This is a genomic window from Providencia sp. TYF-12 (assembly GCF_041344805.1).
Classification (GTDB): Bacteria; Pseudomonadota; Gammaproteobacteria; order Enterobacterales; family Enterobacteriaceae; genus Providencia; species Providencia huashanensis.
This window is the reverse complement of record NZ_CP166833.1, coordinates 3,054,892-3,516,264: the sequence shown is the minus strand read 5'-3', so window position 1 is coordinate 3,516,264 and position 461,373 is coordinate 3,054,892. Positions and strand designations below refer to the sequence as shown.

The 461,373-nt window shown below is 40.5% G+C and carries 446 protein-coding genes, 6 tRNA genes, 4 pseudogenes, 1 riboswitch and 1 other annotated feature (2 of these 458 cut by a window edge); of the genes and pseudogenes, 265 read left to right on the top strand and 191 right to left on the bottom strand.

All coding sequences use genetic code 11. From position 1 onward, the window contains the following. The 5 genes in view from kdpD to kdpF are tightly spaced (at most 13 nt apart) and all read right to left on the bottom strand, a layout consistent with a single transcriptional unit that may run on beyond the window. Window positions 1–1,056, bottom strand: the 5' end (the start) of a protein-coding gene (kdpD, locus tag ABE954_RS16240; protein WP_166696858.1) for a two-component system sensor histidine kinase KdpD. The gene continues 1,632 nt to the left of window position 1, outside the view; the window shows 1,056 of its 2,688 coding nt (coding positions 1–1,056); the start codon lies at window positions 1,054–1,056; its stop codon lies off the left edge, out of view. An 8-nt stretch (window positions 1,057–1,064) separates the two neighbouring features. After that, on the bottom strand, window positions 1,065–1,658 hold the full coding sequence (gene kdpC, locus ABE954_RS16235) for a potassium-transporting ATPase subunit KdpC (protein ID WP_371025585.1): 594 nt from the start codon (window positions 1,656–1,658) through the stop codon (window positions 1,065–1,067). 10 nt (window positions 1,659–1,668) lie between these two features. Beyond that, window positions 1,669–3,732, bottom strand: coding sequence for a potassium-transporting ATPase subunit KdpB (gene kdpB, locus ABE954_RS16230; RefSeq protein ID WP_071547833.1), 2,064 nt, complete (start codon window positions 3,730–3,732; stop codon window positions 1,669–1,671). A gap of 13 nt (window positions 3,733–3,745) precedes the next feature. Beyond that, window positions 3,746–5,449, bottom strand: coding sequence for a potassium-transporting ATPase subunit KdpA (kdpA, locus tag ABE954_RS16225; protein ID WP_042848305.1), 1,704 nt, complete (start codon window positions 5,447–5,449; stop codon window positions 3,746–3,748). A 1-nt stretch (window position 5,450) separates the two neighbouring features. Beyond that, window positions 5,451–5,504 (bottom strand): K(+)-transporting ATPase subunit F, encoded by a 54-nt coding sequence (kdpF, locus tag ABE954_RS16220; protein WP_367575695.1) that lies wholly within the window; start codon window positions 5,502–5,504, stop codon window positions 5,451–5,453. Between the two features lie 458 nt (window positions 5,505–5,962). Between kdpF and ABE954_RS16215 the strand changes: the two genes are divergently transcribed. Together ABE954_RS16215 and ABE954_RS16210 are read left to right on the top strand one after the other, a co-directional pair. Next, window positions 5,963–6,169, top strand: coding sequence for a YbfA family protein (locus ABE954_RS16215; RefSeq protein WP_042848302.1), 207 nt, complete (start codon window positions 5,963–5,965; stop codon window positions 6,167–6,169). Between the two features lie 244 nt (window positions 6,170–6,413). Continuing rightward, window positions 6,414–7,157, top strand: coding sequence for a type 2 GTP cyclohydrolase I (locus tag ABE954_RS16210; RefSeq protein WP_042848301.1), 744 nt, complete (start codon window positions 6,414–6,416; stop codon window positions 7,155–7,157). 747 nt (window positions 7,158–7,904) lie between these two features. Here ABE954_RS16210 and ABE954_RS16205 read toward each other — a convergent pair. Next, window positions 7,905–9,038, bottom strand: a complete 1,134-nt coding sequence (locus tag ABE954_RS16205) for a multidrug effflux MFS transporter (protein ID WP_166687363.1) — start codon at window positions 9,036–9,038, stop codon at window positions 7,905–7,907. A gap of 134 nt (window positions 9,039–9,172) precedes the next feature. On the opposite strand from ABE954_RS16205, the gene ABE954_RS16200 reads away from it, so the two are divergent. Further along, window positions 9,173–9,931 carry a helix-turn-helix transcriptional regulator gene (locus tag ABE954_RS16200; RefSeq protein WP_129466784.1) on the top strand — a complete coding sequence of 253 codons (759 nt, stop codon included), beginning with the start codon at window positions 9,173–9,175 and terminating at the stop codon, window positions 9,929–9,931. Window positions 9,932–9,994: 63 nt separating this feature from the next. Here ABE954_RS16200 and ABE954_RS16195 read toward each other — a convergent pair whose 3' ends face one another. Then, the gene (locus ABE954_RS16195) at window positions 9,995–11,281 is read right to left on the bottom strand and encodes a citrate synthase (RefSeq protein WP_129466783.1); all 1,287 of its coding nucleotides are present in this window, start codon (window positions 11,279–11,281) and stop codon (window positions 9,995–9,997) included. Between the two features lie 672 nt (window positions 11,282–11,953). Here ABE954_RS16195 and sdhC point away from each other — a divergent pair. From sdhC to ABE954_RS16090, 21 genes are all read left to right on the top strand, one after another. Then, window positions 11,954–12,343: a succinate dehydrogenase cytochrome b556 subunit gene (gene sdhC, locus ABE954_RS16190; protein ID WP_004909059.1), complete on the top strand. Its 390-nt coding sequence runs from the start codon at window positions 11,954–11,956 to the stop codon at window positions 12,341–12,343. Continuing rightward, window positions 12,337–12,681 carry a succinate dehydrogenase membrane anchor subunit gene (sdhD, locus tag ABE954_RS16185; RefSeq protein WP_042848297.1) on the top strand — a complete coding sequence of 115 codons (345 nt, stop codon included), beginning with the start codon at window positions 12,337–12,339 and terminating at the stop codon, window positions 12,679–12,681. The genes sdhC and sdhD overlap by 7 nt, the downstream gene beginning before the upstream one ends. Beyond that, window positions 12,682–14,448 (top strand): succinate dehydrogenase flavoprotein subunit, encoded by a 1,767-nt coding sequence (sdhA, locus tag ABE954_RS16180; protein WP_042848296.1) that lies wholly within the window; start codon window positions 12,682–12,684, stop codon window positions 14,446–14,448. It begins immediately after the preceding gene. Window positions 14,449–14,483: 35 nt separating this feature from the next. Next, complete coding sequence (locus tag ABE954_RS16175; protein WP_042848294.1) at window positions 14,484–15,200, top strand: succinate dehydrogenase iron-sulfur subunit; 717 nt, start codon at window positions 14,484–14,486, stop codon at window positions 15,198–15,200. Window positions 15,201–15,700: 500 nt separating this feature from the next. Beyond that, entirely contained in the window at window positions 15,701–18,514 is a 2,814-nt protein-coding gene (gene sucA, locus ABE954_RS16170) for a 2-oxoglutarate dehydrogenase E1 component (protein WP_042848293.1), read from the top strand. A gap of 14 nt (window positions 18,515–18,528) precedes the next feature. Next, window positions 18,529–19,740: a 2-oxoglutarate dehydrogenase complex dihydrolipoyllysine-residue succinyltransferase gene (gene odhB / locus ABE954_RS16165; RefSeq protein ID WP_042848291.1), complete on the top strand. Its 1,212-nt coding sequence runs from the start codon at window positions 18,529–18,531 to the stop codon at window positions 19,738–19,740. A gap of 131 nt (window positions 19,741–19,871) precedes the next feature. Next, a complete protein-coding gene (gene sucC, locus ABE954_RS16160) occupies window positions 19,872–21,038 on the top strand; it encodes an ADP-forming succinate--CoA ligase subunit beta (protein ID WP_042848289.1) in 1,167 nt (388 codons plus the stop codon). After that, window positions 21,038–21,910 carry a succinate--CoA ligase subunit alpha gene (sucD, locus tag ABE954_RS16155; protein ID WP_042848287.1) on the top strand — a complete coding sequence of 291 codons (873 nt, stop codon included), beginning with the start codon at window positions 21,038–21,040 and terminating at the stop codon, window positions 21,908–21,910. The genes sucC and sucD overlap by 1 nt, the downstream gene beginning before the upstream one ends. An 840-nt stretch (window positions 21,911–22,750) precedes the next feature. Further along, the gene (gene cydA, locus ABE954_RS16150; RefSeq protein ID WP_042848286.1) at window positions 22,751–24,319 is read left to right on the top strand and encodes a cytochrome ubiquinol oxidase subunit I; all 1,569 of its coding nucleotides are present in this window, start codon (window positions 22,751–22,753) and stop codon (window positions 24,317–24,319) included. 13 nt (window positions 24,320–24,332) lie between these two features. Next, window positions 24,333–25,472 carry a cytochrome d ubiquinol oxidase subunit II gene (gene cydB / locus ABE954_RS16145; protein WP_042848285.1) on the top strand — a complete coding sequence of 380 codons (1,140 nt, stop codon included), beginning with the start codon at window positions 24,333–24,335 and terminating at the stop codon, window positions 25,470–25,472. A gap of 11 nt (window positions 25,473–25,483) precedes the next feature. Next, window positions 25,484–25,597, top strand: a complete 114-nt coding sequence (cydX, locus tag ABE954_RS16140; protein WP_004909083.1) for a cytochrome bd-I oxidase subunit CydX — start codon at window positions 25,484–25,486, stop codon at window positions 25,595–25,597. 5 nt (window positions 25,598–25,602) lie between these two features. Next, window positions 25,603–25,890, top strand: coding sequence for a cyd operon protein YbgE (ybgE, locus tag ABE954_RS16135; protein WP_042848283.1), 288 nt, complete (start codon window positions 25,603–25,605; stop codon window positions 25,888–25,890). A 134-nt stretch (window positions 25,891–26,024) separates the two neighbouring features. Continuing rightward, on the top strand, window positions 26,025–26,420 hold the full coding sequence (gene ybgC / locus ABE954_RS16130; RefSeq protein ID WP_042848281.1) for a tol-pal system-associated acyl-CoA thioesterase: 396 nt from the start codon (window positions 26,025–26,027) through the stop codon (window positions 26,418–26,420). Then, the gene (gene tolQ / locus ABE954_RS16125) at window positions 26,417–27,100 is read left to right on the top strand and encodes a Tol-Pal system protein TolQ (RefSeq protein ID WP_042848280.1); all 684 of its coding nucleotides are present in this window, start codon (window positions 26,417–26,419) and stop codon (window positions 27,098–27,100) included. Before ybgC ends, tolQ begins: the two co-directional genes overlap by 4 nt. Window positions 27,101–27,117: 17 nt before the next feature. Further along, on the top strand, window positions 27,118–27,540 hold the full coding sequence (tolR, locus tag ABE954_RS16120) for a colicin uptake protein TolR (protein WP_004256786.1): 423 nt from the start codon (window positions 27,118–27,120) through the stop codon (window positions 27,538–27,540). A gap of 51 nt (window positions 27,541–27,591) precedes the next feature. After that, window positions 27,592–28,710 carry a cell envelope integrity protein TolA gene (gene tolA, locus ABE954_RS16115; protein WP_042848278.1) on the top strand — a complete coding sequence of 373 codons (1,119 nt, stop codon included), beginning with the start codon at window positions 27,592–27,594 and terminating at the stop codon, window positions 28,708–28,710. A 145-nt stretch (window positions 28,711–28,855) separates the two neighbouring features. Next, complete coding sequence (tolB, locus tag ABE954_RS16110) at window positions 28,856–30,148, top strand: Tol-Pal system beta propeller repeat protein TolB (RefSeq protein WP_042848275.1); 1,293 nt, start codon at window positions 28,856–28,858, stop codon at window positions 30,146–30,148. A gap of 45 nt (window positions 30,149–30,193) precedes the next feature. Then, window positions 30,194–30,691, top strand: a complete 498-nt coding sequence (pal, locus tag ABE954_RS16105) for a peptidoglycan-associated lipoprotein Pal (RefSeq protein WP_004909091.1) — start codon at window positions 30,194–30,196, stop codon at window positions 30,689–30,691. 22 nt (window positions 30,692–30,713) lie between these two features. Then, complete coding sequence (gene cpoB, locus ABE954_RS16100) at window positions 30,714–31,496, top strand: cell division protein CpoB (RefSeq protein ID WP_042848272.1); 783 nt, start codon at window positions 30,714–30,716, stop codon at window positions 31,494–31,496. Between the two features lie 287 nt (window positions 31,497–31,783). Next, window positions 31,784–31,859 (top strand) — tRNA-Lys (locus tag ABE954_RS16095). A 34-nt stretch (window positions 31,860–31,893) separates the two neighbouring features. Then, a tRNA-Lys gene (locus tag ABE954_RS16090) sits at window positions 31,894–31,969 on the top strand. Window positions 31,970–33,077: 1,108 nt separating this feature from the next. Here ABE954_RS16090 and ABE954_RS16085 read toward each other — a convergent pair. Next, window positions 33,078–33,947, bottom strand: a complete 870-nt coding sequence (locus ABE954_RS16085; protein ID WP_129466779.1) for an aminoglycoside 6-adenylyltransferase — start codon at window positions 33,945–33,947, stop codon at window positions 33,078–33,080. Window positions 33,948–34,350: 403 nt separating this feature from the next. Here ABE954_RS16085 and ABE954_RS16080 point away from each other — a divergent pair, with 403 nt between their 5' ends. The 5 genes from ABE954_RS16080 to ABE954_RS16060 all read left to right on the top strand — a co-directional run bounded on the left by ABE954_RS16080 (window position 34,351) and on the right by ABE954_RS16060 (window position 40,520). Then, on the top strand, window positions 34,351–35,190 hold the full coding sequence (locus tag ABE954_RS16080) for a hypothetical protein (RefSeq protein ID WP_217008132.1): 840 nt from the start codon (window positions 34,351–34,353) through the stop codon (window positions 35,188–35,190). Between the two features lie 675 nt (window positions 35,191–35,865). Then, entirely contained in the window at window positions 35,866–36,906 is a 1,041-nt protein-coding gene (gene nadA, locus ABE954_RS16075; protein ID WP_042846632.1) for a quinolinate synthase NadA, read from the top strand. A gap of 85 nt (window positions 36,907–36,991) precedes the next feature. Further along, on the top strand, window positions 36,992–37,714 hold the full coding sequence (gene pnuC, locus ABE954_RS16070) for a nicotinamide riboside transporter PnuC (protein WP_042846630.1): 723 nt from the start codon (window positions 36,992–36,994) through the stop codon (window positions 37,712–37,714). A 366-nt stretch (window positions 37,715–38,080) separates the two neighbouring features. Next, window positions 38,081–39,136, top strand: coding sequence for a 3-deoxy-7-phosphoheptulonate synthase AroG (gene aroG / locus ABE954_RS16065; protein WP_042846629.1), 1,056 nt, complete (start codon window positions 38,081–38,083; stop codon window positions 39,134–39,136). 361 nt (window positions 39,137–39,497) lie between these two features. Continuing rightward, on the top strand, window positions 39,498–40,520 hold the full coding sequence (locus ABE954_RS16060) for a hypothetical protein (RefSeq protein WP_166686709.1): 1,023 nt from the start codon (window positions 39,498–39,500) through the stop codon (window positions 40,518–40,520). A gap of 63 nt (window positions 40,521–40,583) precedes the next feature. Here the strand turns inward: ABE954_RS16060 and ABE954_RS16055 are convergent, their stop codons facing one another. From ABE954_RS16055 to modE, 5 genes are all read right to left on the bottom strand, one after another. Continuing rightward, window positions 40,584–41,324: a hypothetical protein gene (locus ABE954_RS16055; RefSeq protein ID WP_042846627.1), complete on the bottom strand. Its 741-nt coding sequence runs from the start codon at window positions 41,322–41,324 to the stop codon at window positions 40,584–40,586. Window positions 41,325–41,502: 178 nt separating this feature from the next. Continuing rightward, window positions 41,503–42,255 carry a 2,3-diphosphoglycerate-dependent phosphoglycerate mutase gene (gene gpmA / locus ABE954_RS16050; protein WP_042846626.1) on the bottom strand — a complete coding sequence of 251 codons (753 nt, stop codon included), beginning with the start codon at window positions 42,253–42,255 and terminating at the stop codon, window positions 41,503–41,505. Window positions 42,256–42,436: 181 nt separating this feature from the next. Further along, window positions 42,437–43,264, bottom strand: coding sequence for a CPBP family intramembrane glutamic endopeptidase (locus ABE954_RS16045; RefSeq protein ID WP_129466776.1), 828 nt, complete (start codon window positions 43,262–43,264; stop codon window positions 42,437–42,439). Between the two features lie 207 nt (window positions 43,265–43,471). Further along, the gene (gene modF / locus ABE954_RS16040) at window positions 43,472–44,941 is read right to left on the bottom strand and encodes a molybdate ABC transporter ATP-binding protein ModF (protein WP_048606391.1); all 1,470 of its coding nucleotides are present in this window, start codon (window positions 44,939–44,941) and stop codon (window positions 43,472–43,474) included. A gap of 139 nt (window positions 44,942–45,080) precedes the next feature. Next, a complete protein-coding gene (modE, locus tag ABE954_RS16035) occupies window positions 45,081–45,869 on the bottom strand; it encodes a molybdenum-dependent transcriptional regulator (RefSeq protein ID WP_129466774.1) in 789 nt (262 codons plus the stop codon). A 215-nt stretch (window positions 45,870–46,084) separates the two neighbouring features. Between modE and ABE954_RS16030 the strand changes: the two genes are divergently transcribed. Next, window positions 46,085–46,237 (top strand): AcrZ family multidrug efflux pump-associated protein, encoded by a 153-nt coding sequence (locus ABE954_RS16030; RefSeq protein WP_004256731.1) that lies wholly within the window; start codon window positions 46,085–46,087, stop codon window positions 46,235–46,237. Between the two features lie 90 nt (window positions 46,238–46,327). Here the strand turns inward: ABE954_RS16030 and ABE954_RS16025 are convergent, their stop codons facing one another. After that, complete coding sequence (locus ABE954_RS16025) at window positions 46,328–47,359, bottom strand: ElaD/SseL family deubiquitinase (protein ID WP_042846622.1); 1,032 nt, start codon at window positions 47,357–47,359, stop codon at window positions 46,328–46,330. A gap of 278 nt (window positions 47,360–47,637) precedes the next feature. Here ABE954_RS16025 and modA point away from each other — a divergent pair, with 278 nt between their 5' ends. From modA to ABE954_RS16005, 4 genes are read left to right on the top strand one after another with little or no spacing between them, the layout of a single operon-like run. Continuing rightward, a complete protein-coding gene (gene modA / locus ABE954_RS16020) occupies window positions 47,638–48,414 on the top strand; it encodes a molybdate ABC transporter substrate-binding protein (protein ID WP_131680490.1) in 777 nt (258 codons plus the stop codon). A gap of 25 nt (window positions 48,415–48,439) precedes the next feature. Beyond that, window positions 48,440–49,129 carry a molybdate ABC transporter permease subunit gene (gene modB, locus ABE954_RS16015; protein WP_042846620.1) on the top strand — a complete coding sequence of 230 codons (690 nt, stop codon included), beginning with the start codon at window positions 48,440–48,442 and terminating at the stop codon, window positions 49,127–49,129. 1 nt (window position 49,130) lies between these two features. Beyond that, a complete protein-coding gene (gene modC / locus ABE954_RS16010; protein ID WP_042846619.1) occupies window positions 49,131–50,198 on the top strand; it encodes a molybdenum ABC transporter ATP-binding protein ModC in 1,068 nt (355 codons plus the stop codon). Further along, the gene (locus ABE954_RS16005) at window positions 50,173–50,481 is read left to right on the top strand and encodes a hypothetical protein (RefSeq protein WP_129466772.1); all 309 of its coding nucleotides are present in this window, start codon (window positions 50,173–50,175) and stop codon (window positions 50,479–50,481) included. Before modC ends, ABE954_RS16005 begins: the two co-directional genes overlap by 26 nt. A 65-nt stretch (window positions 50,482–50,546) precedes the next feature. On the opposite strand, the gene ABE954_RS16000 is transcribed toward ABE954_RS16005, so the two are convergent. Further along, window positions 50,547–51,365: a pyridoxal phosphatase gene (locus tag ABE954_RS16000; RefSeq protein ID WP_042846614.1), complete on the bottom strand. Its 819-nt coding sequence runs from the start codon at window positions 51,363–51,365 to the stop codon at window positions 50,547–50,549. 287 nt (window positions 51,366–51,652) lie between these two features. On the opposite strand from ABE954_RS16000, the gene pgl reads away from it, so the two are divergent. Continuing rightward, the gene (pgl, locus tag ABE954_RS15995; protein ID WP_042846613.1) at window positions 51,653–52,639 is read left to right on the top strand and encodes a 6-phosphogluconolactonase; all 987 of its coding nucleotides are present in this window, start codon (window positions 51,653–51,655) and stop codon (window positions 52,637–52,639) included. Window positions 52,640–52,819: 180 nt separating this feature from the next. Here the strand turns inward: pgl and bioA are convergent, their stop codons facing one another. Further along, entirely contained in the window at window positions 52,820–54,088 is a 1,269-nt protein-coding gene (bioA, locus tag ABE954_RS15990; protein WP_206227067.1) for an adenosylmethionine--8-amino-7-oxononanoate transaminase, read from the bottom strand. A 92-nt stretch (window positions 54,089–54,180) separates the two neighbouring features. On the opposite strand from bioA, the gene bioB reads away from it, so the two are divergent. The 5 genes from bioB to uvrB all read left to right on the top strand — a co-directional run bounded on the left by bioB (window position 54,181) and on the right by uvrB (window position 60,458). Then, window positions 54,181–55,218 carry a biotin synthase BioB gene (gene bioB, locus ABE954_RS15985; RefSeq protein WP_042846611.1) on the top strand — a complete coding sequence of 346 codons (1,038 nt, stop codon included), beginning with the start codon at window positions 54,181–54,183 and terminating at the stop codon, window positions 55,216–55,218. After that, window positions 55,218–56,375, top strand: a complete 1,158-nt coding sequence (bioF, locus tag ABE954_RS15980) for an 8-amino-7-oxononanoate synthase (RefSeq protein ID WP_166686717.1) — start codon at window positions 55,218–55,220, stop codon at window positions 56,373–56,375. The genes bioB and bioF overlap by 1 nt, the downstream gene beginning before the upstream one ends. Next, entirely contained in the window at window positions 56,353–57,138 is a 786-nt protein-coding gene (bioC, locus tag ABE954_RS15975; RefSeq protein ID WP_166686718.1) for a malonyl-ACP O-methyltransferase BioC, read from the top strand. The genes bioF and bioC overlap by 23 nt, the downstream gene beginning before the upstream one ends. Further along, window positions 57,131–57,811 carry a dethiobiotin synthase gene (gene bioD, locus ABE954_RS15970; RefSeq protein ID WP_071547846.1) on the top strand — a complete coding sequence of 227 codons (681 nt, stop codon included), beginning with the start codon at window positions 57,131–57,133 and terminating at the stop codon, window positions 57,809–57,811. The genes bioC and bioD overlap by 8 nt, the downstream gene beginning before the upstream one ends. A 628-nt stretch (window positions 57,812–58,439) precedes the next feature. Further along, a complete protein-coding gene (gene uvrB / locus ABE954_RS15965) occupies window positions 58,440–60,458 on the top strand; it encodes an excinuclease ABC subunit UvrB (RefSeq protein ID WP_371025584.1) in 2,019 nt (672 codons plus the stop codon). 82 nt (window positions 60,459–60,540) lie between these two features. On the opposite strand, the gene glsA is transcribed toward uvrB, so the two are convergent. The 3 genes from glsA to yvcK all read right to left on the bottom strand — a co-directional run bounded on the left by glsA (window position 60,541) and on the right by yvcK (window position 63,548). Next, window positions 60,541–61,476: a glutaminase A gene (gene glsA, locus ABE954_RS15960; protein WP_048606494.1), complete on the bottom strand. Its 936-nt coding sequence runs from the start codon at window positions 61,474–61,476 to the stop codon at window positions 60,541–60,543. A 43-nt stretch (window positions 61,477–61,519) separates the two neighbouring features. Continuing rightward, window positions 61,520–62,452, bottom strand: coding sequence for an AEC family transporter (locus ABE954_RS15955; RefSeq protein WP_371025583.1), 933 nt, complete (start codon window positions 62,450–62,452; stop codon window positions 61,520–61,522). A gap of 187 nt (window positions 62,453–62,639) precedes the next feature. Continuing rightward, complete coding sequence (yvcK, locus tag ABE954_RS15950) at window positions 62,640–63,548, bottom strand: uridine diphosphate-N-acetylglucosamine-binding protein YvcK (protein ID WP_042846604.1); 909 nt, start codon at window positions 63,546–63,548, stop codon at window positions 62,640–62,642. A gap of 651 nt (window positions 63,549–64,199) precedes the next feature. Beyond that, a riboswitch (molybdenum cofactor riboswitch) is annotated at window positions 64,200–64,339 on the top strand. Here yvcK and moaA point away from each other — a divergent pair. The 5 genes from moaA to ABE954_RS15925 all read left to right on the top strand — a co-directional run bounded on the left by moaA (window position 64,329) and on the right by ABE954_RS15925 (window position 67,351). After that, window positions 64,329–65,309 carry a GTP 3',8-cyclase MoaA gene (moaA, locus tag ABE954_RS15945; RefSeq protein WP_042846603.1) on the top strand — a complete coding sequence of 327 codons (981 nt, stop codon included), beginning with the start codon at window positions 64,329–64,331 and terminating at the stop codon, window positions 65,307–65,309. (Overlaps the previous riboswitch by 11 nt.) A gap of 24 nt (window positions 65,310–65,333) precedes the next feature. Further along, window positions 65,334–65,810: a cyclic pyranopterin monophosphate synthase MoaC gene (moaC, locus tag ABE954_RS15940; protein WP_042846602.1), complete on the top strand. Its 477-nt coding sequence runs from the start codon at window positions 65,334–65,336 to the stop codon at window positions 65,808–65,810. Next, complete coding sequence (gene moaD / locus ABE954_RS15935; protein ID WP_042846601.1) at window positions 65,810–66,055, top strand: molybdopterin synthase sulfur carrier subunit; 246 nt, start codon at window positions 65,810–65,812, stop codon at window positions 66,053–66,055. The genes moaC and moaD overlap by 1 nt, the downstream gene beginning before the upstream one ends. 1 nt (window position 66,056) lies before the next feature. Next, window positions 66,057–66,509, top strand: a complete 453-nt coding sequence (gene moaE / locus ABE954_RS15930) for a molybdopterin synthase catalytic subunit MoaE (RefSeq protein WP_042846600.1) — start codon at window positions 66,057–66,059, stop codon at window positions 66,507–66,509. A gap of 134 nt (window positions 66,510–66,643) precedes the next feature. After that, entirely contained in the window at window positions 66,644–67,351 is a 708-nt protein-coding gene (locus ABE954_RS15925) for a Bax inhibitor-1/YccA family protein (protein WP_048606499.1), read from the top strand. Between the two features lie 207 nt (window positions 67,352–67,558). Here ABE954_RS15925 and ABE954_RS15920 read toward each other — a convergent pair whose 3' ends face one another. The 5 genes from ABE954_RS15920 to cecR all read right to left on the bottom strand — a co-directional run bounded on the left by ABE954_RS15920 (window position 67,559) and on the right by cecR (window position 73,405). Then, window positions 67,559–68,665 carry an ABC transporter permease gene (locus tag ABE954_RS15920; RefSeq protein WP_042846598.1) on the bottom strand — a complete coding sequence of 369 codons (1,107 nt, stop codon included), beginning with the start codon at window positions 68,663–68,665 and terminating at the stop codon, window positions 67,559–67,561. A gap of 9 nt (window positions 68,666–68,674) precedes the next feature. Further along, window positions 68,675–69,814 (bottom strand): ABC transporter permease, encoded by a 1,140-nt coding sequence (locus ABE954_RS15915; RefSeq protein WP_042846597.1) that lies wholly within the window; start codon window positions 69,812–69,814, stop codon window positions 68,675–68,677. Next, window positions 69,811–71,550 (bottom strand): ATP-binding cassette domain-containing protein, encoded by a 1,740-nt coding sequence (locus tag ABE954_RS15910; protein ID WP_166686720.1) that lies wholly within the window; start codon window positions 71,548–71,550, stop codon window positions 69,811–69,813. The genes ABE954_RS15915 and ABE954_RS15910 overlap by 4 nt, the downstream gene beginning before the upstream one ends. A 9-nt stretch (window positions 71,551–71,559) precedes the next feature. Continuing rightward, window positions 71,560–72,555 (bottom strand): secretion protein HlyD, encoded by a 996-nt coding sequence (gene hlyD, locus ABE954_RS15905; protein WP_166686721.1) that lies wholly within the window; start codon window positions 72,553–72,555, stop codon window positions 71,560–71,562. Between the two features lie 151 nt (window positions 72,556–72,706). Beyond that, window positions 72,707–73,405 (bottom strand): transcriptional regulator CecR, encoded by a 699-nt coding sequence (gene cecR / locus ABE954_RS15900; RefSeq protein WP_208292476.1) that lies wholly within the window; start codon window positions 73,403–73,405, stop codon window positions 72,707–72,709. 283 nt (window positions 73,406–73,688) lie between these two features. On the opposite strand from cecR, the gene rhlE reads away from it, so the two are divergent. The 3 genes from rhlE to ABE954_RS15885 all read left to right on the top strand — a co-directional run bounded on the left by rhlE (window position 73,689) and on the right by ABE954_RS15885 (window position 76,664). After that, entirely contained in the window at window positions 73,689–75,014 is a 1,326-nt protein-coding gene (gene rhlE, locus ABE954_RS15895) for an ATP-dependent RNA helicase RhlE (protein WP_042846593.1), read from the top strand. A gap of 301 nt (window positions 75,015–75,315) precedes the next feature. After that, entirely contained in the window at window positions 75,316–76,257 is a 942-nt protein-coding gene (dusC, locus tag ABE954_RS15890; RefSeq protein WP_206227331.1) for a tRNA dihydrouridine(16) synthase DusC, read from the top strand. A 158-nt stretch (window positions 76,258–76,415) separates the two neighbouring features. Beyond that, window positions 76,416–76,664, top strand: coding sequence for a GlsB/YeaQ/YmgE family stress response membrane protein (locus ABE954_RS15885; protein ID WP_042846591.1), 249 nt, complete (start codon window positions 76,416–76,418; stop codon window positions 76,662–76,664). A gap of 91 nt (window positions 76,665–76,755) precedes the next feature. On the opposite strand, the gene sseA is transcribed toward ABE954_RS15885, so the two are convergent. Both sseA and ABE954_RS15875 read right to left on the bottom strand, forming a co-directional pair. Continuing rightward, the gene (gene sseA / locus ABE954_RS15880) at window positions 76,756–77,595 is read right to left on the bottom strand and encodes a 3-mercaptopyruvate sulfurtransferase (RefSeq protein WP_371025582.1); all 840 of its coding nucleotides are present in this window, start codon (window positions 77,593–77,595) and stop codon (window positions 76,756–76,758) included. 37 nt (window positions 77,596–77,632) lie between these two features. Beyond that, window positions 77,633–77,794, bottom strand: coding sequence for a hypothetical protein (locus tag ABE954_RS15875; RefSeq protein WP_164975526.1), 162 nt, complete (start codon window positions 77,792–77,794; stop codon window positions 77,633–77,635). Between the two features lie 249 nt (window positions 77,795–78,043). Here ABE954_RS15875 and dinG point away from each other — a divergent pair, with 249 nt between their 5' ends. Further along, window positions 78,044–80,152, top strand: a complete 2,109-nt coding sequence (dinG, locus tag ABE954_RS15870) for an ATP-dependent DNA helicase DinG (protein ID WP_131680499.1) — start codon at window positions 78,044–78,046, stop codon at window positions 80,150–80,152. Window positions 80,153–80,300: 148 nt separating this feature from the next. Here dinG and dps read toward each other — a convergent pair whose 3' ends face one another. Next, complete coding sequence (gene dps, locus ABE954_RS15865; RefSeq protein WP_042846588.1) at window positions 80,301–80,804, bottom strand: DNA starvation/stationary phase protection protein Dps; 504 nt, start codon at window positions 80,802–80,804, stop codon at window positions 80,301–80,303. A gap of 326 nt (window positions 80,805–81,130) precedes the next feature. Continuing rightward, window positions 81,131–82,018 carry a threonine/homoserine exporter RhtA gene (gene rhtA / locus ABE954_RS15860; protein ID WP_042846587.1) on the bottom strand — a complete coding sequence of 296 codons (888 nt, stop codon included), beginning with the start codon at window positions 82,016–82,018 and terminating at the stop codon, window positions 81,131–81,133. Between the two features lie 310 nt (window positions 82,019–82,328). Here rhtA and ABE954_RS15855 point away from each other — a divergent pair, with 310 nt between their 5' ends. The 3 genes from ABE954_RS15855 to ABE954_RS15845 all read left to right on the top strand — a co-directional run bounded on the left by ABE954_RS15855 (window position 82,329) and on the right by ABE954_RS15845 (window position 85,245). Next, window positions 82,329–82,904: a TIGR00730 family Rossman fold protein gene (locus tag ABE954_RS15855; protein WP_129466763.1), complete on the top strand. Its 576-nt coding sequence runs from the start codon at window positions 82,329–82,331 to the stop codon at window positions 82,902–82,904. Window positions 82,905–82,937: 33 nt separating this feature from the next. Beyond that, the gene (locus tag ABE954_RS15850; protein ID WP_042846585.1) at window positions 82,938–83,396 is read left to right on the top strand and encodes a GNAT family N-acetyltransferase; all 459 of its coding nucleotides are present in this window, start codon (window positions 82,938–82,940) and stop codon (window positions 83,394–83,396) included. 274 nt (window positions 83,397–83,670) lie between these two features. Further along, window positions 83,671–85,245 carry an ABC-F family ATPase gene (locus tag ABE954_RS15845; RefSeq protein ID WP_208292030.1) on the top strand — a complete coding sequence of 525 codons (1,575 nt, stop codon included), beginning with the start codon at window positions 83,671–83,673 and terminating at the stop codon, window positions 85,243–85,245. 111 nt (window positions 85,246–85,356) lie between these two features. Here the strand turns inward: ABE954_RS15845 and ABE954_RS15840 are convergent, their stop codons facing one another. The 3 genes from ABE954_RS15840 to moeA all read right to left on the bottom strand — a co-directional run bounded on the left by ABE954_RS15840 (window position 85,357) and on the right by moeA (window position 87,878). Further along, window positions 85,357–85,692, bottom strand: coding sequence for a zinc ribbon domain-containing protein YjdM (locus ABE954_RS15840; protein ID WP_042846644.1), 336 nt, complete (start codon window positions 85,690–85,692; stop codon window positions 85,357–85,359). A 186-nt stretch (window positions 85,693–85,878) separates the two neighbouring features. Further along, window positions 85,879–86,607 carry a molybdopterin-synthase adenylyltransferase MoeB gene (gene moeB / locus ABE954_RS15835; RefSeq protein WP_208292477.1) on the bottom strand — a complete coding sequence of 243 codons (729 nt, stop codon included), beginning with the start codon at window positions 86,605–86,607 and terminating at the stop codon, window positions 85,879–85,881. A 29-nt stretch (window positions 86,608–86,636) separates the two neighbouring features. Continuing rightward, on the bottom strand, window positions 86,637–87,878 hold the full coding sequence (moeA, locus tag ABE954_RS15830) for a molybdopterin molybdotransferase MoeA (RefSeq protein ID WP_042846582.1): 1,242 nt from the start codon (window positions 87,876–87,878) through the stop codon (window positions 86,637–86,639). Between the two features lie 351 nt (window positions 87,879–88,229). Here moeA and ABE954_RS15825 point away from each other — a divergent pair, with 351 nt between their 5' ends. The 3 genes from ABE954_RS15825 (at window position 88,230) to yeiB (ending at window position 91,328) form a co-directional block, all read left to right on the top strand. Beyond that, window positions 88,230–89,321 carry a YbfB/YjiJ family MFS transporter gene (locus ABE954_RS15825; protein ID WP_094301199.1) on the top strand — a complete coding sequence of 364 codons (1,092 nt, stop codon included), beginning with the start codon at window positions 88,230–88,232 and terminating at the stop codon, window positions 89,319–89,321. A 201-nt stretch (window positions 89,322–89,522) separates the two neighbouring features. Next, the gene (gene folE / locus ABE954_RS15820; RefSeq protein ID WP_042846580.1) at window positions 89,523–90,182 is read left to right on the top strand and encodes a GTP cyclohydrolase I FolE; all 660 of its coding nucleotides are present in this window, start codon (window positions 89,523–89,525) and stop codon (window positions 90,180–90,182) included. A 3-nt stretch (window positions 90,183–90,185) separates the two neighbouring features. Then, entirely contained in the window at window positions 90,186–91,328 is a 1,143-nt protein-coding gene (yeiB, locus tag ABE954_RS15815; RefSeq protein WP_166686724.1) for a DUF418 domain-containing protein YeiB, read from the top strand. A gap of 41 nt (window positions 91,329–91,369) precedes the next feature. Here yeiB and sanA read toward each other — a convergent pair whose 3' ends face one another. Beyond that, entirely contained in the window at window positions 91,370–92,074 is a 705-nt protein-coding gene (sanA, locus tag ABE954_RS15810; protein ID WP_042846578.1) for an outer membrane permeability protein SanA, read from the bottom strand. A gap of 368 nt (window positions 92,075–92,442) precedes the next feature. Between sanA and ABE954_RS15805 the strand changes: the two genes are divergently transcribed. The 5 genes from ABE954_RS15805 (at window position 92,443) to ABE954_RS15785 (ending at window position 97,298) form a co-directional block, all read left to right on the top strand. Continuing rightward, a complete protein-coding gene (locus ABE954_RS15805) occupies window positions 92,443–93,138 on the top strand; it encodes a carbohydrate-binding family 9-like protein (protein ID WP_371025581.1) in 696 nt (231 codons plus the stop codon). A gap of 176 nt (window positions 93,139–93,314) precedes the next feature. Next, entirely contained in the window at window positions 93,315–94,232 is a 918-nt protein-coding gene (murQ, locus tag ABE954_RS15800) for an N-acetylmuramic acid 6-phosphate etherase (protein WP_042846576.1), read from the top strand. Between the two features lie 61 nt (window positions 94,233–94,293). After that, a complete protein-coding gene (locus ABE954_RS15795; RefSeq protein WP_042846575.1) occupies window positions 94,294–95,655 on the top strand; it encodes a PTS transporter subunit EIIC in 1,362 nt (453 codons plus the stop codon). 15 nt (window positions 95,656–95,670) lie between these two features. Beyond that, complete coding sequence (locus ABE954_RS15790; protein WP_339870822.1) at window positions 95,671–96,516, top strand: MurR/RpiR family transcriptional regulator; 846 nt, start codon at window positions 95,671–95,673, stop codon at window positions 96,514–96,516. Next, on the top strand, window positions 96,516–97,298 hold the full coding sequence (locus tag ABE954_RS15785) for a sulfite exporter TauE/SafE family protein (RefSeq protein ID WP_042846573.1): 783 nt from the start codon (window positions 96,516–96,518) through the stop codon (window positions 97,296–97,298). Before ABE954_RS15790 ends, ABE954_RS15785 begins: the two co-directional genes overlap by 1 nt. Window positions 97,299–97,315: 17 nt before the next feature. On the opposite strand, the gene ABE954_RS15780 is transcribed toward ABE954_RS15785, so the two are convergent. Then, a complete protein-coding gene (locus ABE954_RS15780) occupies window positions 97,316–98,203 on the bottom strand; it encodes a rhomboid family intramembrane serine protease (RefSeq protein ID WP_131680503.1) in 888 nt (295 codons plus the stop codon). A gap of 154 nt (window positions 98,204–98,357) precedes the next feature. Further along, window positions 98,358–100,055: an NAD-dependent malic enzyme gene (locus ABE954_RS15775; RefSeq protein WP_071547866.1), complete on the bottom strand. Its 1,698-nt coding sequence runs from the start codon at window positions 100,053–100,055 to the stop codon at window positions 98,358–98,360. 430 nt (window positions 100,056–100,485) lie between these two features. Here ABE954_RS15775 and ABE954_RS15770 point away from each other — a divergent pair, with 430 nt between their 5' ends. The 5 genes from ABE954_RS15770 (at window position 100,486) to ABE954_RS15750 (ending at window position 105,457) form a co-directional block, all read left to right on the top strand. Continuing rightward, entirely contained in the window at window positions 100,486–101,091 is a 606-nt protein-coding gene (locus ABE954_RS15770) for a hypothetical protein (RefSeq protein WP_339870825.1), read from the top strand. A 71-nt stretch (window positions 101,092–101,162) separates the two neighbouring features. Beyond that, window positions 101,163–101,879: a hypothetical protein gene (locus ABE954_RS15765; protein WP_129466756.1), complete on the top strand. Its 717-nt coding sequence runs from the start codon at window positions 101,163–101,165 to the stop codon at window positions 101,877–101,879. Between the two features lie 63 nt (window positions 101,880–101,942). Then, on the top strand, window positions 101,943–104,000 hold the full coding sequence (locus ABE954_RS15760) for a hypothetical protein (protein WP_339870829.1): 2,058 nt from the start codon (window positions 101,943–101,945) through the stop codon (window positions 103,998–104,000). 298 nt (window positions 104,001–104,298) lie between these two features. Further along, window positions 104,299–104,823 (top strand): hypothetical protein, encoded by a 525-nt coding sequence (locus ABE954_RS15755; RefSeq protein WP_206227275.1) that lies wholly within the window; start codon window positions 104,299–104,301, stop codon window positions 104,821–104,823. Continuing rightward, on the top strand, window positions 104,810–105,457 hold the full coding sequence (locus ABE954_RS15750) for a hypothetical protein (RefSeq protein ID WP_129466753.1): 648 nt from the start codon (window positions 104,810–104,812) through the stop codon (window positions 105,455–105,457). The genes ABE954_RS15755 and ABE954_RS15750 overlap by 14 nt, the downstream gene beginning before the upstream one ends. A gap of 157 nt (window positions 105,458–105,614) precedes the next feature. Here the strand turns inward: ABE954_RS15750 and cdd are convergent, their stop codons facing one another. From cdd to metG, 4 genes are all read right to left on the bottom strand, one after another. Beyond that, on the bottom strand, window positions 105,615–106,502 hold the full coding sequence (gene cdd, locus ABE954_RS15745; protein ID WP_129466752.1) for a cytidine deaminase: 888 nt from the start codon (window positions 106,500–106,502) through the stop codon (window positions 105,615–105,617). A 204-nt stretch (window positions 106,503–106,706) separates the two neighbouring features. After that, window positions 106,707–107,402: a CidB/LrgB family autolysis modulator gene (locus ABE954_RS15740; RefSeq protein ID WP_042846566.1), complete on the bottom strand. Its 696-nt coding sequence runs from the start codon at window positions 107,400–107,402 to the stop codon at window positions 106,707–106,709. Beyond that, complete coding sequence (locus ABE954_RS15735; protein WP_042846565.1) at window positions 107,402–107,869, bottom strand: CidA/LrgA family protein; 468 nt, start codon at window positions 107,867–107,869, stop codon at window positions 107,402–107,404. The genes ABE954_RS15740 and ABE954_RS15735 overlap by 1 nt, the downstream gene beginning before the upstream one ends. Before the next feature lie 144 nt (window positions 107,870–108,013). Next, the gene (gene metG, locus ABE954_RS15730) at window positions 108,014–110,041 is read right to left on the bottom strand and encodes a methionine--tRNA ligase (protein ID WP_042846564.1); all 2,028 of its coding nucleotides are present in this window, start codon (window positions 110,039–110,041) and stop codon (window positions 108,014–108,016) included. A 338-nt stretch (window positions 110,042–110,379) separates the two neighbouring features. On the opposite strand from metG, the gene apbC reads away from it, so the two are divergent. From apbC to asmA, 6 genes are all read left to right on the top strand, one after another. Continuing rightward, the gene (gene apbC, locus ABE954_RS15725) at window positions 110,380–111,492 is read left to right on the top strand and encodes an iron-sulfur cluster carrier protein ApbC (RefSeq protein WP_042846563.1); all 1,113 of its coding nucleotides are present in this window, start codon (window positions 110,380–110,382) and stop codon (window positions 111,490–111,492) included. Between the two features lie 283 nt (window positions 111,493–111,775). Beyond that, complete coding sequence (locus tag ABE954_RS15720) at window positions 111,776–112,336, top strand: LemA family protein (RefSeq protein ID WP_042846562.1); 561 nt, start codon at window positions 111,776–111,778, stop codon at window positions 112,334–112,336. Between the two features lie 101 nt (window positions 112,337–112,437). Then, window positions 112,438–113,394 (top strand): zinc metalloprotease HtpX, encoded by a 957-nt coding sequence (htpX, locus tag ABE954_RS15715; protein WP_042846560.1) that lies wholly within the window; start codon window positions 112,438–112,440, stop codon window positions 113,392–113,394. Between the two features lie 179 nt (window positions 113,395–113,573). Next, complete coding sequence (udk, locus tag ABE954_RS15710) at window positions 113,574–114,218, top strand: uridine kinase (protein ID WP_042846559.1); 645 nt, start codon at window positions 113,574–113,576, stop codon at window positions 114,216–114,218. A gap of 42 nt (window positions 114,219–114,260) precedes the next feature. Continuing rightward, on the top strand, window positions 114,261–114,842 hold the full coding sequence (gene dcd, locus ABE954_RS15705; RefSeq protein ID WP_042846558.1) for a dCTP deaminase: 582 nt from the start codon (window positions 114,261–114,263) through the stop codon (window positions 114,840–114,842). A 127-nt stretch (window positions 114,843–114,969) separates the two neighbouring features. After that, window positions 114,970–116,808 carry an outer membrane assembly protein AsmA gene (asmA, locus tag ABE954_RS15700; protein ID WP_129466751.1) on the top strand — a complete coding sequence of 613 codons (1,839 nt, stop codon included), beginning with the start codon at window positions 114,970–114,972 and terminating at the stop codon, window positions 116,806–116,808. A 168-nt stretch (window positions 116,809–116,976) separates the two neighbouring features. On the opposite strand, the gene ABE954_RS15695 is transcribed toward asmA, so the two are convergent. Then, window positions 116,977–117,537 (bottom strand): hypothetical protein, encoded by a 561-nt coding sequence (locus ABE954_RS15695; RefSeq protein ID WP_166685349.1) that lies wholly within the window; start codon window positions 117,535–117,537, stop codon window positions 116,977–116,979. 182 nt (window positions 117,538–117,719) lie between these two features. Beyond that, window positions 117,720–119,303, bottom strand: coding sequence for a TerC family protein (locus ABE954_RS15690; protein ID WP_129466749.1), 1,584 nt, complete (start codon window positions 119,301–119,303; stop codon window positions 117,720–117,722). Window positions 119,304–119,545: 242 nt separating this feature from the next. Here ABE954_RS15690 and gndA point away from each other — a divergent pair, with 242 nt between their 5' ends. After that, window positions 119,546–120,952 (top strand): NADP-dependent phosphogluconate dehydrogenase, encoded by a 1,407-nt coding sequence (gndA, locus tag ABE954_RS15685; RefSeq protein ID WP_042846554.1) that lies wholly within the window; start codon window positions 119,546–119,548, stop codon window positions 120,950–120,952. Between the two features lie 189 nt (window positions 120,953–121,141). Continuing rightward, on the top strand, window positions 121,142–122,329 hold the full coding sequence (locus ABE954_RS15680; RefSeq protein WP_129466748.1) for a multidrug effflux MFS transporter: 1,188 nt from the start codon (window positions 121,142–121,144) through the stop codon (window positions 122,327–122,329). An 83-nt stretch (window positions 122,330–122,412) separates the two neighbouring features. Here ABE954_RS15680 and ABE954_RS15675 read toward each other — a convergent pair whose 3' ends face one another. After that, complete coding sequence (locus ABE954_RS15675; RefSeq protein WP_166685347.1) at window positions 122,413–125,574, bottom strand: M66 family metalloprotease; 3,162 nt, start codon at window positions 125,572–125,574, stop codon at window positions 122,413–122,415. 286 nt (window positions 125,575–125,860) lie between these two features. Here ABE954_RS15675 and ABE954_RS15670 point away from each other — a divergent pair, with 286 nt between their 5' ends. Next, window positions 125,861–126,502 (top strand): CatB-related O-acetyltransferase, encoded by a 642-nt coding sequence (locus ABE954_RS15670; protein ID WP_129466746.1) that lies wholly within the window; start codon window positions 125,861–125,863, stop codon window positions 126,500–126,502. A gap of 49 nt (window positions 126,503–126,551) precedes the next feature. Here ABE954_RS15670 and ABE954_RS15665 read toward each other — a convergent pair whose 3' ends face one another. Beyond that, window positions 126,552–127,028 carry a YbaK/prolyl-tRNA synthetase associated domain-containing protein gene (locus ABE954_RS15665; protein ID WP_042846643.1) on the bottom strand — a complete coding sequence of 159 codons (477 nt, stop codon included), beginning with the start codon at window positions 127,026–127,028 and terminating at the stop codon, window positions 126,552–126,554. A 350-nt stretch (window positions 127,029–127,378) separates the two neighbouring features. Between ABE954_RS15665 and ABE954_RS15660 the strand changes: the two genes are divergently transcribed. After that, on the top strand, window positions 127,379–129,556 hold the full coding sequence (locus ABE954_RS15660; RefSeq protein WP_210814111.1) for a TonB-dependent siderophore receptor: 2,178 nt from the start codon (window positions 127,379–127,381) through the stop codon (window positions 129,554–129,556). A gap of 60 nt (window positions 129,557–129,616) precedes the next feature. Continuing rightward, window positions 129,617–130,603 carry an ABC transporter substrate-binding protein gene (locus ABE954_RS15655; protein ID WP_081363939.1) on the top strand — a complete coding sequence of 329 codons (987 nt, stop codon included), beginning with the start codon at window positions 129,617–129,619 and terminating at the stop codon, window positions 130,601–130,603. 34 nt (window positions 130,604–130,637) lie between these two features. Here the strand turns inward: ABE954_RS15655 and hisIE are convergent, their stop codons facing one another. The 8 genes from hisIE to hisG are packed head-to-tail and all read right to left on the bottom strand — an operon-like array spanning window position 130,638 to window position 137,714. After that, window positions 130,638–131,249, bottom strand: coding sequence for a bifunctional phosphoribosyl-AMP cyclohydrolase/phosphoribosyl-ATP diphosphatase HisIE (gene hisIE / locus ABE954_RS15650; protein ID WP_181469156.1), 612 nt, complete (start codon window positions 131,247–131,249; stop codon window positions 130,638–130,640). Further along, window positions 131,243–132,019 carry an imidazole glycerol phosphate synthase subunit HisF gene (gene hisF / locus ABE954_RS15645; protein ID WP_042846546.1) on the bottom strand — a complete coding sequence of 259 codons (777 nt, stop codon included), beginning with the start codon at window positions 132,017–132,019 and terminating at the stop codon, window positions 131,243–131,245. Before hisF ends, hisIE begins: the two co-directional genes overlap by 7 nt. Beyond that, the gene (gene hisA / locus ABE954_RS15640) at window positions 132,001–132,738 is read right to left on the bottom strand and encodes a 1-(5-phosphoribosyl)-5-[(5-phosphoribosylamino)methylideneamino]imidazole-4-carboxamide isomerase (protein ID WP_042846545.1); all 738 of its coding nucleotides are present in this window, start codon (window positions 132,736–132,738) and stop codon (window positions 132,001–132,003) included. Before hisA ends, hisF begins: the two co-directional genes overlap by 19 nt. Window positions 132,739–132,743: 5 nt before the next feature. After that, on the bottom strand, window positions 132,744–133,337 hold the full coding sequence (gene hisH / locus ABE954_RS15635) for an imidazole glycerol phosphate synthase subunit HisH (protein ID WP_042846544.1): 594 nt from the start codon (window positions 133,335–133,337) through the stop codon (window positions 132,744–132,746). Then, a complete protein-coding gene (hisB, locus tag ABE954_RS15630; RefSeq protein ID WP_042846543.1) occupies window positions 133,337–134,404 on the bottom strand; it encodes a bifunctional histidinol-phosphatase/imidazoleglycerol-phosphate dehydratase HisB in 1,068 nt (355 codons plus the stop codon). The genes hisH and hisB overlap by 1 nt, the downstream gene beginning before the upstream one ends. Window positions 134,405–134,417: 13 nt before the next feature. Then, window positions 134,418–135,488, bottom strand: a complete 1,071-nt coding sequence (gene hisC, locus ABE954_RS15625) for a histidinol-phosphate transaminase (RefSeq protein ID WP_042846542.1) — start codon at window positions 135,486–135,488, stop codon at window positions 134,418–134,420. A gap of 3 nt (window positions 135,489–135,491) precedes the next feature. Further along, entirely contained in the window at window positions 135,492–136,808 is a 1,317-nt protein-coding gene (hisD, locus tag ABE954_RS15620; RefSeq protein WP_048606526.1) for a histidinol dehydrogenase, read from the bottom strand. A gap of 6 nt (window positions 136,809–136,814) precedes the next feature. Beyond that, window positions 136,815–137,714, bottom strand: a complete 900-nt coding sequence (gene hisG, locus ABE954_RS15615) for an ATP phosphoribosyltransferase (RefSeq protein WP_042846642.1) — start codon at window positions 137,712–137,714, stop codon at window positions 136,815–136,817. Window positions 137,715–137,754: 40 nt separating this feature from the next. Further along, window positions 137,755–137,882, bottom strand: a sequence feature (His leader region). A gap of 268 nt (window positions 137,883–138,150) precedes the next feature. On the opposite strand from hisG, the gene ABE954_RS15610 reads away from it, so the two are divergent. Continuing rightward, window positions 138,151–138,978: an SDR family oxidoreductase gene (locus ABE954_RS15610; RefSeq protein ID WP_042846540.1), complete on the top strand. Its 828-nt coding sequence runs from the start codon at window positions 138,151–138,153 to the stop codon at window positions 138,976–138,978. On the opposite strand, the gene ABE954_RS15605 is transcribed toward ABE954_RS15610, so the two are convergent. Then, entirely contained in the window at window positions 138,979–139,602 is a 624-nt protein-coding gene (locus ABE954_RS15605) for a glutathione S-transferase family protein (RefSeq protein ID WP_042846539.1), read from the bottom strand. A gap of 232 nt (window positions 139,603–139,834) precedes the next feature. Here ABE954_RS15605 and ABE954_RS15600 point away from each other — a divergent pair, with 232 nt between their 5' ends. Next, window positions 139,835–141,040, top strand: a complete 1,206-nt coding sequence (locus tag ABE954_RS15600; protein ID WP_042846538.1) for a serine hydrolase — start codon at window positions 139,835–139,837, stop codon at window positions 141,038–141,040. A 75-nt stretch (window positions 141,041–141,115) separates the two neighbouring features. Here ABE954_RS15600 and ABE954_RS15595 read toward each other — a convergent pair whose 3' ends face one another. The 3 genes from ABE954_RS15595 to ybjG all read right to left on the bottom strand — a co-directional run bounded on the left by ABE954_RS15595 (window position 141,116) and on the right by ybjG (window position 145,333). Further along, window positions 141,116–142,483 (bottom strand): L-serine ammonia-lyase, encoded by a 1,368-nt coding sequence (locus ABE954_RS15595; RefSeq protein ID WP_048606527.1) that lies wholly within the window; start codon window positions 142,481–142,483, stop codon window positions 141,116–141,118. Between the two features lie 74 nt (window positions 142,484–142,557). Next, window positions 142,558–143,874 carry a serine/threonine transporter gene (locus tag ABE954_RS15590; RefSeq protein ID WP_042846536.1) on the bottom strand — a complete coding sequence of 439 codons (1,317 nt, stop codon included), beginning with the start codon at window positions 143,872–143,874 and terminating at the stop codon, window positions 142,558–142,560. Window positions 143,875–144,724: 850 nt separating this feature from the next. Continuing rightward, window positions 144,725–145,333, bottom strand: coding sequence for an undecaprenyl-diphosphate phosphatase (gene ybjG / locus ABE954_RS15585; RefSeq protein ID WP_042846534.1), 609 nt, complete (start codon window positions 145,331–145,333; stop codon window positions 144,725–144,727). A 202-nt stretch (window positions 145,334–145,535) separates the two neighbouring features. Here ybjG and ABE954_RS15580 point away from each other — a divergent pair, with 202 nt between their 5' ends. Then, window positions 145,536–145,964, top strand: a complete 429-nt coding sequence (locus ABE954_RS15580; protein WP_042846533.1) for a secondary thiamine-phosphate synthase enzyme YjbQ — start codon at window positions 145,536–145,538, stop codon at window positions 145,962–145,964. Between the two features lie 246 nt (window positions 145,965–146,210). Here the strand turns inward: ABE954_RS15580 and ABE954_RS15575 are convergent, their stop codons facing one another. Beyond that, on the bottom strand, window positions 146,211–146,474 hold the full coding sequence (locus ABE954_RS15575; RefSeq protein ID WP_042846532.1) for a GrxA family glutaredoxin: 264 nt from the start codon (window positions 146,472–146,474) through the stop codon (window positions 146,211–146,213). A 159-nt stretch (window positions 146,475–146,633) separates the two neighbouring features. Here ABE954_RS15575 and ABE954_RS15570 point away from each other — a divergent pair, with 159 nt between their 5' ends. From ABE954_RS15570 to rlmC, 3 genes are all read left to right on the top strand, one after another. Then, window positions 146,634–146,960 carry a YbjC family protein gene (locus ABE954_RS15570; RefSeq protein WP_042846531.1) on the top strand — a complete coding sequence of 109 codons (327 nt, stop codon included), beginning with the start codon at window positions 146,634–146,636 and terminating at the stop codon, window positions 146,958–146,960. A 136-nt stretch (window positions 146,961–147,096) separates the two neighbouring features. Further along, window positions 147,097–147,615 (top strand): YbjN domain-containing protein, encoded by a 519-nt coding sequence (locus ABE954_RS15565; RefSeq protein ID WP_042846530.1) that lies wholly within the window; start codon window positions 147,097–147,099, stop codon window positions 147,613–147,615. A 9-nt stretch (window positions 147,616–147,624) separates the two neighbouring features. Then, entirely contained in the window at window positions 147,625–148,752 is a 1,128-nt protein-coding gene (rlmC, locus tag ABE954_RS15560) for a 23S rRNA (uracil(747)-C(5))-methyltransferase RlmC (RefSeq protein WP_166686734.1), read from the top strand. A 129-nt stretch (window positions 148,753–148,881) separates the two neighbouring features. Here rlmC and artM read toward each other — a convergent pair whose 3' ends face one another. The 6 genes from artM to ABE954_RS15530 form a co-directional block, all read right to left on the bottom strand. Next, window positions 148,882–149,550 (bottom strand): arginine ABC transporter permease ArtM, encoded by a 669-nt coding sequence (gene artM, locus ABE954_RS15555; protein WP_371025580.1) that lies wholly within the window; start codon window positions 149,548–149,550, stop codon window positions 148,882–148,884. Next, complete coding sequence (gene artQ, locus ABE954_RS15550; RefSeq protein ID WP_042846526.1) at window positions 149,547–150,287, bottom strand: arginine ABC transporter permease ArtQ; 741 nt, start codon at window positions 150,285–150,287, stop codon at window positions 149,547–149,549. Before artQ ends, artM begins: the two co-directional genes overlap by 4 nt. 12 nt (window positions 150,288–150,299) lie before the next feature. Continuing rightward, on the bottom strand, window positions 150,300–151,043 hold the full coding sequence (artJ, locus tag ABE954_RS15545) for an arginine ABC transporter substrate-binding protein (RefSeq protein ID WP_042846525.1): 744 nt from the start codon (window positions 151,041–151,043) through the stop codon (window positions 150,300–150,302). Window positions 151,044–151,061: 18 nt separating this feature from the next. Further along, window positions 151,062–151,790, bottom strand: a complete 729-nt coding sequence (gene artP / locus ABE954_RS15540; protein ID WP_281110660.1) for an arginine ABC transporter ATP-binding protein ArtP — start codon at window positions 151,788–151,790, stop codon at window positions 151,062–151,064. A 98-nt stretch (window positions 151,791–151,888) separates the two neighbouring features. Beyond that, the gene (locus tag ABE954_RS15535; RefSeq protein ID WP_042846523.1) at window positions 151,889–153,370 is read right to left on the bottom strand and encodes a DUF2867 domain-containing protein; all 1,482 of its coding nucleotides are present in this window, start codon (window positions 153,368–153,370) and stop codon (window positions 151,889–151,891) included. Between the two features lie 51 nt (window positions 153,371–153,421). Then, window positions 153,422–154,321, bottom strand: a complete 900-nt coding sequence (locus ABE954_RS15530; RefSeq protein ID WP_048606535.1) for a lysine exporter LysO family protein — start codon at window positions 154,319–154,321, stop codon at window positions 153,422–153,424. A 391-nt stretch (window positions 154,322–154,712) separates the two neighbouring features. Here ABE954_RS15530 and ABE954_RS15525 point away from each other — a divergent pair, with 391 nt between their 5' ends. The 7 genes from ABE954_RS15525 (at window position 154,713) to ABE954_RS15495 (ending at window position 164,258) form a co-directional block, all read left to right on the top strand. Beyond that, the gene (locus tag ABE954_RS15525) at window positions 154,713–156,377 is read left to right on the top strand and encodes an ATP-dependent endonuclease (protein WP_042846521.1); all 1,665 of its coding nucleotides are present in this window, start codon (window positions 154,713–154,715) and stop codon (window positions 156,375–156,377) included. A gap of 211 nt (window positions 156,378–156,588) precedes the next feature. Beyond that, on the top strand, window positions 156,589–157,695 hold the full coding sequence (gene macA / locus ABE954_RS15520) for a macrolide transporter subunit MacA (protein ID WP_042846520.1): 1,107 nt from the start codon (window positions 156,589–156,591) through the stop codon (window positions 157,693–157,695). Window position 157,696: 1 nt separating this feature from the next. Further along, a complete protein-coding gene (gene macB / locus ABE954_RS15515) occupies window positions 157,697–159,640 on the top strand; it encodes a macrolide ABC transporter ATP-binding protein/permease MacB (protein ID WP_166686735.1) in 1,944 nt (647 codons plus the stop codon). Window positions 159,641–160,109: 469 nt separating this feature from the next. After that, window positions 160,110–161,462, top strand: coding sequence for a cytosine permease (locus ABE954_RS15510; protein ID WP_042846518.1), 1,353 nt, complete (start codon window positions 160,110–160,112; stop codon window positions 161,460–161,462). Window positions 161,463–161,465: 3 nt separating this feature from the next. Next, complete coding sequence (locus tag ABE954_RS15505) at window positions 161,466–162,299, top strand: nitrilase-related carbon-nitrogen hydrolase (protein ID WP_048606539.1); 834 nt, start codon at window positions 161,466–161,468, stop codon at window positions 162,297–162,299. After that, the gene (locus ABE954_RS15500) at window positions 162,296–163,045 is read left to right on the top strand and encodes an IclR family transcriptional regulator (protein ID WP_042846516.1); all 750 of its coding nucleotides are present in this window, start codon (window positions 162,296–162,298) and stop codon (window positions 163,043–163,045) included. Before ABE954_RS15505 ends, ABE954_RS15500 begins: the two co-directional genes overlap by 4 nt. Before the next feature lie 250 nt (window positions 163,046–163,295). Further along, on the top strand, window positions 163,296–164,258 hold the full coding sequence (locus tag ABE954_RS15495) for a DUF1177 domain-containing protein (RefSeq protein ID WP_187550555.1): 963 nt from the start codon (window positions 163,296–163,298) through the stop codon (window positions 164,256–164,258). Window positions 164,259–164,352: 94 nt separating this feature from the next. Here the strand turns inward: ABE954_RS15495 and cspD are convergent, their stop codons facing one another. After that, complete coding sequence (gene cspD, locus ABE954_RS15490; protein ID WP_042846514.1) at window positions 164,353–164,595, bottom strand: cold shock domain-containing protein CspD; 243 nt, start codon at window positions 164,593–164,595, stop codon at window positions 164,353–164,355. Between the two features lie 400 nt (window positions 164,596–164,995). On the opposite strand from cspD, the gene clpS reads away from it, so the two are divergent. Then, window positions 164,996–165,316, top strand: coding sequence for an ATP-dependent Clp protease adapter ClpS (gene clpS, locus ABE954_RS15485; protein ID WP_042846513.1), 321 nt, complete (start codon window positions 164,996–164,998; stop codon window positions 165,314–165,316). Window positions 165,317–165,346: 30 nt separating this feature from the next. Beyond that, entirely contained in the window at window positions 165,347–167,629 is a 2,283-nt protein-coding gene (clpA, locus tag ABE954_RS15480; protein WP_206227280.1) for an ATP-dependent Clp protease ATP-binding subunit ClpA, read from the top strand. A gap of 62 nt (window positions 167,630–167,691) precedes the next feature. Here clpA and infA read toward each other — a convergent pair whose 3' ends face one another. From infA to trxB, 6 genes are all read right to left on the bottom strand, one after another. Then, window positions 167,692–167,910 (bottom strand): translation initiation factor IF-1, encoded by a 219-nt coding sequence (infA, locus tag ABE954_RS15475; protein ID WP_004244560.1) that lies wholly within the window; start codon window positions 167,908–167,910, stop codon window positions 167,692–167,694. A gap of 141 nt (window positions 167,911–168,051) precedes the next feature. Further along, complete coding sequence (gene aat / locus ABE954_RS15470; RefSeq protein WP_042846511.1) at window positions 168,052–168,753, bottom strand: leucyl/phenylalanyl-tRNA--protein transferase; 702 nt, start codon at window positions 168,751–168,753, stop codon at window positions 168,052–168,054. A gap of 7 nt (window positions 168,754–168,760) precedes the next feature. Further along, on the bottom strand, window positions 168,761–170,503 hold the full coding sequence (gene cydC, locus ABE954_RS15465) for a cysteine/glutathione ABC transporter ATP-binding protein/permease CydC (protein WP_042846510.1): 1,743 nt from the start codon (window positions 170,501–170,503) through the stop codon (window positions 168,761–168,763). A gap of 2 nt (window positions 170,504–170,505) precedes the next feature. Then, on the bottom strand, window positions 170,506–172,272 hold the full coding sequence (gene cydD, locus ABE954_RS15460) for a cysteine/glutathione ABC transporter permease/ATP-binding protein CydD (protein ID WP_264402951.1): 1,767 nt from the start codon (window positions 172,270–172,272) through the stop codon (window positions 170,506–170,508). Between the two features lie 417 nt (window positions 172,273–172,689). Next, window positions 172,690–174,369: a DUF4153 domain-containing protein gene (locus ABE954_RS15455; RefSeq protein WP_264402950.1), complete on the bottom strand. Its 1,680-nt coding sequence runs from the start codon at window positions 174,367–174,369 to the stop codon at window positions 172,690–172,692. Between the two features lie 183 nt (window positions 174,370–174,552). Beyond that, window positions 174,553–175,512, bottom strand: a complete 960-nt coding sequence (gene trxB / locus ABE954_RS15450; protein ID WP_042846507.1) for a thioredoxin-disulfide reductase — start codon at window positions 175,510–175,512, stop codon at window positions 174,553–174,555. Window positions 175,513–176,050: 538 nt separating this feature from the next. On the opposite strand from trxB, the gene lrp reads away from it, so the two are divergent. The 5 genes from lrp (at window position 176,051) to serS (ending at window position 184,143) form a co-directional block, all read left to right on the top strand. Beyond that, window positions 176,051–176,545, top strand: a complete 495-nt coding sequence (gene lrp / locus ABE954_RS15445) for a leucine-responsive transcriptional regulator Lrp (RefSeq protein ID WP_004918089.1) — start codon at window positions 176,051–176,053, stop codon at window positions 176,543–176,545. A gap of 413 nt (window positions 176,546–176,958) precedes the next feature. After that, the gene (locus ABE954_RS15440; RefSeq protein ID WP_206227277.1) at window positions 176,959–180,585 is read left to right on the top strand and encodes a DNA translocase FtsK 4TM domain-containing protein; all 3,627 of its coding nucleotides are present in this window, start codon (window positions 176,959–176,961) and stop codon (window positions 180,583–180,585) included. Window positions 180,586–180,691: 106 nt separating this feature from the next. Beyond that, entirely contained in the window at window positions 180,692–181,312 is a 621-nt protein-coding gene (gene lolA, locus ABE954_RS15435; protein ID WP_042846505.1) for an outer membrane lipoprotein chaperone LolA, read from the top strand. A gap of 85 nt (window positions 181,313–181,397) precedes the next feature. Further along, window positions 181,398–182,741 carry a replication-associated recombination protein A gene (locus tag ABE954_RS15430; RefSeq protein ID WP_042846504.1) on the top strand — a complete coding sequence of 448 codons (1,344 nt, stop codon included), beginning with the start codon at window positions 181,398–181,400 and terminating at the stop codon, window positions 182,739–182,741. Window positions 182,742–182,850: 109 nt separating this feature from the next. Next, window positions 182,851–184,143: a serine--tRNA ligase gene (gene serS / locus ABE954_RS15425; RefSeq protein WP_042846503.1), complete on the top strand. Its 1,293-nt coding sequence runs from the start codon at window positions 182,851–182,853 to the stop codon at window positions 184,141–184,143. Between the two features lie 414 nt (window positions 184,144–184,557). On the opposite strand, the gene ABE954_RS15420 is transcribed toward serS, so the two are convergent. Together ABE954_RS15420 and ABE954_RS15415 are read right to left on the bottom strand one after the other, a co-directional pair. After that, window positions 184,558–185,364 carry a BPSS1780 family membrane protein gene (locus ABE954_RS15420; RefSeq protein ID WP_042846502.1) on the bottom strand — a complete coding sequence of 269 codons (807 nt, stop codon included), beginning with the start codon at window positions 185,362–185,364 and terminating at the stop codon, window positions 184,558–184,560. Between the two features lie 670 nt (window positions 185,365–186,034). Further along, window positions 186,035–186,370 (bottom strand): annotated as a pseudogene (locus ABE954_RS15415) (ISNCY family transposase); the annotation flags it as partial. A gap of 574 nt (window positions 186,371–186,944) precedes the next feature. Here ABE954_RS15415 and ABE954_RS15410 point away from each other — a divergent pair. Genes ABE954_RS15410 through ABE954_RS15395 form a run of 4 tightly spaced genes read left to right on the top strand, consistent with a single transcriptional unit; the run spans window position 186,945 to window position 192,007 of the window. Further along, window positions 186,945–187,712 (top strand): DUF1120 domain-containing protein, encoded by a 768-nt coding sequence (locus ABE954_RS15410; protein ID WP_048606569.1) that lies wholly within the window; start codon window positions 186,945–186,947, stop codon window positions 187,710–187,712. Between the two features lie 56 nt (window positions 187,713–187,768). After that, window positions 187,769–188,464, top strand: coding sequence for a fimbria/pilus chaperone family protein (locus ABE954_RS15405; RefSeq protein ID WP_042846500.1), 696 nt, complete (start codon window positions 187,769–187,771; stop codon window positions 188,462–188,464). A gap of 5 nt (window positions 188,465–188,469) precedes the next feature. Beyond that, window positions 188,470–190,836, top strand: coding sequence for a fimbria/pilus outer membrane usher protein (locus ABE954_RS15400; RefSeq protein WP_071547883.1), 2,367 nt, complete (start codon window positions 188,470–188,472; stop codon window positions 190,834–190,836). A gap of 10 nt (window positions 190,837–190,846) precedes the next feature. Further along, on the top strand, window positions 190,847–192,007 hold the full coding sequence (locus ABE954_RS15395) for a DUF1120 domain-containing protein (protein WP_166686736.1): 1,161 nt from the start codon (window positions 190,847–190,849) through the stop codon (window positions 192,005–192,007). A 283-nt stretch (window positions 192,008–192,290) separates the two neighbouring features. Here the strand turns inward: ABE954_RS15395 and pflA are convergent, their stop codons facing one another. From pflA to ABE954_RS15375, 4 genes are all read right to left on the bottom strand, one after another. Then, window positions 192,291–193,088, bottom strand: a complete 798-nt coding sequence (pflA, locus tag ABE954_RS15390) for a pyruvate formate lyase 1-activating protein (RefSeq protein ID WP_048606575.1) — start codon at window positions 193,086–193,088, stop codon at window positions 192,291–192,293. A 123-nt stretch (window positions 193,089–193,211) separates the two neighbouring features. After that, a complete protein-coding gene (gene pflB / locus ABE954_RS15385) occupies window positions 193,212–195,494 on the bottom strand; it encodes a formate C-acetyltransferase (RefSeq protein ID WP_042846497.1) in 2,283 nt (760 codons plus the stop codon). 70 nt (window positions 195,495–195,564) lie between these two features. Continuing rightward, window positions 195,565–196,422: a formate transporter FocA gene (gene focA / locus ABE954_RS15380; protein ID WP_048606577.1), complete on the bottom strand. Its 858-nt coding sequence runs from the start codon at window positions 196,420–196,422 to the stop codon at window positions 195,565–195,567. 448 nt (window positions 196,423–196,870) lie between these two features. Further along, the gene (locus tag ABE954_RS15375; protein ID WP_048606579.1) at window positions 196,871–197,650 is read right to left on the bottom strand and encodes an IclR family transcriptional regulator; all 780 of its coding nucleotides are present in this window, start codon (window positions 197,648–197,650) and stop codon (window positions 196,871–196,873) included. Between the two features lie 356 nt (window positions 197,651–198,006). On the opposite strand from ABE954_RS15375, the gene ABE954_RS15370 reads away from it, so the two are divergent. Genes ABE954_RS15370 through ABE954_RS15360 form a run of 3 tightly spaced genes read left to right on the top strand, consistent with a single transcriptional unit; the run spans window position 198,007 to window position 201,883 of the window. After that, entirely contained in the window at window positions 198,007–198,900 is an 894-nt protein-coding gene (locus tag ABE954_RS15370; protein WP_131680520.1) for a dihydrodipicolinate synthase family protein, read from the top strand. Window positions 198,901–198,951: 51 nt separating this feature from the next. Next, window positions 198,952–200,265 carry an MFS transporter gene (locus ABE954_RS15365; RefSeq protein ID WP_042846493.1) on the top strand — a complete coding sequence of 438 codons (1,314 nt, stop codon included), beginning with the start codon at window positions 198,952–198,954 and terminating at the stop codon, window positions 200,263–200,265. A gap of 25 nt (window positions 200,266–200,290) precedes the next feature. Beyond that, complete coding sequence (locus ABE954_RS15360) at window positions 200,291–201,883, top strand: UxaA family hydrolase (RefSeq protein WP_210789208.1); 1,593 nt, start codon at window positions 200,291–200,293, stop codon at window positions 201,881–201,883. Between the two features lie 63 nt (window positions 201,884–201,946). Here ABE954_RS15360 and ycaO read toward each other — a convergent pair whose 3' ends face one another. Continuing rightward, complete coding sequence (gene ycaO, locus ABE954_RS15355; protein ID WP_071547884.1) at window positions 201,947–203,701, bottom strand: 30S ribosomal protein S12 methylthiotransferase accessory factor YcaO; 1,755 nt, start codon at window positions 203,699–203,701, stop codon at window positions 201,947–201,949. Window positions 203,702–203,895: 194 nt separating this feature from the next. Between ycaO and ansB the strand changes: the two genes are divergently transcribed. Beyond that, complete coding sequence (gene ansB / locus ABE954_RS15350; protein WP_048606585.1) at window positions 203,896–204,939, top strand: L-asparaginase 2; 1,044 nt, start codon at window positions 203,896–203,898, stop codon at window positions 204,937–204,939. 36 nt (window positions 204,940–204,975) lie between these two features. On the opposite strand, the gene ABE954_RS15345 is transcribed toward ansB, so the two are convergent. Then, window positions 204,976–206,391, bottom strand: coding sequence for an MFS transporter (locus tag ABE954_RS15345; protein WP_042846490.1), 1,416 nt, complete (start codon window positions 206,389–206,391; stop codon window positions 204,976–204,978). Between the two features lie 454 nt (window positions 206,392–206,845). On the opposite strand from ABE954_RS15345, the gene ABE954_RS15340 reads away from it, so the two are divergent. After that, window positions 206,846–208,243: an OprD family outer membrane porin gene (locus tag ABE954_RS15340; protein ID WP_042846489.1), complete on the top strand. Its 1,398-nt coding sequence runs from the start codon at window positions 206,846–206,848 to the stop codon at window positions 208,241–208,243. Between the two features lie 209 nt (window positions 208,244–208,452). Here the strand turns inward: ABE954_RS15340 and ABE954_RS15335 are convergent, their stop codons facing one another. The 24 genes and pseudogenes from ABE954_RS15335 to ABE954_RS15220 form a co-directional block, all read right to left on the bottom strand. After that, complete coding sequence (locus tag ABE954_RS15335; protein ID WP_225832874.1) at window positions 208,453–208,992, bottom strand: polymer-forming cytoskeletal protein; 540 nt, start codon at window positions 208,990–208,992, stop codon at window positions 208,453–208,455. Between the two features lie 674 nt (window positions 208,993–209,666). After that, window positions 209,667–210,116 (bottom strand): ferric iron uptake transcriptional regulator, encoded by a 450-nt coding sequence (fur, locus tag ABE954_RS15330; protein WP_042846487.1) that lies wholly within the window; start codon window positions 210,114–210,116, stop codon window positions 209,667–209,669. A 267-nt stretch (window positions 210,117–210,383) separates the two neighbouring features. Then, on the bottom strand, window positions 210,384–210,911 hold the full coding sequence (gene fldA, locus ABE954_RS15325; protein ID WP_042846486.1) for a flavodoxin FldA: 528 nt from the start codon (window positions 210,909–210,911) through the stop codon (window positions 210,384–210,386). Window positions 210,912–211,065: 154 nt separating this feature from the next. Continuing rightward, window positions 211,066–211,359, bottom strand: a complete 294-nt coding sequence (ybfE, locus tag ABE954_RS15320) for a LexA regulated protein (protein ID WP_042846485.1) — start codon at window positions 211,357–211,359, stop codon at window positions 211,066–211,068. A 170-nt stretch (window positions 211,360–211,529) separates the two neighbouring features. After that, window positions 211,530–211,754, bottom strand: a pseudogene (locus tag ABE954_RS15315) (type I secretion system permease/ATPase); the annotation flags it as partial. A 39-nt stretch (window positions 211,755–211,793) separates the two neighbouring features. Then, window positions 211,794–212,840, bottom strand: a complete 1,047-nt coding sequence (locus ABE954_RS15310; RefSeq protein WP_371025579.1) for a tyrosine-type recombinase/integrase — start codon at window positions 212,838–212,840, stop codon at window positions 211,794–211,796. Window positions 212,841–213,273: 433 nt separating this feature from the next. Continuing rightward, window positions 213,274–213,819, bottom strand: coding sequence for a phage N-6-adenine-methyltransferase (locus ABE954_RS15305; protein ID WP_279861888.1), 546 nt, complete (start codon window positions 213,817–213,819; stop codon window positions 213,274–213,276). Continuing rightward, a complete protein-coding gene (locus ABE954_RS15300) occupies window positions 213,809–214,159 on the bottom strand; it encodes a phage protein NinX family protein (RefSeq protein WP_279861886.1) in 351 nt (116 codons plus the stop codon). Before ABE954_RS15300 ends, ABE954_RS15305 begins: the two co-directional genes overlap by 11 nt. Continuing rightward, window positions 214,152–214,334 carry a hypothetical protein gene (locus ABE954_RS15295; protein WP_279861884.1) on the bottom strand — a complete coding sequence of 61 codons (183 nt, stop codon included), beginning with the start codon at window positions 214,332–214,334 and terminating at the stop codon, window positions 214,152–214,154. The genes ABE954_RS15300 and ABE954_RS15295 overlap by 8 nt, the downstream gene beginning before the upstream one ends. After that, window positions 214,324–214,503: a hypothetical protein gene (locus tag ABE954_RS15290; RefSeq protein ID WP_279861881.1), complete on the bottom strand. Its 180-nt coding sequence runs from the start codon at window positions 214,501–214,503 to the stop codon at window positions 214,324–214,326. The genes ABE954_RS15295 and ABE954_RS15290 overlap by 11 nt, the downstream gene beginning before the upstream one ends. A 188-nt stretch (window positions 214,504–214,691) precedes the next feature. Then, complete coding sequence (locus ABE954_RS15285; RefSeq protein ID WP_279861879.1) at window positions 214,692–215,411, bottom strand: hypothetical protein; 720 nt, start codon at window positions 215,409–215,411, stop codon at window positions 214,692–214,694. 69 nt (window positions 215,412–215,480) lie between these two features. Continuing rightward, a complete protein-coding gene (locus tag ABE954_RS15280; protein WP_136134463.1) occupies window positions 215,481–216,014 on the bottom strand; it encodes a hypothetical protein in 534 nt (177 codons plus the stop codon). Between the two features lie 296 nt (window positions 216,015–216,310). After that, window positions 216,311–216,472: a hypothetical protein gene (locus ABE954_RS15275; RefSeq protein WP_172974374.1), complete on the bottom strand. Its 162-nt coding sequence runs from the start codon at window positions 216,470–216,472 to the stop codon at window positions 216,311–216,313. A gap of 62 nt (window positions 216,473–216,534) precedes the next feature. Then, a complete protein-coding gene (gene ssb / locus ABE954_RS15270) occupies window positions 216,535–216,993 on the bottom strand; it encodes a single-stranded DNA-binding protein (protein ID WP_371025578.1) in 459 nt (152 codons plus the stop codon). Next, complete coding sequence (locus tag ABE954_RS15265; protein ID WP_371025577.1) at window positions 216,994–217,608, bottom strand: ERF family protein; 615 nt, start codon at window positions 217,606–217,608, stop codon at window positions 216,994–216,996. A 15-nt stretch (window positions 217,609–217,623) separates the two neighbouring features. Continuing rightward, window positions 217,624–217,977, bottom strand: coding sequence for a hypothetical protein (locus tag ABE954_RS15260; RefSeq protein WP_371025576.1), 354 nt, complete (start codon window positions 217,975–217,977; stop codon window positions 217,624–217,626). A gap of 141 nt (window positions 217,978–218,118) precedes the next feature. Next, the gene (locus tag ABE954_RS15255) at window positions 218,119–218,385 is read right to left on the bottom strand and encodes a hypothetical protein (RefSeq protein WP_371025575.1); all 267 of its coding nucleotides are present in this window, start codon (window positions 218,383–218,385) and stop codon (window positions 218,119–218,121) included. 219 nt (window positions 218,386–218,604) lie between these two features. Beyond that, window positions 218,605–218,913 (bottom strand): hypothetical protein, encoded by a 309-nt coding sequence (locus ABE954_RS15250; protein WP_131680879.1) that lies wholly within the window; start codon window positions 218,911–218,913, stop codon window positions 218,605–218,607. Window position 218,914: 1 nt separating this feature from the next. Next, the gene (locus ABE954_RS15245; protein WP_131680878.1) at window positions 218,915–219,127 is read right to left on the bottom strand and encodes a hypothetical protein; all 213 of its coding nucleotides are present in this window, start codon (window positions 219,125–219,127) and stop codon (window positions 218,915–218,917) included. Then, complete coding sequence (locus tag ABE954_RS15240; protein ID WP_131680877.1) at window positions 219,124–219,348, bottom strand: hypothetical protein; 225 nt, start codon at window positions 219,346–219,348, stop codon at window positions 219,124–219,126. The genes ABE954_RS15245 and ABE954_RS15240 overlap by 4 nt, the downstream gene beginning before the upstream one ends. 29 nt (window positions 219,349–219,377) lie before the next feature. Then, window positions 219,378–219,617, bottom strand: coding sequence for a hypothetical protein (locus ABE954_RS15235; protein WP_206226841.1), 240 nt, complete (start codon window positions 219,615–219,617; stop codon window positions 219,378–219,380). Between the two features lie 51 nt (window positions 219,618–219,668). Beyond that, entirely contained in the window at window positions 219,669–219,857 is a 189-nt protein-coding gene (locus ABE954_RS15230; protein WP_371025574.1) for a hypothetical protein, read from the bottom strand. A 213-nt stretch (window positions 219,858–220,070) separates the two neighbouring features. Next, entirely contained in the window at window positions 220,071–220,637 is a 567-nt protein-coding gene (locus ABE954_RS15225) for a hypothetical protein (protein WP_371025573.1), read from the bottom strand. Window positions 220,638–221,180: 543 nt separating this feature from the next. After that, window positions 221,181–221,873, bottom strand: a complete 693-nt coding sequence (locus ABE954_RS15220; RefSeq protein WP_371025572.1) for an XRE family transcriptional regulator — start codon at window positions 221,871–221,873, stop codon at window positions 221,181–221,183. A 108-nt stretch (window positions 221,874–221,981) separates the two neighbouring features. Here ABE954_RS15220 and ABE954_RS15215 point away from each other — a divergent pair, with 108 nt between their 5' ends. The 42 genes from ABE954_RS15215 to ABE954_RS15010 all read left to right on the top strand — a co-directional run bounded on the left by ABE954_RS15215 (window position 221,982) and on the right by ABE954_RS15010 (window position 245,646). Next, window positions 221,982–222,209, top strand: coding sequence for a YdaS family helix-turn-helix protein (locus ABE954_RS15215; RefSeq protein ID WP_071548404.1), 228 nt, complete (start codon window positions 221,982–221,984; stop codon window positions 222,207–222,209). A gap of 179 nt (window positions 222,210–222,388) precedes the next feature. Continuing rightward, complete coding sequence (locus tag ABE954_RS15210; RefSeq protein WP_371025571.1) at window positions 222,389–222,709, top strand: CII family transcriptional regulator; 321 nt, start codon at window positions 222,389–222,391, stop codon at window positions 222,707–222,709. Between the two features lie 60 nt (window positions 222,710–222,769). Next, window positions 222,770–222,955 carry a hypothetical protein gene (locus ABE954_RS15205; RefSeq protein ID WP_371025570.1) on the top strand — a complete coding sequence of 62 codons (186 nt, stop codon included), beginning with the start codon at window positions 222,770–222,772 and terminating at the stop codon, window positions 222,953–222,955. Between the two features lie 69 nt (window positions 222,956–223,024). Beyond that, window positions 223,025–223,192 carry a hypothetical protein gene (locus ABE954_RS15200; RefSeq protein WP_210854895.1) on the top strand — a complete coding sequence of 56 codons (168 nt, stop codon included), beginning with the start codon at window positions 223,025–223,027 and terminating at the stop codon, window positions 223,190–223,192. Then, window positions 223,185–224,018, top strand: coding sequence for a replication protein (locus ABE954_RS15195; RefSeq protein WP_371025569.1), 834 nt, complete (start codon window positions 223,185–223,187; stop codon window positions 224,016–224,018). The genes ABE954_RS15200 and ABE954_RS15195 overlap by 8 nt, the downstream gene beginning before the upstream one ends. Next, complete coding sequence (locus ABE954_RS15190; RefSeq protein WP_371025568.1) at window positions 224,018–225,388, top strand: replicative DNA helicase; 1,371 nt, start codon at window positions 224,018–224,020, stop codon at window positions 225,386–225,388. The genes ABE954_RS15195 and ABE954_RS15190 overlap by 1 nt, the downstream gene beginning before the upstream one ends. A gap of 25 nt (window positions 225,389–225,413) precedes the next feature. Continuing rightward, window positions 225,414–225,626 carry a Lar family restriction alleviation protein gene (locus tag ABE954_RS15185; RefSeq protein WP_154601188.1) on the top strand — a complete coding sequence of 71 codons (213 nt, stop codon included), beginning with the start codon at window positions 225,414–225,416 and terminating at the stop codon, window positions 225,624–225,626. After that, window positions 225,623–225,895, top strand: a complete 273-nt coding sequence (locus ABE954_RS15180) for a hypothetical protein (protein ID WP_371025567.1) — start codon at window positions 225,623–225,625, stop codon at window positions 225,893–225,895. The genes ABE954_RS15185 and ABE954_RS15180 overlap by 4 nt, the downstream gene beginning before the upstream one ends. Before the next feature lie 34 nt (window positions 225,896–225,929). Further along, window positions 225,930–226,223, top strand: coding sequence for a hypothetical protein (locus ABE954_RS15175; RefSeq protein WP_371025566.1), 294 nt, complete (start codon window positions 225,930–225,932; stop codon window positions 226,221–226,223). A 93-nt stretch (window positions 226,224–226,316) separates the two neighbouring features. Then, window positions 226,317–226,511 carry a Lar family restriction alleviation protein gene (locus ABE954_RS15170; protein WP_210850018.1) on the top strand — a complete coding sequence of 65 codons (195 nt, stop codon included), beginning with the start codon at window positions 226,317–226,319 and terminating at the stop codon, window positions 226,509–226,511. Window positions 226,512–226,723: 212 nt separating this feature from the next. Then, window positions 226,724–227,170, top strand: coding sequence for a DUF1367 family protein (locus ABE954_RS15165; protein WP_371025565.1), 447 nt, complete (start codon window positions 226,724–226,726; stop codon window positions 227,168–227,170). 15 nt (window positions 227,171–227,185) lie between these two features. Beyond that, entirely contained in the window at window positions 227,186–227,368 is a 183-nt protein-coding gene (locus ABE954_RS15160) for a hypothetical protein (RefSeq protein ID WP_371025564.1), read from the top strand. A gap of 297 nt (window positions 227,369–227,665) precedes the next feature. Further along, window positions 227,666–228,124 carry a hypothetical protein gene (locus tag ABE954_RS15155; RefSeq protein ID WP_371025563.1) on the top strand — a complete coding sequence of 153 codons (459 nt, stop codon included), beginning with the start codon at window positions 227,666–227,668 and terminating at the stop codon, window positions 228,122–228,124. Continuing rightward, window positions 228,124–228,336: a hypothetical protein gene (locus ABE954_RS15150; protein ID WP_210846714.1), complete on the top strand. Its 213-nt coding sequence runs from the start codon at window positions 228,124–228,126 to the stop codon at window positions 228,334–228,336. The genes ABE954_RS15155 and ABE954_RS15150 overlap by 1 nt, the downstream gene beginning before the upstream one ends. Beyond that, on the top strand, window positions 228,333–228,920 hold the full coding sequence (locus ABE954_RS15145; RefSeq protein ID WP_241105155.1) for a hypothetical protein: 588 nt from the start codon (window positions 228,333–228,335) through the stop codon (window positions 228,918–228,920). The genes ABE954_RS15150 and ABE954_RS15145 overlap by 4 nt, the downstream gene beginning before the upstream one ends. 554 nt (window positions 228,921–229,474) lie before the next feature. Further along, window positions 229,475–229,633: a hypothetical protein gene (locus ABE954_RS15140; RefSeq protein ID WP_168697653.1), complete on the top strand. Its 159-nt coding sequence runs from the start codon at window positions 229,475–229,477 to the stop codon at window positions 229,631–229,633. Window positions 229,634–229,941: 308 nt separating this feature from the next. After that, window positions 229,942–230,355, top strand: a complete 414-nt coding sequence (locus ABE954_RS15135) for a putative holin (RefSeq protein ID WP_371025562.1) — start codon at window positions 229,942–229,944, stop codon at window positions 230,353–230,355. Continuing rightward, window positions 230,352–230,654, top strand: a complete 303-nt coding sequence (locus ABE954_RS15130) for a hypothetical protein (protein ID WP_272667844.1) — start codon at window positions 230,352–230,354, stop codon at window positions 230,652–230,654. Before ABE954_RS15135 ends, ABE954_RS15130 begins: the two co-directional genes overlap by 4 nt. After that, window positions 230,617–231,009, top strand: coding sequence for a M15 family metallopeptidase (locus tag ABE954_RS15125; protein WP_371025561.1), 393 nt, complete (start codon window positions 230,617–230,619; stop codon window positions 231,007–231,009). The genes ABE954_RS15130 and ABE954_RS15125 overlap by 38 nt, the downstream gene beginning before the upstream one ends. Next, window positions 231,006–231,455, top strand: coding sequence for a lysis protein (locus tag ABE954_RS15120; protein WP_371025560.1), 450 nt, complete (start codon window positions 231,006–231,008; stop codon window positions 231,453–231,455). Before ABE954_RS15125 ends, ABE954_RS15120 begins: the two co-directional genes overlap by 4 nt. Then, window positions 231,452–231,871 carry a hypothetical protein gene (locus tag ABE954_RS15115; protein ID WP_371025559.1) on the top strand — a complete coding sequence of 140 codons (420 nt, stop codon included), beginning with the start codon at window positions 231,452–231,454 and terminating at the stop codon, window positions 231,869–231,871. The genes ABE954_RS15120 and ABE954_RS15115 overlap by 4 nt, the downstream gene beginning before the upstream one ends. Before the next feature lie 429 nt (window positions 231,872–232,300). Further along, window positions 232,301–232,990: a Rha family transcriptional regulator gene (locus ABE954_RS15110; protein ID WP_129467048.1), complete on the top strand. Its 690-nt coding sequence runs from the start codon at window positions 232,301–232,303 to the stop codon at window positions 232,988–232,990. A 179-nt stretch (window positions 232,991–233,169) separates the two neighbouring features. After that, window positions 233,170–233,409 carry a hypothetical protein gene (locus ABE954_RS15105; protein WP_129467049.1) on the top strand — a complete coding sequence of 80 codons (240 nt, stop codon included), beginning with the start codon at window positions 233,170–233,172 and terminating at the stop codon, window positions 233,407–233,409. A gap of 10 nt (window positions 233,410–233,419) precedes the next feature. Next, window positions 233,420–233,632, top strand: coding sequence for a hypothetical protein (locus ABE954_RS15100; RefSeq protein WP_129467051.1), 213 nt, complete (start codon window positions 233,420–233,422; stop codon window positions 233,630–233,632). A 68-nt stretch (window positions 233,633–233,700) separates the two neighbouring features. Further along, window positions 233,701–233,907: a hypothetical protein gene (locus tag ABE954_RS15095; RefSeq protein ID WP_129467052.1), complete on the top strand. Its 207-nt coding sequence runs from the start codon at window positions 233,701–233,703 to the stop codon at window positions 233,905–233,907. Continuing rightward, window positions 233,908–234,141: a hypothetical protein gene (locus ABE954_RS15090; protein ID WP_129467054.1), complete on the top strand. Its 234-nt coding sequence runs from the start codon at window positions 233,908–233,910 to the stop codon at window positions 234,139–234,141. Window positions 234,142–234,195: 54 nt separating this feature from the next. Further along, window positions 234,196–234,618: a DNA-packaging protein gene (locus ABE954_RS15085; protein ID WP_371025558.1), complete on the top strand. Its 423-nt coding sequence runs from the start codon at window positions 234,196–234,198 to the stop codon at window positions 234,616–234,618. Then, on the top strand, window positions 234,599–235,843 hold the full coding sequence (locus ABE954_RS15080) for a PBSX family phage terminase large subunit (RefSeq protein WP_371025557.1): 1,245 nt from the start codon (window positions 234,599–234,601) through the stop codon (window positions 235,841–235,843). The genes ABE954_RS15085 and ABE954_RS15080 overlap by 20 nt, the downstream gene beginning before the upstream one ends. After that, a complete protein-coding gene (locus ABE954_RS15075; protein WP_371025556.1) occupies window positions 235,843–237,213 on the top strand; it encodes an anti-CBASS protein Acb1 family protein in 1,371 nt (456 codons plus the stop codon). The genes ABE954_RS15080 and ABE954_RS15075 overlap by 1 nt, the downstream gene beginning before the upstream one ends. Continuing rightward, entirely contained in the window at window positions 237,149–238,078 is a 930-nt protein-coding gene (locus tag ABE954_RS15070; RefSeq protein WP_371025555.1) for a phage minor head protein, read from the top strand. Before ABE954_RS15075 ends, ABE954_RS15070 begins: the two co-directional genes overlap by 65 nt. A 2-nt stretch (window positions 238,079–238,080) precedes the next feature. Then, window positions 238,081–239,355, top strand: coding sequence for a hypothetical protein (locus ABE954_RS15065; RefSeq protein ID WP_371025554.1), 1,275 nt, complete (start codon window positions 238,081–238,083; stop codon window positions 239,353–239,355). Continuing rightward, the gene (locus ABE954_RS15060; protein WP_371025553.1) at window positions 239,355–239,792 is read left to right on the top strand and encodes a hypothetical protein; all 438 of its coding nucleotides are present in this window, start codon (window positions 239,355–239,357) and stop codon (window positions 239,790–239,792) included. The genes ABE954_RS15065 and ABE954_RS15060 overlap by 1 nt, the downstream gene beginning before the upstream one ends. Before the next feature lie 15 nt (window positions 239,793–239,807). Then, a complete protein-coding gene (locus ABE954_RS15055) occupies window positions 239,808–240,902 on the top strand; it encodes a major capsid protein (RefSeq protein WP_371025552.1) in 1,095 nt (364 codons plus the stop codon). Window positions 240,903–240,911: 9 nt separating this feature from the next. Then, window positions 240,912–241,169 (top strand): hypothetical protein, encoded by a 258-nt coding sequence (locus ABE954_RS15050; RefSeq protein WP_371025551.1) that lies wholly within the window; start codon window positions 240,912–240,914, stop codon window positions 241,167–241,169. A 56-nt stretch (window positions 241,170–241,225) separates the two neighbouring features. Beyond that, window positions 241,226–241,627 (top strand): hypothetical protein, encoded by a 402-nt coding sequence (locus ABE954_RS15045; RefSeq protein WP_371025550.1) that lies wholly within the window; start codon window positions 241,226–241,228, stop codon window positions 241,625–241,627. Then, window positions 241,624–241,989 (top strand): hypothetical protein, encoded by a 366-nt coding sequence (locus tag ABE954_RS15040; RefSeq protein WP_272674595.1) that lies wholly within the window; start codon window positions 241,624–241,626, stop codon window positions 241,987–241,989. Before ABE954_RS15045 ends, ABE954_RS15040 begins: the two co-directional genes overlap by 4 nt. A gap of 1 nt (window position 241,990) precedes the next feature. Further along, a complete protein-coding gene (locus ABE954_RS15035; RefSeq protein ID WP_371025549.1) occupies window positions 241,991–242,431 on the top strand; it encodes a hypothetical protein in 441 nt (146 codons plus the stop codon). Then, a complete protein-coding gene (locus tag ABE954_RS15030) occupies window positions 242,428–242,805 on the top strand; it encodes a hypothetical protein (RefSeq protein WP_210853369.1) in 378 nt (125 codons plus the stop codon). The genes ABE954_RS15035 and ABE954_RS15030 overlap by 4 nt, the downstream gene beginning before the upstream one ends. 14 nt (window positions 242,806–242,819) lie before the next feature. After that, window positions 242,820–243,545, top strand: a complete 726-nt coding sequence (locus ABE954_RS15025; protein WP_272674596.1) for a phage tail tube protein — start codon at window positions 242,820–242,822, stop codon at window positions 243,543–243,545. Window positions 243,546–243,578: 33 nt separating this feature from the next. After that, window positions 243,579–244,220 carry a DUF6246 family protein gene (locus ABE954_RS15020; protein ID WP_371025548.1) on the top strand — a complete coding sequence of 214 codons (642 nt, stop codon included), beginning with the start codon at window positions 243,579–243,581 and terminating at the stop codon, window positions 244,218–244,220. A 104-nt stretch (window positions 244,221–244,324) separates the two neighbouring features. Continuing rightward, the gene (locus tag ABE954_RS15015) at window positions 244,325–244,486 is read left to right on the top strand and encodes a hypothetical protein (RefSeq protein WP_371025547.1); all 162 of its coding nucleotides are present in this window, start codon (window positions 244,325–244,327) and stop codon (window positions 244,484–244,486) included. Window positions 244,487–244,602: 116 nt separating this feature from the next. After that, window positions 244,603–245,646 carry a DNA cytosine methyltransferase gene (locus tag ABE954_RS15010; RefSeq protein WP_371025546.1) on the top strand — a complete coding sequence of 348 codons (1,044 nt, stop codon included), beginning with the start codon at window positions 244,603–244,605 and terminating at the stop codon, window positions 245,644–245,646. Between the two features lie 4 nt (window positions 245,647–245,650). Here the strand turns inward: ABE954_RS15010 and ABE954_RS15005 are convergent, their stop codons facing one another. Genes ABE954_RS15005 through ABE954_RS14995 form a run of 3 tightly spaced genes read right to left on the bottom strand, consistent with a single transcriptional unit; the run spans window position 245,651 to window position 247,794 of the window. After that, a complete protein-coding gene (locus ABE954_RS15005) occupies window positions 245,651–246,379 on the bottom strand; it encodes an MAE_28990/MAE_18760 family HEPN-like nuclease (RefSeq protein WP_371025545.1) in 729 nt (242 codons plus the stop codon). Between the two features lie 3 nt (window positions 246,380–246,382). Continuing rightward, a complete protein-coding gene (locus ABE954_RS15000; protein ID WP_371025544.1) occupies window positions 246,383–247,525 on the bottom strand; it encodes a DUF262 domain-containing protein in 1,143 nt (380 codons plus the stop codon). Between the two features lie 17 nt (window positions 247,526–247,542). Continuing rightward, window positions 247,543–247,794: an Arc family DNA-binding protein gene (locus ABE954_RS14995; RefSeq protein WP_371025543.1), complete on the bottom strand. Its 252-nt coding sequence runs from the start codon at window positions 247,792–247,794 to the stop codon at window positions 247,543–247,545. Window positions 247,795–247,894: 100 nt separating this feature from the next. On the opposite strand from ABE954_RS14995, the gene ABE954_RS14990 reads away from it, so the two are divergent. The 13 genes and pseudogenes from ABE954_RS14990 to ABE954_RS14930 all read left to right on the top strand — a co-directional run bounded on the left by ABE954_RS14990 (window position 247,895) and on the right by ABE954_RS14930 (window position 261,175). Further along, a complete protein-coding gene (locus ABE954_RS14990) occupies window positions 247,895–248,053 on the top strand; it encodes an Arc family DNA-binding protein (RefSeq protein WP_165880893.1) in 159 nt (52 codons plus the stop codon). Window positions 248,054–248,125: 72 nt separating this feature from the next. Then, window positions 248,126–248,986 carry a phage antirepressor N-terminal domain-containing protein gene (locus ABE954_RS14985; RefSeq protein WP_371025542.1) on the top strand — a complete coding sequence of 287 codons (861 nt, stop codon included), beginning with the start codon at window positions 248,126–248,128 and terminating at the stop codon, window positions 248,984–248,986. 44 nt (window positions 248,987–249,030) lie between these two features. Further along, window positions 249,031–249,177 (top strand): annotated as a pseudogene (locus ABE954_RS14980) (Arc family DNA-binding protein); the annotation flags it as partial. Window positions 249,178–249,506: 329 nt separating this feature from the next. Further along, on the top strand, window positions 249,507–249,656 hold the full coding sequence (locus tag ABE954_RS14975; RefSeq protein ID WP_171831162.1) for a hypothetical protein: 150 nt from the start codon (window positions 249,507–249,509) through the stop codon (window positions 249,654–249,656). Between the two features lie 3 nt (window positions 249,657–249,659). Next, on the top strand, window positions 249,660–250,187 hold the full coding sequence (locus ABE954_RS14970; protein ID WP_096864246.1) for a DUF2335 domain-containing protein: 528 nt from the start codon (window positions 249,660–249,662) through the stop codon (window positions 250,185–250,187). Window positions 250,188–250,301: 114 nt separating this feature from the next. Next, window positions 250,302–250,697, top strand: a complete 396-nt coding sequence (locus tag ABE954_RS14965; RefSeq protein ID WP_272680720.1) for a hypothetical protein — start codon at window positions 250,302–250,304, stop codon at window positions 250,695–250,697. Between the two features lie 84 nt (window positions 250,698–250,781). Next, window positions 250,782–251,168, top strand: coding sequence for a hypothetical protein (locus tag ABE954_RS14960; RefSeq protein ID WP_272515455.1), 387 nt, complete (start codon window positions 250,782–250,784; stop codon window positions 251,166–251,168). Window positions 251,169–251,272: 104 nt separating this feature from the next. Next, window positions 251,273–254,722, top strand: coding sequence for a tape measure protein (locus ABE954_RS14955; protein WP_371025541.1), 3,450 nt, complete (start codon window positions 251,273–251,275; stop codon window positions 254,720–254,722). After that, window positions 254,723–255,220 carry a hypothetical protein gene (locus tag ABE954_RS14950; protein WP_136135590.1) on the top strand — a complete coding sequence of 166 codons (498 nt, stop codon included), beginning with the start codon at window positions 254,723–254,725 and terminating at the stop codon, window positions 255,218–255,220. It begins immediately after the preceding gene. Beyond that, window positions 255,217–255,684 carry a DUF1833 family protein gene (locus ABE954_RS14945; RefSeq protein WP_371025540.1) on the top strand — a complete coding sequence of 156 codons (468 nt, stop codon included), beginning with the start codon at window positions 255,217–255,219 and terminating at the stop codon, window positions 255,682–255,684. The genes ABE954_RS14950 and ABE954_RS14945 overlap by 4 nt, the downstream gene beginning before the upstream one ends. Further along, entirely contained in the window at window positions 255,684–256,076 is a 393-nt protein-coding gene (locus ABE954_RS14940; RefSeq protein ID WP_371025539.1) for an NlpC/P60 family protein, read from the top strand. The genes ABE954_RS14945 and ABE954_RS14940 overlap by 1 nt, the downstream gene beginning before the upstream one ends. Next, window positions 256,063–258,537, top strand: coding sequence for a host specificity factor TipJ family phage tail protein (locus tag ABE954_RS14935; RefSeq protein ID WP_371025538.1), 2,475 nt, complete (start codon window positions 256,063–256,065; stop codon window positions 258,535–258,537). Before ABE954_RS14940 ends, ABE954_RS14935 begins: the two co-directional genes overlap by 14 nt. 61 nt (window positions 258,538–258,598) lie before the next feature. Further along, window positions 258,599–261,175 (top strand): hypothetical protein, encoded by a 2,577-nt coding sequence (locus tag ABE954_RS14930; RefSeq protein WP_371025537.1) that lies wholly within the window; start codon window positions 258,599–258,601, stop codon window positions 261,173–261,175. A 106-nt stretch (window positions 261,176–261,281) separates the two neighbouring features. On the opposite strand, the gene ABE954_RS14925 is transcribed toward ABE954_RS14930, so the two are convergent. From ABE954_RS14925 to ybfF, 4 genes are all read right to left on the bottom strand, one after another. Beyond that, entirely contained in the window at window positions 261,282–263,213 is a 1,932-nt protein-coding gene (locus tag ABE954_RS14925; protein WP_131681060.1) for a type I secretion system permease/ATPase, read from the bottom strand. 3 nt (window positions 263,214–263,216) lie between these two features. Beyond that, a complete protein-coding gene (locus ABE954_RS14920) occupies window positions 263,217–264,545 on the bottom strand; it encodes an HlyD family type I secretion periplasmic adaptor subunit (RefSeq protein ID WP_166696830.1) in 1,329 nt (442 codons plus the stop codon). Next, a complete protein-coding gene (locus ABE954_RS14915) occupies window positions 264,542–266,647 on the bottom strand; it encodes a peptidase domain-containing ABC transporter (RefSeq protein ID WP_371025536.1) in 2,106 nt (701 codons plus the stop codon). Before ABE954_RS14915 ends, ABE954_RS14920 begins: the two co-directional genes overlap by 4 nt. Window positions 266,648–266,890: 243 nt before the next feature. Further along, window positions 266,891–267,667 (bottom strand): esterase, encoded by a 777-nt coding sequence (ybfF, locus tag ABE954_RS14910; RefSeq protein ID WP_042846481.1) that lies wholly within the window; start codon window positions 267,665–267,667, stop codon window positions 266,891–266,893. Window positions 267,668–267,993: 326 nt separating this feature from the next. Here ybfF and seqA point away from each other — a divergent pair, with 326 nt between their 5' ends. The 15 genes from seqA to kdsB all read left to right on the top strand — a co-directional run bounded on the left by seqA (window position 267,994) and on the right by kdsB (window position 284,800). After that, window positions 267,994–268,539 carry a replication initiation negative regulator SeqA gene (gene seqA, locus ABE954_RS14905; protein WP_042846480.1) on the top strand — a complete coding sequence of 182 codons (546 nt, stop codon included), beginning with the start codon at window positions 267,994–267,996 and terminating at the stop codon, window positions 268,537–268,539. 55 nt (window positions 268,540–268,594) lie between these two features. Beyond that, the gene (pgm, locus tag ABE954_RS14900; protein WP_042846479.1) at window positions 268,595–270,229 is read left to right on the top strand and encodes a phosphoglucomutase (alpha-D-glucose-1,6-bisphosphate-dependent); all 1,635 of its coding nucleotides are present in this window, start codon (window positions 268,595–268,597) and stop codon (window positions 270,227–270,229) included. Between the two features lie 290 nt (window positions 270,230–270,519). Continuing rightward, a complete protein-coding gene (gene serC, locus ABE954_RS14895; protein WP_042846478.1) occupies window positions 270,520–271,608 on the top strand; it encodes a 3-phosphoserine/phosphohydroxythreonine transaminase in 1,089 nt (362 codons plus the stop codon). A gap of 247 nt (window positions 271,609–271,855) precedes the next feature. Further along, a complete protein-coding gene (gene aroA, locus ABE954_RS14890; RefSeq protein WP_042846477.1) occupies window positions 271,856–273,130 on the top strand; it encodes a 3-phosphoshikimate 1-carboxyvinyltransferase in 1,275 nt (424 codons plus the stop codon). A 185-nt stretch (window positions 273,131–273,315) separates the two neighbouring features. Next, window positions 273,316–273,999, top strand: coding sequence for a (d)CMP kinase (cmk, locus tag ABE954_RS14885; RefSeq protein ID WP_042846475.1), 684 nt, complete (start codon window positions 273,316–273,318; stop codon window positions 273,997–273,999). 174 nt (window positions 274,000–274,173) lie between these two features. Then, window positions 274,174–275,847 (top strand): 30S ribosomal protein S1, encoded by a 1,674-nt coding sequence (gene rpsA / locus ABE954_RS14880; protein WP_004909559.1) that lies wholly within the window; start codon window positions 274,174–274,176, stop codon window positions 275,845–275,847. A gap of 56 nt (window positions 275,848–275,903) precedes the next feature. After that, window positions 275,904–276,191 carry an integration host factor subunit beta gene (gene ihfB, locus ABE954_RS14875; RefSeq protein ID WP_042846474.1) on the top strand — a complete coding sequence of 96 codons (288 nt, stop codon included), beginning with the start codon at window positions 275,904–275,906 and terminating at the stop codon, window positions 276,189–276,191. A 542-nt stretch (window positions 276,192–276,733) separates the two neighbouring features. Beyond that, window positions 276,734–277,483 (top strand): DUF4131 domain-containing protein, encoded by a 750-nt coding sequence (locus ABE954_RS14870; RefSeq protein ID WP_371025535.1) that lies wholly within the window; start codon window positions 276,734–276,736, stop codon window positions 277,481–277,483. A 45-nt stretch (window positions 277,484–277,528) separates the two neighbouring features. After that, window positions 277,529–278,604, top strand: a protein-coding gene (locus ABE954_RS14865; protein ID WP_104768132.1) for an IS3 family transposase whose coding sequence is annotated in 2 segments (ribosomal slippage) — window positions 277,529–277,778 and window positions 277,778–278,604 — 1,077 coding nt in all. Because the reading frame shifts where the segments join, the coding sequence is not laid out codon by codon here. Window positions 278,605–278,625: 21 nt separating this feature from the next. Continuing rightward, the gene (locus ABE954_RS14860) at window positions 278,626–280,320 is read left to right on the top strand and encodes a DNA internalization-related competence protein ComEC/Rec2 (protein ID WP_371025906.1); all 1,695 of its coding nucleotides are present in this window, start codon (window positions 278,626–278,628) and stop codon (window positions 280,318–280,320) included. Window positions 280,321–280,356: 36 nt separating this feature from the next. After that, on the top strand, window positions 280,357–282,102 hold the full coding sequence (msbA, locus tag ABE954_RS14855; protein ID WP_131680713.1) for a lipid A ABC transporter ATP-binding protein/permease MsbA: 1,746 nt from the start codon (window positions 280,357–280,359) through the stop codon (window positions 282,100–282,102). Further along, the gene (gene lpxK / locus ABE954_RS14850) at window positions 282,099–283,097 is read left to right on the top strand and encodes a tetraacyldisaccharide 4'-kinase (protein ID WP_042846472.1); all 999 of its coding nucleotides are present in this window, start codon (window positions 282,099–282,101) and stop codon (window positions 283,095–283,097) included. The genes msbA and lpxK overlap by 4 nt, the downstream gene beginning before the upstream one ends. A gap of 403 nt (window positions 283,098–283,500) precedes the next feature. After that, window positions 283,501–283,716, top strand: a complete 216-nt coding sequence (locus ABE954_RS14845; RefSeq protein ID WP_004256206.1) for a cold-shock protein — start codon at window positions 283,501–283,503, stop codon at window positions 283,714–283,716. Between the two features lie 152 nt (window positions 283,717–283,868). Beyond that, entirely contained in the window at window positions 283,869–284,048 is a 180-nt protein-coding gene (locus ABE954_RS14840; protein ID WP_042846471.1) for a Trm112 family protein, read from the top strand. Window positions 284,049–284,053: 5 nt separating this feature from the next. Further along, window positions 284,054–284,800: a 3-deoxy-manno-octulosonate cytidylyltransferase gene (gene kdsB / locus ABE954_RS14835; RefSeq protein WP_042846470.1), complete on the top strand. Its 747-nt coding sequence runs from the start codon at window positions 284,054–284,056 to the stop codon at window positions 284,798–284,800. A 97-nt stretch (window positions 284,801–284,897) separates the two neighbouring features. On the opposite strand, the gene elyC is transcribed toward kdsB, so the two are convergent. Then, window positions 284,898–285,725, bottom strand: a complete 828-nt coding sequence (gene elyC, locus ABE954_RS14830) for an envelope biogenesis factor ElyC (protein ID WP_042846469.1) — start codon at window positions 285,723–285,725, stop codon at window positions 284,898–284,900. 356 nt (window positions 285,726–286,081) lie between these two features. On the opposite strand from elyC, the gene cmoM reads away from it, so the two are divergent. From cmoM to ABE954_RS14785, 9 genes are all read left to right on the top strand, one after another. Further along, window positions 286,082–286,870, top strand: coding sequence for a tRNA uridine 5-oxyacetic acid(34) methyltransferase CmoM (cmoM, locus tag ABE954_RS14825; protein ID WP_048606597.1), 789 nt, complete (start codon window positions 286,082–286,084; stop codon window positions 286,868–286,870). Beyond that, window positions 286,867–288,192: a chromosome partition protein MukF gene (mukF, locus tag ABE954_RS14820; RefSeq protein WP_042846467.1), complete on the top strand. Its 1,326-nt coding sequence runs from the start codon at window positions 286,867–286,869 to the stop codon at window positions 288,190–288,192. The genes cmoM and mukF overlap by 4 nt, the downstream gene beginning before the upstream one ends. Next, complete coding sequence (mukE, locus tag ABE954_RS14815; protein ID WP_042846466.1) at window positions 288,173–288,898, top strand: chromosome partition protein MukE; 726 nt, start codon at window positions 288,173–288,175, stop codon at window positions 288,896–288,898. Before mukF ends, mukE begins: the two co-directional genes overlap by 20 nt. After that, entirely contained in the window at window positions 288,898–293,337 is a 4,440-nt protein-coding gene (gene mukB, locus ABE954_RS14810; protein WP_371025534.1) for a chromosome partition protein MukB, read from the top strand. The genes mukE and mukB overlap by 1 nt, the downstream gene beginning before the upstream one ends. A 720-nt stretch (window positions 293,338–294,057) precedes the next feature. After that, window positions 294,058–295,011 (top strand): YadA C-terminal domain-containing protein, encoded by a 954-nt coding sequence (locus ABE954_RS14805; protein ID WP_145927298.1) that lies wholly within the window; start codon window positions 294,058–294,060, stop codon window positions 295,009–295,011. Window positions 295,012–295,403: 392 nt separating this feature from the next. Further along, on the top strand, window positions 295,404–297,161 hold the full coding sequence (ldtD, locus tag ABE954_RS14800) for a L,D-transpeptidase (RefSeq protein WP_166686781.1): 1,758 nt from the start codon (window positions 295,404–295,406) through the stop codon (window positions 297,159–297,161). 366 nt (window positions 297,162–297,527) lie between these two features. Next, window positions 297,528–298,076: a YcbK family protein gene (locus ABE954_RS14795; protein WP_042846461.1), complete on the top strand. Its 549-nt coding sequence runs from the start codon at window positions 297,528–297,530 to the stop codon at window positions 298,074–298,076. Between the two features lie 39 nt (window positions 298,077–298,115). Further along, window positions 298,116–298,763: an MBL fold metallo-hydrolase gene (locus tag ABE954_RS14790; RefSeq protein WP_071547892.1), complete on the top strand. Its 648-nt coding sequence runs from the start codon at window positions 298,116–298,118 to the stop codon at window positions 298,761–298,763. Between the two features lie 222 nt (window positions 298,764–298,985). Then, window positions 298,986–309,476 (top strand): anthrax toxin-like adenylyl cyclase domain-containing protein, encoded by a 10,491-nt coding sequence (locus ABE954_RS14785; RefSeq protein ID WP_371025533.1) that lies wholly within the window; start codon window positions 298,986–298,988, stop codon window positions 309,474–309,476. Window positions 309,477–309,608: 132 nt separating this feature from the next. On the opposite strand, the gene ABE954_RS14780 is transcribed toward ABE954_RS14785, so the two are convergent. From ABE954_RS14780 to pncB, 4 genes are all read right to left on the bottom strand, one after another. Further along, window positions 309,609–310,799, bottom strand: coding sequence for an amino acid aminotransferase (locus tag ABE954_RS14780; protein ID WP_042846458.1), 1,191 nt, complete (start codon window positions 310,797–310,799; stop codon window positions 309,609–309,611). Between the two features lie 408 nt (window positions 310,800–311,207). Beyond that, window positions 311,208–312,290 (bottom strand): porin, encoded by a 1,083-nt coding sequence (locus ABE954_RS14775; RefSeq protein ID WP_269820028.1) that lies wholly within the window; start codon window positions 312,288–312,290, stop codon window positions 311,208–311,210. A 567-nt stretch (window positions 312,291–312,857) separates the two neighbouring features. Further along, on the bottom strand, window positions 312,858–314,258 hold the full coding sequence (gene asnS / locus ABE954_RS14770) for an asparagine--tRNA ligase (RefSeq protein WP_071547897.1): 1,401 nt from the start codon (window positions 314,256–314,258) through the stop codon (window positions 312,858–312,860). A gap of 489 nt (window positions 314,259–314,747) precedes the next feature. Then, entirely contained in the window at window positions 314,748–315,953 is a 1,206-nt protein-coding gene (gene pncB, locus ABE954_RS14765) for a nicotinate phosphoribosyltransferase (RefSeq protein ID WP_042846454.1), read from the bottom strand. A 552-nt stretch (window positions 315,954–316,505) separates the two neighbouring features. Here pncB and pepN point away from each other — a divergent pair. The 3 genes from pepN to ABE954_RS14750 all read left to right on the top strand — a co-directional run bounded on the left by pepN (window position 316,506) and on the right by ABE954_RS14750 (window position 321,620). Then, complete coding sequence (pepN, locus tag ABE954_RS14760; RefSeq protein ID WP_371025532.1) at window positions 316,506–319,124, top strand: aminopeptidase N; 2,619 nt, start codon at window positions 316,506–316,508, stop codon at window positions 319,122–319,124. A gap of 658 nt (window positions 319,125–319,782) precedes the next feature. Beyond that, entirely contained in the window at window positions 319,783–320,793 is a 1,011-nt protein-coding gene (gene pyrD, locus ABE954_RS14755) for a quinone-dependent dihydroorotate dehydrogenase (RefSeq protein WP_042846451.1), read from the top strand. 281 nt (window positions 320,794–321,074) lie between these two features. Next, a complete protein-coding gene (locus ABE954_RS14750; RefSeq protein ID WP_042846450.1) occupies window positions 321,075–321,620 on the top strand; it encodes a cell division protein ZapC in 546 nt (181 codons plus the stop codon). Between the two features lie 136 nt (window positions 321,621–321,756). On the opposite strand, the gene ABE954_RS14745 is transcribed toward ABE954_RS14750, so the two are convergent. Beyond that, entirely contained in the window at window positions 321,757–322,878 is a 1,122-nt protein-coding gene (locus ABE954_RS14745; RefSeq protein ID WP_371025531.1) for a YcbX family protein, read from the bottom strand. A 99-nt stretch (window positions 322,879–322,977) separates the two neighbouring features. On the opposite strand from ABE954_RS14745, the gene rlmKL reads away from it, so the two are divergent. The 6 genes from rlmKL to rmf all read left to right on the top strand — a co-directional run bounded on the left by rlmKL (window position 322,978) and on the right by rmf (window position 331,040). Next, window positions 322,978–325,086: a bifunctional 23S rRNA (guanine(2069)-N(7))-methyltransferase RlmK/23S rRNA (guanine(2445)-N(2))-methyltransferase RlmL gene (rlmKL, locus tag ABE954_RS14740; RefSeq protein ID WP_371025530.1), complete on the top strand. Its 2,109-nt coding sequence runs from the start codon at window positions 322,978–322,980 to the stop codon at window positions 325,084–325,086. A 12-nt stretch (window positions 325,087–325,098) separates the two neighbouring features. Beyond that, window positions 325,099–327,006 (top strand): ABC transporter ATP-binding protein, encoded by a 1,908-nt coding sequence (locus ABE954_RS14735; RefSeq protein WP_042846447.1) that lies wholly within the window; start codon window positions 325,099–325,101, stop codon window positions 327,004–327,006. A 30-nt stretch (window positions 327,007–327,036) separates the two neighbouring features. Next, a complete protein-coding gene (gene pqiA, locus ABE954_RS14730; RefSeq protein ID WP_071547901.1) occupies window positions 327,037–328,317 on the top strand; it encodes a membrane integrity-associated transporter subunit PqiA in 1,281 nt (426 codons plus the stop codon). Beyond that, window positions 328,314–329,963, top strand: coding sequence for an intermembrane transport protein PqiB (gene pqiB / locus ABE954_RS14725; protein ID WP_371025529.1), 1,650 nt, complete (start codon window positions 328,314–328,316; stop codon window positions 329,961–329,963). Before pqiA ends, pqiB begins: the two co-directional genes overlap by 4 nt. Then, complete coding sequence (gene pqiC, locus ABE954_RS14720; RefSeq protein ID WP_042846443.1) at window positions 329,963–330,517, top strand: membrane integrity-associated transporter subunit PqiC; 555 nt, start codon at window positions 329,963–329,965, stop codon at window positions 330,515–330,517. Before pqiB ends, pqiC begins: the two co-directional genes overlap by 1 nt. Window positions 330,518–330,869: 352 nt before the next feature. Beyond that, window positions 330,870–331,040, top strand: coding sequence for a ribosome modulation factor (gene rmf, locus ABE954_RS14715; protein ID WP_004909639.1), 171 nt, complete (start codon window positions 330,870–330,872; stop codon window positions 331,038–331,040). A gap of 145 nt (window positions 331,041–331,185) precedes the next feature. Here rmf and fabA read toward each other — a convergent pair whose 3' ends face one another. The 3 genes from fabA to ABE954_RS14700 all read right to left on the bottom strand — a co-directional run bounded on the left by fabA (window position 331,186) and on the right by ABE954_RS14700 (window position 333,921). Beyond that, window positions 331,186–331,704 carry a bifunctional 3-hydroxydecanoyl-ACP dehydratase/trans-2-decenoyl-ACP isomerase gene (fabA, locus tag ABE954_RS14710; RefSeq protein ID WP_042846441.1) on the bottom strand — a complete coding sequence of 173 codons (519 nt, stop codon included), beginning with the start codon at window positions 331,702–331,704 and terminating at the stop codon, window positions 331,186–331,188. Window positions 331,705–331,800: 96 nt separating this feature from the next. After that, window positions 331,801–333,537 (bottom strand): Lon protease family protein, encoded by a 1,737-nt coding sequence (locus ABE954_RS14705; protein ID WP_129466710.1) that lies wholly within the window; start codon window positions 333,535–333,537, stop codon window positions 331,801–331,803. 207 nt (window positions 333,538–333,744) lie between these two features. Beyond that, a complete protein-coding gene (locus ABE954_RS14700; protein ID WP_071547903.1) occupies window positions 333,745–333,921 on the bottom strand; it encodes a GhoT/OrtT family toxin in 177 nt (58 codons plus the stop codon). Window positions 333,922–334,094: 173 nt separating this feature from the next. Here ABE954_RS14700 and matP point away from each other — a divergent pair, with 173 nt between their 5' ends. Continuing rightward, window positions 334,095–334,562: a macrodomain Ter protein MatP gene (gene matP, locus ABE954_RS14695; RefSeq protein WP_042846439.1), complete on the top strand. Its 468-nt coding sequence runs from the start codon at window positions 334,095–334,097 to the stop codon at window positions 334,560–334,562. Between the two features lie 184 nt (window positions 334,563–334,746). Here matP and ompA read toward each other — a convergent pair whose 3' ends face one another. Next, the gene (gene ompA, locus ABE954_RS14690; protein ID WP_042846438.1) at window positions 334,747–335,835 is read right to left on the bottom strand and encodes a porin OmpA; all 1,089 of its coding nucleotides are present in this window, start codon (window positions 335,833–335,835) and stop codon (window positions 334,747–334,749) included. A gap of 353 nt (window positions 335,836–336,188) precedes the next feature. Further along, entirely contained in the window at window positions 336,189–336,710 is a 522-nt protein-coding gene (gene sulA, locus ABE954_RS14685) for an SOS-induced cell division inhibitor SulA (protein ID WP_042846437.1), read from the bottom strand. 236 nt (window positions 336,711–336,946) lie between these two features. Here sulA and ABE954_RS14680 point away from each other — a divergent pair, with 236 nt between their 5' ends. Further along, window positions 336,947–337,561: a TfoX/Sxy family DNA transformation protein gene (locus tag ABE954_RS14680; protein ID WP_129466709.1), complete on the top strand. Its 615-nt coding sequence runs from the start codon at window positions 336,947–336,949 to the stop codon at window positions 337,559–337,561. A 126-nt stretch (window positions 337,562–337,687) separates the two neighbouring features. On the opposite strand, the gene yccS is transcribed toward ABE954_RS14680, so the two are convergent. Next, entirely contained in the window at window positions 337,688–339,835 is a 2,148-nt protein-coding gene (yccS, locus tag ABE954_RS14675; RefSeq protein ID WP_187265068.1) for a YccS family putative transporter, read from the bottom strand. 123 nt (window positions 339,836–339,958) lie between these two features. Here yccS and helD point away from each other — a divergent pair, with 123 nt between their 5' ends. Further along, window positions 339,959–342,010: a DNA helicase IV gene (gene helD, locus ABE954_RS14670; protein WP_129466707.1), complete on the top strand. Its 2,052-nt coding sequence runs from the start codon at window positions 339,959–339,961 to the stop codon at window positions 342,008–342,010. 30 nt (window positions 342,011–342,040) lie between these two features. On the opposite strand, the gene ABE954_RS14665 is transcribed toward helD, so the two are convergent. Further along, entirely contained in the window at window positions 342,041–342,499 is a 459-nt protein-coding gene (locus tag ABE954_RS14665) for a methylglyoxal synthase (protein WP_042846434.1), read from the bottom strand. A gap of 113 nt (window positions 342,500–342,612) precedes the next feature. Here ABE954_RS14665 and ABE954_RS14660 point away from each other — a divergent pair, with 113 nt between their 5' ends. Next, window positions 342,613–343,026, top strand: coding sequence for a CoA-binding protein (locus ABE954_RS14660; RefSeq protein ID WP_129466706.1), 414 nt, complete (start codon window positions 342,613–342,615; stop codon window positions 343,024–343,026). A 70-nt stretch (window positions 343,027–343,096) separates the two neighbouring features. On the opposite strand, the gene hspQ is transcribed toward ABE954_RS14660, so the two are convergent. Then, the gene (hspQ, locus tag ABE954_RS14655) at window positions 343,097–343,417 is read right to left on the bottom strand and encodes a heat shock protein HspQ (protein WP_173424817.1); all 321 of its coding nucleotides are present in this window, start codon (window positions 343,415–343,417) and stop codon (window positions 343,097–343,099) included. A gap of 218 nt (window positions 343,418–343,635) precedes the next feature. On the opposite strand from hspQ, the gene ABE954_RS14650 reads away from it, so the two are divergent. Then, a complete protein-coding gene (locus tag ABE954_RS14650) occupies window positions 343,636–343,914 on the top strand; it encodes an acylphosphatase (RefSeq protein WP_173424816.1) in 279 nt (92 codons plus the stop codon). Between the two features lie 7 nt (window positions 343,915–343,921). Here the strand turns inward: ABE954_RS14650 and tusE are convergent, their stop codons facing one another. Next, the gene (gene tusE / locus ABE954_RS14645) at window positions 343,922–344,251 is read right to left on the bottom strand and encodes a sulfurtransferase TusE (protein WP_042846636.1); all 330 of its coding nucleotides are present in this window, start codon (window positions 344,249–344,251) and stop codon (window positions 343,922–343,924) included. A gap of 183 nt (window positions 344,252–344,434) precedes the next feature. Here tusE and ABE954_RS14640 point away from each other — a divergent pair. Together ABE954_RS14640 and ABE954_RS14635 are read left to right on the top strand one after the other, a co-directional pair. Continuing rightward, a tRNA-Ser gene (locus ABE954_RS14640) sits at window positions 344,435–344,522 on the top strand. 163 nt (window positions 344,523–344,685) lie between these two features. Then, window positions 344,686–344,988 (top strand): annotated as a pseudogene (locus ABE954_RS14635) (Arm DNA-binding domain-containing protein); the annotation flags it as partial. 121 nt (window positions 344,989–345,109) lie between these two features. Here the strand turns inward: ABE954_RS14635 and ABE954_RS14630 are convergent. The 24 genes from ABE954_RS14630 to ABE954_RS14515 all read right to left on the bottom strand — a co-directional run bounded on the left by ABE954_RS14630 (window position 345,110) and on the right by ABE954_RS14515 (window position 375,404). Beyond that, entirely contained in the window at window positions 345,110–346,453 is a 1,344-nt protein-coding gene (locus ABE954_RS14630; RefSeq protein WP_371025528.1) for a VasL domain-containing protein, read from the bottom strand. Between the two features lie 23 nt (window positions 346,454–346,476). Continuing rightward, window positions 346,477–346,905 (bottom strand): type VI secretion system baseplate subunit TssE, encoded by a 429-nt coding sequence (gene tssE / locus ABE954_RS14625; protein ID WP_042846429.1) that lies wholly within the window; start codon window positions 346,903–346,905, stop codon window positions 346,477–346,479. Between the two features lies 1 nt (window position 346,906). Next, window positions 346,907–347,446, bottom strand: coding sequence for a type VI secretion system lipoprotein TssJ (tssJ, locus tag ABE954_RS14620; protein ID WP_042846428.1), 540 nt, complete (start codon window positions 347,444–347,446; stop codon window positions 346,907–346,909). Between the two features lie 15 nt (window positions 347,447–347,461). After that, window positions 347,462–348,553: a type VI secretion system baseplate subunit TssG gene (gene tssG / locus ABE954_RS14615; RefSeq protein WP_048606625.1), complete on the bottom strand. Its 1,092-nt coding sequence runs from the start codon at window positions 348,551–348,553 to the stop codon at window positions 347,462–347,464. Further along, the gene (gene tssF / locus ABE954_RS14610) at window positions 348,529–350,280 is read right to left on the bottom strand and encodes a type VI secretion system baseplate subunit TssF (RefSeq protein WP_048606626.1); all 1,752 of its coding nucleotides are present in this window, start codon (window positions 350,278–350,280) and stop codon (window positions 348,529–348,531) included. The genes tssG and tssF overlap by 25 nt, the downstream gene beginning before the upstream one ends. A gap of 23 nt (window positions 350,281–350,303) precedes the next feature. Next, a complete protein-coding gene (gene tssA, locus ABE954_RS14605; protein WP_166696817.1) occupies window positions 350,304–351,914 on the bottom strand; it encodes a type VI secretion system protein TssA in 1,611 nt (536 codons plus the stop codon). A gap of 19 nt (window positions 351,915–351,933) precedes the next feature. After that, a complete protein-coding gene (locus tag ABE954_RS14600) occupies window positions 351,934–355,281 on the bottom strand; it encodes an ImcF-related family protein (protein WP_371025527.1) in 3,348 nt (1,115 codons plus the stop codon). Then, window positions 355,278–356,420 (bottom strand): hypothetical protein, encoded by a 1,143-nt coding sequence (locus ABE954_RS14595; protein WP_166696815.1) that lies wholly within the window; start codon window positions 356,418–356,420, stop codon window positions 355,278–355,280. The genes ABE954_RS14600 and ABE954_RS14595 overlap by 4 nt, the downstream gene beginning before the upstream one ends. A gap of 2 nt (window positions 356,421–356,422) precedes the next feature. Continuing rightward, complete coding sequence (locus ABE954_RS14590; RefSeq protein WP_166696814.1) at window positions 356,423–356,689, bottom strand: PAAR domain-containing protein; 267 nt, start codon at window positions 356,687–356,689, stop codon at window positions 356,423–356,425. Between the two features lie 44 nt (window positions 356,690–356,733). Then, the gene (locus ABE954_RS14585) at window positions 356,734–356,883 is read right to left on the bottom strand and encodes a hypothetical protein (protein ID WP_166696813.1); all 150 of its coding nucleotides are present in this window, start codon (window positions 356,881–356,883) and stop codon (window positions 356,734–356,736) included. A gap of 2 nt (window positions 356,884–356,885) precedes the next feature. Beyond that, window positions 356,886–357,113, bottom strand: coding sequence for a formylglycine-generating enzyme family protein (locus ABE954_RS14580; protein WP_166696812.1), 228 nt, complete (start codon window positions 357,111–357,113; stop codon window positions 356,886–356,888). Further along, window positions 357,110–357,784 (bottom strand): SUMF1/EgtB/PvdO family nonheme iron enzyme, encoded by a 675-nt coding sequence (locus tag ABE954_RS14575; protein ID WP_166696811.1) that lies wholly within the window; start codon window positions 357,782–357,784, stop codon window positions 357,110–357,112. The genes ABE954_RS14580 and ABE954_RS14575 overlap by 4 nt, the downstream gene beginning before the upstream one ends. 2 nt (window positions 357,785–357,786) lie before the next feature. Next, window positions 357,787–358,680 carry a formylglycine-generating enzyme family protein gene (locus tag ABE954_RS14570; protein WP_371025526.1) on the bottom strand — a complete coding sequence of 298 codons (894 nt, stop codon included), beginning with the start codon at window positions 358,678–358,680 and terminating at the stop codon, window positions 357,787–357,789. Between the two features lie 27 nt (window positions 358,681–358,707). Continuing rightward, window positions 358,708–359,538, bottom strand: a complete 831-nt coding sequence (locus tag ABE954_RS14565) for an SUMF1/EgtB/PvdO family nonheme iron enzyme (RefSeq protein ID WP_166696810.1) — start codon at window positions 359,536–359,538, stop codon at window positions 358,708–358,710. Then, on the bottom strand, window positions 359,538–361,844 hold the full coding sequence (locus ABE954_RS14560; protein ID WP_166696809.1) for a hypothetical protein: 2,307 nt from the start codon (window positions 361,842–361,844) through the stop codon (window positions 359,538–359,540). The genes ABE954_RS14565 and ABE954_RS14560 overlap by 1 nt, the downstream gene beginning before the upstream one ends. 30 nt (window positions 361,845–361,874) lie before the next feature. Next, a complete protein-coding gene (locus ABE954_RS14555; protein WP_371025525.1) occupies window positions 361,875–364,421 on the bottom strand; it encodes a type VI secretion system Vgr family protein in 2,547 nt (848 codons plus the stop codon). Next, window positions 364,418–367,081: a type VI secretion system ATPase TssH gene (tssH, locus tag ABE954_RS14550; protein ID WP_371025524.1), complete on the bottom strand. Its 2,664-nt coding sequence runs from the start codon at window positions 367,079–367,081 to the stop codon at window positions 364,418–364,420. The genes ABE954_RS14555 and tssH overlap by 4 nt, the downstream gene beginning before the upstream one ends. Before the next feature lie 184 nt (window positions 367,082–367,265). Further along, entirely contained in the window at window positions 367,266–367,757 is a 492-nt protein-coding gene (locus ABE954_RS14545; RefSeq protein WP_004912469.1) for an Hcp family type VI secretion system effector, read from the bottom strand. 2 nt (window positions 367,758–367,759) lie between these two features. Further along, window positions 367,760–369,496, bottom strand: coding sequence for an OmpA family protein (locus tag ABE954_RS14540; protein ID WP_131680697.1), 1,737 nt, complete (start codon window positions 369,494–369,496; stop codon window positions 367,760–367,762). Window positions 369,497–369,498: 2 nt separating this feature from the next. Beyond that, complete coding sequence (gene tssL, locus ABE954_RS14535) at window positions 369,499–370,158, bottom strand: type VI secretion system protein TssL, short form (protein ID WP_048606636.1); 660 nt, start codon at window positions 370,156–370,158, stop codon at window positions 369,499–369,501. Continuing rightward, window positions 370,155–371,492, bottom strand: a complete 1,338-nt coding sequence (tssK, locus tag ABE954_RS14530; RefSeq protein WP_048606638.1) for a type VI secretion system baseplate subunit TssK — start codon at window positions 371,490–371,492, stop codon at window positions 370,155–370,157. The genes tssL and tssK overlap by 4 nt, the downstream gene beginning before the upstream one ends. 22 nt (window positions 371,493–371,514) lie before the next feature. Further along, window positions 371,515–373,059, bottom strand: coding sequence for a type VI secretion system contractile sheath large subunit (tssC, locus tag ABE954_RS14525; RefSeq protein WP_042848029.1), 1,545 nt, complete (start codon window positions 373,057–373,059; stop codon window positions 371,515–371,517). 19 nt (window positions 373,060–373,078) lie between these two features. Further along, window positions 373,079–373,576 (bottom strand): type VI secretion system contractile sheath small subunit, encoded by a 498-nt coding sequence (gene tssB / locus ABE954_RS14520; protein WP_042848028.1) that lies wholly within the window; start codon window positions 373,574–373,576, stop codon window positions 373,079–373,081. Window positions 373,577–374,510: 934 nt separating this feature from the next. Further along, complete coding sequence (locus ABE954_RS14515) at window positions 374,511–375,404, bottom strand: hypothetical protein (RefSeq protein WP_166686756.1); 894 nt, start codon at window positions 375,402–375,404, stop codon at window positions 374,511–374,513. 673 nt (window positions 375,405–376,077) lie between these two features. Here ABE954_RS14515 and ABE954_RS14510 point away from each other — a divergent pair. Further along, window positions 376,078–376,353: a GNAT family N-acetyltransferase gene (locus tag ABE954_RS14510; protein WP_042848080.1), complete on the top strand. Its 276-nt coding sequence runs from the start codon at window positions 376,078–376,080 to the stop codon at window positions 376,351–376,353. 27 nt (window positions 376,354–376,380) lie between these two features. Beyond that, a complete protein-coding gene (locus ABE954_RS14505) occupies window positions 376,381–377,274 on the top strand; it encodes a pirin family protein (protein ID WP_042848022.1) in 894 nt (297 codons plus the stop codon). Window positions 377,275–377,371: 97 nt separating this feature from the next. On the opposite strand, the gene ABE954_RS14500 is transcribed toward ABE954_RS14505, so the two are convergent. Further along, complete coding sequence (locus ABE954_RS14500; protein WP_042848020.1) at window positions 377,372–377,728, bottom strand: MerR family transcriptional regulator; 357 nt, start codon at window positions 377,726–377,728, stop codon at window positions 377,372–377,374. Between the two features lie 86 nt (window positions 377,729–377,814). Here ABE954_RS14500 and ABE954_RS14495 point away from each other — a divergent pair, with 86 nt between their 5' ends. The 3 genes from ABE954_RS14495 (at window position 377,815) to ABE954_RS14485 (ending at window position 380,387) form a co-directional block, all read left to right on the top strand. Continuing rightward, complete coding sequence (locus ABE954_RS14495; protein WP_129466692.1) at window positions 377,815–378,597, top strand: SDR family oxidoreductase; 783 nt, start codon at window positions 377,815–377,817, stop codon at window positions 378,595–378,597. Window positions 378,598–379,348: 751 nt separating this feature from the next. Further along, window positions 379,349–379,867: a hypothetical protein gene (locus tag ABE954_RS14490; protein ID WP_048606642.1), complete on the top strand. Its 519-nt coding sequence runs from the start codon at window positions 379,349–379,351 to the stop codon at window positions 379,865–379,867. 91 nt (window positions 379,868–379,958) lie between these two features. Next, window positions 379,959–380,387, top strand: a complete 429-nt coding sequence (locus ABE954_RS14485; protein WP_131680695.1) for a molybdopterin-binding protein — start codon at window positions 379,959–379,961, stop codon at window positions 380,385–380,387. Between the two features lie 68 nt (window positions 380,388–380,455). Here ABE954_RS14485 and ABE954_RS14480 read toward each other — a convergent pair whose 3' ends face one another. After that, window positions 380,456–380,896: a hypothetical protein gene (locus ABE954_RS14480; protein ID WP_208325144.1), complete on the bottom strand. Its 441-nt coding sequence runs from the start codon at window positions 380,894–380,896 to the stop codon at window positions 380,456–380,458. Window positions 380,897–381,068: 172 nt separating this feature from the next. Between ABE954_RS14480 and ABE954_RS14475 the strand changes: the two genes are divergently transcribed. Both ABE954_RS14475 and ABE954_RS14470 read left to right on the top strand, forming a co-directional pair. Next, window positions 381,069–381,635, top strand: coding sequence for an NAD(P)H-dependent oxidoreductase (locus ABE954_RS14475; protein WP_371025523.1), 567 nt, complete (start codon window positions 381,069–381,071; stop codon window positions 381,633–381,635). 201 nt (window positions 381,636–381,836) lie between these two features. Continuing rightward, window positions 381,837–382,127 (top strand): putative quinol monooxygenase, encoded by a 291-nt coding sequence (locus ABE954_RS14470; protein ID WP_272656357.1) that lies wholly within the window; start codon window positions 381,837–381,839, stop codon window positions 382,125–382,127. An 8-nt stretch (window positions 382,128–382,135) separates the two neighbouring features. Here the strand turns inward: ABE954_RS14470 and ABE954_RS14465 are convergent, their stop codons facing one another. Together ABE954_RS14465 and ABE954_RS14460 are read right to left on the bottom strand one after the other, a co-directional pair. After that, window positions 382,136–382,717, bottom strand: a complete 582-nt coding sequence (locus tag ABE954_RS14465) for a TetR/AcrR family transcriptional regulator (protein ID WP_052219432.1) — start codon at window positions 382,715–382,717, stop codon at window positions 382,136–382,138. Then, a complete protein-coding gene (locus ABE954_RS14460; RefSeq protein WP_042848007.1) occupies window positions 382,714–383,250 on the bottom strand; it encodes a dihydrofolate reductase family protein in 537 nt (178 codons plus the stop codon). Before ABE954_RS14460 ends, ABE954_RS14465 begins: the two co-directional genes overlap by 4 nt. Before the next feature lie 231 nt (window positions 383,251–383,481). Here ABE954_RS14460 and ABE954_RS14455 point away from each other — a divergent pair, with 231 nt between their 5' ends. The 6 genes from ABE954_RS14455 to ABE954_RS14430 all read left to right on the top strand — a co-directional run bounded on the left by ABE954_RS14455 (window position 383,482) and on the right by ABE954_RS14430 (window position 390,133). Continuing rightward, window positions 383,482–383,748, top strand: a complete 267-nt coding sequence (locus ABE954_RS14455; protein WP_042848005.1) for a DUF2798 domain-containing protein — start codon at window positions 383,482–383,484, stop codon at window positions 383,746–383,748. Between the two features lie 76 nt (window positions 383,749–383,824). Beyond that, the gene (locus ABE954_RS14450) at window positions 383,825–384,148 is read left to right on the top strand and encodes a YnfA family protein (RefSeq protein WP_048606649.1); all 324 of its coding nucleotides are present in this window, start codon (window positions 383,825–383,827) and stop codon (window positions 384,146–384,148) included. 733 nt (window positions 384,149–384,881) lie between these two features. After that, a complete protein-coding gene (gene fdnG / locus ABE954_RS14445) occupies window positions 384,882–387,929 on the top strand; it encodes a formate dehydrogenase-N subunit alpha (RefSeq protein ID WP_371025522.1) in 3,048 nt (1,015 codons plus the stop codon). An 11-nt stretch (window positions 387,930–387,940) separates the two neighbouring features. Further along, entirely contained in the window at window positions 387,941–388,828 is an 888-nt protein-coding gene (gene fdxH, locus ABE954_RS14440; protein ID WP_164975524.1) for a formate dehydrogenase subunit beta, read from the top strand. Further along, a complete protein-coding gene (fdnI, locus tag ABE954_RS14435; protein WP_042848077.1) occupies window positions 388,821–389,477 on the top strand; it encodes a formate dehydrogenase-N subunit gamma in 657 nt (218 codons plus the stop codon). Before fdxH ends, fdnI begins: the two co-directional genes overlap by 8 nt. A 197-nt stretch (window positions 389,478–389,674) precedes the next feature. Further along, on the top strand, window positions 389,675–390,133 hold the full coding sequence (locus ABE954_RS14430; protein ID WP_042847995.1) for a YbaK/EbsC family protein: 459 nt from the start codon (window positions 389,675–389,677) through the stop codon (window positions 390,131–390,133). On the opposite strand, the gene ABE954_RS14425 is transcribed toward ABE954_RS14430, so the two are convergent. Beyond that, window positions 390,134–390,679 (bottom strand): GNAT family N-acetyltransferase, encoded by a 546-nt coding sequence (locus tag ABE954_RS14425; protein WP_080750926.1) that lies wholly within the window; start codon window positions 390,677–390,679, stop codon window positions 390,134–390,136. Between the two features lie 2 nt (window positions 390,680–390,681). Further along, window positions 390,682–391,128 carry a GNAT family N-acetyltransferase gene (locus ABE954_RS14420; protein ID WP_042847992.1) on the bottom strand — a complete coding sequence of 149 codons (447 nt, stop codon included), beginning with the start codon at window positions 391,126–391,128 and terminating at the stop codon, window positions 390,682–390,684. A 224-nt stretch (window positions 391,129–391,352) separates the two neighbouring features. Here ABE954_RS14420 and agp point away from each other — a divergent pair, with 224 nt between their 5' ends. Both agp and ABE954_RS14410 read left to right on the top strand, forming a co-directional pair. Then, window positions 391,353–392,606, top strand: coding sequence for a bifunctional glucose-1-phosphatase/inositol phosphatase (agp, locus tag ABE954_RS14415; protein ID WP_042847990.1), 1,254 nt, complete (start codon window positions 391,353–391,355; stop codon window positions 392,604–392,606). A 130-nt stretch (window positions 392,607–392,736) separates the two neighbouring features. Beyond that, window positions 392,737–393,204: a GNAT family N-acetyltransferase gene (locus ABE954_RS14410; RefSeq protein WP_240133559.1), complete on the top strand. Its 468-nt coding sequence runs from the start codon at window positions 392,737–392,739 to the stop codon at window positions 393,202–393,204. Between the two features lie 205 nt (window positions 393,205–393,409). Here the strand turns inward: ABE954_RS14410 and ABE954_RS14405 are convergent, their stop codons facing one another. Together ABE954_RS14405 and ABE954_RS14400 are read right to left on the bottom strand one after the other, a co-directional pair. Continuing rightward, window positions 393,410–393,847, bottom strand: a complete 438-nt coding sequence (locus ABE954_RS14405) for a universal stress protein (RefSeq protein WP_042847987.1) — start codon at window positions 393,845–393,847, stop codon at window positions 393,410–393,412. Between the two features lie 218 nt (window positions 393,848–394,065). Beyond that, complete coding sequence (locus ABE954_RS14400; RefSeq protein WP_042847984.1) at window positions 394,066–394,635, bottom strand: tetratricopeptide repeat protein; 570 nt, start codon at window positions 394,633–394,635, stop codon at window positions 394,066–394,068. 818 nt (window positions 394,636–395,453) lie between these two features. On the opposite strand from ABE954_RS14400, the gene ABE954_RS14395 reads away from it, so the two are divergent. After that, window positions 395,454–396,656 (top strand): tyrosine-type recombinase/integrase, encoded by a 1,203-nt coding sequence (locus ABE954_RS14395; RefSeq protein ID WP_371025521.1) that lies wholly within the window; start codon window positions 395,454–395,456, stop codon window positions 396,654–396,656. Between the two features lie 11 nt (window positions 396,657–396,667). Here ABE954_RS14395 and xis read toward each other — a convergent pair whose 3' ends face one another. The 19 genes from xis to ABE954_RS14300 form a co-directional block, all read right to left on the bottom strand. Further along, window positions 396,668–396,859: an excisionase Xis gene (gene xis, locus ABE954_RS14390; RefSeq protein WP_105881218.1), complete on the bottom strand. Its 192-nt coding sequence runs from the start codon at window positions 396,857–396,859 to the stop codon at window positions 396,668–396,670. 17 nt (window positions 396,860–396,876) lie between these two features. Further along, complete coding sequence (locus tag ABE954_RS14385) at window positions 396,877–397,194, bottom strand: hypothetical protein (RefSeq protein ID WP_105880973.1); 318 nt, start codon at window positions 397,192–397,194, stop codon at window positions 396,877–396,879. Beyond that, window positions 397,181–397,570 carry a hypothetical protein gene (locus ABE954_RS14380; RefSeq protein ID WP_222959833.1) on the bottom strand — a complete coding sequence of 130 codons (390 nt, stop codon included), beginning with the start codon at window positions 397,568–397,570 and terminating at the stop codon, window positions 397,181–397,183. The genes ABE954_RS14385 and ABE954_RS14380 overlap by 14 nt, the downstream gene beginning before the upstream one ends. Further along, window positions 397,557–397,805 carry a hypothetical protein gene (locus ABE954_RS14375; RefSeq protein WP_371025520.1) on the bottom strand — a complete coding sequence of 83 codons (249 nt, stop codon included), beginning with the start codon at window positions 397,803–397,805 and terminating at the stop codon, window positions 397,557–397,559. The genes ABE954_RS14380 and ABE954_RS14375 overlap by 14 nt, the downstream gene beginning before the upstream one ends. After that, window positions 397,802–398,029 carry a hypothetical protein gene (locus tag ABE954_RS14370; RefSeq protein ID WP_371025519.1) on the bottom strand — a complete coding sequence of 76 codons (228 nt, stop codon included), beginning with the start codon at window positions 398,027–398,029 and terminating at the stop codon, window positions 397,802–397,804. Before ABE954_RS14370 ends, ABE954_RS14375 begins: the two co-directional genes overlap by 4 nt. Before the next feature lie 13 nt (window positions 398,030–398,042). Beyond that, window positions 398,043–398,615 carry a hypothetical protein gene (locus ABE954_RS14365; protein WP_094960995.1) on the bottom strand — a complete coding sequence of 191 codons (573 nt, stop codon included), beginning with the start codon at window positions 398,613–398,615 and terminating at the stop codon, window positions 398,043–398,045. Continuing rightward, window positions 398,615–399,445 carry an ORF6N domain-containing protein gene (locus ABE954_RS14360; protein ID WP_371025518.1) on the bottom strand — a complete coding sequence of 277 codons (831 nt, stop codon included), beginning with the start codon at window positions 399,443–399,445 and terminating at the stop codon, window positions 398,615–398,617. The genes ABE954_RS14365 and ABE954_RS14360 overlap by 1 nt, the downstream gene beginning before the upstream one ends. Before the next feature lie 2 nt (window positions 399,446–399,447). Next, entirely contained in the window at window positions 399,448–399,663 is a 216-nt protein-coding gene (locus ABE954_RS14355) for a hypothetical protein (protein WP_105880979.1), read from the bottom strand. Continuing rightward, window positions 399,660–399,869, bottom strand: a complete 210-nt coding sequence (locus ABE954_RS14350; protein ID WP_225832880.1) for a hypothetical protein — start codon at window positions 399,867–399,869, stop codon at window positions 399,660–399,662. The genes ABE954_RS14355 and ABE954_RS14350 overlap by 4 nt, the downstream gene beginning before the upstream one ends. Continuing rightward, window positions 399,862–400,167, bottom strand: a complete 306-nt coding sequence (locus ABE954_RS14345; protein WP_210831705.1) for an ANR family transcriptional regulator — start codon at window positions 400,165–400,167, stop codon at window positions 399,862–399,864. Before ABE954_RS14345 ends, ABE954_RS14350 begins: the two co-directional genes overlap by 8 nt. Further along, the gene (locus ABE954_RS14340; protein ID WP_371025517.1) at window positions 400,164–400,505 is read right to left on the bottom strand and encodes a hypothetical protein; all 342 of its coding nucleotides are present in this window, start codon (window positions 400,503–400,505) and stop codon (window positions 400,164–400,166) included. The genes ABE954_RS14345 and ABE954_RS14340 overlap by 4 nt, the downstream gene beginning before the upstream one ends. A 74-nt stretch (window positions 400,506–400,579) precedes the next feature. Then, window positions 400,580–401,002 (bottom strand): hypothetical protein, encoded by a 423-nt coding sequence (locus ABE954_RS14335; protein WP_371025516.1) that lies wholly within the window; start codon window positions 401,000–401,002, stop codon window positions 400,580–400,582. Window position 401,003: 1 nt separating this feature from the next. Beyond that, the gene (locus ABE954_RS14330) at window positions 401,004–401,495 is read right to left on the bottom strand and encodes a hypothetical protein (protein WP_371025515.1); all 492 of its coding nucleotides are present in this window, start codon (window positions 401,493–401,495) and stop codon (window positions 401,004–401,006) included. Between the two features lie 2 nt (window positions 401,496–401,497). Continuing rightward, on the bottom strand, window positions 401,498–401,683 hold the full coding sequence (locus ABE954_RS14325; RefSeq protein ID WP_154633109.1) for a hypothetical protein: 186 nt from the start codon (window positions 401,681–401,683) through the stop codon (window positions 401,498–401,500). Beyond that, window positions 401,683–401,820 carry a hypothetical protein gene (locus ABE954_RS14320; RefSeq protein WP_371025514.1) on the bottom strand — a complete coding sequence of 46 codons (138 nt, stop codon included), beginning with the start codon at window positions 401,818–401,820 and terminating at the stop codon, window positions 401,683–401,685. Before ABE954_RS14320 ends, ABE954_RS14325 begins: the two co-directional genes overlap by 1 nt. 35 nt (window positions 401,821–401,855) lie before the next feature. Further along, window positions 401,856–402,050, bottom strand: a complete 195-nt coding sequence (locus ABE954_RS14315) for a hypothetical protein (RefSeq protein ID WP_154633108.1) — start codon at window positions 402,048–402,050, stop codon at window positions 401,856–401,858. A gap of 1 nt (window position 402,051) precedes the next feature. Further along, entirely contained in the window at window positions 402,052–402,267 is a 216-nt protein-coding gene (locus ABE954_RS14310; RefSeq protein WP_371025513.1) for a host cell division inhibitor Icd-like protein, read from the bottom strand. Window positions 402,268–402,280: 13 nt separating this feature from the next. Beyond that, entirely contained in the window at window positions 402,281–402,742 is a 462-nt protein-coding gene (locus tag ABE954_RS14305; protein ID WP_166685811.1) for a helix-turn-helix domain-containing protein, read from the bottom strand. A gap of 157 nt (window positions 402,743–402,899) precedes the next feature. Next, the gene (locus ABE954_RS14300) at window positions 402,900–403,598 is read right to left on the bottom strand and encodes a helix-turn-helix transcriptional regulator (protein ID WP_166685810.1); all 699 of its coding nucleotides are present in this window, start codon (window positions 403,596–403,598) and stop codon (window positions 402,900–402,902) included. 124 nt (window positions 403,599–403,722) lie between these two features. On the opposite strand from ABE954_RS14300, the gene ABE954_RS14295 reads away from it, so the two are divergent. From ABE954_RS14295 to ABE954_RS14095, 41 genes are all read left to right on the top strand, one after another. After that, window positions 403,723–403,983, top strand: coding sequence for a helix-turn-helix domain-containing protein (locus ABE954_RS14295; protein WP_166685809.1), 261 nt, complete (start codon window positions 403,723–403,725; stop codon window positions 403,981–403,983). Beyond that, on the top strand, window positions 403,952–404,230 hold the full coding sequence (locus ABE954_RS14290) for a hypothetical protein (RefSeq protein WP_371025512.1): 279 nt from the start codon (window positions 403,952–403,954) through the stop codon (window positions 404,228–404,230). The genes ABE954_RS14295 and ABE954_RS14290 overlap by 32 nt, the downstream gene beginning before the upstream one ends. Before the next feature lie 259 nt (window positions 404,231–404,489). After that, entirely contained in the window at window positions 404,490–406,058 is a 1,569-nt protein-coding gene (locus ABE954_RS14285) for a DEAD/DEAH box helicase family protein (protein ID WP_371025511.1), read from the top strand. Further along, entirely contained in the window at window positions 406,055–407,035 is a 981-nt protein-coding gene (locus ABE954_RS14280; protein ID WP_371025510.1) for a toprim domain-containing protein, read from the top strand. Before ABE954_RS14285 ends, ABE954_RS14280 begins: the two co-directional genes overlap by 4 nt. Next, the gene (locus tag ABE954_RS14275; protein ID WP_272569844.1) at window positions 407,035–407,814 is read left to right on the top strand and encodes an antitermination protein; all 780 of its coding nucleotides are present in this window, start codon (window positions 407,035–407,037) and stop codon (window positions 407,812–407,814) included. Before ABE954_RS14280 ends, ABE954_RS14275 begins: the two co-directional genes overlap by 1 nt. 206 nt (window positions 407,815–408,020) lie before the next feature. Next, window positions 408,021–408,215 carry a TrmB family transcriptional regulator gene (locus ABE954_RS14270; protein ID WP_371025509.1) on the top strand — a complete coding sequence of 65 codons (195 nt, stop codon included), beginning with the start codon at window positions 408,021–408,023 and terminating at the stop codon, window positions 408,213–408,215. Between the two features lie 142 nt (window positions 408,216–408,357). After that, window positions 408,358–409,416, top strand: a complete 1,059-nt coding sequence (locus tag ABE954_RS14265; protein ID WP_371025508.1) for a site-specific DNA-methyltransferase — start codon at window positions 408,358–408,360, stop codon at window positions 409,414–409,416. 126 nt (window positions 409,417–409,542) lie between these two features. Beyond that, window positions 409,543–410,292 carry a serine/threonine-protein kinase gene (locus tag ABE954_RS14260; RefSeq protein WP_129466286.1) on the top strand — a complete coding sequence of 250 codons (750 nt, stop codon included), beginning with the start codon at window positions 409,543–409,545 and terminating at the stop codon, window positions 410,290–410,292. 2 nt (window positions 410,293–410,294) lie between these two features. Then, entirely contained in the window at window positions 410,295–411,041 is a 747-nt protein-coding gene (locus ABE954_RS14255; RefSeq protein ID WP_129466285.1) for a PP2C family serine/threonine-protein phosphatase, read from the top strand. Window positions 411,042–411,197: 156 nt separating this feature from the next. Beyond that, window positions 411,198–411,467, top strand: coding sequence for an HP1 family phage holin (locus ABE954_RS14250; RefSeq protein ID WP_004912034.1), 270 nt, complete (start codon window positions 411,198–411,200; stop codon window positions 411,465–411,467). Then, the gene (locus ABE954_RS14245) at window positions 411,467–411,937 is read left to right on the top strand and encodes a lysozyme (RefSeq protein WP_371025507.1); all 471 of its coding nucleotides are present in this window, start codon (window positions 411,467–411,469) and stop codon (window positions 411,935–411,937) included. The genes ABE954_RS14250 and ABE954_RS14245 overlap by 1 nt, the downstream gene beginning before the upstream one ends. Further along, entirely contained in the window at window positions 411,919–412,101 is a 183-nt protein-coding gene (locus tag ABE954_RS14240) for a hypothetical protein (RefSeq protein WP_371025506.1), read from the top strand. Before ABE954_RS14245 ends, ABE954_RS14240 begins: the two co-directional genes overlap by 19 nt. Next, window positions 412,088–412,609 carry a hypothetical protein gene (locus tag ABE954_RS14235; protein ID WP_371025505.1) on the top strand — a complete coding sequence of 174 codons (522 nt, stop codon included), beginning with the start codon at window positions 412,088–412,090 and terminating at the stop codon, window positions 412,607–412,609. The genes ABE954_RS14240 and ABE954_RS14235 overlap by 14 nt, the downstream gene beginning before the upstream one ends. Before the next feature lie 265 nt (window positions 412,610–412,874). Then, window positions 412,875–413,276, top strand: coding sequence for a hypothetical protein (locus ABE954_RS14230; protein WP_371025504.1), 402 nt, complete (start codon window positions 412,875–412,877; stop codon window positions 413,274–413,276). Between the two features lie 75 nt (window positions 413,277–413,351). Next, entirely contained in the window at window positions 413,352–414,089 is a 738-nt protein-coding gene (locus tag ABE954_RS14225) for a terminase small subunit (RefSeq protein WP_371025503.1), read from the top strand. After that, window positions 414,089–415,399 (top strand): PBSX family phage terminase large subunit, encoded by a 1,311-nt coding sequence (locus tag ABE954_RS14220; protein ID WP_371025905.1) that lies wholly within the window; start codon window positions 414,089–414,091, stop codon window positions 415,397–415,399. Before ABE954_RS14225 ends, ABE954_RS14220 begins: the two co-directional genes overlap by 1 nt. 216 nt (window positions 415,400–415,615) lie before the next feature. Beyond that, on the top strand, window positions 415,616–417,073 hold the full coding sequence (locus ABE954_RS14215; RefSeq protein WP_371025502.1) for a DUF1073 domain-containing protein: 1,458 nt from the start codon (window positions 415,616–415,618) through the stop codon (window positions 417,071–417,073). 67 nt (window positions 417,074–417,140) lie between these two features. After that, window positions 417,141–417,689: a phage minor head protein gene (locus ABE954_RS14210; RefSeq protein WP_371025904.1), complete on the top strand. Its 549-nt coding sequence runs from the start codon at window positions 417,141–417,143 to the stop codon at window positions 417,687–417,689. A 50-nt stretch (window positions 417,690–417,739) separates the two neighbouring features. Further along, window positions 417,740–419,014, top strand: a complete 1,275-nt coding sequence (locus ABE954_RS14205; RefSeq protein ID WP_371025501.1) for a DUF2213 domain-containing protein — start codon at window positions 417,740–417,742, stop codon at window positions 419,012–419,014. A gap of 10 nt (window positions 419,015–419,024) precedes the next feature. Then, window positions 419,025–419,528: a hypothetical protein gene (locus ABE954_RS14200; protein WP_070926278.1), complete on the top strand. Its 504-nt coding sequence runs from the start codon at window positions 419,025–419,027 to the stop codon at window positions 419,526–419,528. A 10-nt stretch (window positions 419,529–419,538) separates the two neighbouring features. Then, window positions 419,539–420,486 (top strand): DUF2184 domain-containing protein, encoded by a 948-nt coding sequence (locus ABE954_RS14195; RefSeq protein ID WP_248468102.1) that lies wholly within the window; start codon window positions 419,539–419,541, stop codon window positions 420,484–420,486. A 39-nt stretch (window positions 420,487–420,525) separates the two neighbouring features. Then, window positions 420,526–420,900, top strand: coding sequence for a hypothetical protein (locus tag ABE954_RS14190; protein ID WP_371025500.1), 375 nt, complete (start codon window positions 420,526–420,528; stop codon window positions 420,898–420,900). After that, window positions 420,869–421,279: a DUF4054 domain-containing protein gene (locus ABE954_RS14185; RefSeq protein ID WP_105881000.1), complete on the top strand. Its 411-nt coding sequence runs from the start codon at window positions 420,869–420,871 to the stop codon at window positions 421,277–421,279. Before ABE954_RS14190 ends, ABE954_RS14185 begins: the two co-directional genes overlap by 32 nt. After that, window positions 421,276–421,785 (top strand): hypothetical protein, encoded by a 510-nt coding sequence (locus tag ABE954_RS14180; protein WP_048606721.1) that lies wholly within the window; start codon window positions 421,276–421,278, stop codon window positions 421,783–421,785. Before ABE954_RS14185 ends, ABE954_RS14180 begins: the two co-directional genes overlap by 4 nt. After that, complete coding sequence (locus ABE954_RS14175; protein WP_048606723.1) at window positions 421,785–422,171, top strand: hypothetical protein; 387 nt, start codon at window positions 421,785–421,787, stop codon at window positions 422,169–422,171. Before ABE954_RS14180 ends, ABE954_RS14175 begins: the two co-directional genes overlap by 1 nt. Further along, window positions 422,164–422,709 carry a hypothetical protein gene (locus ABE954_RS14170; protein ID WP_105881002.1) on the top strand — a complete coding sequence of 182 codons (546 nt, stop codon included), beginning with the start codon at window positions 422,164–422,166 and terminating at the stop codon, window positions 422,707–422,709. The genes ABE954_RS14175 and ABE954_RS14170 overlap by 8 nt, the downstream gene beginning before the upstream one ends. 3 nt (window positions 422,710–422,712) lie before the next feature. Then, on the top strand, window positions 422,713–424,176 hold the full coding sequence (locus tag ABE954_RS14165; protein WP_371025499.1) for a DUF3383 domain-containing protein: 1,464 nt from the start codon (window positions 422,713–422,715) through the stop codon (window positions 424,174–424,176). 7 nt (window positions 424,177–424,183) lie between these two features. Beyond that, entirely contained in the window at window positions 424,184–424,627 is a 444-nt protein-coding gene (locus ABE954_RS14160; RefSeq protein ID WP_226693594.1) for a DUF3277 family protein, read from the top strand. Then, on the top strand, window positions 424,627–425,028 hold the full coding sequence (locus ABE954_RS14155) for a phage tail assembly chaperone (RefSeq protein ID WP_281110488.1): 402 nt from the start codon (window positions 424,627–424,629) through the stop codon (window positions 425,026–425,028). The genes ABE954_RS14160 and ABE954_RS14155 overlap by 1 nt, the downstream gene beginning before the upstream one ends. Window positions 425,029–425,096: 68 nt before the next feature. Next, window positions 425,097–425,222: a hypothetical protein gene (locus tag ABE954_RS14150; protein WP_264188032.1), complete on the top strand. Its 126-nt coding sequence runs from the start codon at window positions 425,097–425,099 to the stop codon at window positions 425,220–425,222. Beyond that, complete coding sequence (locus ABE954_RS14145) at window positions 425,212–427,527, top strand: lytic transglycosylase catalytic (RefSeq protein ID WP_371025498.1); 2,316 nt, start codon at window positions 425,212–425,214, stop codon at window positions 427,525–427,527. Before ABE954_RS14150 ends, ABE954_RS14145 begins: the two co-directional genes overlap by 11 nt. Next, on the top strand, window positions 427,527–428,123 hold the full coding sequence (locus ABE954_RS14140; RefSeq protein ID WP_371025497.1) for a phage baseplate protein: 597 nt from the start codon (window positions 427,527–427,529) through the stop codon (window positions 428,121–428,123). The genes ABE954_RS14145 and ABE954_RS14140 overlap by 1 nt, the downstream gene beginning before the upstream one ends. Before the next feature lie 9 nt (window positions 428,124–428,132). After that, a complete protein-coding gene (locus ABE954_RS14135; RefSeq protein WP_371025496.1) occupies window positions 428,133–428,438 on the top strand; it encodes a hypothetical protein in 306 nt (101 codons plus the stop codon). Window positions 428,439–428,517: 79 nt separating this feature from the next. Beyond that, window positions 428,518–428,910, top strand: a complete 393-nt coding sequence (locus tag ABE954_RS14130; RefSeq protein ID WP_371025495.1) for a hypothetical protein — start codon at window positions 428,518–428,520, stop codon at window positions 428,908–428,910. Between the two features lie 62 nt (window positions 428,911–428,972). Then, entirely contained in the window at window positions 428,973–429,923 is a 951-nt protein-coding gene (locus tag ABE954_RS14125) for a hypothetical protein (protein ID WP_371025494.1), read from the top strand. Beyond that, a complete protein-coding gene (locus tag ABE954_RS14120) occupies window positions 429,920–430,672 on the top strand; it encodes a Gp138 family membrane-puncturing spike protein (RefSeq protein WP_371025493.1) in 753 nt (250 codons plus the stop codon). The genes ABE954_RS14125 and ABE954_RS14120 overlap by 4 nt, the downstream gene beginning before the upstream one ends. After that, complete coding sequence (locus ABE954_RS14115; RefSeq protein ID WP_105881011.1) at window positions 430,672–431,016, top strand: hypothetical protein; 345 nt, start codon at window positions 430,672–430,674, stop codon at window positions 431,014–431,016. Before ABE954_RS14120 ends, ABE954_RS14115 begins: the two co-directional genes overlap by 1 nt. Then, the gene (locus ABE954_RS14110) at window positions 431,016–432,203 is read left to right on the top strand and encodes a baseplate J/gp47 family protein (protein ID WP_371025492.1); all 1,188 of its coding nucleotides are present in this window, start codon (window positions 431,016–431,018) and stop codon (window positions 432,201–432,203) included. Before ABE954_RS14115 ends, ABE954_RS14110 begins: the two co-directional genes overlap by 1 nt. Beyond that, entirely contained in the window at window positions 432,200–432,856 is a 657-nt protein-coding gene (locus ABE954_RS14105) for a DUF2612 domain-containing protein (RefSeq protein ID WP_371025491.1), read from the top strand. Before ABE954_RS14110 ends, ABE954_RS14105 begins: the two co-directional genes overlap by 4 nt. An 8-nt stretch (window positions 432,857–432,864) precedes the next feature. Beyond that, the gene (locus ABE954_RS14100) at window positions 432,865–434,091 is read left to right on the top strand and encodes a hypothetical protein (RefSeq protein WP_371025490.1); all 1,227 of its coding nucleotides are present in this window, start codon (window positions 432,865–432,867) and stop codon (window positions 434,089–434,091) included. Beyond that, entirely contained in the window at window positions 434,091–434,705 is a 615-nt protein-coding gene (locus tag ABE954_RS14095; RefSeq protein WP_371025489.1) for a tail fiber assembly protein, read from the top strand. Before ABE954_RS14100 ends, ABE954_RS14095 begins: the two co-directional genes overlap by 1 nt. Window positions 434,706–434,863: 158 nt before the next feature. Here the strand turns inward: ABE954_RS14095 and ABE954_RS14090 are convergent, their stop codons facing one another. From ABE954_RS14090 to ttrS, 9 genes are all read right to left on the bottom strand, one after another. Then, a complete protein-coding gene (locus ABE954_RS14090) occupies window positions 434,864–435,268 on the bottom strand; it encodes an acyl-CoA thioesterase (protein ID WP_166685244.1) in 405 nt (134 codons plus the stop codon). Between the two features lie 202 nt (window positions 435,269–435,470). After that, window positions 435,471–435,824: a hypothetical protein gene (locus ABE954_RS14085; RefSeq protein WP_042847982.1), complete on the bottom strand. Its 354-nt coding sequence runs from the start codon at window positions 435,822–435,824 to the stop codon at window positions 435,471–435,473. A gap of 106 nt (window positions 435,825–435,930) precedes the next feature. Further along, a complete protein-coding gene (locus tag ABE954_RS14080) occupies window positions 435,931–437,349 on the bottom strand; it encodes an FAD-binding oxidoreductase (RefSeq protein ID WP_042847981.1) in 1,419 nt (472 codons plus the stop codon). Between the two features lie 273 nt (window positions 437,350–437,622). Then, window positions 437,623–438,411: a PhzF family phenazine biosynthesis protein gene (locus tag ABE954_RS14075; RefSeq protein ID WP_129466689.1), complete on the bottom strand. Its 789-nt coding sequence runs from the start codon at window positions 438,409–438,411 to the stop codon at window positions 437,623–437,625. A 156-nt stretch (window positions 438,412–438,567) separates the two neighbouring features. After that, window positions 438,568–440,097, bottom strand: a complete 1,530-nt coding sequence (locus ABE954_RS14070) for a peptide MFS transporter (protein WP_042847979.1) — start codon at window positions 440,095–440,097, stop codon at window positions 438,568–438,570. Window positions 440,098–440,479: 382 nt separating this feature from the next. After that, window positions 440,480–441,706: a multidrug efflux MFS transporter MdtG gene (mdtG, locus tag ABE954_RS14065; protein WP_042847978.1), complete on the bottom strand. Its 1,227-nt coding sequence runs from the start codon at window positions 441,704–441,706 to the stop codon at window positions 440,480–440,482. 141 nt (window positions 441,707–441,847) lie between these two features. Beyond that, window positions 441,848–442,792, bottom strand: coding sequence for a Kdo(2)-lipid IV(A) acyltransferase (locus ABE954_RS14060; protein WP_042847977.1), 945 nt, complete (start codon window positions 442,790–442,792; stop codon window positions 441,848–441,850). Window positions 442,793–442,857: 65 nt separating this feature from the next. Further along, window positions 442,858–443,454 (bottom strand): tetrathionate respiration response regulator TtrR, encoded by a 597-nt coding sequence (ttrR, locus tag ABE954_RS14055; protein ID WP_048606760.1) that lies wholly within the window; start codon window positions 443,452–443,454, stop codon window positions 442,858–442,860. Window positions 443,455–443,580: 126 nt separating this feature from the next. Continuing rightward, on the bottom strand, window positions 443,581–445,338 hold the full coding sequence (gene ttrS, locus ABE954_RS14050; protein WP_071547921.1) for a tetrathionate respiration histidine kinase TtrS: 1,758 nt from the start codon (window positions 445,336–445,338) through the stop codon (window positions 443,581–443,583). Between the two features lie 254 nt (window positions 445,339–445,592). Between ttrS and ttrB the strand changes: the two genes are divergently transcribed. Genes ttrB through ttrA form a run of 3 tightly spaced genes read left to right on the top strand, consistent with a single transcriptional unit; the run spans window position 445,593 to window position 450,425 of the window. Beyond that, complete coding sequence (gene ttrB, locus ABE954_RS14045; protein ID WP_042847974.1) at window positions 445,593–446,330, top strand: tetrathionate reductase subunit TtrB; 738 nt, start codon at window positions 445,593–445,595, stop codon at window positions 446,328–446,330. Then, window positions 446,312–447,358 carry a tetrathionate reductase subunit TtrC gene (gene ttrC / locus ABE954_RS14040; RefSeq protein WP_129466687.1) on the top strand — a complete coding sequence of 349 codons (1,047 nt, stop codon included), beginning with the start codon at window positions 446,312–446,314 and terminating at the stop codon, window positions 447,356–447,358. The genes ttrB and ttrC overlap by 19 nt, the downstream gene beginning before the upstream one ends. Further along, window positions 447,351–450,425, top strand: coding sequence for a tetrathionate reductase subunit TtrA (ttrA, locus tag ABE954_RS14035; RefSeq protein WP_371025488.1), 3,075 nt, complete (start codon window positions 447,351–447,353; stop codon window positions 450,423–450,425). Before ttrC ends, ttrA begins: the two co-directional genes overlap by 8 nt. 155 nt (window positions 450,426–450,580) lie before the next feature. Here ttrA and ABE954_RS14030 read toward each other — a convergent pair whose 3' ends face one another. Together ABE954_RS14030 and ABE954_RS14025 are read right to left on the bottom strand one after the other, a co-directional pair. Beyond that, a complete protein-coding gene (locus ABE954_RS14030; protein WP_131680687.1) occupies window positions 450,581–451,600 on the bottom strand; it encodes a nickel/cobalt transporter in 1,020 nt (339 codons plus the stop codon). Then, entirely contained in the window at window positions 451,591–452,226 is a 636-nt protein-coding gene (locus tag ABE954_RS14025) for a DUF1007 family protein (protein WP_042847966.1), read from the bottom strand. Before ABE954_RS14025 ends, ABE954_RS14030 begins: the two co-directional genes overlap by 10 nt. Before the next feature lie 228 nt (window positions 452,227–452,454). Here ABE954_RS14025 and ABE954_RS14020 point away from each other — a divergent pair, with 228 nt between their 5' ends. Continuing rightward, the gene (locus tag ABE954_RS14020) at window positions 452,455–453,498 is read left to right on the top strand and encodes a rhodanese-related sulfurtransferase (protein WP_166686754.1); all 1,044 of its coding nucleotides are present in this window, start codon (window positions 452,455–452,457) and stop codon (window positions 453,496–453,498) included. Window positions 453,499–453,533: 35 nt separating this feature from the next. Here the strand turns inward: ABE954_RS14020 and ABE954_RS14015 are convergent, their stop codons facing one another. The 7 genes from ABE954_RS14015 to ABE954_RS13985 form a co-directional block, all read right to left on the bottom strand. Next, entirely contained in the window at window positions 453,534–454,127 is a 594-nt protein-coding gene (locus ABE954_RS14015; protein ID WP_042847961.1) for a LuxR C-terminal-related transcriptional regulator, read from the bottom strand. Between the two features lie 215 nt (window positions 454,128–454,342). Next, window positions 454,343–454,597, bottom strand: coding sequence for a biofilm formation regulator BssS (gene bssS, locus ABE954_RS14010; RefSeq protein WP_042847959.1), 255 nt, complete (start codon window positions 454,595–454,597; stop codon window positions 454,343–454,345). 217 nt (window positions 454,598–454,814) lie between these two features. After that, window positions 454,815–455,864: a dihydroorotase gene (gene pyrC, locus ABE954_RS14005; protein ID WP_042847957.1), complete on the bottom strand. Its 1,050-nt coding sequence runs from the start codon at window positions 455,862–455,864 to the stop codon at window positions 454,815–454,817. A 191-nt stretch (window positions 455,865–456,055) separates the two neighbouring features. Further along, window positions 456,056–456,131, bottom strand: a tRNA-Asn gene (locus ABE954_RS14000). A gap of 600 nt (window positions 456,132–456,731) precedes the next feature. Continuing rightward, window positions 456,732–456,807 (bottom strand) — tRNA-Asn (locus tag ABE954_RS13995). A gap of 336 nt (window positions 456,808–457,143) precedes the next feature. Then, window positions 457,144–457,219 (bottom strand) — tRNA-Asn (locus tag ABE954_RS13990). A 135-nt stretch (window positions 457,220–457,354) separates the two neighbouring features. Continuing rightward, window positions 457,355–457,858, bottom strand: coding sequence for a YlaC family protein (locus tag ABE954_RS13985; RefSeq protein WP_042847955.1), 504 nt, complete (start codon window positions 457,856–457,858; stop codon window positions 457,355–457,357). Window positions 457,859–458,338: 480 nt separating this feature from the next. Here ABE954_RS13985 and cspE point away from each other — a divergent pair, with 480 nt between their 5' ends. From cspE to mgtA, 4 genes are all read left to right on the top strand, one after another. Further along, the gene (gene cspE, locus ABE954_RS13980; RefSeq protein WP_008911725.1) at window positions 458,339–458,551 is read left to right on the top strand and encodes a transcription antiterminator/RNA stability regulator CspE; all 213 of its coding nucleotides are present in this window, start codon (window positions 458,339–458,341) and stop codon (window positions 458,549–458,551) included. 104 nt (window positions 458,552–458,655) lie between these two features. Then, window positions 458,656–458,847 (top strand): protein DsrB, encoded by a 192-nt coding sequence (gene dsrB, locus ABE954_RS13975; protein ID WP_129466685.1) that lies wholly within the window; start codon window positions 458,656–458,658, stop codon window positions 458,845–458,847. 425 nt (window positions 458,848–459,272) lie between these two features. Next, the gene (locus tag ABE954_RS13970; RefSeq protein ID WP_042847948.1) at window positions 459,273–459,971 is read left to right on the top strand and encodes an MgtC family protein; all 699 of its coding nucleotides are present in this window, start codon (window positions 459,273–459,275) and stop codon (window positions 459,969–459,971) included. A gap of 149 nt (window positions 459,972–460,120) precedes the next feature. Then, window positions 460,121–461,373: the 5' end (the start) of a magnesium-translocating P-type ATPase gene (mgtA, locus tag ABE954_RS13965; protein ID WP_230232986.1), read on the top strand. It continues 1,453 nt past the right edge of the window; 1,253 of the gene's 2,706 nt are visible here — the first part of the coding sequence; the start codon lies at window positions 460,121–460,123; the stop codon falls past the right edge of the window.

The following is a 461,373-nucleotide window of genomic DNA, read 5'->3' as shown; positions in this document are numbered from 1 at the left end:
CCATTTACGTTGCTTATCGCGACGACCAATCAGTATTTTGCCCAAATTATGTTCTCGAGCATAACGTAATATGGCTTTTTCTTCAGAAGGGTCAGATAACGTGGCGGTTTCAGCGCCTAAATCTTGAGCAAGACGTAATGCCTTTAAAATGGCTCTGCGCCGAGCCTCGGGTAATTGATGGAGCGCAGGAGTTTCCACATATACAGCATGCCATACACTGCCAAACTTTGCGGCAAGGCGAGCCGCGGTGCGAACCAACTTTTCATTACCCATATTATGACCAATACATAATAGAAGGCCATCCCGGGTATGCCAGACAGGGGCTTGTCCCTTACCATCACGAAATTCCCGCATCTGGTCATCAACGCGATCGGCAGTTCGACGTAGAGCCAGCTCACGTAGCGCGATGAGATTCCCTTTACGGAAAAAATGTTCGATTGCTCGCTCTGCTTGCCCAGAGATATAAACTTTGCCTTCTTTTAGGCGTTGCCGTAAGTCATCAGGAGGCAAGTCAACTAATACGACTTCATCTGCGGCATCAAAAATATGATCAGGAACCGTTTCACGCACTCGAATACCAGTAATGCTTCCGACGATATCATTTAAACTTTCAATATGTTGAACGTTAATGGTCGTAAGGACATCAATACCAGCATTTAATAGCTCTTCGACATCCTGCCAGCGTTTAGGGTGTAGGCTGCCATTAGGATTACTAAATGCTAATTCATCCATTAAAATAATGGCTGGGTGCCTAGCAATTGCGGCGTCAATATCAAAAGCAGTTAAACGGCGTCCCCTATGTTGGATACGCTTTGGTGGTAACTGTGAGAGACCTTCAAGTAACGCAGCTGTTTCTTCGCGTTCATGGGTTTCTACTACACCAATAAGCACATCTAATCCTTGTGACCTTAGTCTTTGGGCTTCTTGAAGCATGGCATAGGTTTTCCCGACGCCAGCACAGGCGCCGAAAAAAATTTTTAATTTGCCACGGCCTGTTTCATTGGCCTTTACCAATAAATCGTCGGGATTAGGGCGACTAGGTTCCTGATTTTTCATAATAGGCCTTAGTGAGTTTGGCTATTGGCTTGTTGCTGATATTCATCAAGAGCAAGGTTTAACTTTAAGACATTAATAACAGGCTTGCCTAAAAAAGCGAATACACTATTTTCAGTATGAGTATTAATTAATGATTTTACCTCTTCTAGTGGGATCTGTCTGTGTTTAGCAATTCGCGGGGCTTGATATAACGCCGCATCAACAGAAATATTGGGGTCTAATCCACTGGCAGAGGCTGTTAATAAATCAACAGGGATGCTCTTGTCAGCCGCTGGGTTTTCTGAGCGAAGTTGGGCACTTCGTTGTTCCATTGTTTGTAATAGTAATGGGTTGCTAACGGCTAAATTACTACCGCCAGATGCTAATGTATTATAAGGGGCTTCAGCGGTTGCAGAGGGACGCCCATGAAAGTAATTTTCACTTTGTATATTTTGTCCAATCAGTTCAGAACCGATAACCTGATCATCTTGAGTGAGTAAGGAGCCATGAGCTTGCCAAGGGAAAAAGACATTAGCAAGCCCTGTCACCATCAATGGGTAGGCGATCCCTGTGAATAAAGTGAGAATTATTAACATAATAATAGAAGAGCGGATCATGTTCATTATCAATTCCTTATATCCCAAATAAGCGAATAAACATATCAATTAATTTAATCCCAACAAATGGCACTATTAACCCACCTAAACCATAGAGGCTTAAGTTACGTTGCAACAATGATTGGGAGCTCATAGGGCGATAATTGACCCCTTTAATCGCCAATGGGATCAAGAAAATTATAATTAAAGCGTTAAAGATCACCGCTGAGAGAATCGCAGATGCAGGTGAATGTAACTGCATAATATTTAATGCGTTAAGTTGAGGCCAAGTGACAGCAAAAGCGGCTGGAATGATGGCAAAGTATTTTGCAATATCATTGGCTATACTAAAGGTTGTTAATGAGCCTCGTGTCATCAACATTTGTTTACCAATATGGACGACCTCAATTAATTTGGTTGGGTTAGAGTCTAAATCAACCATGTTACCTGCTTCTTTGGCCGCTTGTGTCCCTGAGTTCATCGCTACAGCCACATCCGCTTGCGCTAATGCTGGGGCATCGTTGGTACCATCACCCGTCATGGCAACTAGTCGGCCTTCTGATTGATATTGGCGGATTAATGCGAGCTTGGCTTCGGGGGTTGCCTCAGCGAGGAAGTCATCGACACCGGCTTCTGCAGCAATAGCGGCGGCTGTTAAGTGGTTATCTCCGGTGATCATAACTGTTTTGATCCCCATGCTACGCATTTGAGCAAATCGCTCTTTCATTCCCCCTTTAACAATATCTTTTAATGCTACAACACCGAGTACTGTTTGGTCGTCCACAACAACAAGAGGGGTTCCCCCTAAATGAGCGACTTTTTCAACTAATTGGTCGGCTTCTATCGGGAATTTACTGTGGTTTGCTTCAACGTAGCGGCGTATCGCATCCGCAGAACCTTTGCGGATCATTCTTTCTCCAATGTTGACACCGCTCATACGAGTCATTGCAGAGAACGGAACAAAGGTAGCATTCAGGCCATGAATATCTCTTTCACGTAAATTAAACTTTTGTTTCGCCAACACGACAATACTACGCCCTTCAGGGGTTTCATCGGCTAAAGAAGAAAGTTGAGCAGCATCTGCTAGTTGCTGTTCAGTCACACCCGTTAAAGGCAAAAACTCAGATGCTTGTCGGTTACCAAGGGTGATAGTACCGGTTTTATCGAGTAATAAGACGTCGACATCACCCGCAGCCTCCACTGCACGACCGCTGGTGGCAATCACATTTGCACCTAACATACGGCTCATCCCTGCCACACCAATAGAAGAGAGTAACCCGCCAATAGTGGTTGGAATTAAGCAAATTAATAAAGCTATAAGGACTAGAATAGAGACCGCACTACCTGCGCCTGCATAATCGGCAGCAAAAACCGTGAATGGGTACAAGGTGGCGCATACCAACACGAAAATAATCGTCAGGGCGGTTAACAGGATCGTTAAAGCGATTTCATTGGGGGTTTTACGACGTTGTGCGCCTTCAACCATTGAAATCATTCGGTCTAAGAATGTTTCACCGGGGTTTACGGTACATTCAACAATTAACCAATCAGAAAGAACGCGAGTCCCTCCGGTGACTGAGGAAAAGTCACCACCGGATTCACGGATCACAGGAGCTGACTCACCAGTAATTGCACTTTCATCGACAGATGCACCACCTTCAAGCACTTCACCATCGCAAGGGATTGTTTCTCCAGCATGGATAAGCACGATATCCCCTTTACGTAACTGGCTTGAAACCACGATTTCTTGAGCCGCATCCATTGATGCAGAAGCCAAACGAGTTGCGTTACTTTGCTGTTTTACCCCTTTTAAACTTTGGGCTTGTGCCTTACTTCGCCCTTCAGCTAGCGCCTCGGCAAAATTAGCAAAGAGCAGTGTAAACCATAGCCATAGTGTCACCATTCCACTAAACCAAGCGTTACCCTCAGTGTAATGAGTTACCATTGCTAACCATAAAAGGGTGGTGATAATACTGCCGATATACACCACGAACATCACGGGATTTCGCCATTGTGCTTGCGGTGTGCATTTTTTGAATGCTTCAAAGATAGATTGTTTGATTAATTTATTATCAAATAATTTGATGTTATTACTTTTCATTTTCTTCCCCTCATTATCCCGCGAAACCGATGTGTAGTTGCTCTGCAATTGGACCTAACGCAAGGGCAGGTACAAAGGTCAGCGCACCAATGAGAAGTACAGTGAATACAAGCAGACCAATAAATAACGGACCTGTTGTGGGTAATGTTGCATTACTTTGCGCTTGAGGTTTCTTGCTTGCCATCGAACCTGCAATGGCGAGAACTGGCAGAATGACGCCAAAACGTCCTAAGAACATGGTGACCGCCAATAGCAGGTTGTAAAACGGTGTATTTGCGCTAAGTCCAGCAAACGCGCTACCGTTATTATTCGCTGCGGAGGAAAAAGCGTATAACACTTCACTAAACCCGTGAGCACCTGGGTTTAAGATCCCTGCACGCCCAGCTTCAGTCATTAATGAAAGTGTGGTACCCAGTAGTACTAAAGTGGGAGTCACTAAAATAGCCAGTGCAACCATTTTCATTTCGCGCACCTCGATTTTTTTACCGAGATATTCAGGAGTACGACCAATCATTAGCCCAGCAAGGAATACGGCGAGTAAAACAAATAGCAACATGCCATATAAGCCAGATCCCACACCGCCGAAAACCACTTCACCGATTTGCATTAACCACATCGGCACCATGCCACCCATCGCAGTAAAGGAATCATGCATTGCATTAACAGCACCGCAAGAGGCAGCTGTTGTTACAACAGCGAATAATGCGGAGCCTAAGATACCAAAGCGGCTTTCTTTTCCTTCCATATTGGCAGTGGTAGTCGCATGGAATTCACTTAAAAATGGATTACCAACATACTCTGCTTTGATAACCGCTATGGCAGCAACGACAAAAATAATCCCCATCACCCATAGCAGAGTGTGACCTTGTTTGTTGTTGCCAACGACACGCCCAAAAGCAAAACATAACGCTGTTGGAATTAGAAAAATGGCTAACATTTGTACGAAATTGCTTAATGCCGTTGGGTTTTCAAATGGGTGTGAAGAATTAGCTCCAAAGAAACCGCCTCCGTTAGTACCGAGTAGCTTAATTGCTTCTTGAGAGGCGACAGGCCCCATTGGTAATAACTGGTTGCTATTATTTAGGTTATTAACTAATAGGTAATCTGAGAAGTTTTGGATAACACCTTGGCTAACAAAAAATAGAGCAAAAATAATCGCTAATGGGAAAAGTAGATACACAGTAATACGGTAGATATCCACCCATGCATTACCAACCGTTTTACGACCATGGCGTGAAAATGCTCGGATAAGGGCGAAAACAACGGCAATCCCTGTTGCAGCGGAAAGGAAATTTTGTACTGTTAACCCAGACATCTGGCTTAGATAACTTAATGTGTTTTCACCGCTATAGGATTGCCAATTAGTATTTGTGACAAAGCTAATTGCGGTGTTAAAGGCTAAATCCCAACTCATTCCCGGAAATTGTTGTGGGTTAAGGGGCAAATGACCTTGGAATATTAATATAGAAAACAGCAATATAAAGCCTAAAATATTGAACAGTAAAATCGATAAGGCATATTGTAGCCAAGTCATTTCCGCCATTTCTCGCCCTGGCTTTTTTACGCCGCCTAAGCGCCAAAGAAGGGCTTCGCTTTTTATTAGCGTACTCGGTATATCGCTATCAATTAACCGAGCAATACCATTGCCTAATGGTTTTGCCAAAATAAACAGCACGAGTAAAAAGCTACCGATAATTAAAATTGTGGTAGTGGTCATATTAAAAATCCTCCGCGCTTAGCAGGGCATAGACCAGATAAACCAGCAGTAACACAACGAGAACTGCCCCAATAATGGAAAGTAATGACACAGTATTTTCTCCTTATTATTTCCATGCAATAAGGCTAAAACTTCCGTTGTAAAGAAGCTGATAAAAAATAGACCTTCGGTGTAAAAAAAGTATAAAAATGTATTTTTATACGAGGGAATAAAATAAAACAGAGATGGCGAGTTAAAGCGAATAATTGTTATGTAAATGTTGCTGATTTGTTTGTTTTTGACGCAACCAGGTTAAATAATGTAATAAAACAACGGAATTTATCATTTTATTATGTAAATTTTAATTTATAGTGGTCAGATGAGTAGTTTTATTACACAGTTTGAGCTATGATATTGACAGTTAATTTTTATATTATCTGTTCGGTTTTAGTCGCTCTTCTAAACAGTCATTATTTGGGGTTTTAGAGCAATTCTGGAATCGACAAATAGAGTGGCAACTGAAGGAGGATACCGATGTCCACATATCGCGAATATTCCCGTAATCAGGTACTTGCACGCCGCACTGCTGCTGTTACAGCTGGCATTATTGCGTTTCCGGTTATGGTTTTTCATCCGCAACGAGCAAAATTTTATAGCCATTTACACAAAGTATGGGCTAAAACCAGCGATAAGCCCGTTTGGTTAGAGCGTTCAGAAGCCACGTTTGAAAGCCATCATTAATAATTGCTTTGCTTTTAAGTGGTAATGCCATATCCCTGCAATGACCTATTGTGGGGATATTGTTTTTTTTATCCCTCATCCTGTTTTTCTTTTCCTTATTGCCTTTCTTTTTGGTTAGCATCCTTATTTACAGCAAATAACACAGAAAAAAAGCATGTTTCCGTTTATGCTTATTGATTATCAGTAAATTACATTCAAAATGATGGGGTTGACCCTATAGCGGTGTAGTAAAAAGGACCACATAATGCATAATTTAAGATTAGAAGAAATCATTAATGATGAGCTGAAAATTAGTGAATTCCAAGATTTTGCACCAAATGGATTGCAGGTTGAGGGGCGCCCTCATGTGCATAAAATCATCACCGGTGTAACAGCCTGCCAAGCACTACTGGACGTGGCAGTTGAAAAGAAAGCGGATGCTGTGATTGTTCACCATGGCTATTTTTGGAAAAATGAGCCCGCAATTATTAAAGGTATGAAAAAAAATCGCTTAAAAACATTATTAGCGAATGATATTAACCTTTATGGTTACCATCTTCCTTTAGATGCTCATCATCAATTAGGTAATAATACTCAGCTTGCGTATATCATGGGTGTGCAAGTAAATGGCCAAATTGATCCATTAATGCCATTCGGTTTCTTTGATCAACCGATTACACCACAGGAATTAACCCAGCGCTTAGAGTCCCGCCTTGGTCGCAAAGTGTTGCATTGTGGTGACAATGCTAAAGATGAAATTCGCCAAATTGCATGGTGCACAGGGGGCGGACAAGGCTTTATCTTACAAGCCGCCGAGTTTGGCGTAGATGCATTTGTGACAGGTGAAGTTTCAGAGCAAACAATCCATATAGCAAGAGAAATGGGTATCCATTTCTACAGTGCAGGGCATCATGCGACAGAGCGTTATGGGATTAAAGCGCTGACTAAGTGGCTAGTTGATCACCATGGGTTAGACGCAGAGTTTATCGATATCGATAACCCAGCCTAATTCTCGTCATATTTCGAGCTGTGGCGGTGTTGGCTACACTCGCGACCCCTAGTCACATACTTGTGTATGCTCCTAGGGAGTCGCTCATTTGCCGCCTAGCCACAACTCGAACTATTTAGAGAATTAAATTTTCAAGCTAATCTTCATTGATTTTCTAAATCTAACCTCGGCGGTGTTGGCTACACTCGCGACCCCTAGTCACATACTTGTGTATGCTCCTAGGGAGTCGCTCATTTGCCGCCTAGCCACAACTCGAACTATTTAGAGAATTAAATTTTCAAGCTAATCTTCATTGAGTTTCTAATTCTAACCTTGGCGGTGTTGGCTATGCTCTTAGGGAGTCGCTCATTTGCCGCCTAGCTACAACTCGAACTATTTAGAGAATTAAATTTTCAAGCTAATCTTCATTGAGTTTCTAATTCTAACCTTGGCGGTGTTGGCTATGCTCTTAGGGAGTCGCTCATTTGCCGCCTAGCTACAACTCGAACTATTTAGAGAATTAAATTTTCAAGCTAATCTTCATTGATTTTCTAATTCTAACCTCGGCAGTGTTGGCTATGCTCTTAGGGAGTCGCTCATTTGCCGCCTAGCCACAACTCGAACTATTTAGAGAATTAAATTTTCAAGCTAATCTTCATTGATTTTCTAAATCTAACCTCGGCGGTGTTGGCTACACTCGCGACCCCTAGTCACATACTTGTGATGTAAAATGCGTAGAAAATTATGTGTAATTAGTAAAATAAAAAGTTAACTCGTATAAATTCGATAGCGTAATGATGAAAGAACAAGAACCAAACCCGAAATGGTTAATACCAAGCCTAAGTGCTGGCTCCAGCCTGCGACCATTAAACCAATGGCGAGTCCGATATAGTAAAACAAACCTAAAATAGCCCCAGCAGTACCTTTTCTATCACTATAGCGATTTAAAGCATGTGCAAGGATATTAGGAATAGCAATTCCATATCCAATAACTACACCAATCACCGGTAAAATGAACCAAATAGAATCCATCAGAGCAAAAACCAAGCAACCACTTATCAAAGATATGATGCTAGAGAGCTTAACAAGTTGCTCAGATGTGTGTTTTTTAGCCAATAAATGACGATTAATGATTGACCCTAAGCCCACTCCAAGTGCTAATAAAATTCCAGTTAAACCAAATTGTTGCTGAGTGAGCATTAATCGTTCAAAACTGAAAGGTGCCAGCTGATAATAGCTAAATAAATTAATGTTGAAAAATGCTATCAAGATCACATTTCTAACAATTTCTTTATCTGTGATCATTCGTAAAAATGTCGCCATAAATGGGACTTTGATCACATTTTCAGGGCGTGTTTCTGGTAAACGGCAAGTAGACCAAATAAAAAGCACGACCGCGAGAAATGCCAAGCCAGTAAAAACGGCGAGATATCCGCCAAAACTAACTAACCCCGCACCGAATAACATCCCTAATGCAGGACTAATGGCTAGGGCAATACCCATAATTGAAAAAACTTTAGCTAATTCATGCCCTTGATAGCTATCACGCATTGCGGTTTGTGTTCCAATTGAACCGACGGCGGCACCAAATGCGGCAAGCATTCTCATTAACAGTAATAAATAAAAGTGTGTGATAAACAACGCGCAGATAGAGGCGATACCGTAGATCAACAGACCTGCCAGGATAGTCGGGCGGCGGCCTAGCGTGTCACACATTCTTCCCCAAAATACGACACCTAGCGCAAAAGCAAAGAAATAGAATGATAATGTTTGTGATGCTTGTTCAGCATCGACATTAAATGCGCTAGCAATGTTGGTCAATGCTGGGCTGTATATGGTTTCCACGATTTGTGGAAACATCATTAAGGCAACAGCAAGCCATAATGAAAGAGGGTGTTTCATACCAATTATCCTGCTTATATTAATAAAAAATAGATGGTGAAGATGAATACAACTATTCAATGACAAGCAGTTTAATGGTATTTTTAGTGTCCCATTACAAAAATAAAGACTATAAATATCAAAAAAGGGACATTATGGCTTGGCTAGAACAAACAGATGAATTTCAAACTCACTGGTATACAGCGCCAGTATTGGGAATAGCAGCTCAAATGGGGCAACATGATTCTGGTTTACATAGCCATGAAATGGGGCAGCTTTTGTTTACACAACAAGGGTGTATACGAATTTCACTTGAGAACCGAATTTCTCTATTACCTCCTGGAAGGGTGGCATGGATACCTCCATTTGTTTGTCACCGAGCACAAATGCGCGCATCTGTGGGCTATCGTTCGGTGTATTTAAGTGAACAATATGCTAAAAAAATAGCGAATGAAGTCGTCATTTTGAGCATTTCACCTCTGCTAAGAGAGGTACTTGAACGGATTGCAATTGCCCCGTTTGACAGTGATTGGCAACAAGGGCGCTTAGCAAATTTATTACCAGTATTTATCGATGAACTACAAAGTGCAACGACTGAGCCAACATTACTTGCACTTCCTCAAGATAGGCGCTTTAAAGGCCTCGATATCGAGCAATTACCACCTAATTTAAACCAACTTGCTCAAACGATTGGCGCAAGTGAAAAAACCATTACACGGGTTTTCTTAAAAGAAACCGGAATGACTTATCAAACATGGCGGCAACAATGGCGGTTTATTAAAGCGATTGAGTTATTGGCACAAAATCACCCATATCACTTTATTACTCAAGAGCTTGGCTTAGCCAGTGATAGTGCTTTTATCAGTTTTTTTCGCAAAATGAGTGGGGTAACACCGCGGGAATATCAACAGTAAAAGAGAAAAAGCCTCGATAAACCGAGGCTTGAGTATTTGTAGGGGGATAGATTTAATTGAATATTATTTTTTTGCTAATCCAGAGTTGAATTTACGTTGGCTGTAACCCGTATACAGCTGACGAGGACGAGCAATTTTCAGACCGTCATCATGCATTTCATTCCAATGGGCTATCCAACCAATTGTACGTGCAATAGCAAAAATAACAGTAAACATTGAAGATGGAATTCCCATTGCCTTCAATATGATACCTGAATAGAAGTCAACGTTTGGATACAGTTTTTTCTTAATGAAGTACGGGTCATTCAGGGCAATACGTTCTAGCTCCATAGCGACTTCGAGTAAGCTATCGTTTAAGCCCAACTCATTAAGTACTTCGTGGCAAGTTTCACGCATCACAGTTGCACGTGGGTCATGGTTTTTATAAACACGGTGACCAAAGCCCATTAAGCGGAAAGAGTCATTTTTGTCTTTCGCACGTTCGATAAATGCAGGGATATGCTCAACGGTTTGAATTTCTTCCAACATGCGTAAACAGGCTTCGTTAGCCCCACCGTGAGCTGGCCCCCACAGAGACGCAATACCCGCAGCAATACAAGCAAATGGGTTTGCACCTGATGACCCAGCAGTACGTACGGTTGATGTTGAAGCGTTCTGTTCGTGGTCAGCATGTAGGATTAAAATCCGATCCATTGCACGTTCGAGAACTGGATTTACCACATATTCTTCACATGGTGTAGAGAACATCATATGCAAGAAGTTACCCGCGTACGACAGTTCATTACGTGGATAAACAAAAGGCTGGCCAATGGAGTATTTATAACACATTGCCGCAACAGTTGGCATTTTTGACAGCAGACGATAAGCTGTAATTTCACGGTGGCGCGGGTTGTTCACGTCCAATGCATCATGGTAGAACGCAGCCAGTGCACCTGTTACACCACATAACACTGCCATTGGGTGTGAGTCACGACGGAAGCCATTCAGCATGCGAGTGATTTGCTCGTGGATCATCGTGTGGCGAGTTACCGTATTTTTAAATGTGTCGTATTGCTCTTGAGTCGGTGCTTCGCCGTATAACAGGATATAACAAACTTCGAGGTAAGAAGCTTCGGTAGCGAGTTGATCGATCGGGAAACCACGATGCAGCAGAATGCCTTCATCACCATCGATATAGGTGATTTTTGATTCACAGGATGCAGTAGAAGTAAAACCAGGGTCATAGGTAAAGAACCCTTTTGAACCTAAAGTTCGGACATCGATAACGTCTTGACCAATGGTGGGGCTTAAAATATCGAGGTCAATATCACCCTTACTACCAGTCGTTAGCTTAGCTTTGTTATCAGCCATTTACGGTCTCCTTAGCGCTTGATAATCGACACCCAACAACCCAGAAGCTCAGCGTTATACTGTTTCTTCGTGCATTGTTCTACCGGTATGATTAGAAAATCAGCTAGCTATCACATAAAACCTGAAATCTGACGACCGACGACAATGTAATTAGGTTGTTTATGAGTGTGTAGATGTTATGTTCTTTTTGTTGTTTTACTTACAATATCATTATTTGTGGTAAGAGGAACAACTTTCATAACTTTTGTTAGTAATACCTGTCACAGTTCAAATTGGAAGGTACTTAACATTGCAACATTCATGTTTTTTATTTTTCAGTGAGGGAACGCCCACACCTTAAGATAATTCTGCTAGACCTATATGTAAGATAAATGTTGAATCATTGTCAAATAAGATAAGCACATTTATACAAAATGTTTAAATCGTGATCCTTCTCACTGTTCGGGCTAAATGTCCCCAAACATTTTGTGTGGGAATTGTAATGGCATTGTGAAGACTTTATACTAGCGGCAGGTCTCCGGATTACCCTGTAGTAGGAGTTCCCAGCGTGATCAGTATGCAACTTTATTTAAACATGATGGATTAGAGTTTGTGTTAAGTTGCATTTTGTACCCCCTGTCGCTGTCTGATTTCCACCCCAGGTCCGGAGGATGGAAAATAATAAAGAGCTGTGTGGGCAAAATTGTGAAAAAACAAAGACCTGTCAACCTTGATTTGCAGACGATTCATTTCCCGATCACTGCAATATCTTCGATCTTGCACCGTGTCTCTGGCGTCATTACTCTCATCGCAGTTGGTATTCTGCTTTGGTTGCTAGGGACATCTCTCTCCTCTCCAGAAGGTTTTCAATACGCGTCTGAAATAATGACTGGCTTTTTTGCTAAGTTCATTCTTTGGGGCATTCTAACGGCATTGGCTTACCACATTTGTGGTGGTATTCGTCATATGCTGATGGATTTTGGCTGTGTTGATGAAACCCTTGCTGCTGGTAACTCATCTGCAAAAATTACATTTGTTATCACCGTAATTCTGGCAATTCTGGCGGGGATCTTAGTATGGTAAGTAATGCTTCTGCTTTAGGCCGTACTGGTATCCAGGACTGGCTGTTAATCCGTGCTTCTGCGATTATTATCGTATTATACGTAATCTACATTGTTGGTTTTGTTGCTATCAATGATATTACTTATGAAGTATGGCGTGGTTTCTTCGCTTCTTCTGTGACGAAAGTATTTACTATCCTCACATTGTTCTCGATTCTTGTGCATGCGTGGATTGGCATGTGGCAAGTGCTAACTGACTATGTCAAGCCGCTAGCAATTCGTTTAGTGCTGCAGCTGGCTATCGTTGTTGGTCTGTTGGCTTATTTAATTTACGGAACAATTGTTGTGTGGGGTGCATAAATGAATCTGCCAATCAGAGAGTTTGACGCTATCGTTATTGGTGCTGGTGGCGCAGGTATGCGTGCAGCACTTCAAATTTCACAGTTGGGCCTGTCTTGTGCTCTGCTGTCAAAAGTATTTCCAACCCGTTCTCATACAGTATCAGCGCAAGGTGGTATCACTGTTGCTTTAGGCAACACTCACCCTGATAACTGGGAATGGCATATGTATGATACCGTGAAAGGTTCCGACTATATCGGTGACCAAGATGCAATCGAATACATGTGTAAAACAGGGCCCGAGGCTATCCTAGAATTAGAGCATATGGGGTTACCTTTTTCTCGCTTAGACGATGGCAGTATTTATCAGCGCCCATTTGGTGGTCAGTCTAAGAATTTCGGTGGCGAGCAAGCGGCACGTACTGCGGCTGCGGCTGACCGGACTGGTCACGCACTGTTACATACTTTGTATCAGCAAAACTTAAAAAATCACACAACCATCTTTTCAGAGTGGTATGCCCTTGATTTAGTTAAAAATCAAGACGGCGATGTGGTGGGCTGTACTGCAATTTGTATGGAAACTGGCGAATTAGTTTACTTCAAAGCTAAAGCGACCATTTTAGCTACGGGTGGTGCAGGGCGTATTTATCAATCGACCACCAATGCGCATATCAATACCGGTGATGGTGTTGGGATGGCAGCTCGTGCTGGTGTTCCTTTACAAGATATGGAAATGTGGCAATTCCACCCGACGGGTATCGCTGGCGCAGGGGTTCTTGTGACAGAAGGTTGCCGTGGTGAAGGTGGTTATTTGCTGAATAAAGACGGTGAGCGCTTCATGGAACGTTATGCGCCAAATGCGAAAGATTTGGCCGGTCGTGATGTTGTTGCACGTTCAATCATGATTGAAATCCGTGAAGGCCGTGGTTGTGATGGTCCTTGGGGTCCGCATGCCAAACTGAAATTGGATCATTTAGGGAAAGAAGTTCTCGAGTCTCGTTTACCGGGTATCCTTGAATTATCCCGTACCTTTGCTCACGTTGACCCAATCAAAGAGCCAATCCCAGTTATTCCAACTTGTCACTATATGATGGGTGGTATTCCAACAAAAGTGACTGGCCAAGCGATTCGCTATAACGAAAAAGGCGAAGACGAAGTTATCCCAGGTCTGTTTGCTGTGGGTGAAATTGCGTGTGTATCTGTACACGGCGCTAACCGTTTAGGCGGTAACTCATTGCTCGACTTAGTCGTATTTGGTCGTTCTGCGGGTCTACACCTAAAAGAGTCCATCATGGAACAAGGTTCAATGCGTGATGCTTCTGAATCCGATATTGATGCGGCGATGACACGCTTTAACCGTTGGGAAGGGGCTCGTACTGGCGAAGATCCAACTGAGATCCGCAAGGCACTGCAAACCTGTATGCAGCATAACTTCTCGGTATTCCGTGAAGGTGATGCGATGGCGAAAGGTCTGGAAGAGCTAAAAGTGATCCGTGAACGCCTGCAAAATGCACGTCTTGATGATACCTCAACAGAGTTCAACACTCAGCGTATTGAGTGTTTAGAACTGGATAACCTGATGGAAACCGCTTATGCGACAGCACAAGCAGCGAACTTCCGTACAGAAAGTCGTGGGGCGCATAGCCGCTTTGACTATCCAGAGCGTGATGATGCGAATTGGTTATGTCACTCATTATATTTACCGCAATCTGAAACGATGACGCGTCGTGAAGTCAACATGCAGCCAAAATTGCGTGAAGCCTTCCCACCGAAAATTCGTACCTACTAATGCGTGGTGTTAATCCAGTTGCGGAGAAATAAACTATGAAACTACAATTTTCGATTTATCGTTATAATCCAGATGTGGACAACGCCCCACGCATGCAAGATTACACCCTCGAAGTGCCAGAAGGGCGTGACATGATGCTGTTGGATGCGTTGATCCAAATTAAAGAACAGGATCCAACACTGTCATTCCGTCGTTCTTGTCGTGAAGGTGTCTGTGGTTCTGATGGTGTCAATATGAACGGTAAAAACGGGCTGGCGTGTATCACACCATTGTCCGCTTTAATCCGTGGTGGGAAAAAAATTGTTATCCGTCCGTTACCAGGTTTGCCTGTTGTGCGCGACCTGATTATCGACATGACTCAGTTTTATACCCAATACGAGAAAATCCGCCCATATCTTATTAATGATAATAAGAACCCACCTGCTCGTGAGAATTTACAAACTCCTGCACAACGTGAAAAACTTGATGGTTTATACGAGTGTATCTTATGTGCTTGTTGTTCGACTTCTTGCCCATCTTTCTGGTGGAATCCAGATAAGTTTATTGGGCCTGCGGGCTTGCTGGCAGCATACCGCTTCCTGATCGATAGCCGCGATACTGAAACGGATTCAAGATTAGATGATCTGAACGACGCTTTTAGTGTTTTCCGCTGTCATAGCATCATGAATTGTGTCAATGTATGCCCTAAAGGGCTAAATCCAACAAAAGCTATCGGTCATATTAAATCTATGTTGCTAAAACATACTGCCTGATAGTGAATATTTAACCCGTAGTGCTTAAGTGCTACGGGTTAAAATGGGAATAGCACAAAATAAATACATAACTTAAAAATAGGGCGTAAAGTAAAGTAGGGTTTTTAATTTAAATAGCGCTTAAGGTCACAAAAGCGCGAAAACGAAATACCCACAACGAGCATCAGAAAGTAACATTGTCATATATAAAATGTAGCACTTAATAAAACGTTGTCATAACAAAAGCGCAAAAAAGTGAAAGCAAAGAAAGTAACAGTAAAAAGTAGAAAAAATAGCCAACTGCAAAAAAAGATGAAGACGACAGCCCAAGCATAGGGGCCTTTAAAAACCGTAGCCAGTTTTTAAAGGTTCCTTAAAAGGGAAACCCTTACTGATAAAGGGCCTCCCAAAGAGAGAACATGCATAAAGCACGTCCAAGAGAACCTTTATCGAGGCCGCTTAAATGCGGTAATTAGTTAACCACGGCGAAAACTAAAGCTTTTAAAGCTTAAGGGATCACAATGCAGAACGGCGTAATGAAGGACTGGCTGGATTCAAGCTTTCTGGCAGGCGCGAACCAGACATATATAGAACAGCTTTATGAAGATTATCTGACTGACCCTAACTCTGTAGATGCCGAGTGGAAAGCCATTTTTGAGCAACTTCCTGGTGCTACTTTAGGTACTAGTGGTGAACAATTCCACTCCCAAGCGCGCGATTACTTCCGCCGCTTAGCAAAAGACTCTACGCGTTATCACACTTCTGTTAGCGATCCAGCTATCGATGCAAAACAAGTCAAAGTTTTGCAGTTAATAAATGCATTCCGCTTCCGCGGGCACCAGAATGCGAATCTTGACCCGTTAGGGCTTTGGAAACGCGAATCTGTTCCAGATTTAGACCCAGCATTCCATAATCTGACGAAAGAAGATTTCGACGAAACCTTTAACGTGGGTTCATTTGCTATTGGCAAAGAAACCATGAAACTCAGTGAGCTATATGAGCACTTGAAACGCATTTATTGCGGTTCGATTGGTGCTGAATATATGCATATCACAAATACTGAAGAAAAACGTTGGATTCAACAACGTCTTGAGTCAGTTGATGTTGCAAAAGTTTTCTCTAAAGAAGAAAAATTACGTTTCTTAGCGGAACTCACCGCCGCTGAAGGCCTTGAGCGCTATATCGGGGCTAAATTCCCAGGGGCTAAACGTTTCTCATTGGAAGGCGGTGATGCCCTGATCCCAATGCTGAAAGATTTAATTCACCACGCAGGCAAACAGGATACTCGTGAAGTTGTTCTGGGGATGGCTCACCGTGGTCGTTTAAACGTTCTTGTGAATATCCTAGGTAAAAAACCTGGTGAATTATTCGATGAATTCGCGGGTAAACATAAAGACCATTCAAGTGCGGGTGACGTTAAATATCACCAAGGTTTCTCGTCTGACTTTGAAACCGCCGGTTCTCGTGTTCACTTAGCATTAGCATTTAACCCATCTCACCTTGAAATTGTTAGCCCTGTGGTAATTGGTTCAGTGCGTGCTCGTCGTGATCGCTTGGACGAAGGTCGCAGCAACATGGTGTTACCAATCACTATTCATGGTGACTCCGCAGTTACCGGTCAGGGTGTTGTTCAAGAAACACTGAACATGTCTCAGGCTCGTGGTTATGAAGTTGGCGGTACTGTACGTATCGTTATTAACAACCAAATTGGTTTTACTACTTCAAATCCGAAAGATACCCGTTCAACTGAATACTGTACTGATATCGTGAAAATGGTGCAGGCGCCTATTTTCCACGTGAATGCTGATGATCCTGAAGCCGTTTCATTTGTGACTCGCTTAGCGCTAGATTTCCGTAATACATTTAAACGTGATGTGATGATCGATTTAGTGTGTTATCGCCGTCATGGTCATAACGAAGCGGATGAGCCAAGTGCAACTCAGCCTGTGATGTATCAAAAAATCAAACAGCATCCAACACCACGTAAAATTTATGCGGACCGTTTAATTGCAGAGAACGTGTTGAGTGCTAATGATGTGACTGAAATGGTCAATCTGTACCGTGATGCCTTAGATGCAGGTAATTGTGTGGTTGAAGAGTACCGTGAAATGGGACTCAATTCTTATACATGGGCTCCGTATTTGAACCATGAATGGGATGAATCATACAAATCGACCGTTGATATCAAACGTTTAACTGAATTGGCAACTAAAGTTAGCACTATTCCTGAAGGTGTTGTTGCTCAGTCTCGTGTTGAGAAAATTTATGCAGATCGCGCTGAAATGGCGAAAGGCGAAAAATTACTCGACTGGGGTGCGGCTGAAACTTTAGCTTATGCAACATTGGTTGATGAAGGTGTTCCTGTTCGTTTGTCAGGTGAAGATGCGGGTCGTGGTACATTCTTCCACCGCCATGCGGTTATTCATAACCAAACTAACGGTTCTGTCTATGTTCCATTACAAAATATTCATAACGGTCAAGGCGTATTCAACGTTTGGGACTCTGTCCTAACAGAAAACGCAGTATTGGCATTTGAATATGGTTATGCGACGACTGAACCACGTGCTCTGACGATTTGGGAAGCGCAATTTGGTGACTTCGCAAACTGTGCTCAGGTTGTTATCGACCAATTCATTAGCTCTGGTGAGCAAAAATGGGGTCGTATGTGTGGCCTTGTAATGTTACTGCCACATGGATATGAAGGTCAGGGGCCAGAACACTCATCTGCACGTTTAGAGCGTTATCTCCAACTGTGTGCTGATCAAAACATGCAAGTATGTGTTCCATCAACACCAGCTCAGGTTTACCACATGTTACGTCGTCAGGCCTTACGTGGCATGCGTCGTCCTCTGATTGTGATGTCACCGAAGTCTCTGCTCCGTCACCCATTAGCAGTATCTAGTATGGATGAACTGGCGAATGGCAAATTCGAACCAGTTATCGGTGAAATCGATGAAATCAATCCGAAAAATGTGAAACGCGTCGTTCTGTGTTCAGGGAAAGTCTATTACGATCTGTTAGAACAACGTCGTAAGAATGAACAAACTGACGTTGCTATCGTGCGTATTGAGCAGTTGTATCCGTTCCCACACGATGATATCCAAAAAGCGTTGGCGCAATTTACTGATGTTAAAGACTTTGTATGGTGTCAAGAAGAGCCATTAAACCAAGGTGCTTGGTATTGCAGTCAACATAATTTCCGTGAAGCTATCCCAGCAGGGGCTACTTTACGTTATGCAGGTCGAGCTGCTTCTTCATCACCAGCAGTTGGCTATACGTCCGTTCACCAGGAACAACAAAAAGCCCTGGTTAATGACGCTTTGAACATTGAATAATTAAAGGATAGAAAATGAGTAGCGTAGAAATTCTTGTTCCCGATCTTCCTGAGTCCGTTGCAGATGCCACGGTTGCCACATGGCATAAAAAACCAGGTGATAGTGTTCAGCGTGACGAAGTCCTGGTTGAGATCGAAACAGATAAAGTGGTGTTAGAAGTGCCTGCAAGTGAAGCAGGTGTGTTAGAAGCTATCGTTGAAGAAGAAGGCGCGACGGTATTATCTAAACAACTGTTAGGTCGTATTCGTTTAGGTGATAGCTCAGGTATTCCTGCTGAAGTTAAAGATGCACAGGAAGCAACGCCAGCACAACGCCAAACTGCAAGCCTAGAGACTGAAAGTAATGACGCTCTGAGCCCAGCTATTCGTCGCTTGATTGCAGAACATAGCCTGAACCCAGCTGACATTAAAGGGACGGGTGTTGGTGGTCGTTTGACTCGTGAAGATGTTGAAAAACATTTAGCAGCAAATAAATCAGCAGCTCCAGCAGCAACAGCACCTGCTGCACCACAAGCGCCGTTAGCACACCGTAGCGAGAAACGTGTACCAATGACACGTTTACGTAAACGTATCGCAGAGCGCCTGTTAGAAGCGAAAAACACCACTGCAATGTTGACAACATTTAATGAAGTTAACATGCAACCAATTAAAGACTTACGGAAACAATATGGCGAAGCATTCGAAAAACGCCACGGTGTACGTTTAGGCTTTATGTCCTTCTATGTTAAAGCTGCGGTAGAAGCACTGAAACGCTATCCAGAAGTTAACGCTTCTATTGATGGCAGCGATGTGGTTTACCACAACTATTTTGATATCAGCATTGCCGTCTCTACGCCTCGTGGTCTGGTAACTCCAGTTCTACGTGATGTTGATGCAATGAGCATGGCAGATATCGAGAAAAAAATTAAAGAACTGGCTGTTAAAGGTCGCGATGGTAAATTAACTGTTGAAGACTTAAGTGGTGGTAACTTCACTATCACTAACGGTGGCGTATTTGGTTCTCTGATGTCTACACCTATCATTAACCCACCACAGAGCGCAATTTTAGGCATGCATGCCATTAAAGACCGCCCTATGGCTGTAAATGGTAAGGTAGAGATTCTTCCGATGATGTATTTAGCGCTGTCTTATGACCACCGTTTAATCGATGGTAGTGAGTCAGTGGGCTTCTTAGTCGCTATCAAAGATATGCTGGAAGATCCAACTCGTTTACTGCTGGACGTATAGCAACATAACAGGGTAGGAACAACCTGCCCGGTCTGAAGTAACCGATGCAACCCGCTTGCGGGTTGCTAAATCAGTAACAATTGCAGGAGGCGAATAAACGCCTCTTCAGACTCAATTATGGATAGAACATCATGAATTTACACGAGTACCAGGCAAAACAGTTGTTTGCACGTTATGGGATGCCTGCACCAACAGGTTATGCCTGTTCATCAGTCGCTGAAACCGTAGACGCTGCTAAAAAAATTGGCAATGGCCCATGGGTAATTAAATGCCAAGTACATGCAGGCGGACGTGGTAAAGCAGGTGGCGTTAAAGTCACTAGCGATATTAACGAAGTTAAAGCATTTGCAGAAAACTGGTTAGGTAAAAACTTAGTGACTTATCAAACAGACGCTAACGGCCAACCAGTAAACCAGATTCTTGTTGAAACAGCGACTGACATTGATAAAGAGTTGTATTTAGGTGCGGTTGTTGACCGTAGCACTCGTCGTGTTGTTTTCATGGCATCGACTGAAGGTGGTGTGGAAATTGAAAAAGTTGCTGAAGAAACGCCTGAATTAATTCATAAAGCAATTATCGACCCACTGACTGGCCCAATGCCTTTCCAAGGCCGTGAATTGGCATTTAAATTAGGCTTAACAGGTAAACAAGTTAGCCAATTTGCTAAAATTTTTATGGGTCTAGCAACTTTATTCCTTGAGCGTGACTTAGCTTTAGCAGAAATTAACCCTCTGGTTATCAGTACTGCGGGTGATTTAGTTTGCTTAGATGGCAAATTAGGCATCGACAGTAATGCGCTATATCGTCAGCCAGAAATCCGTGAACTACGTGATGAATCTCAAGAAGATGCGCGCGAAGCTCAAGCAGCGCAGTGGGAACTCAACTATGTTGCATTAGATGGTAACATTGGTTGTATGGTTAACGGTGCAGGCTTAGCAATGGGAACTATGGACATTGTTAAACTTCACGGTGGCGCACCTGCAAACTTCTTAGATGTTGGTGGCGGCGCAACTAAAGAGCGTGTAACTGAAGCATTTAAAATCATTCTTTCTGATGAAAACGTGAAAGCCGTTTTTGTTAACATCTTTGGTGGTATCGTTCGTTGCGACCTGATTGCAGACGGCATCATTGGTGCAGTTGAAGAAGTTGGCGTAAATGTACCAGTAGTTGTGCGTTTAGAAGGTAACAATGCTGAATTAGGTGCTAAGAAACTGGCAGACAGCGGCTTGAACATTATCGCTGCTAACAGCTTGACTGACGCAGCTAAAAAAGCAGTAGCAGCAGCGGAGGCTAAATAATGTCTATTTTAATCGATAAAAACACCAAAGTGATTTGCCAAGGTTTTACTGGTGGTCAAGGTACATTCCATTCAGAACAAGCGATTGCTTATGGTACAAAAATGGTCGGTGGTGTTACACCAGGCAAAGGTGGTACAACACACTTAGGTCTGCCGGTGTTCAATACAGTTCGCGAAGCGGTTGAAGCGACAGGTGCAACTGCGTCTGTTATCTATGTGCCAGCGCCATTTTGTAAAGACTCTATCTTAGAAGCTATCGATGCAGGCATTAAACTGATTATCACCATCACTGAAGGTATTCCAACTCTGGACATGCTGACTGTGAAAGTGAAGCTGGATGAAGCTGGCGTTCGCATGATCGGCCCTAACTGCCCAGGCGTTATCACTCCAGGTGAATGTAAGATTGGTATCCAACCTGGTCACATTCATATGCCAGGTAAAGTCGGTATCGTTTCACGTTCAGGTACGCTGACTTATGAAGCGGTAAAACAAACTACTGATGCAGGTTTAGGCCAATCAACTTGTGTTGGTATCGGTGGTGACCCAATCCCAGGTTCAAACTTTATTGATATCCTGAAAATGTTCCAAGCTGACCCACAAACTGAAGCGATTGTCATGATCGGTGAAATTGGTGGTAACGCGGAAGAAGAAGCTGCGGCTTATATTAAAGAGCATGTAACTAAACCAGTAGTTGGTTATATCGCTGGTGTAACGGCACCGAAAGGTAAACGTATGGGCCATGCTGGTGCAATCATTGCTGGCGGTAAAGGTACTGCGGATGAGAAATTTGCTGCATTAGAAGCTGCGGGCGTGAAAACCGTTCGTAGCCTTGCAGACATCGGCGATGCCGTGAAATCATTACTGAATAAGTAAATGATCCGCTAGGTAACTAGCAGCCGTAAGAGACGAAAGCCCGTGCTTATTTGAGTACGGGTTTTTTTATGGCTTTAAAAGCCGTTAGTGTAATTTCTGGAGAGAGGATAAGGATTTCTGGCAAAGAGTGTCTATACTTAAAAATATTAAAAGATACGAGTACAGGTACGGCTATCTGTGAAAATGCTCCATAGCTTTGGTGGGCTACAAAGCCCATTTTAAGCAAAAAACGAGAAAGTTGTGTCAGGTCAATTTTATAATTATTGGGGAAAGTTAATTAACCGAATATATGATTTTAGTTGAGATAAGTTCGTATATTAATAAAATTCATAATAGCTTTGAAATAAGATACTATTAGAAATTAAATATTCTTTTTTAGACTTCTTAATAAAAAGATTATATTTTTTTGTTAATCTTTAGAAAAAATAAGAACATTTATATCAATACCAATAACAGTACATTAACAAGTGAATAACTATTAATTGACTGGTATGCAAATCAATTAACAATAGGAAAAAAATTGACGTAAATCAATTTATTACCTCTAGCTTTATTTGTCGAAATTGCTTAAATTGGTGCACGATCAAATACTCTATTTTCTATTAAAGGGTATAATTATTGATGTAAATTCAGAATTCAAATCTGAGTCACGTAAAAGAAGTTTATTGTATGTGAAGATAGGCGTACTATTATTATAGTATTGTTCTTTCTTTTGGTTTTGTTAATTATTTGTTGTTTTGAGGCATTTTTTGCTGGTAGTTAAGAGGCTTTCTTCGAAATTTAATCTGGAAGCTGGGTTGCCGCAAGTCGGTGTCTTCCTGCTAGGAGCAAGGAGTCAAGATGTTTGATATTGTCGAACTGTCACGATTACAGTTTGCCTTAACTGCAATGTATCACTTCCTGTTCGTGCCATTAACGCTCGGTATGGCGTTTTTGCTTGCGATCATGGAAACGGTATATGTGCTGTCTGGCAAGCAAATTTATAAAGATATGACTAAGTTCTGGGGTAAGTTATTTGGTATTAACTTCGCCCTAGGTGTTGCAACGGGTCTGACCATGGAATTCCAATTCGGGACTAACTGGTCTTACTATGCTCATTACGTTGGAGATATCTTCGGTGCGCCTCTGGCAATCGAAGGTTTGATGGCGTTCTTCTTAGAATCTACTTTTGTTGGTTTATTCTTCTTTGGTTGGGATCGTTTAAGCAAAACTCAACACCTTGCTGTAACATGGTTAGTTGCTTTAGGTTCTAACTTCTCTGCTTTGTGGATTTTAGTGGCGAATGGTTGGATGCAAAACCCGATCGCAGCTGACTTCAACTTTGAAACAATGCGTATGGAAATGGTTAGCTTCTCTGAGCTAGTCTTAAACCCAGTTGCGCAAGTTAAGTTTGTCCACACAGTGGCTGCAGGTTATTGTACTGGTGCAATGTTTATCTTAGGTATCAGCTCTTACTACCTACTTAAAGGTCGTGATGTTGCTTTTGCTAAGCGTTCTTTTGCAATTGCTGCTAGTTTTGGTATTGCTGCGGTTCTATCTGTTATCGTTCTTGGTGATGAATCAGGTTACGAAATGGGTGACGTTCAGAAAACTAAACTCGCTGCGGTTGAAGCTGAGTGGGAAACCCATGCGCCTCCAGCTGCATTTAACTTAATCGCTTGGCCAGATACTGAGAAGCAAGAAAACAAGTTTGCTATCTCAATTCCTTGGGCGATGGGTATCATTGCAACTCGTTCTGTTGATACGCCAGTATTAGGTCTGAAAGATCTAATGAAACAACACGAAGTTCGTATCCGTAACGGTATGGTTGCATATGGTCAATTACAAGAACTGTTAGCTGGAAATAAAGATCCTGAATTGCGTGCTGCATTTGAAGCTAGCAAAAAAGATCTCGGTTATGGTCTTCTGTTAAAACAATACGCACCAAATGTTGTTGATGCGACAGAAGCGCAAATTCAAAAAGCAGTAAAAGACAGTATTCCTAACGTAGGGCCTCTGTTCTGGGCATTCCGTATCATGGTTGGTGTTGGCTTCCTGTTGTTATTAATTATTGGCTGGGCATTCCTGTCAGTAGTCCGTAACAAAATTGGTCAAAGCAAACTGCTGTTACGTATTGCACTGTTTGGTATTCCACTACCATGGATTGCAATTGAATCAGGTTGGTTCGTTGCAGAGTATGGTCGTCAGCCTTGGGCAATTGGTGAAGTATTACCGGTGTCGGTTGCTCATTCTAATTTAACGACCCATGACCTGATCTTCTCTATGGTATTGATCTGTGGTCTGTACACACTGTTCTTAATTGCTGAAATGTTCTTAATGTTCAAATTCGCTCGTAAAGGGCCTAGTAGCCTGAAAACTGGTCGCTACCACTTTGAACAGAAAAACACTTCTGCACACGACGTTCAGTAAATAGGAGCCACTTATGTTTGATTATGAAGTTCTTCGGTTTGTGTGGTGGATCCTTATCGGTGTATTACTGATTGGGTTTGCTGTCACGGATGGCTTTGACATGGGCGTTGGCTTCTTATTACCTATTTTAGGTAAAACAGATACCGAACGCCGTATCATGATTAATGCCGTTGCACCGCACTGGGATGGTAACCAAGTTTGGTTAATCACTGCGGGTGGTGCGATGTTTGCTGCATGGCCACAAGTCTATGCGGCATCATTCTCCGGTTTCTATATCGCGATGATTTTAGTGTTAGCTGCTTTGTTCTTCCGTCCGGTGGGTTTCGACTACCGTTCAAAACTGGAGAACCCAAAATGGCGTAACATGTGGGACTGGGGTCTGTTCATCGGTGGTTTCGTTCCACCATTAGTTATCGGTGTTGCATTTGGTAACCTATTATTAGGTGTCCCACTGCAAATTGATAACCAACAGTACTTAACCTATACAGGTAACCTGTTTGGTCTGCTGAACCCATATGGTCTGTTAGCGGGTGTGGTTGGTTTAATGATGATTGTTACCCAAGGTGCAACTTATCTGCAAATGCGTACCACTGGCGAGCTGTACCTACGTGTACGTAAAGCAACCTATATCTGTGCGTTAGTCACACTGTTAGCGTTTGCGGGTGCTGGTGTTTGGTTAGTAATGGGTATCGATGGCTATGTTATCACTTCAGCGATTGATCACCATGCGGTATCAAACCCACTGAATAAAACCGTAGAGGTTGTTTCAGGGGCTTGGTTGACTAACTTCAATACTTACCCAATCCTGTGGGCTCTGCCTGCACTGGGTTTAGCGCTGCCACTACTGACTATGCTGTTCAGTAAAGCAGACAAAAATGGTTGGGCGTTTGTGAGTTCTTCATTAACTATCGCTTGTATCATTTTAACTTGTGGTGTAGCAATGTTCCCATTCATCATGCCTTCAAGCATTATGCCAAATGCAAGCTTGACCATGTGGGATGCAACATCTAGCTTGTTCACACTGCAAGTCATGACAGTTGTCGCGGCTATCTTTGTTCCAATCGTACTGGCATACACCGCATGGTGTTACTACAAAATGTTTGGTCGTCTGGACAAAAACTTCATCGAAGGCAACAAGCATTCACTGTATTAAGGAGCATAACTATGTGGTATTTCGCCTGGATTCTCGGCACGCTGTTAGCTTGTAGTTTTGCAGTGATTGCAGCACTAGCATTAGAGCACTCTGAAGACTCTAAAGCAGCTAAAGATGGTGAGTAAATAAAATGCTGGTGGATAAAACCTATCAGCTATTGGATAAGGGGCCGTTAAGGGCCCTTATCCTTATTTTAGCTTTAGTTACAGCTGGTGCAGTGATGTGGGACCCATCTCTATTTGCTGCAAAAACCAGTTCATTCCAAATTTGGCAAGGGCTGTTATTAATTTGGGCAACTTGCAGTGCGATGATTTTTGGTGTTGGTTTCAAACCCCAAAAAGTCATTTGGCGTGCGATTTTCCATCCATTACCTGCTGCCATCATTCTTATTTGGGGACTTTTACAAGTCTTTAGATAATTCTAATTGCTAATTGTGGGTCAATGGACCCATAATTATTTTTGATATCTTTACTTTCAAAGTGATTCCAAACTGGCACTGTCTTGCGTATAGTGGCACCGTTAGTTAATTTAACCTAAGACGGAGTGGTTGTTATGTTATTTCGCTGGCCAGTTCGCGTGTACTATGAAGATACAGACGCGGGCGGTGTAGTTTATCATGCACGTTATTTAGCATTTTTTGAGCGAGCAAGAACCGAAATGTTGCGAAATAAAGGAATCAACCAACAAAGTATGCTTGCTGATAACCTTGGTTTTGTTGTGCGTAGCATGACAATTGATTTTGTAAAAGGGGCAAAGCTAGATGATCTGTTGGAGGTTGAGACGCAAATTGTTGAAATGAAACGTGCCTCATTAACTTTTCATCAAAGGTTAGTTGATTCACAAGGTAACCTGCTTTGTGGGGCTAATGCCCTAATTGCTTGTGTGGACACATCAAAAATGAAGCCGATTGCGCTTCCTAAGTCTATTGTCGCGGAGTTTAAACAGTGACTGACATGAATATCCTGGATTTATTCCTTAAAGCGAGCCTTTTGGTTCAGCTCATTATGTTCGTTTTGATCGGTTTTTCTATTGCATCATGGGCCATTATTATTCAAAGAACGAAAATTTTAAATGCTGCAACCCGTGAGGCGGAGGCATTTGAGGATAAGTTTTGGTCAGGTATTGAGCTATCGCGCTTATATAAAGAAAGCCAAGCTCGCCGTGATGAATTGAGCGGAGCTGAACAAATTTTCCACTCCGGTTTTAAAGAGTTCGTTCGTTTACATCAGGCAAATATTCACGCACCAGATGCGGTGGTTACTGGTGCATCACGCGCGATGCGTATATCAATGAATCGTGAATTAGAGTCAGTAGAAGCACATATCCCATTTTTAGGTACTGTTGGTTCGATTAGCCCATACATTGGTTTATTCGGGACAGTATGGGGAATTATGCATGCGTTTATTGCTTTGGGTGCGGTAAAACAAGCAACATTACAGATGGTTGCTCCGGGGATCGCCGAAGCACTTATCGCAACCGCGATAGGTTTGTTTGCAGCGATTCCTGCGGTTATGGCTTTCAACCGCTTGAACTTACGAGTCAATAAGTTAGAGCAAACTTACGATAACTTTATGGAAGAGTTTTTAGCCATCTTGCATCGTCAAGCATTCTCTGCTGATAAGAAATAAGTTGAGGAGATAAGCGAATGGCGCGCACTAGTCGCAGACGTGAGCTGAAATCCGAAATCAACATCGTTCCACTGCTGGACGTTTTGTTGGTGCTGTTACTGATATTTATGGCAACGGCACCCATTATTTCCCAGAGTGTGGAAGTTGAATTACCGGATGCAACAGATACACAAACCGTATCATCAAGTGACAACCCACCTATAATTTTAGAGGTGTCGGGTGTTGGGCAGTATAATATGCGGCTCGATGGTGAGGTATTAGAATTGCTTCCACCAGAACAGATTGCTGCTGAAGCGAAATCACAATTAGAGAAAAACCCAAAAGCGATTTTCTTAATTGGTGGTGCAAAAGAGGTGCCTTATGAAGAAGTTATTAAGGCTCTGAATATTTTGCACAGTGCAGGGATAAAATCTGTCGGCTTGATGACTCAGCCTATCTAGGCTGGGTTGTTGTGGTTTGAATAAGTCACAATTCTTTTTTTGGATACCAGAGTGGGAAAGTCAAAAGAGAAAAAAGATAACCTAAACCGTTCATTAGTGATGTCTGTTGTATTGCACATCATATTGATTGGCTTGATTGTTATAGGCTCTTTAGTTTCCGTCGTCAAACTTGGTGGTGGCGGGGAAGAAGGGACTGTCATCGATGCGGTGATGGTCGACCCTGGCGTGGTTGTTGAGCAATATGAACAAATGCAAAAACAACAAAACATGGTCAGACAAGCAGCTAAAGAGCGTAAAGAGCAAGAACAAAAACAAGAGGCTGAGCTAAGAGAGCAGCAAGAAAAGGAACAAAAACGCCTGCAACAGCTTGAACAAGAGCGTATCAAAACTGAACGAGATACCGCTAAGCAACAAAAACAAGCTGAAGAGCAACAGAAAAAAGCATTAGAAGCCGCTAAAAAAGCCAAGGAAGAGCAAAAAATAGCGGAAGAAGCTGCCGCGAAAGCGAAAGCTGAAAAGGAAAAATTAGTTAAAGAGCAGGCAGCTGAAAAGGCGAAAGCTGAAGCTCAAGCTAAAAAAGAAGCCGAAGCGGCTAAAGCTAAAGCAGAGAAAGAAGCTCAAGAAAAAGCAGAAAAAGAAGCCAAAGAAAAGGCTGATAAAGAAGCTAAAATAAAAGCAGACAAGGAAGCTAAGGCTAAAGCGGATAAAGAAGCGAAAGAGAAAGCAGATAAAGAAGCGAAAGCTAAAGCAGCGAAAGCGAAAGCAGAGGCGGCAAAAAATGCGGCTTCTGTAGATGATTTACTCGGCGATTTAACTGCTTCTGGGCCAAGTAAACAGGGCGGCCAAGCTTCTGCTGGAACTGGTGGCGGTAAAAAATCAGGGGCCTCAAACGCAGATGTTGATAACTATGCAGGTAAGGTAAAAGCGGCAATCCAAAGTAAGTTCTATGATTCAGATACTTATCGTGGGCGGACTTGCGAATTGCAATTGGTGCTCGCACGGGATGGCGCTTTGATGGGGATTAAACCTAAAAATAACCCGACAAACGACGCTGCGTTATGTGATGCGGCAATTCGAGCTGCGAAGTTAGCTTCGATGCCAAGACCCGATTCAGATAAAATTTTTGAAAGGGTTAAGAGGGAAGGTATCGTCGTCGATTTTAAACCTTGATTTAAGTAAGTCAGAGCTATCTGTATTGAAAAATCTATCGCATTAGAATAAATAGTTTGTGTGGTATCTAGTTTTGTTATTATACCTTTGTTAAAATTCAGCGAATTATTGCGGTGGTAAACAATCCGTAGTAAGGGAGACAAGAATGAAGCAGGCTTTTAAAGTAGTTTTAGGGTTCCTAATGCTATGGGCGACAGTGGCTCAGGCTGAAATACGTATTGAGATCACTGAAGGTGTTAATTCAGCTCAACCGATTGGTGTCGTACCCTTTAAATGGACAGGTGCTGGAGCACCCCCACAGGAAGTAGGCCAAATCGTAGGTTCTGATTTACGTAATAGCGGGAAATTTAACCCTATTGAACCAAGTCGTATGCCTCAGCAACCCGGTACAGCCTCTGAAGTAACTCCAGAAGCATGGACTGCATTGGGTATTAATGCAGTGGTTGTAGGGCAAGTGCAGCCAGCCGCAGATGGTAGCTTTGTTGTCAGCTATCAACTGGTTGATGTTGCAGCTAACCCAGGTGCTGTTTTATCTCAGAACCAATATAAAGTCACTAAAGAATGGTTACGTTATGCAGCTCATACTGCAAGTGACGAAGTCTTTGAAAAACTAACCGGTATTCGTGGTGCATTCCGCACGCGTATTGCTTATATTGTGGTTAACAAAGGCGGTCAGTATCCATATGAATTACGAGTTTCTGACTACGATGGGTTTAACCAGTTTACAGTTCATCGTTCACCAGAACCTTTAATGTCGCCAGCATGGTCACCAGATGGCGAAAAACTCGCGTATGTCACTTTTGAAAGCGGTAGTTCAGCGCTTGTTATTCAAACTCTTTCTACAGGAGCAGTCCGTCAGGTTGCATCATTCCCACGTCACAATGGGGCACCTGCATTCTCTCCTGATGGGACAAAACTGGCATTCGCACTGTCTAAAACAGGCAGCTTGAATTTATATGTTATGGACTTAGCGAGTGGGCAAATTCGTCAAGTAACAGATGGTCGTAGCAACAATACTGAACCAAGCTGGATGCCGGATAGCCAAACTTTAGTCTATACTTCAGATCAGGCGGGACGTCCGCAGATTTATAAAATGAATATTAATGGTGGCAGCCCTGAACGTGTTTCTTGGGAAGGAACACAAAATCAGGACGCTGATGTTAGTCCGGATGGTACTTTCTTAGTGATGGTCAGCTCCGGCGGCGGTCAGCAACATGTCGCCAAACAAGATCTGGCAACGAACAACGTTGAATTTTTAACGAAAACGTTCCTAGATGAAACGCCGAGTATCGCACCTAACGGCACTATGGTAATTTATAGCTCCTCTCAAGGCTTGGGGACTATATTGCAGCTAGTTTCGACCGACGGGCGTTTCAAAGCGCGTCTTCCGGCTACCGATGGACAGGTAAAATTCCCTGCCTGGTCGCCGTATCTGTGATGCATAATAATAATGTGTGGCAAAAAAATATTAAGGATCAAAACGATGCAACTGAATAAAGTGCTTAAAGGGCTGATGATCGCATTACCAATCATGGCAGTCGCAGCTTGTAGCTCTAACAAAAACAATGACCAAGATGGCGTAGATACTTCTACTAACCAAACTAACACTGGTCTGTCTGCGGAAGAGCTGGCACGTCAGCAAATGGAACAGCTGCAACAAAACAACACTGTTTACTTTGGTTTCGATAAATACAACGTATCTCCAGAGTATGCGGAAATGTTAGATGCGCATGCAGCATTCCTACGTAGCAACCCATCTGTACGTGTTGTTGTTGAAGGTCATGCGGATGAGCGCGGTACTCCAGAATATAATATCGCGCTGGGCGAGCGTCGTGCTAATGCAGTTAAAATGTATCTGCAAAGCAAAGGTGTTTCTGGTGACCAAGTTTCACTGGTTTCTTACGGTAAAGAAAAACCAGCTGTGTTAGGTCACACTGAAGCAGACTACGCGAAAAACCGTCGTGCAGTCATTGCATACTAATAGATAAGAGAAATTATCTATTATGAACAGTAACTTCAGACATCTAATTGTAGGTCTGTCGTTATTGGTTGGCGTAGCGGCCCCTTGGGCCGCTATTGCCCAAGCGCCAATCAACAATGTCGGATCTGGTTCAACAACAGACCGTCTTACCCAACTTGAGACTGCGGTTAATTCTCAAGGCCAAATTATGTATCAAATCCAGCAACAGCTTGCCGATAACCAACGCGACATAGATATGTTACGTGGTCAGATTCAAGAAAGTGAATATAAATTGAATCAAGTTATTGAGCGTCAAAAAGATTTGTATATGCAATTAAATGGCTCGGGTGACGGCAATTCTGCCAATACAGGTGAAACACCTGACACTAGTGCATCAAATGCATCTTCTTCAACTACACCTGCTGCATCAGCTAATACAGGTGGAAATGAGAAAGATGATTATAATGCGGCAGTTAAGCTTGCAATGGAAAGCAAATCAAAAGCCCAAATTGATGGGGCTATTAATGCGCTTCAAGGGTTTATCAAAACCTACCCTAAGTCTGGGTATCAATCTAACGCCAACTATTGGTTGGGGCAGTTAAACTACAACAAAGGCAGCAAAGATGACGCGGCTTTTTACTTTGCAACTGTAGTTAAGCAATATCCTAAATCTCAGAAAAGCAGTGAAGCTTTATATAAAGTTGGGCTGATCATGCAAGACAAAGGGCAAAAGGATAAAGCAAAGGCTGTTTACCAACAGGTGTTAAAGCAATATCCAAACAGTGCAGGCTCAAAATTAGCAGAAAAAAAGTTGAGTACACTTTAATTACTAACCCCGAAGCAATATTGCCGAATATTTCGGGGTTATCAGTATGATAAGTGCGCATTCAATCTATTTTAGTAAAAAAAACATTGCACCATCGTCAGAAATCAGTAATATAAGCCGCCGTTGATACGAGAATACGGTTAGCCGAAAACCTCGAGATACCAAAAAGAAATATAGTTTTAGATGGGTCGTTAGCTCAGTCGGTAGATGATTGAGTTTTATTAAGATGGTTGCAGGTTCAACCCGAAGGGTAAGAAGCTGTGATTAGTTAGAAAAGTTATATAGATGGGTCGTTAGCTCAGTCGGTAGAGCAGTTGACTTTTAATCAATTGGTCGCAGGTTCGAATCCTGCACGACCCACCATCTAAAAGAAACAAACAATTCAAGCAATTCAGATGGGTCGTTAGCTCAGTCGGTAGAGCAGTTGACTTTTAATCAATTGGTCGCAGGTTCGAATCCTGCACGACCCACCATCTTAACAGCAGTTCAAGCCAATTCACCGCCCCGTAAATACTCAGTCGGCAATCCATACCTCGGCAAGCTGGTTGCAGGTTCAGGCCGCAGGCTAAATTCGCAGAATTTAAATCCTGCACGACCCACCATCTTAACAGCAGTTCAAGCCAATTCACTACTTCGTAAATACTCAGTCGGCAATCCATACCTCGGCAAGCTGGTTGCAGGTTCAGGCCGCAGGCTAAATTCGCAGAATTTAAATCCTGCACGACTCACCATCTCAACAGCAGTTCAAGCCAATTCACTACCCCGTAAATACTCAGTCGCCAATCCATACCTCGGCAAGCTGGTTGCAGGTTCAGGCCGCAGGCTAAATTCGCAGGTTCGAATCCTGCACGACCCACCATCTTAACAGCAGTTCAAGCCAATTCACCGCCCCGTAAATACTCAGTCGGCAATCCATACCTCGGCAAGCTGGTTGCAGGTTCAGGCCGTAGGCTAAATTCGCAGAATTTAAATCCTGCACGACCCACCATCTCAACAGCAGTTCAAGCCAATTCACTACTTCGTAAATACTCAGTCGGCAATCCATACCTCGGCAAGCTGGTTGCAGGTTCAGGCCGCAGGCTAAATTCGCAGAATTTAAATCCTGCACGACCCACCATCTTAACAGCAGTTCAAGCCAATTCACTACCCCGTAAATACTCAGTCGCCAATCCATACCTCGGCAAGCTGGTTGCAGGTTCAGGCCGCAGGCTAAATTCGTAGAATTTAAATCCTGCACGACCCACCATCTCAACAGCAGTTCAAGCCAATTCACTACCCCGTAAATACTCAGTCGCCAATCCATACCTCGGCAAGCGCGCAATGGTTCTAAGCATACCTTTAAAAAGTGCATGAATTAGTTAGTGACTTAAATATGACTGAGATAAACTGAAAAGTGACAAGATAAAAAAATAGCCCCTGGTGTTGGGGCTCAAAAGGGATGGTTTATTTAACTGAGGGTAACTCTTGTATACAGTTATACCGTTAAATGAGTCATCTTTTGAAAGTCAAAATAAAAGAACTCATTGTTTTGTAAAGATAGCCATTAAATCGCCTTTTTTTGCTGTACTCTACGCTAATTAATTATAATCCTTCAGGTAGCAAGCCATTATCTTGTAAAAAGCCAATGACTAACATTTGCATTTTTTTTGCTAAATTATGCGCAGGAGAAAAGCCCTGTAACTTGGCAAGGTCGATACTCACCTCATCAAAACAACGCATTAAACATTGCAATGACAAGGCAGCTTTTTCTGAGGTACTGCAATTAAAAATGATTTCTAGTGCCTGTATGTACTTTTGTGGCATCCATTCATGGTACTTACGGCCATTATACCAAACATGCTTACCTTGTATGGTTACAAGGTGCTCAAGTAGCGTTAAGAAATAGTGCTTCATATCGGCACTTCTTGACCATGCCACCCATAATTCTTCACGGGTTAGTGCTATGGCGACTTGATGGGCTTCGTGCCAAAAGTCTGTGACAGTTTGTGAAAACTCAGTCTCTGTTAACGGTGTTGGTGCTAAAGATAGCAAATTGGCATCTTTTGGTAGCCCTTCAGTGATCCCAGTTTTATCTAACAAAACAATAAACCCGCGAGAGAATGTCGCATCTAACCCCTCACGTTTCATTTTATATAAGCGTTCAGGCTCAGCAAATGTGAAATCAACTTTGCGACCTTCCTCGTATATAACTAAACATGTCGGCCAATCTGGTGCGTCCTCTTCTTGATTGAGTAAATGTAGAACTGCTAAAGAGGAGCCAAAATGGTCAACCCAATGTTTTTGGTTAAATATTTCTGTCACACCGTGACCGATTAACTCAATGTCAATGTCGGAGTAATTATCAACATCTTGTTCTCTTCCTCGTGAGCCTGTGAGTACCACAGCTTCGATTCTTGGGTCGAGTAATGAAATGGATATAATTTTATTTATAATAGATACAGGTAATTCCATAACTGGCCTAATTAAATTTGATAAGAATGGCTACGATACCGATAAAATGAGTGAAAAGCTAAAGGACAAACGTAAAAAGTGTAGAAAAGGCACGAAAATGATTAAAGTCTATGCTTAGTAAGTGAAAAACGAAGGTTATAGAGCAAAGTAGAGGAGACCTTATAGTATAGTCATCTCAAGTATTAATGTGGACTTGTTGAAAAAGTGATATGGTTTTTCTCGACTATTCGCATTTTTACGAGAAAAATTTACATTAGGATAATGCATGACTTAAATTGAATTTAAGTCATGTATATAATTTAAAATTATTCTTCTTTATTTAACATAATAAAATAAAATTTGTATTTTATTTTAGGTTAATATAATTTAATCAGTATCATGTTTTTTTTCAAAAGGAATTGAAATGAATGCTATTTTTCAGGGGAGCAATACTCAGGAAGATCGTAAAGAGGGTATTCGTGGAAGGAATAAAAGTTATTTAGAATTGAAGGAGAATTTTGAATATATCTATGAAAAAATACCAGCTTATTATAAAGAACTAAAATCATTAACTGAAGAAATATCAAATCTAAAAGAAACAATCGATAAACATGATGTAGCTAATGAATATATTGATAGGGTTAATGAATATATTGATAGAGTTAAGGGGGGATTGGACACATATATGGAACTAAAAGGTAAGTTGGAACCTTATCTTGATGAACCAGTGAAAATAAAAAATATTCCATCAGAGATAACAGGAATCTATAGTAATGTGGCATTAAGTATTCGTAATTATCCTACTATTAACTATTCTTTGTATAGGTTGCCATCTAAGTTTAAACAAAACTCCCCAAAAAAAACAAATCAAGCTAAAGATTATACATTAGATTTCCATACCTCTTTGGCCAAAATAAGAGAGCCAGTAGCATTAATATCTAGAAAAATAAATGAAATAAAAGATTATGAAGAAACAGGAGGGAAAGTTGGTGAGTTTGTTGAATATAAGCCTAAAATAATGACTGAAAATTTGGGTAATACTGATACGCCAAATGATAGTTTAAAAAAAGAATCATTAAAACAAGACAAATCAATCAAAGATAAAGATATGGAGAATTTAGGTTTTTATAATGAAGGAATTAAATTGATAGAAAATATTGTTAGTTTATATAGCAGTGAACAAGCATTGTTAAATAAAATAAGTGATAATATAAATATTAGTAATGGTGCTAAAGTACTAATTTCATTTCTACCTACAATGTAACTCGGCGGGTGGTGAAAATAAATTTTTACTCTACTTGTCGTGGTATTGAAGTCACATAGCTAATTTAGCCACCTGAATAGAGGAGGTATTATACACCTAAGGGTTTATAAGTAATATTATGGCAAAGTAAATTAAAACTTAAAGCCGCCTAACTAATCATTACCACAACTTTCTGCGGTTGATTTGCCTGTGCTCATAACATCAGCGTTGGTAAATCAATCACAGATAAATGGGGATGGCAGCCCTGAACCATTCTAGATATCCCAAAAATGCGTCAGTATCATCATATTAGAGCATCAAGTGAAGCAATGAGTTCTAGTTACTTCAATATAATGGCAGTTTAAAACTGATGAATCAGAACGATTATTTTGCGATATGCTAAAACTGTAGTCGAATTTTATAGTTCACTGCAATTCTTACCAAAAGTACAAGTGTAATGACCAATCAAGTAGGGCGTTATCGGCTTCTATCTAATTAAAGAATAATTTTCACTTTTATATCTTTTAAAGAAAAGCAACCGTAAGGGGAAAATGATGCTTGATAACTGAAAAAGGGTGGAGACTTCTTTCGTAAAGTGGGGTATCTTGTTTAGTATATAAAACAAAAAGCGGCTAATTTTGCGGTCTTAACTTATTTGAAGCATTAAAATCGCTTTATGCTAAACAGAGGCAAGAAATGAGCGTGTTTATCGATTTTGATCAGTCAGTATATCCATTTCCAGCAAAACCGGCACTATTAAGCTCGGATGAAAAAGCATTTTATCGCCAACGGATCAAATCTCTTTTGGTTGAAAAAAATGCAGTTATTGTTGCGCACTACTATACAGACCCAGAAATCCAGGCGTTAGCGGAAGAAACGGGGGGCTGCGTTGCTGATTCATTAGAAATGGCACGTTTTGGGGCTAAGCACCCAGCTTCAACTTTAGTCGTGGCTGGGGTAAAGTTTATGGGGGAAACCGCTAAAATACTCAGCCCTGAAAAACACGTATTAATGCCAACTCTAGATGCCCAATGTTCTCTTGATATTGGCTGCCCAGAAGAAGAGTTTATTCGTTTTTGTGATGCACATCCGGACAGAACTGTTGTCGTTTATGCAAATACTTCAGCAGCGGTCAAAGCGCGTGCCGATTGGGTGGTTACATCCAGTATTGCGGTAGAATTGATTGAGCATCTTGATAGCTTAGGTGAAAAAATAATTTGGGCTCCAGATCGTCATTTAGGTCGCTATGTACAGCAACAAACAGGGGCTGATATTTTGTGCTGGCAAGGTGCGTGTATTGTTCATGATGAATTTAAAACACAGTCATTGGAAAAAATGAAAGCGCTTTACCCAGAAGCAGCAGTGTTAGTTCATCCTGAGTCCCCACAAGCTATTGTTGACCTTGCTGATGCCGTCGGGTCAACAAGTCAATTAATCAAAGCGGCACAAGCACTACCTAACCCTTCAATGATTGTAGCGACGGATAAAGGCATTTTTTATAAAATGCAGCAAGCATGCCCTGATAAAGCGCTATATATTGCTCCAACTGCTGGTGAGGGCGCAACATGTCGTACTTGTGCACACTGTCCATGGATGGCGATGAACGGGTTACAGGCAATTGCAGAGGCTCTAGAAGGCCATACTCAAAATCATCAAATTGAGGTAAGTGCAAGTTTACGCGAAAAAGCATTGCTGCCTTTGAATAAGATGCTAGAGTTTGCCGAGAGTCTAAAATAAAAATAAGTTAGCGTGATATGTTAGCTATATTCTAATTCAGTACTGAGCAATACAACATTAACTATCAATCATAAAGGGTTTTGGGATGGATTTCTTTAGTACAGCCAATACATTAGTGCAAATCCCACTTTGGGGTTCTGTTTATGATTTGTCTTATATTGAAGCGGTGGGGACGGTTGCAGGGCTGCTCTGTATCTTACTGGCTAGTTTTGAAAAAACGATTAACTATCTATTTGGTTTAATTAATGTTTCATTGTTTGCTGTCATATTTTTTCAAATCCAATTATATGCAAACCTGCTCTTACAGATATTTTTCTTTGTTGCGAATATTTATGGTTGGTACGCATGGACCCGAGTGACCAGCTCACAACAAGCGGAGTTAAAAATTCGCTGGTTGAGCTTCCCAAAAGCCATGGTCACACTCGTGGTTTCTATTTTAGCTATCGTTTACTTAACATTTAATATTGATGCTGTATTTGGTGTGTTAGCGATATGGGCCGTTGAATTATTGAATTTATTTGGCGCAAACTTAGCAATGCCAGCCATAGAACCAGATGCATTTCCATTTTGGGATTCTGCAATGACAGTACTTTCGGTTGTAGCAATGATCTTGATGACGCGTAAGTATGTTGAAAACTGGTTATTGTGGGTCATTATTAACGTGATTAGTATCGTGATTTTCTTTATTCAGGGTGTTTATGCAATGTCTTTAGAATACTTAATTTTATTAGGTATCGCGGTTAATGGCTCTAGGCTTTGGATAAAATCAGCCAAAGAGAACGGCTCCTCACCAATATCACGAACTTAACCAGAAAAAATCGCTTAAAGCGGCTAAAGTGACATTATCGTCGTTTAGCCGTTTTAGTTATTTTTTGCTCTGTAAAATCGGTATTTAACCTATTTATCGTGCTAAATATCAACATTAAACCTCATTTTATAATCAGCCCACGGTAAAACCATGGTTTTATCGTGCGTTTGCCTGTTTACAGACGTCGGTTGAACAGTTAGATTAAAAATTCGATGCTAATTATCTTTTCAATTTTCAGTTAACTTTTGAAGCGCAGTGAAGGCTTTCATCTGCTTGCTTAATGCTTTGCTCTAGCGCGGGTAACTTGAAGAAACTTGGCATGCAAATCAACGACAGTAAAAAATAATAAACATTGGATATACGGGTATGAACTATCAGAACGATGACGTCAGAATTAAACAAATAAAAGAATTATTACCACCAATTGCTTTACTTGAAAAATTTCCAGCAACTGATAAAGCTGCGTTTACCGTTCATGAAGCACGACTTGCAATCCACAATATTTTAGCGGGTAAAGATGATCGTTTAGTGGTGGTGATTGGCCCTTGTTCTATTCATGATACTAAAGCGGCTTTAGAGTATGCAGAGCGTTTAGGTAAGCTACGCGAAGAATTAAAAGATTCACTTGAGATTGTCATGCGAGTGTATTTTGAAAAGCCGCGTACAACTGTGGGTTGGAAAGGGCTAATTAATGACCCTAAAATGGACCATAGCTTTGATATTAACGAAGGTTTACGTATAGCTCGTGAATTATTATTAACGATCAATAACCAAGGTTTACCTACCGCAGGTGAATTTTTGGATGTGATTAGCCCTCAGTACGTTGCTGATTTAATGAGTTGGGGAGCGATTGGTGCTCGCACCACTGAATCACAAATTCACCGTGAATTAGCATCAGGTTTATCCTGTCCTGTTGGCTTCAAAAACGGGACAGATGGGACGATTAAAATTGCGATTGATGCAATAAACTCTGCCCGTTCAGCCCACTGTTTCTTATCAGTCACCAAATGGGGGCACTCTGCGATAGTCAATACGAGTGGTAACCCTGATTGCCATATTATTTTGCGTGGCGGGAAAGAACCCAACTACAGTGCTAAGCATGTAAAAGAAGTCTGTGAAGGTTTAGAAAAAGCCGGCTTAGCACCCAGTATTATGATCGATTTTAGCCATGCGAATAGCTGTAAACAATTTGAAAAACAGATGGAAGTGGCTACCAATGTAAGTGAACAAATTAGTCATGGTGACCGCTCAATTACAGGTGTTATGATTGAAAGTAACCTTGTAGAGGGTAATCAAAATTTAGAGTCCGGTGAGCCATTAATTTATGGTAAAAGTGTCACTGATGCTTGTATTGGATGGGATGATACAGAAAAAGTATTACGCCAATTAGCAGATGCAGTGATTACCCGTCGTAACAAGTAATCAAGACCACGTTCACTCAATAAAGTTAAAGCGAGTTTATTTATTAAACTCGCTTTTTTTATGATATCAATCCATTTAAGTTGGGTTAGCACCTTAAATAAAAACTATCGGTTTTGCAGATAGAATCAAAGGGTTGTACCAAAAAACACCTTACCATTACAATATAGATGTTTTTATTAATATAATTTTATATTAATTCATTGTTTAATATTTTTTTCCTTTTTTTAATTTTAAGTGATTTTTCTGTTGAATTCTTTTATTTATATAAAATAAAAATTTGTTTTTTTTATAGTAAAGTAATAGCTTGTTATTTTATGGATGCAAGGATATCACCTGTAAAACTAACATAATGGAGTATGAAATGATTATTAAGAAAGAAATTAGAGAAGAATTAAAATATCAAACGACTAAGTATAAAAAATCAGATGGTATCACGGTTGATCTTGGTTATTCTAATTCTAAGAATTTTATGGAGAAAGTAAATTATGAAATTAACTTAAATTATCAATTGTTAAAATCACTAAAAAAATCAGATTCACTCTATGAGTCCATTAAAGAAAGAAAATATAAAATAGGGTTAATGATAAAAAAGTATGAGGTTAAAAATAAAAATTCTCAGGGTAATGCTAAAGAATTGGAATCAAAACTAAATACGTTAAAAGTTGTTTATAAACATATAGAGAAACTTAAATCGGCTCATGGGTATTATCAGAGTATGATTTATGCAATGAAGGAATATATTGTAGAAAAGGATAATAGAGTTGATATGTATAAACAGTTAATGGAGGTCGATGGGATAATTAAAAAAGAGCCAATTTGTGTAGTTGATGAACTAGATAAAAATTTGGTTGGTGAGTTTAACTCAACTCTACCTAATGAAAATATAAAAGGGTTAGAATATAGTGAAGTTAATTTATTAACTAATACATATAAAGAGCTAGTTGATAACTTAAATGAGTTTTTGAATAATATTCAATCGTTTGAAGAAAATGAAATATATGATGGTGTTGATTTTATCAGTGACCTAGATGGCACCAGAAAAATGATTCAGAAATATAATAAATTAATCTCGAAAGAGAACGCGGTTTCACAGGGTAAAAAAAGAAATACAGAGAGTGAAAGTAAAATTAATGCCATGAAACAGGCTCGTGAAGATTTACAATATAGAGTTGTTCATACTGAGGATGCTTTAAAAAGATATTCTATTGAAGCTCAATATATGTTTTTTGTAGAAAAAGATTTTTCTAGTGATTCAATGAGCTTAGTTTGCGCTGTGGCTGTGTTTAATGCTACTAATACTATCTTGATGGAGGCGATGAATATAAATAATTTAGTTCCTAGATTATCAACGCTGACGCCCTTGAGCCCTATAAAAGTATTTTAAGTCATTATCCCCTTTACCTACATATTAAAGTAGGTAAAGGGGACGAATAAATTGCAGTCTCTTTTACTTTGGTATTTTGGCTAATAGTTCTTCTAGTTTCTTTTGCTCTTCAGGGGTTGCATTTGCTGGAGTAGCGGTTAGCTGCAATACCTCATTTGATGTTTGCACATTAAAATGCACTTTCCCTTTTTCACCCTTGGTATAAGTAACGTCTTTTAGTGGAATACGGTAACAATGAGCGAAAATATTTGGGCGAATATACAAGTGTGCATCTTTAATGGCTAAATAAACGCTATCAGCTGCTTTCTTGCCAAAATAACCAAGGAAAATGGTTAAGACGAATAGAAACATACCTAAACTTTGGCTAAGTAAGATAAAGGCAACACTGATAATACCTAGAGCAATGACAACAATACGATTATTACGTTTATTAAACTCGATTTTTGTTGCAAAGTCGATATTGATGGTGGTATCGAATGGCTCTAATTGGCGATAACGCCAGCGGATCGCAGAAAAAATCATCCCCATGACAAACACTATTGTGATAGGCATGAGTGCAACGCTACTTATGATAGCAAGGCCAATGGCGAGCCTTGGTTTATATTTCATGACCATCATGCTGACAATTTGAATAGGAAAGCTGATGCAAGCAATCGTCATCAAGGTTTTCATTAATTCATGGTTTGCTGCACCATTTGAACCATCAATGGCGAGCTCACCTGCATTGATCATATAGAGGAGTGAGCCCAAAATACTCGCGCTAAGAACCAGCCCTACCCACACGTAAATATTAAATTTGTTCATTTCTTTGCTCTATGCACCTTTTTATGTGTATTTCCCTATGATAATCCGTTATTCCTATTTCTAACACTAACTGTTTGTATTTTTTATTTTTGATAGAGGGGGAAATGAAAGGTATTTTGAAAAGAAAAAGGGATAAGCAAACGGCTTAACCCTTTCGTACTATAGATAAAGTAAGTAATTACTTCGCTTTACCTTGGTTCGCAACAGCTGCTTGTTTAGCCGCGATTTCGTCTTGGTTACCTAAGTAGTAACGTTTGATAGGTTTCATGTTCTCATCGAACTCATAAACCATTGGTACCGCAGTTGGGATATTCAAGTTCAGAATTTCATCTTCACCCATGTTATCCAAATATTTAACTAAGGCACGCAGAGAGTTACCGTGAGCTGCGATGATCACTTTTTCACCGCTAGCAACGCGAGGTTTGATCACTTCTTCCCAATAAGGAACAACACGCTCGATAGTGGTTGCTAAGCTTTCAGTAACCGGTAATTCTTTTTCAGAAAGTTTTGCGTAACGTGGGTCATGGCCAGGATAACGTTCATCGTCTTTAGTTAAATCTGGTGGAGTGATGGCAAAACCACGACGCCACAGTTTAACTTGCTCATCACCATATTTGGCCGCAGTTTCTGATTTGTCTAAGCCTTGCAGAGCACCATAATGACGCTCGTTTAATTTCCAGCTTTTTTCAACTGGCAGCCATTGCTGTTCAACTTGATCAAGGATGTTCCATAAAGTATGGATAGCGCGTTTTAGAACTGAGGTATAAGCGAAATCAAAAACAAAGCCTTCATCTTTTAGCAGTTGGCCTGCAATTTTTGCTTCTTCACGACCTTTATCAGACAGTTCTACATCAGTCCAACCTGTGAAGCGGTTCTCTTTGTTCCACTCACTTTCACCGTGTCTTACTAAAACCAGTTTAGTTACAGCCATAGCTAAAACTCCTATCAGTACACTCAAATTAAAAATGAATTATTGCTGACCTACATTATAGGGATAGTCAACTCGAACGCTAGTAGCAACTTACGTTTTATCGAAACCAAATCAAAAAACGGATAAACAATGGAAATATTCAAGCCATAATTTGGTTTGTAAGGGGAAAGTTGCCTTTTTATTATCCAGTTACCATTTTTACAGGGTAGGTAAAAAATAACAGATGAACTAAATTTAACCCGAAGTGAATCGATACAGCAAGCCATAATTTTCCACTCCACATCCATGCTAAGCCATAAATTAAGCCTGCAATGGCCGCAAAGAGAATTAAGAGTGGGCCGCCGGCAAAATGCACCCCACCAAATAAGAGAGCTGTAAGTATTAAAGCAAGGTAAGGGGAACCGAACCATTGGGTGAGTCTTTGTTGTAAATAACCACGAAATAGCGCTTCTTCAGCTAGTGAAACAAAAAGTAGATTACAGAGCACAAAAACAGGTAACCAACTAGGAAAATGCCATTCAAAGGCTAATCCGCCAGCAGTAGTCGCGACCACCAATAAAAGAGGCACAGAAATAACCAGCAGTACCCATTGAACTTTAGTTGCATGCTTGGCTGGATGGCAGACAAATAACGTTGGTAAGCAGGCGAGTAAAATAAAAGGGACTAATGCCTTATCAAAATTAAAATACATAGTAAAAGGGGCGCTATGTGTGCCTACGGTGACTTTATCGAGATATTTCAGGTTATTAAACCCAGGAAATAAGTGAATAAATAGCCCTATAGCACAGGCAATTAACACAATCTCACTGCTTATTTTCAGCGCTAAATGGTGTTGGTAGTGTATGCGAATAAAAGAAACGGCTGCGACAACAATACAAAGTAAAAGGGCCGGCCAACTCATAATTCCAGACAATACTGCGGTAACAACCCCAAGCAATAACAGTATGAATGAAATCAATCGATGCGTAGCAAGTGTTGCAAGTGAAGAGGCTAATATTAACCAAGCCATAAATAATACCTATATTAATCTTTAAACTATTATGGGCGGCAGAGTTTAATCATTTTTAATGAGTTTGCTAATCGTAAAGAATTAAAAATAAAAAATATTATTAATAATCAATTCATTATATTATTATTTTGGTGGTTGGTTGGTTAATCACTAGATTAACTTCGCCAATAAATCCGAAATAGAGCTTATTGGCGAAGTGATCAAATTTTAAAGTTCATCAATTTCGTAGCGGTATTTTCCGCTATCAGGGACGAAGGTTAACCGGTGAGTAATACAGGCTGGAGCATCTTCTTGGTGGTGAGTGACAAACAGTAATTGTGTGTTGCCTTGGCTTAGCATGACATCAATAAACCTAAGGACTAACAAGCGGTTCAACCCATCGAGCCCCTGTAATGGTTCGTCTAAAATTAGCATTGCAGGGTGTTTGACCAGAGCACGCGCAATTAAGACTAAACGTTGCTGCCCCCAAGACAGGCTATGGAAAGGTTGCTGTGCAGTTTGGGCTGAAAAACCTAATAAGGTTAACCATTCATTAGCTAATTGAATTTGACGGTCAGACGGGGCTTGATATAAGCCGATGGAGTCATGAAAGCCAGATATAATGACATTTAGTACACTGGTTGCGACCCGGTACTCTTGATGGATACTGTTACTGACATAGCCTATATGGCGTTTGATATCCCAAATTGTTTCTCCTGTACCTCTGCGACGGCCAAATAAGGTGAGATCATTACTATAGCCTTGTGGGTGATCCCCTGTAATTAGGCTTAATAATGTGGATTTTCCCGCCCCATTTTCGCCAATAATCTGCCAATGTTCATTTGGGTTAACTTGCCAGTTTAGGCCATGCAAAATAGGTTGGTCGTTATAGCTAACAGTCCCATTCTTCAAAATGATACGAGGAACAGTATCATCTAGTTTTTCATCAGCAGTCGGATCTTCCGTTTCGGGAATCGATAGTAATTTTATTTTTTCACTGTGCTGTAATTGGTTAATTAGCGTGTTAGCGAGTACTGACTCTTTATCTCCTGAAAGGGACAGTTTGCAGTCCGCGACGACCCCCATTTTTTCAACAAACTCAGGGAGTTCGTCAAAACGGTTTAAAATTAAGATTAAAGTTAAGCCTTTTTCAGACAAACTATAGAGTAATTCACTGAGGTTGCTTCTGGAATAGACATCCAGACCATCAAAGGGTTCATCAAGGATTAATAAGTCAGGATTACCCATTAATGTTTGACATAACAATACCTTGCGGGTTTCCCCTGTTGAAAGGTATTTAAAGCGACGGGAGAGCAAGTCACTGATGCCAAAGCGAGCAGCAAGCTCTAGGCAATATTCATTATCTTTATGGTTAAATTGAATAATCTCAGCCGCAGTATATCCAGTGTCTTCTTCGTCTTCACTCAGCATATCCGTATTATTACGTTGCCACTCTTCAGTAATAATTTTCTGTAACTGTTCAAAGGAAAGGCGGACAGGGGAAAGAAAGGTATTGGTGACAATACCAGAAAGGGGTTTTAGTTCATTAGATAGCACGCGAGCTAAAGAGGATTTACCGCTGCCATTGGAACCAATAAAAGCCCAGTTTTCACCTTTTTCAATATTGAGTTGTTGAATTTCAAGTGTTTGTGTTTCACTGAGCTTAAAGCTGCCATGTTGTATAGTTATTGAGCTCATTAAGCTTCCTTATCATCATTTATTTACCTTGTCATCTATCACAAATAATCAGGATTGAAGATAAAGTCAACAACTGTAGGTGGGAGGATGAAAAAAAGGTAAATGCTTACTTACTTATTTGGTAAGTAAGCAGCGGTGGTTAGCACAGGGTGGCAACAATAACTTGGTCTGCATTAAATAAGGCAGTGATAGCATCATTAACATTGAGTGACAGTGTATCAACCTCGCTATTTGGCAGGGTTGAGCAGAGTGTTTCCCCGCCAGTCAGGGTTACAATAACTTCACTATTATCTTTACCACGTTCTAACATGGTAATTTTACCTGCTAAACAGTTATCGAACTCGGTTGCTTGTGGTTGTTTGCTTAGTTTTACCCAAGGCGCTTTAATGAGAGCAAGTACTTCTTTACCTTCAACTAACCCCAAACGGTTAGCACTTTGTTCGGTTAATGCTGCATTAATCACGGTACTATTGTCCGCTAAACGAATTTGTACATGCTGTTGAACTTGCATGTGGTCGCGAGTGATAAGGGTGCCAAAAAATTGATTACGGGCGCTGGTTTGTAGTGAAAAGCGAGAAATCGCTGCCAGCAGGCTGTCTAAAGGTAGGTTATCTTCTTTTAAGACATCAAACGCTTTTTGTTGGATCTGAGCTAATAAGTCATATAACTGGAGCAGTCTTTCACCATAATGGGTTAATGTCGTACCGCCGCCTCCTTTGCCACCGGTTGCTCTGTCGACTAAAATATCATCGGTGAGTTGGTTCATCTCATTAATGGCATCCCAAGCACTTTTATAACTGATACCTGCAAGTTTGGCCCCTTGGCTGATAGAACCCGTCGCTTTAATTTGTTTGAGTAGCGCGATACGGCGTGGATCAGCGAATAAACTGCCTTGCAATTTAAGTGTGAGTAAGATTTCTGCCTGCATATTTTTCTCCCTTCCGGCTTGGTTGGTGGTGACAGAGGTAAAAAGCACGTTTAGTATGTCGTTAGTATAATATTTTGTCTAAAATAGTCTCCATTATAACGCTATTATGCGTTATTATTTTGATTTGATTTATAATCAAAAAATTGAGAGTCGAATTTCCCTCGTCAGCGTATCTTGTAGGCTGGTGGGTACAGTATCACTGAAGAGGCTTTTTTATGTTAGAATTGATTAAAAGTTTAGGTTTCGCCCTGATGATGGTTCCTGTTGTGATGTTTTTAATCATGGGCCTGATTTATGGTCTTGGTGCGTTTTTTAACTTGTTATCTAAAGCGCATGTGCCACATCACCACAATACAGAGAACAAGTAACTTTTAGCGAGTTTCTTTTCTGACGGATTATAAAACTCCCTGATAGCTTAATGAGTTATCAGGGAGTTTTTCGTTTAATCAAGTTCCCCTCTATGGATATAATGTATCATGGTAATTTCCATAGAGTTGTCTGCGGCTAGACTGGTTAAATTGTTGTTGTTCTGCTAAAGGTAACGCTAAAAAATTATTTTTGAAATTTTTCAGTGTTTCGACATAATTTTTTGTTGTAGTTTCAGCGAGTTGTTTAACGGCTTCAATGACAAAAAGGCCACAGCCATTTGGCACATTTTCTTGGATATTCCCTTCAATATATTCAATGTCGCTCTGTATTCCAGCTTCTTTAGCGCATTCTGTTATAGTTTGCTTAATTTCCGATGGTAATTGATGGTATGAATTAAAAACAAAGCTTTTAACTTTATTGTCAGTGACGTCGTGATAGAGCATAAATAGCACCCAATGAGCCCCTGTATTTATTGGAAATATTTCGGGCTTATTTAGAAAGTTGCTTTGTCTTTTTATTTCCTCAATAGTTGTTTTTAGCAAAGCCGCGTTGTCCTCGCTGATATCTAAAGGGTAGTTAACTGAAAATAAAGCTAAATAATCATCACTGATTAAGTTTGAATAAAGCTCATCACTTTGCTGCATTCGGTTATCACACCATAAATTACTCTCAGCGAGTGGTTTCGGCGCTGCCGGTTTTATATTATCGGGTTCCATAAATAAACGCGTTAGGCTTAATTTATCTGCAATATTATTTAATGCGGAGCCAATGATATACAGTAATTTAGATGGTTTAGACAATACGGCTTGGTGATGTGCTGATTGATATAAAACTTTGCTCGTTTCTTGTATTTCTTTATCTACACCTTTCTTCGCTGGCAATTTTCCGCTAAATAAATCAAACAAGATATTTTGTGCTTGTTTTCCTACACTGTCTTGTCGTAAAGCTAGGTTATGTAATAAATCAATACTATTTAAGTTCCCTTCTCCAGACGATTTAGCTAAAGAATCTAAGGTTTCTTGGGGAATATCTTTGTCAAATAGCCCATAAAATTGTTGAGTGGTTAAGCTGCCTGAGTAATGAGCATTAGTTGGAGAATGTACTGTAGGTTGAATTGCCATATTATCTCCTTTGCTTTTATATACTTGTAAAAAGTTGAATGAAATATTCAAAGACACACGATTTGTGCCGATAAAGTTACAAGGGAAATAAGTTATAAACTATACAAAAACGATTCTTCTTAAACTAAAAACATGGCGTGTCTCTTTACCATTTAGGATAACATGCAGAAAAATTACATCATTTCTTGAGCCAGCACACTTTTATCACGAGTTTGACTTTAAGTTATCGCTGTATCCTGATATATATAGCGTGTTGATTAATACTATGGTGAATAAAAATGAAAAAAAGTTTGGTATCACTTCTCGCGGGTGCAACACTGACACTCACTATGGCTAGCCATAGTTTTGCTGCGGATAAAATAACGGTTTTCGCAGCTGCCTCATTAACTAACGCGCTGAATGAAATCTCTGAGCAATATAAGCAAGAGGCGAAAGTAGACGTTGTGGCATCTTATGCCTCTTCTTCAACATTGGCGCGTCAAATTGAGCAAGGAGCACCTGCTAATCTATTTATTTCTGCTGACCAGCAGTGGATGGATTATGCAATTGATAAAAAATTGATGGTGGATGATACTCGTTATACATTATTAGGTAATGAATTAGTGTTGATTGCACCAAAAGATTCTAAATTGGATAAAGTGGAAATCAATAAGCAAACAGATTGGAAAAAATTATTAGATGGCGGTCGTTTAGCCGTTGGTGATCCTGATCATGTACCTGTTGGTATTTATGCTAAAGAAGCATTGGGTAATTTAGGAGCATGGGAAACGGTTGATCCACTGTTAGCGCGTACTAACAATGTCCGCAGTGGTATGGCACTAGTTGAACGCCAAGAAGCACCTTTAGGCATTGTGTATGGTTCTGATGCGGTCGCTAGCCAAAAAGTAAAAGTGGTTGGTGTATTCCCTGCAGATACGCATAAACCTGTTGAATACCCAATGGCAATAGTTAAAGACCAAGATAATAAAGCGACTCGTGATTATTATGAGTATCTGAAAACTCCAGCAGCTTCTGAGGTTTTTAAACGTTATGGTTTCGAGCCACGTACCAAATAAACATTAAGAGATTATATTGTTGCAGATGTTAAGTCCTTATGAATGGGAAGCAATTTACTTAAGCCTAAAAGTATCAAGCGTAGCGGTATTATTCAGCTTACCGCTTGGGATATTAGTTGCATGGGTATTAGTTCGCTGTAATTTTCCTGGCAAAACATTGCTCGATAGTATTATCCACCTACCACTGGTATTGCCACCAGTGGTAGTGGGTTATTTATTATTGATCAGTATGGGAAAACGCGGTTTTATCGGTGAATGGTTATATAACTGGTTTGGTTTTAGCTTCACCTTTAGTTGGCGAGGGGCTGCGCTTGCTTCGGCCGTGGTCGCTTTTCCGTTGATGGTACGAGCAATTCGTTTAGCATTAGAAGCGGTAGATAGAAAGCTAGAGCAAGCGGCTAGAACATTAGGTGCCACGCCATTGCGCGTTTTTCTCACCATCACCATTCCGCTTTCTTTGCCGGGTATCATTGTAGGCACAGTGCTTGCTTTCGCCCGTTCTTTAGGGGAATTCGGTGCCACGATTACATTTGTATCAAATATACCTGGAGAAACTCAAACCATTCCATTAGCGATGTATACCTTAATTGAGACGCCGGGTGCAGAGGTTGATGCTGCACGCTTATGTATTATTGCGATCGTTCTTGCATTAATTTCATTATTAATTTCAGAATGGCTGACCCGTTGGGGTAAAAAGCGTTTGGGGGTAGCCTGATATGTTAGAACTCGACTTTTCCCAAAAGTTAGGGGACTTACAGCTGGAAGTGAATACACAATTACCAACAGAAAGCATTACTGCGGTTTTCGGGCTTTCTGGTGCAGGTAAAACCTCTTTAATCAATGTGATAGGCGGTTTAACTAAGCCAAATAAAGGGCGGATAGTGTTAAATGGTCGTACATTGGTTGATGTCGAAAAACGGATTTGTTTACCGCCAGAGCAGCGTCACATAGGTTATGTTTTTCAGGATGCGCGGTTATTTCCACATTACCGTGTCAAAAGTAATTTACGTTATGGCATGGCGCCAAAAATGAAAACACGCTTTGATGATATCGTTGAGTTGCTGGGTATCGAAAAGTTACTCAACCGTTATCCAATAACATTATCTGGTGGTGAAAAACAACGCGTTGCGATTGGTCGTGCTTTATTAACTGCGCCAGAAATTCTGCTGATGGATGAACCCCTTGCTTCTTTGGATCTCCCCCGCAAACGTGAGTTATTACCTTATTTAGAAAAGCTTTCTCAAGATGTTAAAATCCCTATTTTATATGTCAGTCATAGTCTTGATGAAATATTGCGCCTAGCGGATAAAGTCATTGTAATGGCTCAAGGGAAAGTTAAAGCATTTGGCCCATTAGAAGACGTCTGGGCGAGCAGTGCATTACGTCCTTGGTTACAGCAAGAAACATTGAGCAGTGTGGTGAGTGCAAAGGTACATAGTCAACACCCTGATTACGATATGACAGCGGTAATTGTCGGCGGTCAAAAGTTATGGGTTCCGCGAGTTGAAATGCAGCAAGGGGCTGAAGTACGTATACGTATCGATGCTTCGGATGTTTCTTTGGTTTTAGAAAAGCCGCAAGTGAGTAGTATTCGTAATATTTTAGCGGCAGAAGTTATTGAATGGATTGAAGATGGTGAGCAAGTTGATGTGAAGCTAGATTTAGGTGAAGAACATTATCTATGGGCTCGCATCACCCGCTGGGCGAGGGATGAGCTTTCTATTCGTAAAGGAAGAAAGGTGTTTGCACAGGTGAAAAGTGTCTCGCTTTCTCGTCAGCTATAGTGAGGCAAATAATTCGACAATGCAGCAAGCTATTTCACATATGGCACATGCAGCATCCAATATTTGTCGGGTATTTTTTCCTTCACGGCTGATTGTTTCAGGGCCATTTGTGAAAAATCCACAAATTTGGGCTGCATTTTGTGATAGTTTTCAACAGCAAAACCGTTTTTTTGGTCAGGCATTACCTGAACTTTCAATGAGCCAAATTAGCCGTAACTCACGGATTTATGGTGCGGCTTTACCTGTTTTGGAACAAACATTAATAGAGTTACTTGCTCAATAGCCTAACGTATTATTAGCTAGCCGAATAAAAAGAGCCGGTGTGCCTCCTTTTATTCGGCTAATGGCTTATAAAACGTACTTACGGATCACTTCGGCAATACCCGGTTCAGTGTTTACACGTGTCACCAGTTTTGCTTGTTGTTTGATTTCATCCACGGCATTGCCCATTGCTACACCTAAACCTGCGGTAGTAAGCATGCTTAAGTCATTGAAGTTATCGCCAAAAGCAACAACATCTTGCATTGTCATACCTTGAGATTCAACCCATTCTTTTAAACGTTGGCCTTTACTATTACCTTTGAGACCAATGTCCACTTGGTCAACCCATGACCATTCGCAGTCTAAGCCAAAGTCCGTTTCAATTTCATGAACGACTTGTTTTAATCGTTCTGTATCTGGGTAGCTAACGGCGAATTTCCATATAGATTCATAGTCATGCATAACATCAGCAAAGTCTTCCACAAACTCAATAGTTGGTCGTTGTGCTACAGGTAATGACTCCGCCCAATTTAAGGTACGTTTAATCCCTTCAGTTTGTGCGTTGTAGAGCATGGCATTATCGACATACATTAGATGTTGAATATCGGTTCCACGTAATTTATCGATCATTTGAGTGACAGAGTCGAGCGGCATCGGATCAGACTTTAACACTTTTTTACCCAAATAATCATATAGGTATGTACCGTTACAACAAATTGCGGGGGTATCAAGGTCTAAGGCTTGGTAAAACGGGTGGATCGCAACATGGTGGCGACCTGTTACTATGATAACTTTAACGCCTTGGCGTCGAGCTTCCTGTAAGACAGCTAAAGATTCAGGTAGGATTTTTTTTTGGTGATCTAGCAATGTTCCATCAAGATCGAGCGCAATAACGCGGTATGACATAAACGGCTCCACGTGATTTTACAGGTTGCCTATCTTAATCAAGTATAAAGATAGGAGGGAAGATGAATTAATTACAGCTATAAATTATCCATTCGAAAATAATTAGCTTAGTATGTTTTATCATCATAGCGTTAACTGAACCGTTTTAGTACCATTATTATCGATCCTTTTGGCTGAAACGGTGGTGCTATTTACTCGCAGCAATTTACTTAATATAGGGTATAGTTAAGCCAATGTAGTGGACTATAGATGCTGTTTAGTATTTTGTCATGAATTAAGGAGTCAGAATGAATCAGGTTGTTTATATTGCCAGCCCCGAAAGCCAGCAGATCCACGTATGGTCGATGAACGAAGTTGGGGAACTCACGCTTTTACAGACAGTAAAAACACCGGGTCAGGTACAACCAATGGTATTAAGCCATGATAAAAAACACCTTTATATCGGTGTTCGCCCAAATTTTCGTGTTGTGACCTATGAAATTGAGCCAAAGGGCACATTACGTTTAAAAGCGGAAACATCCATTCCAGGTACACCGGTTCATTTATCACTTGATAACAATGGCAAATATCTCTTTGTTCCTTCTTATCATCAACACAATTTATCTGTATTGACGATCAATAAAGAGGGCATTCCAAGCCAAGTTGTTCAGGTTATTGAAGGGTTGCGTAACCCTCATTCATCTCATGTTGATACTGATAATCAACAGCTTTGGGTGCCGTGCTTAGGGGAAGATCATATTCGCCTGTTTGATTTGCAAGAAAATGGCTATCTAACTGAAGCGACCGCGGATCAAATTACGACAGCACCGCAGTCAGGGCCTCGTCACCTTGCATTCCACCCTAGTGAGAAAGTGATCTACTGTATCAATGAGTTAGACTCAACCATTGGTGTTTACCGTAAGTTTACCCGTTATCGCACCATGCAAACATTAGCAAACTATCCTGCAGGAAATGAAAGCCAGCGTTGGGCCGCTGATATCCATGTGACGCCTGATGGCCGCCATTTGTATGCCAGTGAACGGTCAGAAAGCTATATTAGCCACTATCTTATTTCTGATGATGGCTGCGAACTCACTTTGGAAGCGCGTTACCCGACAGAAGCCCATCCAAGAGGTTTTAATATTGATAACACCGGCCGCTTTTTAATTTCCAGTGGGCAAAAGTCAGACCATATTTCAGTTTCTGAAATTGACCCAATTACAGGGAAACTGACGCAAATAGGAAGGTATGCGGTTGGGAAAGGCCCTATGTGGGTTATTTCAGTCATCCTTTAATCTTCGTCATACTTCGAGCTATAGCGGTGTTGGCTTCACTCGGCTACTTTTGGGTCACATACTGATGTATGCTCCCCAAGATACCCTCGATTGCCGCCTTGCTATAACTCGAAGTATTTAGAAGATTATCTAATTAAAAACTCAGTAAGGATCACTTCGATTATCATTGAATTTATTGTGTTATCCCAACACTTTTGCCATCGTATTCGTCACTTTACTGAGTTGCTCGGGAGTGATGATATACGGTGGCATCACATAAATCAGTTTGCCGAACGGGCGAACCCAAACGCCATTTTCAACAAATACCTTTTGTAATGCCGCTGTATCCACTGGCTGCTTCATTTCAATAACGCCGATGGCACCGAGGACGCGTATATCCGCGACGCTAGGGTGAGAGCGCAAAGGCATTAATTCAGCTTTGAGTTGTAGCTCAATATTGGCGATGGTTTGTTGCCACGGGCTATTGAGCAATAGTGATAGGCTTGCATCTGCAACCGCACAGGCAAGGGGGTTGCCCATAAATGTTGGTCCATGCATAAAACAACCAGCCTCGCCATTGCTTATGGTTTCGGCGACATGGCGAGTTGTCAGGGTTGCTGATAGCGTCATATAACCCCCAGTTAATGCTTTGCCGATACACATAATATCAGGTGAGATATTTGCGTGTTGACAGGCAAATAGTTTACCGGTGCGGCCAAATCCTGTCGCAATTTCATCTGCTATTAGTAAGAGGCCATAATGGTCGCATAAATCACGTACGCCTTTTAAATAGGCAGGGTGATAGATGCGCATTCCCCCAGCACCTTGAACAATGGGTTCTAGGATGATCGCAGCAATTTCATGGCTATTTTCTGCTAATTGTGCTTCGAGTGGATGTAAATCTGCGAGGTTCCATTCATCATTAAAACCACATTGTGGAGCTTCCACAAACACGTGGGGGGGCAAATACCCCTTGTACAGTCCATGCATGGAATTATCTGGGTCACAAACGGCCATAGCACCAAAGGTATCACCATGATATCCGTGGCGTAATGTCAAAATTCGCTGGCGTTTTTCGCCTTTGGCTTGCCAATATTGCAGTGCCATTTTTAGTGCCACTTCAACTGCGACAGAGCCTGAATCAGCGAGAAATATGCATTCCAGTGGTTCAGGAGTGATAGCCACTAATTGTTTGCATAGATTTACTGCTGGTGGGTGAGTGATCCCCCCAAACATGACATGAGACATTTTGCTCAACTGAGTGGTAACAGCTTGGTTGAGTTCAGGGTGATTATAGCCATGGATTGCAGCCCACCATGAAGACATGCCGTCAATCAATCTTTTTCCATCAGGCATCACGAGTTCGACTCCTCGCGCTTCCACAATGGGATAGGCTGGAATGGGTTGGCTCATTGATGTGTAAGGATGCCAAATATGTTTGGCATCAAAAGTAATATCAGCATTGTTCATTTTTATCTTCGTCAACTTTTTATGATCATTTTAGTTGACATGATAATCGCAATATTTAAACTGGCAACAACTTTTTCAACTGGAGAGTTCCCGTGAGCCAATTAAAACAGTGGACAATAAAACAAGCTAATGAACTGTTTTCAATGCCTTTTTTTGACTTGTTATTTCAAGCGCAGCAAATTCATCGGCAAAATTTTGATCCCCAACAAGTGCAAGTGAGTACGCTTCTATCAATTAAAACAGGGGCTTGTCCCGAAGATTGTAAATATTGTGCTCAAAGTGCTCGTTATAAAACGGGGCTAGAAACTGAGCGTTTAATGGAAGTACAACAAGTTTTAGAATCAGCTAAGAAAGCGAAGCAAGCAGGCTCAACGCGTTTTTGTATGGGGGCTGCATGGCGTAACCCTAAAGAACGGGATATGCCTTATCTTGAAATGATGGTTAAAGAGGTTAAATCGTTAGGGATGGAAACCTGTATGACACTTGGAATGATTGATAATACCCAAGCCCAGCGTTTAGCAGAAGCAGGCTTGGATTATTACAATCATAACCTTGATACTTCTCCTGAATATTACGGCAATATTATTACAACACGTACATACCAAGACCGTTTAGATACTTTAGAAAATGTGCGTGATGCGGGTATCAAGGTGTGTTCAGGCGGGATTTTAGGGTTAGGGGAAAAAGTGAGTGATCGTGCTGCACTCTTAGTGCAACTTGCCAATTTACCAAAGCCCCCAGAAAGTGTTCCCATCAATATGCTGATGAAAGTCGAAGGGACGCCGATGGCGGATAATGAAGATGTTGATGCCTTTGATTTTATACGTACGATCGCAGTGGCTCGGATCATGATGCCAACCTCCTATGTGAGGCTTTCTGCTGGTCGAGAATATATGAATGAGCAGACTCAAGCGCTGTGTTTTATGGCTGGAGCGAACTCAGTATTTTACGGCTGTAAATTACTGACAACGCCTAACCCAGACGAGAACAAAGACCTCGCATTGTTTAACAAACTAAACATTAACCCAGAGCGAATTGAAACGGATGAGGGAGATAACCAGCAAGCGGCTAAACTAGCCGAAACGTTGCTAACCGCAGATAACCCACAATTTTATAACGCTGTTGTATAATGTCTTGGCAATCATTCATCGAAGAACAGATTGAACAGCGTAAACAAGCGTCGATCTGGCGGCAACGTCAATGTATTGACCGGGCTGATGGCCGGTCACTTTATCTGGCAGACAAAGAATATCTTAACTTCTCATCCAATGACTATTTAGGGTTAACTCACCATCCTAAGGTTGTTGCAGCTTGGCAAAGAGGAGCAAATCAATATGGGGTCGGTAGCGGTGGCTCAGGCCATATTACTGGTTACACCAAAGCACATGATGAGCTCGAAACGGCACTTGCTGAGTGGTTGGGGTATTCAAAGGCATTGTTGTTTATTTCGGGTTTTGCTGCCAACCATGCTGTGATCACGGCGTTGATGACACAAAACGACCGTATTTTAGCAGATAAATTAAGTCATGCTTCAATCATCGAAGCTTCGATGCATTCAGGGGCTAAATTACGTCGCTTTCATCATAATAATACATCATCTCTAGAACATCTAATCACTAAGCCTATTACAGGGAAAACTCTTGCTGTCACTGAAGGGGTATTCAGCATGGATGGCGATAGTGCGCCTTTGCGACAATTACAACAAATCGCCACAAAACACAAAGCTTGGCTGATGGTTGATGATGCTCATGGGATTGGAGTTAAAGGTGAGCAAGGACGTGGAAGCTGCTTTGAGCAGGGAGTTAAGCCTGAAATTTTAGTGGTGACGTTTGGTAAAGCATTCGGTTTAAGTGGGGCAGCAATACTTTGTGGCCAGCAAACCGCTGACTTTTTGGAGCAATCTGCACGCCACTTAATTTATAGCACGTCAATGCCGCCTGCACAGGCCGTCGCCATTTTATCGGCGATGCAACAAATCAAGCAAGCAGATGAAGCGCGTTTTAATCTTAACCAACATATCAAATACTTTAGAAATAATGCGAATTTCAATGGGATGAAACTAGCCGACTCAAAGACGGCTATCCAACCATTAATTGTTGGTGATAACCAAGCTAGCCAACAACTCGCAAATTTTTTGCGTAATAGAAATATTTGGGTTCACGGGGTCCGCCCACCTACAGTGCCAGTGGGAAGTGCTAGGCTACGGATCACATTAAGTGCCGCCCATAGACGTCAAGATATTGATCAATTATTGGAGACTTTAGATGATTTCGTCTCTATGTCGTGAAAAGCATAAAATAGCGGCTGCTTTTGGCCGCGCTGCGAAAAATTACGATTCTGTTGCTAGCTACCAGCAAGCAACAGGAGAACAGCTGTTGAAGCAACTGACATCCGAATTAGCATTAATGCCACATTCAGCGCCATTACGGGCGTTGGATGCGGGGTGTGGCACGGGGTATTTCAGTCAAAAACTTACAGCTCAAGGTTACCAAGTCACAGCGTTAGATATTTCTGTAGGGATGTTAGATGTTGCAGAAGGGAAGTGTGCTGCGGATCATTATATCTGTGCAGATATAGAAACGATCCCATTAGCGGATCAAAGTGTTGATGTCGTGTTTTCCAATTTAGCACTCCAATGGTGCCAAGATATCACTCAAGCATTAAGCGAATTATACCGTGTGACTAAACGTGGGGGAATAGTGGTATTTACCACACTGGGAGAACATTCATTAAGTGAATTATCGAGCGCTTGGAAAGCATTAGATGATGCTCCTCATGTTAATGTGTTTTTGGGAGTTCAGCAAATGCGCAATAGCTGCCAAAGATGGAGAAATCAGCTAACTATTCAAAAAGATACATTGTATTTTTCTGGGATTACAGAGTTACTTCATTCATTAAAAGGGATAGGGGCAACTCATTTAACCGCTGGGCGCAAAACGGGATTAATGACACGCCAGCGCCTAAAACAGCTTGCGGCTGTATATCCGATAACAGAACAAGGGTTACCTTTAACTTATTATACGGTATTTGGGGTACTTTATCGTGACTAAAACGTATTTTGTAACAGGAACGGATACCGAAGTTGGTAAAACGGTCGTAAGCTGTGCTTTATTGCAGTCTGCAAATTGCCAAGGTGTTAAAACAGCAGGTTACAAGCCAGTTGCATCAGGCAGTGAAATTACACCACATGGTTTACGAAATAGTGATGCATTACTATTGCAAGCAAATAGCGGGTTAACATTACCTTATAGCGCAGTTAATCCGATTGTATTTGAAGCACCAACATCCCCGCATATAATTAGTGATAAATTGCAGCAACCGATCGAATTTTCAGTGATCAATAAAGGCTTACAGCATCTACAATCGCAAGCGGATTGGGTATTAGTTGAAGGTGCTGGTGGTTGGTATACACCGTTATCCCATGAACAGACTTACGCTGATTGGGTTATCGAACAGCAATTACCAGTGATTCTAGTGGTGGGCGTTAAGTTAGGTTGTATTAACCATGCATTATTAACGATGAAAGCGATTATCGCTTCAGGCTTATCAGTGGTTGGTTGGGTTGCTAATGAGGTAGAAACCCCTGGGGATTACCAAAAACAGTATTTAGAGACACTTAAACATATGATTAAAGCACCTTGCTTAGGTGTGATCCCGCATCGCAAAGATATAATGGGCTGCTCATTAGGGCAATTTTTAGATCTTTCTTTACTAACATCTTGATCAAACATTTTAAAATGATGAATCAGCCCCTATATAGAAAGCGATAGTGGGCTGTAATAATTGTTAATTATATTGGCGATCTTTTTAACGTGATCAACCTAAATTTTGTCAAGTTTTTCACCTGAGATACCTGCTGGATCTTCGTAAAAAAGATAAAATCCCTTTTTCGTAGCGGATACTACGTAAAAATTTTTTCATCGAACTGCCATCTTATTGTCATTTAGCTATCATTTAACAAATTTTAGATATTGCGTGAAAGCATGAGCCCTAAGGGCTTCAAGAGTTATCCACTATTTCTGTGGATAACCTTGTGTATTAACGTTATAAAACAAGTTCTATGCTAGGTGACAAGCGGCTTTGCCTTTATTTGATGTGAATCTGGACTCGAAATTAATTTATTTTAAATTCAATTGGTTAAATAAAATCAAGCCTTCAATTTGTATTTAACATAGGGCGCAAAAAGGCAATAGCATAAAATATAAAGTTTAGAAAAGGTCAAGTACTTTTTTGGGGATAACATTTTTATAAACTTATTGGAATGGTTAATTACAGAAAATTTCATCTCAGGGCTTGAAGCTGGTTTTTTATCCAGTATTATAACGCAAGAGATAAGCTAAGGGGCGTTAATATGAGTAAGGATTTTAAACTGCATTCTGATTTCCAACCGGGGGGGGACCAGCCTGAAGCTATTCGAAAATTAAGGGAAGGGCTACAAGATGGTCTCGCTCATCAAACCCTATTAGGGGTAACAGGTTCGGGGAAAACCTTTACGATAGCTAACGTCATCGCAAAAGAAAATCGACCAACCATGTTGATGGCGCATAATAAAACCTTAGCGGCTCAGCTTTACAGTGAAATGAAAGCGTTTTTTCCTGAAAATGCGGTTGAGTACTTCGTTTCTTACTATGATTATTATCAGCCAGAAGCTTATGTACCAAGCTCGGATACCTTTATTGAGAAAGATGCCTCTGTTAACGAACATATTGAGCAAATGCGTTTGTCTGCGACTAAGGCTTTACTTGAACGTCGAGACGTCATTGTTGTCGCTTCGGTATCTGCTATTTATGGGTTAGGTGACCCCGATAGCTATTTAAAAATGATGTTGCATTTGACGGACGGTATGATTATTGATCAACGGTCGATTCTCCGTCGCTTGGCAGATCTACAATATACACGTAATGACCAAGCCTTTACCCGTGGTACGTTCCGTGTACGCGGTGAAGTTATTGATATATTCCCAGCTGAATCAGATGAATATGCTTTACGTGTTGAATTATTTGATGACGAAGTCGAAAGGTTATCCTTGGTTGACCCACTTACCGGTCAAATCCAACACCGTGTTCCTCGTTTCACCGTCTATCCTAAAACGCACTATGTTACGCCGAGAGAACGTATTCTTGAAGCGATGGAACAGATAAAAGTTGAGTTAGTTGATAGACGTAAAGTTCTATTGGAAAACCACAAATTAGTAGAAGAGCAGCGGTTAACTCAACGCACTCAGTATGATTTAGAAATGATGAATGAGCTCGGTTATTGCTCAGGGATTGAAAACTATTCACGTTATTTGTCAGGGCGAGCACCGGGTGAAGCCCCTCCAACCTTATTTGATTACCTCCCTGCTGACGGTTTATTAGTGGTTGATGAGTCTCACGTTACTATCCCGCAAATTGGGGCGATGTATAAAGGTGACCGTTCGAGAAAAGAAACTCTGGTTGAATATGGTTTTCGTCTACCTTCCGCATTGGATAACCGGCCAATGCGCTTTGAAGAGTTTGAAGCACTGGCACCTCAAACAATCTATGTCTCTGCAACACCAGGTAACTATGAGCTTGATAAATCTGGTCATGAGGTTATCGAACAGGTTGTTCGCCCAACTGGGTTACTTGACCCAATAATTGAAGTTCGTCCTGTTGCAACTCAAGTTGATGATTTAATTTCTGAAATTCGTATTCGTGTACAGAAAAATGAGCGGGTGTTAGTCACTACGCTAACAAAACGGATGGCAGAGGATTTAACCGAATATCTTGAGGAACATGGCGAGCGAGTACGTTATCTCCATTCTGATATCGATACAGTTGAGCGTGTTGAAATTATTCGCGACTTGCGTCTTGGTGAGTTTGATGTGTTGGTTGGTATTAACTTATTAAGAGAAGGCCTCGATATGCCTGAGGTGTCTCTTGTCGCTATTCTGGATGCAGATAAAGAAGGGTTCTTGCGGTCAGAGCGTTCATTGATTCAGACTATTGGCCGTGCCGCCCGTAACTTGAATGGTAAAGCTATTCTGTATGGCGATAGGGTCACAAATTCAATGCAAAAAGCGATTGCCGAAACGGAACGCCGCCGTGCTAAACAAATGGCTTTCAATGAAGAGCATGGCATTACTCCACAGGGGCTTAATAAGAAAGTCGGCGATATCTTGCAAATTGGTCACAAAGTGGGGGGCAAGGGCAAGAATCGAGCCAAAGATAACATCAAAAATGATGTTATGGCTGATGTGCAATCTATGTCGACAAAACAGTTGGAACAACGCATTTCGCAACTCGAAGCCCAAATGTATAAACACGCGCAAGATTTGGAGTTTGAAGCTGCGGCAAGGGTGCGAGATGAACTGCAAGCGATACGCTCTCAGTTTATTGCTAACTCATAAATATTGATTAAAAACAATTTGTTAAGATTACCCCGCCGCTTATTGGCAGCGGGGCTGTTCAATCAAGGCGGGGTATTATAGGCTAACGGCATTTGTATAAATTATAGCCTAAACTTTTGGCGAGTTTTGCGACCATCTTTTGCCCTCTAACGCTGTTTCCTATTGGGTCTAAAGGTGGAGAAAATGCCGCAATTGCCATCACTCCAGGTATTATCGTTAATATACCGCCTCCGACTCCGCTTTTGCTAGGTAGCCCAACGTTATAGGCCCAATTGCCTGAACTGTCGTACATCCCTTCCATGGTCATTTCAGCGAGTATTTTCGGGCAGTTATCAGGGTTAAGGACTTGCTCTTTGGTTATTGGGTTTTTCCCACCGGTTGCAATAGTTGCACCCATAGTGGCTAATTCTACCGTGGTAATAAGTGTTGAGCACTGACGAGTATATACATCACAAGCTTCCATTGTATCGCAATAAAGGTAGCCAGCGGCATATAATAGCCAAGCAATTCCACGATTATGAAAATTAGTCGCTTGTTCGGACTGGTTTAATTCCTCAGAAATAGTAATCTCTTTAGAGCCTAATTTTCGTTGCATCTCTAAAATACGTTGCCAGCGCTCATCTATTGATTGCGCTTTAATAATACTTGCCGCTGAAATTGCACCTGCATTGACTAAGGGGGACAAAGGTTTATCTCCATGTAATTCTAATGCCATCACAGAATTAAAAGGCAACCCTGTCGCAGATGCCCCTAACTTTTCTTGAATTACATCAGGGCTAAAGTCTTCGAGTGCTAAGGCGAGCGTACACACCTTAGAAATCGATTCAATAGCAAAACGGTATTGGGTATCACCTGCTGAAATAATATCCCCTTGAGCCGTCACCACGGCTAATGCGCAAAGTTGACTATCAATTTTGGCTAAAAATGGAATATAGTCTGCATTTGCTCCTTCCGTATCATGGCGGAATTCTTGGTAAATATCTTCGACAGTAACGCGCATTTTTTTTAGATCTAGCATAAGTGTTATTCCTTAATAAATATAAGTTAATTATTAAGCTCAGTTATATTGTATGGATAAAATATAAAATAACAGGGATATATAATAAATAAATAAGAATAGAAAATGTTAAAGCTTGTGTTGCAAGTGTTATATCGGTTTTATATTTATTTGCTAAGATAACAGTCGTATTTGGAATAGGTAGTGAACAGACTAGTATTGTGACTTTTATCATCATTATTGGCATATTCAATAAATGGCCAAGTAATAAAACAACTAAAGGTGTAACAATAAACCTAAAAATAATAATCACTATAATAGGTATGGTTATTTTTAATGTTTTTAAGCCAGTAAGATAAATGATGACCCCAATAATCAGCATTGCGAGAGGTGAAGTCATGCCATTTAAATAGTCAAAAAACGATGTTAATAAACTGGGTATCTTTATATGAGTTAATAATAGAAATACACCAATAATAAATGCGATTAGAGGCGGTGTGAAAATATTTTTTATTGTATCTATAACGTTAAATTTTTCGGTATTATTATCATTCTTAAGTAAATAGATGCCTAATGTCCAGTAGATAATGGTTTGTGCTATGTATGTCATTAATGCATAAGGTAATTGATGGGAACCATAAACGGCCATTGTGATTGGAATACCAAAAAAAACAGTGCTACTCATCGAGCAAAGGCCAATAAATAAGCCATGTTCTCCCCTTGGGAGCTTCATTATAATAGCAACTATAAAGGAAATTAACATTAACAGTAAAATAGTGCTAAATGGGAGTATAATAGCTGGAATTAATGTTAAAAATTCTTTTTTTGAAAAGTCAGTAGTGATAGATAAAATGAGCGTTATAGGCAATGTGATATTAAGTAATAACTTTGTCATTGCACTATTACTATTTTCATTGAACCACTTTATTTTACCTAAAATAAATCCTATCCCAACAATCAGAAAAAGAATTAAAATATTTGAATAATCATTTAGCATTTACGTTCCTCAATGGCATTATATGGAACCACATTTTGCTAGTCATAAATATTAAAAGTTATCTTTATAAAATCATATATTAATAATATAGATGAAAACCTTGGAAAAGAGAAAAATAATTATGAAGTTTTTAGGAATAGAATTTAATTCCTCCTTAAAAAGAGGAACTAAATTCTTAAATGCTTAATTAAATTAATTGGATGGCAGCCTCAATGGCTTGTAATAGTAGCTTTCTATCGTGACGATAAGGGATGTCATCTGCCTCAAGAACACGTTGGATGATTTTACGCTCTCCACTAATATTATCTATTTGCGTGCGTGGCCCAAGGATCAATGCATCGATTTTTTTACAGCCAATATAATGCTCCATCATTTGTAACTTTTCAGGTAAAGAAAGGTTAGCGGCAGGGGAGCTTATTTCTTTTGCTAAGTTACCAATATAAATCATTGGTGCTTTACATTCATGCAATGCACTTGCAATTTCTTCTAACAATAAGAGTGGCATCAGGCTTGTAAAAAAACTACCGGGGCCGATGATGATCAAATCAGCTTGGTGAATAGCCTCTAAAGCTTCGCCTGTCGCTTTGACTGTTGGATATAAACGAAGTTCTTTCGGGACTTCACTCAGGGCATCGACATTCACTTCACCGTAAACCTCATTACCCATCTCATCAACAGCCATTAAGTCAACAGGCGATTCTGACATCGGGATTAACTGCGCATCGACTTTTAGCATATTACGGATGAGATTAATGGCTTCCAAAGGTCGCACGCTCAGATGATCTAATGACTTTAGCATCAAATTACCTAAGTTATGGCCAGATAGCTCACCATTACCACTAAAACGATATTCAAACATGGCAGAAGCAATTGAAGGCTCAGTGATCAATTGGTTCAAACAGTTACGCATATCTCCCCAAGCGATCCCACCTTCAGACCGACGAATTCGACCCGTAGAACCGCCATTATCAGTGGTGGTAACGATGCCGGTTAAACGAGAACCTAAAGAGGAAAGAGAAGACATCACGCGACCAAGCCCATGCCCGCCACCGAGAGCGACAACATGCCTGAGATCCGCCAGACTGCAATTCGGCATAGTGTTCCTATATCAATTAATTTTTAGCACCAAAAAATAACCAAATCGTTTACAACGGCAAAATTCATCCGATATGCCACTGCTATTTTTTATGCTGCACTTAAAAAGGGTTCTAAATAAATTGGGCATTAATCTATCATAAAACATCATTCTTAGCTTAAGTACTGTGATAAAAAACAATAAAAGAGAACATTCCGTATTGAAGTGTGCTTAATGCGGAAAAATACACCAGATAATCTTGCTATAAATCGTACTAAACTGGAAATGATAGGCTTCGGTATTGGGAGTCATAACATAATTGCAACTGCATTTGAGGTATTGAATTGCAATTAAATGGCCGTGTGAGTTTTGTTTACACTGGTTTAATGGCGAACTGGGCTCTTATTTTAGATCTACATCAATAAATGTTTAATTAAATAATAAGGTGTGTTAATCATTTTATGAGAAATTGTATTCATTGTTATAGCTCAAAACAAAAAATTATCAGTAATAATAATGGCTTCGAATCAATTACCTCATCTTATGTAAGTCGCTGTATAATATAATATATATCGAATTCTGATTCGCTTTTTCAATTTCTATCAGCTAGAATCCATACAGAAATTAAGTGAACAGAGTGGCTAATTTTATTTTTCAAAATCAGCGGCTAAGTTCCAAATAAAACTCCTAGCCTTTGCGTCTAAGTTTGCATAAACAAATATGATGCACTGGCCGTGGCATACAGCCACCAGGGTGTAAGATAGAAATGTCTGCATCTCCCGTATTTGGAAAGGTGTGATTATGCAACAACTCGTCGATCAATATGACCGGAAATTTTACTATCTTCGGCTTTCTATAACAGATGTTTGCAATTTTCGTTGCACATACTGCCTACCTGATGGCTATAAACCCAGTGGCCGCCATGAATTTCTAACACTAGATGAAATACGTCGCATCAGTACAGCATTTGCTGAACTGGGAACGGAAAAAGTGCGTATTACTGGTGGTGAGCCAACAATGCGTAAAGATTTCAGCGACATTATTGCCGCAATTAATGAAAATGACGCCATCAAAAAAATAGCGGTGACGACTAATGGTTACCGCATGGCGAGGGATGTACAAACATGGAGAGAGGCTGGTCTGAACGCGATTAATGTCAGCGTCGATAGTCTCGATCCTCGTCAATTTGCTGCAATTACAGGGCAAGATAAATTTTTCCAAGTGATGAAAGGCATTGATGCTGCTTTTGAAGCAGGCTTTGAGAAAGTCAAAGTGAATGCCGTACTGATGAAAAATATCAATGATATTGCGTTGAAATCATTTCTAAATTGGATTAAACATCGCCCAATTCAATTACGTTTTATTGAGTTAATGGAAACGGGGGATGGCAGCGATATCTTCCAACGTTACCATGTTTCCGGTGAAACGGTTCGTGCTCGCTTGATTGAAGAGGGCTGGTATATGTTGCCTCGCTCTCGTAGCGATGGCCCAGCTCAAGTCTTTAGTCACCCTGATTACCAAGGTGAAATTGGGCTTATCATGCCGTATGAAAAAGATTTTTGTCAAAGTTGTAACCGCCTACGTGTTTCCTCATTAGGAAATTTACATTTATGTTTATTCGGTGAAAATGGTGTTCCTCTACGGGATTTGTTGGCAGATGATAGCCAAAATGAAGACCTAAAAGCCCGCATACAGCGTGGGTTACACCATAAACGTGAAACTCATTTCCTACATATGGGTGATAGCGGCATTACACCAAATTTATCTGTTATTGGCGGTTAACCCTTTTAGATTTCAGGAGAAAATATGTCCCAACTGACTCACCTCAATGCGTCGGGCGAGGCGCATATGGTTGATGTTTCTGCAAAAACTGAAACTATCCGCGAAGCTCGTGCTGAAGCTTATGTCACGATGAACCCCGAAACGTTATCGATGATTGTTGATGGAAGCCATCACAAAGGGGATGTGTTTGCTACGGCACGTATCGCAGGTATTCAAGCTGCAAAAAATACTTGGCAGCTTATTCCTTTGTGTCACCCATTATTACTCACTAAAGTCGAAGTGACACTTACTGCAGAGCAGCAATATAACCGTGTTCGTATTGAGACATGCTGTCGTTTAACAGGTAAAACTGGTGTGGAAATGGAAGCGTTAACCGCCGCTTCGGTAGCGGCACTGACTATTTATGACATGTGTAAAGCTGTACAAAAAGACATGGTCATCGGCCCTGTTCGCTTATTAGAAAAAACAGGCGGGAAGTCTGGACATTTTAAGGTGGAATGATGATTAAAGTTTTATTTTTTGCGCAAGTACGTGAGTTAGTGGGGGTAGACTGTTTAGACATTACTGAACACTATCAGACAGTTGAAGATTTACGCTACGCGCTCTCTCAAAAAGGTGAACGCTGGGCATTGGCACTTGAGGATGGCAAGTTACTGGCGGCTGTTAATCAATCGTTTGTTCCGTTTACTCATCCGCTTACTGATAACGATGAAGTGGCATTTTTTCCTCCGGTCACAGGGGGATAAAATGGAAAATACCCATATCGCAGTACAGACAGATAACTTTAGTGTTGGCGAACAATATCAATGGCTTGCTGAATGTGATAGTGATGGCGCGGTGGTGACCTTTACAGGCAAGGTTCGTAACCATAATTTAGGGGACAGTGTAGCTGCCTTAACTTTAGAGCACTATCCTGGCATGACTGAAAAAGCCTTAACAAACATCGTCACTGAGGCGAGAGGCCGTTGGCCACTCCAAAGGGTCAGTGTTATCCACCGTATTGGTACACTGCAACCGGGAGACGAAATCGTGTTTGTTGGCGTCACCAGTGCTCATCGTAATGCTGCATTTCAAGCTGCTGAATTTATAATGGATTATTTAAAAACAAAAGCCCCATTTTGGAAAAAAGAAACCTTGCCAGAAAACGAGCGCTGGGTGGAAGCGAAAGAGAGCGATGAAACGTCTGCAAACCGTTGGTAATCGCATTTTTTCCCCTAAAAAATACGAATTTGCCGAATGGTATTGTCAAAATAATGTGTTAGACTTTGGTTAATTTTGTCCGATTGCAGTATTTTTACTGGGTCGATTTTTCTTTTAGCGAAAGGGTAACCATCATGGGTCAGTTTGATCAACGTAATGATTCTCTTGTCCAGAGGGCCAATACAGGCGTTCAGGCATTTATGTCGCAAGTATACGGCTGGATGACAGTCGGTCTATTGCTGACAGCATTTGTTGCGTGGTATTCAGTAAGCAGTGGTTTGTATTACACCATTGCAACGAATAAAATATTGTTTTTTGGAATGATTATCGCTGAACTTGGTTTGGTCATGGGGATATCATTCTTACTGCAAAAAATTAGCGGAATGGCAGCGACGGGCATGTTTATGCTTTATTCACTGCTAACGGGTTTAACTATTTCAGTGATCCTCGCTGCTTATACGGGCGAATCCGTCGCGGGTACGTTTGTAATTACCGCAGTGATGTTCGGTGCATTAAGCTTCTACGGCTATACCACTAAACGTAGCTTAACTGGGATGGGTAACTTCCTGTTTATGGCTCTAATTGGTATCGTTGTTGCTTCTTTAGTTAACATCTGGCTGCAAAGCACAATGATGTATTGGGTGATCACTTACGGTGGTGTGCTACTGTTTGCTGCGTTAACCGCATATGACACTCAAAAACTGAAAGAAATGGGTTCACAAATTGATGAAGATGACAGGGAAACCATGCGTAAGTACTCTATTATGGGTGCATTATCTCTGTACTTAGACTTCATTAACCTGTTCTTAATGTTACTGCGTATCTTCGGTGACCGTCGATAATTCATGTTTCTATCCATTAGTTAACATGTGGTCGCTTTAGCCGTAAAAATTCAAAACCCTTGTTACTTCGGTAACAAGGGTTTTTTGATCTAAATACTATCGTAAAATATGATTTGAATATTATTAGTTTGTTTGTAATTCAAGGCGTTATTGGTGTCTCTAGCATGTTCAATTGTGCTTCTAAAACGTAATGTTATATCTTTATGATCACGCTATTTTTTTCCTAAATAAATAATAAGCCGCTGAACTGGTGATTATCGCAATGATAAATAATGGCCAAAGGCTATGAAAAACCACGGAGAAATCTGCATCTTTAAGGTAGATTTGCTTGGTTATTTCTGTGAAATGGCGAATAGGGTTAATCCACGTTATTTCTTGTAGCCAAATTGGCATATTTTCAACTGGGGAAATATACCCTGACAACAAGACTGCTGGCATCATAAACACGAATACACCAATGAATGCTTGCTGTTGCGTTGAACATAATGCCGAAATTAATAGCCCAAACCCGACCAATGACAAGCCATAAAATAACATGGTGGCATAAAATAGCAGCAGGGAGCCAGCAAACGGAATTTGATAGCAAAAAATACCAATGACAAGTACTAGGGTTGCTTGCGCGGTAGCCACAATCAAAGCAGGGACCGCTTTACCGATAAATATTTGCCAAGTTGTTAGTGGGGAAACTAATAGTTGGTCGAGGGTTCCTTGTTCGCGTTCTCTTGCAATTGACAGCGATGTTACAATCAAAACGCCAATAGTGGTTATCAGAGCAACTAATGATGGAACGATAAACCATTTATAATCCAAATTAGGGTTATACCAATTACGGACAACTAATTCACTGTTATTGAGGGAGACCTGTGTTTGTGCCAATTCTTGTTGGTATTGCATCACAATTTGTTCAACATAGTTTGCAGCAATTTGCGCACTATTTGAATTACGTCCATCAAGCAGTAATAACATATTGGCATTTTGTTGTGTCGCAATATCAGCACTAAAGTTTTGGCTAAAACGAACGACGAGTAGTGCTTGGCGGTTATCAAGTACTTTGCGAACCTCTTTCTCATTTTTCACTAATAAAATATGAGAAAAAGCACTGGCTTTGGCGAGCCGTTGGGTTAGTTCTATAGAGTGTTTACCACTGTCTTGGTCAAAAATAGCAATCGTGGTATTAGTGACTTCTAATGTGGCAGCCAAGGGAAATAAAATCATCTGAAAAACCACAGGTAAAATCAAAATCATCCGCGTCTGTGGTTCTTGAAGTAATGATTGAAGTTCTTTCATAATTAAGGTGTATAAGCGATAAAACATAGTGACACCTCAATCAAGACGACGACGGGTTTTAAGCGCCGTTAAGCCAATAAATAAGATGGCTGATGCGATTAACAACAGAAAATCGGTCAGTAAAACGAGGTAGACATCCCCAGCAAGAAATAGTGTTTGTAAACTACTGACAAAATAGCGAGCAGGGATAAAATAAGTCACTACCTGAATGATTGCTGGCATGCTATCAATTTCAAAAATAAAACCAGATAACATTATTGCAGGTAAGAATGCGGCATTTAGAGCCACCATAGCAGCATTGAATTGATTACGAGTGATGGTAGAAATTAATAAGCCCATTCCAAGTGCGGTTGCAAGATAAAGGCTGGTGATCACAAATAACACCAGTAATGAACCTCGATAAGGCACACCTAACACGAAAGTGGTGACAAACATGCATAAAACCATCACAAATGAGCCAAGCACTTGGTATGGCAGTAATTTTGAAAGTAATAATTCAGTTTTAGTAATTTGAGTAGAAAGTAACGCTTCCATTGTGCCACGTTCCCACTCCCTAGCAATGACCAGCGAGGTTAAAATAGCCCCGACAACAGTAATGATAATGCTGATTGCCCCTGGGATAATAAAATGCTGACTAATGGCCGCCTCATTAAACCAATAACGCATATCGACTTCAATCAAGGGGGAAATGGGTTTACCTTGGTTTTCCCCTTGTTGCATCTGCCATGTATGCCAAATACCTTTGGTGTATGCTTGCACAAAATTCGCGGTATTTGGCTCACTACCATCGGTAATAACTTGGATAGCCGCATGGCCTTGTGCTTGCAATAATTGCGCTGAAAAATTAACAGGGATCACGACAATGCCGCGGATCTCACCAGCTTGCATTTTGTCTATCAAAAAGTTTCTATTATTACTAATAGTTGCATCAATAAATGGCGAGCCTGTAAAGGTATCGACTAATTCACGTGCTTGTGGGGTTTGCTGCTCAAGCAAAATACCAACGCGTAATTTACTTGAATCTAGATTGATACCATAACCGAAAATAAACAATAACATTAGTGGGATAACAACAGCGATTAATGCACTGCTTGGGTCACGGACAATTTGTTTAGTTTCTTTCCAACATAGCGCTTTGAGCCTACGCCATGAAAAATGGGAAGCTGATTGAGTCATTGAGCCTCCTGCTGTTTATCATAACGGTTGATCAAACCAATAAACGCATCTTCCATCGATGGGTCTGGGTTATCGTTAGTCACAACTTGCTGTTTTAGCTCGTCGGGGGTACCCGCAGCAATAATTTTGCCATGATAAACCAGCCCAATTCTATCGCAGTATTCTGCTTCATCCATAAAGTGTGTGGTGACCATGACAGTGACGCCTTTATCAACCATACCATTAATATGTAACCAAAATTCCCTACGGGTTAACGGGTCAACACCTGAAGTCGGTTCATCTAAAAATAAAATATCAGGTTCATGCATTAACGAGCAGGCCAGTGCTAAACGTTGCTTGTAACCCAAGGGAAGAGAGTCTGTGACCTGATTAATTATGGGAGTAAAATTGAAAGCATCGACCATCTCTTGAATTTTGCTTGATTGTTGTTTGTGATGTAAACCATAAACACCAGAGAAAAACTTTAGGTTTTGCCCAACTTTTAAATTGCCATATAGTGAAAATTTTTGAGCCATATAGCCAAGATGTTGCCTAACTTTATTTGAACTCGTTTTTAAGTCCATACCCAGTACCAATGCTTGGCCATCGGTTGGCTTCATTAAAGCACACATCATTTTAAATGTTGTCGATTTACCTGCACCATTAGGCCCTAACAACCCAAAAATTTCCCCTCGTTTGACCTGAAAGTTGACCCTATCTGTTGCCGCAAATTGAGCAAATTTTTTTGTTAAATTACGAGCTTCTATAACAGTTTCCTGCGGGTTAGCAGGTATTTGTGGCACGATAGCCGCTAATTCGGAACGATGGGATGGCCCGCCACCAAGCAAATCAATAAAAGCATCTTCAAAGCGGGGTTGTGCCTCAATCAGCTTTTTATCGCTCATATCTAAAGCTGCTAATAAATTTGCTTGGGATGCGTTAGGCTTTAAAATTAGGCGAATATAACGGCCTTGGATGACTCCATCGGTGGTTTCGGGTAATACGAGCGCATTTTGTAGCACTGTGCGTTTTTGGTTAGCTGGGGCATCAAGTAAATAGGAACGCCCAGCCATTTTTTGGGTTAATACTTCAGGTGCGCCAGAGTAAAGCTGCTTTCCTTTATTTAAAAGCAGTACATTTTTACATTGTTGGGCTTCATCTAAATATGATGTGCTCCAAAGGATTAACATACCGTCATCTGCAAGGGTATGCACCATTTGCCATAACTCACGTCGTGCGATTGGGTCTACACCAACCCCCGGTTCGTCTAATAGCAGCACTTTAGGTTTACCTAATAATGTACAAGCTAAACCGAGCTTTTGTTTCATTCCGCCAGAAAGTTTACCCGCCAACCTTTTAGTAAAAGGGGCTAGGCTCGTAAAAGAAAGTAATTGCCGATAAGTAGATATGCGTTCTTCACCCACTATGCCTCTAAGGTCAGCATATAAGTCCAAATTTTCTTGGACTGTTAAGTCTTCATATAGCCCAAATTTTTGTGGCATATAACCAAGACTTGCACGCATCGCGATACTGTCTTCAATGGGGTCAAGCCCCATAACTCGAATTTTCCCCGAGTCTGGTTTTAATAAGCCGGCAAGCATTCGCATTAATGTGGTTTTACCTGCGCCATCAGGGCCAACAAGACCTGTCACAGAGCCACCATGAATATCGATTGTTAAGCTTTCAACCGCAGGGGCGCTAAGGCCAACAAACGTTTTTTCGACATTGACTAGGTGAATACTGTAATTATCACTCATTGCAAACTCTTATTGCTTATGATCAGTGAATTGAATGGTTACAGGCATTCCTTGACGTAATGCCTCATCTGCATCATTGACAACAATGCGTAGCCGATAGACTAAATCAGTTCTTAAATCAGGTGTCTGTACGCTTTTAGGGGTAAATTCGGCGGTCGGCGAGACAAACCCAATGGTACCGTGGTAAGGCTTATCTGGCCGGCTATCAGTACGTAAAAGTACTTCTTTGCCCGGTACTGCCTCACCGAGGTGGGGTTCACTGACATAGGCTCTGACCCAAACAGGGTTTGTGAGTGTCACGCTAAATACGGTATTGCCTGAATTAATGATAGTGCCAGGCTCAATAGCCCTAGTTAATATTGTACCGGTGGAGGGGGCGGTTAAAAGAGTGTCTTGTAAGTCCAATTCAGCTTGTGCAACAGCAGCTTCAGCCTGCAACCATTCGCCCCTTGCGGCGGCTATTTCTTCTTGGCGAAAACCACTTTGATATTGATTGAGTTTATCTTGTGCGGCTTGGAGTGCGGCAAAAGCTTGATTGCGATTATTTTTTGCATTATCTAGCTCATTGGCTGAAATAACGCGTGAAGCTGCTAGCCCTTGCTGGCGCTTATAAAAATTATCCGCATATTGCCAAGCGGCTTGTTTCTGTGCGACTTCAGCTTCAACTTGAGCAATTTCTTGAGTACGGTAACCACTTTCTTTTAATGCTAACTGAGCCTTCGCGCTATCACGTACCCCTTTAGCTTTATTTAATGCATTGATATAAGGGGCATCATCAAGTTGACCTAGTTTATCCCCTGCAACAACGTGTGCACCCTCATCGACATCTAAAGACGCCAGTTTTCCAGGTACACGGAAACTAAGGTTAACGGTTCTAACATCAACATTACCATAGAGTGTCAATGTATTCTCTTGCTGAGATTGGTAATAGTAATAACCTCCAGCGGCAATACCGATTAATATGACAATAATTAGAACAACTGCGGAACGGTTTTTATTGTTCATAGCTAACCTTACTTAAGAACCTGTGATATGAAAAACGGATATTGGTGTTAGAGGCTGTTGATTTTTGATGCTCGGTTTCTGTTTGAAAGACGGCGAAAATCATCAGCCTCTAGTGATAATCAACGTGAATATTTCACTTTAATTAATGATATCACTTTTCATGTTGTTTGCGATGACGTAAACCAGCTAAAAGTATATTAGTATGCTCAATAAGAACTTGATTAATAATTTCAAATTCATTTTCATTGATATGTTTCCAACCCGTTTGCCGTAACAATGTTTCCCGTGCAATACGAAATGACAGGGTTTCACCAAGAATAGCATGGGTGTGGATAAGCGTCGTTAAATGGTTGGGGTCTGCACCAATATAGAGGGCGATAAGCCGGTTTAATCGTGAGTGTATTGGGCCTAAAGCATGTTCATGAATGATGGTATATGCTTCAGTTGGATTGAGCTGTTCGCGCGCTAATATACGCGAAAAACTCAAATTTTTCTTTTCGAGTTGAAAATAGTTATACGCAATTACAGTCCGTTGCAGTAAATCTAAAGCATCCTCAGGTTTTTGAGTTGCTATCGGTTTTTCTAAAAATTGATCAATTGCCAAGAAAACATCACTGAAATCATCTTTGATATTTTTGGCTATAAGGTGGGCAACGGCTAAGTAAAGCCCTTCTTTTGAACCAAAATAGTAAGATATTGCGGCGATATTTTGCCCTGAAGCTTGTGCAATTCTCCGTGTTGTTGCGCCATCAAGGCCTTGCTCTCCATAGACATCAGCAGCTGTGTGCAGCAGTTGTGTTTTTGCGTTTTCTCCCCGCAAAGTTTGCGATGAACCTGTATTCATAAACATTCCTTTTAAAAATCAGAATTAAATAACACCCAATAAGCTCTTAATTGGCTTTTATGTTTATAAGGGACAAAAAACGACATCTCATAGTATTGTGTAAGTATATATACTATATAGGGGGGATTTTATATTAATTTATTAACCAAACTAAATTAATATATTTATCATCTGCAAATAATGTTAGAATTTGGTGATGTCGCACGGCAGTTTGCGCTTTTTCCTCTGACTCACTTCCCCCATAACTGCCAAAATCTATTGAAAGCGGTGAAGCCCGGAGTAATTTAATTTGACTACTTTTTCAGACCTCGCATTAAACGAGGAAATCTTGCTTGCCATTAATGAATTAGGCTATGAAAGCCCAACGCCAATTCAACAACAAGCGATCCCAGCAGTGCTTGCAGGAAGCGACCTTTTAGCCAGCGCACAAACAGGCACCGGTAAAACTGCGGGTTTTACGTTGCCAATTTTACAAAAACTGGTTACTACTCCTCGTGCTGGGAATAATCGTAAGCCAATTCGCGCATTAATTTTGACGCCAACAAGGGAGCTTGCGGCACAAGTTGCTGAAAATGTAAAAGAGTATAGTCGTCATCTACGTATTCGTTCGTTTGTGGTTTTTGGCGGTGTAAGTATTAATCCTCAGATGATGAAGTTACGCGGAGGCGTGGATATTTTAATCGCGACCCCAGGGCGCTTGTTAGATTTAGCTCATCAAAATGCGGTTGATCTTTCTCAAGTAGAAGTATTTGTGTTAGATGAAGCTGACCGCATGTTAGATATGGGGTTTATTCATGATATCCGCCGAGTTATTAATAAATTACCTAAAAAACGTCAAAATTTATTATTTTCTGCTACTTTTTCAGATGAAATTAAGCAGTTAGCAAATAAGTTACTGAATAACCCAGTGACCATTGAAGTGGCTCCTCGTAATTCAGCTTCTGAACAAATTACTCAGTATGTTCATTTAGTTGATAAAAAACGTAAATCGGAATTACTTTCTTTTATGATTGGTCGTGAGAATTGGCAACAAGTTTTAGTCTTTACTCGGACAAAACATGGGGCTAATCGTCTAGCTGAGCATTTGAATAAAGACGGTATTAAGGCTGCGGCTATTCATGGTAATAAAAGCCAAGGTGCTCGTACACGTGCTTTAGCCGATTTTAAATCGGGGGATATTCGAGTCTTAGTTGCAACCGATATTGCAGCACGAGGCTTAGATATTGAACAACTGCCTTATGTTGTAAATTTTGAGCTGCCTAATGTAGCTGAAGATTATGTACATCGTATTGGTCGTACTGGCCGTGCTGAAGCGACAGGTATGGCGGTTTCATTAGTGTGTATTGATGAAGCTAAATTGCTTAAAGATATTGAAAAATTACTTAAAAAGCCGATTCCAAGAATGTCTGTAGAGGGCTACGAGCCGGACCCTTCTATTAAAGCGGAACCTATTCAAAAAACACCACAACGTGGTGAGCGCCGTTCGAGTGGGGCTTCTAGCAATAAACCTCGTCGTACCAATGTATCCACGGCTAAGCCTAGTACGGGGAAAACGTTGAGTTCGCCATGGAAAAATGCGCAGAAAAAAGCTAAACAAGGTCGTCACGAAGGTTAACTGATTTAACTAGTCGTATTAAAAAAGTGGCTCAGCACGATGTTTATTACATCGGTTGAGCTACTTATTTTGATATAGCTTTCCCCTCGCTAAAACTCTTCGTTGCCATTTCCCCATTAAGACGCTCATTCTTATGATAATTCTTCTGCTTATTTACCAACGAAAATGTATTATAGGCGGCAATTGATTAGGTTAAGTTTTATGTCACACGTTAATATTAATATTCTAAAGGTGCTTTATTTAAGGCAATTAAATGTATGAAATTTCTTTTTACCTTATGGCGTTTTTGGGTGAGTAATTTATGCGTGTTTTATTAGCTCCGATGGAAGGGGTTTTAGATCCTCTAGTTCGCACTTTACTTAGTGAAGTTAATGATTATGACCTTTGTATTACCGAATTTATTCGAATAGTTGATACTTTATTGCCGGCAAAAACCTTTTATCGCCTATGCCCTGAACTAAAGTATAAAAGCCGAACTCCTTCTGGGACTTTAGTACGGGTGCAATTATTAGGGCAACACCCACAATGGTTAGCTGAAAATGCGGCTAGAGCTATAGAACTAGGTTCATATGGTGTCGATTTAAATTGTGGTTGCCCCTCTAAAACAGTGAATGGCCATGGCGGTGGAGCAACATTATTAAAACAGCCTGATTTAATCTATAACGCAGTCAAAGCGATGAGAACAGCAGTACCTAAACCGTTACCGGTTTCGGCTAAAGTTCGTCTTGGCTGGGATAATAGTGACCTTGCTTATGAAATTGCAGATGCGGTTCAACAAGCAGGTGCAACAGAACTAACTGTTCATGGGCGAACGAAAGAAGATGGTTACAAAGCAGAGCGAATTAATTGGCATGCAATAGCTGAAATTCGTCAGAAACTTACGATCCCTGTTATCGCTAATGGGGAAATTTGGGATTATACCAGCGCTCAGAGTTGCCTTAATATTACAGGTTGTGATGCAGTAATGATTGGGCGTGGAGCGTTGATCACCCCGAACCTGAGTCGTGTGATTAAGCATAACCATAAAAAAATGCCGTGGGAGCAGGTTGGGTCATTACTATTAAAATATACGGAGTTAGAAAAACAAGGGGATACAGGTAATTACCATGCAGCTCGTATCAAGCAATGGCTTGGTTATTTACGTAAAGAGTACCGGCAAGCAGACGAATTATTTTCCCAAGTAAGGTCTTTAAAAAATGCTCAACAGATAGCACAGGTCATAATGGAAATAGTTAGCCATTGATGATGAACACGAATAATTATCAGGAGTTAATAGTTGCTAAATTGGCTTATAGGGTCTTTACTTATTTGATATGGTAGTGGTTTAGTTAACTTATTTACTACTATTATATAAGATTTTTAGAATATTACTGTGCAACAACCTAGTCTAGGAGGAGTAAGATGGGAGTTATTGCTTGGATTATTTTTGGTTTAATTGCAGGTATCTTAGCTAAGTGGCTAATGCCAGGTACTTACCATATGGGGTTTATTATGACCACTGTGCTAGGGATCGTTGGTGCGGTTGTTGGTGGGTACATTAGCACCTTCTTTGGCAAAGGGAAGGTTGACGGCTTCAACTTTGGTAGTTTTGTTGTCGCTGTTATCGGGGCAATTGTGGTGCTGTTCTTAGCGGGTATATTTGTAAAATAACGCTTTCTTAGTTAGTAAAATCTATTATATAAGCCACTCAGACAAGTTAGTGGCTTATATCTTTTATGGGTTATCGAAAAAGGTTGATTAGTTATGGCTCTATAGGAAGGCCATTATCCTGCCCCCATTGTGCCCATGAACCATCATACAACCGTACATTATGGTTACCCAAAAGTGTAAGGGCCATCAACACTACAGCTGCGGTCATCCCAGAGCCACATGTTGTCATTGATGGTGCATTAATATCAACACCTTGCTCATTAAAAATGGCTTTCAGTTGTTCTGGGGATTTAAACATACCATTTTCAACCAGTAGGTCCCACGGGACATTTTTGCTGCCGGGAATATGCCCCATACGTAACCCTAGGCGAGGTTCTGGTGCTTGAGCTAGAAAGCGAGCAGTGGCACGGGCATCAATAATTTGAATTTTACCATCATGAACAATATCAAGTACTTGTTGCTGGTTCAGTGCATTACTGTCTTTACGTGAGGCCGTGAATTTTTTAGTTTCAGGAGGGGGAACCTCACCAGATTGAACAGTAAATCCTGCAGCTTTCCATGCATCGATACCGCCCGCTAAAATTTTAACGTTATTGCAGCCCATAGTGGTGAAAGTCCACCATGCTCTAGGCGATGAAAATAAATTATTTTGTGAGTAAATAATAACTTGCGTCTCATTGCCTATACCCATCATTCCAACGGCGTGGCTGAATACTTCAGCGCTTGGTAGCATATGAGGTAAGTCACAGGATTTATCGGCGATTTCATCTTGATGAAAAAACTGAGCGTTAGGAATGTGTTCTTCTAGATAACGTTGACGGCAGTCATAAGGAGCGGTTGGTGGGGGAGATGAGGCATCAAGTACAATGATATTGCCATCAAACAGATGTGCGTTTAACCATTGAGGGGTTACAAAATAGTCGTTGTACATAAGCTATCTCCATGCTGGTTTGATAAATGACTCTAAATTATTGCACTTGATTAGGTGCTGGTAATACTGAGGGGGATTGTTGTTGCCCCTGTTCAATAGGTGTCGTTGAACGAGTGTAAATATTCATGCCAGCTAAAACAATGCCGCCTACTGAGCCAAAAGCACATAATGCGCAAAGTGCGATAACAACCTTTTTCATTTTCTGTGGCCTGCGTAATCATAGTAGTAATAAGAACACAAAGTATAACTGGATGAGTGTTGCAAACAAGTTAAAAGCTGCTTTTTCTGCGTATGAGTTGGTGTTTTGCAAAAGGCTTCCCAATTTTTATGTATAATGGTGTTTAATACAGTAGTTTTGCGAAGCGCTTGGCAAACAAATTGTTTTGGCGTTCCCTTCTGTTTTCAGATTCATTATCTTTTATCTTAACTTTGGTCATCTGCATAACTTATGTCCCTGTCGAATAAAATTAAAGAACAAATAACCCAGTGGTATAAGGGGCTGTCATCACAAATTGATGGGTTTATTCCCCGAGCACCACAACGTCAGATGATAGCGGAAGTAGCAAAAAATTTGGCAGATGATGACGGTCGCCACCTTGTTATTGAGGCGCCGACAGGGGTGGGGAAAACGCTGTCTTATTTAATACCTGGTATTGCAGTGGGAAGAGCCGAAGGTAAAACGCTAGTCGTCAGTACGGCAAATGTGGCGCTGCAAGACCAGATTTATAGCAAAGATTTGCCGTTATTGAGCAAAATTATTCCTGATTTGAAATACACTGGCGCATTTGGCCGAGCACGTTACGTTTGCCCTCGCAATTTAGCCGCAATCTGTGCGGCAGAAGGCGAGCAAATTGACTTAATGCTATTAGTGGAAGATAAAACAGAGGTCGCAAATAGCGAAGAGCGGGCTATCTGCCAACAGCTTAGCCATGATTTCCAAAGTTTTGCATGGGATGGCCTAAGGGACCACCATAAGCGCTCTTTCAGTGATAACTTATGGCGTAAAGTCAGCACAGATAAAATGAATTGTTTAGGCCGAAATTGCCAATTTTACCAGCGCTGTCCATTTTTTATTGCTAGACGGGAAATTGAAGATGCAGATGTTGTGGTTGCAAACCATGCATTAGTGATGGCGGCGATGGAAAGCGAGTCGGTGCTACCTGATCCTAAAAAATTATTACTAGTACTTGATGAAGGGCACCATGTTCCTGATGTCGCAAGGGATGCCCTTGAAGTTGAAGGTGAAATTACGTTAGTTCAATTAACTGCTCAGCTTGATAATTTTATTCATCATGTAGGGCAATATATGGGGCAGTTTCGGCCAGTAAAGCCGCCAAAATTAGCTAATCCGGAGCGGCTACAACAACATGCTGAAAAATTACGAGAGTCATTTCGTGATTTTTCTATGTTAGCGAATGCTTTACTACCTGAAACGTCGAAAGAGAATGAATATTTATTTCCTCTAGGGGTACTACCAGAGCCAATGCAGTTAAGTTGCCAAATGCTCTTTAAGCAAACGGATGCTCTAAAAGGGTTAGCAGAAGCGATATTAAACGATTTAACTGAACAAACGGCAAAGCAAGACATTGTTCGCTTACATCGCTCTATTTTAACAACTAGTCGGGCTATGGGTTATTTTGAAAATATGGCAAAGCTTTGGCGTTTGGCAGCCTTAGACCAAAGCTCAGGGGCGCCAATATCTAAATGGCTAAGTCGGCGCTATGAAAAAAACCAATCACGCGTCTTTATGCATTGCGCGGGGATCCGCGTTAGCGAGCAATTGCAACATTTACTGTGGCGAAATGTCCCACATATTGTGATTACTTCGGCAACGCTTAGGTCTCTAAACAGTTATTCACGTTTTATGGAACTGACAGGGCTATCAGAAAAAAATGATGATCGTTTTGTCACCCTTTCTTCGCCTTTTAATCATATTGAGCAAGGGAAAATTATTATTCCTCAAATGGAATATGAGCCAACTATTCATAGTGAAGCTCAGCATTTAGCTGAAATGGCGGCATTTTTCCGTGAGCAGTTTATAAAAGATACTCACCGTGGGGTCTTGGTATTGTTTAGCAGCCAACGTGCAATGGAAGGGTTCCTTGAGCATGTTAAAGACCTACGGTTACAGCTTTTAGTTCAAGGGGATCAGCCTCGCTATCGGTTAGTCGAAACACATTGTGAAAGAATTAACCAAGGGCTATCCAGTGCTTTGGTTGGTTTGCAATCTTTTGCGGAAGGGTTAGATTTAAAAGGTGAGTATCTTACCCAAGTCCATATTCATAAGATTGCATTTCCTCCGGTAACAAACCCTGTGATTATTACAGAAGGTGACTGGCTAAAGTCATTGAAACGTTACCCTTTTGAAGTACAAAGTTTACCAAGTGCTTCATTTAATTTAATCCAACAGGCAGGTCGGCTAATTCGTAGTCATGAATGTTATGGTGAAATAATTATTTATGATAAACGCTTACTGACAAAAAATTATGGAAAGCGTTTATTAAATGCTTTGCCTGTATTCCCTATTGAGCATCCTAAAATGCCTGAAAAACCATAGGGAAGTCATTCGGTTTATATCGCTATTGGTCTATTTTAGAAAAATATCAATGGTGATATAAAAGTAGTAAATATTGGTTTTTAAGCAAAAATAAAAGGCCACATTGCTGTGGCCTTCGGTCAATTAAAATTGACTCTAGGGTACGACATTACTCAATATTTGCTTCTAAGAACCAAAGGAATTTATCCATATCACGGGAAGCTGCGGTAAACATATCAGCGGTGTCTTCATCTTCGACTTCATCAATGGCTTTACGGATATCATTTGCCACAACAGCATAGCGATCAGCTAAGGCTTTTAAGTGGTCTTGTACACTGTGAATATTGATAGGGTAAGCCTCTAAAGAGGTAAAACGATTAACCTCTTGGGTTGTACCGATTGCTACGCCACCTAATTGGACAGCACGCTCAGCAAATTCATCTAAGTGTTCCACAAGGGTTGACCTAAAGCCGTCTAACATTTCATGAACTGCAATAAAGTTACGACCACGCATATTCCAATGTGCTTGTTTAGTCATCAAAGAGAGATCGGTAAAATGGACTACCATAACATTAAGGATACCAATGGTTTCCAATTTTACGCTATCTTCCATATCATTACGGGTATATAAAAGTTCAGTTGAAGATGCTTTAAATAATTTAGCTGTGCTCATGATTCATCCTCTCTTAAATATGAATTTGTTTAATAACCTCATCTGCTAATAAATATAAAATATTAAAGTGTATTTGTCATAGCGTAATAAACGATTAATTTAATAGGTCTATCCGATATGCTTTAATTCATTGTGGATGTTGAGGATTAATTGTTTTTTGCAATAAGTGCTATAGATGTAATTAATGAATATTTAAATATTAAAATAAAAATAACAAATGATTATTTCAAACAGATGAATAAATCTTTACATCAAAAAAGGTTAATAAACACAGGAAAGACAGTCTTTATTAACCTAATGTACTAATTAGCCTATTTTACAATAGACTAAGAAACTTTCTCAATTTTTGATTTAGGCGTAGCGGTCGAGGTAGAGCCTATCGAAGCGCAAACGATACACAATAAAGCTAGCCATTGAGTCATTGTTAAGTGTTCTTGTAAGAAAACAATACCTAAAAATGCCCCCATACAAGGTTCAAGGCTCATTAGCGTACCAAATGTACGAGCTGGTAAGCGTGTGAGTGCAATCATTTCCAATGTATAAGGAAATGCGGTCGATAAAATGGCTACCGCTAATGCAAGAGGCAAAATAGAAGGGTCAAACATGACTTCAAACCCTGTTTGCATTAAACCTATCGGGAAGAAGATCATGGCCGAGATAAATGAACCGATAGCTACAGTTGCTGCGCCATAACCGGCTCCTGCTCGCTGACCAAAAATAATATAAATCCCCCAACAAACACCAGCTCCTAGCGCATAAATAGCACCTAGTGGGTCAATGGAATTAATATTATCGCCAATAGGCAGTAAGAATAATAACCCAGTTATAACAAGAGCTATCCAAAGGAAATCGATAGGTCGGCGAGATGAAAACATCGCGACCGCTAAAGGCCCTGTGAATTCTAATGCAACTGCTATCCCTAATGGAATCCGCTCTAGTGACAGATAAAATAGGTAGTTCATCGTACCTAAGGATAAACCATATGTGAGCAATGGGACGAGTGAGCTTCTTCTGAATTTTAAGCGCCAAGGCTTGAAAATAATAAAGAGTATAATTGTAGCCAGCAATAAACGTAAACCAGTAACACCGGGAGCGCCGATAACAGGAAATAAAGTTTTAGCTAAAGATGCACCGCTTTGAATAGAGGCCATTGCAAGCAGTAATAACCCTATAGGCAATAGCGGCAGAGCGCTCTTTTTTGTGTCGGCAGACATAAATAAGTAAACCTCGGAAAACGTAACTGAGTTGGTAATAAATATTTAGAAAATAAGTATTTGGTTATGAAAAATAATTTCTTAATGATTATCTCATAAAAACAAGAGGCTTTATATTTCTTTATTGCCAATAACCTTCTACCCTAGGGGATAAAGTGCTTTATAGCTAAGTTTAGATTAAGAGTAATGCTATAAGCAAAAATTTATAATAATTTCATTATGACAAATAATGTAGGGTTGAGCTTCTATATTAGGCTCGTATAATCCTCTTTTCTAAAAAAGTCATAATCAAAAGGGAAATGAGGGTCAAATGGGAAAAATTAAAAGCGTTGCCGTCTATTGTGGTTCAAGCATGGGAAAACATGAAATCTATCAGCAAAAAGCGATAGAGTTTGCTAAAGAGATGGTTAAACGTAATATCACGTTAGTTTATGGTGGGGCGAGCGTAGGAATTATGGGAACCATTGCTGATACCATCCTTGCTTTAGGGGGGAATGTTGTTGGGGTGATCCCATCGTTATTAGAAGAGCGGGAAATTTCGCATAAAAATTTAACGCAGCTGTATAAAGTAGACACTATGCATCAACGAAAAAATAAAATGATTGAGCTTGCGGATGCATTTGTTGCTTTACCGGGGGGCTATGGCACTTTGGAAGAATACGCAGAAGTCTTCACATGGAGCCAAATTGGCTTACATACTAAGCCTTGTGCTCTGTTTAATATCAATAATTATTGGCAGCCATTAGTTGATATGACTAATAAGATGGCAGATGAAGGTTTTTTACATGAAAAATATCGTCATATGGCAATAGTTGATGATTCCCCAGAGAGGATACTAAATAGTTTTGAATCATATATTGCGCCGCCAGTTAAAACTTACGACTAACGTCTCTTCTTAATGCAATAAACGGAAAGAACGATGATAAGACTAGCGATAAAAAGCGATGTAGGGGCTATTTCATCACTTTATCAAATTTTATTTGCGGAAATGGCTGCATTTGACCCTGAACGGATTAAGCCAGCTCAGCAAGCTCTTGAGTTTATTGAGAATGCAATAACTGATGATAAATTTCATCTGTTAGTAGCTGAATTTGAAGGTGAAATTAAAGGGTTTTGTATTGCTCAACAACAATCTGCCGATCCTTATAATTGCATCGTCCCTAGAAACTTTGGTTATATCTTTGATTTGGTAGTTGCCCCGAATTTTCGTGGTAAAAAAGCAGGTCAAGAATTGTTAAATGGCATGAAATCGTGGGCGAAGAGCAAACAATTTAGCCACCTAGAACTCTCAGTGCTGGCACAAAATCGCCAAGCCATTAAGTTTTATGAACGAGAAGGATTAACCGAGATCAGCCGGACAATGGGGATTAAACTTTAGTTTGGTGTTAAATCAACTTTTCCTTCTGTGTTATTAATCCGCTAAAAACAGCACAAGATCTAAGCGGCGTAATATGGCATAATGCGCCGCTATTTATACCTGCTGTAATCTATGTACTCAAATGACTGGCGTGTGAAATTTATTTTGTTATCCAAATACCCATTTTGGGGGATTTCCGTTCGCTTACGCTGTTGTCATATAAACTTATTCATCGCAGGTTATTTTACACCGTTTAATTTAAGGCATAGCAGTGTTAACAACGAACAATATCACTATGCAGTTTGGCAGTAAGCCGCTGTTTGAAAATATTTCAGTTAAATTTGGAACTGGTAACCGTTATGGTTTGATCGGCGCAAATGGCGCAGGTAAATCGACATTTATGAAGATCTTAGGTGGTGACTTAACGCCAACTTCAGGAAATGTGAGTACGACAGATCCAAATGAACGTATTGGTAAACTTCGCCAAGATCAGTTCGCATTCGAAGAATACACTGTGCTAGATACAGTAATTATGGGTCATATCGAACTGTGGAATGTGAAGCAAGAACGCGACAGAATCTATGCACTTCCTGAAATGAGCGAAGAAGATGGTTATCGAGTTGCTGACTTAGAAGTCGCTTACGGTGAAATGGATGGCTACAGTGCGGAAGCTCGAGCTGGCGAATTATTACTCGGTGTGGGTATTCCTGTTGAGCAGCATTATGGGCCAATGAGCGAGGTTGCTCCAGGTTGGAAATTGCGGGTACTTTTGGCGCAAGCATTATTCTCTGACCCAGATATTTTATTGCTTGATGAGCCGACGAATAACTTGGATATCGATACTATCCGTTGGTTAGAGCAAGTATTGAATGACCGCAATTGCACAATGATCATTATTTCCCATGATAGGCACTTTTTAAATACGGTGTGCACACACATGGCGGACTTAGATTACGGTGAATTGCGTTTATTTACCGGTAATTATGATGAATATATGATTGCTGCGACACAGGCTCGCGAACGCTTACTTTCTGATAACGCGAAGAAAAAAGCGCAAATTGCTGAACTACAATCTTTTGTGAGCCGTTTTAGTGCAAATGCTTCTAAATCGAAGCAAGCAACTTCACGGGCTCGTCAAATTGACAAAATTCAGCTTGATGAAGTTAAAGCTTCTAGCCGTCAAAACCCATTCATTCGTTTTGAGCAAGAGAAAAAACTATTCCGTAATGCGCTTGAATTAGAAGCAGTAACAAATGGTTATGACCAAGGTCCACTATTCAAAAATGTCAATTTACTGTTGGAAGTGGGCGAGAAAATGGCCGTGATCGGTGCCAATGGTATTGGTAAGACGACTTTCTTAAAAACACTGATGGGCGAACAACCAGCCACCAGTGGTGTGGTTAAATGGTCTGAAAACAGTAAGATAGGCTATTATGCACAAGACCATGCCGAAGATTTTGAAACAGACCTAACTGTTTTTGACTGGATGAGCCAGTGGAAAAATGAAGGTGATGATGAGCAAGCGGTACGCAGTATTTTAGGTCGCTTGTTGTTCTCTCAAGATGATATTAAGAAAAAAGTTAAAGTATTATCGGGTGGTGAACAAGGCCGTATGCTGTTTGGTAAGTTGATGATGCAACAGCCGAATGTGTTAATTATGGATGAACCCACTAACCACTTGGATATGGAATCTATTGAGTCATTAAACTTAGCCCTTGAAATGTATAAGGGGACGCTAATATTTGTTTCCCATGACCGTGAATTTGTAAGTTCACTAGCAAGTCGCATTTTAGAAATCAAAGAAGATAAAGTTATTGATTTCAAAGGAAGTTATGATGAGTATCTAACTAGCCAAGGCGTAGTGCTCTAATCATATTTTAACTTTTAGTATCGATTGAGTATGCTCAGTCACTAAAAAGCCCCCCAATTATTGGACAATCCATTTGGGGGGCTTTTTTATTTAAAGAAAGCTAATGCTTACTTAGTTCTTCTTAACAAATTCAGATTTCAGCTTCATTTGGCCAAAACCGTCAATCTTACAATCAATATTATGGTCACCTTCGACTAAACGGATCCCTTTCACACGGGTACCGATTTTCAGCATTGAAGAACTGCCTTTGACTTTAAGGTCTTTAACTACAGTGACAGTATCGCCATCAGCTAATAGGTTGCCATTGGCATCTTTTACAATGAGCTCATCAATATCAGCTTCAGGCTCGGCATCATTCCATTCATGCGCACACTCAGGGCAGATATACATATCATTATCAGTATAGGTGTATTCAGACTGACATTTAGGGCAAGGAGGGAATTGCATATTCATACTCTCAGTAACGTTATCAAAATAATAAACTGTGGTAACAGCGCTAGCCGTAAATGCCACAAAAGAGGGATAGTATAAGGTGAAAGGGCAAAAAAAATATTTTTTCAGATTATTCTTAATTTACTGCAAGTGTAATGGAAAGGCGAGAAACTTCCCGCCTAATTGAACTTGGTTTGATTATTAGTGTTGACCGCATACTTCGCAATGTGGGTCTTTAGTTAGCTTAAATTGGCGAAAATCCATAGTCATAGCATCAAATAGCAACACTTTCCCCGAATTTACTTGGCCATAGTTAGCCAGTAATTTAATCGTTTCCATCGCTTCCAAGGTACCAATAGTGCCAACTAAAGGCGACATCACACCAGCCTCGACACAAGTTAAACTATTTTCTCCAAATAACCGGCTTAAGCAGCGATAGCATGGGGTATCATCTTGATAAGTAAAAACGGACAATTGACCTTCCATGCGAATAGCTGCACCGGAAATAAATGGTTTTTTATGAGGTAAACATAAACGATTTAACTGCTCACGAATGGCTACATTGTCGGTGCAGTCTAAGACCACATCATGGCGTTTAATTAATTCGTCAAGCTGTTGGTCATCTAATTGCATATTAACTGTGTCAATACGAATATGCGGATTGATAGCACTAAGCTGCGATTTAGCTGAATTAACTTTAGGCTCACCAATAGTTGCATCGCGGTGCAAAATTTGCCTTTGCAAGTTTGATAATGACACCGTATCAAAATCAACCAAGGTTAAGTGACCGACTCCAGCTGCCGCAAGGTATTGGGTCGCTGCGCAACCTAAGCCACCTAGACCGATAACGAGCGCATGGCTGGATTTGAGTTTTTCTTGCCCGTCAAAATCAAACCCGCGTAAGATAATTTGGCGGTTGTAACGCAGCATTTCGTCATCACTGAGTTCTTGCACGATAATTATTCGCTTTTCAATAAGTAGTTAAACATTTCAACTTCGACCATTTCTCCCGCTTCAACTCGACCGCGTTCTCTTTCTAATACGATAAAACAGTTCGCTAAGCTAAATGAGCTAAATACATGCGACCCTTGGTGGCCAGTAGTGGCGACGTGTAATTGCCCTTGTTCGTCGGCCGTTAAAATACCACGTTGGAAATCAAGGCGGCCCGGTGTTTTTTTCAGTGGTGTAGTGACTGGTACTTTAAAACGCAGCGGTGTACACCATTGGCTGTGCCCTGAGAGGCGGGCGATCAGCGGTTGTACCAACTGATAAAAGGTTAATGCAGCAGAAACTGGGTTTCCTGGTAGACCGCAAAACCATGAAGAGCTGAGTTTGCCAAAAGCAAAAGGTTTCCCCGGTTTTATTGCCAACTTCCAAAAGCCAATCGAACCAAGCTCATCTAAAATTTGTTTGGTATAGTCAGCTTCCCCCACAGAAACACCACCGCTACTGATCACTAAATCTGCTTGTTGGTCGGCTTCGATAAAAGTCTGTTTTAGTTTCTCTGGGGAGTCGGGGATCACGCCAAAATCTAATATTTCACAGTTGAGTTTTTCGAGCATCAGGCGAACGGTAAAACGGTTAGTGTCATAAATTTGCCCGTCAGCTAATGGTTGGCCAACAGCCTGTAGCTCGTCTCCGGTGGAGAAAACGGCAACTTTTAAACGGCGATAGACGGTCACATCAGAAATGCCTAATGACGCAATAAGGGGTAATTGCGCTGTTGTCAGTAATGTGCCCGCAGGGAACACTGCGCTACCTTGGGCAATATCTTCCCCCGCTTTACGAATATTACTGCCTTTTTTAATTGGCTGTGTGAATATAATACCCTGCTCAGTTTGCTCTGTTGATTCTTGCATAACTACGGTATCAACGCCTTGGGGAATTGGAGCTCCGGTCATAATACGGATACAGCAACCTGCTTTAAGCTCCCCCTCCATCGGTTTACCTGCAAAAGATTTACCGGCAACTGGCAATGGGGTTTTGCCATCCCAATCAGCAAAACATAAACCATATCCATCCATCGCAGAATTATCAAATGGTGGAACATTAATCGGGGAAATCAGGTCAGTGGCGATAATACGTTGAGCTGAGCTGGTCAGTGGAATGATCTCTGTGCCTGTCACGGTTTTAGTGTTAGAGAGTAGCTTTTCTAATGCAAGCTCTAGAGAAATCAAATCGTTAGTATGACACTGATCCATAAATAATAACCCTCATTATTGTTATATGCCTTGAGGCTAAAAATGTGTTGGTAATGCATATTATGGCAGAAATACCTGATTGGGTGAATGAATAGAAATTGATTACAAATAGCTTTTAGTCAGATTTATATTAGTGAGCAATGAATTAAGCGATAATAAACTGCACGAAAAGCATACTTGATTTGTTGAAATAATGTTAAAAGTTAGAAATTGAATTATTCTATATAACAATAATATTCAGGCTTAATATGAGTGAATATAGTGTCAATAAAACCAATAACTTTTTCTCCAAGCCATAGCGCAAAGGCTTTTCATATCGCATTTACGGGGTTTCTCTCCTTAATCGTGGTGATGGGGATAGGGCGATTTACATTAACCCCTCAAGTGCCTTTAATGATCAAAGAACATCAGTTAACACTATCGACTGCCAGTGTTGTTGCTGCTTGTAATTATCTTGGTTATTTACTTGGCTCATTTGATGCGATGAGAGCACGCTCACACGTTGAAAAGCGCATGTGGTTAGGTGTTTGGGGCGCGGTAGTGATAACTCTGCTTAGCGCGTTGTTAAATGGGCCTATTTTACACAGCGTTGCCCGCTTTGTGATTGGTTGGGCGAGTGGAATAGCATTAGTTCTTGTCGCAGCATGGGCGAATGAAACCCTTGCTCGGTTAAATAGGCCAGCACTCAGTGTTGCTGTTTTTGCGGGCACAGGTGCTGGGATTTTTATTAGTGGTGTGCTGGCTGTTGCTATCCAAAGTTGGCATTTAACGGCTAGCCAAGCTTGGATTATTTATGGGGTACTAGCGCTGATCTTAAGCTTATATATTAGCCGATATTTACCCCGCAAAGGGCAGTGGGAAAGGCCTTCTGGTGAAATAAAAAAATTAATACTAACCCCAGAAATTAAACGTTTGGTTTGGTGTTATGGGTTGGCTGGTTTTGGTTATATTTTACCTGCTACATTTTTATCGCAAATGGCAGCACAGCGTTTCCCGGATAGCTTATTTGCCCAGTTTGTTTGGCCTATTTTTGGGGCATCAGCGGTTGTTGGGATTGTATTAGCTATGCTACTACGAAATTTGTCAACAACCCGTAATCGTTTAGCGATTAGCTTGTGGTTACAAGGGCTCGGTATTTTGATTGCGGAAGTGGTTCCCGACATTTCAGGTTTAGCATTTTCTGCGGTATTGGTCGGTTCAGGTTTTATGTGTACGGTGCAGTTAGCGCTTCAATTAGGGCGTGAACTTGCACCCGATCATAACCGTTTTATGGCAGGGTTATTGACAACATTTTATGCTATTGGGCAATTAATAGGGCCAACGCTATCATTTATATCCACGTCTTTAACAGGGCGATTGGAACCCGCGCTATATATCGCACTTATCGCCTTGGTAGTAGGCGGATTATTGGTTTATCGTTACCCTAAACGTGAGCTTCGTTAATAAATATTTAGTTCAGCATATTATATATGTGATAGTGATTTTAAATCATAGGATTACTATGGTGAAGAAAGTTGCCTATGGACATGCAAATATTTCACTCCCGCAGTTGAGGTTATACTGGATTATCTGTACCTGCTGTTTTAGAGTAAAGCGCACACCTGCATTTTTATAATAATAGTTACACCATTTGTGGAGGAACCCATGCCATCTCTGAGTAAAGAGGCCGAATTAGTTCATGCAGCTTTGGAAGCTAGAGGCTTAGAAACGCCTTTGCGTATCCAGCCGAAATCAGGCGAAGAGCGTAAGCAACTGATTGAAGGGCATATGACAGAGATCATGAAGCTACTGAATCTGGATTTATCTGATGATAGCTTAGCTGACACCCCTCGTCGTATTGCAAAAATGTACGTCGATGAGATTTTTTCAGGTTTAGATTATACTAATTTCCCAAAAATCACATTGATTGAAAATAAAATGAAAGTCGATGAGATGGTAACGGTACGGGATATCACATTAACCAGTACTTGTGAGCACCACTTTGTGACCATTGATGGTAAAGCGACGGTTGCTTATATTCCAAAAGATAAAGTCATTGGTTTATCAAAAATTAATCGTATTGTGCAGTTTTTCTCTCAGCGCCCGCAAGTTCAAGAGCGTTTAACTCAGCAAATTTTAGTCGCCTTACAAACGTTGTTGGGAACGACGAACGTTGCTGTTTCCATTGATGCCGTGCATTATTGTGTTAAAGCACGTGGTATACGCGACGCCACCAGCGCGACAACGACGACATCGTTAGGTGGGTTATTTAAGTCGAGCCAAAACACAAGGCAAGAGTTTCTACGTGCTGTTCGCCACTTATAAGTTATGGTAACAGCGGCATCGTCAAGGCGTATAGCGCAGCTTGACACTGTTCGTGGCATGGCAATTCTAGGTATTTTTCTTTTGAATATCTTTGGGTTTGCTTTGCCACAAGCAGCTTATTTAAACCCCTATTACACGTCAACGACCTCTCCTTCAGAAGCCTATATCTGGGTTGTTTTCAATGTGCTGTTTCAAGGCAAGGTTTTGGCCATTTTTTCTATTTTATTTGGGGCGACTTTAGCATTATTACAGTCGCGAACATTGAGATGGAATCATTGCCGGCTTTTTATCTTAGCTATCTTTGGAGTTATTCATGGTGTGCTTTTTTGGGATGGAGACATTCTTCTTGCTTATGCATTGACAGGGTTAGTCGCTGTGTATCTAATTAATTATTATAGTGACCGAGTATTGTTAAACCTCGCTGTTACCATTTATTTAGTTGGTTTGGTTATATTATTTATTTTAGGTAGTGGCGTTGACCCGAGCCATTTTTGGCAAATTTCAGCGCAACAGGTAGCTGATGAGCAAATGGTAAGAATTGCGGGGGGAATCGAAGGGGTTATTTACCGCACAACAGAAATGTTTATCATGGTAGAAATGCTGGTCATCCAATATGGCTGGCAATTATTAGCGCTAATGGTCATTGGGGCGTTATTAATTAAAAATGGTTGGCTTAAAGGGCAATTTAGTCCACAACATTACCGGAAAATAGCTAAATTATTTATTGTTCCTGCGCTGGTGGTGCAAATTATCGCGTTATATGCACAAAGCCAATTAAATTGGAGCTATTTTGCTACTTCAATTGTAGGGTACATTATTAATGAGTTAGTTACCCCTTTTCAATCATTGGGTTATATCGCATTAGTATATGGCTTTTGGGGTAAAATCCAGTCTAGTAAATTGGTTGATTACCTACAGAATGTGGGGCGAATGGCATTAAGTAACTATATTTTACAAACCCTGATTTGTACGACAATATTTTATCACCTAGGGTATTTTGGGGTATTCAGCCGTGTTGAATTACTGCTTTTTATTCCAATAATTTGGGCTATAAACCTATTATTTTCTCATTATTGGTTGCGAGTATTTCGCCAAGGGCCACTTGAATGGTGCTGGCGTACGTTAACTGAAAAGTTGTATCGTTAAGCGGTTATCGGCTTTAATGATGGCTTATTCACTTAGGTCAGTTAGTTTAATTTATTTATTTCTTCGGGTGAAACCGCTGGGTAGCCTTTAATACCATCCGGCATTTTTATTGGAGCAGGTATAGATTCTTGCTCCCCTAAGAACTTTGGTTCGCGCTTTAAAATATATAAATCAGCTAATGCACCGAGCCGTGCGAACACTTCCCGAGCCCTGACTCTATACATTCCTTCGGGGGTGGGGACCGCTAAACATTGCGCATCAATACCTTTATGTTTTGCTATAAAGACCGCTCGCTCACAATGGAAACGTTGGGTAATGATAGTAAAATTATCGGTATCAAAAACCTTCTTAGTACGAACTACAGAATCCAGAGTCCTAAAACCTGCAAAATCAAGAACAATCTTTGACGCGGGAACACCTTCTTTAATAAGGTCTTTGCGCATATTGATGGGTTCATTGTAATTATGTGCACCATTATCACCACTTAAGAGCAAATACTTTACTTTGCCACTACGGTAAGCTTCTGCTGCACCTTTAATGCGATAGGAATAGTAGAGGTTAGTCACACCGGATGTGTAATATTTTGATGTACCAAGCACCATGCCAACATCGCGTGCAGGCAATTTTTCTATATCTTCATAGATATAGGGAGCGGTATCCCAGCTTATCCAGCGATCAAGCAAAATAATGGTCGTTATTGCTATCCCTGCAAGAATAAAAAGACCAATAATCAGACGTTTCCTCATGTCCTAGCCTTGAAAATAAAAAATCATAAATGAGATTGCTAGCCTTAATTGACCAGAGCTTCTAGGCTACTTGAGTTAAATAAGTGGCGCAAGTCACGTAACGTAAAGTCGTGTCAATGTTAGCCCTTTGTATAAGGTTGACGAATATTAAAGCGCATTATTGTGTGAAAAAACATCAGCGATTGGATGAAAAAATTGAAAGTTTGCCATTATAAACAGTGAGCAGTTTCACATCTCGGTAGTTTTTATGTCATAAGGCTATCTGTTATGAAATTTTAATTCTATATTTATGTTTTGTTGTGAAATTAAATTTCTTTAAATGTAGTCTATCTTTGATAATAAACACAGTAACCTGATAGGTGAAAAGCATGAAACTAACGACATTAATCGCGGCAAGTGCGGTACTGATTACTTCAAGCGTAGCAGCAAAAGATTACCAAATTAACCATACAGAACAGTTGAAATCACTGAATGATGCGACTAAAAGTGCTGAAATCTGGGAACAGGCAGAGGTATTGACGGACTTTACTTATCCATGGGAAAAAGAAGCCGCTCCGAAAACAGATTTTCGTGCACTTTGGAGTGATGACGCATTATATTTTCGTTTTATTGCCGAAGATAAAGACATACAGCTGGGGGATGACCCTGATAAAGACCAAGCAGTATTAGATTCTGATCGTGTAGAGCTATTTTTTGCTACCAGCCCTGAACTAAAGCCTTATTATACTGCTGAAATGGACCCTAAAGGGCGTACTTTTGACGCGAAGGCTAATTTTTATCGGGAGGTCGACCCTAGTTGGAATTGGGAAACGCTGCAAACCGTGGGTGAAATAACACCAAACGGCTATATATTAACAGGCAAGATTGACTTTGATGAGTTCAGCAAGCTTAATTTATGGCAAGACAAAGATAAGAAAACCCTAATGTGCGCTATCTTACGCGGGGAGTTTAGTGCTGGTGAGCCTAAGCAAGTCCGTAAGTGGATTAGCTGGATCAAACCTGATTCTGTAAAACCTGATTTTCATATACCTTCTGCTTTTGGCACCTGTAAATTTGTAAAATAACGCTATGAGCGGCAGTATTTCACTGCCGCTTTTTCCCTTAGAACATGAATGAACTGTGAGAAAGATCATAATCATCACTTTAGTTGATTTTATTATTGCAATTTAAATTGAAATAAAAATTCATATATAGTAATTTTTATTGAAATTAAATTTCAAATGCAATGAGGGGTGTTTCAATGTCTCTAGCCGAAAGTACTCTGAGTGACTGTCTACAAAATGAATTCAATCAGGAAACCTTACAGTTTTCACGTTTGGAGACATTATCGATGGTTACACTAATTAACCAAGCGGATAGCACAGTTGCAGGGGCTATTCAGACCGTTTTACCCGCGATTGCAGAGGCGGTTGATGCTATTGCTGAGTGCTTAAAACAAGGCGGTCGTTTGTTTTATATCGGTGCGGGGACTAGTGGAAGGCTTGCAGTCTTAGATAGCGCGGAGTGCCCTCCAACTTTTGGTACCTCACCAGAATTAGTGCAATCAATTATTGCTGGTGGTCAAGATGCGATGCTAAAGGCAGTTGAAAATATTGAAGATTCACCTGAAGCAGCAATAGAAGAATTGAAAAAGCGCCAGCTTTGTGGAAAAGACGTTGTTGTGGGTATCGCTGCAAGTGGGCGAACTCCATTTACTTTAGCAGGGATTGACTATGCCAATGGGCTTGGTGCGTTAACCGTTGCTATCACGACCCGGGGCCGCGGGCTCTTAAGTCATATTGCAAAAATAGCGATTGCGCCAGATGTAGGGCCTGAAGTGCTATCAGGCTCAACGCGCATGAAGAGTGGTACCGCCCAAAAAATGATTTTAGGTATGTTAAGTACATGTGTTATGGGCCGCCTCGGCCGTATCCACACTAACTTAATGATTGATGTCGTTGCCAGTAATATTAAATTATTACGCCGTGCAGAACGAATTGTCAGTGAAGTTTGCGGTATTGATACACAAATAGCCGCAGAGTTATTAGTGCAAGTGGATTACCACCCACGACGCGCAATTTTAATGTATGAATTACAAATTAGTGCACAGCAAGCAACGGATATAGTTCAGCAGCATCCAAATACAACACTGGATAAAATGTTAGAAACTCACCGTTAATAAACCGGTATAGCATGATGGAGAGCCAAGCTATTGGCTCAGCCAACATCAGGGGAATAATATGGCTAATAAGATAGAACATCTGGAAGTACTCGCCAGAGAAATAGAAAAATATGCGGGCGGCTTTGAGAACGTGGCAACTTTAACTCACTGTATGACTCGTATCCGTTTAGTGTTAAAGGACAATAGCAAGTTTGATGCTGATGCGTTGAAGCAAATTGATGGTGTGAAAGGTGTTATTTTTAATGGTGAGCAACAGCAGGTGATTGTTGGTATGGGCACCGCAGCAAAAGTTTTTTCAGTAATGAATAAGCGAATGCAGGGTAGTGCATCAGCCACCACAGCCGAGCAAGCTCCTGTAGAGAAAAAAGCGTTTTCTATTCGTCGTACTTTAAACACTTTGGCTGCTATATTTGTTCCTACTATTCCAGCTCTGATTGGTTGCGGCCTTATTATGGGGCTTATCAATATTGTTCGTTTGGTTGCACCAGGGGTTGTAGAACAATTTCCAGAGCTATTCAAATTATTGAAATTAATCGGCAGTTCAGTATTTGTTTATCTATCAATTATGATTGGGGTAAATACGGCAAAGGAACTCGGCGCATCGACCTCAATTGGTGCGGTTATGGCGGGCTTGCTCTCCATGCCGGGATTGGCTGATATTACTTTATTTGGCTCCAAACTGGTACCAAATAGTGGTGGGATATTCGCCGTCTTGATGGTCGTTGTTTTTTCGTCAAAATTTGAAGTGTGGTTTCGAAGTATTATCAAAGAAAGCCTTGATTTGATAGTCACGCCATTTGTCACGATCTTAGTATCAGCAATGGTTGCCATTATCGTATTCCAACCTGCTGGCCATTATTTGAATCAAATCTTGGCGCAAGGTGTTTCTGTTGCATTACTGGATAGTGGTGGTGGTGCTGTAGCGACAGGTGGGGTCTTAGGCGGTAGTTTCTTATTTTTACTGTTAACGGGTCTGCACCAAGGGTTGATACCTATCCATGCGGAAATTTTACAAACCTTTGGTCTGAATTATTTATTCCCAATCTTAGCAATGGGCGGTATGGGGCAGGTAGGTTCTTGTTTCTGGGTGTATTTAAAAACTAAAAATCAACGGTTGAAAAAAACGCTAGTCGGGGCATTGCCGGTCGGTATTTTTGGGGTAGGTGAACCATTGTTATTTGGTGTGTCATTACCGCTAGGTAAGCCCTTCATTGCTGGCTGTATTGGTGGTGCTGCTGGTGGTGCATTAATGGCCTTTTTCCATGTTGGTATTATCATCCCATTTGGCACCGCTGGGTTATCATTAATCCCATTAGTAGGAGATGGGCAAATACTGGACTTTCTAATTGCAGTTGCAGGCGCATGGATTGTCGGGTTCATTGCCAGTATGATAATAGGCTTCACTGATCCAGAAAAATAACTAGAAGGAATAGCCATGTCGACACTGACGGTAAAACTGGAAAGCTTACAAACTAGAGGTAAAGGCACTGAGCAGCGAATTGCCACATTTTTGTTGGATAATCGTGACAGTATGATTGCGATGAATGCCGCAGAATTAGCACAAGCTGCTGGGGTCAGTAGTGCGTCTGTTATCCGCTTTTCACGCCAGATGGGTTACCGTGGCTATCCTGAATTTAAAGTTGATTATTTGTCTGATGAAAAACAACATAAAGCGGAAAGCTTATACGGTAGTCTGAGCCGTAATGATGGAACGGAGCAGATAATCGCTAAAACAGGGCAAATGTTTATTTCGGCAATTGAAAAGTCATTGGATTTACTAGAACCGTCAGTTATCGATGACGTTGCCCAAAAAATGAATAATGCGAAGCGGATTGTATTGTTTGGTGTGGGGTCATCAGCAATTGTTGCCAGTGATATTTACCATAAACTTATTCGTATCAACAAGCATGCATTATTCAGCTACGACTTACATGTTCAGTTAAGTTATTCTGCTAATTTAAACCAAGATGATTTAGCTATTGCAGTGACTGCTCGTGGGAATACTCAAGAAATCAACCAGATGTTGCGAGCTGCGAAAGAGACAGGCTGCCCGACGGTTGCTTTGACTCGTTTCGGGCAAGATGAAGCGGTGAAATTAGCTGATTTCAGTTTACCTTATTTTTATGATGAGCAGCATACACAGTTAGGGATAATTACCCCCCAAGTGTTACAGATGATCATCTTTGATACGTTGTTTTTTAAATATCTTACGTTAGTGGATAGTGATGCAGACTTAGCATTACAAAAAGGGCGACAAGCACTGATACAAGGCAAGAGTTAATGATTGTAACAGAGTTAGCAATAGGTGCTCTAATTGGGCTGATTATCAGTACAACGGGGGTTGGTGGTGGAGTGATTGTTCTGCCCATATTAACCTATTTTTTTGGGCTTAACGCATTAGCGGCTGTCGCGACAGCTAATTTTCTTTCGATGTTGATGAAAGTCTCTTCTTCCTATATGCATTTTCGGTTAGGCAATATTCCTTTTAAAGGGGCGATGATTGTTTTAGCCATTATGTTGCCGAGTACTTTTTTATCAAGTCTTTTAGTGACTTGGCTTGGGGGGTTGCCTGGGTATCAACTACAAGTCGAATGGGGGATTAACCTTTTAGTTGCTGCTGCAATTATTTTCTCGTTGTATTTATTTATTCAGAGAATGTTTTTTGTTTCAGTCATTAAGCAAAAAATGGTAGAAACCAACCAACTAAAAGCGATGGCGCTCCCTGCTATTCTAGCCGGCGTGGTGCTAGGTGCAACGGGGGTGGGTGGTGGTGTTGTTGTGTTACCTATGCTATTGCGATATATGCAGCTGAATATTAAACAGGCAATAGGAACATCAATTTTTGTGACGACGTTATTATCGGGTTCATCAGCTTTGGCTTATGCACAGGATGGCTATACCGATTTAAAATTGGCGTTGATATTATGTGCTGGGGCATTGATGGTGATGCCCCTTGCGAAATATTTATTGGTTCATTTGTCTGAGCGCACTTTCCAATATGTCACATTGTTATTGATTGCCTGTAGTGCGGTGATGATGACTATGAATTTATTTTCTTTTTAGTTTTATCGTGTTAGGGCTCAGCTTTGCCATTGATTGAGCTCTTTTTCCATTTCTTGATAAATAAATTGACGCTCATAGTTAAGTTCTTCATCTTCGGATGATGAATACTGATTAAGTGCAAAAAACAGTAAAATAGCCGCAATTAAAGTAATTAATATACTAGATGTAAATTTTCCTCGGTTGGTTGCCTGTGGCGCAAGTACAAAAGCCCCACTAATAAATGCGCCAAGAACTGCACCGCCAATATGTGCCGCGTTATCAATCCCTGATTGCAAACCATTTACCAAAGTTAGACCTATCATGGCCATTATATTGTATAACGGGCGCTTTAACTGGTTTCGTTGTTCTATAGAAAGAGCAGGGTTATTGATGGCTTTTAAAAGGTAAATAACTGAGGCTGCGGCTAACCCCATAATGGCACCTGAAGCGCCAATACTAACAGTGATATAAACGGTATTATCGGGTAGATAAAGGCTGCTCCATGTATTTAATGAGGCTTGAGATGCCACTTCTTTTAATGCTTCTTGATATTGCCAATAAGCGCTGAAAAAGGCAGCTCCGATACCTGAAAATAGGTATATCGCGAGCATTCTAAATTTCCCATAGTTACGTTCGCATTCAATCCCAATAACAAACAAGGCCAACGTATTTAAAGCAAGGTGCATACCGCCTGAGTGCAATAGCATACTGACTGGATAACGCCACCAATCCCCAGTTAATGAAAGTTGGTAAACATTGGCACCAAATAGCAATAAATTATTTTCTTGGGAATCGAGTGGGGCGGCATAATTGAGCTGATAAAAATAAACAACAATATTTAGCACCGCAATACAGAGCGTCAGGGCTATTGCCCATAGGGAAAATTTAGGTTTCTGCACAGTTGCTGCATTGAGGTCGCCAGTCATGTAAATATCCTATTAATCAGTCATGGACGTTATCTTAAATAAGTGATGTGTTTAGCGCAATTTATCATTATCTGAGAATACAGATTTTAGCTTTTTAGGGAATCGTAAAAACAAAAAAGGGGCCTAAGAGCCCCTTTCATACGCTTATTACGAATTAAAATGAAGTTCGTTTATAAGTGCGGTACTCCGGTTTCCAGAAATTACGTTCAATTGCTTCATCAAGTGCTTCATCCGAAGTTACGGTTGCAACACCTTGAATCTGTGCTTCTTTTGCAACTTGTTTAGCAATGATACGAGAAACGTGTTGGATATCAGAAAGCAAAGGTAATAACGCCCCTTTCCCTTCTTTTGCCAGAGGAGAACAGCTTGCTAACGCACGGCTGGCAGCCATTAACATACCATCAGTAACCCGTTTTGCTCCTGAGGCAATCACACCAAGGCCAATACCTGGGAAGATATAGGAGTTGTTACATTGTGCAATTGGGAACACTTGGTCTTTGTAAGACACTGGGCTAAATGGACTTCCTGTTGCGACTAAGGCCTTGCCATCAGTCCAATTGATAATGTCTTCAGGGCGAGCTTCAACCCGCGAAGTTGGGTTCGATAGTGGCATGACGATAGGGCGTTCACAGTGCTTATGCATCTCTTTAATGATTTCTTCTGTGAATAACCCAGCTTGGCCAGATACACCAATTAATATGGTTGGTTTGGCATTACGCACCACATCTAACAGTGAAATTGAGTCACTGTTAACATCCCAATCAGTTAAACTTCCACTGTTTTGGGTTAATTTCGCTTGGAAGTCGAGTAAATTAGGCAGTTTATCGGTTAACAGACCAAAGCGGTCAACCATATATATGCGTGAACGAGCCTCTTCGTCACTCAGACCCTCAGATTTCATTTGGGCAATGATTTGCTCAGCAATACCACACCCGGCTGAACCGGCGCCTAAGAAAGTGACGCGTTGATCGCTTAACTTACTACCAGCAGCATGGCTAGCTGCAATTAAGCTACCAAGTGCGACGGATGCAGTACCTTGAATATCATCATTAAAACAGCAGAGCTCATCACGGTAGCGGTTTAACAACGGCATTGCATTCTTCTGTGCAAAATCTTCAAATTGCAGCAATACATTTGGCCAGCGGCGTTTTACCGCTTGTACAAATTCTTCGAGGAATTCGTTGTATTCATCGCCAGTGATCCGTGGATGACGCCATCCCATATACAGGGGGTCATTCAGGCGTTGTGGATTATTGGTCCCCACATCAATAACGATTGGCAGGGTATAAGCTGGGCTGATCCCCCCACACGCAGTATATAAAGAGAGTTTACCAATTGGGATGCCCATTCCACCGATACCTTGGTCACCAAGACCTAAGATACGTTCACCATCGGTTACAACGATGACTTTTACGTTTTGTTTGGTGGCATTTTGTAGCATGTCGTCGATGTATTCACGGTTCGGATAAGAAATAAATAAACCGCGTGCACGACGATAAATATCAGAGAAATGCTCACAGGCTTCACCCACCGTAGGGGTATAGATGATTGGCATGACCTCTGTAAGGTGGGCATCAATAAGGCGATAAAATAAGGTTTCGTTGGTGTCTTGAATATTTCTTAAATAGATATGCTTATCAATATCTGATTTAAAATCAATTAATTGGCGGTAAGCACGCTCAACTTGTTCTTCGATGGTTTCAACTTGTTCAGGCAGTAATCCATGTAAGTTAAAACTTGCGCGTTCTTCTTCGGTGAACGCACTTCCTTTATTCAGTAAAGGAAACTCAAGCAAAATTGGGCCAGCGTAGGGTATATAGAGAGGGCGTTTTGTTTCGTATTCATGTTCCATGAAATATCACTCTTCGGACGATTAATCAACAAAGTCAGGGTAGATCCTAAGCTAAACAGCAAATATGTACAGTAAATAATGATAAAAAAGCGTTAAAAAATTTACTGAAAAATATTGTGCATATGATAAGGAGTTTAAGCGCGAAAGGGAATGAAAGCTGTCAATGGTGTACTCATTACGGTGGGTAGATCACGGTTAGGCAAGTATGAATGAATTCTTTTTATCTCAACGGTTTTTTAAACAATGGTTTAACTTCCTGATGGATAAATTCTCTTAATGTTTTTTTCACTGTTTTTAATGAGTTAGTGAGTGAGTAAATTAGTTTACTGTAAGCGAAATTATATTTTCAAACATCATATATTGCTGCATGTTTTTAACTGTTTTAGCTTAGGGTTATTAATTTATATTTCAATCTTGGGGTAAATCATAGATGAAAATTAAAAACATATTAATAATATTCATATTATTGATTATTTCTCTTTGCAATCTGTCATATGGAAATGGCTTTTTAACAAACAAAAAAGAGAAAGTAAAATCAGATAATATTGAAAATTATTATAATAGTAAGAAAGAAATAGGTATTTTTATTATTTTGATTAGAGAATATATGAAGCAAGTGATGGTTGAATATAATAAACCATTATCAAATAAAGATTTTAATAAATACCATTATGAACACGCATTAGCTCATCTAGAAGTGCTTTTAAAACGTTTTGAAAATGGCAGTACTACGACTCGCAGGGATATTAGTTATCAAGAGGCTGCTGAAATAAATAAAAAAGCATTTGCAGCCTGTGACATGCCCTTTGATGCTTGGTTCTTTGCAGATGTTTTTGATGTCTTAGATCATGAAACTAATCAAAAAATTTGGGATGACATGCTAAATGCATTGGCGAATGATTCCCATGAAAGTGAAAAAAAAGTATTTTTATTTCTTTGGAATAAAATGAAAAATGTATCGGATTTAGATAAGATCGAAAAAAGCAAAAGATGGCTTAATAGACTTGAGTTCGTAATTATATCATTTAAATCATGATTGGAAATTATATTTTATTATTCTAGTTTTTATAATTTAATTATTATTAAATTAGTTCAATAGGTGAAGTTATGGAATTTGGTGTTTTTATCAGTTATATATTTAAGTTAATTATTAATGTATTTCTATTATTAATTTCTATAAATGTTTATGCAGAAAATAGACCGGGCTTTGTTTGTGGTAAGTTTAATGGACATACTGTTGAAGTACCTGTTAATTATGTCGATTTTATTGCTGAGTATGAAGGGTATAGTTATTTTGATCGTAGAGCAATCAAAAATAAAAAAGGATGTGATGCTAATTTCACTGTGTTGCCTTTAAGAATGACATGGCCGGCAATGAAACCCGTCGACAGAATGGGGTTAGACCCAAATATAGAGAAGATAAAAATAGCAGTAATGCCAATGACAAATGATACGGCAACAATGAACGAACTTAGAGATAATTCAATTAATAACGATTTTTTTGGTAAAAGAAGTAATGTTTATTATGATGATGAACTTGACTTGTATTTTGTTGAATATGAAGATAAAGGATTAATGAAGAACGAAAGTGAGTATTATCAAAGAAAAAGGAGAGTTTATTGGTTTGAAAGTAAAAGTGAAGTAATAGGTGTTATTCGTTGTGATTGGGTACAAGTGAAAAATGAATATTACTTTTGTGAAATTAACGGTCAAATACCCCAAGTTGATGCATATATTCAAGTGAATATAAAATGGAATCTAATAAATCGATGGGAAAGTATTTTATTAAAATCAAAAGAATTTGTGATAAATTATACTAAATAGAAAGGGATGTCAAATATTAAAAAATACAGTGTCAGTAGAGTGTTTACAAACAATGATCTTACTATGATTACAAAATTATTAAGGGAAGATAAAAGTCTTAAGCAAATGTATCGATATCTAGCGAATAAAGGTGATCGGTATGCTTTATTTGCTGGAGTGAGTGGAAGTGAATCAGGTTTTTGGGGTAAATATACGTTGTATGATCCGAATAAAAATCCATTGTTAAATAATGAAAAAATAAAATCGGAGGAATTTAGTAATATAGATTTTAGACTAGCGGATGAATATTTAATTTTACTTGAGAGTAAACTCAATGAATCTGGTGGGGAACTGGTTGAAATACTGGATATTAATCATGATGAGTTGATTTTAATTAATACTAAAGCCTGCTATAAAAGTAGGTTTAGTATTGAGAACTGGTATTTACATGCGGTATTTGAATCACTCTCACCAAATGAAAGGGAAGGCTTTTGGATTCATAGACTAAATTCCAGCACAGAATTCAAAGAGCAAATCAATCATCATTATAAGACATTTGATATGATGATTAAAAAATATATTTCAAGTAATAGTTCTGAAAAAGAGATGTTAAAGTCATGGTTAACGAATAATTTCTATATTTCAATGTATAAGGAATTAAGTAATTCACAAAATTATGAGCTTGATAAGATAAGAAGCTCTGGGTCAGAATTATCTAATTTAATGACGGATGTGATTGGTCGTATAAAAACAAACGAAAAAGTGCTAGGTGATGTCGTTCCGTGGGTATTTCATGAAGTTGATGCTGATGAGATATTAACTCAAGATGCCATTTCATCAATAAAAAGTGAGATAGATATCTTATTTTGGGAAACCAAAGAGGAAAAATTAAAATTTTTAATGAATGAAATCAGTGTAAATAGGCATAATCGCAGGAAGAAACGCGCTGCATTATTTAATGTGAATGAACAGAATAAATTTGAATTGCATTTAAAAGATGCACAGGATGTGTGTAAAAAATTAGAAGAGAAAAAAGATCCTAAAATTTTATATGACTATTTAGTAGAAAATAATGAACAGTATGGTGTGATCCCTAATGGGCTTGTTAGAGGTGACTCATCTGCAGGAAAGATGGCAACAAATTTCTTAGTTGAAAGAGCAAAACAGCATAATATCATATTAGGCCATAATGATTTAAAAAGAATACAATTTAAGGTGGCATTAGAAACGAGGCAAAAGTTGCTTGATAAGTTTGATGATGAAAAAACAACAGTTTTACGTAAAAAGTTTACTATTCGGGACATTGAAGATATACATGATAAAGTATTTATAAGTGAAAATTTACCTAAAGAAGCCTGGACATTATCAATTCCACTACAGATTATCCCTATTGAAAAACATAATGAAATTTATGATGAAATGATATCAAATTCAGGAAGTAATAAACAACAGGTTGAGTTTGGACTTTATTTAACCGATGAGATGCTGACTGAGATAATAAAAAATCCATCTAAAGAAAAAATTGAGTTATTTATTGAGTGGACTAATACTGCATCCACAGTTGGTAATATAAAAGAAGCGGGGGCTGTTTTTGGTGATTATTTTGTAGAAAGTGGAATAACACTCAAGAAAGATATAGCAGCCTACGTGAATGAATTAAAAAAAGTTATCCCTAAAAGCGATTTAGATATTTATGGGGTTGAGAGCAAAATATCGCAAACCAAAACCCAGCCTATCAATCAAGGAGCGCCATCAACACCTCCAATTAAGTATCCACACAATATGGTAGATAAATCGATATTGGAAAGCACTTATCCAAAATCTGAACCGAATAGACAATTAGTACCTCGTACAACAAACTTACTTGATAGGTTTAAGGATAATGAAACACCAACAAATTATTATCTAGAACGCCCGAGTGTTGTTCTTCCGGGAACTTCCGGATTTAAAGACTTCCCTACAGATACCATAAGAAGTAACCATCATTTTGAAAATATGATTGGCCAGTTAAGAGACAATATATCATCAATGAACAATTCAATGGACTCATTTGATGATAAATACTCAATACCCTCAATGCCAAGTATACCTGAATTTAGTTATAGTGGTTATTCTTCTGGAGGATCTTTTAGTTTTAATTAATATTTAAAAAGTCTACTTATAATAAAATAAATTATTTTAATTATTAGTAACCGAATGGTGATTACTGATGTTTATTTTTATGTGGACAATGTGTTTTTTACATAATTTCTTTTTAAGATTGTTGGTTTCTAACTTTATGAATCACAAGGATGTATATGAATTATAAATTAATAGTTGTACTTTCAGTTTTTCTTCTCGGTGCTTGCCAAAATCCTCAAGGAAATAATGTAAAATATAATAAAAAAATACAATTAATTTTTGTGAAAATAAAGGTGTTAAAACACCACGTCTTTTCTTTATGCTACAGATGTTATACTTTTCTGAATCTAAGGATTTAATATTTGATAGAAAAAAATTAGTCATTTTTAAGGGTGAAAAAGATAATAACCTAATGTTAGAATTTTTAAAGTATCCAAAGGAAGCATTTATTAAAAAATTAAGCCATGAACAGGCAATGGGTTTTTATCGTGAGAATTTAAATGAAATGGGAATGTCTTATTATGCTTGGATTTTAGCAGATGTTTTAGATGTTATTAATGAGAGAAACCGAGAGGCACTATGGCAACAGTTCATTTTTGTGATGAATAACAACGATCCTGCGAAGGAAGCTAAATTATTCATGATGCTTTGGTATGCAATGGTAAGAGAAGCTTCCAAACCACCATCAGACAAGCAAATTAAAAGCAAAAGATGGCTGGAGAAAATGAGGCGGATTACTTTAGTTAAAAATATAGAAAAAGAATTAGACTTTATGTTTGAAGAAATGATTAATAATTCAATGAATTTTAATAAGAATAAAAGGAGTTCTAATGATGGTTTCTAAATCTATTATTTCTAAATTAATTTTTATAATTTTATCATGTTTAATTCTCATAAATAAAGGTTACTCTTTTAATGAAAAATATAACCCTCAAAAGGTAAATGATTCAAGTGATAAATATTTCAGTATTTTTATTTATCTAGAAAAAGAGTTTTTAAATAATCATATGAAGGCACGGGGTGAGTCATTCACCAGTGAAAAGCGGAGTCGGTATCAAAAAGAAGTCAAATTAGCATATGGACGAATTATGAAAAATCGCAAAGAAAGTGATAACATCCCAATTGGTGATATTACACATCAAGAATTTATTAAAATAAAAAAAGAAGCGATGTTAAATTCAGGGATTCCTTATGAAGGTTGGTTGTTTAAAGATGTATTTGAAGTATTATCTATAGATAAAAAGAATAAAATTATAGGGAAACTATTAAATAGCTTTTCTAATAAATCACTTAATGGTGAATCAGCGTTATTTGCTAGCATTTGGCTAGATATGAAAGAAGAAGCCGCGCAATCTGCATCGATAAAACAGCAACAAAGCCAAGCTTGGCTAGAAAAAATGCGAAAGATCCCTTTAGTTATTACATTAGAAGAGACGATAAATGAAACAGAAAAATTGTTTAATGAATTCACTTACTAGGGCTTATATTAATCAAAACTAGTGAGTTCTATTATGGATGGCCACTTTGCAGGTAAATGGTACTGTGAACAAGATTAAAGTTCTAATAGCAACTATACGGTTATTGCTGTTTATTCAAGCTCCCAGCAATAACCGTTATATTTAAATAAATATAAAATTAATCCAAATAAGCTAATTCAATATTTTGGCAACCTAGTGCCTGTAATGTATTTTCGGTCACACACCAATGTTTGATAATCGCATCTTGTTTTTCAACAAATTTAGCTTGGTCGATGGCATGAATATCTTTACCTGCAAGGTTAATCATAATTAAAGCGGCTTGCAGTGGCGGTAAACTTGGGTTGAATGCCGCATTCTCTGCGTAGCGGCCTGTAAACAGTGAGCCATCTTTCAACTGTAACGCAATACCTGAATGGGCCTTACTATAAGGTGCATGGGATTGGTTTGCAGCCTCAATTGCTGCACTTAATAACCGGTCACGGCTTTGGTTTTTATAACCATGGTCAACAGTGTCTAGCAGTAGTGTAGTAATATTGAGGTCAGAGGGCCCAAATGAGTCTGGTAAATAGTGGTGTAGTACCGCAGGTGTGCGGCCTGGTAAATTCACCATAATTTTGCCACCTTCGCGTAATTCATTCATAAATTGGCGGCAGTGCCCACATGGTGTGTAATTCACGGTAATTGAGGTAATTTGTGTTTCACCTTTCATCCATGAATGGGTTACAGCGCATTGTTCTGCATGAATGACTTGCCCCATTGATACGTGGCTAAATTCCATATTGGCACCAAAGTACAAATTACCACTTGCACCGCAAGCGATTGCACCAACTTGAAAATGGGAGATAGGTGTGACGGCATAGGCTGCGGCAAAAGGTAACAATGCAAAAGCTAATTCCGAATCGTTAATACCACTTTGTGTTTTAATATTTTTAACTTGTTCTGCGGTTAACATCCCCGAAAAATCGGACTTATCGATGATAGGTCTAAGTACAGACTGTAACTTTTCTGGAAGCTCGGCCCAAGCGGCCTTAAATCTTGAATGCATGAGTTACCCTCCCTATTTAATTGTTTTCATTCTATTCAATAATACGTAGAACAATATGTGACTAAAGTCACTATTTTAAATGAAACATATGAAACAAATTCTTGAATTGAGAGAAGTATCTCATGTTTTAATGTGCGCTAGTGAGTAAGAGGCTGATTAATTCCTCTTACTCATATGATTAGTTATTTTCTTAGTGAGTTAAGCTTAGCTAAAAAGATGTAAAATGACAGGAAATATAAACGGAGCAATAAGTGAAGTGATCACACCACAGGTCATTAGTGCTAGTGAACTATAAGCCCCTTCAATATAATTCACTTCAGCGCAACGTGCGGTGCCTAAGGCGTGAGAAGCGGTTCCCATTGCAAGGCCTCTAGACGCGTGGGTTCGAATACGCAGCACATCAAATAAGCTATGGCCGAACATGGCGCCTAAAATCCCAACAAACAACACACAAGCAGCACTAATGGCAGGGACCCCACCAACCGAATCAGCAACAGCCATCGCAATAGGGGTAGTGACCGACTTAGGTAAAATAGAACCTGCGATATCAGGGGTTGCACCTAACCAGAGTGCAATGGCTGCACCACTGAACATAGCCACTAAGCTACCAGCAAAACAAATGCTTAATAAGGATTTCCACTGAGCGCGGATCTGGTGCATTTGCTCATAAAGTGGAAAAGCAAGCGCGACGACTGCAGGTTGCAGTAAATCATTGAGTATTTTGCTACCTGCAAAATAGTGCTCATAGGATGTGTTAGTTAAAACTAATAGCGTAATAAGCACTGCTATTGTGACCAATAGTGGGTTTAAAATTGGTAATTTAAATTTTACTGACAGCTGGCGTGCTAAATAAAACACTACAATAGTCAGCGGCAATGACCACCAAATATGCGCTAGCATTAGTCCTCCCCCTTAGTTTTATCATTATTAATAACCGAAGAAATAGGTTCTTCAGGGGGTAACGGAACTTCATCTGGTTTAGCGCCAACGACAGGGCGTTCTTTATGGATATAGTTTGAACTGATAGCAACAACGACCATGACGATTAAGGTACTGACCACACAAGAAACGATGATAGGAACCATTTGTTGACTGATTAATTCATAGTAATTCATTATGCCAACACCAATAGGAACAAACAGAATGGTCATATTTTTCAATAAAATACTGCAACCGGGTTGGGCCCAGTGAGCTGGAATTATTTGTAATGCAAGCAATACAAATAAGATTAACATACCGACAATGCTGCCGGGAATGGAAAAGGGAAGTAGTGCGGAAATAAGGTTTCCGATAATCAGGCAGAGGTAAAGTATTGCAAAAGCGCGCAAATATTGCCACCCCGTTATCAGTACCTGCTTAAATGACATGAGACTGGTCCTGTTATGTAATATCTATTCATCATACAATTAACTTTATAATTGTGCTACCGATCACAATAAAAAGGCAATAAAAAAGTGGGGAGTTTTTAGCTCCCCACTTATAACAAATAACTGGATTACTGCATATGCTCGTTATTTAACTTGCATACCTGGCTGTGCTCCGTTATCAGGGCTGAGCAGATAAATATCTTTTCCACCAGGGCCTGCTGCCATTACCATACCCTCTGAAATACCAAAGCGCATTTTACGTGGCGCAAGGTTTGCAACCATCACGGTTAAACGGCCTTCTAATACTTTTGGATCTGGATAAGCAGAGCGAATACCAGAGAATACTTGGCGAGTTTCACCACCAATATCTAGTTGTAATTTCAAAAGTTTATCAGAGCCTTCAACAAAATCAGCATGTTTGATTAACGCGATACGTAGGTCTATTTTAGCGAAATCATCAAAAGTGATAGTGTCTTGGACAGGATCGTCAGCCAAAGGCCCAGTAACTTGCTGGATAGGTTTGATGCTCTCTTTTGAGGCTTCAACCATCGCATCTACTTTTGCCATTTCAATACGGTTAAATAGCGCTTTGAACGGTGCGACGCTGTGGTTCAATAATGGGGTGTTAATCGCATCCCATGCAAGTTCCGTATTTAAGAATGCTTCCGCACGTTTAGTCAGACCTGGTAAAACGGGTTTCAGGTAAGTCATGAGAATTCGGAACAAGTTAATACCCATAGAGCAAATATCTTGCAGCTCTTGGTCTTTACCTTCTTGTTTCGCGACCACCCAAGGGGCTTTCTCATCTACGTAACGGTTAGCGATATCGGCCAGAGCCATAATTTCACGGATAGCTTTATTGTATTCGCGGTTGTTATAGTCCTCACCAATGATTTTTGCAGCATCGACAAACTGTTGGTATAGCTCAGGTTCAGCTAAGTTTGCTGATAATTTGCCATCAAAGCGTTTAGCGATAAAACCTGCATTACGGGAGGCTAGGTTAACCACTTTATTGACGATATCACTGTTCACTCGTTGTACGAAGTCTTCTAAATTCAAATCGATATCATCAATACGTGAAGATAGCTTCGCTGCATAGTAATAGCGTAAGCAATCAGCATCTAAATGATCTAAATATGAACGAGCAGTAATAAAAGTACCGCGCGATTTAGACATTTTTGCACCGTTTACCGTGACATAGCCATGAACAAATAAATTTGTCGGTTTACGGAAATTACTGCCTTCTAGCATGGCTGGCCAAAATAGGCTATGGAAATAGACGATGTCTTTACCAATAAAATGGTAAAGATCAGTTTTTGAGTCCTTATTCCAAAATTCATCGAAATCGAGATCACCGCGTTTATCACAGAGGTTTTTAAATGAGCCCATATAGCCGATAGGAGCGTCAAGCCAGACATAGAAATATTTCCCCGGCGCATCAGGAATTTCAAAACCGAAATAAGGCGCATCACGGGTGATATCCCATTGTTGTAGGCCTGATTCGAACCATTCTTGCATTTTGTTTGCGACTTGTTCTTGTAATGCGCCTGAGCGAGTCCACGCTTGAAGCATGTCGCTAAATGCAGGAAGATCAAAGAAAAAGTGTTCGGAATCACGCATTACAGGTGTAGCACCAGAAATCACCGAACGTGGATTAATTAATTCCGTTGGGCTATAGGTTGCGCTACACACTTCGCAGTTGTCACCGTATTGGTCTTCAGCTTTACATTTTGGGCAAGTGCCTTTAACGAAGCGATCAGGTAAAAACATGCCTTTTTCTGGGTCGAAAAGCTGTGAAATGGTTCGGTTTTTAATAAAACCGTTATTTTTCAGCTTCCCATAAATCAGTTCTGATAATGTTTTATTTTCTGCACTATGTGTTGAGTGGTAATTATCATAGCTAATGGCAAAACCAGCAAAATCGTCCTGATGCTCTTGGCTCACTGCTGCAATCATTTCTTCGGGAGTAATACCGAGTTGCTGCGCTTTAAGCATGATTGGCGTACCGTGCGCGTCATCGGCACAGATAAAGTGAACCTCTTTGCCGCGCATTCGCTGATAACGGACCCAAATATCAGCCTGAATATGTTCCAGGATATGACCAAGATGGATTGAACCGTTAGCATAGGGTAACGCACAGGTTACCAGTGATTTATTCGCGACTTGAGACATAGTAACTTTCTTACTTCCATTATTTGAAAAGGGTCTTTGATGTTAACCGATCAAAACCATCGCTGCTAGGGGTATAAAATATTAATTGGAAATTTGTTTAAAAAAGAAATTGTTATCTGAGACACCATAAAACTTTGTCATTCAGTTCACTTTAGGGGGGGGAGATTAACTCTTCGTGGCTTTTCCTGAGCTTAGCTTCACTATTTTTTGTGTTCTCTGTTATGATTAATCTTAGTCAAAGTATATTCAGCGGATCTTCGGTAGTTTACTGAGTTTGATAAACCTAGAGACGCTATTTAGGATATACATAGTTCAAAAATATAAATAAAGGAGCCGGGATGAACGATAAATCCCCCGAGCAAAACAAACCAGAACTGTTGACTGAACAAGTCTCCAAGGTTTTGGCTTCATTTACACACCCAACGCTGCAACGTAATTTGATTGCTATTAAAGCATTACACCACTGCGCAATGTTGGACAATGTGCTGCATGTCGAGTTAGTGATGCCTTTCGTTTGGAAAGGGCCGTTTCAAGCATTAATTAGCGAAAAAACAGCAGAATTAAAACAACAAACCGGCGCACACGCAGTTGAATGGAAACTTCGTCATGATATTACGACGTTAAAACGAGCAAATGATTTGCCCGGTATTAATGGTGTTCGTAATATCTTAGCGGTGAGTTCAGGTAAAGGTGGTGTTGGTAAATCAAGTACCTCGGTAAACTTAGCATTAGCTTTGGCGCAAGAAGGGGCTAAAGTCGGTATTCTTGATGCGGATATCTATGGCCCATCAATTCCGAATATGTTAGGGACCACACTAGAGCGCCCTACATCTCCTGATGGTCAGCACATGGCACCGATAATGGCTTATGGTCTAGCAACGAATTCAATCGGTTATTTAGTTACTGACGATAATGCGATGGTTTGGCGTGGCCCAATGGCAAGCAAAGCATTAATGCAAATGCTCCAAGATACACTATGGCCAGATTTAGACTATTTAGTTATCGATATGCCACCAGGAACGGGTGATATTCAACTCACACTGTCACAAAATATCCCAGTAACCGGTGCAGTGGTTGTTACTACCCCACAAGATATCGCATTAGTTGATGCCATGAAAGGTATCGTGATGTTTAAGAAAGTGAATGTCCCTGTACTGGGAGTGGTCGAAAATATGAGTGCTCATATTTGTAGTAATTGTGGCCATGTTGAACCAATTTTTGGTACTGGTGGCGCAGAGAAATTAGCAGAAAAATACCATACTAAGTTATTAGGGCAGGTTCCACTGCATATCTCTCTACGTGAAGACTTAGACCGCGGGCAACCGACAGTTATGCGTGACCCTGAAGGTGAGTTTGCGGATATTTACCGTGAAATTGCGTCAGGTATTTCTGCACTTATGTATTGGGAAGGGGATAAAATCCCAACGGAAATTTCTTTCCGTGCGGTTTAAGTTATCGCAAAGTAGAAACCATTATTGAGCGCTAAAAGTAAACTAGCTTAATAAGTGAAATAGGGGGTAAGCGCGGCTTTTCCCCTTTTTTATTAGCAAATGTTCTGAGTTGTATTTTTCTTTTTGTTTTTTATATCTCTTATAACGGAAAAATGTTTACCTAAACTTTCTATTTTTCTGATTTATATGCTTAGCGTTTCTTTATTGCTTAATGTTCGCGTAGAATAGCAGCATATCTTGTTTAATCAGTTGTCTTCCTGCGGGTAAGCCCTAAAAGGTGATTATGAAATTTTTAATTTTTATTGTTGTTATAGCGATTATTATTTTTTACTTTTATAACCGCATTGTGGCATTGCGTGAAGCGGTTATTTCTAGTGAAACTGAAATTTCAGTTCAATTAGATCGCCGTGGAAAAGTATTTGATAGTTTGCTTGCAACGGTTAAAAAATATTTAAGCCATGAAACCGAAGTTTTCAGTAAAATTACTGAACTACGAACCCAAGCACAAAATGCAACAGGGGATAAAGCACGAGAAGCGGAAGATGCGCTGTCTAAAATGGTGACTAGTGGCGCTATCAATGTTGCGGTTGAAGCTTATCCAGAGTTAAAGTCAGATGCGATTATGGCCAATTTGCAAGAGGAAATCGTTTCTTCTGAGAATAAACTTTCTTTTGCCAAACGTGGTTATAACCGTTCATTAGAAACGTATAACGCTTATATAGCCTCAATGCCAGCTGCACTGATTGTTGGTATTATTCCGAGCTTAAAAATATCTAAGGAATACTGGCGTCTTGATGAAGAAACGATTAAATCTGAAGAATCACGTCGTATTAACTTCGATTAAATATCGTTTTAATTCATAATATTGAAAAATCATTGGGGTGCTGAGGTTCCTTCTCGACAGCATTCCAATGTTTTGTATTATTGTAGAGAACAGGTCATTTTATGGATTTTAGAAACGTCATACGCAAAAATAATATTCGTACTCGTTTAGTTGTGATGAGTTACATTTTGCTAATGTTAGTCATTGGTTTACTGGCGGATATTGCAACGCACCCAAATGAACAGCTAGATTTGTTTGATAATGCGATGGAGTTTGTGACGTTTCAAGAGTGGCCTATAGCGACATTTATTGTTCTAGGTTTGACATTTCTTGGGTTGATTTATATTCATTTTAGAGGGCATAAAATGATGCTAGCGGGAATGAACGCTAGGGAAATCACTCAGGAAAATGCAAAAAGTTCTGAAGAAAAACAACTGTTCAATATTATCGAAGAGCTTAGTTTGAGCGCTAGTTTAGGTTATATTCCACGTTTATATATTTTAGATACTGACGAGCCGAATGCTTTTGCTGCGGGGTGGAACAAACGTAATGCCCTTGTGGGAGTGACCCGAGGTTTGCTTCAAAGCCTTAATCGACAGGAGGTTCAGGCCGTTTTAGCTCATGAAGTGGGGCATATTATCCATGGGGACTCAAAATTAACCTTGTATGTGGGTATTTTAGCAAATGTTATTTTGACGGTGACCAATTTATTTAGCCAAATCTTTATTCGCACGGCTGGGCGAAGCAGAAATAATGCCGCTAATAAGGCTCAAGTTATTTTACTAGTCCTTAATTTCGTTTTACCGTGGATAACACAAATTCTTTATTTTTACTTATCTCGCACACGTGAATATATGGCAGATGCAGCCGCAGTCGATCTGACATCTGATAACCAAGCCATGATCAGTGCGTTGAAAAAAATATCTGGGAAGCATGAAACCCATGAGTACGATGAGCGAAGTACTGGTCAGGCTTATCGAAAAGCGGCTTATATTTTTAATAAGGGAGATTCAGTTTTTTCTACACACCCATCTATTGAAAACCGCATTGCTGTCTTGGAAGGTAAAAAGCAATTTTAATAGTAAAATAAATACAGCGAGTATTGATTAGCGGCTTTTCTTCAAATATTGGCGTTTTTTTAGCAAACTTTGCCGAGGGATGCTGGAACAACACGTCATTACCCCCTATAATTCCGCCAACATAACATTTCTATGTTATGTATTTTCATTTCTAAAATATTTAACCAGGTTATCATTTTATGACTGACATAGCGCATCACTGTACCATTGTAGGTATATCGGGAGCCTCTGCATCTGGCAAAAGCTTAATTGCAAGCACTCTATATCGAGAACTTAGGGAAAAGGTCGGTGATCATAATATAGGTGTTATTCCAGAGGACTGTTATTATAAAGACCAAGCAGATATTCCAATGGAAGAACGGCTTAAAGTAAACTATGACCATCCTAATTCAATGGATCACAGCTTGCTTTATGAGCATCTTAAATCACTGAAAAGTGGTCAAGCAGTAGAAATTCCTCAATACGACTATGTCGCTCATACTCGCAAACAAAAAACCATTACGTTTAAACCTAAAAAAGTCATTATCATTGAAGGCATTTTATTGTTAACTGATAAACGCTTACGTGGTGAGATGGACTTTTCTATTTTTGTTGATACTCCACTCGATATTTGCTTGATGCGCCGCATTAAACGTGATGTAAATGAAAGGGGCAGAACACTTGATTCTGTCATCGAACAATATAATAAAACTGTGCGCCCAATGTTTTTGCAGTTTATTGAACCGTCTAAGCAATATGCTGATATTATTGTACCTCGCGGTGGTAAAAACCGGGTTGCGATAGATGTCTTGAAAGCAAAAATTGGTGAATTCTGTCAAGATTAACAAATTAGCGCAGAGACTAAAATAATGAAGGGGGAAACAACCATGCGTCTATGTGACCGCGATATTATTCAATGGATGGATGATGGTAAATTAGTCATTAGCCCACGCCCACCCGTTGAACGGATTAATGGTGCAACCGCTGATGTTCGACTGGGTAATCAATTCCGTGTTTTTCGTGGGCATACCGCTGCATTTATTGACCTGAGCGGTCCCAAAAATGAGGTTAATGCCGCGTTGGATCGTGTAATGAGCGATGAAATCGTGCTAGGTGAAGATGAACCATTTTTCCTACATCCAGGGGAATTAGCACTTGCAGTGACGCTTGAGTCTGTTACGCTCCCTGACAATCTTGTTGGTTGGTTAGATGGTCGTTCTTCACTAGCAAGGCTGGGTTTGATGGTACACGTAACAGCACATCGAATCGATCCCGGCTGGCATGGGCAAATCGTGTTAGAGTTTTATAATTCTGGGAAATTGCCTTTAGCGTTACGTCCGGGTATGGTGATCGGTGCTTTAAGTTTTGAGCCATTATCTGGTAGTGCAGACCGCCCATATAATAGCCGTCAAGATGCTAAATATAAAAACCAACAAGGTGCAGTAGGTAGCCGGATTAGCGAAGACTAAGCACTGTAATTTTGCGGAACTTGTTGTTCTTGAAGGATATGAGAAGCAATTTCCGCCCATTTTCAGGGATAGCCGTGGTGTAAGTTCGCTTTATGATGGGCGCTGGTGGGTTTTAAGAGAGGGAAGCATGAAACGTTTTTTAACGACATTGATTATTTTACTTGTGGTCATTGTTGCGGGTTTGACAACACTTGTGATGCTAGTAAACCCCAACGATTTCCGTCATTACATTGTGGAACAAGTAGATAAAAAAAGTGGATATCAGCTTGAATTCAATGGGGATATGCGTTGGCATGTTTGGCCTACACTCAGTATTATTACGGGGCCGATATCTCTCACAGCTCCTAATGCGACAACTCCTGTTCTTAGTGCGGAAAACATGCGCCTAGATGTTGAATTATGGCCGCTTATTTCTCATAAGCTCTCCGTTGAGCAAATTGTGATTGATGGTGCGGTCATTCGCAAAACACCAGAAAGCGAACCCAAAATTCACACCAATGCCCCAGTAGCCCCTGGCGGAACAGCGCCATCATCCTCTCCAACAGAAAAAACTAATTGGTTATTAGATATAGAAAAAATCAATATATCCAATAGCTTAGTTATCTGGCAAACTGCTAAAGACGAATTTAATTTACGAAATATAAATTTATCATTGAAAAAAAGTGATAAAAAACAAATCGCAGCCAAATTCAGTGGTAACTTGAATAAAAACCAGCAAGAACTTATTTTTGATACACGGGCTGATATAGATTTATCTAATATTAATCAAAAGATTAGTGGGAAGTTGACACAATTTGACTATAAATTAAGTGGTGTTGATTTACCCGAAAACGGTATAGAAGGGCAGATTACCAGCGATTTCCTGTATTCAAAAGGGAAAATAGAAAATGCAAGTTTGAGTAATTTGTTGATCAAAGCCAATGAGAGTAGCTTAACGGGCAATATCAGTATCCAATTAACAGATATCCCAAAAGTGGCGATTGAGTTAGTTTCAGATAAATTAGATTTAGATAACTTACTTGGTACAGCAGCGGCTGATTCTAATTCAACGGCTGAGACAAATAATAACCGTATCGGTGTTAAACCTGTGATATCAGGTTCAAATACTCAACAGTATGATTTATCTGGTTTACAGTCTTTTACCGCAGATATTAATTTAGCTATTAATCATTTAGTTTATCGTGGAATGACAGTAACTGATGTGGTTTTTGAGGCACAAAACCAAGCTCCACGTTTTAGCGTTGCTAAACTGCAAGGGAAAGCGTTTGGTGGGGATTTCTCATTGCCCGTCACCTTGAATTACCGCTCAACTCCTGCTTATGTTTCAGCTAAGCCAAAATTTAACCATATCGATTTAACACCATTACTAAAAGCATTTAATATGCCGCAGAAAATAAGCGGTATTATTTCGTTAAATGCAACCTTATCGGGTATTGGGTATGATGATTATGCGGTAAAAAACCAATGGCAGGGGCCGGTTAGCTTTGAATTGAGAAGTGCCAAATTACAAGGCTTGAATATCCCACAACTAATTCAGCAGTCGGTTTCTCGTGTTACGAATAAAATAAATGCTCCCGTTAATACTGGTAATTATACGGAAGTAGATTTATTCAAGGTAGCTGGTATTTTGAATAAAGGTAATTTAAATATATCCTCCATGCAAGCGACCTCTGCCTTGGTTAATATTAATGGTCAAGGGAATATGAATATCCCTAATGAAACTATAGATGTTAATTTAGGTGTGAATATCGCCAATGGTTGGGGAGGGGATTCACGCTTGGTTAAACAGCTACAAGAGATGACAATTCCTCTGCGGATTTACGGTAGCTGGTATAGTTTACAGTACCAGCTAGATGTGGAAAAACTCTTGCGAAATGAATTACGAACTCAAGCTAAAGAAGCCATTGGTAATTTCTTAAAAAAAGAAGAAAATAAAGGGCTTAATGATTTATTAAACGCGCTTTAACTTAAAAAAACGCCCTTTATTGGGCGTTTTTTATAAATGCAAATGGACATTAATAGTAGCCATTTCCATTTTTATAATCTTCTTATCTTTGTTTTGTGTTTTCAAAGGTATTTTTAGTCTGCTTAACTGAACTATCCCTAGATAAATAGTTACTTCTTCCTTCACTTTTTATAAATTCCCCTGTTGTTTACTTAATTTATTTTCTAATTTGCTAAGTGTTTTTTCTTTATTACTATTGTGCTGGTAAGTTGAACGCCCTAATTCATTCTTATAGTGTTGAATATTATCTTTTAAGTTTAATAATATGTTATTAAACTTATTCATCGTATCTTTAGATAGGGTAACTTTACACCCTCGATCATCTGAGGTGCCTATTTTTTTTATTTGTTTGGAAATTAAATCTAAGCTTTTAGATATGTAATTTCTTAAATCTTTTATATCTTGCTTATGGATTATTTTCTCTGATGTAATTAGTAATTCTTTTTTGGTTAATGCATCAGTAGATTTATTTTTTGAGAGTTTACTCGTGGTCTCTTGACGAGATAATTCTTTCATTTGGTCGTTTTCTAAAAAGCGGACTTTCTTTTTAGAAGCCATAGGATATTGTTCAGTATTATTTTGAAGTTGATTAGCGGTAACAGCAACCTTTCCTGATGATTTATTTGTAGTTTGGTTAATTTTCTGTGTTTTTAACGTATTTATATTTGGAGACTGAGTTTTTATATACATAGCATGACCTTGGTTAAAGATTAGGTGTATTCAATGCTATAAATTATTCAGTATTTCAATGATTATTCTTTTAAAAAACGATGTTGTTTTTTATTTACTGCTATTAAATAGCCATTTTTCACTAAAAGTGAAATAAAAATACCGGCTCAGAGGCCGGTATTTATTTTGTTTAGAGCTAAAGGTTAGTCATCTTCAAATTCATAGCCATCACCTTCGGGTGCTGGCGGTGTAATGAGCACTTTATTAACACGATGACTGTTGACTTCAAGTGGTTGGAATACGCAGCCATTGATAGTCATCTGTTCGCCTACTTCAGGAACGCGCTGTAAGTGTTCCATTAGTAAACCTGCAATTGTTTCATATTCACGCTTATCGTCTAATTCCATTGGGATAAACATGATCAGGTCTTCAAGTGGCATAAAGCCGTTGGCAATCCAAGTACCATCATCCAGTTTTTGAATATCGTGGCGTGAGTCATTTTCTTCATCACCAACAGGCAAGTTACCCGCGATTGTTTCCATTACGTCGGTCAATGTGACGATACCTTCGATAGAGCCAAATTCATCCACAACAAACGCAAAGTGTGTATGGGCTTTACGGAACTGTTCTAATGCTTTTAATAGTGATAACCCTTCAGGGAAAATTAGAGGTTGCGTGATTAATGCACGCAAATTAAGCGGTTTACCACGAAGCTGTTGTTTGACTAAATCCATTACATGAACAACACCAACAGGTTCATCACTAATTGTTTCATCTATAACCACTAAGCGTGAATGCGGGTTTTTCTCCATCAATTGCAGTAAATCGGCGGAGGATTTATTGATGTCGAGGTAATCCACATCATGACGTGAGGTCATAATACTCTCAACGTTACGTTGTGCCATACCTAAGACACGCGCAATCATCAAACGTTCTTGCGGGTCAAAAACAGATTGGTTATCCGCAATCAGATCTGATGTGTGAGGGTCTAATTCGCCTCTTTCTGCTTTACCACTTAAAATACGTAATACCGCTTCAGCAGTACGTTCGCGCAGAGGCCTTGTTCCCGTCAGGAATTTACGGCGATTGAACTGCGCAAATTGGTTAAGAACTTCAATCATGATAGAGAAGCCGATCGCAGCATATAAGTAGCCTTTCGGTATGGCATAACCGAAGCCTTCGGCAACTAAGCTGAAACCAATCATAAGTAAGAAGCTTAAACACAGTATGACAATGGTGGGGTGGTTATTGACAAAGCTAGTCAACGGTTTACTTGCCCAAATCATCAACAGCATTGCAATAGTGACTGCGGCAATCATGACGCCAATATGGTCAACCATACCGACAGCTGTAATGACAGAGTCAAGAGAGAAAACCGCATCAAGAACAATGATTTGTGCAACAACAGCCCAGAAATTCGATGTTTTTCGTTGAGTATTAGTGTGCTCGTCTTTACCTTCTAGTCGTTCGTTTAGCTCCATTGTTGCTTTGAACAATAGGAATAGCCCCCCGATCAACATGATCAGATCCCGAGCGCTGAAAGGATGCTCAAAGAGTGTCAATATTGGTTTCGTTAGCGTAATTAGCCATGACAGGCTAAAGAGCAGGACAACGCGCATGATAAGTGCAAGCATAAGCCCCGTTACACGGGCTCTATCACGCAACTTAGGCGGGAGCTTGTCAGCTAGAATGGCGATGAAAACGAGGTTATCTATACCAAGAACGATTTCTAGAACGATAAGGGTAGCGAGGCCCGCCCAAATCGAAGGATCTGCGATCCATTCCATACAGTTTGTTTTACCTTCTGATATGACGGCTTATGCCGACAGGTGAATAATGCGGTTTGTTGAACTAAATATCAATAAAAATTCACTTTAGTTAGATATTTTTTGACAAAAAAAGTCGTGAATACGTCATCGATTGCATCAATAACTACCATGCTGCACAATCCTAGGTTAATATGTGATCCCGTTAACAGAATGTCAGCACTATCAAGGCTGACTTGGTCCTAATCAGACAGGAGTTTTTCATGTCAAAGCAGCAGATTGGTGTTGTCGGAATGGCTGTCATGGGGCGCAATCTTGCGCTGAACATTGAAAGCCGCGGTTATTCAGTGTCTATCTTTAACCGTTCTAAAGATAAAACAGATGAAGTTATCGCCGAAAATCCAGGGAAAAAATTAGTTCCCAACTATACAATTGAAGAGTTTGTTGACTCTCTGGAAAAACCACGCCGCATCTTGTTGATGGTTAAAGCGGGTGAAGCAACAGACAAAACAATTGCCTCGCTGACTCCTCATTTGGACAAAGGTGATATCTTAATAGATGGTGGTAACACTCTTTATAAAGATACTATCCGTCGTAATCGCGAATTATCTGAACAAGGTTTCAACTTCATCGGTACAGGTGTTTCTGGTGGTGAAGAAGGTGCATTGAAAGGCCCTTCAATCATGCCTGGCGGTCAAAAAGAAGCTTATGAATTAGTTGCTCCAATTTTAAAAGAGATTGCAGCGAAAGCAGAAGGCGAGCCATGTGTGACTTATATTGGTCCAGATGGTGCAGGGCACTATGTCAAAATGGTTCACAATGGTATCGAATATGGTGATATGCAATTAATTGCAGAAGCATATTCATTGCTAAAAGGCTCATTGAACTTAAGTAACGAAGAATTGGCAGACACCTTTGCAGAGTGGAATAAAGGTGAGTTAAGCAGCTATTTGATTGAAATCACAGCAGATATCTTCAAGAAAAAAGATGAAGATGGTAAATATCTGGTTGATGTGATCCTTGATGAAGCAGCAAATAAAGGGACAGGTAAATGGACTAGCCAAAGTGCTCTTGATTTAGGCATTCCTCTGACTCTGATCACTGAATCTGTATTTGCGCGTTATATTTCATTCTTGAAAGACCAACGTGTAGCCGCCTCTAAAGTATTAAGTGGCCCAGTATTAAAAGCAGTTGATGGTGATAAAAAAGCATTTATTGAGAAAATTCGCCGTGCGTTATATCTAGGTAAAATTGTTTCTTATGCGCAAGGTTTCCAACAGCTGAAAGCGGCATCAGATGAATATAATTGGGACCTCAACTACGGTGAAATCGCGAAAATTTTCCGTGCGGGTTGTATTATTCGTGCTCAATTCTTGCAAAAAATCACTGACGCTTATAACCAAGATGCAAAAATTGCCAACTTGCTGTTAGCGCCATATTTCAAACAAATTGCCGATGAATACCAACAAGCTCTGCGTGATGTTGTTTGTTATGGGGTGCAAAATGGCATACCTACACCAACGTTCTCAGCAGCAATTTCTTACTATGATAGCTACCGTTCAGCGGTATTGCCTGCAAACTTAATCCAAGCGCAGCGTGACTACTTTGGTGCTCACACTTATAAACGTACGGATAAAGACGGTGTTTTCCACACAGAATGGATGGAATAATCCGTCATCATTGATTATTGATGACATAAAAGGCGCTAGGTTTAGCGCCTTTTTTGACTTTTAAGCACCGTAAAATGGTTAATTTATAACGATGAGTAAATCGCTTATTCGGTATCGAATATAGCTTTATTATAATTTATAACAGCGAATATTTTTTAAATTATATTTTATCGAGTCTAGGCATGGTTTATGCGTAACTTTCTTATTTTATTGCTTTTATTAGTATTACTTGGTCCATTAGGGATTGATTTATATTTGCCGACAATACCTGATATTGCGAGGGATTTAGGTAGCAGTGAGTCGGTGATCCAGTCAACGATAGCACTGTTCATTCTCGTTCTGGGGTTAGGGCAATTAATTTCGGGCCCACTAGTGGATAGATATGGACGAAAACCTGTCGCGATTGCAGGTATGGTGCTATATATCATCGGTGCAGGTGTTGCGATTGTAGCAACGACACCGGCAGTATTTATTGCTTCTCGTTTATTGCAGGGAGTTGCGGTTTGTTGCACTTCTGTAGTGGCTTTTAGTTGTGTGCGCGACCGGATGAATGGTACAGAAGCGGCGCGAGCTTTCGGTTTTCTAAATGGTACACTCAATATTGTTCCTGCATTGGCCCCATTATTAGGGGGGTTATTGGCAGAGGCTTGGGGGTGGCGCGCGCCATTTTGGTTCCTTGCACTGTATGCGTTGGTAATATTAGTACTGATTATCATATTATTACCGGAAACACGGCCAACAAATTTGCCAGCAGTAAAAACGACCCAACTTAAAACCTATTGGCGGATTTTGGGTGACCGTCAATTTATCATTTTTGCTTTGGTTAATGCAGGGACTATGGGGATGGCACTAACTTATGTTTCCCTTGCGCCCAGTGTTCTAATGGGGGATGCACAACTTACCCCACTAGAATTTTCTATTGTATTTGGAATAAATGGTTTTTGGATCATGTTTGCCAGCTATATTGCCAATTACTTTATTCATAAAATTGGCCGGCCAACTTGTTTATTAGTGGGCAGTACGATGATGGCATTAGGTTGTTTAGGGTTGCTGCTTGGTTTTATTTTACTCTCTGAACAAGTGCAAAATCATTGGGCTGTGTATATGTTACCTGTCGCATGTGCTTGTACCGGCCTTGCCTTTATGATGGGCACCGCAACAAGTTATGCCTTAGAACCATTTGGTAACGAAGCCGGGACGGCTTCTGCGTTAGTGGGGTTTGTGCAAATGGCAGGAGGAGCAGGGTTAGGGTTATTTGCCATTGCTTTACCTATCGCCCCGAAACTATCCCTAGCGATAGTTATGTTAATTGGTTGTATTTTTGGCTTAGTTGCAAGAAAGGCGAGCTTAAAATTAACTAAAGACGAAAGTCATTAATTATTAATGCTATTCAAGGCTCGATTAGCTAGCAATGTTAATTGAGCCTTGAGATTACTTTATGCTAATACCTTATATCAACATTAAACTATTTCCCCATTAATTGTTGTTGGGTGTTTTAGGGTTTTTATTTCGATATCTTCAGTGTGAACTATTTTATTATTAACATAAATATTCACTTTTACTGGGTTAAGCTTCCATTCAATATTGACATGGTATTTATTCATCAGGCCCTCTTTCATTCTAAAGGCATGCAGTTGGTATTTATTAATTGTGCCATCTTGTAATATTACTTCTAAATATGGTGAGTCAGGGGAAATGTGTTCATCAGGTCGATAAACCATGCCGAAAGAACCATAGAGAGGTATACAGCTTTGCCTTTCAAACTTGCCGTCGGGGTCATAAAAACCGGTTAAGGTAATAATAGGGACGCCTTGTTTATCAGGTTTTTTATATATCCCTTGGCTCTCTATTTTTTGCCAAGTATGGCCATTCGAAATATAAGATAGTATTTTGTCTTTAGTTATTTTACTTTCAACGCTATTGACGATTACGTTACTACTCCAGTCTGCAAATGAGCTTATTTTTATGATTGAGCCTTTATTTTTAGGCGTGGCAGGAGGGAAAATCATATTAGGAGTATGGTAGCCATTACCACTTTGTATGTGAATAAACTTATATTTTTCTGCAAAAGTATTAAGTTTTTCATCGGTTAAATTTTCCCCATTCTTTGTCGAATAATGAAAGAATATAAGTTCTGAAAGATCAGGGCTGGCATCTACCATTTCTGCTTTTTCAGAATCCCATTTTTTATAACCAGTCGTCGATTCAGGGGAAAATATATAACTATTTTGAAGCCGTTTTTGAATTGCAGCTAATGAATTTGGTGTGTAAGCGGTAAAAGAATTATAGTTTGAGTCGAAAGGGTAGCCACTAGACATTGCATCAGTATTAAATACCCCGTCGTGTGACAAGTTAGGAATAAAATAATTGTACTCACAATCCCATAGCCATGATGAGTTTTTTTTATCGGGTGTGGTGTGTGTTCCGCCTTCAGGACCGCCGTGATAATCACCTAAGCCAAAATTATGACCTAATTCATGGCTAACCTCATTTCCCTTTGATTCATATAATGTGGCTTTTCCACCGCCTCCCGACCAACCATGATGTTGTATGCCATTTTCGTATACGCCAACAGAATTATGCATGGTTACTTGGAATGTGGGGAGAAATGATGGAGCTGATGCCTGAGAACTATTAATACCATAGTTGGCTGAATTAATGCCGTCAGAAATGAGGTCTTTGGCAATCTCATGTCGCATATTCCCGTCATGACCACCCCCTTCGCCTGTTGCTTTATCAATAAATAGCTCACCACGAGGGGTAACAACTTGAGTTAAGTAGACGGGGTCAAAACGAGTTACAATCAATGTCGCAGCGGGGACTGTTTGGCCATATTGGCGGTTTAACTCATGGTTATTCTGAAAGTCAAACTCATTCCTTGGGGGGGTTAACATACCAATATCTATAGTGTTAATCATCAGGATATTGGGAGCACCAATTTTCACATCATTAAGCGCTCCTGTAGACTCAAGGGTATTGAACTCAAAGCGTATCCCCGGTTTTATATATTCTTTAGGAATGATAGCTGACCAAGTATTTTCTGAATAGGCGAGGTTTTCAAGCGGGGCGCTTGTGGTAGGTTCTGTTATCGGGACCCATTTTTTTTTAATATCATAAATAAAAGTGATTTTTTCGCCTGTTTTTAGCTCATATTTTTTACTGCCATAGAAAATAGAACTGGTATAAGAAGCTTCGGATGAAAACATAACTTTCTTATTATGGAAAAAGTCATTAGCGTTAAGTCGAAATTTTGGCGCCCAATTCCCATCACTAGTTGCTATTTTTATCGTTTCATTGTGTGCGATTAGCTGGTTAAAAGATTCACTATCATTGGTGATTTTTTGGATTTGTGAGTTATCACTAATGAGTAAGTCATATAAACTGCCGTCTATTATAGAAGGTGAAATAGTTAATGGTGGGGGAGCAGCAATGGGAGTGTTTTCCCATACACCATCAAAGTTACAAACGAGAAGTCGTTGTTCACCTTTTTTCAGTGAGACAATATTATTATTGAAGCTAATCTCCGTTTGTTTTTTAGTTTTGGATGAAAACAGTATTTTTTTACCACTATGCTGCTTGTTATTAATTAAGTAAATTTTTTTAACCCAATCATTATCTGTTAATTCAAGTTCTATACTCGAGTGAATTTTAAAATATTGGTCTAAATTATTTGTGTCAGTTCTGCCCTCTTTTCGGGGGGCGAGTAATTGAGTAAATCCTTTTAGTTTAAATTCGAAAGAAGATGGTGTAACCCGGTAGTACTCAGATATTTCTACATCCTTCTTTGTTTGCCATCGGCCATTTCCATCACAAATAAAAATAAGGCTATTGTTTTTTTTTAGTGAGGTATGCTTATTACCATATTCAATTTTTACGGTTTTATTTGAATCATTGTAAATAGAGATGTATTTATAGCTATATTCAGTGTTATTATTAATTACAAAGGTTTTCTGCGGGAAAGGGGCATTGAATATTATGTTTATTTTATCATTTATTTTAATTAACTTATCAAAGTAAATGGGGTTTTCTGTTACCTTTTCTAGGTCATCATTATGGTTAATAGTCAGGTCAAATTTATTTGTTTTATTAAAATAGTGAGGTAATAAGTCAGTTTCTGGAATATGGTTATTTGCAGTGGGGGGGAGTTTTGAAGGGGGAAGAAGCTCTTTAGTTATTAATAAGTTGTTTTTTTTATCAAATATTTTGAATTGAAAAGGTTCACTCTCTGCAATAATTTTATGGGGTTTTACCAGTATCAAAGTATTACGGTCGGAAACTAGAGTTGGGTGTGTGTCTCCAGCAATTCTATTTTTGGCAGGGATTATACTGGCTTGAGCAAAAGTGACATTAGCCTTTAATTCCCCAATAAGGTCATTAGGAAATTGGTTTTTATTAAAATACTTCATTTTTGCATTAATGATATCGTTGAACCGTTGCTGGAATAATTGTACTTCTAGGTATTTATCACTTATTAATGGGTTAGTATTAGCTTCATGTATGATGTGCCATATATCTAATAAAATTCTGTTATCATTTTCAGGGTTAAGAGTGAAGGGATAGGTATTTTCAGCCTCGATTATTTCTGTTATTGATGGTAGTGCGCTCGTAGTAGGATTAAACATAAAATTCCTTTTTATATTTTTGGTATTTATCAATCAAGTAATTAATTAAAATTACTTATCAATATTATATTAAATAAAGTGCAGCTAATAATCATGATTGACTAACAGTTAGTCTTAAACTTTAATTAATGGTAAGTTTGTATGATATTTCTAGCTGAGTATTGAATATGCAGAATCCATTGTTAAATAAGCCAAGGGTAGCTAAAGGTGATGTATTTTGAACGCGAATACATCACCATAGACAGCGTTCTATGGTAAATATAAACGGATTAAAAGGTTTATTACCATGAATAAAAAGCATTGGTCAAAATATGAATTACTGCATGAGGTTGTGCAAAACCCTAATATTCATATTAAAGGTAAGCATAGCTACTACAGTGATTGTTGGGATAATGGCTTTGAAAATTCGGTTGTTCGTTACCTTCAGGGGGATGAGCAAAGTCGAGATTGGCAGCTTGCGTGGCATGTAGACCAACTTTACATTGGGGACTATGTTTGTATTGGCAGTGAAGCCGTGATTTTGATGGGTGGGAATCATACTCATCGAATGGATTGGTTTTGTTTATATCCTTTCCTTGAATATATTGAGGAAGCTTATATAGGAAAGGGGGATACGGTGATTGGTGACGGAGCATGGATTGGCATGCGAGCTTTTATCATGCCGGGTGTCAAAATTGGTGAGGGAGCCGTCATTGCGAGCAACAGTGTGGTTGTTAAAGATGTTGAGCCTTATAGCATTGTTGGGGGGAACCCTGCCAAGCCAGTTAAACACCGGTTTGCGCCTGAAGTGATTAGCGAACTCTTGGCGCTGAAAATCTATGATTGGCCAGAAGCAAAATTCTCCGCTTTAAAGCGCGTGATTTGTGGATCTGATTTTCAGGCACTAAAGCAAGCCAGTATTGAATACGACCGACAGCTTAATCAGTAATTGTCATTTAGGGTTATTCTATGGAATAACCCTTTTTACGATTAGATGGTTAGCTTTCTTCTATACGAATAAACTTTACTAAAGTGGGCTTGGCTATTCTTTGGTAATCTTCTGTATTTAAAATAATCGAGCGTTCTAATGTGCCTGCATTAAAGGCTAATTCCTCAAAACGTTCAAACAGCAGCGGGTCAGCAATGAGCTTTAAATTGGGATGAAAGCTAAAAGGGGGGATCGCACCGAATACACATTGCGTGAGTTCATCCACTTCTTTCGGGCTTGCTAAGGACGCACGAGTTCCACCAATTGCCAGTGCAATTTTGTTTAAATCGGCTTGTTTATCTGCTGGCAAAATCGCGAGTACATGTTGGCGGATACCATTACCTTTAACATGACATACCAATCCCTTTGCACCTTGCCCAAGTTGAGTGCCACGTATTTTTGCCACTTCTTCTGATTTCCCAGCGGTGGGGTGCTCCATCACACGATACTTTGCATTATTTTTATTAAGTAATTGTGTTAACTGCATAAAAATAGAATTTTCAGACACTGTTATTCCCTTTAAAACCACATCAATATCAGGGAATGATAGCAAGTTTACATGCAGATACAACCGCAAAACCAAGGGATGTTAAAAATCAAAATATGCTAAATATTATAAATTGCATATCAGATGCGGTTTTAATCTGTTTTATTGGTTAGTTTATAGCCTTTTCTATTTCATATGCTATTTTGTTTTTTATTTCTATTAAAAACAAACCGTTATAGTTATGTTTTTTCATGAGTTAGTGAGAATACAAATTGTTAAGAATTGAGGTTGATCATTTACGCTGTATTTTATTATCGGTAATATAAAGTTTTATATAACGAAAAGATAATATGAACCGTAAATTTAACTTATCTGTAATATTGCCTCTTATTGCAGGGATAGCCCCATCTATTGTTGCTGCTCAAGTCTCTGAGCAACTAGCTAAACCTAAACAAGACCGTATGTTGGTGACAGCAGCGCCAAACGATGTCACGACAGAAGCGCAAGCCGGAGCCGGCTTTTTTACTTCACAAATTGATATTGGCCCATTAGGGAATTTGGAATGGATTGATACACCATACTCCACAACCACTATTAGCCGCGAAATAATCAATAACCAACAAGCTAAAAGTTTGAGTGAATTGTTGAAGTTTGCACCAAGTACACAAATGCAAGCCCGAGGGGGCATGGATGTCGGGCGTCCTCAAAGCAGAGGAATGCAGGGTAGTGTGGTGGCAAATAGTCGCCTTGATGATTTGTATATTATTTCGACCACAGCATTCCCTGTTGAAATGCTGGACAGGGTCGACATTATTAATAGTTTGACGGGGGCATTGTATGGCCCTGCAAGTCCAGCGGGGCAGTTTAATTTTACGGCCAAACGACCTGAGGATGTGCAACGCTTAACGTTAGGCTATCAAAGCCGTAATGCCTATAGTGGTCATGGGGACTTAGGAGGGTATTTTGATGAAAATAAGCGCTTTGGCTACCGTCTTAACTTACTGGATGAAGAAGGTACGGGCAGTGCAGATGATAGTACATTACGGCGTAAATTTGCCTCATTAGCACTGGATTGGAATATTCAGCCTGGTACGCAATTACAACTTAATGCGAGCCATTATAACTTTGTGCAAAAAGGGTATGTGGGGAGTTTCAGCTATGGTCCTAAGGTTAAGTTACCAAAAGCACCAAATCCACAAGATAAAAACTTAGCACTACATACCGCAGGCAATGATTTAACTACTGATACAGTTAGCACTCGCTTACTTCATGATTTTAATGAAGATTGGTCATTGAAAGCTGGGGTAGGCTATCAACAAGCAGATAGAGCTATGCGGACGGTAACCAGTGCTATTCAAGATAATAATGGAACGATTTCCCGATCGTTGATGGATTCTCCTGCATCGGGGCGCTTTAGAGTGCTAAGTCACTCCGTAATGTTAAATGGCCATGTGGAGACAGGGCCAATCGCTCATGATTTGTCGTTAGCGACGAATGGCTATGTGTGGTCGATTTATAGCTCAAAAGAAAATAGTACTCGACGCAATTTAGGTGATACCAATATGTACCATCCATCGCCAATGGAAGAGCCTTCTGATGGTAAGATCCATACGGGGGGCTCACGTTATAAATCGGCTGAAAATCGCCAACAAAGTATCACAATTGGCGATACCATCACCTTTGACCCCCAATGGTCTGCAATGTTTTACCTCAGTCAAAGTTGGTTAGAAAGCCGTAGTTTTGATAAACAACACCATAAAACGAGTCAAACTCATCATCATGGTCTTAGCCCACAAGCGGCACTGATGTACAAAATTAGCCCACAAGTAATGACCTATATTAGCTATGCGGATTCACTGGAGGAAGGAGATACTGCTCCATTAGGACAAGGTATTAAAAATGAAGGGCATACTTTAGACCCTTACCGTAGTAAGCAATATGAGTTGGGAATTAAAGCCGATGTTGCCGACTTAAACCTAGGGGCTGCGTTGTTTCATTTAGAACGGCCATTTGCTTATGTGGATGGTAATGATCTCTTTCGTGAACAGGGAAAACAAGTAAATCGAGGGCTTGAGCTTAGCGCGACAGGCCATGTATGGCAGGGGTTAAATATCTATAGTGGTGTGACTTTTCTTGACCCTAAATTAACAGATACAGGGTTAATATCGACTAAAGACAAACGCGTCGTTGGGGTACCTAAAGTCCAAACCAATATGCTCGTAGAGTATAGCTTACCATCGGTGCCTGAGCTGGTTTATAGCGCTAATGTGCATTACAGCGGAAAACGTGCCGCTAATGATACAAATACGAGTTGGATAGATAGCTACACCACTTTAGACCTAGGGGCTCGTTACAGCACCAAAATAGGTCTTGTTCCTACCACTTTTAGGTTATCCGTTAATAATGTGACAGATAAGCGCTATTGGGCATCGATTTTCCCGGGGGGAAATAATGGCCAAGGCGGTGGTAATAGCGCATTTGTAGGTTCAGGCCGTGAAGTACGCGCAACCGCAACTTTTGATTTCTAATTAATCCTATAAAAATAAGGGGCACCCTTCTTTATTATTCAGCAAAGAAGGGTGACAAATATGAGAAAAGCTGATTTTTTACAAACGGTTATTTTGCTGGTAGGGCTGCTAACTTATGGTTTATCCCTAGCGAAAACAGATAACCCCGATCTACGGATTGCGACACCATGGCCGGCACAAAATACCATTATTATGATGTTGGGGTATGGTGAGCAGATTGTTGGTACATCGGTGATTGCGAAGAAAATTCCATTATTTCGCCAAATGTTACCCAACATTGATAATGTTCCAGTTATCAGCCTAAGTAACCAATTAAACCCAGAACAGATTATTTCATTACAAACACAATTATTGTTTGTTGCAAAAGGGATGGAAGTACCACAGAGAGACATTTTAGAAAGTGCGGGGGTGAAAGTTGTGGAGTACCCTGCCAATTCACTACAAGCTTTGCAGGAAAGAGTACAAGCAACGGCGGTTGAGCTAGGCCCGGATGCACAGCAAAAAGCGATAGAATATCAACGTTATTTTGACCGCAATATTACATTAGTCAGCGAACGCTTAGTCGGGTTAACCGAGGGAGAGAAGCGGACGGTGTACCATAGTATGGGGAGTGCGTTATTTACCTCTGGTCGTCCCTCATTAAACCAAGACTGGATGGATTTAGCTGGCGCAAAAAATGTCGCTGAAACATGGTTTTCCAATAAGAAAAATAATTCTGGTGAAGTTTTACTCGAAACTATTATTGCGGCGAACCCTGATGTAATAGTGGCAATGAATAAAGAAGATGCACAGATAATAAAATCATCAGCTCAGTGGAGTGCGCTTCGCGCAGTAAAGAACCAGCAAGTATATGTGAACCCAAAGGGTATGTTCTGGTGGTGCCGTGAGACGTCAGAAGAAGCATTACAATTTTTATGGTTGGCGCAAACACTTTACCCCGAACGCTTTGCGGATATTGACATGAAACAGGAAACCGCAGATTTTTACCTGAAATTCTTTGCAATTCGCCTCAGTGACCAGCAAATCGATAAAATTTTGAACCCTTAAAATTTAGCTGCCAGTAAAACTGGCAGCTATTGATTTATTGGTGACGTTCTTTTAAACGTTTAATAATAGTACTTAAATCAAGTTCTTGGTCTTGCAGTAGTACCATTAAGTGATACATCAAATCAGCGGCTTCGTTAGTTAATTCAGCGCGGTCATTGACGGTGGCTGCTAAGGCCGTTTCAACACCTTCTTCCCCAACTTTTTGGGCGATACGTTTAGTGCCACTTGCATATAGACGAGCGGTATAAGAGCTTTCAGGTGATGCCGTTTTTCGCTCTTTTAGCAAGGTTTCTAGCTCAAACAGAAAGCCCCAATCACTTTGTGCGGGAGCAAAGCAACTTTGAGTGCCTTTATGACATGTTGGGCCATCCGGTAAGGCGAGCGCCAATAAAGTATCGCTGTCACAATCAGGGTAAATATCAACTAAATTTAAAAAATTATTTGATGTTTCACCTTTGGTCCACAAACGTTGTTTAGTTCGAGAATAAAAAGTGACTTTACGGCTGTCTAAAGTGGTTTGTAATGCTTCAGGGGTCATATACCCAAGCATTAATACATCCCCTGATACGGCATGTTGCACGATCACAGGCATTAAATTATCGACTTTTTGCCATGCCAGTTGGCTACATTGTTCTGTGGTTAACATACTCTAATTTGAACTCCATTTTCGGCTAGGTACTGTTTTAACTCACCGATATTAATAATTTGTTTATGGAAAACCGAGGCGGCTAAAGCCCCATCAACATTGGCGTCAGCAAAGGCATCAAGAAAATGGACTTTTTCCCCCGCACCGCCTGATGCGATGAGTGGTACTTGGCACACATCACGGACTTTTTTCAGTTGAACAAGGTCATATCCTTGGCGGACGCCATCTTGGTTCATCATATTCAAAACGATTTCCCCAGCGCCACGTTGTTGCACTTCTTTGACCCAATCGAGGGTTTTCCAATGAGTTTGTGTTGTACGTTTTTCATCACCGGTAAATTGGTATACAAGGTATTCATTAGTACTGTCATCAAACCAAGTATCGATACCAACAACAATACATTGTACGCCAAACCTATCTGCTAAGCGGCTGATTAAGGTTGGGTCAGATAACGCAGGGGAATTAATTGAAATTTTGTCTGCACCAAAAGACAGTATTTGAGCTGCATCTTCAACGCTTTTAATACCACCCGCTACACAAAATGGAATATCAATCACCTCAGCAACTTTAGCGACCCAGCTTTTATCCACAACGCGGCCATCCGACGAAGCTGTAATATCGTAGAATACCAGTTCATCAGCGCCTTCTTGTGCGTAGCGTTGCGCTAAAGGAACGATATCACCGATGATTTCGTGATTACGAAACTGCACCCCTTTAACGACTTGGCCATCACGGACGTCCAAACACGGAATTATGCGTTTTGCCAACATTCGATTGCCTCCGTAACGGTAAATTTGCCTTCCAATAATGCACGACCAACAATAACCCCGGCGGCACCAGATGCTGGAATAGCCGCAATATCGTCTAAATTACCAATTCCTCCAGATGCTTGAAAGGCAATATCAGGGAATTTTTGGCTGATTTCTTGGTATAAATTCACATTAGAGCCGGTTAACGTGCCATCTTTAGAGATATCGGTGCAGAGCACATGTTTTAAACCATAAGGTTGATAGATTTCAATGGCTTGTTCTAATGTTAAATTTGAGTTTTCTTGCCAACCACTGATAGCAATTTCTTTTACACCTTCGGCGTTAATGCGTACATCTAGAGCCAGTACAATGGCTTCTCCACCATAGGTTTCAAACCAAGTTTTTACGAGTTCAGGTTTTGTTACGGCCGTTGAGCCGATCACCACGCGAGTCGCACCGGCCTCTAGCAATGCTTTAACATCGTCTTCGCTACGAATACCGCCACCAACTTGCACCGGCACACTAACGCCAGCTAATAATTTTTTAAGAAGTGGAATTTGGCGTTTTTGCGGGTCTTTAGCCCCCGTTAAATCCACAAGGTGTAAGAGTTTTGCGCCTTCTTTTTCATACTGTTGCAAGCGTGGCAGAGGGTCATTACCGTAATCTGTTTGCTTAGCGTAATCCCCTTGGTGTAACCGTACTACCGTGCCATCGATTAAATCTAATGCAGGAATGATCATGGTAATTACATCTCCAAAAAATTCTGAATCAAGCGAGAACCCGCAGCCCCAGAGCGCTCTGGGTGAAATTGTACGCCATAGAAATTATCGCGATTGATAGCACTGCTAAATAAATTTCCATATTGTGTTTGCGCAATGGTATTCGCTGAAATAGGCATAGCATAGCCGTGTACAAAATAAAAATAAGCATCATCGGCAATGCCTTTAAATAACGGGTTTCCAGCAAGTGCTTTGACTTGGTTCCAACCACTATGGGGAACAGGTAAACCGTTAGCATCCATTTTTTGTACTGGGCTATCAATCAGCCCCAGTAATGGGATATTTGTTTGCCCTTCTTCGCTAAAGGAGCCAAGCAATTGCATCCCTAAACAGATACCTAATACAGGTTGAGTTAGTGCCTTAATTAATGGGACTAATTCACGCTCAATGAGCTTTTCCATTGCGGCACTAGCGGTACCGACACCGGGTAGAAACACCTTGTCTGCCTGTAAAATAGTATTGGTTTCTCGGCTGATCACCGGGTCATAGCCTAAACGTTTTACTGCATAAGCGACAGACGCCAAATTAGCACAGCCAGTATCAAGGATGACGACGTTCATCACAAAACCCCTTTTGAGCTTGGGAGGGTATCCCCTTCAACGCGGATCGCTTGGCGCAGTGTCCGACCAAAGACTTTAAATAAGCTTTCTGCTTTGTGGTGATCGTTTTTTCCTTTTGTTTTTAGGTGTAATGTGCAGCCCATTGCATAGGAAAGTGAGCTAAAAAAGTGCTCAATCATTTCTGTACTTAAATCACCTACGCGTTGGTATTTAAATTCTGCTTTATATTCAAGGTGAGGGCGACCTGAAATATCCAGTGCGCAGCGTGCTTGGCATTCATCCATTGGGAGCACGAAACCAAAGCGTGCGATGCCTCGTTTATCACCTAAAGCAATTCTGAGAGCTTCACCTAATGCAAGCCCTGTGTCTTCAACTGTGTGGTGGTCATCAATAAATAAGTCACCATTGACCTCGATATTTAAACGGAAGCCGCCATGGGTCGCTATTTGGTCTAACATGTGGTCGAAGAAGCCAACCCCAGTGTTGATTTTACTGCCACCTTCTTGGTCTAACCAAACTTCTACTTGTATATTCGTTTCTTTGGTAACGCGTTCTACTCGTGCATGGCGATTACGTTTAGTGAGTTGTGCTGTGATCGCTTCCCAATCAAGCTCAGTTGCATTATAACGTAAGCCTTTGATCCCCATATTATCAGCAAGCTGAATATCGGTTTCGCGGTCACCAATCACATAGCTGTTTTCGCTATCTAATACATTGCTATCTAAATAGCGTTCTACCAATTGAAGTTTAGGTTTACGGCAAGGGCAGTTATCTTCAGGCTTATGAGGGCAAATTAGAACTTCGTCAAACGTGATGCCTTGAGAAGTGAAAATTTGCATCATTAAATTATGGGGTGGTTCAAAGTCAGCAGTTGGGAAGCTATCGGTGCCTAAGCCATCTTGGTTGGTTATCATCACTAAGCGGTAATTGGCTTTTTGCAGAGCAAGTAAGCTAGGAATGACCGCTTTTTCAAAGGCGAGTTTGTTTAAGCTGTCGACTTGAAAATCCGTCGGTGGCTCAGTAATTAAGGTACCATCACGGTCGATAAAAAGAATTTTCTGGCTCATGAGTCATTCCTAATTAGCAAAGTGCTGCAATAGCTTCAATAACACGGGTATTTTCAATTTCTGTCCCGATAGTAATGCGTAAACAGTTTTCAAGACCAGGTTGTTTACTTTGGTCACGTAAAATAATGCCTTGATCCCACAGGGCTTTAAACACTTTATTGCCATCTTTAAAGCGCACTAAAATATAGTTAGTTTCACTCGGATAAACATGTTCAACCACCGATAAGTCACGCAGGGCTTCACTGAGGGCGATGCGGTTTTCTGTTACGGTTTTTACGCGGTTTCTCATGGTGGTTATGCCTTGTTCATCTAAGGCTTGAGCCGCAATCATGGCAACCGGTGTTGATAATGGATAAGGCGCAATCACTTTTAATAGCACTTCAATAACTTCAGGTGAAGCAAGGGTAAAACCACAACGTAACCCAGCGAGAGCGAAAGCTTTTGATAAGGTTCTTAAAATAACTAAATTTGGGTATTCTGCTAACCAAGTAGTCACGCTATATTGCGGGCAAAATTCAATATAGGCTTCATCAACTACCACCAATGCACGGCCCGCTGCCATATCTAACACTTCACGTAAATCTTTATTATCGATGATATTGCCCGTTGGGTTATTTGGGCTACAAATATAAATCAGTTTGGTATTAGATAAGTTTTCACGGATTGCATTAACGTTTAATGCCCAGTCTGGCAACGCCATGATTTTCTTTTGTTCAACACCAAAGGTTTCTGCACTGACGCTGTACATGCCATAGGTTGGCGGGCAAAACATCACCGCATCTTTTCCCGGCTCACAAAATGCGCGGATCAACAACTCAATGGACTCATCGGCTCCACGGCAAACCAACACCTGTTCTGGTGTAATTTGCGTATAAGCCGCATAGTTATTGATTACGGCAACCGGTTGGCATTCAGGGTAACGGTTAAGGTTATGTTCACTGAATTGATAATCAGGGGCAATGGGGTATTCGTTGGCATTGAGCCAGACATCACCATTTCCACCTAAGCGCCGTGCAGACATATAAGGGGTCATGGTTTTAACATTTTCACGTGCAAGACTGGCGGCATTAAATTTTTGGCTCATGACTTACTCCTGATTTTGTTTTTTTAGTTCGTTAACGCGTAAGGTAACGGCATTTTTGTGAGCGGTGAGTTGCTCTGCTTGAGCTAAAGTTTCGATGGTGTTGGCTAGCCCTAATAGGCCTTGTTTAGACAACTTTTGTACGGTCATGCGTTTCATAAAATCAGCAAGGCCAAGGCTTGAATAAGTCGAGGTATAGCCATAGGTCGGTAAAACGTGGTTAGTCCCTGATGCGTAATCCCCTGCAGACTCCGGTGACCAGTCACCAACGAATACTGACCCTGCACTAGTGATAGCGTCGACTAGGTTATCAGCATCGCGGGTTTGTAATATTAAATGCTCAGGGCCATAGCGATTGCTAATTTCAACGCATTGTTCGATCGAATCAGCGATGATCACACGGCTGGCACTCAGTGCTTCCCTTGCAATTTCTGCACGAGAAAGTTGCGCTAATTGTTTTTCTGTTTCCTCAATCACGCGCTGGGCAAAGTTTTCATCGTCAGTTAATAAAATGACTTGTGAATCAGGGCCGTGTTCCGCTTGTGATAGTAAATCAGATGCGGTGAACGCTGGGTTTGCTCCGCTATCCGCAATCACTAATACTTCAGAAGGGCCCGCTGGCATATCAATGGCAGCACCATCATGGCTTTGGCTGACTTGGCGTTTTGCCTCTGTGACATAGGCATTACCGGGGCCAAAAATTTTATCCACTGTAGGAATGCTTTGGGTACCAAATGCCATGGCGGCAATCGCTTGTGCGCCACCTACTTGGAAAATATCGCTAATACCACACAGCTTGGCTGCATACAGAATTTCATCAGCAATTGGTGGAGGAGAGCACAGGATAATTTTCCGACAACCCGCAATATTGGCTGGTGTTCCCAACATCATAACCGTTGACAGTAATGGCGCGGAACCACCCGGAATATACAAGCCAACCGCATCAATTGGGCGCGTGATTTGCTGGCAAACAACACCAGCTTGGGTTTCTACCGTTATTGGTACAGGCTTTTGCGCCTCATGAAAACGACGGATATTGCCAATTGCCGTTTTCATTGCAGTTTTAATTTCATCACCAAGACGAGCTTCAGCTTCATCTACCGTATTCGCTGCAATACGCACGGTGTCGATTTCGGTTTTATCGAAACGACGGCTTAAGGTTTGAAGGGCAAGGTCACCTTCACGACGGACTTGGTCGATAATGTCACTGACCGCGCTAGTAATGCTGCCAGAGGCAGCAATAGCAGGGCGCATCAGCAATGCACTTTGTTGTTGGTCGTTACAATCTGCCCAGCGAATTGGCTGGTTGAATCCCATTTCCATGACGATTTACTCCATCATTTTTTCGATTGGCAGAACAAGAATTGAACTTGCGCCTAATGCTTTCAGTTTTTCCATGGTTTCCCAGAACAAAGTTTCGGAGCTAACCATGTGCATTGCTACACGGCTTTGTTCACCCGCTAGAGGTAAAATAGTTGGGCGCTCAGCACCAGGCAGTAGTGCAATAATTTCTTCCAGTGTTTCACTTGGCGCGTGTAACATGATGTATTTAGATTCGCGAGCTTGGATAACGCCTTGAATTCGGGTCATCATGCGGTCAATGAGTTGCTGTTTATCTGCCGACATTTCACCATCGCGTTGGATTAAACAGGCTTTTGAACGGTAAATGACTTCCACTTCTTTCAGCCCGTTTGCCTCTAATGTCGCCCCTGTTGAGACTAAGTCACAAATCGCGTCTGATAGGCCTGCACGTGGTGCAACTTCAACTGAGCCATTAAGTAAGCATGATTTAAATTGAATGCCTTTTTGGTCGAAATAACGTTTTAATAAGTGCGGGTAAGAAGTTGCAACGCGGGAACCATTTAAGCATTCTGCACCGGTATAGTTGAAATCTAATGGTGCAGCAAGTGATAGGCGGCAGCCGCCAAAATCAAGGCGACGTAGTGTTTTATATTGAGGGTCTTCACCTTGAGCACGGCGATTTAATAGCTCTTCTTCCAGAACGTTTTCACCAATGATACCGAGGTCAACAACGCCATCCATAACCAGCCCTGGAATGTCATCATCGCGGACACGAAGTAAATCAATAGGCATATTTTCTGCATAAGCAATCAAACGTTGTTGTTGTAAATTAATTTTGATCCCACAGCGAGATAGTAATTCTCTTGATTCTTCACTCAGACGACCTGATTTTTGAATTGCAATACGTAAACGTGATTTATCCAACATAACCTTACCCCATATTCCTTTAATAAATTTTTGTTTTAAAATAAAAAAACCCTCGGAAGATAATCTTCCGAGGGTTTTCTCAATTCGCATTTCAGCCACCGGAAGATTCGTTGATCGTCTTCCAGCACACATCGCCCGAAAGACTAATCAGGATGATGGTGATGATGATGGTTGCGTGAAATACGATTCATAATGTCTTCCGTTCTCTAATTTACGTGAATGACTAAACATTCACTGTGCTAACTAAATACTCATTGGTATTCAACCTATCCGATTTCCCCCTATGAATGCAACCTTTTTTTAAAAAATAACCAATAATAATTAGTTGAGTAGGATTTATAGTGATAAATCCCTCAAAAAATGTATTCGGAAGTTTTAAGGTTTTCAGATAACCTAGAGTGAATTTCAGTGAATGAGTCAATGGAGGATCGATTGTATGAAAAAAGTGACCATCGTTGGGCTAGGTTGGGTTGGCTTACCATTGGCTCAGGCTTTATTAGCAAAGGGTATTCAAGTTGTCGGAACTAAGACGACGCCTGATGGCATAGAGGCCGCCCGTGCTGTGGGCATAGAATGCTATGCATTAAAGCTAACCCCTGAAATTGAGTGTGATAGTGAAGATTTAACTCAGCTTATGGTGGAGAGCGATGCCTTGGTCATTTTGCTCCCGCCTTCAAAAGTGAATGTGGACCAATACGTTGAAGCGATTGAAACTTTAGTTAATTGTGCAGTCACTTTTCGAGTGCCAAAAGTGATTTTTACCTCTTCTACCTCGGTATATGGGGAGCAAGATGGTGAAATCACGGAAAAAGCGAATCTTAATGGGTCAACAACCTCAGCGACGGCACTCATAAGGGCTGAACGCTGGTTACACCAATTGCCGAACATTTCAGTGGATATTTTACGACTCGCCGGTTTAGTGGGAGAGAAACGCCATGCGGGCCGGTTTTTAGCGGGTAAAACAGGGGTTAAAGGGGCTAACCTACCGGTGAATATGGTGCATCAAGATGATGTTATCACGGCAATTTTACTATTGCTTCAGCAGCCTGATGGCGGCCATATTTTTAACTTGTGTGCACCAACGCACCCCACACGCGCGGAATTCTATACCAAGGCGGCTAAATCGATTGGCTTAGTACCACCTGAATTTATTGATGAAATAAATGAGTCAGGAGGTAAAGTAATTAATGGTAATAAGATTTGCCAAGAACTTGGGTTTGAATATCAATATCCAAACCCTGACTTGATGAATATGACGCTATAATCACTTAATTGGGATCATAACAATTTTTTTGAATGCAGGGCGTGTGGTTAATTGCTGATACCAACGCTCTAAATTTTTGAATTCAGGGCGGTCGGTAACGATTTCATGCCATGGATAAAATAGCGGTGCGATAGCAATATCAGCAATGCCAAATTTGTCGCCACTGAAGTAAGCTTGGTTTGCTAATGCATCGTCGGCAATTTGCAATAATTTATTAATGTTGCCATAAATTACCTTAGCGAGTTCTGGGTCCCTTTCTGCTTGTGGGACACGGACAATTTTGTTCATCATCTGCTTGATGTGTTCAAACAGATTGGCACTACTCCAATCCATCCATTTATCCGCTGCGGCTTTCTCTTGCAGGTCTTTAGCGATCAATAAGTGAGAGTGATCAAACTTTTCCGTAAGGTAACGTAAAATTGCATTTGATTCCCACAGTGCAAAGTCATCATCCTGTAGAGTTGGAATTGTACTGTTTGGATTCATTTTTTTATATTCAGGTGTATCTAACCCACCAAATGGGCCACCCACATCTTTTTGATTATAAGCGACATTTAATTCTTCTAAGCACCAAAGTACCTTTTTAACGTTGGAAGAGTTGACGCGTCCCCAGACAGTTAACATTGCAGCCTCCTAAATTGATTTTTTTGTCATCAGCCATGGTTAAGATAGATTAAATTCACTCGTAGGCAAATCTTTATTTCCTATAGGTGGTCTCAGTGAAAATAAAGTCTTATATTAGGCTTGGTTAGATTGAGTTATCGCATTTGATCACAGCGGTGGTTTCATCGTTTAGTGATGTTGAGCAAGATGATATTTATTTTAAATGTTTTATGAATAAGTGAAGGAATAACCGATGAGTAAAAAAATGTTGTCCCTAAAAACCCGACAAGTCGGGGTTGGGTTGAGTCTATTGATTGCCGTAAGTGGGAGTACGTATGCGGCTCAGACCCCGGTTGCTCCTCAAGTTGATGCAAAAGCATTCGTTCTAATGGATTATAAAAGTGGCAAAATCCTAGCGTCTGCAAACCCTGACGAGCGTTTAGACCCTGCAAGCTTGACTAAAATTATGACCAGTTATGTGGTAGGTCAGGCAGTTAAATCAGGGAAAATTACGCCGCAGGATATGGTAACAGTGGGGGAAGACGCATGGGCGACAGGAAACCCGGTATTAAAAGGCTCTTCACTCATGTTTTTGAAGCCGAAAGACCGTGTTTCAGTATTGGATTTAAACAAAGGAATTGTTATCCAGTCAGGGAATGATGCCAGTATCGCTTTAGCTGATTATGTTGCGGGGAGCCAGGATTCATTTGTCAGTTTAATGAACCATTATGTGCAACAAATAGGCTTAAAGAATACACACTTTAAAACAGTTCATGGCCTAGATTCTGAAGGGCAATTTAGTACAGCACGCGATATGGCTATTTTAACACAAGCGATGATCCGTGATGTCCCCGATGAATATGTATTGCATAAAGAGAAAGAATTTACCTTTAATAAAATTCGCCAACCTAACCGTAACCGTTTGTTGTGGAACCAAAATTTAAAAGTTGATGGCGTAAAAACAGGGCACACTAGTGGCGCAGGGCATAATTTAGTGGCATCAGCCACGGAAGGTGATATGCGCTTAATTTCTGTTGTGTTAGGGGCGCCAAGTGACCGAGTGCGTTTTTCAGAAAGTGAGAAGTTACTGACTTGGGGTTTTCGCTTTTTTGAAACGGTGACACCAATAAAAGCAGACACCACATTGAAGAAACAACGGGTTTGGTTTGGGGATACCTCGGAGGTTTCACTCGGTGTTGCTGATGATGTTTCTATCACAATCCCTAAAGGGCAGCTACAAAATTTAAAAGTAGATATTCAGCTTACAAATGATTCCCTTGAAGCACCTTTAGCGAAAAACCAAGCGGTAGGGACGATTAACTTTATTCTGAATGGTGAAGTCGTTGAGCAACATCCTTTAGTGGCAAAATCTGCTGTTGAGGAAGCCGGGTTCTTTGGTCGTATTTGGGACTATATCATGAAAACCATCAGCGGCTGGTGGAGTGCAATCTTTGGGTAAGTGATTATCTTTAGCTAAAACTAGCCCTAACCGCCCCACTATGGGGGATTAGGGCTAGATAGTGTATACAAGTATTTATTCGCAGTGTGCCAGTTTAATGGCTAGCCCGCCTTGGGAGGTTTCACGGTATTTTGCGTTAATGTCTTTGCCTGTTTCATACATCGTTTCAATAACTTTATCAAGGCAAACACGCGGGTCACTGACTCGTCGTAATGCCATACGCGCCGCATTAACTGCTTTCACCGACGCGATTGCATTTCGTTCAATACAAGGGACTTGAACTTGCCCGCCAACGGGGTCACAAGTTAACCCTAAATTATGTTCCATCGCAATTTCCGCGGCGATACACACTTGCTCAGGGCTACCGCCCATTAACTCTGCGAGACCTGCAGCCGCCATTGAACAAGCAACACCAACTTCCCCTTGGCAACCAACTTCAGCACCTGAAATCGATGCGTTCATTTTATATAGAGCACCGATAACCCCTGAGACTAAAAAATACCGAGTGTAGGAGTTCTCATTCACAGGGCGAATGAATTTATCATAATAGGCTAACACGGCGGGGACTATGCCACAGGCGCCGTTAGTTGGAGCTGTTACAACGCGGCCACCGGCAGCGTTTTCTTCATTGACGGCAAGAGCAAACATGTTGATCCAATCAATGACCGCCATAGGGTCAGTGTTTGTGCTATCGGTTGTGACAAGTTGGCGGCGTAGTGCTGCGGCACGGCGAGGGACACGTAATGGACCGGGTAATAAACCCTCCGTTGTCACGCCGCGTTCAATACCGGCTTTCATTACATCCCAAACGGAGGATAAATAATGTTGAATTTCATCTTTACTGCGTAAAGCTAATTCATTTTGCATTACCAGTGCAGAAAGGGATAAACCTGTTTCCTTACAATGCTTTTGTAAATCTGCCGCATATTTAAACGGATAAGGGACTTGAACTGCATTTTCATTCTCTTGGCCGAAATGCTCTTCATCAACGATAAAGCCACCACCAATGGAATAGTAATTTTTAGTGTATAGAATTTCGTTACCTGCAAATGCCGTGATAGTCATTCCATTTTCATGGAGCGGCAAGTTGGTATGATGAAAGTTCATCCCACCTTCGGTCGGAAAATCGACCTCATGTTGCCCTTGGGCTAAAAGAAGTTTACCTGTGTGCTCGACATTACGCATAAACGCAGGAATAGCGTCAATATCAATAGTATCGGGTAAGTTACCCGCAAGCCCCATAATGATTGCCATATCTGTGGCGTGGCCTTTACCTGTCAGGGAAAGCGAGCCGTATACATCAACCGCAATACGTGTAGTGGTGGTAAGTAAGTTTTGTTGAATAAGGTCATCAACAAATTGTTTGCCCGCTTTCATTGGGCCGACAGTGTGGGAACTTGAAGGGCCGATGCCTATTTTGAAGATATCAAATACACTAATCATATTCAGTGCTTCCTTTTGTAGAAAGTCATTGAAATCAGGTCGCTATTTTCATAATAACGACCTGGTAGCTTCAATTAGAAGAATAACTTATATATTGCCGCAGAGATAGCGACTAGACCCATAATTACGATAAATACATTACTGATTTTATCGGCATATTTGCGCATTGCAGGCACTTTGTTGATGGCATACATTGGCATCAGGAACAATAAGATGGCGATAACAGGCCCACCGAGGCTTTCGATGATATCCAGTACGCCAGGGTTTAATGTTGCAACTATCCATGTAGTGACTAGCATGAAGATTGCGGTACCACGGTTTAGCTTACGAACATCAACGGTTTTACCCTTTGCACGATAAGCACGTTCAACTAGGCCATTGAAACCTTCACGAGCACCTAGATAGTGCCCTAGGAAAGATTTAATAATTGCGATGAATGCAATAATTGCAGCTGCGTATTTGATGAATGGTTGATCGAAGTAGCCAGATAAATAGTCAAGAATACTGATATTTTGTGCTTTCGCCTGTGCTAGGTCTGCTGAAGATAAAGTAAACACACAACTAATGACGAAGAACATGACAGTCAAAACCATCAAAACATGTGCAGAAGCAAGAATACGTGAACATTTTTTTTCCGCTGCATCGCCATATTCTTCGCGTTTTGCGACAGAGAAAGCCGAGATGATAGGAGAATGGTTAAATGCAAACACCATCACTGGGATTGTTAACCAAATAGTGATCCAAATACTTTGCCCACCTGTATTTTTAGTGGCTTCAGTGATGCCTTCAAAGGTTAATGTATTCAGTACATCCCCACTCCAATGAGGGATCATATACAAAGAAAAGGCAACTAATACAGCGATAAATGGGAAAACCAGCATACTCATGACTTTGACTATGTATTTTTCACCAAAAGCAACAATCGCCATTACACCACCAACAAGGATCAAGGCAAGTAACCAGCGAGGTGGCGCGCCAACACCTAATAATTCGGTTAGGAATTTATTCACGTTATTGGTGATAGATACACCATAAACCAGCAAAATAGGGTAGATCGCGAAGAAATAAAGTAGGGTGATCCAGTTGCCTGCTGTACGACCAAAGTGTTCTTCTACAACACCAGTAATATCTGTGTCAGGTTTCGAACCAGAAAGAACGAACCGAGTTAAACCGCGATGAGCAAAGAACGTCATAGGGAAGGCTAAAACTAGCATCAATAAAACAGGTAATAAGCCGCTCATACCTGCGTTGATTGGCAAAAACAGTACTCCAGCACCGATAGCTGTACCATATAAACCCAGCATCCATACTGTGTCAGTTTTGCGCCAAGCATTGCTGTTTACTGTTTGCGAGGCTGTTTTGTCGATGGAACCAACTTTTGTTGCATCCATAATAGTCTCCGAAAATAAAAGTCAAAAAAATCATTTAAGCGTAACGTTCAAATGCGTTACGACGTTTTAATCTTTTGGTACGAACAATTACTAAATAACAATCGTTTTCTTTTACGTAACAATCTGATTAGAAATAAAACTAAAAGTAATACTAATTTTATCTTCAATCAGTTTTGTAAATTTATCAGTAAATTTTAAAAATGGTTTTTGAGTGTGTGAATATATAGTTTAACAGAATAAAGTACCGTGATCATTCTCTCAAAAGAGAAATATCCACCAAGTTTGCAAGGAATCATTATATTTTATAAAATTGTTAATAAAATTTGCGTTAGGTTTATTTTTTAAAACGTTTATATATTGATTTAATGAATTCTAAATAAGCTAAATACAAACAGAATTAAATTCTGCTGGAAAAACATTATTATATTAATAATCAGCATTAAACTGATTGAAATATAATCCACGCTAATCTAAGTATGAAGTTTTACTCTAATGCTAGGGCAATAAATTAGACTTTTGTCTTATGTAATGTGTTGTTATTTAACATTATATTTTTATTTCTTGGAATGGTTTAGTGAGTGATTAACCAGAGGGTAATTTGTTGGGGTTAAAATCATATATTAATTATTTATAGATATTTTCATGTCATTTTTTGTGACTTTTTTTGCGTCGAAAAAAATAATTAAAAAGCGTAACAAAATATTTGTTAATTAATTGTTTTAATAATTATGTTTAATACTTAAAAATAATTTTAAAGAAGAGAAAGAAAATAAGCAGAAACTTTGATTTAGCTCAATTTCTAAAATGAATAAAAGTACTGGTATTAATTAACACCAGTACTTTTTAATGACTATGGTTGGAACCAACCTTTGCGAATAAGAGAACCAAAAATTAAACTATAAAGCCGGGTTATAGGTTCTTGGATTTTATTTGCACCAATAGACCAGATAACCTGTGCAATTCCGCAGGCAACAATTGCTAATATAAAGGCACCTGCCATATCTAAAGGCCAATGGACACCTAGGTAAATGCGTGACCACGCAATCACGATAGCCGGTATCATCATCACTAACCCCACCCAAGTTCTTAGCCAGAAAAGGAAGGCAAAGGCGAAAGTAAAGACAATGGTGCCATGGTTGCTTGGAAATGATGGTGTGGCTTCATGATCTGAGAAGTTTGTTCCAATTCCCATGACAAATGGGCGATCGTGTGGGGCAATATAGCCAATTAACCAAGAAATGGCTAAACCTACAACAATAGCAATCGCTGCTTTGCATGCAAAAGCACGTTGGCGGGTCATATTTGGCTGGGCACCCCAGAACCAACAGGCAACAGTAAAAAGTGGAAAAATAAGGATTAAGCGCTTGGCAATAACATTGGCTAGCGCAATGGTTCCACTCGCGGTCTCTGGTGTGGCATTGATCAAATTGAAAAGATCAAGATTCAGTTGTTCCAGCACAGTTCAGTACCTCGGACAGTTAGTAAATAAGACAGAGCAAACATGTAAGAGGGAGAGATTAAAGTTTCCGACTTAGCAGGTAAAGTCCCTTTGTCTTATTATTGAAAGCGTTGTGCGACAAATTTACTTGCGGTTAAACAATTACTCAATGATTATTTAACGCGGTAAAGTGTTTTCGCGTCGTTGAGGAAGGGGAAAAATCGTGTGGTGGCAAAAAGAAATACAGCTCAATGCAAAACAAAGGGGATTCCATTTAGTCACAGAGGAGATCCTTCAGCAATTGCCTGAACTAAGTTCAATCGATATTGGTTTAGTGAATATTTTTATTCAGCATACATCTGCCTCTTTGACAGTCAATGAGAATGCAGATTATACCGTTAGAGAAGATTTTGAGCGTTTCTTTAATAAAGCAGTGCCGGAAAATGAACCTTATTTTAAGCATACTTATGAAGGAAGTGATGATATGCCTGCGCACCTTAAAAGTAGTTTATTAGGAGCTAGTTTGACTATCCCTGTGACAAAAGGGCGCTTAAATCTTGGAACATGGCAGGGGATCTACTTGTGTGAACATCGTAATTACGGCGGGAAACGCAGGTTAATTATTACATTACAAGGGGAACTTGCTGATTAGAAACAAAAAACCCGATAGCATGAAAACATAGAGTTGGCTATCGGGCTCCTCAATATGGGGACATCAAAGAAAAGCAGTGGCATAAATTAAGACCCCATCTAAAAAAGAAAGTTCTCAGGCAGATGAAAAAAAATGCACTTTTTTATGAAATTTAAATGAAATAGCACAAAAAGAACAAGCAAAGTGTGAGTACTTGTCAATAAGTGAACCACTTTGCTTGTTGAGTAGAGAAATCTGAGGGGCTAATTATTTGTATAGATCCAAATTTTCTTTTGCATAAGCTTCAAAATCAGTGCAACCGCCGATATGAGTTTCATCAATAAAAATTTGTGGCACAGTTTCAACAGGTTTACCGACAGTTTTAGACAGATCTTCTTTAGAAATGCCTTCAGCTTGGATATCGACATAACGGTAGTCAAAATCGTCACGTTCATTTTTCAGTTTTTCAGCAAGTTCTTTCGCACGAACACAATAGGGGCAGCCAGGGCGACCAAAAATAACAGTATACATAGTATCTCCTTTTATCTTGAACTCGAATTTTAATCGCAATATTCAATACTATGCCTACATAAATTGTGAAATAAAAGTCGAATTTTCCTGTTATACCTATAGGTATGACATATAATCGAGAGAGTATGATAGCGATGTAACAGTGGAAAGGTAACTATAATGAGTAACAAACCGGAATCTAAAGGGACTATGCGCTCATTAGCGGATATGCCCAAACCTATTTTGGTATTAGAAGGTGTGGGAATTATACTCCTGATAATCGTTTTACTGACATTAAATGATTATATGACATTACCTGAACCTTTAATGCAGCAAGGGGTAATAATTGCGATTATTATGGTTGGGATTGGCTGTTTAGTTCCTGCTGTCATTCATATTATTTGGCGCGCTATCCATAGTTTAAGTTTTTTAGGGATTGATAATAAACAATCGACCAAAAAGCACAGCCAAAAACCAGAATCTTTTGATGATAAACACGATGAATAGCCATAAAAAACGTGGTTTCGCTAGCGTTTCGGCTTACAATGTGTGAAAATTATTCGCTTTTCTGTTAGAGGTGAAATCAAGGCTCTAACAAACCGATATTGCATGATTATTTTGAGTTGAAGAAGGTTTATTGCCCATGGATTCTATTTGTTACCCTGACATCACAAAGTTACGTGAATGGCTAGACCAACTCAAAACCTCTTATTTCGAGTGTGATTCCTGCGCAGCATTGCATTTACCTCATATGCAAAACATAGAGGGTATTTTTGATGCGAAGCTCGATATTTTAAATAATGTTTTGGTACTGTCTGCATTAGCCGAGTTGAAACCAACGGCTATTGTGACGCTTGTGGCGAATATCAGCCAAATCAATGCCAGTTCATTAACAGCTAAAGTTTTTCTTGAAATTAACGATGAAAACTTACCTAAACTCGTTGTGAGTCAATCATTTTCCTTAGAAGCAGGAATGACTTATCGACAGTTTTGCCTTTTTGTGCAGCAAGCAGAAGACCAAATTTCTGCTATTGTTTATGAAATCTTTAGTAATAATCTCTTGTATGCCAATCAAGGTGATTTTAGTGAGGATGACGGCTCTGCTGAAGATGAGTCGGAGTTTTCTCCTGATGATGATAAACCTTCCATAATCCTTCACTAACTTTTTGTTATGCATTGTGAAAAATACCTCACGGGCGCATGTCGCTCGTGCCAATGGTTAGAACTGACACCAGAACAACAAATTGCTGCAAAGCAGGGGCAACTACAGGCGTTATTACCAGAAATTGAGGCTATTAAGTTTCAAACCCCCGTCACTGGCTTACAAGTCGCTTTTCGTAATAAAGCGAAAATGGTGGTTAGTGGGAGTGTTGAAAGGCCAATTTTCGGGATTATCGGAGAAAATGGGGTCGGTGTCGACCTAACGGATTGCCCATTATACCCCGCCTCATTTTCAGATATCTTTAGTGTGCTTTCCCCCTTTATCGCTCGAGCAGGGCTCACGCCGTACAACATTGAACGCAAACGTGGGGAACTGAAATATCTTTTGTTAACACAAAGCCGACACACGGGTAGGTTTATGCTGCGCTTTGTGCTGCGTTCAGAGAAAAAACTGGTTCAGCTCAAAAATGCATTGCCTTGGTTACAAGAGCAATTACCACAACTTGAGGTGATTACGGCAAATATTCAGCCCGTACATATGGCAATACTCGAAGGCGAGGAAGAGATTTTCTTAACTCCGCAACACACATTGCGTGAGGAGTTTAATCAAGTTCCTTTGTTTATTCGACCACAAGGTTTTTTCCAAACTAATCCTGTTGTTGCAGCTAAGCTATACCAAACCGCGAGAGAGTGGGTAAAAGCATTAAATATTCATAGCTTGTGGGATTTGTTTTGTGGGGTTGGGGGTTTTGGGTTGCACTGCGCTGAAAAAGAGACCCGCTTAACTGGCATTGAAATCAGTGCTCCTGCAATTGCCAGTGCTCAACAATCAGCGAATGAACTAGGGCTACAATATGTTGAATTTAAAGCCCTCGACTCTACGCGTTTTGCTACTGCTAATCAGGATATTCCGCAGCTTATTTTAGTCAATCCACCACGTAGAGGAATAGGTAAAGCACTGTGTGATTATCTTTCTCATATGCAACCTGAATATATTCTCTATTCAAGCTGTAATGCAAAAACGATGGCACAAGATTTGAAGTGGTTGTCTGGCTATCAAGTTTGTAAGGTACAACTGTTTGATTTATTTCCACACACTGCACATTTTGAAGTATTAACATTATTAAAAATAAAATAAGACTTAAGTTGATAATATGCGTACATATTTGAGCTAAGGTCTCATTATCAATATGAATGGAAGAACGATAGAATAAAAAAGCTTGGTGGGCACCCAAGCTTTTTATATAACCAATTGAATTATAATTTGTTAATTGCGGTGTTCGAAGGCTAGAGCCTTACGCTCGATTAAACGCATTAGCACTGTTAAAATTGCATTGACCACTAAATAAATAATCCCCGCAGCAACAAACGCCATGACATTCCAGCTTTGCCCAAAGATCAGTTGGCTGTAGCCCATGACATCTAGCATTGTAATCGTACTGGCAAGTGAAGTACTTTTGAAAATCAGAACGACTTCGTTGGAATAGGACGATAACGAACGTTTAAAGGCATAAGGCAAAATAATACGCATGGTTTGCATTTTACTCATCCCGAGGGATTGGCACGACTGCCATTGGCCTGATGGAATGGCTTTAACTGCACCATGGAATAACAAAGTGGAATACGCTGCACTGTTTAGTGCTAATGCGAGCATCGCACATACCCATGGGGTCGAGATAAACTCCCAGAGCATTGGATAATCCTGCAACGATTTAAACTGGCTTGGACCATTATATATTAAGAAAAACTGTACCAATAAAGGCGTGCCAGTAAATAGCGTGATATAGACTTTAACCGCTTGAGAAACCACGGGGGTCTTAAGCGAGAGAATTAAAGTAAATAATATCGCTAAAAGAAAAGCCACAATAAGAGCACTAAACGTCAGTGATAAGCTGGTTGGTAGCCCCGGAAGAATATCTAAAATTAAATCAATCATTTTGATTCACCTCGCTCAAAGCGAGTGGTACGCAATTCAATACGTTTTAAGATAACTTGACTGACTAACGTAATAGCAAGGTAAATCAACCCTACAATGGCGTACCATGTGAAAGGTTCGTGAGTTCTATTAACGATTGTTTTTGTTTGTAGCATTAAATCATTAACACTGATGAGTGAAACTAACGCAGTATCTTTTAATAATACAAGCCATTGGTTACCTAATCCAGGAAGTGCATGGCGCCACATTTGCGGCATAATGAACCGAAAGAAAATAGTGCGTTTGTTTAAACCTAATGCAAAACCGGCTTCCCACTGACCATAAGGTACTGCTTTTAAAGCTCCTCTCAATGTTTGTGATGCATAAGACGCATATAACAAGGCGAGGGCAATGACACCGCAGACAAATGGGGTGTAATCAAATTCACCGCTATCAGCAAAGAAAATGCTAGGGTCAATTTGAATAGTGGTTTGCCAAAAACCGAGGTTTATATCGAACCCATCACCAAGCAAATTGATCAGTTGTAATGTACCAAAGTAGACAAACAACACGACCAGTAATTCAGGTAGACCACGGATCAAAGTAACCCAGCAAGTCCCTAAAAAGGCAATAGGTTTAAAACGGACGGACTCCCACGCAGTAAATAACATGGCGAGGATCAGCCCTAAAACCAGTGCAGAAACAGCAAGGCCGACGGTGATACCGGCGGCACTTGTTAAAAATAGAAAGTTGCTCATTAATTATATCAATTACTGTTGAAACCATTTTTTGTGGATAGCATCATAAGTGCCGTCTGCTTTAACTTCAGCTAAGGCTTTATTCATTTTATCCAGTAGCTCTTTATTTCCTTTACGAACAGCAATACCTAGACCAATACCGAAGTATTGTGGATCAGTGACTTTTTCGCCAACAGCCGTTAGGTTTTCATTACCTTTCGCTTTTAACCACTCATCAGCAACAGCGGTGTCACCAAAGACAGCATCAATACGGCCATTTTGTAAATCTAAAATGGCAGATTGATAGTTATCATAAGGAACGGTTGTCATCCCTTTATGTTGTTCCATGATGTATTTCTGGTGAGTTGTCCCATTTTGCACACCGATTTTTTTGTCTTTTAGTTGATCAACCGAAGAGATTTTCTCTTTTACTGCGATAAACTCAGCAGAGTTAGGGTAGTAGGTTTCAGTAAAATCGACCTGTTGTTGGCGCTCAGGGGTAATATCGATACCAGCCATCAATGCTTCGAAACGACGGAATTTCAAGCTAGGGATTAAACTATCAAATGATTGGTGAGTAAATGTGCAAGTTGCGTTCATTTTTTCGCACATTGCATTGGCTAAATCCACATCAAAACCCACAATTTGGTTATTTTTATCAAACATTTCAAACGGTGCATAAGTTGCTTCCGTTGCAAAACGAATGGTTTCTTTTTCTGCAGCAGTTGCTGATAGGGTTACTGCGCCTAGTAGCGCGGCTAATATAATTTTTTTCATTGCTTAATCCTATATCTATTAATGTGACAGATAATTTGCAAATGCTTCAGTTTGAGGCGCCGAAAAATGGCTGGCGTCTCCTTGTTCTACAATATGACCGTTTTCCATGTACACTACACGGCTAGCGGTTTTACGTGCAATTTCTACTTCATGAGTCACGATAACTTGTGTAATGCCTGTTGCTGATAATTCGCGGATAATATCGACAACCTGTGCGGTTATTTCAGGGTCAAGCGCAGCCGTTGGTTCATCAAACAACAGAACCTTAGGCTCCATCATAAGCGCCCTTGCAATTGCAACACGTTGTTGTTGACCACCAGATAAATGTAAAGGATAGCGGTCAGCAAATTGAGATAAACGTAGGCGTTCTAACAGCTTAGCCGCTTTACTTTGTGCTTCTTGTTTCGATAACTTTAATACACGGCAAGGGGCTTCAATTAGGTTATCCATCACATTCAAGTGAGGCCACAGGTTATATTGTTGGAATACCATGCCGACATTTTGACGCAATTCACGGATAGATTTCGCATCGGGTACCGATGAAAAGTCAAATTGCTGACCGACAATATTTAAATGGCCAGAACGTGGCATTTCCAATAAATTGAGAACACGCAGTAAAGAGCTTTTACCTGCTCCACTTGGCCCGAGTAATACCATGGTCTCACCTGCAGAACACTCTAGATTGATATCAAAGAGAGCCTGATGGGAACCATAGAAACAGTTGATGTTTTTTAATTGAATGCTCATGCTTACCAATAATATCTTTTTTCACTACCTGCGATATTAATCCCATGAGCATATTTATGCAATAATTTATGCATAAAAATTTGGTTTTTACGCTGAAATTATTCTGTTTTCTCAGTTGGATGCTCTATCGGCTGTTGCTTAGCGAGTTGTTTATCCCGTTCAAAAGCCAGTTCACTAATTCGCTTCGCCATACCTTTAAAAATAAATAAGTGTGCTGGCATCATGGCAAACCAATAAAGCAGACCACAGAAGCCAGCTGGGTGCCACCAAGCTCTAACATCAATTGAGCGGCGGTTACCGCTATCATGAATAGTAAATGTCAGCCGCCCAAGGCCCGGTGCCTTCATACCAAATAGCAAACTAAGTTGTTTATTAGGTTCAAGGTTTATGACACGCCAACCATCTATTTCATCGCCAAGTTGCAGCTCTTCGCGATTGGGACGCCCATATTTAATTTTATTCAACATCATATCATCCATGATGGCGCGGGTTTTCCAAAGGCCGTTGGCATAAAAATAACCATCTTTGCCACCAATTTGTTGAACGACATGCCAAAGAGACTCGCTGCTAGCGATGGTACCAAGCGTTGCACCTGCTTGTTTTGGATAAAAACCATAGCCCGGTCGCCAACGCTTGCGAACTTCAGGGTCGTATCCCCAATCTGCATTATCGACGGCATCCGCTTCTTCCGCTAAGGTTGCCCTGACTGCGTCATCGAAAGAAATTAAGGTTTGAGGGATCAACTCGCGTAGTGCTTTATCATCAGCAGGAAGGTCATGTTGTAAGCCTTGGATTAGCTCCTTAGCAATTGAAGGCGGTACTGAGGTGATAAGGCTAATAAAATGCACCGAAATCATACTAATTGGAATTGGGATAGGGATCAGCAAACGGCGTTTACCGCTGACTTTGATAAATCTTTTGAATAGCTCTTGGTAGCTTATATATTCAGGGCCGCCTGCATCGAAAATTCGGCTTTCTGTTACCGGCGTTTTTGCCAGTTGTGTTAAATAATATAGAATATTGGATAGGGCGATTGGAGATGATTTTGAACGCACCCAGCGTGGTGGGGTTAAAATAGCCAAGTTATAAACCATATCCCGCATAATTTCGAAGGCTGCTGAACCTGGCCCAACAATAATAGAAGAACGGATTTCAGTCACAGGGATATGACTTTCACGCAAGATATCGCCGGTTAAACGCCTTGCGATAAGGTGTGGTGAATAGGTATGGCCGTGCTGCAATGCGCTAAGATAGATAATATGCTTAACATTAGAGCCTTCAAGAGCCTGTTGTACATTACGTGCTGCTGCGCGTTCCCGCTCAACCAGATTAGCTTGGTCTGCCATGCTGTGTACTAGGAAATAAACAATGTCGATATCTTCCATGACCCCTTTTAAAGTTTCGGGGTCGTGAAGGTCAACATAAATGCATTGGGTATCATGCCAACCTTGAGATAGCATCCAATCAACACGACGAGCCCCAGCAATAACGTCATATCCTTGTTCAATCAGCTGGGGAATTAGGTTTTGCCCAATATAGCCGCTAGCGCCCAACACTAAAACACGTTGTTTATCTGTCATGTTAATTTCCTGTTTCACGCAAATTAACCGCTATTGTGACTGAAATTTTACCTATGTAAAGAAGGCCATAAGAATTGGCGTAATAAGACTAAGTACGAAGCCATGAACAATGGCCGCAGGGACAATAGACACCCCACCGCTACGTTGCAAAACGGGGAGGGTAAAATCCATTGAGGTTGAGCCACAAATACCCAGTGCGGTTGAGCGATAACGGTTAATAATCATTGGTATCAACATAATTGCAGCAAGTTCGCGAGCTAAGTCGTTGAAGAATGCTGCACTTCCCATTACAGGGCCGTAAGCATCGGTTAAGACAATCCCCGTTAAGGAATACCAACCGAACCCAGAAGCAAGAGCTAGCCCCATTTTAACAGGAATACCTAATAAAAATGCAGCAAGCGCGCCACCAGCCAACGCACTGACCGCCATCACGAAGGCAATTGTTGTGCCTCGGCGGTTAATTAAAATTTGCTTGATGCTCATGCCGCTATTACGTAGCTGAATCCCAACCAATAAAAGCAGTAGCATCAACGCTAACTGGCTGCCTTTATCTGCATAGTGTAGAAAATCAAAGCCAGTTAGCCCAACAACAAACCCTAAAAGCAGTACACCGCAGAGCTGTAAGGATTCGAATACCATCTTGAGGCGTGAAGGAGGTTTTTCTTGTTTATGCTGAGGAATTTTCCACGGGTCAAGTTTATCTAACAATAACAGCGAGATAACATTTAGTAAAAATATACAGGCAAAGAAGGTAACGGCATAAATTAAAATAGAAATTAAGTGAACACTTAAGTTTTCGAGCAGTGCAAGCGTAATACCCATTAAAAATAAAATAACATACACCATTGAGTTCAATGATTGATGGACACGATGGAGTATTTGTTTGTTTTTTATAGGAATAAGATAACCGAAAGTTAACGGTAGAAGAATAATTAAAAGTCCTGAATACATGGCCGCATCCTTAGAGGTTATCCCATCGACTAGGTAAATATAAACAAGGCGTTATGCTTATTTTTCTTTATTTAAGTTATCGCAGCACAAACCTGATTTAACGCACCGTACTAAAAGGGCTTTTCGCCATAAAATTTTTTATTGGTTAATTCATCGAAAAGCAAGTTAAAAATACTAAAAATAAAAGTTTTACTATTTTATAACACTGCAATTAGATGCTCAATACAGTTAGCTGTTTTGTTGTGAAGATTTTTTATTTCTCGTACATATATATAGTAATAAACAAGCTTAATCGGTAAGCTCTAAATATTGTCCTTTAGTATGCTCAATCATTGGCGCTATCTTGTACTGGTGGTTCCAAGTGAATTAAAAATATTCCAAGGAGAGAGATATGTATCTGGAACGTGTGGAAATATATGGATTTAGAGGGATTAACCGGCTGTCTTTAGAACTTAATAACAGCACAGTTTTAATCGGTGAGAACTCATGGGGTAAATCCAGTTTACTTGATGCTCTTGATATTCTTCTCTCCCCCGAACATAAAGATTATCAATTCACTTTACATGACTTTCATCACCCAGCAGGGAATGATGATTCACGTTATCGTTCATTACAGATTGTTTTAAAATTTTGTGAGCGCCGTAAAGGCCGGCATCAGTCATATCGTTTCCATAATCTTAGCTCCGTTTGGGTCGATAATGGTGATGACCTTAAGCATATTTTTTACCGAGTGAGTGCTGAACTCAAAGATGACAATACTGTCGTGGTTGATAAAAGCTTCTTAAATTCAGGTGGTAATAAATTATCCTTGGATAATGTAGGGAAATACATAAAAGAAATTGTTCGGCTGTACCCCGTTATCCGTTTACGAGATGCTCGTTTCTTACAGTCGATTAACCCAGAAATAATAGTGACTGGGCAAAAAGAAATGCGGGATATGTTTAATGCTCATATTAAGGAATTAACAAGTGCGTTAGTTAAAAACCCTGAGCGCCTCAGTGATGATGATTTAGGGGCGGGTATCGATGCAATGCAGCAATTATTGAGCCATTATTTTTCAGGGCAAACTGCACATATTATTAAGACAGACAATTCACTCATAAATATTCAACCTCGCAAACAAGGTTGGAAAGCACTGGACAATATTAATCGTCTTATCGCAAAACCAAACCAACGAAATATCCGTTTAATTATCTTAGGGATGTTTTATTCATTATTACAAGCCAAAGGTAATATTCACTTAGATAAACATGCGAGGCCATTGATTATTGTTGAAGACCCTGAAACTCGACTACATCCGATTATGCTCTCTATTGCTTGGGGGTTATTTAGCCTGTTTTCACTTCAACGTATCACGACAACCAATTCAGGTGAGCTACTTTCACTGGCGCCTTTGGAAGATTTGTGTCGTTTGGTGCGCAATACGAATAAAGTATCTGCTTATCGTTTAAACCAAAATGATTTAAGCCCTGAAGAGTTACGTAAAATCTCTTTCCATATTCGATTTAACCGGCCATCTGCACTTTTTGCTCGTTGTTGGTTATTGGTTGAAGGGGAAACTGAAATTTGGCTAATGAGCGAGTTTGCAAGCCAATGTCATTATTACTTTGAAACGGAAGGCATTAAAGTTATTGCGTTTGCACAAAGTGGCTTGAAGCCGCTGTTGAAATTTGCCAATAAAATGGGGATTGAATGGCATGTGTTGACGGATGGTGATGAAGCGGGGCGTAAATATGCCGCTACTGCAACGCATTATGCGAATAAAATCAATTCGCCAGATAGGGATAGGCTAACGATGTTAACCGCTCCAGATATGGAACATTTCCTATATCGCGAAGGGTTCAGAAGCCTATATCATGAAATTGCAGATATTCCTGATAATGCAAAAGTCTCAACCAGACGGGTGATCATTAAAGCGATTTCCCGTACTTCAAAACCTGATTTAGCCTTAGCCACCGTAAATCGGGCGGCAGAGTTAGGGCCTGATAGCATTCCACTGCAACTGAAAAATATGTTTTCTCGTGTTGCATGGCTTGCAAGGGGAAAAGCTAATTAAGCTGAGATAACAAAAATAGGTATGTTGTTGATTGATTATTTAACCTAGGAAAAGTTTAGCCTGCTATGTGTTTAATCAATTGATAACTTAAGTTATATATTATGAACATATTGAATTAAGCCAATATGTTAAGTTGAAACATTATTGTTATCTTACAGTAAGTTATTTTAGAGGGCGCAGCCCTCTTTTTGTTCATAGGAAGCAGGTATAAATGAAGGTAAAGCCTAAAAAAAAGTGGCCTCTTTATTTGGTGATAATTATTGTTGCCGCTGGTATCGCTGGGTTTCTCTTTAATGATAACGATCCAGAAGTTTTTCAGACCGTTGATGTCACTCGAGGCGATTTGGATAAGCAAGTTCTCGCTACAGGTAAACTCGATGCGGTACGTAAAGTTGATGTCGGAGCCCAAGTAAGTGGTCAGCTACAAACGTTATATGTTAAAGAAGGCGATTACGTCAAAAAAGGTGACTTACTTGCCGTTATTGACCCTAAAAAAGCCCAAAATGATGTGATTGAATCCGAAGCAACGACTCGCGAGTTAGAAGCTAACCTTTCCTTAGCTCAAGCTGAGTTGCGTTTGGCACAAGTCACGTACCAGCGTCATGTTAGCTTGGCAAAGTTACAAGCGGTCGCACAACAAGATTTAGACAAAGCAAAAACCGACGTTGAAGTAAAAAAAGCCCAAGTCGCGACTTATCAAGCGCAAATTAAACGTAACCAAGCCACTTTAGACACCGCGAAAACGAACCTAAAATACACGCAAATTACTGCACCAATGGACGGTATTGTTACTTTTATTAAAACATTACAAGGGCAAACAGTAATCGCAGCCCAAGAGGCACCAACCATTTTAACGCTTGCTGATTTGGATACTATGTTGGTGAAAGCTGAAGTCTCTGAAGCTGACGTAATTTACTTAGAGCCAGGGCAAGAGGCATCTTTTACGGTGCTTGGCGCACCAGATAAAAAATTTTCAGGCCAGCTAAAGGATATACTGCCGACACCTGAAAAAATCAATGATGCTATTTTCTATTATGCGCGGTTTGAAGTGCCTAACCCACAACATTTATTAAAATTACAAATGACGGCACAGGTCAAAATCGAATTAGACTCACGTAAGAACGTTTTGTTATTGCCTCTATCTGCATTGGGAGATCAAATTTCGCCACAAACTTATGAGGTAGATATTCTGCAAGGTGATAAAGCAGAGAAAAAACAAATTGAGATTGGTAGCCGTAATGATGTGTATGTGGAGGTCGTCAAGGGGTTAAATGATGGTGACAAAGTGATCATTGGGCACAGTGACACGGAGAACTAAAATGTCTGCGTTAATTGAGCTTCAAGGGATCACCCGCCGTTACGGTGAAGGTGAAAACCAAACTACAGTCTTGAAAAATGTTTCACTGAAAATTAATGCAGGTGAAATGGTTGCAATTATTGGGGCATCAGGGTCTGGTAAATCAACACTGATGAATATTATTGGTTGTTTAGATAAACCATCGTCAGGGGATTACATCGTTGACGGGCAAAATATTGCCACCTTAGATAACGACCAACTTGCTGAGCTTCGACGCGAACATTTTGGCTTTATTTTTCAACGTTATCACTTATTGAGTCATTTAAGTGCAGAGCAAAATGTTGAAGTCCCCGCTATATATGCGGGAGCAGGGAAGGCACAGCGCCGCGAACGAGCCGCGCAATTATTACAACGCTTAGGGTTAGGTGAACGCATCAACTACCGTCCTAGTCAGCTTTCTGGTGGCCAGCAGCAACGAGTCAGTATTGCAAGGGCACTGATGAATGGTGGGCAAATCATTTTAGCTGATGAACCGACAGGCGCACTCGATAGCCATTCTGGCGAAGAGGTGATGAAAATCTTAAAAGACCTCTGCGCTCAGGGGCATACCGTAATTATTGTCACCCACGACCCAAAAATAGCTGAGCAAGCGGAGCGGGTTGTTGAGATTAAGGATGGTGAAATTCTTCGTGATTCGGGGGTGGTAGCAGCTGTTCGTACTAATTCGTTACCAAAAGCTGCTAGCCGTAAACTGTCTTTAAGTCAGGTATATGGTCGGTTTAGTGAAGCTTTATTGATGGCTTGGCGTGCAATGGTCGTCAATAAAATGCGTACTTTGCTGACAATGTTAGGGATCATCATTGGTATCGCTTCGGTGGTATCGATTATGGTTATTGGTGATGCAGCACAAGATATGGTTTTGAATGATATAAAATCAATTGGAACTAATACCATTTCAATTTATCCCGGGGAAGATTTTGGCAGTGATGATGCGCAAAATCGTCAGTCTTTAAAAGCCGCAGATATTGAAGCCTTAGCAAAACAACCCTATGTGTATGCGATTTCAGGAGAAATCAATAGTTCGACTCGCCTAAGAAAGGGAAATTTAGATGCGGCGGCACAGCTTTTAGGTGTTGGGCGCGGTTATTTTGATGTCTATGCGTCAAAGTTTTCAGAAGGCATGAATTTTACGCAAGATATGGTGGATAGGCGTGCGCAAGTTGTTGTGATTGATGCGAACACGAAACGACGATTTTTCCCTAAGCAAGAGCGTGTGGTGGGCGAAACTTTGTTAGTTGGTAATATGCCTGTTACCGTTATTGGGGTGCTTGAAGAGAAAAAATCAGCTTTTGGCTCAAGCAAGTCATTATCAATTTGGCTGCCAGATACCACAGTGAACAGTAAAATTATTAATCGCCCTTATTATGATAGTTTCACGGTTCGGGTAAAAGAGGGTTATGACGCTAAAACGGTAGAGCAACAATTAACTCGTTTACTGACATTGCGTCATGGTAAGCAAGATATATTTACTTTTAACCTTGATACTTTTGTTAAAGCAGCTGAAAAAACAACGAGAACAATGCAGTTATTCCTAACTTTAGTGGCTGTTATTTCACTCGTGGTCGGGGGGATCGGGGTGATGAATATCATGCTTGTTTCGGTGACGGAGCGAACTCGTGAAATAGGCATTCGTATGGCTGTGGGTGCAAGGACCAGTGATGTCATGCAGCAGTTTTTGATTGAGGCCATTTTAGTATGCTTAATGGGGGGGCTGCTAGGAATTGGATTGTCCTATGGCATCAGTTTATTGGCCCAAATGGCATTGCCCGGCTGGACTTTTTCCTTTGACCCTATGGCGCTAGTGAGTGCGTTTGCTTGTTCAACAGCGATCGGGGTTATTTTTGGCTTTTTACCCGCACGTAATGCCGCTCGATTAAATCCGATTGATGCATTAGCGAGGGAGTAATTAACCTATTAATATTTTCCTCTGTATTGGTTTATACAATACAGAGGAAATTGCTTTAGTGTTTTTTAAGGCGGTTTAATATCTGACCTTTCCAATCAATATAGATATCATTTTCCTTATAAGTAGGGTATTCATGCATTGAAGTTTTGCCTATTTAAGAATATATTTACATCATGTTACAGTTCCGTTTAATGGAACCGAGTTCCTCGATTAAATTCTGCTAATTAAATGCTCCAAATTTAACCTATTCATTTATCAATGAAATTTTTTATCGCTATATGTATTCCCTCATTTATTTAAATATTTCATAATAAAAATATTGTCTGAAAAGATAAATTCTACTTGCGAATTGGTAGCGATCATGGATATTATTTGCTTGTAGAATAAATGAAACCTAGTTCCATGTAGTGGAACTTATAATAAAGCCAGTAAAAAACTAAGCAAAGACAACCACACAGCAGGTGCGAATATGGCGAATAAAGTAGGTGAAGATTATTCTTTGGCTCGGGTACCCCAAAGTGCTCGTAGACCATTCTATGAAGTGTTAATTCTACGAATTGGTGCACTAGCTTGTGTTTCACAAGTCATGTTAGGTGCGGCGCTCGGGTACGGGTTAACTTTTTGGCAGGCGTTTTGGGCAACCATGCTTGGCTCTGTAATTTTGCAGGTAGTCAGTTGGGGGCTTGGGGCGGCTGCATGTCGCGAAGGTATGTCGATTAGCCTACTCTCTAGGTGGGCGGGTTTTGGTAAGTTAGGTTCAGCTCTGATTGGTGGCGCAATTGCCATTTCTTTAATGGGTTGGTTTGGCGTACAAAATGGCTTCTTCGCGGATGGTATGTATAAAGCGACTAACGTGCTAACACCAGGGACTTGGTCACTTATTACAGGTATTGCGGTGACGGTTATTACAGTATATGGGTATCGATTTTTATCTATTACTGCAAATATCTCAACGCCGCTATTTTTATTCGCATTAGGTTGGGCGACGTATAATTTATTATCAGGTCAGGATATTGGTACTCTTATCAATGACACTGAACCCGCCGGGCCACTAATGACAATGCCAGCTGCAATCACGATGGTTGCTGGCGGTTTTATTATTGCAGCGGTGACAACACCAGACATCAGCCGCTTTATGAAAGCCCCTAAAGATGTGTTTTGGATGACGCTCATCGGCACTTTTTTTGGAGAGCTTCTGGTAAACATGATAGCGGTACTGATGGCACTTTCATTACGTACTAGCCAAGTGTTTGATTTAATGATGGCATTGACTGGCCTATTAGGTGCATCGATTGTTATTTTTTCAACAATAAAAATGAATGATATCAATCTATACTCATCATCTTTAGGTTTCTCAACACTACTCAATGCGATTTTTAATAAACGTTTTGACCGCCGTTATTTAACGTGGGTGATTGGTATTTTTGGGACCATCGCTTCAATGTTAGGGATTTTAGACAATTTTATTGGCTTCTTAATTTACCTTGGAATAGCAATCCCTCCTGTCGCAGGGATTATGGTTGTTGACTACTATATCTTAAAACGAGACCGCAAAGAGCTAGATACTACGCGTGCACAGGGCATATTGCCGCCTAGTTGCGAAGCGTATAACCCCATTACTTTAATTGTCTGGTTAATTGCCGTCATAGTCGGATGGGGAACATCAGAGTTAGGGCCATTTAATGCAGATTACGGTATCCCAGCACTTAACTCATTAGTTACGGGAGCTATAGCTTATTGGGTTGCCATGAGCTGGCAGGCAAAAGCAAAAGGTGTTGAAGCTGTGCATTTTCGCCAAGTCTCTAATTTGGATAAGGATTAAGCAATGTCAGGTACAAAAGTTAAAGTTGCTTTGGCTCAGTTTAATTCTGAACTCGGTAATAAGCAGAATAATTTGCAGCGCATGGCGCTAATGTGCCAACAAGCTGCTGATTCAGGTGCGAAGCTGGTTTGTTTCCCTGAATTAGCAACAACAGGTTATCGTGGTGATTTATTAACTACAAAACTCTGGGACTTAAGTGATTCAGAGGGCAGCGAAACCTATAACTTATTTAGTGAACTTGCGACCCGCCTTAATATTACCATCGTTAGCGGTTTTGTTGAGCGTGGCGACTATTTAGGTGACATATATAACTCTGTGGGGGTTTGGAACCCAGGGTGTAAAGGGGTTAGCGGTATATTTCGCAAAGTCCATGCTTTTGGTTTAGAAAAACAGTGGTTTGGTCGTGGTGACAGCTTCCCTGTATTTGACACACCAATAGGGAAAATTGGCATCATGATCTGTTATGACATGGGGTTCCCTGAAGTCGCTCGTATTTTAACGCTACAAGGGGCCGAATTGTTATTAGCCCCCTCTGCATGGTGTGTACAAGATAAAGACGTTTGGGATATCAACAGCGCTTGTCGAGCACTGGAAAATGGTACCCACTTACTTGCTGTAAACCGTTGGGGCCATGAAGAAGACCTCCATTTATTTGGTGGAAGCAAGGTATTAGGCCCTCGTGGACAAGTTCTTTATGAAGCAACTCATGCAGGTGAAGAGCTATTAATTGGTGAAATTGATTTCTTAGACCAAGCGCATACACGCCTTAAAGTACCTTATCTAAGAGATAGAAAACCACAAAGTTACGGTGTATTAACCCAAGGTTTAGGGTCATGAGTATTTTATCTAGTGTCGTTGATGTTTATCAACTGTTCCTGCGTACAGGCGCTGAGCTAACAGTAACAACGTTGGTAAATGAATTAGGTATGCCAAAGAGCTCCGCATCACGCCTTTTAAAACAGATGGCAGAACTAGGGCTGTTAGAAAAGAAAAATAATGCGCCAATTTATCGGCCTGGCTTATTGATTATGGAATTAGCTCACCGAGCGAGGGGGATGAACCCTTTAATCGATATGATGCTTGAAGCGCTTGATGAGCTTGCTAAAGATAGCGGTTTTACCAGCTATGTATCCGCACTTGATGATGACATGGTGCGTGTTGTCCATGCGCGTTTTGGCAATAGTATGTTGCAAGTGGTTACCCAGCCGGGGACTCGTTTGCCTATTCTTGGTACTTCTACGGGGCGTGCGTTGTTATCTAGGCTACCGTTGAATGAAAGGTCAGAAATTATTAGTCGTGAGTCAAAAGATGAGCAAGAAAGGTTGATTCAACAAATGAACCTTATTGCTGAGCGTGGCTGGGAGTTCTCGATGAATGAATCTGTAGCTGGTGTTGCTTCTGTATCCAGTACCGTTTTTGACCCATCGCAAAATTCATTATATGCACTGTGTTTAAGTTTGCCTGAAATGCAGATGAACAAAGAGGTTATGGAGCAATTATCCACTAATCTTTGCCATAAGGCTGCTTATCTAGGTTGTATGGTTGGCGACCCTTACTGGCTACAAAAAAGTATCAAAAAGTAGTGAAATTATGTCATGTAGTAAAGTAGGTAGTAAAAGTAAGTAGTGAAAGTAAAGAGTAAATTATAAGCAGTTTATATCGTTAGTACTTTATTTTAAGTGCGTGAATAACGCCTTCATCAGGAAAAGGTGAGACCTCAGCAATAAGTGGTTTCACATGGGGTGAAATGGGGAAACCTAGCTTTATTGGGCTAGTTATCCCCAAAGTAGCCCTTCATTTTTATAAAAAATAATTAAAATTGAAGGAAATACAATGAGTCTAAAACAAACTCTTTGCGTTTACGATTTAATCGATAGCGCTAGTGTTAGGGGTGAAGACATTGTTGCATTATTCCAGGGTTTCCCACAAATTAATGTCACGTCTAAAACAGTCAAGGATCTTAAAGGTCAAAGTGATTTTGTCCGTATTCATATTCCTGGCACACAAGGTAAATCACAAAGTAAAGATGCTCCAACACTGGGGATTATCGGCCGCTTAGGTGGTATTGGTGCTAGGCCATCTCGAATTGGTGTTGTTTCTGATGCTGATGGTGCCATAGCTGCAGTTGCGGCAGGTCTTAAGTTAGCAGAAATGCATGAAAAGGGGGACAAACTGGCAGGGGATGTGATTATCACAACTCATATTTGCCCTAATGCCCCAACGCGCCCTCATACACCTGTTGATTTTATGGATTCTCCCCTTGAAGATGCGACGATGAATCAGCATGAAGCAATTCCTGAGGCGGATGCAATTTTGTCGGTAGATACGACAAAAGGGAATCGTTTACTGAACCACAAGGGGTATGCGTTATCCCCTACAGTAAAAAGTGGTTATATCCTGCCTGTGTCTGAAGATTTGATCCGCTTAATGGAGTGGAGTAGTGGGCAAAAGGCAGTCACGTTCCCGTTATCTATTCAAGACATAACGCCTTACGGCAATGGCCTTCATCATATTAATAGTATTTTACAACCTGCGGTGTCAACATCAGCTCCTGTTGTTGGTGTGGCCATTTGCTCAGATACCGTCGTACCGGGTTGCTCCACAGGGGCTAGCCATGAAGTTGATATTGCGGCGGCTGTAAAATTTATGATTGAAGTTGCAAAAGCGTTTACAGAAAACCAATGTAAGTTTTATGACGTTGAACAATATGCATTATTAACGTCATTGTATGGTGATATGACCCATCTGCAAACAGCGGGTGGTTGTGCGGCTAAAAAACCATTATCTGATAGTTAAGTTATAAATAGCCACAGTTAATTATTGACGTCATCAATGATATTGAAATAATTAACTGTGCTCTATTGCACAAAGTGTTAAATTGTACAACGTATTAATTTGATTCAGTATTATCAGGAAGAGTACTCTCAACTTCAATTGGAATAATCAGATCCGCATGATTACCTTTTGGCCCAATCGTTACGCTAAATTGCACTTTTTGACCTGCTTTTAAAGTCCGATAACCATCCATTTTAATGCAGGAATAATGAGCAAAAATATCTTCTCCGCCATCAGCCGGGCAAATAAAACCAAAGCCTTTTGCGTTATTGAACCACTTAACGATACCCGTCTCCATATTTTATCCTTTAGGTTTGCAAATAGTGTTTTACAGACATGTATAAAATACACACAACAACTAAGTATAAATACTCTGTTGATTGCTCGTAAAACATACTGTAGTAAATTGCCTTATAAGGTCAAGAGGCGAGTCTCAGTAATTATGGTAAAGTGTTAAGAATTCGATAAGCATTGACGGCTATTTTCTGTGATATTTGATATGGCTCACAGATTGCAAATCATAGAAGTGAGGGCGATTGCCATGCTACACTGTGGTTTATAGTACATATGATAAAAAATGACATACTAATCTAACCGTATAGTTTGATGGCATTATCAACTTGATTGGTGAAATCGTTGATAATAAAGACTATGCTAAAATTGAAATTTAACATTTAGTAAGACTGAGCAAGAAAGTAATGAGCGATTTTCTGGGCACATTTAAAACAGACGTCATTTTTAAAGATGAAGTAGAGCAAACCTTACAGCCACCATCGATGTATAAGGTATTATTAAATAATGACGATTATACTCCGATGGATTTTGTTGTCGAAGTGTTACAAAAATACTTTTCTTTTGATGAAGAACGCGCTACACAGATAATGTTAGATGTCCATATTCAAGGAAAGGGAGTTTGTGGAATTTTTACCGCAGAGGTTGCTGAAACAAAAGCGGCGCAAGTCAATACTTTTGCTCGTGAACATGAGTACCCTTTGCTTTGCACTATAGAGAAAGTTTGACTGGTTTAATATCAATTTTGGGAGGTGCTTATGCTCAATCAAGAACTGGAGCTTAGTTTAAATGTAGCTTTTACAAAAGCGAAAGATAGCCGCCATGAGTTTATGACAGTAGAGCACCTATTGCTGGCGTTATTGAGTAATATCTCTGCGCGCGAAGCTCTAGATGCTTGCAAGGTTGATCTTGTCGCGCTGCGCCAAGAACTGGAACACTTCATCGCGCAAACTACACCTTTGTTACCCGAAAATGATAACAGAGACACCCAACCTACTCTGAGTTTTCAACGTGTATTACAGCGAGCTGTTTTTCATGTGCAGTCATCTGGGCGCAACGAGGTCAGTGGTGCGAATGTCTTAGTCGCTATTTTTAGTGAACAAGAATCTCAAGCGGCATACTTATTGCGTAAGCATGATGTCAGTCGCTTAGATGTCGTCAATTATATCTCTCATGGCACAGTAAAAGGTGAGGGGCCTTCATCTGAACAAGATATTTCCCCGAGTAGTACTCCAAATGAAGAACAGCCGGTCTCAGAAGACCATATGGACAACTTCACGACTAACCTGAACCAGCAGGCTAAAAAAGGGAATATCGACCCACTGGTGGGACGGCAGGCAGAATTAGAGCGTACGATCCAAGTGCTATGTCGCCGCCGTAAAAATAATCCACTATTAGTCGGGGAGTCTGGCGTTGGTAAAACAGCAATCGCAGAGGGCTTAGCGTGGCGTATTGAGCAAGACGATGTCCCAGAAGTGATGAAAGGTTGCACTATTTATTCATTAGATATTGGCTCATTATTAGCGGGCACCAAATACCGCGGGGACTTTGAGAAACGCTTTAAAGCGCTGCTAAAAATGCTAGAAAAAGACCCGAAGAGTATTTTATTTATCGATGAAATACATACGATTATCGGTGCGGGTGCTGCATCCGGTGGCCAAGTTGACGCCGCTAATTTGATTAAGCCTTTGCTATCAGGTGGGCGTATTCGAGTCATTGGCTCAACGACATATCAAGAGTTTAGTAGTATTTTCGAGAAAGATAGGGCGTTAGCGCGTCGTTTTCAAAAAATTGATATTGTTGAACCTACACCAGAAGAAACTATTCGTATCATCACTGGGTTAAAGCCTAAGTATGAAGCGCATCATGATGTGCGTTATACCGCTAAAGCTATCCAAGCTGCTGTGGATTTATCTATTAAATACATCACAGACAGGCACCTACCAGATAAAGCAATTGATGTTATTGATGAAGCTGGAGCCCGTACGCGGCTTATTGCACCAAGTAAGCGTAAAAAAACCATTGGTGTACCTGAAATAGAAACTGTGGTGGCACGTATTGCACGTATCCCAGAAAAAACGGTTTCATTGAGTGATAAAGACAAACTGAAAACCCTTGATTCGCGTTTGAAAATGCTCGTATTTGGCCAAGACAATGCGATCAATGCATTATCGGAAGCCATTAAAATGAATCGAGCAGGTTTAGGGGTAGACAATAAACCTGTTGGCTCGTTTTTATTTGCAGGTCCAACTGGGGTTGGTAAAACAGAAGTCACCGTTCAGTTAGCTAAAGCACTAGATATCAAACTATTACGATTTGATATGTCTGAGTATATGGAGCGCCACACAGTTAGTCGTTTAATTGGTGCACCTCCGGGCTATGTCGGGTTTGACCAAGGCGGTTTACTGACTGATGCTGTTATTAAACATCCACATTCAGTGGTGTTATTGGATGAAATCGAAAAGGCACATCCTGATGTGTTTAATATTCTGCTGCAAGTAATGGATCACGGCACATTAACCGATAATAATGGCCGTAAGGCTGATTTTCGTAATGTAGTGGTGGTGATGACAACCAATGCTGGTGTGCAAGAAACACAACGTCGTTCCATTGGTTTTGCTGACCAAGACAACAGTACTGATGCGATGTCTGAGATTAAAAAAGTATTTTCTCCAGAGTTTCGTAATCGTTTAGATGGCATTATTTGGTTTAATTCGTTAACGCCTGAGATTATCACGCAAGTGGTTGATAAGTTTATTGTTGAATTACAAGTACAACTTGATGAGAAAGGGGTATCCATTGAGGTGAGCTCAGCGGCTCGTCGTTGGTTATGTGAAAAAGGTTATGATAAAGCAATGGGCGCCCGACCTATGGCGCGCGCAATTCAGGATAACCTGAAAAAACCATTAGCAAATGAATTGCTATTTGGTTCATTAACCAATGGCGGCTCTGTAAGTATCGGGCTTGATGAAAAAAGTAACACACTGACATACAGCTTCAGTAGCGTGCACAAGGCCTCTCCGGAGGATGCGGTATTCTGACGAAATAGACCACAGGTGTGTCATGCACCTGTGGTAATGTCAGGCCTTGCCTGAAGAGAATATCAACGGCTACGGAAAATGATTCGGCCTTTGCTCAGGTCATAAGGAGTTAACTCTACAGTTACCTTGTCGCCTGTCAGGATGCGGATATAGTTTTTACGCATTTTACCAGAAATATGAGCAGTCACTACGTGACCGTTTTCTAGTTCAACACGGAACATTGTGTTTGGCAGGGTATCTAAAACTGTGCCCTGCATTTCAATATTGTCTTCTTTGGCCATCTAATCCTCTAAGTCTAATAACCGTGATTTTTAACGGGCAAGATAATGCCCAAAAACCCGCACTAAGTAAAGAAGTGTCGCATTTTAACACGATCTTTATTTTTTCATGGGGAATAAAATTATTGTAAAAACCAATTTTCACTAATTAAAAATTGGCGGTATTTCAATCGATTGCGGTAACCAGCAGGCGGGGTCAATCGCTTTGTTACGCCACCGATAAAGAATATGTAAAAAATCCCTACGGGATATCTCTTTTGCGCCCATCGAGGCGGTATGGTGGTTAAGTACCTGACAATCAAAAAGCTGCCCATTATAGCGCAAAAAATGAAAATAGAATGTAATAAAAGCAAATTTGGATGCATCATTCATTCTACTGAACATAGATTCCCCACAAAATAGGTGACCCATGTTCACGCCGTAAAGCCCCCCAACAAGTTGTGAGCCATGCCAAGCCTCAACAGAATGTGCGATCCCTTCTTGATGCAAAGCCAGATAACCGGCTTGTACTTCAGGTAAAATCCACGTACCTTCGGGACGGACAGAACAAGCTTCAATAACTTGCTTGAAAGCAGTGTTAATCGTAATGCGATAAATCTGTTTTTTTAACACTTTTTTCATTGAACGACTAATATGTAAATCGCCCACCATTAGCACAGCTCTGGGGTCTGGTGACCACCATAAAGGCATCTCTCCAGGATTAAACCAAGGAAAGATACCATCATAATAAGCAGCTTGCAGCCTTTTTGATGAAAGATCTCCCCCAATGGCTAATAAACCATTCGGTTCCCGCATCGCTTCAGACACGGGAGGAAATAAATTGGAGTCATCATCTAATTGGTACATATGCGCCTCAAAGGGGTTGCTGTACCCAATGGCGCTGGCGGAATTGGTAATACCGACCTTGCATATCTAACAGCGCTTGATGGGTGCCTTGTTCGACGATTTTACCATCATCCATCACACATATGTTATCCATTTCTTCTAGACCTTGCATCCGATGAGTAATGACAATCAAGGTTTTATCTGCACACTTTTCTTTTAGCAGTGCTAAAATTTGTTGCTCAGTTTGTGCATCAAGCCCTTCTGTCGGTTCATCCATAAGGACTAATGGAGTATTGTGTAATAGTGCCCGAGCAATCCCTAAGCGGCGTTGTTCCCCTCCAGATAATTGGCGGCCACCATCGCCCATCCATGCATTGAGTTTTAATTCGTTTTCTAACAAATTACCTAACCCAACTTGGCGAAGCACTTCATTAAGTTCTGCATCAGTCGCTTGTTCTTTTGCTAATAATAAATTATTACGCAAAGTATCACTAAACACATGAACGCGCTGTGGTACTACGGACATCACGCTGCGCAAGGCTTGTTCACTAAACTCATTGATGGGATGACCATTGAGAGTAATGCTTCCACTGTCGACATCCCATGCGCGGGTAAGAAGCTGAAGCAAAGTAGATTTTCCACAGCCAGTCTTACCTAACAAGGCAAAATGTTGGCCTTTAGTCAAAGACAGGGAGACATTGTTCAGAACAGCAAAAGGCTGCTCTGGATAAGTAAACGAAATATTTTCAACCTCTAAGCTTTCTAGTGTTTCTATTGAATGGCTTTGGGTAGGGAAAGTCACTTCCGGTTTGGCTGTCATCAGTTGTGAAACTCGGGTGGCAGAAGCAATAACTTGGCCCATATGTTGGAAAGCAACAGCAACTGGGCCTAGCGCTTCAAAGGCTGCTAAGGCGCAGAAAACAAATAATGCGATTAATGCGCCAGGCTTTGTATCACCTCCTACATGCTCCGCAGCCATCCACAGCAATAATGTTGCGGTAATACCCGATGCAAACAAGATAACCGCTTGTGATAGCCCTGTAAGCGCAGCTTGTTGCTGTTGGCGAGCTTGCCAGCTATTTTCTATCCCCCACAAGGTTTGGCGAAAACGCGATGTTGCGCCAAATAATGTTAATTCCGCTTGCCCTTGTAGTGCGGACGTTAAAATAGTGCGGTAATTTCCACGTAATTCAGTCAGTTCTCGACCAATTGGTTTACCCGCATGATAAAAGGCTATTGGCATGGTAAATAATAAAAATAACATGACCCCTCCCAGTGTCCACGCAAGGCGAGGGTCAAGATAACTTAAGCCAAAAATCAGCACGAAAGTCACGAAAAATGCAGTGATAATTGGTGATAACACCCGTAAATAGAGGTGATCAAGTGTTTCTACATCGGCAACAAGGCGGTTAAGTAATTCACCTTGGCGAAAGCGGCTGATCCCACCTGGGGAGAGTGGAAGTACTTTACTAAATGCAAAAACACGTAGGTGAGCTAAAACTTTAAACGTCGCATCGTGACTAACTAGGCGTTCTCCATAGCGACCAGCAGTACGGAAAATAGCAGCGCCACGTACACCTGCGGCAGGTAACATATAATTAAAGTAGTACAGCCCAGGGAAACCGGCAATTGCGGTACCTGCTAAAAACCAACCAGAAAGAGTTAACAGCCCAATACTGGCAAGTAGGGTCACAATGGCTAAAATAATGCCTAAGGTGATCAAAAACCAATGACGGCGATAAAGGGCTAAGAAGGGTAATAAAACTTTCATTATCAAAGCTCCTCACTGCGGTGGGCAAGTAACTGGGCAAACGCCCCTTCAGATTGACTGAGTTGTTTGTAATTACCCCGTTGAATGATTTGGCCATTAGCCATTACCCAAATTTGGTCGTAATCGATAGTTTCTTCCAGTAAATGGGTGACTAACAGGGTCGTCTGTTGCTCTGATAGCTGGTTTAGTGTTTGCATAACCCGTTGTTCGCTATGAGAATCAAGGCTTGCGGCGGGCTCATCTAACAGCAATAAACGCGATGGTTTCAATAAAACGCGAGCAACAGCAACTCGTTGTGCTTGCCCAACAGAAAGGCGAGCGGCGTAATCGCCCAGCCGTGTATTTAAGCCATCAGGTAAGTGCGATAAAAATTCAGAGACATAAGCATTATCAATAGCATGTTTAACTTCTGCTTCAGAAGCGTTAGGTTTACCTAAACAGATATTTTCAATCAGTGTTTGTTCGGGTAGATGTGGGTTTTGCCCAACCCAGCCAAGCAATTCACGCCACTTATCGGGGCATAATTCACTTAATTCAATGCCATTTACCGTGATTGAGCCGTTATAGGGTAAAAAACCCAATAGTAGATTGAGTAGAGAGCTTTTGCCCGCACCGCTTTGGCCTACTAAAGCAATACGTTGCTGTGGTTCAATACTAAAATCTAATGGCCCTGCAAGACACACCCCATCGTGCGATAAAATTTCTAGCTGCTTGGCTTCGATACGAATAGGTTCATTTGGGAGGGTTTTTGTACCTTGCTGGGCTTTTTGTTCCCCCTCGCTATTTAGCAATGTTTCTAACGTTTCAGCAGCTCCAACCGCTTGGGCTTTCGCATGGTAATATGTGCCGAGATCACGCAATGGCTGGAAGAATTCAGGGGAAAGAATGAGAGCTAAAAAACCCGCAAACAGTGTGACAGGTAAACCATAGCTACCGAAGTTCATTTCACCAAGGTATGAAAACCCGAAGTAGACGGCAACAACCGCAATAGAAATTGACGCAAAAAATTCGAGGACCCCAGAAGAGAGAAAGGCCATCCGCAGTACTTCCATGGTTCTAGAGCGAAAATCATCAGTTGACTCACGAATTTGCTGAATTTCTGCTTTTTCACGGAAGAATAATCGTAAAGTATCGAGGCCTCGCAACCTATCAAGAAAACTACCGCTGAGGCGGCCTAATGCAATGAAATTACGCCTATTAGCATCCGCAGCGCCAAGCCCAACTAATGCCATAAAAATAGGAATAAGCGGTGCGGTCACGAATAAAATTAACGCAGCAGCCCAGTTAAAGGGAAAGATAGCAATCAAAATCATGATGGGGATAATACCCGCTAAATACATTTGAGGTAGATAGCGGGAGTAGTAGTCTTGCATATCTTCGATTTGTTCAAGAATAATGGTTGCCCAACTTCCCGCTGGTTTCCCTTTGACCCAAACGGGGCCTAATTCTTGGAGTTTATCTAGCACCATTGTGCGGATTTCTTGGCGTACAACTTGCCCACAGCGAAAGCCAATACGTTCTCGTATGTAAGTGACAATTGCACGAAGAATAAAGACGCTAATTAGTAGAATAAAAGGCGTTACAAGTTGTTCCCGTGGAGTGCCATCCATAATTAATGCTTGTAGGATAACGGCTAAATACCACGCTTGAGCAATAATCAGTAAGCCACTAAGCATGCCCAACAGCATAGAGATCCGCAACCAGCGCTTCGCGGGAGCACTGTGTTGTTTTAACCAACGTACCAATTCAGTCTGTCTTGATTTATCCATAATGATTTAGTTAGCAGGTGTAGTTTTAATGTTATTGAGTGTAGTTAGATTATGCCAACCTAACGTCGCTTTCATCATTACTATATTGCGCTAGTCCCTATTTTAAACTGCACAAGAAAGATAATAGAGTGACCTAGCAACATAATTAATGACGATATGAAAACCAGTATTTTTGATCTTGCTCGGTAATTCGAGTTATTTAGGCTCCATCATAACAGCTTCATTAGGATATGTTACATAATAAAAGCACCTTATTTAAAGTGAACTGTGTTTTGTTATTAAATTGTTTTATAAAGGTAAATTTAATATTTCAGTCAGTCTTAAAAGATGAGGTTGGTTGAGATATTACTGTATTTTTATTTGATATGTAGATGGCTAAATGACATTCTGTTAAGCCATCTACATTTTTAGAAAAAACTAAGGGGTAGGGTCAATCATTAACCATTCTTTAGGTTTTAATTGAAAATGTCCGTCTAATAAATTATCCCAAGCTTTGTCTTTCGCTTGTACAGTATTAAACAAACGAGTTTGGTTATCGACTAACTCCCAGCTTTGTTCCTGTTGTTGCCAAATATTACATTCAATACTGGCACTGGTGGGGTAGGTATAACACATAACAACATCATTTTGTCCATTTTGGTTGGCGTCTGCCATAAAGCCCATGCATGAGTATGGCTCATACTGTGATGTGCAATACCATTCACCGGTGAGATTTTCACCGAGGTCAAACCAACTATCTGGTAATTTAGGGCTGTTTTTAGCTTGTATTAACACACCTTTCAATGGCTTACGTTGTTCTTCATTGTATGGGCTAGTTTGAAACGCTTCTGTGTATTCTGGGTTTTTATCTAATTGTTTATAGGCTTGTTCCCCATATTCACCTAAATGCTTTAAGTCGTATGCTAAAGAACTATTTACCTTAATTTTGCCGTTTTCAACCCCCGCTATGATACTGTTGACCGTGATCCTTTTAAAATCGGCAATCGGGCTATTGATGACCAAAATAATCGCTAGCAAAGACAAAATACCGACTTTGTTGATAGTACCTAGAGATGCCATCCATGCTGTTTTTTTGCGAAGAATTGCAAGGCTATAAGCAAGGACAATAGCGGATAAAAACAAGGCAATTGTGAAAGCGTATAAGCGCTCAATGCTCCAACTGTATTGGTTAACACGTGCAATGATCCCGTATAGAGACAGTGCTGAAAATGCATTGAGCAGAATAATGCTAAGGAGAACAAAACCATTTAGCCCCGGACGGAATCGGTATTGTGTACTGCCATCACCATATACGAAGTTAATAAAAATAAGGTTCAGGATAATAAACCACAGCATGACTGCCGAACCTAGACCGACGGAGGCTAAACCTGAGAAATATGAAATCACAAAACCCACTAAGAAAATGGCAGCGACTAGGTTAAGCAACGGTAAGAAAAACAGAGCAATAAAACTGGCAAAATTACTAAGTTGAATATCAAGTACAGCCCTTAAAAAGACCAAACTGATATTGAATCCAAGAGCAAAGCCTGCCCAATAGACTAATTCGTTATCTAGGATATCGTGCAAAAAATTGAGGTTTACAATGCCAAATAAAAAGCTAGCTAGCTTTATAATTAGCGCTAATAGCCCACCAATGGCAGAGGATAAAATACCTAGGAAAGTATTTTTAATATATAAACCCATTAAGCAACTGTAATTGATTTTCCATGTTGCGCTTGTTTGTAACATTTGCATCCATGGCAACATGAAAAAGAATAAAACAGTCAGAGTGAGAAAGGCAAAAAATGGGTCTGCTTCTGTTGGCGTTTTAAAATCTTGGGCGTGCCAGTAGTTAATCCAGCAAGTTAACCCGACTGTAATTGCAATATTGAGATAAAAAATGGCGGATTTCGCATTAGTAATTAAGTAGCTAATGACCGAAGGAACAAAAATAGCGAGTAAGACTGGTAGATACACTGTTGTTGTACTTAACTGGCTATCATAACGGATAGAATAATCCGTGGTAGCTGCAATAATAACACCTTGGATTATTGCGAGAACTACAATAATAAAATAGGCATAACCACGAATATCATCACGCCCTAATTGCTGCCCCATATTTGTGCCTTGTTAACGTTAATTTTATGTAAAAACAGTATAGGTTGAATGTTTTGCACGCAATATAAACTTGCTCTTAAAATATAGAGCAATAGCAAGTTGTTAAGAAAAACTAGGGAGAGTAGGAAGGAATAAAAAAGGCTTTAATCTATTTAAGATTAAAGCCTAGATGTTCGTTATAGATTATTTAGAAGCAAGCCCATCAAGGTAACGTTCTGCATCTAATGCTGCCATACAGCCTGTCCCTGCTGAGGTGATGGCTTGGCGGTATATATGGTCCATTACATCACCAGCGGCGAAAACACCTTCTACTGAGGTTTGGGTTGCATTACCTTGTGTGCCAGATTGGACTTTAATGTAACCATTGTCTAAGTCTAATTGCCCTTCAAAAATAGCGGTATTTGGGCTATGGCCGATAGCAATAAAGGCTCCCATTACAGGTATTTCTTCTGTTTCGTGGGTTTTAGTGCACTCAAGGCGTACACCCGTAACCCCCATGTCATCGCCGAGTACTTCGTTTAAAGTACGGTCGGTATGCAGAATAATATTGCCGTTTTCGACTTTATCCATTAAACGATTAATAAGGATTTTTTCTGCACGGAAGCTATCACGACGGTGGATCAAATGAACTTCTGAGGCAATATTTGATAAATATAGTGCTTCTTCAACCGCGGTATTTCCACCACCAACGACGGCGACTTTTTGGTTACGGTAAAAAAATCCATCACAAGTGGCACAAGCAGAGACCCCACGACCTTTAAAGGCTTCCTCTGAAGGTAAACCAATATAACGAGCAGAAGCACCTGTTGCGATAATGAGGGCATCACAAGTATATTGATTTTCATCACCGATTAGTCGGAAAGGGCGTTGCTTTAAATCTACTTTTTGAATATGGTCAGAGATGATTTCAGTTTCAAATTTAACTGCGTGCTCATGCATGCGCTCCATTAGCATCGGTCCAGTAAGCCCTTCAGGGTCGCCTGGCCAGTTTTCAACTTCAGTGGTGGTAGTTAACTGACCACCTTTTTCCACCCCAGTAATCAGGGCTGGGCTTAAATTTGCGCGTGCAGCATAGACTGCGGCAGTATAACCTGCGGGGCCTGAACCTAGAATGATTAACTTGCGATGTGTGGTTGTGCTCATGAATTCCTCTTTTAATCTAAAAAAAAGCGTTAACAGGATTGTAGGAGAAATAGCAGGTTAACAAAAGTGGTTTAAGTGCGAGTGAGTGTCATGCCACTAATTTCTATGATAGGCAATACCTACTAATTGTAAAAAAATGTAGCAAAAAGTTGAATATGTCACGCTTCACAATTTTTAGGAATTATCTTGAATTAAGGCTGCGAAACGTTTTACTGGAAAAAAAAGCGAAATCTTGTACTGATTTTTATTCATTTGCTTTGACAATCGGCTGCGCATTTGCGAAAACATCTGTGTAAGAGTTAATTATCTAGCAGGTCAATGGAAATGGCGCATTTTTGTTCTTACTGGAAAGTTAACTTTACGCTACTTACAAACTTAAAAAATGAGTCAAAATTGTGGGTGATAATTACATTCACACGAAATTCAGCACTATGAATAAAATTTGCTCCTGAACACGGTTCCCTAAATATAAAAGGTGCGGCTAAGGTGCTATTTTATAGATGTAGAAAATAACAATTAGAGAAAGAGAGATTAAGAGATGATTGACAATAAAAAGCGTCCAGGCAAAGACCTTGACCGTATCGACAGGAATATATTAAACGAACTACAAAAAGACGGGCGAATCTCTAACGTAGAATTGTCTAAGCGTGTTGGTTTATCACCGACACCGTGTTTAGAGCGTGTGCGTCGTCTTGAAAGACAAGGGTTTATTTCTGGCTATACCGCCTTGTTAAATCCACATTACTTAGATGCATCCCTATTAGTGTTCGTTGAGATTACACTGAATCGTGGTGCACCAGACGTGTTCGAACAATTCAATACAGCAGTTCAAAAGCTTGAAGAAATTCAAGAATGTCACCTTGTTTCTGGTGATTTTGACTACTTGTTGAAAACGCGTGTGCCAGATATGTCCGCATATCGTAAGCTGCTAGGTGAAACTCTTTTACGCTTACCTGGTGTAAACGATACTCGTACCTACGTGGTTATGGAAGAAGTTAAACAAAGTAACCGTTTAGTGATTAAAACACGCTAATTTTTACTTTTTTAACCTCACTTCAGCACAGCATTTTCAGCTTTGTTGTCGCACTGCAGTTTCAACGCTGAGTTTACTCAGCGTTGTTCCGTTTTAATACAGTAAAAACATTGTGTTATTCACCCTCAAGTGTCTCATTTAATCGCAAATCTAACCGCGTTGACATTTGTTTGCTAAAATTACTTAGTAAACAAGGAGTATTGTTTCCAATTAATTGATTTTAAATCTATAAATATTTAGGATTTTTAACGGGAAATAGAAATTGAATCCTTATGCGTTAGATGAAATACTGAAACTTGTCGTTCCTGTGATGCATTGATTTACTTCCGTAACGGTAAAACAGGCACAGCAAGGCGATTAATGTTAGAATAAACATAAATCAGTAAAGAACATCAGTCAGCAAAGAAACAATAATGAGCCAAGAATACACAGAAGATAAACACATCAAATTTAAAAAATTAAGTAGCGGTAGGCGGCTATTAGAGGTTATTTTGCTCGCAATTTGCTTGAGCGCTATCTTTTTAATGGTTGCTTTATTGAGTTTCAGCCCTTCGGACCCAAGTTGGTCCCAAACCACATGGAATGCGCCCGTAAAGAATTTAGGTGGTAGTGTTGGCTCATGGAGCGCGGATATTCTTTTTTCTGCTTTTGGTATTCTTGCTTTTGCAATTCCTCCCTTATTAATTCTCGGTTGCTGGGCTATTTTCCAATACGAAAGTCAGCGTCGCTATATTGATTTTTTCTCTCTTTCTCTAAGGTTAATTGGTGGGTTAGCGCTAATTTTATCCTCTTGTGGGCTAGCTGCACTGAATTTTGATGATTTACCTAACTTTGCTTCAGGCGGTGTTATTGGTAGCGTGTTTAGTAACGCAATAATGCCGTGGTTTAACTCATTAGGTGCAACACTTGCATTGCTGTTCTTATGGGCTATTAGTTTTACGTTATTTACAGGTTGGTCATGGCTGACAATTGCAGAAAAAATTGGATCTGCCGTCCTTTTTCCTATCGCTTTATTAACAAATAGGGCGAGGGGGGATGACTTAGATGACTATGATGTAGATGTCGAAGAAACCGAAGGTGCGTTACAACGTGCGCAAGAAGCAGAGCATAGGGCTAACAATTACCCAGATACTATAGACCCAGATGACGTTTTATTTTCTGCGCCTACTGTTGCCGAGTTGGTGACTGAAGTATCCCCTGCACCAGAGGCAGAGTCTACCGAAAATACAGCGGTTACTGAAGGGGCAACGCCAATAGCGGCTCAAGGTGTACCGGAACAAGAAACGGTGCCATCGTTTTCTGCTATTGATGAGCCTAATACCTATCATTTTGAAGTGCCTGAAGATTACCAACCTCAATTAGGTTCTGGTTTTGAGGAAACGGCACCAATATCGGATGAACCTCCTGTTCATCAATCAAACGCGACATCCACGCCATTTGAATATCACGCTAATGAGCATATAACACCACAAAATCAAGCTGATGTTCCTCATCAAGAACAGTCAAATAATCAAATAGAGCCTCAAAGGCCACAATATAACTCGTTTGAGCCACAATCACTTTCATCGCCATCGATGAATGTTAGTGATGTCGCGAGTGCTGTAAGTTCAACAGTGACGGAGCGTGTTTCAGATCCAGCGGCCATTGCTGCTGCGGGGATTTCCATTGCCGCACTTGAACGCCACGCCCAAGTAAAACAAACAGTAGAGCCTGAATTACCAAGGCCAAACCCTGTTCGTTTACCTACTCGTCGTGAACTTTACGGTATTCGTATCCCTTCTCAGCGTGATGCTGAGTTGCAACGCCGCCAAGAAGAGGCGTTAAAACGCGAGCAAGCGTATCAACAGTGGTCCGCAGGTGAGCAGGAGTCCTCTGAAACGGAAGAGGAAGCACAGCAAGATGAATTGCTACGAGCTCAGTTCTTAGAGCAACAACGAGAGCGTTATGGTGATATCGATGAAACTGACTATGAATCGCCGGTATTTAGCGCACAACCGAGCGTTGCAGAGCAACAGCAGCAAGATGAACCATCTGAATCAGGTTCTTTGACGCAGCCAGAAATTGAGCATCGTTGGCCATCAGCGTCAGCATTTTCTAATAATACTCACACAATACCCGCATCAACTGAATCCACTCCTGCAGTCGATGACGTGTACAAAAATAGCTTTGCAGAAGATGAACATTCCCAGATATCTGATCACTTTGAATCTAAGGTTGATTTGAAAAAAGAGTTTTCCGTGCTGGGTAGTTTTTCTCCAGTTGATGATCTGGTAGACGATGAACCAGCTGACCCATTATTTATGCCTTCATTTAGTGCGGTGCCAGTTCCTTCGGAAAATTCACAAAATAATATTCATGAAGGTCTTGGCAATTCGTCAACATCGGCACACACTTTTGCGCAGCCACAGCAGCCACAGCAGCCACAGCAGCCACAGCAGCCACAGCAGCCACAGCAGCCACAGCAGCCACAGCAGCCACAGCAGCCACAGCAGCCACAGCAAGATAGCTTATTCCACCCGTTTTTGGTGCGAAATGATCAACCTTTACCAAAACCAACAACACCAATGCCATCCCTTGACTTACTGGCGAGCCCACCTGAACAGGAAGAACCAGTCGACATGTTTAAACTTGAGCAAACCGCTAGGTTAATCGAAGCTCGGTTAAATGACTATCGGGTGAAAGCTGAGGTTGTTGGTTTCTCCCCAGGGCCTGTGATCACGCGTTTTGAACTGGATTTGGCACCCGGTGTGAAAGCCGCTCGTATATCAACATTATCACGAGACCTTGCACGCTCTTTATCTACAGTGGCAGTACGTGTTGTGGAAGTGATACCGGGTAAGCCGTACGTTGGGCTTGAACTCCCTAACGAAAAACGCCAAACGGTTTATTTAAGTGAAGTTTTAGACTGCGATGACTTTAGGAAAAACCCTTCGCCATTAACGATTGTGTTAGGTAAAGATATCGAAGGTGACCCCGTGGTTGCTGATTTAGCAAAAATGCCGCATTTATTAGTAGCAGGTACCACTGGGTCAGGTAAATCCGTTGGTGTCAACGCCATGATCCTCAGTATTTTGTATAAAGCGAAGCCCGAAGATGTCCGCTTTATTATGATTGACCCGAAAATGTTGGAGCTTTCCATCTATGAAGGGATCCCGCATTTATTGACAGAAGTCGTTACCGACATGAAAGACGCCGCTAATGCATTACGTTGGTGTGTGAATGAAATGGAACGTCGTTATAAGCTAATGTCTGCTCTCGGTGTACGTAACCTTGCGGGTTATAATGATAAAATTAAAGCAGCCGAAGAGATGGGGCGTCCAATACCTGATCCACATTGGAAACCTAGTGATAGCATGGAAATTGAACATCCTATGCTGAAAAAAGAACCTTATATCGTTGTTATGGTTGATGAATTTGCTGATTTAATGATGACGGCAGGTAAAAAAGTTGAGGAGCTAATTGCTCGATTGGCACAAAAAGCCCGAGCAGCAGGTATTCACCTTGTTCTTGCAACGCAACGTCCGTCTGTCGACATTATCACTGGGTTGATCAAAGCAAACATCCCTACTCGTATTGCATTTACTGTTTCCAGTAAAATAGACTCTCGTACTATCCTTGACCAAGGCGGTGCTGAGTCCCTATTAGGGATGGGGGATATGCTATATCTTCCGCCAAACTCATCAATCCCTATGCGTGTACACGGTGCTTTTGTTCGTGACCAAGAGGTTCATGCGGTTGTGAATGATTGGAAGGCGCGTGGGAAACCACAATATATTGATAACATTACCACTTGTAGTGATGATAACGAAGGTGGGGGCTATGATAGTGGTGGGGAAGAACTTGACCCATTATTTGACCAAGCTGTAGAGTTTGTGGTTGAAAAACAACGTGTTTCTATTTCCGGTGTTCAACGTCAATTTAGGATTGGCTATAACCGCGCCGCAAGGATTGTTGAGCAAATGGAGATCCAAGGTATTGTGAGTGAACAAGGTCATAACGGGAATCGTGAAGTCCTTGCGCCACCGTCAATGGGGCATTAAAAATAGGTTAACAGCTTAATCATTTAGTGTGCTGATTGTTGGTTTAATTTTAGGGGTGTATAACGTTATCACACCTCTTAGGGTCATAACTTAAGGTCATTGTTCGATGAAAAAAATGATGTTATTAGGCGTACTCGCCTTCAGTTTACATATCGGCCAAGTACTGGCCGACGCCAGCCAAGACCTACAAGCTCGTCTGAACAAGGTCAATAGCTTCCAAGCCAGTTTTTCACAGAAGGTGACTAGCCCTGAAGGGGATCTTGTTCAAGAAGGTGTTGGGGATTTATGGCTTGAACGCCCGAATTTATTCAATTGGAATATGACATCACCTGATGAAAGTGTATTAGTCTCGGACGGCAAAAACTTGTGGTTTTATAACCCTTTTGTTGAACAAGTTACGGTAACTAATTTGGCCGATGCCACACAAGACACGCCATTTTTATTAATCACTCGTAATGATCCTAAAGATTGGAAGCAGTATTCAATTATTCAGCAAGGTAACACGTTTGATTTAAAACCAAAGCAAACTAATGGCACCTTGAAACGTTTTTCAATCACAGTCTCACCAGAGGGGACAATTGAAAAATTTTCGGCAGTGGAACAGGATGGGCAAGTCAGTGCTTATCAGTTAAAAGAACAAAAAAATGGTCCTGTTGATGCAAGTAAATTCAAATTTACGATGCCTAAAGGGGTGACCTTAGATGACCAGCGACCGAATGCAAAATAACCAATAGTAACGACAATAATCATCAGGTTTTAATGGCCTGGTGATTTGCACTTCTTTATTTTTAAGACGTAAAAAAGAGGATCTCGTGGGTAACCTGTCTCTCGATTTTTCGCAGAATGAATTCCAACCTTTAGCAGCAAGAATGCGGCCTGAAACCCTTGAGCAATACATTGGCCAAAAGCATTTGTTAGCGGAGGGGAAACCATTACCACGCGCTATTAAAGCAGGGCATTTGCACTCCATGATTTTATGGGGGCCACCGGGGACAGGTAAAACGACTCTTGCTGAAGTGATTGGCCATTATGCTCAGGCTGACATAGAGCGTATTTCTGCTGTTACCTCAGGTGTTAAAGAAATCCGTGAGTCAATAGAAAAAGCACGCCAAAACCGTAGCGCAGGCCGCAGAACAATTTTATTTGTGGATGAAGTTCATCGTTTTAATAAAAGCCAGCAAGATGCTTTTTTACCTCATATCGAAGATGGCACGATCACATTCATTGGGGCGACAACAGAGAACCCTTCATTTGAGTTGAATTCTGCACTACTTTCGCGCGCAAGGGTTTATTTACTTAAGTCACTGGAAGAAGCGGATATTGAGCTAGTATTGTTACAAGCCTTAGCTGATACAGAAAGAGGGCTAGGTGGGCAAAATATTCTTCTACCTGACAGTACACGTAAAATTATTGCACAGTTAGTTAATGGCGATGCTCGGCGCTCATTGAATTTATTGGAAATGATGGCCGATATGGCTGAAGCCGATAGCCAAGGCCAACGTATTTTGACCGCTGACTTACTGAAAGAAGTCAGTGGTGAACGTACTGCACGCTTCGATAATAAAGGTGACCGTTATTACGATTTAATTTCTGCATTGCATAAGTCAGTAAGAGGCTCGGCCCCTGACGCCGCGCTCTATTGGTATGCAAGGATCATTACGGCGGGGGGAGATCCACTTTATGTCGCACGCCGCTTGTTAGCAATAGCTTCTGAAGATGTCGGGAATGCCGACCCTCGGGCTATGCAAGTGGCCATTTCTGCATGGGATTGTTTTACCCGAGTGGGGCCCGCAGAAGGTGAGCGTGCAATTGCCCAAGCGATTATTTACCTTGCCTGCGCTCCAAAAAGTAATGCTGTCTACACCGCATATAAAGCAGCTATTAAAGATGCTCAAATGCAGCCCGACTACGATGTCCCTGAGCATTTACGCAACGCCCCAACTAAGTTGTTAAAAGAAATGGGGGCAGGGAAAGGGTATCGTTATGCTCATGATGAGCCTAATGCTTACGCTGCTGGGGAAAACTACTTTCCTGAGCCAATGCAGGCAACGCGTTATTATTACCCTGAAAAACGAGGGCAAGAGAGCAAGTTTGCTGAAAAATTAGACTGGTTAGCCCAACAGGATCAAAATAGTGCCATAAAACGCTATCGCTAAACTGGGCAATGCGGTAAGGTTATATAGCCAATTACTATACTTTTATTTATAACGCTGGAATGCGTTATATTAAGTACCATCAATAACTAACAATTATCACAGGATAAGCATGCTCGATCCAAATTTACTGCGTACGGAGCTAGACGCGGTTGCTGAAAAACTGGCTCGCAGGGGTTTTACCCTTGATGTGGAAAAGCTGCGTGAATTAGAAGAACGCCGCAAAGTTTTACAAGTTGAAACTGAAACCCTGCAAGCAGACCGTAACTCGCGATCGAAAACTATCGGTGCGGCTAAGGCACGTGGTGAAGATATTGAGCCATTACGTCAAGAAGTTAACTTATTAGGCGAAAAATTGGATTCTGCTAAGGCAGAATTAGACAAGCTGCAACAAGAAATCCGTGATATTGCATTGAGTATCCCGAATATTCCTGATGACCAAGTTCCTGATGGCAAAGATGATTCCGACAATGTCGAGGTTGCGCGTTGGGGTAAACCTCGTGAATATGATTTTGAAGTTAAAGATCACGTTAGCCTAGGCGAATTAACAGGGGGCCTAGACTTCCCTGCTGCGGTAAAACTGACCGGTGCACGCTTCGTGGTGATGAAAGGGCAAATAGCCCGTATGCACCGTGCGTTAGCCCAATTTATGTTGGATTTACATACAGAGCAGCATGGTTATCAAGAGCTATATGTTCCGTATTTGGTCAATCATGATACGCTGTACGGTACCGGCCAATTACCAAAGTTTGGTGAAGATTTATTCCATACCAAACCGTTGGAAGAAGAAGCAGACAGCAGCACTTATGCGTTGATCCCAACAGCAGAAGTCCCTGTTACTAACTTAGTACGGGATGAAATTTTAGATGAAAATGATCTTCCGCTAAAAATGACTGCACATACACCTTGTTTCCGTTCTGAAGCGGGTTCATATGGTCGGGATACTCGTGGTCTTATCCGTATGCACCAGTTCGACAAAGTTGAGCTTGTACAAATAGTTCACCCTGAAAAATCGATGGATGCACTGGAAGAGCTAACAGGTCACGCTGAGAAGGTTCTGCAATTATTGAACTTACCTTACCGTAAAGTGATTTTATGTACTGGTGATATTGGTTTCGGTTCACGCAAAACTTACGACTTAGAAGTATGGTTACCAGCTCAAAATACATACCGTGAGATTTCTTCTTGTTCAAACATGTGGGATTTCCAAGCACGTCGTATGCAAGCGCGTTTCCGTGGTAAGAGTGATAAGAAAACTCAACTAGTTCATACGCTAAATGGTTCTGGTTTAGCCGTTGGTCGTACATTGGTGGCGATTTTAGAAAACTACCAATTAGCAGATGGCCGTATTGAAGTTCCAGAAGTATTACGCCCATATATGAAAGGCCTAGAATATATCGGTTAATTTCCGTTATTCTTTCAAAAGTTAAACGCGGCTCATAGTGGTCGCGTTTTTTTTGTAAATTTAACGTGTTCTGAATAAGTATCTTCAGGTTAAACCTGAGCCCCCTTTCACTGAATGACTAAATATGCCAATATTTAATTCATTTTCTAACCCACCCATTCACCTACAGATTGCAATGTAAGATAAGTTAGTTCCTCTCCATGGCTGATGCTTCCTGCATTAGCGACATTAACACAGTTTCAAATCAGTGATATCGAAATACATGGAAAACAACTCTAATTTAAAAAAGGAGAAAGAAAATTATTATTTAAAGGAATATATGTGGATTTGTAGGGGATAGTAAAAAGGAAAGCAAATGCTTTCCTTTTTTAGATTTAATGATTTAGCAAAATCGCTAAATCATCATACCTTGGCTTATTTTACTTGGGAGAAAAACAGGCTACGGTAGCTGCTGTAATAACAAGCATACATAATTGGCATAGAAACTAACAGACCTAAACCTAAAGGAATAACTGAGATTATCATTAGGATTGAAATAACGATAAAGAACAGAATACCTGGCAGGATGTTTTTCTTAACAGCTTGTAAGCTGGCAGAAATTGCAGCGCCAACAGTAAAGTTATGGTTCATTACCAGTGCAGGTGCAAACCAAGTTAATGCGGTACCGACTAATGCAGCAACAGCCATAATAATGATTGCAAAGAAGAATGTACCTGAAGACGCAAGGATTGCAGCATCAGATGGTGAGCCATATTGGTTGCTTTCCATCAATAAACCAAACATAGCGGAACCACCAATAATAAAGGCGATGATCATACCCACTAAGTTAGCGGCAAAGTTGATTGCACCAACGGCAAATAGGGTACCGAATTTATTTTGGAAACCGGCGAATAGTAAGCCAATTTCAGCTTGACCTGTTTTACGCTGGTTTTCACAGATTGCAATAATACCGCCAATAAAAATAGGAGTAATAAAGGTAATCAGTAAATTAAGGAAAGGGATCATCGAAATGATAAAGATTAATGCAAATAGTACGATGTTAATCAAGATCCACATACCCAGTTTCTCTTTAACGAGAGACCATGATTGGCTGATCCAGTTAACCCCTTCACCAGCATCTACCGCGCGAGGCTCAGCATGGAAAACAAAAGTATCAGTTTGATTTTGTGGGTCAATTGTAGGTGCAGGGTTGTTATCTGCACTAAAGTTTTCATTATTCATGATAAAAAAGGAACCTATTTTTCGTAGTGAGTTAGCAATATATTATTATAGATAAGTGTTTTGAGTTTATGTCACTCTTGTTACTTATTGGCAGTAGTATGCAGATAAGTGAGTACATTATAAAGCAGACAATTCTGGTAAGGTATTTATGTTTAATTATTTTTTCAATAAAAAGTATTTTGTTAAAAAATCCAAATAGACAATATTTTATCAATGACAACAAACAATTGGCTTTTTAAGTTGGTATAAAATACTGTTTTTTGTTTTTATAACACATTAATAGAGCATTAAATCATTCTTAATTGAAATACATTACCCATGAAAACAACATGGTTAATATTGGTAATTTTTATAAACTAATACTCGATATTGGGCAGATATCTGATGGTTTAATTTCTTTCAGTAGAAACATACGTTGTAATTCCTTTATTTAAAAGGAACGGAATCGGTATATTGAAATAAGGTATTTATATTAATTTTTTCGGGTTAATCGCACTATATTGTTGAACGTAGGGTTTGTACTAATCAAAATTAGTAGGAAAACTAAGTCAAGATATGTACCTGTGTGGTGAAGTGGGAGTATAGGTATAAAGCCAGTACCTAGCATATTGGGTATGTTTTTTATGGTACAGCTGTGGAGGTTGTTCTATTGGGAAAATATCAATTCTCCCATACAACTGATACCTTTATGCCTGAACTCTTTGACTAGCCAGTCGTGAAGGGTTAAATGAGCACTTCGACACGATCTTTATCTGAGCTAGTCTGAACACAAATGGTTTGGATATTAAGTCGCGCATCGTTCTTCCAAATTCAGAGTGCTCATCGCCTTTAGTTATATTTTTATTATTGATCTGAAAAATGCTTGCTTTGTTTCTGTATCACGAAAGGAGGTTGTCATGCTTTTCTATATCACTGTAGTTGCTTCAAAATAACTAAAAGTGGCTCAATATTTAACAAATCTCAGTTACATCAGTGAACTTGTCGCATCATCAACGTAAATCAGAGCTGCTCTAGACTAGAGCACGACCTTTAAACCAGCGATTGCTATAGTTGAGATAGCGCTTTTTAGTACCAATAAAACACTAATCTAAGAAATAGAGGGTGAGTATTCAATACCTTGATTTGCTTAAATATAAGATTGTTAACATTATGCAAAACCCAAGCGTAAAATTATATTATTGTATTATGAGTAGTAAATTAAATTATGAACTCTCCCATATTAAAAATATTAGCACGATAAATTAGTTATTATTTTTAACTATTAGTTAGCAGTTGGGGTATTGAATGAAACAAAATGTTACTAACATCATTATTAACATCATTAAAAATTTAGTCATAAAATGATGCTATTTTGTTAATGATGTTAATTTAAATCATAGAGTGTGTCATATTGGGAATGCTAGATTAATAAGTTATCGTATTTAATCTGAAATTATTGGTGTTTTATTCTGTGTATAGCAAGGTCTATAATATTATTAATATGTAGTTAAATTTTACAAAATAGAACATTATTTCTCTACTCTTTTTTGGGATAAAACATAAGATATAAGCCGAACTAATAAATTATATGGAAAACAAGTATGAAAAAGCTATTACCAATCCTCATTTCGTCAGCAATGATATGCTCATTTACAGCCTCAGCGGCTAGCGTTGGTTCTATAGATATTAGCGTTACAGGTCGAATTGACCCTGCAGCTTGTGAATTAGATATTGCTGGTGGTGGTAATATTGATTATGGTTTGATTGATCTTGATACATTAACATTTGTAGATGGTGCCTTTGGTGGCAAATTTGCCGCCTTACCAATACAGGAAACCAGTTTTACAATTCGTTGTTCAGCTAATGCTCCTGTTAAATTATCTGCATCTAGTAAACGAGTTGGTACAGTTGCTGGCGCAACTGAGAATTCTCGAGGATTTGCTGCACTTCCTATTAAATTATTAGATATTGGTGCGGGAAATAGCTCAAATGGTGTAGCTGGATTAGGTAAAACCTCTACAGGTATAAATATTGGCGGGTATATTGTTCGTTACAAAGCGAATAGCTTGAATGTGAGTACATTGGATAGCAATAATCAGCTAACAACTATTTCAGGTAGTGAAGTTCAGAATATTTACTATAATACTCAAAGCAAAGTTTGGAAAGTTTCGGGCGGAAACCTATTCTCAAATAATATGGATTTACAAACTTCTTTTGCGAAAGCAAATGAAACAACGCCTATTGAAGCGAGTATTTATGATGGAGTTTTACAGGTTCAAGCTTATGTAAGTGAAGAGGCAGCTACAGTCGGTAAATCAAAACCTGTTTTACTCGATGGTTTATCAACAATTGAATTAAATTATATCTAAAATTTGTAGGTAACTAAATTAATTTAGTTACCTTATAATAAAATGACGCAACTAAAATGAAAATAAAAACATATTTATTACTTATAATTGTATTACTAATCCCACAGCTATCAATTGCAGCAGGCATATTACCTGCTACGTCAGTCGTTGTTGTTAATGAAAAAAGTCAAGATGGTGAGATTGTTGTGACTAATACAGACAACTATCCTGTTCTATTAACAACAGAATTAGTAAATGTCGATCCTGAATACCAAGATCTGGTTATTGCTACTCCTCAACTTATTCGAGTTGAGCCTAAAGCTAAGCAATTAATACGCTTTATGCTCACAAGTAATTCTGATTTAAAGCATGAAGTATTAATGAGAGTTATTTTTGAAGGCATCCCGCCACAAGCAGATCCTGATGCTGAACAGATCAAATTTACTATTCGACAAAATCTTCCTCTTATTATAAAACCCAAAAACTTGCCTGAAAATGATACTCCTTGGGAATTGTTAAAATGGAAGTATGAAAAAAATACGTTAATCGTAACTAACCCTAGCCCTTATATTGTAAGATTAAGCAATAGTGTATTGAGTAAGCCTGGGAATATTGAGTGGGTGTTACCATCTAATTATATTTTACCTAATCAATCTATAGAGTTAACTACATCTCAACGTTCGCCGACACTGATTGATGGGGTTACTATACAACCATTTACTCAATGGGGGTATTCAACCACGCAAAAATATTCTATCAAGTTAAATAACTAGTAAAAATGACTAGAAAAAAAAAGAATAAAATTGTTGCAATTTTGCTATTTGTGGCTACTTCTTCCTATGCGAAAGAAGTAGTCTTCGACCAAGATGCACTAAAACACAAAGGAATACCTAGTGATATTGCAAAGTTATATAGTGAAAAGGCTCATTTTCCTCAAGGCGAAAATATCGTTAGTGTGTTTTTAAATGATAAATATATTGGTCAGAGTTCTTTTTTATTTAACTCTCAAGGAGAGCTTTGTCTTGATACTAAGTTTATTAATACTACAAATATCGAACTATCCAAAATTAATTCAACGTGTCCAACAATAAAGGACTACGATAATTTAGAGGTAGAACTGATACCTGGTGATTTACGCGTCAATATCTACGCATCGCCATCATTGTTAAAAAATAAATCAACAAATGATTGGCTTCACACAGGGAAATCAGGCGTTTTTAATTATGATATAAAATATTTTTCTACTAAAAGTGATTTTGCTTCTCAGTCATTTTTTAATTCAAATCTTACATTAGGATTCAATGTATACAATTGGATTGTGAGAAGCGACCAAACATATACGTATTTTAATGGCGAAACGAGTTTTGATCATCAAACCTTATATGCAGAGAAAACATTAGAACCTCTTAAAAAAAACTTGCAGGTTGGCCAGATTAATTTATCGAATTCGTTTTTTAGCTCTGGGCAAGTTATTGGCTTTCAGTTAGTTCCGGAATTGGCATTAGATAGCTCATCTCAAGGCGGTGGTATCGTCAATGGTATCGCATTTGAACGTTCTGTGATTGAAGTAAGGCAAGCGGGAATTTTAATTTATACAACAACTGTCCCAGAAGGCCCTTATACATTAGAAAACCTCCCGCTATTAAATAATCGGTTGGATTTATCAGTAACGGTTATAAACCAAAGTAATAAAGAAAGTACATTTATCGTTCCTGCTAGTTCATTTATATTAGCCTCAAATAGTATCAATAAAGATATAACATTTGGCTTAGGTAAAGTTAACCAAAATAAAGCAGATAAAAAGCCTTATGTTATGAATGTCAGTAAAGGGTTTAATCTACGTCCAGATATGTTGGTTGTTGTCGGGGGGCTTGCATCAAAAGATTACCAAGGTGTGGGGCTCAGTAATACTTATGAATTTCCGAATTTATCACTAGCAACTATAACAACTAATATATCTAAAGATATGGACAACAAATACGGTGAGTATTATACATTAAGTTATAATTATCCAGTTATCGCGAATACTAATTTAGCGGCGAACTCTTTATATAGAAGTAAAGAATACAAAGACTTTAACGAAACATTGAATGATTACGATACAATAATGTATTCAAATCATGTAAACAGCAGTGAAACTCAATATGGTATTGGTGTAAATACACATTTCAATAGCTTAGGGTCATTTTCATTAAGTTGGAACCGTTCTCTTGGTGACAGAACGATTAATTATTATAATGCTAATTGGAACAACTTATATGCAAATAAATATAATGTTTATTTAGGATATGAGAGAAGGTTATATAACCACACAAATGATAACACTATTTATTTAAATGTCGATATTTCGTTAGGGGATAGGCAAAATTTATCGAGTTGGATGAATCAGTATGACAATAACAAAAGTTACGGAACGCGATATAGCAACCATAATTATGATAACTTAAGTTATTCGATTAGTGCGAATAAAAATACAGAACCAAGTAATCAAAATGTCTCATTGAATATGAATTATACTACACCGGTCACTTTACTTTCGGGTAATATTAGTAAAGGTAATAATACCAGTAGTTACTATGGGTCGTTATCCGGCGGCATGGTTTATTTTGATAATGAACTCATTTTTTCATCGAAAAGAATAGCGAATACATTTGCTATAGCAAAAACAGAAAACCAAGAAAATATTCCAATACAATCTTCATCAGGAACAGTGATGACTAATAGTAAAGGTTACGCGGTAATACCAAGTATAGATAGTTATAGAACTAATTATGCTAAGATAGACTACCGAAAATTACCTAAAAATATGAATGCTCCCTATGGGATTATAGAATTTCAACCTGCTAATGGTAGTGTTCCCTTGGTTAATTTCTACATTAATCAAGTTAACCGAGCTATTTTAACTCCATCATTTAATGGGAAGAAACTTTCTAAAAATTTAAAAGTATATGATAAAAACGGTGATTTATTAACCATAACTGACAATGCTGGGCGAATTATTATCGATAATCTATCCTTGCCGACAAGTTATTTTGTTGACGTAGGCAATAATAAAAAATGCACTATTAATCTCACTAGTGATGTTGGTATTTCGAAAACTGAATTGTTTACAATAATAAACCCTATTTGCTTTATGGCTAACTAAAGGCTTTAGAATGATAAAATTAATTGCAGGGCTACTAACTTGCCTATCTTTTAGTGCATTTGCATCAGATGGTCATGGAACATGTAACATCAACTTGGGAACAGATGAGGTTAACTATGATACCTTAGCTGATTTTAATACAAAAAAACAAAATGGTGTGGTATATGCGGGGAATCGGATTGTTCCTGTAGTAGTAGAGTGCAGTGAAGAAACTACCCCATATATTGATTTTTCTACGATTAGCAATACCTTTTCAAATAATACATCTGAAGCTATTTTAAATGTAAATAATCCGATGCTTGATGGGAAACCTATTTTAGTCGATGCTATTGAATTAAATAGCTCAAATAGAATCAACTCATCACAAAAAGATGTTAAAATTCATCCCAATCTACGTATTCAACCCGCACAGGGTGAAAAAGGAAAAATATTTTCCTTCAATTTACTTGTTGATTTAAAAATTAATTCATTGAGTAAAAAAGGTGTTGTTGTTAGGAACAAAATACCGTTAAAAACGTTGGGTGGAAGTACAAGTTTAAGTATTAGCTATTCAGAAATGACAACAGCATGTAATCTTATTGTTGATTCTACCTCAATTGACTATGGTGCTATAAATAGAAATGAGTTAAGTAATTATTCTTATACAATATTACCCGAAAAAAATATTAACTTCACTGTACAATGTGATTCGGGGAAAACTGCTATAGCACTCCAAACTTTTAATCAAATTGAACGTTCACTTGCGCCAAATAAACAAGAAGGTGTTAGCGGTTATGGAGTTCCTCCTGTTCAGTTATTAAATAACAATATGATGGCAGGGGGATTAGGTAATACTCAGGAAGGTGTTCCTATTGGTGGATATGCGATAGCGTTAGATTTAGGTTCTTTATATGTAGATAATAAGGCAGAGAGAGTGCAGCCAATATCAGGTAATGCATCTTGTGGAGACCAAAATATCATTTGGCAACATGCGAATGGTGATTTATTACCTAATGATTCCTCAAATAAAATCATATCTTGGGCAAAATTAGGGAGTTTGCAACCTGCTCTTTTTTCTAATATAAAAGGCACAATAAAAGTTCAAGCTTTTATTAATAAAGCTTCTTTACTAACTGTTAATAAAGAAATTAAATTCAAAGGCCGCTCTATCATTGAATTATGCTATTTGTAGATTTAAGGGAGGCTGGCTACGTCGCATCAACACATAGTCGCAGATTTATTCTCGGTTGGTCTGTTTTTGCAGTATTTGAACAGTACGTAAAACAGCATTTTCTATGTTTGATTACCAATTCCAAATATTCGTTATTAATTCAAAAACAATATACGGAAATGGAAACTTGCATCGGATAAATTGTTTTATACCTGCGTATTGCTTGATAAAACCAACCCCAACTAACAGAGCCAGTTGCAATACGCTAAGGTAAGGGGGGCTTTATTTCAAGCCCCAACGAGTATTAATACATCACTTTATGGCCATAGCTTTCGAGAATACTTTTAACACGCTCCATGACTTCTTTTGATGGTGGTCTCACCCCATCAAGTTTATATTCTTCACCCATAGTTTCCCACTTGTGTTTACCCAGCTCATGGTAAGGTAATAACTCGATTTTTTCGATATTACTCATATCTTTAGTAAACTCACCTAGCAGATGCACTGAGTGGTCATCATCACTCCAACCTGGTACAACGACATAGCGAACCCATGTTTTTTGATTACGTTTAGCCAGATAGCGAGCGAATTCAAGTGTACGCTGGTTGGATACACCCACTAATTTTTGGTGGATATCATCATTGATTTGTTTTAAATCGAGCATGACTAAATCAGTAACATCCATTAGTTCATCAATAACAGGGTCATAACGGCGCACAAAGCCATTCGTATCTAAGCAAGTATGGATATTTTCTTTTTTACAGGCGCGGAACCAATCGCGGACAAATTCTGCCTGCAAAATTGCCTCGCCACCGGATGCGGTAACACCACCACCGGTTGCATTCATAAAATGGCGATAGGTAACTGCTTCTTTCATTAGTTCATCGACAGTCACAATTTGACCGCCGTGGGTATCCCATGTATCGCGGTTATGACAATACAGACAGCGCATTAGGCAGCCTTGGAAAAAGACAATAAAGCGGATCCCCGGACCATCGACGGTACCGCATGATTCAAAAGAGTGAATACGGCCAAGTACGGCAGGGGTTTCTGTCACATTAGTTGTCGCTATTGTTTTAGTTTTAGTATCATCGATAGACATAGCAGGCACTCCAAAATATCCGTCATACCGCAAACTTTAGAGAGAAAAATATCGTTGCTGGTATAGATAAAAAGACCCCATAAAACGGGGCCTTTAATTTACTTTATTTTAATAAGCTAATTATTACATTGTACTGGTGAAAGTACGAGTAATAACGTCTTGCTGTTGTTCTTTAGTCAGTGAGTTGAAACGCACTGCGTAACCAGATACACGGATAGTCAGTTGTGGGTATTTTTCTGGGTTTTCCATTGCATCTAACAGCATTTCACGGTTCATAACGTTAACGTTCAGGTGCTGACCGCCTTCGATAGACGCTTCATGATGGAAGTAACCATCCATCAGACCTGCTAAGTTAGTTTTACGAACATCGTCATCTTTACCTAATGCATTTGGTACGATAGAGAAAGTATAAGAAATACCGTCTTTCGCGTAAGCAAATGGCAGTTTAGCAACAGAAGTTAACGATGCAACCGCACCTTTTTGGTCACGGCCGTGCATAGGGTTTGCACCTGGGCCAAACGGAGCACCTGCTCGACGACCATCAGGGGTATTACCTGTTTTCTTACCATACACAACGTTAGATGTGATAGTTAAGATTGACTGAGTTGGTACTGCGTTACGATAAGTAGGCAGTTTCTGAATTTTCTTCATGAAACGTTCAACTAAGTCACACGCGATATCATCTACACGAGAATCGTTATTACCGAATTGTGGATACTCGCCTTCGATTTCAAAGTCGATTGCAATACCGTCTTCATCACGAATTGGTTTAACTTTGGCATACTTAATCGCAGACAGTGAGTCAGCTGCAACAGACAGACCTGCAATACCACATGCCATTGTACGATAGACATCACGGTCATGCAGCGCCATTAGAGAAGCTTCATAGCTGTATTTGTCGTGCATGAAGTGGATGCAGTTCAGTGCAGTGACGTACTGAGTTGCTAACCAGTCCATAAAGCCATCCATTTGATTCATCACAGTATCGAAGTCAAGGACTTCGTCCATGATTGGCGCATGTTTAGGACCAACTTGCATTTTCAGTTTTTCATCGATACCACCATTGATGGTATACAGCATGGTTTTCGCTAAGTTAGCACGAGCACCGAAGAACTGCATTTGTTTACCAACAATCATTGGGCTAACACAACATGCAATAGCGTAGTCATCGTTGTTGAAATCTGGACGCATCAGGTCGTCGTTTTCATATTGAACTGATGAAGTATCGATAGAGACTTTTGCCGCATATTTTTTGAAATTCAATGGCAGTTTTTCTGACCACAAAATAGTCATGTTAGGCTCTGGAGATGGGCCCATGGTATACAGTGTGTTCAGGAAGCGGAACGTATTTTTGGTGACTAAAGTACGGCCATCAAGACCCATACCCGCTAATGATTCTGTTGCCCAAATTGGGTCACCAGAGAATAGCTCATCGTATTCAGGTGTACGTAAGAAACGTACCATACGCAGTTTCATGACTAAGTGGTCAATCAGTTCTTGCGCTTGTTGTTCAGTCAGTTTACCTGCTTCGATATCACGTTGGATATAAACGTCTAAGAACGTTGAAACACGACCAAATGACATTGCTGCACCATTTTGTGATTTCACTGCGGCTAAGTAACCGAAGTAAGTCCACTGTACAGCTTCTTGTGCATTTGTTGCTGGTGCAGAAATATCGTAACCGTATTTTGCAGCCATTTCTTTCATTTGACCCAATGCGCGGTGCTGTTCAGCAATTTCTTCGCGCAGTTGGATAGTCATTTGCAGGTCTTCACCTTTTTCTAATCTTTCTTGCAAAGAGGTGAATTGGTTAAATTTGTCTTTCATCAGGAAATCAATACCGTACAGTGCAACGCGACGGTAGTCACCGATGATACGACCACGACCATATGCATCCGGTAGACCTGTTAAGATACCTGATTTACGGCATTTTAAGATGTCTGGTGTGTAAACGTCGAAAACACCTTGGTTGTGAGTCTTACGATATTCAGTGAAGATTTTTTTGATTTCTGGGTCTAAAGTGCGGTCATAAGCTTTACATGAGCCTTCAACCATTTTGATACCACCGAACGGGATAAGACCACGTTTCAGAGGGGCGTCAGTTTGTAAACCAACGATTTTTTCTAATTCTTTAGTAATGTAACCAGCATCATGGGAAGTGATAGTTGACGCAACATCTGTGTCAAAATCAACTGGCGCGTGAGTGCGGTTTTCGATTTTGATCCCTTCCATGACTTTATCCCACAGTGCGTCAGTCGCTGGGGTAGAGCCTGCTAAGAAAGATTCATCACCTTCATATGGAGTGTAGTTTTTCTGGATAAAATCACGTACATCGACGTTATCCTGCCAGTTACCTTGGTTAAAACCTTGCCATGCTAAAGCGAATTTTTCATTTAACTCGGACATGATACTTTTACCTTTTAACAATGGATCTTTTAAGGATCTTAATAAATCTTTTTGTGTGTGTCAGTGGCTATTAATGTTTTTGGCCACCACGTAAATGCATGAACCAATAAATGAGGCCGACTAAAATCGCGCCGCCAATAATATTTCCAATAGTGACTGGAATTAAGTTATCTGTAATAAAGTTTCCGACTGTTAGGTGCGAAAACTGCTCTGGTGACATATTGATTTGAGCCCAATACTCAGCAGGAGCAAATTCTTTAATCATAATCCCTAATGGGATCATAAACATATTTGCAATGCTATGTTCAAAACCGCTTGCTACAAACATAGCAACAGGCAGAACAAGAACAACCAGTTTATCAGTTAAGCTACGACCTGAATAACTCATCCAAACCGCAAGGCAGACCATTAAGTTTGCTAAAATTCCTAATGCAACAGCTTCAACAAAAGTATGGTGTAATTTATGACTGGTGGTTTGTAAAACGTTAAGACCCCATAGCCCATTTGCTGCAGTATATTGCCCTGCGAACCAGATAATTGCGACAAAGAACAATGCACCAATTAAGTTACCAATGTAGACATGAAACCAATTACGGAACATTTGTCCCCAAGTGATCCTGCCTGTGGCTTTCGAAACAATAGTGAGTACGGTAGAAGTGAAAAGGTCGGCACCGCATACAACGACTAGCATCAGACCCAAGGAGAAACAAATCCCACCAATGAGCTTAGTAAAACCATAAGGCGCTTCAGCCGCCCCTGTAGTTGCAGTGATGTAAAATACAAATGCGATAGAGATAAAAATACCGGCAGTGAATGCTGACAAGTAAGTAATTGCAGGATGCTTATTCGCCTTATAAAAGGCCGCATCATCTGCGACTTGCGCCATTACAGCTGGTGGCAGTAAATTAAAAGGGTTGTCAGCTTTCATACCAACACTCTCTTACAAAGTTGATTAATTATAGCACGCAATAATAGTAACAAAGGGGATAAATGAGAAATTTGATGTGGATCATGAAGTCTCTAGAGAAAGTGGTCAAAATGGTTAATTAAATGTTAAAATTAACTGTAACCAAATGAAAAATAACATAAAAATATTTTTTAAAATTTATAAAATATTTTTATAAAGGCTATCTTAAGGCCATGATTAAGTAAAAAAATACGTGCAAATGTTAATTATTTAAGATGAATATGATCCGTTTAATATTTAATTTAACTTATGTGTATATATCCCCCTAACTTGTATAACTTTAATCTGATATACCACTTTTTAGTTAGTTATATTAACGAGCAATATTTATCTAACAATTATGCCAATTATAAGAAAATAATCTTTGATGGAAGCAACCAATGCTTTAAATTTTTATGAAGACGCTAAATTAGTTTTCAGTATAAAATTCAATATCTTCTAATGTATTTAGCTCTTGTTCGATGCGTTCACGGCTGTTGAGCAATGTTTTGATGACTTGATCAACTTTTTGTTTATCACTGCGGAAGGTCGGAATAGATACACTAATTGCTGCAATGATTTTATTACGTTGGCGCAATGCCACAGCATAGCAAGTTGTTTCTTCGTTGATTTCTTTATTGTCTACGGCATAGCCATTTTGGCTAACAATATTAAGTTGCTGACGCAATTCAGGTAGAGTTTGCACACTATATTGAGTGAGTGGCGTAAAGCCAGAAGGGTATAGCTGAGCAATTTGTTGGTCAGTATAGTTAAAAATCATCGCTTTACCCAATGCTGAATAAATGGCGGGTAAGCGGGTTCCAATGTTAGAAATTAGTTGGACTTTTTGTGCAGATTGCACTTTGTCTATGTATAGTACATCAGCGCCATCTAAGATGCCCATTTGGCAAACTTCATTACACTCTTCAACAATTTGCGTCATCTCTCGATGTATCATTTTCAACCAATATGATTTTTCGAAAAATGAGCGGGAAAGAATTGAGCACGCAATACCTAAATAGTAAAGCTGGCTCTTATCATCGTAATTGATATACCGAAACTCAGCTAATGTTTTTAAAATAGGGTAAATTGTCCCCTTTAAAATATTAGTTTTATCAGAAAGTTGTGTCAAAGAAAGCCCAGTATTTTCAGCCGCTAAAACTTGAAGTATCTCTAATACTCGAATTGTCGGCATGTGCCCCGTAGACATTGAACTATCTCCCTGATTAATTTTGCCGCTATTCTAGGTTTAAAATAACACGATGTAAATCGCCGTAGAAAAACGATTTGTCTCATTTTCATCATGAATAAACCTGATATGAGCAATAAAAAGCCGTGATACTGCTCAAAATTTTTTAATAAAAAAAATAGATTTAATCTACCGTTATTATCCCTTTTATCAATTAAATCTCAATTAATCAATTCATTAAGTGAATAGTTAAAGTTAATGGATAAATTTGACTCCATCTAGAATTCGTGTTTATTTGATTGTGTTTTTATTTATGAATACAGTTTGTATATATGAACGCTGATTAATGAAGAAAAAGAATAATGGAGAAAAAAAGTATGGAAAGTCGTTATATTACCCCTGTAGTGACCGTTTTTGATGACAAGGGGCGAGTAGATCTTGAACAGAACTTACACGTTTATGACTCTTTGAAAGGAAAGGTGTCAGGTTTTGTGACGATGGGGAGTACTGGGGAGTTTTTTGCATTAAATATGCAGAATTCAAAAGCATTAATAGAACTTTGTGGCGGTTATCAAAAAGAAGGAATGCATGTTTATGCAGGGGCAAGCCGCCTAGATGTGAATGAATCCATTGAATTGGCTAATTTTGCCTATGAGCAGGAAATTGACGGTGTGATGATCATTAGCCCGTATTATTTCCCACTAGACGATGAAGGGGTTTACCGTTTTTACAGTACGATTGCGGAAAAAACACCCGCTAAAATTTTTATTTATAACTTCCCTGAGCGCACTGGCTACTCTGTTTCTCCTGAGGTTTGTCTTCGCTTAGCGGATAAATACACTAATATTGTTGGGCTAAAAGATACCATTCCTGACACTTCTCATACAGCTCAAGTGATTGAAACAGTAAAATCACGGCTCCCACATTTTGAAGTTTATGCAGGCTATGACAATAACTTTGCTCATGTCGTGTTGTCTGGCGGAAGTGGCTGTATCGGCGGTTTATCGAATATTTTCCCTCAATTTTTTGCATCATGGATGCAAGCTTTTGCTCAAGGTGATTTAGCATTAGTCGCAAAATATCAGCAACGCGTCGACCAATTAATGGCGATTTATGGGGTGAATACGCCATTTATTCCAACATTTAAAAAAGCGTTACAACTCAAAGGGGTGATTAATTCTGATCATTGCACATCACCATTTATTGGATTGAACAGTACACAGACAGAGCAGCTTCAGCAGCTATTGGCACTTGCTGATGCACCGCTCTAATCTTTCCTGAATCCAAAACATAGAACATCTTACTGACAGGGAAAAAATATCATGGCAACGATAAAAGCTTATAACAATCCCGTTTTAAATTCTGCGATAGCCAAATCGTGGAAGCGTTTAGTCCCCCTGATGTTTATTTTGTATTTTGTTGCATTCATTGACCGAGTGAATGTTGGTTTTGCCAAAGATGCCATGCAAGTGGATATTGGCTTATCAGATTCTGCCTTTGCATTTGGTGCAGGGATTTTCTTTGCTGCGTATGCATTATTTGGCATTCCCGCAAACTTGATTTTAAATAAAATAGGCGCCCAAAAATGGCTCAGTATTACGACGGTCATTTGGGGGGTTCTTTCTGCAATGACAGGGTTTGTTACCAATGAAACGCAATTTATTATTTTGCGTTTTTTACTTGGGCTGGGTGAAGCTGGGTTTTATCCAGGGATCTTATTACTAGCTTCTATTTATTTTCCAAATAATGTTCGTGGCTCAGTGATTGGTATTTTTGTTCTTGGTGTGCCACTTGCGTTAACTTTAGGTTCACCGTTATCAGGAGCTTTGCTTGAATTACATGGTTGGTTAGGTCGTCCGGGATGGTTCTGGATGTTTGTTATTGAAGGCTTACCCGCGATTGTTATTGGTATCTTTGCATTCTTTTATCTGGATGATAGCCCCGAAAAAGCACGTTTTCTTACTGATGAAGAGAAAAAAGCACTGACAGAGCAGTTAGCAAAAGAAAATGAAAAAACAGAAACAACATCGGTATTATCTGCACTGAAAAATGCCAAAGTATGGCACTTGGCATTGATTTACGGCACGATCCAAATTTCAGTGTATGGTTTAATGTTCTTTTTACCTTCTCAAGTTGCATCCCTCATGGGGGAAAGCCTAGGCTTTAAACAATCACTGGTGGCTGCAATCCCTTGGGCTTGTTCTGCATTCGGGGTGTATTTTATCCCTCGTATTGCTGACAGGTACCCAAATCGTCGCATCGAAATCTCTGTTGTGTGTATGCTAGCAGCCGCTTTAGGTCTTGCATTATCTGCATTTGCGAGTCCGGTATTCGCTATTGCAGCTCTCTGTTTAAGTGCGGTAGGTTTTTTATCAGTGCAACCGATTTTTTGGACATTTCCTCCACAGCTATTGAGCGGCCCAGCACTTGCTGCAGGGATCGGCTTTTGTACTACGATGGGGGCATTTTGCTCATTCCTTGCGCCAATCATTCGCGTTGAGGTCGATAAAATGATGAATAGTACTACCGCGGGTATTGTCACTTTAGCGGTGATCACTGTGGGGTGCGCATTGCTTATTGGGTTACTAAAAAAGAATACACATAAAAAAAATATTAAGGCGTTACCGTCAAATTAATAGCTTGATTTCTGGAAGGTGAAACATGCAAAAAATATTAAGAATAGATGAAAGTGATAATCTGATTGTAGCGCTGAAAGACTTACATGCAGGTGAGACTTATCAATGGGGAAATGAAAGCGTTACGTTAGTGACAGAGGTCAAAGCCAAGCACAAATTTGCCCTTGAAGCTATCCCTGTTGATGGCATTGTGTCTATGTATGGTACGGCAGTAGGGAAAGCCACAAAAGCTATCGCAAAAGGTGAGGCGATTACGGTTGATAATATCCGCCACTATGCTGCACCTGTTTCGTTAGAACAAGAGCCTTATGAATGGCTGGTCCCAGATGTTTCACAATATAAGGGGCGTACATTTAAAGGGTATTTACGGGATGATGGCCGCGTTGGTACGGCTAATTACTGGTTAATTTTTCCATTAGTGTTTTGTGAAAACCGCAATGTGACTAAGTTGACTGATGCTCTTAATGACGCATTGGGTTACAGCAATAATAGCTTAAAAAGTTTCGCACTTGATTTAACGGCGGGCGCACAAGAGGCAATCACTAAGCCAAAACTATTTCCACATATAGAAGGTGTTCGCTGTATTACTGTAACCAGCGGGTGCGGTGGGGCAACGTCAGACAGCAAAACGATGTGTGATGTGCTTGCGGCTTATGCAGACCATCCTAATGTCATTGGGATCACTGTATTTAGTTTAGGTTGTGAAAAAGCACAGCGGGACATGTTCAAAGAATCACTTTTTGCCCGTAATCCTAACTTTGATAAACCGACGCTGTATTTCCGTCAACAAGAATGGAACAGCGAGGAACAAATGATGCAAACGGCATTAAAGCAAACGTATGAGAGCATGAAAGCAGTTAAGCCTCAGTCTCGGGTTGATGTCCCTCTATCATATTTAAAACTAGGTGTTAAATGCGGGGCATCTGATGGTTTTTCAGGGATTTCTGGTAACCCTGCAATGGGGTTAGTTTCTGATTGGTTAGTGACTCTTGGCGGTGCATCTGGTTTAGCGGAATTCCCCGAACTCTGTGGTGCTGAAGGGGATATGGTGAAACGCTGTATCGCTTTTGATGATAAAAAGAAATTCCTTGAACTAATGGAACGCTATGAAAAAACGGCAAATTTCTTTAGTACGACCATTGCAGATAACCCAAGTCCGGGCAATATTGCAGATGGGTTGATAACAGATGCAATTAAATCAACGGGAGCGGCTAAAAAGGGTGGAACATCGCCAATTAGTGCGGTGTGTGATTATGCAGAGCCAATGCCAAATAGTGGGTTATCGTTAGTTTGTACGCCCGGTAACGATGTGGATGCGGTTACGGGGTTAGTGGCTGCGGGATGTAATGTGGTTATCTTCTCGACGGGTCTTGGTACGCCGACAGGGAACCCAATTGTTCCGGTGTTGAAAATATCCACAAATAGCGCAATAGCAGAGCGTTTATCGGATATGATTGATTATGATTGCGGGCCAATTATAGAGGGTGTCCCATTACCGACGATAAGCGAAGGGTTGTTTGAGCGTGTTATTGAAACGGCGAGTGGGGACTATAAAGTCAAAGCAGACCGTTTAGAGCAGTATGATTTTTTACTGTGGAAACGTTCACTCGATTTATAAGTTATTTAGAATAAAACTAAATATTGACGGGGTAATGATACCCCGTCAATAAACTAATACCTATTATGCGTTGTCTCTTTTCGCTTTTTGTAGTTTTTCATAAGCGGCAAGCAAGGCTTGATGTGCAGGTAACGCTTTTAGTTCATCGTCAATGGACCACAAACCATAGAAACATGATTCACCCGCAAGAGCCGCAGATGCTGCATCCACCGCTTCTTTCCCATACATACGAACAAATGCGTTGTAGTATTGAGTAGGCTCACGCTGTTCTTCTTGAGAAAGCAACAGCAGGGTTTGCAAACAACGATAATAATTCGCACGCTCTGCAGTAAATACTGAACTGTTGAAATCTTGCGTCCACTCAACCCAAGCTAATGCTTGCTCAAGGTCACCACCAGCCAGTGCTAGCATGGATTTTAGCTCACCAATACGCAGGTTGCTCCAGCCGTTATCTTTACCCACAGCTAAACCAAGTAGCTCACGGACACGGGTGAAGTCGTCTAGACCGTCATCATCTAATTGCTCAATAAGGGCAAGGTAGTCTTGCTTTTCCCATTGGCTATCCGGCAAATTAATAATAGTATCGCGTAAATAAGCCCCCATCGCATTATTGGCGATATGTAGGTCTTCAACCGGGTAAATATCAGACATACCCGGTACTAAGATACGGCATGCGTATACGCCTAAATGGTTATAGTCCGCAATATACACTTCTGCATCTAAGGTATTGAAGATACTGATAAGCGTTGCAAATTCTTCTTGGGTTGTCCCTTTGAAACTCCAATCTGCAAATGCATAATCCGCATCATCTTTGAATAGATCCCAGCTAATTAAACCACTTGAATCAATAAAGTGAGTTTCAAGATTGGTGTGTTCAGCCACTTCTTCGTCATCAAACGTTGGGGCATTGAATACATCGAGGTCTTTTAAGCCACGACCTTGCAGTAATTCAGTGACGGTACGTTCAAGGGCAACACCAAAGTCAGGGTGAGCTCCAAATGAGGCAAAACAAGTGCCATTTTGTGGGTTAAATAACACGACACAAATGACAGGGTATTTCCCACCTAATGAAGCGTCGTAGCAGAAAATTGGGAAGCCTTCTTTTTCAAGGGTATCAATAGCTTCAACTACGCTAGGGTAACGTGCCATCACGTCTGCTGGGATCGTTGGTAAGCTGATACTTTCTGCGATAATTTTGTTTTTTACAAAACGTTCAAAGACTTCAGAAAGGCCTTGTACTCGGGCTTCATTCGCTGTATTTCCCGCAGACATACCGTTAGAAACGTATAAATTGCCAACGATATTCATTGGAATATAAACCGTTTTATCGTCTGATTGGCGGGTAAATGGTAGGGCGCAAATACCCCGTTCTTCATTACCTGATTGCAAATCAATTAATTGGCTTGCTGCTAATGCGTTATCTGGGTCATAGAATTTGAGCAGACGGCTATCTAATAAGCCTTCAGGCAAGCTGTCATCTTCTGTCAGTGGGAACCATTTTTCATTGGGATAATGAACAAAGTCCCCTTCAGAAATCGCTTTACCTAAGTAAAAGTCAGCAAAGAAGTAGTTAGTTGATAAACGTTCAAAATACTCGCCAAGTGCAGAGGCTAATGCCGCTTTTTTGCTCGCACCTTTGCCATTAGTAAAGCAAAGAGGGCATTCTTTATCGCGAATATGTACTGACCAAACGTTTGGTACAGGGTTTAACCAAGATGCTTCTTCAATATCAAACCCCAATTTTTTTAATTTGGTTTGAAATGCATCGATGGAATCTTCAAGAGCGGCATCTTTGCCGGGTATAAAAGTTTGGCTCATTGTCAGTCACTTGTGAGTAGGGTGTTTCAAACGGGCTATGATACGGATTTTTGTCGTCAGCCTCACGCTTTTTATTCGTTCATAGAGAAATCATCTTAAAATTCATTATTTATCGTAAAATAATTATATAGATCACATAAAACCCAGCACAAATACACATAATAACTGAAGTTTATTAATGAAAGGAAATTAAGATGAAAAACAGAAATAAAGCGCTGCTCGCGACACTGGTTTCATTGTTTGCCGTATCAGCAATTGCCCAACCCAATATTACGGTATTAGCGACGGGAGGGACTATTGCTGGAGGCGGAGATTCAGCAACCTCTTCAAACTACCAAGCAGGTAAAGTCGGGATTGACGCATTAATTAATGCTGTTCCTGAAACTAAAAAAATTGCTAATTTAAGTGGTGAGCAGTTGGTGAATATCGGTTCCCAAGATATGAATGACCAAGTTTGGCTAACACTGGCTAAAAAGATTAATCAAGATTGTGATAAAACTGATGGTTTTGTGATCACTCATGGGACTGATACATTAGAAGAAACCGCTTTTTTTCTCGATTTAACCACGAGTTGTAAAAAACCTATTGTATTAGTGGGGGCAATGCGCCCCTCAACGGCGTTAGGTGCCGACGGCCCGCTTAATTTGTATAACGCCGTCGTTTTAGCAACAGACAAATCAGCAGGGCAGCGTGGGGTTTTAATGGCCATGAATGATAAAGTTGTTCAAGGCCGCAATGTGATGAAAATGAGTACTACAGAAGTACAAGCGTTTGATGCAGTGAACGCGGGGGCCGAAGGGTTTATTCATGATGGTAAAGTGACGTACTTCCAAGCTGCCCAGCCCCGTAGTGATAAGGCGGTATTTGATGTGAGTAAACTCGAAAAACTACCGATGGTGGGTATTGTTTATAATTATGCTAATGCCTCCGCAGCACCAGTTAAAGCACTTAGAGAAGAAGGGGTTGAGGGGATAGTAAGTGCGGGAGTCGGTAATGGTAATATGTATAAAACAGTATTTGATGCCTTAGCAAACGCAGCAAAAGAAGATGTTGTGGTCGTGCGTTCAAGCCGTGTACCAACAGGCTATACCACACGCAATGCGGAAGTTGATGATAACTTATATGGCTTTGTAGCATCAGAACGGTTAAACCCACAAAAAGCACGGGTTTTACTACAATTAGCCTTGACGCAAACGAAGGATGCAAAACAAATTCAAGAACTATTTGAACAATATTAACCATGCATAGAAGGCGGTGAGTTTACCGCCTTCTAGTTACTGACCTTTCATTCTGTTAGCAACGATATTTGCCGTCATTAAGGCAAGTAACGGGATCAGTGAAAACACAGCAAATAGCCAACTCGCTGAGGATTGCGCCCCTTCAACTCCCCCTGGTACTGATAACCCTGCAAGGTTGGCGATTAACCCAGCTAAAGATGCGCCAAACGCAGTGGAGAATAGCTGCAATGTGGTAATCGCTGAAGAGGCTTTTTGTGATTCAGGGCCGATAGAAACTTGCAGGACACGGGTTAGCAAATGTGGCCAAGCTGCGCCGATACTAGCTCCTGTTGTGAATAATGCTAAGCAGATTATCCAGATTTGCAGCGTTTCAATCTGCCAAATGTTTGTTATGAAAAGTGCTAAAATAGCTAATGCACTAAAGGTAATAAAAGGGCCTATTTGTATAGTTTTTATCGCATGTTCGGGTTTGCATGAAGACGAGATAATGGCAGAACATGACCATCCTGCTCCAACTAAGGCGGCCAAGTAGCCTGACATTAATGGAGCCACACCATGAAGGGTTTGTAAAAAATAAGGGACAAAAACTTCTGTTTGCACACTTAGCCCTAATAGCGCCATCGTGAGGTAAATAGGAGCAAGTTGTGCTTTGTAATGGAATGTACCTTGGGGAAATAGTGTATTTTCGGCTGTCCGTTCAAGTTTAACTAATCGTATACATAATAAAATGGCAATTAACATCCCAAGAATAGGAATTAGACTTGCTTTACTTAGACTTCCAAGTGAAATAGCCAATACTGCGGCAGAAAGTAGCAACAAAGCTTGCAGTGGGATTGGGTCTTGAGGGCATTTTTCAGTTAAATTATGACTTGGTAAAATCAACCACGTTAGCCATAAATAAGGTATCCCAACAAATACTAAGCACCAAAATGCACCGCGCCAGATATCATATTCAGCAAAAAAACCACCTAATGCGGGGCCCAGTAATGTTGCCATCCCCCACATACTCGACATCATGGCTAATACTTTTGACCATAGGTGCTGAGGGAAAACAATATGCACCATTGAGTAGGAAAGTGTCAGTAATATTCCCCCGCCTGCTCCTTGAATAATCCGGCCAAGCAACATGATAAACATAGAAGGCGTTATGGCACAAATAACAGAGCCAATTAGGAAGATAGCAGTAGCGAGTAAATAACTCCGTTTAGGACCGAGATGGTTTAAAATCCGAGAGGTTAGTGCAGAAAGAATAATGGATGAAAGGATAAATAAAGTTGTATTCCATGCATAGAATCGGATACCACCAATATCCCTAACGACAGAAGGGAGCGTTGTGATAGTGATATAAACATTAATCGCATGTAGGCAAATGCCCCCTGCTAACGCTAGAGTTAGCCAAAGGTTTTTACCCGTAAGGAGTACGCTCCAGCCTTGTTCGTTATTCTGAGTCATCCATTTTCTCTAATATGTGAAATAAATTAAGAAAACCCAACTAAATATGCTTATACCAGTTATACATTTTTATTCAATTAGGTCAATGTGGTGATATAACTTAAGCAATTACTATAAAATTAAGATAAATAAATCATTAGATAGCTATTTATTGAATTGTTTTTTAACCCAGGCTGTTATTAGTACATGTTTAATTTTAATTATTTATCAAATGGTTACGTTTTATTTTTTATTGAGTAATCAATATTGATAACCATCACTAAAAAAAATTAATGTGTCGCTGATCATATTTTGGCAACAAAGCCAGTATCTGTGTTGATAATTCGCGTCGCAAAAAATAGGCTAAATACATCACAAATAGCTTAAGTTATTGTGAATTATTAGATTTAAAAGGAAAGTTAAATCGTATTTCGGCCGAAAAATTAAAACTAAAAATTATTAGAGGAATACAAGAATGGTTAATAAACATGTCAATACTGGCAGGAAACTGCTCGTCTTAAAAATAGCCATCGCTATGCTGCCAATTGGTTATCATCCTATCATGCAAGCAGAGCAATTTTTGGAAGATTCGACACTAAAAGGTGGACTCTACTATTGGCAAAGGGATCGTTCACGTAAAGATTTAGACCCAAATAGCGACAAATATAAAAAATATGCAGATAACCTTAAGCACTCGACTTTCAACGCTAGCCTTGATTTTTCCTCAGGTTATTTTCAGGACTTTATTGGCTTAGATTTGGCTGGTTTTACCGCAATCGAATTATCCAATAGTGGGCCTGCGGCTCCCAATGAAATTGGTTTCAGTGATGCAAAGACACGCTGGGATGAAAAATATAAAGGCGACCGCAGTGGTGTGAGTATTTATAAAGCCGCGGCAAAAATGAAGTATGGGCCTTTTTGGGGAAGAGGGGGCTATATTCAACCAACAGGGCAAACACTGCTTGCTTCTCATTGGAGCTATATGCCAGGAACTTACCGAGGGGTAGAGGTTGGTGGGGTATTTGATTTTGAGCAAAGTGGTGAACTTAGCATGTCGTACATATGGGCTGACCGCTATAAAGCCCCTTGGTATCGTGATATGTACAATTTCCGAGAAGCGGATGGTAAAACAGGGATCAGTTATTTACATGCTATTGGTTTTAAATATGATTTTAAAAATTCATTAGTGTTAGAAGGCTCATACGGTCAAGCAAAGGATTATATGGACCAGTATTTTGCGAAGGTATCATATGCAGTACCTGTAGTTGACCGCGATTTACGTCTTTCTTATCAATTTTATGGCTCGAAAGATAAAGTTTCAGACGGTGGCGTTAATGACGTATACGATGGTTTAGCATGGTTACAAGCGATGACATTAGGTTATACCTATGACGAATTCGATTTTAAGGTTGAAGGGACATATGTTAAAGCTGAAGGAAACCAAGGTTATTTTTTACAACGTATGACACCGGGTTGGGCGACGTCAAACGGCCGTATGGATATATGGTGGGATGGCCGCTCTGATTGGAATGCGAACAATGAAAAAGCGGTGTATGCAGGTGTAATGTATGATTTAAAAAATTGGGATTTAGCAGGGTGGAAAGTTGGGACATCCTATATTTATGGTTGGGATGCAAAACCGAGCACTAACTCACAATACGCTCAGGATGTGCGTTTAAGAGAAAGCGCTTGGAACTTTGATATTTTATATACAGTACAATCAGGCCGTGCAAAAGACACACTATTTAAGTTGCACTTTACTAAATATGATAACCATACAGATATTCCTAGCTATGGCGGTGGTTATGGCAATATCTTCCAAGATGAAAAAGATATTAAATTTATGGTGATGATGCCATTTACTGTATTTTAATATCAATTTTTTTGAGAGTAGATTGCTGCTTTAAATTAATTATTTTGGCAGTGATCTACTAAAAATAGGAATAACATACAGACTAAATATTAAATGATGTAATGAAATAGTTAATTATACGTATATTAAGGGAATGGTGATTGAATAAAAAAGGTGAATATATTTCACCTTTTTTGAATGGTTAAAACAATACTTAGATTTATTAATAATTATATAGAAGCGATGTCTTTATCGATGTTATCGGTAGGGGTGTGAAGGTCGTGTTTTACCCTATCTTTTAATTGGGTTACTTTTTCATTATGTAAAGTAGCCTCTTTTACTTTTGCTTGCCCTGATAAAATACCACCTTTCTTAATAGATAAATTACTATATTGAATGGTTCCATGAATTTCACCATTATTTTCGATGCTTATCGAATCAGATAAACATTCCCCTTCAACTCGCCCGTTAACAATCAACTCTTTACTGGTAATGTTCCCAGTAACTTGGCCATTTAACATGACCTTCACTGTATTATTTTTCCCTATAATGTTACCAATCACTTTGCCATAAATATGTACTTGTTCATTAGAGGTAATATTACCTTCAAAAATGACATCCCTTGAGATGATGGTATTGGATTTCTCTTCACTTATAGTCGGGGTTGCTATTGTAATCTGTTCTTCTAGCTTAGCGGGTGCTTCGGGCGTGCTAGCGGTTGGTGTTGGGGTTACTTCAGGGGTTGGTTTGTTTTGTCTTTTGGTGAACATTTTACTTACCTTTTTTTGATTGAAGTGTAAGATCAAGAACAAAATTGATAATACAAATGAAAATAAGGTGATGGCAGAGTAACTAAAAAACCATCCTATCAAAGTAAGAAACCAGAAGAAAAAACTAGTATTAAGAAAAAGGTAGGTTTTTTTCATCAGTTAATCTCTTACAAAATGACTAAAGCTACATAAATGAGTTTAGTCAAAAAAAATGACTACACAAAAAAAATGTAATATAACGTCTTCGTTACAGACTAAAGAATAACTGTAATTTAAGATAATACAATTATAATGAGTTAATAAACTAAATACATATAAATTTTATATTATTGATATATTGGAAATCATCTATGATGATATTTATGTACCTATACTAATAAAGGCAGCATAATTTCTAATATAAGAAAATTCATATATAAAATAATATAAAGGATTTGGGTTGGATTGCAACTTATTATCGAGCGCTAAATATGCAAGCTCTGTGCTGATATTTGGCGATTTAAGTGAAAGTTGTCAGAAGATTAGTGAGCTTAATCACCAATATAGTGTGAATAACAATATAATTTATGGAAATAAAAACCCCTGATAACATTTAGCAATAGCATGGTTATCAGGGGTTTTTCGTTTGTCGCTACTATGATTTATTCATAGGGTAGCAATACCTTGTGATTCTTTTACTCTTTTGCTTCGTGTGCGTCAGCATTTTCACGGCAATCACCATCTGCGCAATGGCCATATAGATATAAACTATGGTTAGATAATTTAATACCATGGCGAGCGGCGATATTTTTCTGGCGAGTTTCAATAGATTCGTCAGTAAACTCAATCACTTTGCCACAATCTAAACAGATTAAGTGGTCATGGTGATGCTGCTGAGTTAATTCGAATACAGATTTTCCACCCTCAAAGTTATGGCGGGTTACGATACCTGCATCATCAAACTGGTTTAATACACGGTATACGGTAGCTAGCCCGATCTCTTCGCCCATGTCGATCAGCTTTTTATAGAGATCTTCCGCACTGACGTGGTGGCACTCAGGCTCTTGAAGTACTTCCAAAATCTTAAGTCTTGGAAGAGTGACTTTGAGTCCAGCATTTTTCAATGCTTTATTGTTGTCTGTCATGCGGGTTTGTCCTGTATCTTAAATCATAAATTTAACAATAATGAGACGTTTTTAACATAAATTCAGTTGTCTTCTAAACTGTTTTACAATTATAGGCATGGAAAATAAAAATAGAAACCATGCTTTGTCTCATTATTTTGATAATCTCTTGAGAGCCTATCCTATTAGGATGCTTTATCGGCTATTTTAGACTAGATCACTTGTTTGAATGATGCGTTTAGAGCGACAAGTGAGCTGATCTATGGGTTAGGCTCTATTTCATATGCCTTAGCCGATAATTTCTGCTAAGGACATTTCTTCAGAGATTTGTTTTACCCATGCATCGACACGTTCATCAGTTAGTTCAGGCTGACGATCTTCATCAATGGCTAAACCAATAAAGTGATTGTCATCTGCCATACCTTTGGATACTTCAAAGTGGTAACCTTCAGTTGGCCAATGACCCACAATAACAGCACCACGAGGTTCGATGATATCGCGAATGGTTCCCATCGCATCACAGAAATATTCTGCGTAGTCTTCTTGGTCTCCACAACCAAATAAGGCGACAAGTTTACCTTCAAAATCAATTTCTTCGAGAGTTGGGAAAAAATCATCCCAATCACATTGAGCTTCACCATAATACCAAGTAGGAATACCCAGAAGTAGAATGTCAAAAGCTTCGATATCTTCTTTGCTACATTTAGCAATATCATGAACTTCTGCTACATCTTTGCCTAGTCTTTCTTGGATCATTTTGGCAATATTTTCTGTGTTACCTGTGTCACTTCCGAAGAAAATGCCTATGACTGCCATAAAGTGATTAACCTCTTGTTTTTCTAAGGGAGATAGAAGTTAGTGCTGATCTTCTATAGCTCTTTTAGAACGAAAATAAATATAATATTACGCCTTATTCTGGCGAAAAAATGCGTCTAAGTCTGTCAAATTTGTGTGATTTATCAAGATGACACTATTTGCGTATCGCTTCATTAACCTGTTCAAGTTGTGACATCAAAATTTCTTCGATCAATTCACTACGGCTTATATTTTTATCTTCAGCTAATTGGTTCAATACAGCGACAGCTTCTTCATTCAGTTTTAACTCAACTCTACGCAATCCTTTGACTTTATCGCGTTTTAGCTGGTTACGTTTGTTGATCCTTAATTGTTCATCCCGTGATAGCGGGCTTGTCTTAGGTCGCCCAGGCCTTCGTTCCTCAGCGAACAAATCCAGAGTAGTACGATCAGTTTGTTCTTTTGCCATGTCTATAACTGCTAAAGGAGTGTGCCAGTAATTCAGCGCGCAATGATACCCTAGCTAATCCCCTAGTGCTATAGCTGCATACTAGGCTAGTGTATTCAATAGGTTAAAAAAAACACACATTTAACAAAAAAGCACCACTTACAGTATGGGTGGTGCTTTTTTAGACATAATCATTGTGTCTGTTGCTGCCATAAGTTGGCATACAGGCCTTTTAATTTGAGTAAATTCTCATGAGTATCCATTTCTGTCACTTCCCCATGGCAAATAACACAAATTTTATCAGCATGCATAATAGTGTTAAGTCGATGAGCAATACTAATAACGGTTCTGCCTTGGGTGATTAGCGGCATATTTGCCATAATTGCCGCTTCTGACTCGTAATCTAAAGTCGAAGTGATTTTTAATTCTGGATGTGAAAAATTAAGCGTTATACATCAGCCAGTTAAAAGAGTTAGATGTGGCTTTTGACTGGCTTCATTCTTCGAGTGTGTCGAAATTGTGACATGTTCACAATATTTGGTTAAATGTTGACCACTAAAGTGTGCGTACTTCTGAACCATTTCTAAGGTCTCCCATCCTCCCATTTCTTTTAACACCATTAATGGAGTTCCACTTTGTGCGTGCCAACTTGCCCAAGTGTGTCTCAAGTCGTGAAAAGTAAAATCAGTTATACCAGAATCAACCAATGCCTTTTCATAGCATTCTCGATAATGATTTCTTCTTTTCTTACCATCGTTTGAAAATACATAGTCTCCATCTTTTTCAATTCCCTTTAAAATCTCAATGGCTACATCATTTAATGGAACAGGTCTAGCGCGTCCTGATTTTGCGTTATCAGCTGTAACGTGCGCAATTTTTCTAACTAAATCTACGCTTTTCCACTTAAGTGATAATATTTCCCCTTTCCGCATTCCTGTTAAAATAGCAATGGAAACAAAATCTCTCATCCACTTAACCTTGATGTTGGAAAGCAGAAGTTCAGCCTCCCACTTCTCTAACCATCGAACCCTAACCGTTGGCTCCTTCATTCTTGGGATGTACGATGACTTTAATATCCATCCCATCTTGTGAGCCAAAGAGAAAGCACGCATAATAAACGAGCGATATCTATTTTGCGTTGCGTTGGATAGCTTCCTCTTTGTCTTTGGGTTATACAGTGGTAATGAGTTGGCTATTTCATCGCTCGTTATAGTCGATATTTTTCTACCCCTAAATATTTGCTGAAAGTAATCCGCATAGGCAAGTTTCGTTTGGTATGTTGATTGCCCTTCAGCGTCTTTTAAAGTGAGTAACATCATTTCTTCAAATGACCTATCTGGCGTTTTATCTAGCTTCTCCATCTGCCATAGGTCATGTTTTAACTTGTCATGATACTCTTGGGCTTTGACTTTATCCTCCGTGCCAGCAGGTTTTCTAATTCTTTCTCCGCTTGGTGCTGTAACGTCAACCCAGTATTTCTTACCTCTTTTGTAGATCGGCATGATTTCCTCCCACTACCGACTACAGCCAGCCGATAGACATTATTATCGTTAAACTGTGCCTGTTCAAACTTTTTCAGGCTTTCCTTGTTTGCGCGCCATGAGCCGCCGACTTTAAACATATAATATTTCGATGGCTTTCTATAGATAGTGCCTTTTGATAGGTTCAATAACTTTGAATATTCTTCGACAGTATAATATTGGTCATCCACTATTAATCTCCTTATCGATAGAGTTGACGTAATAAGTCAACCACATAATCGGTGGGAATTTCTTGTGTTTTTCGCTGAGTGTTAGTTGAAACTTTGGTAGGTATGATTTGAGTATTGCCGTGCTTTGCTTATCGCTGAGTTTTTTGAGTTGCTTTAATTTGTCTCTGCATTCCCTTGCAATAGCCCTGCGTCCATTCTCCATTTCCTGTGGTGTCATAGGCCACCTATGCTATTTTCCATTCATTTAATATTTGATTGCCGATATTCATTAATTCATCCCTATCGACAGTGTTAATTATCTTTCGTGGTTTAATATAAGGTCGCCATATTAAAAGCATTGAGCCTTTATTATTACCGTTAACTGGTTTGTTTGTTCCTGCATTAATAAAAGATATTCTTCCTCCTGTAATTAATCTAACCTCATCAACTGTTTCTAATGCCGAAATAAACCAACCTACGGATGTGTCCGACGGAATTAACATAACTACAGGCTGCAATTGCTTTTTGCATTGCTCATCGGCTTTATTAATCCAAGGCTGAATTTCACTATAAGGGGGATTGCAGAATATAGCTCCATAACTTTCCCAATCGCAATTTAGCGAGTCGTCTTTTTCGGTGAGGTAATGAGTGCAAAGGTGGTTATTATTATCGGCGGCCGCATCTAAATAGAAACCGAATTCAGCGTCCAATGCTGTAAATAAAGATAGGGGAGTTTGCCATCTATCACGCAATTCCTTTGGTGTATGGCTACCTCCGTAATCAGCCTTCATTCTCCGCATCCTTCATTAATAGGAATAATTCCATGGCAGCACGATATAAGTTATTGCTTCTTGTTCTTTCACTTGCAAAGCCATACGCAGGTGAAGCTACCCAATTACCGCCGTCGTGTTCTTCTGCAAACACATCAAATGCGGTGCATATCTTATTCTCAATAATAATAGGCAGTGCGTCTTCTGGATAATTACACGGATTAAACTTTTGCGTTTGTCCATTATTAAACTTTCTAAAAATAGTTTGTTCTTTTTCGAAGTAGACATATCTATTCTTAGTGTCAATTTCTGCTATTCGCCTATTAATCTCGAAGTCAGATAGTTCGGTGTATTTATTCATTGATTAACTCCAATTCACTTTGTGCGAAATAAGTTTCAATACCATCAGGGAAATTAATGCCAATATTTAAAGTTTCACTATTATCAATCGATGTTATTTCGCATTCATAACCAACAAGATTAGAGCCAAGAATATCTTTAACCACTCTAACCTTATCGCCGACTTTAAATTTCATTATCATCCTCTAAGATTTCATTAATTGTATCTCTAATGTCAATTAAGTCTTTTTTTGTCACATCCATATTCCAAGACGGAGCATTTAAAATAAAACAATCTTTTATTGTTGGCTCTATTTCAATGCTATCTCTATAATTTTCTAACCCAGTATAATATTTATCTTTCATTCCACACCTCACCACATTTAATCTCAACATCCCGCGCCTGCATTATCTGCATAGCACGGCTCTCGCATTCTTGCTGTGTGTATATTTTCTCAGATACAGGCACAGCAGAACCCTGTATTAGCATGAGTAATACATATCCGATTATTTGCATTAATTGTTACTCTGAATTTTAGGGATAAAAAACCCCGCTAGTGCAGGGTGTTGATAAATAAAATAGATTGTATTTCTTTTTGTTTATCCATGAATGAATTGCATGATTTTTGTAAACCATCGGCTGTTGAGTATAAAGAGCCAACCTCGTATCCTTTTACTATCTTCTCAGAAAGAAGCATTGAATCATAAAGAATATCATAGGCATCGATTATAAAATCACTAAATAATTCTATCAATTCATCATCATTAATTAGGTTTGTGAGTTCCTTTAGAATTGATTCTAAATTTTCAGTGTTAATGTTTATTATTGCTGATGGCTTATACTCATTGTTGAATATAAAATCAAATCTATTATCTTTGGTCGCAACCAATATGTAACCATTAGTTAAATGATATTTGATATCAATATGCTTACCAACGTTTAATATAATGTATGTTAATGATTTAAGCTCCATTACGATATGGTTATTTATTTTCATTTGATGTGTAAATTGATTTCTCACAGCACATATTTTTCTTTCTATAATAGCGTTGTTTGTTTTTTGTGCATCCCATTTCTGCCAAAAATATACAATTATTGTTACCAATATTCCCAATGATGAAATGAGACTAAATATAAGAGATAATTTTTTAGAGGTAATATCACTAGCATGCCAAATTTCAGATATAATTGGATATAAGACCGCAATTAAGAGCATTAAAGTAAAACCAAACGATAGTTTTGTTGTAAGACATTCATCTCTTTTTTTACGCATAACCCCTCCTTATTTAAAGCAGGAATCATACTCACATCCATGTGACTAATCCACTGTCAAAATGCCTCCTTAATTCACGCTTATTTGTTTTAATGCCTCACGAACTGCATTTAAGCGCGATTCCATTCTTAGATATTTAGGGTTGGGAATAGAAGGCCAATCGTTATACCAAGCATCATCGCCAAACAAACTAAGCAACTTACTTCCTATATAGCAATTGCAACAATCACTCTTAACATCATCGGATGATTCAATTAAATCCCAATACTCTCTTGCTTCGTATTGGTCTATTTCATCATCTTTGCGCAGTTCGATAACTTGCTTTTTAGCATATTCAGCATTTGCATCGTTATCATCATCTATCTCAGAGTTTAAATTAGAATCTAGCTTACCTATCCAGTAGTGGTTATTAATCCTATGAATAAACTCAACTAGTGAGCTGCCCATAGAGCCCCAAAAACAAGACCATGAATCGCCACTTTCGCTAATAGTAACTCTGCCATTTTTGTTATCACCGTAATCTTCAAGGTAAACATGAATGGGGTCGTGACGCTCTATGCCTGCTATCACCAGTTTAGTCACTTGAGATTGTTCAACCTTCATATTCATTCCTCTTATTGCATCTATTTAATCGATATGATTAAAATAATTCATCATTGTTTTTAATTTATGACCTATAGTTAATTTGAACTTTCTAATTATTTTTGTAGTCCTCGCCGATTCTCCCTGTGTCGGCATTTTTTTATCTACTTCCTTGCTAAATTCCATGGCTTAACTATTCTTAAATTGCTTACACAGATAAATTATAAGTTTCATTCCTGCACGTCCCCTTGCCGTCCTCTCTGTGGCGGCTTTTTTATTCATTGCATCCCTGCGAGTTAAATTAATCCTTTCCCTGATTAATCCTCACCCCATTCATCAACCCATGCTTCGAGTGGTGTTTTTCCTGCTTCGTAATCATCACGCCAAGCGTCTGCATCTGCTGCGCTACCGCCGTGGTCTGCTGCTACTTGCATTAATAAATCGTGCCATTCTTCAAAACTACAATTTTCATTATTCATATATCTATCTCCTGTTTGCATCCTTGCAAATATATCCTTTGGTTAAATAACATAGGGAAGGGTCAGAAGGGGATTCCTTGGTCATCCCAATCCATCGGAGGCTCATTCTGCGGCGCTTGCTGTGACTGTTGAGGCTGTCGCGCTGGCTTCCGGCTTCCTGCCTGATTACCACCGTTACCACCTAGCATTTGCATAGAGCCGCCGATATTTACCACTACTTCTGTTGTGTATCGGTCTTGACCGCTTTGGTCTTGCCATTTACGGGTTTGCAGGGAACCTTCAATATAGACTTGTGAGCCTTTTTTCAGATATTCACCTGCAACTTCAGCTAACTTTCCGAAAATTACCACTCTATGCCATTCGGTTTTCTCGCGCATTTCTCCTGATTGCTTATCGCGCCACGATTCCGATGTTGCTAGTGTGAGATTCGCTACCGCGCCACCTGCTGGCATGTATCTAATTTTCAGGTCTTGGCCTAAGTGACCAATGAGAATTACCTTGTTTACACCTTTACTTGCCATTTATGCCGCCTTTTTAAGTTCGCTAATTCTTATTCCAGTTAGTCGCTTGCACTCTTCTTGGTGAGTACCGCTTAATTCATTCCATACTTTTTTGTACTCATTCATGATCGCAAGTTCGCTAGTTGCTTCATGCAAAAAGCCTGTGTAATCACTTAATATTTGCTCTGGTGTTCTCGGTGCTACGTTATGCACCTCTGCGTCAGCATCAACCGCTGTTTCCTCTGTCGGTATGCAAAACGCTTGAAAGGCTGCGTATTTATATGCAATAGACATTGCTTTGTTTGTGGCCTTATCTCCGCTATCCATAGCTTCACCATAAGTCATGACTGTGTGTTTGCTGCCATCCGTGACAGATACAAAATCAAACTCAGCTTTGACGGTTACGTAAAATAATGGAGTTCCTTTTTGGCTAAGGCGTTCACATACCGACCGCTCAGTACAGCGAGTTAAGATAAGTAATCCGTGCTTAACTAATGCAGGAGCTAAGGCGTTATAAACCGCATCAATACCCCTAAACGCATAATTTACACCGCCGCCTTTGGGTTTTTCCTTGCTAATGCCTTTTTCTGCCAGCTCCTTGGCAACATTACTTATTGCTTTGTATACCTCACTCATAATTACCTCCGAAAATTAGTCACCCACAACCCTACCACCTAATGGCAACTCTGTGACGCCACGATAAGGGTCAAAGTTATCTTTGAATAAATGCCTTGCGTATCGCTCCAAGTCAGCCTGTCTTCGTTGCGCTTGAATGTGTTCAGGTAGAGGAGGGTAGAATTGAGACATTTCTAAGTTTTGACTTTTAACTAGTGCGGCATGAGCTAATTCTAGTGTTGAAATCCTTTCAACTGGTTGAATTTCATTGCCCGTTAAGTCACGTACTCTTCGCCTTTCGATATCTTCATCAATCATTGATGAAGCATATTTCAGGGCAGCATCCTTGCTTTTATGACTAGGGAATGCCGGTGTTAAATACTTACCCATATTCACCTCTCATCCACTTGTTAGGCACTGATTGAGGCTGAATACCAAGGCTTTCCATGCGATAGTATTCAGCTTCTTCCTCACGCTCCCTGCGTCGTTTCTCGGCGTCCTGCCTTTGCTTGAGTTCATACTCTGAAATTCTCATGCTGCGTCCTTACTTAACTTGGCCACTGCCGAAAATATTAGGCTTCCTTTCCCTCTGGTGATGTACTCTTCCATAAGCGCATCAGTCCATTCGTGCTTTAAGAGGAAATCAACTATCTCCTCGATTGGCGAATCCATTGCAGTAAAGAGAGCGTCTGTGTCTCCCTCTATTTTTTGCACTTCATGGTTTTCAATTGATAACCTGAAGTCTTTATCAAACGTTATTGATGGGTAATAACCTTTTGTATTTATGTGCAATGTCATATCCACCTCGGTATCAGTGCCATGAAAGCAATTAAGGAGATAATGAAAGCTATCCAATCCCACTTAATTTTGTTTTTAACTTCATCCTTGAAGCTCTCGCTATTCAGTCGATAGCTGAGTTCCTGACGTTTTAATTCGTTAATTTTTGACATAAGAAATCCCTCACTTATCGATTGATAGCGATTGTTATTGAAAGTGTTCTGGTGTTGGTGCGGTGGGTTACTGCTGACCGAGGGCTTTTGCGATTGCTGCTTTGGCTACTGATAATGGATGGTCAGAGTCTTCGTCTTGTTCGATGCCGTAAAAGTCATCATGATATTTTAGTAACCGTTGCAAAGCCTCTAATAACTCTGGTGCTGCTGCAATTAGATGGGCGTTTGCTTCTTGTACAGATTCACTTTCAGGCCAATCAGTAGACCAGATTTCAACCCAGTCGTTATTTTCACAACCATGAACCGTAGCAATATGTCCGCTATGGCAATTATTTCTATCCGTTAACCACGGCGCAGGCGTTCCTTTAAATTCCATATCACCCCCTAGCCTTTAATATTGCATATGCTTCATTAAAAACATCTTTATCTACCCACAAAACCAAAGCTTCTTCATCTAAATCAGCATCAGTAACAAAAGAGACTGTCGTGTTATCAGTGCTTTCTTTTATAGAAACTATAGTCTTTGATAAAAGCTGGACAGATATATTTTCACTTCCGATTTCATTAATTAAGTCAGATATAGAAATCATTTATTACTCCTAGCCTTTAACATTGCATCTGCCATTTGATATGCGTTTTTCGAAACCCATTCAAGCGTTTGGTCTGTCGCCGTATCAATCATTGCATTGTTGGCTATAATTCCATTCATAGCCTTAGCAGCAAAAAAATCACGTAAACTCATCCCAGTATCTGTTCCATGCAATTCTGTTGCTGGAACTGGAAAAGCCGCCCCACCTGTTTTATCTGTCATACTCCCTCCGTTATTAACTAAACACGATGCTAGTTGCTTTCACATTTCACGCCACAGAAAGGGCAGAATGAGAAAGTAACGGGGAAATCCTGCTTTGTTAGGCGGCCTTTCGGTGTGCCGTCCTTTTTGACTTCCTGATAACTGGCGTTGTATTCAATGAAATAATTAACTGACATGATGCCGCCAGACATAAACAAGCCTGATTGTTTCCAGCCAGAAGACCGTAGGCTTGCACCTTCAGGTAATTTTGCTTTGATGCGACTTTCCATATCGTCGCCTAATTTCGTAAAGCAATCACACATATCTCTATCTCCTATCTATTAATCACCAAGCCATTCAAGGTGTTGCAATTCCTGAATAACTTGCTCGTCTGTTAGCTCTCTGTTCTCTTTATTGCATTCCTTGCAATTAGTTGCCGCTACTGGTTGACCTATGCACCCACATTCACGACCAGAGCAACAGGTAATAAACTCAATTCCGTCTTGGCAATATTTGTTGCTACATTTCATTACAGCTCCTATCTATTAATCAACCCAACTTTTGAATTAAGTAGTCGCATGCCTTTAGTTTTCGTTGCGCTATAAACTGTTCGCATGCTTCGATACTAGTTGCTCCAAGCAATAAAACTCGATTGGGGTTGTTTCTGTATATGATCCGATACATAAAGTTATTCCTATTAATCAACTCACCACAGCCCACCGCAATGGACTGTAATTAGTTAACTATTCGTCGCCTGGCTCTAGCTCAGAGAGAAAATCTTCGTCGGTTGGTAATGAATCAAGCTGGTAGGTTTTTACGTGTCGAACTGGATAATACCCGTCAGTACCATCATCGCTTTTCAGTCCATAAAAACGTTCATTTTTATCTAGCTGACGTTTGTTGTATCCAGTGAATATTTCGAATGTATTTTTATCTAAATCAACTACATATGCATATTCACAAAATAACGACTCAGCAGCAAATGAAATGGTTAGCCTTAGCGGAACAGGCTCCTCAGACTCTTGAATCAACTCAAGAATATCTCCGCCAGTATCCCTTGACATACTTGGGTATAACTTATTAATACCAAATCCTGATTCGTTAATTTTCTTATTCATTTCATCGATTTGCTCATCATTCGGCTGAAATGTTTTACCCAAGTTTTCAATGAACTTATCTTTTTTTAGCTTATCTCTCAGGAATGTAAGTAAGGTAAGTCCTTGACCTGACGGATACCCATCCCATTGACCGTATTGAGCAACCTTGTAGTCACCATCCTTTGCTACACAAATTAAATGTCTTGTTCCCATATCTATCCCCTTGCTGTGATGCTTCCATCACTCATAATCGGCTTGCGTAGCCGTGGTTGCTTGCGTGTGTCGCATTTCTGCGAACGTTTCTAATCTTTGCTAGCTGTGCATCAGTAGCATCTTTGTGATACTTGCTGATGTGCATAACTGGTAATCTCGGGTCAAATGTCCTTAGACACAACGGACAGGTAACTTTCGTTTTCATGCGCTGCTCCTATCAAATGACTTATGCAAATATTGTTATTTCATAAGTAATCTGTAGTGCATCTCATTGCCGCTCTTCCAACTTCGCATACTGCCCTGAGCCCGCCGAGTGCCCGACGCATGGTTTAAAGTCGCGCCGTTCGACTATTTTTTATCTCTGGTTGCCCTTCGATGTGATTAAATATACCTGTAGGTAATTTGATTGTAAATACCCAAAGGTAAACATTGCGTACGAAATTGGTTTACCTGTATGATTTTTCAGGTAATTTATTTTTAATTATTTTTGTTTAGGCGTAAAAAAAAGCCCTAAAAAGGGCTTAAATATGAGAGGTAGGTAAACTATCCGTGGAATTTATATTTGATGGATTGGCTAACGAGCACTTTAGCCTGAATAAAAACCCCGTCAATTTCAGCTTCGCTCAGGTGCCATGTTTCGTATCTTGGATTATCTGAGATGATAGCAAGCTTCTTATACTGCATTTGAAGGCGCTTAATGTATAGTTGGTTATCTAAAACAAAAACGTAAATGCCGTCACCGTCAAAATGGTTAACGGTCATATCAACAAATATCTGATCTCTAGGCTCGAAAGTCTCTGACATAGAGTCGCCTTTTACAGTGATCATCTTTATCGTGCTTGCTGGCCTGCCACCGAAGAGGCGCTTGGCCTCCTCGTCGGAATACTCAATAGCTGTGATGGTTTCTATAAACTCGTCAATAACCATCACGCCAGTTCCTGCGCTAGCTTCCACATCAAGAACTTCAACCTTATATGATCTGGATGGCTGCGGAATTTCTGATTCAACAATGCCGTCCATCCACCCAGCAGGCAACCCTAAAGCATCCTGAATAGCTAAAACCATCTTGTCACCTATTCGCTTATATCCAGATTTGCTAGGCGGGTAGAGCATTCTGGATACATAGGATTTGTCTTTACCAATGGCACGTGCAAATTCCTCTTGCGTCTCATAACGAGCAACAAGCTCAGCCAGTTTTTGGCGTCTTTTTTCAAATAATTCAGTTTCTGCGTTCATAAGTAAATCATCTATCAAAAATACCTGCTGGTAAATTGCCTGTAGGTATTGATATTTAATTTACCTACGGGTATATTTATTTCATGTTTAGGTAAACAAGGACAACAAATGGAACAATTACGGATATTCCTAAATTCCCTTTCTGTTTCTGAGCAAGAGAAGTTCGCTAAAAAATGCGGAACTTCAATTGGTTACCTCAGAAAAGCTTTAACAAAGGGCTCAAAACTAGGTGCCGCTTTGTGTGTGGCAATCGAAGTTAACAGTAATTCAAAAGTAACCAGAAAAGACCTGTACCCAGATGACTGGGAGAAAAATTGGCCTGAACTGGCAGCGTAATAAAGATTAAAAACAAAGCGTTAACTGAACGGCACAGTATATTGTCGGCCTCGAGGATCTGCCAAATTGGATGGCTAAAAGTCGAATGAGAGCGAAAGAGACACTAGCTCGACAATATTCATCAACACACTCACAGGATCGTGAGCAACGGACTAACTACGTCAAAAGGAATTTAACAAATGGAACATGCAAACACACGCAAATCGTTTAATCGGTTTGTGTCAAATCACTTGGTGGCAACAGCCTATCAAGTTATCAGAACAACATCTCAAACAGTCATTGCTAAATCACTAGGCGTACATGACTCAACTATCACTCGTAGAACTGAAAAGATACCTGAACTATGCGAGACATTAGCAGCGGCAGGGGTAATTGATTTTGTTTTACCGGGTGAAAAGAAAATTAGCGAAGAAGAATACAGGTTTTTGTGGAAGCAAATAGCCGAGTTTTCGCTATGGAAAACAGGTTCATTACAGGAGGTAAATACCAATGAGTCCTGATGAATTTATCCGCAGCAACATCATTAAAAAACTCACTGATTCAGGTTATCAGGGGGGGCTTTGGAATTAGCTGCAGATGAGGGTTTATCTCACTTTAGAAGATGCTCACAAGCAAGTAAGCGTGGCGCAATGTTTGATGATTGCTATCACGTAGCTAAAACATGGATAGATAAGCATGGTCACAAACAACCAACACCAAGTAAGCGAAGAGCGAAACCAGCAAGTAAACAGGTTTCAATGTTCTAAAAAACGAAAGCCTAGGAGGCGGCAACCAACTAGGCGGTCAAGGTACTACGTTCTATGAGGTAATTATACATGAGAAACAAATTTAATTACAGCGCTGTGCATAAAAACGTCATGCGTGATCGGGCTAATCGCTCGGTCACTGAGCAGGGAGCTAAGGCGCTCAGGTCAGCATTAGAAGATGCAAAATTACGGCTTGAGCATCGTCAGGAAGTCACTGGAGGGAAACAGCATGAGTAACGTTGCATACGCTGATTTTAGCAACCAACGACAGCAAGAGAGGCCGAAAGTGGCAAACCTTGAAGATGGCTATACCAGAATTGCTAATGACCTTCTTGAGGCTGCTATGTCGTCTGATTTGACAGCTAGGCAATTAAAAGTATTTCTGGCGATAGTTAGAAAAACATACGGGTTTAGTAAAAAACTGGACCGCATCACAAATACTCAAATAGCATCAATGACAGGCATTCATCACACTCATGTATGCAAGGCCAAAAATGAAATGATAGCTATGAATATTGTTATATCATCTGGTAATCAAATAGGAATTAATAAGTCGTTCAATGAGTGGAAATTTGATATTAGCCAAGTTAGCGAAACATTAGCTAAATCAGCTAATGAAAGATTAGCTAAAGTGGCTAACGAGGATAAGCCAAGTCAGCTAAACACAAAAGAAACTCTTTCAAAAGAAAAGAAAGAAAGTAATACACCCCTTACCCCTCAAGAGGTGAAAGGGGGAGAATTGACTAAGCCTTCTAAACGAAAATCTCAACCAGTTAACTACGACGAATATCTCAATGCCTACAACGAGGAAGTTGGAGATAGATTACCTCATGCTGTTGAGGCCAACGAGAAACGTAAAACTCGGATCAGGAAAATAATCAAAAACCTCGCAACGCAAAATGTTGATGGGTGGCGGGCCTATGTTCGAGCCTTTGTGAGAATGGCTAAGCCATTTTATTTTGGTGAAAACAATACAGGATGGACCGCAGACATTGATTATTTACTGAGAGACACAACCCTGACAGGGGTTCGTGAAGGGAAATTTGCTGACAGGGGATTCTAATGGTCAACAACCAAATCGAAGCAAGCGTAATTGGTGGCTTGCTGAAAGACGGATTAACACTCAACGCATCAGATGTACTCGCCACTTTAAAACCAGAAGCATTCGGATCTCATTTCTACCGAGAAACCTACAAAGTTATTCAGAAACAAGCCAAAACTCGCGGCATGATTGATTTAATGATGGTTGCCGAGGCAATGGGTGACAAACATTTCGCTGACATCATGGAAGCCGCAAAGAACTGCCCTAGCGCAGCAAACTTGAAAGGCTACGCTACGATGGTGACTGATAATCACAATCGACGTGAAATGATTAGCTTGATGGACCAACACCGCCACGTTATCGAATCAGGAACTATTGACGCAGCCGCCGAAGCAATGGACCAACTCATCAAAAAGGCCAACGAACTACGGGCCGCTAACGATGAAATTAAACCAGTGCATACCAAGGACCTGATAGCCGATTTTACGGAAGTGTTAGAACAGCGCCTAACCAATGGCGATGAATCAGACACCCTGAAAACTGGCATTCCTGAACTTGATGAAATTACTGGCGGTATCAACGCAGTGGATCTCGTTATCGTTGCGGCCCGTCCTGCAATGGGGAAAACCGAGTTTGCATTACGGGTAACCGAAGGCGTAGCTTCACAAATTGATAAACAAACTGGCCACAAGAAAGGCGTTCTGATTTTCTCAATGGAAATGAGTTCACGTCAAATCATGGAGCGTCAAATTGCTGGGGCATCAGGCCTATCAGTTTCATCACTGAGAAACCCTGCAAAAATGGATGATGAAGGATGGGCCAGAGTTTCAAATGGTATCGGCAGGGTCCAAGATTTGGATGTGTGGATTGTCGATGCAAGTAAACTCGATGTGGACCAAATCAGGGCCATAGCAAAACGCCACAAACAGCAATATCCATCACTGGCATTAATTCTGGTCGATTACTTGGGCCTGATAGAAAAACCGAAAGCAGAGCGTAACGACCTTGCGATTGGTTATATCTCATCAAATCTCAAAGGAATGGCTAAAGAGTTACTAACACCAGTTATCTCACTCAGCCAGCTTTCACGCGATGTTGAGAAGAGACCAAACAAACGGCCCGTTAATGGTGATTTGCGCGACTCAGGCAGTATTGAGCAGGACGCAGACTCCATCATCATGCTTTACCGTGATGCGGTTTATAACGAGAACTCATCAGCGGCCCCATATGCTGAAATTATCGTGACAAAAAACCGATTCGGCAAAACAGGGACCGTATACCAGCGATTTAAGAATGGTCACTTTATGGATGTGGACCAGATGGAAGCCGCTAACGCTTGCCTACAAAGCAGCAAACCTCAACAACGCCGATTCCAAGGCGCGGACGTGTAACACACCAAATCATAAGGACTTCTAGATGAGCAATAATTTAAATCCATGCCCATTCTGTGGCAGTGAGAAAGTGTCTGTAACTAATGACTATGATCCAGATGGATTCGGTAAGTTTTATTATGTCATATGTCGCGATTGCAGGGCTCAATCAGGAGCCAAGTTCGTATCTAACGGTGGTGACTGCCCTGAGTTTTACTCATCGGTTAGAGGTGAATGGAATCGGAGGGCGTCTAAGTGAGTAAGCAAAAAGAAATTCCATTCGGAACTATTGTCGTAATTCACCAAGTTGATGAGAACGAAGCATATCTAATGGGGTGCCATGGCGGCTTTGACGCTAGAGATATTCAAGATTTTCAAGATGAAATATCAATGGTTTTGACTAGTGAAGATTACTTTCAGGGTGAAGGCGTTTATACGTTAAAACCAATGGTTGATTATTACGATTACCATCGGGAGCTCACATTTGAATTAGTTTCATTTGAGCCACTGACAGGCGAGGTTGAGTGATGAAAGGAACAACGTTAACAGAGGGAGGAATCTAATGCAGGGAACTAATCAAAAAGACGGCATTAAGTTAGAAGTTATTTACATGGGTAAAGAAAATGACACTTTTGTGATTTTTCTCAATGGTCCCGCCCCAATAAGTGCATTGCAGGACATTGAAATCAGCCTATTACAAGATACTGAAGAGTATGAACTGTTTACCGAACATGGAACATATCAAATCAGCGTAACGAGAGATAAGGGTGAATATGATAGCTATGGTCGCTGTGAGATTGCACCCTATTGGGATTTCGACATTCAATCATTTGAGCCAATGCCAGAGGGTGAATGATGACAGAGCGGGAATTAAAACTAGAAGCCGTAGCAATTTGGCAAAAGCTAATTTTGCAAGCTAAGCGAAAATACCAATGGTGGGAGTTGTAGTATGAACGAACTCAAGAAATGCCCGTTTTGCGGGAGTAGTAACGTAGAAGCTTTTTGCCAGTATGAAGAAGATTGCCCTGACCGCTCAGCGATTGTGCGCTGTCATAACTGCGATGCGCAATCTGCTCAAATGATTGGGAAAGGTAAAATAGCTATGGCAATCGCAGCATGGAACAGGAGAGCTAACAGTGAGTGATGGAATCATACATATCAGCCGCTATCGAATGTATCGGCTTAGATTAAATGACGGTCGATATATTTACATGTCATGGCATCCGTATTGCGGTCCTACTATTTTCAATAGACAAATACGAAACCAGATGGATTGAAAATTGGTACGAAGATGAGCAAATTGTTGATGCTGTAAACTGGTTCGTTAGCCGAGGTAAGAAAGCATAGGAGGTTAACTTGGAAATAGAAATGGTCAAATGCGCCAATGGCATATTTGCACCAGCATTCGAACACGACCTACCACGTTTAACAAAATTCAAAAATGGCGAGATGTACACCTTCAGCGCCAAGCTCACAAGAAACCCCGCTTTTCATCGAAAGATGTTCGTATTCTTCAAATTCTGTTTCGACCACTGGCGCGCAAATAAAGCGGGACTCGACTGTATGGACGAGCATAGCCAATTTGAGCGCTTCAGGAAGGATTTGACGATACTTGCAGGATTTTATGAGCAAACGGTAAGGCTAAACTGCGATGTGCGTACAGAGGCTAAGAGCCTGTCATTTGCCAATATGGATTCAGATGAATTCGAACGCTGTTACAAAGCCATGATTAACGCAGCAATAAAACACATTTTCAGAGGATGCAATGAAATCACTGAGAATCGGTTACTGACATTCTTTTGAGGAGCAGCAAGAGAGATGAACAAACACAAAATTGCATTGACTGGGCTTGCTCTGTTAATGGTTTCAATGGCAGCACAAACGGCATCATGGGCTATCAATCATAGCCGAAGTTGGTACAGCTACCCCACATCAACCAAGCGTATCACAGGTCACGCAAAGATAAACCGAGCAGCCAAGAAGCGGAGGGTGAGAAAGTGAGCAGGTGGAAGAAACTAAAGCTGAACTGGAAAAGTTATCTAATAGCTTACTCAGTCACCACGCTATGGATTTTGTTTGTACTCCCGTTTTATGGGTTGATTATTTTACTGGCACAAATCTTTTCATGGATAGGTGATTTCTTCTGGAGCCTAGATTCTAGATATAGGTCAGTGCTTAAAATCGTTGATAAGTGGTTAATAAAAGTAACTAAATTAAGGGATTGTGATGATTAGAGCTCGACACGTAATTTTATTCTTTTCGATTGTTACTTTAGCGATGGGGTTTATGGGGGCATAGATGGCACTAAAACGCGATAAATACGATATTGTATTTTCGCAGTTAGTCAGGGAACGAACAGATTACGAATGCGACTACTGCGGAAGACACTTTAGACACGAACCTTCAAAACTTCACTGTTCCCACTTCAAATCACGACGACACAAAGCAACTCGATACCATCCTCTTAATGCCTTCTCACATTGCGCTGGCTGTCACCGAAAACTAGGCGAAGACCCACACGAATTCAATGCTCATGCTGTTATCACTTACAGCGAGATGACTATTGATAGCGTGGCTCGTTTAGCAGAAACGGCTGTGAAGTTAAAGCCGTGGCAAATGGATGATTTATACCAACACATGAAAGTTGAACTTAAACGGCTTCAGGAGCTACGTAGTGAGGGCGCAACAGGTCGGATTGAGTTCACACTGCCTGATTGGTATCAGCATGGAATAACTTATCAGATGGGGGATATGTGATGACTGATAAATACAAAAATCTTCGCGTTGCAATAGCGGCGGCTAGAAGAAAATCAAGAGAATCACTTCATCGCGCCAAATTTAGTGTTATTCAGCTTCCACTAGGAAACCTAGCTGTTGTGAGAACTTTTGATGCACAACAAAGAGGAAAGTCGATTGTTTATTCAGTCGGTTGCGATAGGTATCACACAGTATTGCCGGAGGTAAGATGAGAAAGGCTTCATTTGAACAAATAGCTTACTTCAGAACTGAAAAGGAAATGAGGAAAAAGCTTTTTGGAACACTTCCAAAGCTAAGCCCATCAGAAAGACCATGGACTAGATATATGCTCACCATATGGGGAAGAAACTACCAAGGAGACGATTCTCCAGATGGTCTAAATATAAATGTTATTGGTCGACTAATGACAAGGGATGAATGGGATGATGGTTCGTCCACTTTGATCCGTGCCACTTTCGATAACTGTAGAAAGATGGGATACACAGGCAATGAGCTAATCGAAAAGGTAAAGGAGATTATTGCACCAAACAAATCAACACTCGGCGCACTTCGCCTCGCCAAAGAAAAAGATGACGCCGAATTTGTTGAAAAGTGTATTAACGAAATTTTACCAACGAGCAACCCGCTTCGTGATGTAGTTATTAAACGCTATAAGCAATGCAAAAGCCCGCAAAACATTCTAGAGGAGCTATCGAGGAAAACAGGTATAGACCTAGACTCTGCTAAACGTCGAGTTAGATGGGCTTGTGCGATGATTGAAGATGCTATTCATCCTATAGTTAGTGATATCAAGTAGTATTATTTTCTATGTAATTTATTAATAGGAGAAATCTATTGCATTCCGCGCCTAAATAGTATACTGTTTATGTTATGCTCGGTCGTGAAAGGCAAAGAGCAGGTAACAAGGTAAAAGAGGCGGCACTTGTTATCGATCCCGCCTAGTTGGTCACTTCGTCTATTTGGACTGGAACTCCAACCGCATCGGCTGAGAGGTCGAAGAAAATAGAGCCTCACTTCGGTGGGGCTTTGTTGTATAAATATCTCAGTAAATCGCAATTCATCGTGACGGGAAACTATCATTAGCAGAAATGCCGACATTGCGGATGAGTACCTTAACCGAGGCATAGCCCTAACTGTCTATCCTGTCTTGCGATAGTCAAGCTATGTCCATCTAAATAGCAATAGTGCCCCTCATAACCTCTACGCAGGACGGAGAAATCTGGTTTGCGATACGTTTGGGGGCTTTCGATGTACCCTTATGGGGCTTGAAGACCACGCCACCCGCTCGTAGGCAATAGTTACTACCTGTCTAGCGGCTTGGTGTGGCAACCTAATTTGGTGGTTATATGTATGACGAATTCGACGGATTCTAAATATCCAACTAGGGCTGACTTAGCTAAAGCTAACCCTTACGCTGAGCGCGATAAATTGTCAGAAGAAGAGCGTGAAGAAAGAAGTCAGAAGTTTAATGATTCTCTATTTTTCGGTAATGGGTATTTCAAACTTTAATTCCCCCGAATTCGAGGGAATAAACAGAACGTGGTAACAACGGGCATGTCGCCTTAGTAAATCCCGACTGGTGCATGAGTAACGTTCCATGCCGTCAGCCCACGAAACGGGCATTAATTCCAACTGCTGCAAAATATGCAGTAGTTCAAAATATCGTTGGCCAACAGTCCCAACAGAACAATATTTCAAGAGGTCGCCTAGTGCGGCCTTTTTCCGTATACGCCGCCACAGAATTCTAATCACACACACTTAATTGACGCATAGAGATTGTGCGCGGCTATCTATTAACTAAAACACAGGTGTTATATATGCCAAGTACCGCAGCTGGTGCTATCGTCGGCGCAGCAGGCGGTGGTGCAATCGGATTAATGACAGGAAGCTTTGACTACGGTGTAATTACAGGTGCAATTATTGGCGCAACTGTTGCAGTCATAGCCTCAAAAGATAACAACAAGAAAAAGGTTCTGTTATTTATCTTATCGTTTTTAACTGGCGTTCTTATCTCTGAATCAGTAGAGCGAATAATTGTAGCTGAGACGGGTTATGAGATAGGTAAAACATTAACTGCCATTCTGGTTTCAGCATTATTTATTTCATTGCTTCTCATTATCGCAAGTAGCGAAACGCTAACAAAGGCCATTAGATGGCTACCAAGACTCATTGAGAATAATTTCTCCGTATTGCTGAGCACCTTAGCTGAAAAGTGGAGGGGCAAAAAATGAGTTATCAAGAGATTATCAACTATACGAATGTCGTCGTGTTAATTCTCATGGCCATTCGTGTATTTCTATGTAATTACGCTCGCCACAGAGATTCATTTATCGGCATGGTGCTTATCTGGCTTTGTATATGGCAAAGCTACCAATTAATAAAGCCTAATGATTTCGATACGAGCTTATCTAACTTACTCGGTGATGTGTTCATCTGCGTTTTGGTTTTTGCAGCTAAAGGCAACATCATGCAGGTATTCAAGAAGGTGAAAAATGAGCAACTTCAAATTCAGCCAGAGAAGCGAAAATAACCTTAAAGGCGTCAACCCTGATTTAGTAAAAGTTATTCGCCGCACACTGGAAATAACACCTGTCGATTTCATTGTCATTGAAGGTCTGCGAACTCAAGAGCGACAAAAGCAATTGGTTGCAGAAAAGAAATCACAAACGATGCACAGCCGCCACTTAACAGGTCATGCAGTTGACATCATCCCAGTGAATACTAAATGGCAGATTGATGAGTTTAAGCCTTTATTGAAAGCAGTTAAGCAAGCCGCTGATGAGCTAGGTGTTAAATTGCGCTTCGGTATCAACTGGAAGAATGACCCATCACTACCAATTGAAACTAAGTTCATTGATGCGCCTCATGTTGAGATTCCTGTATGACAACGCTAACTAAAGTCTTGGCTGGTGCTTGCGCTATCCTAGCTTTCTGGCTTTGGTGGGTAATGGGTAGTTACGGCAACCTGAAAGGTGATTATTCACTACTGAAGAATAAATTCAATGAGCAAGTAGCTATCACCGCAGACTATGAAAAGCGCATTAACTCCCTTCATGAACTCGACACCAAGCACACAACGGAACTCACAAATGCAAAAGCTGAAATTGACCGGTTGCGTATTGCTGCTGAGCGTAATCCTGAGCGGGTGTACATCAGAGCCAGTTGTCCGAAAGGCGAAAGCAATACCACCTCCGGCTTGGATGATGGAACAACCGCCAGACCTACTGACTCCGCTATCGGAAATTATTGGTTACTCAGACAACGAATTGCAGAGTCAAAGCAAATGATACTTGGCTTACAAGATTATATTAAAACGGAGTGTTTACGATGAATGAACAGGTTTCAAAGGCGCTTACTGATTTATTGGAAAAAGCATCAAGCGGCATTGATTCAACAGTTGCATTTAGTCACGCCAATTTGCCAGAGGTAATTCATCAATTACTAGCGTGGAAAATGACAATGGGCATTATCTGGTCTGTTGTTGGTGTGGTACTTATTGCGCTAGCCATCTTTATGCCGATATGGGCTAAGAGAGCTAAATCTAACGGTGCTATATGGACATATCATGATGGAGAAAAAAAATACAACATCAACTCCACTATGTATGATTTTTCCAGAACGATATTCCCAGCGTTAATTTTGTTTTTCGGTGCTGTTATCGCCATTGACGGTTTTTCTATGTGGTTAAAGATACTTTTAGCTCCAAAGCTATATCTAATCGAATACGCCGCATCCCTGATTAAGTAGCCGACAAGAAAGCAATACTGGAAATTGAACAACAACGACAGGTGATGAAATAAAAAAAAAGCCCACACACCGCGAGCTAAAATACATATATACAATAAAATGAATATCCGCGCTAAATGTAACTAACGCATTCAAAATATGCAAGCGAATAATGAGCCTCTGAGAAATCAGGGGGTTTTTAATGGCTTCTTCGCAATTAAGTGAGGTGGTCTCTATCTTGCTGACGGGTAAGCCGTAAGTGACCAAAGTAACGTAGTGATACGTGATGATGGCTGCGAACTCTACGCATTTCACCCTGTGCCACGCTCGGCACATACACACCAAAGAACCTTTCAGGATAAGCCTTGAGGATAACCAGTAGTGGTTTGGTTAACCCTCTTTGGGCTGGTTACTCCTGAGCGCAAGGTTTATCTCTAAAAGGAACTAACTATGAAGCATTTAATTAAAAAAGCTAATGGTCAACCTGTCGTTACAACTGACATTATTGCTAGTGAGTTTGGCAGGCAGCATAAAAACGTATTACAAGATGTTAGAAGTTTGATTGATAGTGGCCATTTAGGAGAGCTTGATTTCAAGCCCTCGTCTTACATTACTAAACAGAAAAAAGAACTACCATGCTATGAGCTAACGGAAAGAGGGTTTCTGATAGTTATGCCTTTCATCGGTGGAGAAAAGGCGCGAGATGGGCAAGTTAGACTAGTTGATAGTTTTATTCAGTTCCGTGAAAAAGCAGCGAGAGAGGCTAAAGTTCAAATAGAGCGCAATATTGCTCGAATGGAATATAAACCAATGACGGATGCTGTAAAGGAAAGCAAGATTCAAGAAGGCAAAGAGCCCGCACATTATCACTTTAGTAACGAGGCTGACTTAATTAATCGCATAGTGCTTGGTGTATCGTCAGCAAAATTTAGGAAAGATAATGACATAGGCAAAACCGACCCAATTCGCGACTATCTTTCACATCAGCAAATCCATGCAATAACCGAACTGCAAAGAGCTAACACAGTGTTTATTTCGATGGGCTGGGATTTTGAGCAGCGGAAAGAATCGCTAAAAGGCCTGTTCAATAAAAACCATAAGCAACCATTGTTAGAGGAAATGCACAGATTAGCGGCGTAAAAATGCGCTTTGCTTGTAAATCAATAAATTACCGATGCACTAAAAATTGCATCACCTGAATAGGTCGCTCAGCGGCCTTTTTTATGCGAAAGTATAACTACTGGCTAGAGTCGCTCTCGAAAAGTGGTATCGTCACCACCTGCCAGTATTTCAATGACGAATAACTAGACGAGGTTATTATGAAAGTTCAATTGGTTAATGGTCCATGCGAAGGTGTATGGGCTCAAGTAAAACTAAATGATGAAGGGATGCCTCCATCAACGTACATAGCAGAGCTGCCAGCGGTATGTAATGACGTTCATGTTGACGGAATTATTGAACCATTTAATATTGCGCCAGACAAGTTTGTCTACGAACTACAAGTAACGGTGAGAAATGACGAGCCTCCGCATTTCGAGTATCGTTTTCCTGAAAGATAAGGGTATGGCAATGAGTGAACTTGAGCACTTACCTTGGACTGGCGCTGCATTGAAAGTTGCACTGATAATGACTGTAGAAACCATGAAACTGACTCCAGAGGAAGCTTATAGTCAAAACATCACTGTTGTAGTTGGCCCATTCGCTAGACCATACAGAGAGATAATGGCAATAGCCGAAGAGTATGTTGAAAGGGAAATTCCTAAATCAATGCGCGACATTTAGCTATACATTAAATAAACAACAAGAATTCACAATGACCCGCCTAGTGCGGGTTTTTTATTGGGTGGAGTATGAAGAAATACACAGTAACAGCAACAAAGAAAGACGGCACAACCTACGAAGGCTTAATGACAACGAAAGAGCCTCGCGTGACTAATGGTTTAATCGCTATCGCACAAGCTGACGGCGCATGGATATACATTTCACCCGATGAAATCAGCAGCGTTGAGTATGTGCCAGTTGTGGAAGCGCCTACTGACACTTTGAGTGAAGCGTAAATGAAAAAGGTCAATGTGAGAATGACTATCGCTGATAGCGAGGGTAAAGAAATAGACAACGCTACATTTAAGGTGTTCAAACGTAAAAAGGATGGCAAATTCATTGTTGAGCTCGACGGCATTGGCGAGCCATTTGCTATGCGGGTTACTGTGCTAAATAACCTTATGCGCATTGATGATGAGCCAAGTAATGCTGGCGTAATCGGATGGTTAAAGAGGCTGTTTTGCAAATAACCAATCACAAAGCTCATTATGGTGGGCTTTTTAATTTGTTATGAGGGAAACATTATGGGACAGCAATCAAATCAGGTTGGATGCCCTAGCAAACTGACTGATGATCTAATCGCTAAGGCAAAGGAATATTTATTTGGCGGTTATAAAGAAAACGAAGGTCAGGTAATACCAAGTATCGCTGGTCTAGCGTGCTACCTAGGCATTGCTCGCTCTACTGTTTATGAATATGCAAAGCAGGATAGTGACTTAGGTAATGAGTTTTCGGACACGTTAGACGGAATTATGGCTTTTCAGGAAATGAAGCTAATTAATAGCGGATTATCTGGTGATTTCAACTCAACAATAACTAAGCTAATGCTTGCCAATCATGGATACAGTGAGAAGCAGGAGGTTGACCACAAATCCTCTGATAGCTCAATGTCACCAACAAAAATAGTTCTGGTTGCCGGAGGTAACAATGACGGTAGCGAGGATTGAAATACCGCCTAAATTAATTCCAGCATTCGAAGGTAACTATCGCTATCGCTGTTCACATGGCGGGCGTGGCTCTGCAAAGACAAGAACATTCGCATTAATGACGGCTATTCGTGGCTATATTGCTGCGATGAATGGTCAATCTGGCGTAATACTTTGCGCTCGTGAATACATGAACTCACTAGAAGAATCTTCCATGGAAGAGGTTAAGCAGGCGATTAGGTCTGTGCCTTGGCTAAATGATTTCTATGAGTTAGGTGAGAAATACATTCGCACTAAGTGCCGGTCAGTTAGTTATGTATTCGCAGGGTTACGGCATAACTTAGATAGCATTAAATCTAAGGCGAGAATATTAATAGCTTGGGTTGATGAAGCTGAATCAGTATCAGAAATAGCATGGACAAAACTTGCTCCTACGGTTCGTGAGGCTGGCTCTGAAATATGGGTGACATGGAACCCTGAGCGAGACGGTAGCGCGACAGATAAGCGATTTAGAAAGAACCCACCTGATAACGCTGTCGTTGTCGAGATGAACTACGATGATAACCCGTGGTTTCCATCAGTGTTGGAAGATGAGCGGTTAAATGACCAAGCTAGACTAGATACCGCTACTTATGCATGGATTTGGGAAGGTGCGTATCTTGAAAACTCTGATAAGCAAGTATTAGCGAATAAATATGTAGTTCAATCATTCCCTGATGATTTATGGCAGCAAGCAGACCGTTTACTTTTCGGCGCTGACTTTGGCTTCGCTAAAGACCCTAACACGCTGCTACGACAGTTCATCCTAAATGACTGTTTGTATATCGAATATGAAGCTTATGGCGTGGGTGTTGAGCTTGATCATATGCCAGCATTTTATGACAAAATACCAGAATCCCGTAAGTGGCCAATCAAAGCCGACTCTGCACGACCTGAAACAATTAGCTATTTAAAGCGGCAGGGATTCAATATCTCAGCCGCTAAAAAGTGGCAGGGTAGCGTAGAGGATGGTATTACGCATTTACGTGGCTTCAAACAAATCATCATTCATCCTCGCTGTAAAGAAACAGCAAAAGAAGCCCGTCTCTACTCATACAAAACAGACCGGATCACTGGTGAAGTATTACCTGTGATTTTGGATGCTAACAACCACTGTTGGGATGCTGTCAGATACGGGCTTGATGGGTACATCACACAAAAATCTAACGCGGGTCTACTGGTTCCAAAAAGATTGCTGAGGCGATAATGCAAGAAAACATGAAACTAGCCGTCAATCACTTAGTGAATGATGCGATAGCTCGTGCCCGTATGGCTTTGGTCAATCCAACCATGGGGCTTGATGCTAAGCGATCATCCGCTTGGTGCGAATACGGATTTAAACAAGACTTAACCTTTGATGATTTATACAAACTATTTCGGCGTGGCGGTATTGCATACGGCGGGGTAACTAAATTAAGTGGCACGTGCTGGAAAACATCTCCGCACGTCATTGAAGGAGATAGTGCCGATGAGTCGAAAGATGAAACGGCGTGGGAAAAGTCTTTCAAAAAAGCAATTAACAAACGCATATGGAAAGAGTTTAAAGAGGCAGATCAGCGCCGTCTTGTAGGTCGCTATTCTGGCCTAATCCTTCACATCAATGACAATGGTAAATGGCACGAACCGGTTAAAGCCTCCAAACTTTTGAGAAAGGTCACTCCTGCATGGGCTAGCGCTATCAAACCTACTGAGTGGATTACTGATATTAACTCGCCTGACTACGGCCAGCCGAAGATGTGGCAATACACCGAGTCACTACCCAATGGCGGCACTAGAAATATCAATATTCATCCTGACCGAGTTTTTATTCTTGGTGATTACTCCATTGATGCGATTGGTTTCCTTGAGCCGGCGTATAACGCCTTTGTTAGCCTTGAAAAAGTCGAAGGCGGTTCTGGTGAGTCATTCCTCAAGAATGCCGCCAGACAGCTATCAGTTAACTTTGACAAAGAAGCCAAACTTGATGATTTAGCAAGAGCATACGGCGTTGAAATGTCAGAGTTGCAGGAGATTTATAACGATGTAGCTAGGGAAATCAACATAGGCAATGATGCAGTTATGATCACCCAAGGCGCCAATGTTAGCCCATTGGTTACTGCGGTATCAGATCCAACACCTACATATAACGTCAATCTCCAAACCGCCGCCGCAGCAATGGATATCCCATCGAAAATACTCGTTGGCATGCAAACTGGTGAAAGAGCTAGCACCGAAGACCAGAAATATTTCAATTCACGCTGTCAGTCTCGCAGGGAAAGTGAGCTTTCATTCGAAATAGAGGACTTCATTGACCACTTAACACGAATCAAAGTGCTAGAGCCTATTGCTGAGAAAACGGTTATTTGGGATGACCTGAACGAGCAATCAGCTACTGAGAAGCTTGATAGCGCTGAGAAGATGAGCCGTATTAATCAGACATCACTAGCAACTGGAGAGCCTGTATTTACTGTTGAGGAAATCAGGACGGCGGCAGGGTATGAAAACGACAGCGATGACCCGCTAGGTGAATTCGATGAAAATCCAGAAGATACGAGCCGCGATAAGGGCAGGAACGAAAGCAGATCCGACAGCGGTTGATAAATTAGAACGCGGAGCAATGAAAGCCTTTGCTAAGCGCATTAAAAAAGTATCGCAAGGCTACATACAGCTACTCAATAGAATCCCATCCGAGCCCGTAGTTAATAAAAAATACCAATTCGACCTAGACCCTGATTATCTTTCAATCATCTTGAGAGACGGTGAGCTCATGGTCGATGAGGTGCTATTGCAGGGTGGAGAATTCAATAACTTCTTTTTCAATGAGTACGTCAGCACAGCATATGAGCGAGGAACGGCGCAGGAATATGCAAACCTAGCGCAGCAATCGACAGCATATGCAGCGACGCAACAAAGCGTGGCAACGATACTGCTTAGTGAGCCTTATCAGCTTCGGATGGCGTTAGTTCGGGCTAGGGTGTTTGAAGAAATGAAAGGGCTGTCTGCGCAAGTCAAAGCAGATATGGCGCGCATTCTTACCGATGGCATAGCGAGGGGGCTAAATCCTCGTGAGGTAGCCAGAAATCTGAATGAGCAGTCAGGCATCGAAATTCGTCGTGCTAATCGGGTTGCCAGAACTGAAATCACCACCGCATTGCGTAGGGCAAGAATGGATGAAGCTGATGAGGCTAGTGAAGTTCTCAACCTTGAAACTCGACAGGTTCACATATCAGCACTGAGCCCAACAACTCGACCTAATCATGCATCACGTCACGGCAAAATATTTACCACTGACGAGCAACGCGATTGGTGGGCTGTAGATGGTAATTCAATCAACTGCAAGTGCTCGACGGTGACGATTCTGACCAACAAAGAAGGTAGACCCTACAACGATACGTTACTCAATAAACTGAAAGAGGAAAAAGAAGCCATGAAAGAACGTGGTTACCAATGGGCGGAGGAATAACGATGCCGATTCAAGTAAACGTCACGACCAAGGTTAACAGCGCATCAATCAGGCGTGAAACCTATAACGGTCGTGAGCACATCATCATCCCGAGTTACACACTGCCAGCAAATGTCATCATGAATGGTGGCTTATATCCAAGCACAGAAATCGATGCTCACTACAGAGGCTTAGAAGGCACTCTCGCGCCACTTGGTCACCCAACGGTAAATGGTGAGTTCGTATCAGCATTATCCGCTGAGGGCATCAATCAGGGGCATGTAGGCGCATGGAATCGTAATGTTGCGAAAGTTGGCAATCGAATTTATGTAGAAAAGTGGATTGATGTAAACAAAGCTAAAGAATCTGAAGGTGGCCGCCAAGTTTTGGCAAGAGTGGAAGCGCTGGAAAGCGGCGAAAGCTCAGAGCCAATCCATACCAGTGTGGCTGTTTTCTTGGAGCAACTAGAAGCCAACGAAGAACAGAAAGCACAAGGCTATAACTGGATTGCGAAAATCCACAGCATGGATCATGACGCAATCTTGCTTCATGAATCTGGCGCAGCAACACCAACTCAAGGCGTTGGAATGATGGTTAACGCTGACCAAGCAACTGAGATGCAAATCAACAACGGCGCACTTACTGGCGAAACCTATCGCGAGAAAGAACACAAGTTAACGATGGCGGCTCGCAAGCAGTTTGCTACTGGTGACGAATATGTATGGGTATCTGATTTCACTGATACACACGCAGTCATCATGGTAGATAACGGCACGGCTAAATTACATTCCTACACTAACGAAAACGGCGTTATCACATTTGATATTCAAGGCGAAGAAGTAGAGCGCCAAGAGTCGTGGGTCAAAGTGGTAACAAATAAACTTAAATCGGTATTCAGTAAACCGCAGGCAAGCCCTGCAATTAACAACAGCACGGAGGGCGACATGCCTTTAACTCAAGAAGAAAAGAAAGACTTAGTAGGCGATATCACACAGGCATTAGCGGCAAACTTTGCAGAGCAACTAAAGCCAATCAATGAAAAGGTTGATGCGCTTCAAGTTAACCATCAGAAGTTAGAAGAATCACTAACTGCTAACCAACGCGCTGAAGAAACAGAAATGCGTAAAGAGGTAGCGGCTAAATATGGTGAAGTGATTGCAAATTCACTGCAAGGCCAAGCGTTAATCGATATGCACAAGCAACTCGGTGAAGCGGCGTCATTAGCTGGCAACTCGGGCACACAACAGGAACAAGTTGGCGCACCAAACCCTGCGGAATACTTTAAAGGAGCTCAATAATGGCCACTAGTCGTTACCGCCGTGTAAATCTTGACGGCAAATCAATTACAGAAACTCGCACAGCAAAGGCGAATGTGTTGCCCGGTACTTTCGTAGTCATTGATGCAAATGATGAGTTTGCACAAGCTACAGCATTAACAGGTCGCATCTACATCACCAATCCTGCGTATCACCAAGGTCTGACAATTCGTGATGCTATTCCTGCTGGCGACTCTGCTGTCGGTGAGTATGTGGAAGAAGGTCGAGAGCTTGCTTTATTGGTTCCTGCTGGCACTTACAAAAAAGACTCTCCGATTAAATTTGGTGCGGATGGTCAAGGTGCTTTGGCAACTTCTGATACCGACTCGGTTATTGGCTACAGCCAAGATGAAGTAACTTTGTCTAGCGCGGATTTCATTCGAGTTCGCTTCCGTGTTGGCACTGTTGCCGCTGCATAATTAAAAGGAAAAACTATGTTTTATACTGCTGAAACTTTAGCAACAAATAGCCGACTGCAACGTCAGTGGGAAGGATTGTGGGCGACACGTAATATTTACAACACGCAGCATAATCTGATGATTAATCAGTATCAGAACGTGATGGACGGTGAAACGTTAGCGGCAAACCAAGTTGGCGGCTTCACTCGTGAATTTTGGGCTGAGATTGACCGTAACATTATCCAGCTCCGCGACCAAGAAACAGGTATGGAAATCGTCAATGATTTAATGGGCCTGCAAACTGTGCTGCCGATTGGTAAAACTGCCAAGTTATATAATGTGGTTGGTGATATTGCTGACGATGTATCAATCAGTATTGATGGTCAAGCGCCATACTCACATGACCACACTGAATACGGTTCAGACGGTGACCCAATTCCAGTGTTCACCGCAGGTTATGGTGTTAACTGGCGTCATGCGGCAGGTCTAAGCACTGTGGGGATCGACTTAGTGTTAGATTCTCAAACTGCGAAGATGCGCCAATTCAACAAGAAGATTGTTAATTACTTCCTGAATGGCGATGACAAAATCAGCGTTGATAGTTACAAAGGCCAAGGCATGAAGAACCACCGCAACACAGCGAAGATTGATTTAGGCACATCTGGTGCAGATATCGATTTAACTACTGCTGATTTGCCTGCATTGTTAGCATTCTTTGGTTTCAATGGTGCGTTCGGTCAGACTGCTTACAATAACAAAGTAGATGTTTACGATGTTATGTGGGTGAGCTATGAGGCATGGGGCAACTTGATTAAACCTACTGTGGTTGCAGTTGGTGCTGGGGCAGGCAATAGCGTGGTGAATGGTCGTGTTATCGATACATTGCTTCCATATGCTGGCGTGAAAGAAATTCGCCCGACTTATGCGCTTAAAGGTACTGAGTTCATTGCGTATCAGCGCCGCAAAGATGTAGTGACTCCATTAGTTGGCATGGCAACAGGTGTTGTTCCTAAGCCTCGCTTTATGCCACAGGACAACTACAACTTCCAAATCATGAGCGCGGCAGGCCTGCAAATCACTCGTGATGGTGAAGGCAAATCTGGTGTAGTTTACGGCGCGAAACTGAGCTAAGGAGATAAAATGGCTAAGTATGAAGTTATTATCCCTTGGCATGGAGTTATTAAGGGGCAGGTAGTTGAGTTTGAAGAATTGCATCCAGTGTTAAAACCAAATGTGCGCTTGCTGTCAGATGAAGCCGCTGCGGCATTAACACCATCAGTTGAGCAGACTAAAAAGCCAACCAAGAAAGAGGTAATCGAAAAGCTCGCTGAATTAGGTATTGAGTTTGATGAGAAAGCCAAGGTCGATGAGCTAATTGCTCTGCTTCCAGAAGAATAACCGCGAAAGCGGTTTTTTTACGCCCTCGAAAGGGGGCTTTGCTTTGTGAGGTAATCATGATCACAAAAGAGCAAGCCAAAGAATACCTGACGGGGCAGGGAATAGAGTTACCTGATTTTATTCTCGACGCTTTGATTGAGCAGATCGGTAGCATTCAGGAATGCCTTGATAAGCATTACCCAGCTGCGACAGCGCTACTGATTCAGATGTATTTGCTCGCGCTCATGGCTCTTGGTCAGGGTGACAAGTATATCAGCTCGCAATCAGCCCCTAACGGTGCGTCACGGTCATTTCGGTATCAATCATTTGGTGATAGATGGAAAGCAGCTACATCGCTTCTACGTGGCTTAGATAAGTACGGATGCGCTAATGGGCTAATCCCTTCTGACCCGACTCAAACGGCTCATGCTGGATTGTGGATTGCGAAAGGTGGCTGTATGTGCGGAGGTGGTCGATGAGCACTACCGCTAACTGGTCATATACCGCACTCGCCACTATTTACCCTGTTATTCGCGGCGGTGGAAAATGGGATGACACAATCACCTATGGCACTCCATATCTTATCGACTGCACATGGCAATCTAGCAATGAGGTTGTGAAAGATGATATGGGGAAGGAGTTTGTTACCAATAACGTTTTTTACACTGAGTTGAAGCGTAACGGTGTCGATGTGCAAAGGCCAGAGCGTGGTTTCTACATTGCCAAAGGTGATACCACTTCTCAATCTGACCCTCGGAAGGTAGGCGATATTATCATCACAGTTAAAGAAGATGATATGAGCTTTTTCGGTGAAGAGCCAGACTATGAGATAAGGACGTGATATGGGTGTGAAAGTCAAAGGTATCAAGCGAGTCAGAGGGAATATCAATAGCGAATTAGAGCTTATTGCTACCCAACGAACCGCCAGAGTTATGCAGGAGATATCTATCACTGGTGCGGCTTACGCTGCGGCAATTACCCCCATCGATACATCCAATCTCATCAACAGTCAGTATCGCCAATTACAGAAAATACCCAGCGGTTATGAGGCTAGAGTCGGTTATTCAGCCAACTATGCCGCAGCGGTTAGCCAGATGAAAGGCAAGCTTAAAGGTCAGCCAAGGGAAGATTTTGGTAAAACTCGAAGTGGTGTCTCATTTGGTGGCGGTACTGGTAAGGGGCGATATTGGGACCCTAACGCAGAACCTGATTTCTTACGCAAAGGATTTGAAAACGCAGCGCCAGAAATACAGGAAATCATTAAACGGGGCTACAAGATATGAAGCCTAGTGATATTTACAGCGAAATTACTGAGTGGCTGGAGGTTAATCACTTCTCTGATGGTTTCGATGTTCAGTATCGATTTTGGAAAGATGGTCAGCAACTAGACAAGTTTATCGTCATTCAGCGAATGGGCGGCGCTAAGCCAGAGGAAGCAATAACACGCGACTCTTATCGAATGCTGCTTATATCTGAAGTTGATGGCGGTCAATCAGTACTTGAAGACCTAGCTTTTAGCATTAGAGAAGCATTAATCCGAGACCACAAAATCGGATGCATGACCTATGTAGAGCCAATAGGCGGTATTAACCAATCAATGAGCGACAGAAATCGCTTAGTCCTCGAAATCAATTTCAACACAATAATCTCACGATAACGGAGTAAATAAACATGGCATGTGAATCAGGTGCATTCACAGGGCGCGACGTGGTTGTATTTTATGCAATTGCGTGCCCTGAGAACAAACCATCACCAATGGACTACGGTCGCCTTGGTATGATGCGCGGAAAGTCGTCTGCTACTGAATGGGAAACGGTAGACGCAACGGGCGATATGTCGCCACAAAATACACAGGAAAGCTTAGTTTCGTATAAAAACGTCACTTTCTCGGGTGATGGCGTATCTCGTAAAGAGTCTTTATATGGTCAGAAGGAGCTAAAGCGCCACGTTAACAACCCTGAAACCACATCAGGCCAGCCTTATGTATGGTTCAAGATTGTTAGCCCTACAGATATCACAGAAGGCTGTTTCTTAGTGACTAGCTGGAGTGACGAGTACCCACACGATGATGTAGCGACTTGGTCTATTGAAGCCAATAGCGCAGGTGGTGTCGATATCCGTGATATTCCAGAAGAAATCGTCATCACCAAACAGCCAGTAGACCAAACTCTGACGGTAGGCCAAACGCTAACTTTATCTGTGGAAGCTAAATCCACCGATGGCTCAGCGCTAACTTACCAGTGGAAGAAAGGCAATAGTAATGTGTCTGGCGGCACTGCTGCGACATTCAGCAAACAGGCAACGGTTGCGGGTGATGCAGGGGAATATACTTGCGTCATTACCTCAACTTCTGCGGGTAGTGTTACTTCAAGTCAAGCGACAGTCACCATTTCTTAATCTAAGGGGCGCAAGCCCCTCTATTGAGGTCTCATGCAAGTATTAACGGATGTAGGGCAATTTACAGCAATAGTAGATGGTAAAGCGTATTGTTTTACACCTTCATTTTCTGCGATGGCCAGACTAGCGAAGGACTCACTAACAAGATTGACTGATGTTTTCGTTACAATTCATGGCGGTAAATTCCCAAAAATAAACAATCCTGATATCGCTAAGCAAGTGGAGCCAGTCTGCTTTGCAAGAATGGCTATGGCATGCAAGGAAGTGATGGAGGTGTGCTGTAACGAAAATATCAGCAATCTAATCGGCTCACTTAGTATCAATGGAAAGGGGTGGTTAAGTTATCGAGCGGGGTATATTGAGCTTGAGGATATTATTAAGCTAGCCCGTCACCTAATGCGACACGGTATCATGGGCGACCAAAAGCCTGATGAAGACGAAGAGCCACAAGGAAAATTCACAAACGAGTTCGACCCGCGTGTTTATGTCTACCTTGCGGTAGCCCATTTGGGTATCAGCGAACAGGAAGCGTGGGGAATGACAATGACAGGTTTCCGCGCTGCTATGGAAGCTAAATTTCCCCGTAGCGAGAAAGATAAAATCCCATCCAATAAGCGGTATGAAGAAGCTATGGATTGGGCTGATAAAATTATTATGCGTGATAATGCGAGGTAACCGTGTGTAAAACAGCCTATGAGATGGTGTGGGAGGCAGCTGAAAAATTAAAGACAATGCCTAAAGATGAATTCATTGATTTACTTGAGATGTCAGGAGTTGCTATGAGAGAGCCTAAACCAACAACAAAGCCAGTCCCTACCGATGATTATATTAGTAACTTCAAGAATGATAAAAGCGAAAGGTTAAAAAAGGAACTGATACGCCGCATGGAAAGCGGGTGTGAAGAAAGGCAGGCATGCCCACATTGTAAGATGGTAATCTAGTTATTAGGTAGAATAAAAATTAATCAAGCTAATGTTTTTTTCGATAAATAGCCAAAAACTCCTCGAGATTTTTTTTCAGTGAAGCTATACTACAGATAGTTTAAACTGGAGGGGCTATGGAAGTAAGAGTTGTCGATTTGTTTTGTGGTGCAGGCGGGTTGACTCATGGTCTTATGCAGGCAGGTTTAACTGTGTCAGCAGGTATCGACATAGCAAGTGAGTGTAAATTTGCATATGAATTCAATAATGGTTCTACGTTTATTGATAAAGATGTGAAGGACCTCAGTAAAGAGGATGTATTGGATTTATTTGGAGGTGCTAATATAAAGGTGCTAGCAGGTTGTGCGCCATGTCAGCCATTTTCCACATATACATCGTCAATGGACAAAACAAAAGATACAAAATGGCCGTTACTTTATGAGTTTGAACGATTAATAAAAGAAACATCTCCAGACATTATAACAATGGAAAATGTGCCGGGCGTTATACGGCATCAGGTTTATACTGATTTTCACGACTCACTCGTTAAGCAGGGTTATTTCGTATGGTCTGGAACCATAGATTGTACTAAGTATGGGGTTCCTCAAAAGAGGGAACGCCATGTTTTACTAGCATCTAAATATGGTGAAATAAGTTTCATACCTCCAAGTGATAATCAAGTTAGCGTCAGAGATGCTATTGATTGGCTTCCTCAGATAAAAGATGGTCAGATATGCGAAATTGATCCTTTGCATAGAGCTAGCAAGCTATCAAAAATAAATAAGCTGAGAATCAAGCATTCATCTCCAGGTGGAACTTGGAGGGATTGGCCTAATGAGCTCGTCGCTGATTGCCACAAGAAAGAGACAGGGAAAGGCTACGCGAGCGTTTATGGAAGAATGGAATGGGATAAGCCGAGTCCAACAATGACAACGCTTTGTTATGGCTTTGGAAACGGCAGGTTCGGTCATCCAGAACAGGATCGTGCTATTTCTCTGCGCGAAGCTGCTTTATTACAAACATTTCCAAAAAATTATCAGTTTGCAGAAGATGGAAATAAAATTTCAATGAAAGCTACAGGTAAAATGATTGGGAATGCAGTTCCTGTTTTATTGGGGAAGGCAATTGGTGACTCAATAATGAGCCACCTAAAAGAATATATAAAGCGTGAATTAATATAGTTTATTATAAGTCAGAGGTAATGGGTTGTCGTAAAAATTTTTTGGCATAAATGTAAGACTCTATATTGTCTAAAATGCCATCAAGGTAATAAATTACCTCGTTTTTGAATTTTAGTAATTCGTCAATAGATGTCTCTCTTCCTTTTTCTCTGAAAGAATTAGAACCGTGAGCTAGTGAGTTTCTTGAGTTCTTTATGTTAACCAAGCAAGCTCCATTTCTTGTTTTATTTTTGTCTGTTTTAAATGAAAATCCATAACTATCAGCTATTTTTCTTATTTTCTTTGCATCAACGTTACCAGAGAATAAAGGATTTTTGTTATTTTCAACAAGGCTCTTATGTTTCTTCAGCCAAGAATCAAGAATAATTTTAGACGCATCAAAACTCCCATAATCAAAATCATTAATTGTTGACTCGTCGATATTTTTTAGGGCTATTTTTGTAAGGTTAATACAAAGAAGATCTGCACTTAAGCTATTGTTACTCAAAATTTCATCATGAATATCCTCTATAGCATTTGAGATAGTTGCTTCTATCAGATTGTATAGCAAGATCCATGCATTTGATTTTAGTATGTGGGTCATATCCATTGATATGCGTTCTGTTTTAATTGAGCTGCCATCTTGATAGGATAGACTTGGTTTTTTATTAATAAGCATTCCAATAAAGGAAAAATACTCTTCGATATCATTTGCACGCTCATCAAATAGGATCCTACTTTTCATATCTGCCATAGACTATTCCTCTAGATTTTCATTTTCATCAGAGGGGATAGGCTCTGGGGATTTACCTAGTAAGTTATCCCTAACATATTCAATTCTACCTTTTACTTTTGGTCGAGAGTTGCTTGCATCAGAACGAGTGTGCGTGACGAACTCTTTCGAATTCACCCATGTATCAATATTTTTCGGTACTAACTTAGGGTTTTCCCTCAATGCTAGAGTTGCGCCAACTGATAGGGATTCAAATCTAATTCTAGGCACGGTAGTCGCATTTGTGGTTTTTCTGAATCCACCCGGGAAATATGTGTCTATAAATGTACACATATCAATGAATTGTTTTTTAAGTTTCTTTTTGTCAGTAGCTGTTAATGATTTATTTTTATCCATTAAATACTCAGTTAAGAAATCATCGACACTTTTTTGGAAGTTTAGATATCCATCAGAGTACGCGAAGTATCGTAATACTAATTCTAAATATTCAGAGCGATCCTGACGGACTTTAGTTATCGGGCATATGGATTTAAATAAATCATTATTAGCAAGTTCTTTTATGAAAGTTAAGAATTTACCATCATTACTACCACGTCGTTGCTCCATTGTGTTTAGTTTCGTTCCACCCGAATTTAGGCGGTCAAAAATCTCTCTACGAGTTTCTTCATCGCATCGTTCTGTTAACTCGATCATTCTTATTGTCTTTCTAGCAAAACGTAGTCGCCTTGGTTGGTTAAAATCTGAATATTTAAAGCCATTTGCAGCGGGAAGTTTCTTGAGCCCAGTTAAAGTAAATTTATTATTTAAAAAAGAGTATAAAGTTCTAATCCTCTGGCTTCCATCTACTATTTCTATTCGACCTGCATTATCTCCTTCGCTGACATCGGCAACGAAAATGTAAGGTATTGGAAGCTTTAGCAGGAGGGACTCAATGAATCTTGATTTTTGTTTAATATCCCATACATATTCGCGTTGATAGTCAGGTATAAACAGCTCTGCCTCATCTTCTTCTAGGCCATTTTGAAATTTTTCTACAATAACACCGATTGGATACTCTCGTATTTCATGATCGGTTACTTTTTCAAGTCTTTTGATTTCTTTATCTAAGTTATCTTGTTCTTTTTTTGTTTTTAAAGTTTGCTCTTTCTTGACTTGCTTAGCACACATCTCACACCTCAAGTATTTTATTTTTTAAATTCGTAAAGTTTCACTAGGGAGTCATAAACAACCTTCTTAAACTCTTCTGCTTGGATTGCTGCTTGGTGCTCTGCGCTTGTTTGTGGCGTAGTTGATGCCGCGTCTACAGCTTCTTGCAGTATCATTACTATTTCTGAATTTAATGATCTGCCATTCTGTGCAGCTCTTACAGTTAGTTTCTCTTTTAAATCATCCGACATTCTTACGCCGAATGGTGCAATGCTTCTCATGCCTTTCATATTCACTCTCACTGTTGTGTGATATCACAGTGTAGTGAATATTTTTTTGACTTAATACTCTCACCGTGTAATGATAGTGAAACCAAAACGGAGGTATTAAATGAAAGTAAGGGATATCGCACCATTTGGTGTAAGAATGGAGCCAAGTCTCAAAGAGGCTCTAAAGAAGTCAGCAAAAGATGAGGGTAGATCGTTAAACTCTGAAATAATCCAGAGATTAATAAAAAGTCTAAAAGCTGATGGGATATTGAGTGCATAAAATAGAGAAGCCCCAACTACTTGCAATAGTCAGGGCTTCAAGTTTAGTCCGAAACCTAGAGAGAAACGAACTATGAATACTATATCAACAATTAATGTGCCTTTCCACGGTGATAATCTATATGTGGTTAATTACAACGGTGAGCCGCATGTACCGATGAAGCCAATTGTAGAAGGCATGGGGTTAGACTGGAAAAGCCAATTCAGCAAGATTAAATCAAGGTTTTCTAAAGGCATGGTGGAAATCACCATACCTACAAAAGGCGGTGAGCAATCAATGATTTGCCTAGCCCTCCGTAAACTTACTGGCTGGCTTCACACTATCAGCCCTAACAAAGTTAAAGCTGAAATCCGTGATAAGGTGATCCAGTATCAAGAAGAATGCGACGACGTACTTTATGAGTATTGGACTACGGGTGAAGTTAAGGCTAAACATAAATCAACAGTTCAGGAACGCAACCCATTAAAGAACGCTGTTAATCTACTGGTAAGTAAAAAGGGCATTATGTACCCAGAAGCGTATTCGCTAGTACATCAGAAATTTAATGTTAGCGGGATTGACGAACTTACAGCAGATCAGATACCGATGGCAGTTGAGTATGTTCACAAGTTAGTGATGGAAGGTGAATACATACCTAAGCAGGACGAGTTACCTTTATCAAATCAGCAAATAACAGATGATGAGTTAATCACTCTTTGCTGGCAGTGGAATTACTTATCATTGTGTTGTGCAGCCATGAGCGAGGTTTACCCGATACTTCATGCAGCAGAGCATAGATTAGAGGGTAGATATTACGATATGCCTAAAGAGGCTAGCAGGGCGAATAGTGAGATAAGAAAGTTACTTGATAGATTAACTCGCCACATCGAACCAAAGCAAACAGACAACTCTAGAATTCTAAATAGATTAAGATTGGATTCATTACCAGCTTAACCACATAGCCCAAGGATGGGCTTCTAACTTAACAGGTAAACAAAATGACAGATAAATTTCCTAGCCAGTTAATGGATAAATTTAGTTTGAGACTACCTAGCGGTATGAGAGATGCAATTGCTGATAGGGCTGATAGTAATGGACGGTCAATGAATTCAGAAATCATCAGTATATTATCTGACGCCTTGAACGGCACAGTTCCTGATTGTGATCTTGGTTCAACGTTGCTGATTAACTCATTGAAGAAAGAAATCGTGAAGGAAATTCTAGATAATTTTATAGTGCTACCTAAGAGTTAGTAGCTGGTTATAACCACAGTCATTACAAGGGTGGCGTATTATACACCTCGATATTCAAGATACAAGTAGAGCTTGCAGTTAAGTTAACTTAATTCTAATATACTCCAAGGTATATTTAGCAATTTGATGTAACCACAAACTATGAATTGTGGTTTTTAACTAAGCGGAGGTGTCACATGACAGCAACAATGCGCAGATATCTCATAGCTATGGGGAGCATAATGGACTTGGCTCCTGCTACAAATTACAGAAAAATGGCAGCGCAAGGGCGAGACCAAGATCGCCTAAAAAAAGATATCGAATATGTGGGGAAAGACATGACCAAGGTTGCTGCTGGTCTAGAGTCTTATTGCGTAACAGAAAAGAAATAGCTCATGGATTTAAAGCCTAAAGATGAAATTGTGACCATTGACGATGATAATCCCGATCAGGGCTCAGATGTTGATGGTGCGATAGCGAAAATAGAAAGTACAGTGATTGATAATCCAATAATACTTGAAAGAATATTGGATAATCCTAGAGTCATGGCTATCGTTCAGAAAAAAGAGTCTTTTAGAGGGCCTTTGCCACCGCCTGACTTTTTGCAGAGGTATGAAGAAATCCTTCCTGGAGGAGCGGAAAGAATTTTCTGCCTAACAGAAAAAGAGCAAAGCTTTAGGCATGATACGCATAAAACGGCCCTTAAGGGAGCTATAAAAAAAGATAGTCGCGGGCAATGGATGGGTTTTTTTCTCTCAATAAGCGTATTAATTATTGCAACTTATTTTGCTAAAGATGGTGCGTATTGGTTTGCAGGAACTCTCATTACAGGAAACCTAGTGGCATTAGCTGCTGTGTTTGCCGCAGGTAGAAAGGGAAATAAGAACCAAGACAGCTCTGATAGTGAAGAGGCTCCAAATTAGTCTGCCAAATACAAGCTATCATAACAACCCACCCACTCCGGTGGGTTTTTTATTGCCTGAACTCTGCATTGAGGGTACATTTTAATCATCTGATTTAACGGTTGGTAATTTAGTGTGCATGCTAAAATCTTGCGAGTTCTGTGTATTTTTCTGTTGGTATTATTAACTTTTGTTATAGGTGTATCAATTAACACCAGTAAAAAACCAACTATTATTGACGGCGCTAAACAAGCTGTAATTGACCTTATGCATCAGCCAAAAGCAGCCGACATGAGAAATGTTACTTTTTACCAAGCAGGTAAAAGCATGAGCCGCAAGGCTGTAGGTGATGTTTGTGGAGAAGTGTTTACATTCAAAGATGACCTGCCTTATAAGTACAAAAGATTTATTGTTGAGGTTGCAGCGAATCAAGAAGGCGAGTGCGTATTCTCCATCCCTTTATTCGACTTTGAAGGTGAAATGGTGCCAGAGCCCGATTTCCAGAAGATATGGGATGAGAGGTGTAACTAGACCTGCTTCGGCAGGTTTTTTGTTTGCTTCAATTTGCATCCTCGCTGCGCTAACATTACTGAAACTAATTGATGGGATGGTGAGATGAAAAGAATATTAGCAGTGGCTGCGGTGGTTGCTTTGCTGGCAGGGTGTGGTGAAAGCGACCCTAAATACGATGGTGAATATATCTGCGATGTGGATCAAATATCCAATAGCCAAGTTATATCAAATGGCAATCCTAACGCATTCCCTAAAGATACAACAAAGGCTAACATAATCGTCGAAAATAGAGTCATTACAGTTAAGGGACTGAAAAATGGCGAATTCACAACTCCAAAGCTTAGTGAAAAGAAAGACAGCAATGGCGATGACTATTTATTTTTTGATGGTGAAGATTTGAATGTTGCATTTACAAATAAAGTGGGAATTTTCAATGTGGTTTATCCCGACAAATCAGGGCAACTTCTAATGAACTGCAAAATAAAATAGTAATAGTTCACAACTGATTAACAGACCCTGCCAATTGGCGGGGTTTTTTATTTTAGCTAACAGCCCTGTCACTTGACGGGGCTTTCTTTTTTCAAGAGGTTATCATGACAGTAAATGCAGGTTCGATTGAATTTGTTATTAAGGCTGACACCGAGCAGCTGTTGGTTTCAAATAAGCAGGTAGATAACAGTTTAAGTGATCTGGAAACTAGTTTTGACAAGGCGTCAAGGTCAGTAGAGAAATCAGAGAAATCGATGCTTTCATTTTCCAAAGCCGCATTAGCTGTTAGCTCTGCATTATCTGCTGGGGCGATTATAAAGGCTGTAGATGATTGGGGGCAGATGGCAGCACGCATCAAGATGGCCCTTAATTCTGTTGAGGGAGACGTTGAAAAATACGCTGAAATACAAGATAGATTTGTAAAAATAAGCAACAGAAATGGTAAGGCCGTTGAAACGGTACAGTCACTGTACGCTGGTTCTGCAACTTCAATGAAAGAGCTTGGATACAATACAGAGCAAACAATTGATTATATAGAATCACTTTCTTCAGCATTTACAGCTAACGCCACAGGAACACAGCAAACAGAATCAGCAATGAATGCCCTCAATAGAGCAATGGTGGTAGGCACACTTAAGGGTAATGATTGGCACTCTGTATTAAATGCGACTCCTTCTGTCGTTGGCGATATAGCAAAAGAATTATCCAGATTGCGAGGTGGTATAAAAGTCACTGAGAATGATGTTAAAAAAATGGCATTGGAAACTGGTATTTCTATGAAGCTATTTGTTGATTCAATGAATGGAGCTAAGGAAGCCAACAATGCCTTAGCAGACTCAATGGACAACACTGTTGCTGACGGGTTCACCAAACTAACAAACTCCGCGAAAGCCTATTATGGCGAATTAAACCAATCTTTAGGTATAACAAGAACGGTTTCCGCTGGCTTTGCAGTACTAACAGAAAACTTTGATAAAGTATCAACTGCAATAACAGCAATGGTGGCGATAGGTGCTGCTAAATATTTTGGCACGCTCGCTAACGCCATGAAAAACTCCGCTGTTCAAACGTTAAATCAAAGTAAGGCTTTTAAAGAAAATGCAAATGCTCAACTAGAAGCTGCACAACAAGCGCAGAGAAGAGCTGCGGCAGAAGTTCGTAATGCTCAGTTAGATAGAGCAAGACTTCAAAATAACATAGAGCAAAACAAACGATCTCAGCAAAGCGTTTTATTATCGAATGAAATAGTTGCTGCTCAACAAAGAGAGAGGGCGGCTAAATTAGCTCTTGTACAAGCGAATAACGCTGTTGCAGCATCTCAAGATAGAATAAATGCAGCAAGTGCTATAGGTGCTAGAGCTGTCGGGGTTCTTAAGTCTGCAATGGCACTAGTAGGTGGGCCTGCTGGGGTGGCAATGTTGGCAGGTGGGGCACTCTTGTATTACTGGCAACAAGCAGAGACAGCCAAACAAAAGTCATTGGACTTTGCTGAATCCATTGAAACGCTGACAAACAGAATGAAGGAGCTTTCGGATGTTGCCCTAATGGGTAACGTGGCAGAGGCAAGTAATTCTATTGATGTTCAAAGAGAGGCTATTGAGAAATTACAGGGAGAATTGGAAACCCTGAACGATAACTATCAATGGACGATAAGAAATACAGCTGATTATCAACGTAAGTCAGAGTCACTGGAAAAGCAGCAACGTGAAATTGCAATAAAGACAAAGGAAATTGATGAAGCACAAGCAAAGCTGGCGAGAACAATAAAGTATGTTTCTGATGCTACAGGTGAGCTAACAACAAGAAATAAAGAACTTTATGATGCAATGAATAACGCATCTGGCGTTGCTGGGAAAATGGGTGCTGCGATTGGTGCGTTGCAGAAAAAAATAAAAGCTGCGGCAGATGCTCAAAGGGATCTGAATGATGCCAAAAGAGAAGAGCCAGAAACAGACGAAGGCAAGAAGGCAATACTAAATCTTAAGGAACAAAATGAGCTTCTTAAGATTAAAGATAAGCGCCAGAGAGCAATCAGAAAGGCAGAAATGGAGGCTGCAAAGGTAACAAATAATCCCACTCAAAGGAATGAGATTATAGCAGAATCCACAGCATACTATGACTTGGTAGAGGCTGAACGGGAGCACGAAAAGCAATCTAAAGCATCGACCAAAACATCAGATGATGCGGGCAAGGCAATTAAACGACAAATAGCTGAAATCGAACGCCTTAATAAAGGCTACGAAGAAGGCTCTAAGAAGTTAGCGCAATATGATGCCGGAAAGGCGTTAGGCGATAAGGCAAGTCCTGAGCAGATAGCGGAAGCAGAGCGTTTAGCTGGTGAGTTGTACGATATTCAGCAACGATTAGCAGACAAACGAGCAGCGCTAGAAGCTAATGTGATCGCCAAAGCAGAGAAGCTGAAAACTGATGAGTTGGCACAGATAGAAAGACAACTGAAAGCGGGTGATATTTCCTTTGAAGAGTCACAGCGCCGCAGGTTGGAAATCGCGTCTGAATACGCTACTAAAATTGCAGAGGCCACAGCCAATAATATCATCACACCAGTAGCAGAGAACCGCGCTAAGTTCGACCCTGTGCAAGCATTACAGAACGAAAATACCCGCAAATTAGCCTTGATGAGAGAGTATTACAATCAAGAGCAGCAGTTACTAGATGATTCCTACGCTAAACAGCAAATGTCGCATGAGCAATTTACAGCAGCAAAACAAGCTACTGACATGCAATACAGAGCGCTTATTACAGCGATGGATAATCAGTATCAACAACAGCAAACAGCCGCACAATGGGAGCTAATGAGGAATCAATCATTAAGTTATGAAATGCTGGCGTCTGCGGTTGATTCGTTCGCGGGTAATGCTTCCAATGTAATGACAGGGCTTATGACGGGCACTATGTCGGCAGCTGATGCTATGCGCTCGCTGGGTAATACAATTCTAAACAGTGTCGTTAACTCAATCGTGCAGGTAGGCGTTGAAATGCTGAAAAACTTTATCATCAGTAAAACGATGGGAGTTGCAGCACAGACAGCGAACGCAGCGGCAGCAGTAGCAGGAGGCGCGGCAGCGTTGGCAGCTTGGACGCCTGCGGCAATAGCGGCATCTATCGCAACAGGTGGCGCGGCGGCAGGTAGCGGATTAGCTTCTTTCCAATCGTCAATGCTAGCTGGTCAATCGATGTCATTACTCGGCGGTCGTCGCTACGGCGGTAACGTATCAGGCGGAAATCCATATCGTATTAATGAATCGGGCGAATCTGAGATATTCCAGACTTACGACGGGAAACAGGCTTTCATTCCGAATAAGTCAGGGAAGGTTGTTCCTGCGGATAAGGCCAGTAATGGCGCAGCAAATATATCGGTAACAATTATCCATACAGGACAGCCATTCTCAGTTGAAGACCAGAGAGTTAAGCAAGGCAATGACGGACAGATGATGTTAGAACTAATCACTCGAAGCATAGACGAGGGAAGCACTGTAAGCCAAGCAATTGAGCGAAACTTTAATACAAATCGCAGAGCAAGAGGCGGTTACTAAATGGGTGACTTTAACGAAGAAATTATTGATTACCCTCGCGGTATGCCATTACCGATTAGGGCAGACAAAAACATGACCATCGATACGGGATTTAGGACTGACCAGCCACAGGTTGGCGCTCCTATTTTCCAACCTCTGACGGATGATTTAAAAACCGTTTGGAGTGTGCGGTGGGTATTGAGGCGAGAGCAGGAAAGGCGCTTTGCTCAATGGCTGCGAAGCCCTAACTATCTTGATAACGGTAAGCGTTGGTTTCGGATGGAGATTGATTTGGGCGGTAGTGGACTGCAAGAGCAAATAGTTCACTTCGTTCAAATGCCAGTGCAGACCTCGATAGTTGCTGGCGTGGTGACGTGGACGGGAAGCATTATTTGCCGAAAACTGAACAATACAGATGATGAGTTCGGAGACCTGATAGTCGAGCTATTACCTGAAGAATGGGGCCTACTCGATATTGTCGTCACTGAACGCCTACCACGATGCAAGGGGGGAGAATGAAGTTAAGAGAGTACAGAGCGCAACGACCAATGCGTACATTCTACGAGACCATTCAATTCTCCCATGATTCATTCGGAAACATTCATTTAGTCAGCTTACAGATAGAGCCTAAGGTATTGGGCGGTGTTGAGTATCAGCCGTGTAACTTTGAACTCGCTGAAAGCCAGCAAAGCAAAACGCCGATTATCGATGCTTCTGTTAAGTTTAGCCGAGTAGCGCAGGACTTTAAGCAGCAGCTCAAGTTATGGCGGTCAAACACTCGAATGAAGCCAATTATCGCAACGTTCAGGCTATTTGATTCTGCTGATATGAACAATCCGATAAGCGAATGGTCGCTGTATGTGAAAGACTGCTCTCTTGATGCGGAATCAGTCACTGTCACGCTGTCGATGAATAACCCGCTGAATAAGAACGTTGGTCGAATTTACACGATGGAAGAATTCACAGGACTGGAGACGGTTTAATGACGAAATTAGAGTTTATTAATCTGATGATAGGCAAGCCATGGAAGAATCGTGCGTGTACGTTTGAAGCATGTGATTGTTGGGCGCTGGTTGTACTTTACTATAGGTATGTACTAGGTACGGAAATTCATCATGATGCTGGCTACGAATCGGACCATGATTTTGTAACCTGCTATGAGAATGAAGTCGAATTTTGGCAACGTACCGAGCACCCAATAGATGACGGGATATTCATTGGCTATCGCGGCTCTCAGCCAGCTCACATCGGTTTAATCATCGATGGCAATGCATTTCATAGTCGAGGCGAAAACGGGGCTGTAAGAATGGATAGGCTCATTGTGCTTGAGAAGAAATTCACGAAATTGGAGTTTATGAAATATGCCGATAGTTGAAATTCAGCGAATAGCGGGAACACCTAAAGAAAGAGTCGATTTAACAGTCGGCTCTTTTTTTTATAGCGATTTTCTAGTGCATCAACAGTTGCATAGTGACGTTGTCATTCTCGTTAACGGGCGTGAACTGCAAGAAGATGACGAGTTAGATTTCGAAATTACACCGACTCACTTTATTCAAGTGTTCGACCAGCCTAAAAGCGTTATTGGCGATATTCTGAATCCAGTGTTTAACCTTGTAACGAAAGTATTCTCGTTTCTTGCACCAAAAACACCGTCATTTTCCGCAGCTGAGTCGAATGTTAAAGATAGTCCGAATAACCGACTCACAGGGCAAACAAACGTTGCTCGGGCATACCAAGCAAGACCAGAGATTCACGGTCAAGTAAGGGCGTTTCCTGACCTTATCCAACAATCGATGTTTGAGTATAACAACAACCTCAAGACAGTAACCGAGTGGCTAAACATCGGCATTGGCGAATATAAAACGGAAAGCATCCGATTTGCCGAATCTGATTTCACGGCGATGGCAGGTGCTAGCTACAAGATATACAGACCAAAAGAAGTTATCCCGCTGATTAACGAAGGTTTTGAGTTTCCTGATATCGACGGGCAAGAGTTGCCAGGGCCTAACGAAAGTAAAGATATCCCACAGCAAATGGCGACAGCAAACGAGGTCGTTTCTGGCGAGATAAAAGGCGGTGAAGCTGCGATAAAAATCGTTAAGCAAGATGAGTTTGAATACTTCTACGAGCTGACAAAACCTCGCTCTATTTCAATGACAGTGAATGTGAGCTATGAAACTCCGCAGGGTTCGGTGACTAAAGATGTGAAAATTGACGCTCAATTAGTTGATGTAAAAGAGAGTGACGATGGCTCGTTGATTAACCCAGTTGAATATTACGAATTCTTCTTTGCTAACCTAAGTGGTACTGATTTAGCGCAACTTCCACCGAATGCAGTAGTGAATACAACGAAATTCATCCTGTATGACAATCAGTTTTTAACAGTAGGCCCGTTCTTTTCTCCAGTAGATGGTGACCAGATGTGGATTCACCTGCAAGCGCAACTTGGTGGCGGTGATAACTGCAATGCAACTGTCGAAATCTGGAAGATAAATACGGATAACGAGGAAATAGCTGGCACTCGTCAAAGCTTCAATACTGCGCTAAGCGCTAACAACGGCGCGCGAGTTTATTACAAAACTGACAAAGTAACGCTTAACTCAGGTCGTGGACGTTACGCTGTACAACTCACTCGACGCAACAACAGTAGTGACCAAAGCATCATGAAAATCGAAAACGCTCACATTGTACGAGTTCGTGAGAATGTCGTTTTTGAGAATGACACGATTGTTAATGTGTCAGTGAGAGCAACGGAAGCGCCAACGGGAGCAAGAGAGCGGAAATATAACCTGCTAGCCACTCGCATGGTTATTTCATATGACCGAGTATCAAAGCAAGTTGATTATACGCTCAGGCCATCGCGTAGTTTTGCTGATGCAGTTCTGCACACTTGGCTGATTACTGCTGGCGAAAGCGAGAGAAACATTGATATCGACGGACTATATCGGATTTACGATAGCTTGCCTGATGAGCGATTAGGTTACTTCGATTATACATTCGATGATGAGGATATATCACTCGGTCAGCGTATCGAAACTATCTGTAATTCCGCGCGAGTGACAGCTTATTACGACAATGCGGTTCTCACATTCTCGCGTGAACAATCTAGCGAATTCCCAATGACCACGTTCAATCGGTCAAATATCACAGGTAACGACATGAAGATATCGTATGACATGTCCATGCCATCGGGGTATGACGGAATTGAATTGGAGTATGTCGAGCCAGTTCGCAACAAGAAAGACTATATCCGCTTTCGAGTTGATGAAAACGGCATTACGGAAGGGCTATCACGCACGCCTAATAAGATAGTTTTGCAGGGCTGTAGAAATCGCTATCAAGCAATGGATAGGGCGCTATTAGAAGCTAACCGACTTATTCACCAACGAACAAGTATCAGCCTGACAACCCTAGCAGACGGCGGCAATGTGTACCCGTCAGACATGGTGCTGATAGCTGATACCTACGACTCCAACCAACAAGCAGGTTACATCACTGAGCGAAACGGGGAGGCATTCACAACCAGTGAAAAGATTAAATTAGATGAGGAAATGTGGGTGTATCTCACTGATAGCATGGGTTACACAACGCAGAAATTTAAAGCAGAGCCAAGACCAGATACTGAGTTCGGCTTTATCGCAAGTGTGCCAGAGGATATCGAACTCAATTTCTATGATGGGTACCAGAAGCAAGCACCTTCTAGATATGTGATAGCAACATCAATTGAACTCGAAAACATCAAATGGGTGATAACCGATAAGCGGCCACTCGGTGGAGAGCGTTACGCAATAACTGCAACCGAATATTTCGACGCAAAACCAGACTACAACGCATAACAGCAATCATTAACCAACAAGCCAGCCATTAGAGCTGGCTTTTTTATTGGAAAAAATTGGTATGAGAGAAATCAAACCTACGCAAAAAGACGTTCCAAGCTCAGACGTAAAAGACCTGTTTTTTAACTCAGGAAAAATAGACGAGTGGGTTAACTCATTACGGCATGAATACACAGATAGATTTGGTAAATGCCACAAAACCGCTGCGGGAATGGAGTGGGTTTTTAACGAGCTAGTCACCAAGTTTAAAATTGAATCCGAGCAAGCGCTACTCGCTGCTGGCTATGCTCCAGCTGGAACATTCCAAGAAGGAGCTGAAGTTGTTAGCAGAAATGGCACGGTATTGTGGAAATTGCCAGATGGCGATGGCGACCACTACCGTTGGGATGGTGATTTACCTAAACAAGTTCCAGCAGGGTCAATTCCTGAATCTACTGGCGGCATTGGAAAAGGTGCATGGGTTAGTGTTGGTGATGCGAGTTTGCGAGGGGATATTTTATCAAGCGCAGGTTACAAAAACATAGGCTCATTCAAATCAATTATCGAGCTCAGACAATACAATGCATTATCACTAAACACTGGCGCTCGAGTGCTTGTTGATTCGTATATTGAATGCAAAGGCTATGGCGGCGGCTTCTTTCGCTATGACTCTGAAAATACAGATACTGATGACGGAGTGATGATTATAGCGCCAGTTGGTGGCGGTCGATTTGTCAGAGAAGTACTGGATAACCAACTGTATATTTCTTATGAAATCGCTGGCGCAGACATCACGGGTGTAGAGCCGTCAGAGGATGCAATAGTACGTGCTCATTCAGTAGCCAACCGTCTTGGAGTACAGTTAAAACAAAATCGCGGTAAGTTTCGTATATCTAAACCCGTTGAAGTCAGCGTAAAAACGGATGTGGACTTGAAGGGATCAGAGTTCGTTTTTGATGACGGATTGAATATTAACAAGGTGTTCAACGTCAAGCCGACTGTTAATCTAATCGAAGCGAATGTTAATAACCAAAATTTTGTGAATGGGAATACTGTTGTTCCTGAGTTGGCTATTTACGAAAACGCTGTCGTATCAATTAACTCGAAAGATATTGATATTTACAGAAATGGTGATAGAAACTCGCCAGTTTATAAGCGAGATATTGTCGAAGTCAGAAAGGGTGGCACACTAAGTCATCCACTAATCTATACAATGACAACACAAGTTTCAGTTGTTGTTAATCAACTTGAAAAAAGCAAATTAATATTTAATGCGCCATCGATCACAATTGGAAACTCACTGATTGCATCATTCATTTACTCAACGCGCAATGATGTAACTGTTAACGCAAGCGGAGTAAAAAGAACAGATGATAGCCTTGTTAATCGCATCATCACTTATTTTGAGCCCCACAACTGTAGGGATAACGTCTTAGATGCAATTGCAGTTGATAACGTCAACCACTTTGAAACAGCTAGCGCATACGGGATATCGGGCGGCTCAGTGATACGTCAAGGTGTTAGAAACTATCACGGTGCTGGGGATTGGGGGTTAATGGACGGTAACACTATTCGCGATGGCTTCTCTACTGACATTACAGGTGCGCGAGTTGGTGTTCATGCTCAAGCTTTTAACTTCACCGCCGAGCGTTGCACGCTGAAAGAAAAAGCGATTCAGATTTCAGGCAGAGGCACATTAAAAGTAAGTGATTGTAAAAAGTTTTGCGTCGGTGTGGGTGGTACATCTGGGTACGTGAATACACTAATTGATTTACGAGCGGATTACGGTTCTGAGTGGGTTGGCGATATCATTGTAGACAACCCTGAGCTCAACTGCGGAAACTTGGCACTAACTGATGCGGAAACAGGCATCGTTCGCTTGCACGCAGATAATATCGATTTTGGACGAGAGGTCTTTTATCCGCGCAGGATTATCATTAATGGGGGGGCACTGACAGCATCCACAAATAGCAACGCAGCCCCGAATTTAAATATTGTTGAGCTATTCAGATACCCAACAAGCCAAACGACATTCAGTCGCAAATTGCCACAATTCATTAAAATTGTTGATTTAAATGTCAGAATACCTGCGGGCTCTGGCGTTGTAAGAATTAACCCCGTCCGCTTACCTGGTCAAGCTACGACAGGATTTTACGGGGATATGTCTGTTGAAGTCACTGGAAACATCTTCCCATCCTCAATCCCAACAGCAGTTATTGCAAGAACGGGTATTACATTAAACGTTGATATTGCAGATATATATCAAGCAACAACAGGATATACGGCTAACTTCACTTTTAATAACTCAATAGTTGATGCTGTTTTCGTTAGTCCCGCAAGCTTTAGCTTAACACTAAATAGCTGCGATACTTTGAATGTTGATGGATTTGCAGGTGAAGGAAGAAACGGAAAAGGGATAGTGTGTCACAACGCCTCAAGAATACGCGCTGGAAGGTATTCGGGGGGTGGCGTTACTCACATGTATCTTAATTCTCTATTCAAAGCGGGCGCAGGAAACATTGAGTTGTCGGGAGGAATAGCGAGAGCCTCGGGGAATTCAATAGAAAAAAATGCACAGATAAGCTTCGCGGTAGGAGATACAAAAGAGCGTTTGGTTTACGGTTACTACAACGGAAGTAAGTTTGAGCCGACGGCTTAACAAACTGTGCCGAAATTGTGACACAAAATAGAGGAGAATCATTAAATATATTCAAAAATTAGCAAATCGCAAAAATGCTGGCTGGCTTGTAGTGCGGCTTTGCTAGCTATAAATCGTTAATCAATATTTGCACATCCTGTGACTCGTAATCCAATGCCGAAGTTGCTTCATCTAATATCAAAATATCTGGTTCTGTTAGTAAAGCACGTGCCAGAGCTATTCTTTGACGTTGCCCACCTGATAGGTTAAGGCCTTTTTCTGATAAGGGGGAATTAAACGTGTCAGGTAGCTCCATTATGAAATCATAAGCGCCTGCTAATTTTGCAGCATGAATAACTTTTTCATCCGAAGCTTGCGGGGCACTTAAGCGAATATTATCTGCAATAGAGCCGACGAATAGCATACTTTCTTGCAGAACAACACTCATACGGCGGCGTAATGAAACCGTATCTGCTACAGCTAAATCCATGCCATCGACAATAACTTGACCATGTTGTGGTACATAAAGACGCTGCAATAATTTTGTCAGAGTACTTTTCCCTGACCCGGAAGGGCCTGTTATCCCAATAAATTCCCCTGCTTTAACGGATAGCGACAGGTTATTGAGAACCTCTGGCATATCAGGTTGATAACGAAAACGAATATTTTGAAACTCAATTTTCCCTTGAATGCTGGCAGTGCTCGCAATGCCTTTGCGTTCATTTTCAACTGGTTTATCGAGTATATCCCCAACACGGCGAAGTGAAATTATAGTGTGTTGAAAATCTTGCCAAACTTGTGCAAACCTTAGCACGGGCTGAGTAACATGGGCACTTAGCATATTAAAGGCGACGAGTTCCCCAGGCGATATTCCACCGTTTAAAACTTCTTTGACCCCAACCCACAAGATAATTGCAGTTGTAATTTTACTCACTAATGTCATTAACTGAGAGGCTACTTCACTGCGCATTGAGACTTTAAAGCTTTGTCTCAGTTGTTTACTGAATATTTTTTTCCATCGTTGATTAAAATATTTTTCAGTTGCTGTAGTTTTTACCGTTTCAATTCCTGTAATGGTTTCGGTAAGAAACGTGAGCCCATTTTCATCTGCTTGATAAGACTTTTCAGTTTGCTGACGAATAATTGGCCCAAGTATCATCCATAAAATGAAGAAAACCCCCATCGAACCGAGTAAAATCCATGACATTAGGCTGCTATAGGAAAATAGAACCGCAATAAAGAGGATCACAAAAATGAAGTCAATAAATAGCATCAAAGTTGAGCCAGTCAGAAATTGCCGTATATGCGCTAGCTCACGTATCCTTGCGATGATTTTCCCTGTTGGCCTTAATTTGAAATAATTTAAGGGGAGCGCCATTAAATGCCGATAGATTTTCCCTGATAATTCGGCGCTGATTTGGCTACTGGTATGACTAAAAATTTTATTGCGAATAAAACCGTATATTGGCTCAGCAACGGCAATAGCGAAGATTGCCAATGCAATAACATGTAAGTTGGATAAACTTCGCCCCACTAAAACTTTGTCTACAAGGTTTTGAAATAGTAGAGGGCTAACTAAGGCGAAAAGCTGAATAATGGCTGATAGAATAAAGATATTTCGTAATTTAACATGTTGACGCAAAATAGAAGGAACAAACCAGCTAAACCCAAAAGCTCTTTTTTGCTCTGGCTCTTGTTGCTCTTTAAGCAATAAAATATCGATTTCAGCTTCATTATTAAAATCATCAGCCTGAATTAACTTGATTTCGTTGTTTACAGGGTTGATGAGTACGAGGTCTTTTTCTTGTTGCAAGATTTGCCATGACCCTTGCGTATAGATTAACGCGGGAAGGGGGATGGTTGCTAACTGTGTATATGGTATAGCAATGAGTTCTGTTTCGTAGCCTAGTGTATTGGCACATTCTCTGATCTCCCACTCTGTAGGCGAAAGAGTTTGCATACCAATTGAATGCCTGAGTTGGTCTGTCGAAACATTCTTTTGGTAATAATTAGCCACCCAAACTAAGGCATCCAAGCCATGGTTGTTTATCTGTTCCATCGATTATTTTTCTCTCATTGCATTCGAGGTATATTCATTGATAGGGCTAAGTAGGTAATCAATAATTCGGCGCTTATCGGTTTTTATTTCGGCCACGATAGATAACCCAGGAGTGAGCTCAATCTGTTCACCATCAACTAACAGTTGTTTTTTATTAAGGCCTATTTGACCTAAGAACACTAAGCCAAGGTTTTCATCTTGCGTGCTATCCCGTGAAATAGAGAGAACCTCACCGTCAATGGTGCCATAACGGGTGTAAGGAAAGGCATCGACTTTGACTTCGGCTTTTAAACCTTCATGAATGAAGCCAATATCTTTATTTAAAATTTTAATTTCAGCTAATTGAACATGGTTATTAGGCACTATAACCATTAATTGCTGAGCGGGTTGTAGTACTCCCCCTAAAGTATGAGTGGCTAATTGTTGAACAGTACCATCAACAGGAGCTCGGATGACTTCTAATTGATTTCTTTCATGATTTTTTAATAGTTCTTGTTCTAAGGAGGCTTGTTTAAAAGCCGCTTGCTTATATTTTTCATCCCATTCTTGGTTTTTCTGTGCCTTTATCCTACTTTGTTTTTCAGTTAAGGCATGGTGCTGACTGACAAGAATGGATAATTCAGAGAGCTTGGTAACTTTCTCTTTTTTAGCGATAAGTAGCTCTCGTTCTTGTTCTAAAAATTCTTTCTGGCTGATTAACTGTTTCTGCGTTAATGAATGATGAGCATCAAGTCGTTGCTTTATATTATTGATTAGCGCGTTAATCGTGTTTAACTCATTTTTCCTAGCTTGCTGATTGACAATATTTAATTGAATTTCATTACTAATTTCATTAATGAGAGAGTCAAACTCTATTTGTTGAGTTTGGTAGCTAGAGAGGGCACTTTTTTGCTCAGCTTCAGTTAATTGATGAAATTGAGGTAATTGATCAATCGGTTGTTGCAATAACAGAGCTTGATGAATGAGAGTTTCGGCAATTTGGAAATTATGTTGATAATTTAAGCTAAGAATATCTTGGTCGACGCCTAGCACATTAACCGTAAGTAATGGATCACCTTGTTTGACGGTTTGCCCATCTGCAACATGAATGTGTTCTAAGCGACTTAATTCAAACGCTTGAATTAATTGTGTACGCCCAGAAACAATCAATTTACCTTGGGTAGTTGCCTGAATATCTAGTTTACCAAAAAATGACCAAGCAACGGCAATGAAAATACCAAAACTAATTGATATTGCCACCCACAAGGCCAAATAGGAAGGGGGGGTTTTTAAAATTGCCAAATGGGAAGGCAAAAAACTGTTATAGCGGTTTTGTTTTAATCGATGTTTCATTTTACGTCCATGTCCGGTTTTAAGGATTGTTGCAGGGTCCATAAATGTTTATAGAAATTACCTTGTTCAATAAGCTGCTGGTGGCTGCCTTGTTCTATAATTTCTCCACGTTGCATGACAATAATTCGCTGATGGTGGCGAATGGTTGATAAGCGATGGGCGATGGTAATAACTGTCCTTCCTTTTGCAATAACATGCATGTTCTCTTGAATAACAGCTTGGGATTCATCATCTAAAGCGCTGGTGGCTTCATCAAAAATAATGACTTTAGGGTTAGCAAGTAAGGTACGTGCAATGGCAATACGCTGTCGTTGACCGCCGGAAAGAGACGTCCCCCCTTCAGCCAGTACGGTGTCATATCCCATAGGTAATTTTAAAATAAAGTCATGAGCACCGGCCATCTTCGCTGCATGAACGACGTCATCCATCGAAGCATTGGGGGCTGTTTGGGCAATATTGTGAAAAACAGATTGGCTAAATAAAAAGTTTTCTTGTAATACAATACCTATTTGTTGCCTTAGTGAATGTAGATTAATTGCCGACAAAGGCATGTTATCAACATAAATGGCGCCGCTTTCAGGGGTATAAAGCCGTAACAGTAACCGAGCTAGAGTACTTTTCCCTGAGCCTGAAGTACCGACAACGCCAATGGTTTCCCCTGCTTTAATATTTAAGTTAAAGTTTTTAAGGATATAAGGCATATTGGGTTGATAGCGGAATGAGACATCTTTTATAAATAGATTCCCTTGAATTGACTGCTTGTTTTCTTGCCTGGATTGTTCAACGGGGAGATTAATAATTTGCGATAGCTTTTCAATAGCAACACCTGTACGAATATAGTCCCCCCATAATTTTACGAGTTTGACTAAAGGTTGATTGGCATGGCTGACCATCATATGAAACGCGATAAATTGGCCAATAGTCATTTGTAAAGCTAATACCTCAGATGCCCCAACCCATAAAACGATAGCACTGGTGATTTTTTCAATAGCCATGACTAAGTGTTCAGAGCGTGAGCTTATTTGCCCTGATACAAAATTAGTATGGCTCATATCGGATGTTTGACCATCCCATCGGCGAGTAAAATTAGGTTCTACCGATAAGCTTTTGGCTGTTTCAATACCATTGATGCTTTCAGTAAGAAAAGAGGTATTAATTGCGATGTTAGTAAATTGCTGTTGAGCGGCGGCTTCAATTTTAGGTGTTAACCACCAAGCTAATAAAAGGTAAAAAGGAATAGAGCATAGAAAGATTAATGTTAGAGTGGTTGATATTAAATTCATCACGAAAATAAATACAAATAAAAATAATACATCAACACATAATGTAAAGAAGCTGCTCGTTAAAAATTCGCGAATAGTTTCTAATTCTTTTACACGGGTAACAATTGCACCTATTTGACGGTTTTTGAAAAAGGGGATAGGTAACCGTAGTAAATGATTAACTAATTTTAAACCCAATGTCATGTCTATTCGATTAACCGTATGATGATAAACGTATTCACGTAACCCTTTTAGTATAACTTCAATAAATGCAGCAACAATTAAACCGAAAATTAGCACATCTAATGTCACTAAACTATTATGAATTAATACTTTATCCATAATAACTTGCATAACAATAGGAGAAACCAAAGCTAATATTTGTAAGATAAATGAAAAAAACAAAACCCATAAAATAATAGATTTATATTTCATAAACTCTGCTTGAAACCAAGATATATCAAATTGCCCTTGCTTCAGGTTTACATGCAACCAATCACCATTCCATCGTTGTTGTAGCTCTTCAATGCTCCAAATCTCAGGGGGGAGGTTACCCATTTGTTGTACTAAGACTTGTTCTTGATTGCGATTAGCTAACAAGAAGGCCTCACCCTGGGTGTTATATAAAATAGCCGGACAGACTATTTTGGCGATATCTTTATTTTTTTGATGCTTATTCTTGCAGTTAATATGATACTTTTTTTTAATGATTTTGAGTTTTTCATTATAATTAATAGACTGCTTTAGCATTTCCTCAAGTTCTTTAGGGTTTATTTGCCCTGACAACTTGGCGATAACACTAATAAAATATAATGTTGATTGTGATTTGGCGGTTTCCATTTTCTGTATTAATCATTCCCTTGGTTTTATTACATGCATAAACATAAATGCATATTGAAAAAATCAATTTAACATTGGCGATGAAGAAGGGGCTTTTAAATTTGGATAATACAGTGATTACAATTATCTGTGTATTGAAGTTAGTCTTATTGTTTAGTTTGAAAAAAAATAATTAAAAAATAAACCTTATTAGAGATATTGAGAATGAAAGTTCATCTTCAATATCTCGTTCATGATGATTTATTATTTTGGAATAGCCAAAAAACGGTGGATTGCTCTTAACACATGATCCGGTTTTTCGGCATGTACCCAATGACCAGTATCCGCAACAACCCAAGCTTTGGCCTTAGGAAATTGTTGAGCGATTTCATCGGAATATTCGGCTTGTACATAAGGTGAATTTCCTCCAGGAATTAATAATACAGGCTTATTCCATGCAGGGACGGTTTCCCAACCAATAATTTTCTCATAATTCGTTTTTAGTGCGGGCAAATTGAACTTCCATTCACCTTGCTTAAAAGATTTTAGGAGAAATTGGATAACGCCATCTTCATTGATATGGTGACGCATAATGGTTGTCGCTTCTTGACGAGTTTTAGCTTGCTCCGCAGTAACTGCATCCAGAGCTGCAAAGATTTTATCATGGCGGCGAACTTGATAAGCGACAGGGGCGATATCAATAGCAACTACCTGAGTGATAAAATCAGGGGCTAAAGCCGTTGCTGCCATTGCTATTTTCCCCCCCATGGAGTGACCAATTAAAATGGCATTTTTATAACCTAATGACTTTATAAGGTTAATCACATCTTGCGCCATTTGTTGATAACTCATTTGGTCGTCACGAAATGAATCACCATGATTGCGAACATCAATTTGAATAGTATCAAAATATTGTTGTAAATCACGGCCTAACACGCCTAAGTTATGCAGGTCACCGAATAGCCCATGAATTAATACAACAGGGTTATTAGAGATTGGATTTTCAGGTTTATGAATAGTATGGTTGAGTAACACAGTCATATTTGTTTTATCAATTTATCAGTGATACAAGTAGCTTTATCATGGCATGGCTAGGGATAAAATCCAAATAGTCAAATAATCTTCTTCGGAGGGTGAACAATTCAATAATTGGGTTAATAGAATGCTTTTATGCAAAGAATTTAAGAAAATTGAACTTGGTCACTGTGATGAAATGAGTAAAGTAATGGTATGATAACATACTGAATTATCTTTAAACTTAAAGGAGTGTTTACTTTAAGTTATTGAAATTTTAATTGTTTTGTTTTTTTTAAATCTGTCTTATAATCACACCGCAAATTTTAGTTAAAATAAAGTACTGGGAAAAAATGAAAACGATAGAAGTTGATGAAGAGCTTTACCGCTATATTGCGAGCCATACACAGCATATCGGTGAAAGTGCATCGGATATCTTGCGCCGTATGTTAAATTTCAAGTCCGGGCAGCCAGTACAAGTAAAAGAAGTCGGTCAGGCACAACCAGTAACTAAAACTGAACTGGCGATGAGTACACCTGCTGTTGCACAAAACCCAGTTAGGGTTGTTAGGGAATTATTGTTATCCGATGCTTATGCAGAAAAAAGCAAAGCAATTGACCGGTTTATGTTAATTCTGTCCACATTATACAGTTTAGATGCTAAGCGCTTTGCGAGCGCTACAGAATTAATGCATGGTCGAACTCGTATTTATTTTGCCGGCGATGAGCAAACGTTGCTTGCTGCGGGTAAACAGTCTAAGCCTCGTCATATTCCGGGGACCCCTTATTGGGTGATCACGAACACAAATACTAATCGCAAACGTAGTATGGTTGATGCCATCATGCAGGAAATGCAGTTCCCTGCGAATGTGATTGAAAAAGTGAGTAATACCATTTAAAACTGAAATATCACTGATGTGAAAAGCAAAGCATCAGTGCTTTGGGAGAAAACCAGTGACAATACATGAACGTGCAGGGCAGCTTCCGTTTCAAAGTGACTTGATCAATGTCGCTCAATTAACCGCTCAATATTATACTCAGCAGCCGCAAGCAGGGGACGCTTCTCAGGCGGTTAAATTTGGTACGTCTGGGCATCGTGGTAGCTCATTACGTAAAAATTTTAATGAAAATCACATATTGGCAATTGCACAAGCTATTGCTGATTTGCGCAAAACACAAGGGGTAACAGGCCCTTGCTTTGTGGGTAAAGATACACATGCTTTATCTGAAGCGGCATTTATTACTGTGGTTGAGGTGCTAGCAGCCAATCAAGTTCATGTAATTGTTCAGGAGAACAATGGTTTCACACCAACTCCAGCCATCTCCCATGCAATCTTAAGTTACAATCAGTCACACCAAAATATTGCTGATGGCATTGTGATCACGCCTTCCCATAATCCACCTGAAGATGGTGGTATTAAATATAATCCAGCAAATGGCGGGCCTGCGGATACAGATTTAACTTCGGTTATTGAGAAAAATGCTAATCAAATACTGGTAAATAACCTCGAGGGGGTTAAGCGCCTAAGTTTTGATGCTGCGATCGCAAGTGAATATGTTATTCAGCAAGATTTAATTATGCCATACGTATTAGCACTGGGCGAAGTTGTTGATATGGAGGCCATCGCCAAATCAGGGCTAAAAATCGGTGTTGACCCACTAGGTGGCTCAGGTATCGAATATTGGAAAAAAATTGCTGAGCATTATCAATTAAATATTGAAATCGTAAATGATCAACTAGACCAAACTTTCCGTTTTATGCCACTTGACCATGATGGTGTTATCCGTATGGATTGCTCATCAAGTTGGGCTATGGCAGGGTTATTAGGGATGAAAAAACGGTTTGATTTGGCGTTTGCAAATGATCCTGATTACGACCGCCATGGTATTGTCACCCCTGATGGGTTAATGAACCCAAATCACTACCTTGCTGTTGCGATTGACTATTTATTCCAGCATCGGCCTCTGTGGGGGAAAGATGTTGCTGTCGGTAAAACGCTGGTTTCTAGTGCGATGATTGACCGAGTTGTCAGTGATATTGGTCGTGAATTGGTAGAAGTACCGGTTGGTTTTAAATGGTTTGTTGATGGTTTATTTAGTGGTCAACTCGGTTTTGGTGGGGAAGAAAGTGCTGGGGCATCGTTCCTGAAATTTGATGGTACACCTTGGTCAACGGATAAAGATGGTATCATTCTTTGTTTATTAGCCGCAGAAATTACAGCAGTTACCGGTGAAAACCCTCAGCAACGCTATAATAACCTCGCGAAAAAATTTGGTGCACCGATTTACAACCGTATCCAAGCGAAAGCGACTCACGAAGAAAAAGCTAAGTTAAGTAAATTATCTCCAGAAATGGTAGCCGCAGATACGCTAGCGGGTGATAAAATTACACAGCGCTTAACCGCAGCACCTGGTAATGGCGCCTCGATAGGTGGCTTAAAAATTATGACCGATTACGGTTGGTTTGCAGCAAGGCCATCAGGGACAGAAGAAGCATACAAAATTTATTGTGAAAGTTTCCGTGGCGAAGAACATCTACGCCTTATTGAAAAAGAAGCTATCGAGATCGTTAGTAAAGTAATTAGTTAATTCCGCTTTTTATAAATAAAAAATTCATTTCAATAAATATCCCGAAGACAAAATCGACAAGATGATTCGGGATATTATTCCTTATTTATTGTTAATCTCTTCATAAAATTATGGTTGTCGATAATGTGACGAGATTAACAAAATTCTTTTGTTTATTTTACCCAAAATTCCCCTATTACTTTTTACTATCAATTCACAATAAGCGTTGCAGCTAAAGGCGTGGAGTGGTACAACTTGAAGCATCTGAGTGAGTTTTATTAATCATAATTATTGAAGATAGGGTGAGGTCAATGAGTCAGGTTTATAATTTCAGTGCAGGTCCAGCGATGCTGCCTGTCGAAGTCATGCGTCGTGCTGAACAAGAATTTTGTAATTGGCAAGGTCTAGGTGTTTCAGTGATGGAAGTGAGTCATCGCGGAAAAGAATTTGTTGAAGTTGCAAAAGAAGCTGAGCAAAATTTACGTGATTTATTAAATGTGCCAAGTAATTATAAAATTCTATTTTGTCATGGCGGTGCCCGTGCCCACTTTGCTACTATCCCGATGAACTTATTAGGTGGCAAAACGACGGCTGATTACATTGTCAGTGGTTATTGGTCAGAATCTGCTGCGAAAGAAGCAGCGAAATACTGTAAACCTAACGTCATTCAGATTGCTGAAGAAAAAGATGGCGTTGTGAGCCTAAAACCAATGAGTGAATGGCCTTTAAGTGACGATGCTGCTTATGTCCATTATTGCCCTAATGAAACGATTGGCGGTTTAGCCCTCCACGAAGAACCTGATTTCCCGAAAGACAAAATTATTGTTGCTGATTACTCATCTTCTATTTTATCAAAACCGATTGATGTCAGCCGTTTTGGCATAATCTATGCGGGTGCACAAAAAAATATCGGGCCTGCTGGGTTAACAATTGTCATTATTCGTGAAGACCTACTGGGCAAAGCCTCTCCACAGACGCCATCAGTATTTGATTATACATTACTAGCAAAACATGATTCCATGTTCAACACACCGCCAACATTTGCATGGTACCTATCAGGTATGGTCTTTAAGTGGTTGAAAGAACAAGGTGGCTTACAAGAAATGGCGAAGCGTAATTATGAAAAATCACAATTACTCTACAATGCTATTGATGATAGCCAGTTTTATATAAACCGTGTGGCAGTAGAAAACCGCTCTTGGATGAATGTGCCATTCCAAATGCAAAACCCTGCATTGGATGCCAAATTTATCGAAGAAGCGAAAGAACAAGGCCTGCTTTCACTGAAAGGTCATAAAGTGGCAGGCGGAATGCGAGCCTCCATTTATAATGCTATGCCATTAGCTGGTGTACAGGCTTTGGTTGATTTTATGGCAGATTTTGAACGCCATAACGCATAACACTCTTTATTAAGCTCTACATAATTTGGGTTGCATGTCGGTAATAAACGAAAATAGATGAGGGGCATTGGTACACGATATAGCTCGGTTCGTTGAAAATGGCCAACACGCATGCAACCTGAAAAATGATGAGTATAAACTGGCTGATAGGATGTTCAGCTAATAATCGAGCCCTCTTGTAGCTAACTAAAAAGAAAATAGGGCTCGGTTGATTTTACTTGCAATTTCACTGGAGAAAACACCTTTTATGCAATCCCTGACATTACAACCAATTTCTTCAATTAATGGCACAATTAATTTGCCAGGGTCTAAAAGTGTCTCAAACCGTGCACTGTTACTTGCTGCGATGGCTAAAGGGACGACCGTACTGACTAATTTATTAGACAGTGATGATATTCGCCATATGCTGAATGCATTAAGCCAATTAGGGGTTAGTTACCAATTATCGGATGATAAAACACGGTGTTGCGTGGAAGGTCTAGGCGGTAACTTATCCCATTCGGATGAACTAGAAATATTTTTAGGTAATGCAGGGACAGCAATGCGCCCGCTGGCAGCGGCATTATCATTGAGCCACAATAATATTATTCTGACCGGAGAACCCCGCATGAAAGAGCGTCCCATTGGGCACTTAGTGGATGCTTTGAGGGAAGGCGGGGCAGTTATTGATTATTTAGAACAAGAAAATTATCCGCCGATTCGTTTAAAAGGCGGTTTTGTCGGTGGCAAAATTTCAGTCGATGGTTCGGTTTCTAGCCAATTTTTAACGGCATTATTAATGGCGGCTCCTCGTGCAGAGCAAGATACGACTATTACCATTATTGGTGAGTTAGTCTCTAAACCTTATATTGATATAACGCTAGCATTAATGAAAACTTTTGGTGTTATTGTTGAAAATCATCAATATCAACAATTTGTAATTAAAGGCCAGCAACAATATCAATCACCTGGTGAATATTTAGTGGAAGGTGACGCTTCTTCGGCTTCTTACTTTTTAGCCGCTGCTGCTATTAAAGGTGGTATTGTACGTGTCACTGGTATTGGCCGTAATAGTTTGCAAGGTGATACTAAGTTTGCCAACGTGTTGGAGAAAATGGGCGCGACGATTCGCTGGGGTGATGACTACGTTGAGTGTCAACGTGGTACTTTGAGCGGTATTGACATGGATATGAATGAAATCCCTGATGCAGCAATGACAATAGGGACTGTCGCGTTATTCGCTGAAGGCGAAACAGTTATTCGTAATATTTATAACTGGCGTGTAAAAGAAACTGACAGGTTATACGCGATGGCCACTGAGCTACGAAAAGTTGGCGCTGAAGTAGAAGAGGGGCATGATTATATCCGTGTTGTTCCACCCAAAAAACTACAACACGCAGAAATTGAAACTTACAATGACCATCGTATTGCTATGTGTTTTTCATTAGTGGCGTTATCAGATACTCCTGTCACTATTTTAGACCCAGGTTGCACTGCCAAAACGTTTCCAGATTACTTCGAGCAGCTTGCTCGCCTAAGTTAATACTTTTGTTGGGCTGATATGTTTGTTCAGTACCAGCCCAACAATAACTTAATTTAATCAATATTCTCTTATTTTCTGACAATCATCAGAACCTGCTTATTTCACAAAGTTGATGAATTGGTATAATACCTCTACTGATTTTAATTGCAGGTAGCGGATGCTATGTGCAGAAAAGGAGACTTTTTATGGTGGCGATAGCCCCTGTAATCACCGTTGATGGACCTAGCGGAGCAGGCAAAGGTACACTTTGCCAAGCATTAGCAAATGAATTTGGATGGCAACTTCTAGACTCCGGTGCAATTTATCGTGTACTCGCGTTAGCTGCATTACATCATCATGTTGATATTCAATCTGAGGATGGGCTAGTTCCTTTAGCGGCTAATTTAGATGTACGCTTTGTTCCTGAAGGGAATATCTTAAAAGTGATCCTTGAAGGTGAGGATGTCTCAAATCAGATAAGAACAGAAACCGTTGGAAATACGGCTTCGCAAACAGCAACTTTTCCCCGTGTTCGTGAAGCTCTATTACGACGCCAGCGTGCATTTAGAACATTCCCTGGGTTAATTGCCGATGGTCGAGATATGGGAACTGTTGTATTCCCTGATGCCCCAGTGAAAATTTTCCTTGATGCTTCTGCGCAAGAAAGAGCGCATCGTCGCATGAAGCAGTTGCAAGAGAAAGGCTTTGATGTTAATTTTGAACGTCTTTTAAGCGAAATTGAAGAGCGCGATTACCGTGATCGCAATCGCTCAGTTGCGCCCCTTATTGCTGCGAAAGATGCATTAGTGCTGGATTCCACAAGTATGTCAATTGAGGAAGTTATTGAAAAAGCACGCACCTATGCAAAAAAAATTCTACAATTATCGTGATAATAGGCTTTATTTTAGCTTATAATTAGATAATATACGCACTTACCGCTATGTTGATTATTTTATTAGCATAGCATCAACCTTGCGACATGGAATGTTGTGGGGTATGTGAAACAACCCCATTTGGCGGGAAGCTAAGTGGACGTTAATTAAAAACTCTTGAAGATCATTAATATGACTGAATCTTTTGCTCAACTCTTTGAAGAATCCCTGCAGAATATTGAAACTCGTCCTGGTTCTATCGTTCGTGGTACTGTTGTTGCCATCGATAAAGACGTAGTACTGGTAGACGCAGGTCTTAAATCAGAATCTGCTATCCCAGTAGAACAGTTCAAAAATGCTCAGGGTGAGCTAGAAATCCAAGTTGGCGACGAAATCGATGTAGCTCTGGATGCAGTAGAAGATGGTTTCGGTGAAACTATCCTGTCTCGTGAGAAAGCTAAACGTCATGAAGCATGGCTGATGCTGGAAAAAGCTTACGAAGAAGCTGAAACTGTAACTGGTGTTATCAACGGTAAAGTTAAAGGCGGTTTCACTGTTGAACTTAACGGCATCCGTGCGTTCTTACCAGGTTCACTGGTAGATGTACGCCCAGTTCGTGATACTACTCACTTGGAAGGCAAAGAGCTTGAGTTCAAAGTAATCAAGCTGGATCAGAAACGCAACAACGTTGTTGTTTCTCGTCGTGCTGTAATTGAATCTGAAAGCAGCGCTGAGCGCGATCAACTGCTGGAAAACCTGCAGGAAGGCATGGAAGTTAAAGGTATCGTTAAGAACCTTACTGACTACGGTGCATTCGTTGATCTTGGCGGTGTTGACGGCTTGCTGCACATCACTGACATGGCTTGGAAACGTGTTAAACACCCAAGCGAAATCGTCAACGTTGGTGATGAAATCAATGTTAAAGTTCTGAAATTCGACCGTGAGCGCACTCGTGTTTCTCTGGGTCTGAAACAACTGGGCGAAGATCCTTGGGTCGCAATCGCTAAACGTTACCCAGAAGGCACTAAGCTGACTGGTCGCGTTACTAACCTGACTGACTATGGTTGCTTCGTAGAAATCGAAGAAGGCGTTGAAGGTCTGGTTCACGTTTCAGAAATGGATTGGACTAACAAAAACATCCACCCATCTAAAGTTGTTAACGTTGGTGATGTTGTTGAAGTTATGGTTCTGGATATCGATGAAGAACGTCGTCGTATCTCTTTAGGCCTAAAACAATGCAAATCTAACCCATGGCAGCAATTTGCAGAAACTCACAACAAAGGCGACCGCGTTGAAGGTAAAATCAAGTCTATCACTGACTTCGGTATCTTCATCGGTCTGGACGGCGGCATCGATGGCCTGGTTCACTTATCTGACATCTCCTGGAACGTTGCAGGCGAAGAAGCAGTTCGTGAATACAAAAAAGGCGATGAAATCGCAGCTGTTGTTCTGCAAGTTGACGCAGAGCGTGAGCGTATCTCTTTAGGTGTTAAACAGTTAGCTGAAGATCCATTCAATAACTACTTAGCAGCTACTAAGAAAGGCGCTATCGTTACTGGTAAAGTAATCGCAGTTGACGCTAAAGGTGCAACTGTTGAGCTGACTCTGGGCGTTGAAGGTTACCTGCGTGCTTCAGAAGCTTCACGTGACCGTGTTGAAGATGCAACTCTGGTTCTGAACGTTGGTGATGATGTTGAAGCTAAATACACTGGTGTTGATCGTAAAAACCGTGTAATCAACCTGTCTGTTCGTGCTAAAGATGAAGCGGATGAGAAAGACGCTGTCGCAGCTGTGAACAAACAAGAAGATACTGCATTCGGCAACAATGCAATGGCTGAAGCTTTCAAAGCAGCTAAAGGCGAATAATTAAGTGGGGGCAGTAATAGAATTGCCCCTTTGTAACGGTAGTTTAGGGAGGTACTATGACCAAGTCTGAATTAATTGAAAGACTGGCTAGCCAGCAGTCTCATCTTTCAGCAAAAACCGTTGAGGAAGCTGTAAAGGAAATTCTTGAGCATATGGCTGATACGTTAGCCGGTGGTGAGCGTATTGAGGTTCGTGGTTTCGGCAGTTTTTCTCTTCACTACCGTGCACCACGCGTTGGCCGTAACCCAAAAACTGGTGATAAAGTGGAGCTAGAAGGTAAATATGTTCCTCATTTTAAACCAGGTAAAGAATTACGTGATCGTGTAAATATTTATGGCCAATAAAGGGCTATAAATCTTAATTATTACATCAAAACAGCGCTTGCATATTATTGTATAGCGCTGTTTTTTATAATCTGGCCAACACCCAACACCCAACACCCAACACCCAACACCCAACACCCAACACCCAACACCCAACACCCAACACCCAACACCCAACACCCAACACCCAACACCCAACACCCAACACCCAACACCCAACACCCAACACCCAACACCCAACACCCAACACCCAACACCCAACACCCAACACCCAACACCTAACTCTGAGAATCAAATACTTGACCTCATAGCTTTCGCTCATTGAAAAATGGAAAAAGAAATCAATCGGTCTAGATGGGATTATAAATGTAGATGTAGGCTTAAACACGACAGGTATTGATAAGTATTGAAATAAATTGCGAGGCGCTTCCCACTTTAATGAATACTGTATTTTTCCTGAATAACTTATTACGAAGCGCGACTCAAAACCTATCTTAACTACTTATTGAATAAATAGTTAAGTTTTAGATTGGGCTCTAGATTATGGGTAAAAGGAGCCAAATATGAAAGGACAGGGAGGGGGGAAGAACTGGGCTATTAATCACACTATTCATTATTGGCTAGGTAAATATAAAAAATCACTATCATTATCATTGGCAGCATTAGCGGTAATTACTGGGGTATTACCTTTATTATTTATTCCTGAACTTATAAGTTTAAACGTTACAATTACTTGTATTTTTATCATTACTTTATTTTTAATCTTTTATATGACTAATAGGGTGGGGAAGTTTATCTCATTGGTTATCATATCGTTTATTTGGGGAAACTGGCATTGTATTGATATTAAAAACAAAATGGATTTTCTATCTGAGAAAAACTACAAAATTGACCTTACCGTTATAAGTATTCCGTTAGCAGGAAAGGAATATAAGCATAAGGTACGTATTGATAGAATAAACTCTAAAATTATTTTTCCTCCATTATATGCTTTATGGAAGACTAAGGCGCCATTATGCGCGGGGCAGTCATGGCAAATTGTAGGAAAGCTTAAGCCTTTACATAGTTCTTTAAATGAAGGGGGTTTTAATCAACAGCGTTATCTATTAGCAAAAAGGCAAATTGGTTTACTGAAGAGTCAGCAACAAAAAATATTAGACTCTCAATGTTCTATTAGACAAAAGCTTATTAACTATTATTCACAGCAAATATCACCATTAAATAATGCAGGTGTTATTTATGCGCTTATGTTTGGGGAAAGGGGGCTATTGACCCCACAGCATTTGACCTATCCCCCCAATTTAAGACCATGACATTGATGAGATTTCCAATAAAATGGAACCAATGGAGATCTCAAAATGAAAAAACGTTACACCGAAGAACAAATCATCAAAGCCATCAAGCAGCATGAAGCAGGCTCGAAGGTCGAGGACTTATGCCGTGAGATGGCGATATCCGTCGGGACCTTCTACAACTGGCGCAGTAAGTACGCAGGCCTAGAAGTGAACGAAGCCAAGCGATTGAAGGAGCTTGAGGCAGAGAACAACAAGCTTAAGAAAATGCTGGCCGACAAGATGCTGGAAGTCGAAGCAATGAAGGATGTACTGTCAAAAAAGTGGTGACGCCAGCGGCAAGGAAACCTGTTGCTCAGCATTTGATAGAAGCTTTTCGCCTGAGTGAACGGGTGGCTTGCAAGTTGGCGGGATTAAGCCGAACGGCATTGCGGTATCAGCCCAAAACGAATGCAGATAACAGCATACGACAGCGGTTGAAAGCATTGGCAACCCAATATCCGCGTTATGGCTATCTGATGTTGCATAGTCTGCTTCGGGGCGAAGGTTGGGTTAAAAACCGTAAGCATACCTATCGCCTTTATACCGAAGAAGGTTTGCAGGTGCGTACGAAAAAACGCAAAAAGCTGACTCGGCCACGACAGCCTATGGAAGTGCCAACAGCTGTGAATCAACGTTGGTCTATGGACTTTGTATCGGATCAACTCAGCAATGGCAGGCGCTTTAGGGTTTTAAATGTGGTGGATGATTATTCGCGTGAAATGGTAGGCCAATTGGTTTTGGTTTCCATCAGTGGCAGGCAAGTCGCCAGATTCTTGAGTTTGCTGATTGAGCAACGCGGCAAACCAAATAAGGTGATCTGTGACAATGGCACTGAATTTACAAGTAAGGCGATGTTCTTCTGGAGCAAAGAAAGCGGCGTTACTCTGGGTTTTATTCAGCCAGGTAAACCAACACAAAACGCATTTGTTGAAAGTTTGAATGGCAAGTTCAGAAACGAATGCCTGAACCAACACTGGTTTAGAACGATGGACGAGGCCAGATACGAAATAGATTTATGGCGCGAGCATTACAATCATGTTCGTCCGCACAGTTCGTTGAATTACATGTCGCCTGTTGAGTATGCAAAGCAGGCAGCATAAGCTGGAAAATCTCATCACGGGATTGGTACTAATTCCGGGGATAGGTCACATTCTCTACTATTACAGAATACAGGGTTAACTCATTTAATTGCGATATCTGGTTTACATATAGGTTTAGCCTATTTATTTGGTTATTTGATTGTAAGGGGGATTCAATATTTATTACCTATATCATTTTTAAATGAAAGTATCCCAATATTGTCAGGGGTATGTTTGGCTGTTCTTTATGCTTGGGTTTCTGATTTTGCAATCCCTGCAACTCGGGCATTTTTTGCTTTATTGTTATGGGTTTATATTCGAAAAAAAACATCTCATTATTTTTCTTGGCAATGGGCGTTATGGAGCATTGCAGGTATCTTAGTATTAGACCCGTTATCAATTTTATCAGATAGTTTTTGGCTATCGAGCTTTGCGGTTTTAGCCATACTCTATTGGTCCAGTGTTTTACCTTTATCTCCTCATCTTGCGCAACAAAAAGTAATAGGGAAAATTATTATATTAACTCATTTACAGATAGGTTTACTTATTCTACTTATTCCCATGCAACTTATAATGTTTAATGGCAGTAATCTAATGAGTTTTTTTGCAAATCTTTGGTTTGTTCCTATTATTTCTTGGTTAGTAGTTCCTGCTATATTTGTCTTATTTTTACTACCAATTCCTGAGATACAAAATGTTATTTTACTTGCTATTGATCAGGTAATTGAATGGGGGTTGAAGCCAATTCCATTCTTCAGCCGCTTTTGGTTTGAATTACGTCATGTGCCTTATTATGCTTTGGTAAGCTGTTGGCTTATTGCTTTAGTGATCCTTTACCGGTGGTACAAAAATTACTTAGGGCTATGCGGCTGTGTCCTCATATTAATACTAACTGAAAGAGGGAATAGTAAATCACCAAAAAAGGATTGGAGCTTAACTGTACTCGATATTGGCCACGGTTTAGCAGTCGTTATAGAACAAAATAATCTAGCATTCTTATATGATACAGGAAATATATGGAAAGGGAGCAGCAGTGCAAAAAAGCAGGTTATCCCCTTTCTTAAACATCATAATATTACACCGTTAACTGTTATTCTCAGTCATAATCATCTGGATCATACTGGGGGCGTTAAAGATTTAAGTCAGCAATACCCGTGGATAAGCATACGTAGTAGTTTTGGTAATTACTCTAATGAATATAATAAGTTAAAGAAAAGACAGCGTATTCAGCATCTTCCTTGCTTCAAAGGGCAAAAGTGGCAATGGGGGATTTTAACATTTGAAGTGTTGTGGCCTGAAAAATCATCAAAAATATCGCATAACAATGATTCTTGTGTTATTCAATTAACTGATGGGTACCATAAAATCTTATTGACGGGAGATTTAGAAAAACAAGGTGAAAGATCAATTGTTGAAATGTATAAATCAAGACTTCATTCTAACATTTTATTTGTGCCTCACCATGGAAGTAGCACATCCTCAACCGCCTTATTGTTAAGGAATGTTAAACCATCATTGGCATTAGTTTCTTCTGCAAGGTACAGTGCGTGGAAAATTCCATCACAAAAAGTCTATTCTAGGTATAAAAGTAGTGGCGTTAAATGGTTAAACACAGCAGAGAATGGTCAGATAACTTTATGGTTTAAAAAAGAAAATATTAAAATTTTACGTTATCGCTATGAAATTCAACCCCGTTGGTATCATCTGTGGTTTGGCTTGCCGCTATTTCCCGAGTAGAATAGTGCGCTTACATTAAGTCTGGTAATTAAAAGTATGAATGATAAAGACCTTTCGACAAAACAAACTTTTCGCCGCTTGTGGCCAATTATTGCGCCTTTTAAAGCGGGTTTAATTGTAGCAGCAATAGCACTTATCATTAACGCCGCAGGTGATGCGTTTATGATTTCTTTGTTAAAACCCTTGTTAGATGAAGGCTTCGATAAAGCCGACAACGATGTTTTAAAATGGCTTCCGCTTGCGGTGTTAGGTCTTATGGTCGTTCGTGGTAGTTCTAGCTTTGTTTCAACCTATTGTGTTTCATGGGTCGCGGGCAAAGTCGTTATGAATATGCGCCGTAAATTGTTTGGTCATATGATGGGAATGCCTGTTAGCTTTTTTGACCAGCAGTCAACAGGGACATTATTATCGAGAATTACTTATGACTCAGAGCAGGTTGCTTCCTCTTCCTCAGGTGCATTAATTACTATTATACGTGAAAGCGCCTATATTATCGGGTTGTTTGCCATGATGTTTTATTACAGCTGGCAACTATCTCTGATATTAATTGTTATTGCCCCAGTTGTTTCTGTGACTATTCGCATTGTCTCTAAACGTTTTCGTAAAATCAGTAAAAATATGCAAACGGGGATGGGGCATGTTACTGCTAGCGCAGAGCAAATGTTAAAAGGGCATAAAGAAGTTTTAATTTTTGGTGGGCAGAAAGTTGAAACTGAGCGTTTTAACAAGGTAAGCAATAACATGCGTCGCCAAAATATGAAAATGGTAACCGCATCAGCAATTTCAGACCCGATTGTTCAACTTATTGCTTCATTCGCATTGGCATTTGTATTGTACGCTGCGAGCTTTCCCGAAATTCGCGATGAATTAACATCAGGTACCATTGCCGTTGTATTTTCATCTATGTTTGCATTAATGCGGCCTTTAAAATCCCTCACTAATGTTAACTCTCAATTTCAGCGCGGTATGGCTGCTTGCCAAACCTTGTTTGCTATCTTAGATACTGAACAAGAAAAAGATAATGGGACGAAAGTATTAAAAGAGGTAAAAGGTGACATCAAATTTGAACATGTTACTTTTACCTATGAAACCAAAGAGCATCCTGCGTTAGACGATATTTCATTTACGTTACCTGCGGGGAAATCAGTTGCTCTGGTCGGGCGTTCAGGTTCAGGTAAGTCTACTATTGCTAATTTAATTACGCGTTTTTATGACATTGATGAAGGAATGATCCAGATAGATGGTCATGACATTCGCGAATACACCTTAGCTTCGTTACGGAACCAAGTTGCTTTAGTTTCACAGCATGTTTACTTATTTAACGATACGATAGCCAATAATATTGCCTATGCAACAGATGGCAACTACAGCCGTGAGCAAATTGAAAAAGCAGCAGAGATGGCTTACGCAATGGACTTTATTGCCAAGCTTGATAAAGGCTTAGATACGGTTATCGGTGAAAATGGGGTCATGCTTTCAGGTGGTCAGCGCCAGCGGATAGCGATAGCTCGCGCATTGTTACGTGATGCCCCAATCCTTATTCTTGATGAAGCAACCTCTGCTTTAGATACTGAGTCTGAACGTGCAATTCAAGCTGCACTTGATGAACTACAAAAGAATAGGACATCTTTAGTGATTGCTCATAGGTTATCAACGATAGAGAACGCCGATGAAATCTTAGTGGTACAAGATGGCAAGATTATTGAGCGTGGTAATCATGCATCTTTATTAGCGCAAGATGGCGCGTATTCTCAATTACATAGAATCCAATTTAAACAATGATAGAGCGTATTTGGTCTGGCAAATCTTGGCTATATATTTTGTTATTGCCGTTATCTTTCCTTTATGGGCTGATAACAGTAATTCGGCATATGGCATATAAAGTTGGGCTATTTCGTTCATGGAAAGCACCGGTTCCGGTGGTCGTAGTAGGGAACCTAACTGCGGGTGGAAATGGTAAAACGCCCGTAGTCATTTGGTTAGTTGAATCATTAACTAATGCAGGTTATCGGGTGGGGGTCGTTTCTAGAGGCTATGGCGGTAAGTCAGAGAATTACCCATTAGTACTTAATGAGGCGACTACCACACAAGTTGCAGGGGATGAACCTGTATTGATATTTCATCGCACAAAGGCGCCTGTTGCTGTAGCCCCTAAGCGTAGCGATGCAGTTAAAGCCCTGCTTCAGGCATACGAATTAGATGTCATCATCACCGATGACGGGCTACAACACTACGCACTGCAACGTGACTATGAGATAGTCGTCATTGATGGGCAACGTCGTTTTGGTAATGGCTGGTGGCTTCCTGCTGGGCCTATGCGTGAAAGAATTGGGCGTTTAAAAACTGTTAATGCATCTATAGTTAATGGTGGTAATCCCCAAGGAAATGAAGTGCTAATGACCCTAGAGGGGGATAGCGCAATTAACCTTGTGAGCTTAAAAAAACAACCCGTTACGGAGCTAGAGTCGGTAGTGGCAATGGCAGGAATTGGTCACCCCACACGTTTTTTTAATTCTTTACAGGGTAAAGGGGTTGTATTAGAGGGAAGCCAAGCTTTTGCCGATCACCAATCGTATGAACAACAACAGTTAATGTCTTTAGTTAAACCCCATCAGTCTTTATTAATGACGGAGAAAGATGCAGTAAAATGCCGCGAATTTGCTCAACCTAACTGGTGGTTCCTTCCTGTTCAAGCTCAGCTCCAACATCGTGGTGCAGATAAAATTTTAAGCGAAATAAAAAAACTTATCACAAATAACAAAAAAACTTGCCACTAACGTTTCACTATGATAATAATATCGCCAATGTGATATAGATCTACTTATTATGTATCTAGATGCAATACATTAATAATTGGATTTTATACTAGCTTGAATTTCACGCCGCGTTCTTTAGTTAGTCTTCATATCCTCGCACAATCTACATTATTGGGTCGTTACTTCTAAGTTTTGTCATCATAATGTCAAATTAGGCTGTTAACTTCACAGTGGATGAGTGATATCTGAAATCTATATTTACGGGCGTTATAGTAAATGCACAATTATTTATGTGCATAAATTGGTAAAAGTGTATTTACTCTTTGATGTATTAATAGATCGGCAATTTATAAATGGGACGCAAGAAAGAGTAATGATACAAAGATAAAAAAAATATTGTTCTCAGAACAAAAGGAGTTTTAATATGAATTTTCAATTACATATGGGTCGAGTTAAATGGTTTGACGCAAAAGAAGGTTACGGTTTTATTTCACCATTCAATGGTGGAGATGATGTATTTGTGACAACAAAATCAATCGCTAATAAAAAAATCAAATCATTATTTGAAGGTCAAAACGTTGAGTTCTCTGTTACTCGTAATTCGGATGGCATAACGGCAGCAGACGTTATTGCTTACTAGAAGTAACTACTAAACAATTAACAGAACAAATTCTCCTGCTTTTATCCTCTCATCTCACGCAGGAGATCTTATTCAGAAAGATTAAAGTTAACGGTGATATCTGCATGTGATATCCTGACTCCAAGTGAGTTAAAATCCATTCGGGAGAAAACATGGATCACCGTTTACTTGAAATCATTGCCTGCCCTATATGTCATGGCAAATTAAGCTATAACAAAGAAAACCTCGAGCTTATCTGCAAGTTTGATCACTTAGCCTATCCAATTCGTGATGGCATCCCTGTATTACTCGAAAATGAAGCACGCCAAGTCTCATTAGATGAAGGAAAATAATCGCCATGTTTACGGTTATTATTCCTGCTCGTTATGCATCGACCCGTTTGCCGGGTAAACCTTTAGCTGATATTCATGGCAAGCCAATGGTCGTTAGGGTGATGGAACAAGCGATTAAATCAGGGGCTAGTCGAGTCATTGTGGCGACAGATCATCCTGATGTGGCTAAAGCCGTGATTGAAGCTGGGGGTGAGGCTTGTATGACCAACCCCGAGCACCAGTCTGGCACTGAGCGGTTAGCAGAAGTTATCGATACTTACGGCTTTTCTGATGATGAAATCATTGTGAATGTGCAAGGGGATGAGCCTTTAATTCCACCTGAAATTATTAGCCAAGTAGCAAATAATCTTAAGGGAAGTCAAGCTGGAATGGGTACGCTGGCCGTGCCTATTCGTGATGCTCATGAGGCGTTTAACCCCAATGCAGTGAAAGTGGTTACTGATCAAGGTGGCTATGCGTTGTACTTTTCTCGTGCAACTATTCCTTGGGACAGAGACGGTTTTGCTAAAAGTCATGATGTCATTGGTGACACGTTTTTACGTCATATTGGTATTTACGCCTATCGCGCTGGGTTTATCCGCCGTTATGTTAGTTGGGAAGCTAGTCCATTAGAAAAAATCGAGATGCTTGAGCAGCTTCGGGTGCTTTGGTATGGTGAGAAAATTCATGTGGATGTAGCTAAAACAACACCAGGGGCGGGTGTTGATACCCAAGCAGATCTTGATGCTGTCAGAAAGCAATTTCTATTGTAATTAAAATATTATTCAGTAAGCCCAAGAGGTAGCATCTTGTTTGTTCTCTTGGTATTCAACAAAAGGTGTAATCTGTATAGGTTACACCTTTTTGTTTTCATTCGGCGACGGTTGCTTCTGGAGTTGGCAACGAGGAGTCTATTGATTGTGTATTATCAGGCTTTAGGTGCCACCAAATCGTCCCAAGAAATTCATACCACGCTCGTTCACTGTGACCGAAGTAATATGCTGAAGGGATGTATTTCTCCCATGGGTTAATGCCGCTAGTAATAACAAGTTGATTTGCGGGAGCAGGGAATGGTTGCATGCCTCTGTCTGTAAACATGGTTATCGCCCGAGGCAAATGGTTGGCTGAAGTGACTAATAAGAAAGGCGATTTCCCAATAATTTTCTCAACCTCAAAGGCTTCTTCTTGGGTATCTTTAGGCTCTGTAAGAGGGATTGTATCTTGTGCGGGTACACCTAAAGACTGAGCTACTTGTGCCGCAACTTCTGCACTGCTTATGGTGCTGCTCGCTTTCCCTCCAGTAAAGATAAGCTTACTGCCTGGGTGTTTTAAATATAATCGGACGCCTTCAGTTACTCTTGGTAGGCTGTTATTCAATAAGTTAGAGCTTGGGCTCCAATCTGGGTTGTAAGTAAACCCACCTCCTAATACCACGATATACTGTATATTTTGCGGTGGTGTTTCAGTGATCAATTCATATCGCTTATTATATTGGCCTTCTACAGGCGCGAGCAAGCTATCTGAAACAGGCTGTAATCCGAGCACTGCTAGGAGTATTAAGCTCAGGCTAGTAAATGTTTTTCCGCATCGTTGCCAGCGAGTGAACCAGAGTAAAATTAACCCGATAAACCCAATGATGAGCAATAATGGCAGTGGCATCAAAAGGGAACCAATATATTTTTTTAAAAAAAATAACATAACTAAGCCTATTCTTAAGGGTTATCAATCAATTTTGGTTGTGGAACTACCCTTGAAAAAGCGTCATATAACCACTTTTTCAACATAAAAATAGCGAAAATCGCCTTCAATGATGTCAAAATGAAATTCACTGAGCAAAATAAAGTACAATGCAAAAATATCGCTATTATCTGTTATAATTCATGTTTCAATTGTCGCCCACATCTGGTGTGATAAGCACAATACTCAGTGATAGTATTCTCAATTTAGCTTAATTTCATTAAGTTCAAGATGAAAATAGACTACATTGGCGGTTTTTGCGACTAATTGGCCCATAAAACTTAGTTAATGAACAATGATAGGCAACCGGATAGCACATGGCAGACCGCAACTTTGATGATATTGTCGATAAATTTGCAAAAAATATCTACGGCACGACAAAAGGAAAAATACGTGAAGCGGTGGTTTGGCAAGATTTAACGCATATATTAGATAGCCAATTTAAGGGGAAAACCTTAAAAATACTTGATGCAGGTGGAGGTGAAGGGCATTTTTCACGTAAACTTGCTGCTATGGGCCATCAAGTTATACTTTGCGATTTATCCGAAGAAATGTTGGAACGAGCCAGTGAGCTTGCAAAAGAACAAGGGATTAGCGATAACATTCGCTTTGTTCACTGCGCGGTGCAAGATATTTCCCAACATATTAATGAGCCCGTTGACCTTGTTTTATTCCATGCTGTTCTTGAATGGATTAGCGATCAAAAATATGCAATTGAACAACTGGCAGATATAATCAGACCAGAAGGCGTATTTTCTGTCATGTTCTATAATGCAAATGGCTTAGTCATGCGTAATGCGATTTTGGGGAACTTTCATTTGGCAACCCCGCATATTCAGCGGCGTCGTAAACGCTCGTTATCGCCACAGAAACCTTTATTTCCTCAGCAAGTTGATGAGTGGTTAAGGGGGTGTGGTATGGGCATCTTAGCTAAAAGTGGCGTCAGAGTTTTCCATGACTATCTGCAAAGTAGGCAATTACAGCAAAAAGATTTTCCTGCATTGTTAGCGTTAGAGCAACAATATTGTCGTGAAGAACCCTATCTTAGTATGGGGCGTTATATTCATGTCATGGCACGCAAACAAATACAAAAGGACGATTTATGAGTGATTTTTCCCAGACCGTCCCTGAACTTGTGTCTTGGGCACGAAAAAATGATTTTGCGATTTCACTCCCTGCTGAGCGTTTGGCATTTTTGCTGGCGGTGGCAGTATTAAACAGTGAAAGAGTGAATGGCGAAATGAGTGAAGGGGAACTGGTTGACGCCTTTCGTGAAGTTTGCAAAGGTTTTGAACAGACAACGGAATCTTTGGCGGTGAGGGCAAATAATGCCATCAATGATATGGTGCGCCAAAAGATATTTAACCGTTTCGCCAGTGATATTGTTGAAGGCAATGCCATTTATCGTCTGACCCCATTGGGGATTGGCATCAGCGATTATTATATACGCCAGCGAGAATTTTCCACATTAAGACTTTCCATGCAGCTTTCGATAGTTGCCAGTGAGCTGCAAAGAGCGGCTGAAGCAGCAGAAGAAGGCGGTGATGAATTTTATTGGCATCGTTATGTTTTTGCTCCATTAAAATATTCAGTCGCTGAAATTTTTGATAGCATCGATTTATCCCAACGTATCATGGATGAGCAGCAAAATACTGTTAAAGAAGATATTGCTGCCTTGTTAAACCAAGATTGGCAGGCGGCCATCGCAAACTGTGAGCAATTATTATCAGAAACATCCGGTACTTTGCGTGAGCTGCAAGACACGTTAGAAGCCGCAGGGGATAAACTACAAGCCAATTTATTGCGTATTCAAGAAGCGAATATGAATGCACCTGCTTTTTCTGAAATGGTGGATAGACTGGTTTTTGACTTACAAAATAAATTAGACCGTATCGTCAGTTGGGGGCAGCAATCTATCGATTTATGGATAGGCTATGACCGTCACGTCCATAAATTTATCCGTACAGCGATAGATATGGATAAAAACAGGATCTTTTCACAACGGTTACGTCAGTCCGTTCAACATTATCTCGATAGCCCTTGGGCTCTTACTTATACCAACGCAGACCGGTTATTCGATATGCGAGATGAAGAGCTCACATTACATGATGAAGAGGTAACGGGTGAATTGCCTCCAGAGCTTGAATTTGAAGAGTTTAGTGAGCTCAATGATAAACTAGCCGAGTTAATGGAAGTGGAACTTGCCATCTATAAAACAGAGCAGCGTCCATTAGACGTTGGTCGTGTATTACAGGGGTACTTGCAGCAATATCCACAAAAACGTCATTTTGATGTCGCTCGAATTATTATTGATCAGGCGGTAAGACTAGGCATTGCAGAGGCTGATTTGGCGGGGTTACCGGCAGAATGGCAAGCTATTAATGATTACGGAGCCAAGGTACAGGCACATGTCATCGACAAATATTGAACAATTTATGCCAGTAAAACTGGCTCAAGCATTAGCTAACCCTATTTTCCCAGAGCTAGACAGCCAATTGCGTTCAGGTCGGCATATTAGTATTGATGACCTTGATAACCACGCATTTTTGATGGATTTTCAGGAAGCATTGGAGCAATTTTACTCACGGTATAATGTTGAGCTAATTCGTGCACCTGAAGGGTTTTTCTATTTACGCCCGCGTTCGACCACGTTGATCCCACGCTCAGTCCTATCTGAATTGGATATGATGGTTGGCAAAATTCTGTGTTATCTCTACCTCAGCCCTGAGCGTTTAAGTAATCAAGGTATCTTTACCTCTCAAGAGCTTTTTGAAGAATTACTCTCTTTAGCGGATGAAAATAAACTGCTTAAATTTGTTAATCAGCGTTCTACGGGTTCTGACCTTGATAAACAAAAATTGCAGGAAAAATTAAGAACATCATTAAACCGTCTACGTCGTTTAGGGATGGTGCATTTTCTGCAAAATGACCCGAGTAAATTTATTATTAGTGAATCTGTGTTCCGTTTTGGTGCAGATGTACGCAGTGGTGATAACCCGCAAGACGCTCAGTTACGTATGATCCGTGATGGCGAAGCTATCTCTCTCGAAGGTGAACTCTCACTAAAAGACAGTGAAGAAGAGAATGTCGAAGATAGTCAAGAACCGGCAGAAAGTGATGAGGATGAAGAATAATGATTGAACGCGGAAAATTTCGCTCACTGACGCTGGTGAATTGGAACGGTTTTTTTGCTCGTACTTTTGACCTTGACGAGTTAGTCACCACTTTATCTGGTGGTAATGGTGCGGGTAAATCGACAACGATGGCTGCTTTTATTACTGCCATGATCCCAGATTTAACCTTACTCCACTTCCGTAATACCACTGAAGCCGGTGCTACCTCAGGGTCACGGGACAAAGGGTTACATGGGAAATTACGTCCTGGAGTCTGCTATGCCATTTTAGATGTTTTAAACTCTAAACATCAGCGCGTCATGGTGGGTGTGCGCTTACAGCAAGTTGCTGGGCGTGATAAAAAAGTTGATATTAAGCCTTTCATGGTGCAAGGCATTCCATTGGCAACGGTTCCGACTGAAATATTGACAGAAGTGATTGATGGTCGCCAAGCCAAAGTGATCCCACTGAATGAGTTAAAAGAACGCCTTGAAGAGCAAGAAGGGATTTTGTTCAAGCAATTTAACTCAATTACAGATTACCATTCGGTTCTATTTGAATTAGGTGTCTTGCCAAAACGTTTACGCTCAGCGAGTGATCGAAGCAAATATTATCGGCTTATTGAAGCGTCATTATACGGTGGGATTTCCAGCGCGATTACGCGTTCATTACGTGATTACTTATTGCCTGAAAATGGTGGCGTTCGTAAAGCCTTCCAAGATATGGAAGCTGCATTGCGTGAAAACCGCTTAACGTTGGAAGCCATTCGCGTTACACAATCTGACCGCGACTTGTTTAAACATTTAATTAGCCAAGCAACGGATTATGTATCAGCGGATTATATGCGTCATTCCAATGAAAGGCGTATCCATTTAGATGCCGCTTTAGCTGCACGTAATGAGTTATTCGCTAGTCGTAAACAACTGCGCATAGAGCAAGTTCGTAGTGTAGAAATGGCACGCGAACTAAATGAGCAAAATAGCGCTTCAACAGAATTGGAAGCTGATTACCAAGCGGCCAATGACCATTTGAATTTAGTGCAAGCAGCGCTACGTCAGCAAGAAAAAATAGACCGTTATCAAGCTGATATTGAAGAGCTGACTTATCGCCTTGAAGAGCAAAGCGAAGTTGTTGCAGAAGCAACAGAAACACAAGACGAATATGAAGCTCGTGCCCAAGCCGCTGAGATAGAGGTTGATGAGCTAAAAAACCAATTAGCGGACTACCAACAAGCATTAGATGTACAGCAAACTCGTGCTATCCAATACCAACAAGCGTTACATGCATTAACTCGAGCTCGTGATTTGTGTCAGCTTCCTGAATTATCAATTGATAATGCAGATGAATGGTTAGATACATTTGAGGCTCGGGAACAGCAAGCGACAGAGTCGTTATTGGCCCTTGAACAAAAAATGAGTGTTGCTGATGCAGCACATAGCCAATTTGAGCAAGCCTATCAATTAGTTAAAAATATGGTAGGTGAGGTAAGTCGCAGTGATGCATACCAACAAGCACGTGCTCTATTACGGGATTGGTCATCACAACAGCATTTAGCTGAACGTGTACAACCGTTACGCATGCAACTCTCTGAATTACAACAACGCCTAAATAGCCAGCAGAATGCAGAGCGTATGTTGACAGAGTTTTGTAAACGCCACGGTCAAAGCTATGAGCCTGATGAACTTGATGCGTTAATGGCTGAGTTAGAAGCGCAACAAGAAGAATTAAGTGTTGGTGTAAACGAAAGTGGCGAAAGGCGCATGCAAATGCGCCAAGAATTGGAACAAATTCGCCAGCGTATCCAACAGTTATCTTCTAAAGCACCTGCATGGATCATTGCTCAAGAAGCATTAACTCAATTGAATGAACAATCAGGTGAAGTTTTTGCATCGAGTACTGCTGTAACTGAATTTATGCAGCAGTTGCTTGAACAAGAAAGGGAAATCACGGTTGAGCGCGATGAGATTGCAGCGCAGCGGCGCGACCTTGAGAAACAAATAGAGCGTTTAAGTCAGCCAAGTGGTGCAGAAGATAGCCGGATGCTTGCATTGGCGGAACGTTTCAACGGGGTATTACTGTCTGAAATTTATGATGACATTACTATTGAAGATGCGGCTTATTTCTCAGCATTATATGGTCCTGCTCGTCACGGTATTGTCGTACAGGATTTATCAGCTGTTCGTAGCCAGTTAGAAACTTTACAAGACTGCCCTGATGATGTGTATTTTATCGAAGGGGACCCTTCTTCCTTTGATGATAGCGTTTTTGATGCCCAAGAATTTGAACAAGCCGTATTAGTTCGCTCTTCTGAGCGGCAGTGGCGTTATTCGCGTTATCCTGAGCTTCCTTTATTTGGGCGAGCAGCGCGTGAAAGCCATTTAGAGTCATTATCAGCTGAGCGTGATGAGCTCGCCGAACGCTATGCGACATTGTCATTTGATGTACAAAAAATTCAACGTTCACATCAAGCATTCAGTCGTTTTATCGGTCAGCACATTTCTGTCGCTTTCGAGGCAGACCCAGAAGCTGAAATCCGTACACTTAATCAAAAACGAACAGAACTAGAAAGAGCTTTAGCGCAATTTGAAGAACAAACCCAACAACAGCGCCAACAATTTGCTCAAGGAAAAGAAAGTTTAACGGCACTTAACCGTTTGTTACCACAGATGGGCTTGTTACTTGATGAAACACTGGTGGATAGGGTTGAAGAAATCAATGAGGAACTATCAGAAGCTGAAGAAGCGGCGCATTTCCTCAATAAACATGGAAGTACATTAGAAAAATTAGAGCCGATTGTAACGGTATTACTCAGTGACCCTGAGCAACATGACCAGCTACGCAAAGATTACGAACTCGCGAAGCACACTCAACAGAATGCAAAACAGCAGGCTTTTGCATTGGTTGAAGTGGTTCAACGTCGGGCTCACTTTAGTTACAGTGACTCTACGGGGATGGTTAGTGAAAATAGTGATTTGAATGAAAAATTGCGTCAGCGTTTGGAACAGGCAGAAACCGAGCGAGCTCGAGCCCGTGAGCAACTACGTCAGCAGCAATCGCAGAGTGCGCAATACCATCAAGTATTGGCTTCGTTACGTAGCTCTTTTGAAACTAAGCAAGAAATGCTGAAAGAGCTAGAAGCCGAAATGCAGGAGATTGGTGTAAAAGCTGACCCTGACGCACAAGAGCGTGCACGCATTCGTCGTGATGAATTACACCAACGAGTGATGGAGAACCGTAGCCGTATTAATCAGTTAGAAAAACAGCTAACCTTATGTGAAGCTGAAATGGATAACTTACAAAAACGCCTACGTAAGTTAGAAAAAGATTATTATCTATTACGTGAACAAGTGGTTTCTGCGAAAGCAGGTTGGTGTGCTGTAATGCGTTTGGTGAAAGACAATGGTGTTGAGCGCCGTTTGCACCGCCGTGAACTTGCTTATACTGATGGTGACAGTTTACGCTCTATGTCGGATAAAGCATTAGGGGCGCTACGCCTTGCGGTGGCAGATAACGAACATTTACGTGATGTGCTACGTTTATCTGAAGATCCAAAATACCCAGAACGCAAAATTAAGTTCTTTATTGCAGTGTATCAACACTTACGCGAACGAATTCGCCAAGATATTATTCGTACGGATGACCCGATTGATGCGATTGAGCAAATGGAAATTGAGTTGGGTCGTTTAACGGAAGAATTAACCGCTCGTGAACAAAAATTAGCGATTAGCTCGAAAAGTGTGGCGAATATTATTCGCAAAACAATCCAACGCGAACAAAATCGTATCCGCATGTTAAACCAAGGGTTACAAGCTGTTGCGTTTGGCCAAGTGAAAGGCGTTCGTCTTAATGTAAATATTCGTGAAAGCCATGCGCTGTTACTCAGTGTCCTGTCTGAAGAAAGTGAAATGCATCAAGACTTATTTACTAGCCAGCGCCTGACATTCTCTGAAGCGATGGCAAAACTGTATCAACGCCTTAACCCACAAGTGGATGTTGGCCAGCGTTTACCGCAAACCATTGGTGAGGAATTACTCGATTATCGTAATTATTTAGAGCTAGATGTTGAGGTTAACCGTGGCTCAGATGGCTGGCTGAAAGCAGAGAGTGGTGCGCTATCAACGGGTGAAGCTATTGGTACAGGGATGTCAATTCTGGTGATGGTGGTACAAAGCTGGGAAGAAGAATCCCGTCGTTTACGTGCAAAAGATATTATTCCTTGTCGTCTATTATTCTTAGATGAAGCCGCTCGATTAGATGCTAAATCGATAGCAACCCTATTCGAATTGTGTGATAGGTTAGAAATGCAGTTAATAATTGCAGCACCAGAGAATATAAGCCCTGAGAAAGGGACAACTTATAAGCTAGTTCGTAAGGTGATAGGCAACCATGAGCATGTGCATGTGGTTGGCTTAAAAGGTTTTGGCCAAGACAGTGCTAGTGTTCAAGAACCGGCCTTGTAGTAATAGATAACTTAAATGCATTTAAAGCCGATACTTAGTAATAAGTATCGGCTTTTTTGTATTTGATATCCCTTCTTCTAACTGAAGGGATATCTGTGTTTTAAACATAAAAGCACAGTATTTTAATGGGTAGCTTAATAGTGATAGCGAGAGAAACTGCTTAGGGAAAGTATATTTTTACGATTAACGCATATAGAATGTAACAAAAATTAATGAAGTATAACTAACTCTCGTAATGAATTTAATTTAGGTAAAACTTTGCATGAAAAATACTTATAGTTATATCGATATAATAACTAATTATGGATAAGGATAATTAACTGTTTCTATATAGGGGTATTTGGCAGTTTTACAACGGATTGGAAATTTTTTATCTGTTTATTTCTTATTTATGCTGATGGAGTCTCACAAAAACTCTAAATTGGTGTTTTAATTGGTTGATTTATTTGTTTGTTTTGGTTTTTCTTAATGTTAAACAACATAAAAATGTAACCTGAGTGCCAAGGTTAGTCAGTTCATTGTATTTTTATTCTTTAGCGCATTAATTATTAATAATTTTGTATAAAAGAAAGTTGGATGGGAAAGAGATAATTAAGGGTGTACCTTATTGCGCATATTAATTAGATATAAAAAATGATGTAAAATGAAATACTCTGTAATGGAGTTAGCTTGTATTCTGATGGCCAATTAACACTAATCAATAAATTTGGAATACAAAAAATGAATAAATTAACCTTATTAGCCGTTATGGTTTCTGCAACCATGATGAGTAACGTATCTGTTGCGGATGTTAGCTGGGCCGGTTGGAATAACAATATTGGCAGCGATAATGGACATGCAAGTACAGCACTAACATCAGAAAATCAAAATATTCTTGCTAACAATGTAAATAACGTTAATGCAGATTTGCAGGATCATAAAGCTAAACAAGATGCATATAATGCTAAGCAAGATGGATATAATAAGCATCAGAAAGAGATTAATGAAAACCAAACCCTGATCAACCAAAATCAGGGGGTTTTAAATCAAATCCAAGCAGATATTAATTCTAAGCAAGCAATAACTAACGTTGAGCAAGCTAATATTAATAAAGAACAAAAAGTAGTAAATGAAAACCAAAAAGTCGTTAATGATAAACAAGACGTTATTAACCAAAATCAAGCTAAAGTTAATAGCGACCAAAAATTAGTAAATGAAAATCAAAAAGTCGTTAATGATAAGCAAGATGTTATTAACCAAAACCAAGCTAAAGTTAATAGTGACCAAAAATTAACCAATAATAAACAAACTGTTTTTAATAAAAACCAAATGGCTTTCAACAATAGCCAAATAGCTGTTAATAACCGCCAATCTCAGATCAATAAAAATGTTGATAATAGATTAAATCAGCTAGATAGCAGAGTCACATCGTTAGATAAGCGTGTTGATTCATTAGATAACGAATTAAAGCGTGGGTTGGCTTCGCAAGCTGCTTTATCAGGGTTATTCCAACCTTATAATGTTGGGCACTTTAACCTATCTATGGCGTTAGGTGGCTATGAATCTAATACAGCTCTTGCACTAGGTTCAGGTTATCGTATTGATGAAAGTGTGGCAGTAAAAGCGGGTGTAGCAACAAATACTGATGACTTTAAAGGCGTGACTTATAATGCCGCTGTTAACTTTGAATGGTAACAGGAATCATTAGTTAACCCCCTCATGGTTACACTTTTAATCTAACTTAAGGCAAAAAAGCATATGTTATGTTTTTTTGCCTTTTATTCTTTAATTGAATAAATACTCATATGGGGCATAAAAAGCGGTAACACACTTGGTTTTTATTTGTTTTAGCCGTTTATATCGTTACCTTACGTTTATTGATAATCAGAAGAAATAAACACAGAATTAGTTTTTTCCTATAACATTCCTGCCTATATTGTTCATACTGACTTAATGATGCTTAAGTTGATATGCTGCACTGTTAACCATGTATAATGTGTGAATACTTTGAGTATCCAGAATTTACTATAATAAAATCGTTAATAATAAAAACTATTGTTATCCATGTTGTAACTTAAGGTGGATGTATGGCAAAGAGAAGTGTGAAAGCTCTGCAAGTCTCAGTAATATGTGGGTTAATGGCATTACACATACCTGCGTTTTCAAATGAAGAAAATATGCAGCAAAGTGTCGAGGAAGTACAAGCTACCGCGGCAGTTACACCAGCAGAAAGTTTGGCTAAAATAACAGTCTCGCTTCCTTCGGGGGTGAAACCTGTTTTTGCTTCACAATTAGCTAAATTATATGCTGAGCGGCAAATGCAGCTATTGTGGCAAGATGAAACAGCAATTAGTCAATTCCAACAACAGTTGGCCGAATTAGCACTCGCGGGGGTACAACCTCAATTTGCCGAGTGGCTCGCGATACTGGAAAATAACCAATTAAATGAACTTGGTCGTGACGTTATTTTGTCCGATGCAATGTTGGGATATTTACACTATTTATCTTCGGTTGAAGCCAGTGGGCAATATTGGTTATATAGTAGCCGCCCCTATAAAATTATTGCCCCGACTTCTGCACAAATGAAACCATGGTTAGATGCAGTTTCAGGTAATCGCTTAAGTGATTGGGTGAAATCGCAAGCCCCTAACCATCCAATGTATTTGCCAATGCGCAAAGAAATGCTGAAGTTATTGGCGATGCCTGAAGATGACTTGGAAATCGTGGGGACTAAAACATTAAAACCAGGTCAATCAAATGATGACGTGGTTATTTTGCGCCAAATTCTGCAACGTGAAGGGTTACTGGAAGGTGAAACAGTAATGGAGAGCAGCGAAGTTGAAGCCCCTGAAACGATGGCGCAAGTTGCTGAGCAAGCGGTTGAACAAACCAGTGAACCAGCAAAAACAGCTGAGACACCAATAAGTAAGGCATCAAAAGTGTATAGCCAAGACCTTGTTGATGCGGTAAAAAAATTCCAATTACAGTATGGCTTAGAAGCGGATGGTGTTGTCGGTAAAGGTACGCGTGTTTGGCTGAATATGAAGCCAAAACAAAAAGCAGGATTAATGGCATTAAATATTCAGCGGTTGCGTATTATTCCAGCAAGTCAAGGAACTGGGATTTTAGTCAATATACCAGGCTATTCCTTAGATTTTTATTTAAATGATGAGGTTATTTTAGACTCAAAAGTGATTGTTGGACGTGCTGATCGAAAAACACCGATCATGAGCAGTGCACTGAATAATGTGGTGATTAACCCTCCTTGGAGTGTACCGACTAGCATGGCACGTAAAGATATTGCCCCGAGAGGAAAGCAAGATCCAAGTTATTTTAGCCGTAAAGGGTATACTGTTTATTCGGGGTGGGGCGCAGATTCCTATGAAATCGACCCGTATGCCATTGATTGGGAAAATATTACGCCTGCCAATTTCCCTTATCGAATTCGTCAAGCTCCTGGCCCTACTAATTCATTAGGGCGCTATAAATTTAACATGCCAAGTTCTGATGCAATTTATTTGCATGATACACCGAATCATAGTCTATTTAATCGCAACGCACGTGCAATAAGTTCTGGGTGTGTACGAGTTAATAAAGCTAGTGAGCTTGCAAGTATTTTATTAGGTGATGCGGGCTGGGAAAGGAAGCGCATTGATGGTGCACTTAAGGAAGGTTCGACCCGTTATGTGAATATACCGGATAGGATCCCAGTATTTCTTTATTATCAAACCGCTTGGGTTGATAAAGACCAGCAACCACAATATCGAGCGGATATATATCAATATGATAACAGCATTAATAATGCAGATAACTATTTGCCAATGTTGAAAAAGATTTTGCATTAATCATCATGTTAGCTTAAATATGAAAGGGGGATTTCCCCCTTTTTTGCGAGTATTTCTGTTTAACTCCCATAATTTCTTATTAGGTCCGTTGCTTTTAGGCATTTAATTATTATCATGCAGTAAATAATAGAGAGCTGATCGCGATTCATATCAACCAAGGCAGCAAAGTAAGCGTAGTAATTCGCTTATTACATGTGAATTTAGTGACAAAGCGCTATTTTTGACGAATATAGCAACCAAATCCCCTTAAAGTATGCATATCTTTACATAAATATACATTAAAATTAAGAATGTTTTGCTAGACTCAATAGGTTGTCAAAATTTTATCGATTATTACTGAAATTATTAGAGTCTGAGCTATCACCTATGGATATTATTGACCAATCCCGCAGAAAATGGCTGGGAATTGGGGCTGCTACAGTCGGCCTTAGTTTATTACCAAGCCATGTATTTGCTGCAATGACCACCCCACGCCCACGTATTTTACGCTTTCAAAATATTAATACGGGGGAGTCTTTAAAAACAGAATTTTTTGACGGTCAACGTTATAACAAATCTGAACTTGCACGTTTAAATCATTTTTTCCGTGATTACCGCTGCGATAAAGTCAAAACCATTGATCCTAAATTATTTGACCAAATTTATTTATTACAAATGATGATGGGAACTAACAAACCAGTTCAACTTATTTCGGGTTATCGCTCTTTAGAAACGAATAATAAATTGCGTAGTAAAAGTTCGGGAGTTGCGAAGAAAAGTTACCATACTCGCGGGCAAGCGATGGATTTCCATATCGAAGGTTTACAGTTAAGTAACATTCGTAAAGCCGCGCTGAAAATGAAAGCGGGTGGTGTTGGCTATTATCCTAGAAGCAATTTTATACATATTGATACAGGGCCAGCAAGAACGTGGTAATCTGTGCATAGGTGACACAGATTACGGAGTAATTGCTCGATGAAATATACTATTATCCCAGTAACACCATTTATGCAAAACTGTCAGGTTATTTGGGATGAAAATACGTTAGAAGCGGTTGTGGTTGACCCCGGCGGTGAGGCAGAAAAAATTATTTCTGCCATTGAAAGTCGAGGGCTAAAGTTAACTAAAATTCTGCTTACCCACGGTCATTCTGACCATATCGGTGCTTCAGCGATACTTTCCAAACATTTCTCTGTGCCTATTTATGGGCCACAAAAAGAAGACGCGTTTTGGATTGAAAATCTTGCTGAGCAAAATGCCATGTTTTATATAGGGGAATGTCCTGATTTTACGCCTGACTATTGGCTAGAAGAAGGGGATACAGTCACTTGTGGTGGCATTTCATTTGATGTGTTGCATTGCCCAGGGCATACACCCGGTCATATTATTTTTGTGAATCACAATGATAAGCTAATTTCAATGGGTGATGTGTTATTTAAGGGTGGGGTAGGTCGCAGTGACTTCCCTCGTGGTAATCACCAAGATTTAATCTCATCAATTAAAACTAAAGTACTGCCTTTAGGTGACGATTACCAGTTTATACCGGGGCATGGGCCAATGTCTAATTTAGGTTTTGAACGCAAAACCAACCCTTTCTTACAAGATGAATTACCTGTTTGGTAATTAACAAAAATAGTCATTCCTTCCTAATTTAAAAACATACCCTAAGAATTGGGTATGTTTTTTATAGTTAATTATCATTGATAATTACCCTATGTTAATTTTTTACTATCCGAAACATTTTATCCGAATGTTTCATATTGATATGGTTATTAATAAATTAATTTGTTAATTTAAATATTAATTTCAATAACATACATTAATTATTAATTAAAGGGAATTATTATGAAAGTAGAAAATACAGATGTGAATTTTAATCAATATGTATTATATGACTATGTTAATGATACTGAAAATCATGATTTGTTTATTAAGTTAATAAATAATAATGGTATATCTCATTCTAGTTTCTCAGGGTATGGCTATGGGCTAACGGATGAGTTTTTAGTTTACAGCATGAATAATCAAGGTGGTAAATATATCGAGCAATTAAATGAACTTTATTCTATTATAAATTCAAATGATGATAATTTAACCCCATTAGATAAAGCTAGAAATGATGCCTTGAAGTTACATGCTAAATCATTATTTAATGAGCATGTATCAGATGTAATTAAAAAACAGCTTTCATATATAAAATCAGTACGTCATTATAATTATATTTATAACTTTAAATATGAAGAGATTAATGGACGTAGTTTTGTTAAATATATTAATGATATTGTCAATACAAATTATGCTGTTAGCAAAAGTATGTATGGTAGAGAGGCTAATTATTATAATTATTTGGCAGAGTTACAAAAATTAAAAATTAAAATTTATACAGATGCGCTTTTGGCTGATGCTGATAGTGATTTTTTCAAAACAAAGGCAGGGAAAAATATCGCATCAGATGAGCTTTTTATAAAGCTAAAAGATAAACTTAGCATTGGGGGGAAAAATCTAGCATCGAGTTTTACTACTGATGATGCCAAAATATTCATTAATACAATATCAGAGGTTATTCAAAGAGATAATTATTTAGAGTTAGAAGACAATAGGAATGGAAAAGGTGTTCAGGTAGTTGATAGTAAGAACTTTACGACACACTTAGCTAATGAAACCACATTGAGTCGCTTTAAAGAAAAAATCTACTCACATATAAATACAAGCGATCAACCACTGTTAATTAAGTTTTGTTCAGCTAGCCATGCAATGGCGATATCCATAATTTATGATCAAAAAACAAAGGTGTGGACATATAAATTCTTTGATCCTGATACTGGAGTCATGACATTTAACAAAAAAGACAGTTTTATTTCTTATATCGATACATTTGTAAAAATTAATGCAGATAAATATAGGTTTAGTAAGGTTAAGAATAATGATTATAAAATTAGAACATTTTCATTTAACCCTAGTGACAGTATCGGAAGGCCATTTCAACTGAAGGAATTAAATAATCGAGATAAACTAATTACGGAAAATACGCTATTAGTAAAAAGAAAATTGGCATACATTAGTAGTGATCAAAAATGTAAATTAACCTATGTGGAATTTAATCAAAAAAATCAAATAGCTAAACTAAAGGTTACACTGAACGGAAAGACATCATTCATTTATACTGATATTTTAAATAGCGGTGAGCTTACTAAAATAATTGAGGATAATGTAAATGCATTATCAAAAATTAATAGTGATAAATTTATTAGCCAAGATGATTATCAAGTTTACTTAGTAAGTAAACAATTTGATATAAATGCTTTTTCACCACCTCAACAAGAGGGTGATAGAGATTATAAAAGTGTCAATTTGCACCTTATTCCACGTATGGGTGACCAACCAACCATAGCTACGGGGGTCCCAGAAAACCACCAAAAAGCGATTAATAAAGTTGCGGATAAATATAATATTACCATTGGTATTCGGCCTGTTGACCATAAATCGGCTAGTTTAATCGAATCAGGCATATACAGTAGTAAGGGATTAACAATTAAAGGTAAAAGTTCTGACTGGGGCCCACACAGTGGTTTTATTCCAGTTTTGCAGCAGTTCTCTAAGAAATCGGGTCGAGATGAGCAAAGCAAATATAATGACTATGTGCAACAGTCTATTGATAAAAAGCATGCAATAGCGGTTCCCCTTGAAATTAGTTCGGAACGGATTAATGAATTAATTAACTATAAAACCATCACGCCACTAATTGATACAGATGATGGGGATTACAAGAAAACTAGCTCAACTATTGATGGGGAAGAACATACCTTTTTATTAAAAAAAAGCCCTGCAGGAAAAGGTAATATTTGGCAAGTTTCTTATCAAGAAAATAATGAAATTAAACCTTTTCTTGTGATAGGTGATCCTAAAACGGGTAAGGCAATGACGGCTGATTATGATATTTTTAGCATTATCTTCCCAATTTCAGAGTTAGAGCATTATGTTAAAGTTACGGAAATGCCTGATTGGCAAGAATGGAAAGCGAGTGTAAATTATGAGGAGTTAACGCCAGCTCAAAAGAGACTGTATAATAATGAGGCAGAATATAATAAGAAAGAAGGGAAAGAAAATGGCATTATCAATAATAGAATAAAAGAGGTTAATAGGCAGCTTAATAGAGAGCTAGGGAGAACTGAGGGCTTTGAATTAGTTCATCATGGTTCTGATGATGCAAACCCCGTGAGTGTGATGAAGGATAACTTCCCTATTACCTTCTTTTTACCTGAGAGTTTAAAAGGGAAAAATAAGTTGTCGGGAACAACTCAACCTATTGATACTTATTTTGAGATGAACCCTCATGGTGCCATCATTATTAATGATGTCGAACAGTTGTCTAATTTTCAGCAGTTGTTAATTAATCAAGGCTATCGAGCACCATTAAATAGAAAATGGAGCGAAGGTGAGAACGGTAGGTTATTTGAACCTAAAAGAAAAAAATCGGAAGGGTATATTGTAAACCATGGTGAGATTAAAAGAAAAAAAAGCATCTCAATATTTAATGATAAGATAGATCAGAATTTAGATAACAGTGAACAAACCTCAGATAGAATAATACCAAACTCAGATAACAGTGAACAAACCTCAGATAGAATAATACCAAACTCAGATAACAGTGAACAAACCTCAGATAGAATAATACCAAACTCAGATAACAGTGAACAAACCTCAGATAAAATAATACCAAGCTCAGATAACAACGAACAAATCTCAGATAAAATAACACCGAGTTCAGATAATCATGAACAAGGCTCAACGAATAACAAAGTAGATAAGGCACTAATTGTTAATAGGCGTAGGTATATGGAAGGTGTATTCGGAAAAGCGGTTGTTGGATTAGATAATGACTTTTCTGATATACATGAAAATAATTTTAATGGTAGCCATCATGCGTCTCTAGCTGGTGACTTGGCTTCAAAGGCGCACTCAATTAATACCTGGTGTGACCCTATTAAGGTGTATCATAAATTAACGGCAATTAACATTGAATCTAGGGATAATAAACAGGCAAACCCTACAGCATATGACCATAACGTTATTATTCAATTACAAGGGGATAAAGTTTCAGCGGATGTGGTAGCTAAAGCTCTCTCAAAACACCCCGACAATAGTACAGTGATTCAATACGATTTAGGTAGTCGAAAACATAAGGTATTATATGGCTCTCTAAAAAAAATAACTACAGGGAAAGTACGCTGGATAACCATTGGGCATGGTTCTTATTTTGATGATGGAGAACCTACCTTATATGCAGAAAGGAGTGCAAAGAAATATACAGATGCGATGGTCTATTTGAAAAAGAAAGTATTGAAAAATACGGTCCCCGATAAACTAGTACTAATGGGGTGCAATTTAGGTAGGGGAGGAATATATGAAAACTTTGCATTAAAGGCTACAAATCTATTTGCTAATAATAAGATGAATATGCCAATAGTTGCATATAATCGAAGTATAACCAATTATAATTATGGGCATAAAATGGTTGTGGAGGGGGAACGTAATTCCATTAGAAATAGTACTAAGGGTTATAAATTTATATATCAATATGATCTTAATACAGGGCAAGTAAAAATAAATGGAAAATCTAGTACATTATATTTTATTAATGAGCTACGTCGAGGAGAATTAAAACTATCGCAATTAAATAACTATGTTGAACCAGACCCAATGAAAATATTTAGGCTTTCATCATTCAAAGATTTAGATTTTTCTCTAATAAAAAAAATAATCTATAACCCTCAAGCTTATCAACTTTTTGTTGATGAATTAAAACAGCATAATCAGGAGTTACCTAGCGATTTTCATTCATACTTCACTAAAAAATTAAATGACTTAGGGATTAAATCAACACCTATATGGCCTACGGTTAATCGAGATAGTATAGCGCATCAAGCACATTTACAATCTCATTTGCAGAAGGACACCTCAACATTTTCTATTATTGTGCGCGCTACTGAGGACCTAAAGGGAAAGGTGCAAGCAGAGCGGTTAGCAGGTAAAAACCCAGAAAACACACTAATTTTGCAAGCGGACACAGATAATAAAATCTGGGCGGTAGAATACGGGGAAAATAATATTCCTTCACTACTAGAAAGCGGTAAAGCAGTAAAGTGGGTTATTATCGCTAATGATGGGGTAAAGAATAAACCAATCGATGGCTTGTTCTCGGTTCTTACGGAGGTAAAGGAAAAATATCCATTTACAGCAGAGGAGAGTATGTCGCTCCACGCTATAAATAAACAAAAAATAAAAATTACGAGTAGCTTATTTATAGAGCTTGATCAGCGAAAGGGGACTGCTGCCGAGCAACTAGTGGGGGTAATGCACCAAGAGACACCAACGGTAAAAAACTATTTAGATACAAAACATCATCAACAAGTTCAATCTTTAATAGAGAAAATAGCGTCAAAAGATATCAGTTTGGAGCATGTTCGTTTGGCAGAACACCCTTATTTAGTGAGTTACTTTGACGATGCGTACGGCCAATTTAGTGCAGATAAGCTGAAAATAGCACTATATGATCCATTAATAGCCCCAAAAGTTAACCATTACCTGAGCAATGATACAACTGAAAATAAAGCTCACTGGGACAATTTATTTGAGGCTCGTCTGTCTACGGATTTACAACAGCAAGCTAAAGATACACTTACTATTTTGCATGCGATACAGGATGACCCATCTGTATTACATCATTTAAGCGAAAAATCATGTTTACAATTGAAAGCGATATTTCCTGCCATTAATGATTTTGATCGTGGCAAAGTCACTGCGTTAGCTAAAGATGTAAATGCATTTTCATTAATGTCCGAGGACCTTAATTCATTTTTAAGGCTTAACCAGGATAATTTTGAAGGGGAAAACGCTCCATTAAAAGGAACCTCATTTGCAGAGGCATTACATAAACATCAAGTTGAGCGTCATCAGCGGTTACAGCAATATAATGAACTGTGTAATCAGATGCGTAAGTGGTCTGCTGATAGCCAAGTGAATATGATTAACTATGATAGGTTAAGACGTAAAGGAGATGCAGCAGGTTTTGACCGAAAGATGGGGTTAATTTATACCGTTGAGTCTCAGTTAGGGGATGAAAACTCGGCGAGAAATCTTATTGAGTGGCAAATTAAGCTAGAACAGAAACGTTATAATGGAGCCCTAACCGAGGGGGAAACCGAGTTACTTAATGAAATAAAGCGCTATTCAAATAATATTGTAGATGGGTTTGATAATAAGGGAGAGAAACATGCTAGGCAGCCTATTAAATATGTATTATCAGCCAATAATAATTCTTACCATTCTCGGGGGCATTCACTTTTATTCCTTCAAGGTAAGAACACAACATATACTATTCAATATACGACCCGCGGTAACATTCATGAATACCGTTTACTTGATCCTAATGGTTTACAACTCAGTATTCGTAATGAACAACGCCCTTTAGCAGCAAAATTATTTGCGAAGCAAGTCAATAGTTATTTTAACGAAAATGTAAGTTTACTTAATGGAGAGACTATAACTCGGGGCCAACAGGCAGGCTTTGGAGAGAAAAGTGATAAAAATGGTAAGTTTTATTCGGCAGATATGCAGGTTATTGCACTTGATGATAACAGTATCAAGTGTATACCTCATGATTATGAGCAGTATAGAAAGAACGTAACTGCACTTATTAATTCTGTCGCTATTGCTGATAAAAACAGTTGGGTGAATTTTAATGGTGAAAAAATTGCCTTGGCAAGGTTACAAAACTTAGGGGTGACTATTGATGGTCAACTTATTACTGCAGATCATACAAAAAAAAATGGTTGGCAGAAAAAAGTGCGATTTCATCCCGAAAAGCTTGCGGCTGAATTAACATTAGTTGATGGAAATGAATCAGACCTTGTTTTGCTCAGGATTCTTCATCAGCAATTAGGCGATGTAGATCATATTCCTATCACAGATAATAACGCTGGTTTTCGAGACAGCGCGGTATTGAAAAAGCAGTTGAAGTATATTGCAAGAAACATCGACCCTAATGTGTCTAAATTGACACCGGAGATGGTTGAGAACTTAAGAACGTTAGGAACTAAGTTACCGCGTTTTCAACAAATAGGTAATCGGTTTGGCCAAGTAATGGGTGGAGTTGGTGCAGTACAAACATTAATTAGTATACATTTAATCTTGAAAAAATTAGATAACCCTGATTTAACGGATGAGGAATGTGCTGAGTTAGAAAAACAATTTTACCTTATTTGTGGTTCAGCAATTGCTAATTATGGAGACATGATTGTACAACCTATTTTATTAAATATAGCTAGTAAAGGGGGGGCAACATCGTTAATCCGTGGCAGAATTGCAGCGGGAACAGTGATTATATTTAATTTAGTCGGAATGGGGTTTGACGCTTACCAAGCGTATGACAGTTTATCTAAACTTGACCGTGTTTCAGATCCAAAACAGCGGCAAGATTTGATTGTTAATGCGACTTTTTCTATTGCCAGTTGTGTGTTAAATGGCATCACCGTTATTGGTGTCATAATTGGCTCTTCTACTATTCCCGTAGTGGGCCTTGTTGTTGGGGGCGTTTTACTGGTTTCTGGTTTGGTATATCAAGGTGCCCGCGCAGTTGAAAATATCAAAGAGGTAATTGATATTAGCTGGGATAGGGAACTGGAAGAAGGGCTTCGTGGTGCATTTGGTTTTGAACCTACCCTGCGTAGCCAGCAAGAAATGGCGATTGTGCATTACATAAAAGCATTTAAAAAATTAGATGTAGAGATGGATATAGACCTGTTTGAAAAAAGGTTTGTCCCAGCAGGTTTTGATCATCACTTGAGTATAATTGAAAAGCCGACTTATAAATCAGAAGAACGTTATTATCTTGTAGATACTAATAATAATTATTTTGGTGGTATGTGGTGGGGGGTACGTTTAAGTTTTTCGGATTATGTTTATCGTTATACCAAACGTGGAGCCCCTTCATTTACTTTCAGTGAAGCTGATTTTTTAATTAAAAATTATTCTTTGCAAGCCGATGGGAGGGTGAAAAGAGTTACTGGGCAAGAAGATAGAGTTGTATTTAGCAAAGTTCTCAAGGAGGTTACTGATGTTGTCCGTACTGGGACAGTAGCGTCTAATGAGGGCTATTGTTTTAACACAAACTATAAAAACCCATTATTTGATAAGTTTTTAGAAAAACATGGAATTCAAAAAAGTAATTTAACACAGAGTATAGAAAAGCAGCTTACAGCTTCGGATTATGAACAATTAAGTTTTTATTCTAAACAAACCGAGGTTGCTGCGCAAAAAAAATTCACTATCCGTAAATATGCAGACAACACCAATGAATATATTGAGAATAAACCTGGTATAATTGCGAATATTATAGATATTGATGAGACTAAGGGGAGTAGTTTTAATCTCGCAAATGGTGTTGATTATCTTATTGGAAGAGACGACAGAATGTATGCTCTTCAGGTGTTATCGGGTGAAAAGTATTTTGCTACAGGATCAAAGTCAGATTATTTTTACTTAAGGGATAATAGTTTAACATCATTGGAGTCAAATGATGGCAAAGTAACGAAGTTTCTAGATGGCCAATCAGGAAGCGACACTTTATTTATTGATAATTTGCCTAATGGCTATCATGTTTATATCGATTTAAGGATAAATAAGGTTGCGTATTTCTGCAGCGAGGAGTCTAAATCTAAATTTAAATATCAACATCAATTTATTGATGTTGTTGATGCTAAAAATATTGAAAATATTACTCTTATTGATAATACTAATGATATTATCCATGGCGATGATGAAAATAATAATATCAATGGCGGGTTAGGGGAAGATACGCTATATGGATATGGTGGAGATGACCGATTAGCACTAACAAAAGGGAAAGCCATTGGTGGCAGTGGGATTGATAGTTACTTTATTAAACGGTTCGAATGGGCTTCTCATGTAGATGATCTTTATAAAACAAAAATGTCATATAATAAAAAAGCATTCCGAGTTGAAAAAGAACATTATATCAACCCTATTTATCAGGGGGAAAATAAAGGATTTCAAGTTAATGTTATTATTGAAGAGAATAGCGAGTCAGTGAGTTGGGTTGATCTTGAATACTCATTAAATGAAATTAAGGATATGTATATCAAGGGTAACGACCTTTACCTTAAAATACAGGTTGATGATTATAAGACAGATAAATATGTATTTGATAAGGTTAAGAGTGAAGTCACCATAAAATTAAATAATGTATATCGTGATATAGATGGGGTTCGTAAACGCAATCATAGTTATAACTTAAATACTAACGATGGTTTTGCCTTAATTAGTCAATTAGTTGACCTCCCAAAAGAAAATAATCCTGAACATACTATACGTGGAAAACTATTCAATGTGTTATATGTTCAAAATAATGATAAAACGCTATATTCAGGTGAAAAAAGTGTTTATATTGATGAAAGTAAAGATGAGATTGAAGTTAATAAAACACGAGTATATCACTCACCTAAATGGGGAAGGTTAGTATCAATAGGTAAAGCTAAGAATTTAACTTATACTGGAAGTGAAAAAAACAATATCCTCTCCCATATAGCATCGGGGAGCCATATAAAAGTCACATTGGGCCAAGATAGTTATCAAATAAATAAACTTGACGATAACAATGAAGATATTGTATTTGATTTTGCTAATGTCAAAGGCCATTTTACAGATCAAGATAAGGTTATTATTTTATTACCTACGGTAAATGGCTACCAACTACAAATGAATGGGCAAAAGCTTTTGCTCAAAGATAGGTTCGAAAAGACAACACTGAGCTTTCGTTTTCAGAATTTCGATGGGGGTATGAATAATGCGGTACTTATTCAAGATAAGTACAGTAATATGTTTTGTATCGACCTGAAGAGTGAAAATAGTGTCATTGCCCCTTCAAATCCCATTGCAAACAGTACCGATGGCGATGATACCATTAATATTCCAATGGGGTACCTTGGTAAAAAATTACTGATAAACGGCCAAGCAGGAAATGATATTATTCTTGATCATAGTGGGTTTAGTCGTGTGCTGATTGGTGGGGACGGTGATGATACGATAGCAGCCGTTTCAGGTAATAATGTGCTGTATGCTGGCTCAGGAATGAATTTTCTCTCGGGCGGAGATGGGGACGATTTATTACTCTCTGATTTTGGTTACGATACTTTAATGGGTAAGGAGGGCGATGATAACTATTTAATTGATTGTCGATATAGAGGGGTTGTTTATATCGAGGATCTTGAAGGGAAAAATAATATTCATTTACTGAATTTTGACTGTGAAAACATTACTGAAGGTGTGGATAATGGTGCTCTTTATCGCATTTATATATCAAGATCAGGCAAAATTATTAAAATAAAACAGCCATCTCTACAAGAAAATAAAGACGCTGTATGTCAGGTCTACATGTACCCTAAATTGCCGCATAAGTTGCAGGAATTAACAAAAGATGGGATGGAGCCTTTAGCTAAATACTTTGCAGATAGTTATTCCATCGCTGAAAAAACAGGGCAAAAAGGTCATTGGAAACTAGCTGATACATTAACTCATTTACTAAATGGAACGCCAGATGCTTTATTAGAGTCATTACATGTACCTACTAATGGCCCAACTATTTTAAACCCAAATTATGCTCGAACTCATTGGTTAATTAAGACTAAGGAAGGAAACTTAGTTGTTTTGGACCATACTGGGCATGGTCGGATAATTCAGGGGGGTAAAGGAGATAATAGGATAGTGACTTTAGGGGGCAATAACGTCCTCTTTGGTGGTCAAGGTAATGATATTCTCGCCGGGGGAGTTGATAAAGATTTATTGATCTCCGTTGCGGGTAACGACACCTTGTCTGGTGGGTTAGGTAATGATACTTATCTTGTTAATGGTTATGAAAGCAATACAACAGTGAAGATTGAGGATTTGGCTGGTCGTAATCAGGTTGTTTTGGTTAATTTTTATGTGACCCCAGTGATGGTACAGCAAATAGATTCATCAAAAACACTCAGTGTCTATGGATCATATACTGGTCGAAAAGTGGAGATTTATCATAGTAACCATTTAATGTCGATGACAGATGTAACAGATATAAAGTTCCGTAAGTGTGATGGGGACGAATGGAATGGGCAAGCTGAGAAAACGGTAGATAAGCTTATTCAGCTTTATGCTGAGTCACGTTTTGAATACGAAAGTACTTTTGAGGCAACGAATATGTCAGCCCACCTACGCAACCGTTGGGACCCTCTACCGTTTATGAACCGTTTATTAGAGGGGACGAGCGTATCAACCGCTAATTAGCTTTCAAATGATTAGAGGAATAAGCTTTAATATGATCGATTCCTCTTCAAAGTGAACCATACTCCTAAAAAAACACCCCAAAATTAGAACCCAATAAAATATGGGGCTAACTTGGGGTGTACTTTATGAGTTTTACAGTACTTTTACGATGGCTTCACACAGTGGAACCATGTTTTCCAGTGTTAAGCCTGCAACATTAATACGGCCAGAACTTACGGCGTAGATGCCAAATTCACTGCGTAGACGCTCTACTTGCTCTTTTGTGAGGCCACTGAAGGAGAACATACCATTTTGGTTGATAATGAAGCTAAAGTCTTGTTTAGCGCCTTTCTCTTCCAATGTTTTAACCAGTAACTGACGCATACGTTTAATACGTTCACGCATTGCTGTTAGTTCTTGGACCCATTCTGCTTTTAAGGTATCGTCAGAAAGGATAGTGGTAACCACTGCTGCACCGTGAGCGGGTGGGTTAGAGTAGTTTGCACGAATAACCGCTTTTGCTTGGCTAAATGCGCGCTCTGCGTTGTCGCTGTCTTTAGCGATAATGGTGCAAGCACCGACACGCTCATTATATAAACCGAAGTTTTTAGAGTATGAGCTGGCGACAATCATTTCTGGGTTATTTTGGGTGAAAATGCGTAAGCCTTCAGCGTCTTCATCTAACCCTTTAGCAAAACCTTGATAGGCGAAGTCGAAAACAGGTAATAAGCCTTTTTCTGCACACAAGTTAGCCAGCTTCGACCATTGCTCAGCAGTTGGGTCAATCCCTGTTGGGTTATGGCAGCAACCATGTAGGACAATAACATCCCCTGCAACCGCAGTGGATAAGCTACTTAGCATGCCGTCGAAATCCATGCCATGTTTTGCTGCGTCATAATAGTTGTAAGTTAATACTTCTAAGCCAGCGGCTTCAAAAATATTTTTATGGTTAGGCCATGTTGGGTTGCTGATCCAAACACGTTTTGCATTGGTTTGTTTAGCAATAAAGTCAGCTGCAATACGCAGGGCACCAGTGCCCCCAGGGGCTTGTGCAGTACGGGCACGTTTTGAGGTGACAATTTCATGTTGTGCACCGAATAACAGTTCTTGTGTTACACGGCCGAATTCTGGCATTCCGCTAATCGCAAGATAGTTTTTGGTGTTTTCGTTGTCTAGCAGGAATTTTTCTGCTTTTTTTACGGTATCAAGCACAGGGGTTTTCCCTGATTCGTCTTTATAGACGCCAATACCTAAGTTGATTTTATTGTCACGGGGATCAGCACGGAAACTATCAGCAAGACCTAAAATTGGGTCAGCGGGGGCAGAAGTAATTTTTTCAAACATGTTGTCGATTCCAAAGCTCTGTTGTGGTTACCCAATACAGTTCATAGCGTATGAAGGCATTAAGTGAGAATGCTTTTGGCTATCCTTGCTTGTAAAAAGCCCATACTGCTTGAAATAAAGGGTATAGCTGAAAACGGGTTTAGTCGAACGAGTCGAGTTATCAGGGTAACGTGAGAAAGGCGTTTTGCCAACCGTTTTGCGATAAATTGGCGAGATCTTGTGAGCTAGGTAGGAATTGCATGTAATCTAACCATAAATATCTATAAAGTTGGTGAATCAGTCTGTCTTGTCGATATAGTGGTTTGATTTATAAAAATTTAGTCAGCGTTTACAGGTAAAAAAAAGCAGCGCCGAAGCGCTGCTTGCAAAAACATGTTACCGTTTTCTAGTTTATCAGTTAACTGATAATTAGAATTGGTAAACTAAACCTAAACCAACAACGTTGTCAGTCATCAGACCATGACGCTCGCTGAAGTCGTTGTCTTTTAACAGGTTGATTTTGTAATCAACAACTGCAGACATGTTTTTGTTGAAGTAGTAGTAAGAACCTACAGAGATATATTTAACGATATCGCCGTCACCACCAGCGATGTCTTTAGCTTTAGATTGGTTATAACCTAAAGATGGTTTCAGACCGAAATCGAACAGGTACTGTGCTACTAACTCAACGTTTTCAGTTTTGTTAGCAATAGTATTTTTATCACCAAAGTAAGTAGTGTTCAGTGTTTGACCGTACATCGCTGCTAAGTAAACATTATTAGCGTCGAATTTACCACCCACGTTCCATGCTTGTGCTTTGTCGCCATGAGCAGCAGAAGATTTTTGTGATGGAGTACGAGAAGAGTTAGAATAACCACCACCCAGTGTTACGCCCCAACCTAAGTCATAAGCGGTAGAGAAACCGTAGCCGTCACCGTTATTTTCGTAAGCCGTTTTACCACCAGATTTGTTGGTATCACCGTTTTTACCTTGGTATTGCAGGGCAAAGCTCAGGCCATCAACATAACCGAATGCATTGTTGTTACGGTAAGTTAATAGGTTACGGTTACGGCTAGTCATGAACACGTCAGCTTGAGCCATAGTGTCGCCGCCCCATAAAGGCATAACGTCAGTCCATGCGTTCGTGTCATAAATAACACCGTAGTTACGGCCGTAATCAACTGAACCGAAATCAGCAAATTTTAGACCAGCGTAAGCTAAACGGTTTTTGTTGTCGTTGTTTTTTTCAGTTTTGTTAGTTTTTGTTTCCCACTCGAAACGACCAAAACCAGTCAGTTGATCAGTGATTTGAGTATCACCTTTCAGACCTAAACGAACACGTGAATCATCACCATCTTCGCCGCTATCGCCTTTAGCGAAATAGTGACGAACGTCAACTTTACCGTAAACGTCTAATTTGTTGCCGTCTTTGTTGTATACTTCAGCTGCGTTTGCTGCACCAGCAGCTAACAGAGCTGGGATAACCATTGCAAGAATATTGCGTTTCATCATTATTATTACCCTCATTGGTGTTATTCGGACACCTGCCACTGCCAAAAATAATTCTCAAAAAATAATTGGAACTATTTATGAGAGATTAGTGTCGTCTATGTCGGCGACCAGTGTTCCATTGCTAAATAAATTTATCCACCCTCAAAGTGCTACAAAATCAAAGTTTCTGAAACAAATGGTAACAAGGTGTTTCAAAATGTAAAAAATAGAGTGAAAAATAACCACTCATCGTACCAGTTTAAAAAATATTACAAAAAAGAGGGAACTTTTTCAAAAGATAATTTGAGCTTTTTTTGAGCAACTTAGGCCAGTTAAGTTGAAGATTTATGATTAGCAAAAAGCAAAAATATAATAAAAAAGCAGATTATTCTTAGCGGTAGCAGGCAGTGCGTTACTTTACGGATAATTATAAGGTATTAAGGGGAAAGTTGTGATCTACTTAATATTTTACTGTAATTTAATGTAACGTATAGGAATAATTAGCCAATGAAAGCATTATTGAACAAAAAAGCGGACCAAAATATGTTTAGTCCGCTTTTTACATCATTATTGCACCAAAAAACGCAATTAGAATGCAGCGTTTCTAGGTGTACGAGGGAATGGGATCACCTCACGCACGTTACCAACACCAGTGACATAAGCCACTAAACGCTCAAAGCCAAGGCCGAAACCAGAGTGAGGTACAGTGCCATAACGGCGCAGATCACGATACCACCAGTAATCTTCTTTATTCATGCCCATTTCTTCAAGGCGTGCATCAAGCATATCAAGGCGTTCTTCACGTTGTGAACCACCGATGATTTCACCAATACCCGGTGCGAGAACGTCCATTGCAGCAACAGTTTTACCGTCTTCATTTAAGCGCATATAGAAAGCTTTGATGTCTTTCGGATAGTTTTTTACTACCACAGGCGCTTTAAAGTGCTGTTCAGCTAAGTAGCGCTCATGTTCAGATGACATATCGACACCCCAGTAAACTGGGTTTTCGAATTTCTGACCACAGGTTTCAAGGATTTTGATCGCGTCGGTGTAATCAACTTGGGCAAAATCAGAGTTAACAAAGCTTTCTAAGCGAGTGATAACGTCTTTATCGACACGTTGAGCAAAAAACTCTAAGTCGTCACGGCGTTCTTCAAGCGCGGCTTTAAAGGCGAATTTCAGCATTTTTTCTGCTAGGCCTGCAACATCATCTAAGTTAGCGAAAGCAACTTCAGGTTCAACCATCCAGAACTCAGCTAAGTGGCGGCTGGTATTGGAGTTTTCAGCACGGAAGGTTGGGCCAAAAGTGTACACTTTGCTCAGTGCAGTTGCATAGGCTTCACCATTTAACTGGCCTGAAACCGTTAAGAATGCTTCACGGCCAAAGAAGTCTTCACTGAAATCGACTTCGCCCTTGTCATTACGCGGCAAGTTATTGTAATCCAGTGTGGAGACACGGAACATTTCACCTGCGCCTTCGGTATCGGAGGCAGTAATGATTGGGGTTGAAACCCAGAAGTAACCTTGCTCATCAAAGAAACGATGTATCGCTTGTGCTAAGGTATGGCGCACGCGTGCAACCGCACCGATTAAATTGGTTCGAGGGCGTAGGTGTGCGGCTTCACGTAAGAATTCAACGCTATGGCGTTTCGCTGCCATAGGGTAAGTTTCAGGGTCTTCAACCCAACCAACCACCTTGACTGCGGTTGCATCAAGTTCAAAGGACTGCCCTTGGCCTTGAGACTCTTTTATAACGCCCGTAACCTGAACAGAACAACCCGTAGTTAGGTGCAGGACTTCATCATTATAATTAGGTAAGTTATTATTGATGATAGCCTGTAACGGATTAAAGCAAGAACCGTCATAAACGGCGAGGAAAGAAAAACCCGCTTTTGAATCTCTCCTTGTACGTACCCAGCCTTGAACGGTGACTTCTGTGCCTACCGCCACTCGGCCTTGCAGTACGTCGACTACAGGCGCTACTATCATATAATTACTCTCTTCATATTAACAATATCTACTTTACTATCTCAATCCGTCATACTTCGAGCTGTAGATGCGTTGGCTTCACAAACTGACCCTAGTCACATACTTATGTATCCTCCTAGGGCCCAATTTGTTTGCCGTCTTTCTACAACTCGAATTATTTAGGATGCCATTCAAGCTGTATTAAATTCATTTTTTAATTGTATTGCGGTGTTGTTAGTTAAAGCGCAAAACAACCAGTGTATGATAAATAAAACAGTAAAGTAGGGGTATACTTACGAAATCCCATGTTTCAGGGGCCAAAGCTCTATGTTACTTGCCATTTATTAGGAAACAAGTAAAAAATCACGATAAAATATTTCTGTTTAAGTGATGAGGATTTATCGAGCTTAAAAGCTATAGTAATAGTAAGTGAATAAAAGAAAAAGGGGTTTTAAAGCCCCGATAAGAAAAATGCCAATTCTTATTCAGAGCTTTAAGGTTGTTACGTGATTAGCAGGCTTTAGGAAGGTCAAACGCTTTTCTCAGTTGGTTAACGAACTCATCATCTTCGCAAATCGTTTTACCTGGGCTATCAGATAACTTAGCAACCGGTTTACCGTTACATTCCACTAATTTAATCACGATATTCAGTGGCGTAACATGGGGAATATTACAGGTTAGGCGCGTACCAATACCAAATACAAGATTAACCCGCTTGTGGAAATAGCGGTATAACTCCAGTGCTTTTTGTAGATCTAGGCTGTCTGAAAACACCAAAGTTTTACTCATTGGGTCAATACCTAACTTCTCATAATGAGCGATTGCTTTTTCGCCCCATTCGATAGGGTCCCCTGAATCATGGCGTAACCCTTGATAGCGTTTGGCGAAATTAGCATCAAAATCACGTAGGAAAGCATCCATCGTGATGCAGTCCGTTAAGGCAACCCCGAGGTGATTAGGGTATTCATCTAACCAAATTTGCAAAGCCTCACGCTGGCTATTTGCTAACTCAGGGCTGATTTGCTGGTGCGCTTGGAACCATTCGTGGGCTTGGGTTCCTACTGGCGCAAGATCTAGCTCATGCGCGAGCTTGTAATTACTGGTGCCAACAAGGTAAGGGAATTCCTGTTTCAACATAGCCACAATGGCTGATTGGACACCGTATGAGAAGCGGCGCCGCGTCCCAAAGTCCATCAGCTTAAAGCCGGATAGGTCAAGTTGGTGCTCGTCAGCTTGTTGGTAAAAAACATCTAACAGTTTTTTCAGTTGTTGGACCGCATCATCAGTTGTGATGTTTGGGTGCCTATCTCGTTGCACGATTTCACTTACTAGGGCAAGAAGAGGAACTTCCCACATAATCACTTCGCGCCAAGGGCCACTAATGCGTATTGCCAGTTGCCCTTCGTCAGTCACACTAACAACCACTTGTTGTGGGTTAAAACGAAATGATTTTAGCCATGTAAGATAGTCTTCATGGAAAAAAGGTAAGCGGCGGAGAAAATTTAATTCATCATCAGTCAGTGATAGTTTTGCCATCTGCTGGATTTGTTGCCTGATTTCAGTAGCGTAGCTACCTAATATATCGCTACTACGGCAGCGAAACTCAGCGACAACCGGTACCTGATGATAACGGTGGAAAACGGCCTGCTGCATATGAAGCTTATAAGCGTCGGTATCAAGCAGTGATGTAATAATTGGTGTAGCGTCTAAGTTCATGGCACGCAGACATCCTCGCGGAGCTTATCTTTATGACTAAGGCTGTTTGTTTTTATAGGGATAACTCACAGAGTTTAAACTTGAAATTCACCCCATTAAAAAAACAAAATAAAACAGCACGTAGCAATTAGCTAAATCGTTAAAGTTGCAAAAGTATACCCACTTTACCAAAAGATAGAAGCGTTATTCTACCTGTCTGTTTTAAGAGGGCATTCGCAAGCTCAATTCACGCATTCGCTTTTATGTAAAGTAGTTAAATCAGGTAAATACATTTCAGTCATACCGTATCTCGTCATTACATACAAAAGCATTAATCACGAAAAGATACTAACATGCTATAAAATATTTGATAGTGCTATAGCACCAACAAACAAACGATTGTGTAACAAAATTAGCTAGGGTGAGAAATAGAAAGGTAACATCAATATTAAAATGGATAACACATTATGATGAAAATGTTTCTCAAATCCATTCACATTATTGTGTCTTATAGTATTGTATAAAGTAACCAAGCAGTACGATATCGGATATAACAAATTAGAAAGGTTACATATGACCCAGTTAAGACAAGCGAAATACCGTCAAGATTATCAATCCCCCGATTATACCATTACAGCGATTGACCTCGATTTTAATCTTGACCCTGTAAAGACGGTTGTGACAGCAACTAGTCAGGTAAAACGCCTTAATGCGCAGTCATCAACGCTTGAGCTCAATGGTGAAAACTTATCGTTAATTAGTCTCGAAATAGAGGGTAAAGCATGGGAAAACTATCACGAAGTTGATGGTAAGTTAGTGATTGAAGCACTACCAGAATCTTTTACCTTGCGTATTGTGAATGAAATTAGCCCTGAAAAAAATACTGCATTAGAAGGTTTGTATGTTTCTGGTGATGCTTTATGTACCCAATGCGAAGCAGAAGGTTTCCGCCATATTACGTATTACCAAGACCGGCCAGATGTTTTAGCGCGCTATACCACAACAATTACCGCGGATAAGTCTCGCTACCCTTATTTACTTTCAAATGGTAACCGTATTGCAGAAGGTGAATTAGAAGGCGGGCGTCATTGGGTTAAATGGGAAGATCCCTTCCCAAAACCAAGTTATTTATTTGCCGTCGTTGCCGGTGATTTTGATGTTTTAAAAGATGTGTTTGTTACGCGCAGTGGCCGCGAAGTGGCGTTAGAACTGTTTGTTGATAAAGGCAATTTAGACCGCGCACCTTGGGCAATGCAGTCTCTGAAAAATGCAATGAAGTGGGATGAAGAGCGTTTTGGCTTAGAGTATGACCTTGATATCTATATGATTGTTGCTGTTGATTTCTTCAATATGGGTGCAATGGAAAATAAAGGTCTTAACGTTTTTAATTCTAAATATGTATTAGCTAAAAGCGAGACAGCAACAGATAAAGATTATCTCAATATCGAGTCAGTCATTGGGCATGAATATTTCCATAATTGGACAGGTAACCGAATCACTTGTCGTGATTGGTTCCAGTTAAGCTTAAAAGAAGGGTTAACGGTTTTCCGTGACCAAGAATTTAGTTCTGACTTAGGTTCCCGCTCTGTTAACCGCATTAACAATGTAAAAGTGATGCGATCAGCCCAATTCGCTGAAGATTCAAGCCCAATGGCGCACCCAATTCGCCCAGACAAAGTGATCGAAATGAATAATTTCTATACGTTGACTGTGTACGAAAAGGGCTCCGAAGTGATCCGTATGATCCATACCCTGTTGGGCGAAGAAATGTTCCAAGCCGGTATGCAACTTTATATTCATCGCCATGATGGTAGTGCAGCAACTTGTGATGATTTTGTACAAGCAATGGAAGATGCTTCAAATGTCGATTTATCACTATTTCGCCGTTGGTACAGCCAATCAGGTACACCAATACTTACGGTACGAGATGAATATTCAGCAGAAAAACAACAGTATACCCTGCATGTGAAGCAAATGACGCCGCCAACGGCTGACCAAACTGAAAAATTGCCATTACATATCCCTTTAGATATTGAGCTATATGCTGAAGATGGTAGCGTGATTGCGTTAAAACGTGATGGTAGTGCTGTTAACTCTGTTTTAAATATTACTCAAGAGTCACAAACATTTGTATTTGATGAAGTGGCAAGCCGTCCGGTTCCTTCATTATTACGGGAGTTTTCTGCTCCAGTAAAACTGGATTATAACTATACCGATGAGCAACTTGCATTCTTGATGCAATATGCCAATAACGAGTTTTCCCGTTGGGATGCTGCTCAGCAACTGATTAATAACTACGTAAAAATTAATGTCGCTAACTATCAGAAAGGGGAAGAGTTAGTTTTACCTGAATCTGTCGTTGATGCATTTAGAGCGGTGTTATTGAGTGAATCAATTGACCCTGCGTTAGCAGCGTTGATCTTGACATTACCATCAGAAAGCGAACTTGCTGAACTGTTTGCCATTATTGACCCTGTCGCCATTCACGAGGTGCTGAACTTTATCCACCATAAACTTGCGGTAGACATGCAGGATGAGTTATTGGCTGTTTACCATTCGGTCAATATCACGGGTTATCGCGTTGATCATCAGGACATTGCCAAACGTGCATTACGTAATATTTGCCTCCAATATTTGGCTGCGGGTGATGACATTGAACTAGCGAATAAGTTAGTGCAAGAACAATACCAATCTGCGGATAATATGACCGATTCTCTTGCTGCATTAACGGCAGCGAATGAATCTCAGTTACCGTGCAAAGCACAGCTAATGGCTGATTTTGATGAACGCTGGCATCATGATGGCTTAGTGATGGATAAGTGGTTTACATTACAAGGGGCAAACCCATCGAAAGAGGTGCTATCGTATGTGCGTGAGCTGTTAAATCACCGTTCATTTAGCATGAGTAACCCAAATCGAGTAAGGTCGCTAGTAGGGGCATTTTCCGCGGGGAACCCAGTTAATTTCCATGCGGAAGATAGCAGCGGTTATCAGTTCCTATATGAGATCTTGGTTGATCTGAATACGCGTAATCCGCAGGTTGCATCAAGGTTGATAGAACCATTGATCCGTTTAAAACGTTATGACGAAAAGCGTCAGGCTCAAATGCGTAAAGTGCTTGAACAATTGAAAGCCCTAGATAACCTTTCTGGTGATTTATTTGAGAAAATCACCAAAGCATTAGAAAGCTAATTATTACGCCATTACACTATTTTTATATGATGGGCTAATGAGCGCTACTCAGAGGCGATAAGAAAGTAAAAATAGGCTTTTGGTTTAGAACTAAAGGGGAAGATTAACCGTCTTCCCCTTTTTAATTTTTGATTTTGCTATGGTTTATCAGTTTAATAATGTGAACTGTAAAAACTAAGCGATGATATGGTTTTTAGCTCGGCAAGCTTTTAACTTAGATGGGCGTTTTCCCTTATTTTAGTCATAAGGGGCTCGGTAGTCGTTGAGTGGTAACTCATAATTTTCAGTCGTGATGACATAGTTTCTTCCCCCTGCTGGTGTGTTACTATAAGCTTTCCATCCAACAAATAGTTAGATGAATAATTTAATTATAAATCAATACGATACAAATATTTTTGATGGGAGTGGTTGTTTCCCCAGAGTTTGAGTGAATTAAAGAGCCCTTTATTATTTGTTGTTATTAGAGGCACAAAACAGAATATATTGATCTTTTCATAGTAAAGTTGCCCCTAAATAGGGTAGTCTATTGCGCGTTTTATCCGACGAAAAATAGTTCGCACAGTTAAAACTCAACAAGAACCCTTTGGTGGGGGTTTTAGCATGCGCGGTATGATGTCTATTTTATTGAAACGCACTAGCAGAAAATAGGTTATTGGATATGCTATATCATCTTGCCCGAAAGGCACTATTCCAGTTCGACCCCGAAAAAGCACATGAATTGACTTTTCGCCAGCTTCAACGTTTGAACCATTCCCCTTTTCAATGCCTTATTCGTCAATCTGTTGCTACCAAACCAGTTCAATGCATGGGGCTTTCTTTTAAAAACCCCCTTGGCCTCGCTGCTGGTCTCGATAAAGATGGTGAATGTATCGATGCGTTTGGCGCAATGGGGTTTGGGTTTATTGAAATAGGGACTGTGACTCCCCGTCCTCAATCTGGTAATGATAAGCCAAGGTTATTCCGACTCGTTGAAGCTGAGGGTTTAATCAACCGAATGGGCTTTAATAATAAAGGTGTTGATAACCTCGTAGAGAATGTCAAAAAGGCTAATTACGGTGGAATTATTGGTATCAATATTGGTAAGAATAAAGATACACCGGTAGAACAAGGTAAAGATGATTATTTAATTTGCATGGATAAGGTATATGCCCATGCAGGCTATATTGCGATTAATATTTCCTCACCAAATACACCGGGCTTACGTACATTACAATACGGTGAGGCTCTCGATGATTTATTGAGTGGTATAAAAGCGAAGCAACTTGAGTTGCAATCATTACATCAAAAATATGTGCCAGTTGCGGTGAAAGTAGCGCCTGATTTATCTGAAGAAGAAATTATTCAAGTTACAGATAGCTTAGTGAGGCATAATATAGATGGGGTGATTGCTACAAATACAACGCTAGATCGCTCCCTCGTTCAGGGGTTAAACCATTGCAATGAAACGGGTGGGTTGAGTGGGCGGCCTGTACAATTAAAAAGTACGCAAGTTATTAAACTTATTTCACGTGAATTAAATGGTAAGTTACCAATAATTGGTGTGGGTGGAATTGATTCGCTTACAGCGGCGCGTGAAAAAATGGAAGCAGGCGCTTCATTAATTCAAATTTATTCTGGTTTTATTTACCATGGACCAAAATTAATTAAAGATATTGTCAATCATATCTAATAAATTGTAAATTTACTTAACAAGGGGGTTTCTTTATTCCCCCTTTTAAACTATATTGCTAATAGTGGCTATTTTTATATCAAATTGATATCAATTTTCAGTAAATTTGTTGTTTAGACAATGTAATATCCAGTTGCAATTAAAACGACATGACTTAATCTATGAAAGCTTAATTTGTGAAAATTTAATCTATAAAAATTGCCGCAGAGTAAATTTAGGGAAGATCATTATGATGATCGTTCCTATTATATATTTACCGATAAATCGCTGAAGGATCGTTTATGAATATTAAACCTGATGATCATTGGCGTTGGTATTTTGATCATGACCATGACAGGGTGATGTTAGATCTCGCCAACGGCATGATATTTCGTTCATGTTTTCCCGCTAAAATGTTAACCGCATTTGCTCGTAGTGAAATGCCATTTAGCATTGAAGATGCAGGGGAATATTATTTATTTGATGAGCAAGCAAAGAGACTAAATATTACGCAAGAAGAAAGAGCGGAATTAGTCTTAAATAGCTTGGTTGCTTTTCGTTTTCTAAAACCACAGATGCCGAAAAGTTGGTATTTTTCTTCTTTTCATTATATTAATGCGCCTAAACAGGGGCAAATAATTCAGGTGTGTTTAGAAAATACCAGTCGTTATTTTTCATTTATTATTGCAGAAGCAGGCCCTTCAGCAAGCTTGTGTTTATTAGCTGAACCAGTTTTAGAATTACCCGATCGTACTTTAAGGTTTTGTGATCCAATTAAGATCATGAACGATCGTATGCTTGAGTATTCATCAAAGACGAAGCGGCAGTTATATGGCAACGTTATTTAGTTGATCGTCAGTGATCAAATAAAAAGAAAATGAATAAAAACTAAATGTCCGACTTAGATAACTAATGTAGTTATAGGTATTCTAACACCATCATAATATAAAATTGCTGATGGTGTTAATGAGCCATAATAAACGTTTAGTTAAGTGTTAATTTGAGCGAAGTTTTTGGAATACAGCTACAGGACAATATATAGCCGTTTTCTTTAATTGCACTTTGTTTTAGCGGTGTGACCTCACCAGAAATAAGCTTAATTTTACAGCGTCCACAAATACCCGCTCGGCAGGAATAGGGAATGGATAAACCGTGAGATTCCAGTTGTTCGAGGACCACATTTTGGTTATCACCTTGATATTCTGTTTCTTCAAAAATTAAACTGACATTGTCGACTGTAGAATTTAAGCTTGGGCTTGGGCTTGGGCTTTCAGCTTCTCTTTTTTGCGTTATATATTGTTTAGCTGGTTTGGTTTCTAATACTGTTAGCGTATCACCAACACGAATAATCCCCGTATTTTTAGCCATAACATTTTGACCAAAATCCACGTCACCATTTTCATCAGTACGGAAGGTTTGCAACGTGGCCAATGGTTCACTATTAGGGTGTTTTATCCCTTTCTCGGGGCTGACAGTGGTTAAAATACAACGACTGCATGGTTTATCTAGAGTAAAGATAACATCACCGATTTGAATGGTTTTCCAAGTATCTTCTTCAAAAGGTTTAGCGCCAGTAATAATTAGGTTGCCACGAAATTGTTCTAGCTTAATACTGGCAGGGCAACGGCCTTGGAGTTCTTGAACGGATGCTTCATTAATGAGTAGAAAAGGGTAACCATCAGCAAAAGATACGGGAACATCTTGATGATTTTTCACTCTTCTAGACAATTGAGTGCTGAGCCAACGTAGTTGTACTGGCTCATCAAAAAAGGTACTTAACCAGCTATTTACCTGCTGGGGAGCAATCAGTGCATGAAAATGATTTCCCCAAACCTCAGTAGGGCTCTGTTTATCATCAAAGTCCTGATACAATACCGTTGCACTTTCGCCATTAGGTGCTTGTAGGTGTAACCCATTGTTAAGCATAACGGGTGTAAACAGTAACATTTGCGGGTATTTTCTTGCCGTAATAAATTTACCTTCCAGCGTGGTTACCATAAAATTACGATCAAAAGTCAAACCGCTAGTATCTGCGAAGGCATGTGATAAACGTACCCCTCGCATAGATTTAACTGGGTGTGTATAAAGGCGCGAAAGCGTAATCATTTTTTAATCCTTATAATTGTTGCGCAGCAACTTTATGACAACTGCATAAGATTAGCTATAATGCGCAACAATTTTTCATCAAAATCGGTAATAAATACTATGAATTCTCTGTTTGCCAGCACAGCTCGTGGCCTAGAAGAACTACTGAAAACGGAATTGGAAGCGCTTGGCGCTAGCCAGTGCAAAATTGCGCAAGGGGGTGTCTACTTTCAGGCCGATGAACGAGGCATGTACCAAAGCCTGCTGTGGAGTCGTTTGGCATCGCGTATTTTATTGCCACTGAATGATTTTGATGTCTACAGTGACTTAGACTTATACCTTGGTGTGCAAGCTATCGATTGGACTGAGATTTTTTCAGTTAATGACACTTTTGTCGTGCATTTTACAGGCACCAACGAAGAGATCCGCAATAGCCAATATGGTGCATTAAAGGTGAAAGATGCAATTGTTGATAGCTTCGTGCGCAAATTAGACCAACGGCCGGATGTTGCTCGCCAGCAAGCAGATATTCGTATTAATGTTTATTTGAATAAAGAAAGAGCCAGTGTTGCTCTTGATTTAAGCGGCGATTCTTTGCATATCCGTGGTTATCGTGACCTTGCTGGGCAAGCACCGCTGAAAGAGACCCTTGCAGCAGCTATTATTAATCGCTCAGGGTGGCAGCAAGGGACTCCATTAGTTGACCCAATGTGCGGTTCAGGAACCTTGTTAATTGAAGCCGCAATGATGGCAACAGACAAAGCCCCGGGTTTACACCGTACCCATTGGGGTTTTTATGCATGGTCGAAATTTAACGCTGAATTATGGCGCGAGTTAACGACGGAAGCACAAGTGCGTTTTCGTCAAGGCTTGAAAGAAACGACATCACGTTTTTATGGTTTTGATATCGATAAGCGTGTACTAGAAATGGCGCGTGCCAACGCGCGCCGTGCGGGGCTACAAGACTTAATCACCTTTAAACAAGGTGATGCCGCTGCATTGGAAAGCCCAGTTAACACTGATACGGTAGGGGCAATTATCAGTAACCCGCCTTATGGTGAGCGTTTAGAAAGTGAGCCTGCCTTAATTGCACTGCATAGCCAGTTAGGGCGTATCGTGAAGGCCCGTTTCCCAGGTTGGCGTTTATCGATTTTTAGTGCTTCTCCTGAGTTACTTAGCTGCTTGCAATTGCGTTCAGAACGTGAATTTAAAGCCAAAAATGGCCCTTTAGACTGTGTGCAAAAGAACTATCAATTAGCTGCTACGCCATCAGAAACCGTGGCTGAAATTTCACCTGATTTCGCTAACCGCTTACGTAAAAATTTGAAAAAGTTAAGTAAGTGGGCAAAACAGCAAGGTATTGATAGTTACCGTATTTATGATGCGGATTTACCCGAGTACAACGTGGCGGTTGATATTTATGGTAGCAAAGTGGTGATTCAAGAATACGCACCACCAAAAACCGTGGATGAACGTAAGGCTCGCCAGCGGTTATTTGACGTGATCACGGCGACAATGAATGTGCTTGAGCTTACCTCTAATCAGTTAGTATTGAAAACGCGTCAACGCCAAAAAGGCAAGCAGCAATATGAAAAATTAGCCCAAAAAGATGATTTCTTTTTAGTGCAAGAATACAACGCAAAACTGTTGGTTAACTTAACTGATTATCTTGATACTGGGATATTCCTTGACCATCGTATTGCCCGTAAAATGTTAGGGCAAATGAGTAAAGACGCGGATTTCCTAAACTTATTCTGTTACACCGGCTCTGCAACTGTACACGCAGGTTTAGGTGGGGCAAAAAGTACGACTTCCGTTGATATGTCGAGGACTTACCTTGAGTGGGCAGAGAAAAACCTGCAAGCAAACGGGTTAACGGGTCGCCAACATCGCTTAATCCAAGCTGATTGTTTGAGTTGGTTAGCCAATAGTACTGAGCAATTTGATCTGATCTTTATCGATCCCCCTACATTTTCAAATTCAAAACGCATGGATGGTACATTTGATGTACAACGCGACCATGTGCAATTAATTACACATTTAAAACGGTTACTGCGTCGTGGTGGAACTGTGATGTTCTCTAATAACAAACGCGGTTTCAAAATGGATATTGAAGCGATGCAAGAATTAGGGTTACAAGCGCAGGAAATTACTGCTAAAACACTTTCAGAAGATTTTGCTCGTAACCGTCAAATACATAACTGCTGGTTAATTCGCCACGCAGAGTAAAGGATAGAATCAATGGCTTTAATTAATTTATCGGGTGCATACCTTGCTTTTAGTGATGCTCCGTTACTTGATAATACTGAAATTCACATTGAAGATAACGAACGCGTTTGTCTGGTTGGGCGCAATGGCGCGGGTAAATCAACACTTATGCGAGTGTTAACCAAAGAACAGCCACTGGATGATGGGCAACTTATTTATGAGCAGGACTTAATTGTTGCTCGTTTACAACAAGACCCACCACGTAATATCGAAGGGACTATTTTTGATTTTGTTGCTGAAGGCGTTGCTGAACAAGCTCAATACCTGAAAGATTATCATCATGTCGCTAAATTGGTTGAACATGACCCTAGTGAGAAAAATTTAAATAAATTATCTGAATTACAAGAAGTGTTAGATAACCGTAATTTATGGTTATTAGACTCTCGTATCAGTGATGTGCTGAAAAAACTCGGTTTACCTGCGGATGCAGAACTATCCTCATTATCGGGTGGTTGGCTACGTAAAGCGGCTTTAGGTCGTGCTTTAGTGAGCAACCCGCGGGTCTTGTTTTTAGATGAGCCGACTAACCATTTAGATATTGAAACGATCCTCTGGTTGGAAACTTTCTTAAAGGATTTCCAAGGTAGTATTGTTTTCATTTCGCACGACCGTTCTTTTATCCGCAATATGGCAACCCGTATTATCGATTTAGATCGTGGACAATTAGCGTCTTGGCCGGGCAATTATGATGATTACTTGGTCAGTAAAGAAGAAGCTTTGCGTGTTGAAGAGATGCAAAATGCAGAGTTTGACCGCAAATTAGCGCAAGAAGAGACGTGGATCCGCCAAGGGATCAAAGCAAGACGTACGCGTAACGAAGGGCGGGTTCGTGCCTTGAAAGCGTTACGTGTTGAACGCTCACAGCGCCGTGAGGTTATGGGCACGGCGAAAATGCAAGTCGGTGAAGCTTCTCGCTCTGGGAAAATTGTTTTTGAAATGGAAAATGTTAACTATCAAGTTGACAATAAAGTCCTGGTCAAAGACTTTTCTGCTCAAGTTATGCGTGGTGATAAAATCGCATTAGTAGGGCCAAATGGTTGTGGTAAAACCACGTTATTGCGCTTAATGCTTGGCGATTTACAGGCAAATAGTGGGCGTGTGCACTGTGGAACCAAATTGGAAGTGGCGTATTTTGACCAGCACCGTGCTGCATTAGACCCTGATAAAACGGTCATGGATAACTTGGCAGAAGGCAAGCAAGAAGTGATGGTTAACGGTAAGCCACGCCACGTATTAGGGTATTTACAGGACTTTATGTTCCCTCCTAAACGTGCAATGACACCGGTTAGAGCTCTTTCAGGTGGGGAACGTAACCGCTTGTTATTAGCTCGCTTATTCTTAAAACCAAGTAATTTATTAATTCTCGATGAACCAACAAATGACTTGGATGTAGAAACGCTTGAGTTACTTGAAGAACTTGTTGATGGCTATCAAGGTACAGTCTTGCTCGTCAGCCATGACCGAGAGTTCGTTGATAACAGTGTAACTGAGTGCTGGATTTTTGAAGGTAACGGTGTCATCAACCGGTATGTGGGTGGGTATTTTGATGCTCAGAAACAAAGAGCACAAACCGTGAGTTTAAAAGTTGAACAAACGAGTAAAGTAGCTGCCCAAGATAAGGTGGCTAAACCAAAAGAAGCTGTAAAGCGTGCAAATAAATTAAGCTATAATTTATTGCGTGAGCTGGAACAGTTACCTGCGAAACTTGAGCAACTTGAAGCTGAAATTGAGGCTTTACAAGCTACGATTGGTGATGCTGATTTCTTTAATCAGCCTCATGAAGTCACTGAAAAAGCGTTGACTAATTTAGCGGCTAAAGAGTCTGAATTAGAACAGGCCTTTGACCGTTGGCAAGAGCTTGAATTACTTAAAAACGGCTAAGTTAGCTTTAATTAGAGGAGCAAATACACTTTGTGTACCCATGAGTCTCATGAACATGTTCTTTGCCCTCAGTGTGACATGTTGGTTGCAGTCCCTGAGTTGGAACAAGGGAGCAAAGCAACATGTCCGCGCTGCGAGACTACATTAGTCTCAAAGTGGCGGTATCCATATAAGCAACCAGCAGCATATGCATTTAGTGCATTAATTATGCTGTTTGTTGCTTGCTTGTTCCCTTTTGTGAAAATGGGGGCGGCAGGAATTGAAAATGAAATATCGTTATTTCAGATAATCGAAATTATATCGGCTACCCGCTATAGTGGGTTGGCGTTATTTTTTCTGTTTTTTTCTTTGATTATCCCAGCATTTTGCATGATCACAATTATTCTCTTAGGGTTGCAAGTTCATATTCCTAAGGGATTAAAGGTCGTGAGCACTCGCATTTTATTCCAAATGAAAGCTTGGTGCATGGCGGAAATATTTTTAGCTGGGGTTTTAGTTAGCTTTGTGAAACTGATTGCTTATGGTGATATCGGAATAGGCTTAAGTTTTTTACCTTACTGTTTGTTTTGCATGTTGCAGGTAAGGGCATTTCAATGTTTAGACCGCCATTGGCTTTGGAACCGTATTGAAGCACCGCCAAAACTAGAGCTACCATTAAAAGTAGGTCAAACAGGTATTAAGCAAAACGTACGTTTATGCCTTGTTTGCACGGCTATTTTACCAGCGGAACAATCACAGTGCCCACGGTGTTTTTCCCGTGGAAGTGTACGTAAACACCAAAGTTTGCAGTGGACATTAGCACTGCTCGTTACTTCAATCATGCTGTATATTCCCGCTAATGTGTTACCCATGATGACGACATATACACTGGGCAGCGCATTAAATTCAACCATTATTGATGGGGTTATTCTATTGTGGGAGGATGGTTCTTATCCTGTTGCTATGGTCATTTTTATTGCCAGTATCATGGTACCTACGTTAAAAATGATTGGTATTGCATGGCTTTGCCTTGATTCACAAGGATATGGCAATCGAGACCCTCATCGGATGCATTTTATTTATGAGCTAGTGGAATATGTGGGGCGTTGGTCAATGATTGATGTATTTGTGATCACGATTTTAGCCTCTTTGGTTCAAATGGGCCAGTTGATGAGTATCGTGCCAGCAATGGGGATTATTTTCTTTGGTGTTGTTGTTATTCTCACAATGTTTGCAGCGATGACGTTTGACCCAAGGTTAACTTGGGATCGTTGTGAAAGGAAAAACGCAGTAAACACGAATGCTGTTGAACAAGAAGGAGTCGTCGGGTGACCTCACAAGAAACATCACAGGCCAATGCCAAAGTTAGTAAGTTAAAAAGTTGGTCACCAGTTTGGGTGATCCCAATAGTAACTGTCTTAATTGGTGCTTGGGTATTATTTTACCATTTTAGCAACCAAGGCCCGGAAGTGATGCTAATCACTTACAATGCTGAGGGAATAGAAGCAGGTAAAACGAAAATTAAAAGTCGTAGCGTCGATATTGGCGTCGTTGAAAGCGTCACTCTTGATGATAATTTTAGTCGGGTGTTAATAAAAGCGCGCTTAAATAATGACATGAAGGATTTACTACGTGCTGATTCATCATTCTGGATTGTTAAGCCTACAATCGGGCGTGATGGTGTGACAGGGTTAGGTACTTTACTTTCAGGGGCTTATATTGAACTTCAGCCTGGGGTAGAGGCCAAAGAAAACTTTGAATTTACTTTATTGGACACACCTCCTCTTGCATCACCGGATGCAAAAGGGATACGAGTAGCATTAGTCAGCGATAAAGCAGGGCAATTAAACCCTGGTGACCCAGTATTATTCCGTGGTTATCGTGTTGGGTCAGTTGAAACTAGTAATTTTGATATGGACAAGCGTGATATGCGCTACCAATTATTTATCAATGCTCCTTATGATAAGCTGATCAGCTCCAATGTGCGTTTCTGGAAAGACAGTGGAATTGCATTCGACATGTCATCCCAAGGTGTTCATGTTGAAATGGGGTCTATTGCGACATTACTGACAGGTGGTGTGAGTTTTGATGTGCCTACGGGGTGGGTTCCAGGTACGAGTGTTAAGGAAAATACAGAGTTCCGACTCTTTGATAACCAAAACAGTATTCAAAATTCACTGTATACAGAATACCAAGATTTTGTCTTGTTCTTCTCTGATTCTATTCGTGGGTTACAGCCTGGGGCACCAGTGGAATTCCGTGGTATTCGTTTAGGCACAGTGGCACAAGTGCCTTTCTATACCGAGGGGCTTGACCAATCTTTGGATAATGACTTTAGAATTCCTGTTCTAATTCATATCGAGCCAGAGCGTTTTTCAAAAGATGTTGGTGCGAATTTTAATTTAAAAAATGAATTAAAATTGGCCATGAAAGACGGATTAAGAGCATCGTTAAAATCGGGTAACTTTTTAACAGGTGCCTTGTTTGTTGATTTAGATTTTGACCCTAATGCTGAGCCTTATAAAGGGCCTACGGTAGTGGCTGGATATAAAATTATCCCAACGACCAGTGGTGGCTTAGCGCAAATCCAACAAAAAGTTATCGCGGTGTTGGATAAGATCAATAACATGCCAATTGAGCCAATGCTTAATCAAACGACACAAACATTAGCCGAAGGGCAAAAAGTGGTTAAAGAAGCCAATGCCATGTTGGTGGAATTAAACAAAGTCATGGGAAGTAAAGAGTTCCAAAACTTGCCTCATGACTTACAAAAAACACTGCAAGAAATGAACCGTGCAATGCAAGGTTTCCAACCGGGTTCACCTGCTTATAATAAAATGGTGGATAACATGCAGCGTTTAGACCAAGTATTGAGAGAAGTTCAGCCGCTTTTACGTACATTAAACAACAAGAGTAATGCATTAGTGTTTGAAGCGGAGCCGACTAAGGATGTAGAGCCGAAAGGAGTGAAAAAATAATGCGATATTTATTATCAGTATTTGTTTTATTGTTGGCAGCGTGTAGTAGTACGCCAGAAAAAAAGTATTATCAATTGCCAATAAAAACTCCTCAGGAACAATCAGCGGCAGTGATGGATAAAGGCCAAGTTTGGCTACAGCGTATTATGTTGTCTGATGTATTAACTTCCAACGGTATTACTTACCAAACAACCGATGTGAGTTATACAAATGCGAGCACACATCTTTGGGCTAGCCCATTGGAACAACAGCTCGGGCAATCAATGGTGAGTGAATTATCCGCCGCATTACCGGATAAGCTAGTGTCTTTACAGCCATTACAGAATTCTCCAGATACACTGGATATCACTTTGACGGCATTTAATGGTCGATACGATGGAAAAGTGCTTATTCAAGGTTTTTGGACGCTTTCCCATGGTGATAAAGTCATTCGTCGTAATTTTGATGTGCAGTTAGACCAACAACAAGATGGGTATCCGGACTTGGTTCGTACATTGTCACTAGGCTGGCAACAAGTTGCTGATAATATTGCTAAAGAAATTGCAAAGTATTAGTTATTACCTAGTTAACTAATTAAATACACCTCAGATATATATGGTAAATATAAATTTCTGAGGTGTATTTTTTTTATCTTCAATAAGTAAATATATTTAATAAACTTATATGTAGTTAATAATAGTCACCTTATATGCTCTAATGTCATGATAAATAAAGTAAAATATTTCATAGTAAAATCAAATGATTATATTAATTGCCATATCTAAGTCACATTTATGCTATTTATGACAAATATATGAAAATCTTTACTTGATTTTCTTATCTGTGGGCGTTATTTCTATAAGGTACCTATTAATAAATAGTAGGTGCTGTTTTCTTTTCCATTTTTAATGATGAGGGAAGTAAGGCATGAAAAGACAGAAGCGAGATCGTTTAGAAAGAGCTTTATCAAGAGGTTATCAAGCAGGTTTAGCAGGGCGTTCTAAAGAGCTCTGCCCATATCAAGCAGTAGATGCTCGTTCGCATTGGCTAGGTGGTTGGCGAAAGGCGATGGAGGATCGAACCGTAGCGGTTGTGTAATCCAGAATTTATCTCATTTTTAAGGTTAAATAACCTGTCATTTTTTTATATTTAGGGTTTTTAACTTAAAGATACTAATCAATTTAAGAACCTCCGCCATTGCGGAGGTTTGCATGAATTAGCTCATAGCTTAGGCTTCTAAAAATTAGAATGCGCTTGTATCTTTGAATAAGCCAACTTTTAAATCCGTTGCGGTATAAATTGATTTACCATCAACTAAAACTTCACCATCTGCTAGCCCCATGATCAGCTTACGGTTAATTACACGTTTAAAGCTAATACGGTAAGTGACTTTTTTTGCAGTAGGTAGGACTTGGCCAGTAAATTTTACTTCGCCAACACCTAATGCACGGCCTCTACCTTCACCGCCAAGCCAGCCCAGATAGAAACCAACTAATTGCCACATTGCATCAAGCCCTAAGCAGCCTGGCATGACAGGATCATTGACAAAGTGGCAATCAAAGAACCAAAGGTCTGGATTGATATCCAGCTCAGCTTCAACATAGCCTTTATTATATGTACCACCGTCTTCAGTCATGCTGACGATACGATCCATCATCAACATGTTTCCTGATGGGAGTGGAGGACCATTTTCCCCAAATAACTCGCCTTTTCCAGAAGCAATTAAATCATCTTTTGTGTAGGATCCGCGTTTCTCAACCATGTTCTTCAGATAGCCTTTATTAAATGTAGGGGCACAGGATAGCTTACACTTGTACGCTGAACAACTCCGATCTGCTATTTTTTACGCAATCTTTACTTAACTCATCCATTTTAAGAACCAAGGAAGCCTTGCTTTATCCGGTGCATTTGCTTGGTTAATACGCTCTTGAATTAAAGCTAACAGGTGTACGTTTTCTTCTTCAGCTTGCTGCTCAAAGTAAGGTTGCTTAGTCAATAATGTAATAGCTTGAGCGACATGTTCAACAGGCCAAATGTGGAATTGCCCTTCTTGTACCGCGCTAACGACTTCAGCTTTAGTGCATAAATGACGGATATTCGCCATTGGAATAATAACACCTTGCTCACCGGTTAAGCCCCGTTTGGCACAAATATCAAAGAAGCCTTCAATTTTTTCATTGACGCCACCAATCGGCTGGACGTAGCCAAATTGGTCAACTGCACCTGTAATAGCAATTTGTTGATCAATTGGTTGTAATGATAAAGCACTAATTAACGCACATAGCTCAGCCAGTGAGGCGCTATCACCATCAACCTCACCGTAGGATTGCTCAAAGACAATTGAGGCTGAGAAGGGCTGTGGTTGCTCTAATTTAAGCTCATAGTTTAAATAGGCTTGCATAATCATCATACCTTTTGCATGAATATTGCCACCTAATTCAGCTTTACGTTCTACGTCGGTAAATTCCCCATCACCTAGATGAGCCACACAAGTGATACGTGAGGGTTCTCCAATCGCTTCAGGGTGACCAGGGTATTGTAAAACGGATAACCCATTCACTTGCCCAATGACTTCCCCTTCAGTTTTAACGAAGATTTGCTCTTGCAAAATATCATCTTGCGTTCTTTCCATGAGGAAGTTGTGGCGCCATAGGCGGTTTTCGACCGCTTGATTAAATGAATTTTGAGTTAATAAGTTATTTTCTTGGTAATGAACCGCGTCCATTAAGCGCCTTGTAAGCCATGGAATATCAAGGGGAAGAGTAAATTTATCTTCACAATAGCGGGTTGCTTGATGAACCAAAGGTAACCAACCATCAACTGAGATATTTGGTAATTTATTGGAATCAATGATGGATTTAATATAACGCATCCATAATGTTAATTGTTGTTCATCCTCAAAGAACATGACTGGCTCATATTCACCATAAATTGCACTTTCAAATATTTCTGGGGAAGTATATTCAAACTCTTCTAAAGCAAGCCTATCACCAACAATAATAACTTTAAGTTCAAGAGGTTGTGGCTCGATTTCTATAGGTAAAGGTTGACTATCAGAATAGGGTAACCATTCTAATTGCCGACGAATAACCATATCTTTTAAGCGATTCCACATTAAAGGTTGGCTAATGAGTGCATTAGCTGCAATCACTAATATGCCCCCATTAAGCTGATGTAATAGGCCAGGGACAAGGGTCAAAGATGGGGTTACATGACCAAATAGTTGCTCTGGTTCTATCCAATTACGGTATGCAATCGCTGTGCGAGATGAAAAGCGGCTTTTAATGCCATGTTTCCATTGAAAGGAATGTTTATCTTCAGATAATTGGTAGTCGCCATCAATAGTGTTGATATCTACAAGCAATGGGCCAATTGCATTAGCGTAAGTGCTAAGGTATTCCTCACTTTCATCAGACTTGATAAACATAAAGCGTGTTTGGGCAAATTCATCGACAAAATGTTGTATTCCATCGGACAATCTAGGCTGAATGTCTGACAGTGTTGTTGGGGACAACGTTTCTGAGGATACAAATTTCGTCTGGAATGACGATAAGTTAGGAATGAGGCCTTGCCATGTTAGTTCTTGACTGATCACTATAATTATCTGCTATTAATAGGGTTATAAATAAAATGCCTGCCAATGAGCTGGGCGCATGTGCCTGAATTTGGTTTATTTAATAATTTGCCAAATAACATCGTTTGTTTTATAAACAATTTTCAGGCCTGTTAATTACCCAGTGGGCAAGCCTGCTATATTAGCCTTTGATAGGCAATCTTGCAGCAAGAATTGTTGAATTATTGACTAGAATAACGAAAACATAAACACAATAGGTAATGTCATTGGCCAAGTGAAACCAATTAATATGGCGCTAAGTAAGCGCATAAAACAATTAGGGTCTTTTGTGACGAGTAGGGTGAATAGCATAGCGCATACACCGACAATCCCATAGATGACGAGTATATTTTCAAAAGTGGACATGCAGTTTTATTAATTTGTTAACAGATGGGGGCGGATTGTACACTATTTTTACAAAGACAGGTTACTTTCTTTATTGCAGAAACGAATATTTCACTAAATCGAACGTCTGCTTGAGCATTTTGTTTATAATATTGCTAATATAAAGATAGGTTCGGTTTTCTTCAGGAAAAATTATGAAATATCAGCAGCTTGAAAATCTTGAATGTGGCTGGAAATGGGAGTACCTCGTCAATAAAGCACGAGGTGGCGAAGCGATTACCCGCTATATAGAACGAAGCGCAGAAAAAGAAGCGATAGATTTGCTGTTAAAAATGGAAAATAGACCGATTGATGTGCTTAAGTGGATTTCATTACATATGAATCCTGAGCTTGATAACCGAATGAAACAAAGCATTCGTGCAAGGCGTAAACGTCATTTCAATGCTGAGCACCCACATACTCGCAAAAAATCGATAGATCTAACCTTTTCGGTTTGGCAGCGTCTGTCTAATTTAGCAGTAAAACGTAATAAAACACTTTCTGAAACGATTATCCAGTTGATCGAAGATGCTGAGCATAAAGATAAATACGAGAGCCAAATGAGCTCATTGAAGCAGGATCTACAAGCGATTTTAGGGGCGTCGAAAGGAGATGGCAGCTAGGCTATCTGAAAAGATCTTTATGGTTGTTGTTCTTGCTATTAAGTGTAATGGGAAGCGAAAAGTAGATTAAACACTAAATAACAAACGGTCTATATTCGTTATATTAGTTTTTATAAGAATAAAAAAAACCCCAATAATAATTGGGGTTTTTTGTTCAGTTCAAAATTCAAACTAGGGCTAAGAATTAAGCGCCTGGTTGAGTTACAACTTCAGTTGTACCTTGAATTTCGATTTCAACGCGACGGTCTGGCGCTAAGCACTCGATCAGAGCTGCACGGCCTTTAACTGCGTCACATTTGTTACCAGTTACTGGATCTTCTTTACCACGACCTTCAGCAGCGATTGCGCTTGCTGGAACGCCTTTAGATACTAAGTAGTCAACTACAGACTGAGCACGTTTTTGTGACAGTGGCAGGTTGTAGTTTTGTGAACCGATACGGTCAGTGAAACCAACTACCAGTACGCGACCTTGAGTTGGATCGATGCTGCTCAGTTCGTTATACAGTTCGTTCAGAGCTTGCTGACCTTCTGGTTTCAGGCTAGCTTTGTTGAAGTTAAACAGAACGTCTGAACGTAGTGTGAAACGTTTGTTTTCAACAACTGGAGCTGGCTCAACAACTGGAGCTGGAGCAACAACTGGAGTATCTTCTTGACCAAAGCGGTATGCAACACCAACGCTCAGCATGCCGTTGTCTGGACGAGTACCGATATTGTCTTTATCACCTAAGTTGCTAACCCATTGGTAGTCTAAACGAGTTGCCCACTCTGGAGTGATTGCATACTCAAGACCCAATGCGTATACAGGTGCAACACCAGTATCAGTTTCTTTGAAACGTTCGCCATTTTGGTGAGCTTTAGCTTCAGTACGGTAAACCATACCACCTAAGCGAGTGTAAACGTCTAAGTCATCCATGATTGGATAGCTTAATTTGGTAGTTAATGAAACACCCATAGATTTCAGGTCACCGCTGTTACCAGCGCCTTTGTATTTCATTTTACCGAACCAGTCATAACCCAGTTCAAAACCCATATATTGGTTGTATTGGTAACCAGCATATGCACCAGCACCAATAGTATCACGGTCAGTTGAATTACCAACTGTACCCCAACCTGCATAGTCTGTACCAGTTTTAGCTGGGTTTAGGCTAGTATCTTCATAGTGAGACCAACCTAATTTAGCACCGGTATACCAAGTGTTATCTTTTGGAGCTGCTTGTGCAACGGTTGCAAAAGCTGCTACTGCCACTGCTACTGCGATAGCTGTTTTTTTCATTTTACGCCTCGTTATCATCCAATATTGGCTTGGCTTCGCTGAGCCTTATTATGTGCCATTGGTTCAATTTACTTGCTAGGTTTCGCTGACATTATCTACAAAAAAATAATAAAAGTAAAAAATAATGCCATAAGCTTAACAAGCTAAAGTCTACAACGAACTTAAAAAGATACAAGTAGAGTGAGCAATAAACGTTAAAAAAAGTATTTTTTTAGTGTATAAATCAGGGAGATATGTATATTTTGTATTATGATTGTTTTTTGTCTATCTAATTGATCTGCAATACTTTTCATTTCACTTTAGAGATAAATATTTCTAAAGGTTAAATTTAGTAAGAAAATTCTTAATCTTGGCTAGTGATAATGATTTGAGTGAATTTTTAGGTGGTTTGACTGTCCTGATTGCATACTTACCATATTATATGTTTTTTGTGGGCGCATAATAAAGCCAATAGAATGACCTTCTTGAGCCGCATATTGTAAACGAACAAAATCTTGTTCGTTCAGTTCAGGCAACCAGCCTAAAACGACACTATAGTTACCACTTTTTAAGGCTTTTTCCATTGCATCTATGGTTGTTATGGTTTCCATGTGACTTAGTTGCATGACCTTATTCGTAGGGATGCCTGCTTGTTCTAACCAGTGTTTACTCAGTTTTTTATTTGGGCTTAGCCAGAGCAACCAACGTGATTGAGCCCCAAACTGGCGGAGCATTGGAAGCAAAATATAGTCCATGATTGGATGTTTTTCATCGTAAACGAGTTCGCTCACCATACCTTGTTGTGTAGAGTTACTCGCAAGCTCAATGGATGGGATGGACTGTGCGTAATTATTAAGAGAATGTTCTGTTGTGTTGTTCCAAGAATAGATGCTCATAATTATTAACCTCGTTACAATGCTGTATGAACATACAGTAACTGTATATTTATCCAATATCAAGCCTATTTTTTCAAAGCGCTTCGCAACTTTGTTGTTTTCCGCTGCATTCTTCTTGGCATTTTTTATTGAAACTCTCAAAATTGGCTAGGTGTAATTGTTTGTAAAGCAAGAAATTATAAAATTGATTCTCTCAAGGATAAAAATGAAACATACCCAAAAAGGAGTTAAGGTATATGTTATTAGAAGAAGAAAAATTTTTTAATTTATCTCGTTTGTTAGGTCAATTCGGAGAGTTAAAGCGTAAAAATCACTTCGGCGGTTTTTGCCTATTAGTTGATAATGCCATTGTAGGGTTAGTGCTGGATGGGAAATATTATTTACGAGGGTGTCTAGTAGCTAGAAGCCATTTTGAGGCTTCAGGGCTTAATCGGCTTGTTTATAGTAAGAAAGGCATACCTTTGGAAATGCGATATTACCAACTTTCTGAACAAATTTGGGGCGATGAAGTCTTGTGTCTCCAATATATTGAACTCGCTTATCGTTCTGCAATTGAAGAATTAAAACAAAAACAGTCCATCACAATGCGTATCAAAGATTTGCCAAATATGAATATGTCAGTTGAGAGGGCATTGGGGAAAATTGGAATTTCTCATGTAGATGATTTACGTACGATGGGCGCAAAAGCGTGTTTTATCAAACTTAAGCAACATGGGCGGCATGACCCGAGTATTAAATTATTAATTGGCCTAGCAGCGGCAATAGAAGGCTGTCATAGTGCTGTATTGCCAAAGAATACTAAGCAAGAATTGATTACTTGGTATAACAGTTTTGAACTCGCATCGAGGTGATTGCCTAATATAAATCAAAGGAAACTTATAGCAGGCTACCTCAAAACCAGACAATACTAATATGAGAAGAATAAGCGGGTAGAAAGGATATTTATATATTTTAATACCCGCTCATCGGTATGTTTATTATGCACTGATTTTTCGGATCATTTGCTTTATTTCAGGTACAAGTTCAAGTAAAAGCTTAGTTTGTTCCATGATGAGTAATGTTTTTTCATCGTCACTTTTTGCAATGTTATCGATTCGCTGTAATAAGTTTTGGCGCAGCCTATCAGATTTTTCATCGATAATTTGAGAGTCTAGTATGTTGGTTTGCAAGGCAGATTCAACATAGCAAATTGCATCATTTAACAGTGCCAAGTTATCCTCATTATGGATTTTTTCACGGTGCGCACCTAACGCGGAAATATAGCTAAGTAGTGTATGGTTTAAACATAAAAGTCTGAAAGCTTGTTCTTGGGTGATCCGGTAAGATTTGGGGTCTGATGCCATATTGGAGACAATAGAAGCAAATTCTGCATCATTATTATGTGCATCACGGCGTGCAACACGGTATTCAAGGCTATTATCTTTACCTTGGTAGTACTGCAGTAAAATGGCATCAAGGTACCTACAATTACTGTCCATTGTTTTTTGAATGACCTGAGGAAGTTGGCGAAATTTCCAATCAGGCCAAATAAAACTTACAGCAAGTAGTGCGATAAAACAGCCGATAAGGGTGTCAATAATCCGAGGTAATGCGACATCAAACCCTTCTCCTAATAAGTTAAAGCAAAAAAGCACTAACAAAGTGATAAAAAGGGTAGCTTGTGCATATTGGCTACTACGGAACATAAAGAACAGTAAGCCAGAGATCACAATAAGGGTAAGCTGGCCTTCAATTGATGGGATTAAATTAAGTAATGGTAACCCGATTAGGATACCAACGATAGTCCCGATGATACGCAGTGCTAAACGGCGTTTAGTGGCGCTGTAGTTAGGTTGGCAGACAAATAAACTAGTGAGTAATATCCAATACCCTCTTTCCATATCAAATAGTTGGATAATCGCGTAACCAGTACAAAGAAGTATTGACATCCTAACTGCATGGCGAAACAACGATGATTTTGGGGTTAAATGATGCTTAACCCGTGTAATAATATCATTAAAGCCTGATAATGATTCGTCAGACAATTGTTCTACTTGTTTATTATTTTGTTGCCATGAGCTTTGCTCAAGGCTTAGCCCTTTAAGTTGAACATCAATTCCCTTTAAATTTTTGAGTAAATTATGCAGTGCTTTTATTGCATGTAATTCAGGGGATTGCTGCTTAAGTAATAATAGTGAGTTTTCAAGGTAGCTGAAAGTTCGTTCAAAGCGTGGATTATGTTGATATTGTTTACGTAGCAATACGGATTGAGCAACTTGCTGGCAGGCTCTTGCTTGCATGGTTAGTAAGCGTTGAAAACGAAATAAGATATCATAATGGCGTAAGGTGCGACTAAGTTGTTGATACTGAATGTGAGACGAGCTAGCACGTTCATGGATATCTTGTGCAACAAAATAGTAATGCAGCGTATTACGAGTCCCTTTTTGGCCTCTATCACCTTTAAGTCGGCTCAATAAAGCAATTTTCGCTTGGTTCATTGTGTTGACTAAATTACTGTTTACTAAAGCTAAATCATAAACTGATTGTTGATAATCATCTTCAAGATCAGGGTCAAATAAGTTAGCTTTTGCGTCTAGGTAGGCGGAAAGTTGCTGGTAGCATTGAGTGATGGCATCTTGTAATGGCCTGACGGGAAACAAAATATGGCCAATTAATGTTAGAATATTATACCAAATGGCCCCTGTAAGTAATAACACAGGTTGTTGATACCAAGTATCAAAAATGGGTACACCTAGCATGGTATAAATGGCTATCAGTAAGGCGCCAAATGCAATGGTGGCATAACGTTGCCCTAAAGCACCAAGTAAGATGAACCCACAAGTCGAAAAAGCGAGGCCAAAAAAGAAAAATAGTGGGTATGGGAAGAGTAACTCAATTGAAACTGAGGCAACAAAAAAACAAAAAAGGGTAATAATTAAATTTTTTATTCTGCCAGTTAGCCTATCATCTAAGTCAGTCAAGGCTGCGGCAACCACGCCTAATGTCAGTGGGATAGTCACTTTAGGGTCTTGCCCTAAAAGCCACGGCACTAATGTTGCGCCTGTCAGGGCTATAAAGATTCGGATATAATATAAAATATGGCTGTTATATAGCACGCGGCGATAACTGGTAAGCAGTGTTAACACAAAGTACCTCAGAGGTAAGACAAGCTCTAGTTTATATAGGATAGCGTGTTTGCAGGGAATAAAAAACCGTTTGGAATCAAGCCAACCGTATTTTGTCATTGATTTTTTTCAGGTGCAGGACGTATGGAACTGAAATCAACACAGATTGGACAGCGTCTGGCTCAGCATCCCTACAATCGGGTTCGCTTACTCAACGCAGGTATCGAAGTCAGTGGTGAAAACCACCAATATCTTATCCCATTCAATGAACTTATTGACCTTCGTTGTAAGAGGGGCATTGTTTGGGGGGAATTAGAATTTGAAATTGTGAACGAACAAGTTGTGCGTTTACACGGTACAGAGTGGAAACAAACTCAACGTTTTTACCATTATTTGTATGAAAAATGGCAACAATGGAGTGCCGAAATGAGCCAAGTCAGTGCGCAAGTATTGACTGAATTGGTGAAAACCATTGAACAACTGATAAAACAAGATCATTGGCTTGGTTTACGTCAAGTTAGCAGCATCAAAGACAAAATTACTCAGAACTTTTCATCACTTCCTTTACCGTTAGTACGTATTCCATCGTTTGAAAATTGTGCATCTCAGTATCAATTTTGCCTTAAGTGGTTGAATGACAGTGAAAAATGTCGCAAGCAAATTAATGAAAAGTGGTGCGAGTCTGTTTTGGTGCGTTATCACGATTTTTTCCAACAAGTTGAATCTTCACCATTAAATTACTCACAATCACTATCTGTCATTAACGGCGAAGATAATGTGTTAGTGCTGGCAGGTGCTGGTAGTGGGAAAACGTCGGTTTTAGTCGCCAGAGCAGGCTGGCTAATACTAAGAGGGTTGGCAGAACCAAAGCAAATTTTATTGCTGGCATTTGGTCGCAAAGCTGCCGATGAAATGAATCAGCGCATTCAGCTACGTTTACAGCAGGATATCGAAGCGAAAACATTTCATGCGCTTGCTCTGCATATTATTCGGGAAGGTAGTAAAAAATCACCGGTTATCAGTGAACTCGAAACCAACAGTCAAAAACGTCAAACATTGTTATTAACAGAATGGCGAGAGCAATGTTCAACGAAAAAGGCTCAAGCGAAAGGTTGGCGAGAGTGGCTGACTGAAGAGCTGCAATGGGAAATTCCCGATGGTGAGTTTTGGAATGATGACAAAATAAGCCATAAAGTTGCTGCGCGTTTAGAACGTTGGTTAAGCTTAATGCGTATGCATGGTGGTAGCCAAAAGGATATGGTAGATAAGGTCAATGATGAAATTAAAGATCTTTTCCAAAAACGCATTCGTTTGATGGCACCATTATTAAAAGCATGGAAAAGTGCGCTAAAAGAGGAAGGTGCGGTTGATTTTTCTGGGTTAATTCATCAGGCGGTGAATATTTTAGAAAAAGGGCGCTTTATTAGCCCATGGAAACATATTTTAGTTGATGAATTCCAAGATATTTCACCTCTTAGAGCCAAATTGCTTCAAGCGTTACGTCAACAAAATAAGCAAACAACGTTGTTTGCAGTGGGCGATGATTGGCAAGCTATTTACCGTTTTAGTGGCGCTGAATTAGACCTGACCACCTCATTTGAAAATAATTTTGGGGAAGGGGAGCTTTGTGCTTTGGATACAACCTATCGCTTCAATGAACGTATTGGCGATATTGCGAATCGGTTTATTTTACAAAATCCAATTCAGCTTCATAAGCCATTAAATAGCTTAACTAAAGGTAGTAAAAAATCAGTTGTTCTTCTATATGAACAAGCATTGGAACGGTTATTGGATAAAATGAGCGGCTATGTACTTGATGATGAAAGGATATTAGTACTGGCACGTTATCATTATTTAAAACCTGAAATTTTGAATAAAGCGCATACCCGTTGGCCAAAATTGACGATTGAATTTATGACGGTACATGCATCAAAAGGGCAGCAAGCAGATTATGTGATTATTTGTGGCTTAAACAGTGGTAAGGATGGTTTCCCTGCGCCGGCAAGGGAGTCAATTATTGAGCAAGCACTGTTGCCACAACCTGAAGATTTTGAGCATGCAGAAGAAAGGCGGTTACTGTATGTGGCCTTAACAAGGGCTAAACAGCAAGTTTGGTTATTATATAACCCCGAATTACCATCAGAATTTGTTGAAGAACTTAAACAATTAGGTGTCCCAAAACAGAAAAAGCCTTAGGGGGATGGGCATGCGAACATGCCCAGTAAACTAGTTAGTGCGTTTTGTTAGGTAGTTTTGGTAGTCAGGGATCACGATTTCTATATTGTCATCAAAATAAGGTGATGTGATTAAAAAATCAGCGGTTGCTGGGTTGGTGGCTACGGGAATATTCCATACGGTAGCTAAACGTAATAATGCTTTAACATCAGGATCATGCGGTACAGCATTAAGTGGGTCCCAGAAAAAAATCAATAGGTCGATTTTTTTTTCCGCAATCATCGCGCCAATTTGTTGGTCTCCGCCCATTGGGCCACTCATCATACTGGTGACGGGTAACCCTGTATGTTGGCTAATTAATGAACCAGTAGTCCCTGTGGCATATAATTTATGCGCTTTAAGTCGCTCATTATTCTTTTTTGTCCAAGATAATAACGAGGGTTTGCAGTGGTCATGGGCAACCAAGGCGATATTTTTTGATGCAGCAATTTTACGGGTTGTTGATTCCATGAGGTTCCCTTAAATAAGATGTGAGATAGGCATCTTTAAAACTGTGTGAGCAAAGAAGTACAACATATACCATAATGCTAATGAATAGTTTACTGATTTTAGGAGATATTTTGATGAGAGATCAAGAAATTGCTGAAATTTTAAAGAGTGTCAATACCATCGCTTTAGTTGGGGCTAGTGATAAAGCCAATAGGCCAAGTTATGAAGTCATGGAATATCTCTTACATCAAGGTTATACCGTTATTCCTGTTAGCCCTAAATTGGCTGGCCAACAGTTATTAGGTCAGTTAGTGTATGAAAAACTTAGTGATATACCTCAACCCATTGATATGGTTGATGTGTTCCGTAATGCAGAAGCCGCTGTTGGTGTCGCTAAAGAAGCAGTGCAAGTTAAAGCGAAAGTATTATGGTTGCAACAAGGGGTTATTAGCGAAGAAGCTAAAAGTATTGCGTTGCAGGCAGGGTTACAATTTGTTATGGATAAATGCCCAAAACAGGAAATACCCGCTTTAGGGCTTGAAAAGTAGCCTTTCATTGATGATAAAAGTAAAGCAGCATGTGAGCTGCTTTACGGAGCGTTCATGAATGATAAAGCCGTTAGTTACGCAGACGTGGCGCTAATAACTGAGACCTTATTGATTCTGCCAGTTCATCCATAGAAGGTTGTTCTGGGTGGTCATCAGCAGTCTCGTAAGTGATTTGAGCTTCAGCCAAATAGGTATGAACAGCATCCCCGTTGTCATCTTCCATTACAACATGATACCAAGGCAGATCGCGTAGTGTGCTGTTTGCGGCAATATCATCATCATGTGGTTGTTCGAGCGAATATTCAGCATCTACATCAACAACGACACCTAGGTAGCCGAGAAGCTTGTGCCTGACTTGTTGCCCGATTCCATATTTACTGGTGATCATCATAGCGACCTCCTAAAAGCCTTGCTTGTACTTCAATTTATATATGGGCAGTGTTGTGCGTTTTCAAGCGAAGTATGGACAATTATCAATAACGCAATACACTGTCTTTATACGCAACTATGAAAAGCAGTGCCTCATTTAGCAGATTATCTGTTCAATGAATAAAAAACAACTGCTAAAAAAAGGTATCTATATATTATGCTCTGACAATGGAGGCTTATATGACTGCATCAGGTCGCAATTTTTACATTTATGGGCGTGTTCAAGGCGTTGGGTTTCGTTATCAAACCTATCATTGGGCTAACCAAAATGGCATAAAAGGTTTTGTGTGTAATCGAGATGACGGCAGTGTTAGGCTGGCCATTTATGGTTCAGAGCAAGATATTGAATTTGTAGATGAATGGCTTAAAGCAGGTGGGCCTCCGGGGGCTAATATCGACCATTTCTTTACTGAAAGTTGGCAAACTGAGCCAATAGCGGACTTTTCCGTCCGCTATTAGGAAGAAATTAAATGCACTTTACTGGCTTTGGTAGGCCTGCGAGTTTTGTCGCTTGCTTTGCGGGCCCTTTAGGAAATAACCGATATAAATAGCGGCTATTGCCTTTTTCTTCGCCAAATTGCTGAGAAACCGCTTTCACCAACATACGAATGGCCGGTGAGGTATTGAATTCCAAGTAGAAATTTCTCACAAAACGGATAATTTCTAAATGCTCATTGGTGAGTTCAATGCCTTCCTGCTGCGCAAGTAGAGGGATGAGGTCTTCACTCCATTGTTGGCTATCAAGCAGGTAGCCCTGCGGGTCTGTTTTAATTTCTTGATTGTTAAAAACCAACATACTCATTTTTAATCCAAATAAAATTAGAGTATGAATTTAACAAAAATAGAGAAATAACCCAAGTAAAGTCGTTAGAATGTTGATATTTTCGCCCAACAGTATGAAATGCGTATATTTTTAAAGCGAATGATTAAATTAGGGGTTTACATCCAATCAGAGGATGTTTATAGTGCTCGTCATTGCGGAGGGGTGGCCGAGCGGCTGAAGGCAGCGGTCTTGAAAACCGCCGATGGGCAACCATCCGAGAGTTCGAATCTCTCCTCCTCCGCCATCTTCACTTCTAGCAACGTCTTCCAATCCCAAGTAAATCAAGCATTCCAGCGAAATCTCACTCTATCGAAGCCTACTATCATCTTTCTAAATCCTTACAATTTGTTGCCTAGTTTTTATATAGAAATTCCCTCTACAATTTTCCTATACAATATTGGTGATTTATAAAGCTAACAGATATGGCAATCAAGCGTGCCAAGCTAAAAGAAAAAACCGACACGCTGGCGGATGGTAACGGGCTAGCTTTATTAGCTGAAACTAACGGTTCCAAAGGTTGGCGTTATCGGTATCAATTCGCTGGCAAAACCAAAATGATATCGTTAGGTATCTATCCTGTTGTCACTCTCAATGAAGCAAGAGCGAAAAGAGATGAGGCACGAAAACAGGTTGCCAATGGTATTAATCCAAGTGAAGCCAGAAAAGCAGAGAAAGCGGGCGCAATTAACCAAACTGAAACATATTTTAAAACATGTCTTTCTTTATCCATCCCTTATTTAAAGCTCAAACCATGCCACTTACTTTCAAAAAGTCAATGTAATCCCTTTCTTTTTTCTTTAACTAAGAGCGAGAATTTCGGGGCTGGTGGTGTTATTTATTTTGTTGAATCAATGCATATCGATTCAGTAGTTGCTTAAAGTGGGTATCGATACGTTGATATTCTGATTCAGGTACGGTGCCTTGCGCCTGTAATTGCTCTAGCTGGCGTAGTTCTTCTTCAAGTGGCATACCTTGATTAAAATGTTGACGTGCATTAAAAATAATCGTTTTTAGCTCAGAGCCTGTTATATAGCTGCGGGGTTTCCCATCAAGGCTATCTAAGCGCGTACTTAGGTTATTTAATAACGTCATACCTTCAGACCATTGTTGTAGTTTATCGTTAGATGACGCATTAATTTGCATATTTTGCTGCCATTTATCGTTAAACGCTGTTATTTCTTGTCGTTCCCCATAATGTTTGGTGAGGTAATTCGCCATACTAATCCCATATTGCTGAGCCCAAATAGGGGATATAGACTCTAATTCCACAAGGTAGTTATCAATCACATTGAGTTTTTCAGCAGAAATACGGCTAGATTGAGTTGGGTTCGGTTGTAATTGCTGCTCAATTATTGCTGCAATATTTGGTGTAAATTCAGGTAATTGTGGGAGTACCTGTGCTAAAGCATGATTATTGATTTGTGGGTGTAATGCATACAAGGTTCCTGCACATATCGCTCCTGTGAGTACAATACCTAAAGCTAGACCGACATAAATACCTTTGCGGTAAGAAGGTTGAGTAGGTGCTGGAGTGCTGATGGTGGCATTGGCTTTGATGGAAATTGGGGGGACTGCAGTACGAGCTTGAAATGTCGATGGCGAAGTTTTCGGAAGTTGCGGTGGTGTAGGCGGAATAAAACCGCTATCTGGAGCATCTGTACTCTCTAATTGCCTTGCCTGAGATGCAAGTAAATTTTGTAAGCGCTCTAGCTGAGTCAGGTGTTTGAGCTCTAATGTTTGTAACTGTTGTGCAATTTGACTAAGCTTGGTTTCAGTTTGGTAAAGGGCAGGAAGATCGGCATAAATGGGAGCATGTGCACGTAATCCTGTCACCAATTGTTGGCTTAATGTGGCGATAATTTCGACGCGAGCATGGGTCTGTTGGGGCCAAAGCCCTTGCCAGTGGTGACTGAGTAAATGCTGGAGCAACGATAACCCTTCATTTAATCCCGCTATGCCATTTTGATGCTGACGGATCAGGGTAAACCATGCACAAGTTTGTAGGTCTGCACCATTTTGATTAAATAAGGATAAACATAAGCCATGGGCTCGAGCCCAGTCAACATCAGGGCGTGCAGGGTGGAAGCGTTTGTTTAATTCGTCTTTAAGGGCTGCAAAATCAGCCAGTGTGCGAGGGTCGCCGCCAAGGCGTAATGTATTTAAATCTGGGTTCATAATTGTCTCAAGCAATTGTCGGTTTAAATCGTATCGAATTGTTTTTTTAGATGATGCAATAAAATGCGACCATCAGGCATAAATTCAGTGCCATAGCGGATCAAACCTTGTTCGTGTAATTCAACCTCAAGGGCATAATGGAGTGTCCCAAAGCTATTTTGCGGTAATAACACTAAAGAGAGGGATTTGATGCGGGGCTCATACTTGAGCAATGTTGCCGATAAAATGGTCATCATATTGTGAGCAGTGCCGGGGAGACCTTGGATCATTTTACTCATATCGGGAAGCCCATAATCCGGAATATGTTCGATGCTCCCCGCTCTGGCGCTGAGAATACGGCGAATATTGTCCATGACGGAAACTATCACTTGGTCATGTTCTGGAATATCATCAATATTTAATCCTCCAGCAAAATACCCCGTCAACATTTCATATAACGAAGGCTGGGACATGTTATTTTTCTCCCAGTGGTTTTAGTGTCATAGCGTTATCCGTGAGAGTTAATAAACGTGGGTCATCAGGTAATAAGCGTTTTTTGGGGATCACCACACGCCAATTATCGGTGATAAGGTCTGGGTCGTGAAACATCACGGCGATAGCAACAAATTCAGCCCCTTCTTCGAGAGGCATATCAAGCGAAATTGATTCTCCTGGGCGAATTCGTAGGTCTTTTTGTGCGACTAACGAGGATTTGAGTACTTGGCTATCTTTAGCGAAAAGAGTGGCATAGTCGCTTTCTACAAAGCTTTCAAAGTTTTTTAGTTGGTAAACACGGATAATTGTTGATAACGATGCGCCAGTATCATCGGTATTTAATGCTTCACGTGCGACAAAATCTAAGTGTACGACTTTCACTTGTTTATAAAAGATGGAGCTTGCAACATTGCGAGTACCATCACCGACCATCTGAGTAAGGCCACAGCCCGATAGATTTAGTGCGCAGAGGAGCACTAACGTTTTGCCACAAAATGGTAATAAAGGTAGTTGTTTCATAAATGATTCTCAAAATTAAAATCGATAATTAGCATAATGTTGGGGAGACGTATTCTGTGATGACGTCGTTAATCGTTGGTAACGCCCTAAATTTAACGTGATAATATGTTCTTGGCGCACAGTTTGTGGGCTGAGTGTTCCCATTGCTGCGGTACGACCCAATTGAACACCTTGATGTGATTGGGTGCTTAACGCTGCATTGGGTAGTAACTTTCTTGGTAACTTTAAGTTAAGGCGAGCATTGACGCGTGATCCGAGATAAACATGCAATAGCGCCATTAAATCTTGATACAGCAACCCATCAGGCAACCAGTTCCGAGCTTCTTCAAGGTTATTGGTTTGTAAGATAATCAAAATTTGGCTATTAACATCGGTGGCGTACTGACCTAATACGGGTTTGTTGGCTAATGTCATCGGTGTTCTGCAGGATAACCCTGTTTGAGTGACTTGCTCGATGCGTCTTGGGTCATGGGACTTGATTTTAACTTGCGTATCAGGCGCCAGTAATTTGACTAAAGATATAACCCCTTCGGCGGTACGAGTCGGAAAACGTAGCGTACCTAGTAATGCGAGAAATCGGGATAACGGCGCTTGTATATGTTGCGCCGTGCCAGGTATACCTAAGCCAATTAATCCATATAAATATTGTGACGTTTCGTCTTTCCCCCCTGCTGAAAATGTTGCGGGGTAAGAGTATTTTCGCCAAATACGATAAAACTGCGTCGTCAGTCGGTGGTTAAAAATATCTAAAAAATCGGTAAGAGACTCGGTTCCTTCTCGTCGCTGTGCAATATCATCAAGGTAGGTTGTCGGTAGTGGAGAAGTGACACCATATAACCCTAAAAAAGTGGTTCGAATGCTAGGGGTTGTGCTATCACGGTATCTATCGTCAATATCCAACCCTTTAATTTCGGTGACGGGAAAGCCCATTCCACGGTGGGGGCGAAAACGAATAGCGTCTGTTTTGGGGTCTTGGGTACTACCGAGCGGCGGGCTCTGTGCATTACTTTGTTCTAGCAGCTGGCAAAACCGATAGAAGTTTACCAGCGGAAGACGCTCCCCAAGCGCATCAAAAAGCGGATTTACTGAGGATGATTTTCGGTCCATGTAAGGCTATTTCCTGTCGGTAAAATATGTAAAGTCAATTGGTTAAACAGATGTACATCGGTATAGAGGGCAAAAAAACGGTTGAGCATTTCGCCAAATAGATGAATGTCGCCCTCACCGTTAAAGCCGTGGCTATCGAGGGTAATGTCGATGGCAATACCTCGCTGTAAAAAGCCTTTTTCAAAGCGTTCGATAAGGTGTTGCTCAACGTGGATCATGGCATCGAGTTTGCGGCTGTTCAGGTCATCTTCCCGCCAGTCATAAAGTGCTAGCGTTCCTCGTAATACCTCTACGTTATCCATCATATTCAGGAAGCTGGCACCAAGGTGGCTGAGTACGCGCCAATGAAATCTATCTTCAGCAGGGGGGTAGCAAGGTAGCGTAGGTTTGCATAAGTTACGAACCCGTAATTGTGTCTGCAAGGTCTCTTCAGTTCTGTCCAGCAATGTACTTTGTAACGCTTTGCGAGGGAGCTGCCCGTTAGTCCCGGTTAATTGTAGAGATAGCGTTTCACTTTCAAGAGATGCGGTTGGTTGCTCGTGCTCTCCCCCTAAAATTAGCCATGTATCATGTAGGCCGCTGACACCACGTTTAATTCGTGTGTGATAGTAATGTTCAGGGGCATTGTGGCGGAGCATTCCGCCTCGGTGGCGAAAACTACTGAATGGCACATAGTGAATTTGTTCATCGCGTCGCGTACCATGAACTGTATCGACCGCATAAATTTCGGTGTGTCCATCTTGTAAGCGCCGAGGGCGCAGTAAATATTCACTTTCTAACCCATTAACAGTAAGTGGGTCAGCTTCAATGTTGAATAAGTTGATCACTGGGACACTGTGTAGTTTTAGGTTATCAGTACTTAATGGAATATCGCTGTCCCAGAGCGTATCAAGCACAATCTCTAGCTCAAAATGACTTAATCCTTCGGGTAATTGAATCTCATCAAGTCCGTTTAAGTTGACGAAGAAAAACTTTTCACGAAAAGAAAAATACTCCAGTAATAGTTGGTAGCCGCTGAAGGTGCTATCTCCTTTAGGCCACAGTTGGTCTTCTTCAGCAAATCCACCAGGGGAAAACCAAAGTGGTAAACGAATACGGTCAGGGGACGATGGCAGCCGAATATAGGTGGCTGCAACTTGCTTAGTCAGCGCTAAATGTAGTGCATAGGTAGTTGGAACATCACCAGCCAGATAAAAGGAGAGAGCATTAAGTGAGATTTGTTTCCAGTCAGCAAGCTTCGCACAATCGAACTGCAAGCGAATTACGGAACGGCCATCAGGCTCTGTGGTTAAATTAACCGTTGATAGCACAATGGGGTTGAGTGTTAAGTCTCGAGTTGTGCGATAGCGGCAGACGGTCTTTTTAGGTCCAATAGGGCGTGAAAGTACTTCAAAGTTAGCGGGGATCACTGATGAGATTTTCATATCATGAATATCCGGCGCGAGTTCAACCACAGAAAGTGAGGGAATGGTTTGTAGGTAATGAGGCCAAAGTAGGCTGACTAATCCTTCTGTTAACTCGGGTAAATCATCATCAATTTTTTGGCGCAATTGCCCCATGGAGAAGGCAAAACCTTCAAAAAGCCGTTCTACAAAAGGGTCAGGAATGCCCGCTTTGTCTAAATCTAATAATGCTGCTCGATCGGGGTGAGCTTGAGCGAACTCTTTGGCTGCCTCACGCAGATATCGCATCTCCGCATCATAATAGCGAAGGGTTAAATCATCCATTAGTATGGTTCTCGTTGATTAATTTAGGGATAGAGCACTAACGCTCGCACAGGGTCTAATCGAGTTAGCTGAGCCAGTAACTCAGACATTTGATGGTGCAGTTCAGTTTTGTCTGGCGTATTACGCTGCGTTTTACCTCGTAACAATTGCAACTGGCGGGCTTTAACTTCAAACAGCGAATGAGGTTCCCAATCCGCGAGGCGCATCTGTTCAGCACTACGGTCTAATTCACGAAGTAAATTCAGTGCCAAATCATGACGAGCAAATTGTTCAGCCACTCTTGCCATCACTAATTGCAGTAACCATTTTTGACGGGAAGTTTGGATATTCGGGCGTGACATTAGCCATGCTAATGCGGCTTCAACGCCTTCGGTGTCAGCTTGAGTTAACGCTTCTTGTTCTAACGCGAATATTGAGTCGTTATCATCGTCACTTGCGCCTTGAACAGGCATGTGATTGAGAGACTGAATATTCTCTTCCAGAATATGCTGTTTGATCCACGCTAAGGTGACTTCATCTGCGAAAGGTGTGCCATCTTCCCAAGCGAGATTTTCTAAACCCGGTAAGCGAAGTAAGAACTGCTTTAAATCAGAGGCAATCACTTCTGCCCAGCCATCCCATGGCGCAGAGGATTTACTCAATGCTTGGTGCAAGTACCATTGCACATCTAACCAAAAATGGTTAACCCCTTCTGCAAACAATCGATCTGCTTGTTCAGTGAGTTCGAGCCAATTTTGTTGCAGATATAAACGTTTTAGCTGGGCTTTGGCATCTGAGCGTGGTGGGGCTAATCGAGTACAACCTTGCTGATTTTGTGGGGGAGCTTGGTGTAGCGTATCCCAACGTACGGATTTCATCAGCCGATGACCCGATAACCAACCATTAGGCTGATTACGCAGATAATTGGCGAGCACTTTGGCTTGGTCAAGTAATTCTCGACCAGACTGAATAGGGGCGATAGGGCTGATACCGGTTGATGTTTGCTTCGTTGATATACTTTCTGTTGATTTAATATTTTGTGGAACAACACTATTCGCACCGCCAGATTGCGCAAGTCGATTTTCTAGTGCGCGTAGTAGTGGTGCAAGATTAGGGCGGTTTGCCTCATCCCATGCACTAAACTCATCCACAATCGAACTCAGTAGCGCCACAATACGTGCAAATTCGTTGCTATCAACTTCAGGATAAAGGGATAAACTGTCGATAACTCGCTGACCTGCCAACCATTCAATGGCTGATTTTCGGCTATTTGGGCGATTTGGTAGTAGGTCATCGTGGTAACGATGGAGTAATCCTGCCAGTAATCCTAATCCATCAGCTAAGCCCGTTTCACCTTCTCGATGTAAGCGCGCCCAAACATAGTAAGTGATCACGCGTGCGTCTTTACATACATGAGTTAAGAGATTTTCGGCGAGCGTACAGATTAACTCCGTATCTGAGCCTGATAACTTGTTGACTTCTTCTTTCATTCGTTCGAAGTCATCGTCATAGCTGGGGTCTTCCCCAACCGGATTTTCAGCCGTAATTGGCAATAGCCAGCGTTCCCATAACACGACTTGTTGTTCTACTAATTGATTAGCAGCAAGCGGGTTTCCGGTAAAACAGGCTGTGCGTAAGGCAGTTAATAAAGGCATAGGTGATGTCCTATTGGGTCTAATCCAAGAAGATTTTTTCAGGTAGCACAAAGTTGCGTAGTTTTAACAGCGCCAGTGGGCCTTGGCCCATTTCGGTGCGCAGCTGGTAATTGAGTGTATTGCCATCGGAGGTGGTCCACGACACGGTATAGCTACTGGTGCTTCCTGCATAAGGGGTAACTTGAGCCGCTTCAAGTAAGCGGATTAACCCCCAAACACCACGATGATCTCGATAGAGGCGGGTGCCGGTGGAGGTGGTCATCCAAGTCAATGAGGCGCCTGAAGCGATAGTGTCGGCAGGCCACACAAAACGTTGCCACTCAGGGAATTGGTTATCGTAAGTGAGATTTTGCTTATCGACCACCAGTACCGTCTGCATCACCTGTTTACTGGTTCCCGGGCGCATTTCGAAGTACAGGCGAGCCTCTCCATTGGCGAAGGCCACATCGCCTAGCTCACTCAAGGTATTCATCGCCTGAATAAACTCAGGGTTAAAGCGTAATCCTTGCGCATTAGCACTATTCGGTACCCAGTGATGACCTTCTTTGCGTAAAACCCCTTGCAGACGGGTTTCTAGGAAACGTTGAATACGTCCGTTATCAGGGCGAAGATACTGCGCCATCAGAGGCAAAGAAATATCACTTTGCGTGTCTTTCAAGGGGTAGCGGCCGCCAAAGGCGTTGTTCCATTCATTGACAATGGCATTTTGCCATTCGCTATTGATCCCCTGAGCGGTTGGGGTGAGCAATTGTTGCCACGCCTGCGTCATCGGCTCCACTAACAGTGCATCGCCAAAAGGTTGCCACTCTTGCCCAAAACTGGCGGCAATTAAACTGCCCATGTCACGCGTTTGGGCAAAATCGACATTTTTACCGTCTAAAATACTTTGGGCGAAGGTTTGGGACATGGCTTGCGGGTCGGGGGCATTGACCACTTGCTGAAGTTTTAAGCGCACACGAGTAATACGGGTTAAATAGGCTTGTAAACTCAGGTTATCGCCAGTTTGTGAGGCGGCTTGAGGGTCAACAAAGTTCAGGACAGGGCCAAAAGTGTCTTCCAATGGTCCCGTAAAATCGGCTTTTTGGCTAATCACGGGTTTTTGTTCTTTGTTGAGCAGTTCTTTCGCCGAGTTAACAAACGAGTCGGCCAGTTTTTCTGCCTGACGCCCGGTTTTCCCTTGGTAGGCGAGGGTATTTAGCAGTGCAATGACGGGGGACTGGCGCACATCGCTCATTAAGGATAATTGGTCGATAGTATCGGATAAGCTTTCAGTATGGCGCCATTGCAGGCTATTGAAGAAGTTTAACCAGCTATTAGCAAAGTCAGCAAAATAGCGTTCAGTAAGCTGCTGTTTGAGCGCATCAGGCGAAATATCTTGGCTAAGTTCATGCTGGCTATCACTCAATACCCAGTCAATTTCATGACGGCGCGATTCAACCACTTTTTTGATGGCGGGTTGGATCGATTCTTCCCACGCTTTGCGGGTAAAAATACCCGGTACAAACTCTTCTGTCGTCAATAAAAAGTGGGCATCGGTATCGCCCGTCATATCATCTAAGGTCATATCGGGGAACTGATGTTGCGCTTGTCGTAACACTTCTTGATACAGTGTGGCACTTTCGCTGCGTTGACCAATTTGCCGCGTGAGTAAGGTACGGCTTTGATTAATCAGGTTATTGTTGGCGTTTAATTGCCATTCAGGGTGCGTCGGTAGCTGTTGGGCATAGAACATGAGCAACTCTTTGCCGAGAGTGTGCCATTCGCCTTCGTTCATTCCTTGCGGGACAGGAAGGGCAGTCAGAACGCGATTGGTGAAAAAAGCAGGCTCCATACGCTCTGGCGTACTCATCATGAGGTAAGTTTTTAAATCTTGATACGCACTTTGGGTGGCTTGGCGGCGTTCATCACTATTTGGCGATAATTGTGCATAAGCTTGTAACCGTTGCTCAAGTTGCTGACGGAGATTATCTTGCAGAGGAGGGAGTACCGTTTGTTGATACAGCGGCCATAAATGGGCTAATAATGGCTGATTGCTATTCAAGCCAAAATGCAGCCAAACAGGGACGGAGCTCTGTTCGCGATGCGTTAACAGCCCCAGAGTTTGCTGAAAGTCGTATTGGGCTTGAAGGCGTTCCGTTTCCGGTAATTGGCGGTTAGCGGCGACACTCGCACTTTGGTAGCTGTCTTCGATGAGTTGGCGATTGGCGAAGTAAGAGACAATCATGCCTGCGCCCCACAAGGTCATGGCGGTGGCTGCGCCGTATTGAACGAGACGTTTTTTATCAAAGCCTAAAGCGGCCGGCTGTAAACCGGATGCCAGTTCAGATTGTACGTTTAACCAGCTTTGCCAGCGGGTATCGGGGTGCCAACTATTTGGCAAACGTTGCTGATTTAACGGATTGATAGGCGGGCTAAATGCGATGCCAGAAAAAGGCAGCGTACGTGATGGGGTATTGAGTGGGGCTAATGCGGTCGCGAGCTGTTGGCTGCCACCGTTTTGTAAAAATTGGGCTAAAGCAAGCAGATAGGTGTGTTTCTGTTCACGCAGTAACGCTTGGGTTCCGTTGATCACAAGTGCGGGGATCAGGCTTAATAAGCTAGGCGATAGCGCCTCGGCAGGCATATTTTGCTCAGTCATGCAGAGGATAGCGGGCGTTTCAACCGCGCTGAGGGAGGGTTGGTCACTGACACTCCATACCCAAACAGGCGCACGCCAGCCGAGTTCTTGGAAGAGGTTTTGGATTGCACGCCCTGCATTGTGGGCAGTGGCCGCATTCAGGTTGGTAAAGTGAATGTTGCTGTCTAAAAGCTGGGATGAAATGCTGTTTTCCGTCACCCAAATCACACCATCGAGCGGACGACGTCGGCGCAGGTGTTTGAGGGTTTCTAGTCGCTCTGAATCGATAGAACTCCCGATATCGCCACCGTAGATAAGCAGGGTGCCATCACATTCTTGCCAGATTTCTTGCGTCAGGCTTGGGGCAAGTTTTTCGACGGCGGAGTGGGAGCCGAGGAGGAGCTGAATAGAGACCTTGGAATGCCAGAAAGTGCCGTATTGGGATTTTAGTGTTGCTAATATGGGGGATAAATTTTGGTTATTAAGGATGGATTTTTTATCTTCATCTGGGTAAGTGCCCGTGTCTTTATTTTCCTCACGGTGATCAGCTATTTTTTTGTGATGGAGCCCCCATCGAACGACGCTATAAATAATACTAGAAGAAATAATAATACCGATCGCAATGTACTTTTTGAATCCTGTTTCTAGGTAAAAATGTTCACCATAAAACCACACACTCAGGCATAGTAAGACGACAAAAATGAAGAAAGAAAATGTCTTCACTACGGGTTTATTCAATTTTATATTCATATTGATGGACTCGAAGTAATAGTTCCAATAAACATTGATTGGTTATCTTGAGAAAGTGTTAAAGCTGAGTTTTTGGTTTGAGAAACATAGTCAATGGCGATGGCTAAATTTAACCAACTTGAAAATTCGCCTACTGGACCAATAAAAAACTCTAAGTTAAGTAATTTATTGGGTTCTATTTTAGGGAGCGCCTCAGAGGCGCCGAAAAGCGCGCCGATTAAATCGTTTTGGCATTTATTGTCAGAAAAACAAAGAAACGTATTTTTTGATTCAGTCTGTATTTCGGTAAATAAACGGATGGCATGCTGTTTATCTTCATCGATTGTGATTGGCATCGGTCTTTTTACATTCGCAATTGTATTTAGTTGATATGCTAGAGCGACTTCATCGGAAGTAAAAATAAAAGCTGCAAAAGCGGCAGATTGATTTTGGTTATAAGCCTGCTCAATGAGTATAAGTTGTATTAGGTCTTCATTCTTTCTAACAGTATCTTCGATGTAGTTGTAATCTAGTTCATGAGTGAAATTTACATTGTGTGGTGGTGGATTATGAAATAATTTTTCCCATGAATACTCAAACTCTTTTCTTGATGTGGTGAGGTTTTGATTCGTTAAATAGTGAACAGAAAAAGGGCGTTTGGTACTAACTTCAATAAGTTTATCTTGAAGTGCCCTTAATAAAATAAAACACGGAGATTTATCTTCAGGTAAATAATCAATTCTCTTTGGTAGTTGGTAGCTTGCGATATGTGAACTCTGATGTTTTAAAATATAGGGTAATGTGATTTTATCAGGAAGCAATATAACGGAGTCTAATATGCTAATTGCTCTTGAACCCCATTCCTCCCATTTTTTATCAGCGTATTTTTTTTCATTTTCTAAGAATTCGTAATTATTTTTTGATTTAAAATAAAAAATGAGTTTGATAAAGAATATACTTAAAACAGTAATGAGCGGGGCTGTAGCCACAAAAACTGTGATAATCCTTCCTTTATCTGAATTAAAAGCATCTTTTTGAGAATTAAAATAGAGTGAATAAAATAGAAAAAATAATGTTAATCCTAACGCTATAATCCATTTAACGTAAGGTGGTTTTTGAGGCTTAGGTACTTGTAGCGATGCTTTTTTATTCCAAGACATAATTATCCTAAATTAAAGTCAGTAATACTGGCAATGAGATAACAACCACATTCAGTTTTGCTTCCATCCACGGCAACAGGAATACCTTTACATGTAAGCTCTGTAGCGCCTTCAATAATGGCATTAGTGCCATGACCTTTTTTGGGGCAACTGACTAAGTCGCCTATTTTAGCGGCTCTTTTTCCGTTAATAATAATATCGGAAGTTGCAGTAATAACGGTGCCACCATGACTGGTTTTATCACCCAGTAAAATAATGTTTTTAGTCATAAGAGTTTAAATAGTAATAGGTAGGTCGTGATATTAAGAGAATATTAATTTAGTATTTCAATATTGTTCAGTGACTGGTTAACCAGTTGCTGTTTTTGGTTTTCTTGCTCAGGTGTGAGTTGTTGATCACAACCGGTTAATAGCCCAAGCCCCGCGAGTAAAATAGTGCAGTGTGTTTTATTTAATAATGACATGGTTATTGCGTCACTGGTTGGACTGGGGTTGGGGACTGCACGGCACAGCGGAAGCCAAGTGTAGGAATATTTCCATTTTTTAATGGTATGGGAAGGCGATTCATGGTTAGGTTTTTTAAATAAAAAGAGCCATCAGCCCCTCGAATAACTTTTTCCTCACCTTGTTCTGGCCCTTGGGGGTTTTTTTCTGGAGAATGCTCATAATAATCGGCAGCATACCAGTCATTCACCCAGTCAAACCCCCCCCCATCATATCGTAAAGGCCTAAAGGCGTGGGTGGGTAAACCCCTACAGGGGCAAAATCAGTGGCGAATAACTGCTCTCCCCCTTCACTGCCATCATTATAGGTACCATCTTTTGAGGCAAATAAAATAAATTGGCCCCGATTACGGGCCGCATATTCCCACTGGGCTTCAGTGGGCAAATCGAATGGCAGCCCCGTTTGTTGGCCTAACCAAAGGCAATAATCTTTAGCGTCTTGCCAATCCACGGAAGCTGGGTAGTTGTCTTGGGTGGAGACTTGCCAATCTTTTATTTCTTTTTGTGTGCTTAGATCAAGGTAGCGGTCAGTCAGTGGCTGGGAGGTTAATTTACGCCATAAATTAAATTGCCCCCACGTTACGCGGTATTTGGATAAACTAAAGCTGTCTAAGGTGACATTATGGACAAATTTATTATCTTTACCTAACGAATAGGGCAGAGTGGATTTGCCATCATGACCGCTGCCAAAGTCCCCCATTAAAAAGGTGCCTCCCTCGATAAACACCATATTATGTAGCGAATCATTAATTAGTTGCTGTTTTTGGTTTTCTTGCTCAGGCGTGAGTTGTTGATCGCAGCCAGTTAATAGCCCAAGCCCCGTTAGCCAAATAGTGCAGTGTATTTTATTTAATAATCGCATGGTTATTGCGCCACTGGTTGGACTGGGGTAGGGGACTGCACAGCACAACGGAAATTTAGGGTTGGAATGTTTTTATTTGTTAAAGGAAAAGAGAGCCGATTGATGGTCAAGGTTTTTAGATAAAAAGATCCACTAGCTCCTCGAACGACTTTTTCTTTTCCCAGTTCAGGTCCTTGGGGGTTTTTATTTGGGGAATGCTCATAATAATCGGCGGCATACCAATCATTCATCCAATCAACCCCCCCCCCCATCATATCGTAAAGGCCTAAAGGCGTGGGTGGGTAAACCCCTACAGGGGCAAAATCAGTGGCGAATAACTGCTCTCCCCCTTCACTGCCATCATTATAGGTACCATCTTTTGAGGCAAATAAAATAAATTGGCCCCGATTACGGGCCGCATATTCCCACTGGGCTTCAGTGGGCAAATCGAATGGCAGCCCCGTTTGTTGGCCTAACCAAAGGCAATAATCTTTAGCGTCTTGCCAATCCACAGACGCTGGGTAATTATCTTGGGTGGAGGCTTGCCAGCTTTTCATAATATCGCGAGATTTTAAATCGTTATATCGATCGGTTAACGGAAGCCCTGTTAATGCTCGCCATAAATTAAATTGCCCCCACGTTACGCGGTATTTGGATAAACTAAAACTGTCTAAGGTGACATCGTGAACAAATTTATTGTCTTTACCTAAAGAATAGGGCAGGGTGGATTTACCATCATGACCACTGCCAAAGTCCCCCATTAAAAAGGTGCCCCCTTCGATAAACACCATATTGTTTAGCGAATCATTAACCAGTTGCTGTTTTTGGCTTTCTTGCTCAGGTGTGAGTTGTTGATCACAACCTGTCACCACTAGTAGTAACGGGATAAACGCTATCGTTCTGCTATGGAATATCATTTTGCATCTCTGGGTCATCTGCACACATTAAAGGTTTTCAACGCAGCGAAAGCCATTACCAAATTCAGTATCAGGGGTATCTTTTCCTCGGGTGATAGTCAATGTGCCATCAACACTGCCACGATAACCGCGGAAGACTTTCATTGTTCCACTTTCCGGTCCTGGCGGATTATCTTCGGGGGAATGTTGATAATAATCTTCACTATACCAATCGTTGATCCAATCTGTTCCATTGCCCATCATGTCATACAGCCCGATAGGGTTTGGGGCAAAACTGCCAATAGGGGAGTATCCATCCGTAAAGTTTCGTTTAGGATCCCCATCATGATATAACTTATTATCACTGTTACCGAAAATTAAAAATTGCCCACCGCTGCGAGCAGCATACTCCCACTGCGCCTCCGTCGGTAAATCGGTTTTTTTACTATTATTATTCCCTAACCATTGACAATAATCTTTAGCATCTTGCCATGATACTTTTGCGGGATAATCATCCCCAAGTGAATCCCAATTGACAACTTCACTATTTTTTCTTTTTGTGTACAACGCAAGTGGTTTTCTCCCTTGCAAATCGAGCCAGCGATTAAACTCCCCCCAAGTCACGCGGTATTTGGCCATTTTAAAATCAGGCAAGGAAACCCAGTGCAGCGGCCGAGTAGACGAGTCAAAACTATACGGCAGCTTATCTTCCACTAGTGGTCCAAAATCCCCCATCTGAAAACGCCCCCCAGGAATGGAGACCATATTATCCATCGAGGCTTGACGTAATTGCGCGGCTTCGCGCTCTTTTTGCCTATTATCACACCCAGAGAGTAGTACTATCAGTAAGAGCGCACTGAGAGGCCATGGTATTGTCATTATCGTAGCTCCTTATCATCCACAAACACGCGCGTACAACTGTCTACATAAATAAATTCAACTTGCTTTAATGGCGCTTGCTGATTTACATCTGTATTTTGTAGAACCTCAAAGCAATCGGGGAGTTGTTGATACAGTGCCGCCAAATTTTTTCGATAGTGGCTTGGCTCTATCCGAATGTCCGGTATTTTCCCCAGCATAACTGGAGCGGGGCCAAACAATTGGGGTTTTATCGCCGAAATGGGCTTTTCTCCATCCGCTAAAAATGCAGCCACCTGAGCTTCATTGGCTCGCCAATCCCCTTTTTTCCCAAGATTCATTGATAAGTACTGCATAATATTTTCGTAATCTCGTTTGGATTGTGCCCAACTTAAAATTAACAAAATTGCTCGTTTACGTGAAGCGAATCGCACACCCCCTTCACATGCCGTACCTTTATGACTGGCAGGGCTGATTTCATCCCAAAAGTTCCCAGTCATCAGCGAGGCTATCGCTGCCCCTTTACTTTCCGGCGGTGCAAACTTTAAACACTCTCCTCCAGTACTGTTTACGTTTTCCATTAACTTGACACGGACTTCTTTGTCATCCCATGAATCATTTAATCGCTCGATTAATTTGGTAATATCCTTATATTTATCTAAAAATACCTTAATATCTTTAACGATCCCCATTGAATCCAGAAGGGTTAACATGCAAAAGATTTGAAAGTCCTTATTCGTTACTATCTTCGATAATTTGATGTAATCGACATTACGTAACATGTAACCAAAGGCGGGCAAAAAATCTTTAAAGATAGCTTCCCCATTAATGTCAAATGCCAGCGTACCTTTACCCCCAACCCCTTTACACAGTCCTCCAGAGACCAAACAGCGAACTCCTCCATCCGTATACGTGAATTGTATGGCACCACTAAGCCCGATCCCAACCTGAGCTGAAACACCTGCACTGATTTTACCTAAAACAGCAAACCCATCATCGGCTTGAGTTGAGCCATTTTCCGATTTATGTGGGGTATTCCATTTTAATGACCCGGTGGCATTGACGCTGGCTTGCGCGCCCGCAAATACCCCTAACTCACCTGTTGCTTTAGGTTCAATAGGGCGTTGGCTCACATCGAGTTTGCGTTGGCTTGGGTCAGTTTGCGAAACCGTTTTTGCAGGTGTTCCTGAGATAGTATTACCTTGGAAGCTTGCACCACCTTCCACCGCAAGGCTTACTCCAATATTACCGGATAAGGTAATATCAATATCGAGGCGAATGGTCCCTAAAACCGCCATACCACCCCCGGGAATTTTTGCGGCATCTAAGGGGTACATCAGGGTGATCCCTTGATCATAGGGGAGTTTGAGTTTGAGGGTACTTTTGGATTCAGCCAAGGCTAACCCTGCATAGGCACTGAACTTCCCATCTGCTGACGGTAATGAGCCTTCTTTGCGTTTTCCCGTACGCAAGTCCACCTCAAATGGGCTGACACTAGCCTTAAAGCCCGCACCATAACCCCAACGCATCAGTTGGGACTGGGAATTAAATTCAAAGTTATCGCCTTTGTAAGGGGAGGTTTTAAGTTTTTCATTCAAATCTTCTGCCCATTTGCCAAGAGTACCCGCTTTGTCTTCTATCAATTTTTTTTGATATACTGACAAGCTAACTTTTCCTGAGGTTAATTGGGATACTAGTTTTTCTTTATCAATAATTTGTCGCTGATGCTTTTTACCATTTTCGTCAGTATATTCTAATGTTGTAATAAAACTTTTAGAGCCGGATGCTTTTTCTTTTTCCGATAAAGAATGGCGAGAAGTAGTGTTTTTAAGTTTATCTGAGCGTACGTAAGTGTATGCGTATCCCTTTTTACCCCCCGTGATTTCAATCAGTTCCATTAACCCAATAGCACTTCCTTTGCTTTTATCATCCAAAAGTTTAGCTTTAGGTAGTTCCTCTATTGGTGAAAGGGCTTTCATTTCAGCTTTGAGGTTATCAACAGCAGTATCAAAGCAACTTTCCTCTTCGCGTAATTCGGCTAATAGCCGCTCTTTTTCTACTAGTCTTTTCGTATCATAGGGCTTAATAGCTGCTAACTTTCGATTAAGTTCCTCTATGCGTAGTTCAGCATCGACACGGTGTGCTAATAGGTTATTCATTAATCCATTATCTTGCTCAATAGCAAGGGCTTCTTCGGCTGTAGGAAATAGAAAAGTTTCGCTATCGGGGTGAAAATAGAGACGAGGAGGGGCAGCACAGGTTACTTCTTCATTAGTAGAGCAGGGTTTTGTTTTAGATTGATGATTATTCTTAATATTTTCTGACATAAAATATACCGTAAGATTTAGTATTGAATGTTAGTTTGAATCTGTGTTGGGTTCTTCATTATCCCGCACTATTTTCATGTCGATTTTTTGTGGTGTAGCCGTAAATATTTCAAGCGTTCTACCGTCTTTATCTGAGATGGCTTCATAGGTGTCTCCGTCATCAGTGGTGAGTGTGTATTTGGTAAAGGGTAAAACTTCCTGACTGATTTCATCTTTGATAATAAATTGTTCGCTGAAGCCTTTTGGAATTTCAGGTGCTGGAGAGTTGAAGTTAGTCGCCCCCATTTTCTGAACATTGGTCGTTTTAAGTAATACATTGCTTGGTGTGCCAATTTCAATGTTACCATCTGCAATCTTGATATAACCACCACCACAATTAAGGACAATTTCTTTTTTTGCGGTAATATTCAGTGCTCCATCAATCGTTCTAATATCAAGATCTTTTTTAGATAAAATTGACATTGCATCATTTTGAGACTGTATTTTTATATCACCATATTTGGCTATTGCATTAATGCCTGAACTTTGAGCGTAAATGCTGACATCGTTCTTGGCATTGAATGTGATTGAGCTATTTGCAGATATATTTGCCGATTGATTAGCGGTTATGGCAATACTTTCATGACCTGAAGCTAGATGTATCGCTTTAGGTGAAAATACGCCTATTCCTGCGGGGGCATGAACAAGTACACCGGGAGCTTGTAGGTTATTTAAACTATTCTTGAGTGTATCTTGGGATGCTATATCGGCTGGAATAGAACCGCTAATTTCAGCTGACTTTGATAAACTTTTGGCTATTGCGAGAGCTTGCTCTAGTTGCTGTATTGCCTCTTCCATCGCCAACACATCCCCACCGGCTTTATCCTGCTTATCGGTGGTAATAAACAACCCTTTACCCGCACGGATCGCGCCCCAGCTGTCGGTGCGCAGCTCAAAACCATCACCACGCTGTTCGCGCTCGGCATTCACCAAATGCCCCAGGTTTAACTGGGTTTTTCCGCCATATTCGGTGCTGAGCTTAATATGCTCTTGCCCGCGTTTATCTTCCATGCGCAGTTTGTTATTCGCAGGCGTGCGGATCACATTGCGGGTGTTATTTTTATCCGTCACGTGGTCGGGGTGGCGGGAGTCATGCAGTGCATGAGCAATGTAAGGGCGGTCTGGGTCGCCCTCATGGAAGGCGATGGCGACTTCAGTCCCTTGAATCAGCGGGAAATGCATCCCATACGTATCGCCGGCGTAAGGTTTCGCCAAGCGCACAGGCATACTTTCATAGCCCTTGGTTTTATCATCACGGTCTGCATCGAATTTCACCCAATAAAAGCCGTGTTCATTTTGGTGGGCATAAATATCGTGGTCTTTTGCGCTGGTGACGCGTGCCATTAATGTTCCGGCAATCACAGGGCGCGGTTTTAGAGTAGGGCGCCAACACAGTGCTTCGGTGTAAGGCACCGCGTCAAAGCGAACAGTTAGCGCTTTATCTCGGCTGGCGGTAAAGCGTAGGCGAGTAATTAGAATTGGCGATTTGAATACGCTGGGTAACGTCGAACTGAGCGGGTTATCTTGAATACTTAGCACTAATAATGGCGTCAGGTCTGCTGCGCTACTTTCTCCGCGTAGTAAAGTCTGACGAGCTAAAAAGCGCTCGTGGTCGAGTCTTGCCCAGAAGTTAGCGGTTTCAGTTTCAGGGCGAATTTTATCTCCACGGGTGAGGTGGCGGCCTTTATAGTGATAAACATCGCCGTAATTGGTTTTCTCCCCATCACCGCGGGTCATATCGGCAACGGCGGAGATTAACGTATCTTCTGCCAGTCGGTGGTTATAGTCTTTGGCAAAAACAGTGCTTTCAACCACTTGATGACGTAACGATAACCCCCAAACACTGTCGGCATGGTTATCGTTCAGCCCTGAGGGACTATTTAATGGCAGCGTTTTGTCATACACATAACCGCGTTGGCTGTCAGTAAAATGCAGGACTTCTGTTTGTGTTTCATCTTGTAAACTAAAGCGATAAAAAATCCCCACTTCACTCAATAAACGCTCAATAAATTGGCGGTCGCTTTCATTAATTTGGTTGATTTGTTCGCGTTTTGGGTAGGCTTTTTCGAGATGAAATTCGAACTCCCAGCCTTTGAAATTGTGTTCGCGTAAGATTTGCTCAACCACATCCGGTATGGATTGGTTAATAAAAAAACGATGGCTGCGAATTTGATGGCGCAGTAGCGCGAAAAAAGGCTCGATAACTAACTGGTAGCGCGCTTCATCGGCAGAGCCTGAGAGACGACGGAAATCGGTCACTACCCCATGAACGCGCTTGGCAACAGTCGGTTGAGTGGCGAGTCCCATTACGTTATTTATTGGTGCCGAAAAGGTCAGGCTGGCATTACGGCGTAATAATTGTTGAGCAGAAAGGTCTTGGGCGGAACAGGTAAATGTAATTTGGTAGCGATAGGGTTCGCTAGCGGCTTCACGCCCCGTAAAATGTTCAACGTCCAGTAAATCTGAGCAGCCTTGGACTTCTAGGCGATAGCGGTTTTGGCCTTGAAGTAAGTTTTTGGCTGTATCGAGTAGGCTCATGGATTTATCTCCTCAATATCACTGAAACTCAGGGTGATCCCGTCTTCTTCGCTATAACCCAAAGTCAGGCTTTGCGCTTGCTGGTGGTTAGCTTGGCGCATGAGTAATTGTTGGCTAAGTACCGGTAAAATTTGTTGGTTAAGCAGGCTATCAATGTTGCGGGCGCCAGTATCCGGCAATAAACAGGCGCTCACGAGGGTGTCGTACAGCGCTTCATCGACAATCCCTTCGAGTTTGTAATGGGTGTAGAGACGCTTAATCACGCTGCCCAGTTTCATTTCAACAATTTGGCGCAGTGCGACAGGGCCTAATGGGCGATAAATCAGAGTTTGGAAACGCGCTAATAATGCAGGTTGGAAGTGGTCGCGCAAGGTTGGGCGCAGCAATTCTTGCAGTTCGCCGTCGGTAGACTCAGGGAACGCTTCGAGTTGTTGCATCAGCAAGTAACTGCCCAAGTTTGCTGTCATTAAAATCACGGTATTGCGAAAATCGATTTCACGGCCTTCGCCATCGCGCATAAAACCACGGTCAAACACTTGATAAAACAGGTTGAGCACATCGCGGTGCGCTTTTTCCACTTCATCAAGTAACACGACGCTGTAAGGGCGCTTGCGAACGGCTTCCGTTAAAATACCGCCTTGACCATAACCTACATAGCCTGGAGGAGAGCCTTTTAATTGGCTGACGGTGTGGGCTTCTTGATACTCGGACATGTTGATGGTAATTAAGGATTTTTCGCCACCAAACAGGACATCTGCCAAGGCCAAAGCCGTTTCCGTTTTCCCTACGCCACTTGGGCCAACCAGTAAAAATACCCCTTGCGGGCCATTTTCTGAGGCGAGACCCGTGCGAGCGGCGCGCAGTCGTTGCCCAAGCCCCATCAATGGGCTTTCTTGACCCACGACACGTTTGCCAAGCGAATCTTCTAACTCTAGCAGCTCGGTTTGTTCGTCTTTTAATAGGCTGGATAATGGCACGCCTGTCCAATCTGCGATGACGGTGGCAACGGTTCTGATATCCACATCAGGGGTGATCAGTGGTTCGCTTTGCTGCACTTGTTCTAATTGGGTTTGAATGTCACTCACATCTTGGGATTGACGGCGCTGTTCTAAGAGTTCGCTGATAAGGTTTTTTTCTTGCTCAAAACGCTGTTCTAACTCAGCCAGTTGTATCGCTATTTGCGCATCTTGAGTGACTAATTCGTTTAGAAGGGATTGATTGGTGGTGTTGCCAATCGCCAAGTCATCAAGAATGGCTTGCTGCTCAAGTTCTAAGGCATTGCGCTTGGCTTTTAAACGGGTTAGTTCTTCAGGGAGCGTGTCGAGGCTCATGCGGATACGGGCGCTGGCGGTATCGAGTAAATCCACGGCTTTATCGGGGAGTTGACGACCCGTTAAGTAACGGCGAGACAAAGTCACCGCTACTTTCACTGCATCATCTGTGATATGAACACCGTGGTATTTGGCATAGCGTGGTTTTAGCCCCCGCAGCATTAAACAGGCTTTTTCGTCGTCTGGCTCATCGACTTTGACCACTTGGAAGCGGCGCTCTAAGGCGGCATCGCGTTCAAAATATTGTTTGTATTCAGACCATGTTGTCGCTGCAATGGTTCTCAATTCACCGCGAGCTAGCGCGGGTTTGAGTAAGTTCGCCGCATCGGCGCCACCGGCTTGGTTGCCTGCGCCAATGATGGTATGGGCTTCATCGATAAACAGTAAAATCGGGGTAGGGGATTGTTGTACGGCCTCAATCACGTTTTTTAGGCGCTGCTCAAATTCGCCTTTAACGCCAGCGCCCGCTTGCAGTAGCCCCAAATCTAAAGTGCGCAAGGCGGTGGTTTGCAGGCTAACGGGCACATTCCCTTCGACAATGCGTAAGGCCAAGCCTTCCACCAAGGCTGTTTTCCCGACACCCGGCTCGCCGACGAGAATTGGGTTGTTTTTACGACGGCGAGAAAGAATATCCACCATTTGGCGAATTTCGTCATCACGTCCAAAGACAGGGTCAATCGCGCCTTCGCGTGCTTTTTCAGTGACATCGACGGTGAATTTATTCAGTACGGCCAGTAGTGCTTCGTTCAGTGTATTGCCAATCACATTTGAGCTTTTCGCCGTTTCTACATGGTTAGCGTCAGATGGCGTTTCATGGGATAAGGATTGATTATGTGTGGCGAGTTGTTGTATTTCAGGGCGCTCATCGGATTGGGCATCAAGCATCGGTCTTAAGCGTTGAAGTTGGGTGGTACTTAATGTCATTAATGGCCACAAATTATCATTGGGCACCAGTGACGGTTGCTGAGCCATGGCAGATAATAAATGCACGCTGCGAATATGTTCGATATCTTCATCCAATGATGCAATCACCCAAGCTTGTTGAATGAGATTCAGCAGCGGTTTTGATAAAGACGGGCGCGTATGAATGGAGCGTGGTAAGTTGTCGATATCTGTCAGTAAACTTTGCCAAAGGGCTGACATATCCCATTCATAGCGGCGAGCTAACACCGTGATATCGCTTTCCCCCATTTCCAATAATTTGAGCAACCAATGTTCAATGGTAATTTCCGCATGCGCTCGTGTTTGGCAAAGTGAAGCCGCCGCTTCTAATGCGTTGGCACAGTAAGGGTTTAGGCGGCGTAATAGCATCACGGATGAATTGTCCATATTCTTTCTCTCGTATTGGGGTAAAAATATATTGGGGTGAAAACGGTTAGAGACAGCAAGAAATGCTACCGCCCCTAACCGTTAACCGAGGTTCATTAGGTATCAAGATAAATTGTGTGTTGTGTGTCATCGGTGTACGAATACGTACAAAAAAAGCAGACGCCGAAACGCCTGCTTGTTTTAATTAAGCGGTTGCACGCTCATTCCAAGAATCGGAATGAATGATATTGCCGTCTTTATAGGTCCAAGTGATTTTTTCGTAGCGCAGTTCAATCTCTTCGAGATGGTTGTGCTTCTCTTTGTTGGGGTCTTTGATGTCGTGCATTTTTGGCGCGACTTTGACCACTTTGACGTTTTCAAGCTTGGTATTGAAATATTCCACTTCTTGCCCAGCATCATCAATGCGGTACCATTTGAATTCAGCTTCTTTCAAAGTTTGACCCGTGGTCACTGCTTTGTATAAATAAGGGCTTGATGCATCAATTTCTTTCACGAAAATAAATGGCGTATGGATACGTGTACCCGTTAATTTACCGGTATTGTTATCGGTTGGGATATACAGGTTATGGTCTTGTGCGACCACTTCAATACTGCCTTCACGGTCTTGTACATTGACAGAGCCCTTGATATCCGCGCCGCCGTCATCTTTTAGCCATAAATAAACAGGAATAGCCATGGTTACTTCTCCTTTTGTGTCGAATGTGTGTCATCGTCCATCGGTGACACGGTTTGATTATCTGCGCCCTGGCAAGCATCTGCTTGAGGGATGAGTCGTATTTCAACGCGTCGATTTTTTGCTCGGCCTTCAGCGGTTTGATTATCAGCAACTGGGTTATTTTGCCCGTCCCCTCGAACAGCAAAACAAGCAGGGCTGATATCACTGGTTTCTATCATCCAATCTCTGACTGATTCGGCGCGTTTTAATGAGAGTGTTTGGTTTAATGCTGGGTTTCCGGTGTTATCGGTATAGCCGGAGACGACAATCAACCAACCGGGTTTGGCTTTAATATTGAGCAAGGCATCGACTAAAACTTTAGTTGCATCCGTTTTGAGGGTGTATTGCCCTACATCAAACAACGATAGGCTATCAAGGGTGACTATTTCAGGGGCACTTTGAACAATGATAGGCGCGGGTGGCGGTGGAGGAGCCCAGCCACCTAATAGCGTGTGCAAGTAGGGTAATATTCTATTTCCCTGATATAACGCTAAAGAGTGAGAGGTTGGTATCCCTTCGCGTTCCCAACGTGCCAATTCAGTTGCATCATCTTGCAATTGCAGATAAGCGGTCTGTTTTGGTGCAAGAGGGGTATCCGAAAGTTGCGAAAAACGAGCAACATCTTCGCCAATGTGACGAATGAGTTGTTGGTTATGGTAGTAACTTCCGATTAATGCGCCTACCAAGAAGACCCCAAAAATAATTCCGATAGCCCCAAGGGTTTTCTCTGTGCGGCTTAAGCTAATATCATGGCGTAAGCGTCGTAACATCACATCGGGTAAAGGCAGCAAATCAGTGGTTTGAATTGATGAATATAGCGGCAGCATGGTTTTTTCTTGGATAAATTGCTGCCATAAGTTGTTAGGTTGGCTGGTGATATCTATCCATTGAATAGCCCATGCTGAAGGAGTTTGCTTTGGTGCTCCTGCTTGAGACACGGTGAACTGTGGGACTAAAACTTGGTTGAGCCAACTCTGTAAGGTATCTAACCACAGGGAAAATTGCAGGCTTTGCTCTGAGTGCCCAATATGGGCGGGCAACCAGACAGAGTAGGGGGCTGACATAGAACCTTCTTGTTCTACCTGAAACTCATTTTGGTGGCTGAGTAAAGTCATCCATGGAGTGTGTTCGCCATCCACGTGTAGGTCTGTACCTGTTTGGCGAGGCATAGTGAGATACACTGTGACCCAAAATGGCAGTTTTGACCCTATTTTTTGGTTGCTTTCACCAATGGCTCGACGCCAATTGAGCAATGCTTGAGTGAGTGTTTCTTGCTGAGTAAGTTGTTCCGGCAGGACGATATACAGTAATGATGTCTGCCCTGATAATGATGGGGCATGTTCCATCAATGCAGTCACTAATTTAACTAATTCAGTGGGGGCAGATACCCGAATATACCAACCTTGGCGAGTTTCTCGGTGTAATTGGTCACTCAAAAATAGGGCATCAGACTGACCACAAACGAGGATAACAGGACCCGAGTAGTTATCGGCAGGCAATGCACCCGCATAATCATGCTCAGTAGAAAGCATTTGGCGGCGCTGCTTATATTGCCAAAATAGCATCCCACCGGTAAGAGCCAGCACTAAGGCCGATACAAAAATAGTGACAGTTTGCCCTAGGGACCAAAACCCCCAGAGTAACCACAGAAAAAGGCCTGTCGCAAAAAGTGTCAGACACTGTTTGGTTGGGTTTTGCATGCCTATCCTTGTGTCATCCATTGTTGTAGTAAGTGTTCTAACGATGCACTGAAGCCCCACCACATTGCAGCGAGCACAAGAGCTCCACCAATCCAACCAAACCAGTAGAGTCGGCGGCGGCTAAAACGTAATTTAGGTTTTACGACAAGAGGTAAGTCTGATGAAATCAGATAATCAGGAAGTTGAACATTGAGTTGAGCGACGATACGCTCGCGTTCTGGCGCATTTTGCTGGCGAAATTTTCCAACAAACCCGAGGGTGAGCACGCGATGAAAACAGAGCAAAACATCTGGGTTAGGTGCCGTTTCATTTAAAATACTGCGTAGGCGATCCCACAGTTTATCTCCCGCTTCCAATGTATTGAAGTAACGGGCTTGCAACGGTGATTGTATCCAAGTGTTGTATCCATCATCTTGTTGATGCTGGCGATTCATCACGCTTTCATCAATTAATGCGCATTGGGCATATTGCATATGTTCAATGGCAGTTTCTGGATAACCATGTTCAAGTAATTTTTGACGCGTTTCATCAATCAGCTGACAAACTCGGTGGTAAAAATTATCACCCTGAGAGATGGCAGTGCCCTGATGAAGTTGACAAACCATTAACCAAGTTTGAGCAAAAATCATGTCAATAGTGTGGTGTGACATTGTATTTTTCATGAGCGAAGTACCGCAAACAGCTCTAATTGAATATCACCTAATGTACTCGGGACGTAAAAGGCACATTGCCCTGAAGAAAGCATGGCTTGACCCGCAGGTGTTTCAATATCTAGCGCAAAGTATTGATTTTCTAAACGAAGTGGAACCGCGGTTGGCACATGGCTGAGCGGTTTTAATGGGATACCATTGAGTGCCACATTGACCACATCAGCAACATCATCCCGACTACCTGCTTTACACAGCAAAGGAAATTGAGCAATGAGTAGGTGAGCGGGTAAAGATGAGCGTACGGATAAATAGAAATCCGCCTCTTCACGTAAGCGGCCATCATGAAGCTGCCCTGTCCAGAAAGGACCTTCTTTTACTAATTCAATACTGATAACACGTGAAGGTAAGCTGGCTTCAAGCAGGGTGTTTAATAGCGTAAAAAGAGGAGGGAAAACCTGCTCCGGTTGCTCATGTTTGTATTGCGGAATATCTTCCAATTTACTTTCTAAAGAGAAAGTTAATAAGCTCCCTGCTAAACGGGCGAGTTCTCGATAGAGTAATTCAGGATGACGATGTAATGCCGTGCTAAGTTCATTGAGTACAGGTTCGGCGCTGTTCAGTGAATTTAATAGCCAAAATAATGAGACATCAGCAACCACGAAGTCTGCCATTTTCTCATTGCTTTCGCGGCGCAGAGCCATCAGTCGACGGCGTTTAGCGACTAAGCGGTGCATAAATTCAGAGAGTAACGTGCGTAGTTCAAGACTTCCCTGACAAGCGAGCAAGGGGGGAATAAAACGCTTATCAAATTCCCATGCCCCTTGTGCATTGCGGATCAGCCGTGCAACTGGGCAAGTCATATAGGCTTCATTCTCATCATGGGCAAAACGTAGCGTTGCCACATGACGTAATACTGCAATATCCGTTTGCTCATGCCCGAGTAGGTCTTGAACTTTAACCCATTCTTGGCTAAACCGACGAGGGCGATCTGTACCCGTTTCAGGGGCCAAGTTGCCGCCATTTGCTAGCATTAAAGGTAACGCTAGCACGATGTCTAATGACTGACGATCTGCGTAGTCATTAAGGGATAATACCGGAGGAAGAGCATCAGACAGAGTCGTGTCAATAAGTGTGCCATCGTGAAAACGCACAATCATCTTTTGTGCGCTAACTCGAGATAGGGTTAAAGCACTGTCATCAAATTCAGTACTAATCACACCCCACGTTGAGGCAATACCCATTTGAGCAACGACTTCAGCGACATGGCTGTCCCAACGAGCTTGTTGTTGAAATTGTTGAGGGGCCAAAAAGGCCCCGTCTGTCCATAAGGGACGGTAGATTTTCATCCTGAATGACCTTTACTAATCGTTAGGCTTTGGCTTTAGGCATCTGCGAAACCAACGATAAATCCACATCCATGCCTTCGACTTGGAAGTGTGGGACGGCATACAGTTTCACGCGGAAGAAGCCTGGGTTATCTTCAATGTCTTCAACAACCACTTTTGCATCGCGAAGTGGATGAGAAGCTTGTAAATCATCACCCGGGTCGGTCATTTCAGTGACTAAACCACGAACCCAGTTGTTGAGTTCAAGTTCAAGGAGGCGTCTATCTTTGGTGGTACCAATGTTTTCACGTTGGATCAGTTTCAGGTAATGGGCAATGCGAGAGAGTAGGAAAATATAGGGTAAACGCGCGTTGATTCGGCTGTTTGCTGTCGCATCGGCAGTGTCATACAGCGCGGGCTTTTGGGTGGAATTAGCCGAGAAAAAGCACGAATAATCGCGGTTTTTGTAGTACGACAGTGGGATAAAGCCAAGATTAGCGAATTCAAATTCGCGCGTTTCAGGGATCATCACTTCTGATGGGATTTTCACCTGACTACCTGTACCTAAATCAAATAAATGAATAGGTAAATCTTTAACTGCTCCACCTGCTTGCGGACCACGAATTTGCACACACCAACCGTTGTTGATAAAGCTTTTAACCATGTTGGCAGCGAAAGCAAATGTGGCATTAGTCCACAAATATTTCTCATGATCTGGCCCTTTGACTTCTTCAACGTAATTGAAGCTGCGAACAGGCACAGTATCAGGGCCATAAGGTAAACGGCCTAATACACGAGGCATGGTTAAACCAATATAGCGGGCATCATCCGAATCACGGAAAGCTTTCCATTTAATGTATTCAGCACGGTCAAAGTAGTTACCAATATCTTTGATAGCAGCCACTTCTTCCATGGTCTCTTTGCCAAAGAATTTTGGTCCAACAGACCCAATAAATGGCATATGGGCAGACGCGGAGACTTTAGAGATGCTGCGTAATAAGGCTATATCTTGCGCGCTACGGTCAAACTCATAGTTAGAGATTATCGCTGCAATAGGCTCACCACCTGGGGTGTCATATTCTGCAATATAGGTATGGTGGTAAAGACCACTTTGGATAATTTCTGGGCTATCTTCGAAATCTTGGCGCAAGTCATCCTTGGCAATATCCAGTAGCTCAATTTTTACGTTTTGACGAAAATCAGTGCGATCAACAAGGAATTTTAAACCACGCCAAGTAGATTCAACTTTTTGGAAGTCTTGATGGTGCATCACTTCATCTAATTGCTGGCTGATTTGCTTATCGAGTTCAGCAATATGATGGTCAAGCAGGTTGCGGTCTAAACGCTCCACTTTTTGACCAGAAGATTTTAAACGGTCTAAAAATACTTGAACGGCAACCGTGACTCGTTCATCCGCAGTTGCATCAGCTAGCGCAGTATTATCTTGGAATGCGTTAATATCACTGATTGTAGCAACAGGGGTTAAATTGATTTTTTCAAATAAAGAAGCATAAACGCCTTGATTCGAGGTTTCATCAAGTACAGTCGTTGCACCTTGGGTTGATTCATTTTTTACAGACATCAGCATAATCCTTTAATAATCCAAATTAATCTTTCTTCGGTGCAAGTTGTGCTAGCTCTTCACGTAGTTCATCACTGAGTGCTGGGTCCTTAAGGATATTTTCCAATTCACGGCGGAACGTAGCGTTATCGAGGAGGTTAGATTTCAGGTCGCGTAGCAGATTACGCATGGCTAACATGGCTCGAAGTTGGGGGATTTGACGAGCCACTTGCTCAGGTTCGAAGTCTTTCATATTTTTGAAAGAGAGGTTTACGCTTTCGTCACTTCCATCACCAGCAAGGGTATTTTTTACCGTTAAGTTAACTGTTGGTGTAAATTCACTAAGGACGCTATCAAAGTTATTTTTATTGATATTTACTTTTTCACGCTCAGACAACGCGCGGTTATCTTGTCCGTTACTGTAATCACCCATCGCTAATAACTTAAGTGGCAATTCCACTTTCTTCTGAGCGCCGCCCGTGTGCAGTTCTAATTTAATATTGACCCGTGCTTTGGGGACTTCATTTTGAAAGCTATCTGACATGAGTGAAATTTCCTTCAGTTTTAGTGAATATATTGAATTGTGTATTGTTAAATGGTTGCAATTGAATTCCATTCATTTAACTTATGTAATTATTTTCTTTATATCTTCACTAATTCAATAAATCAACTTTTCTTATCAATAAATGTGACGGGAAATCTACGTTTTTTTGGGGTTATCTTGGCCTTAAATTTAAAAGTCAATAATATCAACATCTAACGTGTGTTGTTTTTATGCTTATAATTAAAAAGTGTCATTTAAATCTTTTTGTAATATTTTTTTTCAAAGTATTACAAAGTGATTCATAAGAATATTTACTCGTTTAGTGTGTGATAATCCTCTTTTTGATTAGAAATTATTTTATGAAAAGAAATAGATGAGTACTCAATAAAAATGACTGCTCTTTTTGGGCCTTGAGGAAGTACGCTCTATAGAACAGCATTACAGTCATAGCAAAACATGGAGTATTAAAAACTAGGGTGAATAGCCACTGCTATTTGGTTACAAGTGCAAAACTGGGTTGTTATCTAAAAGGTCGTGTTGGAGTGAGGGTGAGGAGGAACAAGTTTTTACTTTATATAGTTAAAGGGTAAGCTTCACTTTTACTCTAGTTGGTGTTTTATTATCTGCGTTAAAATTAATAATAAATGCATATTTATGCGGTCTAAGCATCTCATTGAACCAAGAAAAAACAGGCATCAAAAATAGCCTAGTCATGTTCTTGGTTATATAGAAATTCGAATAGAATGAAAGTTAGGTTATTGAATGATCATTTAATAACAATATAATGAGTGCTATATATAGTGCTCTCCTTGCATAATTACATGGTTCCAACGTTTGCTATCGTCTATTGGAAAACGGTTGATAAATTAACGTTATGGTCAATAATGCCAAAACCTAACGTTTATCGATTTAAATCATCGTATTGAAATAACGCCTACCTTATTCCCAAGGTTAAGGCTATACCATGTGCGTTATCGCTTGATAGGTAGCCTATCCCAGCTTTCACTTTTACTTGGTTATCATAGATATTAATGGGGGTTTCTAATGCGACAGAGGTATTATTTATAAAACCAAATGACAATTCTCTATAGTCCTTTCCATAGAACCCGCCGATATCATTGGATAAGATTAGATTGAAGTTAATGTCATTTATACTGATGAGTTCCGTCATAACATATTCACCACCAATCGACCATGTTCCGGTACTGCTATTGACATTTAGGCCTTTTGTCTTTCCAAAACCATTAGTAAACATATAGGATATATGGCCATATAGATTCAATTCATCATTATTGTCTAGGATATTTGTGTTTCTCAGGCCAAGTTTAGGTGTTATATGAAATGAATTTACGTTCCAATCTAATAACCCTTCATCGCGCAATACGTCTTTCATTTGTTGACTACCATGAAAAGTGGAATTATTGCTCATATTTGCATAACTTAATTCTAGCTCATTTTCTAGGCTGAACTTTTCGTTTATTTGGTAGGAAACTTTTGGTGATGCGGATAGACTAAAAATATCCCAACGGGCGCGTAGATTGCCTAAAGAGTCAATATTAACTAGTGACGATTTAACTTTAAGGTAATTACCTTTCAATTGCATAGAAAAAGAGTAATCATCTATTACATAAAGGTCTTTGAATTCATATGGTAAAGAATATTTTTCGTAGTTAAACCCCTCAGCATGAAGTGTTGAAGCGCTAATGTCATCTGTCAATGAAAGTGCAAGTAGCTTAGCGTAACCAGCATTCAAATTTTCATCGCTATAAGAACTACATATATAAATTGTTGAAAGTGATAATAATATTTTTAAGTATGGTACTTTCATTACATATTCCTGTCAGTGAGTAGTCAAGTAATACAATTAATAAGATAGATATTGTTATATTTCTCTGTTCTATATGTTTGTATTAGTTTAATTGATATATTGAAAAGTTAAAATACTAGCGGATAAATTAAACGGATAACGGGTAATTTACTCGAAGCTGTTATGATAGAAAGCACTTATGTACAGGGGGATTCAGTCAATAGACGTAATGATAGACTTATCATTGATTAGCGTTGATGAATAGTAATGGTAAGTAAAAATAACTATTTAATAACCACCGAATTTTCGCCGTTATGTACTGCGTTTGTTGATGTAGCGAAAAATAATACGGTAGTTACCATCGGCTAAAATAAGAATATTATCCATTAAAAAACATCTACTGCTACAGGTTGCATACTATCCTTAATTTATATACATAATAATACGAGTGGGCTTCCATTAGAATTTAGTCGTTAAACACAAAAATACCCTGTCATCCCTTACACATTAAATTATGGAGTCATAAAATATTCAGACAGTCATAGCCGACATCAGTTTTGCTATTGGTCATGTATTTTTTGACTCTGTTCACTTCAAAATATTTGGATCATATCAACAAAGGTGGGCAGTTGTCTTTTCAGGTTATGTCGCTTACTCTGGATTAACGTTAGGTTTTTAAGAAGAGCTATTAATGATGAATATTCAATCTGACCACAACAGCTTTTTTATTTTATCTGATGATAAGCAAACTCGTCTCGCAGAGATAACCTTTGTATATACAGGAGACGAATTAGCGATTATTGATCACACATTGGTTGATGAAAGCTTAAAAGGACAGGGGATCGCAAAATTGCTTGTTGCTAAAGTCGTAGAGCGTATGAGAAAAGAAAGGCGCAAAGTTATCCCGCTGTGCCCGTTTGCGAAAGCGATATTTGATAGAACTCCTGAATATAATGATATTCGACAATAATATTCTTTAATGACCGATGAGGTAGTCATGACTATTGAATCCAATGATAAGAAAACAGAATTGCAGTTGATTACAGCGCGTTCCAAAGATGTTGGGGGCATCCCTGTCGCTCGGGTTTTACCTACAAGAGAACGTAGGTTAATTGGCGCATGGTGTTTTCTTGATCATGCAGGTCCTACTGTTTTTAAAGGGAATTCCGAAGGAATGAAGGTGGCTCCTCATCCTCATACTGGCTTACAAACTTTCACTTGGATGATAGAAGGGGAAGTATTACACCGCGATAGCTTAGGTTATGAGCAAGTTATTCGGCCGCGGCAAGTTAATTTAATGACAGCAGGATATGGGATCAGCCATTCAGAAGACACTTATGGAGCAAACCATAAACTCCATGCAGTGCAGTTATGGATAGCATTGCCGGAAGCCGTTAAAGATACAATACCTCGTTTTGATCATTATCCTATTTTACCGAATTGGCTTGAAGGGCAAACCCAATTCCACTTGTTAGTGGGTGAATACGGGGCTTATAAAGCGCCGACGTTGAGCTTTTCTCCTTTAGTTGGGGTCGATATTATTGCTCAAAAAAGTGTTGAACATAGCTTAACGTTACAGTCTGAATTTGAATACGGTATTTTTGTTATTGAAGGAGCTGTGATTGTTGATGGGCAACACGTAGGTACGAATCAATTAGTGTATTTAGGCAAAAACAATTCTGAAGTTGTTGTGCGGTTTGCTTCAAATAGCCACATCTTATTACTTGGGGGCGAACCTTTAAATGAAACTATATTAATGTGGTGGAATTTTATTGGGCGTACTAAAGCTGAAATTATCGAGGCTGTTGAGGCGTGGAACCAAGGTCATCCTCGTTTTGGCCAAGTATTTAATGATGATCGCAGCCCAACACCGTCCCCATTAATGCCTTGAACGGTATTTATGTTTCCTAATTGAGTGGATAGATGTTTAATTTAAAAGCACTATCATATTGAGTAAGTTTCGAATTTTTATTCAATCATGGAACTGATTACTTTAACTGTTCTTGATAGTACTTAATTTTATTATTTAAACTATCTAGGTGGTCATTCAATATTAGGATCTGTTGTTCTAGACTCGTATAATGTTCTGTGAGTAAATTCATTCTATCTAACGTTGTGGATGCGCCTATCTCCCTTAATTTCGCGTATTCTTTAATTTTTTTTAAAGGCATCCCTGTTTCCTTTAAACGAATAATAAATTTAATCCATTCAATATCAGTTTCTGAGTAAAATCGATGGTTATTACTTTGCCTTGAAGGTGCCAAGATACCTTCTTTTTCATAATATCTAAGCGTATAAATGCTAAAGCCAGTTAATTGCGAAAATTGGCTAATTGAATAATTCATATGTACCTACTATCGAAAAAAATACTTGACCTAGAGTAAGCTCTATCTTTTAGCCTTTCAATACATTTTGTAAATGAGAGGTCATTATGAAAAATCACCATTATGCTGTTATTACAGGAGCTAGCTCCGGAATAGGGCGAGCTATAGCACTCGCATTTGCTAAACGAGGTTTTAATATTATTGCAATAGCGAGGCGGGGATTTTTGCTTGAAGAGTTAAAAACGGAACTAAAAACGTTACACCCAAACATTGATATAGTCACAAAAATATGTGATTTATCGAGTGTTGAAAATGCGAGTTTACTCTATGGCGAGTTAAGCCCGTTTGACATTGATGTATGGGTAAATAATGCGGGTATTGGTTATTATGGTGAAGCTGCCAAACAATCACTTGAAGATGTAAATACGTTATTAAATTTAAACATTAATACATTAGCAATGCTTTCATTGATGTATGTCCGTGATAACCATAATTTAGAAAATAAGCAGCTCATTAATGTTAGTTCAGCTGGAGGATATACTATCGTACCAACTGCGGTGACGTATTGTGGCTCAAAATTTTTTGTTAGCGCTTTTACAGAAGGGCTTGCCCATGAATTATTAAACGCGGGAGCACAATTAAAAGTCAAGTTATTAGCACCAGCCGCAACAAAAACAGAATTCGGCAAAGTCGCCAATAATCTAGCACATTATGATTATGACCAAGTTTTTGGGACTTATCATTCAAGTAATGAGTTAGCTGATTTTTTTATGCAATTATATGATTCAGAAAATGTTATTGGTTATGTTGATAGAGACAGTTTCAGTTTTAAATTACTTGATAATAGGATGCCTTATGCCAATAACAGCAAATCTAACCAAAAGTTATAGGATTATGAGTATGAATTCTTAAACAAGATAATAATCATTATATGGGTATTAATGGTGGATAATCCCCGATTGTGGCATGAGGTATTCACAGAATATAGCTATTTTCTAAATGGTCCAATTGCTTGAAAATAGAGATTTAGAATTAGCTAATTGGCTGCTACCTTGTGCCATTTAAGCCAGTATAATTTGGTAATACTATCATGAGTATTATCTATATTGTTTTTTTAATAGTAAATATGGGCATATTGATAACTAATTGGTTTTACCCAACTATTGTTGCACATCTTGGTGGTGTTAATTCAATGTGTTAACTAATTTGAAGTTAAAACGTAGGTGATGGTGCTTCTACATGATGATACTCTTGAGTGAACAACTAATGGTTGTGGGGGGCAGGGAATTTAAACTGGGGCGACCCTTGTACGTGAACTGAATTATTACAGTAGGGTGTTGATGCTATCTGCTCTGATCATATTGATCACCGCTGGATTTTGAGCTCAATGACGTAAGTAACTGAGTTTTCCATTAATAAATTACTGTTTAATCATCCAGTTGAACAGTTGAACAGTTGAACAGTTGAACAGTTGAACAGTTGAACAGTTGAACAGTTGAACAGTTGAACAATTGAATAATTGTCTATTAAAGTGAGCTTGATTTATCTCAGCAGTATATTCTTACAATATGAATGTTTAGCTTAAGGATAATAATGTTTATACTGAGCTAAATTATACACATTGAAGAAATAAGGGATGATATGAAAAGAGTAGGAATTTTGCTCACGGCTTTAGTTGTGTTATCAGGCTGTCAGACTTCTAATTCAACGTTAGTTTACGAATGTAATATTGACCAATCGATTAATCAGATTTCTAGAGATAGAAATGGTTTTTTTGCTTTTCCGACTGCGGCTCCGACAGTTAAAGTGTTTTCTTACAATGGCGCATTCAATATTCGTGATTTTGAAGCCGGTGAATATGCAGGCTATAAACTGGAAAAAAGCCAACAACAACAGCAAATAAAGACCGTTAAAGATTTTAAAGTCATTGTTAATAAAGGTGATTATTACCACGATAGCGGGAAAATTATTGAGATCTTCTCCCCAAAACAAAAAACAATTAGTTTATTTTTAATTGATCAGAAAACAGGGAAAACGGATTCGCTGCAATTTTTAACCGATTGTGAAAAAAAATATATAGAAATAAAAAATCGACCTCAGCATGATGACCATGATTCCTCCCCTGAATATGATAAAAATGACCCTGTTGTTAATGGTTAAGTGTGATTAAGGCATGAACATGATTGTTTAATTTGTATTAACATACAGATTGAATAGAGTATAAAGCAGCCATTTTCATAGGGGATATATAATGACTATTTCGGCAAGAAACCAACTTTCAGGTGTTGTTGCATCTATTGGTGTTGGTGCTGTCAATGATGAAATTATTTTGGATTTAGCGAGTGGGGAAAGCATTACTGCGGTTATTACTAAAAATAGTACCGCACAGCTAGGTCTAGAAAAAGGGAAACCTGTAATTGCGGTTATTAAAGCGCCTTGGGTAGTCCTTGTTTCTGATGAGAATGAATATAATTTCTCTGCTCGTAACCAATTTAATGGCATTGTCGAGTCTATTGAAAAGGGCAGTGTGAATTCAGTGGTCAATTTAAGAACAAAAGCAGGTACTTTGTTATCTGCGGTGGTGACAAACAATAGTACCTCTGAGATGGGGTTAATGGTTAATAGCCCTGTGACTGCTATTATTAAAGCATCAAGTATTATTCTTGCAACGAAAAAATAAGTGTTTGATAAACTATTTATCAAAAGATGGTTAAGGGGGGTAAATAGAAATGATATTTACCCCCTTTTTTATTTAAGGTAAATGCCATCTAATTCCCAGTGATGTGTCAGCTCCCTTATAATGATTAAGAAAGCAGTAAACGAGGTGTCTGTTGGTAAAGTTGTTGAGTTAATAGGGCTACCATTGATGACATTAACCAACTCGTTAAATGCACTTTCAATCTGCTGGGTAGTTAAAAAATATTCTGTATTACCAGTGTGTTGCCAAATGGCCTTTAGTTTATTATCTCTATTAATCAGAACAGGGTTATTTATAGAGAGTTGCTTTCTAGCAGGAATGACCGTGTTTTCAATTAATTCAATGGCTATTTCTGCTTCATAAGGTGTTATTGGTGAGTGTTGAAATTTAAACCCATTAATACTGTCGCTACCAATAGGTAAGGTAATTTTATTGGATAGAAAAGAGAGATTGGTTTCTTGAGGCGTAATTTCTAATTGAATCGCATTCATTATGAAACCCCCAGTGAATACTGTATGTCTAGTTATGCTACACTGATTATTTCAAACTGTAAAAACATTTAAATATTCTAGATAATATATTTGAGCTTAGTCATTTTAGCCAATTAACAGTAAGTTATAATAAAAAATTAGATATTGATATTTTAATAAAAGGATAGATTTTATGGTGACAATTATATATGCACACCCTTGGAAAGGGAGCATCTGCCAGTTTTTACTTGATAATATAACGAAAGGGTTAACCGAAAAAAAGAAAGATTATCAGGTAATTGACCTGCATAGAGATAAGTTTAACCCTGTGTTAGCAGAAGAAGAGCTCGCACTTTATTCCACCGGTAACTATATTGATCCTTTAGTTGGAAAATACCAAGAAATGTTGAAAAATAGCTCACAAGTTATTGTCATATTTCCTGTTTGGTGGATGGGAATGCCTGCAATTTTAAAAGGCTTTTTTGATAAAGTAATGCTTAACGGTTTTGCTTGGTATTATAACGAACAGCAGAAAAAATTATTACCTTTGCTAGACATCCCCAAAACTACTGTTGTCACGACATCAGAAGAAGCCACAAAATTTATTATTAAAGAGGGAGACCCTGTTAGTGATGCTATTTTTCATTGTATGACAGCGGTAGGTTTAAAAAATAGTAAATGGATGAATTGTGACTATGTAACCCAGGGAGGAAATGAACACCGCATGGCGTTTATAAATACAGTATTGAACGAAGTTTAATTATTTTAATATTAAATTTATTTATACTTTAATTCTATATAACGTGATTAAGTCTATTATCACGTTATGTTTTAAGGTTACGCAAATTCTGTAATAAAATAAAATATAATTTTGTTTTATTTGTAATTGTTTATCTTTAAGAATAAATAATGAAATTATGTGATAAATTAATTACTTTATCATTCATGATAGGGTGGTTTTATGTCTGAAGTTAGGATCATTGCAACGGTAATAGCAAAAGAAAACGAAGTTGCTTATGTTAGAGCCGCGGCAGAGTCAATTGTTAAGTCGAGCCATCAGGAAGAAGGTTGCCTTCAATATGAATTGCATCAGCTTCATGACAACTCTAATACATTTGTTTTCTTTGAGGTATGGCAGAGTCAAAAAGCCGTTGATAAGCATAATAATACACTGCACTTTAACGAGTTCATTAGTCAGGTAAAAGATAGGGTCGAACTGTTAGATGTGAAATTGATGAGTAAAATTGCCTAGGAGCACTATTATTTGCTATTTATCTTGAAAAGTAACATTTTAATAGTCTCACTGTAACTAAGTTCAGCAGTGTGGATGGCTTCAGGTGTGAATGAGGGAGCTTGATTTTTAGGGGATACTGATAGCGCTTCTCCATGAGTATAATCTATTAGGATATGCCCCCATTTCGTTGCTTCTATTTGAGATAAACCAAGTTTCATTAATTGTTGGGTGAGTATTTCGGTGATCCTTTTGGCTTGTTCTGGAAAAGCATTTGGGGAACTGAAAATAGCTAAGGTGATTTGCGGATAAAGGGTCACTTTTTGCCTGTAATGCAGTAATAGCGACTCGATTTGTTGGTAAAGGTCAGGCAAGTCAGGCAATTGAATATCTTGATAAAGCCTATTGGCAATAGCTTGTATTAAGGCATCTTTATCTGAAAAGTAATGATAGAGCGCCATCGGGTTGACGTTTATCTTTTTGGCCAGCATGCGCATAGATAGGTTATCAACCTTATTATCATCTAACATTTCAATAGCTTTAGTCACTATCAACTCTAAAGAGATAGTTTGCTGGTTAGCCGGCGGGCGGCCAGGCTTTTTATCTTTCACTTTAAAACCTCATATTTAGATTGCACAAAGCCGGAAGGGAAACTGCGTGTATGCAGGTGGTTGAGTAAAATATCGTGATTGAGGTCTCCAAATAATGGGCGCCCGCTCCCAAGTAGAATGGGGAGTTTAGTTATAATTAGGTCGCTAATCATACCCCTTTTTAAAAATGATTGAACCACTTGCCCTCCATCGATATAGACGTGTTGGCATCCTTCTAATTCCAGCATTTTCATCACATTTTCAGGGGATTGATCACTAAAACGAACTTTCCCCACTAAATGTTCAGGCACGGCTTGGTTGGTTAATGTAGAAGAAAGTACGACAACCGGAAGATTGTAAACCCAAGGTGTGATATGACTTAGTGTTTCGAAGGTGCCGCTTCCCATCACAATTGCATCTATTTGATTGATAAATTGGTCATAGCCATGATCCTCATTAGAAGTATCAATGCACCCAAGCCAATCTATTTGCCCATCTTTACGTGCGATGTAGCCATCTAAACTAGTGGCAATAAATACATGCCCCGTAATCATATTTGTTTCCCATTAATTAATTATACGGTGTATAATAATTGGTTCTATGGTGCAAGTCTAGTGGGTAAAATGCTTTTTAGGGGATGGGCTAAATTGACAAAATTTTTGCTGCTTATAAAATAGCGGAGATTGGTCATTAGACTCGTAAGCGTTTACGTTAACCAACGCATATAACTTTTGGTCACACGAATAGTTATATGCTTATGTGTGCCAGTAACCTTGGAGTTTTTTATGCCAAATCAAAGTCGTAATTATGTATTAGGTATTCCCAAATTACCTGCTCGTGCGATGATCTTTCTAGTTCCTTTCTTTTTATCCCTTGTAATGAGTGGGATCGTTTCCCTTATTAGTACTGTTAGAGCGCTAGGTTTTACTTCGGAAGTTTTCCCATCTTGGGTTAGCTCTTGGGGGATTTCTTGGATGATTGCCTTTCCAACGGTGTTCTTTGTATTACCTATCGCGAGACGAATCTCATTAATGTTAGTTAAATCCTCATAAAAGTATGTGTTTTTTTCATACAGTCAGTTGCTATTATAGAAGGGAAATCAGTAGCGCTAATTTTGAATGGGGTCTTATGTCGATAAAAATTATTGGTTTGTTTTTTATCACTGCACTAGCTGAAATTGCAGGCTGTTATTTCCCTTATCTCTGGATGAAAAAACAGGGAGGGCCTTGGCTATTAATCCCTACAGCCTTAAGTTTGATGCTATTTGTCTGGTTATTGACATTACATCCAGAAGCCAGTGGCCGAATTTATGCATCTTACGGTGGGATATATATTGTCACAGCGTTAGTATGGCTAAAAGTTGTCGATGGGGTCGCACTTTTGGTAACTGACTGGGTTGGGGCTTTCGTTGTGCTTATTGGCGCTGGTATCATTATTAGTGGCTGGGAGTAAAAAACAGATTATTATTTAGATAAAGTAATATCCCAAAAGAACGTCATTATTATTTCGCAAGTGAGTTCTCAATGAATTCACTTTTTCCATATTTAAACTATAAGCCTGCAAGAACCATAGATAGCCTAGTGCTGTTACCTCAAAAATACAGATAAGGTTGTCGTAAAACTGAGTTTTATTTTTATCTGGTGGCTTATTTATAAGACGGTTATTTTTTTTGTTTATTATTATTATTTAAGTATCTGTGGTGATGTTCGGTATTTTTTATCATTATTGTTTCATATTAGAACAATTAAATATTGGTTTTGTAAAAAGCTAGACTAAGCTTGGGTGTTTTTTAATTAATTGATTTTAAAGAGTTTCAAATGATTTATGCTTATTTCTGTCAATGTTTTTTCCACCAGTTTTATATGGTGATAATTTATTTTTCATGAAATTAAATAAATTTGGTTTTTGGTCAGTTGTGATGTATTTCCTGAATTAATTTTCTTCTATTTTTATTTTTTAAAATGCCAATGAAATGTATTTAACTAAAATATTTCAAAAAGTAACATTTGATCTAAGTCAATTTAACAATAATTACTCTATTGGTAGTATTTGTAATTGATGTTTAACTACTCAGTTAATATTAATTAAACTTTTATTTTCACTTTCATTGATTTTAGGCAATATCTAATCATATTAGGCTGCTATTCTCTCACCGATTTATACAAAAAATATAAAGAGGTTAGCAATGAACGTTAGTCGCAGAAAGTTTTTTAAAATCTGCGCTGGCGGGATGGCAGGTACAACTGTAGCTGCGTTAGGTTTTATGCCTGGAATGGCAATAGCTAATGTACGTGAATATAAATTACTACGCTCTAAAGAGACGCGTAACACTTGTACTTACTGTTCTGTCGGTTGTGGATTACTAATATATAGCATGGGCGATGGTGCCATGAATGCTAAGTCCGCGATATTCCATGTGGAAGGTGACTCCGACCACCCTGTAAACCGTGGTGCTTTATGCCCTAAAGGGGCTGGCCTGCTTGACTATATCCAGAGCGAAAATCGTTTACGTTATCCTGAATATAGAGCACCAGGCTCTGATAAATGGCAACGCATTAGCTGGGATGATGCTTTCACACGTATTGCCCGTTTAATGAAAGATGACCGCGATGCAAATTTCATTGAGAAAAACGCTGAGGGAGCAACCGTAAACCGTTGGTTATCAACAGGGATGCTTTGTGCATCTGCTGCAAGTAACGAAACAGGAATGTTGACCCAAAAATTCGCGAGATCGCTAGGTATGCTGGCGGTTGATAACCAAGCACGTGTCTGACACGGACCAACGGTAGCAAGTCTTGCTCCAACATTTGGTCGCGGTGCGATGACCAACCACTGGGTTGATATCAAAAATGCCGATGTCGTCGTCGTAATGGGCGGTAACGCTGCGGAAGCACACCCTGTTGGGTTCCGCTGGGCAATTGAAGCGAAAAATAATAACAATGCAACACTGATTGTGATCGACCCGCGTTTTACGCGTACGGCATCAGTGGCAGACCATTATGTTCCGATTCGTTCGGGTACCGATATTACATTCTTATCGGGCGTCTTGTTGTACCTGATTGAAAATAACAAAATAAACGCTGAATACGTTCAAAACTATACTAATGCGTCATTAATTGTTCGAGATGATTTTGACTTTGATGATGGCCTCTTTAGTGGCTATAACGCAGATACACGTAGTTATGATAAAACCAGCTGGAACTACAAATTTGATGAAAATGGTCATGCGTTACGCGATGACACATTACAAGACCCTCGTTGTGTGTGGAATCTGCTTCACAAGCACGTGTCACGCTATACACCTGAAATTGTTGAGCAAATTTGTGGTACATCAAAGGCTGATTTCTTAAAAGTCTGTGAAATCTTAGCAACCACGAGTGCTTCAGATAAAGCAGGGACTTTCTTATACGCCTTAGGTTGGACACAACATACGGTTGGTGCGCAAAATATTCGTACCATGGCAATGATCCAGTTACTACTTGGTAACATGGGGGTCGCTGGCGGTGGTGTTAATGCCTTACGTGGCCACTCAAATATTCAAGGTTTAACTGATCTAGGGTTATTATCGACCAGTCTGCCCGGCTATTTGACGTTGCCTTCAGAAAAACACCTGAATATTGATAGCTATCTGTCTGCTAATACACCAAAAGCAACCTTACCAAATCAAGTTAACTTTTGGAGTAACTACCCGAAATTCTTCGTCAGTTTAATGAAGTCTTTCTATGGTGATTCTGCACAAGCTGACAACCAATGGGGCTATGATTGGTTACCTAAATGGGACCAAGCTTATGATGTAATGAAGTATTTTGACATGATGAGCCGTAATGAGGTCACGGGTTATATTTGTCAAGGATTTAACCCTGTAGCGTCATTCCCAGATAAAAACAAAGTTGTTAGCTGCCTCAGTAAGTTGAAATATTTGATTGTTGTCGACCCGTTAGTCACTGAAACTGCTAATTTCTGGCAAAACCACGGTGAAATGAATGATGTCGATACAGCTTCGATTCAAACTGAAGTTTTCCGTCTACCATCAACGTGTTTTGCAGAAGAAGATGGCTCTATCGCGAACTCTGGTCGTTGGTTGCAATGGCACTGGCAGGCAGCGGATGCTCCAGGTGAAGCGCGTAATGATGGCCAAATCTTGACAGGAATTTTATACAAAATTCGTGAGTTGTATGAAAAAGAAGGCGGTCAAGGCCAAGATCCTCTGATGCAGATGAAATGGAATTATAAACAGCAATTCCACCCTGAATCAGAAGAAGTGGCAAAAGAAAATAACGGAGTTGCACTGGCTGATCTGTACGATGCCGACGGCAATTTACAAGCGAAAAAAGGTGAACTTCTTAGCTCATTTGCCTTATTACGTGCTGACGGTACAACAGCATCTTCTTGCTGGATATACACGGGCAGTTGGACTGAAAAAGGCAACCAGATGGCGAATCGCGACAATAGTGACCCGTCTGGCATTGGTAACACGTTAGGTTGGGCATGGGCGTGGCCGTTGAATCGTCGCGTTATTTATAACCGAGCATCTTGTGATACTAAAGGTAAGCCGTGGAATAAAGACCGTGTGCTAATTGAATGGAATGGCAAAAAATGGGTCGGTAATGATATTCCTGACTTTAATGCATCTGCACCAGAAGTCGGAACAGGTCCATTCATTATGCAACCAGAAGGGTTAGGGCGTTTATTTGCTATCGATAAGATGGCAGAAGGGCCATTCCCTGAGCACTATGAGCCTTTTGAAACGCCTCTTGGTACTAACCCATTACACCCGAATGTGGTTTCTAACCCTGCGGCACGGATCTTTGATGAGGACAAAAAACGTCTTGGCGACCACAAAGATTTCCCTTATGTCGGCACCACTTATCGTTTAACAGAGCACTTCCACACATGGACTAAGCATGCTTGCTTGAATGCGATTGCTCAGCCAGAGCAATTTGTTGAAATCAGCGAAACATTAGCGAAAGCCAAAGGAATTGCGTTAGGCGATAAGGTCAAAGTCAGTAGTAAACGTGGTTTTATCAAAGCCGTTGCGGTGGTAACGCCGAGATTACAAACCCTGATGGTGGACGGTAAACCAATTGAAACCGTTGGGTTACCTATTCACTGGGGCTTTGAAGGGGCTACGCAAAAAGGTTTTATCACCAATACGTTGACGCCATCTGTGGGGGACGCTAACTCTCAAACACCTGAGTATAAAGCGTTTTTAGTTAACATTGAGAAGGCGTAAGGGAGGGAACTATGTCCATGCAATCTCAAGACATTATTAAGCGTTCCGCGACCAATAGTATTACGCCTCCACCACAGGCGCGTGACGATAAATTTGAAGTTTGTAAGCTCATTGATGTGTCATCCTGTATAGGCTGTAAAGCTTGTCAGGTGGCATGTTCTGAATGGAATGATATTCGCGATGAAGTCGGGCATTGCGTTGGGGTTTATGATAACCCAACCGATCTTAGTGCAAAATCGTGGACGGTGATGCGTTTTAGTGAAACAAGCGAAAACGGTAAGCTGGAATGGCTAATCCGTAAAGATGGTTGTATGCACTGTGCAGACCCGGGTTGCCTAAAATCGTGCCCATCTGCGGGAGCGATCATTCAGTATTCAAATGGGATCGTTGATTTCCAATCGGAGCACTGTATTGGTTGTGGCTATTGTATTGCGGGTTGTCCTTTTAATGTACCACGCTTAAATCCTAAAGATAATCGTGTGTATAAATGTACTTTATGTGTTGATAGAGTTTCTGTCGGTCAAGAACCCGCTTGTGTGAAAACTTGCCCAACAGGTGCTATTCGCTTTGGTACGAAGAGGGAAATGCTGGAATACGGCGAAGAGCGTGTCACGAAATTAAAAAATCGAGGATATGCGCAAGCGGGGATTTACGATCCTGAAGGCGTGGGGGGAACTCACGTTGTTTATGTTCTTCATCATGCTGATAAACCGCAACTTTATCATGACTTACCGAAAGACCCACAAATTGATACTCCAATCAATCTGTGGCAGAGCGTCTTGAAACCACTTTCTGTTGCGGGCTTTATAGCCACCTTTGCAGGGTTAATTTTCCACTATGTGGGAATTGGACCGAACAAAGAAGTGAGTGATGATGAGGAGAAAGATGACCATGAGTAAAAAAAGCAAAATGATTGTGCGGACAAAGTTTATTGACCGCGCCTGTCACTGGACTGTTGTCATCAGCTTCTTTTTGGTTGCTTTGTCTGGTATCGCCTTATTTTTCCCAACACTGAAATGGTTGACGGAAACCTTTGGTACTCCACAAATGGGAAGAATTTTACACCCATTCTTTGGTGTACTGATATTCGTCGTATTGATGTTCATGTTTGTTCGTTTTGTGAAACACAATATTCCGGATAAGAAAGACCTTCCATGGATTAAAAATATTGTTGAAGTTCTCAAAGGTAATGAACATGAGGTGGCGGATGTAGGTAAGTATAATGCGGGGCAAAAAATGATGTTCTGGAGTATCATGAGTATGATTTTCGTACTACTGATCACTGGGATTATCATGTGGCGTCCTTATTTTGCTCATCTATTTCCTATGTGGATGGTTCGTTGGAGTATTTTGATCCACGCACTTTCCGCTATTATTCTAATCCACGCGATTCTAATCCATATGTATATGGCATTTTGGGTGAAAGGCTCAATTAATGGCATGATAGAAGGTAAGGTTAGCCGCCGCTGGGCGAGAAAACACCACCCTCGCTGGTATCGTGATGTTGAGGCGAAAGAAGCCAAAGCTGAAGCTGAAGGCAAAAAGTAATTTATTGTTAGATTAAGTCACATCAAGCCATCACTTTGTTTATACATTGTGGTGGCTTTTTTATTGGTTTTACCATGTTATTTATAGTTAAAATTAAATTCATGTAAAACCATTAGGTTGCAAGATGGCAAAATTTTAGTAAGGTAAAAATCGTCATATGACAAAGTGACTTGCCACCAATGATAACGAGAAAATATATGAGTATACAATCTGTTAGGGCATTTTTAGCGCAACATGCCCCCGATATTGACATTATAGAAACTGACACCCCAACAGCAACAGTGCAACAAGCGGCAATAGTACATAATGTTGAAGCAAACCAAATCGCAAAAACACTGTCACTTAAACTTAAAAATGAGGTCGTTTTAGTCGTGTGTGCAGGGGAAGCGCGGCTTGATAACCAAAAAGTAAAACAAGTATTGGGGGCAAAAGCGAGAATGTTACGAGCGGATGAGGTTGTAGACTCCACAAGCCATCCGGTTGGCGGTGTTTGCCCGTTTGGCTTGCCCCGAGACCTAGTTATTTACTGTGATATTTCACTACAACAATATAGCGAAGTGCTACCCGCTGCAGGGTCAGTGAATAGTGCTATACGTATTTCACCAACTCGTCTGTTAGAACTTGTCAAAGCATCATGGGTTGATATTTGCCAGTAATCAATCGTGAGCTGTTATGCGGTAAAGTACATGTTCTTGTAGCCAATGGCCATCAGGTAAGGCTGGGTGATAAAAATTATTTGGTTGTTTTATCATGCCTAGTCTTTTCATTACCAATTCTGATGGTGTATTAGGTACCGCAGTAAATGCAACTAGCTCGGCAATCTGTAATTGTTCGAAAGCTAATTGGATCACCGCTTTTGCCCCTTCAGTTGCCAAGCCTTGATGCCAGAATTCAGGTAATAAACGCCAGCCTATCTCAATGCAGGGAGAAAAAGGCAATGTTTTAGCCGGGGTGTTTAAACCAATAAACCCAATGAATTCATTGGTAGACTTCAATTCAACAGCCCATAACCCCCAGCCCCCTTGTTGGGAAAACTTATCGATGATTGTGGCCAGCATTTCGGTACTTTGCTGCTCGCTTAGCACTGAAGGGAAATAACGCATCACCTCTGGGTGGCTGTTCATCAGTGTAAATGGCAGTTTATCTTTTTCTTGCCACATTCTTAGGAGTAAGCGAGGGGTTTCTAACTCAATAATTTTCATGGTTATTGTGCCACAGGGTTAAGGCGCATATGTAGAATAGGATATGGGTTTCCTTCTCCATCTAATTCAGAACGAGCATATTGTGTAAAACCCATATGCTGATAAAAACCAATGGCTTGAGGATTTTGTTCGTTAACGTCTAGCTCTGTAATACCCAGAGTGTCAATTGCATATTGCAGTAGCTTTTTCCCCGTACCTTGGCCTCTGTTTTCTGGCGAAATAAACAGCATTTCGAGACGATGCTCATCACAGCCCAGAAAACCAATCATATTGCCTAGGTCATCAAATGTGACAAATACAGCTAAATTAGGTAAGTAAATGTCTTTAATTGCCACTTTTAATTCAGCAATTTTTTCTTCGGGTAAAAAGTGATGTGTGGCTCTAACAGATGACTCCCAAACACGAATAATTTCATTATCGTGTGCACGTGTGGCGGTTTGGACTATCATTATATTTACTCCTTATATTTATGGGGTGATCTTAATTATCCAATATGGTATGTCAATGACCTTTTTAATTTTGGTTAAGGTTGTTTTTGAGATATTTATCGCAGAAAAAAAAGCTAACTAATTCATTATTAGATGAGTCGTAATATTGGGCGTGAAGTCTGGGCGTCTGACTTTTTTATAGGGTACTTTTTCATTTTTTTGATTGGATCTTAGGGGTATATTTAATGAAATATAAATTGCTAACATTCTGTTTATCTGCCGCATTATTCACACCTATCGCGCCAGCGCTAGCCAATACAGACAACCAAACTGATATGGTTTTAGACCAAGTTTTAGTGCTTAGTCGCCATAACTTACGAACACCAATTGTTAACACAGGCGTTCTTACTGAGATTACCGATAAAAAATGGCCTGCTTGGGATGCACATAGTGGTTATCTCACCACCAAAGGTGGGGCTTTAGAAGTGTATATGGGGCATTATTTTCGGGAATGGATAGACCAAAACAAATTATTAGCGGATGAGCTATGCCCAACCAGCAGTGAGGATATTTACCTTTATACTAACAGCCTACAAAGAACCATAGCGACAGCCCAATTTTTCGCTGCGGGTGCTTTCCCCGGTTGTAAAGTGAATATCCACCACCAACCTGAAATTGGTAAAATGGACCCCGTATTTAACCCTATTATTACCAACGGAAGCCCAGAGTTCAAACAAAAAGCACTCTCAGCAATGGATGATTATTTGAATGGTTTATCGCTGAAAGCCGGCTATGAAGAGCTTGATACCGTTTTGAACATTAAAGATTCCCAGAAATGTAAAACGGATAAATTATGTAATTTAAATAGCCAGAAAAATAGTTTTATTATTGAAGAAAATAAAGAGCCTGGGGTTAGCGGTCCATTAAAAATGGCCAATTCAGCTGTAGATGCTATCGACCTGCAATATTATGAAGGTTTCCCTGCTGATGAAGTCGCTTGGGGCATGGTCAATTCGCCAGAAAAATGGCAAAAATTAAACACATTAAAAAATGCTTATCAAGAGACGCTGTTTACACCAAAATTGATTGCTAAGAATGTTGCACACCCAATATTAAATTACATTGATAAAGGTTTTGTGTCAGTTGATAAGGGCGAAACTGCAAAATTTATTTTCTTAGTCGGCCACGATTCAAATATTGCGTCGTTGATGTCAGCGATGGATTTTAAACCTTATCAATTACCTCAGCAGTATGAACATACGCCGATTGGTGGGAAATTAGTCTTTCAGCGTTGGACTGATAAACAGGCTAATAAAGATTTTATGAAAGTAGAATATGTTTATCAAACGGCTGATCAACTGAGAGATAATGCTTACTTGTCTCTGCAAACACCACCACAACATGTCACGTTGGAGCTAAAAGGTTGCCCTATTGATAAAAATGGATATTGCTCATGGGAAGACTTCCAAAAAGTCATGGCAATGGCACTAGAGCAATAATGGGTTAATTGCTATGCTAATAGCCCATTCTATTGAGTGGGCTATTGTTTTAATATGATATTTAAATTATGTTCAAAACCGCTAATCAATTTTTCGCTGACTGTATAATATGAGTAATAACTAGGTAACTATGTTGATAGAGTTTCGTAAGTTAAGTCAAATCTGCACCGCAGATATTATTGCATTGAATACCCATCCATTAGTTTTAAAACATATGCCACTGGGTAATAACCAATTTGATGAGGCATTTTGTCGCGATTGGGTTGCTGGCAAAGAGCAACATTGGGGTCAACATGGCTATGGTGTGTGGGCAATCATGATTGATGAGCAATTTGCAGGGTGGGGTGGTTTACAAAATGAAGCCGGTGATGCGGATTTGGCTTTAGTGTTACATCCTGATTTCTGGGGAGCAGGGAAATACTTGGTGGAGCGCATGATAAATAAAGCATTTACGTCACTTAATGTTGACTCTGTAACGATCCACTTACCTTTAACTCGCTTGAAATTATCAGCAATTTTGCGCTATGGTTTTGTTGAAGAGGCACTCGTAGATTTTGATGGGGTACCCTTCAAGCGTTTTCGCTTAAATAAAAGCTAAGTAAATGACATAAAAAAATCCCTGCTATAAAAGCAGGGAGTGAAAAAAATCACGAAAATGTTTATGAGCCTTTAATGTACCCTAAATAGGTCTTAAATAGTCTGATAAAGTGTATGCCTTTATTGTTTTTTGTAACAATCATTAAAGCTAAACTTTTCATTTGTAAAATGAGCTGACCTAGCTATATATATATTATTAGTCTTTATTATCGGACGACTAATACGCTTGTCTTAGCATAACGCACTACAGATGCGGCATTAGAGCCTAATAAGTAGGTTGACATGCTCGGGCGACGTGAGCCGAGTAAAATAATATCAGCGTTGATATCTTCAGCAACGGCAATAATTTCATCTTTAACAGAGCCAATAGTCGCTTTTGCATGCACTTTATCTGCAGGAACCGAGAACAATTTAATTTTTTCTTTCAATTCAGCAAGGATAAGCTCAGCTTGTTTTGCATCATCTGGAAAATCACCTGGTAAAATGGTGCCACCATAACGTAAATAGTTAGAGATTGGTGCAGTTACAGCAAGAAAGTGTACCGTCGCATTATTTAATTTCTGTAGCGAATTAACATGGGGTACTAATAGGTTGGTGAGTGCGTCTTCGGTTACATCGATCGGAACTAAAATTGTATTGTACATATATTCTCCTTTTTTCTTTTATATTATAAGTTTAGAACATTATCATATATTTTGATATTGATTATCCATAAATTAATAATAACGAACTTTAAAGTTAAAGGTTGTGAGCAAGTAGTCGCAATACATTTTTTATGGGGAAAAGAAAAAGGAAAAGGCTCGGCACCCTCATTTTGAGTATTGAGTTTGCCAAGCCAGAGGGAGTTCGTGAACAGTATAAATTATTTCTTGTTACAGGCTTCTTTCAACCCTGCTTTACAAGCTTGTGCTAGATAATCCGCGGCGGCTTTTTCATCTATCTCAGTGCCTTCACCATTGTTTAGCATTTTACCAATTTGGTATTGGGCAGGTGGGAACTTTTTATCAGCCGATTTTTTAAACCATTCAAAGGCGGTAATATAGTTTTGCTTTACACCAATACCTTGGTAGTAAAATTGCCCCATATAATTTTGAGCTTCAACGTTACCTTTATTAGCTGATTTTTCAAATAAATCCATCGCTGTTTCAAGGTTTTCCTCAACGCCGTTTCCATTTAAATACATATCGCCCAAAAATAGTTGTGCGTCAGAGTTACCTTTATTTGATGCCATAGTTAGCCATTTTTTGGCTTTTCCATAATCTTGTTTGAGTTCATTACCAAGGTAATAGCCGATGCCAAGCATAACTTGTGCTTTAATATCGCCTTTTTGAGCTTCTTGCTCAATTCTTTTAATTGTCTCTTTAGGGACCGCAGCGACGCTATGGTTTATGGAGAAGGTAAATAAAAGAATAAGTGAGAGAATTCTAAGCATAATTTTATATCTTATATGTGTAATGTTCATTTTTATTATCAAAAAGCGATGGTAATCTGTATCTTTTATTGCTGAAAGTTAACAATGCGGAACATCTTTTTAAAGAAAAACCTAGGCTACTACCAATAATACAATAAAGTTAAACTCAATGGATATACGCATTTTTTAGGTAATGAATATCTCTGGATACTCTACGACTATAACTAAAAAATATCAATATCTAATGGTAATTACAACTTATTAGAGTATAAAAACAAGGTCTTTTAGTAACGGGATGTGTTTATTGTAACAAGATACTAATAATAATTAAATTGTCTTAATAAGTATGTTTTGACTTAGATGCTAGTCATATATTGTATATATGAGAAGTGGGGAAGAGGTTAAGTTTATTAAACATATTTAGATTATTATGCCAGAAAGCTGTTATTTTTAACTTAAAAATAGACACTGACAATAATTAAAAGTATTCGAAAGTAATTAACACATAATGAGTGACATATGCGGTATTAAAAAGGCGTAAATAAAAGTAGGTACATCTACGCCTTTTAGCGAAAGAAAAACAAGCCTTTCTTCACGAGGTTAAAGGGTTATTCCCCAAATAGTGGGGTAGGCTTACCGTTGTCATCAATAGCGACATTTACACCTATGACAACAAAAGACAACTTTAGTCATTTTATTTATACAAGTGGTTGTTATTTAATGATTTAATAAAATCCCCATTGACAAGTTAAGACAGGTTAAGCCACCATAAGACATACTTAATGTGTCCACCAGTGTGTCCATCAAAACTGGATGACAATTGTAAAAATGGGGCAACAATGGCAATAACAGATACATTTTTGCGAATAAATCAGGGCAAAAAACAATCATCGGTTATCGAAAAATCAGATCGTGACGGTTTGTGGGTGCGCATTTCTAAAAATGGCGTGGTGTCTTTTTTCTATCGATACCGATTTCTAGGTAAGCAGGATAAGATGACTATTGGGAAATACCCTGTAATGTCACTCAAAGAAGCCAGATCTAAAGTTTTGCACTGGTCAAAGGTTCTAAGTGAGGGGCAAAACCCAAAACTGGTTCAGTCCTTGGAAATTGAAACTATCAATAAGAATAGCTCATTTGAAGACTTATATCGACAGTGGCATGAGATGCATTTTGAAGGGAAGGTAAGTTCAGTGAACGTATTGAGAACTTTTGAAATACACGTATTCCCTAAGTTAGGTAAGTATTCACCAGAGCAGTTAACTACAAAAATATGGGTTTCTTATTTAGATGGAATGTCTAAAAAGTACTCAGAAATCACGAAGCGCATTTTAAATAACTCAGCTGAATGTTATGAGTGGGCTAGAAAGCGGAATATGATAGCTCTAAACCCGCTATTAAATCTTAGCCCTAAAGATTTCGGTGTTAAAAAGGGGCAAGGTTCACGCACGTTAGACGACTCAGAAATTTACTACATTTTAAAAGCTAGCAAAGAATCAAGAATGGAAGAGAAAAACGCTTTGTTTGTGTTTTTATGCCTTTACTATGGCTGTCGTGTTGGTGAGCTTCGATTAGCCAAAAAAAGCGATTTTGACTTCAATAAAATGATATGGGTAGTTCCTGCAGAGAACCACAAGACAGGAGGCTCAACAGGAATGCCATTAATAAGACCAATAATAGAAAACTCTGTTCCTGCTATACAAAGGCTTATCGAGTTAGCTGATAGTGAAGTAATTTTTAACTCAGGAACGGATGTTATATCTTTTAATTTTCACCTATCATTTCCTAAAAATCTTATTCGATACTGCAAAAGAAGTTATGATGTAATCATCCCTCATTTTTCTATGCATGACCTAAGACGTACCGCTAGAACGAATTTCTCAGAATTAACCGCGCCCCATGTCGCAGAAACAATGTTAGGTCATAAATTACCCGGGGTATGGGGTGTTTATGATAAATACAGCTATATGAATGAGATGAGAGAGGCTTATAAAAAGTGGTGGGATAAATTGGAGTTAATAACGAAATTCGCCCCAAGTTAGGGGCGTTATTTTCATTTGCGGCTCGCTTTACTTAGTTCCGAATCTTTCGTTTGCCATTCTAAAACTTTATATTTAAACCATCTATTTTCAGATCCTTGATAGCTACAGTCAGGTTCGGGAAATGGTAATACTGCACGCTTTCTTCTTCTGTCTAGCGTTCTTGACGAAATTCGTAGATGTTCACATACATCTTTAGTGGTCATATATGCATTATCAAGGGTCACTTATCACCTCCCTTCACATATCCATTCTTCAGTATTGCCGCTGCAACTTCAGCTGGAGTTCCTAGCCACATAGCATCATCGATAATGGCGTTTAGATTTCCATAGCTGAGGTCTTCAACTGTTTTTGGCCATACATTTTGCGGGACGCCATAATAAACACAATCGGCTATCTGGCTGGTGGTCATTTGAATGATTTCCTCAGTGGTGAAATTCATTCTCTGATAACCAGCATCCCAAACAGCCTCAGTTACATCACCCGGATCACCACCTGCATTTTTAATGATGCTGACGAGATTGAAATCAAGCGTTGTCATTAGCTTCACCTCGTAGTTCGACCAATACGTCATGAGCAGAGTTAATTTCTGGTGGACAACATCCTATCGTTGGCACTAAAACGCCTTCATTATACCGCTCAAGCAACTGTTCTAATGCCAGAGTGGCGAGCTCAATGAGGTGCTTGATATTTACATTTCTGGCTCTTTCCTCCTCGAGGGCCATAGCGGTGTAATACAAAACCTCAAGTGGTAACCTATCCATAGCATCATCAGGATGAACTTCGTCTAGGTCAGCAATGCAACCTTTGCGGACGTCTCGCCAATCATTAGATCCGTTAGTAACGTGAACCGCTACGCTATTTTCATGATTTTTATGTATGTTCACTAAAACAACAGGGTTCTCAATTTTGCTCATCACTCACCTTCCTTGCTCGTTTTTTCTTTTTGGTGATCGGGATTAACTTTGGCTCAACAACTTGTGGCGCTGGCGGTAGAGGAGGGCATACACCCATCCTGATATAACAGCGTTGTCTGATCCCGTGAATAATTCGAGCAGTCCAATCGCAGCCGTCATCCACATAGTGAGTAACCCGAACGATCACATCATCGTAATCAACCATTTCATGTTCAGTATTATCTTGTTCAATCACTTGCTTGCCTCCTTGCTAATAACTTTATAGGCATGTAATACATGATTTGCCTTACCGTAAATCGTTGTTACTCGAAAAAAGAAACCTATTGATGATTCATGAACCGGCGCACGAAGTAGGGCCATATCAATTAAGCGGTTTAGCTTCCTGCGTTCGGTAATGAAAGATAGGATTGCTACTTTGGCTGTATTACCTGTTTCGCTGGCGATATATTCAATTTTCATTGTTCCACCGTCCTTAGTGCATAGTTGGCATTGCAGGGAAACCACCTTCTGATTCCAGTGCACGGATATAATCATCGTGAAGAATGCAAAGACCTTCGCGTCCTTTGGCTGATAGACGAGGACCGTGTTCTAGTGAGATATCAAGAAAATCGATATACACTCGGACAGTAAAGTCAGCCCATAATGCTTTCCCGACCGTTTCAACCATGATCCGTTCTAAGTTTTCACTTAGAGCAAGACGCAGAGGAGCAGGGTAAATACTCAGTGACGATTTGCCATTGCTATAGATGGTCGCTAAATCAATGCCGCCGCTACCATTTGGCACCTCAATAGTGCCGTTTTTCTCTTGTTGTTCGCGGATAAAGCAAGCCACTACCACCCAGCGCCAAACTGAAACACGTTGTTCAGGTGTTAGGGTGTCTGGTTCATCAGCTAACTTACCCATCACGGCAGCAGCCAAATACAAGCCTTTTATTAACTCTTTATCGTAGTGACCACATTCAAGCGCCTTAACTGCGTCAGAATAAGAAATCAAAGTGCCATCGTCGGCAATAACGCCGTTACCTGCATCAGTAAAATAAGCCATTATTTAGCCTCCGGTGTGTAGATAGCTTTGTCGTGTGAAAACTCACCGTTCCATGTCTTTTTCATTGGAAGCTCACCTTTCATATAGAGCTGATATAAGCGGTGGCAACCTTTTTCTAATAAGACTGGCGTCACTTTTATAAATTCTTCCATGCCATGAGGAGTGACTTTGGTTTCTTCCTCTGTGAGATATTTATCCCGAGCGTATGAAGCAACTCGCCACTTAGGAGACTTCGCAAGATCACGGCGTGAGTTATAAACCCAGTTTCGCTTTGAAGCCCACCACATCATTTTGTTAACATTTACACCATTAAGCGCCTTGCAAAATGAGGTGATCGTTATGCCTTTGCTGAAATGTTTACCTAGGCTTTCCACTGTCGCGTTGAGATGTTTATTTTCAAGCTGGAAAGCTTCTGCGCGTTCTTCAGCTTCAATTACCATCAGTGCAAGCTGTTTTCGACTCACCTCAGTCGGTGCAGGGCGAAAGTAAGCATCTTCCATTTTTTCAAAGAAAGACCAGGCCTCGTCACTATCGACAATTTTCGACATGCGGGCAGCACCTTTTTCGGTCCATAGCGTCAACGACGTTGTATGTTTATTAACCGAGTAAATATCCTTTACTTGGTTACGAAACGAACGTAATGAGTCACTTTTGAGTGTGATGATATGAACTCCCTCAACAAAACGATCACGATTATTTGAAAGGTTCATGCGGATGTTGGCCTCATCAACACCATAACCAGCCGCTAATGTTTCCGTGGTGACAACTCGGACACCTTTCCATTCAATAACGGGCAGTGCGTTAGCATCTATTGTGATTAATTCGCTCATAATTAAACCTTCTTAATATCAATTTTTAACTTTTTGGCTAATCGGCGCTGTTGTCTATTTAGTGGCATTCGAATGTCATCGCCGTTTCTTTCAAATTGGGATAAGTGTTTGCAGACATTGGCATAATCTTTAACTTCATTTCTTTCTAAACTAAGCCCTTGAGCAATAGTCATACCTGCAATTCCCTGTTGAGTTCTGCTGCGTTTTCTTTTGCTCATAAATAACTCTCCGTCACTTTAATTTTTGCTTTAGATAAACAACGGTCAGTTGCTTGGCTGCTTATTTTCTGCTGATCACTTAACGCGCCATTTACTGGCGGTTTGGCAATGTAAAAAGCTTTGTTATATTGCTCAGCGGCACGTCGATATAACTTTCTATCTTCAAGTGACTTGCCAGTATTCATATAATGTTCAAAGTTACTCACAGCTCATCTCCGAAGTTTTATTAATATTGGCTTCCAGTAATTCGGCTTCTTTTTTACTTTTGATTTTTTCCCTTGCTTTTTTATTACGTTCTTTTTGTTGTTCTTCATATTCAATTGCGCGAGTTAATAAAGAATTACGCAGTGAGTTGTGCTCTATTCGATATTCAGCCCACCGCAAGTCTTTTTCTGTTCTGGCTAAATATTTAGCCTGACCCCACAATATGGATGCTTCTAAATAATCACCGGCTTGTTCTGCTTTTGCTGCCTGTTGTGCAATACTTAAATAACTTGGCTTCATTTATTCATTTCCTTTTGATGTAAATGTTCAGCAATGAGTAAAGTAATATCACTAATGAACTCTTTGCCTTCGTCGGTTAGCTTTCCGTATTTATTGTAAAAACTATCGTAGACTTTGATTATTTGCTGGTCGGTTGCTCCTGCTTCTTTACGGCAGATGTTATTTTCGTATAAATTGATTAATGATTGCTTTAATATCTCAGCATCTAAATCAACTCGGAATTTAATACTATCTACAGTTCGCTCGAATGTTGAAGCTTTCTTTTTACTTTTTAGATAATCAAAGATTGCATCAATAAAATGTTTTCTTCTTTTGTCTAATAAAGTTAATTTTTCCATTTTCTTATTCCTGAATTTAGATAAGGGGATTCCCTCAGCATTGACGCTGATTTGAATTTAAATTTGTTTTTTAATTATTTATTGGTTATTGCTTCTTGAAGTCTGCCGTATTTTATTACCGCATCTTCCTTTGCTTCTTCGAATCTTGTGTTTGCTTTTTGCCATTCCTTTTCTAACTGTAAAATATGCTTTTCTTTTTTAAGCTTCTGTTTTAAATCTCGATATATTTCAGCCTGTCTATCTATATACTCTGGCAGCATGGCACCGCGCTTAAAGGTAGGAGTACCATCAGGCAACTGTGTTTTAATGTCTGGTTCGTTAGTTGGCTTGCCTAGCTTACTGAACTCATCACTAGCAAGGATGTGTGCATATTTATTGATAGCGGCATCTTCAGTGAAATAGCTTTTATTGCATGGCTGAACAAAATAAACCTCACGAGTAATGACCTGAATGTCGTGACCTGTTGTTATTTCTATAGGCTTTGCTTTGTTTGTCATTTTAATTTTCCTTAATAAGAGCGTCTAAACCATTGAGTGTTTTACTTAATGTATTTGCCATTAAATCTAATTGTGCATATAGCGTTGGGGTGTCTGGTTCATTTTCGTATATGTCACTTTTAAGTTGATGTAGAGAAAGCTCGACATTATTAATATCCCCAATAGCACCATGTAACTTATTTTCTGATAACTTACTATTTTGATTGGGGGGGGCAGAACGCCGTTTAATTTCCTCACTAGAATAATAAACATTATCATCTAATGCTTTAGCAATAATGATTGACTCTTGAATCAATAAACCTATTTTACACAGAACATCTTTTGATAAGGGGTCATTGTCACTACATGAAGAATCAAATAATAAGGTGCCAATTGCTCCAACTCCTTCAATTAATGCTTCTGATGTCATTTCGTTACTAATAGAAATTCCACTAAGTTGCTCGATTGAGTAGTTTTTGAAATCGTTTATTTTTATCGTATCGCTAGTTTTCATTTTTACTTCCCAAGATTAATTTTAATTAATGACTCATGGGCGCGAATCACTGATAATAAGGCTACAGCCAAAGTATTTAGGGTGTTTTCATTATCAATAAATCCTGAATCTAAAATTAAATTAATAATGGCCTTTGCGTAGGTTAATTCAGTGTTAGCTGCATCTCTTAATTGAATATTGTCATTCACTATTCTTTCTCCAAAATATTATCGACCTCAGTTTCACATTGAGCGATTAATTGATTGGCTATATGTTTTTCGCTGTTGTCTCTATTTAGATATTGAGCGGCAATTAAAAACGCTTTCACTCGGTTAAACACATCCATACATTCACTAACTTGTACTTTGGGGGGGGGCTGTTTTATTCATGTCCATTATCCCGTTGTGCATTTTCTTCAATTAACCAACCTGCTACAGGGTTTGATAGTTCGTAGGCTAATTCAATTAAACTATCAATGATGGTTTCTCCAGTTGTCATTCCATTTAGCTGAATTAATACAGCATTTAATTGGACGCTTTTTTTTGCGGCGACACTTAATTTAATTTCGTGTGACATGTCACGCTCCTATAGGTGTTTGTGATGCCAGTGATAAAACATAATCACGAATAAGCTGTAATTTTGCTGATTTCAAATCCGTTGCATAAACTTTTTTGCGTTCACCTTTAGCTTGTGGATCACTACGCTTTACAGCAAAGAAACAGAACTTAAACAGACCTGTACGGATATCAGGTTTAAGTGTATTGGTATTTGACGCATAATGTATAATCGGCACTTTTTAAACCTTACTATTGGCGTGAAAAATTAAATGAAGTCATCTCACCTTCACCGTAGCGTAACCAATCAGCACTAACACCTAATATTTGAGCAATTTTCCCGCAGCGGGCAATACCAGATTCTTTTGATTTGCCTGTCACCAGTGCACTAACCGTTCCTTGTGATACACCTATTAAGCCCGCCAAGGTTGCTTGTGTCATTCCAGAATGATCAAGAGCTAAGCGCAAGCGCGAAGCAAAAGAGTTTTGGTGTGATATTTCTGGTTTATCAATTTTGGCTACTTCATTTACTTTTTTTGTAAGCCCTACATAAACCTCTGCCGAATATCGCTTTGCAAGATCAATAATGGCAACACCTATCTCGCTAATTTCTTCATTTGTAGTGCTGGATAAAAGAAGCCCTGCTTCCAACATGATTTCTATGTTATTTAAGGCGTCACAAGGATTTAACGGAAAACCTAAAAAATTGTTCATGTTACCCTCTCTGATTATCGCTTTTCCGATTTTTAGAATATCACTTTTTCATTGTGTGTCAATCGGTTTTCCGATTTATTTTATTTGAATAAAGGAGGGCGGGATGGAAGGCAATAAAAAACCCGCCTTGTCAGCGGGTTTGTGGGGTTTTGATGTGCTATGCGAAGCGTCTTAATTTCATTGGCCAGCTTACTATGACTTTGCCATCAATAAAAAGCTGTTCTTCTTCTGACTCATCAATTTTCCATTCTTTGTAGGCTGGATTATCAGACAAAACAATAAGATAATTTTTTATTTTTTGAAGTCGCTTGATGTGTGATGAACCCCCGAATGTAAATGCATAAACCCCATCACCTTCAAACTTTTTCACTGTCACATCAATAAAAACTAAATCTTCAGGATCTATCGTCCCTTGCATGCTATCACCCTGCGCATTAATTGCTTTCATAGATGATGCAGGTCTGCCACCAAAAATACTTAGTGCAAACTCAGGTTCTAAAGATATAGACCTTATGATGTCTGGAAAGTCAGAGTTATAACTACCAGGTCCACAACTGTACTCTATGTCCATAAGGTCAACAGTATATGAATCATTGGTAGTTAAATTATTATCATTAGTATCTGTAAGGTGTTCTACAGAGTATTGCTCACTTGGTAGCATGGGACCTTCACCAGAAGCTAGCCATTCAGCACGCACGCCCAAAACCTTAGCTATTTCTACAGTTTTTCTTGAGCCGCCAGCTTTGTTGAGTAATTGATTGATACTCGACTGAGCCATGCCCACGGCTTTAGCTAGTGCGAATTGTGTGTAGCCTGCTCTTTGCATAGCAGTATTTAGCCTATCTGAAAAGCTCATTTTTTCCCCTCCGAAACTAAGCATTGATTCTATCGCTTTTCCGATAAAAAGCAATTAAAAATAGGAATATCTATGGACAAACGGTTTTCCGATTTATATCATGTTAAGAATAGGAGAACCGATAATGAAAAATAAGCATATCGAGAAAGCGATTTCTCTAATTGGCAGTCAACAACTACTGGCAAAGAAGTGCGGCAGGGCTCAACCCACTATTTGTGACTGGTTGCACGGGAAAAGTAAGGTTCCAGTTGAGTGTGTCTTGAGAATAGTTTCAGCAACGGGAAATAAGGTTAAGGCACATGAAATTCGCCCTGACTTACCTGATTTGTTTCCTCATCCAGACAGTGGGCTATATGCACCAGATACACAACATACCGATGCCTAAGCATTACTTTCCTGATGACGCTAAGTGGATTCAGGAAATGTTATTGCCACTGTCACCGAGTGCGAGAAATAGGGCGCTGGTGGCTTATTCCGAAGTGTATCAGGAGCATTGGGAGTTAGAGCTCGTTTCATATCGCAAAGACAACAAAGCGAGACATGAAGCGAACTCAAGGTTAAGGCAGTACGTGAGACGTTATTCGAAGGCAATGCAAGGTTATACCTCGGCGCCGTTGTTGGTTGGTCAGTAATTTCATTAAGGGAGTATTCAGGGGTTAAGACGTTTAGCCGTCTAGACTGTTTTCTGGGGAAGAGGGGAAAACTTTCTAGGGGGGTAAGGGGGGTGATCTTTGAAAGGGGTGTTAGGGAAGGCACTGCCAAGGAAGGAGTTAGATCTTAAATATAGATCTCTATAGGGGGTATAAAACCCACCAGCCGTTTATATGGCTAAATGACAAATCTTCCAAAGACTTCGTCCTTGGCAGGGTAAATTATTCAAGTGAGGAACGGATGTTAAACATTACACCTAATTTTGCACAGGAACGCGGTTTAGCTATGTTGCGTCAACACTGGAAGCAAAACCGCACGTTTATGATTTATAGCCCAACAGGGAGTGGTAAAACAGGACTAGCGGCATTTATCACAAACGGTTACATCAAGCGCAATATGCGAGTTATGTTCTGTGCGCCATATACAAGCCTGATCGCCCAAACAGCTGAGCGTTTTCAAGAGTATGGCATACCAATGGAAGAAATCGGATTTGTTTGGGCCAATCATCCCAATTATGATCCAACAAAATTAATCCAAATTGCCTCAGCAGATACGGTTATTCGTCGTGAGTTTCCTGACAACATTGATTTACTCATCATCGACGAGGCCCATTTACGCCGTAAGAAAATACTCGAAGTCATTCGTGATACTGAACTCAAAGTAATCGGGCTGTCGGGAACACCGTTTTCCCCGTTTCTTGGTGAGTATTACGAAAGGCTGATTAAACCCACAACGATGAAGGAGCTTATTCAGCGTGGGGATCTAAGTAAATACGAATTTTACGCACCGACAAAGCCGGATTTATCAAAAGTGAAATCAGTCCGTAGCGAGGAATTTGGTAGTGATTATAAAGAGGCTGAGATCGCTGAAATTATGTCGGGTGCGGATTTGGTTGGCGATGTGGTCGATAACTGGCTGGCTAATGGTGAAAACCTACCAACGATCTGTTTTTGCGTCACTGTCAGCCATGCAAATTATGTCACTGTTGCTTTTAATCGCTCGGGGGTAAATGCAGAAGTCATTACAGCTGATACGCCACATGATGAGCGCCGAGTCATTATTCATCGTTTCGAACAGGGTGCAACCAAGATCATTGTTAATGTCGGAACGCTTGTCGCAGGTTTTGATAGTGATGTTCGTTGCATCATTTACGCCCGACCTACTAAATCAGAAATCCGCTGGGTGCAGTGTCTTGGTCGCGGATTACGTAAAGCGCCGGGCAAAGATAAATGTCTCATCTTTGATCATTCCGGTTCTGTCCATCGCTTAGGCTTTCCTGATGATATCGAATATGACGAACTGCCTAGCAAAAATGACGGCATGAAAGAGGTTAATAGTTTTCGTGAGCAGGAAAAACGCGAGAAGAAACCGAAAGAATGCACCTCATGCCACTACATGAAGCCAGCAGGTGTTTATGTTTGCCCTAAATGTGGATTTAAACCACTCGCTGGGGAAGACGTAGAAGTCGATACAACACGTAACATCAAAAAATTAGGTAAGACTGAAAAAGTTTACACCCAACAAGAAAAGCAAAGTTTCTATTCCCAACTTAAATATTACCAAAACGTGAGAGCGGTTGAAGGCAAGCCGATTAGTGACGGGTGGGTCGGTCACACATTTAAAGATAAGTTCGGTGTATTCCCTTATGGACTACACAGTACCCCTCAAGAGATTACACCAGAGGTCAGTAATTTCATTAAACATAAGCGGATCCGTTTCGTAAAGGGTCAGCAAAAAGCAAAAGAGCAGTTCGCACGTATTAAAGGTCAGTTAAAAAATGGCACACCACAGCAAGGAGCATTACTTTGAATACAATTGATGCCGCAAAAGGACAATGGGCAAAAATATTTGCGTACTATGGGCTACCCCCTATCACTGGGCGCAAACACTTTAAGGGCAAATGTCCATTATGTGAGAGAAAGGGCAAGTTTCGTATTGATGATAAAAATGGGCTGGGCACATGGATTTGTACCTGTGATTCAGGCACAGGCTTTCAGTTGCTGGAAAAAACACAAGGTAAGAGTTTTAAAGTTCTGGCTGATGAAGTGGACACTCTTCTTGGCAATCATCGAGAAAATATAGCACCTAAACCACAAACTAAAGATACCTCAATTGCAGGGTTTAGAGAGCGGATCATCAAGTGCTATTTAAACCTAAAATCACTGAAAGATACCTCAGCAGCGAAATATCTACACAATCGCGGTATCTATGAGCTGCCGAGTGAACAGGTTAAATTTTGTGATAAGCAACCCGTAAAACATAACCCTAACAGCTTTCAAGCGATATGGGCGCTTGCAACAGACTCAAAAGGGCAGCTCTGTTACCTGCATAGGACGTATTTAGAAGGCGATAAAAAAGCGCGGCTATCTCTGGTCAAACGAATGGATGCGCTACAGGAGGATAACTACTTAAAGTATGCAAGTTCCGTCGCTATTCGTATGTTCCCCGTAGCTTCAACGTTGGGAATTGCTGAAGGGATCGAAACTGCACTTTCCTGTAAGCAAATCTATGGCGTCAATACTTGGTCAACAATGAATGCGGGCCATATGGCGAAGTTTGTCGCTCCAAAAGGTGTTAAACATCTGATTGTTTTCGCTGATAACGATTGGAGCGCAACGGGTGAAGCTGCAGCTTATGAATGTGCCCGTAAAAATCTGGTAGCAAATAATGATATTGAAAAAGTTAGCGTGAGATGGCCTGACCTAAACGATTTTAATGATTTGCTCATTCAAGGTTGTGAGGCAAGGGAACGTGTTTTTATTCGGAAACAGAGAGAGGCGGCTTAATGAAACTCGAAAATGCACTGAAAAACTTTCACCCTAAGTCACCTACATTCGGCAATGTAGCAGGTTGTACATCCCCTGACCGAATAACCGGAACGGATATCATGGCAGCTATGGGGATGACTGAATCACAAGCTAAGTTTGGTATGACGGCTTTTTTGGCGAAAAATGATATCAGCGAAGAGGATAAGTTTTCTACGGTAGAAGCCTTAACCCAATACGCTAAAAAAATCACACCTAAGCTGGTGGCTAAAGCTGCAGGTAAAAAGTTGGGTTATTGCCTAATTATTCTGGCCAAGATGGCATTTGAAGATTATGCCCGTTCAGCTGGTTCAGTTTTTCCATGTTCAGCATGTAGCGGTAAAGGTCTTATTTATAAGCGCAAGGACGTAGTCAAACATCCTGGTATAACTAGACTAGACGGAACTGTAATTATTGAGCCGTGGACGAAAAATGAAGAAGTGGGTGAATTGTGCCAAGAGTGTAATGGTAAGGGGCGACTAGCACACCGTTGCCGCTGTAAAGGACGGGGTAAGGTATTAGATGACATTCAAACTAAGCTGCAGGGCGCGCCTGTATTTAAAGATTGTCCTCGTTGTGCGGGTAAGGGGTTCAACCGGGTGCCGTCGTCTGTGGCATATAATGCGATAAAACACTTAGTGCCTGATTTAACCCAATCGTCATGGTCACGAAATTGGAAGCCATTTTATGAAAAGTTAGCTAGTAAATGTTTTATTGAAGAAAGTGCGGCAGAACTGGCATTTAGCAGGGTAATAAAATAATGTGTTTTATTTGATTTTTGCATAGAATTGGCTTATTATCTTCTAATAATGGACATTCTATACCTAGTCGCATTAAACCAATTCAAGGCCTCGCTAAATCAGCGGGGCTTTTTTGTGCCTAAAACAAACATAAGACTTGCTGTTACGTTTGGTCAGAGTTACATGTGTAGTTATGCACAATAACTGACCAGAGGTTTAAAAATATCATGTTAAAACAGTGTGATATGACAGAAAGGGCAAGGCTTGTATTTTATGCGGTTACAGAGGAACCAGCCACAGTAGGTGAAATCGCATGGCTTAGTAATCTAACCGATTCATGCTGCCGATTAATACTGACCCAGTTAGCGATGGCGGGTTTAATCAAAGAAAACATCAAAGAAAGTACATATCAAAATATCTAGCACTGTGAAAATGGGCGGCTGGTGGGTGTTGGTAGCACCTTACCAGCCATTCGCCCGTTGGATACGGATCACGGACAAACTAAAGCCCACTGCTTATGTGCACAAAGCAAGTGAAGCTTATCAAAAAAGGTTTCCATGATCTATGAAAAACACTGTGAATTTAAACAGTATTAATTTAGTCAATGATGACTCACTCAGCTACATAAAGACACTTCCCGATAATAGTATTGACCTAATTGCAACTGACCCACCTTATTTTCAGGTTAAGTCATGTAATTGGGATAATCAGTGGGAAAACGTCACTGCATATTTATCGTGGCTTGATGAAATGCTTGCGGAATTTTGGCGTGTTCTGAAGCCAAACGGTAGCTTATATATGTTTTGTGGTTCAAAGCTGGCGGCTGATACGGAATTATTAGTGCGTGAGCGGTTCGATGTGCTTAACCACATTATTTGGGCTAAACCATCGGGACCATGGCGACGACAAAATAAAGAAAGCCTGAGAAGTTATTTCCCTGCAACTGAACGCATCTTGTTTGCTGAACACTATCAAAGCCCTTACAAGGGAAAAAGCAGTGGTTATCTTCAGCGACGCAGAGAATTGAAAGAAAACACCCTGAGGCCATTGATTGAATATTTTAAGCAGGCAAGAGACTCATTAGGCATAACAGCTAAGGAAATACATCAGGCCACTGGAAAGCAAATGGCGTCTCATTGGTTCAGCTACAGCCAATGGCAATTACCAAACGAATCAGACTATTTGAAGCTACAAGAGCTATTTAACCAAGTAGCAGTAAAACAGTTCAGCGACAATCCATTAAGCCGCCAGCACGCTGATTTAGTTAGTGAACAAAAGCTACTAAATCGTGAATATCATGAGTTATCTCAGCAATACCAACTATTAAGGCGTCCGTTTACTGTGACAGTAGATGTTCCTTATACAGATGTTTGGGTATACCCACCTGTTCAGTATTACCCCGGCAAACATCCATGTGAAAAGCCTTCAGCGATGATGGAACACATTATTAATAGTAGTAGCCGAGAGGGTGATGTAGTGGCTGATTTCTTCATGGGTTCTGGCGCCACAATAAAAGCCGCATTAAAACTTAATCGCAGGGTGATTGGGGTAGAGCTTGAAACTGAGCGATTTGAGCAAACGAGGGCAGAGATAGATAGAAGTATATCTTTACCTAATTTATAGAGATGAATTCTGCTGTAGGCTTTATTTTAAACGGCCGTGTTATATAAATATGCAACCAAAGTCATAGACTACCGCTTAATTAATGTGTAAATTTTCCTTATGAAATAAAGGGAAGAGGAATTTCAGGTGGATGAGCACTTTGGTAATTATATAATTCGGCCTATAAGTGAAATCGGCCGTGGTGAGTTTGGGTATGTTGAGCTAGTCACGCTTTATTCGCTAAGTGGTAATGAATGTGGTGATTATGCAAGAAAAGTGTTTTCCCCCAAAAAGGTAGAATTAATAGATAATTTTAAAAAAAGATTCAGATTAGAAGTAATTAGTCAATCTAAGTGTGTTCACAATAATATTGTCCCTGTTTATCTGCATAACTTAAAGATTGATAGACCTTGGTTTATTATGGATAAAGCTGAGGTAGATTTTGAGACCGAGCTTAAGATAGAAACTTTAACTTTTTTTGATAAGATCAATATCGCAAGAATGTTACTTGATGGATTGAATTTTATACATAAAAGTGGATATATACATAGAGACATTAAGCCCCAAAATGTTCTTAAATTTAAAGATGGCACGTATAAAATTTCTGATTTTGGGTTGGTTAAAGATCTGAGCCCTGATAAAGATTCAACTAATTTGACATTAGTTAAAACATTTATGGGAACAAAACATTACTGTGCCCCTGAGATACTGATAGAGTGTGAATACTCTCAACAGACCGATATTTATGCATTAGGGAAGATGCTGAATGAACTTTCTTATAAAAACAAGAATGTAGATAATATTCTAAAAAAATGTGTAAAAATGGAGAAAGAAGAGAGATATCAGTCAGTAGACGATATTATAAACGATTTTGAAGCTATTTCATGGGGGTTATAGAAATGATTTTAACAGCTTCTTCCTCATTCTCTTATCCTAAAGAGGTGAACAGAGGTAATCAAGATTCTATATTACCTGTGAAAAAAATAAGTGATGGATTTATTATGGCCGTTGCTGACGGTGTTGGTTCATATGTCGGTGCTGATTTTGCTTCGCGGCTTGCAATATCTTATTTAGAAAATGCACATTCGATCAGTAATTCTGACGATGTTGAGTATGCATTTGAAAATATACGGAATATCTTAAAAGAGCAGGCGTCAGATATTGGCTCTGAAGTAATGAAAATGGCATCAACGACACTCACTTTTTGTGTAGTAAAGAAAGATGGGATTCTAGTGGGGCATGTCGGAGATTGTCGCTTATATATAAAATCAGCAAACAAGTTAAAACAGTTAACAAAAGATCACACTAGACACCAGATGCTTATTGATGAGGGGGTTTTTACCGCTAGGCAGTTAAAGGGTAAATCAGGTAAAAACATTCTCACAACTGCAATTTCAGTTTCAAATGAAATTGAAATGAATTGCGATATTTTTTTCATACCGAATGAACAATTGGATTTCATCGATGACAATATGACGCTGTATATTATGTCTGATGGTGCTCATGCATTATGGGAAAAAAATCCGCGTTTTTCTTTTAACACAATGAATAATATTTCCAAATTTACAAATAGCCTGTATCGGCGGATCGAAAGAAATGGGCCTACAGATGATTATTCATTAGTTGGTGCAACAATAAGCTTTTAGTGCCATTTAAAATCCAAATCACAAACAAAGGTCGCCTAGTGCGGCCTTTTTCGTATATAGCCACCACAAATCACTATCAACATGTTTAATTACTGCAATTAATTTGCTGGTGGCTTTCTATTAACTAAATATCGGGCACTCCGTAGGGGGTGGTATATGCGTATGGATAAATACAGCAACGCAGCCTACGGTAGTGCTGGGCTTACAGCATTCTTTGCAAGCTTATCGCTTTATGAATGGGGTTTTATTATCGGGATGGCGTTCAGCATCATCCTAGGCTTGGCGACTTTCTTCATGAATAGGCGCGAACAACGAAAGCGAACTCGTTTATTTGAAGACCTGGTCAATAAGACTGACCCACAAAACCCATCAGCTACTGCACGAAAAGCCGCCGAACTTATGGCGAAAGCACCAAAGGATATCTAATGTCACTCAAGCAAAAACTAACTGTGCTTGTTAGCGCAGGGGCTACGGCTATCGCTCTAACAGTCATTGCGCATTTTGAAGGTGTTAGATATGAGCCTTATGAAGACGTGGGTGGTGTTCTGACGGTTTGTTATGGCCACACAGGAAAGGACATCATTCCTAATAAAGTTTATTCAAAAGATGAATGTAATGAATTGCTTGAGTCAGACTTTCAGCGCACTAAACAGCAGGTAGATAAATTGGTTAAGGTGCCAACTGACGATTACACAAAAGCCGCTCTGTATTCATTTGCATTCAATGTTGGTACCGGCGCATTCGCTAAGTCGACAATGCTTAAAAAGCTAAATGCAGGTGACCAATACGGTGCTTGTGAAGAACTAAAAAGATGGGTTTACGCGGGGGGCAAGGTATGGCGTGGACTTGTAAACCGTCGAGATGCGGAGGCAGCTATATGCCATGGAAACCTATAGTGGTTGTAATGTGTTTCATGCTGCTTGCGATATCAATAATTGCTTTCGGTGCTTACCGTATGACAGATAACACATGCGGTATTGATAAAGCCAGTTTAGAAAAGCGTTGTCAAAAAGCTATCGATCATTACAAGGGTAGGCAGGTGAATTATGAAATTCGATAAATCATTCTGGCTATTCATTATGGTTGTTGGCCTAGGCTGGTGGGTTGTTACTGTTCACGACAACAACAAACTACTTGAAAAAGAGAATGAGAGACTACAAAAGGACAATACAAATCAAAGCAAGATAATTGCCAGCCAATCATTTGAGTTCAACCGCATCAATCAACTAACCAGTACAGCATACCGCAATGGGCTTCTATCTGAAGCGAAATCGCAGGAGACAGTCATTGAATACCGAACCATTCTCAAGAAAGAGCCTACTTGTGATCTTGTTGTGCCTCAGTTTGTTACTGATGGGCTGCTCAACTACACATACCGTTTACGAGCCAGCACCTTGTATGGAAATCCCGAGCGTATTGACGCAGCAGGTGTTGGTGCCATTACCGCCAGAAAATTAACATATTGTCAGGCTATCGAGTGGATAGATCCTTTATTGAAAACCATCGATAAAGCGAATACGCAACTTGAAGCCATAGAACAAGCAAAGAAAAAACCACAGGCTAATTAACCTAATTCCCATGATGAGGAACGCGCCGCATTGTCGCTGTCTTGTATGTTAGCTATGACCTATCTTCCTTATGTAGTGAGCGCATATTGAGAATCAAAAACAATGAATACCACCGTTTTGGTTATTTGTCGGGCATATCACAGTAACGTTTGCTGTGGGTAGAAGAAATGACGTGACTGCGGGAGAGACCGCTTTACTTCATGGTAGTCAATCAAAAAGCTTATTTTCATGAGTAGGTTTTCTTATTAACTATGAGGATGTGAGTATGGATAATCCAGTTGAGGTCATGGTTGTTTTTGTTAAGCCGATAGGCGATGGCAAAACCCGCCTTGAGCGTCGCACATATGGTAAAGAATTTGGTTTTACTAAGAAGCAAGTTGATTCAACAGAATTTAAGCACAACCTTTCTTTTGCTTTGAAGTGCGAGTTTGGAGCAGATGTTTCTATTCGGGGAATAAGTGCAGTGGTGGAGAAAAAACAAAATCCGCACAACATTAGACTGCTTTTCTGTACACCTACCGATAAGGACATTGAGTCCATTATTGAACGAGTTAACCATGAGCTGTTAGGTAAGCCATTAAATGATAAGACAGCAAGAGAGGCTGGTGAATTAGCACTAAAGTATGCAGCAGACATGATTTCAGTTGAGTCTGAATTAACGTATTAGTATTCATTGAATAACTTTCTACAAACGTCATTCATAGAGTGGCGTTGATAGAGATTTATACAGGAGATAAACACGATGGCTAAACCGGATTGGGGGACGCTACAACAACAGTTCCTCGCCGCTCATGCCGAATCAGGAATATCCCCTAAAGAGTGGTGTGAGGAGCAAGGGTTAAAATACTCGACGGCTAAGCGCTACATTAAGATTGCGAACGGTAGTGCGAATTCGCAAAAAAAAAGTGCGAACGAAACTGCGAATAAAAGAATTCGCAAAACTGAGCAAAATACACCTAGCACTAATGCTACACAAAACGAACATTCAGATAATTCGCAGAATGAAGCGACGGAAACCGCGGGGATATTAAAGCCTCAGCACGAAAGCTTTGCACAGAATATTGCGCAGGGGATGACGCAGAAAGATGCTGCAATTTGCGCAGGATACTCACCAACGCGAGCAGACACTCAAGCACCAATATTATTAAAGCGTCCTGATGTTCGCAGGCGCATTAGAGAGTTGCGCCAAGAAGCAGCATTACTTGTCACGTTCAATGCTAAAGATTTGGCTGACCTTTCATTCAAAGCAGCCAAGGATGCCCTTGAAGATAAAAAGTTTGGTCAGGTAGCACCAAACATAAAAAACGCCGCACAGCTAACTGGTATTGAAATGAGCACCAATAAAACAGAGGTGAACGTTGATTTAGCCGGGTTAAGCTATGGAAAGGTTTGTATCGTTACTCCAGCGACATGTCCTCCTGAAGTTTGGGATGCACACATGGAGAAACTACGAGAGGGAAAGCAGAGCACCCAACAATAATAGATGGCGTTCTTTATTCGTTTAGTAGCGACTGGGTTCCCTCGGTTCTATACGATAAGCCGGTTGGTTCAGTTCGCTGGCGCTGGACTTATGGCGGGCGCGGTGGTGGTAAATCCGTAGAGATTGCCCGAGCGCTTGTATTGTTGGGTGCTAATGAGTCAATGACGATACTTTGTGCTCGTGAGTTCCAAAATTCTATCAATGATTCTGTACTGGCATTATTAGAGTCTGAAATATACAGCCTTGGTTTATCTCACTTCTACAAAGTGAAGAATAATGAAATTGAAGGGTTGAACGGAACTCGATTTACCTTCAAAGGTCTGCGCAACAATATCAACAGCATTAAATCGATGCATGGCATCCGTGTTTGTTGGGTAGAAGAAGCGCAAACAGTATCACAAGATAGTTGGGACATTTTAGGCCCTACTGTTCGAGCTAATAAATCTGAGGTTTGGGTATCATTTAACCCACGAGAAGAAACGGATCCTACTTATAAGCTGATGAAGCGACACGAGGCTGACCCGCCTGATGGTGGCGTTATTATTTTTCGTGTTAATTACTGCGATAATGCTTTTTTCCCTGATGTGCTTCGCCATGAGATGGAGTATTGCAAGCGTGTTGATTATGAAGCTTATGAGCACATTTGGTTAGGGTTACCTCGGGCAATTAGTGAGGCGGTTATCTTCTCTGGTAAGTATCGAGAAGAAATGTTCCCTGATGATTTGTGGCAACAAGCCGACCGTCTCTTTTTCGGTGGTGACTTCGGCTTTGCCAATGACCCTAGCACATTAATTCGTTGTTTCATTATAGGACGAAAGCTTTATATCGAATATGAGGCATACGGGGTAGGTGTAGAGCTTGATGAATTATGGAAGTTCTACGCTGGTAAGGATGGGGCAACTGCGGAACAGCTTACACAGTGGAAAGATGGCGACGAAAAGAAATATCCTGGTATACCGCAATCAAGGAAGTGGCCTATTCATGCAGATAACAGCCGACCAGAGACAATAAGTTATTTATCGCGTCAAGGCTTTGTTATTGATGGCGCCACTAAATGGCCCGGTAGTGTTGAAGATGGCATTGCATATCTTAAAGGCTTTGAGGAGATCATTATCCATCCTCGATGCAAGCACATGTTAGAAGAAGCCCGGCTGTATTCTTATAAAGTGGACAGAATGACGGGTGAGATTTTACCTGTAGTGCAAGATAAGCATAACCACTGTTGGGATGCGGTTCGTTATTCCCTTGATGGTTACATTACAAGCGAAGGTGATCTGGGTGTTTGGGCTTCCTTGGGCAAACAGACTTAATTGCTAAAAATAGCGTCTTCAGATTGAAATGGAGTTGAAATTGATTTCTGGTTTTTATTAACAAATCAATAACAATATAACAGGCGATTTAGAGTGAGAAAACATCTACTTTTGCCCGTTATAGGTGACATTTTAATTGAGTTGGAAAGTCGCGATACACATAAGCACCATTATGTTAAATAACCCTCCTTTTTAATAAATTATCATGAGGTTTAAATGTCTCGTAAGCAACGCCGAAACGGCGCAAAAAAGCCCGTTAAAACAGCTGACGGGTACAATAACTTCCAAGCCAAAATTGGCCCAGAAACACAGAACATTCAAACGGGCGGCACTTATGTTCCCGGTTACATTACCCGTAACCGAACCATGCTTGAATTCGCTTATCGTTCATCGTTCTTAGTTGGCGCGGGTGTTGACGCTATTGCAGATGATATGACCCGAAAAGGCGTCAGTATTAGCTCAAGGCTCAAGCCAACGCAAAAGGGTAAGATTGAGAATTTCTGGGATAACGCAGCTATCTGGGATGGATTAAACGATACGTTAAAATGGTCTCGTCTTTATGGTGGCGCAATTCTTGTTGCCCTTATCGATGGACAAGATATTTCAACAGAGCTAAACCTAGAAACAGTGGATAAGGGGCAGTTTAAGGGCGTTATGTGCCTTGACCGCTGGCAGTTAGACCCAACCTATGATGATTTAGTGACAGAGTATGGTCCGCATTTTGGAAAGCCGAAGTTTTACAGAGTAATAGCTGGAAATAATAAGGCGCAAGGTTGGGAAATACATTATTCCCGCGTAATACGAATGGAAGGTGACAAGTTACCCTATCAGCAAGCACTGACTGAGAATGGTTGGGGAATGTCTGTTGTAGAGCGTATTTTTGAGCGAATACAAGGTTTTGATACCGCTAGTGCAGGAACAACTCAGCTTATTCATAAAGCACACCTTAGAACCTACAGCATCAAAGGTTTAAGGCAGATACTGGCAACCGGTGGTGATTTAGAAAAAGGATTAATGCGGCATTTAGATATGATCCGCGAATTTCAAACGATTGAGGGCATGACGTTGATGGATTCAGATGATGAATTCGCCACTCATAGTTATTCTTTTTCAGGTATCGCTGATGTCATATTGCGCTTTGCTGAACAGGTGTCAGGTGCTACTGGCATTCCTCTTGTTCGTTTGTTTGGTCAATCTCCTTCGGGGTTTAGTACGGGTGATGGTGACTTAGAAAACTATTACAGCCGTATCAACTCACTACAAGAGCGACACTTAAGGCGGCATATTCGTTGGTTGATGGATATTTCTTGGCGTTCATTATTTGGCGAAGAATTACCGGAAGACCTGACCTTTGAGTTTAATAAGCTTTGGGATATGTCAGATGCAGACCGAGCGACAATGGCAAGCAATATCGCTACGGCATTGGGTTCATTGGTAGACCGACAGATTATCCCTATTCATGTCGCCATGAATGACCTGCGGAACATTTCTGATGTGATAGGTATTGGTGGTTCAATCACAGACAAGGATATTGAAGATGCGAAAGCCCAGTGGGAGACGGATGAATTTGAAACCGGCACTGCGCCGGCGTTCGGAGATCCAATATCAACAAAGCCTACAGGCGATAGTCAGCCAAATAAACCAAATCGTCACTGGCTCTTACGATGGTTCTGAGCATAGCGCGGGGATCATCACTAGCAACCTAATTGATTATTCTTACATGTTGGATGAATGGTCTACGCTGGTGGCCCATAAAATGTTCTCACAAGTTGAACGCGAAGAGTGGGGGCAGTGGCGTTCTGTATCAGAGCAAATATCTGAGGGGTTGCGTGATGTAGTTGGTGATACGCCAGTCGGTCAGGTGGCTCAAGATATTGTCTATCGCCAGATTCAGCTAATGAAATCAATTCCGATTGAAGCTGCTGAGCGTGTTCAAGATATTCAATCCCGAGCAATTGAAGCCGTTATCAATGGTGAGCGTCCTGATGCGCTGTATCAAATGATAATGGAAACGGGCAACGTAGCGTCCAGCAGAGCGAAACTCATCGCCAGAACGGAGATAGGGCGAGCAACAGGCGCTCTAACTCAGGCGAGGGCATTATCAATTGGCTCGGAGGGGTATTGGTGGCGAATAGAGGGCGCAGGCACTAGGCCATCACACAAGAAAATGCGTGATAAATTCGTTTATTGGCATAACCCGCCTACGCTAGATGGTATGACCGGGCATGCGGGATGCCTACCTAACTGTAAATGCTGGTCAGAGGTACATGTACCGAAAGCCAGATTCTAACAAGTCGCCTAGTGCGGCTTTTTTAATGTCTGCAATTTGGCAGGTAAAGCATGAAATATTTTTTTGTCACTAAGTTGGGGGAAACGCGATATCTCCAGCCTGATGGCTCACTGCTGTGTAAAAACGTCCCCATTGCGCGCACTGGCTCACAGGTCTACTTACCCGAGGAAATCGGATTAGAGCCTGATGCTAGTGGAATGGTGACGGTGTACCGAACTGAAGATGAAGTGTTTTCAGAAGAAACAATGGCTTCATTTGAAGGTGTCGCGGTCACACTAAGGCATCCAGAAGATAAAGACGGCAATATCGTTTTTGTTAACCCCTCTAATTTTGCCGAATTAGCGCATGGTCATATTCAAAATGTTCGCAGAGGGGAAGGTGATAAATCAGACCTACTCATTGCGGATGTGTTGGTTAAACGGCAAGAAGCGATTGACGCTATCAATGCGGGGCTGATTGAGGTCAGTTGTGGCTATGATGCGCAATACAAGCAGCTATCACCGGGCAAAGGGAAACAATATCAAATCACGGGCAATCACTTGGCTGTTGGACTTGAAAAAGGCCGGGCGGGTGCTCGTTGTTCTATCGGGGATTCAGCCCCAACCAAAAAGAAGGAGAGGCCTGTAATGTCATGGCTTAAAAAATTGGGTATCGCAATCAAAACGAAAGATGAGGCTGCATTACAGCAACTTATCGACGAAGCGCCGGATATGCCATCTGAGGGCATGAATTCTATTCCGGGTGTCACTATCAATATGAATACGCCTTCACAATCAACCGCATTACCTGTCAGTGAGCGCACCACAACCGATGAGGACAAAGATAAGCCTGAAAATCAGACAGGTGATAATGAAATCCCCGAGTGGGCAAAGGCTATCTTATCGCGTTTAGAGAAGCTAGAAGGCAAAACGGCTGATACGGATCCTGACAATGATACCAAAACAGGGGATGACGACGAAGAAGAGGACAAAAAGGTAACGGGTGATGCGGCTTACCGTCGAAGCTTGATTGCTGATGCTGAAATCATTTGTCCGGGCTTTAAGCCTACAGGTGATAAAGGGATCAAGCGCCAAGTTCTTGATCATGCTTTCCGCACAGGTGATAGCGCTTACCTTAAATCATTTGGTATTCAAGACTACAGTAAAGCACCAAAAGCCACGGTTGATGCGGTCTTTAAAGGTGCAGTCGAGCTGAATAAAGCCAAAAATCATATCGCACCTATCAATCAGGGTATTTCTACCACTGATGGTGCAACCCGCACTAAACACATGACGCCAGCGGAAATTAACAAAATGAACGCTGATTTCTGGAAGAAAAACAAGTAAAGGTAATCACATGGCAGGAAATGCATATTTAACTCGTATGCCAATCGGCATTGTCGGGGGTATTACTCGTCCTCGTGAATCGACGGTAGAAGCCGTTACACTGGACAATAAAAAGCCATTCTTAGGCTATGGGCTGGTGGGCAAATACGATTCAGACAAGTTTGTACCACTCCAAGAAGGTGACACGGCAGATAAAGTGAAAGGTATTTTAGTTCGCCCTTACCCAATCACGTCATTAACGGACTTAGCCCATTTAGGCATTACAGCTAACCAAGTGGCTGACAATCTCAAGCGAGGTTATATCTGCGTTAAAGCGACTGGCGGAAATGCGCTGAATGCGAAAAAAGGCGATCCGGTGTTTATTCGTGTTGCTGGTGGCACTGAAGCAAGTCCGATTGGTTCGTTTGTTTTAAAAGCTGATGCAACAGCAGAAAACACACCTCAGCTACCTAATGCTGAAATTATGGGGCCGGGTGAAGCTGACGGTCGCATTGAAATTGCTTACAACATCTAAGGGGTATTGAATGTTTACAGTTGATAGAGCAACCATCGACTCAGCCGGTGTATTTTTAGTTGGCGAATTAGAGCGGATGGATCAGACGTTAAACTTACCATTAGCGTCAGTAAAATGGACGCGAGATATGCCATTGCGCAGCGATATCTCGATTGCAGATGAAGTGTCTTCATTTACGAATACCGATTTTGCTAGTGTCGGTGGTCCAAATCCTAACGGTAAAAACTGGATGGGTAAAAAAGGTACCGCGATTGCTGGTATTGAACTAAGCATTGATCCAACCCGTAACAACTTGACGCCGTGGGCGCAGGAAGTGGGCTGGACAGTTTTAGAGTTGGCTTCTGCTCAGAAATTAGGGCGTCCTATCGATACCCAGAAATATGAAGGTATGAAGCTGAAATGGCAAATGGACACTGATGAGCAAGTGTATATCGGTGATTCTGAGCTGGGAGTACCAGGCTTACTCAATTTGCCAAGCGTGTCACCTGTTGCCGCTGCTGCGCCGTGGACAGCGACTACCGACCCTGATGTGATTGTGCAGGACATTAACTTGGTTCTAACTGATGCGTGGGTGCGTTCTGGTTATGCGGTCTGTCCGGGTAAAATTGGTTTAGCGCCTGAGCTTTTCGGTTTGCTGGCGAGTAAAAAAGTCTCTTCAGCAGGGAATATCTCCGTCTTGGAATACGTGAAAATTAACACCATTGCATTCCAAGAAAACGGTGAGCCATTAGAAATCGTTTCGATGAAGTTTGCTTCTAAGCGTGGTGCTGGTGGCGCTCATCGTATTGTTGCGTATACCCAAGACGAGAAGTATGTCCGCTTCCCAATGGTTCCATTGCTGAATACGCCACTTGAGTATCGCGGTATGCAACAGTTGACTGTTTACTACGGTAAATTAGGTCAAGTGGAAACGCCTTATTCAAATACCATCTCTTATTTGGATATTCCTGCCGCTTAATGCTGGCGGGGAAACCCGCCCTTTTATTGGAGTTACACGATGAAATATATCGTTGCTAAAGGTGCTAAATTAAGCTTTCCTGACGGCACTCATTTTGATTTGCTTGAAGGCATTCATGATAGCGCTGAATTTTCTAAGCAAGTGACAGAACACTGGGCGTTTTCAGCGTATGCGAAACCTCTTGATGAGTCTGAGCTACAAAAAGAAGAAGAAAGCAAAAACATGGGTGTAAAGATTAAATCGCTTGAAGATGAAATCATAGCCTTGAAAGCCATACTGAAAGAAAAAGACGATCTCATCGCGAGTCAGTCGGATGAAATCACCGCTCTGAAAGCGGCACCTACAGTGGAAACCAAAACAGATAAAAAACAGGGGGCTGCGGATGGCAAGAAACAGTCTTCTGCCGACAGTTGATAAATTCCGTACTGACTTCCCTGAATTCACCGATACCGCTAAATATCCCGATACCTCAATCAGTTTTTACTTAGGACTTGCTGATACTTTGCTTGACCAAGATAAGCATGGTGACCAGTTTGTTTATCTATCCGAACTGTTCACGGCTCATTACATGGAGTTAAAAGGGCGCTCACTGGCAGTCTCTGCTATGGGCGGTGGGGTGAATAGTTCAGGCGGCGGTGTTGTCTCATCTAAGTCGATTGATAAAGTTTCTGTGGGTTATGACACTTCCGGCACAGTTAACCCTGATGCTGGGTTTTGGAATAACACGGGTTACGGTCGAGAGTTCTATTGGTGGTGGTCAATGTTTGGCGCTGGTGGAAGGCAATTACTATGAGTGGCGTAAAGATAACTCGGGATAATGCGGATGCCATTTTGACGGCAATTAAAAAGCTATCAAACATGGATGTGTTGGTGGGTATTCCCGCTAACAAAGCACAGCGTGACGATGGTGAATACCTCAATAATGCTGAACTGGGCTATCTACAGTCAACGGGGGCAACAATCAGTATCGGTGGTGAAACGGTGACATTGCCACCTCGCCCGTTTCTCGATATGGGTATTGAAGATACACGAGATATCACTTCCAGCCATTTAGTTGCCGCTGCGGATTATGCCATAACAGGCAAATTTGAAGCAGCCCAACGGGAATTAGAACGAGCCGGTATGGTTGCCTCGAATGCAGCTAAAAAAGTTATCAGTGATGGTGATCGCCTTGAGCCACTTTCAGAAGCAACGCTACAGAAACGTAGAGCTAAAGGGATGGATGGTGAAAAGCCACTCTATGACACCAGTAGCTTACTTAAATCCATCACCTACCTTGTCAGAAATAAGGGGGAATAATGCCTTTACTCGATGTTAGCGAAATTTTGTTAGATCCTGATTTTGTCGATATGTCGCTGGTTTGCCATCGAAGCACTCAGGTAACTGATGATGATGGATTCACCAAAAATAGCACGCAAAACCTACCCTTTGCTGGTGTTGTGACCGTTGACCGTTCTCTCGAAGCAAAACGGATGGAAGCAGGGCAAGCCATTGGTGGTGCAATCTTAATTGTCACTCAGTTTCGTCTAACTCAAGGTTATCAAAGTGTTGACGCCGATATCGTCACGTATCAAGGGCGAAAGTATCGCGTTACATTTGTTGATCCCTATACAGCTTACGGGGCTGGATTTGTTCAGGCCCATTGCGAATTGATGGAGTTTGACGGAGGGCAGCCTATTGAGTAACGACAGCACTTCATCTGGATATTTAACTCCGGTAGGGGCAATGCCCGATTACGATGAAGAACTGGAACGTCAAATCAGTCGATGGATAAGAGCGGTTTCAGGGCTTCCGGCAAAAATGGTGCTGCCACGATGGACAGAAACGCAACCCAAAATACCTGCTGCAGGTACAAACTGGTGTGCATTTGGGATTATGGATTTTGATAATGAACATAGTCCTGCTGCTGTCCAGCTTTCCGAACACCATCATGAACAATGGTCACATGAAAGCATGCAAATCTTATGCTGCTTTTATGGCCCGCAAGGGCAACGCATAGCCACTCAGTTTCGTGATGGTTTGTTTGTTAGTCAGAATAACGCGGAACTATCTCGGGTTAACCTTTCTTATATCGACTGCGGTCGGATCCGACCCGCCCCTGAGCTTATCAACAATCAATGGGTAAGGCGTTACGACATTACCGTGACATTACGCCGCAAAGTCGTTCGTGAGTACGGCATTAAAACAATCGTAGACGCCCCCGTTAAATTCTTTGGAGAATAATCTATGCAGGGATTACCTGTTTCTAACATCGTCAATGTGACGGTGAATATGGCTGCGCGTGCTGCACAGTCTCGTAATTTTGGCTCCCTGCTTATTCTCGGGGCCAGTAACGTTATTGATGCGCATGAGCGTATTCGTCAATACAGTACACTCGATGCTGTTGTGGCAGATTTTGGGGTGGATTCACCTGAGTATAAAGCCGCTCAATTGTACTATTCACAGTCACCTCGCCCTATTGATCTCTTTGTCGGTAAATGGAACAAAACAGCCACGCTGGCGGTATTACGTGGTGCGATACTGACGAAAACAGAACAAGCGATGGCCAACTTTAACACTATTGCGGATGGCTCGTTTAATATCACGGTAGCCGGCAAAGAAACGACGGTTATCGGTGTAGACTTAACCAAGGAAACCAACCTTAACGGGGTTGCTGAGCGAGTCTCCGAAAAACTGACCGATGCAGAGGTTGTCTGGACAGGTGAACGCTTCACCATCACGCTCACCAAAACGGGGGAGCTTGGTTACTTTTCGACGGGTTCAGCCGGAACTTACCTTGGTGGCTTGATGAAGTGTGATGAAAGCACAGGTGCGTTGATTGTCTCACCTCAAAAACCTGAAACTGCGTTAGAAGCCGTAGTAAAAATGGCAGATATTTCCGGTGCGTGGTATGGCTTAGTGATCGCTGATGAAAGCCTGACGGATGATGATGTGCTGGCGATTGCGGATTATATCGAAGCCGAATCACTGTCGCGAGTTTACGGCCACACAGTCATGAAAACGACGGTTCTTGATGCAGATGTTGATACTGACATTGGCTCAAAACTCAAAGCGGCTAAGTATTCGCGTACGTTCTGGCAGTATACGTCCAGCAAACCTTATGCAGTCGCTTCCTTATTTGGTCGTATGTTTACGGTCAATTTCAATGGTAACAACACCACGATCACCCTGAAGTTCAAACAAGAGCCTACCGTGACGGCTGAAACACTCACTGTTTCGCAAGCAAAAGCTATTAACGCCAAAAGCGGTAACGTGTTTGTAAATTACAACAATGACACCGCCATTATCCAAGAAGGGGTCATGGCTAACGGTGATTTCATTGATGAGCGCCACGGGCTTGATTGGTTGCAAAACTACGTGCAAACCAACTTGTTTAACTTGCTCTACACACGCACAACCAAAATACCGCAAACGGATGAAGGTGTGACGTCACTGATCACTAATGTTGAGCAATCACTCGACCAAGCGGCAACAAATGGGTTAGTTGCTCCTGGTGTATGGAATGGTGATGAATTTGGTGCATTAACGACAGGTGCGATGCTAACCAAAGGAAGCTATATCTATGCACCACCAGTTGCAACGCAAGCCCAGTCTGACCGAGAAGCACGTAAAGCGCCTGTATTGCAATGTGCTATCAAGCTTGCCGGTGCTATTCATTACAGCGACATTATTATCAACGTGAATCGATAGGTGACTCATGTCTAATACATATTCTTTTATGGATGTATCTGCCTCCATTGCGGGGGTGGGTGGTTTATTTGAACTCGGCTACGGCGCAGCGGTTTCCGAAGAAGGGATCACCGTTTCAATGGCAGAAGATAAAAATACCATGACCATTGGTGCAGACGGTGAAGTTATGCATTCATTGCACGCAGGAAAAGGCGGTACGGTGACGGTTGTGTTACTCAAAACTAGCCCGACAAATGCTAAGCTAAACATGATGTATAACCTGCAGCAATTTTCCTCAGCAACATGGGGGAATAACGTGATCACTATTCGTAATAAAGTGAGCAATGACACCACAGTTTGCCGTTCGGTTGCGTTCAAGCGTATTCCCGATTGGCAGAATGCAAAAGTGGGTAATACCGTTTCTTGGGTATTTGACTGCGGTAAAATTGATACACAGCTAGGAGTCTTTTAATGGAATTCACAATCAACGGCAACACATACCGCTCAGGTAAGTTAAATGCGTTCCAACAACAAGATTTAGCCTTTGCGCTGGTTCCTGCGTTTGGTGCGTTGGCGCCACTTTTAAAGGGTAAAGGAAAAAGCTTCAGCCAAGATAATTTAACGGATGTGTTACCGGCTATTTCCGAGGCGGTTCGTGCGCTGGGTAAAAAAGAACGTGCTGAAATTAATGATATTTGTCTCTCCGTTGTTAGCCGTAAATCAGGGGACACATGGTCCGCAATTTATGCTAACGAGCAGTTGATGTATGACGATATCAACGGTATTGATCTGTTTAAAATTGTTGGCCATGTTATTCAGGAATCCCTTAGCAGTTTTTTTCCTATCCCAGCCGTGACCGACGAGTCAATCTAACAAACTCTCTTCGACTCGAAACTTTACCGGATGGTCGTTACTTTCTGATGCGACCAGTCGGTAAAGGGATGTGTAAGTATGAATCATTATTGGATGGCACTATATCCCTTGGGGATATCGCTCGAATGAATGATTTTCTGGATGTCGAAGCCGAAAACGAGGCGTTAATCGAAAGGTACCGTAATGAGCAATAACGTTGAAACAATGCGTGATTTTCTTGTTTCGCTCGGCTTTGACGTCGATGAATCAGGGGCGAAAAAATTCTCTTCGGTATTAGGTGAGATTACTTCAACGGCATTTAAAGCGGGTGCGGCGGTAGAGGGATTAGCCGCTGTCATTATTGGTTTTACTGCGCAGATATCGAAAGGGTTAGATGATTTATATTGGCAAGCACAGCGAACCGGTGCGACAGCCAATAGTATCAAATCATTGGGTTATGCGGTTAAACAGGCTGGTGGTGATATCAATGGGTTTAATCAATCTGTTGAGCGTTTGGGGGCATTTTTACGTAATACACCAGGAGGCGAGGGTTTTCTAAAAAACATCGGGGTGCAAACTCGTGATGCAAATGGAAACCTCCGTGATACCGCTTCACTGGTTGCATTAGTGGGTGATCGGTTATCGAAAATGCCCATGTATCGCGCGACTGCGTTCGGGCAAGCGTTGGGTATTGACGAAAACACTTTACTGGCCATGCGCCGTGGTTTACATGGATATTCTTCTGAATACACCATGATGATGAAAGCCATCGGTTATAACCCTGACCTTGCAGCGAAGCAAGGGAATGCGTTTATGACTCAATTCTCAAAACTGACTGCAGCGATGGGGATCGGTAAGGATAAAATTGGTGGTGAGCTGGCAAGGGTACTGACACCCAGTATTGCGCGATTCACTGAATTACTGGTTAAAAATTTCCCAACAATTGAAAAAATCATCCTAAAAATTGTTAACGCTATTTTGACGTTAACGGAAATACTCAATCACCTTGTGTATCGAGCTGCAAAGGGAATACGGGATTTAATTGGCTGGTGGCATGCGCTTGATGATTCCAGTAAAGGACTGATTAAAACGTTTGGTCTCGTGCTGGCGGCTTGGTGGGCGTTAAATAAAGGCTTTCTCACCTCTCCAATCGGATTAATGATTGCCGCATTAACGGCCTTGTTCTTATTGTGGGATGACTACCAAACATGGAAAGAAGGCGGCAAATCAGCCATTGATTGGTCGGAGTGGGAAGGTACGATTGAAGCGGCTGAAAAAGGAATTAATGATATATGGAAAGGTGTTAGTGATTTCGTTGAAATGGTTGGCGGCTGGGAAACTGTACTGTGGGGATTTGCTGTCTTTTTAGGCGGTAAATGGCTAGCCAGCATTTTAGGCTCATTAGGTAAAGTTGGCGGAGCTGCAACAGGTTTATTAGCCAGTTTAAACAAAATGGTACCTATCATTAGTGGATTAATGGCTGCTTACTATCTTTGGGAAAATAAAGAAGATATCGCTCAAGGTATTGAAGAGTCATTTGATTACACTGTGCGTCATCTAAAACGCAGTATAGGAGGTGTTTTTGAATCATTAGGTATCGATCATCCTTGGGCAAGTCGCCATCAAGGGGGAGAAATCACTAAAGATAACGCAGATATCCCTACAGGTGACAAAATAAGAGATGACTTAGCTGCAAGAGTACAAAAAGGTGAAATTAGCCTTGAAGTTGCAAATTCACTTATGAAAAACCGCAAATCTACTGCCGGATTGGTTGCGAATCAAATTTCTAGTTCAGGCGGCTTATCCTTTGCTGGAACAAAAGCGCCAAAGGGCATTCGAAACAATAACCCGCTTAATTTGGTTTACGCTAAACAACGAGGGGCCGCGAAAGAAAATGGCAGTATTTTTGCTACCTTTGGATCCGCTTATGATGGGATTAGGGCCAATGTTAAACAGCTTATGATGTATTACAACGGTACCTCTCAAGCCGCTGGATATCAAAAGCTACAAACAGTCGAAGATATCATCAAGTTTTGGGCGCCTAAAAATCATAAAGGTAACGATACGGAAGCTTATATAAAACGGGTTAGCAAAGAGCTTGGGATAAAACGCAATCAAAAACTTGATTTAAATGATCCTGATGTTATGCACCAACTTATTCGAGCTATGTCACTCGTTGAAAATGATGGTCAGTTCCCGTATTCAAAAGAATTGGTCACAGCTGCTATTACGGGTACTCCTGACCCAACAATAAAACCATCCGCGCCGATAAATATCAACACGGAAAGCATGAGTCGCGCGGCATCAAACCTTGGCAGCATGGGGCAATCAGGGCAGTTTGTGCCTGAGTATCTCATTCGCAATGACTCTAATTCATCTAAGCAGGTATCAATTAGTCCTATATATAATATCAATGTGACAGGAGGGCAGTCACCGTATGAGACAGCCACATTAACGGGTGAGAGTGTTGGGCGACAAAATCAGATATTGGTACGCAACTTAGAAAACAAGGTGGGTTAATGGATATTTTAGGTACGCTGTTTTCTCAAGGCACTCGAAAAATCGGCATGATAGTCCCCAGCGTGGTGATATCAGAAAAGCACTCTGACAGCTCAGAAATTACCGAACATCCTGTTCAAGTTCCGGGAGGCGAAGGGTTTACAGTTAGTGATCACACTTTCGATAGACCCTCAGAAGTTGTGATGGAAATTGGCTTTGCTGGTGGCGGTTCGCTAATCGATGGCTTCGACACCTCCACGATGTTTGATGTTTCTACGGGGCTAAAGCTGGGTAGCAGCCCCCGCGAAATCTATCAGCAATTATTAGACCTTCGGGCAACTAAGCAGCCTTTTGATGTTATCACTGGTAAACGTGATTACAAAAATATGCTTATCCGAGCGATTGAAGTTACAACGGAAAAAACCAGTGAAAACGTCCTTATGGTCACTTTGACATTAAGGCAGGTGACCATTGTTGAGACTAAAAGTAAAAATGTAGCCCCTCTAAAAAATCAGAAAATGCCAGAAGTGACTAGCGGGACTGTTGACAGAGGTACGGTAACACCTAAGCCAGTAAATCAGAGCGCATTAGAAACAATATTAAATATTATTCGTTAGGTAAACATGATGGATATTTTAGAGATACCACTATCAAATAAAAACCAAGAATTTGATATTCAACTTGGTAACAAAACATACCACCTGAGAATGACATTTAGAGAATATTGCGGATGGGTATTGGATGTTATGACTCAATCTAAAGAAGAAATTCTTTCAGGTATTCCTCTAGTTCATGGTGTTGATATTTTTGAACGGTATAGATACTTAGGGCTAGATGGAATGCTTTTCTTTTATTGCGATAAGCCTGAACTAGAGTTAGAACTCAATGAAATAGGCAAGGGAAATAGGTTATACTTCATGCAAGGCTCATAGATAAACGAGGAACTAGATGCGACACACACTGCTAATGCTGGTCTTATTGCCATTCTATTCACTGGCGTTCGATGGCTGGATGATTGATGAAAATTACAACATGTCAGCTAAAGATGGTCGTTACCTTTGTTTTGTTAGATCTTTGCCACATGAAATCATCAATATGGATGAGCTATTGAAAACTGATGTAATAGCTTTCGCAGATGTGACTATAACATCTATTAATGATGATGGGAAAAATGTGCATTTTAGCTTGAGTGAAAGCGATGAAAATAAACGTAGAAATATGAATTTGCCTTTTATTAGAGCTGATGGATATACCGCTGGCTATGGCATAACAAAAGAAAAAAATGAAACCAATAATATTTATGGCATGACAGTTGATAAGCATTACGGACCTATGATTATTGTAAGAGAAAATAAAGGTTTTAATTTTTTAATTTCAGACTGTAAAACGTATCTAGGTAAGTAATAAGTATTTTCTAGTTTAGCCGCCTAGCGCGGCTTTTTTTTATGCCAAAAATCGGAGTCTACATGTCAAAAAACTGGATCCGTGAGTGTCAGATTATCGTTGCTGACAGCGACGGTAAGGGCATCGATTTATCTGAGTTGAGGGTCACATTTAATATCACTCGACCTAATTTCGCTTATCCAACAACGGCGATTGTTAAAGTTTTTAATTTAAATAAAGAAACTGAAAATAAACTGCGTCAGTACGAATTTAAGCAAATAGTGATAGTTGCTGGTTATAAAGATAACAGTAGCCAAATATTTTCTGGTCAGATCCAATATACCTATTCTGGTCGTGACAGTGTGACAGATACCTATGTAGTCATTCAGTCAGCGGAAAGCGATCAGGCATATAATAACGCGATAGTGTCTACCACAATTGCTAGCGGATACACACAGGACACGATTGATAAAGCACTGATGAAAAGTGTTGAAAAATACGGTGTGCTGGCGGGTATGCGAGGTGAATTCACTGATACGGTGGCGCCACGGGGAAAGGTGTTGTTTGGTATGCACCGTGATGAAATGACTCGTTTTGCGGCGCAGAACGACGCGGATTGGCGTTATTCCAGCAATAGCCTTGAAGTTGTACCAAAGTCTAATTACATCAATGAAATCATATTGAATTATGAGACTGGTCTTGTTGGAACTCCGGAGCAAACTATTGGTGGCGGTATCAATGTGACCTGCATGATAAATCCGAACATTAAGCCCGGAACATTAATTCAATTGGATAATTCAGGCATTAATTTAGCCGGCTTATCGAATAAAGAAATCGGGTTATATGGTAGTCACGACGGCACAACAGAACAACCGTCACCACTTGATATTGATGGTGAATATAAAGTTATCAATGTGAGCTATTACGGTGATACACGAGGCAATACGTGGTACCAGGAGTTAATTTGTATAGCCCGTTCTGTTGAAACTAAGCTAAGTCCATCGGCAATACAAGCAATGGCGGTAGAAGAATGATCACCAATGATGAACGAATAGGGCGCCCAGAAGCGCCTTTTTTATTGATGAAAGAAAGCGTGATGTCAGGGTTGTTTGTTGCGCTGCCTTGTATTGTGCAGTCATTTAACCCTGATGCGGTAACGATTGAAGCGCAGCCGGCTATTAAGTGGCGAATCAATGAAGATGGTATTGATAAAACAGTCCCGCTTCCCTTGCTGGTGGATGTACCGGTTATTTTTCCTCGAGGAGGAGGGGCAACATTAACCTTTCCAATTAAAACTGGGGATGAGTGTTTGGTTATCTTTGCTGACCGCTGTATTGATTATTGGTGGCAAAGTGGTGGCGTGCAGGAAGCGGTAGACCCCCGAAAGCATAATTTATCAGATGGATTCGCATTAGTTGGCCCACAGTCACAAGCGCAAAAAATTAGCGGAATTAGTACCTCTGAAGTTCAGCTACGAAGTGATGACGGTAGTGCGTATGTTGCTATTAATGCGGGAAGTAAAGACGTGACCGTTATTACCCCTGCCAAACTAACCGCAACAGCAAAAGGTAGTACCGAAATCAACTCACCAGAAATTGTGTTAAACGGTAATGTCACAATTAACGGCAATTTATCACAAGGTATGGGAGAGAGTGGCGGTGAAGCCAATATGAATGGACCTGTTACTGTGAAAAATGATGTTACGGCTGGTGGCATAAGCTTAACTAAACACAAGCACGGTGGTGTTCAAACTGGTGGTGGCAACACAGGAGAGCCTAAGTAATGCAATATCGCAAAGAAGACGATGGTGATTATACCTTCGGCTCAAACCAATTCCTTATTAACACCCCAGAAACGGTAGCTCAAGCGGTAAAAAGTCGCTTGAGACTTTGGTTAGAGGAATGGTTTCTTGATGATCGCATTGGTACACCTCATGCTCAAAAAGGGCTAGGGAAGCATGTTGCTCAAGGTTATGCGCTCTCGATAAAAGAAATCATTCAAGGTACGCAGGGAGTGGTGAAAATCCTCGATTTTGGTGTGGATCTTAATACATCAACACGAAAGGTAACTATCACAGCAATGATAGAAACCCTGTACGGCACAACGAGCATTAAAAGTGAGGGCTAATGTTAAATATCGAAACGGTTGGACTTGCGCCGGTGATAACAGAAAAAGGGATCACCTCACCCGATTACCCAACTATACTTCAGCGGCTTCAAGATTTATTTCGGCAAATATATGGTAATGATGTTTATCTTGAGCCTGATAGTAAAGATGGTCAGATGTTAGCAATCTATGCGCTGGCAATTCAGGATGCGAATAATGCGGCCGTAACGGCCTATAACTCATTTAGCCCGTCAACGTCTACAGGACAAGCGCTATCAAATAATGTGGCCATTAATGGGTTATCACGTAACCCTCAATCAAATTCAACGGTTGATGTGTTAATTACAGGTCAAGTTGGTACAGTGATTAGTGATGGGACAGTGAAAGACGTATCAGGCAATATTTGGTCACTTCCCGAATCAGTTGTGATAGGTACACATGGTGATGTTACCGTGACAGCGATTAATCAAAAGGCAGGGGCTATTATTGCGTTACCGGGGGAGGTTAATCAAATTGGTACGCCAACCCGGGGCTGGCAATCAGTCACTAATATCGCAACAGCAACCCCTGGTCGAAAAGTGGAAACCGATGGCGACTTGCGTATTCGTCGTAGTAAGTCTGTTGCCTTGCCTTCACGAACTGTACTCGATGGTGTGATTGGTTCAGTGAGCCAAATAGTCGGCGTTGCTAGATTAGCGGCATTTGAGAATGATACAAGTTTGACAGATAGTAGAGGTATTTCCCCTCACTCTATTGCATTGATTGTGGATGGTGGCGATGCAAAAACAATCGCTGAGGTTATTGCACTAAAGAAAACGCCCGGAACAGGTACGTTTGGAAATATAGAAACTATTGTGACAAATCACTATGGCGTGACGTTACCCATTCGCTTTAGTCGACCTGAAAGTGTGCCTATATTTGTTAAAATAACACTTGAGGCTTTTGAGGGATACACAACATTAGTTGGCGATAAAATTAAAAAGGCAGTGGCTGAATACTTAAATAATCTTGAGATTGGCACTGATATTTATCGTACTAAGCTATTTTCACCAGCAAACCTGCAGTCAGACCCAGAAGGTGGTACTTTCTATATTTCAAAACTCGAAATAGGGCTGTCTGCTGGTGGTGTCACTGAAAATAACATTACCCTGAAATATCACCAGTTCGCGACTAGTAACATTGAACATGTGGAGATAGTGACAACATGAGAAATTATCTCAAACTGGTCACCTCTCAACACCGAGTCGCCAATAAATTTTGCAATCACATCAATCTAATCACTAAATCCCTAGCTGAAACAGCCAGTTTTGCTCGACAATTAAATGATTATTTTTCGTTGGATGACGCTGTAGGTGTTCAGCTAGATATCATTGGTGAGTGGGTTGGTATATCCCGATACATACAGACGCCAATTGCAGGGGTGTATTTTGCATTAGATAGTGACGGAGTCGGTCTTGATGAGGGTTTTTGGCAGCGTGCTTTCGACTCTGATAGTGGGTTTACTGAACTAGATGATGAAACGTACCGAACTATAATTAGAGTTAAAATTAAGGCTAATCATTGGGATGGCACAACTGAATCATTGATGGATATTTATGATTCACTTCTTCCTGATAAAGATACCAAATTATTTTTTATCGATAACTTAGATATGAGCATGGATGTATTTATTACAGGCTCTTATGTCGATAACGTTACTAAGGCGATTGTTAAGCAAGGCTATCTCGGTGTTAAGCCCGAAGGTGTTCAAGTTAATCATTATTACATCAATTCTGTTCCTAAATCCCCCATGTTTGGATTCGACATATCCAATAACTACATAGCCGGCTTCGATATAGGCGGCTTTGCGGTTCCACTTTAAGAGGTCTTATGGCTAAGAATGAATTTCTGCCTTTCGGTATAGCCGAAGGGGCAAACGTGCTTTCAAATCAGGAGTACGAACGGCTCGCGGCTCGTTTTAATGGCTTTATTAGCGGCGTGGCCAAATCAAAAGAGCTTAATACAGTCTGGCGACAGTCGTCTGTTATGTCTAGCGCGTTAGCTCAATTTATTGTTGATTCGGACAATAAAGATTTGCTTGATAATGGTGATGTTGCCAGTATTAAAAATCGCTTAGTTGCAGCGATTAAGCAAACCATTTCAGGGGTAGGGTATGTTACTACCGCTGCAATGAATTTAGAGCTTAATAAAAAATTCGATAAGGCGAACATTTCAGGTCAGAAAGGCAACGATAACGACAAAGTCCCTAGTCTGAATTTGTTTACTACAGAAATTGGTAAGCTTGCAGTAATTGGGTACAGCTATTCAAAAACTGAATCAGACGGCAGATATCAACCTAAAGGAAATTATGCCCCTGCGGGCGACTACGCAACCAATGCAGCATTAAACAACGGGCTTAATGGGAAGTTTGATAAATCTGGGGGGATTCTGACGGGGGGGATTACTGTTGGTGGGAATGTAAATAGTACAGGCGATGTAATACAGCTTAGTAGCTCAAAAACTGAAACTATGATTCAAATTGATGCAAATACAAATACACCACGCATCAACAGCAAGCTAAAGGGGGCAAGTACTTGGCGGAATCACTCGCTACAAGATAAGTCAGGCACACTTGCTCACACAAGTGATATTGATTCAGCGATTGGATCGCTCAATAAAATAGTGCCTGTTGGGGCGACTCTCATTTGGAATACATCCGCACCAATACCCGAAAATTTTTGGGCTAATGAGGGACGTTCTTTTTCAGCCACTGATTATCCAGAACTCGCAAAAGTATTTCCATCATTGAAATTACCTGATGACCGTGGGTACGCAATCCGAGCGGCAGATAACGGCAGAGGAAAAGACCAAGGGCGCACAGTTGGAACATATCAAGAAGATGCAATGATGAACCTTACGGGGCAATTTACTGCGCGTACAGATAGCGCTGGGGTAGCGACTGGTGTGTTTACGAAAGGTAGCTCGAGTCAGACCATGTCACAAGGGAACAATAACATACTCGGAACAGTTTCATTTAATGCATCAAATCAAGTTCCTACAGCAAACGAATTTCGCATGAAAAACGTGGCAAAAATTTTAATTACGAGAATGAAATAATGAAATACACAACTGAAATTCAAAAAGCACAATTGGACGAGCAAGGTTTAGCGACCGTAGCGGGATGGGTCGAAATCTATCTATGTGATTCAGTGACTCGTGAATATACTCGCGCATCATTAGATAATGTCCCGTTCGGTGGTTCAGTCGTCGCTGATGCTTACTTAGACAAGCCAGAAATTCCGACTAAATCAGGCATTGCTATTATTCGCAGTGACGACGAAAAATCATGGTTACAGGTTTCTGACTATCGCGGGAAAATTGCTTACAGTACGGAAAACGGTCAACCGATTGCAATTGATTTCATTGGCGATTTACCCGATACGCTAACTCTTTTAGAGCCGAAAACAGAATTTGATAAGTGGAACGGCAAAAAATGGGTGACAGATACTGAAGCCCAAAAAGCTATGTTAGTCGAACAAGCAGAACAGGAAAAAACTCAGCGGTTAGAAGAGGCAGAGCAAAATATCTTAATGCTTGAGCGCAAAGTGCGTTTAGGAATGGCAACCGATGAAGAAATTGAACTTCTTAGGCAGTGGGAAATTTACAGCATCAAAGCCTCTGATATAGATACATCAATAGCGCCAGATATTGACTGGCCTAAAAAACCTTAACTCCCACCAAAAATAAAGCCGCTGTAAAAAGCGGCTTCTCATCACACCCAATGTCATAAGATTGCCATTCTAATTATACAACGATACAAGAAAATAATGTGTCCATCGCTGTGTCCATTAATGTGTTTCTTGCTATTTTAACTCATTAAAACTTTATATTAATCAATAAGTGGGGTGGGTTTACCATTGTCATCAATAGCGACGAAATTAAACTGGCCATGGATCACTTCTTCACGACCTTCAGAATACATATCTTCTAAAAAGATAGAGACATTGACTGTTAGACTGGTTCTACCAACTCGAATGACTTTGCCAACGAGTTCTACAATGGTTCCCGAAGGAATTGGATGGGTAAAGTTGATTTTTTCTGTTGAAACGGTGACAAGGCGTTTACGACTAAAACGCGTAGCAGTAATAAAGGAAACTTCATCCATCCAAGCGAGTGCAGTACCGCCAAACAAAGTACTATGGTGGTTAGTGGTGGTTGGGAACACGACTTTAGAGACGCGGGAAATTGATTGTTCAATTTTTTGTGCGATGACATCATCAGCAATGGAACTCATGGTTCAGCCTTACAGTTGTTACTTAGTGTATAAATAATGTTAAAAGGTAAGTGTAATACTCATTACAAATAAATTCATCTGTAAATGTGAAGTGAATCGTTCCAGTGACGTTTTTTTTGTTAATGAGAAAAATAATAAGGAAATCTTAAAGACCTATTATTTTATTAATATGCCTTTAAGATTATTGTGAGGTGGGTAACCTCTAATTATCTGAATATTCGGCACTCATACGAATAGCCTTTGCTTTATCCCCGCTTTTGACACAGGAAACAAGAAAAGCTTTCGATTCAGACCAAATGGTGGCTGAAAATTCGCCATCAATATCTTTTTCGATGGTAACTGGGTATGTTTTTACACCGTCGAGCCACTCTATCAGCCCTGATTTGCAGGTAGGGAAGTCATCTTTTGCGATTGAACCATCTAAAGAAGGTACCAATATAGACGGTTTATTATTTGCAGCAATCAGACTTTCTAGCTGTTCAACCGTATAATTTTTTTCACTAAATGCGACAGTACTGACCAGTGCAATAGCTATCCCTAATATTAACTTATTCATAATCACTCCATTTGAATTAAGTCTAGAATGTTAGTGAATAGAATTAGAATAGGCAACAAGAAAACCCTTAAAAAATATAAGGGTTTTCTTGGGGGATAATTAAATATTAGCTAAATCTGTACAGGCTAAATGGCTTAACATCTAACATAGGTTCTTTGCCGAGTAACAGGTCGGCTGTGATTTCTGACGAAACTGGGCTTTCTGTCATACCCCAGCCTGTTGCCGTATTAATTACCAGACCTGGGTACTCTTTGACTTGAGAAATGATAGGGTGCTCATCCGGCGCGATAGCCATTGCACCACTCCATTGGTCAATAAGTTTAGAATCTTTAAAGGCTGGGAATTCAGTTTTTAGTTTCTCAAATGAAGCATTTAATTCTGGTAAGTCTGGTAATGCAGTCATATTTCTGTGTTTTTCGAATGGTGAAACTTCATCCAATCTCCAGCTTGTTGGCTCTGTGAATGAATTAATCAATTGTTCATTCAAGGAAATATGAACAGGGAAATCAGGCATAGATAACAGAGGGATATATTTATAACCGTACACGAAAGAATCTTTAACAACAGGGGCAACGATCACTCGAGGTGACGTTGCGTAGGTGCCATCGGCTTGTTCACGGAAGAAAATATTACCCGGTAAAGCGACGTTACCACCAGGAGCCGTTGCGGAGCCAGAGATCAACTGCTGTGATTGATATGCAGGTAGGGTTGGGACATCAACACCTAGATTTTGCATAAATAGTCTAGACCAAACTCCGCCAGCAACAACAACACGGGAAGTTTTGATTGCCCCTTTTTCAGTCACAACATCAGAAATGACCCCAGCTTGTGTTTCTAAGCCACGCGCTGCACAGTTGGTGTAAATTTTAACCCCAATCTTTTTCGCATAATCAGCCATAACAAAAGCGGCTATTTCTGCATCTAGGCTACCAGAGTCTTCTTCAAAGCCAGCTATTTTCCAGTCTGATTGTGCGCCTTTCAAACGTTGATTTAACTCAGCGCCTTCAATGATACGTGTTTTGAAAGGAATATCTGAACCAACGTTTTTATTTCTACTGTCGATCCACTCTCTGACGTTAACTAAGTCTTCTTCATCGAGGGGAACTTCAACGCGACCTTGTGTGCGATAGCTGGTATCTGCGCCGACTTTAGCATTCATTTCTCTCCAACGTTGTTTAGCAATGTGATGGAGTAAGAATGTTTCATCAGGCATTTTATAGGTAATCACTTGGCCGTAGAAGCGTGAAGACTGCTCCCCAGCGATATTCCCTTTTTCAACTACCACAACATTTAAACCGCGCTCAACAAGGTTTATGGCGGTCATAATTCCTAGAATTCCAGCACCAATAACAACTACGTCAGCCTGCTGCGGTAACGCGCCTTCTGTTCCTTCTACAAAACCATATCTTGGTTTACCGGGAACAAACCTACCCTCACGAGTTAACATTGGAGTTAAAATTCCAGCACCAGCAGCAACGGTAACAACTGCACCACCGATAAGAAATTTTCTTCTAGTAATAGCCATCTTATTGAGTTCCTTGTATTGAATGAGTTTTAACAATTAATCAATGCTTCAATTAGTAATACTTATAATTGTAATTATATTTTTAATAATAATTATAAGTGTAAACTAGTTTGATGAATAATTAAAACTATTAATTAAATGTTAAAAAAATATTTAATTGTTTATTGCAAGGAGGTGGGGAGCCGATACTTTGTACATCCATTGAGGATGTTATCGGCGAGTTGACTGGATAAAAGGAAAAATAAAATGATTTTTAATTTGTTGATTTATAGGTTAAATATGGATTTTTCCTGTTAGGAATAAAGTGGCTTTACCTGTTAATCTCACGCGATTAGCCGTGAGTTCACAAAGCATAACACCACCTCGCGCTGAAAGTTGTTTACCAACTAACTGCAATTTATTTAACCGATTAGCCCACAATGGTGCTATTGCACAATGTGAGGTACCCGTTACTGGGTCCTCATTGACCCCTTTTGCAGGAGCAAAATAACGAGAAACGAAGTCATAACCCTGTTCAGCACTTTTAGCTGTAATAACTAATCCAGGTAGTGGAAGCTGCGATAATTTGAACAAATTAGGTTGGCAGGATTGGACTTGTTCCTCGTTTTCAAGGAAACATAAGTAACGGTCTTTTGCTATCCAAAGCTCTTGAAGTTCCACACCAAGGATCTCCTCTAATTGTGGATATTGCGTAGGTTCACTTTGTATAGAACTTAGGGCTGGGAAATCGAGGGTAAATCCTCGAGAGCTTGGTGTGATAGTTAATTCCCCTGAAAGAGACGTCAATGTGAGAGGGTTATTATTTTGTTTTAATACCTCGTTAAGTACAAAAGCGGCGGCCAATGTTGCATGACCACATAATTTAACTTCAACTTTTGGTGTAAACCAGCGGATATGGTGCCCGACTAAAAAAGCGGTTTCTGATAAATTAATTTCGGCTGCAATTGCAATTAACTTTTCATCCGGTAACCAGTCATCAAGTAAAACAATAGCGGCGGGGTTACCGTGAAAAAGCGTATCAGTAAAGGCATCAACATAATAAATTGGCAATGAAAGGCTCATTTTAGGCTTCCCTAATGGGCGAAAAGAGGATGAAAGAAGGGCAGTATAGCGTCTATTTTATTAAAAAATAATAAGCTAATTATGGTGAATGGTATTATAACGTGAGAAACCCGTTAGCTCTGTTAGCTAACGGGATTTGGTGATTAATACTTGTGATTAAGCATTAGCTTCGTTTTTATCGGCATTTTTCAACATTTTTCTGACAGGGATAATCAGTGCAGCTAAAACAATGGCACAGATCACCAGCGCAATAGAAACATGAGAGAATAACTCAGGCATAGAATCTAATTGGTCTTTGCGGATATTACCGCCCATGATACCAGCAGCAAGGTTACCTAATGCACTAGCACAGAACCATAAGCCCATGACTTGCCCACGCATTTTTTGTGGCGCTAATAGTGTCATTGTCGCAAGCCCAATAGGGCTTAAGCATAATTCACCCAATGTAAGCAGTAAAATGCTCGCTACTAACCAAAATGGGGATACACCGCTTTGAGTGGCGAGAACTTGGTTTGCGGCTACCATCATGATAGCAAAGCCAGCAGCAGCAAATAAAATACCAATCACAAATTTAGTCATGCTGCTTGGGTTCATGTTGCGTTTAGCTAACGAAGGCCAAAACCAACTAAATACCGGTGCTAACAGAATGATAAATAACGCGTTAATTGATTGGAACCAAATAGTAGGGATTTCGAAACTGCCCATTTGGCGGTCAGTATAGTCACGAGCAAAAATATTAAAAGAGGTTGGTTTTTGCTCAAATGCTGACCAGAAGAAGGCCGCTGCGACCAGTAAAATTAAACAGGCAATTAGGCGAGAACGTTCGCTGCTGTTTAAGCCCCCAAAGAAAAACATAAATAAGAAATAGAGACCCACACAAGCGGAAATTACATAAGCCGAGCTTTTGGCTATCATTGAAGCATTAAATGGGATCGTTCCGTTGTCGATTAATACGACAAGAATAGCTAACAGCACCATCGATAATGTAACCCACTTACCGACATTTTTGCGTTGAACAGTAGGGCGGTTCCATGTGGAATCGAGGCCGACTTCTTTATCATAACGGCGCATTTGTGGAATAGCGTAGAAGCGGAAGATAAGCAAAGCAATTAACATACCTACGCCACCAAGGCCAAAACCTATGTGCCAGCCATACTTTTCATGCAATGGGCCTATGATTAATGGGGCTATGAATGAACCCATGTTAATCCCCATATAAAATAGAGAGAAACCGCCATCACGGCGTGTATCTTCTTTCTTATATAAGGTACCGACCATAACGGTAATACAGGTTTTAAATAACCCGGTTCCCAAGACAATCAGTAATAAGCCTACGAAAAAGAAAGTATTGGTTAAAAAGGCGGACATTGCGATGGATAAGTGCCCAAATGCAATAATTAATGAGCCATACCATACCGCACGACGTTGCCCTAGCCAGTTATCAGCTAACCAGCCACCGGGTAATGACGTGATGTATACACCGCCAGCAAAAATCCCGACGATAGCGGAAGCTTGTTCAATGGGTAATTCCATTCCGCCTTGTAATAATGCCGCACTCATAAACAGGATAAGTAACGGACGAACACCATAAAAAGAAAAACGTTCCCACATTTCTGTGAGGAAAAGCGAACTCAATGGGTATGGATGCCCAAAAAAAGTTTTTGTTTTAGTCGCAGAATTATTCATCTGTGAACTCCCATAAATTATCTCTTGAGAGGTTGTGCATGATTTAAAACACCAAGCCGAGCGCTTGAGTGTCAATTATTATTGATATGTTAACTTTCAGTTCGGAAACATATTTTTAACATACATTATTATAGAATTGCCTATATACAGAATGAATTTATAGTAAAAGGCTATATTTTAAGGTGAAAATTCGATATAACTCTCATTTTTCACGATAAGGTAGGGGAAGATACAGGATTTTTGTTGACAATAAAAGAAAGATTTTTGAATCGGTTAAGTTGTTTAAAAACAATTGGTTATATTATTTCTGGTTAGGTTTTCACTCGGTAAGTCAGTAAAGCTTAGAAATCATCGGGTTTTTGTGCAATAAATAGCTTGTTAGTTACGGGTCTGAAGGTGATGCGCGTAAGTCATCGGACTGGCGCCTGATGACTAACCATGAATAGATTAAGTTGACGAGAACCAAAGCGGATGTGAAGAAAAATACCGCCCTAAAACCATAACTTGCTGCAACAAATGACCCCATTAAAGGCCCTGTCACATTGCCGACATCGCGCAGTGCTTGGTTATAGCTGAAAATTCGCCCGGTAACTTGGTGAGAAATGTTATAAATAATCAAGGTTTGCACTGCGGGTAAGAGCGCCGCATTTAAGGCTCCGAGCATAAATCGCAGAAAGCCTAATTCCCAATAACTCCCAACAAGGCCCATAGGAAATAGAATGAAGATAGAGGTACCTAGTGCCGCAAGTAAAACTTTTTCAGGGCCTATTCGGTCACTAAGCTTACCTAGCATCGGAGCGCTAATTAAAGCTGCTACGCCAGGTATAGAGGCAATAACCCCACTGACAAACGCGAGGTTTTCTAAAGAATGGGATAGGTCACGGACATAGAGGGTGATAACAGGGTTTATTGACCCCATAGCGGCTTGAATAATCATGGTGGTGAAAAACAAGCTAATCACTAGGTTTTTATTGCGTAATGAAGCAAAAACTTGTTTACCTGACAGTGCGTCTTTACGTGAAACAGGGGTGAAACGTTCCCGTACATAGAAAAGAGTGACAAAAAAGCAAATGAATAAGACGGTGGCGGTGATAAAAAATACTGGGCGTAGGCCATATTGGTCAGCAAGTAAGCCACCAATCAGTGGGCCAATCAGAGCCCCACTGACCGCACCTGTCGCGAGAACCCCCATTGCCCAACCACTTTTTTTCACTGGGACTTGAGTGGCGATCAGTGCGTTGGCATTGGGGACAAACCCACCTAGCAGGCCCAGTAATGCCCTTAAAGCCAGTAGTTGCCAAATATTTTGCGCAAAGCCAATTAATACCATCACGATAGCCATACCTAAGGCAGAACGTAATAACATTAATTTACGCCCTTTACGGTCGGACAAGCGCCCCCAAAATGGTGCCGCAATGGCTGAAAATAAGAAGGTAATACTGAAAACTGCGCCGGTCCATAAGTTCAACGAAGCATGGTCTTTGACACCGAGTTGCTCGATGTAAAGGGGGAGAAAAGGCATAATCAAGCTAAAGGCGGCACCGGTTAAAAAACACCCGAACCACACAACGTAGAGATTTCGTTTCCAATAGCCTGTTTTTCCTGTCATACATTGTCCTTCAGTATTGCTGGCTTCACTTAGTTGCCCCTTATACGACGAAATTTTAAAGGGGCTTCAAAGTGTCACCTAGCTGTAGGTCAAATTATTCAGGAGAAAGAATGAATTAAGGTAATGAACTACAGCTAAAAGTTAATGGTGTATTTTATCTAAATCCCCATACAAAGAAGATTCTCCTTCGGGACGCGTCTTGAAACGGCGGTGTAGCCACATATATTGCTCAGGCGCTCTAAGGATTTCTTTTTCAATGATTTGATTCATTTTTGTTGCCGTCGCAAGGTTATCTTCAATAGGGAAGTTATCTATAGCTGGCTGGATGATTAATTCGTAGCCTTTTGCATTCGGTAAACGCTTTGGCGTAAAAGGCACCACTAAAGGTGATGCAAGACGCAAAATAATTTGTGAACCATTGGTGGTCGCGGCATTTTTTACGGCAAATAATGGTGCAAAAGTACTGTTACGTGGGCCATAATCGTGATCAGGGGCATACCAGAGAATTTCCCCATTTTTTAAGTCACGCACCATTCCTTTCATATCTTTGCGGTCAAGCATGTATTTGTTAGAACGCAAGCGGCCACGAGTTTGCAGCCAATCGAGTAAATCATTGTCATTAGCCCGATACACACCGATCCCTGGGTTTAACATTCCAAAAGCCCGGGCACCAATCTCAAGAGTTAGGAAGTGCACACCAAGGGCGATAATCCCTCGGCCTGTTTCTCGTGCTGCGGCTGCATTTTCAGCCCCAATAACTTTAACCCAACGCTGGACTCGCCAATCAGGCCAAAACCATGCCATACCGGTTTCAAAAAGCCCCATACCGACTGATTCAAAATTTTTGTCGATACAGAGCTGCCTTTCTTTTAAGCTCATATCTGGAAAGCATAGCTCAAGATTGCGATCAGCAACTTGAACCCGTTTCTTTAAAAAGCGCATCGACAGTAGACCTAAACGAGTTCCCAGCCAATAAATAACGGGATAAGGCAATAAAACAAGCAGATATAAGATGCCAATACCCACCCATGTTAACCAGTAACGAGGGTGAAGAAAACGTTTTTGAAATTTTGGGGCTAATATCATGAGTATCCGAATATTTTAGTTAGTCATGGTTAATGAATAAAAAGACTAGGTTAAATTATATCAAATTATTCGTTTAAAGCGTTAACCGCCTGCATGGTACTCATTAACTCAGCTAAGTTACGTACCGCCATTTTTTCCATTACTCGCGAACGATGAACCTCAACGGTTCGTACAGAAACGCAGGCTGCCTCGGCAATTTCACGGTTAATCAAACCTTGCAAAACGTAGTGGCAAATGTCTTTCTCGCGGGGAGTGAGCGTCTCATAACGTTGTTTTAATAAATAACGTTCAGTTGCCTTTGTTGTTTGCGCCCGCGCTTGGTCAAGGGTTTTCGCCAGTAGTTGGCTATCTATCGGTTTTTGCAGGAAATCGACAGCCCCTAATTTAACTTGTTCCACTGCCATTGGAATATCGCCATGACCCGACAGAAATATGACCGCTAGCGTGCTTTGTTGCTCCCTAAGATACCGATGAACTTGCCGACCATCCAGTTTAGGCATACGCATATCCAACAAAACCACCCCTTCTTGATGAAGGGCTGCATTCTGAATAAATGTTTCGCTGTCATTCCACACGGTGACACTATAGCCAAGGGTTTCTAGTAAAAATTGGCAAGCATCGGTCACATCGGTGTCATCATCCACTAGATGAATAACTGGCATCAATTTATACCTCGTAGTTTAGAGGGGGACAAAATAAAGTATTAGCTGATGAGCGTTGATTGTCTTAATAAAGCTATTGTCACATAGACTTAAAGTTAATGTTATCAATTGTGTGGCAAAACATGCTTAATTTATTGAATTATTATAGTAGTTGAAAATTAAGGTCACTCGTAGGCCATTTAACCCTTCATCAGTGATATTATTTTCAATGCGAATATCGCCGCCTTGGCTTTGGATCAAACGCTGGCAGATCACCAACCCTAGCCCCAAACCTTCTTTTTTAGTGGTATGAAATGGGATGATCCCTTGTTCTAGTTGTTCGGTCGGCATTCCTCCTGCGTTATCTTGTAAAACCAGAAGAAAGCGGTCTTGTGCAAAGTGAAAACCAAAGCTCAGGGTTGTGGCTCCGGCTTGTAAACTGTTGCTCACTAAATTAGAAAGGAGTTGTTCAAGCAGTGTATCGGGCAAAGTCAGGGTGACATCAGGTGTCTCTGGTAATAGCAATTTTGCATCTGGATAGTGCTGATCTACACGTAAAAGTTGCCAGATATGATTAATGGCTTGCCTCACTGATTGCTGGTTTAATGTTACCGCTGGGTCTTGACCCGGTTTCCCTGCCCAAAGACGTAAGTTGCGAATAATGTCTGCACCACGTTGCGCTTGGTCATCGATTTTAGTTAACGCACTAATGAGTGGGTGGTTATTTGACTCCTTGCTAAGGCGTAAGATACACCCTTGCGCATAATGACGAATGGCAGATAAAGGTTGGTTCAGTTCATGGGCAAAGCCCGATGCCATTTCGCCTAAAATATTTAATCGCTGAGCTTTTTGTAAATTGGCTTCTTGTTCTCGTAAGCGGTTGTGCGCCACTTCGAGTTGCCGGCTTCGGCGCCTAACTAAGAAGGCAATCCAAATGTGATTTACGCCTAGTAAAACAAAGAACAACGCAACAAGGCTAATAGTAATTTGGTTTTGAATGGTCCAACTGACGATATCTTGCCATATTTGTCGCTGTTGTGGATGTTGATTCACATCGCGGAGCAAAGTTTCGACTTGAGTGACTGAGGCAGGAGCCCCCCAACGCATAGTGGTATTATCCGTTGAAAGTAACGTTTTAGTGACTTTATCGACCAAATTGTCTGGAACATCGCTTAATGCGGCGAAAGACCAGTTTGGGTATAGCTCGGTACTAGTTAAACAAGATAATGAACTTGGATGCTGAATTAACGGACGAAACTGGGTTTTATCAATTAGCCCTTCACTGTGCATATTTTCTAATAAACAGACAGGGACAATGGCAGCAGACAATGAGTCATCCCGTAGTGCATATAATAGGGCATCCGCAGGGAACCCTAAAAACTGCATTTGAAAGTCTTTAGCCGCGTCATACCCCATATCTCTTAATACCTTATAGCCTAATAAGTAACCACCAAAGGCATCAGGTGAAATGGCACCGACTTTTTTACCAATCAAATGCTTTACGTCAGAAATATCACTTTCTTTTCGTACCAGTATCAAACTGCCAATCACATTACGGGTGGTGCTATTTGGTTCGACATCAGAACGTAATGATAATAGCCAGCGCAAGTGATAGCGATTATCTAATTGAATAAACTGCGCGGGGTTGGTCAGTAAAAAATCAATTTTGCGGTTAGAAATAGCTTCTTTCATTTCATCAAGGTTTAACGGCAATAAAGTAAACCGTTCCCCCTGAATAGAATCATTGAGTGTGTCAATTAATGGTTGCCAATGGGATTGTGTGGTACTGGGCCCACGCAAAGCCAGTACCCCGATAGTCCATTGTGCAGAAATGGCCGGTAAGGACCACATAAGCAGCGTAATTAATAGTATGTGATACAACGGTATAGATGTTTTTTTTAACATATTTGGCTTATTCGTTGCGTTAGATCAATTTAGCTACGGGTATGTGGTAAACCACAATAGGGCGGTGGTGCCTCTCTTCTTACAATGGCATTACAAGTTTTATCAAGATAATACAGTAGTTTTAAAGAGAAATAACAATTTCAGTGGTTATCTTAACGAGACTGTATTCATTGTCAATAACACATGCAATACAAATAACATATTGATTAATAACTTTTATTTTCGCATTAGCAATGTCAGTACTGGAGCCTATTATGGATCTGAGTAAACGAAAATTTCTACAACAAATTGGGGCTGTGACTGCGGGAGCATCATTAATTCCCATTGCAGAAGCTGGCCTAAATTTTTCTCCTACGCGTAGAGAAGGCAATCCAGAAAAACGATATGGAATGTTGATTGATTTACGTCGTTGTATTGGTTGCCAATCTTGCACAGTCAGCTGCTCTGTTGAAAACCAAACCCCTCAAGGGCAATTTAGAACCACAGTTAACCAATATCAAGTTGCGGTTAAGGGCGAAGAAGGGTTTACCAATGTACTTCTACCTCGCTTATGTAACCACTGCGATAATCCTCCTTGCGTACCCGTATGCCCTGTTCAAGCAACTTTCCAACGGGAAGACGGCATAGTAGTCGTTGATAATGAACGTTGCGTAGGGTGTGCTTACTGTGTACAAGCCTGCCCATATGATGCGCGTTTTATCAACCATTCAACCCAAACTGCAGATAAATGTACGTTTTGCGCTCATCGTTTAGAAGTTGGTTTATTACCTGCTTGTGTTGAATCTTGTGTAGGTGGGGCTCGCATTATCGGTGATTTAAAAGACCCTAACAGTACTATTCGTAAAATGCTGACTGAGCATGAAGCAGAAATTAAAGTACTCAAGCCAGAAAGTGGCACCTTACCGCAAGTATTCTATCTCGGTTTAGATGATGCGTTTGTTCAGCCGCTGCAAGGTAAAGGGCAGCCCGCGTTATGGCAGGAGGTATTCTGATGAATGGCCAAGTGACTTATATTTCTGAAATGATGGCTCAGCCACAAGAATTTTTTTGGCTTCCTTGGGCGGTACAATACTTTTTCTTTATTGGAATCGCCTCTTGCGCGGTGCTGTATGCCTGTTATTTACATTGGCAAAACAAAAGTGAAAACAGCCGCTTAGAAATGATTTCCGTATTTATTGCTATCACAATGGGGATCACTGCACCGCTTGCACTAACGGCAGATTTACACCAAACCGCAAGAGTATGGCATTTTTATGCACACCCAACGTTATGGTCTTGGATGTGGTGGGGCTCTGTATTATTACCCTTATTTACCACATTTATCGGCTTATACTTTGTTGCTTTAATCGTCAAAATGATTTGGAAAAAACACTTTAAAGCGACGCGTTGGGTGGCATTGCTTGCCGCATTATCGGCAATTGGCCTGCTACTTTATACCGGTCGTGAGGCATCTGTATTAACGGCTCGCCCAATCTGGAACAGCTGGTGGATGCCAGTACTTATGTTCTTGAGTGCATTACAGGTTCTGCCTGCATTGATTGGACTCGGTGCTCGTCGTGAGCCCCAATATCAAAACCGTTTAGCACGCTTCCAAGTGATTACATTGTTACTATTTGCTGTCTGTTTTGCGCTATGGCTTTCAGGGGATACCACATCGGGTATTGCTGTACGCCAACAAATAGACATGGCGAGCCCAGGTTGGTGGATGCTAATGGGGGTATGTGCACTGTGGTTAGTGGCTTTCGGAATGTCTGCGAGTAATGTAAAAGCCGTTCGCTCTGTCCCTTACATTACCATTTTAGCATTAGTATCGATGGCTTTTGCTTGGACATTACGTTGGATTTTCCTAATGGAAGTTCAAGCTGTACCAAAATATAACATTATCGCTAACCCATATCATTTCCCACTGGGAACCGATGGACTATTGGCTATCGTAGGAACATTTGGTTTATGGATTGCGTTAACAATTATTGTTCGTGAAGGTGTTCGCTGGTTTGCGGGGAGAGTGCAACATGGCTAAATTCTCAAGACGTCAATGGCTTAAAGGTGGTTTGGTAGTTGGTGGTATCGCATTATTTGGTGCAAGCTACCGAGATGTGGCCAAACGCGCAGTCGATGGGCTAGCTAACGGCACTTCTGGTAAAGTCACTCTTGACCGCATTAATGGCAACTCTTTGCGACCAGAAGGTCAGGCGACTAAAGGCTGGCAAGAAAACCCGGAACAAGTAGTTGCAATGACCCAATGCTTTGGTTGTTGGACACAATGTGGTATTCGTGCCCGTGTCGATACCGCTAAAAATGAAGTATTACGTATCGCAGGTAACCCTTATCACCCATTATCACACGAAGAGCATTTTCCTTATGGAATGCCGCTGAAAACTGCATTTAATAAAATGAGCGGGGAATCAGGGCTAGAACATCGGTCAACCGCTTGTGCGCGTGGGGCAACCTTAATGGAAGGTTTAACTAGCCCACTGCGTATTTTAGAACCAATGAAACGTGTTGGTAAACGTGGAGAGGGCAAGTGGCAACGCATCAGTTTTGAGCAATTAATTAAAGAAGTTGTTGAAGGCGGTGATTTATTTGGTGAAGGCCATGTTGATGGTTTAAGAGCTATTCGTGACCTTGAAACGCCACTTGACCCAGCACAGCCAAAATTGGGCCCCAAAGCGAACCAGCTGCTGGTAACTAACGCAGGGGACGACGGGCGTGATGGGTTTATTCGTCGCTTTGCTCAAAACGCGTTTGGCAGTAAAAATTTCGGTGCCCACGGTTCCTATTGCGGTCTTGCTTATCGCGCCGGTTCGGGTGCTTTAATGGATGACTTAAACAAAAATGCGCACGTAAAACCAGATTGGGATAACGTTCGTTTTGCATTATTCCTTGGAACCTCACCAGCTCAGTCAGGTAACCCATTTAAACGCCAAGGTCGCCAGTTAGCGACAGCACGTCTGCGTGACTCGTTTAACTATGTGGTGGTTTCTCCTGCGCTACCACTGACAACCACACTGGCTAATGACCATGGTCACTGGGTGCCAGTACAACCCGGAACTGATGCAGCGTTAGTCATGGGAATGATCCGCTGGATCATTGAAAATGAGCGTTATAATGCCAAGTACCTTAGCGTGCCTAGTGAGAAATCAATGGAAGCGATGGGGGAGAAAAGTTGGACAAACTCAACGCATTTAGTCATTACTGATGATGCTCACCCATTAGCAGGCAAATTATTAATTTCATCTTATCTTACTGGCGAAGGCGACGATGAAAAAGCTTATGTCGTCCAAGATACGTCTGGTGAATTGAAACTTGCCAGTGAAGTCCCAGCCGCAGAGTTGTTTGTCACTCGCCAAGTGACATTGCATGATGGCAGTGAAGTTACCGTAAAATCGAGCTTCCAATGCTTAAAAGAAGCGGCCAATCGTATGACACTCCAAGAATATAGCGATCGCTGCCATGTTCCAGTGAAAACCATTGAATCATTAGGTAGAGCATTAACGTCATATGATAGAAAAGCTGCCGTTATTTCTCATGGCGGCATGATGGGCGGTAATGGCTTTTACACTGCATGGTCAGTCGTTATGCTTAACGCATTGATTGGTAACTTGAACTTGAAAGGTGGTGTGTCCGTTGGGGGCGGTAAATTCAACGGTGAAATGGATGGTCCACGTTACAAAATTGCCAGCTACAAAGGCAAAGTAAAACCAAAAGGCGTTGTTTTATCGCGTAGTAATGAAGTGTATGAAAAATCAGATGAGTTCAAAGCGCGCCTTGCGGCAGGGGAAAATCCGTATCCTGCAAAAGCACCTTGGTATCCGTTTGCTAAAGGGCAACTCACTGAGCAGCTGGCATCAGCATTAATGGGGTATCCTTATGCATTAAAAGCTTGGATCACCAATATGACCAACCCGGTGTATGGAATCGCGGGTATCCGCCAAGTGATGGAAGAAAAACTGAAAGATCCAAAACACCTTCCGTTGATTATCGGTATTGATGCCTTTATGAATGAAACCACTGCGCTGGCAGATTATATCGTACCGGATACCCATAATTTTGAAAGTTGGGGTTTTAGCGCTCCTTGGTCAGGGGTTCAAGTTAAAGCGAGTACAGCGCGTTGGCCGATTGTTGAGTCACGTACCGCCAAAACGGCAGATGGTCAGCCCGTATCGATGGAAAGCTTCTGTATTGCAGTTGCCAAAGAATTGGGGTTACCTGGTTTTGGCGACAACGTGATTGAAGATATGGATGGCAACCTGCATTCACTAAATACAGCGGAAGATTATTATTTACGTGTTGCTGCGAATATGGCGTGGCTAGGTGAAAAACCAGTACCAGAAGCCGCTTCGGAAGATATCCAAATTAGTGGGGTAGAACGTATTTTACCTGCGATCACCAATACGCTAAAACCTGAAGAAGTTCGCCGTGTTGCTTATATCTTTACGCGAGGTGGCCGTTTCGCACCATATGAAAAAGCATGGGATGGCGATGCAACTGGTCCGCAATGGAAAAAAGGCTTACAAATTTGGAACCCAACTGTGGCCGTTAATCGCCACGCGATCACCGGTGAACGTTACAGTGGTTGCCCTACATATTACCCACCGCGTATGGCAAATGGTGACGATGTGAATGTGGTGTTCCCAGAAAAAGAATGGCCATTGAAACTAATGTCATTCAAATCCCATGTGATGAGTAGTTCGACAACAGTAATTGAACGCTTACGTCATGTTAAACCTACTAATCTTGTTGCTATTCACCCTGATGATGCCGCAAAAGTGGGGGTTAAACACGGAGATTGGATACGTATTACCACACCGGGTGGCCAAGCAGAGGCTCAAGTGAGTGTGCTTGATGGCGTGATGCCGGGAGTACTTGCAATTGAACATGGCTATGGTCATACCGAAATGGGCGCGAAACAGCATTATTTAGATGACCAACCGATGCCAATGAATGCTGCAAATGGTTCAGGGATCAATCTAAACGATTTAGGTTTTGCAGACCCAACAAGGGAAGTCGCCAATACATGGTTAGATTGGGTATCGGGTGCTTCTGTACGTCAAGGTTTACCTGCTCGAATTGAGCTCATTGGTTAAAAGAAGTAGTAAGGGTTGTTAGTGTGTGAGGGGCTGCATAGTCTCATCATTAGCAATCTGTTTTAAGCAGTTGACATTGCGCATAACACAGTGAGATTACCACACTGTAACTTCGGCAAATGCCTGGGAGGGGGAGCCCTCCCTTTTTTATTGGGTTAACGCAGAAGTGGCGAAATAGATTGCTCCAGCCCGACACTTTGTAGCATCAAAGCCCCCATCAGTATAAAGAAAACACCGGCAAAAATTTTTAATGCTATTCCCCAATATGGGGACAGCTGTTTTCCTGTTAACCGCGATAAACGAATAGCTTTATCACGCATAAAATGAACAAAAATAGCAATTAAACAAATGGTTAATGCTGTACCAACCGCCATTGCTAGCGCCGCGATAACTCCCCATGCGTATACTTCAATCACATAAGAAAACAATAATACGAGAATGGCACCAGAGCAAGGGCGTGCCCCCATAGATAGAATAATCAACACTTTACTTTTAAAACTAGATTGAATTTGGTGAGATTGGATGACGTGCTGATGACCACAGTGACAAACGGGGTGTGGTGTCAATGTTTTGGGCTGGATCATTCGCTTGGTTGATTGTGTTAATGGCTTAAGGTTTTTTATCACTAGTGGTGATAATGCCCTAGAAAGGCGTGTTTGCCAGTAACGGCGTAAAGCAGTAATACATAAAAAACAGCCAAGTATTATGACAAATAAATAGCTTAATTGTTCTGCATATAAGCTGACCTGATTCAAATGTTTGGTGGATAGCTGAAATAACACTAACACGACAGAAACTAACGTAATAGCAACGACCCCTTGTAAGAGCGATGCTAATAAACTAATGATAACACTCTGTTTTAAATGAGTTCCTTGGGTCGCTATATAGGTTGTGATAATGAGCTTTCCATGGCCAGGTCCCAGAGCATGTAAAAAACCGTATAAAAAGCTAACGGCAATTAGCAAACTTCCAGCATACAGTGGGTGTGAGCTGGTTTCTTGTAGTAAATCCGATAAACCTTGGTTTAACTGTTTTTGCCAGCCAATACTCAGTTGTAACCATGTTCCCCAATAGCGATACGCTAGCCAAATGGCGAAAGCTAATAAACTAAACGAGACAATGATTAGCAAAGTTTTTGTTGCTTTGTATACAGAGGATGAGGGGGTTAAGGACATCGAATATCAACTCGCTGTGCAAACTGTTTCCCAAGCGCTAAATCTTCTTCTGGGGTATCACTTTTATCTAAAGAAAATGCGTAAGCCCGCATCGAATCAGTGATATTGGCTTCTTGTAAGTCAATATCACAATTGGCTGCTAATTCAATTGGCAGAGTAATTTGTTGTTTATTTTGATACGTCATACTGACATAAAAGCTAGGGTCATAAGTTTGTATTTTGATATGTGAATCTGCAATAGGTAGTGGCTGCATAAATGAAGCTGTAAAGAAAAATACTAATGAAAACCCCTCTTTTTCTAAATGGTAGCTGTCAGGGATACGCTTAAAGTTAACCTTTTTGTCTTGATAATAAAAATCAGTGAAATAATTTTGCATTAAAATATTAGCCATAATAATGGCTTCTTGTTGTTTCCAGCGTGGGTCATCGGGTTTAACCCCTTTCAATTCATAGGCAATATCTGCCGATGTCATCGGGTCCATCTTCCAAACATAGCTTATACCTGAGTATTTGTTTTGTTTGGTTTCAAGGGACATTTGCATCTCAATAAAACTATGAGGATGCGCTGCAACGTGTGGCGCAAAGATAGCCAGTATTAATAGATATAAAGGAAAAAAACGTCTCATAAAGATAATCTAATTAGCCAAATATAAATATGTTATAACATAACGAATAATGGTCGGGCATTAAAAACTTTCTGTTGATGTTTTATTTACAATACCCCTGCAAATAAAGGGTTTTTTATTAACATAATAACAGCGATAATATCCACCAAGATTAAAAAGCCTCAATCAATGAGCTGAAATCTGAATAAATAGAAAATTATCAACGAGTTAAATAGGATTAAGAACACCATGCCAGTGTTACATAACCAAATTTCAAATAAAATATTAAAAGAACGCATGTTGGCGGAAACAGAGCCACGTACCACAATTTCTTTTTATAAATATTTTAATATTCAAGACCCAGTGGCGTTTCGCAATGAATGGTATCAACAGTTTACAGCGCTGAGTGTTTTTGGGCGTGTCTACATTGCGAAAGAAGGGGTGAATGCACAAATCAGTGTGCCTGAATCTAATGTTGATGCTTTGCGCGAACTGATATATTCCACTGATACCGCACTAAATAACCTGCGTTTAAATATTGCGATTGACGATGACGGTAAGTCTTTCTGGGTGTTACGCATGAAAGTACGTGATCGCGTGGTGGCAGATGGCATCGAAGATGAAACCTTTAACCCAGCGAATACAGGGCAATATCTGAAAGCTCACGAAGTGAATGAAATGATTGACGATCCAAACACGGTATTCGTTGATATGCGTAATCATTACGAATATGAAGTGGGTCGTTTTGATAATGCAATTGAAATTCCATCAGATACTTTTAGGGAACAACTGCCGATGGCAGTGGAAATGCTGCAAGAGCAAAAAGATAAAAATGTTGTCATGTATTGCACTGGGGGGATTCGCTGTGAAAAAGCCAGTGCATATATGCTGCATAATGGCTTTAAAAATGTATACCATGTTGAAGGTGGCGTTATTGAGTATGCACGTAAAGCAAAGGAACAAGGTTTACCATTACGTTTTAAAGGGAAAAACTTTGTGTTCGACAACCGTATGGGAGAGCGCATTACGGATGATACTTTAGCCCAATGCCACCAGTGTGGTGCACCATGTGATACTCATACTAATTGCAATAATGATGGTTGCCACTTGTTGTTTATCCAATGCCCTAGCTGTGCAGAAAAATACGAGGGTTGCTGTAGTGTTTCTTGTACTGAGGAAATGAAACTCCCAGAGCAAGAACAACGTGCTCGCCGTGCAGGCCGTGAAGTCAGCAATAAGATTTTTAATAAATCACGTCATCGTTTATCAGATGGCTTATTAAATAAAGAATAACGATAATAAGAAAGCCCTTTAATTAGGGCTCTCTCTTAATATAAATATTTAAATACATTATAGATAAAAAATAATTCAATTCTGTTTTTTACAAATACTTTCGAAGTGATATGTCTTTTCTGTGAATAAACCGTGCTATTACTAATCCCTAGTTTCCTTGAGATAATATGATTAGGTGTTTCATTCATCCAGTTATTAATAATGTTTTGTTCTTTTGCAGTGAAGATGGATGAATCTATATTATTAGCGAGCTTCGTGATATGTTCTATTTGTTCGTGTTCTCGAATCACTTTATCAAGGGTTTGGGTAATAATATTTTTGGATAGAATAAAATAGTTATCCTTTAATAACAATGGGTTGGCTGTTTGTGGGTAAGGGGCATTTATATAAATATAAAACCTAATATTATTTTTTCTATTTAATAGATCTTGTAATACTGGACAGTAATTAGAGTAATGACAATAATAAGTTAAATTAGCCAATACAATACTTGGCGTGAATTCATTTATAAACCTGATAGCTTCCTCAATACAACCTGTACTAATAAATTCTAATTTTTCATTTTTAGATAAATATTCAGTAATGCCAAGTCTAGTGTAATAACATTCATCAATAACTAATATTCGCATCGGGAACATCCTTGTTCGAAAAGAGTCTTACAATAAATGGGAATTGCTAGTGAAGTCAACCGAGGATTAATAAAAATAGTAAATAGTGTTTTTATTTACAATTGTTATTTAGTTAAAAAGGTACAAGTAGTTATATATAAATATATAACTACTTGTTTGGTGAATATTATATAAAATAAAATGGATATTAAATTCTTAAATATCCATTCATTTCCCTAGTGTGTTTTAAGATTAAGTTCGATATATTCGCCTGACTCTATCTTATCTACGCCAGCTTGAAGTATATTAATCAATTGCTTAGCAACATCAGTCGTTAGCCACATAGTTTTATCCACAATGGCATCTCCTGAGTTTTTATCTTGTTCAGGGAGGTAGTGCAAACGCAACATCATCGCATCGTAGGAATCTACTGTGCTGATGTCCCAGCCAACAACTGGGTGAGTTTGAATAACATCATCTTTTCTATTCATGAAACCTCCTAATCAAACAGCGTGATAAATAGTAAATATCTATAACTGACTAAGAGCAATGTTCTCGAAATGAAGCCACTTTTAGTATAAGGAGATTTCGCTAATAAGGAAGCAATTAAAAATTTTTTTTGTATAAATGGCAGGAAATGCACAAAAATGGTGAGTATGACTATAAAAAGTAATATAGGAAGCCCAAATAGCTTCCTATAAGTGCTAATTATTTAGAAAGTGCGATTGTCCACTGAGAGTCCTCACCTGCTAAGAAAGGGATCAGCTTGTCATTACAACAATCAATTGATTCACAAGTAATATTGGGCTCTTTAGTTAATGTAATAAACCCGTCGTTAACAGGTAAATTATAAAACTTAGGGCCATTGAGTGAACAGAATGCTTCGAAGTGTGCTAGAGCACCAAGCTCTTCAAAAACAGTGGCATAAGCGGCTAATGCAGTTGGCGCATTAAACACGCCAGCACACCCACAAGATGATTCTTTACGTGATTGCACATGTGGAGCCGTATCGGTACCTAGGAAAAAACGGTCACAGCCTGATGCTACCGCTGAGCGTAGTGCTTCTTGGTGAACGTTACGTTTTAAAATAGGTAAGCAGAATAAATGTGGCCTGACACCACCGACTAACATGTGATTACGGTTAAACATTAAATGCTGTGGTGTCAATGTGGCTGCGGTATATTCATTTGCTTCTTGGACGTATTGGGCAGCTTCTTTGGTCGTGATATGCTCAAACACAACCTTTAATTGTGGAAACTGCGCGCGCAAAGGTAGCATAACGTGTTCTATAAACAGCGCTTCACGGTCAAAAATATCAATATGGCTAGCGGTTACTTCCCCATGAATTAGCAAGGGCATACCTGCTTGTTCCATAGCCGCTAGTACGGGATAAATCTTTTTGATATCTGAGACACCATGGCTGGAATTAGTTGTCGCATTGGCAGGATACAATTTACAAGCCGTAAATACCCCTTCATGGAAGCCTTTAATCAGCTCAACAGGGTCAGTGCTATCAGTGAGGTAACATGTCATCAAGGGGGTAAATTGGTGACCTTCTGGAACGGCTTGAATAATACGTTCACGATAAGCTTTTGCCGCTTCAATTGTCGTCACTGGGGGGACAAGATTAGGCATGACAATGGCACGGCCAAAAAATTCACTCGTATAGGGAACGACCGTTTTTAACATATCATCATCGCGAAAATGAACATGCCAATCATCAGGGCGGCGGATTGTTAGGGTAGTTACAGTTGTCATTAAACCGGCTCCATAAGGGTAGAGAGGGGTGATGAGCGGGTGCTCAAGCCGGGATAGAATGATAAAGGGAAAGTCAAAAAATAGCTATGAGAAATCACAATTAAGGTTAATGTCATAGATAGATGAGGGGGAGATTAATGTACCAAAAGCAAAAAGACTGCTTAATGATTAAGCAGGCTTTTCTAAATGATTGGCTCCTCCAGCTGGACTTGAACCAGCGACATACGGATTAACAGTCCGCCGTTCTACCGACTGAACTATGGAGGAACTCCTTGGTACGCAGAGGATATTAGCTTTCTCTTACTGGATTGTCAAAGGAGAATATCGAAAAAAAAGTTCGTTTGGCTGTTATCTGTGCGAACTGAGGGAAGTTTGATCGAAAATGATTTGGTGACAGTGAATTGAGGTTCATGCTGATAGGCAAATGAGTCAAAAGGTAAACCTCTATCATCTGTTCGTGGCTAAATTTTAGGTTGTTATTTCAGTGACTAACTTGTGGCTAATCACTGAGTTTGTAAACACGATTTGGTCGTCAAAAGACCTAGAAGCGTTAAAGAGGGATAACTAACACGGGTTGTCGAACGCCATTTAGCAAACCGCGGGTAACAGAAGTATTAAGCCAGCTAATACGCTTTTGGCTTTGAGAGCGCTATTTATTGTTCAAGTTTGGCATCTGCGTTTAGATAGAGACCCTGCACATCAATGGTTACGACAAGCGATAAAACAAATTTTCCTTGAAAAAGAGTGAGTGAAAATATACGGGGGAATTTATAATGGGGGCTTTACGGTATATAACCAGTTTGTGTGTGGTGGGTACTCAGTAGGAATAGATAGCAAAAAGCCCGCACTAGGCGGGCTTCTTAAATTTGGCTCCTCCAGCTGGACTTGAACCAGCGACATACGGATTAACAGTCCGCCGTTCTACCGACTGAACTATGGAGGAATTGCTTTGTTCCTGAGAACGAGGCGCATATTACCCATCCTATACTCAGTTGTAAAGCATAAAAATAAAAAAAATGATTAACTGCGTGTTAAGTAAGCAATTTGATGGTTATCTACCCCAATATGTATCAAAATTCAGGAAGTTAAGATAGTCATAGATAACAGAAAGGAATAAAAAGGCGAACCATTTTTTTGCCGATAGTACTGATAAGCTATAAGTACAACGAAAGTGAAGTTATTCGTTGAACCAATAATTTGCATCAACAATGATATGAAATAAAAAAGAGAGGATAGGTATGGATAACAAAAAGCCCGCACTAGGCGGGCTTCTTAAATTTGGCTCCTCCAGCTGGACTTGAACCAGCGACATACGGATTAACAGTCCGCCGTTCTACCGACTGAACTATGGAGGAATTGCTTGTTCCTGAGAACGAGGCGAATATTAACGAGATCGACTCAGGCTGTCAACGGTAAAAACACAAAAAAAATCTAATTGCTCACTCACTGTTCATTATGGCTAACTTTTACGCTAGCTAATTGATAATGCATTAATTTTGTGTTGCTAATTTACCTTGTAATGGCGTAGAAACTTCAGGGAAAACGACATGATAAATATCATAAAATGAAATTTCCCCTTTCAAGGCAATTAAACGTGATATTTCTTGCTTAATGGCTTGGCTAACCTCTTTCGAATCAAGTATTTTACGCACTGCGTTATCTGAAACTGGCTCAGTGACAAACCACTCACCGTTATAGCAAACACGTAAATCTAATACGCCGATATCTTCAAAGTGATAAACGGGTTTAATATCAAAAAGTAAAACACTGGCTAAAACTAAAAATAAGACAGTAATACCGAGTGTCCAATAAGGGCCAAAATATGGCGCGTACCAAAGAATAATAGCAAGAGGGATATAAGCGGCGACCATACCGATACATAAGTAAGGGTGATTACCAAGGAACTGGCTATTAAAGTAAGGCTTACCATCACGTTTTTCGCGTTTATTGATGGCATCTAAATCTTCAATGAGTATTTGTTTGATAATATCCATGTGATAACTCTCTGTCAGATATCTATACTAGGAGAGTATCACGAGCAGATTCGATTGTTATATATCAGTTAAGAAAAATATTTACTGGGATTGTCATTGTGGTGGGCATTTCTTGATTGTCTTTTTATAAAACGGGGCTCTTTTTATTAAATTTTTTTTGTAAACTATCAACCAAATGCAGTGTTTTTATTAACATTATAGCCTGTAAAAGTGACGAACTCGAAAAAAATGCACAATTTTAGCGTTTGAACATATAAAATAGTTGCTATTATCTTTAAGTCATGAGTTAATGAGTATCGGCCTGTTTAGCAGTCCTATTTGATGTATGATTACTAAGTTAGTGTGTTCTAAAGAAGAAAGTTATCACAGATAGCCTTTGACCGTGACGCTTCATCTTGGTGTTTTCCTGATTAAATAGTTGACTCTGGCCCGTATATGCCAAAAAGGCAAGTTTTTTTGATGTTATATAGGAAAAGTCAAATGTCCGACAAAATGAAAGGTCAAGTTAAGTGGTTCAACGAGTCTAAAGGCTTCGGTTTCATCACTCCTGCTGATGGTAGCAAAGACGTTTTCGTCCACTTCTCTGCCATTCAGGGCGCTGGTTTCAAAACTCTGGCTGAAGGCCAGCAAGTTGAATTCACCATTGAAAACGGTGCAAAAGGCCCAGCAGCTGCTAACGTAACTGCAATCTAAGCTTATTGCTTAACTGATTTTCTAAAGCCCGTCATTTCTAATGACGGGCTTTTTCGTTTTTATTACATTTATGATTAACATCATTTCATTGGAAACTAAGTGTTATGAATATTAATGACCGTGTTTATGTAAAAACCGATGGGCAAGAGCGCCGAGAAGGTAAAATTTTACTCATTGAACCTTTCAATGAAGGCGTCATGTATTTAGTTTCATTGCCGGACTACCCAGAAGGTATTTGGTTTTTTAATGAAAAAGATGGTGATGAAGGGACTTTTGTTGTCCCAATTGAAGGGTAGAGTTTTACTTTATTTAAAATAAATTAACACTTTGTTCTTTACATCATAAATTTCCCCACCTATACTCCACCCATCTTTTACTTAGGAGATTATTACTTGGACAGTCAGAGTTGGAATAAAAACTTAATTTAACGGCAAGCCAGTAATCGTCTTTTCTTTTCGCTGCTTGCCACTAAGGCGGGCGGTGTCTGATATTTTTCTTCACACACACCCTTATATTATAAACAAAGTACTCTCTGCTATTTAGTTTAGTCAGTGTATTACTGCTATGTTGAGTGTGTATCATGTTGGTATATATTTACTCTCTATTCCCTCCAGGCAATAGCCAATAATTTTTAGGGTAATTTATTTACTCAAAATATGGCTATGTGCTTTTTATTAAGCATGTAAGTCTCATTATCCAAGCTGTTTTTGGAGGAGCTACTATGCTTTTTTCTCCTGATATTTTAAATCTGCTTTCTGCAATGTGCTTTGGCGCATTAATCGGTGCTGAACGCCAATGGCGTCAACGAATGGCTGGCCTTAGAACCAATGCTTTAGTGGCTACAGGTGCTGCGGTATTTATTTTAAGTTCGGTGACAACATCACCAGATAGCCCGGGCCGTATCGCGGCGCAAGTTGTTTCAGGAATTGGTTTTCTGGGCGCAGGCGTCATTATGCGTGAAGGTATGAATATTCGTGGCTTAAATACCGCGGCAACTCTTTGGTGCTCAGCAGGGATCGGCGTGTTGTGTGGATTAGGCCAGTACTCACTGGCCTTGATGGCCACATTGTTAATTTTATGTGCCAATATTTTACTAAGGGAAGCGGCTTCGCGGATCAATAAGCAACCACAGCAGCAAGCTCTTGATGTAGAGCAGCGCTATAAAATTCGCGTTATGTGTCATCAAACCGATGAAATCCTAGTAAGAACACTTATCTTGCAAGCCATTAATGGCTTACATATTCGTTTACGGTCTTTGAGTAGCGCGGACACTTTAAAGCCAGAACAACTGGAAGTGTGTGCTGAATTTTTAGCAACACCTGCCGAGCAGAAAGAAATCGAAGCATTGGTATGCCGAATAAGCCTTGAGCAAAGTGTCAGTGCTATCAATTGGAAAGTGGCATCAGAGCTACCCGCCTGATGTTAGAAATTAACTCACTATAGGAGCCGAAATGGACGATCACCCTCCGTCATGGAGTAGAAAATGGAGCTATCTAACGGATAATTAAAAGGTTTTTATTTTGGTTAGGTAGCGTAAAAATAGGCAATTGTTGTATTAGAGACAACGCTATGACTGAAATAAGACATCAACGCAAAAGCGTTAAAGCTGCTCCTGTTCGCCAAAAATTTATTGTTGGCGAACAGGCCAGTAAAAATATTGAGCAAGTACTTAATGAATATCAAACGAATTTATTAGGTCTGACAGAAAATGAGGCGATGGACCGCCTTGTTACTGAAGGGGAAAATGAAGTTGCTCATGAAAAAGCGCCTCCTGCTTGGAAGCAATTACTCATTTCTTTTAAAAATCCATTCATATTCGTACTCATTATATTGGCAATAGTGAGTTTTTTTACTGACTATCTTATACCTGAGCGACAAGGTGATGAGACTGATTTAACTGGTGTAATAATCATTATTACAATGGTTTTGCTGAGTGGGTTACTTCGTTTTTGGCAGGAGTACCGAACTAATAAAGCTGCTGAAGCCTTGAAATCATTAGTACGTACCACTGCTACCGTATTTCGACGTGATAATAAAACAGGTCGTTCTACTCGAAAAGAAGTGCCGATCAAATGCTTAGTACCCGGTGATATTGTTTTATTATCTGCCGGTGACATGGTTCCTGCAGATTTAAAATTGGTTGAATCGAGAGACTTATTTATAAGCCAAGCTATCTTAACCGGAGAATCTATACCGGTAGAAAAATATGACACTCTAGGTGATATTTCTGCTAAAAGTTTAGAACCTGTTTCACCAACAGAAAACGAGTTATTAGAAATATCCAATATTTGTTTGATGGGGACCAATGTAACCAGTGGAACAGCGCGTGGAATTGTTGTTGCCACAGGGGCAAACACATATTTAGGGTCATTAGCTAAATCCATTGTTGGTAGTCGGGCGCAAACGTCATTCGACCGTGGTGTTAATAGTGTAAGTTGGTTACTGATCCGTTTTATGTTAGTCATGGTACCTATCGTGCTACTGATTAATGGCTTTACAAAAGGAGATTGGTTTGAAGCTACGCTATTTTCACTAGCAGTTGCTGTTGGGTTAACGCCAGAAATGTTACCGATGATCGTTAGCTCGAATCTAGCTAAAGGCGCAATAGCAATGTCAAAGCACAAAGTTATTGTCAAAAGGTTAAATGCTATTCAAAACTTTGGTGCCATGGACGTACTTTGTACTGATAAAACAGGGACGTTAACGCAAGATAAAATTATTTTAGAACACTATTTAGACAATAATGGGCAGAAAAATAGTCAAATTTTGCAATTGGGGTGGCTCAATAGTTTCCATCAAAGCGGCACTAAAAACATGATGGA

What these genes read in the sequence shown, in the direction of transcription:
- lolA (WP_042846505.1), top strand. Translation starts at nt 180,692, where the DNA reads ATGAAAAAAATGATGTTATTAGGCGTACTCGCCTTCAGTTTACATATC.
- ABE954_RS15275 (WP_172974374.1), bottom strand. Translation starts at nt 216,472, where the DNA reads ATGAATAATGAAAATTGTAGTTTTGAAGAATGGCACGATTTATTAATG.
- ABE954_RS14330 (WP_371025515.1), bottom strand. Translation starts at nt 401,495, where the DNA reads ATGAAAACTAGCGATACGATAAAAATAAACGATTTCAAAAACTACTCA.
- ABE954_RS14475 (WP_371025523.1), top strand. Translation starts at nt 381,069, where the DNA reads ATGGTGACAATTATATATGCACACCCTTGGAAAGGGAGCATCTGCCAG.
- ABE954_RS14105 (WP_371025491.1), top strand. Translation starts at nt 432,200, where the DNA reads ATGAGAAATTATCTCAAACTGGTCACCTCTCAACACCGAGTCGCCAAT.
- ABE954_RS13970 (WP_042847948.1), top strand. Translation starts at nt 459,273, where the DNA reads ATGCTTTTTTCTCCTGATATTTTAAATCTGCTTTCTGCAATGTGCTTT.
- ABE954_RS14985 (WP_371025542.1), top strand. Translation starts at nt 248,126, where the DNA reads ATGAATACTATATCAACAATTAATGTGCCTTTCCACGGTGATAATCTA.
- ABE954_RS15875 (WP_164975526.1), bottom strand. Translation starts at nt 77,794, where the DNA reads ATGAAAAAGGTTGTTATCGCACTTTGCGCATTATGTGCTTTTGGCTCA.
- cmk (WP_042846475.1), top strand. Translation starts at nt 273,316, where the DNA reads ATGGTGGCGATAGCCCCTGTAATCACCGTTGATGGACCTAGCGGAGCA.
- ABE954_RS15035 (WP_371025549.1), top strand. Translation starts at nt 241,991, where the DNA reads ATGGGTGTGAAAGTCAAAGGTATCAAGCGAGTCAGAGGGAATATCAAT.
- ABE954_RS15655 (WP_081363939.1), top strand. Translation starts at nt 129,617, where the DNA reads ATGAGAAAAGCTGATTTTTTACAAACGGTTATTTTGCTGGTAGGGCTG.
- cpoB (WP_042848272.1), top strand. Translation starts at nt 30,714, where the DNA reads ATGAACAGTAACTTCAGACATCTAATTGTAGGTCTGTCGTTATTGGTT.
- ABE954_RS15510 (WP_042846518.1), top strand. Translation starts at nt 160,110, where the DNA reads ATGGCGAATAAAGTAGGTGAAGATTATTCTTTGGCTCGGGTACCCCAA.
- hisC (WP_042846542.1), bottom strand. Translation starts at nt 135,488, where the DNA reads ATGAGCCAAAAATTTAATGCCGCCAGTCTTGCACGTGAAAATGTTAAA.
- ABE954_RS15610 (WP_042846540.1), top strand. Translation starts at nt 138,151, where the DNA reads ATGAAAAAAGTGACCATCGTTGGGCTAGGTTGGGTTGGCTTACCATTG.
- ABE954_RS15265 (WP_371025577.1), bottom strand. Translation starts at nt 217,608, where the DNA reads ATGAGTGAGGTATACAAAGCAATAAGTAATGTTGCCAAGGAGCTGGCA.
- ABE954_RS14255 (WP_129466285.1), top strand. Translation starts at nt 410,295, where the DNA reads ATGATTTTAACAGCTTCTTCCTCATTCTCTTATCCTAAAGAGGTGAAC.
- lrp (WP_004918089.1), top strand. Translation starts at nt 176,051, where the DNA reads ATGATTGACAATAAAAAGCGTCCAGGCAAAGACCTTGACCGTATCGAC.
- ABE954_RS16200 (WP_129466784.1), top strand. Translation starts at nt 9,173, where the DNA reads ATGGCTTGGCTAGAACAAACAGATGAATTTCAAACTCACTGGTATACA.
- hisA (WP_042846545.1), bottom strand. Translation starts at nt 132,738, where the DNA reads ATGATCATTCCTGCATTAGATTTAATCGATGGCACGGTAGTACGGTTA.
- ABE954_RS15600 (WP_042846538.1), top strand. Translation starts at nt 139,835, where the DNA reads ATGAGTAAAAAAATGTTGTCCCTAAAAACCCGACAAGTCGGGGTTGGG.
- ABE954_RS14515 (WP_166686756.1), bottom strand. Translation starts at nt 375,404, where the DNA reads ATGAAAGTACCATACTTAAAAATATTATTATCACTTTCAACAATTTAT.
- ABE954_RS15030 (WP_210853369.1), top strand. Translation starts at nt 242,428, where the DNA reads ATGAAGCCTAGTGATATTTACAGCGAAATTACTGAGTGGCTGGAGGTT.
- ABE954_RS14455 (WP_042848005.1), top strand. Translation starts at nt 383,482, where the DNA reads ATGCCAAATCAAAGTCGTAATTATGTATTAGGTATTCCCAAATTACCT.
- ABE954_RS15665 (WP_042846643.1), bottom strand. Translation starts at nt 127,028, where the DNA reads ATGCAGTTAACACAATTACTTAATAAAAATAATGCAAAGTATCGTGTG.
- ABE954_RS15060 (WP_371025553.1), top strand. Translation starts at nt 239,355, where the DNA reads ATGGCCACTAGTCGTTACCGCCGTGTAAATCTTGACGGCAAATCAATT.
- tssL (WP_048606636.1), bottom strand. Translation starts at nt 370,158, where the DNA reads ATGAAAAATACAATGTCACACCACACTATTGACATGATTTTTGCTCAA.
- fldA (WP_042846486.1), bottom strand. Translation starts at nt 210,911, where the DNA reads ATGGCAGTCATAGGCATTTTCTTCGGAAGTGACACAGGTAACACAGAA.
- ABE954_RS14060 (WP_042847977.1), bottom strand. Translation starts at nt 442,792, where the DNA reads ATGATATTAGCCCCAAAATTTCAAAAACGTTTTCTTCACCCTCGTTAC.
- ABE954_RS14025 (WP_042847966.1), bottom strand. Translation starts at nt 452,226, where the DNA reads ATGAGACGTTTTTTTCCTTTATATCTATTAATACTGGCTATCTTTGCG.
- bioC (WP_166686718.1), top strand. Translation starts at nt 56,353, where the DNA reads ATGATTTCGTCTCTATGTCGTGAAAAGCATAAAATAGCGGCTGCTTTT.
- sucC (WP_042848289.1), top strand. Translation starts at nt 19,872, where the DNA reads ATGAATTTACACGAGTACCAGGCAAAACAGTTGTTTGCACGTTATGGG.
- pyrD (WP_042846451.1), top strand. Translation starts at nt 319,783, where the DNA reads ATGCTATATCATCTTGCCCGAAAGGCACTATTCCAGTTCGACCCCGAA.
- ABE954_RS14745 (WP_371025531.1), bottom strand. Translation starts at nt 322,878, where the DNA reads ATGATTACGCTTTCGCGCCTTTATACACACCCAGTTAAATCTATGCGA.
- rmf (WP_004909639.1), top strand. Translation starts at nt 330,870, where the DNA reads ATGAAAAGACAGAAGCGAGATCGTTTAGAAAGAGCTTTATCAAGAGGT.
- modB (WP_042846620.1), top strand. Translation starts at nt 48,440, where the DNA reads ATGTTAAGTCCTTATGAATGGGAAGCAATTTACTTAAGCCTAAAAGTA.
- ABE954_RS14300 (WP_166685810.1), bottom strand. Translation starts at nt 403,598, where the DNA reads ATGAGCTTTTCAGATAGGCTAAATACTGCTATGCAAAGAGCAGGCTAC.
- ABE954_RS15720 (WP_042846562.1), top strand. Translation starts at nt 111,776, where the DNA reads ATGAAATTTTTAATTTTTATTGTTGTTATAGCGATTATTATTTTTTAC.
- ABE954_RS14595 (WP_166696815.1), bottom strand. Translation starts at nt 356,420, where the DNA reads ATGTCTTGGAATAAAAAAGCATCGCTACAAGTACCTAAGCCTCAAAAA.
- ABE954_RS15095 (WP_129467052.1), top strand. Translation starts at nt 233,701, where the DNA reads ATGAAGAAATACACAGTAACAGCAACAAAGAAAGACGGCACAACCTAC.
- ABE954_RS15300 (WP_279861886.1), bottom strand. Translation starts at nt 214,159, where the DNA reads ATGAATAAATACACCGAACTATCTGACTTCGAGATTAATAGGCGAATA.
- ABE954_RS14020 (WP_166686754.1), top strand. Translation starts at nt 452,455, where the DNA reads ATGCCAGTGTTACATAACCAAATTTCAAATAAAATATTAAAAGAACGC.
- ABE954_RS14995 (WP_371025543.1), bottom strand. Translation starts at nt 247,794, where the DNA reads ATGAAAGGCATGAGAAGCATTGCACCATTCGGCGTAAGAATGTCGGAT.
- ABE954_RS14630 (WP_371025528.1), bottom strand. Translation starts at nt 346,453, where the DNA reads ATGAACCCAGATTTAAATACATTACGCCTTGGCGGCGACCCTCGCACA.
- ABE954_RS16195 (WP_129466783.1), bottom strand. Translation starts at nt 11,281, where the DNA reads ATGGCTGATAACAAAGCTAAGCTAACGACTGGTAGTAAGGGTGATATT.
- dps (WP_042846588.1), bottom strand. Translation starts at nt 80,804, where the DNA reads ATGAGCACAGCTAAATTATTTAAAGCATCTTCAACTGAACTTTTATAT.
- ABE954_RS15025 (WP_272674596.1), top strand. Translation starts at nt 242,820, where the DNA reads ATGGCATGTGAATCAGGTGCATTCACAGGGCGCGACGTGGTTGTATTT.
- ABE954_RS15780 (WP_131680503.1), bottom strand. Translation starts at nt 98,203, where the DNA reads ATGACTGGCGACCTCAATGCAGCAACTGTGCAGAAACCTAAATTTTCC.
- asnS (WP_071547897.1), bottom strand. Translation starts at nt 314,258, where the DNA reads ATGATAGTAGCGCCTGTAGTCGACGTACTGCAAGGCCGAGTGGCGGTA.
- ABE954_RS14230 (WP_371025504.1), top strand. Translation starts at nt 412,875, where the DNA reads ATGGATAATCCAGTTGAGGTCATGGTTGTTTTTGTTAAGCCGATAGGC.
- ABE954_RS15925 (WP_048606499.1), top strand. Translation starts at nt 66,644, where the DNA reads ATGGGTCAGTTTGATCAACGTAATGATTCTCTTGTCCAGAGGGCCAAT.
- ABE954_RS16060 (WP_166686709.1), top strand. Translation starts at nt 39,498, where the DNA reads ATGATTATTAAGAAAGAAATTAGAGAAGAATTAAAATATCAAACGACT.
- ABE954_RS15690 (WP_129466749.1), bottom strand. Translation starts at nt 119,303, where the DNA reads ATGGAATGGATCGCAGATCCTTCGATTTGGGCGGGCCTCGCTACCCTT.
- ABE954_RS14410 (WP_240133559.1), top strand. Translation starts at nt 392,737, where the DNA reads ATGTTGATAGAGTTTCGTAAGTTAAGTCAAATCTGCACCGCAGATATT.
- ABE954_RS16055 (WP_042846627.1), bottom strand. Translation starts at nt 41,324, where the DNA reads ATGAACAAATTTAATATTTACGTGTGGGTAGGGCTGGTTCTTAGCGCG.
- ABE954_RS14735 (WP_042846447.1), top strand. Translation starts at nt 325,099, where the DNA reads ATGGCTTTAATTAATTTATCGGGTGCATACCTTGCTTTTAGTGATGCT.
- ABE954_RS15260 (WP_371025576.1), bottom strand. Translation starts at nt 217,977, where the DNA reads ATGGGTAAGTATTTAACACCGGCATTCCCTAGTCATAAAAGCAAGGAT.
- ABE954_RS14085 (WP_042847982.1), bottom strand. Translation starts at nt 435,824, where the DNA reads ATGAATAAGTTAATATTAGGGATAGCTATTGCACTGGTCAGTACTGTC.
- ABE954_RS14295 (WP_166685809.1), top strand. Translation starts at nt 403,723, where the DNA reads ATGAAAAATAAGCATATCGAGAAAGCGATTTCTCTAATTGGCAGTCAA.
- ABE954_RS15920 (WP_042846598.1), bottom strand. Translation starts at nt 68,665, where the DNA reads ATGTTTTATCGCTTATACACCTTAATTATGAAAGAACTTCAATCATTA.
- ABE954_RS15440 (WP_206227277.1), top strand. Translation starts at nt 176,959, where the DNA reads ATGAGCCAAGAATACACAGAAGATAAACACATCAAATTTAAAAAATTA.
- ABE954_RS14945 (WP_371025540.1), top strand. Translation starts at nt 255,217, where the DNA reads ATGAAGTTAAGAGAGTACAGAGCGCAACGACCAATGCGTACATTCTAC.
- ssb (WP_371025578.1), bottom strand. Translation starts at nt 216,993, where the DNA reads ATGGCAAGTAAAGGTGTAAACAAGGTAATTCTCATTGGTCACTTAGGC.
- ABE954_RS14955 (WP_371025541.1), top strand. Translation starts at nt 251,273, where the DNA reads ATGACAGTAAATGCAGGTTCGATTGAATTTGTTATTAAGGCTGACACC.
- cdd (WP_129466752.1), bottom strand. Translation starts at nt 106,502, where the DNA reads ATGCATTCAAGATTTAAGGCCGCTTGGGCCGAGCTTCCAGAAAAGTTA.
- ABE954_RS14450 (WP_048606649.1), top strand. Translation starts at nt 383,825, where the DNA reads ATGTCGATAAAAATTATTGGTTTGTTTTTTATCACTGCACTAGCTGAA.
- ABE954_RS15605 (WP_042846539.1), bottom strand. Translation starts at nt 139,602, where the DNA reads ATGTTAACTGTCTGGGGACGCGTCAACTCTTCCAACGTTAAAAAGGTA.
- yvcK (WP_042846604.1), bottom strand. Translation starts at nt 63,548, where the DNA reads ATGCCGAATTGCAGTCTGGCGGATCTCAGGCATGTTGTCGCTCTCGGT.
- ABE954_RS16205 (WP_166687363.1), bottom strand. Translation starts at nt 9,038, where the DNA reads ATGAAACACCCTCTTTCATTATGGCTTGCTGTTGCCTTAATGATGTTT.
- ABE954_RS16045 (WP_129466776.1), bottom strand. Translation starts at nt 43,264, where the DNA reads ATGGCTTGGTTAATATTAGCCTCTTCACTTGCAACACTTGCTACGCAT.
- ABE954_RS14145 (WP_371025498.1), top strand. Translation starts at nt 425,212, where the DNA reads ATGAGCAATAACGTTGAAACAATGCGTGATTTTCTTGTTTCGCTCGGC.
- ABE954_RS14750 (WP_042846450.1), top strand. Translation starts at nt 321,075, where the DNA reads ATGAATATTAAACCTGATGATCATTGGCGTTGGTATTTTGATCATGAC.
- mdtG (WP_042847978.1), bottom strand. Translation starts at nt 441,706, where the DNA reads ATGACAGGAAAAACAGGCTATTGGAAACGAAATCTCTACGTTGTGTGG.
- ttrB (WP_042847974.1), top strand. Translation starts at nt 445,593, where the DNA reads ATGGATCTGAGTAAACGAAAATTTCTACAACAAATTGGGGCTGTGACT.
- ABE954_RS15005 (WP_371025545.1), bottom strand. Translation starts at nt 246,379, where the DNA reads ATGGCAGATATGAAAAGTAGGATCCTATTTGATGAGCGTGCAAATGAT.
- ABE954_RS14140 (WP_371025497.1), top strand. Translation starts at nt 427,527, where the DNA reads ATGGATATTTTAGGTACGCTGTTTTCTCAAGGCACTCGAAAAATCGGC.
- cydB (WP_042848285.1), top strand. Translation starts at nt 24,333, where the DNA reads ATGTTTGATTATGAAGTTCTTCGGTTTGTGTGGTGGATCCTTATCGGT.
- serC (WP_042846478.1), top strand. Translation starts at nt 270,520, where the DNA reads ATGAGTCAGGTTTATAATTTCAGTGCAGGTCCAGCGATGCTGCCTGTC.
- ABE954_RS15000 (WP_371025544.1), bottom strand. Translation starts at nt 247,525, where the DNA reads ATGTGTGCTAAGCAAGTCAAGAAAGAGCAAACTTTAAAAACAAAAAAA.
- moaC (WP_042846602.1), top strand. Translation starts at nt 65,334, where the DNA reads ATGTCCCAACTGACTCACCTCAATGCGTCGGGCGAGGCGCATATGGTT.
- ABE954_RS15210 (WP_371025571.1), top strand. Translation starts at nt 222,389, where the DNA reads ATGGAACATGCAAACACACGCAAATCGTTTAATCGGTTTGTGTCAAAT.
- ABE954_RS14490 (WP_048606642.1), top strand. Translation starts at nt 379,349, where the DNA reads ATGAAAAGAGTAGGAATTTTGCTCACGGCTTTAGTTGTGTTATCAGGC.
- ybgE (WP_042848283.1), top strand. Translation starts at nt 25,603, where the DNA reads ATGCTGGTGGATAAAACCTATCAGCTATTGGATAAGGGGCCGTTAAGG.
- cydD (WP_264402951.1), bottom strand. Translation starts at nt 172,272, where the DNA reads ATGGATAAATCAAGACAGACTGAATTGGTACGTTGGTTAAAACAACAC.
- artP (WP_281110660.1), bottom strand. Translation starts at nt 151,790, where the DNA reads ATGAGCATTCAATTAAAAAACATCAACTGTTTCTATGGTTCCCATCAG.
- uvrB (WP_371025584.1), top strand. Translation starts at nt 58,440, where the DNA reads ATGAGTAAGGATTTTAAACTGCATTCTGATTTCCAACCGGGGGGGGAC.
- ABE954_RS15340 (WP_042846489.1), top strand. Translation starts at nt 206,846, where the DNA reads ATGGTTAATAAACATGTCAATACTGGCAGGAAACTGCTCGTCTTAAAA.
- fabA (WP_042846441.1), bottom strand. Translation starts at nt 331,704, where the DNA reads ATGGTTGAGAAACGCGGATCCTACACAAAAGATGATTTAATTGCTTCT.
- rlmC (WP_166686734.1), top strand. Translation starts at nt 147,625, where the DNA reads ATGCATTGTGAAAAATACCTCACGGGCGCATGTCGCTCGTGCCAATGG.
- ABE954_RS14130 (WP_371025495.1), top strand. Translation starts at nt 428,518, where the DNA reads ATGATTGATGAAAATTACAACATGTCAGCTAAAGATGGTCGTTACCTT.
- ABE954_RS15255 (WP_371025575.1), bottom strand. Translation starts at nt 218,385, where the DNA reads ATGACATTGCACATAAATACAAAAGGTTATTACCCATCAATAACGTTT.
- ABE954_RS15120 (WP_371025560.1), top strand. Translation starts at nt 231,006, where the DNA reads ATGACAACGCTAACTAAAGTCTTGGCTGGTGCTTGCGCTATCCTAGCT.
- htpX (WP_042846560.1), top strand. Translation starts at nt 112,438, where the DNA reads ATGGATTTTAGAAACGTCATACGCAAAAATAATATTCGTACTCGTTTA.
- ABE954_RS15410 (WP_048606569.1), top strand. Translation starts at nt 186,945, where the DNA reads ATGAAAAAGCTATTACCAATCCTCATTTCGTCAGCAATGATATGCTCA.
- ABE954_RS14920 (WP_166696830.1), bottom strand. Translation starts at nt 264,545, where the DNA reads ATGAAACATCGATTAAAACAAAACCGCTATAACAGTTTTTTGCCTTCC.
- ABE954_RS15295 (WP_279861884.1), bottom strand. Translation starts at nt 214,334, where the DNA reads ATGAAATTTAAAGTCGGCGATAAGGTTAGAGTGGTTAAAGATATTCTT.
- metG (WP_042846564.1), bottom strand. Translation starts at nt 110,041, where the DNA reads ATGTCTCAAGTCGCGAATAAATCACTGGTAACCTGTGCGTTACCCTAT.
- ABE954_RS15170 (WP_210850018.1), top strand. Translation starts at nt 226,317, where the DNA reads ATGAACGAACTCAAGAAATGCCCGTTTTGCGGGAGTAGTAACGTAGAA.
- ABE954_RS14785 (WP_371025533.1), top strand. Translation starts at nt 298,986, where the DNA reads ATGAAAGTAGAAAATACAGATGTGAATTTTAATCAATATGTATTATAT.
- pgl (WP_042846613.1), top strand. Translation starts at nt 51,653, where the DNA reads ATGAATCAGGTTGTTTATATTGCCAGCCCCGAAAGCCAGCAGATCCAC.
- ABE954_RS15825 (WP_094301199.1), top strand. Translation starts at nt 88,230, where the DNA reads ATGGGGATAGGGCGATTTACATTAACCCCTCAAGTGCCTTTAATGATC.
- ABE954_RS15100 (WP_129467051.1), top strand. Translation starts at nt 233,420, where the DNA reads ATGAGTGAACTTGAGCACTTACCTTGGACTGGCGCTGCATTGAAAGTT.
- ABE954_RS15040 (WP_272674595.1), top strand. Translation starts at nt 241,624, where the DNA reads ATGAGCACTACCGCTAACTGGTCATATACCGCACTCGCCACTATTTAC.
- tssJ (WP_042846428.1), bottom strand. Translation starts at nt 347,446, where the DNA reads ATGAAACAACTACCTTTATTACCATTTTGTGGCAAAACGTTAGTGCTC.
- ABE954_RS15010 (WP_371025546.1), top strand. Translation starts at nt 244,603, where the DNA reads ATGGAAGTAAGAGTTGTCGATTTGTTTTGTGGTGCAGGCGGGTTGACT.
- hspQ (WP_173424817.1), bottom strand. Translation starts at nt 343,417, where the DNA reads ATGATGATCACCAGTAAATATGGAATCGGGCAACAAGTCAGGCACAAG.
- ABE954_RS14160 (WP_226693594.1), top strand. Translation starts at nt 424,184, where the DNA reads ATGTCTAATACATATTCTTTTATGGATGTATCTGCCTCCATTGCGGGG.
- ABE954_RS15070 (WP_371025555.1), top strand. Translation starts at nt 237,149, where the DNA reads ATGAAAATCCAGAAGATACGAGCCGCGATAAGGGCAGGAACGAAAGCA.
- murQ (WP_042846576.1), top strand. Translation starts at nt 93,315, where the DNA reads ATGTCTCTAGCCGAAAGTACTCTGAGTGACTGTCTACAAAATGAATTC.
- hisD (WP_048606526.1), bottom strand. Translation starts at nt 136,808, where the DNA reads ATGGAAATGGGATTCAACCAGCCAATTCGCTGGGCAGATTGTAACGAC.
- ABE954_RS15310 (WP_371025579.1), bottom strand. Translation starts at nt 212,840, where the DNA reads ATGCCGATCTACAAAAGAGGTAAGAAATACTGGGTTGACGTTACAGCA.
- ABE954_RS14840 (WP_042846471.1), top strand. Translation starts at nt 283,869, where the DNA reads ATGGATCACCGTTTACTTGAAATCATTGCCTGCCCTATATGTCATGGC.
- ABE954_RS14135 (WP_371025496.1), top strand. Translation starts at nt 428,133, where the DNA reads ATGGATATTTTAGAGATACCACTATCAAATAAAAACCAAGAATTTGAT.
- tssB (WP_042848028.1), bottom strand. Translation starts at nt 373,576, where the DNA reads ATGTCAGATAGCTTTCAAAATGAAGTCCCCAAAGCACGGGTCAATATT.
- ABE954_RS15130 (WP_272667844.1), top strand. Translation starts at nt 230,352, where the DNA reads ATGAGTTATCAAGAGATTATCAACTATACGAATGTCGTCGTGTTAATT.
- ABE954_RS15505 (WP_048606539.1), top strand. Translation starts at nt 161,466, where the DNA reads ATGTCAGGTACAAAAGTTAAAGTTGCTTTGGCTCAGTTTAATTCTGAA.
- fdnI (WP_042848077.1), top strand. Translation starts at nt 388,821, where the DNA reads ATGAGTAAAAAAAGCAAAATGATTGTGCGGACAAAGTTTATTGACCGC.
- ABE954_RS15220 (WP_371025572.1), bottom strand. Translation starts at nt 221,873, where the DNA reads ATGAACGCAGAAACTGAATTATTTGAAAAAAGACGCCAAAAACTGGCT.
- ABE954_RS16210 (WP_042848301.1), top strand. Translation starts at nt 6,414, where the DNA reads ATGCATAATTTAAGATTAGAAGAAATCATTAATGATGAGCTGAAAATT.
- ABE954_RS15075 (WP_371025556.1), top strand. Translation starts at nt 235,843, where the DNA reads ATGCAAGAAAACATGAAACTAGCCGTCAATCACTTAGTGAATGATGCG.
- ABE954_RS15885 (WP_042846591.1), top strand. Translation starts at nt 76,416, where the DNA reads ATGGGAGTTATTGCTTGGATTATTTTTGGTTTAATTGCAGGTATCTTA.
- bioF (WP_166686717.1), top strand. Translation starts at nt 55,218, where the DNA reads ATGTCTTGGCAATCATTCATCGAAGAACAGATTGAACAGCGTAAACAA.
- ABE954_RS14090 (WP_166685244.1), bottom strand. Translation starts at nt 435,268, where the DNA reads ATGAGTTCCATTGCTGATGATGTCATCGCACAAAAAATTGAACAATCA.
- ABE954_RS15200 (WP_210854895.1), top strand. Translation starts at nt 223,025, where the DNA reads ATGAGAAACAAATTTAATTACAGCGCTGTGCATAAAAACGTCATGCGT.
- ABE954_RS14470 (WP_272656357.1), top strand. Translation starts at nt 381,837, where the DNA reads ATGTCTGAAGTTAGGATCATTGCAACGGTAATAGCAAAAGAAAACGAA.
- ihfB (WP_042846474.1), top strand. Translation starts at nt 275,904, where the DNA reads ATGACCAAGTCTGAATTAATTGAAAGACTGGCTAGCCAGCAGTCTCAT.
- mukF (WP_042846467.1), top strand. Translation starts at nt 286,867, where the DNA reads ATGAGTGATTTTTCCCAGACCGTCCCTGAACTTGTGTCTTGGGCACGA.
- tssG (WP_048606625.1), bottom strand. Translation starts at nt 348,553, where the DNA reads ATGGACCGAAAATCATCCTCAGTAAATCCGCTTTTTGATGCGCTTGGG.
- ttrR (WP_048606760.1), bottom strand. Translation starts at nt 443,454, where the DNA reads ATGCCAGTTATTCATCTAGTGGATGATGACACCGATGTGACCGATGCT.
- ABE954_RS14030 (WP_131680687.1), bottom strand. Translation starts at nt 451,600, where the DNA reads ATGTCCTTAACCCCCTCATCCTCTGTATACAAAGCAACAAAAACTTTG.
- sucD (WP_042848287.1), top strand. Translation starts at nt 21,038, where the DNA reads ATGTCTATTTTAATCGATAAAAACACCAAAGTGATTTGCCAAGGTTTT.
- ABE954_RS14315 (WP_154633108.1), bottom strand. Translation starts at nt 402,050, where the DNA reads ATGTCACACGAAATTAAATTAAGTGTCGCCGCAAAAAAAAGCGTCCAA.
- ABE954_RS14175 (WP_048606723.1), top strand. Translation starts at nt 421,785, where the DNA reads ATGCCTTTACTCGATGTTAGCGAAATTTTGTTAGATCCTGATTTTGTC.
- pncB (WP_042846454.1), bottom strand. Translation starts at nt 315,953, where the DNA reads ATGAACTTAGACGCTACACCAATTATTACATCACTGCTTGATACCGAC.
- ABE954_RS15105 (WP_129467049.1), top strand. Translation starts at nt 233,170, where the DNA reads ATGAAAGTTCAATTGGTTAATGGTCCATGCGAAGGTGTATGGGCTCAA.
- sucA (WP_042848293.1), top strand. Translation starts at nt 15,701, where the DNA reads ATGCAGAACGGCGTAATGAAGGACTGGCTGGATTCAAGCTTTCTGGCA.
- ABE954_RS15055 (WP_371025552.1), top strand. Translation starts at nt 239,808, where the DNA reads ATGTTTTATACTGCTGAAACTTTAGCAACAAATAGCCGACTGCAACGT.
- trxB (WP_042846507.1), bottom strand. Translation starts at nt 175,512, where the DNA reads ATGAGCACAACCACACATCGCAAGTTAATCATTCTAGGTTCAGGCCCC.
- ABE954_RS14510 (WP_042848080.1), top strand. Translation starts at nt 376,078, where the DNA reads ATGAATATTCAATCTGACCACAACAGCTTTTTTATTTTATCTGATGAT.
- ABE954_RS14590 (WP_166696814.1), bottom strand. Translation starts at nt 356,689, where the DNA reads ATGACTAAAAACATTATTTTACTGGGTGATAAAACCAGTCATGGTGGC.
- ABE954_RS15305 (WP_279861888.1), bottom strand. Translation starts at nt 213,819, where the DNA reads ATGAAGGCTGATTACGGAGGTAGCCATACACCAAAGGAATTGCGTGAT.
- ABE954_RS15365 (WP_042846493.1), top strand. Translation starts at nt 198,952, where the DNA reads ATGGCAACGATAAAAGCTTATAACAATCCCGTTTTAAATTCTGCGATA.
- pnuC (WP_042846630.1), top strand. Translation starts at nt 36,992, where the DNA reads ATGGATTTCTTTAGTACAGCCAATACATTAGTGCAAATCCCACTTTGG.
- ABE954_RS15015 (WP_371025547.1), top strand. Translation starts at nt 244,325, where the DNA reads ATGAGAGAGCCTAAACCAACAACAAAGCCAGTCCCTACCGATGATTAT.
- ABE954_RS15535 (WP_042846523.1), bottom strand. Translation starts at nt 153,370, where the DNA reads ATGACAGATAAACAACGTGTTTTAGTGTTGGGCGCTAGCGGCTATATT.
- ABE954_RS14565 (WP_166696810.1), bottom strand. Translation starts at nt 359,538, where the DNA reads ATGACAATACCATGGCCTCTCAGTGCGCTCTTACTGATAGTACTACTC.
- sdhA (WP_042848296.1), top strand. Translation starts at nt 12,682, where the DNA reads ATGAATCTGCCAATCAGAGAGTTTGACGCTATCGTTATTGGTGCTGGT.
- ABE954_RS14150 (WP_264188032.1), top strand. Translation starts at nt 425,097, where the DNA reads ATGTGTAAGTATGAATCATTATTGGATGGCACTATATCCCTTGGGGAT.
- ABE954_RS14970 (WP_096864246.1), top strand. Translation starts at nt 249,660, where the DNA reads ATGGATTTAAAGCCTAAAGATGAAATTGTGACCATTGACGATGATAAT.
- ABE954_RS14460 (WP_042848007.1), bottom strand. Translation starts at nt 383,250, where the DNA reads ATGATTACGGGGCATGTATTTATTGCCACTAGTTTAGATGGCTACATC.
- dcd (WP_042846558.1), top strand. Translation starts at nt 114,261, where the DNA reads ATGCGTCTATGTGACCGCGATATTATTCAATGGATGGATGATGGTAAA.
- dusC (WP_206227331.1), top strand. Translation starts at nt 75,316, where the DNA reads ATGCGTGTTTTATTAGCTCCGATGGAAGGGGTTTTAGATCCTCTAGTT.
- ABE954_RS14275 (WP_272569844.1), top strand. Translation starts at nt 407,035, where the DNA reads ATGAAACTCGAAAATGCACTGAAAAACTTTCACCCTAAGTCACCTACA.
- ABE954_RS15570 (WP_042846531.1), top strand. Translation starts at nt 146,634, where the DNA reads ATGAGTAACAAACCGGAATCTAAAGGGACTATGCGCTCATTAGCGGAT.
- cmoM (WP_048606597.1), top strand. Translation starts at nt 286,082, where the DNA reads ATGGCAGACCGCAACTTTGATGATATTGTCGATAAATTTGCAAAAAAT.
- ABE954_RS14430 (WP_042847995.1), top strand. Translation starts at nt 389,675, where the DNA reads ATGAGTATACAATCTGTTAGGGCATTTTTAGCGCAACATGCCCCCGAT.
- macB (WP_166686735.1), top strand. Translation starts at nt 157,697, where the DNA reads ATGTCTGCGTTAATTGAGCTTCAAGGGATCACCCGCCGTTACGGTGAA.
- pepN (WP_371025532.1), top strand. Translation starts at nt 316,506, where the DNA reads ATGACCCAGTTAAGACAAGCGAAATACCGTCAAGATTATCAATCCCCC.
- ABE954_RS15845 (WP_208292030.1), top strand. Translation starts at nt 83,671, where the DNA reads ATGCAGTTTGGCAGTAAGCCGCTGTTTGAAAATATTTCAGTTAAATTT.
- ABE954_RS15530 (WP_048606535.1), bottom strand. Translation starts at nt 154,321, where the DNA reads ATGTATTCAGGACTTTTAATTATTCTTCTACCGTTAACTTTCGGTTAT.
- rlmKL (WP_371025530.1), top strand. Translation starts at nt 322,978, where the DNA reads ATGAATTCTCTGTTTGCCAGCACAGCTCGTGGCCTAGAAGAACTACTG.
- gpmA (WP_042846626.1), bottom strand. Translation starts at nt 42,255, where the DNA reads ATGGCTGTAACTAAACTGGTTTTAGTAAGACACGGTGAAAGTGAGTGG.
- cydX (WP_004909083.1), top strand. Translation starts at nt 25,484, where the DNA reads ATGTGGTATTTCGCCTGGATTCTCGGCACGCTGTTAGCTTGTAGTTTT.
- ABE954_RS15765 (WP_129466756.1), top strand. Translation starts at nt 101,163, where the DNA reads ATGGAATTTGGTGTTTTTATCAGTTATATATTTAAGTTAATTATTAAT.
- ABE954_RS14075 (WP_129466689.1), bottom strand. Translation starts at nt 438,411, where the DNA reads ATGAGCCTTTCATTGCCAATTTATTATGTTGATGCCTTTACTGATACG.
- seqA (WP_042846480.1), top strand. Translation starts at nt 267,994, where the DNA reads ATGAAAACGATAGAAGTTGATGAAGAGCTTTACCGCTATATTGCGAGC.
- ABE954_RS15785 (WP_042846573.1), top strand. Translation starts at nt 96,516, where the DNA reads ATGATTGTAACAGAGTTAGCAATAGGTGCTCTAATTGGGCTGATTATC.
- ABE954_RS14225 (WP_371025503.1), top strand. Translation starts at nt 413,352, where the DNA reads ATGGCTAAACCGGATTGGGGGACGCTACAACAACAGTTCCTCGCCGCT.
- ABE954_RS15575 (WP_042846532.1), bottom strand. Translation starts at nt 146,474, where the DNA reads ATGTATACTGTTATTTTTGGTCGCCCTGGCTGCCCCTATTGTGTTCGT.
- ABE954_RS15230 (WP_371025574.1), bottom strand. Translation starts at nt 219,857, where the DNA reads ATGAAATGTAGCAACAAATATTGCCAAGACGGAATTGAGTTTATTACC.
- hisIE (WP_181469156.1), bottom strand. Translation starts at nt 131,249, where the DNA reads ATGTTAACCACAGAACAATGTAGCCAACTGGCATGGCAAAAAGTCGAT.
- tssK (WP_048606638.1), bottom strand. Translation starts at nt 371,492, where the DNA reads ATGAAAATCTACCGTCCCTTATGGACAGACGGGGCCTTTTTGGCCCCT.
- sseA (WP_371025582.1), bottom strand. Translation starts at nt 77,595, where the DNA reads ATGTACAACGACTATTTTGTAACCCCTCAATGGTTAAACGCACATCTG.
- ABE954_RS14775 (WP_269820028.1), bottom strand. Translation starts at nt 312,290, where the DNA reads ATGATGAAACGCAATATTCTTGCAATGGTTATCCCAGCTCTGTTAGCT.
- ABE954_RS15090 (WP_129467054.1), top strand. Translation starts at nt 233,908, where the DNA reads ATGAAAAAGGTCAATGTGAGAATGACTATCGCTGATAGCGAGGGTAAA.
- ABE954_RS15145 (WP_241105155.1), top strand. Translation starts at nt 228,333, where the DNA reads ATGAGAAAGGCTTCATTTGAACAAATAGCTTACTTCAGAACTGAAAAG.
- ABE954_RS15050 (WP_371025551.1), top strand. Translation starts at nt 240,912, where the DNA reads ATGGCTAAGTATGAAGTTATTATCCCTTGGCATGGAGTTATTAAGGGG.
- ABE954_RS14215 (WP_371025502.1), top strand. Translation starts at nt 415,616, where the DNA reads ATGTCTCGTAAGCAACGCCGAAACGGCGCAAAAAAGCCCGTTAAAACA.
- ABE954_RS15195 (WP_371025569.1), top strand. Translation starts at nt 223,185, where the DNA reads ATGAGTAACGTTGCATACGCTGATTTTAGCAACCAACGACAGCAAGAG.
- artM (WP_371025580.1), bottom strand. Translation starts at nt 149,550, where the DNA reads ATGATTGATTTAATTTTAGATATTCTTCCGGGGCTACCAACCAGCTTA.
- kdpB (WP_071547833.1), bottom strand. Translation starts at nt 3,732, where the DNA reads ATGAAAAGTAATAACATCAAATTATTTGATAATAAATTAATCAAACAA.
- ABE954_RS14265 (WP_371025508.1), top strand. Translation starts at nt 408,358, where the DNA reads ATGAAAAACACTGTGAATTTAAACAGTATTAATTTAGTCAATGATGAC.
- ABE954_RS14370 (WP_371025519.1), bottom strand. Translation starts at nt 398,029, where the DNA reads ATGAAAATTGAATATATCGCCAGCGAAACAGGTAATACAGCCAAAGTA.
- ABE954_RS14395 (WP_371025521.1), top strand. Translation starts at nt 395,454, where the DNA reads ATGGCAATAACAGATACATTTTTGCGAATAAATCAGGGCAAAAAACAA.
- tssF (WP_048606626.1), bottom strand. Translation starts at nt 350,280, where the DNA reads ATGGATGATTTAACCCTTCGCTATTATGATGCGGAGATGCGATATCTG.
- ABE954_RS14095 (WP_371025489.1), top strand. Translation starts at nt 434,091, where the DNA reads ATGAAATACACAACTGAAATTCAAAAAGCACAATTGGACGAGCAAGGT.
- serS (WP_042846503.1), top strand. Translation starts at nt 182,851, where the DNA reads ATGCTCGATCCAAATTTACTGCGTACGGAGCTAGACGCGGTTGCTGAA.
- udk (WP_042846559.1), top strand. Translation starts at nt 113,574, where the DNA reads ATGACTGACATAGCGCATCACTGTACCATTGTAGGTATATCGGGAGCC.
- ABE954_RS15215 (WP_071548404.1), top strand. Translation starts at nt 221,982, where the DNA reads ATGGAACAATTACGGATATTCCTAAATTCCCTTTCTGTTTCTGAGCAA.
- ABE954_RS15160 (WP_371025564.1), top strand. Translation starts at nt 227,186, where the DNA reads ATGAACAAACACAAAATTGCATTGACTGGGCTTGCTCTGTTAATGGTT.
- pyrC (WP_042847957.1), bottom strand. Translation starts at nt 455,864, where the DNA reads ATGACAACTGTAACTACCCTAACAATCCGCCGCCCTGATGATTGGCAT.
- ABE954_RS14600 (WP_371025527.1), bottom strand. Translation starts at nt 355,281, where the DNA reads ATGAATATAAAATTGAATAAACCCGTAGTGAAGACATTTTCTTTCTTC.
- ABE954_RS14190 (WP_371025500.1), top strand. Translation starts at nt 420,526, where the DNA reads ATGAAATATATCGTTGCTAAAGGTGCTAAATTAAGCTTTCCTGACGGC.
- ABE954_RS15525 (WP_042846521.1), top strand. Translation starts at nt 154,713, where the DNA reads ATGTATCTGGAACGTGTGGAAATATATGGATTTAGAGGGATTAACCGG.
- ABE954_RS14650 (WP_173424816.1), top strand. Translation starts at nt 343,636, where the DNA reads ATGACTGCATCAGGTCGCAATTTTTACATTTATGGGCGTGTTCAAGGC.
- ompA (WP_042846438.1), bottom strand. Translation starts at nt 335,835, where the DNA reads ATGAAAAAAACAGCTATCGCAGTAGCAGTGGCAGTAGCAGCTTTTGCA.
- ABE954_RS15795 (WP_042846575.1), top strand. Translation starts at nt 94,294, where the DNA reads ATGGCTAATAAGATAGAACATCTGGAAGTACTCGCCAGAGAAATAGAA.
- ABE954_RS14385 (WP_105880973.1), bottom strand. Translation starts at nt 397,194, where the DNA reads ATGACAACGCTTGATTTCAATCTCGTCAGCATCATTAAAAATGCAGGT.
- ABE954_RS14950 (WP_136135590.1), top strand. Translation starts at nt 254,723, where the DNA reads ATGGGTGACTTTAACGAAGAAATTATTGATTACCCTCGCGGTATGCCA.
- clpA (WP_206227280.1), top strand. Translation starts at nt 165,347, where the DNA reads ATGCTCAATCAAGAACTGGAGCTTAGTTTAAATGTAGCTTTTACAAAA.
- ABE954_RS15085 (WP_371025558.1), top strand. Translation starts at nt 234,196, where the DNA reads ATGGGACAGCAATCAAATCAGGTTGGATGCCCTAGCAAACTGACTGAT.
- ABE954_RS15020 (WP_371025548.1), top strand. Translation starts at nt 243,579, where the DNA reads ATGCAAGTATTAACGGATGTAGGGCAATTTACAGCAATAGTAGATGGT.
- ABE954_RS15955 (WP_371025583.1), bottom strand. Translation starts at nt 62,452, where the DNA reads ATGCTAAATGATTATTCAAATATTTTAATTCTTTTTCTGATTGTTGGG.
- ybgC (WP_042848281.1), top strand. Translation starts at nt 26,025, where the DNA reads ATGTTATTTCGCTGGCCAGTTCGCGTGTACTATGAAGATACAGACGCG.
- odhB (WP_042848291.1), top strand. Translation starts at nt 18,529, where the DNA reads ATGAGTAGCGTAGAAATTCTTGTTCCCGATCTTCCTGAGTCCGTTGCA.
- hisH (WP_042846544.1), bottom strand. Translation starts at nt 133,337, where the DNA reads ATGAACGTCGTCATCCTTGATACTGGCTGTGCTAATTTGGCGTCTGTC.
- ABE954_RS14110 (WP_371025492.1), top strand. Translation starts at nt 431,016, where the DNA reads ATGTTAAATATCGAAACGGTTGGACTTGCGCCGGTGATAACAGAAAAA.
- ABE954_RS14080 (WP_042847981.1), bottom strand. Translation starts at nt 437,349, where the DNA reads ATGGCTATTACTAGAAGAAAATTTCTTATCGGTGGTGCAGTTGTTACC.
- ABE954_RS15190 (WP_371025568.1), top strand. Translation starts at nt 224,018, where the DNA reads ATGGTCAACAACCAAATCGAAGCAAGCGTAATTGGTGGCTTGCTGAAA.
- ABE954_RS15125 (WP_371025561.1), top strand. Translation starts at nt 230,617, where the DNA reads ATGAGCAACTTCAAATTCAGCCAGAGAAGCGAAAATAACCTTAAAGGC.
- ybfE (WP_042846485.1), bottom strand. Translation starts at nt 211,359, where the DNA reads ATGGCAAAAGAACAAACTGATCGTACTACTCTGGATTTGTTCGCTGAG.
- ABE954_RS15910 (WP_166686720.1), bottom strand. Translation starts at nt 71,550, where the DNA reads ATGAGTGATAATTACAGTATTCACCTAGTCAATGTCGAAAAAACGTTT.
- ABE954_RS14270 (WP_371025509.1), top strand. Translation starts at nt 408,021, where the DNA reads ATGTTAAAACAGTGTGATATGACAGAAAGGGCAAGGCTTGTATTTTAT.
- helD (WP_129466707.1), top strand. Translation starts at nt 339,959, where the DNA reads ATGGAACTGAAATCAACACAGATTGGACAGCGTCTGGCTCAGCATCCC.
- tolR (WP_004256786.1), top strand. Translation starts at nt 27,118, where the DNA reads ATGGCGCGCACTAGTCGCAGACGTGAGCTGAAATCCGAAATCAACATC.
- tusE (WP_042846636.1), bottom strand. Translation starts at nt 344,251, where the DNA reads ATGTTGGTTTTTAACAATCAAGAAATTAAAACAGACCCGCAGGGCTAC.
- ABE954_RS15185 (WP_154601188.1), top strand. Translation starts at nt 225,414, where the DNA reads ATGAGCAATAATTTAAATCCATGCCCATTCTGTGGCAGTGAGAAAGTG.
- ABE954_RS15150 (WP_210846714.1), top strand. Translation starts at nt 228,124, where the DNA reads ATGACTGATAAATACAAAAATCTTCGCGTTGCAATAGCGGCGGCTAGA.
- ABE954_RS14545 (WP_004912469.1), bottom strand. Translation starts at nt 367,757, where the DNA reads ATGGCTATTCCTGTTTATTTATGGCTAAAAGATGACGGCGGCGCGGAT.
- ABE954_RS15680 (WP_129466748.1), top strand. Translation starts at nt 121,142, where the DNA reads ATGCGTAACTTTCTTATTTTATTGCTTTTATTAGTATTACTTGGTCCA.
- ABE954_RS14115 (WP_105881011.1), top strand. Translation starts at nt 430,672, where the DNA reads ATGCAATATCGCAAAGAAGACGATGGTGATTATACCTTCGGCTCAAAC.
- ABE954_RS15790 (WP_339870822.1), top strand. Translation starts at nt 95,671, where the DNA reads ATGTCGACACTGACGGTAAAACTGGAAAGCTTACAAACTAGAGGTAAA.
- aroA (WP_042846477.1), top strand. Translation starts at nt 271,856, where the DNA reads ATGCAATCCCTGACATTACAACCAATTTCTTCAATTAATGGCACAATT.
- ABE954_RS15280 (WP_136134463.1), bottom strand. Translation starts at nt 216,014, where the DNA reads ATGAAGGTTGAACAATCTCAAGTGACTAAACTGGTGATAGCAGGCATA.
- ABE954_RS14935 (WP_371025538.1), top strand. Translation starts at nt 256,063, where the DNA reads ATGCCGATAGTTGAAATTCAGCGAATAGCGGGAACACCTAAAGAAAGA.
- ABE954_RS15360 (WP_210789208.1), top strand. Translation starts at nt 200,291, where the DNA reads ATGCAAAAAATATTAAGAATAGATGAAAGTGATAATCTGATTGTAGCG.
- sdhD (WP_042848297.1), top strand. Translation starts at nt 12,337, where the DNA reads ATGGTAAGTAATGCTTCTGCTTTAGGCCGTACTGGTATCCAGGACTGG.
- dsrB (WP_129466685.1), top strand. Translation starts at nt 458,656, where the DNA reads ATGAATATTAATGACCGTGTTTATGTAAAAACCGATGGGCAAGAGCGC.
- ABE954_RS14245 (WP_371025507.1), top strand. Translation starts at nt 411,467, where the DNA reads ATGTCACTCAAGCAAAAACTAACTGTGCTTGTTAGCGCAGGGGCTACG.
- rpsA (WP_004909559.1), top strand. Translation starts at nt 274,174, where the DNA reads ATGACTGAATCTTTTGCTCAACTCTTTGAAGAATCCCTGCAGAATATT.
- ABE954_RS14555 (WP_371025525.1), bottom strand. Translation starts at nt 364,421, where the DNA reads ATGAGCCTACTCGATACAGCCAAAAACTTACTTCAAGGCCAAAACCGC.
- ABE954_RS14155 (WP_281110488.1), top strand. Translation starts at nt 424,627, where the DNA reads ATGGAATTCACAATCAACGGCAACACATACCGCTCAGGTAAGTTAAAT.
- ABE954_RS15175 (WP_371025566.1), top strand. Translation starts at nt 225,930, where the DNA reads ATGCAGGGAACTAATCAAAAAGACGGCATTAAGTTAGAAGTTATTTAC.
- ABE954_RS15375 (WP_048606579.1), bottom strand. Translation starts at nt 197,650, where the DNA reads ATGTCTACGGGGCACATGCCGACAATTCGAGTATTAGAGATACTTCAA.
- modE (WP_129466774.1), bottom strand. Translation starts at nt 45,869, where the DNA reads ATGCAGGCAGAAATCTTACTCACACTTAAATTGCAAGGCAGTTTATTC.
- ABE954_RS14125 (WP_371025494.1), top strand. Translation starts at nt 428,973, where the DNA reads ATGTCAAAAAACTGGATCCGTGAGTGTCAGATTATCGTTGCTGACAGC.
- ABE954_RS14665 (WP_042846434.1), bottom strand. Translation starts at nt 342,499, where the DNA reads ATGGAATCAACAACCCGTAAAATTGCTGCATCAAAAAATATCGCCTTG.
- ABE954_RS16175 (WP_042848294.1), top strand. Translation starts at nt 14,484, where the DNA reads ATGAAACTACAATTTTCGATTTATCGTTATAATCCAGATGTGGACAAC.
- fur (WP_042846487.1), bottom strand. Translation starts at nt 210,116, where the DNA reads ATGACAGACAACAATAAAGCATTGAAAAATGCTGGACTCAAAGTCACT.
- moaD (WP_042846601.1), top strand. Translation starts at nt 65,810, where the DNA reads ATGATTAAAGTTTTATTTTTTGCGCAAGTACGTGAGTTAGTGGGGGTA.
- mukE (WP_042846466.1), top strand. Translation starts at nt 288,173, where the DNA reads ATGTCATCGACAAATATTGAACAATTTATGCCAGTAAAACTGGCTCAA.
- ABE954_RS14165 (WP_371025499.1), top strand. Translation starts at nt 422,713, where the DNA reads ATGCAGGGATTACCTGTTTCTAACATCGTCAATGTGACGGTGAATATG.
- ABE954_RS14975 (WP_171831162.1), top strand. Translation starts at nt 249,507, where the DNA reads ATGGACTTGGCTCCTGCTACAAATTACAGAAAAATGGCAGCGCAAGGG.
- ABE954_RS14200 (WP_070926278.1), top strand. Translation starts at nt 419,025, where the DNA reads ATGGCAGGAAATGCATATTTAACTCGTATGCCAATCGGCATTGTCGGG.
- tssH (WP_371025524.1), bottom strand. Translation starts at nt 367,081, where the DNA reads ATGGACAATTCATCCGTGATGCTATTACGCCGCCTAAACCCTTACTGT.
- cydA (WP_042848286.1), top strand. Translation starts at nt 22,751, where the DNA reads ATGTTTGATATTGTCGAACTGTCACGATTACAGTTTGCCTTAACTGCA.
- ABE954_RS14180 (WP_048606721.1), top strand. Translation starts at nt 421,276, where the DNA reads ATGAGTGGCGTAAAGATAACTCGGGATAATGCGGATGCCATTTTGACG.
- ABE954_RS15115 (WP_371025559.1), top strand. Translation starts at nt 231,452, where the DNA reads ATGAATGAACAGGTTTCAAAGGCGCTTACTGATTTATTGGAAAAAGCA.
- ABE954_RS15135 (WP_371025562.1), top strand. Translation starts at nt 229,942, where the DNA reads ATGCCAAGTACCGCAGCTGGTGCTATCGTCGGCGCAGCAGGCGGTGGT.
- ABE954_RS14100 (WP_371025490.1), top strand. Translation starts at nt 432,865, where the DNA reads ATGGCTAAGAATGAATTTCTGCCTTTCGGTATAGCCGAAGGGGCAAAC.
- ABE954_RS15065 (WP_371025554.1), top strand. Translation starts at nt 238,081, where the DNA reads ATGCCGATTCAAGTAAACGTCACGACCAAGGTTAACAGCGCATCAATC.
- cecR (WP_208292476.1), bottom strand. Translation starts at nt 73,405, where the DNA reads ATGTTTATGAATACAGGTTCATCGCAAACTTTGCGGGGAGAAAACGCA.
- hisF (WP_042846546.1), bottom strand. Translation starts at nt 132,019, where the DNA reads ATGTTGGCAAAACGCATAATTCCGTGTTTGGACGTCCGTGATGGCCAA.
- ABE954_RS14345 (WP_210831705.1), bottom strand. Translation starts at nt 400,167, where the DNA reads ATGAAGCCAAGTTATTTAAGTATTGCACAACAGGCAGCAAAAGCAGAA.
- pqiC (WP_042846443.1), top strand. Translation starts at nt 329,963, where the DNA reads ATGCGATATTTATTATCAGTATTTGTTTTATTGTTGGCAGCGTGTAGT.
- ABE954_RS15660 (WP_210814111.1), top strand. Translation starts at nt 127,379, where the DNA reads ATGAACCGTAAATTTAACTTATCTGTAATATTGCCTCTTATTGCAGGG.
- ABE954_RS14540 (WP_131680697.1), bottom strand. Translation starts at nt 369,496, where the DNA reads ATGCAAAACCCAACCAAACAGTGTCTGACACTTTTTGCGACAGGCCTT.
- ABE954_RS15345 (WP_042846490.1), bottom strand. Translation starts at nt 206,391, where the DNA reads ATGACTCAGAATAACGAACAAGGCTGGAGCGTACTCCTTACGGGTAAA.
- agp (WP_042847990.1), top strand. Translation starts at nt 391,353, where the DNA reads ATGAAATATAAATTGCTAACATTCTGTTTATCTGCCGCATTATTCACA.
- pflB (WP_042846497.1), bottom strand. Translation starts at nt 195,494, where the DNA reads ATGTCCGAGTTAAATGAAAAATTCGCTTTAGCATGGCAAGGTTTTAAC.
- ABE954_RS15370 (WP_131680520.1), top strand. Translation starts at nt 198,007, where the DNA reads ATGGAAAGTCGTTATATTACCCCTGTAGTGACCGTTTTTGATGACAAG.
- dinG (WP_131680499.1), top strand. Translation starts at nt 78,044, where the DNA reads ATGTCCCTGTCGAATAAAATTAAAGAACAAATAACCCAGTGGTATAAG.
- ABE954_RS14195 (WP_248468102.1), top strand. Translation starts at nt 419,539, where the DNA reads ATGTTTACAGTTGATAGAGCAACCATCGACTCAGCCGGTGTATTTTTA.
- ABE954_RS15495 (WP_187550555.1), top strand. Translation starts at nt 163,296, where the DNA reads ATGAGTCTAAAACAAACTCTTTGCGTTTACGATTTAATCGATAGCGCT.
- ABE954_RS15695 (WP_166685349.1), bottom strand. Translation starts at nt 117,537, where the DNA reads ATGTATATAAAAACTCAGTCTCCAAATATAAATACGTTAAAAACACAG.
- msbA (WP_131680713.1), top strand. Translation starts at nt 280,357, where the DNA reads ATGAATGATAAAGACCTTTCGACAAAACAAACTTTTCGCCGCTTGTGG.
- tolB (WP_042848275.1), top strand. Translation starts at nt 28,856, where the DNA reads ATGAAGCAGGCTTTTAAAGTAGTTTTAGGGTTCCTAATGCTATGGGCG.
- ABE954_RS14870 (WP_371025535.1), top strand. Translation starts at nt 276,734, where the DNA reads ATGAAAGGACAGGGAGGGGGGAAGAACTGGGCTATTAATCACACTATT.
- moaA (WP_042846603.1), top strand. Translation starts at nt 64,329, where the DNA reads ATGCAACAACTCGTCGATCAATATGACCGGAAATTTTACTATCTTCGG.
- ABE954_RS15670 (WP_129466746.1), top strand. Translation starts at nt 125,861, where the DNA reads ATGAATAAAAAGCATTGGTCAAAATATGAATTACTGCATGAGGTTGTG.
- ABE954_RS14790 (WP_071547892.1), top strand. Translation starts at nt 298,116, where the DNA reads ATGAAATATACTATTATCCCAGTAACACCATTTATGCAAAACTGTCAG.
- ABE954_RS15805 (WP_371025581.1), top strand. Translation starts at nt 92,443, where the DNA reads ATGAAACTAACGACATTAATCGCGGCAAGTGCGGTACTGATTACTTCA.
- ABE954_RS15285 (WP_279861879.1), bottom strand. Translation starts at nt 215,411, where the DNA reads ATGCGTAAAAAAAGAGATGAATGTCTTACAACAAAACTATCGTTTGGT.
- macA (WP_042846520.1), top strand. Translation starts at nt 156,589, where the DNA reads ATGAAGGTAAAGCCTAAAAAAAAGTGGCCTCTTTATTTGGTGATAATT.
- modA (WP_131680490.1), top strand. Translation starts at nt 47,638, where the DNA reads ATGAAAAAAAGTTTGGTATCACTTCTCGCGGGTGCAACACTGACACTC.
- ABE954_RS14120 (WP_371025493.1), top strand. Translation starts at nt 429,920, where the DNA reads ATGATCACCAATGATGAACGAATAGGGCGCCCAGAAGCGCCTTTTTTA.
- ABE954_RS14335 (WP_371025516.1), bottom strand. Translation starts at nt 401,002, where the DNA reads ATGACAAACAAAGCAAAGCCTATAGAAATAACAACAGGTCACGACATT.
- ABE954_RS15770 (WP_339870825.1), top strand. Translation starts at nt 100,486, where the DNA reads ATGAAAATTAAAAACATATTAATAATATTCATATTATTGATTATTTCT.
- modF (WP_048606391.1), bottom strand. Translation starts at nt 44,941, where the DNA reads ATGAGCTCAATAACTATACAACATGGCAGCTTTAAGCTCAGTGAAACA.
- ABE954_RS16080 (WP_217008132.1), top strand. Translation starts at nt 34,351, where the DNA reads ATGAATGCTATTTTTCAGGGGAGCAATACTCAGGAAGATCGTAAAGAG.
- ABE954_RS16085 (WP_129466779.1), bottom strand. Translation starts at nt 33,947, where the DNA reads ATGGAATTACCTGTATCTATTATAAATAAAATTATATCCATTTCATTA.
- ttrS (WP_071547921.1), bottom strand. Translation starts at nt 445,338, where the DNA reads ATGTTAAAAAAAACATCTATACCGTTGTATCACATACTATTAATTACG.
- ABE954_RS14505 (WP_042848022.1), top strand. Translation starts at nt 376,381, where the DNA reads ATGACTATTGAATCCAATGATAAGAAAACAGAATTGCAGTTGATTACA.
- ABE954_RS15235 (WP_206226841.1), bottom strand. Translation starts at nt 219,617, where the DNA reads ATGGAAAGTCGCATCAAAGCAAAATTACCTGAAGGTGCAAGCCTACGG.
- cspD (WP_042846514.1), bottom strand. Translation starts at nt 164,595, where the DNA reads ATGGAGACGGGTATCGTTAAGTGGTTCAATAACGCAAAAGGCTTTGGT.
- ABE954_RS14240 (WP_371025506.1), top strand. Translation starts at nt 411,919, where the DNA reads ATGCCATGGAAACCTATAGTGGTTGTAATGTGTTTCATGCTGCTTGCG.
- ABE954_RS14185 (WP_105881000.1), top strand. Translation starts at nt 420,869, where the DNA reads ATGGCAAGAAACAGTCTTCTGCCGACAGTTGATAAATTCCGTACTGAC.
- focA (WP_048606577.1), bottom strand. Translation starts at nt 196,422, where the DNA reads ATGAAAGCTGACAACCCTTTTAATTTACTGCCACCAGCTGTAATGGCG.
- ABE954_RS16030 (WP_004256731.1), top strand. Translation starts at nt 46,085, where the DNA reads ATGTTAGAATTGATTAAAAGTTTAGGTTTCGCCCTGATGATGGTTCCT.
- ABE954_RS15335 (WP_225832874.1), bottom strand. Translation starts at nt 208,992, where the DNA reads ATGTTCACCAAAAGACAAAACAAACCAACCCCTGAAGTAACCCCAACA.
- hisG (WP_042846642.1), bottom strand. Translation starts at nt 137,714, where the DNA reads ATGTTGGATAAATCACGTTTACGTATTGCAATTCAAAAATCAGGTCGT.
- ABE954_RS15755 (WP_206227275.1), top strand. Translation starts at nt 104,299, where the DNA reads ATGCTACAGATGTTATACTTTTCTGAATCTAAGGATTTAATATTTGAT.
- ABE954_RS15455 (WP_264402950.1), bottom strand. Translation starts at nt 174,369, where the DNA reads ATGGGGCAGCAATTAGGGCGTGATGATATTCGTGGTTATGCCTATTTT.
- ABE954_RS14365 (WP_094960995.1), bottom strand. Translation starts at nt 398,615, where the DNA reads ATGGCTTATTTTACTGATGCAGGTAACGGCGTTATTGCCGACGATGGC.
- ABE954_RS14700 (WP_071547903.1), bottom strand. Translation starts at nt 333,921, where the DNA reads ATGTCCACTTTTGAAAATATACTCGTCATCTATGGGATTGTCGGTGTA.
- ycaO (WP_071547884.1), bottom strand. Translation starts at nt 203,701, where the DNA reads ATGAGCCAAACTTTTATACCCGGCAAAGATGCCGCTCTTGAAGATTCC.
- ABE954_RS14780 (WP_042846458.1), bottom strand. Translation starts at nt 310,799, where the DNA reads ATGTTTGAAAAAATTACTTCTGCCCCCGCTGACCCAATTTTAGGTCTT.
- ABE954_RS14930 (WP_371025537.1), top strand. Translation starts at nt 258,599, where the DNA reads ATGAGAGAAATCAAACCTACGCAAAAAGACGTTCCAAGCTCAGACGTA.
- tssC (WP_042848029.1), bottom strand. Translation starts at nt 373,059, where the DNA reads ATGCTGATGTCTGTAAAAAATGAATCAACCCAAGGTGCAACGACTGTA.
- aroG (WP_042846629.1), top strand. Translation starts at nt 38,081, where the DNA reads ATGAACTATCAGAACGATGACGTCAGAATTAAACAAATAAAAGAATTA.
- ABE954_RS14940 (WP_371025539.1), top strand. Translation starts at nt 255,684, where the DNA reads ATGACGAAATTAGAGTTTATTAATCTGATGATAGGCAAGCCATGGAAG.
- artJ (WP_042846525.1), bottom strand. Translation starts at nt 151,043, where the DNA reads ATGAAAAAAATTATATTAGCCGCGCTACTAGGCGCAGTAACCCTATCA.
- ABE954_RS14380 (WP_222959833.1), bottom strand. Translation starts at nt 397,570, where the DNA reads ATGAGCAAAATTGAGAACCCTGTTGTTTTAGTGAACATACATAAAAAT.
- gndA (WP_042846554.1), top strand. Translation starts at nt 119,546, where the DNA reads ATGTCAAAGCAGCAGATTGGTGTTGTCGGAATGGCTGTCATGGGGCGC.
- tssA (WP_166696817.1), bottom strand. Translation starts at nt 351,914, where the DNA reads ATGCCTTTATTAACTGCCTTACGCACAGCCTGTTTTACCGGAAACCCG.
- kdsB (WP_042846470.1), top strand. Translation starts at nt 284,054, where the DNA reads ATGTTTACGGTTATTATTCCTGCTCGTTATGCATCGACCCGTTTGCCG.
- matP (WP_042846439.1), top strand. Translation starts at nt 334,095, where the DNA reads ATGAAATATCAGCAGCTTGAAAATCTTGAATGTGGCTGGAAATGGGAG.
- tssE (WP_042846429.1), bottom strand. Translation starts at nt 346,905, where the DNA reads ATGTCCCAGCCTTCGTTATATGAAATGTTGACGGGGTATTTTGCTGGA.
- ABE954_RS13985 (WP_042847955.1), bottom strand. Translation starts at nt 457,858, where the DNA reads ATGGATATTATCAAACAAATACTCATTGAAGATTTAGATGCCATCAAT.
- ABE954_RS14285 (WP_371025511.1), top strand. Translation starts at nt 404,490, where the DNA reads ATGTTAAACATTACACCTAATTTTGCACAGGAACGCGGTTTAGCTATG.
- ABE954_RS15400 (WP_071547883.1), top strand. Translation starts at nt 188,470, where the DNA reads ATGACTAGAAAAAAAAAGAATAAAATTGTTGCAATTTTGCTATTTGTG.
- apbC (WP_042846563.1), top strand. Translation starts at nt 110,380, where the DNA reads ATGAACGATAAATCCCCCGAGCAAAACAAACCAGAACTGTTGACTGAA.
- kdpC (WP_371025585.1), bottom strand. Translation starts at nt 1,658, where the DNA reads ATGAACATGATCCGCTCTTCTATTATTATGTTAATAATTCTCACTTTA.
- ABE954_RS14560 (WP_166696809.1), bottom strand. Translation starts at nt 361,844, where the DNA reads ATGTCAGAAAATATTAAGAATAATCATCAATCTAAAACAAAACCCTGC.
- ABE954_RS14290 (WP_371025512.1), top strand. Translation starts at nt 403,952, where the DNA reads ATGCACCAGATACACAACATACCGATGCCTAAGCATTACTTTCCTGAT.
- ABE954_RS15760 (WP_339870829.1), top strand. Translation starts at nt 101,943, where the DNA reads ATGATTACAAAATTATTAAGGGAAGATAAAAGTCTTAAGCAAATGTAT.
- ABE954_RS16000 (WP_042846614.1), bottom strand. Translation starts at nt 51,365, where the DNA reads ATGTCATACCGCGTTATTGCGCTCGATCTTGATGGAACATTGCTAGAT.
- ABE954_RS15735 (WP_042846565.1), bottom strand. Translation starts at nt 107,869, where the DNA reads ATGTCATTTAAGCAGGTACTGATAACGGGGTGGCAATATTTGCGCGCT.
- asmA (WP_129466751.1), top strand. Translation starts at nt 114,970, where the DNA reads ATGAAACGTTTTTTAACGACATTGATTATTTTACTTGTGGTCATTGTT.
- ABE954_RS14015 (WP_042847961.1), bottom strand. Translation starts at nt 454,127, where the DNA reads ATGCGAATATTAGTTATTGATGAATGTTATTACACTAGACTTGGCATT.
- artQ (WP_042846526.1), bottom strand. Translation starts at nt 150,287, where the DNA reads ATGAGCAACTTTCTATTTTTAACAAGTGCCGCCGGTATCACCGTCGGC.
- sulA (WP_042846437.1), bottom strand. Translation starts at nt 336,710, where the DNA reads ATGAGCATCTATTCTTGGAACAACACAACAGAACATTCTCTTAATAAT.
- moeA (WP_042846582.1), bottom strand. Translation starts at nt 87,878, where the DNA reads ATGGATCAGTGTCATACTAACGATTTGATTTCTCTAGAGCTTGCATTA.
- ABE954_RS15155 (WP_371025563.1), top strand. Translation starts at nt 227,666, where the DNA reads ATGGCACTAAAACGCGATAAATACGATATTGTATTTTCGCAGTTAGTC.
- rhtA (WP_042846587.1), bottom strand. Translation starts at nt 82,018, where the DNA reads ATGTCTGCCGACACAAAAAAGAGCGCTCTGCCGCTATTGCCTATAGGG.
- ABE954_RS14680 (WP_129466709.1), top strand. Translation starts at nt 336,947, where the DNA reads ATGTTATTAGAAGAAGAAAAATTTTTTAATTTATCTCGTTTGTTAGGT.
- ABE954_RS14420 (WP_042847992.1), bottom strand. Translation starts at nt 391,128, where the DNA reads ATGATAGTCCAAACCGCCACACGTGCACACGATAATGAAATTATTCGT.
- modC (WP_042846619.1), top strand. Translation starts at nt 49,131, where the DNA reads ATGTTAGAACTCGACTTTTCCCAAAAGTTAGGGGACTTACAGCTGGAA.
- ABE954_RS15290 (WP_279861881.1), bottom strand. Translation starts at nt 214,503, where the DNA reads ATGAAAGATAAATATTATACTGGGTTAGAAAATTATAGAGATAGCATT.
- kdpA (WP_042848305.1), bottom strand. Translation starts at nt 5,449, where the DNA reads ATGACCACTACCACAATTTTAATTATCGGTAGCTTTTTACTCGTGCTG.
- ABE954_RS14400 (WP_042847984.1), bottom strand. Translation starts at nt 394,635, where the DNA reads ATGCTTAGAATTCTCTCACTTATTCTTTTATTTACCTTCTCCATAAAC.
- ABE954_RS14360 (WP_371025518.1), bottom strand. Translation starts at nt 399,445, where the DNA reads ATGAGCGAATTAATCACAATAGATGCTAACGCACTGCCCGTTATTGAA.
- sanA (WP_042846578.1), bottom strand. Translation starts at nt 92,074, where the DNA reads ATGAGGAAACGTCTGATTATTGGTCTTTTTATTCTTGCAGGGATAGCA.
- ABE954_RS15225 (WP_371025573.1), bottom strand. Translation starts at nt 220,637, where the DNA reads ATGGGAACAAGACATTTAATTTGTGTAGCAAAGGATGGTGACTACAAG.
- ABE954_RS14500 (WP_042848020.1), bottom strand. Translation starts at nt 377,728, where the DNA reads ATGAATTATTCAATTAGCCAATTTTCGCAATTAACTGGCTTTAGCATT.
- ABE954_RS15500 (WP_042846516.1), top strand. Translation starts at nt 162,296, where the DNA reads ATGAGTATTTTATCTAGTGTCGTTGATGTTTATCAACTGTTCCTGCGT.
- ABE954_RS14960 (WP_272515455.1), top strand. Translation starts at nt 250,782, where the DNA reads ATGAAAAGAATATTAGCAGTGGCTGCGGTGGTTGCTTTGCTGGCAGGG.
- ABE954_RS15840 (WP_042846644.1), bottom strand. Translation starts at nt 85,692, where the DNA reads ATGCAATTCCCTCCTTGCCCTAAATGTCAGTCTGAATACACCTATACT.
- ABE954_RS16025 (WP_042846622.1), bottom strand. Translation starts at nt 47,359, where the DNA reads ATGGCAATTCAACCTACAGTACATTCTCCAACTAATGCTCATTACTCA.
- ABE954_RS15045 (WP_371025550.1), top strand. Translation starts at nt 241,226, where the DNA reads ATGATCACAAAAGAGCAAGCCAAAGAATACCTGACGGGGCAGGGAATA.
- ABE954_RS14795 (WP_042846461.1), top strand. Translation starts at nt 297,528, where the DNA reads ATGGATATTATTGACCAATCCCGCAGAAAATGGCTGGGAATTGGGGCT.
- lpxK (WP_042846472.1), top strand. Translation starts at nt 282,099, where the DNA reads ATGATAGAGCGTATTTGGTCTGGCAAATCTTGGCTATATATTTTGTTA.
- nadA (WP_042846632.1), top strand. Translation starts at nt 35,866, where the DNA reads ATGAGCGTGTTTATCGATTTTGATCAGTCAGTATATCCATTTCCAGCA.
- ABE954_RS14805 (WP_145927298.1), top strand. Translation starts at nt 294,058, where the DNA reads ATGAATAAATTAACCTTATTAGCCGTTATGGTTTCTGCAACCATGATG.
- ABE954_RS15240 (WP_131680877.1), bottom strand. Translation starts at nt 219,348, where the DNA reads ATGACAGATAAAACAGGTGGGGCGGCTTTTCCAGTTCCAGCAACAGAA.
- ABE954_RS15915 (WP_042846597.1), bottom strand. Translation starts at nt 69,814, where the DNA reads ATGACTCAATCAGCTTCCCATTTTTCATGGCGTAGGCTCAAAGCGCTA.
- moeB (WP_208292477.1), bottom strand. Translation starts at nt 86,607, where the DNA reads ATGCTGCGTTACAACCGCCAAATTATCTTACGCGGGTTTGATTTTGAC.
- ABE954_RS15405 (WP_042846500.1), top strand. Translation starts at nt 187,769, where the DNA reads ATGAAAATAAAAACATATTTATTACTTATAATTGTATTACTAATCCCA.
- ABE954_RS15595 (WP_048606527.1), bottom strand. Translation starts at nt 142,483, where the DNA reads ATGATTAGTGTATTTGATATCTTCAAAATAGGCATCGGCCCTTCAAGT.
- ABE954_RS14340 (WP_371025517.1), bottom strand. Translation starts at nt 400,505, where the DNA reads ATGGAAAAATTAACTTTATTAGACAAAAGAAGAAAACATTTTATTGAT.
- clpS (WP_042846513.1), top strand. Translation starts at nt 164,996, where the DNA reads ATGAGCGATTTTCTGGGCACATTTAAAACAGACGTCATTTTTAAAGAT.
- infA (WP_004244560.1), bottom strand. Translation starts at nt 167,910, where the DNA reads ATGGCCAAAGAAGACAATATTGAAATGCAGGGCACAGTTTTAGATACC.
- ABE954_RS15850 (WP_042846585.1), top strand. Translation starts at nt 82,938, where the DNA reads ATGATAAGACTAGCGATAAAAAGCGATGTAGGGGCTATTTCATCACTT.
- ABE954_RS15675 (WP_166685347.1), bottom strand. Translation starts at nt 125,574, where the DNA reads ATGTTTAATCCTACTACGAGCGCACTACCATCAATAACAGAAATAATC.
- ABE954_RS15855 (WP_129466763.1), top strand. Translation starts at nt 82,329, where the DNA reads ATGGGAAAAATTAAAAGCGTTGCCGTCTATTGTGGTTCAAGCATGGGA.
- ABE954_RS14845 (WP_004256206.1), top strand. Translation starts at nt 283,501, where the DNA reads ATGAATTTTCAATTACATATGGGTCGAGTTAAATGGTTTGACGCAAAA.
- ABE954_RS14485 (WP_131680695.1), top strand. Translation starts at nt 379,959, where the DNA reads ATGACTATTTCGGCAAGAAACCAACTTTCAGGTGTTGTTGCATCTATT.
- ABE954_RS14070 (WP_042847979.1), bottom strand. Translation starts at nt 440,097, where the DNA reads ATGAATAATTCTGCGACTAAAACAAAAACTTTTTTTGGGCATCCATAC.
- bssS (WP_042847959.1), bottom strand. Translation starts at nt 454,597, where the DNA reads ATGAATAGAAAAGATGATGTTATTCAAACTCACCCAGTTGTTGGCTGG.
- folE (WP_042846580.1), top strand. Translation starts at nt 89,523, where the DNA reads ATGCCATCTCTGAGTAAAGAGGCCGAATTAGTTCATGCAGCTTTGGAA.
- ABE954_RS15740 (WP_042846566.1), bottom strand. Translation starts at nt 107,402, where the DNA reads ATGCTAGCGCATATTTGGTGGTCATTGCCGCTGACTATTGTAGTGTTT.
- ABE954_RS14585 (WP_166696813.1), bottom strand. Translation starts at nt 356,883, where the DNA reads ATGTCATTATTAAATAAAACACACTGCACTATTTTACTCGCGGGGCTT.
- ABE954_RS14925 (WP_131681060.1), bottom strand. Translation starts at nt 263,213, where the DNA reads ATGGAACAGATAAACAACCATGGCTTGGATGCCTTAGTTTGGGTGGCT.
- glsA (WP_048606494.1), bottom strand. Translation starts at nt 61,476, where the DNA reads ATGCTAGATCTAAAAAAAATGCGCGTTACTGTCGAAGATATTTACCAA.
- ABE954_RS14990 (WP_165880893.1), top strand. Translation starts at nt 247,895, where the DNA reads ATGAAAGTAAGGGATATCGCACCATTTGGTGTAAGAATGGAGCCAAGT.
- ABE954_RS15590 (WP_042846536.1), bottom strand. Translation starts at nt 143,874, where the DNA reads ATGGATGCAACAAAAGTTGGTTCCATCGACAAAACAGCCTCGCAAACA.
- ABE954_RS14495 (WP_129466692.1), top strand. Translation starts at nt 377,815, where the DNA reads ATGAAAAATCACCATTATGCTGTTATTACAGGAGCTAGCTCCGGAATA.
- ABE954_RS14425 (WP_080750926.1), bottom strand. Translation starts at nt 390,679, where the DNA reads ATGAAAATTATTGAGTTAGAAACCCCTCGCTTACTCCTAAGAATGTGG.
- hlyD (WP_166686721.1), bottom strand. Translation starts at nt 72,555, where the DNA reads ATGAACAATAAAAACCGTTCCGCAGTTGTTCTAATTATTGTCATATTA.
- ABE954_RS15245 (WP_131680878.1), bottom strand. Translation starts at nt 219,127, where the DNA reads ATGATTTCTATATCTGACTTAATTAATGAAATCGGAAGTGAAAATATA.
- ABE954_RS15775 (WP_071547866.1), bottom strand. Translation starts at nt 100,055, where the DNA reads ATGGAACATGAATACGAAACAAAACGCCCTCTCTATATACCCTACGCT.
- ABE954_RS14250 (WP_004912034.1), top strand. Translation starts at nt 411,198, where the DNA reads ATGCGTATGGATAAATACAGCAACGCAGCCTACGGTAGTGCTGGGCTT.
- ABE954_RS14480 (WP_208325144.1), bottom strand. Translation starts at nt 380,896, where the DNA reads ATGAATGCGATTCAATTAGAAATTACGCCTCAAGAAACCAATCTCTCT.
- hisB (WP_042846543.1), bottom strand. Translation starts at nt 134,404, where the DNA reads ATGAGCCAGAAAATTCTTTTTATCGACCGTGATGGTACCTTAATTACT.
- ABE954_RS14205 (WP_371025501.1), top strand. Translation starts at nt 417,740, where the DNA reads ATGAAATATTTTTTTGTCACTAAGTTGGGGGAAACGCGATATCTCCAG.
- ABE954_RS14570 (WP_371025526.1), bottom strand. Translation starts at nt 358,680, where the DNA reads ATGATATTCCATAGCAGAACGATAGCGTTTATCCCGTTACTACTAGTG.
- ABE954_RS14405 (WP_042847987.1), bottom strand. Translation starts at nt 393,847, where the DNA reads ATGTACAATACAATTTTAGTTCCGATCGATGTAACCGAAGACGCACTC.
- ABE954_RS15420 (WP_042846502.1), bottom strand. Translation starts at nt 185,364, where the DNA reads ATGAATAATGAAAACTTTAGTGCAGATAACAACCCTGCACCTACAATT.
- ABE954_RS15250 (WP_131680879.1), bottom strand. Translation starts at nt 218,913, where the DNA reads ATGGAATTTAAAGGAACGCCTGCGCCGTGGTTAACGGATAGAAATAAT.
- ABE954_RS15080 (WP_371025557.1), top strand. Translation starts at nt 234,599, where the DNA reads ATGACGGTAGCGAGGATTGAAATACCGCCTAAATTAATTCCAGCATTC.
- ABE954_RS14320 (WP_371025514.1), bottom strand. Translation starts at nt 401,820, where the DNA reads ATGGATGTGTTTAACCGAGTGAAAGCGTTTTTAATTGCCGCTCAATAT.
- pflA (WP_048606575.1), bottom strand. Translation starts at nt 193,088, where the DNA reads ATGTCTATCGATGATACTAAAACTAAAACAATAGCGACAACTAATGTG.
- ybfF (WP_042846481.1), bottom strand. Translation starts at nt 267,667, where the DNA reads ATGACTGTGTTACTCAACCATACTATTCATAAACCTGAAAATCCAATC.
- pal (WP_004909091.1), top strand. Translation starts at nt 30,194, where the DNA reads ATGCAACTGAATAAAGTGCTTAAAGGGCTGATGATCGCATTACCAATC.
- ABE954_RS15565 (WP_042846530.1), top strand. Translation starts at nt 147,097, where the DNA reads ATGGATTCTATTTGTTACCCTGACATCACAAAGTTACGTGAATGGCTA.
- yeiB (WP_166686724.1), top strand. Translation starts at nt 90,186, where the DNA reads ATGGTAACAGCGGCATCGTCAAGGCGTATAGCGCAGCTTGACACTGTT.
- aat (WP_042846511.1), bottom strand. Translation starts at nt 168,753, where the DNA reads ATGTACCAATTAGATGATGACTCCAATTTATTTCCTCCCGTGTCTGAA.
- ABE954_RS15110 (WP_129467048.1), top strand. Translation starts at nt 232,301, where the DNA reads ATGAAGCATTTAATTAAAAAAGCTAATGGTCAACCTGTCGTTACAACT.
- fdxH (WP_164975524.1), top strand. Translation starts at nt 387,941, where the DNA reads ATGTCCATGCAATCTCAAGACATTATTAAGCGTTCCGCGACCAATAGT.
- ABE954_RS15140 (WP_168697653.1), top strand. Translation starts at nt 229,475, where the DNA reads ATGACGAATTCGACGGATTCTAAATATCCAACTAGGGCTGACTTAGCT.
- ABE954_RS14305 (WP_166685811.1), bottom strand. Translation starts at nt 402,742, where the DNA reads ATGAACAATTTTTTAGGTTTTCCGTTAAATCCTTGTGACGCCTTAAAT.
- cspE (WP_008911725.1), top strand. Translation starts at nt 458,339, where the DNA reads ATGTCCGACAAAATGAAAGGTCAAGTTAAGTGGTTCAACGAGTCTAAA.
- ABE954_RS15395 (WP_166686736.1), top strand. Translation starts at nt 190,847, where the DNA reads ATGATAAAATTAATTGCAGGGCTACTAACTTGCCTATCTTTTAGTGCA.
- moaE (WP_042846600.1), top strand. Translation starts at nt 66,057, where the DNA reads ATGGAAAATACCCATATCGCAGTACAGACAGATAACTTTAGTGTTGGC.
- ABE954_RS14235 (WP_371025505.1), top strand. Translation starts at nt 412,088, where the DNA reads ATGAAATTCGATAAATCATTCTGGCTATTCATTATGGTTGTTGGCCTA.
- ldtD (WP_166686781.1), top strand. Translation starts at nt 295,404, where the DNA reads ATGGCAAAGAGAAGTGTGAAAGCTCTGCAAGTCTCAGTAATATGTGGG.
- ABE954_RS16215 (WP_042848302.1), top strand. Translation starts at nt 5,963, where the DNA reads ATGTCCACATATCGCGAATATTCCCGTAATCAGGTACTTGCACGCCGC.
- ttrC (WP_129466687.1), top strand. Translation starts at nt 446,312, where the DNA reads ATGGCAGGAGGTATTCTGATGAATGGCCAAGTGACTTATATTTCTGAA.
- ABE954_RS14660 (WP_129466706.1), top strand. Translation starts at nt 342,613, where the DNA reads ATGAGAGATCAAGAAATTGCTGAAATTTTAAAGAGTGTCAATACCATC.
- mukB (WP_371025534.1), top strand. Translation starts at nt 288,898, where the DNA reads ATGATTGAACGCGGAAAATTTCGCTCACTGACGCTGGTGAATTGGAAC.
- ttrA (WP_371025488.1), top strand. Translation starts at nt 447,351, where the DNA reads ATGGCTAAATTCTCAAGACGTCAATGGCTTAAAGGTGGTTTGGTAGTT.
- ABE954_RS14575 (WP_166696811.1), bottom strand. Translation starts at nt 357,784, where the DNA reads ATGCGATTATTAAATAAAATACACTGCACTATTTGGCTAACGGGGCTT.
- ABE954_RS14915 (WP_371025536.1), bottom strand. Translation starts at nt 266,647, where the DNA reads ATGGAAACCGCCAAATCACAATCAACATTATATTTTATTAGTGTTATC.
- ABE954_RS15750 (WP_129466753.1), top strand. Translation starts at nt 104,810, where the DNA reads ATGATGGTTTCTAAATCTATTATTTCTAAATTAATTTTTATAATTTTA.
- ansB (WP_048606585.1), top strand. Translation starts at nt 203,896, where the DNA reads ATGAAAAACAGAAATAAAGCGCTGCTCGCGACACTGGTTTCATTGTTT.
- bioA (WP_206227067.1), bottom strand. Translation starts at nt 54,088, where the DNA reads ATGAACAATGCTGATATTACTTTTGATGCCAAACATATTTGGCATCCT.
- cydC (WP_042846510.1), bottom strand. Translation starts at nt 170,503, where the DNA reads ATGAAAGTTTTATTACCCTTCTTAGCCCTTTATCGCCGTCATTGGTTT.
- elyC (WP_042846469.1), bottom strand. Translation starts at nt 285,725, where the DNA reads ATGTTATTTTTTTTAAAAAAATATATTGGTTCCCTTTTGATGCCACTG.
- ABE954_RS14355 (WP_105880979.1), bottom strand. Translation starts at nt 399,663, where the DNA reads ATGAGCAAAAGAAAACGCAGCAGAACTCAACAGGGAATTGCAGGTATG.
- xis (WP_105881218.1), bottom strand. Translation starts at nt 396,859, where the DNA reads ATGACCACTAAAGATGTATGTGAACATCTACGAATTTCGTCAAGAACG.